Here is a 452,001-nt window from a genome sequence, read left to right as displayed (position 1 = left end):
GCATGCACCTTTGAATCTTGAATTTTGAATCTTGAATTTTGAATTCACCTCAAAATTCATTCACCACCCGTGCCACCCCCGGCGCCCTGGAGCGCACCAGGCGCTCCACCACGTTCCGCAGATCGAGGGTGGAACGGGGGCAGCCCACGCAGGCGCCCTTGAGGCGCACGCGCACGGTGCGGTCCTCGATGGCGACGAACTCGATGTCGCCGCCGTCCTGCATGAGGATCTTGCGCGCCTCTTCCACCGCCTCCCGCACCACGGCCTCGTCGATGGGGCCCTCGACCACCACGTTTCCGCCCTGGCGACGGGCCTGGGTCTGCACGCGGTCGATGCGCAGGGCCATCTCGGGATCGATGGCCTCGATAGCGTCCAGTTCCTCGTCGCTGTAGACATGGTCCGGATCGTCACTGAGCAGGGCTTCCAGCCGCTCCTGATCGGTGGGCATGGGCAATATCTCCACAGGGTGTTTGCCGCGCAGTATACCAAGGCGCACCAGGCCGGCCCGAATACCCCGGGCGTACTCAGGCGAATTCGGGCGCAGGGCCAGCAGGCCCATGCGCAGCCGCCGCAGCTGATCCGCTGGCAGGCTGTCCGGCGCCAGGCTGAGGCTCTGCCAGCGCCCCTCCACCCGCAGTTGCAGCACGCACAGCCACGGGGCGCAGAAACTGCCGGGCAGGATGACCGCCGGGCGCCAGTGCCCGTCGGCGGTTTGCACGCGAGACCGGCCATCCACCTCCAGGCGCAGGCCCTGGATCACGGGACGCCCGGCAAGGAATCCGAGGCGCATCAGATGAATGTTCAAAGAAAACAGCAGGACACCAACGCCGACGGCAGCGACCAGGGGCATCGCGGCGGCGATCAGCCCTGCCCCGGCCAGGCCGTGCACGAGCACCAGCCACGCAGCCAGGCAGCGGGATGGCTCAGGATGGATGACGAGCGGTCTGGCGGATGAATTCGACCACATGGGCGACGTCCCTGTCGCTGGACTGCATCTGCCCCATGAGCAGCTGCAGCAGGGTGGTATCGGGATAGTCCAGCAGACGCTCGAAGGTCTCCCGACCCCGGGCGTCCAGTTTCACAAAACCGTGCTTGAGGAAGGCATCCAGCAGCAGGTCCAGTTCCAGCATGCCGCGCCGGCAACTCCAGCGCAGGCGACGCAGGGCCTCCACGTCGGTGCTGGCGAGCTGTTCGTCCGTGGTCACAGGGAGCGCTTGAGCATCTGCTTCTTGATCTCGCCGATGGCCTTGGTGGGATTGAGGCCCTTCGGGCAGACCTGTACGCAGTTCATGATGGTGTGACAGCGGTAGAGCTTGTAGGCATCGTCCAGCTGTTCCAGTCGTTCGGGGGTGGCCTGGTCCCGGGAGTCCAGGATGAACCGGGCCGACTGCAGCAGCGCGGCCGGACCCAGGAACTTGTCCGGGTTCCACCAGTATGAGGGACAGGAGGCGGAACAGCAGCCGCACAGGATGCATTCATACAGGCCGTCCAGCTTCTCGCGATCCTGCGGCGACTGCTTGCGCTCCACCTCCGGCACCGGATCGTTGATCACCAGGTAGGGCTTGGCCTTGCGGTACTGGTTGTAGAAGTTGCCCATGTCCACGATCAGGTCGCGGATCACCGGCATGCCCGGGAAGGGTCGCAGGGTGATGGGTTGCTTGAGGCTTGCCAGGGGTGTGACGCAGGCCAGTCCGTTGGTGCCGTTGATGTTCATGCCATCGGAGCCGCACACGCCCTCCCCACAGGAGCGCCGGAAACTCAGGGTCTCGTCCTGGCGTTTGAGCCGAAGCAGCGCCTCCAGCAGCATCATGCCCGGTTCCACCTGGGCGTCCGGGAGTTCGAAATCCTGCATGTAGGGTTCGGCGTCGGTTTCCGGGTTGAAGCGGTAGATGGAGAAACGCATCGGATGACTCCTCGGCGCTGGTGGGGTTATTGTTCTTGACCCGCAGTCTCTCAGGTCATCTATATGACTGGCATTATGCACCTTAGAGCAACCAGAATACAGTCAGGTTCAATACACCCGCCTCCGCCCCGTGACACGCACGCGCCGTGGTCCCGAAGCACGCCACATCATGCCGGCCACGGCCCCCGCACCCAGCCAACATGATCAGCCTCGGCCGTCTGCATGGGAATTGATATCTGTCAGTTTAGTAGCACGCCGCGCAACATATGCGCTTGAGTCGGGTCGAAGGGGTGGTTCAAACTGATCAAACGATCTAAAAAAATCCTCCGGAGCCCCCATGACTGCCACCACCACCTGGATCCTCATCCTCCTGGGCCTGATCGCAGCCGCTGTCGCGGGCTTCCTCCTCGGCCGTCAGACCTCCCATGGACGCCAGGAAGCGCAGGCTCTCAAGGCCGAGCTGGAAAAACAACGCCAGGAGATGGCCGACTACCGTCAGTCGGTGAACCAGCACTTCGAGAAGACCGCCACCCTGTTCACCTCCATGGCCGGTTCCTACCGGGATCTCTACGACCACCTCTCCGAGAGCTACAGCCGCCTGGCCGATGCCCCGGCGCAACGCCTGCTGCCGGATCACCCCGGCGCCCTGCTGGAAGGACGCTCCCGCCCGGTGCCCCCGGAAGCCGCCAGCGGTGCCTCCGAGGAGGAGGACAAGCAGCAGGAAACCGCCGCAGGCACCAAGCGCGTGCTCGACGACGACGAGCACATGATGGGCGATGCACCCCACATCCCCGAGCATGTGGAGCTGGAGGAGACACCTGAGCGTCCGGTGACCGCCCGGCGCGACGAGCACGCCGCCACCGGAACCGAAGACGCCGACCGGCCCACCGAGGGGAGTTCTGAACCCGATACCGGCGTGTCCAGAGAGGACAGCATTCGGGCACGTGGCTGAAGCACCGGGACCATGATCACGGGGCCATGAAGGCGGCGTCGGACAAGGAGGTGGTATTCCGCGCCCGGGGCCTGACCAAGGTCTACCGCATGGGCGAGGTCGAGGTCCATGCCCTGCGAGGCGTGGACCTGGACCTCTACAAAGGCGAATTCGTCGTCCTCCTCGGCCCTTCGGGGAGTGGCAAGTCGACCCTGCTCAACATCCTCGGAGGCCTGGACAGCCCGAGCGGCGGCGAGGTCATCTGCCAGGGACGGAACCTGGTCAAGGCCGGCGACCGGGAACTGACCGAATTCCGGCGCCACTTCGTGGGTTTCGTGTTTCAGTTCTACAACCTCATCCCCAGTCTCACGGCCCGTGAAAATGTGGCCATCGTCACCGAGATCGCCCGAAACCCCATGTCACCGGAAGAGGCCCTGGAGATGGTGGGCCTCGGTGAACGCATGGACCACTTTCCCGCGCAACTCTCCGGCGGCGAACAGCAGCGGGTGGCCATCGCCCGGGCGGTCGCCAAGCGCCCGGCGGTGCTGCTCTGCGACGAGCCCACCGGCGCCCTGGACTCCAAGACCGGCATCGTGGTGCTCGAGGTCCTGGAGCGCATCAACCGGGAACTGGGCACCACCACCGCGGTGATCACCCACAATGCCGGCATCGCCGACATGGCCGACCGGGTGATCCATTTCATGGACGGCCACATCGAGCGCATCGACAGGCCCGCACAGCGCAAGGCACCCCGGGAACTGAGCTGGTGAACGCCCTGTACCGCAAGCTCGCCCGCGAGCTCTGGCACCTGCGCGGCCAGGTGCTCGCCATCGCCGTCGTGATCGCCGGCGGCATGGCCACCCTGGTCATGTCGCTCACCTCCCTGGATGCCCTGTCCCTCACCCGGGACGCCTACTACCGGGACTACCGATTCGCGGACATCTTCGTCACGATTAAACGAGCCCCCGAATCCCTGCGCGAGGCGGTGGAGAACATCCCCGGGGTTCAGCAGGTGGAGACGCGGGTGGTCTCCGGAGCGAACCTGGACATCCCCGGTTTCGTGGATCCCGCCACCGGCATCCTCATCTCCCTGCCCGACGGCCGCAACTCGGAACTCAATCGCCTGTTCCTGCGCACGGGCCGGCTGCCGGAGGCAGGACGCTCGGGCGAGGCGGTGGTCAACGAGGCCTTTGCCCAGGCCCATGGCTTCGTGCCCGGTGACCGCATCGGCGCGATCATCAACGGCCGCCTGCAGCACATCGAGATCGTGGGCATCGTGCTCTCGCCGGAATACATCTACCACGTGGCCCCCGGCGAACTGTTCCCGGATTTCGCCCGCTTAGGGATCCTATGGATGAACCGCAGCCAGCTGGCCGCTGCCTTCGACATGGACGGTGCCTTCAACGACCTGGTGCTCACCCTGACCCGGGACGCACGCAGCGGCGATGTGATCGACCGACTGGATGCCCTGCTCGCCCCCTACGGCGGCCAGGGTGCTGTGGGCCGTGAGGATCAGCTTTCCCACCGCTATCTGGACGTGGAGCTGGGGCAGCTGCGCACCATGGCAACGGTGTTCCCCGCCATCTTCCTGGCGGTGGCGGCCTTCCTGCTCAACGTGGTGCTGACTCGGCTGATCAACACCCAGCGTGACCAGCTGGGCATCCTCAAGGCCTTCGGCTACAGCAATCTCAACGTGGGCCTGCACTACGCCCAGATGGTGCTGGTGATCCTGGTCATCGGCCTGATGCTGGGCACGGCGGTGGGGCTGTGGCTCGGTTCGATGATGGCGGCCCTGTACCAGGACTTCTTCCGCTTCCCCTACCTGGAACTGCAGCTGCAGGCCCGCAGCGTGGCCCTGGGCACCCTGGTGACCCTGGCCGCGGGTCTGCTGGGCACCGCCATGGCCCTGGTGCGGGCGGTGCGCATCCCGCCGGCCGAGGCCATGCGCCCGGAACCCGCGCCGGTGTTTCGCGCGACGCTCGTGGAACGCCTGGGCCTGCAGCGCCTGTTCTCCCAGCCCAGCCGCATGATCCTGCGCAACATTGAGCGCCGCCCGTTCAAGGCCCTGCTGTCCGTCACCGGCATCGCCTTCGCCTGCGGCATCCTGGTACTGGGCGGCTACCAGGAAGGCGCCATCACCTATCTGATCAAGGTCCAGTACGGGCAGGCCCAGCGGGACGACCTGACCGTGGTGTTCACGGAACCCACCTCCCGGCGCGCCATGTACGAACTCGCCGCCCTGTCCGGCGTGGATCACGTGGAACCGTTTCGAAGCGCCGCCGTGCGCTTGAGCAAGGGACAGGCCGTCTACCGCACCGCCATCCGCGGGGTAGAGCCGGACAGCCGCCTGCACCGCATCCTGGATGACCGGCTTCAGGTGGTCACTCTTCCCCCGGAAGGCCTGGTGCTGAACGACTTCCTGGCCGATCACCTGGATGCCCGGCCAGGGGACACGGTGTGGGTCGAATTCCTGGAGGGGCGTCGTGAACAGCTGCCGGTACCGGTCACCGACGTGATCCGGGAATTCACCGGCGCCTCCGCCTACATGGACCTGGATGCCCTGAACCGGATCATGCGCGAAGGCACGGCCATCTCCGGAGTCTGGCTCGCGGTGGATCATGAGCACCGCGACGAGATCGTCGACGTCCTCAAGGATGTTCCCCGGGTGGCCGGTGTCACCGACCGGCTGAAGGCCATCCAGAACTTCATGGACTCCATGGCCGAGATCGTGCTGACCTTCGCGTTCTTCAGCACCCTGCTGGCCGGCAGCATCGCCTTCGGCGTGGTCTACAACAGCGCGCGCATCGCGCTCACGGAACGTGCCCGCGAGCTGGCCAGCCTGCGGGTGCTGGGACTCACCCGGGGCGAGATCAGCTATATCCTGCTGGGCGAACTGTTTCTCATCGCCCTGGCGGCCATCCTGCCGGGCTTCCTGATCGGCAAGGCCCTGGTCTACCTGCTGGTGGGCACCATGGATTCCGATCTCTACCGGGTACCCCTGGTCATCACCCCCGATGCCTACGCCTTCGCCGCCGCGGTGATCCTGGTCGCCACTGTGCTGTCGGCACTGGTGGTGCTTCGCCGCCTGAACCGGCTGGATCTGGTGGAAGTGCTCAAGAGCAGGGAGTAGAAGTGGCAAGTGGCAAGTGGCAAGTGGCAAGTGGCAAGTGGCAAGTGGCAAGTCAGTGTGAATTGCTGACAGGGATGCGCAAGGGGCTTTTCTTGTATCGTTGGGTTTTGAACTGGACCTGGATCGTTGGATGATCAAAAAGATTCTCATCGTTGTTGTGGCGCTGATCGTTGCCGGGCTCATCGCGCTGGGCTTCAGGCCCACGCCGGTGCTGGTGGACGTGGAGACCGTGACCCCGGGGCATCTGGCCATCACCGTCGAGGAGGAAGGCCGCACCCGGGTGATCGACCGCTACGAGGTCTCGGCGCCCCTGACTGCCCAGGCCCGGCGTATCCACCTGCAGGTGGGTGACGCGGTGCGACTGGACGATGTACTGGTCACCCTGGACGCCCCGGCCTCGCCTGCACTCGATGCACGCACCCTGCAGGAGGCCCGTGCGCGCCTGGCCGCGGCGGAGGCCGCCCTGGAAACCGCCCGGGCGGAAGTGCGCGCCCTGGCGGCCCAGGCCCTGTTCGCCCGGGAGGAATTTGAACGCCTCAAGGGCCTGGCCGAACAGCAGCTCATCTCCCGCAGCGCCCTGGACCGGGCCGCCACCGAACTTGATCAGGCCGAGGCCCTGACCCGCTCCGCACGCTTTCGCGTGCAGACCGCCATCGCCCAGCGGGACGCCGCCCAGGCTGTCCTCGCCCACAGCAACGGCCAGGACCCCGATGCCTTCGCCGTCCTGGAACTGAGATCCCCGGTGAACGGACTCGTGCTGCGCCGCCATTTCGAGAGCGCCCGGGTGGTGCAACCCGGCGAGCCGATCCTGGAGATCGGTGACCCCGGTCGTCTGGAGGTGGCCGTGGATGTGCTCTCCGCCGATGCGGTGCGCATCGAGCCGGGCATGCGGGTGATCTTCGAGCGCTGGGGCGAGACCCGGGCGCTTGAGGGCCGGGTGCGTCGCGTCGAACCCACCGGGTTTACCAAGATTTCCGCCCTGGGGGTGGAGGAACAACGGGTCTGGGTCATCGCCGACATCACCTCGGCGCACGAGGACTGGGCGAGGCTGGGCGACGGCTACCGGGTCAATGCCCGCTTCGTGCTCTGGGAGTCTGACGACGTCCTGCGCGTGCCCACCAGCGCGCTGTTCCGCCATCAGGGAGACTGGGCCGTGTTCGTCCTGGAGGATGGCCGGGCCAGGCTGCGCACGGTCGGTATCGGGCGCCGTGGCGCTATCCACAGCGAGGCCGGCGCCGGTCTTGAGGCGGGCGAACGGGTGGTGGTGCACCCGGACCGAGACATCAGCGACGGCGTACGCCTGCGCCTGAGGGCTGAATGATGCGCTGGCTGCTGACCCTGGCCTTGTGTCTCGGCCTGCCCGCGCAGGCCGGCATGACCGTCGAGGACCTGCTGGCGCAGGAGCAGGCACCACCCGGCGTGGTGCTGGAAGTGGTGGAAAATGATCACGAGGCCCTGCAGACCCTGTTGCCCGAGATCCTTGATCACATCTCGCGCCTCCGCGCTCGCTATCCGCAAATGGGTATCGCCGTGGTAACCCACGGCAATGAGCAGTTCAGCCTCACCCGCGGCCAACGGGACGCCCGCGGGGAACTGCACGCCCGGATGGAATCCCTGGTGCGGGAACAGCACGTGGAGGTTGCGGTGTGTGCCACCTATGCGGGCTGGCGCAATGTGGAACTGGAAGACTTTCCGGACTTCGTGCAGGTGGCGGAATCCGCCCCGGCACGCATCAACGATTTCCGCGCCCTGGGTTACGAGGTGATTCGCCTGCGTCCGCCGGGTGCCGGACGCGAACAGGAGCAGGATCCGCTGGAGTTCGATCAGCCGGCGCCAGAGACCCGCTGAGCGCGGGCATCCTCGATGATCTGCTGCAGCGCCGTCTGGGTCTCTTCCCAGGCCCTGCGGATGCGCGCCAGATGTCCCAGGCACAGACCTGCCTGCAGGGCCTGCTGGCACAGGGCTTCACCCTCGATGCACAGTTCGGTGAGCAGTGCGGCACCGGCACTGAGCGCCGCCCCCTTCAGCGCGTGCAGACCGCTGCGCCAGAGGGCGTAGTCCTGGCGTTTCAGGGCACGGTCCATGACCCAGAGGTGTTCTCGCACGTCATCGCGCAGATCCCTGAAGACCTCCTCCAGGAAACCGCCGCCCTCGCCCATGGACAGCAGGCGCTCCACGGTGGCGTCATCCAGCAAGGATGGGGCTGGCTCGCTGCTCTGCGGCAGGCGGAATCCCATGGGCAGGCGCGAATGGGCAATGAAATCCACGGCACGACTCAGCAGGCCATCGCGCAGGCCGTCCGTGAGGTAGAAGTCGGCGCCGGCGTCACGGCAGGCGGCACGCGCGTCGGAGCTCGGATTATTACCCAGCACGATCAGTGGCGGGCAGGCCTCACCCATCCGGATCTTGCAGGCGCGCAACTCATCGAGCTCGCCCGCCAGGGGATCACGCAAGTCGAGGATGGCCATGACGAAGCGTCCGGGATGACGCTGGATCATCTCGAAGGCCTGATGAGGCCCCATGCTCAGGCAGGGATCATAACCACGGCGGGAAAGCAGACTCACCAGCAGGCGCTGACTGATGCGGTTGTGCTGGGCAACCAGCACCACCGGCTGCGTGGAGGCAGGCACCGCACGCAGACGCGGTCTGAGCGCATCTGCCGGTCGGGAAGATCCCGGCGCAGGGACCTGCTCCGGTTTCATGAGGGGCTGGGATGGGACTTCCATGACGTCTTCCTTGTGTCCTGATGACACGCATCGCTTGACTGTCGCCGCCGGGCGCAGGCCCGCAACGGTTTTTTATCTTACTCCCTGGCGGTATCGCGCTCCAGTGGGTTCGAGATCTCGATCAGGTTGCTGTCCGGGTCACGGAAATACACCGACAGGATCGGACCCGTGGCGCCGGTGCGCTGCACCGGGCCCTCCAGGACGTTCACGCCACAGCGTTCCAGGTGGCGGATGGCCGTTTCCAGCGGGGTGTCGATGAGCAGGCACAGATCGGCGGAGCCCGGCGTGGGACGATGCGCCTTGGGCTCGAACTCCTGCCCCGCCTGGTGAAGGTTGATCTTCTGAGTGCCGAAACTCAATGCCCTGCGACCTGCGCCGAAGCTCACCACTTCCATGCCCAGCACCCGCCGGTAGAAATCACAGGTCGTCTCGATATCCGCCACCGTCAGCACCAGGTGATCCAGGGAACACACGCGGATCAAGCGTCACCCTCCCCTGCGTCGGGAATCAGCCCCGAGGCACGCGCCTCCGCCAGGGCCTCCCGGGCCACACGGAAGGCATCCACGCCCGCCGGCACCCCGCAGTAGACGGCGCCCTGGAGCAGCACCTCGCGGATCTCCTCCTGGGTGCAGCCGTTGCGCAGGGCGCCGATGACGTGGGCCTTGAGCTCGTGGGGCTTGTTCAGGGCCATGAGCATGGACAGGTTGATCAGACTGCGGGTCTTGCGTGGCAGGCCCGGGCGGTTCCAGATCGCATCCCAGCAGAACCCGGTGACAAGTTCCTGCAGGGGCCAGGAAAAGGCATCGGCATTCTCCAGTGCCCGGTCCACGTAGGCGTCACCCAGCACTTCACGGCGCGTGGCGAGGCCCTTCTCGTTCAACGGTTTCATCATGTGCGACTCGACAGGGATGCAGGTCTCAGGCCTGCATCACTTCTGGATTGGACAGATTGCGCGGTGAACCCTCGGCGAAGGCCAGCACGTTGTCGAAGGCCGCCCCGAAGTAGAGTTCATAGCCGTCCCGCTCCACGTAGCCCAGGTGGGGGGTGCACAGGGCGTTGTCCAGATGCAGCAGCGGGTGATCGCGCACCGGTTCGTCCTCGTAGACATCCACGGCGGCCATGCCGGGTCGTCCCGCCCTGAGCGCGTTCACCAGGGCATCGGCCTCGATCAGCTCGGCGCGCGCGGTATTCACCAGCAGGGCCGTGGGCTTCATGAGGGCCAGGTGCTCTGCCCTGACGATGCCCCGGGTGCCCGGATTCAGCCCCAGGTGCAGGCACAGCACATCGGCGCGGGCGAACAGGTCCTCCTGGCTCTCGGCGGTGTCGATGCCCGCGGCCGCAGCCCGCTCCAGGCTGCCTTCCCGGCCCCACGCCAGCACATTCATGCCGAAGGCGCGGCCATAACCGGCCACCAGTGCACCGATCTTGCCGTAGCCGAAGACGCCCAGGGTGCGACCGCGCAGGCCCGTGCCGAGCCGGGTCTGCCAGCGTCCCGCCCGCATGGCGGCCACCTGGTCGGGGATGTGGCGCATGGCGGCGAGCACCAGGCCCCAGGTCAGTTCGGCCGCCGCGTACGGGGCACCGATGCCGGTGGCCACGGCCACGCCGCGACGGGTACAGGCATCCAGGTCCACGTGCGCGATGCCCTTGCCGGTCTGGCTGATGAGCCGAAGCTTCGGCAGACGCTCCAGCAGGGCCTCGGTGATGGGCGTGCGCTCCCGGATCAGCACCAGGGCCTCGGCGTCACTGAAGCGTTCCACCAGGGTGTCCAGATCGCGCACCGTGTCGTTGTACACGGTGACCTGGTGACCCTTGAGCCTCTGGAAGCAGGCAAGCTCACGCACGCAGTCCTGGTAATCGTCAGGGATCACGATATGCATGGGCTATTTCCCCGTGGCGGCGCTGGCGGAAGGAACCTCCGGCGGCGCCGCCAGCGTGCGGTGCCGGATCACACCGAGGATGATCAGCGGCACCACGATGACAGCAGCCACGGTGGCCACGCCGTCATGCGGGTAGAACACCACCACCAGGGACAGGGCCAGCATGAAAATGCGCATGCCCCAGTTGTTGAGTCGAGTGACGAAGAAGCGCCCGAAAGTCGCGAAGGTCACGCCCGCCGTGCCCGCCGCCACCAGCAGGGTATCCGTGATCTGGGCCCAGCCCGGGTTCACCACCATGTCAGAGCGCACGAAAATTGCGAAGGACATGATGGTGATGGGCAGACAGATCTTGAGCGCCTCCCACATGGTCTTCATGAACGAGGCCTCGGCGATCTTGGCCGCCACCGCCGCGGTCAGTGACGTGGGTGGCGAGAGCTCGCCCCAGATGGCCAGCAGGAAGGCGAAGAAATGCGCCACCCAGGGATCGACGCCCATCTGGCGCAGGGGCGGCACGATGATGACCGCGACGATGATGTAGGTGGCCGTGGGCGGCAGACCGGTGCCCACCAACCAGCCGAAGATCCAGGCCATCAGGATCATGGCGACGATGTGGAAATCACCCAGCTGCAGCAGCAGGGAACCCATGCGGGTGATGAAGCCGGTGACCGTGAACAGCCCGATCATGATGCCGAGGGTGGCCATGAGCAGGGTCAGGTAGGCGGTCATCTCCGCGTGGGTCTCGATCACCGTGCGCAGGTTGCCCAGCAGCGTTTCTCCCTGGAGCTTGGGATCCTTGAGCACGTACTTGAAGTACAGCCAGGTGAGCAGCAGCATCGCCAGGATCGCGCCGGCCGTGTACAGCGCGGCGCGCAGGGCGCCATAGCCGAAGGTGCTCATCAGCAGGATCAGGAAGATGATCCCCGAGAAGAAGATGGTGGTGCGCATCCAGTCATAGAGCGGCACCGTCGGTACCTGGATCGGCGTGCTGGGCAGAAGCCTCACACTGAGCAGGTAGACGGCGAGGATCAGGGACACGAAGTAGACGAATGCCACGGCGAAACCGCGCACCACCACGTCCCAGTAGGGCACGCCCAGGAACTCGGCCATGAGGAAGCCGGCCACCGCCATCAGCGGCGGCATGATGAGACCGCCCATGGAGGCGGCCGTCTCCACCGCCCCGGCGAAGGTGCCGGGCACGCCATAACGCTTCATCAGCGGGATGGTGAAACTGCCGGTCACCGCCGTGTTGGCGGAGCCGGAGCCGCTCACCATGCCCACGGACACCGAGGCCAGCACCGCGGTCTGGGGAATGGTATGGCGCGAGCGACCGGCGAGCCTTCGCATCACGTCCACCAGGGCGCGCTGTGCGCCGAAACCACTGGCCACCGCCGCCAGCAGCAGGAACGCGGCGATCAGGGTCAGGGACAGCTGCGAATAGCGCCCGTAGACGCCGGTGGAGAATTCCACCGTGCTGGAGGTGATGATCCGGTCCAGGTTGACGCTGGGATGCCAGAAGAAATCGATGGGGCTGAGATGGCCCCAGAGGGCATAGAACACCAGCACCACGTTCACCCAAAACAGCACCGGGTGGATGAGGCGCGAGAGCTCCATCACCACCAGGAAGATCAGCACACCGACCACGAAGTCATGGGTGGTGTAGGCCGCCTGGCGCCAGATGGCGATGTCTTCGAAATTGGCCGTCAGGTAGTAGGTCGTATACAGGCAGATACCGATATAAACGATCACCGCCGTGTGATTGATCAGCGCGGGCAGACGGGAGTAGAGGTACTGATTCTGATACAGGTACAGAATCTGGATGATCATCGCCAGGGGCACCAGGCGCACGGCCAGGTAACGCTGTCCGCCGGCACCGGTGAGGAAATAATGCATCAGCGAGACGAACAGCACGGCGCCCAGGATGAAGGTGAGGTTGCGCAGTGTGAGCACGCCGCCCTGGCGCAGCATCTCCGCAGCCAGTAATAGCAGCGCCAGGCCGACATACAATGTCACATCGGTGTGGGCGATCTGGCGCCAGGTACCGATGTCATGGATGCCCGGCCACAGGTGATAGAGGGCGTAAAGACAGACGCCCAGGTAGACCAGCGTGAGTGTCTGTCGCGCGGCGGCAGAAAGTCCCGGATAGAAGCGTCCGTGCAGTTGCAGATGCACGATCTGCAGCGCAAGCGCCGGCGCTACCAGCCAGAGGTAGGCCGTCTCACCGCTGAACAGGTATTGATACAGGGCGACAAGAAAAGCCGCGCCCATGAGGACATACGCCACTTCCGAGGTGAGCGTCTTCTTGAGTAAGGACACAGTCGGCCCCCGCTTTCCAGTGTCACAACAAAACAGGGCGGGAACGTTGCTTGCGTTACCCGCCCTGTGGTTTGGTTTGCTGAGGACTTACTGGCCCGCGATGGTCCAGCTGTCATTCCAGGCGCCGTGTTCCTTCAGGAACGCGGCCAGGCCGGGATGCACCGGGATATCCGGGTTGGCAGCCACGCCGGCGGCCTGGGTGCCCACGAAGTCGGCAGCCAGAGGACCGAAGCCTGCATCACCTTCCACCAGCTTGTCCTTGTTCTTGTACAGGATGTCCAGGATGTTCTTGATCAGGTCAGCATCCATATCCGCGCGCACGTTGTAGGCGAAGTAGATGGGCACTGCGTAGATCGTGTCCACACCCAGTTCCTGGCTGAAGGCCTTGGAGGGATCCACAGGCACCGGGTTCAGGCCCGCGGCACGCAGCTTCTCCATCTCCTCCTCGGAGGGGTTCACCGCGGCCAGGTTGGCGCGCAGCTCGGCCTCACGCCAGTAGGTGGGCAGGGAGACACCGGCGGTGGTATACCCCGCGGAACCGGCGATGGTGTTGGCCTCGAAGGCATCCGCCACGGTGGTGTTGTCGATCTCCACGTGGTTGAACTCATAGCCCAGAGCGGCGAACACGCGACGCATGTTGAGCCAGTTCATGAAGCCGGCAGGGGTGTAGTAGCCCGGGGCACCGTCGAAGTCCTTGTAGGAGTTGAACTCACCCTTGCGGCGGTCGGCCACCAGCATGAAGGTCTCCATGGGATACACGTACAGGGTGTGCACCAGCATGCCGCGGCGGGGGGTGTAGTTGTCGTAGGGACGCTCGCCGTCATACAGGCCGCGCATGCCCACGTCAGCGGTGTAGCCGAACTCGCCGTCGCCATCCATCACCGAGCGCATGGCGCCGGAGGTGGAGGGATAGGGCTGCACCACCACGGCATAACCGCGGCCCAGGTTCTGCTGCAGGATCTCGGAGATCACGTTACCCACGGCATAGCCGTAGGAACCGACGTTGGATGTGGCGAAACGGATGGTCTGACGCTGGGCCTCGGCGGGCTGGATGGCCGCCAGCGACAGGGCAAAGGTGGCACCGATGGCCACCAGGGTACTGAGGAAACGGGTCTTGGAGAAAATCATGATACCCCTCCGCTATCTTATTTTATGGATCAGTTTGAATAATCACCGATCCGGACCCGGGCACCCTGCGAGGCATCTTGGTCCGGCTGGCGGCGTGAACGGCTTGCGTCCCTTGCTGTTGCAGCTCCCTGACCACAATGAATGACATGACTGCTGGCCGATGGTTCGGCGTCACAGATATGTCATCTAGATAAGTATACACAGGAAATCGGGATTGTTACCGCCTGAGTCCCCAAAGCAGGCTGCCCGCCAGTCCCACAACCAGGGCCAGTGAGCCCAGATACACATACCAGCCGAAACCGTGGTACAGGAAACCCGGCAGGAAGGAGCCGGTGGCACCACCGGCGTAGTAGAAGGCGATGTACAGGCCGTTCACCACCCCCCGATGCTCTCCGGATTGCTGGTTCAGCACGCCGGGGGCCAGGGAATGGATCATGAACATGCCTGAACACAGCACGAACATGCCCAGGAACATCACCCACACCGGGCTCGCAGCGAAGAACAGCAGGGCCGTGACCAGGATCAGGGTGCCCACCAGCATGGCATTGACCGTGCCCCCGATCCGCGAGGCCAGGCGCAGGGAGACGAGCGAGACCACCACCCCCATGAGGTAGCCGGAGTACATCAGGCCGATACCACTCTCGCTCATGCCCGTGCCCAGTTCCACCAGGCGGAAGGGCAGGAAATTGAGCAGGGACGCGAAGGCCCCGAAGGCGCAGAACACAACCCCATAGATCCTGAGGAAACTGGGCTGACGCAGGATCTCGATCACGGCGGACAGGCGCAATCGCTGAAAGCTCACCGGCGGATCGGACTTCAGGCGGCTGAGCAGCAGGGCCGCGAGCACTGTGGCCAGGCCCAGCAGCAGGAAGGACCAGCGCCAGCCGAAGTTGGCCGCGATCACGCCCGACAGGGCGCGCCCCAGAAAACCACCCATCACCGTGGATGCCACGTAGGCAGCCATCACCTGGGCGATGCGACCGGGTCCTGCACTGGCACCCAGGTAGGTCATGAGGCCGGTGAGCATGGCCGGGATCACCATACCCTGCAGCAGGCGCAGGCCCAGCAGCACATCGAAGCGATCCACGAAATAAACGACCACCTGGGAGGCGGCCAGCAGCCAGATGGAGACCAGCAGCAGCCGACGGGCCGCCATCTTCTGTAGCAGGAAACCGTAGGCGATGGGAGCCACGGCCAGGGGCAGCAGGGTCACGGTGATCAGCAGCGAGGCCCGTGCCTCGCCCACGCCGAAATGCTCCGCCAGTACAGGCAGCAGGGGCTGAGGGGTGTACAGGGCGGAAAAGACCAGGAGGGTACAGTACTGGATGATCAGCAGTTGTCCGAGGGGCAAGACGCGCTCCGGGGAAAGGGCCCGGCATTCCGGGCATTGAGGTCGCGCCGTTCCACCCGCAGGCGGCCAGTTGTGATCAGGCGCGGCGTAACAACGCAGTGGCTGGCATCTTACTGAGCCTCGTGCCGCGGATGCCAGCCCTGGGCACAGCGCGTGGGACCGTAATCCTGTTGCAGATGCCGCAGGGGGCCGATGAATACAGCAGCCGGAACTGAAGAAGGCCGCTGCCGGAGGATGATTTCTCCGGCAGCGGCCTTCAGGCCTGGCAAAGTGCCTGGCAGATCCCTCAGCGTGGCACGGTGACGGTCTCGGTGCCGCGGATGGTGATCTCCACGCGACGGTTCTGGGCACGACCTTCCGTGGTGGCGTTGCTGGCCACCGGCTGGGTGATGCCCCGGCCCTCGGTGGTGATCAGGTCGGCACGGATGCCCTTCTCCACCAGGTAGGCCTTCACACTCTCGGCACGACGCTTGGACAAGTCCATGTTGTAGTCGGCAGCGCCGGTGTTGTCGGTGTGGCCCACCACATGGATGTTCTGGACGTTATCCAGGCGGGCAAGATCGCTCACCAGCTGATCCAGCTCCGCCCTGCCCTGGGGACTGATGGCCGCACTGTTGATGGCGAACAGGGCGGCCGCACCCAGGGTACGGGTCTCTTCCACCTGGCGGGGCGGCGGGGGCGGCGGAGCCGGAGCCGGGGCCGGTGCGGCGGGCGGGGGCGGAGGCGGTGCTTCAGCGCGCTCGGGGAACAGGTGCGGGTCGCAGCCCTTGACGGCCAGTTCCTTGGTCCAGTGGATGGTGCGCCAGCAATCACCGGCGGCGTTGCGCACCACGTGGCCTCGGGCATCGACCACATAGCCGGCCGTGCCCTGGATGTCTTCACGACCCGAATGGGCATGGGCCTGGACCAGCAGACCGGCTGCAAGCATGCAGCCCAGACCTGCAGTCACTTGTATGAGTTTCTTCTTCATTGTTGTCTCCTTGCGGGATGGGTGTTCGTTGCGGGTGTGCGATGACATGGGCATCGAGTCTTTCCGTGCACATCACCTGCCCTGCCTGTGACACGACAGAGACACAGATGTTCAATCCTTGCATGACTACTCAAAGCATAGATCAATGACTCAACAATGCCATTGAGTCAGATCAAAAATGCACAGGCAATTCAACGGGATGAAACGACGGAATATTTTACAGAATCGCTTGAGACAGACCGGGTCCCTGTTCGAACAGGAACCCGGTCACCCATGATGAATCAGTACACCCGAACCTTGGGCGGGAAGCTCTCGACGGTCATGGGCTTGGTGCGCACCGGTTTGTAATCCAGGCTGTCGCTGTGCTTGAAGTACAGGGTGTGCTTGAGCCAGTGGGTGTCGTCGCGATCGGGATAGTCGATGCGCGAGTGGGCGCCGCGGCTTTCCTTGCGCCCGAGGGCCGATTGCACCGTGGCCAGCGCGCAGTCCACCAGGTTTTCCAGCTCCATGGCCTCCACACGGGCGGTGTTGAAGACCTTGCTGTGATCCCGCAGCACCGCGTCCTTGACCCGCTCGGCGATGGCCTTGACCTTGGCCACGCCCTCGGCCATGACCTCTTCGGTCCGGAACACACCGCAGTGGGCCTCCATGACCTTGCGCAGTTCCTGTCGCAGCTGGTCCACGTGCTCGCCGTCGCCCTTGCGGTCCCAGCGGTGGAAGCGCTCCAGGGCCGCATCCACGGCGGGTTGATGCAGGGGACGGTGATAACGGTTGTGCTCGAGCACGTCGATGATGTGATTGGCCGCGGCGCGGCCGAACACCAGGATGTCCAGCAGGGAATTCCCGCCCAGGCGGTTTGCGCCGTGGACCGAGACACAGGCCGCCTCACCCGCCGCATACAGCCCCGGCACCGGATCCTCCGGCGTGTCCTTGACCGGCACCACCACCTGCCCGAAACGGTTGGTGGGGATGCCACCCATGGTGTAGTGGGCGGTCGGGTAGATGGGGATGGGGTGATCGATGGGATCGAGTCCCAGGAAGGTGATGCAGGTTTCCCGGATGCCCGGCAGTCGCTGCATGATCTTGTCCCGGCCCAGGTGGGTCAGCTGCAGCAGCACATAGTCCTTCTCCGGTCCGCAACCCCTGCCCTCCTTCACCTCCGTGTAGATCGCGCGGCTCACCACGTCGCGGCTGGCCAGGTCCTTGGCGTTGGGCGCGTAGCGCTCCATGAAGCGCTCGCCATCGGCGTTGAGCAGATAGCCGCCCTCACCCCGGGCGCCCTCGGTGATCAGCATGCCGCGCCCGGCGATGCCCGTGGGGTGGAACTGGAAGAACTCCATGTCCTGCAGCGGGATGCCCGCGCGCAGGGCCATGCTCATGCCATCGCCGGTGTTGATCAGGGCGTTGGTGCAGGTGCGGAACAGCTGGCCCACGCCGCCGGTGGCCAGCAGCGTGGTCTTGGCCTCGATGACGATGGGCTCGCCGGTGAGGATCTCGAAGGCCAGCGCGCCGAGCACATAGCCCTCCTCGTCCTTGAGCAGGTCCACGGCAAAGTATTCGTCGAAAAAATGGGTCTTGGCGCGGATATTCTGCTGGTAGAGGCTGTGCAGGATGGCGTGGCCGGTGCGGTCCGCAGCCGCGCAGGTGCGTGCCGCCTGCTCCTTTCCGAAGTGCTGGCTCTGGCCGCCGAAGGCCCGCTGGTAGATGTTGCCGTTGTCCAGGCGCGAGAACGGCACGCCGAAGTGCTCCAGCTCGTAGACCACCTTGGGTGCCGCCCGGCACATGTACTCGATGGCGTCCTGGTCGCCCAGCCAGTCGCTGCCCTTGACCGTGTCGTACATGTGCCAGTGCCAGCTGTCCGGCAGCACGTTGGCCAGGGCGGCATTCACGCCCCCCTGGGCCGCCACGGTGTGGGAGCGGGTGGGAAAGACCTTGGAGACCACCGCCACGCTGGCCTCGGCGTTGGCCAGCTGCAGGGCCGCGCGCAGGCCGGCGCCGCCGGCGCCGATGATGAGTGCGTCGAACTTGCGAACCGTTACGCCCATGAGGATGCCGCCTGAATGAGTATGAAGGTGCCCCAGATCCCGCAGCTCAGGAGGAACAGTGCCACCGCCACCAGGACCGTGACCCGGGCGCCGAAGGGATGCACGTAATCGACCACCACGTCACGCAGGCCGATCCAGGCGTGCATGAGCCAGGCGCCCAGGAACAGGGCCGAGGCCAGCAGCGCCCCGGGATGGGTCATCCAGCCCTGCCATGCCCCGGCGGAAGGTCCGCCGCTGAGTACCAGTGCCAGCAGCAGCACCAGGATGTAGACGCCCAGGTACAGGGCCGTCAGGCGCTGCCACAACCATGCCCCCATGCCACTCATGCCACCCCTCATAGCCAGAGCACTCCCAGGATGATGACCGTGAGCACCGGTGCCAGTATCAGCACCGTCCAGGCACTCTTGCGTGCCGCGGTGCGTTCCACGCCCACGTCCACGTCGATCAGCAGGTAGCGGATCCCGGCCAGCCAGTGGTGCAGCAGGCTCCACAGCAGCACCAGGCTGATGAGCATCACCAGCGGGTGTCTGAGGAGGGCCAGGGCCTCGGCATAGCCCGCCTCGCCCTGCAGGGATCGCTGGAAGATGAACAGGAACAGGGGGATGGCCAGGAACAGCAGCACGCCGCTGATGCGGTGGGCGATGGAGGCCACGCCCGGGACAGGGAGCCGAATCTTGAGCAGATTCAGGAACACAGGCCGACCTTCACGGCGCATGCGGAGACTCCTCTGGACGATGAATTTTATTCTTGTCTGGTGGTCAACCAATCGGCGTGTCAGGGCACGATGGTGCAACGCACCAGTCATCTAGATTAGCTGTATTTTTGCATGCTGTCAGCCTGCTGACAGCATTTTTGGGTTTGGTCTAATATGGCCGAGCTTAGTTCAATCACCCTGGAGAAACCATGAAACCCGAGTGGAAAGACTTCCTCGTGGATGCGGGCGCCGAATTCGACAACGGCTCGGTGGCGGACTTCGGCAACGCCGAACGTGAACGCCGGGTGGTGGTGAGCGGGGATGTCATCTGCGACCTGTCCCACCAGGGCCTGATCGTCGCCTACGGCGAAGAGGCGGGCAGTTTCCTCCAGGGGCAATTCAGCAACGACGTGCTGGGTCTGGCCTCCGCCCATAGCCATCTGAACAGCTACTGCACCCCCAAGGGCCGCATGCTGGCGAACTTCCGGGTCTTCCGTCGGGGCGAGAGCTACTACCTGCGCATGCCGCGGGCCATGGTGGAGTCTGTCCTGAAGCGCCTGCGCATGTTCGTGCTCCGATCCAAGGTGACCCTGGAGGATGCCGACGACGCCCTGGTACGCATCGGCCTGTCCGGACCCCGGGCCGTGGAGGAACTCCAAACCGCCCTGGGCGACGTGCCCTCGGCCGTCAACGACGTGCTCCATCACAACGACATCACCGCCATCCGGGTGCCCGGCCCCCACCCACGTTTCGAACTCTACGGGGAGTTGGAGGCCATGAAGCAGCTCTGGAACAAGCTCAACGTGCGCTGCGCCCCGGTGGGTGCCGGACCCTGGGCCCTGCTGGATATCCTGGCGGGCATTCCCAACGTCACGCCGGCCACCAGCGAGGCCTTCGTGCCCCAGATGGCCAACATGCAGCTGATCGGCGGGGTGAGCTTCAAGAAGGGCTGCTACCCGGGTCAGGAGGTGGTGGCACGCATGCACTACCTGGGCAAGCTCAAGCGGCGCATGTATCGGGTCACCATCGACACCGACCAACCCCCGGCCCCGGGCACCGAGATCCTGGGCGCCGGTGGCGGCGAGACCGAAGAGGATCAGGCCGCGGGCCGGATCGTGGACGCCCAGCTGCACCCGGACGGCAAGGTCATGGCCCTCGCGGTCCTGCAGATCGCCGCCGCCGAGGCCGGCGGTCTGCACCTGGCTGGTGAGAAGCATCCGGCGGTGAGTCTGGAAACCCTGCCCTACTCCTTCGAAATGGCGGCGGCCTCCTGATGCGCTTCCTGTTCTTCCTGGTCGTCCTGATCCTGCTGGCCTTCTGGGCGGCATTCTTCAGCCGCCCCAACAACAAGCGCCTGTCCAACATCCTCTACATCGTCGGCGCGGTGATGACGGTGCTGGTGATCGCGGGGTACCTGCGGCTGGTCTGAAAGGCGGTCCGCGAATGAACGCGAATTAACGCAAATGCAAGTTCAAGAGCGGGACCGCAAAGGACGCGAAGGTATGCTCAAAGGGCGCAAGGTAAATGCTTTTTCAACAAAAGCCTTAGCGACCTCTGCGCAGACCTTCGCGTCCTTCGCGGTCCGCTTTTTCTCCAGATCATCTGATTAGCGTTGATTCGCGTTCATTCGCGGATCCCCAACGCCCTTCAGGATTCCGGTCGCATGTGCGGGAACAGCAGCACGTCGCGGATGGACGGGCTGTCGGTGAGCAGCATGACCAGGCGGTCGATGCCGATGCCCTCGCCGGCGGTGGGGGGCATGCCGTGTTCCAGGGCGCGCAGGTAGTCGGCGTCGAAGTGCATGGCCTCGTCGTCGCCCGCCTCCTTCTCCTGCACCTGCTTGCGGAAACGCTCCGCCTGGTCCTCGTAGTCGTTTAGCTCCGAGAAGCCGTTGGCGATCTCGCGCCCGCCCACGAAGAACTCGAAACGGTCGGTGACGAAGGGGTCTTCATCGTTGCGCCGGGCCAGCGGCGAGACCTCGGTGGGATAGGCGGTGATGAAGGTGGGATCCTTCAGATTGCCCTCCACGGTCTTCTCGAAGATCTCGATCCACACCTTGCCGAGGCCATAGCTGTCCTTGAGCGGGATTCCCAGCCTCTGGGCCACGGCCCGGGCCCGTTCCAGGTCCGCCAGCTCCGCCTCGCTCACGTCCGGGTTGTGCTGCAGGATCGATTCCTTCACGGTCATGCGCGTGAAGGGTCGCTCGAAGTCATAAGTCTCGCCCTGGTAGTGGACCTGGGTGCTGCCAAGGACTTCCAGGGTCAGATCCCGCAACAGGTCCTCGGTCAGATCCATCAGGTCGTGGTAGTTGGCGTAGGCCTCGTAGAACTCCACCATGGTGAACTCGGGGTTGTGCCGGGTGGAGAGGCCCTCGTTCCTGAAATTGCGGTTGATCTCGTAGACCCGCTCGAAGCCGCCCACCACCAGGCGCTTCAGATACAGTTCCGGCGCGATGCGCAGGAACAGCTGCATGTCCAGGGCGTGATGATGGGTGGCGAAAGGACGCGCGGTGGCGCCGCCGGGAATGGCCTGCATCATGGGGGTCTCCACCTCCAGGAAGCCACGCTGATCCAGGAACTGGCGGATGAACTGGATCACCCGGGTGCGGGTGCGGAAGGTCTCACGCACCGGCTCGTTCATGATCAGATCCACGTAACGCTGCCGGTAACGGGTCTCGGTATCGGAGAGACCGTGGAATTTCTCCGGCAGCGGGCGCAGGGACTTGGTGAGCAGGCGCAGGCTGTCCACGTTGACGGTGAGTTCGCCGGTCTTGGTCTTGAACAGGGTGCCCTCGGCGCCCAGGATGTCGCCCACGTCCCAAGTCTTGAAGTCGGAATAGGCGCCGTCCGGCAGGCTGTCCCTCTGGATGAACAGCTGGATGCGGCCGGACATGTCCAGGATCTGGGTGAAGCTCGCCTTGCCCATGATGCGCTTGGCCATCATGCGCCCGGCCACCGACACCCGGATGGCGTTCTGCTCGAAGAACTCGGCGGGCTTGGCGTCGTACTCCGCGTGCAGCTCGCCGGACATGACATTGCGGCGGAAGTCGTTGGGAAACGCCACGCCGCGCTCGCGCAGTTTCGTGAGCTTCTCCCGGCGCTGCGCGATCAGCTTGTGTTCTTCCTGGCCCTGTTCTTGATCAGTCATTGGTGTTCCGCCTTTCGCCTTTCGCCCTTCATTCCCACTTCCCGATTCACCCTTCCCACTTCATCAAAGTCCGCTCTTCAGCGAGGCCTCGATGAACTGATCCAGGTCGCCATCCAGCACCGCCTGTGTATTACCCACTTCCACGCCGGTACGCAGGTCCTTGATGCGCGACTGGTCCAGCACGTAGGAGCGGATCTGGCTCCCCCAGCCGATGTCGGACTTGGTGTCCTCCAGGGCCTGCTTGGCGGCGTTCTGCTTCTGCAGCTCCAGCTCGTAGAGCTTGGCCTTGAGCTGCTTCATGGCCGTGTCCCGGTTCTTGTGCTGGGAACGGTCCGCCTGGCAGGCCACCACCACGCCGCTGGGCATGTGGGTGATGCGGATGGCGGACTCGGTCCGGTTCACGTGCTGACCGCCCGCGCCGCTGGCCCGGTAGGTGTCCACCCGCAGGTCTGCCGGGTTGATCTCGATCTCGATGCTGTCGTCCACCTCGGGAGAGACGAACACGGCGGCGAACGAGGTGTGGCGCCGGTTGCCGGAATCGAAGGGGGACTTGCGCACCAGGCGGTGCACGCCGGTCTCGGTGCGCAGCCAGCCGTAGGCATAGGGGCCCTCGAACTTGATGGTCGCGCTCTTGATGCCGGCCACCTCGCCCTCGGAGACCTCCATCAGTTCGGTCTTGAAGCCGCGCCGCTCACCCCAGCGCAGGTACATGCGCAACAGCATGTTGGCCCAGTCCTGGGCCTCGGTACCGCCGGAGCCGGCCTGGATGTCCATGTAGGCGTTGTTCTCGTCCATCTCGCCGGAGAACATGCGCCGGAATTCCAGCTGCGCCACGTCGTTCTCGTAGTTCGCGAGATCCGCCTCCACCGCGCTCACGGTCTCGGCATCGTCTTCCTCCGCGGCCATGTCCAGCAGGTCCCGGGTATCGCCCAGGGCCTTGTCCATGCGGGAGATGAGCAGCACCACCTCCTCCAGGCGGGAGCGCTCGCGGCCCAGTTCCTGGGCCTTCTCGGGGTTGTTCCAGACGTTGGGGTCTTCCAGTTCCCGACTCACTTCCTCCAGGCGTTCACGCTTGGCATCGTAGTCAAAGATACCCCCTCAAGGCGTCCACGCGGCCTTGCAGATCGTCGATCTGGGTGTAAAGCGGATTGAGTTCCATGGATGGTCTGTCCGGGTCGGAAAAGCGCGCAATTGTACACGAAAGTGCCTCCCGCGATTAAGGGCGGGAGGCAATTCAAGATTCAAAGTTCAACATTCAAAAAGGATGCTTCGCATGGCCTCTACAGTTTGAATTTTGAATTTTGAATATTGAATTCAGCACCTCTCCACGTGCTCGATCATCAGCTGGGGGCTGACCAGGCCCTGGTATTCGTTGACCTCCAGCCGGTAGGCCAGGCGTACCCGGTCCAGTGCCTCCGGCCAGTCGTCCCAGTCCACGTTGAAGGCAATGCCGGTGATGGGCGGTGCACCCGGAGCAGGGCGCAGTTGCAGGCGCAGGTGGCGTTCCTTGAGCACCCGTCGATCCAGGATCTCGAATTCCCCGTCGAACACCGGGGGCGGGAAGCCCTGACCCCAGGGACCGGCATCCCGCAGGCGCGTGGCGGTGTCCAGGCTGATCTCGCCCGGTGTAAGTTCGCCGTCGCTGTGCACGACACCTTCCAGGTCCTCGGGTGAGACGCGCGCGGCGACGGTGTGATCGAAGGCCTCGCTGAAGGCCTGGAGATTTTCCAGCGGCAGGCTCAGGCCTGCCGCCATGGCATGACCGCCGAACTTGCTGATCAGGCCGGGATGGCGCGCGGCCACGTCATCCAGCGCATCGCGGATATGGAGCCCCGGGATGGAGCGTGCGGAACCCTTGATCTGGCCATCACCGGCATCGGCGAAGGCGATCACCGGGCGGTGGATGCGCTCGCGGATGCGCGCGGCCAGGATGCCGATGACCCCCTGGTGCCACTGGGGTTCGTAGAGGCACACCCCGTAGCGATCCCCCCAGGAGTCCACCGGCAGGGCCTCGAGGCCTGCCAGGGCCTCCGCCTGCATCTGCGCCTCGATGTCGCGACGATCCGCATTGAGATCGTCCAGGGCGGCCGCCAGGGCACGGGCCTCGACCGGGTCATCGGTGAGCAGACAGCGAATGCCCAGGGCCATGTCGTCCAGACGGCCGGCGGCATTGAGGCGCGGACCGACGGCAAAGCCCAGATCCGTGGCGACGCTGCGCTCCGGGCTTCGCCTCGCCACCTCCAGGAGTGCACCGATGCCGGGGATCGCCGCGCCGGCGCGGATGCGTCGCAGGCCCTGCTCCACCAGGATGCGGTTGTTCTGGTCCAGCGGCACCACATCGGCCACGGTCCCCAGGGCCACCAGATCCAGCAATTCCGCCAGGTTGGGTTCGTCGATGCCGCGGGTGTCGAACCAGCCGCTGTCCCGCAGGCGTGCGCGCAGGGCGAGCATCACGTAGAAGATCACGCCCACCCCGGCCAGGTGCTTACTGGGAAAGGGGTCGCCGGGAAGATTCGGGTTGACGAGGGCGTCGGCCTCGGGCAGCGATGTCCCGGGCAGGTGATGGTCGGTCACCAGCACCGACATGCCCGCATGGCGCGCGGCGGCCACACCGTCCAGGCTCGAGACGCCGTTGTCCACGGTGATGAGCAGACCGGCGTCCAGAGGACGCAGCACCGAGACGATCTCGGGCGTCAGCCCGTAGCCGTACTCAAAGCGGTTGGGCACCCGAAAATGCACATCCCGCGCACCCAGTGCGGAGAGCGCCCGCAGGGCCACGGCGGTGCTGGTGGCGCCGTCCGCATCGAAGTCCCCGACCACCACGATGCGCTCATCACTGCGCAGGGCACGCTCGAGCCGCTCCACGGCCGGCTCGATGCCAGAGAGCAGATGCGGGGCGGCAAGCCCCTTCAGACCATAATCACACTGGGCCGGATCGAGCACGCCCCGCAGGGCCAGCACGCGTGCCAGGACATCGCCCCGGGGCAGGGCCACGCCCGTGGGTGGCTGCCGGCGTCTGATGGTGCGCAGGGCCTTCATGAGACGTATTTCCCCAGCGGCTCGCTGCGGCGCCACAGTCGCCAGCGGGCGCTGGCCGGCACCTCGAAGACGTCGCCGCAGGTGCTGTGGATCACGAGCCGCTTCAGGGACGCCGTGCCGAGCGCCTTGCGCAGGGGCTCGAACCAGGCCCGTTCCAGACCCTCCATGCCCGCCTGCCAGGCCTCCAGGTCATCCAGGGCGGCATCGGCATGGAGCGAGTCGAGCAGCACGCATCGCGCACCACCTGCCGCGAGCACCGGCTCGGCGGTCTCTGGCAGCGGCTCAGTAGGCACCTGTGCACACCGGGCGAGCCCGGCCAGCAGCAGATCGTCACCCCACAGGCGGGAGACCGGAGATGCCAGGCCTGAAGGCAGGACGCCGCCGCCCCAGGGCCAGACGCTGTTGACCGACGGCAGGCCGCGGGCCTCCCGGGCACGATTCTCCGGGGCATCGAACAGGACCATCTGCAGCTCGTTGATGAGACGATGCCAGTAGGCCGCCTCCGGGCCGGTGGGGAGACGGCTATTGATGGGGCGCCCCAGCACCTCGCCCAGGCTGCGGGTCTCGGGCACGGCCCTGGTGGCGGGCAGGCGCAGGTGCCAGTGCCCTGGCGCGTTGACCTCGATGTGCAAACCGTCTTCGGCCAGATGCGCGTTGATGCGCGCAGCCAGGGCCCGGGCCTCGTCCAGGCCGAGACGCAGCTGATCCGGGCCTGTGAGCACCAGGTCAGTGATGCCGGCCTCCAGGTGCACCGGGTCCATGCACATCCAGACCTGGGCATCCCGCTCCCCGGTCAGTGCCAGGCGTGTCAGGGCTCCTGCGGGCATGGGACCGGCGATGGCGAACAGCCCGGCGAGAACCTCCCCGAGACCCGCATACGGGACTGAACGGCGCGTGGAACGGGCGAGCAGCCATTCCAGTGCCGGGAAACGGCCCACACCACCGTAGCTCGCCTGCCACTCCCCTGTCCGGTCCAGCAGACCGGGCACCAGGAGATGCAGGACCGACGCATCACGTGTCATGCAAGAGCAGCGGGAGTCAGGAGCCGGGAGGCTTCGTGGACTTGGACGGCGAAGCGGCCGGCTCGTCAGCACCGTAGCTCTCGTAGGGGAAACGCACATGGCCGTAGCGGATCACCAGCACCGCGGCGGCCAGCAGCAGCACGCCCAGTGTCACACCCATGATCTGCCAGAAATCCATCTCCTTCATGTCCAGGATCAGGTAGCGGGCCAGGGCCACGATCGCGATATAGATGGGCATGCGCACCGGCAACTGACCGGACTTGATGTAGATGCCCACCATCGCGAGCACCTCCAGGTAGATGAACAACAGGAGCAGATCCGCCAGACGCACTTCGCGCTGCTCGATCATCACCATCACCTCCTGGAAGATGGCGATGGTGGTGGCCACGGTGATGATCACCAGGGCCAGGTTCTCCAGCAGTTTGAGGGAACTGAGACCAGCACGTCTCGAACTCATGGGCATGGATCGTGTCTCCGTTGTCGGGCGCCGGCCGGCAGTGAGAGGCCCAGCGGTGAGAGGCATTGTACCGCCCGATTCCTGCCCGCACACAAACGACAAGGGGCTCCGCGTTGCGGAGCCCCTTGCTCGGTACTGATCAGATCAATTTGGTCGGGGCGAGAGGATTTGAACCTCCGACCACCTGCACCCCATGCAGGTGCGCTACCAGGCTGCGCTACGCCCCGAGGGTTGCGAAGAATAGCCGATCCCTTCGCAGAAGGAAAGCGTGTTTCCGGAATATGAACGCGGGAACGCGGACAAGCATCACTGAGCGGCAGATCCAGGCGCCGCTCGGGCGCTCTCAGCGCTTGAGGAGCTTGAGGATCTCTTCCAGTTCCAGGCGCATCTGGCGAATGATCTGCTGGCTCTGGGAGGTGTCTTCCTGGGCATCCTGGCCGGCCAGTTTCTGGCGGGCACCGCCGATGGTGTAGCCCTGCTCATAGAGCAGGCTGCGGATCTGACGGATCAGGATGACGTCATGGCGCTGGTAATAGCGGCGGTTGCCGCGGCGCTTGACGGGGCGCAGCGAAGGAAACTCCTGTTCCCAATAGCGAAGCACGTGGGGCTTGACCCCGCACAGCTCGCTGACCTCCCCGATGGTGAAATAGCGCTTACCAGGAATGACTGGTAATTCGCTGTTATTCCCCGCTTCCAACATAAGCTTCAACCCGCGCCTTGAGTTTTTGTCCCGGACGGAAGGTCACCACTCGGCGTGCCGAGATGGGGATTTCCTCACCGGTCTTCGGATTGCGGCCAGGCCGCTGATTCTTATCGCGCAGGGTGAAGTTGCCGAAACCCGACAGCTTCACCTGTTCCCCACGTTCCAGCGCCATCCTGACTTCTTCGAAAAACATCTCCACCAGTTCCTTGGCCTCGCGCTTGTTGAGGCCGAGTTCCTCGAAGAGACGTTCCGACATATCCGCTTTGGTCAGCGCCATGTGCTTAAGCCCTTAGTGTAGCTCCGACATCCTGTTCGAGTTTTTTCACGATGCCCTGCATCACGGCATCCACTTCCTGATCGGTAAGAGTGCGCGATAACTCCTGTAGAATCAATCCCAAAGCGAGACTTTTTCGACCATCGGGTACGCCTTTGCCTGTATATACGTCAAATACAACCACTTCCCTGAGTGCAGAAATGCCCAGATCCCGGATCGCCGCCTCGATGCGTGACACGGGACAATCCCGATCCACCACCACGGCGAGATCGCGTCTGATCGCCGGAAATCGCGACTGTTCGGTGAACTTAGGCACAGAGCCCTGCCTGATCCCATCCAGACTGAGCTCCATGACATAGACATCCTGATCCAGATCCAGGCGGGAAATCAGGGACGGATGCAGGGCGCCCAGCCAGCCACAGGGTACGCCACCCAACAGGACCCGGGCCGACTGACCGGGGTGCAGGGCAGGATGGACGGCAGACGCGAAACTCACGTCACCGCCCGCCAGGCTCAGCAGGCTCTCCACGTCACCCTTGAGATCGAAGAAATCCATGGCCCTGGAAGGCTCGGCCCACTGCAGCGGCCAGCGGGCCCCGGTCGCCACGGCGGCGATCATGGGATGCTGTTTGAGATCATCACCCTGGGAAACAAAGCTCAGGCCGGTCTCGAACAAACGCACCCGCTCCTGCTGGCGGTTGAGGTTGTACTTGAGGGCCTTCACCAGGCCAGGCCAGAGGCTGGAACGCATCACCGCCAGCTCCGAGGAGATCGGGTTGGCCAGGGCCAGGGGGCGGGAATCCGGGGAGAACAGGGCCTCCAGCTGCGGATCCACAAAGCTGTAGGTGATGGCCTCCTGATAGCCCAGGTCGGCCATCAGGTGGCGAATCCGGGACAGGGGCAGGCGCGCCTCATCGACCGCACCGAGCTCCGGGCTCAGCGGCGGCACCTCTGCGGGCAGCCGGTCATAGCCGTGTACCCGGGCCACCTCCTCGATCAGGTCCACCTCGATGGACAGGTCGAAACGGAAACTGGGGGGCGTGACCCGCCAGGCACCGGCCATGGGCTCCACCTGGCAGCCCAGGGCCTTGAGCAACCGGGTCACCTCGGACTCATCGATCCGGGCGCCCAGCACACGAACGATGCGCGAGGCCCGCAGCATAATCGGTGCGGGTTCCTCGACACGGGCACCCAGGGCCTCCACCACCGGACCCGGCTGACCGCCGGCGATCTGGCACAACAGGGCCGTGGCCCGCTGCAGGGCACGGCTCGGCAGGGCCGGATCCACGCCGCGTTCGAAGCGGTGGGAAGAATCGGTGTGCAGGCCATGGTGCCGTGCCCGGCCGGCGATGGCCATCGGGGCGAAATGGGCACTTTCCAGGAACACGTCCCGGGTCTCCTCCCCCACGCCACTGGCCTCGCCGCCCATGATGCCGGCCAGGGCCAGCACCTTGGCGTGATCGGCGATCACCAGGTCCGCCTCCGAGAGCCTGATCTCCTGGCCGTCGAGCAGGGTGAGCCGCTCGCCTTTGCGGGCCCTGCGCACCACGATGCCGCCCTCCAGCCACGCCAGGTCGAAGGCATGCATGGGCTGACCCAGTTCCAGCATCACGTAGTTGGTCACATCCACCAGCGGGCCGAGGCTGCGGATACCCGCCCTGCGCAGCTTCTCGCGCATCCACAGCGGCGTTTCCGCGCCCGGATTCACGCCACGCACCACGCGGCCGTGATACACGGGGCAATCAGCACCAGCCTCGATGCTCACCGGGAAGCGCTCATCCACGTCGGCGCCCACCGGCGAAATTTCGGGCATGCACAGAGGCTTGCCGGTCAACGCCGCCACTTCCCGGGCGATACCGGCCATGCACAGGCAGTCCGCGCGGTTGGGGGTCAGATCCACTTCCAGAATCGTGTCATCCAGTCCCAGGGCCTCGCGCACATCGGCCCCGGCGGCCAGATCCAAGGGCAGCGGCATGAGCCCCTCGCTGGTTTCCGCCAGACCCAGCTCCCTGGCGGAACAGAGCATGCCGAAGGACTCCACGCCGCGCAGCTTGGCCTTCTTGATCTTGAACTCGCCTGGCAGAACGGCGCCGACCCGGGCAAAGGGCACCTTCATGCCCTCGACCACGTTGGGGGCGCCACAGACCACCTGCACGGGAGAGCCGGAGCCGTCCTCCACCTGGCAGACCCGCAGCTTGTCGGCGTCCGGATGGGGTTCCACCTGGAGCACATGGCCCACCACCACACCGGAAAACTCGCCCGCCGCCGCTTCCAGGGCGTCCAGTTCAAGACCGGCCATGGTGAGCCGGTGACCCAGCTCCTCGGGGCTCAAGCCGTGATCCACCCACTCCAGAAGCCACTGATTGCTGATTCTCATGCTTTATCGCTCGTTCCGGGAAATCAAAATCGACAGGATTAACATGATTTACAAGATTAAGTATAAAAAACAATCAATTGAAAATTTTTTTTAATAATCTGGTTCATCATGTAAATCCTGTCAAAAAGGTCTTTATGCCCTCACGCAAACTGCCGCAGGAAGCGCACGTCGTTCTCGAAGAACAGCCGCAGGTCGTTCACGCCATAGCGCAGCATGGCCATGCGCTCCACGCCCAGGCCGAAGGCGAAGCCGGTGTAACGCTCGCTGTCGATGCCCACGTGGGCGAAGACATTGGGGTGCACCATGCCGCAGCCCATCACCTCCAGCCAGCCCGTGTGGCTGCACACGCGACACCCATCGCCGCCGCAGTGCACGCACTGGATGTCCACCTCGGCGGAGGGCTCGGTGAAGGGAAAATAGGAGGGCCGGAAACGGGTCTTCAGTTCCGACTGCTCGAAGAAGGCCTGCAGGAAGGCGTCCAGCACGCCGCGCAGATGGGCGAAGGTGACCCCCTCGTCCACCAGCAGCCCCTCCACCTGGTGAAACATGGGGCTGTGGGTCAGGTCGGAATCGCAGCGATAGACTCGCCCCGGCGCGATCACGCGGAACGGCGGCCTGCCCTGCTCCATGACCCGCACCTGCACCGGCGAGGTGTGGGTGCGCAGCAGGCGGTTGGCGTCAAAGTAGAAGGTATCGTGCATGGCCCGCGCCGGGTGATGGGCCGGGATGTTGAGGGCCTCGAAGTTGTGGTAGTCGTCCTCCACCTCGGGACCTTCCGCCACCTGAAATCCCAGCTGGCCCAGCAGGTCGGTGATGCGTTCGATGGTCCGGGTCACGGGATGCAGGCCGCCCACGGCCTGACGCCGTCCCGGCAGGGTCACGTCCACGGATTCTAAGGCCAGCCGGGCCTCCTGCTCGGCGGCACTCAGGGCCTCGAGACGGGCGGAAAGCGCCTCGTTGACCGTCTCCTTGGCCCGGTTGATGGCCTGGCCTGCCGCCGGGCGTTCCTCCGGCGGCAACTTGCCGAGCGCCTTGAGCTGCTCGGTGAGCACTCCCTTTTTGCCCAGGTACTGCACCCGCAGGGCGTCCAGGGCCTGGGTGTCGGTGGCGCCATCAATGGCCTTGAGGGCATCGCGGATCAGATTCTGGAGTTGCTCCACGGCGAGTCTCCGTCGGGTTGAAAACAAAAAGGGGGAAAGGCCAGGCCTTTCCCCCTTTCGAGCATTCACCGGCGCCCGTGATCGGGCGCCGGTCAATCGCGCGTGCGGTGCTTACGCCGCCAGGGCAGCCTTGGCCTTTTCGGCAATCTGCCCGAAAGCGGTGATGTCGTGCACGGCCAGGTCGGCCAGCACCTTGCGGTCGATCTCCACATTGGCCTTGTTCAGACCGTCCATCATGCGGCTGTAGGACAGACCGAACTGACGGGCCGCGGCGTTGATACGCACGATCCACAGGGCGCGGAACTGGCGCTTGCGCTGACGGCGGTCACGGTAGGCATACTGGCCGGCCTTGGTGACGGCCTGGACCGCAACGCGGTAGACATTCTTGCGCGCGCCGTAGTAACCCTTGGCCTTCTTCAGGACCTTCTTGTGGCGGGCGTGGGCGGTAACGCCTCTCTTGACTCGTGGCATGGTGGCGTCTCCTTAAACGTGAGGCAGCATCTGGCGTACGGATGCCTTATCGCACTCGGCAATCATGCCGGTGGAGCGAAGATGGCGCTTACGCTTGGTGCTCTTCTTGGTCAGGATGTGACGCCGGTGGGACTGGGCTCGCTTGAACCCGCCCGAACCGGTGGGCTTGAACCGCTTGGCGGCGCCCCGGTTGGTCTTGATCTTGGGCATGTTTGCTCTCCTAAAAATACAGGCCTGGGGTCGTGCCCCGCCTGGGTCGCTGAAATCCCCCGTCGGCCGCCCTGGCGCCGATCGCGGGCTGTGTAATACTGACTGATGCGCCCTACTTCTTGGGCGTAAACACCATCACCATCTGACGGCCTTCCATCTTGGGCCGCTGCTCGACGGTGGCGATTTCGCTCAGGTCCGCCTCGATGCGGTCCAGGAGCTTGCCGCCCAGTTCCTGGTGACGCATTTCGCGACCCCGGAAACGGATGGTGACCTTGGCCTTGTCGCCGTCGTTGATGAATCGGGTCAGGTTGCGGAGCTTGACCTGATAATCACCCTCGTCGGTTCCGGGCCGGAACTTAACTTCCTTGATTTGTATCTGCTTCTGGTTCTTCTTCGCCTGCTGGGCCTTCTTGCTCAGCTCGAACTTGAACTTGCCGTAGTCCATGACACGGCAGACCGGTGGCTCCGCATTGGGCGAGATTTCCACCAGGTCCAGTTCGGCTTCCTCGGCGATACGCAGTGCCTCGTCGATGGACACGATCCCCACGTTTTCCCCGTCCTTGTCGATCAGACGGACTTTGGGGACGGCGATCTGTTCGTTGAGGCGAGTCTCTTTTCCAGCGCTGATACTTTAATCCTCCAAATGAGAGCGGCCGCGGCTCGCGATCTCACCGGCGAGGCGTTCGGACAGCTGGTTCAGATCCATGCTGCCAAGGTCCTCGCCGCTGCGCGTGCGCACGGCCACGGTATTCGTCTCCATCTCCCGGTCACCCAGGACCAGCAGATAAGGGACGCGTTGAAGCGTATGCTCGCGGATTTTAAAGCCGATTTTCTCGTTTCTCAAGTCCGCGTCGGCCCGGATGCCCCGGTTTCGCAGCCTGTCGGCAACTTCCCGGGCATAATCGTCCTGCCGATCGGTGATGGTGAGCACCTGGACCTGGACCGGCGCCAGCCACAGGGGGAAGGACCCGGCGTAGTGCTCGATGAGCACCCCGAAGAAGCGCTCCACGGAGCCCAGCAGGGCCCGGTGGATCATGATCGGTCTCCGCCGGCTGTTGTCCTCCGCCACGTACTCCATCTCGAAGCGCTCGGGCAGGTTGAAGTCCAGCTGCACCGTGGAACACTGCCATTCCCGGCCGATGGCATCGCGGATCTTGATGTCGATCTTGGGGCCGTAGAAGGCACCGCCACCCTCGTCCACCGAGTAGTCCAGACCCTTCTTCTCCAGCGCCGCCTTCAGGGCCGCCGTGGCGTGCTCCCAGATCTGGTCGGAGCCCACCGCCTTGTCCGGGCGGGTGGAGAGGTTCACGTCGAAGTCGTCGAAGCCGAAGGCCTGCAGGACCTCCAGGGTGAGATCGAGAATACGCAGGATCTCCGCCTCGATCTGGTCTTCGCGGCAGAAGATGTGGGCGTCGTCCTGGGTGAAACCGCGCACCCGCATCAGGCCATGCAGGGCGCCGGACATCTCCCGGCGGTACACGGTGCCCATCTCCGCCCAGCGCAGCGGCAGGTCCCGGTAGGAATGCAGCCGGTCCTTGTACACCAGCACATGGAACGGGCAGTTCATGGGCTTGAGCTGGAAGGCCTGGTTGTCGTCCTCCATGGGCTCGTACATGGATTCCGAGTAGAAATCCGCGTGCCCCGAGGTCTTCCACAGGTCCAGGTTGGCGATGTGCGGGGTGTACAGGAACTGGTAGCCGGCCCGCTCGTGCATGTCGAACCAGAACTGCTCGATGGCGCGGCGGATGCGGGCGCCCTTGGGGTGCCAGAACACCAGGCCGCCGCCGGCGTCCTCCTGGATGGAGAACAGGTTCAGCTCGGTACCGATACGCCGGTGATCCCGCCGCTCGGCCTCGGCCAGGCGGTGCAGGTAGTCGTCCAGCTGCTGCTTGTTGGGCCAGGCCGTGCCGTAGATGCGCTGCAACATCTCGTTGCTGGAGTCGCCCCGCCAGTAGGCGCCGGCCACCTTGGTGAGCTTGAAGGCCTTGAGCTTGCCGGTGCTGGGCACATGGGGACCGCGGCACAGGTCGATGAATTCGCCCTGCTTGTAGAGGGAGATGGTCTCGCCGGCCGGGATGTCGGCGATGATCTGCGCCTTGTACTCCTCGCCCTGATCCCGGAAGAAATCCACCGCCTCGTCCCGGTCCATGACCGAGCGGGACACGGGCAGGTCCGCCTTGGCCAGCTCCTTCATGCGGGCCTCGATCTTCTCCAGGTCGTCCGGATGGAAGGGCCGCTCGAAGGCGAAGTCATAATAGAACCCGTTGTCGATCACCGGGCCGATGGTCACCTGGGCGGAGGGGAACAGGTCCTTGACCGCCTGGGCCAGCAGGTGGGCAGTGGAATGGCGGATGACCTCCAGGCCTTCCGGGTCACGGTCGGTGATGATGGCGAGGCTCGCGTCGTCCTCGATCAGGTGGCTGGTGTCCACCAGCCTGCCGTTGACCCGGCCCGCCAGGGCGGCCTTGGCGAGACCGGCGCCGATGTCGGCGGCCACGTCGCGCACGGTGACAGGGGCATCGAAACGGCGTTCGCTGCCATCAGGGAGGGTAATGAGGGGCATGGTCTTCTCCTGCGCCGGCCGGTACGAAGGGTCGTGCGCTGTTTGCGTGGTCAAGAAAGACTGCAAGTGGATCAGCCGTCACGGTGTCCCGATTGACTGTCACTTGCAGCCGGCACTGCATCTGGTAGGCGCGATTGGACTCGAACCAACGACCCCCACCATGTCAAGGTGGTGCTCTAACCAGCTGAGCTACGCGCCTGCGTTGGAAGGGCGCATCATACCACCGCCCGCCGTTCCCGACAACGCATCAAACGAAACGGCCGGGGTCCGCAAATGAACGCGAATCAACGCAAATCAAGACCTGATCAACAGGGATCATTTGCGTTCTTTGCGTTCATTTGCGGACAAGGCCTTTCCTCACCAGCCGATGAACTCGGCCGCCTTGTCGGCCACGTCGTCAGCGAAGAAATCCCGGAAGAAGTGGTCGGCGCCGTCCACCATGCCGAAGTGGATGTTCGCCTGGCCTTCCAGGGCCGCCATGCGCTCGGGCAGATCGGGCACGGCGGTGTCCTCGCTGCCGGCGATCACCAGCACCTGCTGGCTCAGCTTGGGCAGCAGGGTCGGGGTGTCGAACTTGGGATTGTCGGCATAGTAGGAGGCCACGGTGGCGGCACTGGCGCTGGCGTCGGCGCAGTACAGAAAGCCGATGCCCTCGATCAGGGTCTCAGGCTGGCCCATGCGTTGCAGTTCCACCGCCTGCTCGTAGACCTGGGCCAGGGGCACGCCGTAGCGGGACTCGTATTCACGTGCGGTCTTGGCATGATCGGAAGTGGCCGGTGCCACCAGCACCATCTTCTCCACCCCTTCCGGCTTGTGTTCCAGGGCATACCAGGCCATCTGGGCCGCTCCCCGGGAATGGGCCATCAGGGCCACCTGGCCGGCACCCTGCGCCTTCAGCCAGCCCATCCAGGCATCCAGCTCCGCGAGGGCATCCTCGTGGCGGTGCACATGGGGATCAGCACAGTCCATCATGCCCTCCCGGGCATCCATTCCCAGGCTCAGGGTGATGGACAGGCTGCTGTAGCCCCGCTCTGCCATCTGGTTTTGCAGGGCCTCCATGATCTCCATGCGGCCATGGGCCATGGTGCCGTGGAGCATCAGGATAACCCCGTCATCCAGGGACTTGCCCGGGGCCATCTCCAGGTGGGCGATGTGGGTCAGGCCGCCCTTCTCCAGCTCCACCCGTTCGGCGGCCTGGACGGAACCCGCGGCCAGCAGGGCCAGGCCGGCCAGGGACATGAGGGATTTGTGCATCATCTGGGTATTCACGGTGAATCTCCTTTGGAATCGGGTTTTTATTGTGCGTCGGCCCCTTGAAAAGGCGCCGACTGGAAAGCATCGTGGGCTTTGCCGGATAATGCCCGCCCATTACGAGTCCGTAAATTCACAAACGTTCCCGATTTCCTCAAGGTATCCATGGCTCAATACATTTTCACCATGAACGGCGTGGGCAAGGTCGTCCCGCCGAAAAAGGAGATCCTGAAAAACATCTCCCTGAACTTCTTCCCTGGCGCCAAGATCGGCGTGCTGGGCTATAACGGCGCCGGCAAGTCCACCCTGCTGCGCATCATGGCCGGCGTGGACAAGGAATACGTGGGCGAGGCCCGACCCCAGCCCGGCATTCGCATTGGCTTCCTGCCCCAGGAGCCGCAGCTGGACCCCGGCAAGGACGTGCGCGGCAACGTGGAGGACGGCGTGGGCGAGACCAAGGCCCTGGTGGACCGCTTCAACGCCATAGCCGAGGAATTTGCCAACCCGGACGCCGACTTCGACGCCCTGCTGGCCGAACAGGCCGAGCTGCAGGACAAGATCGACGCCGCCGGCGCCTGGGACCTGGACCGCAAGCTGGAAGTGGCCGCCGACGCCCTGCGCCTCCCTCCCTGGGAGGCGGACGTGAGCAAGCTCTCCGGCGGCGAGCGCCGCCGGGTGGCCCTGTGCAAGCTGCTGCTGTCCAACCCGGACATGCTGATCCTGGATGAGCCCACCAACCACCTGGACGCCGAGTCCGTGGCCTGGCTGGAGCGCTTCCTGCAGGAATTCCCCGGCACCGTGGTGGCCGTGACCCACGACCGTTACTTCCTGGACAACGTGGCCGGCTGGATCCTGGAGCTGGACCGCGGCCACGGCATCCCCTGGGAAGGCAACTATTCCTCCTGGCTGGAGCAGAAGGAGAAGCGCCTGGAGATGGAGGAGAAGCAGGAAAGCGCACGGCGCAAGACCATGGAGGCGGAGCTGGAATGGGTGCGCTCCAACCCCAAGGGCCGGGGCACCAAGAGCAAGGCGCGCCTCAAGCGCTTCGAGGAACTCTCCTCCGCCGACTACCAGAAGCGCAGCGAGACCAAGGAGATCTACATCCCGCCGGGTCCCCGCCTGGGCGACGTGGTGGTGGAGGTGGACGGGATCTCCAAGTCCTACGGCGACCGCCTGCTGTACGAAAACCTGTCCTTCGCCATTCCCCGGGGCGGGATCCTCGGGGTGATCGGCCCCAACGGCGTGGGCAAATCCACCCTGTTCCGCATGATCGTGGGCCAGGAGAAGCCGGACAACGGCAACATCCGCATCGGCGACACCGTGCAGGTGGCCTACGTGGACCAGAGCCGCGATCACCTGGCGGACAACAAGTCCGTGTGGGAGGAGATCTCCAATGGCCAGGACATCATCCAGGTGGGCAGCTACCAGATGCCGTCCCGGGCCTACGTGGGGCGCTTCAACTTCAAGGGTTCCGACCAGCAGAAGCTCATGAAGGAACTCTCCGGCGGTGAACGCAACCGGGTGCACCTGGCCAAGCTGCTGCAGAGCGGCGGCAATCTGCTGCTGCTCGACGAGCCCACCAACGACCTGGACGTGGAGACCCTGCGCGCCCTGGAAGAGGCCCTGCTGGACTTCCCCGGCTCGGCGGTGGTCATCTCCCATGACCGCTGGTTCCTGGACCGCATCGCCACCCACATCCTCGCCTTCGAGGACGACGGCAACGTGGTGTTCTTCGACGGCAACTACACCGAGTACGAGGCCGACCGCCACAAGCGCCTGGGCAGCGACGCGGACACCCCGCACCGGATCAAGTACCGGCGCCTGGAGCACTGACACCAGTGAGACACGAAGGGCGTGAAGTTCACGGCGGAATCATTGCCGAGACCTTCACGCCCTTCGTGCTAATGTTCGGGAGAATACCTTCGGCCACCCGGCCCTTGTCCCGCAGCGGACCGAGGCCATCGCCTGAGCAGGCAACCTCATGCAGCTGACCCGTCACACCGACTACGCCCTTCGCGTCCTGATCTACCTGGCGGTCAATCCCGATCGCCTGAGCCGCATCACGGATATCGCCGAGGCCTACGACATCTCACGCCATCACCTGGTGAAGGTGGTCCACGAACTGGCCGGACACGGCCACATCCTGACCTACCGGGGCAAGCACGGCGGCATGCGCCTGGCCCGTCCGCCTGCGGAGATCCGCATCGGTGACGTGGTCAGGGACATGGAGGAAAACCTCGAGATCATCAACTGCAGCGCGCCCATGTGCATCATCCTGCCGGACTGCAGACTCAAGGGCGTGTTGAACGATGCGCGGGATGCCTTCATGGCCACCCTGGACCGGGTGACACTCGCGGAACTGGTGGTGAAAAAGGAAAAGGCGCTGGCGATGAGGCTGATTCGTGAGGCGTGAGGCTAGTGGCTGCTAGTGGCTAGTGGCTAGTGGCTAGTGGCTAGTGGCAAGGATGCAGTTTTTCAGTGATGAGAGGCAACCGGAGTCACGCCTCACGCCTCACCCCTCACGCACATTCCCTACTCCTTCCCCTTCTGATGGGCCTCGGCGAAGTTGGCCGTGGCCTGGTCCATGGTGGCGCAGTGGCGGCGGTACCAGGGCAGGAAGCGGCCCATGAACAGTTCCCGGACGTCATCGAGGCCGACGGCGCCGGCGTCCAGGTCATCCAGGCAGCTGACCAGTTCTTCCAGGCGCAGGTCGTGTTCCTGCTTGTGCACGGGGAACGGCGGGAAGTCGATCTCTTTCATGAGCGACTCTTCCCGGTTGAAGTGGGCACGGGTGTGCTCGATGAAATTCCTCAGATCCTTGCGCAGGCCCGGGCTTTCGTTGCCGGTGCTGGCCGCCAGGCTCTCGACGATGCGATCCAGCAGGCGATGGGCCTCCTCGTGATCATCCTGCATGAAGTCGACCGCCATTTCCGGCGTCTTGTCGTGCTCGGCCTCATGGCTCATGGCGTGTCCCCGTTGATCCTGGTTCATGGGGCAGAACCATAGCACGACAGGGCCCGCCAGACGATCCCCGGTGGATTGTCCGGGCGGGTGTTTAGAGGTAGTGTTGTGCGTTGGCCGGACAAGGGCTACGGAAACAGGGCTTGCACAGGACGTTATCCAGGGTGGGGAAGGGTTCAAAATCGGCGGGGAACAGTGACTTGCGCGCGGCGGATCGCCGGCGCGGGGACCGCCGTGTCCAGCCCATCACGCCACCCCGTGGCAGCCCCAGCTGGGCCGAACAGAAGGTCCAGTTCATTACCCGCTACCTGTTCTGGTTCCTCGGCCTGGCCTTCTTCAACCTGGTGGAGGACATCGAGCCTGCCTGGATGAGCCTGGCGCAGCTCAACGCGGCCTTTGCCCTCTATTTCATCCTCCATGCCGGCGTCGTCATCCACGCCTGGCGCCAGCACGATTGTCCGGCGCGCTATCGCATCGCCATGTGGATGGACATCACCATCGTCTCCGTGGCCGTGCTCAACGATCCCTACACCCTCCCCCCCTCCATGCTGGTCTACATCATGGTGGTGCTGGGCAACGGCATGCGCTACGGCATGCACATGTTCGCCGAGGCCCTGGCGGTCAGCTTCGGGGCACTCATGCTGGTGTTCACCCTGCGCTACATGGGCAGCGTGCAGGAATTCACACCCGGCCTGCTGTTCCTGAACCTGTTCGGCGCCAGCATCCTGGTCTACAGCTACCTGCTCATGAACCGCATCGAGCAGGGCCGCAGCCAGCTGGAGGAACGCAGCCGTCTGGACACGCTCACCGGGCTGATGAACCGACGCGCGCTGCACGAGTGTTCCGATTACCTGTTCGAGCTGATCGAGCGCCAGGGTGGCTCGGTGGTGGTCATGCTTGCTGACCTGGACCGCTTCAAGTCCATCAACGACAGCCTCGGCCATGCCCGTGGCGATGAAGTCCTGCAGGATTTCGCCAATATCCTCCGCGAGTCCCTGCGATCCACGGACGTGGCGGCGCGTCTGGGCGGGGATGAATTCGTGATGCTGCTGCCGGACACCACCCTGGACGAGGCGCATGCCGTTGCGGAGCGCATCCAGGTACGGGTACGCGCCTACGCCAGCGACAACGGGCTGGATTTCGGCACCACCCTTGCCATGGGCGAGGCCCCGCTCCATGGCCACAATCTGGACGAGATCCTGCCCCGGGTGGACGCGGCCCTGTACCAGTCCAAGGGCCGGGATGACTGCCCGGGCATCCGCCGGGTCGACCTGGCGCCGGAGCAGGGCATGCTCCCGCTGGAGACCTGAAGGTCGCCCGGCCAACGTTCACCAGCCTGCCTCACGCACCGCTACGACCCGCCAGAAACGCTCCCAGCATGCGCCCGGTATGTGATTTGCGGCGCACCATGCTCTCGGGCGTGCCCTGCCCCGCCACGCGCCCGCCGCCGTCGCCCCCCTCGGGCCCCATGTCAATGATCCAGTCGGCTTCCGCGATCACGTCCAGGTTGTGCTCGATGACGATCACCGAGTGTCCCGCCTCCACCAGCCGATGCAGCACGCGGATGAGCTTCTCCACGTCGGCCATGTGCAGGCCCACGGTGGGCTCGTCCAGGATGTAGAGACTGCCGCGTGAGCGTGCCTGGCCCGAAGGCCGTGCCGTAGGTCGGGCTTCAGCCCGACTTGCAATGCCTGTCCAAGCCTCGGGCTGTCGGGCTGAAGCCCGACCTACGGTGTTGGCGAAGGTCTTGCCGCTTCTCGAAAGTTCCGTGACCAGCTTCATGCGCTGGGCCTCGCCGCCGGACAGGGTCGGGCTGGGCTGGCCCAGACGCAGGTAACCCAGGCCCACGTCCTGGAGCAATTGCAGCGCGTGGTGGATGGCCGGGTGGGCGGTGAAAAACGGCACGGCCTCGTCCACGCTCATGTTCAGCACATCGGCGATGGAGCGGTCCTTGAAGCGCGCCTCCAGGGTCTCCCGGCCGTAGCGCCCGCCGCCGCAGGCCTCGCAGGGCACCACCACGTCGGGCAGGAAGCTCATCTCGATGCGCCGCACCCCCTGCCCCTCGCACACGGCACAGCGTCCGCCGGGGGTGTTGAAGGAAAAGCGCGAGGCGTTCCAGCCCCTGAGGCGCGCCTCGGGGGTCTCGGCGTACAGCTTGCGGATACGGTCGAACACGCCCACGTAGGTGGCCGGGCAGGAGCGCGGCGTACGCCCGATGGGGGTCTGGTCCACCTCCAGCACCCGCTCCAGGTCCTGCCAGCCCTCCAGGTCGGCGCAGCCGGTGAGCGCCGGTTTGCGCCCCCGCTTGCCCACCCGCTCCGCCAGGTTCCGGTACAGCACCTCCCGCACCAGGGTGGACTTGCCGGAGCCGGAGACGCCGGTGACACACACCAGGCGGTTGAGCGGAATGGAGACCGCCACGTTCCGCAGGTTGTTGAGGCACGCGCCCTCGATGCTCAGGGCCGGTGCCTGGCCCGCCTTCGTGGGCCGCCGTGCCACCAGCGGGTGTCGCAGGGGGTGGGCCAGGAAGCGCCCGGTGAGGGACTCGGGCGCCTTCATCACCTGCTTCACGCTGCCCTGGGCCACCAGCCGTCCGCCCCGCTCCCCGGCGCCGGGGCCCAGGTCGATGACGTGTTCCGCGCTGCGGATGGTGTCCTCGTCGTGCTCCACCACCACCACGGTGTTGCCCTTGGCCTGCAGGCGATGCAGGGTGTCCAGCAGCATGCGGTTGTCCCGGGGGTGCAGGCCGATGGTGGGCTCGTCCAGGATGTAGCAGACCCCCTGCAGGTTGGTGCCGAGCTGCGCCGCCAGGCGGATACGCTGGGCCTCGCCGCCGGAGAGCGTCGGTGCACCCCGGTCCAGGCTGAGATAGCCAAGACCCACCTGCTCCAGGAAGGCCAGCCGGCCGCGGATCTCGGGCAGGATGTCCCGGGCGATGGCGGATTCCCGCGCCTTCGGTTTGAGTTTCTCGAACCAGGCGCGTGCCGCCTTCACCGGCAGGGCCGACAACTCGCCGATGGAGCGTTCCCGGAAACGCACCGCCAGGGCCTCGGGCCGCAGGCGCTGGCCGTGGCAGGCGGGACAGGTCTGGCGCGACTCGCCTGCTTCCAGCCACTCCCCTTCCTCGCCGCTGTGAGCCTCGTCGAAGCCCTTCAGCACCACGCCGGTGCCGAAGCAGGTGCGGCACCAGCCATGGCGGGCGTTGTAGGAGAACAGGCGCGGGTCCGGCACGTCGAAAGACCGGGCGCAGGACGGACAGGCCCGTTCCGTGGAGTAGAGTTTCTCGGCGCGGCCCGAGAGCGGTGCAACGCGGATCATGCCCTTGCCCAGATCCAGGCCCCGGGCAATGGCCTCGCGCAGCGCAGCCTCGGCCTTGGGCGTCACTTTGAGGCTCGCCACCGGCAGTTCGATGTCGTGTTCCCGGTAGCGGTCCAGGCGCGGCCAGGGGTCCGTGGGGATGAGTTCTCCGTCCACGCGCAGGTGGGCGAAGCCCCGGTTGTGGGCCCAGCGGGCGAGATCCGTGTAATAGCCCTTGCGCGCGGAAACCAGGGGCGCCAGCACGTGCACCTCCCGGCTCTTCCACTGCTTGAGCAACGCGGCCAGGATCGCCTCCGGGGTCTGGGGCTCGATGGGCACGTCACAGTCCGGGCAGTACTGGGTGCCCAGTTTCACGTACAGCAGGCGCAGGAAGTGGTGCACCTCGGTGAGGGTGCCTACGGTGCTCTTGTGTCCTCCGCGGCTGGTGCGCTGCTCGATGGCCACGGTTGGCGGGATGCCGGTGACCGCGTCCACCTCGGGGCGCGAGGCCGGCTGCACCAGGGAGCGGGCGTAGGCGTTCAGGGATTCCAGGTAGCGACGCTGGCCCTCGTTGAACAGGATGTCGAAGGCCACGGTGCTCTTGCCCGAGCCGGACACGCCGGTGATCACCGTGAAGCGGTCCCGGGGCACCTGGATGTCCACGCCCTTGAGGTTGTGTTCCCGGGCATTGCTGATGCGGATCTCGGCGCGGACCGTTTTCGCTGCCTTGCGATAAGACGCTGCCGAGGACTCCGCGATGCTGCCAGCCGCCTCGGCGCGCAGGGCCGCGCCGGTATGGGAACCCGGGTGCTTCATCACCTGCGCCGGCGTGCCCTCGCAGACGATCTCACCGCCGCCGTCGCCGCCCTCGGGGCCGAGGTCGATGAGCCAGTCGGCGGCGCGGATCACGTCCAGGTTGTGCTCGATCACGATCAGGGAATGGCCCTGTGCCTGCAGGCGCCGTAGGGCCTTGAGCAGCCGGGCGATGTCCTCGAAGTGCAGGCCGGTGGTGGGTTCATCCAGCAGGAACAGGGTTCCACCGCGCTCACCCGTGGGTCGGGCTTCAGCCCGACTTGCGGTGCCCGTTGAAGCTGCGGCATGTCGGGCTGAAGCCCGACCTACGTTTCTCCCCGCGTGTTGCACGAGATGCCCGGCCAGCTTCAGGCGCTGGGCCTCGCCACCGGACAGGGTCGGCACCGGCTGGCCCAGGCGCAGGTACTCCAGGCCCACCGCCGCCAGCGGTTCCAGGCTCTGCTGCACCTCGGGCACATGGGCGAAGAACGCCAGGGCCTCGGTCACGGTCATTCCCAGCACGCCGGAGAGGTCCGCGGCGTGACCCTCCGCGCCCAGGGCCTTCACCTGGAGCACCTCGGGCCGGTAGCGCCTGCCGTCGCACTCGCCGCAGCGAAGATACACATCGGAGAGAAACTGCATCTCCACGTGTTCGAAGCCGGAGCCGGTGCACACCGGGCAGCGGCCATTGCCGGAGTTGAAGCTGAAGGTGCCGGCGGTGTAGCCCCGCTCCTTCGCCAGCGGCTCCTCGGCGAACAGCTTGCGGATGGCGTCGAAGGCGCCCACGTAGCTGGCCGGGCAGGAACGGGCAGTGCGGCCGATGGGGGACTGGTCCACCATCACCACCGCGTCCAGGGACTCGTGACCGATCAGGGAGCCGAAGGCGCCGGCGGGATACTCCGGGCGCCCCTTGAGCTTGGCCAGCGCCGGATAGAGCAGGTCCTGGATCAGGGTGGACTTGCCGGAGCCGGACACCCCGGTGACGCACACCAGGCGCCCCAGGGGGAAGCGCGCGTCGATGCCCTTGAGGTTGTGCTGGGCCGCGCCGCGCAGTTCCAGCCAGACGGTGTCGCCATCCGGTGGGCGGCTTGCGGACGGCAGGGCCACCTGCTTGCGGCCGCTCAGGTACTGCCCGGTGAGGGACTGGCGCGAACGCAGGATCTGCGCCGGCGTGCCGAAGAACACCACCTCCCCGCCCCGCTCGCCGGGACCGGGTCCCATGTCGAGGATGCGATCGGCGGCGCGCATCACCTGGGGGTCGTGTTCCACCACCAGCAGGGAATTGCCCGCATCCCGCAGCCGGCGCAGCACGCCCACCACCCGGTCCATGTCCCGGGGATGCAGGCCGATGGAAGGCTCGTCCAGCACGAACAGGGTGTTCACCAGGGAGGTGCCCAGCGCCGTGGTCAGGTTGATGCGCTGCACCTCGCCGCCGGAGAGCGTCCGTGACTGGCGGTCCAGGGTGAGATAGCCGAGCCCCACTTCGCAGAGATAATTCAGGCGCGCGCGGATCTCGGCGAGCAGCAGGTCCGTGGCCTCGTCCAGGGGTGCAGGCAGGTGCAGCTGATCGAAGAAGGCCTTGCAGCGCGCCAGGGGCACCTGCATGAGGTCGTGCAGGCACAGGCCCGGCAGGGTCTCGAGCAGATCGCGGGACCATGAGATCCCCGCGGGCAGGAAGCGGGCGCCGGGTTCGAGCACGCCATCCGCATCGGCCTGCGTGCCCAGGCGCCAGAGCAGTGAGTCAGGCTTGAGGCGGGCGCCCTGGCAGGCCTTGCAGGGCTCGTAGCTGCGGTAGCGGGACAGCAGCACCCGGATGTGCATCTTGTAACTCTTGGTCTCCAGCCAGTCGAAGAAGCGCCGGATGCCGTACCAGAGCCCGTCGTCGAAGTCCCCTTCCCCTTCGATCACCCAGGCCTTCTGGTCATCGCTCAGCTCGTCCCAGGGCAGGTCCAGCGGGACGCCCCGCTTGCGGGCGAAGGTCTTCAGCTCCGCCTGGCACTCGTAGTAGGCGTCGGTCTGCCAGGGCTTCACCGCACCCTCGCCAAGGCTCACCCGCCCGTCCGGTATCACCAGGTCCAGGTCGATACCCATGGTGCGGCCGAATCCCCGGCAGGCCTCGCAGGCGCCGATGGGCGAGTTGAAGGAAAAGTGATTGGGGGTGGTCTCGCTGTAGTGCAGGTCGCAGGCGGCGCAGTGCAGATCGGCGGAATAGTCCACGGGAGCGAGGGCTTCGCGGTCCTCACCCAGGGGATAGACCCGCACCCGGCCCTGGCCGTGGTGCAGGGCCGTCTCCAGGGCCTCCACCAGGCGGCCCCGGTTGCCGGGCTCCACCCGCAGACGGTCTTGGATCACCTCCAGGCGCTGATCCGTCTCCCCGTGAAAGCGTTCGTAGCCCTGGGCCTTCAGGTGACCCTTCACCTCCTCCAGGCTGAAGTTCTCCGGCACCGGCACCGGGAACACCACCATCACCCGCGTGCCGTCCCTGTGGGCACGCTCCAGCCACTCGTTGGCAATGGCCTCCGGGGTGTCGCACCGCACCCGGGTGCCACAGCCCCGGCAGTGCAGGTGCGCGGCCCGGGCATAGAGCAGTTTCAGGTGATCGTTGAGCTCCGTCATGGTGCCCACGGTGGAGCGGGAGGTGCGCACCGGGTTGGTCTGGTCGATGGCAATCGCCGGCAACACGCCCTCGATGCGGTCCACCGCCGGCTTATCCATGCGGTCCAGGAACTGCCGGGCGTAGGGGGAGAAGGTCTCCACGTAACGGCGCTGGCCCTCGGCGTACACGGTATCGAAGGCCAGCGAGGACTTGCCCGAACCGGACACCCCGGTGACCACGATCAGTTCATTGAGGGGCAGTTCGAGATCCAGGCCCTTCAGGTTGTTCTGACGGGCGCCGAAGATGCGGATGCGGTCCTGGGACATGGGCAATTTTGAGACTCTCGGAGGCAGCACAGGTTACCCGATCCTTGGGGTTCTGTGGCGAATGGCGCACTGAAAACAGGGGTCCGCGAATGAACGCAAATCAACGCGAATGGAAGGCCAAAGCATGAACCGCAAAGGGCGCGAAGGTATGCGCGAAGGGCGCAAAGGATTTTTGATCACATGATTTCCCTTGCGTCCTTCGCGCATACCTTCGCGTACTTCGCGGTTTGCTTTTTCGATCTGAATTCGCGTTGATTTGCGTTCATTCGCGGACTCCATGATCCTTAGCAAAACACCCCCGGACACAACCCATGACCGACGACACCGAACTCAAAGACGTGCTGGCACAGTTTTCCCGGCTCATGGACCGGGCGGAGCAGCTCTTGCCTGCGCCGAGGCAGGAGCCGGACTGGACCGCACCCGCCCATCGCTGGCACCGGGACGGGCACCTCTCGCCGGTGCACGGGATCGCGCCCCTGGCCCTGGACGATCTGCTGCATATCGAGCGTCAGAAGGTCCAGCTGGTGCGCAACACCCGCCAGTTCCTTAAACGCCTGCCCGCCAACAACGTGCTCCTGTGGGGCGCCCGGGGCACGGGCAAGTCCTCGCTGATGCGCGCGCTGCTCAATGAATACCGGGACGAGGGGCTGCGCATCATCCAGGTGGACGGCCAGGACCTGGTGCACCTGCCGGAGATCGCCCTGCCCCTGGCGGGACGCCCGGAGCGCTTCATCCTGCTGGCGGATGACCTTTCCTTCGAGGCCAGCGACCCGGGCTACAAGGCGCTCAAGGCCATGCTGGACGGATCCCTGGAAGGCACGCCGGAGAACGTGTTGATCCACGCCACTTCCAACCGGCGCCACCTGATGCCAGAGAAGATGCTGGACAACCTGGAGGTGAAGCGGGTAGATGACGAGATCCATCCCGGTGAGGCGGTGGAGGAGAAGATCTCCCTGTCGGAACGCTTCGGCCTGTGGCTGGCCTTCCATCCCTTCAACCAGGACCAGTACCTGGCGGTGGTGGCCCACTGGCTCACCCGCCTTGGCTGCATTGAAACGGAAGATAGCCGTGCCGAGGCCTTGCGCTATGCCTTGGGCCGAGGCTCACGCAGCGGCCGCGTCGCTTGGCAGTTCGCGCGGGACTGGGCGGGGCAGAAGGGTTTGGAGATCGGCGGTTGAAGGCAATGGACAGGATGAACAGGATTTTTCAGGATTGACAGGATAAGAGCAAAAGAGTTTTGACAGGATTTACACGATTAACAGGATTAAGAGCTTTCAAAAAGAAATCATGTAAATCATGTTAATCCTGTCAAATGTTTTTCGTCTTGAATCCTGTTAATCCTGAAAAATCTTGTTCATCCTGTCCATTCAATACGCCTCAGGATGCCCCCTCCTCCGCAGGGTCCGCGCCGGATACGTTGTCATCAGCGGGGGATGGAGAACCCTCCAAACAGTACTCGATGATTTCCAGCAGTTCCTCGATCCCCTCCGGCATCTCCAGTTCCCGATCGGGCCGGAAGGTGAGCACGGCGTTCTTGCGCACTTCGAGATACACACCGGGGTGGCGTGCCAGGAAACCACGCAAACGCCCCGCTGCCGCGATCACGCCATCGTGGGTACTCGGTGCATACAGGCGATAGCCCTCGGGGAAACCCAGGGACTCGGGCAATTCCAGTTCCTGGTAATTCACCAGGTAGCTCTTCAGGTAGTGCCCCGGTGCCAGCACCATGTCGGGCAGACCCGAGACCGGCTCTGCGGGCTTGACGATCACCAGGGTGTGCTGGTGTTCCGCGTAGTAATCCGGCGCGGCGGTATGACTGTAATCGAAAGCGCGCAGCATCCAGTCACGATAGTGGCCGGTCATCACGTTGCGTTCCTGCTTGTGATCGCCGCGGCGCAGGTAGACGAAATCGTGAGCGTTGAGTTCCGCCAGGGTGGCGGGATCGAACTGCAGACCATGCAGACGCGCGAACTGGTGCATCTCCTCCGCGCGGGCGGACAGCCGCGCCTCCCGCTTGACCAGCGCGGCATCGTGCATGCGCGCCGACAGGGAGTGCTGGGTGAACTGGTAGTACTTCTCCATACCCAGCAGCTCGAAGGGGCGCTGTGCGCGCAGGGACTCCTCCTGCAACTGGTGCAGGTACTCCATGGCCGTGTGGTCGATGATGCGTCCGGACTCCGTGACGATGATGGAGAGACCGGCATCCTCGGGCAGCTGCTGCAGGAGTTTGTCAAAGGGCAGCAGGTTGAAACACACCAGGGAACCCACGGAGACATCGTAGTGGGGCCGTCCGTCACGGGTGTCACCGTGCACCTTGATGATGGGATTTCTGAACAGACCCATGAAGTTACGTGCCAGCAACTCCAGAGACTGGGAGAAGCTCAGTCTCCCGGTGAGCACCACCCGGAACGAGGGCGTCAGCAGATAGGCGAGCATCAGCACTTCCGCAGCCATGCCGATGAGGATGCCCCACAGCAGATCCGTGGCCAGAATCGCACCTACGGTGATCAGGAAGATCACCATCTGGTCCCTGCCGATGGCGTAGGTCTTGCGGAACACCTTGTACTCGCACAAGCGCCAGCCCACGTAGATCAGGATCGCGGCGATGGCGGCCAGGGGAATCATGGCGATGAGATCCGTGGCGACCAGCAGGAACAGGATGAGGAAGATGGCGTTGTAGAAGTTGGCCCACAGGGTGCGGCCGCCGGCATCAATGTTCACACGGCTCTTCACGCCGCCCGGGATGATGGTCAGACCGCCCGCAAGGCTCGACAGCATGTTGGAGACGCCCATGGCGCGCAGGGTGATGTTGGGGTTGGACTTGCGCTGGTAGGGATCGATCTTGTCCACGGCCGCGATGGTGGCCAGGGACTCGATGCCGTCAATGAGCGTCAGGGTGATGACCACGATGAGCAGGTTGATCCAGAGTTCCGGCCGGTTCATCACCTCGCCGAAGGCGGGCACGGTGATGCCGCCTTGCAGCAGGCTCTCCGGCATGGTGATCAGATACACCGTCTCCAGGCCGAACACGGTGGCCAGCACCAGTCCCAGCAGGGCCACGAACAGGGGCGGCGGGATGCGTTTCATCCACTGCCGGCGCGTCGCGTTCAGATAGAACATCAGGAACAGGCACACGGCGCCGATCAGGAACACCGTCGGCTCGATGTTGAGCAGCGTGTGAGGCAGCTTGAGGATGGAATCCACGGTGGTGGGTGCCACCGGGGACAGATCACCGAACAAGGGCGGGATCTGCTTGAGGATGATCATGATGCCGATGGCGGCGAGCATGGCCTCCACCACGGTCACCGGGAGGAAGATGGCAAAACGCCCCGCGTTCATGAAGGCCAGCAGGATCTGCAGCAGGCCGGTAAGGCAGATGGCCACCAGCAACAGCGGGTAGCCGGCGGCAAGATCGCCGCCGCCCAGCAGCAGCATGCCCGAGAGCAGTGCCGGCGCGAGCCCCGCGGCCGGGCCGCTGATGGTGACGTAGGCACCGCCCAGGAAGGGAAAGATCAGGCCTGCGATGATGGCCGAGATCACCCCGGTCACCGGCGGCGCACCGGAGGCGATGGCAATCCCGAGGGACAGCGGCAGGGACACCAGCGCCACCTGCAGGCCGGCACTCAGGTCATAACGCCAGTGCCTGAGGCCCTTGACGCCGTTACTGGGTTTTTCGTCCATCCCCACGGTCATTCCCCTGTTCTGCGGGTCCTTGCATTGATGACTGCGACACGCCGACGCAGTCAGGATGACATGCCCGGCGTCTCAATCCAGGCCAGCAGCGAAACAATTAAAGTCGGCGCCGTTGATGGCGTCGAGAATCATAACTTATTTTGTTCCACCCATAGAGCAAGCCCATTGACGACAGATGAGCTGCCTCTGTTGACCGGTCCAGGCTGGTTTGCCGCATACGCAAATCATCATATCCAGCATGGTTATTGGTCGTTATTACCGTGCCGGGTGCTAGTGTCCTGAGTCAGAGATTCGTTGCATTTCAGAGCCCCGCACAAGACCCAAGGCAAGGCGCGGGCCGCAGGCAATGGCAAGCCCTTGGCAAGGACCGCAACGCCGCATTGGGTCTTGTGCGGGGCTCCCTGCGGGCGGGCCTGTACGGGCGCTCGGCCGCGTTGCTCTCGCTCGAATGGGCCTGCCCGTCCTTCGCTCGTGCGCCTTGCCGTGCATCCCGTACAGGCCCGCTGAAATGCAACGAATCTCTGACTCAGGACACTAGGGTCATGCTTATGACAGACACACAGCCACCCCAGAGAAGCGGGTTTGTGACCACACTGGCCTGGGTGCTCATCATCCTGGCGGGTGTCGCAAGTGTGATGCTCGCTGCCCAGAATCTATTCCTGCAGTTCATGTTCTCCCCCGGGGAACTGGAACGGCTCCTGGGGGCGCAGCAGGGCATGGGCACGGACGCGCCCGCGCACCGCTTCATGGCGGAACACTTCCGCAGCCTGATGCTGGTCCCGTTGCTGTTCGCCGTACTGGTGCTGACGGGTGCCATCGGCCTGCTGGGTCGCAGACCCTGGGCCTATGGACTGACCCTGGTGATGATGGGTGTGGGGATGCTGTGGAACGGCGCGGCGGTCGTGCTGCACCTGATGACGATGGCGGGCCTGGGTGCCTTCCCGGGACCGGTGCTGCGGCCCGGGATGTTCGGCGGCGGATTCCAGATACTGGTCTCCGCCCTGATGATCCCGGTGTTCGGGTGGATCATCCTGCGGCTGAGGGCGCCGGAGATCCGGAGGGAATTCGGTCTGAAGTGAGAAGGGTGAAGTAGGAAGTAGGCAGTGAGGATGACTGGCCATTATCACCGGCCACGGCTCCACGCTCGAGTTCACACTTCCCAATTCACCCTTCTCACTTCAATTACATGTTATCCAGGATCGCCCGCTTCACCTGATCCAGCTTGGCCTCTACGTTCACCAGCGGACGGGTGCTCTGGGCGATGGCGGTGTCGGGGTCCTTGAGGCCGTGACCCGTGAGGGTGCAGACGATGCTGGAGCCCTCGGGGATCTTGCCGGTCTGGATGTCGCGCAGGGCACCGGCCAGGGAGGTGGCGGAGGCGGGTTCGCAGAACACGCCTTCCTTCTCGGCCAGCAATTTCTGGGCAGCCAGGATCTCGGCGTCGCTGCATTCGTCGAACCAGCCGCCGGATTCCTCCTTCACCTTCCAGGCGGAATCCCAGGACTGGGGATGACCGATGCGGATGGCGGTGGCCACGGTCTCGGGGTCGTCCACCATGGCGCCGCGCATGAAGGGCGCGCTGCCGGCGGCCTGGTAGCCGATCATCTTCGGGCGGTTGCCCACCACGGCGCCGCCGGCGTACTTGCAGTGGCCCTTGCAGAAGGTGCAGGCCGCCGTGACGTGATCGCCGGAGGCGGAACTGTACTCGCAGTAGCCGATCCAGTGGGCGGTGATGTTGCCGGCGTTGCCCACGGGCAGGCAGTGATAGTCCGGGGCGCGACCCAGTTCCTCGACGATCTCGAAGGCGGCGGTCTTCTGGCCCTGAAGACGATACGGATTGATGGAATTCACGATGGTCACCGGGGCCTGGTCGGCCACTTCCTTCACGAGGCGCATGCCGTCATCGAAGTTGCCCTTGATCTGGATCACCACGGAGCCGTGCATCATGGCCTGGGCCAGCTTGCCCATGGCGATCTTGCCGTCGGGGATGAGCACGAAGGCGGTGATGCCGGCCCGGGCGGCGTAGGCGGCGGCAGCCGCGGAGGTGTTGCCCGTGGAGGCACAGATGATGGCCTTGGAGCCCTCCTCCACCGCCTTGGTCACGGCCATGGTCATGCCGCGATCCTTGAAGGAGCCGGTGGGGTTGAGCCCCTCGTACTTCACGTAGATGTCCACTTCCTTGCCGACGATGCGCGGGATGTTGTTCAGGCGGATCAGCGGCGTGTTGCCTTCACCCAGGCTGATGATGCGGGTGTCGTCATGCACCGGCAGGCGGTCGCGGTAACGGTCGATCAGTCCGGTGTAGCGGGTACGAAATGGCATCTTGATATTCTCTATGTCTGATGAGGGGGTTAACCCTGCACTTTGTGTTTAACGCGGAGATCGCAGAGGCGCAGAGGACGCAAAGGTCATGAAAACATTTTTTAATGTCTTCTTTGCGTGCTCTGCGCCTCTGCGATCTCCGCGTTACATACCAGAAGTGTCCTACTTCAGGCTCTCCAGCCGGATGCGAATCACCGGGGCGATCACGGTTTCCAGCTGCTGGATGGCGGAGATGGCCTTGCTCATGTTGCCTTCGCGCACCTTGTGGGTGAGCAGGATGATGCTGGCCTCGGCGGCGTCCTCGTCGGTCTCCCGCTGCAGCACCGCCTCCAGGCTGATGTGCTGGTCGCCCAGGATGCGGGTGATGTCCGCCAGCACGCCGGGCTTGTCCTGCACCCGCAGGCGCAGGTAGAAGGCGGTCTGCACCTCGTCCATGGGCAGCACCGGGATGTCCGACAGGGCATCGGCCTGGAAGGCCAGGTGCGGCACGCGGTTCTCCGGGTCGGAGGTCAGCGCGCGCACGACATCCACCAGGTCCGCCACCACGGCGGAGGCGGTGGGGTCGGCACCGGCGCCGGCGCCGTAATAGAGGGTTGGACCCACGGCGTCGCCCTTGACCAGCACCGCGTTCATGACGCCATCCACGTTGGCGATCAGGCGCCGCTGGGGGATCAGGGTCGGGTGCACGCGCAGCTCGATGCCCTGTTCCGTGCGCCGCGCCACACCCAGGTGCTTGATACGGTAGCCCAGCTCGGCGGCATAGCCCACGTCCTCCCGGGTGATGCGGGTGATGCCTTCGGTGTAGACCTTGTCGAACTGCAGCGGGATGCCGAAGGCGATGGACGCCAGGATGGTGAGCTTGTGGGCGGCGTCGATGCCCTCCACGTCGAAGGTGGGATCGGCCTCGGCATAGCCCAGACGCTGGGCCTCGGCGAGCACATCGGCGAACTCGCGGCCCTTGTCGCGCATCTCCGTGAGGATGAAGTTGCCGGTGCCGTTGATGATGCCGGCCAGCCACAGGATGCGGTTGCCGGACAGACCCTCGCGGATGGCCTTGATGATGGGGATGCCACCGGCCACGGCGGCCTCGAAGGCCACGGTGACGCCCTTCTCCTGGGCGGCGGTGAAGATCTCGTTACCGTGCAGGGCGATGAGGGCCTTGTTGGCGGTGACCACGTGCTTGCCCTGCCCGATGGCGGCCAGCACCAGTTCCCTGGCGGGCTTCGTGCCGCCGATCAGCTCGACGACGATCTCCACGTCCGGATCGTTGACCACCTCGAAGGGGTCGGTGCAGAGCCGCACCGCGCTCAGGTCGCAATTGCGGGGACGCTTGAGGTCACGGGCCGAGGCGGCCACCACCTGGATGCCGCGACCGGCACGGCGGGCGATCTCATCGCCATTGCGGGTCAGCACGTTGATGGTGCCGCAACCCACGGTACCGAGGCCGAGCAGGCCGACTTTAACCGGTTTCACATGGACTCCTTAGGGATTGATCGTCATCTGTCGCGGGCTCACGCCGTGCCGGTCTGGCGGCTGTCGTCCCGGAACATGGCCTTGATGCCGCGCAGGGCCTGGCGGGTGCGGTGTTCATTCTCGATCAGACCGAAGCGCACGTGGGTGTCACCGTAGCTGCCGAAGCCGATGCCCGGGGACACGGCCACCCTGGCCTCCTTGAGCAGTTTCTTGGAGAACTCCAGCGAACCCAGGTGGGCGTACTGCTCGGGGATCGGCGCCCAGACGAACATGGTGGCCTTGGGCTTTTCCACCTTCCAGCCCAGGGCATTGAGGCCGTCGCAGAGCACGTCCCGGCGCCGCAGATAGAGCTGGCGAATCTCCTCCACGCAGTCCTGGGGGCCTTCCAGGGCGGCGATGGCCGCCACCTGGATGGGCGTGAAGGTGCCGTAATCAAGGTACGACTTGATGCGCCCGAGCGCGGCCACCAGCTTCGGGTTGCCGCACATGAAGCCCACCCGCCAGCCGGGCATGTTGTAGCTCTTGGACAGGGTGTAGAACTCCACCGCCACGTCCTTGGCACCGGGTATCTGAAGGATGGACGGGGACTTGTAGCCGTCGAACACGATCTCCGCATAGGCCAGATCGTGCACCACCCAGATGCCGTGTTCCTTGGCGATGGCGACCACCTTCTCGAAGAACTCCAGCTCCACGCACTGGGTGGTGGGGTTGGCCGGGAAGTTCAGGATCAGCATCTTGGGCTTCGGCCAGCTGTCCTGGATCGCCTTTTCCAGTTCGGCGAAGAAATCCACGCCCTCGGTGAGCGGCACGTGGCGGATGTCCGCCCCGGCGATCACGCAGCCGTAGGGATGGATGGGATAGGAGGGATTCGGCACCAGCACCGCATCACCGGGACCCAGGGTGGCCAGCGCCAGGTGGGCCAGGCCTTCCTTGGAGCCGATGGTGACGATGGCCTCGGTCTCCGGGTCCAGGTCTACGTCGAAATGGTCCTTGTACCAGCGGGAGATGGCCCGGCGCAGGCGCGGAATGCCCCGGGACATGGAATAGCGGTGGGTGTCCTCCCGCTGGGCCACTTCCACCAGCTTGTCCACGATGTGCTGGGGGGTGGGCTGGTCCGGGTTGCCCATGCCGAAATCGATGATGTCCTCGCCCCGGGCTCGGGCCTTGGCCTTCAGATCGTTGACGATGTTGAAGACATAGGGCGGCAGGCGCTTGATTCTGGGAAATTCGTCGATCACGGGCGTATTCGCAGGGCAGGAGGTTGGTCGCAGGTCGCGGGTCAATGATCCGGCACCGGAAGCCCCAGGGGCGGGTGCGGATAAACTGACAAAGGTACTGTGACCCCCCCTGACTGTCAATGCGCCCTGCCCGCCCGGCCTTGCGAAAAGCGGCCTTGGGACGGTAGTTTAGGGCCATGAAGATGACCCAGGATTTCGGCGCCGCCAGCCACCTGATCACCGGCTACGAGGCCGGCATGGTCCGGGTGAACGAGACCATCCATCGCACCAGCCTGATCGTGACCCCCGAGCACGTGGATCCCCAGTGGGCGCCGGAAGCCTTCGAGGATCTGGACCTGGCCTGCTTCCAGGCCCTGCTGGATGCCCCCCCGGAGATCGTGCTGCTGGGTACAGGCGCGCGCCTGCGGTTCCCGCCCCGGGAGATCATCCTGGGGTTTCGCAGTCGGGGGATCGGTTTCGAGGTGATGGATACCGGCGCCGCCTGCCGGACCTACAACATCCTCATGGCCGAGGGGCGGCCGGTGGCGGCGGCATTGCTGATGATAGAAAGGCGCTAGAGACAAGATACAAGAGGCAAGATACAAGAAAAGAGGGTTTTACTTGCCTCTTGTCTCTTGCCACTTGTCTCTCATCCCCTATCCCTGCAAAAGCGCCTCTTCCGAAAAGCCTCTGCTCTCCAGAATTTTTCTGAGGCGCTTCAATGCATCCATCTGGATCTGCCGCACCCGCTCGCGGGTGACGCCCAGTTCGGCGCCCACCTGTTCCAGGGTGCTGCGTTCGTAGCCGTGCAGGCCGAAGCGGCGCACGATCACCTCGCGCTGTTTTTCGTCCAGCTCCTGCAGCCACTCGTCCACGAACTGCACCACGTCCTCGTCCTGGATCAGGATGGAGGGCTCGGGGGTCTGCTCGTCGGGGATCACGTCCAGCAGGGCACGTTCACCGTCCTTGCCGATGGGCAGGTCCACGGAGGTGACCCGCTCCGACAGGGCCAGGATTCTCTTCACGTCCCCCACGGGGCGGTCCAAATGCCGGGCCACTTCCTCCGCGGTGGGCTCGTGGTCCAGTTCCTGGGCGAGCTTGCGCGCGGTGCGCAGGTAGACGTTGAGTTCCTTGATGACGTGGATGGGCAGGCGGATGGTGCGGGTCTGGTTCATCAGGGCCCGCTCGATGGTCTGGCGGATCCACCAGGTGGCATAGGTGGAGAAGCGGAAACCGCGCTCGGGATCGAACTTCTCCACGGCGCGGATCAGGCCCAGATTGCCCTCCTCGATCAGGTCCAGCAGGGCAAGGCCGCGATTCATGTAGCGCCGTGCGATCTTGACCACCAGGCGCAGGTTGCACTCGATCATCTTGCGCCGGCCGGCCTCGTCACCCTTCTGGGCAAGCCGCGCGTAGTGGACTTCCTCTTCAGGAGTCAGCAGGGGGGAGAATTCGATTTCGCTGAGATACAGCCGGGTGGCGTCCAGTTCACCCTTGGGGACATCGCCAGCGGCATAGACCTTGGTGGCGGGATCCTCGTCTTCCTCTTCCTCGTCCACATCCTCGGTTTCATCGGCAAGGACCAGCGCCTCATCCTCGTCACCGAGCTCATCAGGCGCCTCGAGCTTGTCTTCCCTGATCTCGTCTTCCAGCTCCCCCGCAGGGGGTTCCGTCCTGCGCCGCTTCGGCATAGTGCCTCCTTGAGGATGGGGCGAACCCCCCGCTCAACGTCTCGGCAGATACCGCAGGGGATCCACGGGCCTGCCCTCGAACCGGATCTCGAAATGCAGCATGGGGCGGTCCGTACCGGTGTCACCGAGACGCGCGATCTGCTGCCCGCCGGTGACGTCCATGCCTTCGTTTACCAGGAGTTTTTCGTTGTGTGCGTAAGCGCTTAGGAAATTTTCATCGTGCTTGACGATGATAAGCTGACCATATCCGACAAGTCCACTGCCGCTATAGACCACCCGCCCGGGCGCGGCAGCACGTACCGGTTGGCCCCGTGTACCGGCGATGCCGATGCCCCGTTTGACCGTGTCGTCGTTGGTCGGAAACGGCCGAACCACCTGCCCCTCGGTGGGCCATTGCCAGCGGATGCCGGTGGCCGCGGCCGAGGGCGGCGGTGTCTGGGGCTGGGCAGGGCGTGGCGCGGCTGCGGCGGGTGCCTGTCGGGGCGGCGTGCTCGCCGTGGCGCCGCCCGTCGTACCGCCCGTGCGTGGCGCGGCCGGCGGGGAACTCGCTGGTGGCGGTGCCGGCGCTGCGGCGGTGGCGGTGCCACCGGGCGGCGGGTTCATGCGCAGTCGCTGTCCTGGATGGATGGTGTACGGAGCACGGATACCGTTCCAGCTGGCGAGCTGCTGCCAGTCCACCCGGTAACGCCAGGCAATGGAATACAGGGTGTCATTGGGGCGCACCGTGTAGTAACCGGACTGGAAACGGGTGTCGCTGGAATGCGGGGTGGCGCACCCCTCGAGCAGGGTCAGGGAGATCAGCACCAGCAGGATCAGGCGAGCCGGTCTCATTACCCATGCGTGTTGTAGACGGCCACCGCCACCAACAGCAGCAGGACCGTGAACCACCCGAGCCATTCCATGTAGGGCCGGAGCTTGTCTTCCATGCGGGGACCCAGCCAGCCGATCAGCAGCGCCACGGCGAAGAACCGGGCGCCACGCCCGATGAATGAGGCGATGATGAACGGCAGCAGGGCCATGGACAGGGCCCCCGCGGTGATGGTGAACAACTTGTAGGGGATGGGTGAGAAGCCGGCGATCAGTACCACCCAGACACCCCAGACGTCGAACCACTCCCTGGCCAGTTCCAGGCGATCCCCGTAACCGGCCGACACAACCCAGGGCTCCACCATCCCGAAGGCCAGCCAGCCGATCAGGTAACCCAGGACACCGCCCAGCACGGAGAACACGGTGGTGATGAAGGCAAAGCGCGCGCTGCACTCCGGGCGCGCCGCCGCCATGGGCGCGAGCATCACGTCCGGCGGCACGGGAAAAAAGGACGACTCCGCAAAGGACAGCGCGGCCAGATAGCGGGGTGCATGACGGTGCCGGGACCAGACCATGACCCGGTCATACAGGGGGCCGAACAGCTTCACGTGATGGTCCCGGGCAGCATGGGTACGAAACTCACCGACTCCAGCACTTCCTGCTCGAAACCATTGGCCGTGCGGGTGATGCGGATCAGCTTCTGGCTGCCCCCCTCATCGCCCACCGGGGCCACCAGCACGCCGCCCTCGCCCAGCTGCTGCAGCAGGGCCTCGGGGATCTCCCGGGGGGCGGCGGTGAGCATGATGGCGTCGAAGGGGGCCTGCTCGGGCCAGCCCCAGCCGCCGTCGCTGTGCTTGAGGCTCACGTTGCGGATGCGCAGGGTGCTGAGCACCTCCCGGGCGCGGCGCTGCAGGCCCTGGATGCGTTCCACGCTGTAGACCCGCTCTACCAGCGGCGCAAGCACTGCCGCCTGGTAGCCGGAGCCGGTGCCCACCTCCAGCACCTTGCGGCGCGGACCGCCCTCCAGCAGGGCCTCGGTCATGCGCGCCACCACGTAGGGCTGGGAGATGGTCTGGCCGTAACCGATGGGCAGGGCGGTGTTCTCGTAGGCCCGGCTGGCCATGGCCTCGTCCACGAACAGGTGGCGGGGGGTATGGCGGATCACGTCCAGCACCCGGCGGTTGCGGATACCCGCCTCCTCCAGCTGGCGCACCAGCCGGTCCCGGGTACGCTGGGAGGTCATGCCGATGCCACTGATGGTGGTGTTCACGCCGGGTCCTCGTCCCGCAGCCAGTTGGCCACGGTGTCGATGGCGTCGTAGCGGGTCAGGTCCACCTGGATGGGCGTAACGGACACATAACCGGAACGCACGGCATGGAAATCGGTCCCGGGGCCGGCGTCCTGCTCGGGACCCGCCGCCCCCACCCAGTAGATGGGCCGGCCGCGGGGGTCGTGGCTGCGGATCATGGGCTCGGACTTGTGGCGATGGCCCAGGCGCGTGGCCTGCACACCCTGGATCTCGGACCAGGGCAGATGGGGCACGTTGACGTTCAGGATGGTATTGGCCGGCAGGGGCATGTGTCCCAGGCGCTTGAGCAGGTCCAGCACCGCCCGGGCGGCGGAATCGTAGTGCTTGCCCTCGTGGCTGTTGATGGACACGGCGATGGCCGGCAGGCCCAGGAAACGCCCTTCCATGGCGGCGGCCACGGTGCCCGAGTAGAGCACGTCGTCACCCATGTTGGCCCCGGAGTTGATGCCGGAGATGACCATGTCCGGCTCTTCCTCCATCAGACCCGTGATGGCCAGGTGCACGCAATCCGTGGGGGTGCCGTCCACGCGCACATCGCCGTTGTCCAGGCGCATGGCGCGCAGGGGCCTGGCCAGGGTCAGGGAGTTGCTGGCGCCGCTGCGGTCCCGGTCCGGGGCCACCACGTGCACCTCGGCCACCGTGCGCAGGGCGGCGGCCAGGCATTGCAGTCCGGGGGCATGGACACCATCGTCGTTGCTGAGCAGGATGCGCATGGGGCGGCGGGGTTCGGGCATGACGGGTAATATACTTGAAAGCCCGCGCCAATCGCAGACCTGTCCATCGGTCACAGGCTGCCGGCCGGCCATTCAGCCAGTGTCGTTCACGACGCCGGGGAGACCCCCATGGATCACGACAGCCCGCCCGATGATGACGCCGCCCTGTTCCGCGCCGCCGTGGGCGAGGTGCGTCCCGTGCGCCAGGACCGCCACGCGGGCCGCGGCAAGCCCCCCAGGCCCCACCCCCAGCATTCCGAGGCCGCCGACCGGGAGGTGGTCCGGGATCTCATGTTCGACCCCTTCGGCGGCACCGAGGTGCAACCCGGGGATGAGCTCCAGTTCGCGCGCACCGGCCTGCAGCGCAATACCTATCGCAAGCTGCGCCGGGGTCAGTACCGCCTGGACGGCGAACTGGACCTGCACGGCATGACCACGGCGGAGGCCCGGCAGGCCCTGGCCCTGTTCCTGCTGGAGGCCCGGGATCTGAGCTGGCGCTGCGTGCGGGTGATCCATGGCAAGGGTCTGCGTTCCAGCAACCGGGGGCCGGTGCTCAAGGGCCACGTGGCGCACTGGCTGACCCAGCGGGACGAGGTCCTGGCCTTCTGCTCCGCCCGCCCCGCCGATGGCGGCACCGGGGCGGTGTACGTACTCCTCAAGCGCTGATGCATCCCTTCTTGACGGCGGTCAAGTCGCCCCGCCGCCCATCACCTATGCTCCTGACCAGGGCCAGGCACCTGCCTGTGTGACCATGTCACTGAGCCCGGCGCTGCGCCCGTTGCCTAATCAGGCGTCCCGGCACCACCTAGAAGTACCGGACGCCCGCACTTCTCAGACAAGACCACAAGGAGCCACGACCATGAAACGATTCGCACTCATCAGCCTGCTCGCCCTGGCCGCCGCGCCCGTCGCCGCCCAGGACCACGTCACCCGCGTGGACGCGAGCCGCGCCGCCATCCAGCAGTTCGCCCAGACCCTGCAGGGTGAACTCCAGGCGGCCATGCAGGCCGGCGGTCCCGTACAGGCCATCGAGGTCTGCCATACCCGCGCCCCGGAGATCGCCCAGCAGGTCTCCGGCCAGCGGGGCGTCGACCTGAGCCGCACCAGCCTCAAGATCCGCAACCCCGGCAACGCCCCTGACGCCTGGGAACGTGAGGTCCTGGAACGCTTCGACGCTAGGCGCGCCGCGGGCGAGAACCCCATGCACATCGAGGAATTCACCTACTACGTACGCGGCGACGAGCAGGAATTCCGCTTCATGAAGGCGATCCCCGTGGGCGAGGTCTGTCTGGCCTGCCACGGCACCGCGGTCCAGGCCCCGGTGATCGACGCCCTCAACCGCCTCTACCCCGCCGATGCCGCCCGCGGCTACGAGCAGGGCCAGTTGCGCGGCGCCTTCGTGGTCCGCCAGCCCATGTAAGTTCCGGCAAGCAAGAACCTCCGATCTGGAGCCGCCGCAAGGCGGCTCTTTTTTATCGGCAGGGGCTGATCATCCCGGAACAGGGCGGCGCGCATACGATCCCGACGGCATTGGTCGGGAACGGGGATCATGCTAAATTCCGGTTGTCACCCATCGGCGGCAACCTCAAAGAACCGGGTACCCATGAACAAGAAACGGCTCATCGACGCCGAACTGCTGGAACTGGCCATCGATGCCTCCAACGACGGCATCACCATTGCCGAGCAGGAAGGCGACGACAACATCCTCATCTACGTGAATCCCGCCTTCGAGCGCCTCACCGGCTACAGTGCCGACGAGATCCTCTACCAGGACTGTCGTTTCCTGCAGAAAGGCGACCGTGATCAGGAAGGCCTCAAGCAGATCCGCGAGGCCATCAAGGCCGGCAAACCCTGCCGGGTGGTGGTGCGCAACTACAAGCGCGACGGCACCCTGTTCTGGAACGAGCTGAGCATCACCCCCGTCTACAACGACCAGGACCAGCTCACCTACTACATCGGCATCCAGAAGGACGTCACCGACCGCGTGGTGGCCGAGCAGCAGCGCGACGAGGCCCTGCGCGAACTTGAAAAGCTGCGCGCCGGGCAATAAGCCAGCCTCAGCTGCCTGACAGTCTCCCCTGGCAAATCGCCGCACTCGGGCTACGCTCATAGTGCATGGGCAAGCTCCAGGCCGACGACACCACCAGCATGCTGCGTCCCGTCACCGCCACGGGCCCGGCCGAACCCCTGTGGATGCGCGCTCCCGCCCGGGATGACGAAGGCCGCCCCCTGTCCGACTTCATGATGCTGATCCCCCGCCTCGGCAAGCGCCCGGTCGAGCAGATGCGCCAGATCCTGCGGGAGATCGAAGCCGTGCTCTGCGCCTACCAGCACGCCGTGGTGTTTGCCGACATGAACCTCAAGCTCAACGTTCTCTGGGTCACGGTCAGGCCCATCCCGGGCATCTGCCTCGAACTCCCCGCCGCCCTCAAGGTGCGCGTGCCGGAGGCCATGCTGGTGGCCAGTCGCCACGAATGAATCAGGCCCCTCAGCTCAGGGGCAGCGGTTCTGCGGTGCCTGCCAGCACGCGCAAGGCAAAGACCGCCATCCACAGACCCGCCAGGTTGTATCCGAAGAACAGCATCCAGTAGAAGACTGGGCGCTCGTGACGCCAGACTGCGATGTCCCGGCCGAATCGCCTGGGTCCATAGGGCAACCAGCCAGTCCTGCGGCTGTTCCAGGCAATCAGCACCAGCCCGACACCCAGCACCAGAAAGAACAAGCCCTGGAACAACACCATCAGCCTTTCCCCACGCGATTGCGCCACAGGGCCACCAGCACGGCCAGCGCCATGGCGGGGAGGGACAGGACGCCGAACAGCAACAGCCCCAGGGGCAGCAACCCGAACGAGCCACCCGAGGTCACCACCATCACCAGCGCCTGCACCAGCATGACCGCCAGTCCCCAGCGCCAGGCCCGGCGTGGCGCGCGATAAGCGACAATGCCGGCCAGCAGGATGGACATCGGGTAAGCCAGCGACCAGTAATAGGGGGAATCCCAGGCCTCGCTGCGTCCGGTCAGCAGCGCGGTGAGCAACCACAGCATTCCGCCCCCGATGAGAACGACGAGATAGGCGGCTTTATCCTGCATCGCGGCTTCCTTGGTTTGGTTCATATGTCCATCACCGGGTCCGGGAGATCTGCCGCTGCGACCACCGGATGCAGCAGCCCGCAACGGATCATCGTTCCTGGCGCAGTGTCGCGCAGCCTCGATCCCTTGTGCAATGACTGCAAGAACGGCCCTGTCGAGTGTCCTGAGTCAGAGTTCTCTGACTCAGGACGCTAGACCCTGAACTGCCCCACCAGTGTCTGGACCTTGTCCGCCAGGCGCGCGAGCTTTTCGCTCTCGCCTGCCGTACGCGAGGCGCCGTCGGCCGTGCCGGTGGCGAGATGACTGATGTTGGTGATGCTCACATCGATCTCGCGGGCCACGACACTCTGCTGGTTGGCCGCATCGGCAATCTGTGAATTCATGTGATTGATGGCGGTGACCGCCTCCGTAATGCGCTTGAGCGCTTCTCCGGCCTGGGTGGCCTGATCGACGGCCGACATGGCGCGCTCCCGCCCCTTGTCCATCACCTTGACCGCGTCATTGGCACCGCTCTGCAGGCGGCTGATCATGTCCTGAATTTCATCCGTGGATCGCTGCACCCTGGATGCCAGCGTGCGCACCTCATCGGCCACCACGGCAAACCCGCGTCCCTGTTCACCCGCCCGGGCCGCCTCGATGGCGGCGTTGAGCGCGAGCAGGTTGGTTTGTTCGGCAATGGCACGTATGACATCCAGGACCGCACCGATCTGCACACTGTCGCCCTTCAGCCGCTGGATGACCTCATTGGCCTGACTGACCTCCTGGGACAGTGCGCCGATCGACTCCACCGCGCTACCCACCACGGCCCGGCCGCGACGAGCCTCGTCTTCGGCCTGATGCGCCGCCTGGGCTGCCGCAGAGGCATTGCGCGCCACCTCTTCGGCGCTGGCCGTCATCTCGTTCATGGCGGCGGCGACCTGCTCTGTCTCGCCCTGCTGGCGCGTCACACTGGTGGTGGTTTCCCGCGCGATGCTCGAGACCTGCACGGTACTGGCCGCCAGGTCGGCAGAAGCCCCGACCACCTCGCTGATGGTCTGGTGGATCTTCTCGAGGAAGGTGTTGAAGTGTCGCCCGAGTCGATCGATGCCATCATCACCCCGCACCTGGATACGCTTGCGCAGATCCCGTTCTCCCTCGGAGACCTCGCGAAATCGAAGTGCCAGACCCTGCAGGCGCCGACGGATCATGATCACGAACTGCACGTAGACCGTGACCACGACACCCACGGCCACCACCAGCATCAGCAGGCTGATCTTGAAGGCGACTCCGTCCATGGTGTCGCTGATGAGGCCTGACACGCGCCCCCTGGACACTGCGGCATCCTGCGATGACTGCATGACCTGCGCGACCTCATTGAGCAACTGCGCCTTCACGAGCCCTGTCTGCCAGTTCACGAGCAGCACGGCAAGCACGCAGAAGAATGCCAGCACCGCCGCCAGCACCAGGGCAAACCTGGTGGCGAGCTTCATAGCACTGAAGAACCCCCTTGCCTCGATTGCAGCGGCCATCGGCCCCTCCATGACAACGGTAATTAAGGGTCAAAGAATCGAGCAGAAGCCAGGACGGCTCCTCTAAGAGCAGAGATCAGACGCTGGGTCTGTGCTTGAATGACACAGAGGCCCCGCGTCTTCATGCATTTACATTGTACTGACAGGTGCCACCATGCGGAGAACACCCATCCGGAAAATCCCGGAGACTGTCAGCTCACTGGTTCAGGAAGACCCGTTCACCCGCACTGCCCTCGCAGCGCACCTCATTGCGAGAGGCGGCCTGGCACCGCAGTGAGATCGCCGGATCAAGCCAGCCGCGCTCCGCACGCAGACCTTCCGGCACCGGATCGTCGGGTCCCTGACCACGTCTTCTCAGGTCCACCACGTTGTGGATGAAACTGACCCTGAATGAGCCTTCGGCGTTGAAGTCCGACAGGGTGGTCCGGGTGATGAAGGTCACTTCCTGGCCTTCCAGCCGGCGCATCTGCTCCCGGGAGAAACACACCACTTCCTCACCGGAAACCACGCAGCTGGTGGTCGTGGAAGGAAGGTACAGGGCAGGCGTGCCTGCGTTCGACCAGCTGGCGTTGACCACCACGTCGCGGATGTCGGGCATGGCAGGCGCTGCGGGCTCCGGAGCCGCCGGTGCGGGGGCCGGGGCCTGTGCCGCCGGCTGGGGCCGCACTTCGGGTTCGGGGGCAGGCGGCCGCGGTGCGGACGCAACAGCAGCCGGGGCCTCGGTCCGCGCAGGCTGTGGTGCCGGTGCGGGCCGGGGTGCAGGCCGTGGTGCGGTGGTGGCCAGGGCACGCTGGGCGGCACGGGCCTCCTCCGCAACACGCTCACGCTCCTGGGCCGCCAGGTGCTGGCGGGCACCCTCGTGGCCGTTGCTGGCCGCGAGCCTGATCCATTCCTGGGCGGTTTCCGAGGAGGCGGGCACACCGATTCCCAGCTCATGGAGCCGCCCCAGCCGGAACTGGGCGCCGGCATGCCCGGCATTGGCCGCCAGGGAATACCAGCGATGGGACTCGGCCGGATTCTTCTCCACCCCGTTGCCGTCCTCGTAACGGGCCCCCAGGGTGAACTGCGCCTCCGGGTCACCACCCTTCGCCTGCATCATCTCGATGCGCAACAGAGAACTGGAGAGGTTCTGAGCCGCCACGGGCGCCGTGGCCAGCAACACGATCAGTGCACACTGGGCTGCCACCATCCAGTGGCTTCGGCGGGGGGCGAGCCCAGAGGCGCGCCTCGTAGCCGACTTGAGCAAGGTCATCATGGAGGTCTTGAACATCCGTTAAGTGCCCTCCCCCGCCACCACGGACGGGGGATTTCGGTTATCTGCGGTCTCGACAGGTGGAGGTGAAACGGGCGGCAGGGCTGGCGCAGGGATCTGTGGAGAAGCCCCTCTCCTGGCGATCCCCGGCTGCTTCCGCCACCTGGCCCGGTTCCGGGTCATCGAGACTCCATGTGGACTGTTCCTGGTTCGGGACAGGCAGGCTGGATGCAGCGTCAGACTGGGCCTCTGTCGCGGCTGCTGCGGCGCGTGCCTGTTCCCGGGCTTCAGCATCTCGACGGGCCTGTTCACGGGCCTGTGCCTCACGCTCGGCACGTTCACGGGCCTGTGCCTCGCGCTGGGCACGTTCACGGGCCTCCGCCTCACGGCGGGCCTGTTCACGGACCTGTGCCTCACGCTGAACACGCTCCTGCGCCTCGGCCTCACGCTGGGCCTGTTCTCGAGCGGCGGCCTCCTGCCGGGCACGCTCGCGGGCCTCCTCTTCGCGGCGGACCTGTTCCTGCGTCTCCTGGGGGGCTTCCAGCAGACGGGCCTCGAGCTTCATCAGCCGGACGTTTGCCTCCGGATGGCCCTGTTCACTGGCCTTTTCAAACCAGTGGCGTGCCTGGGCTTCATCCTGCGCCACGCCCAGCCCCTGCTCGTACATGTCACCCAGTCTGAACTGGGCTTCGGGGTTACCCTGTTGGGCGAGCCGCTGCTGGAAGTTGAAAACACCCTCCCAGGACGCACTGGCCAGACCGGTGGAGCCGGTCAGGATGAACAGTACTATCAACAGTGAACGCATCGACATTTGACCACCTCACGAGATGTCACGACCCGATGAACAGATTGCACGCGGTCAGCCGCATGCACCCCCGCACCGTACCGGCCCTTCCCTGCCGGGGTCGAAGCCACACGAGTGCGGCCTCGACCCGGCGCGTGTCATCCCTGCTTACTGCGTTCGTCCCACCTCACCGGCACTGCAACACCGGCTCAGGGAACGATCGACAGCACCTTGACGCTGCCGTCCACGGCACTGCTATCGATGTAACCGATGCCGCCCGGTGTCCTGATGACCCAGTCCTTCACGGCGGCATCATCCGCCACCGTCGGCGGTGGCCTGCCCTTGCCGCTGAACATGCGCTGCGACCAGTAACGGGCAATCTGTGCCTCGCCCATGCCAGCCACCTTGCCGTAGAACTCGCTGCGGGTCTGGCTACCGACGGCCTGGTCGACGGGCCTGACGCTCACGCCCTCCAGGCTGCTCAGCGTGCCGAGATAGACCTTGCTCACTTCATCATGGGTGACGCCACGCAGGCTGATGCCGGGATGGCCGATGATGGCCAGTTCCGCCAGGGCCGCGTTGCAGAACAGTGCCGCTCCGATGAGGCCGCCTGCGACGGCTTTCTTGATGAATTTCATGGATGCGGATCCTCAGAACACGACGTCGAGGGCAAGGCCGTAGACATTGGCGTTGCTGCTGCCCAGCGGGCCGTCGAACAGGCCGATGTTGTCGTTCTTGGGCTCGACACGGGTGGCCTCGAACTTCAACGCCGCACCGGCGGCCAGTTCGTAGCGCACGCCCAGGGTCACCGAGGACTGCTCCTGGGTGTAGGCCTTCACCGATTCGTTGTCCGGCGAACCGGCCTCGAGCTGCGCATAGGTGATGCTCGGCAGCCAGGGCCCGATGCGGTAGCCGGCGGTCACGTACCAGGCCTTCTGGTCCGGGAAGCCAAACTCTGCACCACCGTCCTGGTCGCGAGCCGCCCACTCCGCATAGCCCACGAAGTTGTTCCAATCGATATTCATGCCCACGCTCATGAAGGTGGCCTTGTCGTCATCGATCAATCTGTTCCCATTCACTTCAAAGGCTGAGCTCACCTTGGTGGTCAGATAGCCCACGCGGAAGGTTCCGATGTCGGTGCTCAGCGCCAAGTTGATGCCGGCCAGCTGCTTGGCCTCAAAGTTCACCTCGGTACCGACCTCTGGGAACGGAGGACCGCTTTCAGCCTGCATACCCGTCACGAAGCCCGTACCGCTGGAGTTGCCGTAGTAGGGCTGAACCAGCAGCCGGTTGTTACCGACGGGCACGGTCCAGAGCACGTCCACGCCCGACAGGGAGGTGATCGGGCTCAGGCTGTACACCTCCTGGGGGGGGCGGATCCAGGGATAGGCGTAGCCGACCTCGATGTAGTCGGAGGTCAGGAAGGTGGGCAGCTTGACCTTGCCGGCGCGCACCTGCAGGTCGTCGCTGACGTTGTAGCCCACGAAGGCCCAGTCGGCCTCGGCATTGAAGTTGTCCGGCACGGCGCGTGCCAGCAGCTGCATGGTAAAGCTCATGCGCTCGTTGATGTCCGCGGCGATCTGCAGGCCCAGGCGGTTGTCACGACCATCGAACCGGAGTGCATCGGAGGCCAGGTCGATGTTGTAGGGGCTGTCGGCGTCCGTCTGCGTGGCGGCGGCCGTGAGGAAGCCGTTGATGCGGATATCTTCGATGGCCATGGCCTGCTGTCCGGCACTCGCCAGCGACAGCGCCACACCCAGTGCAAGCGCATTCCTTCTCATGACACAAATACCTTGGGGAAAAGAGGTTGTGAGGGTCGCCGGGGTGTCTGGGACTTAAGTGAGTCCGCCACCCCGACTTATGTGATGCTGGTCACACTTTATTCCTGCACGAATTCGCTGTCACCGGTGGAAATCGGCCATGGAGGCACCAGCCGCATGAGCGGTATCCGGAACGCGATGAACGGCAGGTTTTCGATGGAATAGAGGGGGATTTCGGCGCCTGGTACGGGCGATCGGAGCCTGTCCTGAGGCCCGTTACGGGCCCGAAAGGCCGCCAGAAACGCCCCGCATCCGGGGATGGTACCCGCGCGAGCGATGGCGTAAGGAGATGGGGGACAGGACCCCGCGCCCCCGCAGTCGTGCCACTACACGAGCGACTCGACCCGGTTGCGGCCTTCCTGCTTGGCCTTGTACAGCAGCCTGTCCACCTCATCCACGAACTCGCCCGGCTCGTCCCCATGGGAAGGGATGATGGTGCTGACTCCGAGGCTCGCGGTCAGGAACGGCAAGGACTCGGAACTCTCATGGGGAATCCCGGCATCCAGGATCAGGGTACGGCAACGCTGGGCCACCTTCTCCGCCGCCTGCGCATCGGTCTCGGGCAGGATCAGCACGAACTCCTCGCCACCGAAGCGGGCGATGAAGTCCCGGGCGCGGGTGGCGGCGGACTCCAGGATCCGGGCAACGCGCATCAGGCAATCGTCACCCTGCAGATGGCCGTAACAGTCGTTGTACTGCTTGAAATAATCGATATCCAGCAGGATCAGGGACAACGGCTGGTGGTTGCGCCGGGCATTGCTCCACTCGAGCGACAGCACCGAGTCGAACATGCGCCGGTTGGCCAGGCCGGTCAGGCCGTCCTTGAAGGAAAGCTCCTCCAGCTCCTTTTGCAGGCGGACCAGTTCCTGCTCGGTCTTCTTGCGCTCGCTGATGTCGAACATGAAGCCCACCAGGGCCTGCACCTCGCCGTCCTCGTTGCGCACCACGTGCACCACGTCGCGGATCCACACGTAACGGCCATCGGCGGTCAGGGCCCGGTAATCCGCCTCATGATCCGTTCCGGCCCGGGACTGGCTTACGCAGAAATTGACCACCTTGTCCCGATCCTCGGGGTGCATGCGCTGCGCCCAGTCCTCGACGCTCACCCAGCTGTCCTGGCTCCAGCCGAGCAGGGCCTCGATCTGGGGTCCGATGTAGGCGAACTGCATGGTCTGCCAGTCGATCTTCCAGGGGATTGCACGGGTGGATTCCAGCAGCGTCCTGTAGACGTCGCTGTCGGTGTCCATGCCTTCACTGGTTTTGTCTTTCATGTCTTTCTCGGTCCTGCGGCACTGAAAAGGTCGACTAGAGGAACTTCAATCGGCTGCGCAGACCATCGCAGTCCAGGCTGACATCCTTCAGGGTCGCGCCGTCATCCGCGACGCCAACCACCACGCCCTTGCCGGACACCGGGATCAGGCTGTCGATCTGGAACCGCCCAGGGGTCGCGCGCAGGAAGCATTCCTCGTCAAAAAACAGCCGGTCTCCCTGATCGCCCACCTCGTCGGACTCCAGGGTGTCATAACCCACCAGCCGGACGATGTCCTCCTTGCCGGAGATCTGAATCTCCTCGATGGACTGGTTCTCGGGCGTAATCAGCAGTGCCTTCATGGGATGTCCTCAGTTGGGGTGAGCATGCCGTCTGGACGGGCAGACAGGACGTGGCTGTGAGCAGCTTTCGGAATGCGCTGCAGGGTCCGAATCAGCTGGACACAGTGTATCAACTGACAGGTTGAACAGGTCGAGGTTTCACCACCCGGTCAGGAGACAGGCCTCCTGGCCACAAAGACCTCGTATCGGCCCGGCTCCACGCCATCGATGTCCATGGGCACCGCATGGGCCTGAAACCCCACCGCCTCGAGCCAGCTCAGCCATTCCTGGCGGGAAAACAGCCCGAGCACGAAGCGATCATGGAGCGTGGTCACGGCCCCGTTCTCATCCCGGAGCAGATAGGCGAAGTCCACCGTGTACTGGCTGTCGTCGGGATCAGGGTCCCAGGTCCACTCCAGGTACCTCAGGCCGCGGACCCCGTCATCATGACCATCGCACTCGGTGGATGGACAGAAGTGCTCGCGCACGGCATCGGGCATCAACAGGGCGACCCCGCCGGGGCGGCAATGCTGGAAGGCGGTCTCCATGGTCATGCGCAGATCCGCCTCGGTGTTCATGTGGGAGACCGCGTCCTGCACGAACACGCAGTCGAACTGCCTGCCAAGGCGCAGGGTGCGCATGTCTGCCTGCAGGTGCTCGCATTCCGGGTTCTGCCGCTGGCTCACCGCGAGCATCTCACTTGAGAGATCCGTGAGCGTCATCACGAACCGCTTCTTCAGATAGGTCGCATTGTTACCACCGCCACAGCCCAGCTCCAGAACGGTGCGGGCCGCGCCCTGGCAGTGTTCGATCAGCAACTGTTCATAGAACGCAGCCTCCTCCGAATAATCCTCCGCGGGCGTGATCAATGACCAGTAGGGGGCCAGAGACGTGTACATCTTGAGTTCTTGTGTCATCGCTGTGTTCAACCTCCTTGAGCGGCGGGTTTGGCCCGATGAAACAGGGCCACCAGCCACGGGCAATTCCATAGAATGGTGGCATCCAACAATACACACAGGAGTTCTATCGTGAAACCTGGATCAGCAATTGCTTTGGCCCTGGTTCTGAGCGGCGTCAGCGGCGTCGCCGCCGCCCAGGGCATCGCCCTCGGCGCCAAGGTCGGCACCACCGGCCTGGGTCTGGAGGCGACGCTGGGCATGACCGAGACCCTGAACCTGCGCGGCGGTATCTACGGCCTGAAATACGGCTACGATTTCGAGGAGGAAGGCATCGACTACAAGGGCGACCTGCACCTCCAGAGCGCCGCCGCGATGCTGGACTGGCATCCCGGTGGCGGCGGCTTCCGCATGACCGCCGGCCTGTTCTACAACGGCAACGAGCTCAAGGGTCGCGCCGCAGGCGACCTGGAGATCGGCAACGACACCTATGACGTGCGGCTGGACGCCACCGTGGACTGGACCGATGCCGCCCCCTATCTGGGCATCGGTTACGGCAACGCCGTCCGGGGAGGCCGTGTTGCCTTCGCCCTGGATGCGGGCGTCATGTTCACCGGCTCTCCGGATGTACGGCTTTCAGCCACCGGCCCGGGGACCTCTGACCCTGGCTTCGAGGATGACCTGCGACGTGAAGAGCAGTCCCTGAAGGACGAACTGAGCGACTTCAAGCTCTACCCGGTGGTGAGCCTTGGCGTGACCTACCGTTTCTGACACCCATCGCCACACCTCAGACGGGGCACGGGGCCTATAACCCCGTGTCCCGTTTCATTCGCCGCCCTCACCCGCTCTGGAATGACAGGTGAATATCGCTGCCATAGCGGCGGATGATCTCCCGCTTGGCGGCATGAAAGGCATCCACGTCATTGTTCTGCCCTGACCTGGCGATCCTGTAGCGCGCCAGCTCGTCGGAAATCACATCCATGAACAGCTCCGCCAGCAATAGCCTGGCGGAATCCCGGAAGTTGCCACGGCCATCCACGTACAGCTGCACCGTCGGCGCCGCCGTGTTGATGAGGATCTTGCGTTCCTCCGGGCTGTACACGGCCCTGTCCATGTCCTTGCCGAGATAACGGAATTCGTAGCCCGTAAACATGACCTCGCCATGGTCCCTGGGCAGACGGCGTCTGGTCACGTGCCCCTTGGCGTGATGGCTGTGTCCCGAGGCGTGTTCTGCGATGACGATCTCGCACCAGGCCAGGTAGTTGCCGGCACGCACGACGATCTCGCCATGATCACCGGGTGAGGCACCGCTCACGGTCCATTGCAACCGCGGATTGTCTCGCAACACGATGACCGGAAGCGCTCCGGGCACCGGGTCCATGGTCAGCCCGGCAGACAGGGTGGTCTCGATGCTCAGTGTCGCATCATCGGCAAGCTGGCCCGGATCCACCAGCAGGCTCACGTGGAACGGGTGGTCGGGTTTGCGGTAATAGAAGGGTGTGCTGAATCGAAGTGCCGCCGGGTGTTCCGGTTCCTCGACATCGTGTAACTGATGGTCGGGGGATGGCGGCACGGTGATACCAAGGTCGTGGATCGCCGCACGATTCATACGCGCCAGGAGATGCTCGATCATGTGGGTGGTCCGACCGGAGGTGCTGGCCCGCTCCAGGTGTCTCAGTTTCTCCTGCTCCGCCATGACGCAGGGCGCGATCATCCGGCTGACCGCCTTGTAGAAGGCCGCCACGAAGGGGTCCTTGGGGTTCAGCCCGGCCCGTTCGTCGCTGATCACGGCCACGCCCTGTCCCAGCTTCTCCACCAGCGCCGGACAGCGGACCGTGCCGAACAGGTACTCGGTGCCCACCTGGTTCTCGTAATCGAACAGCTGGCAGTCCAGCACCGCCATACCGGAAAGCACCACCAGCCCGTTGGTGCGTTCGTCGCCCCGAGGTGTGAGTTCCACATCGAGGGCGCGCTTGAGCGTGAGGGTGAAGGGATAGGTGTGCTTCTCGTGCTGGAACTGACCCTGCATCTCGGGCCCGATCAGCACCACGGACGGCGGCTCCTCGAACTGCACCCGGCCGCTGCGCTCGATCTCCTTGCCATTATTGAGATGCGCCACCTCCACGTAGCGCCGGATCAGCACATCGCGCAGGTAGATGTTGTTGGACAGCGAGTGCACCACGGAACCGAAATGGGAGATGCTCACCTGGGGATTTTCGATGACGATGGCGACCCGGGTGCCGTCCTCGGCAATGCCAAGGCGTTCACGGTCCCTGTCGGTGGCTGGGCGATCATGACCCCCGTCGTCGTAGAGGTAACCGCCATTCTCGGCACGGAACAGTTCGATACGCGACAGCTTCCCATGATGGATCGTCTCCAGCCATCCGTAGCCCAGGCCGAAAATGGCCTGCTTGAGGCCGCGACCAAAATAGCCGCGTCCGCCGGCCAGGCCGTTGGCCAGGGAACTGTGCGCCCCGCCGTAGCTCAGGATCAGGCAGGCCCGCTCGAAGGACATGCCCTCCGCCTGGTCCACCACCGTCAGCAGGGCACCCCGCTTGTGGCGCTCGTACTGGACCAGGATCCGTCCGCTCACATCCTTGTCCCGTCTCTCCAGGCGGGCATAGCTGTCATCGCTGTTGGTGACCAGCTCCACCAGGGCCTTCTCGATGGAGGCAAAGCGTCGCGAGTCGATGTCGATGACCCGCTGATCCACGGGAATTGCATTAATGGCCATGAGTCATTTCTCCTGGCGAAACGCAACGCTGCGATGGAGACAAGGCTCCAACCATCAGCATGGGAATGTCTGCGTTCAGTTTTCAGTCAAGGTCATCAGGATATCCGCATACCAGGCACAGTTGAGACCCAGGGCCTCATCCAGTATCAGGTCCCGGGTCCCCACGTCCAGCCGCGCCGAGTGCACGCCCAGCAGCATCCAGGGCAGCACCTCGTTGGCACGGGAAGGGTTCGTGATACGCATCACCACGGGTGCCCCGCTGGTACCTCTGTGGGTCCGGGCATCGGTCAGAAAATAGCCCTCCCCCTTGAAGCGCAGCCCGAAGGAGGACGCCACCGCCGCCTGGCGCACTACGGGCATGTGGTGCAGGGTATCGTGAAACCCGAGGGGGAAACCCACCACCAGCAGCGAGGTCCCCACTTCCACCTGGTCGAACTCACCCAGCAGGTGCTCCGGGGTGAAAGCATTGTAGATGACCGTATCGGGCAGCGCGGCCCGATCGATCTCGATGGCAGCCACGTCGATCTCGCCGGCTTCGTCCACGCCCTGGCGCCACTGGGCCACGCCATCCCGATAGAGCAGCATGGAGAAGCCAGTGGAACGGGCCATGTTGTCCGCGTCGATGTGCAGTTCGATCTCGATGCGATCCGGGTCATGACCACTGGGTTCATCGTGCATCACGTGACGGCTGGTGACCAGGAACAGCCGCTCGTCACGGGCAAAGAAAAAGCCGCTGGCATTGGTGAGGAGTTGCTGTCCGTTGAAGGTGGAGAGTCGGGCCGCGGTGAGGAGGATGGATTCGATCATGGAATGCCGCCAATGGGTTCGATGGGTGAGCCAGGAACTTCCACGCCGTGTGCGACGCCAGATGTTCTTCCCTCACTCTACGTCAGATCGGCCCCTGAAGCCCACTGACGCGAAAGTCCGGCACTGACGCCACTAGATGTTCCATTGTTCACCACACTTTCGGCACTGCACCCGTATCCACCCTCCCCCCGAGTCACGTGCACCGCTGCCGGCGCCCTCGGCGGCCGAATCGACGCCGTAGGTCTGCACATCAAATTTCCCGTAGGCATTGCACTGGGGACACCGGGCCCGTTCGGAACGTTGCCAGGCGCGAACGATGTTGATCACGTAACGGTTCAGGCCGAAGAACCCCAGGAAGGCACCGCCGATCATCAGGCCATAGCGCTGTATCCATTCCCAGGCAGTGGTCGGGTCGCTGAAGGCCTCCATGCCGATGGGAATGAGCAGCAGGCCCAGCAGGCAGGTGACCAGGTGCAGGTGGGCCACGATCAGGGTGCGTTCGTGCCAGCGCACGAAACCCAGGCGGCGGATGCCCTCCGCCACTTGGGCAGTGTTGTCGTGGGTGTCCGTCATGTGGAGAACCCGAATCGGTGAAGAACTTCACCTGTGTATAGTCGACCCTGTGAAAAATACAGCCACCGGCATGATCACGCCTTGCTTTCTCACCCAACCGCAGGGTACAGCGTTCCCCAGCCCCACGCTCTCATGGCCTTGTAATAGAAGAAGTACCTGCACGTCTCCTTGCACATATCCAGATCGAAGCACGATTGAGGATGCCATTGAGATCATGAACAAAATCCAGCATATTTCGATGCGCGCCATTGCGGCGCATCCAGCAGGACGCCATCCTCGCCATAAAGGGATTTTCATGACAACACACCCTATCCACACACTGCTCCTGATCCTGGCCCTTGTCACGCCCGCACTCACCCTCGCACAGCCGGCGGCCTGGTCAGACTGGCGTCACGGTGCGGCCGGCCACACCCTCGCGCTGTCCGACGCGCAACGCTCAGAACAACCCCTGGTGGTGTACTTCCACACCGACTGGTGCCCCTGGTGCCGCCAGCTCAATGATCGCTACCTGCGCAACGGCGCGGTGCGCAGCACGCTCTCAGGAATAAAGAAGGTGGAGATCAACCCGGAACGGGGCCCCCAGGAGATGGCCCTGTTCAGACAATACGGCGGTACCGGCTACCCCTCCTTCTACGTGCTGGTGCCGGCCAGTGGCGAAGCCCCGGTCAGACTCTCCCCCTTCCGGGGCGGCAGCGAGGATTCTCTCGCTGCATTCGCCGAGCGCATCGAGGCAGCGGCCACTCAGCACTACAACCGTTGGGCCTTCCGGCTGCACCAGGAGGGTCAGGACGCCCGCAGTCTGGCGGTGGTGGAAAAATCCCTGGCCCACAACCCGCGCAACGCATATGCCCACTACCTGAGAGGCCTGATCCATCACAAGGCGGGAGACCGGCAGCGGGACCTGCGCCTACTGCGCGAGGCGAAGGCCGCCTACGAACGGGCACTCTCCCTCGATCCGGGGCATCAGGGCAGCCAAAGGGGATTCGAGGCCTTGCGTAACCTGTAGGGCGTTGCCGTGGTCAGGGCAAGGCGGCTATGACCTTAAGAAGCTCATTGCCCATGGGGGACAAGAGCCAGCCCAACGCCACGCAGTTAAGCAGGACTGTCAGCCAGAACACCGTCTGGAACGGCTGCTTCCTGGACTTGTGACGCAAGCGCTGCTGGGCCATCAGGGCGCCTGGCCAGCCGCCCGCCAGGGAAAACAAATGAAGGGTGCTTTCCTGGGTGCGCCACCTGCCCTGCCGGGCGGCCGACTTGTCCAGGGCATAGGCGGAAAAGGTCACCAGACAGGCGGCCAGGTACCAGACCAGCAGGATGACCGGCAACAGGCCGACCAGGACGCTCACCGTGACCAAGGACAGGAACACCCCGGCAAACACCAGAGGCGCCGTCACCCGCCTGGCCGGGGTGCCCATGGCAACGCGCTCCCCGGCAAATGCGACCTTCTCCGCCCTCGGCCGACCCTGGTCATCGATGACCAGGTCGTAGGTCACGATCTCATTCCTGACGGGTCTTCGGGTTCGATTGTTGAAGGACCGGATATGGACAAAGACCTCCTTGCCCCCCACATTCGGCCTGATGAAGCCGAAACCGCGATCATCCTTCCAGTCATAAATTCTTCCCTTTGCGCGCATCGTCCTGTTTCCTGATCCGGCCTCATCGGCCTTGTAGTCGTCATAGGGCGGGCCGTGCCCGCCGTCCGCCGCAGGTTCAAGGTCAGCCGGCGGCCACGGGCCGCCCTATGAGCAAGCGAGACAGGCCGAGAGGCCGCAAGCCTTCGCTGACTCCGGGCTACTCCTCCATCGCCCCCGTGCCCGCATCCACCACCGCCGCGATCTCCGCCAGCACCATGGTCGCGTAGCCACCCGGAGGCAGCTCGAACGCCAGCACCAGGGTTTCCTCGTCGAGCCATTGATGGCTCAAGCCGTTCACCCTCATGCGCAGTGCGCGCCGCTCCTGTTTGAGCCCGGCCTGGGCGAGACCCTGGGCGAACACCGGCTCAGCCTCTGCCACGGCCTGTTCAAGTGCAGCCACTTCGCCGCGGGTCGCCAGCTCCCCCTTGCCCCACAGCGGTCCGCTGGGATGCACGTCACCGATGCGAACCCGCCCTTCCAGAGCCGCGTCCACGGCCTCGGCCAGGAAATGGCTGCGGCTGCCGTCCAGGGTCATCACGTCCCCGGGCAGGGCCCGGCACCAGTTGCCCTGTTCCACGCGACGGGCCAGCACCCGGTTGAACAGCTCGGAGCGGGCGGCGGAGAGATAGAGACCGGCCAGCTTCCTGTCGCGCACTCGCATCTTGCCCTCGAACATGGCGCGGGCCTTGTCCAGGTTGGCGCCCTCCCGGCCGAAGCGTTGCGGGCCGAAGTAGTTGGGCACGCCGTGGCCGCGGATCTGCTCGAGGCGCTGTTCCAGACCGGCGCGATCGCCGCGGCACTCGCGCAGGGTCAGGCGGAAGCGGTTGCCCAGGAGGTAGCCGGTCTTGAGCTTGCGGCTGTGACGTTCTGAGCGCAGGACCCTGAACTCGGGGCCGAGCTGGGCGGACCAGTCGGGGGCGTCCTTGCCGGGGAGCTGGACGCTGAACCACTGGGTGGTGACGGCGTGGCGGTCCTTGAGGCCGGCATAGCCCACGGCGCTGCGGGATACGTTGGCTGCACGGGCCAGGCAACGGGCGGCGTGTTCGGTGTTGCAGCCGGTCTTCTCCAGCAACACCCAGACATGCTCACCCTGGCCATCGGGATCAGCGGCGGAGAGCTCCTCGACGATGAAGTCCTCGGGGCGGGTGCGGATGCGCGCCTGGAAGAGTGGTGGTGCTGTGGCGGGTGTCGTCATGAAAGCGCTCGTGGGTTCGGTGTGATGACGCAAAGGACGCGGAGACGCAGAGGCCGCAAAGGGGATCGAAGTGAACCCGGCCCACCCATGGACGATCATGGCCAACACGGGCAACCGGGGCTTGCCTGACTGATGGGCGTGTTCCGCGCAAGACTTCTTGGCGTCCTCTGCGTCTCTGCGCTCTCCGCGCAACACACATGGGCACACTCAATCACTGCGGTTTCGGCTTCTCTGCTACCTTGTCCCGCAGGTAAACCGGGCAAGGCCTGTTCGGCGGGCACGGCCAGGCCGGCGGCGAAGTCGCGCACGGCGAGGCGGGCCACCTCGGCGGCGGCGGGATACGGCGCAGGGTCGATGTCACCGACACAGGCACCCAGACGCGCACGCAGCGCCTGTTCGTAAGCCCCCCAGCCGGAACCCACGCCGCGCCAGCCCTGGCCTTCGGGCACCGGCACCGCATCGGGGGCGAGCACCTGCTCGGGACCGACCGACACGGCGAGTCCTTCAGCGTCTGTCTCGAAGGCAGCCCAGTAGACCTCCCCCATGCGGGCGTCCAGGGCCGCGAGTACCCGGGTCGCGCCGGCGTCGAGGCCCTGCTGGGCGAGTGCGGCCAGGGTCGAGACCGGCACCACGGGGAGATCCGCGCCAAAGGCGGCACCCTGGATCACGGCGGCGGCGATGCGCACACCGGTGAAGGCGCCGGGTCCGCGACCGAAGGCGAGCGCATCCAGGTCCGCCAGGCGCACGCTGGCCTCCGCCAGCAGTGCGTCCATCATGGGCAGGATCAGTCGGGTGTGTTCCCGGGGCGCCATCTCGAAGCGGGTGGTCAGCGCGCCGTCCAGCCACAGGGCGGCGGAGCAGGCCTCGGTGGCGGTCTCAATGCTCAGGAGTTTCATAGGGTGCCAGCAACCTCGTCGAATTCGGGTTCCTCGGTCATCAGAAAACTGGCCACTTCGGCCAGGTTGTCCAGTCTGGGGATGGGCGGCAGGCTGCTGATGAACAGCCGCCCGTAGGCCTTGGTGCGGATGCGCGGATCGCAGAGCATGAGCACGCCCCGGTCGGTGACGTCGCGGATCAGGCGCCCGACGCCCTGCTTGAGACTGAGCACCGCCTGGGGCAGCTGGTAGTCCATGAAGGGATTGCCGCCGGCGTCGCGGATGGCCTGCAGGCGGGCCTCCAGCAGCGGGTCGTCGGGGGCGGCGAAGGGCAGCTTGTCGATGATCACGCAGGAGAGCGCACGGCCGCGCACGTCCACCCCTTCCCAGAAACTGTGGGCGCCCAGCAGCACCGCGTCACCGGCCGCGCGGAAGCGCGCCAGCAGTTCGTCCCGGGGGGCGGTGCCCTGCACCAGCAGTTCGCGCTCGAGGCGGCCTTCCAGCAGTTGTGCCGCCTCGCGCAGGGCGCGGTGGCTGGTGAACAGCATGAAGGTACCACCGGGGTTGGCCTCGATCACCGGCAATGCGGCCTCCACCACGGCGGCAGTGTGGTTCGGAGCGTTGGGCTGGGGCATGTTGGCGGGCAGGTACAGGCGCGCGTTGCGGCTGTAGTCGAAGGGGCTGTCGAGCATCAGGGTCTCGGCCTGCTCCAGGCCCAGGCGGCCGGTGAAGTGCTCGAAGCGTCCGCCCACGGAGAGCGTCGCCGAGGCGAAGATCCAGGCGCTGGGATAGGCGCGCATGCGTTCGCCGAAACGCTCGGCCACGTTGAGCGGCGTCGCGTGCAGGGCGAAGGCCCGGGTGAAGGTCTCCACCCAGCGCACGGTGTCGGGCTCAGGCTTCATGAAGGCCAGCAGGCGGGCGCGCAGGGTATTGGCCCGGCGGGCGCACTGCTCCAGGCCCTTGCCCCGGTCGGCGGCGGTGTCCAGCCACATGACCAGGGTCTCCAGGCGCGCCACCAGGCTGTCCATGGCCCCGGTGATCCGGGCGTCCTGCTCGTGGCGGGTCCAGGGGCTGCGGCCGCTGGTCGCGCCCAGTTCGCTGCGCAGGGCGGCCACCGCCATCGACAGGGCATCGGCGGCATCGCGCAGGTCGCCCATGTCCGAGGCCTCGCGCAGCTGTTCGGCCACCGCGTCCCGGGCCAGGTCCAGCAGCTGGCGACTGCCCACGGAACGACCGAAGAAGGCAGAGGCCACGTCCGGCAGCTGGTGGGCCTCGTCCAGCACGAAGGCATCGGCGGAGGGCAGGATCTCTCCGAAGCCCTCCTCCTTGAGGGTCAGGTCCGCCATAAGCAGATGGTGGTTGATGACCACCAGGTCCGCCTCCTGGGCCTCGCGCCGGGCGCGCACCACGAAGCAGTCCTCGTACTCGGGACAGTCCTGGCCCAGGCAGTTGTCCGGGGTGGAGGTGACCTGGGGCCAGAGGGGCGAATCCTCGGGGATGCCGGAGAGTTCGCCGATATCACCGCGCGTGGTGCGCGAGACCCAGCGCACCACGCGCAGCAGCTGATCGGTCTGCGCGGCACCGAGCCGGCCGTCCTCCCGGGCCAGGTCCAGGCGATGGCGACAGAGATAATTGGAGCGGCCCTTGAGCAGGGCAACCCGGGGAACCCGGCCGAGGCCCGCGCCGACCAGCGCGTCGCGCACGAAGGGCAGATCCTTCTGGAACAGCTGGTCCTGGAGGTTTTTGGTGCCGGTGGAGAGGATGGTGCGCCGGCCGTCCATGAGCACCGGCACCAGGTAGCCGAAGGTCTTGCCCACGCCGGTACCCGCCTCCACCACCAGGGCCTGGCGCGCCTCCAGGGCACGCTCCACCGCCGCGGCCATCTGCTGCTGGGCGGCGCGCGGGCGAAAGTTCGTCAGGGTTTCGGCCAGGGGGCCGTCGGGGCCCAGGACCTCTGAGGCGTTGGGGTTCATCCGGGCTCGCCGGAGAGCTGGTTGGCGCGGGCGTCGGCCTCGCGTGCGCCGGCGGCGTTGCCGGCCATGCGCCGGGCCTCGGCGATGATGCGCCAGTTGCGGGCCATCAGGGCACGGTCGCCCCGGGCCAGTCCGTTGGAGCGCACCGCCATGGCCTCGGCCTGGGCGGGCTGGCCCTGCTGCAGTCGCACCACGGCGAGGCGTTGCCACACGCGCGGGTCGCGGGCGTCGATGCGCAGGGCCCGTTCCAGGGAAGCGGCGGCGCCGTCGGCGTTGCCGGCCACCAGCTGCCGATCCGCCTCGCTCATCAGCGCCACCACCGCATCGGCACCGCCCGTGCGGGTGTCGGCCGGTGCGGGCTCGCGGGCGATGGCGGGACGGGCGTCAGGGGCCCCCAGGGGGACCGGGGCGATCTGGGGATCCGTGGACACTTCCCCGGCAGGACCCGGGGCACCATCGGGACGGGTCGCCTGGGGCGGGGCGCAGGCGGCAAGGACCAGCACCGCCGCGAGGGCGGGCACCAGACGCAGGAATCGTTGCATTACTCGAACAGCCCTCTGAACCAGCGGAAGGATCGCCGCACCGCGGCGGGGACCCCCTCGGCGCAGGGAGACATGCCCGCGGGTGCCGAACCTTCGATGAACGGCATCCACTGGGCGCCCTCGCAGCCTTCCACGGCACGCAGGCCGTTGGCGGGGTCGATCAGCAGCCATTCTACGCCATCGGGCCGGATGGGCTCCAAGCCGCGGCGGCTGATGTCCTTCATCAGATCCGCCCACACGGGCAGCGCACCCGATGAGCCGGTCAGGCCCATCGGGGCGTTGTCGTCGCGGCCCACCCAGACCACGGACAGGAAGTCCCCGGCGTAGCCGGCGAACCAGGCGTCGCGGTTGTCGTCGGTGGTGCCGGTCTTGCCCGCCACCGGCAGGTCCTCGGGCAGCAGGCCGCGCAGGCTCGCGCCGGTGCCGCGCCGGGTGACCTCGTGCAGGGCGGCGGTCACCAGGTACACGGCGGCCGGGTCGGCCGCCTGGCGCAGGTCCAGGGCATAGCGGTTGAGCAGCTGGCCGTTGGCGTCCATGACCTCGCGGATGGCCCGGGGCGGGGTCTCGAAACCGCCCGCGGCCAGGGACTGGTACATGTGGGTCATCTCCAGGGGCGTGAGCTCCACGGCCCCCAGCAGCAGGGAGGGATAGGGGCGCAGGTTGCGGCTCACGCCCAGGCGCTGCATCTGCTGGATCACGGCATTGAGCCCCACCTCCAGGCCCAGGCGCGCGGTGGCGATGTTGTAGGAGTGCACCAGGGCGTCCAGGGCCGTCACCATGCCGTGGTACTCCCGGTCGTAGTTACGCGGGCTCCACTCGGTGCCGTCGTCCAGGGTCAGGGTCAGCGGGCCGTCGTCCAGCAGGGTGGCCAGGGTGTACTGGCGGGGGCGCGACAGGGCGGCCAGGTAGACCGCCGGTTTGACCAGGGAGCCCACCGGGCGGCGGGCGTTCAGCGCCCGGTTGAAGCCGGCGTTGCGCGGGTTGCGGTCGCCCACCACCGCGAGCACCTCGCCGTTGTCCACGGCGCTGACCACGGCGCCCGCCTGCAGGCTGCCTGCCTCGATGCCCCGGGCGCGCTCGATCTGGGCGAGGCGCCGGGCCACGGCGGCCTCGGTGGCCAGCTGGATGCTCGGGTCCAGGGTGGTGAAGATGAGCAGGCCCTCGGTCTGCAGGTCCTGCTCCCGGTAGTCCCGACGCAGCTGTTCGCGCACCAGGTCCAGGAAGGCGGGAAACGGGGTGATGCCCGAGGGCGGCCGGGCGCCCACGCCCAGGGGGCGCGCCTTGGCGCGGGCGAGCACGTCCCGCTCCAGCCCGCCCTGGGCCTCGAGGATGTCCAGCACCAGGTCGCGCCGGGCCTGGGCGCGCTCGGCGCGGCGCCTGGGATCGTAGAAGGAAGGCCCGCGCACCAGGGCCACCAGCAGGGCGATCTGTTCGGGATGCAGCTCGTCCAGGCGCCGCTGGAAGTAGAACTGGCTGGCCAGACCGAAGCCGTGGATGGCCCGGTCGCCGTCCTGACCCAGGTAGACCTCGTTGAGATAGGCCTCCAGGATCTCGTCCTTCTCGTAGCGCCATTCCAGCAGCAGGGCCATGATGGCCTCGTTGAACTTGCGCCGCAGGGTCCGATCCTGGGTGAGGAAGTAGTTCTTCACCAGCTGCTGGGTAAGCGTGCTGCCACCCTGCACCGTGCGTCCGGCGCGCAGGTTGGCCCAGGCGGCGCGGGCGATGGCGGAGAAGTCCAGGCCGTGGTGCTCGTAGAACTTGCGGTCCTCCACGGCGATCAGCGCGCTGACCAGCAGGGGCGGCACCTCGTCCAGACGCACCAGGACCCGGTCCTCGCCGTGGCGCGGGTAGATGTTGGCGATCAGGGCCGGCTCCAGGCGCACCAGGGCGGCGGGGCGGCCGGTCTCCAGTTCCGTCACGGCGGCCACCCGGCCGTCACGCAGGTCCACGCTCAGGCGCCGGGGCGGCTCGACGCCGTCGGCAAAGGGGAAGCCCCGGGTGCTGAGGATCAGGCGCCCGCCCTGCTCCCGGAATTCGCCGCTGCGGATGGCATCGCCGCGGCGGTAGTGCAGCAGCTCCAGTTCCCGGGTGAGCTGCGCGCGATCCAGCTCCCGTCCCGGGTAGATCTCCAGGGGCCGGGCGAACACCCGCGCCGGCAGGGACCAGCGCTTGCCCTCGAACTGGCTGCGGATCTCGTAGTCGAGGTAGGCGGTGTAGCCGCCCAGGCCCAGCAGGCCCACGAGCATGACCAGAAACAGCCCCCGCCAGAGACGCAGAGGCCTGCGGGATGAGCTGCGGCGGCGGGACCTGGCCGGACGGCGGGTACGGGTCGGTTTGCTGGGTCTGCGGCGTGCCATGGGGCCGGGATTCTACAGGGTTTTCGGCGGTTTGATCCGTGCACCCGTAGCAGTGGGGTGATGCGTTACCATGGAGCGCATGTTCTGGAAGACCCCAAAAGCCTCAACGCAAAGTCGCAAAGACGCAGAGGACGCAAAAAAGCCATTCGATCAGTCTCTTCGCGGCCTTTGCGCCTTTGCGTTGAATTCCTGAACGACAATACCCGATACCCATGGACGTACAGACAGAGATCCAGCACCGACTCATCGAGGCCCTCCGGCGCCCCGAGCACTATCCCCATCCGGTGGACGCGGTGGAATGCATCGAGACCCACATCTCCTGGGTGCTTCTGGCGGGCAACTACGCCTACAAGTTCAAGAAGCCCCTGGACCTGGGCTTCCTGGATTTCTCCACCCTGGAGCGGCGACGCTTTTTCTGCGAGGAGGAACTGCGCATCAACCGGCGCCTGGCCCCGGACCTGTACCAGGCGGTGGTGGGTTTCTCGGGCGACCCGGACCACCCGGCATTCGACGGCCAGGAACAGGCGTTCGAATACGCCGTGCGCATGGCCCGCTTCGACCGGGACCGGCAACTGGACGCGCTGCTCGAGCGCAACGCCCTGCCCCTGGCATGGATGGACGAACTGGCCGACTGCGTGGCGGACTTCCATGGCCGCATCCCGAGTGCTGCGCCGGACGATGCCCACGGCACCCCCGAGGCCGTGCTGGCGCCCATGACGGAAAACTTCAGGCAACTGCGCCCACTCGTGAACACCCGGGATCGCCTGGCACAGCTGGACCGGCTGGAGGCCTGGACCCTCGAGCACCACCGGGCGCTCTCCGCGACGCTGGATGAACGCCACCGACAGGGCTTCGTGCGCGAGTGCCACGGCGACATGCACCTGGGCAACATGGCCCACATCGACGGGCACCTGCTCATCTTCGACGGCATCGAGTTCAGCGAGGCCCTGCGCTGGATCGACATCATCAGCGAGGTGGCCTTCGTTACCATGGACCTGATGGACCGGGGCGCGCCGAGCCATGCCAATCGTTTCCTCAACGCCTGGCTGGAACGCAGCGGCGATTACTCCGGCCTGACGCTGCTGCGCTTCTACCAGGTGTACCGCGCCATGGTGCGCGCCAAGGTGAGCGGCATCCGACTGGGCCAGGCGGGCATCGGTGATACCGAACGCGCGCAGGCGGAGGCCCGCTGCCACGGCTACCTGGACCTGGCCGAACGGCTCACCCACCCTGCCCGCCCGGTACTGTTCATCAACCACGGCCTCTCCGGCTCCGGCAAGACCACCGCCAGTCAGCCGCTGGTGGAGCAACTTGGCCTTATCCGTATCCGCTCGGACGTGGAACGCAAGCGGCTCGCCGGCATGGACAGCCGGGAACGGGACCTGAGCGGTGTCGGCAGCGGGATCTATTCCAGCGAGATGGGGGAACGCACCTATGCGCGGCTCGAAGGGCTCGCGACGGCTGTGCTCGGCGCGGGGTTTTCCGTGATCGTGGATGCGACGTTCCTTAAGCGAGCGCAGCGGGACCGGTTCGCTTCACTGGCCAGGCATCTGGGTGTGCCTTTCCACGTGCTGGATTACCAGGCGCCGGAGGACGTGTTGCGGGCGCGCATCCGGGCGCGGCAGGCAGCGGACCGGGATGCCTCCGATGCGGGCATCGAGGTGCTGGAGCATCAGCTGGCCAGTGCGCAGACCCTGGGCGCGGATGAACCGGTGGTGGTGATCGACACGCAGACTGATGTGCCGATCGAGGCTATCGGTCGGCTCATGGGTTGAGGCGCTTGTATGGCGTAGGAGCGGCGACCTCGCCGCGAACGGCGGCATCCGGTTGAACCCCTTTCGGCCCGGGGTCGGGCCTCCTACAGGGGGTGCGCGCCTGACCGCACGTAGACGCATCTGCATGTGCTGCGCACGCTCCGCCGAGCCCGCCTAGGCGATCACCACCCGATTCCTGCCCAGCGCCTTCGCCTGGTAGAGCCGCTCGTCCGCCGTGTGGGTCAGCGACTTCATGTCCGCGCCGTCCGGCCCCAGCTGCGCGCAGCCCACACTGACGGTGACGTGCAGCACCACCCCCTGCACCGGGATATCCAGGCCCTCCAGTTTCACCCGGATGCGTTCGGCCACGTCCCTGGCGCCCGCCAGGTCCGTGTCCGGCAGCAACACATGAAACTCCTCGCCGCCCACACGGGCCAGCAGGTCGGAGGGGCGAAGGCTCTGCTGGATCGCCTCGGCCACCTGCTTGAGGACCTCATCCCCGGCCAGATGGCCGTAGTCGTCGTTGATGCGCTTGAAGTGATCCAGATCCAGGCACAGCAGCGACAGCGGCGCACCATGGCGCTCTGACCTGGGCACCTCCATGTCGGCCCGTTCCACCAGCTGACGCCGGTTGGCCACGCCGGTGAGCGCATCGGTGGAGGCCAGTTGTTCAAGCTTGCGGTTGGCCTCCTGGACCTGCAGCAGGGCCTCCTGGGTCCAGGCCTGCTGCTCGCGCAGCTGCGCCATCATGTCCATCTGGCTGTAGACCGTGGAAAAGGACCGGGTGGTGTGGAAGGCCTGCACGATGCCGTAGCTGAGCATGAAGAAACCGGCCGCAAAGATGCCATGGCCCAGCCACCACAGGTGGTTCCAGGGGGTGGCGAGCAGGAATGCAAGGGAGGCCTGGGCGAAGACCGCCAGAGAGACCATGTAGACGGTCATCAGGGGAGAACGGGTACGCAGCACCGCCATGACCAGGATGCCGGCCAGGGACAGCAACATGGCCCCGGTCTCCAGGCCCACGAGCACGGGACGAGCCTGCGCCCAGGGCAGCTGGCCGAGGTAAGCGGCAATCCCCATGATGAGCATGAACACCCCCAGCCCTGCCAGCCAGAATTGATACCGGCAGCGCACCGGCAGGACATCGGGCAGCGCGCGGTAGCGCAGCAGGGCGATGAAGAAACAGGCGGCCATCACCAGCCTCGAGGCGGGTCCGAAGATCAGGAACAGCGCCAGCCCTTCGTCCACGATACGGGTGAGAAAGCCGTGGGGCAGGTAGATGACGGTGAAGCCCAGAAAGCCCAGGGCCAGCCAGCGCAGGAAGACCTCACCCGAGGCCCGGTAGCAGCGCCAGGTAACGTAGGTGGCGAAGGCACTCAGGGCGATGGCGATGCCGATGGCCACCTCGTGGAACAGGTGGTGCTCGAAGCGCAGCGCCGGATCCTGGAAGCTGTAGACGTAGGCGATGGCAATGAGCGGCGTCAGGGCGAAGCCGGCGATGAGCAGGCGATGGTAGGCCAGGGTGAGTCTCTGGATCAGCCAGCCGGCCTCGCCCTGTTGTTCGTCCATCGAGCCCACTCCGTGTTCGCGGGACACTGCGGCCGCCACCAGGGATGGTCCAGCACCGCGATGACTGTGAAAAAGCGCAGGGATATCATGCGCTTTTTTCTCGCCAAAGGTGAAACTACCCCTTTACGGCTATCACACTACGAGCTTCGCAGGTCCATACTGCATACTCTAGTCATAGACCGAAACCCACGGGACACGACCCATGACCGATCACGACGACGACCACGCCGAACTGACCAAGGAGCAGAAGATCCTGCGCATCATGCAGTCGGTGCTCACCGACGTGGCCCGGGACACCCATGCGCCACCCGGCATGAAGCATCCCCTGAGTGACAAGACCATCCAGAACATCCGCGATTGCCTGAGCCTGATCACGGCGCGTCAGCAGGAGCTGGCCGAGGCCCTGGGGCAGGACATGAACATGCGCCCCCGCTACGCGGATGAACCGAGAAAGAGCGACACGGTGGTGCCCATCAACATTGATGCCCTGCGCAAGAAACCGGAGTCGTGACAGCGGTCTCGAATCCGTCCGGTTCCGTCGGGGCCTGCTTGGTACATCCACCCGCCCTTGGGCTATGATCCGGATATTCTCTCATCGTCCGGAGTCCTTGATGCGCCCTCGTTCCCGTCTTGCCGCCCCTGCTCTCAGCCTGGCCCTTGGGCTGGCCGTTGCCAGCACCAGCACCGCGCTGCTGGCGGACATGACCCTGCACTTCACAGACTCCGATGGCGCCACCGGCAGCCGCCTCATGATCAAGGGCGAGCTGGTACGCATGGAGGAACAGGCGGAAGACCGCAGCGTCATCTACAGCCTCTACGACAGCCGCAAGCGCACCCTGACCATGATCATCGACGAGGAGCAAAGCTACAGCGAACTGACCGAGGAAGGGCTCAAGGCCCAGGCCGGTGAGATGCGCGCGGTGCAGCAGGAGTTCGTGCAGCAGATGCGCGAACAGATGGCCCAGATGCCCCCCGAGATGCGCCAGCAGATGGAGCAGCAACTGATCCAGATGGGCTTTGACCCGGCCGTCATGGCCGGCAGCGAGGCGCCGATCCGGGACTCCTCCTCACTCACCACCCGCAAGACCGGAGAGACGAGCACCATCAACGGTGTGCGCTGCGATCACATGGAGGTGCTGCTGGAGGGTCGGGTCACCAACCAGATCTGCGTCGCGTCCCCCGATCGCATCCGCATGAACCGCGCGGACTTCGCCACCCTGAAGAACCTGTTCGAGTTCATGCAGAACCTGTCCGACATCGCCCTGTCCATGGGCGGGCCGGCGGCCGCCGAGATCGGCGCCGAGATGCTGCCGGTGGTGGACGGCATCCCGGTGCAGGTCAGGAACATGGCCGACGGCTCCACGGTCACCCTGGTCTCCAGTTCCGGCGAGCGACTCTCAGCGGATCTGTTCAGGATCCCGGAAGGTTACCAGCCGGTGGCCCCTTTCTGAGATGGCAGGCGCGGTGCTCAACGGGCTGACAGGTATCGGGCGTCTCGCCGCAGCCCTGCTGCTGGCCAGCCTGCTCGGCGCCTGCGCCAGCACCGCACCGCAGCGCCCTGCCGCTAGCCTGCCGCCTGTGCTGCCGGATCAGGGCAGCCTGCACCCTGCCCGGGCGCAGGTGATCAACACCGCGCTGGCGCAACTGGGCACACCCTATCGATTTGGCGGCGACACCCCCCGGGGCTTCGACTGCAGTGGCCTGGTTCAGTATGCCCACCAGGCGGCGCGCATCCCCGTGCCGAGGCAGACCGGTGATCAGGCCGCCCACGCACGCCCGGTACCGGCCCAGGCCCGGCAACCGGGGGACCTGCTGTTCTTTCGCATCAACGACAACAAGCCCTCCCACGTGAGCATCTACCTGGGCAACGGCCAGTTCGTGCACGCCCCCTCCTCCGGCGGCCACGTGAGCATCGAGCGCCTGGACAATCCCTACTGGGCGCCCCGCCTGCTGCACGTGGGCCATTACTTTCCGGACTGATTGCACACCCGAGCGGTTAAACTGCCGGGATCAGCATGACTGGAACCCTCAAGGTCCGACACGTTCCAACATTTCATAACCCCAAAAAAATCCATGCATTCCGGAGTCATCATGAAATCCAGAATCCTCATCGCCCTCGTCACCTGCCTGTGCCTGTTCTCCCAGGCTTCCCTCGCCAAGGAACCGCTGCTGGAGACCGAGCACATGCGCGTCTACAGCGTCGAAGGGGAGTTCGCCACCTACCGCGAGGCCCTGGAGATGGCCATCACCAACCGCGGCATCGTGATCAACAACGTGGCCTACATCGGCAACATGCTCAAGCGCACCGCCGCCGACGTGGGCGGCAAGCCCCTGTACCAGGAAGGCGAGGCCCTGGAGTTCTGCAGCGCGGTGATCTCCCGGCGCATGATGGAGGCGGACATCCACAACATCGTGTTCTGCCCCTACATCGTGGCGGTCTACGTCACCAAGGCGGAGCCAAACACGGTCTACGTCTCCTACCGTCGTCCCATTCCCGTGGGTGACGATGCCTCCAGGGAAAGTCTGATGGCCGTGGAGGAACTGCTGGAGGAGATCGTGCAGGAGACCCTGGACGCCTTCTGACGGCAAGAATAGAGGGACGAACACTGTGTAGGTCTCTGCCCCCTTGCCGAGTACTTGAGCCACACAAACGAACCCCGCCATTCGGCGGGGTTCGTTTTTTCATCACATCAAGTCCACTCAGTTCGTGCCTGACGGGCCCGAATCAACGCCTTCCAGGCCATGCAGATACAGGATCTGGCTGGCATGTACAAAAGGCGTCTCCACCAGGTTGCGGGTCAGGCTGGATGGCGCCTGAGCCGCCCGCTCACGGAGTGCCTGATGACCCACCTGGCCAAGGATGCGGTCGGTCGTGCGCTTCAGGCTCGCGCTGGTGGACGGCAGGGGCGTGTCTTCGAGGTGCACCAGGCGCGGCGCACCGGGCAGTACCGGCTGACGGCTGGGACGCCAGCCGTCGTCGTTGTGGAACAGCTGCCAGGCCCGCTCAGCAACCAGGCTCGCCTGAGACCAGACCTTCTCATCACCCGTGAACGCCGCCCAGTCCGCGAGACCGCGGGCCACGAAGGCGTAGTCCTCAAGCTCGCCCTCGCCCACCGGCGCGCCCGCGGCGTCCAGGGCCCTGGGCAGGCCGCCGTCGCGCCACATGGCGGAGATCATGCGTGCATGCAGGGCGGCGCCGGCCTCGGCGGCGCGCCGGTCGTGGGGGGCCGCCGCCGCCAGGGCCGAGAGGGTCAGGCCGTTCCAGGCCACCACCACCTTGTCATCCACCGGCAGCACCCGTGAGGCCCGGGCCTCCATCAGCTGGCTGCGCGCCTGCTCCAGCAGTGCCTCGACCCGGTCCTGTTCCATGCCAAGCAGTTCTGCCACCTGGGCCGCGCTGCGCGCAATGATGGGCAGGTGGCCATGTTCTAGGATCGGCGTGGTGTCGAAGCCCCAGGCGGGCTGCACCACCCGCCAGGCCTCGTCGCCGATGATCCCGCGCACCTCCTCCGGCGACCACAGGTAGTAGCCGCCCTCCACGTCCTGGTCGTCCACGGCGGACAGGCTGGCCACGTAATCTCCACGGCCCGTGGCCATGCCCTGGATCATGAAATGCACCGTGTCGAGGGCCACCCGACGGTAGTCCTCGCGGCCGAAGACCTCGGCGGCGCGCAGGTAGACCTCGGCCAGCAGGGCGTTGTCGTAGAGCATCTTCTCGAAGTGCGGCACCTGCCAGCCCGGATCCTCGGTGTAGCGGTAGAAACCGCCGCCCAGATGATCCCTCAGCCCCTGGCTCGCAATGGTGTCCAGGGTCACTGTCAGAAACTCGTCCAGCCAGGGCTCGTCGCGCAACTGGCGCGCCTCCAGCAGGGCCAGCAGCTGCGCCGCCTGGGGGAACTTGCTCTGGTTGCCGAAGCCGCCGCTCATCTTGTCGGCCAGGCCGCGACTGGCGTTGATGAAACGGTCCAGCAGTTCGTCCACGTTGATGCCCTGCACCGGGGCCTGCCGGGCCCGTTCCAGCTGCGCCAGTTCCAGGGCCGCCTGGCGGGTGATCTCGCGCAGGTTGTCCTTGTCGGACATCCAGTGGGCGTGGACCCGCTCCATGAAACCGTCGAACTCATCGGGGGGCATGTAGACGATGCCCACCAGCGGATAACCATCGGGTGTGAGGATCACGTTCAGGGGCCAGCCGCCGTAACCGCGGGTCACCTGCACGAAGTTCATCAAGCGCGCGTCCAGGGCCGCGTCCAGCTCACGGTCCACCTTCACGGGCACGAAACCGGCGTTGATGCGCGCGGCAATGTCCTCGTTCTTGAAGCTCTCCCGCTGCATCACGTGGCACCAGTGGCAGGAGAAGTAGCCCACGGACACGAACATGAGCCGGTCGTTCTCCCGCGCCAGTTCCAGGGTGGCGTCCTCCCAGGCCTGCCAGAGCACCGGGTCGTCCTGGTGCAGGCGCAGGTAGGGCGACGGGCTCCCGGCCATGCGGTTCTCCATGCCCAGGGTCTCGGCCTGGGCCGGCAGCGTGATGAGCGCCAGGGACAGCAGGGCGGACAGGGCAAGAAACAGGGGTCGGACGGTATTCATGCACACTCCTCGGTGGTCCGGTGGTGGCACGAGGACGTGGCTCGCGCCTGTATGTGTTGTTCTATCTGTAAACCGACGCACCAGACGGCCGGATTCTTCCCGCACGGCGAGCCCTGCCAGTGCAGCAGGGCCTACTCCCGACCTGTCTCGCGCCGTCGGCTTCCAGGTGAAACATAGGGCGGGCCGTGCCCGCCTGCTGACCGCGACACTGCGGCTGACGGCGGCCACGGGCCGCCCTATGCGCGAAGGAAGCCAGCACTGCGCCGTCAGCCGCCCTGATGCGGCATCCGGCCTGGGCTCACTCGGCGGACAGCTTGCGCCGCAAGGCTCGCAGCAGCGCGCCGAACATCGGGATGCGTTCGTAGAGCGCTGCCGCCGGGTCCCAGTAATCCACGTGCTCCAACACCCGGCCCGCCTCGTCGAACACCACGCGGCTCATGCCGTCCACGTCCAGGGCCATGCGTCGCCCGACGGTGGGACCATCGGTGAAGCGCCAACGGATGAAGGCGGTCTGCCCGCTCAGGGCCCACTCCCGCACCTCGAAGCGGGGCGCCGGACAGACCCTGTACATGTGCTCGAATACCGCGCGGATGGCGGGCACGCCGCTCACGTCGTTGAACGGGTCCTTGAAGCGGGCCCTGTGAGTAAACAGTTCATCGAGCCTGTCCAGGGATTGCGGCGTCAGGGTGGCGAAGAACTCCGCGTAGGCCCTGACCCGCTCGGCGAGATCCACGGTGCCGTTCATGCCGACACCATGCGCCGCGCGATGCGCAGGTAGAGGCCGTTGGGCAGCAGCCTCAGCAGGCCCATCATGAGGGCGAAGCGCCAGGGAAAGCGGATCTCGAAGGCATCATTGTGCAGCCCCTTCATGATGGCCTCGGCGGCCTGTTCCGTGGTCATGAGGAAGGGCATCTCGAAACGGTTCTTGTCCGTGAGCGGGGTCTTCACGAAGCCCGGGTTGATCACCCGCAGGCGCACCCCCTCGGCGGCCAGTTCCGGCTGCAGGGATTCCGCCAGGCTGATCAGCGCCGCCTTGGTGGCCCCGTAGGGCGCGGCACGGGGCAGACCCCGGTAGCCGGCCAGGCTCGCGGTGATCAGGATCTGCCCCCGCCCCCGGGCGCGCATGGCGGGCATCACGGCGGCCAGGCCGTGGACCACGCCCAGGTAATTCACCTCCATGAGACGCCGGAAAAGGCTCACATCGAAGTCGTCTAGCCCCATGGGCTCGTAGTCGCCGGCATTGAGGATGCAGAGTTCAACCGGTCCCAGTTCCGCCTCGATGCGCGCAGCCAGGGCCGCGAGCCCCTCGGGGTCGGTGACATCCCCGGGAAAGCTGGACAACTGCGCGGGCGATGCCTGGCACAGGGCCTCCAGGCGCTCCGCCCGCCGGGCAGTCAGCGCCACCTGCCAGCCGGCGTCGGCCAGGCGCCGCGCCAGCTCGGCCCCAATGCCGCTGCTCGCACCGATCAGCCATGCCACGGGTGATTCCATGGAAACCCTCCGGATTACCTGTAAAATATTTGTACGCGAAACACTGGATCCTTTATACAATTGTTGTACAATTATTTCCATGGCGATCACCACGGACTCCATTGAAGACCTGCCGACCGAGGAAGGGCTGTTCCCCATCCGCACGGTGTGTGCACTGACGGGCATTCATCCCGTGACCCTGCGCGCCTGGGAGCGCCGCTATGGCCTGATCCGGCCCAAGCGCACACCTAAGGGCCACCGCCTCTACAGCGGCGAGGACATCGAACTCATCAACCGGGTGTTGCGCCTGCTGGACCAGGGCGTGTCCATCGGCCAGGTGGGACAGCTGCTGGAGAGCACCGAGACGCCGCCCGCCGAGAGCACGGCTGCGCCCCAGACCCCGCCGCCGGGACGCGACAGCCGCGGCTGGAACGACTACCGCATGCGCCTGCGCGAGGCCATCGGCAGCCTGGATGTCCCCGCCATGAGCGCCACCTGGGAAGACGCCCTGTCGCTGTTTTCCCTGGACACGGTCATCCAGCAGCTCGCCCTGCCCCTGCAGCGCATGCTCCAGGAACGCCCCGTGACCGACGTGGTGGCCGGTGCCGAACTGGCCTTCTTCAACCGCTGGCTGCGCCAGACCCTGGACACCCGCCTGCGCCAGCAGCAGTGCTGCGCCGACGCCATGCACGTGCTCGCCGTGCCGATGCACGAATCCCCGGGGGACCTGGGCCTGCTGCTGTTCGCCCTGGCCGCGGCACAACGGGGCATTCACGCGCACCTGCTCACCACCGGGGCCCCGGTGGCCGGGCTCGAAACCCTGGCCCGGCGCGCCGACGCCAGCGCCATCGTGCTCTACAGCGACAGCCCCCTGCAGCACAGCGCCCGGCTGGCCCACTGGCCCGGCGCCGAGGCGGGTGGCGAGCGCCTGCCGGTGTTCGCCATGGGTCCCGGCTTCGAGCCGCTGCCGCCCGCCCTGGAACTCATCGGCGCCCAGTCCCTGGGCACCGACCCGGACAAGGCCGCGAGACGGCTTCATGGAAGCCTCCTCCAGGTCTGAGCTTGGCCCGCCAGTCAGACACCTGATCGTCGTGCTGGGTGACCAGCTGGACCCTCGTGCGCGTCCGCTCGTCGCGCTGGATCCCGCCCGGGACTGCCTGTGGATGGCGGAGGTGACCGGCGAATCCACCCACGTCTGGTCCCACAAGGCCCGCTCCACCCTGTTCCTGGCCGCCATGCGCCACTTCCGGGACGCCTGCCTACAGGCCGGCCGTCCCCTGGTGTATCACCGCCTCGGCCACCATCCCCATGGCTCGCTCGCCGAGGCCCTGGCCACGGACCTGGCGCGACTGCGCCCCGAGAGGGTGATTCTCACCCGGCCCGGCGACCATCGGGTGCTCCAGTCCCTCACCCGCGTCTGCGATTCGGCCGGCGTGCCCCTGGAGATCCGGGAGGACGCACATTTTCTCGTCTCACTGGAGTCGTTCAGGCACTGGGCCGGGCGGCGCAAACAGACCCGGCTGGAGCACTTCTACCGCCACGTGCGCGAACAGATGGGTGTGCTCATGGAAGACGGCGAGCCCGCCGGCGGACGCTGGAACTTCGACACCGAAAACCGCAAGCCCCTGCCCAGGGCAGGCCCCGGGATGCTGCGGGCCCCCCTGGGCTTCGAACCCGATGCCCTGACCCGGGAAGCCATGGCGGACGTGGAACGCCATTTCCCAGACCACCCGGGCTCCCTGGCTTCCTTCGACTGGCCGGTCTCCCCGGAACAGGCCCGGGCGGCGCTCGAGGACTTCATCGACCACCGCCTGCCCGCCTTCGGCCCCTATCAGGATGCCCTGTGGACCGGCGAGCCCTGGCTCTACCACGCGCGCATCAGTGCGGCCCTGAACCTCAAGCTCATCTCCCCCCGTGAGGTGATCGAGGCCGCCGAGGCCGCCTGGCGGGAAGGCCGCGCGCCCCTGGCCTCGGTGGAGGGTTTCATCCGCCAGGTGCTGGGCTGGCGTGAGTACGTGCGCGGCCTGTACTGGCAGCACATGCCCGAGTGGCTTGAATGGAACGCACTGGAGGCCGGGGAGGCGCTGCCCGGCTTCTACTGGACTGGGGAGACGGACATGCGCTGCCTGGCCGAGACCCTGGGGCAGACGCTGGAACTCGGCTATGCCCACCACATCCAGCGGCTCATGGTCACCGGCCTGTTCGCCCAGCTGCTGGGCGTCAGACCCCCTGCGCTCCATGAATGGTACCTGGCGGTGTACGTGGACGCGGTGGAGTGGGTGGAGCTGCCCAACACCCTGGGCATGTCCCAGTACGCCGACGGCGGGCGCATGGCCTCCAAGCCCTACGTGGCCTCGGGCCAGTACATCAAACGCATGAGCAACTACTGCGAGCACTGCCGCTACCGGCCGGACCAGGCCGTGGGCGAGCAGGCCTGCCCATTCACCACCCTGTACTGGGACTTCCTGGACCGGCACCGGGCAAGATTCTCCAGGCACCCGCGCACGACCCTGCAATGGCGCAACCTGGAACGTATTTCCCCCGAGCGCCTGGCGGCCATCCGCAGGAAGGCTCAGGACATCCGCACAACCCTCACCGGAGACCGAACATGACCCGCACCGCACTGATCACCGGCGCCGCCGGCGGACTCGGCCAGGCCGCCACCACCATGCTGCAGTCCCGGGGCTGGCGGGTGGCCGGCGTGAGCCGGGATGCCGCGCGCCTGTCCGGCACATCCGAGCAGTTCCTGCCTATCCAGGCCGACGTCTCCACCGGCGCGGGCGCGGAGCAGGCGCTCGCCGCCTGCATGGAGGCCTTCGGCGCACCGCCCGATGCCCTGATCCACGCCGTGGGCAGCACCCTGCTCGCGCCCCTGCACCGCACCGACGAGGACACCTATCGCCAGACACTGGCCGCCAACCTGGACAGCGCCTTCTTCACCCTGCGCGCCTATGTGCAGGCGGCGCTGAAGGCGAAACGGCCCGGCAAGGTGGTCCTGGTCAGCTCCGTGGTGGCCCGGGTGGGTGTCTCCAACCACGAGGCCATCGCCATGGCCAAGGGTGGCATCGAGGCCCTGGTACGCTCGGCGGCCGCCACCTATTCCCCCCAGGGCATCCGCATCAACGCCATCGCCCCGGGCCTGACCCGCACGCCGGCCACGGAACGCCTGTTCTCGGCCCAGACGGCGGAGGAGCAGATTCGCGCCCAGTATCCCCTGGGCCGCTACGGCGCCGCCGAGGACCTGGCCCGGGCCGCCTGCTGGCTGGTCTCCGAGGAGGCCGACTGGATCACCGGACAGGTGCTGCCCGTGGACGGCGGCTTCACCGCCGTGCGCCCCATGGTGAGGGCCCGGTGATGAAGACCCTGCTCTGGTTCCGGCGCGACCTGCGCCTGACCGACAACCCGGCGCTGGCCCGGGCGCTGGAAGACGGCGAGGTGATCCCCGTCTACATCCATGCCCCGGAGGAGGAAGGCGACTGGGCACCCGGCGGCGCGAGCCTCTGGTGGCTGCACCACAGCCTCGCCGCCCTGGGCGAGGACCTGCGCGCCCGGGGGGTGGATCTCGTCATCCGCCAGGGTGCGAGTCTTGAGACCCTGCAGGCCCTGATCCGGGAGACCGGGGCCCAACAGGTGCTCTGGAACCGGCTCTACGAACCGGCGCTGATTGCCCGGGACACCGGCATCAAGCAGCAACTGCGGGATCAGGGCATCCGGACGCAGAGTTTCAATGCCGCCCTGCTGTTCGAGCCCTGGACCGTGGCCAAGCAGGACGGCACCCCCTACAAGGTGTTCACCCCCTTCTGGAAGGCCTGCCTGGGTCTGGGCGTGCCGGTGGACGTGACGCCTGCGCCCGAACGCATCCAGGGTCCTGCACAGCTGCCGCCGGGCGAGACGCTGAAATCCCTGGGCCTGCTGCCCGACATCGACTGGGCCGCGGGCTTTACCGAACTGTGGCAGCCCGGCGAGGCCGGCGCCCTGGCACGCCTTGCGGAGTTCATGGACGAGGCGGTGGCGGACTACGACGAGATGCGCAACCGCCCCGACCGGGACGGCAGTTCACGTCTCTCCCCCTACCTGCACTTCGGTGAGATCGGCCCCCGCCAGGCGGCCGCCGCCTGCCAGGTAGCCAAGGACCGGCATGGCGGCAAGGCGGCCCACCAGGGCATCGACAGCTTCCTGCGCGAGATCGGCTGGCGGGAGTTCGCCCATCACCTGCTCTACCATTTCCCCCGGACCAGCGACGAGCCCCTGGACCCGCGCTTTCGCAAGCTGCCCTGGCGCGAACTGGATGAAGAGACGCTGCGGGCCTGGCAGCGGGGCCGCACCGGCATCCCCCTGGTGGACGCCGCCATGCGCGCCCTGTGGGCCACCGGCTGGATGCACAACCGGGTGCGCATGATCGTCGCCTCCCTGCTCACCAAGAACCTGGGCGCCCACTGGCTCACCGGGGCCCGCTGGTTCTGGGACACCCTGGTGGACGCGGACCTGGCCGGCAACACCCTGGGCTGGCAGTGGACCGCCGGCTGCGGCGCCGACGCCGCCCCCTACTTCCGGGTGTTCAATCCCGTGCTCCAGGGCGAGCGCTTCGACCCCAACGGCGACTACCTGCGCCAGTGGGTGCCGGAACTGGCGAAGCTGCCGGCGAAATACATCCACAGGCCCTGGGAGGCGCCCGAGGCGATCCTCAAGGCGGCGGGTGTGCGCCTGGGCGGCAACTATCCACGGCCCATCGTGGATCTCGCGGAAAGCCGCCGGCAGGCGCTGGAGATGTGGGAGGTGATTAAAGGAACGAAGGATGAAGGATGATGTTTAGCCACAGAGGGCACAGAGGTCACAGAGAAAAAATCATTGCGGTAGGAGGCCCGACTTCGGGCCGAACAGCGGTGGTCGGCCTGGCATCGATGTTCGGGGCGAGGTCGCCCCTCCTACAAGGGTTTTCTCTCTGTGACCTCTGTGCCCTCTGTGGCTAAAACGCCTTTCGCCTTGTCTATCTGATCAAGCCCATGAATTCCGCACGGGTGCGGGCATCGTTACGGAAGGTGCCGGTCATCATGGAGGTGGTCATGGTGGAGTTCTGCTTCTCCACGCCGCGCATCATCATGCACATGTGCTTGGCCTCCATGACCACCGCCACGCCCCGGGCATCGGTCACCGACTCGATGGCCTCGGCGATCTGGCGCGTGAGGGTCTCCTGGATCTGCAGGCGGCGGGCGAACATGTCCACGATGCGGGCGATCTTGGACAGACCGATCACCCTGCCCTTGGGCAGGTAGGCCACGTGGCAGCGGCCCAGGAAGGGCAGCAGGTGATGCTCGCACAGGGAGTAGAACTCGATGTCGCGCACCAGCACCATCTCGTCGTTGTCGGTCTCGAACAGGGCGCCGTTGACCAGCTCGTCCAGGCTCTGGTGATAACCGCGGGTCAGGTAGGACATGGCCCGGGCCGCGCGCAGCGGGGTGCCGATCAGGCCGTTGCGATCGGGGTCCTCCCCGAGGCCGCGGATGATGCGGGTGTAGTCCTCGGCCATGCGCTGTTCGGCATCGGCACCGGGAAAATCGTCTTCCTGCTCGCAGCAGTCGTGATGGCTCATCAGGTATTCCTTCGCTTGTGCTTTCATCGTCGTCTCACTCCTGATGCGTTTAAGGAATTGCCAACAGAATCAGCCAGGCCGTGGCCAGCGTAATCATGACTGCCGCACTCAGGATAAGTCTCAAGCGGCGATAATACCCGGGCCAGCCCAGTTGCGCACCGAAACGGCCGTCCACCGCCAGGATCAGGGCGAACAGGGCCACCTGCAGGGGCAGGGCCCAGTCCACCGGCAGCAGCAGCGTCAGCCAGGCCAGGATGGAGGGCACCACGGCCCAGACCATGGCCCTGCCCGCCTGCCCCGCCGGGAAACGTCCGGCCAGGGCCTGGCCCCAGTGCACCGCCCCCAGGAAGGTGGCGATCACCGCGCCGTAGGCGGCCAGCCAGGCGCCGGCAGAGTCCCGGGGCAGCGGCATCCCGAACAGCAGCATCAGCAGACCCACCCCGAAGGGCACGAGTCCCGCGTAACCCAGGGCCTTGACCAGGGCGACCGGTGGCAGGGAGGCCCCGGGGGTCGCCGGGGTCACGTCCCGGCCGGTGACCAGGGGATGGCCGAAAAACTCCACCTGCCCGCCCACGAACTGTCCGTCGATAAACACCTGGGGCAGGGTCTCCCAGTCCGTACGGGTCTTGAGTCCCTGGAAGCGCTCCCGCTGCTCACCACTGCCCATCTCCATGAGCACCTCCCGCACCCGCACCTCCGGATGCCGGGAGAGCCAGCTCTTGAGCGGGCGCACATCCGTGAGCCGGGAGCGGAAGATCACCACCTCCGCGCCCGCCAGGGCCTCATCCAGCCAGCCGGCAGGGCTGTGGTCTGCCGGATGTACGGGGGCCTGTGCGCTCACAGAAGCGCCTCGATGGCCCGGATCAGGGCAGGATCCTCCGGGGTCACCCGGCTCGGGAAGCTGCCCACCACGCGGCCCTCACGGTCGATCAGGTACTTGTGGAAGTTCCAGGCCGGGAACTCCCCCCGCCTCCCGGGCCAGTCCCCGGTACAGGGGATCGGCCTGCTCCCGGGCGGCGTGGGTCTTCTCGAACATGGGGAACTGCACCCCGTAGGTCAGGCGGCAGAACTCCAGGATCTGTTCCTCGGTACCCGGCTCCTGGCCACCGAAGTCATTGGAGGGGAAGCCCATGACCACCAGTCCACGGTCCTGGTAGCGGGCGTACAGGGCCTCCAGGCCCTCGAACTGGCGGGTGAAGCCGCACTTGCTGGCGGTGTTGACCACCAGCATCACCTGGCCGCGATAGGTCTCGCACAGGTTGATGGCTTCACCCCCGGTCAGGGGGCGCTTGTTCACGTTCAGGTAGTCGGGACAGGCGGCCTGCGCGGCGGGCACCGCCAGCAGCACTGTCAGGATCGCAAGGAAGCTCATTCGGCGCATGGCATTGACTCCTTCAACAGAGACCCCCGGGTCTCGATCACAAAATAGTTGTACACCAATTTACAAAAATTGTACAGATGGTGTATAAGTATTGCATCGGCTTTATTCAAGGCCAGAACCCCACGCCCAGGAGCGTCCCATGATCCACGCAGATTCCCGCATCGCAGTCATCGGCGGCGGCATTTCCGGCCTGGCCAGCGCCTGGCTGCTGGACAAGCGCCACCAGGTCACCCTGTTCGAGCGCAATCATTACGTGGGCGGCCACAGCAACACCCTGATGGTAGACGGCCCCCGGGGTCCGGTGCCGGTGGACACCGGCTTCGTGGTGTTCAACGAGCACAACTACCCGGAACTCACCAGCCTGTTCCGCCACCTGGGCGTCGCCTCCCAGGACACCGACATGTCCTTCAGCGCCTCGATCGGCGACGGGCGTATGGAGTACGCGGGCACCAACCTCAACACCCTGTTCGCCCAGCGCGGCAACCTGGTGCGGCCGCGCTTCCTGCGCATGGTGCGCGACATCCTGCGTTTCAACCGCCACGGCAAGGAACTGCTGGAGACCCACTGGGTACCGGACGTGAGCCTGGGCGACTACCTGTTCACCGAAGGTTACGGCGCCGGCTTCCGGGACGACTACCTGCTGCCCATGGCCGCGGCCATCTGGTCCTGCCCCACCCGGCAGATGCTGGACTTCCCGCTCATCTCGTTCCTGAACTTCTTCCGCAATCACGGCCTGCTCAACGTCACCGACCGGCCCCAGTGGCGCACCGTCACCGGCGGCAGCCGCGTGTACGTGCGCCGCATGCTGGACACCTTCAACGGGGACGTGCACACCGGCTCCCCGGTGGTGCAGGTGCGTCGCCGCCCCGACGGGGTGCAGGTGCGCTGCGCCGATGGTCGGGTGGAACGCTTCGACCAGGTGGTCATGGCCAGCCACGCCGACGAGACCCTGTCCCTGATCGAGAACCCGAGCGAGGCGGAGCGCCAGGTGCTGGGGGCCTTCCGCTACCAGCCCAACCGTACCCTGCTGCACACCGATGCCCGCCTGATGCCCAAGCGCCGGGCGGTGTGGTCCTCCTGGAACTACCTGGCCAGGGATTTCGGTGACGGCGGCCCGCAGGTCTCGGTGACCTACTGGATGAACCGCCTGCACCGCCTGCCGGAGAACGAGGGGCCCTACCTGGTGAGCCTGAACCCGCTCACCGAACCCCGGGAGGAGACCATCATTCGCGAGATGACCTACCAGCATCCGGTGTTCGATGCCGCCGCCATGGCCGCACAGAAACGGGTGCCGGGCATCCAGGGCGCGGACCGCCTGTGGTTCTGCGGTGCCTGGTGCGGCTACGGTTTCCACGAGGACGGGCTCAAGTCCGCCGAGACCGTGGCCTGGCGCCTGGGCGTGAGCCCGCCGTGGCTCGGCGAGTCCCGCGAGCCTGCGCACATTCAGACCAGGCCCGACCGGGTGGCGGCGGCGTGAACACCGCCCAGCCCGCAGCACGCATCTATCACACGCAGGTGATGCACCAGCGTCGTTTCCCCGTGGGTTATCGCTTCGTGTACCCGGTGTTCAGCCTGCTGCTGGACATCGACCGTCTGGATGAGACCAGCCGGAAATCACGCCTGTTCTCCTTCGAGCGCTTCAACCTGCTGAGCGTGCGCACCAGGGATCACGGACCCCGGGACGGCAGCCCCTGGCGCCCCTGGGTGGAGGCGAAGCTCGCGGAACACGGCATCCGCCTGGACGGCGGGACGATCCGGCTGTTGTGCATGCCCCGGGTGCTGGGTTACGCGTTCAACCCCCTGAGCGTGTGGTTCTGCCATCACCGCGACGGCAGCCTGCGCGCGGTGATCTGCGAGGTGAGCAACACCTTCGGCGAACACCACCACTACCTGCTGCACGAGGCGGGCCGGCCCATGCAGAGCCCGGTGCGGCAGCAGCGGGACAAGATCTTCCACGTCTCGCCGTTCATCGACATGGACGCCGAGTACCGTTTCCGCATCTCCGTGCCCGACGAGAAGCTGCGGGTGCTGATCCACGAATACCAGCAGGGCGAACTGATGCTGGTCGCCACCCAGACCGGCGAGGCACGCCCGTTCACCGACGCACAGCTGCTGCGCACCTGGCTGCGCATGCCGCTGATGACCTTCAAGGTCATCACCATGATCCACTGGCAGGCCCTGAAGATCTGGCTCAAGGGCGCCCGATACCACAGCAAGCCCGCCCCGCCCCGAGAGGAGATGTCCTGATGTCCACGCCTTCCGACCGCGTTGCCTCCGCACTGAGCATTCCCAAGCTGCCCCTGCCCCTGCGCTGGCTGGTCAGCCGCCTGGGACAGCTGGAGTACGGCGAACTGACCCTGATCGCCGCCGATGGCAATCGCCACACCCTCACCGGCGAGCACACGGGTCCCTCCGCCAGCATCCAGATTCACCGTCCCTTGCGACTGCTGCGCCGCCTGCTCACCCGGGGCGACATCGGTTTCGCGGAAGGGTACATGCAGGGGGAGTGGAGCACGCCGTGCCTGAGCGCCCTGCTCACCCTGGGCGCCCTGAACGAGCACCGCCTGTCCGGCGTGGTCGAGGCCAACCGGCTGAGCACCTTCATGGGCAGGCTGCGTCACCTGATGAACCGCAACAGCAAGCGCGGCAGCCGGGCCAACATCTCCTTCCACTACGACCTGGGCAACGAGTTCTACAAGCTCTGGCTGGACGAGACCATGACCTATTCCAGCGCCGTGTTCGCGTCCCGGGACGAGGCCCTGGAGAGTGCGCAGACCCGCAAGTATCAGCGCCTGCTGGACAGCCTCGATGCCGAACCCGGCGCGCACATCCTGGAGATCGGTTGCGGCTGGGGCGGCTTCGCCGAACTGGCTGCCCGTCAGGGCTACCGGGTCACCGGCCTGACCCTGTCCCGGGAGCAGCTGGACTTCGCCCGCAAGCGCATGGAGAAAGCCGGACTTTCCGAGCGCGTGGACCTGCGTCTGCAGGACTACCGCGATCTGGACGAGCAGTTCGATCACGTGGTGTCCATCGAGATGTTCGAGGCCGTGGGCGAGGCATACTGGCCCACCTATTTCGAGACCGTGCAGCGGGCGCTGCGCCCGGGCGGGCGCGCCGCACTGCAGGTGATCACCATCGACGAGGCGGTGTTCGAGCGCTACCGCAAGGGCGCCGATTTCATCCAGCTCTACATCTTCCCCGGCGGCATGCTGCCGTCGGTGGAGCGCTTCAACGCCGCGGCCGAGGCCGCGGGACTGGATGTGGGCACCCAGAGCTTTCACCGCCTGGACTATGCCGAGACCCTGGCCCGCTGGCACCGCCAGGTGATGGCCCACGCCGACGTGCTGCCGGCGCTCGGCTACGACGAGCGTTTCCTGCGCACCTGGCGCTACTACCTGAGCTACTGCGAGGCGGGCTTCAGGACCGGCCGCACGGATCTGATGCAGGCGCTTCTGCACAAGCCGGCGTGATGAAAAGCTTGACCGCGAAGGGCGCGAAGTTTTTTCAATCAATCATTCCTTGGCGACCTTCGCGCATACCTTCGCGCCCTTTGCGGTAAGGCTTTCCAAGACACAGCATGAGCCATGAGCACACAGCCTGACAGTGTGAACACGACCACCCTGCTCGCCTACGGCCTGCCTGGATTGCCGCTGGCCGTGCTCGGGCTGCCGCTGTACGTGTTCCTGCCTGCTTTCTATGCCCAGGCGTTTGGCATCGGTCTGGCCACCGTGGGTGCGGTGCTGCTGGTGGCACGCCTGTTCGACGTGATCACCGATCCGCTGGTGGGCCATCTCAGTGACCACACCCGATCCCGGTTCGGGCGACGCAAGATCTGGATGCTGGCCGGCGCACCGCTGCTGCTCATCGGCGTGACATTCCTGTTCCTGCCGGCAGGTTCTCCGGGTACGGCCTACCTGCTGGTGTTCAGTCTCATCACCTACCTGGGCTGGACCCTGGTGGCGCTGCCCTACACCGCCTGGGGGGCGGAGTTGTCCCCCGACTACCACCAGCGCTCGCGCATCGCCGCGAGCCGCGAGGGCTTCGTGATCGCCGGCACCCTGCTGGCCGCCGCCGCCCCGGTGCTGCTGGGACACGGCGAGGACACTGGCGCGACGCTGGCCAGTCTCGCCCTGTGGCTCTGGATCCTGATCCCCGCGAGCCTGCTGCTGCTCCTGTGGCGGGTGCGCGAACCCGAGCGCGTGCGTGCGCCCGTGGCCTGGTCCGAGGGCTGGCGCATCCTGCTGGACAACGCCCCGTTCAAGCGCCTGCTGCTGGCCTACCTGCTGAACGGCACCGCCAACGCCCTGCCCGCCACCCTGTTCCTGCTGTTCGTGGGCCACGTGCTGGGCGCACCGGAGATGGCCGGCCTGCTGCTGCTCCTCTACTTTGCCGCCGGGGTGCTGTCCCTGCCCCTGTGGCTGCGCCTGGCACGGGTGACCTCCAAGCACCGCACCTGGTCCCTGTCCATGCTCTGGGCCTGCGCCGTGTTCCTGTGGGTGCCGTTCCTGTCCGAGGGGCAGGTGTGGGCCTTCGCCGTGATCTGCCTGCTGTCGGGCCTGAGCCTGGGCGTGGACCTGGCCCTACCCTCGGCCATCCAGGCGGACGTGGTGGATCTGGACACCGCCAACGGTGGCGGCGAGCGCGCCGGGGTGTTCTTCGGCCTCTGGGGCATGGCCACCAAGCTCGCCCTGGCCCTGGCCGTGGGGATCGCCTTCCCGCTGCTGCAGCTGGCCGGATTCGACGCCGGCGCCGAGAACAGCGCCTCGGCCCTGATGTGGCTGGCCCTGCTCTACGCGGGCCTGCCGGTGCTGCTCAAGCTCGCCGCCACCGCCCTGGTGTGGCGTTTCCCCATCGATGCGGGCGCCCACGCGCGTCTGCGCGATCACCTCGACACCGCCACGGAGTCTCACCATGAGCCGATCCCTTCGCCGTCTTCTCCTGCTGCTGTTCCTGTCGGCCCTGTTCAGCGGGTGCGCCAGCATGAAGCCTGAGGACTTCCGCGACAGCACCCCGACCCTGGACCTGGAGACCTACTTCACCGGCCAGGTGCGCGCCTGGGGCATCTTCCAGGATCGCAGTGGCAAGATCCGCCGCCAGTTCACCGTGGACATCCTCGGCTACATGGATGGCGACGAACTGGTGCTGGAGGAGGACTTCGTCTACAGCGACGGCGAGGAGAGCCGGCGCGTGTGGCGCCTCAAGCGCCTGGACGAACATCATTACGAAGGTCGTGCCGACGACGTGCACGGCGTCGCGACCGGCGTGCTCTATGGCCAGGCGTTCAACTTCCGCTATACCTTGATGCTGGAAGTGGGCGAGCGCACCTGGCGCGTGAACTTCAACGACTGGATGTTCATGCACGAGGACGGCGTGCTCATCAATCGTGCGGAGATGAGCAAGTTCGGTGTCCGTCTCGGTGAGGTCACCCTGTTCTTCAAGAAGGAGGGACACGGCACATGAAGCAAAAGGTTTTCGACGCGGATCTGGACGCCCTGCACCACGTGGCCATCCCGGTGGAGAACGTGGCGCGGGCGGTGGACTGGTACCGCAACCAGTTCCGGGTGCGTATCGCCTACCAGGACGAGACCTGGGCGCTGCTGAAATTCGCCAACACAAGTCTCGCCCTGGTGGTCCCCGGTCAGCACCCTCCACACATCGGCGTGGTGCATCCCGATGCCAGAAGCTTCGGTGAACTCAAGACGCACCGGGACGGCACCGCATCCATCTATCTGAAGGACAGCGAAGGCAACGCTGTCGAGATCCTGGAGGACAACGCCTATGTCTAGCCTGCACACCCACATGCGCGCGCGGACGCTCGCGCAGCCCAATCGCAGCACCTGCACGGACCGCATGATCCTGTTCGTCGCCGCATTGCTGCTGTTCCTGATCCCCACCCTGCCGGCGCAGGCCAGCGTGGTCACGGTGGGCGATGCCCGGTTCCAGACCCAGTTGAAGAACGAGGCGGGTAAGAACCTTGTACTCAAGGGCACCGGCGTTGCCCGCTACGCGGTGTTCATCCGCGTCTACGGCGCCGGCCTCTACGGCCCCGAGGGCGTGCCCGCCTCCAGCCTGCTCGAGCGTGGCGAGCCCAAGCGCCTGGAGATCGAGTACTTCGTGGACATCAAGGCCTCCGACCTGGTGCTTGCCGCCAACACCATCCTCGAGAGACAGCTCAGCGCCGAGGAACTGCAGGCCCTGGAACCCCGTATCCGCCAGCTGCACGACGCCTACCGCAGCGTGCGTCCCGGCGATCGCTACGTGATGGAGTACCTGCCCGACCAGGGCACGGTGCTGCGCCTCAACGGCGAGCCCCTGGTCACCGTGGAAGGCCGGGATTTCGCGCGGGCCTACTTCGGCATCTGGCTGGGCGATGAGCCCCTGTCCAGCAACCTGCGCAACGCGTTGCTGGGTCAGTAATGTGATGCAGCACACGGTGCCTTAGTGTGCGCTGCAGCATCCGCTTGTCGGTTCCGTTGACACCATCCAACGATCACTTGACCCCGGTCAGTATTGACACAGGGGTCCAATGTCTAGGATGTTCCCAGCCCAAACCGACACGGACCCTACGCGCCGATGCCGAACAAACAGGAAAGACCCTCCACGCCCCGTCACACCGTCCCCCGGGATTTCACGGTGAGCGAGGCACTCTGGCCTCGGGATACCGGGGCGCTTCGCAGCGTCCGCGAACCGGTCTTCGTGGAAGAACAGGGCGTGCCCCTGGAACTGGAGCGAGACGGCGTGGATATCGCCTGCCTGCACCTGCTGGCCAGGAACAGCAGCGGCCACCCCATCGGCGCTGCGCGACTTGCTCCGGACGGACGCATCGGACGCATGGCCGTACTCCCTGCCTGGCGGGGCCGCGGTGTCGGCAGGGCACTGCTGGATGCGGCCATCAGGCTTGCAAAGGAACTGGGCATGGTTAAAGTGGAGCTGAACGCCCAGTGCCATGCGAGCGCGTTCTATGCCAAGGCAGGCTTCCAGCAGATCGGCGAGGTCTTCATGGACGCCGGCATCCCTCACATCCGCATGGTCAAAAGGATCGAATGCCATGCCCCTGAAACGGAATCCGAACTCGAATCCCGATAGCACCGACCGGGAATCCGGCCTCGTGCGCCTGGAAGGCCTTGAGGCCATCCGCCAGTTCATTCATCACCGGGTCGCGGAGGCTCGCCGGCGACTCTGGATCCTGAGCCCCGATCTCAACGCCTTCATCTACAACGACCCCGACCTGGTGGACGCGGTCTCGGCCCTGGCCCGGCGAAGCCGCCACGCGGACGTGCGCATCCTGATCCAGGACAGCCGCAGCCTGCCGAGCGGCGGACACAGGTTGGTGGATCTGGCACTGCGCATCAGCAGCCGCATCCACCTGCGCCGTCAACCGCCTGACGAGGCCAGACTGGACGAGTCCATAGTACTCATCGACAGCGGCGGCTACCTGCACCAGCGCCGCGCCGCCGACCCCGTGGCCATGGCGGATGCCTACGCACCGCCCCGGGTGCAGACCCTGGAGGGCCGCTTCCGCACCTTCTGGACCCACGCCATGCCCGACCCGGAACTGCGCCGGCTGAAGATCTGACACACCGGGGTCTGGACGGACCTCAAAGAAAAAACAATGGACAGGATTAACATGATTAACATGAATAAAAGCTCCGGAAGGATTTAATCGTGTAAATCATGTCAATCCTGTCGAGTCCCTTCAGTTTTTTGAGACAGTTCAACCCCAAAATCTGGGCGGCCAGTCTCCAGCTCCGGGAATCCGTGACCATGAAGCATCTTCCCGCCTTCCTCCTGGTGTTGCCCCTGTTATTCTGGATCGGCGTCGTGCCGGCCGAGACAGACGACAAGGTGCCCATCGAGATCATCCAGCTGCAGCACCGCAGTGCCGATGAACTGATGCCCCATATCCAGCCCCTGCTCGGCCCCCGGGATGCCCTGACCGGGACCGGCTATCGCCTGATCGTGCGCACCAGCCCCGGCCGCCTGAACCAGATCCGCGAAGTGATCGCCGAGCTGGACCAGCCCGTGCGCCAGCTGCGGCTCACCGTGCGCGTGGAGGACAGTGCCCAACGCGACCAGCAACGCATCGATCCCGCCGGTGAAATCGATGCCCAGGGCCGCGTGGTACGTCGCTACACCACCACCCGCCGCAACGGCGAGCAGTGGGTGCGTGTCCAGGAGGGCCAGCAGGCCCACATCCGCGAAGGCGAGGTGATCCCCATGGCCAGCATCGCCTACCTGCGCCGCGACGGCACGCTGGTCGGCGGCGTGGACTACCAGGGCCTCGACCGTGGTTTCGTGGTCACGCCCCATCTCATGCCCGATGGTCGCGTGCGCCTGCACATCGTTCAGATCGCCGAGCGGGAGAGCCCGGCCGGTGGCGGGCGGATCGAGACCCGCGGGCTTGAGACCGTGGTCACGATCGAGACAGGGGAATGGGTAGATCTGGGCGGCACAGTCGGGCGATCGCGTATGGATGATCAACGGATCATCGGCACGCAACGGACCAGGGACCGGGATGCGGGGGCGGTTTTGGTGAAGGTGGATGTTGAGGGATAGCTTTTTGCTGCCGGGGACTGGTCGGGGTACGGCCCGTCGACCGTGCCTTACTGCAAGCTGTGTTGTTGACTGACATTCCCAGCCGAAATCAAGATCAAAGGCTTCCGATCCCCGTTACACGGGGCTCGGGTTACTTTTCTTGCTTGTCCAAGAAAAGTAACCAAAAGAAGGACACCCCGATGCCGCACCCGCTGATCGCGGGTGCCCTGCGTTGCTCGGCTTCGAGGGGGTCGCCTGACAGGCCGTCCATGGCCTGGCAGGCGACGCGCCGCGTCCCTGCGGCGCCCCTTCGGGCTTTTTCCCTCGAAGCCTGCGCTACTCGGTGCGGCATAAGGGGTAGTCAGGTCAAAACCGCTTCGATACGCCTTGGGTTTTCATCGTAGGAGCCCCGACCCCGGGGCGAATGGTGGAATATTCACCCCGGGGTCGGGGCTCCTACGAAAGAACAACAAGCTACCCAGGTTAAGGGGGTTGCTGCCTTTGACGTTCCCCCCCGTTTTTCTCGCCGAGCACGGGGGCGTTCCGGGGTTAAAGCCCGCAGGGGCGCCGCAAGGATGCGGCGCGTCGGCTGTCAGGCCATGGACGGCCTGTCAGCCGACCTCCCCGGAACGCCCCCGCGCGCAGGGAACCCCGCAGGGGCGAGAAACTCGGGTGTCCTTCTTTTGGTTACTTTTCTTGGACAAGCAAGAAAAGTAACTCGAGCCGGCTGCAAGCCGGATCGAAACGCCTTTGATCTTGATGTTATCTCAAGGTGTCGGACCAAAAGACCTTACGAGACACAAAGGCTCAGCCACTAAAGCTGAATCCCCCCACCCTCCTCGACCCGCAAATCCAAACCCTCCCCCGCCACCGTCACCCGATTCCGCCCCCCCTGCTTCGACAGATACAAGGCCTTGTCCGCCGCCTCGATCCACTGTGAATGGCGCTCCATGGCCGGATCGAACTGGGCTATCCCCAGACTGATGGTGAAACGGATGGCAACGTCTTCATGCCGCACAGTCACGGCCTCGTTGAGCCTCCGCAGACGATCGGCGAACACGCGTGCCTTCTCCGCGCTGGTATCGGTGAGTATGACGCCAAACTCCTCACCGCCATAACGCCCGGCGATATCGGTATCGCGCAGGGTCTTGGTCAGCAGCTGGGATACGGTACGGATCACCTCGTCACCGGCCTGGTGGCCGTAGGTGTCATTGACCTTCTTGAAATGATCGATATCGAACATGATCAGGCTGGATACGGTGCCGTAACGTTTGCATCGGGCAAACTCCCCGCCCAGGCACTCCTCCCAGAAACCCCGGTTGTTGAGCTGCGTCAGCCTGTCGGTCCGGCTCAGGCACGCCAGTTCCTCATTGGCCTTTTCCAGGGACAGTTTGTTGGTCGCGATGTCGGTGACGTCATAGACGATCACGCCGATGTGATCCACGGCACCATCCGGTGAGCTCAGGGGCAGGAAGGTAACGTTCTGGTACATGTACTCGGCAACGCCGGTGATGGGTCGGTAGTTCCTGAAACGCAACAGATAGGGACGCTGCTCCCAGGTGCTGAAGATGCGGCTCTTGAGCATGAACACCGCACGCGCCTTGCGCCTGAGCCAGGCCTCCGGGACATCGCTGAACAGATTGAAGAGGTTGCTGCCGATGGCCTTTTCCGCCGGGATGCCGCTGTGATTGGCCATGAAGCCGTTCCAGAGGGTGATGTTGAAATGCCGGTCCAGCACGGTCAGTCCCACGTCCAGGGACTCCAGCATGCCCATGAGCAGGTGCAGTTCGCGGATGTCCTCGGTGCGGTTCATCACGGCGCCATCAGGTAGCTGACGATGTCATTGAGTCGGGGCATGGACTCCTCCGTGAGCAGCAGCAGCAGGTCACAGCTGACCTTGCGGCCCTCGAACTGCAGGGCCATCTCGATGGTGAGGGTGGGTTTGCCGTGCGCCATGTTGCGCTCGATGAGATCGCTCACCGCCACGTGCCGGCCCAGGACCACGGGATGGGCCTGGCTGAACTTCACGTCCAGCTGCTCCTCGATGCCCTTGAGGCAGGCGCCGATGAGGATGCTGGCCATGTCCATGAGCAATTCAACCTGGGCATTGGAGTCAACGACACCTTCGAAGTGCATCAGCTGCGCGATATCCCGAAAACTGGAGTCGTTGAAGATCAGCAGAGCCTCGCCGGTGATGCCACCGCCCGCGAACCCCTGGCACACCGCGCTGACATCCTCTTCCTCGGTGTTGCGCACCGAGGACAGGGCCATCTGCAACTCGCTCTTCTCCAGGATGTTCACGTTGGGGATGGGCATGAGGACGAAGACGTCCAGCAGCTGTGCGATCAGGCTAACCGCCCGCCCCAGGGCCACGTTGGCGATCTCCCGGTAACCATCCCAGAGGGCGCTGTGTGCCGGATCACCCAGGCCCGCGAAGCGGCTGCCATCCAGGATGCCCAGCCGGCCCAGCAGGGAAGCCAGCACGGCGGGGTCGGCCGGCTTTTTCACGAACCCCAGGGCACCCAGCTGCTCGACCCGTCGCTGGGCCTCGGGCTGAACGTCCCCGGACACGACGATCACGGCACTGTCGATCCGCTCATGCCGAATGGTCTCCAGCACCTTATATCCGTCCAGGTCCGGCATGTTGAGATCCAGGAACAGGACCTGGCCCTTGCTCTGCCGGAGAGCGGCGAGGGCCTCGTGGCCGTTGCGGGCGAAACTCAAGCTCACCCGCCAGTCCGGCGGCAAAGCGCGGGCAATCTGCTTCTGAGCGAAGCTGGAGTCGTCACAGATCAATACCTGCATGCCACTCTCCGGAGGCTTCGGACGGATTCTGGAACCGGGGACCTGATGCCCCGGGCCTATGACAAGTTAGCGGTCGAACAGACCAGATCTTGATGGCTGCCCCAGTTCCGGGCCCCGCTATCGCAGCCTGTCCCATGCGACGCATGTTGCACCATGCAGTATAGACACATTACCCGGAATCACTCCGGCCCGTGCAGACATCGGTCTGCTAGCGCTCATGGGCCCGGCGTTCAACACGCTGCTCCAGGAGCCGCCGACGCTCAGCCTCCGGCAGCAGACTCAGGGCCTCCACATGGAAGGCCACCGCGCACGGAATGCGGCTGACGTCTTCAAGGTATTCGCTGAGCTTGTTGCTGTGCAGGCACAGCACCTTCGCCCCCTGGGCTGCGTTGAGACCCCAGTTCCGGAATACCTGCTTCAGCTCTTCCCCGGTCATTGATCACCCCTCCCCTGCCCTGATGCCTCAGCGCGACTCAAGCCCAGCGCTCCCGAAGCATCTCCCGGTTCAGCCGCAACCACAACAGGGCGATCAGGGTCATGGCATTGTCCACCAGCCCGCTGTCCATGCGCGCGAAGGCCTCCTCGGCGTCGAGCACATGCACGCGGATGTCCTCCCCCTCGTGTTCCAGGCCATGGATGCCGCCGACCCCTTCGCTGTCCGTCTGCCCCACGAACAGCGTAACGCGCTCCGATGCGCCACCGGGCGTGGAATGATATTCATAGAGTCTCACCAGTTCGCCCAGCTGGCAGCCGGCCTCCTCCAGGGCCTCGCGCCGCACCACGTCCTCGGCGCGCTCTCCGGGCTCGATCATGCCGGCGATGGTCTCCAGCAGCCAGGGGCCCCGCTCGGCTTCCAGGGCCCCGACGCGGAACTGTTCGATCAGCACGATGCGATCGCGCCTGGCGTCGTAGGGCAGTACGGCCGCCGCATGCCCCCGTTCCAGCAATTCCCGCTTCACGACCAGGGGATCTCCCCCCTGGAAGCGGCTGTGGCTCAGACGCAGGCTGCGGATGCGGAAAAAGCCTTCATAGGCGAGACGGTCATCGATGATTTCCCATTTCATGAGGGCACCAGAGACGAGTTGACAGAGACAAGATACAAGTCCGGGGCAGAGGCCGTATACAGCCCGAACGGGGCACCTCTATACTGAGGCATCATGAGCGAACTGATGCTGGTTTTGAGGGAGCTGATCGGCCGGGAGGCGGTGGTGGACGGCGTCCATTGCCAGGTGATCGAGATCCTGGAATCGGGCCCCCGGGTGGTGGTCTGCGAAACGGTGGGCTCGCACATACAGTCCAACCAGTTCGGCGATCCCCAGCGCCGGGTGCCCCGCACCCATACCCTTCCGCTCAAAAGTCAGATCGAGAAAGACCTGCACCCGGTCATCCGCACCCTCGCCGGCGAGGACCTGACACACCGGCTCAGGTCGCTGCTCTGAGTGGGGGATTCCAAACCCCGAAGCCCAAAACCTTTCAACGCAAAGGCGCAAAGACGCCAAGGTCGCGAAGGTTTTTATTCCAATGATGTTCTTTGCGTCCTTCGCGTCTTTGCGCCTTTGCGTTGCGAGCTTTTGACTTCCTGTCATGCCCGCAGCAGTTTCTCCACCCGCTCCACGTCGCTGCTCACGTCCACCCCCTGCCCCGGGACCTGGCTGGCCACCGGGCACTGGATGCGCGCGCCGGCGTGCAGGGCGCGCAGCTGTTCCAGGCGTTCCGTGAGTTCCAGGGCACAGGGGGACATGGCTGCGAAGGCCTTGAGAAAGCCGACGCGGTAGGCGTAGAGGCCGATGTGGCGATGGCAGCCTTCCAGGCTGCGGTGGGTGACGTCGCGACCCACGTTGCGATCCCAGGGAATCGGCGCGCGGCTGAAGTACAGGGCATAGTCGGCGGCGTCTCGCACCACCTTGACCACGTTGGGATCGAGCATCTGCTCCACCGTCTCGATGGGCGTGCACAGCGTGGCCATGGCGGCATCGGTGTGGCGTTCCAGGGCCTCGGCCACCTGGTGCAGGATGTCGGGTGGGGTGAGGGGCTCATCGCCCTGCAGGTTGACCACGATGTCGTCGTCGCGCCAGCCCAGCTCGGTGGCCACCTCGGCGATGCGGTCGCTGCCGGATTCGTGATGGGCATCGGTAAGCACCACCCGTGCGCCGAAGCCCTCGGCCACGTCGCTGATGCGGGTGTCGTCGGTGGCGATGACCACCTCCTCGGCACCGCAGGCCAGCGCCCGCTCATGCACGTGCTGAATCATGGGCTTGCCACCCAGCATCAGCAGCGGCTTGCCGGGCAGGCGGGTCGAGGCGTAGCGGGCCGGGATGGCGACCTTGAAGGACATGGGCGGCTCTCAGTGTGTCGTTCGGATTACTTGTCCTTCCACTTGTCCAGCTCCTCGTCGGTGAGCTGGCGTGCCTCGTCCTCCAGCATCACGGGGATACCGTCGCGGATGGGATAGGCCAGCCGGGCGCTGCGGGAGATCAGCTCCTCGTGCGACTTGTCGTAGATCAGCGGTCCCTTGGTGACGGGGCAGACGAGGATGTCGAGCAGACGCTTGTCCATGGTGTTACCTCAGGCTGTGAAGTCGTGACACCGCGTTGACGGTGGAAAGTATCGCCGGTGCCAGGGCGGCGTCGGGGACCGCGCTCACGGGCACGAACCAGTGACGCTCATCGGCGAGGTCTCGGCATTTTACGGCATCCTTCTCGGTCATCAGTACCGGCAGGCTGTCGGTGAAGCGGATCTCGGCGGCCGTGAAGGGATGGTGATCGGGAAACGGATGCCGGTCCACGCGCAGGCGCAGGGCCTCCAGCATGGCGAAGAAACGCGGCGGATGGCCGATGCCGGCGATGGCATGGACCGCCTTGCCGGCGAAGGCCTTGAGCGGCTTCACCCGGGAGGGGTCCCGCACCTGCATGGCCACGGTGGCGCTCAGTTCCATGCTGTGTTCGCCTGGCAGGCCCTTGCCGGTTGCCACCACGAAGTCCGCATCCCTGAGGCGCTCCACGGATTCCCGCAGCGGCCCGGCGGGCAGGCACAGCCCGTTGCCAAAGCGCCGTGCGCCGTCCACCATCATGATCTCCACGTCCCGGGCCAGGGCGTAGTGCTGCAGGCCGTCGTCGGCCACCACCACGTCGCAACCCAGTTCCCTGACCAGCATGCGCGCACCCCGCGCCCGCTTGCGGTCCACCACCACGGGACAGCCGGCGCGGGCGGCAATCAACACAGGCTCATCCCCCACCCGCGCCGGATCGCTGTCGGCGCTCACCCGTAGCGGGGCGTTGTGATCCCGCTTGCCGCCGTGCCCGCGACTGATGACTCCGGGCCGATAACCGTGGCTCGCCAGCAGCCGGCACAGCCAGATGACCATGGGGGTCTTGCCGGTGCCGCCCACGGTGAGATTGCCCACCACGATGATGGCCTTGGCGGGCACGCGTCGGATGGGCAGCAGGCCGTAGACCAGCCGGCGCAGACGCATCAGCACACAGTAGATTAGCGAGACCGGGAACAGGGCCAGGGCCACGGGGTTGCGGCTGTCCCAGTACGCGTCCAGGCGCCTCACCAGTCGAACACCCTCTGCAGCAGTTCCGTCATCACGCCCTCCACGTTGCGTCGCTCCTCCCAGAAGCGGCGCCGGTTGGCATCGCCGTCGCGCCGGGCACCCAGGGTGTCATCAGCATAGCCGGTCCAGCGCGCCAGGACCGTGGCGGTGTCCCCGCATCGGGGCAGGATTTCGGCCGGAACGGGGTCCAGGACACCGGCGCCCAGGCTCAGGGGGCGCCCACCCGCCAGGCCCTGCCAGAAAACGCCTCGCGAGACGCCCTCCAGGTGCCCGGCGATACAGGCACTGGCCAGCGCGGCAAGCCAGCGGTGATCGTCCACCCACATCACGGCACCGGGCGCCAGGGGGCGCCGGTCCCAGGCGCTGATGCTCGGGATGCCGGGCGCGGAAAGCCGCTCTCCCTCGGGCAGGGAGACGAACAGCCGGTCATCGGCAAAGCGGGCATCGGCGCGCCAGGCGGCCATCCACGCCTCGGCCTGCTGCACCGGGCCATGCCACCACCACAGGCGTCCGGTCTCCCCGGCCCCGCTGAGGGTACGCAGGGTCACGTCCGCCTGGGCCTCCGCCAGCAGGCTCAGGGGATCGGCGGCTGACGCCAGGTAAGCAGCCTGGCCCGAGGACGCCCAGGCGCGATGCTGGTCGGCATCGCACGGATAGACAGCCTCGGCCGGGGAGGGCCAGGGGTCGGTGTTGAAGGCCAGGCAGTGCACGCCCTTGTCGTGGGCGGCACGGAGCAGGTTCGGGTGCGGCAGTGTGTCCACCAGGATCAGGCCGAAGGGTTGCAGGCGTTCCAGGACGCGGGCCACGGCTCGAGGGCGGTCCGAGGGGCCGTAGCCCACACCGGTGGCCTTGAGCCCCTTGAGCCTGGGCTCCAGGATGGCCGGGTCGTCCAGTTCGAAGGTGAACACCAGGCGCAGGTCGTGGCGTTTCTGGCGGATGGCGCCCAGCAGTTCCAGACCCAGGCGCAGGGACTGCGGGGTACACCCGGACTTGATCCACAGCAGCTTGCCGCGCCCGTCGGGCTGGCGCAGGTATCCCTGCCGGGCGTTGGCCCGGGCGTGTTCGCCGGACAGACGGTCGCGCAGGTTAGCCTGCAGGACCGGCCAGAAGGCCGGGCCCCACATCCGGCTGTCCGGGGTCTCAGACGTCACGGTCGCCCTCGAACTGCAGCCGGTAGAGGCGCGCGTAGATGCCGTCACGCTCAAGCAGCTCGTCGTGGCGGCCGGACTCGGCAATGCGCCCCTCCTGCATCACCACGATGCGGTCCGCCCGCTCGATGGTGGACAGGCGATGGGCGATCACCAGGGTGGTGCGGTTGCGGATGAGATTTTCCAGGGCCGCCTGGATATGGCGCTCGGCCTCCGTATCCAGGGCCGAGGTGGCCTCGTCCAGGATCAGGATGGGGGCGTCCTTGAGGAGTGCCCGGGCGATGGCCAGACGCTGGCGCTGCCCACCGGAGAGCATCACGCCGTTGTCACCTACCGGGGTATCGAGCCCCTGGGGCAGGTGGCGGATGAACTCCATGGCATGGGCCGCCTCGGCGGCGCGCACGATGTCCGCCTCGCTGACATCACCCAGGCTGCCGTAGGCGATGTTGCGGCCGATGGTGTCGTTGAACAGGGTGACGTGCTGGCCCACGTAGGCCACCTGGTTGCGCAGATCGGCGAGCCGGTACTGGTTGACGTTCACCCCGTCCAGCAGCACCTCGCCCTCATAGGCCTCGTAGAACCGGGGCAGCAGGTTGACCAGGGTGGTCTTGCCGCTGCCGGAGCGGCCCACCAGGGCCACGGTCTCGCCGGGATGGATGTGCAGGTTGATGTCGTGCAGCACATCGCCCTTGTCCGGCCCGTAGGCGAAACGCAGGTTCCGGTACTGGATGTCGCCCCGGGCGCGTTCCAGGCGCAGTTCGCCCTGGTCGCGCTCGATGTCCGAATCCAGCAGGGCAAAGATGTTCTGCCCGGCGGCAATGCCCTTTTGCAGCATCTGGTTGACGTTGGTGAGCCGGCGGATGGGGTTGAGCAGCAACAGCAGCGCCGTGATCAGGGAGACGAAGGTGCCCACCGTGACGCTCTCGATCACCGCCTCGAAGGTGGCGAGCCAGACGATGAAGGCCACTGCCAGGGCACCGATGAACTGGATCAGCGGCAGATGGATCGCGTGGGTGAACACCATCTTCATGTGCAGGCTGCGGTTGCGCTCGTTGATCTTCTCGAAGCGGTTACGCTCGTAATCCTCGCCGCCGAAGATCTTCACCACCCGGTTGCCTTCAATCACCTCCTGGGTCACCTGGGTGACATCGCCCATGGTGCGCTGGATGCGATGGCTGATCTTGCGAAAGCGACTGGTGACCTGGCTCACCAGCACCGCCACCACAGGCGCGATGATGAGCACGGCCAGGGTGAGCATCCAGTTGAGGTAGAGCATCCAGGCCAGCAGTCCGAGCACCGTGAGGGTATCGCGCACCAGGATGGAGATACTCTCGGTAGCTGCCGAGGCCACCTGCTCCACGTTGTAGGAGAGCCGCGAGATCAGCTGGCCCGAGGCGGCACCGTCGTAGTGGCTCACCGGCAGGCGCAGCAGGTGGTCGAACAGCTGACTGCGAAGCTTCTTGACCACCATGCGGCCGACGTACTTGATGGTGTAGGAGGCGGCGAATTCGGCAATGCCGCGGATGGCGAAGATGGCGATGATGGCCAGCGGCACCCATCGGATCGCGCTCTGGTCCCGCTCCACAAAACCCGAATCCATCAGCGGGCGCATGAGCGCGGCAAAACCCGCCTCGGTCGCCGCCACGATCACCATGGTCAGCACGGAGGCGACCAGCCACGGCCAGTGGGAAAACGAATACCCGAGCAGGCGGCGGTAGACCTCGACGCCGGTATACTCTTCCGGATGACGCGCCATCGTCAGTCTTCGTTGCCGGACTGGGTGGTGGCGATGGACAGGCGGGACAGGCCCAGGCGTGCGGCCACGTCCATGGCGGTGACCACGGACTGGTGCGGAGTCTGGGCGTCGGCGCGGATCACCAGGGGCCGCGTGGTGTCACCGCCGCTGGCCTGGGAAAGAGCTGTGCGCAGGGTCTCGGGGCGCGTGTTGACCAGTTCCTGGCCGTTGATGAAATAGCGCCCCTGGGCGTCGATGGCCAGATCGATCACCTCCTGGCGCTCCGCCTGCTCGGCGGTCTCGGCGCTGGGCAGGTCGATGCTGAGTTCCGCGTAACGCTCGAAGGTGGTGGAAACCATGAAGAAGATCAGCATGAGGAACACCACGTCGATCAACGGCGTGAGGTTGATCTCCACCTGCTCGGTCTCGCGGGTGCGGAAATTCACGCGCCGGCGGCCTCGCGCTCACCGTGGATCACTTCCACCAGCTTGATGGACTCCATCTCCATCTCCAGCACCAGTTCATCCACGCGGCCACGGAAGTAGCGGTGGAAGATCAGCGAGGGCACCGCCACGGAGATGCCCGCCGCGGTGGTGATCAGCGCCTGGGAGATGCCACCGGCCAGCTCGCCGGGGCTGCCCACGCCCACATCGGTGATCACGGAGAAGACCTGGATCATGCCCACCACGGTGCCCAGCAGGCCCAGCAGCGGTGTGATGGCAGCAATGGTGCCCAGGGTGTTGAGGAAGCGCTCGAGATCATGGGCCACGTGGCGGCCGGTTTCCTCGATGGCCTCCTTCATGACGTCCCGGGTGTGTCCCATATTGATCAGTCCCGCGGCCAGCACGCGCCCCAGGGGTGAGCCGTCACGCACCTGGCGCAGGCGGTCCTCGGTGAGTTGCCCCGCCTGGATCATCTGCCAGATCTGCACCACCAGCTGGCGGGGGTTGACCCGACGCTGTTGCAGGCTCCAGAAGCGCTCCACGATGATGGCCAGCGCCACCACGGAACAGGCGATGATGGGGAGCATGAGCCAGCCCCCGGCCTTGACCAGTTCAAACACGGTGTCGGATTCCTCGCAGATTCATAGGTCTGTGCCGGCATCCACCGGCGCCGGCCATGATACTTGATTTGGCCGAGGGGTCGGAAGGAGACTCGTTGGGAAATCAAAATTCAAGATTCAAAGGGTGGGGTAGCTTCAATGCCTGAGCTACCTCCGCCATCGCCTTTGAATTTTGAATTTTGAATCTTGAATTTAGAACTCACTCGCTGTGCCAGTAGCGCCGCGCCGTGATGCGCCACCCCGGCGGGCTGTGCAGCGGCTCTCCGGGCAGCAGATCCACGCGGATGGCGCCCTCCTCCGCCGTGCCGCGCAAGGGAATGCCGCGAATGTCCAGCCGCTCGCGCACCGAGGCATCGGGATGCCCGAAACGGCTGTTGAAGCCCGCCCCCACCAGCGCCAGAGTGGGTGACACCCGGTCCAGGAAGGCGTCGCTGGCCGCGTCCCGGGCGCCGTGATGGGGCAGCACCAGCACATCACTGCGCAAGCCGTCTGCCGCGAAATACAGCAGCACCGCCTCGCCGAGGCCGTCCACGTCACCGGGCAGCAGCACCCTGCCACCCGGCCCCTCCACCTGCAGCACGCAGGAGGAGATGTTGTCATCCCCCCAGTGGGGCGGCGGATGCAGGATGCGGAAATCCACGCCGTCCCAGCGCCAGGCCATGCCCCGTTCGCAGGGGATTGCCGGGACGCGCGCCTGGCGCAGGCCCCAGGCGCCCTGCACCTTGTGTACGGGGATCAGGTCGATGACGCTCTGTGCACCGCCCGCGTGGTCGTTGTCGCCGTGGCTGATCAGCAGCCGGTCCACCCGCCCCACGCCCTGGTGACGCAGAAACGGCACCACCACCGACTGTCCCGTATCAAAGCCCGAGAGGAAGCCGGGCCCGGTGTCATAGACCAGGGTGTGATGGCGGGTCTGGACCACCGCGGCAAGCCCCTGCCCCACGTCCAGCAGGGTCAGGCGCAACCCGCCCTCGGGCAGTTCCGGCGACGGCGGCCAGAGAAGCGGCAGACACAGCACCGGCGCCAGCGCCCGGCCCGGCAGCCCCCGTGGCAGCAGCCACAGGGCGATCCCCAGCGCCGCCAGGGCCAGGGCCCAGGCAGGACGCGAGGCATGCCAGCGGGCAAAGGGCAGCCCGGCGAGAAACTCAAGCCAGATCCAGATGAGACCCATCAGCCCATCCGCCAGCCAGGCAACGGGCAGGCCCGCGAGCGGATGCAGCAGGGTGAGCGCCGCCGAGAGCAGGGTCAGGGGCACTACCAGCAGCCCCACCCAGGGCACCGCAAGCAGATTGGCCAGGGGCGCCACCACCGAGGTCTGGCTGAAGAACACGAGCAGCAGTGGTGTCAGTCCCAGGGCCACCAGCACCTGGATGCGGGCGGCGGCCCGCCAGCCCGTGGGCGGGCGCAGGCGCCCCGTCAGGGAGAGCAGGATCACCGCCACGGCACCGAAGGAGAGCCAGAACCCGGCCCCCAGCACCGCACCGGGGTCCCACAGCAGCACCGCGATGAGTGCCAGGGACAGCACGCGCCATGGCTGTCCGGTGCGCCCGAGCCACACGGCGAGCATCACCACGCAGAGCATCACCAGGGCCCGCTGGGTGGGCACGGCGAAACCCGCGAGCATGGCATAGAAGGCCCCGGTGAAGACCGCCGCCAGGGCACCCGCCCGCTGGGCCGGGAGACACAGGGCGAGGGCCGGCTGACGACGCCACAACAGATTGACCAGGCCGTAACCCAGGCCCGCCATCAGACCGATGTGCAGACCCGAGATGGCCATCAGGTGATTGGTGCCCGTAGCCAGGAACACCGACCAGTGCTCGTCGGGAATCCGGGCACGATGGCCCACCGCGAGGGCCATGAGCACACCCGCGAAGCGCGCCTCCCCCGGCGTTCGGTCCAGCCCTTCGACGATGCGCTGGCGCAGGCGGTCCACGCCGCCGGACAGACCACGGGCCGCTTGCAGTCGCTGGTTGTCCGGGGCCACGCGCACCGTGGCCACTGCCCAGACACCCTGCTGGCGCAGCCAGCCCTCGTAGTCGAATCCCCCGGGGTTCATGAAACCCCGGGGCGCACGCAGGCGCAGGTGCAGCCGCCAGGTCTCACCCGGCCTCAGATCCGGAACACTTCCATACCAGGAGACCCGCAGGCGCAGTGTTTTCGTCCCGTCGGGAGCAGGAATGTCGAACAGGAAGCGCGTGGAATGGTCATAGACCACGGGGAGGGAGACGATGCGGCCCTCGAAGATCCCGTCGTGACGCAGATCCGCGGACGGCGGATCCGGGTGACGGCCGGCGTCGAACAAGGCCCAGGCAAAGCCGGCAGGCACGGCAACCAGCAGCCACAGCAGTGACCGAACGATGGCACGGTGACTCCGGGCGCGCGGACGGTACAATAGCGCCCCGCCAAGCAGCACAGCGGGTACGGCTGATAACATCCAAACGGGCGATGGAAGATGGGCCTGGAGTTGCAGCAGCCAGACACCGAGCAGGAAGCCCAGGGCCAGTATCGGCATGATCCCCTCCTTGGGATGTCACGAATCCGGTCTACCATGACCTGTACGATGGATTGAAACTCAAACCTCCGACCGCCGTCCATGGCCAAGAAGATCATCAAGCGACTGTTTCCGTCCTACCATCGGGTGAGGGACCACCAGTCGCTGCGCTTTCTGGGCACCCTGCTGCACGACCCCAACCTCTGGCACATGAACCGCCGTTCCGTGGCGGGTGCCTTTGCCGTAGGCCTGTTCATCGCCCTGCTGCCCCTGCCCTTCCAGATGATCATCTCGGCCCTGATCGCCATCATGATCCGGGTGAACCTGCCCATCTCGGTGTTGCTGGTGTGGATCACCAATCCGCTCACCATGGGCCCCATCTACTACACCGCCTACACCATCGGCCGCAAGGTGCTGGACCTGCCCCGCGTCGGTTTTTCCTTTGAGCTGAGCCTGCAGTGGTTCACCCAGGAACTGCTGATCATCTGGAAGCCCCTGCTGCTGGGCAGCCTGATCATGGCCACCGTGGCGGCGATCGCCGGTTACGTGGCCGTCCGTGTGTTGTGGCGCCTGCACATCCTGAGCCGGATCAACTGGCGCAGGCGCGGCAAGAAGGTGGAGGGGTAAGGAGCGAGTGGTTTACGTCTCACCCCTGCCTCCTCACGCCTCACAGTTCATAATTCAATCCAGCCTGCCGTCCGTCAGGGTCAGCACCCGGTCCATCTTCTCCGCCAGGCGCATGTCGTGGGTGACGATCACCAGGGCGGTACCGGAGGAACGGTTGAGGCGCATCATCAGCTGGTAGATGTCCTCGGCGCGCTTGCTGTCCAGGTTGCCGGTGGGCTCGTCGGCCAGCACCGCCTGGGGCTCGGTGATCAGGGCGCGGGCAATGGCCGCCCTTTGGCGCTCGCCGCCGGAAAGCTCGCCGGGTTTGTGCTCCAGGCGATTGGTCATGCCCACCCGCTCCAGCAGGTGCCTTGCCCGGTCGGCGGCGGCGGTGGGATGCATGCCGCGGATGAGCATGGGCATGGCCACGTTCTCCAGCGCCGTGAACTCGGGCAACAGGTGATGGAACTGGTAGATGAAGCCCAGGTGCTGGTTGCGCAGCCGCCCCCGGGCGGCATCACCCAGGCGGCTCATGTCCACGCCGCACACCTTCACGGTACCCGCCGTAGGCCTGTCCAGCCCGCCCAGCAGGTGCAGCAGGGTGCTCTTGCCGCTGCCCGAGGCGCCCACGATGGCCACCCGCTCGCCGGGCTGAACGGTCAGATCCACGTTCTCCAGCACACGGGCCTTGAGGCCGCCCTCGTCGAAGATGCGGCTCAGTCCCTTGGCCTCGATCACCGGGCCGTTATGGAAATCGGTATCCACCATGTCACTCGTAGCGCAGGGCCTCGGCGGGCTGGGTACGGGAGGCCCGCCAGGCCGGGTAAAGGGTGGCCAGCACCGTGAGCAGGAAGGCCAGCACGCCGACCCGCATGACGTCGAAGCCCTTCAGGTCCGAGGGCAGGTCACTGATGTAATAGACGTCGGCGGGCAGGAACTGCATGCCCAGCATCTGCTCGATGGCGGGCACGATGGTCTCCACGTTGAGCGCCAGCGTCACGCCGCCCGCCACGCCGAAGGCGGTGCCCACCAGGCCGATCAGGGTGCCCTGCACCATGAACACCCCCATCACCGAGGCGGGCGACAGGCCCAGGGTGCGCAGGATGGCGATGTCCGACTGTTTGTCGGTGACCACCATCACCAGGGTGGAGACGATGTTGAAGGCAGCCACGGCGACGATCAGGGACAGGATGATGAACATCACCGTCTTCTCGGTGCGCACGGCGCGGAAGAAGTTGGCGTGCTGGCGGGTCCAGTCGCTGACCCAGTAGCGCCCGCCCAGACGATCGGCCACGTCCCGGGCGATGAAGGGGGCGCGCATCATGTCGTCCATCTTCAGGCGCAGCCCGGTGACGTTGTCCTCGTACTGGAACACCCGGCGCGCGTCATCCAGGTGCATGAAGGCGGTGCTGCGGTCGTATTCATACATGCCCACCTCGAACACGCCCACCACAAGCAGGCGCCGCAACCGGGGCATCACACCGGCGGGGGTGACCGTGGCCTGGGGGGTCACCAGGGTCACCCGGTCGCCCACCCCGGCGCCCAGGCTCGCCGCCAGTTCCTTGCCCAGCACCACGCCGTACTCGCCGCCGCGCAGCGCCTCCATGCTGCCGAACTTGATGTGCTCGGCCACCCGAGAGACGTGCTTCTCCCGCTCCGGCAGGATGCCGCGGATCAGGGCACCGCTCACCTGCCCCTGGCCCTGGAGCATGCCCTCGGCCTGGATGTAGGGCGCCGCGCCCAGTACCCGCGGTTCGCCCTCGATGCGTGCCGCCAGGGTCTGCCAGTCCGCCAGGCGACCGGAGAAATCGCTGATGGTGGCATGGGAGACCATGCCCAGGATGCGCTCGCGCAGTTCCTTCTCGAAGCCGTTCATCACCGACAGCACGGTAATCAGCGCCGTCACCCCCAGGGCAATCCCCGCCATGGAGATCAGGGAGATGAAGGAGATGAAGTGGTTGCGGCGCTTGGCGCGGGTGTAGCGCAGGCCGATGTAGAGTTCGAGGGGACGAAACATGCGCGGATTAAATCACAGCCGGGCGGGCCGATACAGCGGCGACACGGGGAATTGGGCTTGGATTCATGGCTTTTTATCCGGCGCGGCTCAGATCCACATCGAGAACCCGCTCGAGCACCACCCCACCGGGCCAGACACGGGCGCCACAGGCCAGCACCCGCACACCGGCCTGCGCCGCCTCGCGCAGGCGCTGTCCGTACAGGGGATCGATGGCATCGGCGGGCCGGACCGTATGCACGTCGCCCCGCTGCACGCAGAACACCAGCGCCGCCTGGTGGCCTTCACGGACCATGAGCATGAGTTCCTCCAGGTGCTTGCTGCCCCGGGCGGAGACCGCATCGGGGAAGATGGCCACGCCCTCACTGACCGCGGCGGTCACGTTCTTGACCTCCACATAGCAGCGGCGTTCCCCGTCCTCGAGCAGCAGGTCGATGCGGCTGCCCTGATCCCCGTAACGCACCTCACGACGCAGCCCGGGCCAGCCGGCCAGCTCAGCGATCAGGCCGCTGCCGATGGCCTCCTCCACCAGCCGGTTGGAGAGGCCCGTGTTGATGCCCACCAGGGCACCCTCCGCCTCGACCAGTTGCCAGGTATGGGCGTACTTGCGCTTGGGGTCCGGGGAATGGCTCAGCCACACCCGGGACCCCGGTTCCATGCAGCCCATCATGGAACCGGTGTTGGGACAGTGGGCGGTGAACTCACGGCCGTCCGGGGTGCGCACGTCGGCCAGAAAACGCTTGTAGCGGCGCAGCAGCGTCACCTCGATGAGCGCGGGCTCAAACTCCATGATCGGGATTCCGTGTCTGGTGGTGGCGCCGGCATCCGGGGTGTGACGGACTTCCAGGAAACGGCGGTGAAAAATCTCGCAGGCTCAACAACCTGGCATGGTTTCCTCAGGCTCAGGTCCAATGCTATAGTCAGGCCATCGACCTTACCCAGCATGCGGGAGTGCATCATGTCTATTGTACGCGGATTCCTGTTCGCCCTGTTGGCCCTCGTGCTCGCCAGCCTGCCCGCAACGGCCGACGTGCTGCTGATCGACGGCAGCCCGGTGGTGGTGAAAATGGGCGAGCAGCCCACCCGCGGCATGCATGAACGCACCGTGCTGGCCCGCTTCGGCGAACCCGAAGCCCGCCATCCGGCCGTGGGCGAGCCCCCCATCAGCCGCTGGGACTACAACGGCTATTCCGTGATCTTCGAAGGTCCCTTCGTTCTGCACACCGTGGTGCGCGGCGAACGCCCCGACGCCCGCTGAGTCTTCTCCATGTCCCGTGTCCTGCCCGCCGAGTGGGCGCCCCAGAGCGGCGTCCAGCTCACCTGGCCCCATGGCCGTAGCGACTGGTCCTACCTGCTCGATGACGCCGATGCGGTGTTCGCCTCCATCGGCGCCGCCGTCACCCGTTTCGAGCGCCTGCTGGTGGTCTGCCAGGACGAGGCCCACCGCAGCCATGTCCTGCAACGGCTGGAGGCCGCCGGCGCCGACCTTGCCCGGGTGATCACCGCCCTGGCCCCGGCCAACGACACCTGGGCCCGGGACCACGGCCCCATCACGGTGCTGGAGGACGGCCGTCTCAAGCTGCTGGACTTCACCTTCAACGGCTGGGGCGGCAAGTATGCCGCCGATGAGGACAACCGCATCACCGCGCGTCTCAAGGCACTGGGTATCTTCGACGACCTGCCCGTGGAGCCCGTGGACCTGGTGCTGGAGGGCGGCTCCATCGAATCCGACGGCCAGGGCACCCTGCTCACCACCGCCGGCTGCCTGCTCACCCCCACCCGCAACCCGCACCTGGATCGCGCCGGCATCGAGCAGGTGCTGAAGCAGTCCCTGGGCGTGCGGCGGGTGCTGTGGCTGGAACACGGCGACCTGGAGGGGGACGACACCGACGGCCACGTGGATACCCTGGCGCGCCTGTGCACCCCCGACACCATCGCCTACGTCACCTGCAATGACCGGGACGATCCCCACCATGGACCGCTCAAGGCCATGGAGGCGGAACTCAAGGCCCTGCGCACCGCCGACGGTGAACCCTACCGCCTGGTGGCCCTGCCCCTGCCCGCCCCCATCCAGGACGAGGACGGTCGGCGCCTGCCCGCCACCCACGCCAATTTCCTGATCATCAACGGCGCGGTGCTGGTGCCCACCTACGACGACCCCACGGACGCCATCGCCCTTGAACGCCTGGGCGAAGTGTTCCCGGACCGGGAGATCATTGGCATCGACTGCCGCACCCTGATCCACCAGTACGGCAGCCTGCACTGCGTCACCATGCAGCTGCCGGAGGGCGTGCTCGTCTAGGTTGCGGGGATCAAACGCTGAGATCGCAGAGGCGCAGAGGGCGCAAAGGCTTTAGAATTTTTTTCAGGATCTTTGCGTTCTCTGCGACTCTGCGACCTTTGCGTTACCATCGCGAATCTAACACCCTGCGCCCATCTCAACATCGGATTGCCCCCATGAAGATCGCACTCGTGCAGCAGGCCAACACCGCCGACCGTGAGGCCAACCTGGCCAGGAGCCTCAAGGCCATCGGCGAGGCGGCCACCGCCGGCGCCAGGCTGGTGGTGCTGCAGGAACTGCACACCGGCCTGTACTTCTGCCAGACCGAGGACACGGATGTGTTCGACCAGGCCGAGCCCATCCCCGGCCCCAGCACCCAGGCCCTCTCGGAGGCCGCGGCGAAGCACGGCGTGGTGATCGTGGGCTCCCTGTTCGAGCGTCGTGCCGCGGGGCTCTATCACAACACCGCCGTGGTGCTGGATGCGGACGGACGGCTCGCCGGCACCTACCGCAAGATGCACATCCCCGACGATCCCGGCTACTACGAGAAGTTCTACTTCACCCCCGGCGACCTGGGCTTCGAGCCCGTTGACACCGCCGTGGGACGTCTGGGCGTGCTGGTGTGCTGGGACCAGTGGTTCCCGGAAGCGGCGCGGCTCATGGCCCTGGCCGGTGCGGAACTGCTGATCTACCCCACCGCCATCGGCTGGAACCCGGAAGACCCCGAGGACGAACAGGCCCGCCAGCGGGAAGCCTGGATCACCATCCAGCGGGCCCATGCCGTGGCCAACGGCCTGCCGGTGGTGAGCGTCAACCGCACCGGTTTCGAAGCAGACCCCAGCGGCGTGACCGCCGGCAGCCGGTTCTGGGGATCGAGCTTCGTGTGCGGCCCCCAGGGGGAGTTCCTGGCCCAGGCGCCCACGGACCAGGAGACCGTGCTGGTGGCCGAAGTGGACATGGCCCGCGCCGAGCAGGTGCGCCGCATCTGGCCCTACCTGCGCGACCGGCGCATCGACGCCTACCAGGATCTGCTCAGGCGCTATCGTGATTAAAAGCCTTTGAACGCAAAGAGCGCAAAGGTTCGCGAAGGACGCAAAGCAAACCAGATTGATGTAAAAGCCTTCGTGCAACCCCTGGGCCTTCGCGGTTCGCTTTTCACTGCACAGGGATCACCGAACGATGACAGCCACGCCAAAGCCCCTCTGGACACGGTATTTCCCGAGCCTCGATCAGGTGGATGACCCGACGGGTCTCGGCGTGCTGGCCGATGCCCGGGAGATCCAGGCGCCGGAGGGCACCGTGGTGTTCCGGCCTGGCAGCGTCTGCGAACAGTACCTGCTGGTGACCGAGGGTTCGGTGCGGGTGCAGCAGACCTCCAGCAGCGGGCGGGAGATCGTGCTCTACCGGGTGCAGACCGGTGAGTCCTGCGTGCTCACCACCTCCTGCCTGCTGGGCGGCAACCGCTACGGCGCCGAGGGCATCTGCGAGACATCAATCCAGGGCATCGCCATCCCCGCGCCCCGGTTCATGGAAGGCATCGAGTCTTCCCCCGGCTTCCGGCGTTTCGTGTTCCAGGGCTACGGCCATCGCATCGCGGAGCTCATGACCCTGATCGACGAGGTGGCCTTCGGCCGCCTCAACGTGAGGCTGGCCCAGCGCCTGCTGGAACTGGCCCACGGCCAGGACGCCTTGCACTGCACCCACCAGGACCTGGCCGTGGAACTGGGCAGCGCCCGGGAGGTGGTCAGCCGCGCCCTCAAGGACTTCGAGCGCCAGGGCTGGGTGCATCTCTCCCGGGGCCAGATCGACCTGCTGGACCGCCCTGCCCTGGAGCGGCTCGCCAAAGGCTGACCAGTGTTTGCGTCACTGCACTCTCCCAATCTACGCATCTATACCCTTCCCACTTCCCAATTCTCCCTTCTCACTTCGAAGCAGTGACAAGATCACTGAACCCCGCCCCATCCTGGACTATGCTCCCTGTCATTCCCAACCGGAGGACAGACATCATGAGCCTGGAAACACTGAAGAACATGGGTTCCGCCGACCGCATCATCCGCGCCGTGGTGGGCCTCGTGCTGATCGCCCTGGTGTTCGTCGGACCCCAGACCCCCTGGGGCTGGATCGGCATCATCCCCCTTGTGACCGCCGTCATCGGCTGGTGCCCAGCCTACAACATCATCGGATTCAAGACCTGCAAGTCTTGAAGGCAGTGGCAAGTCTCAAGTGGCAAGGAAACCCGCATCACAATCATCACCGATGTGTGACCCAGCACGGTTTTCCTTGCCACTAGCCACTTGAGACTTGCCACTGTTACTGCACCGGCCCCGCCGGTGCAGTAAAATGGGCGGCCATTTTGTCCGCACATGACCGCCCCTGATGTCCGTCCTGTACAGTCCCCTCACGCCACCCGCCCTGCCCGACAAGCCCGGCCAGCATCGCTGGGGCCGCCTCTATGGCGCCGCCCGGGGCCTTGCCATGGCCCGTGCCCTGGCGGGGCACAAGGGGCTGGGTGTGGTGATCACACCGGATACCCGGGAGGCTGAGACCCTGGCCCGGGAACTGGAATTCTTCCTGGGCGACGACAGCCTGCCGGTGCTCACCCTGCCGGACTGGGAGACCCTGCCCTACGACCTGTTCTCCCCCCATGAGGACATCATCTCCCAGCGCCTGGAGACCCTCTACCGCCTGCCGGACCTGAGCCGGGGCATCCTGGTGGTGCCGGTCAACACCCTGATGCAGCGCATCGCGCCCCGGGCCTGGCTCCAGGGACGCGTGCTGATGCTCGCCAACGGCGACCGGCTGGATCGGGACGCCCTGCGCCGCAACCTGGAACAGGCGGGCTACCACTGCGTCAGCCAGGTGATGGAACACGGCGAGTTCGCCGTGCGCGGCTCGCTCATCGACCTGTTCCCCATGGGCAGCCTGGAGCCCTACCGGGTGGACCTGCTGGACGATGAAATCGAGTCCATCCGCAGCTTCGACCCCGAATCCCAGCGCAGCCTCGACAGCGTGAACGCCGTGCGCCTGCTGCCGGCCCACGAGTTCCCCATGGACGAGGCCGCCATCAAGGGCTTCCGCCAGCGCTACCGCACCCGCTTCGAGGGCGACCCCCAGGCCAGCATCATCTACCGGGACGTGAGCCAGGGGATGGCACCGGCGGGCATCGAGTACTACCTGCCCCTGTTCTTCGAACAGATGGACACCCTGTTCGACTACCTGCCCGGCAACGTGCGCCTGATCCAGGTGGGTGGCATCGAGGACACCGCCGCCGAGTTTCTCGCCCAGGCGGCGCAGCGCCATGAGCAGCGTCGCCACGACCGTGAGCGCCCCATCCTCTCGCCCGAGGAGATCTTTCTCACCGCCGAGGAACTCAAGGCCCAGCTCACCGGGCGCCCGGGTATCCGGGTGGAACGCCCCGAGCAGCTGGACGCCACCCCCGGCGCGGTGAACTTCGACGTGGGCGCCCTCCCGGACCTGCGCCTGCACATCCGCCAGTCCGATCCGGCGGCCTCACTCAAGACCTTCCTGGACGGCTTCGACGGCCGCGTGCTCATTGCCGCCGAGTCCGCCGGACGCCGGGAATTCCTCGTCGACAGCCTGCGCCCCTTCGGCCTGCCCCCCACCCCGGTGGAGGACTGGCAAGGTTTCGTGAGCGGCGACGCACGCCTGGCCATCACCGTCGCGCCCGTCGAGGACGGCATGCGCATGGCCTGCTGCGGACTGGCGGTCATCACCGAACCCGCCCTGTTCGGCGAGCGGGCCCACCAGGAGCGCCGGCGCAAGCGTCCCACCCGGGACGCGGACGCGGTCATCAGCAACCTCACCGACCTGCATCCGGGCGCCCCGGTGGTGCACGAGGAACACGGCGTGGGCCGCTACCTGGGTCTGCAGAAGCTGGCCGTGGGCGGCCAGGAGACGGAGTTCCTGGCCCTGGAATACGCCGGCGGCGACAAGCTTTACGTGCCGGTGTCCTCCCTGCACCTGGTGAGCCGCTACACCGGCGCCGACACCGAACACGCCCCCCTGCACAAGCTGGGCGGTGAGCAATGGGCGAAGATCCGCCGCAAGGCCGCGGAGAAGGCCCGGGACGTGGCCGCCGAACTGCTGGAGATCTACGCCAGACGCGCCGCCCGCCAGGGCCAGTCCTTCGACGTGCAGGCCACCGGCTACGCGGCCTTTGCCGACAGCTTCCCCTTCGAGGAGACCCCGGACCAGGCCCGGGCCATCGAGGCGGTGCTGGAGGACATGGCCTCCCCCCGCCCCATGGACCGGGTGGTGTGCGGCGACGTGGGTTTCGGCAAGACCGAGGTGGCCATGCGCGCCGCCTTCGTGGCCGCCAGCAGCGGCCAGCAGGTGGCGGTGCTGGTGCCCACCACCCTGCTGGCCCAGCAGCATTACCAGAACTTCAGCGACCGCTTCGCCGACTGGCCCATCCGCATCGAGTCCCTGTCGCGCTTTCGCAGCGCCAAGGACACCAAGGCCGTGCTGGAGGGCCTGGCCGACGGGCGCGTGGACATCGTCATCGGCACCCACAAGCTCATCCAGGGGGACGTGAAGTTCAAACGCCTGGGCCTGGTCATCATCGACGAGGAACACCGCTTCGGCGTGCGTCACAAGGAGCGCCTCAAGGCCCTGCGCGCCGAGGTGGACATGCTCACGCTGACCGCCACGCCCATTCCGCGCACGCTGAACATGGCGCTCTCGGGCCTGCGGGATCTGTCCATCATCGCCACGCCGCCCATGGAGCGTCACGCCATCAAGACCTTCATCAGCCAGTGGAACGACGCGCTGATCCAGGAGGCCATCACCCGCGAGATCCGCCGCGGCGGGCAGGTCTACTTCCTGCACAACGCGGTGGAGAGCATCGAGAGGAAGGCCCGCGAGATCGCCGAGCTGGTGCCCGGCGCCGACATCGGCATCGCCCACGGGCAGATGCGCGAGAGCGAGCTTGAGAAGGTGATGCTGGACTTCTACCACCGGCGCCACAACGTGCTGGTGTGCACCACCATCGTGGAAAGCGGCATCGACGTGCCCACCGCCAACACCATCATCATCGACCGCGCCGACAAGCTGGGCCTGTCCCAGCTGCACCAGCTGCGCGGCCGGGTGGGCCGTTCCCACCACCGGGCCTACGCCTACCTGATCACGCCCCACCCCTCGGCCATGACCCCGGATGCGGTCAAGCGCCTGGAGGCCATCGAGTCCCTGGAAGACCTGGGCGTGGGCTTCACCCTGGCCTCCCACGACCTGGAGATCCGCGGCGCCGGCGAACTGCTGGGCGAGGGCCAGAGCGGCCAGACCCAGGAGATCGGCTTCACCCTCTACAACGAGCTGCTGGAGCGGGCGGTGAAGGCCATGAAGAAGGGCGAGATGCCGGACCTGGACCGTCCCATGGCCGAGGTCACCGAAGTGGACCTGGGCGTGCCGGCGCTGCTGCCCGACGACTACGTGCCCGACGTGCACACGCGCCTGATCCTCTATAAGCGCATCGCCAGCTGCCAGTCCGAGGCCGCCCTGCGGGAACTGCAGGTGGAGATGATCGACCGCTTCGGCCTGCTGCCCGCCCAGGCCAAGAACCTGATGGCGGTGACCGAACTGCGCCTGAGCCTGGAACCCCTCGGTGTGCGCAAGCTGGAGGTGGGTCCCCAGGGCGGGCGTTTCAGTTTCCAGGCCACCCCCAACCTGGATCCCGCGCGGCTCATCCAGCTGATCCAGTCGGACCCGAAGACGTACAAGATGGACCCGGAGCAGCGCCTGCGCTTCTTCGAACCCATGGAGGACCTGGAGCAGCGCATCCAGGCGGTAAAGCGTATCCTGAACACCCTGGCCATCAAGCGGGAGGCCGCCTGAGGCGCCACCGCACCGACACGGACATGCCCATGCTGCACAGACTGACCCGAAACCTGAGCCGACACTGCCTGCTCGCCGCCCTGTGTCTCGCCGTCGTGCTGCCCGCCCCTGCGCCGGCCCAGGAGCCGCGCATGTTCCGGGTGGAAATGGTGCTGGTGCGCCACACCGACCGGCAGGCACTGCACAGCGAGGTCTGGCAGAGCGCCTCTGTGCCACGCATCGAAGAGGCACTGGTGCTCGGGGAGGCCCCTCCGGAAAGCCGCTTCAGGGACGCTTCGGGTACGCCCTTCGGACTGCGCGACGTGGTCACCCGGCTGGAGCAGGCCCCCCTCTATGACGTGATCGCCAGTTTCGCCTGGGAACAGCCCGGGCTTGCCCCCGAGGCCGCCATCCCGGTGCGCATCCAGGCCGGCCCCCTGCTCGGTCGCAAGGTGCCCGAGGAGACGCCGGGATTCACCCCCTGGCAGATCGCCCCGGTGATGTCGCCCATGATGGACCGCGCCGCCGTCGAGCCCGAGGCGCCGAAACCGCTCTACGAGGTGGACGGCACCGTGACCCTGAGCCTCGCCCGTTTCCTGCACCTGCAGACCGACCTGCTCTACCGTCGCGCCACACAGGAGACACTGCCCGGCGACCATGTCTGGACCCTGGAGGGCGGTCAGTTCGCGGAGAGCTACATCAGCGAGCGCCGACGCATGCGCTCAAGAGAAGTGCACTACCTGGATCACCCGATGATGGGCATCATCGTGGAGATCACGCCGATCGAGTAGGCGTGGCGACCTCGCCACGAATGCCACATCCGCCTAGCCTCGCCCATTCACGCAGAGGACGCAGAGACGCGGAGAACGCAAAGAGTTATTGATCGAACTTGCTTGGCGTTCTCCGCGTCCTCTGCGTCCTCTGCGTTCAGCTCACCCCCCGATAGATGTCATGACGAGCGATTCGGCCCGAAGTCGGGCCTCCTACCGGATCGTGGGTTCGCTCAGATTCACGATCGCCCGGCCCATGGCGGCACCGAAGCTGTCCGCGAGGCGGCGGAAGATGTCCTGGCGGGGCGTGAAGTCCACGATGTTCTCCTGGCCGATCACCTCGCGGGCCACATAACCGGGGCTGCCCAGACCGTCGATGATGCCCAGCGCCAAGGCCTCGTCGCCGGTCCAGATCAGGCCGTTGAACAACTCCTCGTCACTGCCCTTGAGCCGGTCGCCGCGACCGGTCTTGACCGCGTCCACGAACTGAGCGTGGATGTTGTCCAGCAGGCGCTGCACGTGGGCCTGCTCCCGGGGATCGACGGGCAGGAAGGGGTCCAGGAGCCCCTTGTTCTCGCCGGCGGTCATGAGCCGTCGTTCGATGCCCAGCTTGTCGATGGCCTCCACCAGGCCGAAGCCATCCATGCGCACGCCGATGGAACCCACCACGCTGGAGGCATCGGCATAGATGTAATCCGCCGACACCACGGCGTAGTAACCACCCGAGGCGCCCACGTCGCTGATCACCGCGTAGACCGGGGTGTCGGGATGCTCGGCCTTCAGGCGGCGCAGTTCGTTGTTGATGTAGGCGGACTGCACCGGACTGCCGCCAGGGCTGTTGACTCGCAGCATCACCGCCACAGTGTTCTTGTCTCGGAACGCCTGGCGCAGCCCCTGGGTCACCAGGTCCGCGCTGGCCTGGCTGCTCTCGCTGATCACCCCCTGGATGTCCACCAGGGCGGTGTGCGGGCCGGGCTTCTTCGCCCCTGGACCCATGGGACCGCTCATGAAGATGATCAGCAGCAGGAACAGGTAACCGAAGCCCAGCAGCTTGAAGAAGACCCCCCAACGCCGGGCACGGCGCTGTTCCTGGATGCCCGCCAGGGCGATCTTGGTGAGGGCTTCGCGTTCCCAGTTGTCTTGAGACATGGAGTCAAACCTTTTTTGAAGTGAGAAGTGGGATTTGGGAAGTGGGAAAAAGACTCTGGGCCATCGCAATACCGTAAGCAGCAGGCTTACTTCGCACTTCCCAATTCGCCCTTCCCACTTCCAGAGAGCCACTGGGGCAAGTGCCGCAGATCATCCATCAGGGCCACCGGCGCGTGCCGGGCCAGGCGATGCCCGCCGTGCACCCCATAGGTCACGCCGAGACGGTCGGTGCCGGCGTTGCTGGCCATGAGCATATCGTACTCGCTGTCGCCAATCATGAGCGTGTCAGCGGGCATGAGGCCCAGCTCATCCATGATCTCGTTGAGCATGGCGGGATGGGGTTTCGAAAAGGTTTCATCGGCGCAGCGGGTGGCGAGGAAATGCCGGCCGAGCCCGGTCTCCTCCAGCACCCGGTCCAGCCCCGGCCGCGACTTGCCCGTGGCCACTGCCAGCCAGTAGCCTGCCGACTCCAGGTCCGCCAGCAGTTCCGCCATGCCCGGGAACAGGGCCGAGGGCGTGGGATCCCGTTCCAGGAAATGCACCCGGTAGGCGGCGCGAAAGTCATGTACGAAGCCTTCATCAGAACCGGGGTACAGGGCCGCGATGGCCTCCTCCAGCCCCAGACCGATGATGTCCCGCAGGGCGTGCTCGTCCCGGTCCTCGGCACCGGTATCGGCAATCGCCCCGCGCAGGCAGGACACGATCCGGGCGGCGGAATCCATCAGGGTGCCGTCCCAGTCGAACACCAGGAGTTGGTAGGGTCTGGATGACATAGGATAATGAAAACCTTATAAACCAGCCACAGAGGACACAGAGGACACAGAGGACACAGAGGTCACAGAGGTCACAGAGTCGAAATAAAATCCTCGAATAAGCGACCTGCTGACCCGATGCTCCGTTGGAACCCAGCGTTCACAGACACCAGATGGGGGTTTTTGACTCTGTGACCTTTGTGTCCTCTGTGGCTAAATTACTTCGAGACAACCCTCAGACATCCAAAGGCTCCAGCCGTTCCAGCACCGCCTCCAGGTCCGCCGGCAGGGGGGCCTGGATCTGGTAAGGACGTTCATGGCCGGGCAGATGGAACCTCAGGGTCTCGGCGTGCAGGAACTGGCGCTTGAGCCCCAGGCGTTTCATGCGCCGGTTGAACTCGAAATCGCCGTACTGGCTGTCGCCGGCCACGGGGAAGCCCTCGTGGGCGGCGTGCACCCGGATCTGGTGGGTGCGGCCGGTGCCGATTTCAACCCCCATGAGGGTGGCGTCCACGAAATGCCGGCGCGGGAAGAAGAAGCTCTCGGCGTGCTTGCCGTCCTCGTCGACCTCCACCTTGCGCACCTGGGTACGGGGGCCCTTGCGGGCCAGGGTCTCGGAGATCCGGCGCGGGCCGCCCTGCCAGACACCGGCCAGCAGGGTCACGTAGTGCTTGTCCACCCCGCCGGACTTGAGCGCCTCGTGGAAGGCCAGCAGGGCCTCCCTGCGCTTGGCCAGTACCAGGCAACCGCTGGTCTCCCGGTCCAGCCGGTGGGCCAGTTCCAGGAAATCGGCCCGGGGCCGCAGGCGTCGCATGGCCTCGATGAGCCCCAGTTTCACGCCGCTGCCACCGTGCACCGCGAGCCCCGCCGGCTTGTTGAGCACCAGCAGGTCCTCGTCCTCCAGCAGCACCGCCCGGCGCAGGGTCTCGGCCAGCTCCCCGGGCAGGGGCATCTGGCTGTCATCCGGGGGGCTCGCGGCCTGGCGCACCGGCGGGATGCGCACCTGGTCCCCTTCCTGGAGGCGGTACTCGGGCTTCGCCCGTCCCTTGTTGACCCGCACCTCGCCCTTCCTCAGCAGGCGATAGACATGGCTCTTGGGCACCCCCTTGAGCTGCCCCAGCAGGAAATTGTCCAGGCGCTGGCCGGCCTGACCGGATCCGACCCGGACCAGGGTGACTTTGGAGGGCGGGGAATCGGCTGTTTTCATGGTGCGGGGCGGGCTGAGGCGGATCGGGATAATAACCGATCCATCAAGGGTTTGAACGCATTGTTGCAGATTGGTATCATGAAGTGTCACGTGGGATAGATCGGCAGTTTTCCTCCGCGCCGGCTTATTCCTTGCGGTGTCCTTCGAAACGCCCTCCCCCCGTGACCGACCGATTTTCCCCGGACGGCGATCTCCCGGCCCCGCGCCAGGCCTCACCGCCCGGGATCACAGCAAGAACGCATAGCAACCGAGCGCTCTCATTGATCAACCTTGCCCACCCCTCCATCACCGGTAGACCCATGGGACTGACGCTCTCATGGTGGTGCCTGTGCGCGCTGTTGTTGATGCGCGCCCGCACGCTCGACCCCGTGGAGACAGAAGCCGGAGATCCCGGCAACCCTGGCGGTGTGGCGACCCCGACCCTCCGAGAAACCCTACATGAAGCGAATCCTGATCAACGCCACGCAGCCCGAAGAGCTGCGTGTGGCCATGGTAGATGGCCAGAAACTCTACGACCTGGACATCGAAGTCCCCTCCCGGGAGCAGAAAAAGGCCAACGTCTACAAGGCCGTCGTCACCCGGGTTGAGCCCAGCCTCGAAGCCGCCTTCGTCAACTATGGCGCCGAGCGCCATGGCTTCCTCCCCCTAAAGGAAATCGCCCGCAGCTTCCTGCCCGGCGCCGGCGATGAAGACAGCCCCCAGGGGTCCATCAAGGACCTGGTCAAGGAGGGCATGGAACTCATCGTCCAGGTGGAGAAGGAAGAGCGCGGCAACAAAGGCGCGGCGCTGACCACCTTCGTGAGCCTGGCCGGCCGCTACCTGGTGCTGATGCCCAACAACCCCCGCGCCGGCGGCGTCTCCCGGCGCATCGAGGGCGAGGACCGCAGCGAGATCCGCGAGGCCCTGAGCCAGCTGGAAGTCCCCCAGGGCATGGGCCTGATCGCCCGCACCGCCGGCGTCGGCCGTGGCGTGGAAGAACTGCAGTGGGACCTGGAATACCTCAAGACCCTGTGGGCCGCCATCACCGAGGCCGCCGAGAAGCGCAAGGGTCCGTTCCTGATCTACCAGGAAAGCAACGTCATCATCCGCGCCCTGCGCGACCACCTGCGCAATGACATCGCCGAGATCATCGTCGATGTCCCGGCGGTCTATCAGCAGGCCCAGGAATTCATGCAGCAGGTGATGCCCAACAACCTGCGCAAGCTCAAGCTCTACGAAGAGCATGTGCCCCTGTTCAACCGCTACCAGATCGAGAGCCAGATCGAGGCGGCCTTCCAGCGGGAGGTCTCCCTGCCCTCCGGCGGCGCGATCGTCATCGACCACACCGAGGCCCTGATCTCCATCGACGTGAACTCCGCCCGCGCCACCAAGGGTAGCGACATCGAGGAGACCGCGCTCAACACCAACCTGGAGGCGGCCGACGAGATCGCCCGCCAGCTGCGCCTGCGGGATCTGGGCGGCCTGATCGTCATCGACTTCATCGACATGGGTCCCGCCAAGAACCAGCGGGAGGTGGAAAACCGCCTGCGCGACGCGCTCGAAATGGACCGCGCCCGGGTGCAGGTGGGACGTATCTCCCGCTTCGGCCTGCTGGAGATGTCCCGCCAGCGCCTGCGCCCCTCCCTGGGCGAATCCAGCCAGATCGTATGCCCCCGCTGCAGCGGCCACGGCCACATCCGCAGCGTCGAGTCCCTGGCCCTGTCGGTGCTGCGCCTGATCGAGGAAGAGGCCATGAAGGACAAGACCGGCCGCGTGCTCGCGCAGCTGCCGGTGGATGTCGCCACCTTCCTGCTCAACGAGAAGCGTGATGCGGTCAACGGCATCGAGCGCCGCCACGACGTGATGGTCACCCTGGTGCCCACCCCGGACATGGTCACGCCCCACTTCAACGTGCGCCGCATCCGCATGGACGAGATGCCCGAGGAACTGCGCGGCAAGAGCAGCTACCAGATGCTGCCCGAGGAAGAACTGCCCGAGCCCATCACGGTGCGCCCGGTCAGCGCTCCGGTGGAACGCGCCGCGGTGCAGACCATCCGCCCCGCCACCCCGGCACCGGTGAGCCCGGAACCCGTGGAGGCCCCCGCACGGGCACAGGTGCCCGTGGCCCAGCCCGGCTTTTTCGCGCGCATCTGGAGCAGCCTGTTTGCCGGCGCGCCACGCAGCGAGGCCGAGACCGAAATCGAAGAGAGCAAGTCCCGCGCCCGGCGCAGCAGCACCGGCCGTGGCGGACGTGATGCCCGGGACAGCGAGGCTGAACGGGGCGGCCGTGGTCGTCGCCGCAGCAGCACCCGGGATCGTCGCCGCGAGGATGCGGGTGAAGGCCGCCCCCGCCCCAGCCAGGATAAGCCCGCGCAGGAAAGACCGGCCCCTGAGAAGCCCGCTGCCGAGAAGGCACCGGCAGCCGAGAAGCCTGCCATCGAAAAACCCGCACGCGAGAAACCTGTCCGTGAGGCAAGCCAGACCGCTGACAGCAACGCAGAGCGACCGGAGACCGGCGGTGAAGGCGGTGGCCGCAGCCGTGGGCGTCGCGGTGGACGTCGCCGTCGCCGCGGTGGTGGTGGCGGCGAGCGCGGTGCTGACCAGCAGCGTCAGGGTGACGAGGGCGGCAACGGCGGGGAATCCCGTGGCGCCGCCCCCTCTGGCGAATCCGGCCAGGGCGGTGAGCGCAAGCCCGCCGAGCGTCCCCGCAGCGAGTCTGACAAACCCCAGGCCAGTGAACGCGGTGAATCCCGTGCTCCGGCCCGGGAAAGCAGGCCTGCCGCCGAGCAGCCTGCGGCCCCGTCGGGTTCGACCAGCCAGTCCCCGTCACAACCCGTGAGCCAGCCCCAGACCCAGAGCACGGGCCAAGGCACAGGCCAGGCAGCGACCCAGCCCTCCGGCGAGGCCGGTCCCAAGCCGGCACCCCGGAGCGAGGCACCGTCGCCTGCGCCGGCGGCCAGGCCTCCGGCTGCGGCTCCAAGCGGCCAGATCGCCCCCGGCCCGGCACCCGCTCCGGCGGCACCGAAACCGGTGGCGCCCGCGGCCAGCAGCCCATCCCGTGAGGCCCCGCCCTCGGACCAGGCGCGTCCCGCTATGGCCCAGGGCGGCGGTGAATCCGGCAGCCGGCCGCCCGCACCCCCGGCTCAGGCGCCCGCGCCTTCAGCCGTGCCCCCGGCACCGGCATCCGCACCGGTGTCTGCGCCCACAAGCACCGACAAGGCAGCGCCCCGGGAATCGGGCGCGTCGGAGAAGCCCAAGGAGCAGACTCCGGGCTGATCACGGGTTCCTGATCGTCAGGTAAACACAAACAGGGCGGCCATTTGGCCGCCCTGTTTGTTTTTACCTTGCGAAAGAGACAGTCAGCCTAGCCCGCATATTGCATCGAGGCGGCCGGCGGCTTCGTGTAAGCTTCTGATTACGCGACATGAATCGACACATCTGGCCTGAATTCTGAGGTGACACTTTGTACCACCGCCGCCGGCCGCCTCGATGCAATATGCGGGCTAGAGACCGTGCTGCCGGCGCAGATGGCCCATGAGCCCCTCCACCGCATCCTCGACCATGTCGAACACCCGTTCGAATCCGGCGTTGCCGCCGTAGTAAGGATCCGGGACCTCCCGCTCGTCACGTGCCTCGGCGAATTCCAGCAACAGGCGCACCCGGTCCCGATACCCCTCGGGGCAGATGCGCAGCGCGTTGTGCAGGTTCTCCTCGTCCATGACCAGCACGTAGTCATAGCGCTCGAAATCATCGGCGTCCAGCAGCCGCGCCCGCTGCCGGCTCAGATCTACACCCCGGCTCATGGCGGTGCGCTGGGCGCGTTCATCGGGCGGTGATCCCACGTGATAGGCATGGGTACCGGCGGAATCGACGCGCACCAGGTGGCCGAGACCCGCCTCGTTCACCTGCCGCTCGAACACGCCGTGGGCTATGGGGGAGCGGCAGATATTGCCCATGCAGACAAACAGCACATTCACCATCGTTGATCGAATCCTGTCGGGTTTGTGAGTCGCGCGTCACCATGACACCAGAGCCCCGGGTTTGCAAGGGCATGGATCCTGACTGCCCCGCACGGCCACTGCGCAGTACACTAGACAAATGCAGATCCCCCCGCCGGCACTGAAAGTCACCCTGGCCTCACCCCGTCCCGCCGGTCTCGACTGGCAGGTGGGTCAGCTGCTGCAGGCCACCGTGGTCAAGCCCGCCCCGCCCGGCGAGGGCACCCTGGTGCGGGTCGGCGGCCTGGAGCTTGCCCTGAAACTGCCCCAGACGCCCGCCGAGGGCAGCCGCCTGACCCTGCAGGTGGTGCGCGCCGGCGCGCAGCCGGTACTGGCCCTGGTGGAACGCGGCGGCGCAGCCTTGCCGACTGCCGCTGCCGATGCCTCCGCCCGCCCTGCCCCGGGCACCGCGCTCCCCGGGGCCGCCAGCTGGCTGTCCAGCCTGCTGCCCGCCCAGGGTGGTCAGACCGCCCTGCTTTCCGCCCTCTGGTCCCTGCAGCAACAGCCCGCGCGTCTCGCGGAGTTACCCACCGGTGTCCGGGATGCCGTCGATAAGCTGTTCCGCCAACTGCCCACCGCCGATCAGGCCACCCGTCCGGAGGGCCTGCGGCAGGCCGTGCAGGCCTCGGGCCTGTTCCACGAGGCCGGACTGGCCGCCGTGGCGGCAGGCAGCGCCGCCGGCCCGGCCGCCAATCTCAAGTCCGCCCTGCTGTCCCTGGCCACCCGGCTGCGCGCGCTTCCCGGCCCGCCGTCCGCCGCCCTGCCAGGCACCCGCCCCGTGGACACACCGCCGCCCAGACCCGGCGCCACACCCTCGCCCCAGCCCCGCATGGACACCCCAATGGCCTTGCTGGGTCGCGAGGCGCTGCTGGAGACCCTGCGCAACCGGGCCGAATCGGCGCTGGCCCGGCTCGCCCTTCACCAGTGGAGCAGCGCGGAGAGTTCAGAGTCGGGACTGCCCCGCTGGCTGATGGAACTACCCCTGCGCAGCGGCAATGGCATCGACCTGGTGCACCTGCTACTGGAACGGGAACCGGATCAGCCGGAAGCGGAAGAACAGGGCACCTGGCGGGCCGAGTTCGCCCTGGACCTGCCGGAACTGGGCCCCGTGCGGGTGCGCATCGCTGTCACCGGCGACCAGGTGCGCACCCAACTGTGGGCGGAGAACGAAGCGACCGTGGGACGCATCCGCGCCGAGCTGCCGCGCCTGATGGAATCCCTGGAAAACCGCAGCCTCGAGGTCAAGGACCTGGGCTGCCATGCCGGCATCCCGCCTGCCCCGGCCGAGGCCAGACCCCAGCGCCCCCTGCTGGACGATCACGCATGAGCGAACGCCGCAAACCACCCCGCAAGGCCGTGGCCCTGCACTACAGCGGCCGCAATGCCCCCCGCGTCACCGCCAGCGGCGTCGGCCAGGTGGCCGAACGCATCCTGGAGATTGCCCGAGAACACGATGTGCCCGTGCACGAGGATGCCCTGCTCACTGCGGCACTCTCCCAGGTCCCCCTGGGCGACGAGATCCCGGAAAACCTCTACGTGGCGGTCGCCGAGGTGCTGGCGTTCGTATATTTCCTGAGCGGGAGAACGCCCTACAGAAGTGAGAAGTGAGAAGTGAGGAGTGAGAAGTGAGGAATGAGGAGTGAGGAGTGCTTGGTAGGATGGGCGAAGCGCAGCGCGCCCATCGGACCAACTCAAAGCTTATGCATCACCCCTTACGGGCAACTCCGCTGCCGCCATGCAGGGCAAGCAGCAGGTCTGCCTCGCCGCGGGTCAGGCCGCAGGTCTTCATGAGTTCCTCGCGGCTGGCGCCCTGGGTGGCCAGGCGCATGGCATGCTGGTAGGGACCCTGGTCGGGATCCCGCAGCAGCAGCTGTTCCTGCTGTTCGGCCAGCTGGCGGAGCCGGCGCTCCACCTCTGCCTGTCTCTGGTCGGTGGCCATCTCGCTGGAGCACACCGCGCTCAGCGCACCGCGCAGGGACAGCAGGGCGGTCTCCTGGATCATCACCCGGCGGCCGAGACGGCGCACCCGGGCCATGGCCCACAGGGCTATACCCGCGGCCATGGCGGCGCAAATCAGGGCCGCAACGGCCACCAGCATCAGGGGTGTGCTCATACGTACTCGTCTATGTTACGGCCGGTTGAATCATCGGCAGGCGGACGCCGGGGTGTCTCCTCCTCCGGTGCCTGTTCCTCGTCCTCGTCCCTGGGCTCGGGTGTGGGTGAGCGCGGATACCTGCCCTTCTCGTCGCCCTCCTCGGGTACCGGCCGGCTGGGCCAGCTGGGGTGCACGGGGGGCACCGGATCGAAGTCCACCATGACATTCAACCTCCCGGATCCTGTAAGGATCCTGCGGGCGGTTTCGGGCCGGGCTTACAGACTGGCCATCTCCGCCCACTCTTCTTCCGAGAGCAGCTTGTTGAGATCCACCACGATGGTCAGCTCGCCGTCGCGGCTGGCCACGCCCTGGATGTACTTGGAACTCTCATCATTGCCGACATTGGGCGCGGGCTCGATCTCTGCAGTACCCAGTTCGATGACCTCGGCCACACTGTCCACCAGGATGCCCACCACCTGGTTGCTCACCTCGATGATCACCACCCGGGAAGCGTCATCGGGCTCCCGGGGCTCCAGGCCCAGGCGGCGACGGGCGTCGATGACGGTCACCACGTTGCCACGCAGGTTGACGATGCCCAGCACGTAATGGGGAGCACCTGGCACCGGCGCGATCTCGCTGACCCGCAGCACTTCCTGCACCTGCATCACGTTGATGGCGTAGGTCTCTTCCGCGAGGCGGAAGGTCACGTACTGGGCGGTCGGTCCCCGGGCGCTGGCCTTGGCTTCCTGTTTCATCGTGTTGTCCTCTGGCTTCTCATGTCCTGTGGATGATCGGGGACGAACCCCGGCTTGTCTCGTTGCAAAATCCAGCTGCGGTGGCGGATGTATCAGCGCCTGCGTGCCTGGGCGGGTGCGGCGGATACACTCCACTGACCGGTGGCGAGATCCCTGGCCAGAATGTCCACGTCCAGTATGGCACACATCTGTTCGATGACCGTTCCGGCCAGCCAGGGACGCTTGCCACGACTGCTTCGCCAGCGCACCGCGTCCGGTTCCAGGGTCATCACCTCGGTGATGCCCTCGCAGGCGATACCCCATCGGCTGTCGTCCATGAGCACCACGTGCCTCGCCTCGATGGGGGCGTACTCGCGTCCCTCCGGCAGCACGATGCGGGCGATATCCACCACCTTGACCTGCCGATCCAGGTGCTTCACCAGGCCCAGGAACCAGGGCTGATGGCCGGGCATGGGCGTGATCTCTTCCGGCATTTCGATGATGCCATTGAGCTTCACCAGCGGCACCGCCAGCGTCAGGCCGGCAAGCCGCAAACCCAGACACTGGAACCGTTCACGACCCCATTCCGGCGGGCCTGCCTCGGGCGACGGGACCTGTGCCGGCGCAGGTTCGACGACGGGTGCCTGCACGGGGGCAGGCACCTCGGTCCTGACCTCTGCCACAGGCGGCGCCTCCCTGACAGGCGCGACGGCAGCCGGCTGAGACACAGGCATTTCGGTGCGCGTCTGCGGCTCTGCTTCCTGGGGCGCTTCAGGGATCTCCTGAAGCAGGCTGTCCAGGTAGCGGATCAGCGCCTCGCGCTCGTCCAGGAGTACCGGGTCCCGTTGTGGGTTCATGAGGCCGCCCTGTGCTGTTTTTCATCTCGTTCCAGGCGACGCAGCAGCCAGTCGTAGGCCTCCACGCCCCGCGCATCGGGCTGCATCAGCGGCAAAGGGATGCCCGCCGTGCTGGCCTCGCGGAACAGGGTGTCCACGGGCACCATGCCCTCCCAGAGGGTATCGGCATGTTCGGCGCGAAGTTTACGCAGGCTTTGCACCGAGGCCCGGGTACGACGATCGAACATGGTGGGTACCACCAGGTAATCCATCTTCATGCGCCGGGAACGCTGGATCATGTCCAGGGTGTGCAACATGCGTTCCAGGCCCTTGAGTGCCAGGGTCTCGGTCTGCACGGGGATCAGCAGGCGGTTGCAGGCAGCCAGGGCATTGACCATGAGCACGCCCAACATGGGCGGGCAATCCAGGATCACGGTGTCAAACCGGTCCGACATCGCGGTCAGGGCGCGATGCAGCACCAGGCCCATGCCTTCGCGACCACCCAGCTGCCGGTCCAGGGTGGCCATGGCGGTGGATGCGGGCATCACGTGCAGATGGGGGAAACGGGTCTCATGCACCAGGGTCTCGGGATGCACGCTGCCGGCCGTGGTCTGGCGGAACAGGTCATAGACACCAGCGGTACCGCTCTCCGGGTCCATGCCGAAATAGGCGGTCAGCGATCCGTGGGGATCCAGGTCCACCAGCAGGGTGTTCTCGCCACGGGCGGCCAGCAGCCCACCCAGGCTCACCGCGGTGGTGGTCTTGCCCACGCCGCCTTTCTGATTGGCCACGGCCCAGACACGCATCAGCGTGTGCCTCCGTTGCGGTCCTGGGGATCGACCATCTCGTTGAGATCATCGCGCAGGTCGTCGGCCTCGACCGCCCGCTCCGAGCGTGGCCGGCGTTCGGCCAGCACCACGATACTCACGCGCCGGTTCTGGCGACGTCCCTCGGCGGTGTCGTTGTCCGCGATGGGGCGATACTCCCCGTAACCGATGGCGGCCATGCGCGTCGGGTCCAGCTGATTGCGGCTGAACAGGTTCACCACGCTGGCGGCCCGGGCGGCGGAGAGTTCCCAGTTGGACGGGAAGATGGGGGTGTTGATGGGCACCGTGTCCGTGAAGCCCTCCACCTGGATGCGCGCCGGGAAATCCCGCAGGATGGTGGCCAGACGCTGCAGCACCGGCACGGCCTCGCTGGACAGCTGGGCACTGCCGCTGGCAAACAGCAGGCTGGTGTTGATCTCCACCTCGATCCAGAAACGGTCCCGGCGCATGCGGATCAGGTCCGCGTCCATGAGCGGCAGCATCGCCCGCTCGATCTCGTCCGCCAGCCGGCTCATGCCCTCGGCAGCGGCCTGCAGTTCGTCGGCGTCCAGTTCCGCATCGCGCAGCAGGTCATCCATGCCCCGGTCAATGACGCCCGGCTGCGCGGGTGCCGCACCCAGATCAAGTGGCGCGAGGCTGCGGGTCTGCTGCTGCTCCATTTCTGGCGCGGGCCGGCCGACCTCGCCGATCTGGATCGGCTCGGTGGACTTGGGTGGCGCCCGGAATGCGGCGACCAGGGAATCGGACAGCACCCGGTACTTGCCCTCGTTCACCGAGGAGATGGCGTACATCACCACGAAGAAGGCCAGCAACAGGGTGATCAGATCCCCATAGGGGATCGCCCACGCCTCGTGGTTGACGTGCTCCTCGTGATGCTTTCTGCTGCGTCTCGACATGTCGTGTCAGTCTCGGGGTCGCACTCGGGGCCGGATCGGATCCGGCCTCAGAGCATGTAGCCCCTGAGCTTGGTTTCGATGTTGCGCGGATTCTCGCCCTCGGCGATGGAGATGATCCCGTCGATGATCATCTCCCGGTACGCGCTCTGGCTCTGCACCGTGTTCTTGAGCTTGTTGCCCACGGGCAGGAAAAACAGGTTGGCGGAGGCGATGCCGTAGATGGTGGCCACGAAGGCAGCGGCGATACCCGCGCCCAGGCGGCTCGGATCAGCCAGGTTCTGCATGACCGCCATCAGGCCCATGACCGCGCCGATGATGCCCAGGGTGGGCGCATAGACTCCCATGCTTTCGTAGACCTTGGCACCCTGCAGGTCGAACTGCTCGCGGGTGTTGAGATCCACCTCCAGGATGTTGCGGATGGCCTCCGGTTCGGTGCCGTCCACCAGCAACTGCAAGCCCTTGGCGGAGAAGGCATCCGGCTCCTGCTCGGCCAGGGTCTCAAGCCCCAGCAGGCCCTCCTTGCGAGCGATCTGGCTCCAGTTGACCAGCTTCTCGATCGCCGCCTCGGTATCAATGCGCGGCGCCATGAACACCCAGGGAAAGATCTTGAGCGCGTGCATGAACACCTTGAGCCGGGTCTGCATCAGGGCCGCGGCGATGGTGCCCACCACCACGATGACGAAGGCGGCAGCATTCCACAGGGCCTCGAGACCGCTGCCCTTGGCGATGGAGCCGCCGATGATGGCCACCAGGGCCAGCAACACGCCGATGAGACTCAGGATGTCCATGGGCTCATCCCGTTGTGATATGACTCAGGCATCAAACACCGTTGGCCATCAGGGGCCCGATCTGGGACAGGGGCAGGATACGGTCCGCCAGGCCGGCCTCGGCCACCGCGGCGGGCATGCCGTAGACTACGCAGCTCTCCTCGTCCTGGGCCCAGACCCTGGCGCCCAGTTGCTTGAGCGCACGCACGCCCTCGCGGCCGTCGGCGCCCATGCCGGTCATGATGATCGCCAGCACCTGGCCGCCGAACACCGGCGCGGCGGACTTGAAGGTCACGTCCACGCAGGGACGGTAGTGCTGGCCGGCTTCGCTCTCGACGATGCGTACACGCTGCTGCCCGCCCCGGGACTCCACCACCATCTGCAGACCGCCGGGTGCGAGCAGGGCAAGCCCCGGCTGCAACACATCACCGTCGGCGGCCTCCTTGACGCGGATGGCGCACAGGGAATCCAGGCGCTGGGCAAAGGCCGGCGTGAAGCTGGCCGGCATGTGCTGCACCAGCAGCAGGGGCAAGGGGAAATTGGCCGGCAGTGCGGTGAGTACCTTCTGCAGCGCCACCGGTCCGCCGGTGGAGGTGCCGATCAGCACCGCGCGGAAATCCCGCATGCGTACCGGGCTGCGATCGACGCGCGCAGGCGGGGCACCCGCGGCTGGGGCCGTGGTGGCGGCTCTTGCCGCGGCCGGGGCCGCCGTGCCGGGCACTGCCGGGGCGGGACGGACCCGGCGCATGCCGAGGGTGCGGACCCGCCGACAAAGCACCTGGCGTGCCTCCTGCTGATCCCGGGAGATGTCCTCGAAACGCTTGGGCAGGAAGTCCGCGGCACCGGCGTCCAGGGCATCCAGGGTGGCCTTGGCCCCCTCGAAGGTGAGCGAGGAGAACATCAGGATCGGGGTCGGCTGGCGCGCCATGATGCGACGCACGGCGGTGATACCGTCCATCACCGGCATCTCGATGTCCATGACGATCACGTCGGGACGCAGCCTGGCGGCCTCGTCGATGGCCTCCTGGCCATTGGCGGCGGTACCCACCACCTCGATGCCCGGATCGGCATCGAGGATCTCGACGATACGACGTCGGAAGAAACCCGAATCGTCCACCACCAGTGCGCGTACCGCCATCTAAACCATCTCCTCAGTGTTGCCGCTCGCGTGTCGCGTGCACGTCACGCGGCATGGATGCAGTCATCAGAAACGCCGCGCGTAGGCCTTGAGCAGGCTGGGCACGTCCAGGATCAGGGCGATGCCGCCATCGCCGGTGATGGTGGCACCGGCGAAGCCCGGCAGTCCGTGCAGCGAGGCGCCGAGGGGTTTGATCACCACCTCTTCCTGGCCGATCAGGCTGTCCACCACGAAACCCACGCGCCGGTTGCCCACGAACACCACCACCACGTGCTGCGTCTCGCGGTTCACCTTGGGCGCATCGCTGCGGGCCAGCCAGCGGCGCAGGTAATACAGCGGCAGGGCCTGGTTGCGCACCATGATCACCTCCTGGTCATCCACGTGGTTGGTGCGGGACAGATCCAGGTCGAAGATCTCGCTCACATTGGCCAGCGGCAGGGCGAAACGCTGGTTGCCCAGCACCACCATGAGGGTGGGCAGGATGGCCAGGGTGAGCGGCACCTTGATGCGCAGGGTGCTGCCCTGACCCTTTTTGGAATCGATCTCGATGGTGCCGTTCAATTGCGCGATACGGGTCTTCACCACATCCATGCCGACGCCGCGACCGGAGATGTCGGAGATGGCCTCCTTGGTGGAGAAGCCCGCCATGAAGATGACGTTGAAGGCATCCTGGTCGGTCATGCGCTGGGCCGCATCCTCGTCCATGAGCCCCTTCTCCACGGCCTTGGCGCGCAGCACGTCCGGATCCATGCCCTTGCCGTCATCGGCGATGGTCAGCAGGATGTGGTCGCCCTCCTGCTCGGCGGACAGCACCACGTGTCCGGTGCGGGACTTGCCGGCGGCGACCCGCTCCTCGGGGGACTCGATGCCGTGGTCCACGGCGTTGCGCACCAGGTGCACCAGCGGATCGGCCAGGGCCTCCACCAGGTTCTTGTCCAGATCGGTCTCCTCGCCGCGCAACTCCAGATCGATCTCCTTGTTGAGGCTGCGGGCCAGGTCGCGCACCACCCGGGGGAAGCGCCCGAACACCTTCTTGATGGGCTGCATGCGCGTCTTCATCACCGCCGCCTGCAGGTCGGCGGTGACGATGTCCAGGTTGCTGACCGCCTTGGCCACCTGCTCGTCGGACATCTTGGAACGCAGGGTGGCCAGACGGTTGCGCACCAGCACCAGTTCGCCCACCAGGTTCATGATGTCGTCCAGGCGCTTGGTGTCCACGCGCACCGAGGTCTCTGCGGCGGGCTGTGCCTGGGTCGCAGGGGTCGCAGCGGCGGGGGCGGCGGCGGGGGCGGCGGCAGGGGCAGGCGCAGCAGCCGGCTTCGCGGCGGGTGGTGCAGCAGCGGCGGGCGCGGCCTTGGCAGACGCCACGACCGGTGCCTTGCCCTTGCCGTGCAGTTCGTCCAGCAGGTGCTCGAATTCATCCTCGCTGATCAGATCCGGGTCCGCGGAGCTGCCTGCGGCCGGGGGTGAGGCCTTGCTCTCGACAGGCGCATTGCCCTTGCCGTGCAGTTCGTCCAGCAGGCTCTCGAATTCGTCCTCAGTGATCTCGTCGCTCTTGTGCGAAGCGGCCGGTGCTGCGGCCAGCGCGGGCGCGCTGCCACCGGACTGCATGGCATCCAGGAGGGCCTCGAATTCCTCGTCGGTGATGTCGCCATCGCCGGCCGGCACGGCAGGGCTGGCAGACACAGGCGGGGCAGGCTCGGGGGCGGGCGGAGGCGCCTCGGCGACGGGAGACGGCGCAGGCGCGGCGTCCGCGGGCCCGGTCATGGATTCCAGCCGCGTCAGCAGCTCGGGATCCGCGGGCCCCGGCTCGACGCCGCCGCGGATCTCGCCGAACATGCGGTTGACCACGTCCAGCACCTGCAGCACGGCGTCCATGAGCGCGCCATCCACCTGGCGCTGGCCCTGGCGCAGCACGTTGAACACGTCTTCGGCCCGGTGGCACACCGCCACCAGGTGGGTGAGATTGAGGAATCCCGCGCCGCCCTTGATGGTGTGGAAGCTGCGAAACACCGCATTGAGCAGGTCACGGTCGGTGGGGTTGCGCTCCAGTTCCACCAGCTGCTCACTGAGCCCTTCCAGCAGTTCCCCGGCCTCCACCAGAAAGTCCTGCAGAATCTCGTCATCGCTATCCAGACTCATCCCCTACCCCTTCTCGTTATGCGCTTGGCAACGTGCTCAGAATCCCAGGCTGGACAGCAGATCGTCCACGTCGTCCTGGCCGCTGACCACATCGCTGGCACCGGCGGTGCCCGGCACCGCCGGACCCATACCCTTGTTCTGATCCTCGGCGCGCTTGTCCTGCATTTTTTTCTGATCCGGCGTGGAGAGCCGCTCGCCGGAGATGCGCACCAGGCCCACCAGGTTTTGCTCCACGTCCTGCACCAGGTTGATGACACGGCGGATCACCTGTCCGGTCAGATCCTGGAAGTCCTGGGCCATGAGCACGTCGGACAGATTGCGGCGGATGGCCTCGGCATCGTCGTGCACCCGGGCCAGGAACTCGCCCAGTTCCCCGCTCAGCTGCCTGAATTCCTCGGCGGAGAGCTCGCGTGCACGGAAACGCTGCCAGTGCCGGGCCAGATCGCCTGCCCGGCTGGAGAGTTGCTCCGACATGGGCAGGCTCGCTTCCACGGCATTGAGGGTGCGGTGTGCCGCATCCTCGGTCAGGCTGACCACGTAGTTGAGTCGTTCCTTGGCGTCCGGGATGTCGGTCTGGGTCAGCTCGGAGAGACGCGAGTCCAGACGGAATGCATTGAGGGCCTCATGCAGATCCCGGGTCAGCCTACCCAGCTCCTGGAACAGCAGGCTCTCGTGCATGCGGCCCAGTTCCTCGATCAGCCGGGCGGCAGATTCCTCGTCACCGGCCTCGATGTGGCTGACCAGCTGACGGGCCTTCTGCAGCTGCTGGGCCTTGATCTCGGCGGCCTTCTCCTCCAAGCCCGGCGTGTCCATGTCGCTCAGCCCCCCGCGTTGATGCGTTCGAAGATCTTCTCGATCTTCTCGCGCAGGGTTTCGGCGGTGAACGGCTTGATGATGTAGCCGTTGACCCCGGCCTGGGCGGCCTCGACGATCTGCTCGCGCTTGGCCTCGGCGGTCACCAGCAGCACCGGCATGGTCTTGAGTTTTTCGTCGGCGCGCACGGCCTTGAGCAGGTCGATGCCCGGCATGTTGGGCATGTTCCAGTCGGTGATCAGGAAGTCGAAGTTGCCGTTCTGCAGCATGGGCAGGGCCGTGCTACCGTCATCGGCCTCGCTGGTGTTGTTGAAGCCGAGATCCCGCAGCAGATTCTTGATGATGCGTCGCATCGTGGAGAAATCGTCCACGATCAGGATCTTCATATTCTTGTCCACACTGACCTCCGCCTGATTCAGATTGCATCCGGCTGACCCTGGGGGAACCGGGGGTTGAAGTGATTCAATCTCACGCCCCGCGTGGCATCACTGCCGCGCAGGTCAATAATTCATTTCTGCTCGCTCGAATGACCGGTCCAGTCGCTCATGCGCGCCCGCAGGCGCACCAGGGCCTGGCCGTGGAGCTGGCAGACCCGGGACTCGCTGACACCGAGCACCTCGCCGATCTCACGCAGGTTGAGTTCGTCGTCGTAATAGAGCGACATCACCAGCCGCTCACGCTCCGGCAGCGCGCCCACCTCCCGGGCCAGCGCCGCCCTGAAACCATCGGACTGCAGGGCCTCGAAGGGGCTCGGCTCGTCCCCGGGCAGCAGGTCCTCGCCCTCGGAGTCCGGCTCGAAGATGTCCTCGAAGCTCAGCACCTTGCAGGAGGCGGCATCGCTGACCATGTGCTGGTACTCGTCCAGGCTCACGCCCAGTTCCGCGGCCACCTCCGCCGGCTGCGCCTCGCGGCCCAGGCGGTTCTCCACCAGGCGCATGGCCTCGCTCACCCGGCGCGCGTTGCGATGTACCGAGCGCGGCGTCCAGTCGGAGCGTCGCACCTCGTCGAGCATGGCGCCGCGGATGCGGATCCCCGCATAGGTCTCGAAACTGGCCCCCTGGGTCGCGTCGTACTGCTGCGCTGCCTCGAGCAGACCCACCACACCGGCCTGGATCAGGTCGTCCACCTGCACGCTGGAAGGCAGCCGACCCAGCAGGTGGTAGGCAATGCGCTTGACCAGCGGCACATGCGCATCCACCAGGCGGTTGCGGTCCAGGAGTTCGCTCGAGTACATGGCGGCTAATCCGTTAATGACAGGGCCTCCCTGTCATTAGAGCCCGAACCCACCAGCCGCTCAACAAAGAACTCGATGCGCCCGCTTCCACCGGCGGGTATGGGCCATGTATCGGCCTTGCGGGCCAATTCCTTGAATGCGCGCGCCGCCGGGCTGGACGGATAGGCCTCGGTGACCGCCTTCTGGCGCTGCACGGCCTTGCGCAGGTATTCGTCGTGGGGGATGGCCCCGGCGTAGTCCAGGGTCACGTCCAGGAACCGGTCGCACACGGCCACCAGCTTGGCGAACAACTGCCTGCCCTCGTCGGGACCACGCACCATGTTGGCCACCACGCGCATGCGGCTGATGCCGTGATCCCGGCTCAGCACCTTGATCAGGGCGTAGGCATCGGTGATTGAGGCCGGCTCGTCGCAGACCACCACCAGCACCTCCTGCACGGCGCGGCAGAAGCTCAGCACGCTATCATGCAGGCCAGCGGCGGTATCCACGATGAGCACGTCCACCGGACGGCTCAGCTCACTGAAGGCGCGGATGATGCCGACGTGCTCGGCCGGATCCAGCCCGGCCATGCGCGCCACGCCCGAGGCGGCGGGCACGATGGTGATGCCGGCGGGCCCATCCACCAGGATCTCGTCCAGGCCCAGGTCTCCCTTGAGCACGTGGGAGAGGTTGGCCCGGGGCTGCAGGCCCAGCAGCACGTCCACGTTGGCGAGCCCCAGGTCCGCGTCCATGAGCATCACCGAGCGCCCACCCTGGGCAAGCGCCACGGACAGGTTTACGGAGACATTGGTCTTGCCCACGCCGCCCTTGCCGCTGGCCACCGCGATCACCTGCACGGGACGCGGCGCGTTCATGCGGCGCAGACCATCGGCCTGATCGTTGACCTGATCACTGTATCTGGGCATGGGCGTGTCGATTCACTTTCCGGGGCGCCATGGACGGGCGGAGCCCGCGGGCGCGTTGCTGTCGGTCCGAGGCCAGGGACACCGCGCGACTCACCAGGCGCTGCACCCGTGCCGGTTGCAGGTCCTCCGGTACCCGCTGCCCTTCGCTCACATAGAGCAGGGGTAGATCGCCGTGACTCAGGGCGGAGAGTACCGGTCCGAGACTGGCGGCCTCGTCCACCTTGGTGAGCACGGCGCCGGTGAGCGGCAAATGACCGAAGGCGCGGAAGGTTTCTTCCAGTACCGCCTGCTGGGCATTGGCGGCCACCACCAGTAGCGTGCGCAGACGCGGAATGGCCGCCAGCCCGGCCATCTCCTCCGCCAGGCGCAGGTCCCGCTGGCTCATGCCGGCGGTATCCACGAAGATCCGTTGCTTGTCGCCAAGCCCCAATAGGATATCGCCCAACTGGCGCCCTGTCTGCGCCAGATGGACCGGCACGCCGAGGATCTGACCGAAGGTCTGCAATTGACGATAAGCGCCGATGCGATAGGCATCGGTGGTCACCAGCGCGATGGAACCGCGCCCGTGACGCTGCACATGACGGGCCGCGAGCTTGGCCACGGTGGTGGTCTTGCCCACGCCGCTCGGTCCCACCAGGGCGATGACACCCTCCCCGTCAAGCAAAGCCTCACCGGCCACCGGGATGCGCGTGGCCAGGCCGTAGAGCCCCTCGCGCCAGGCCTGTTCCGGACTCTGAATCTGGCGCACGCCCTCGGCGATCTCCTGGGACAGGGCCTCGTCGAGACCCAGGGCGCCGAGACGCTTGATCAGCTGGGCGCGGTGTGGGTCACGACGCTTCAGGTCATTCCAGGCAAAGCTGGCCAGCTGGTCCTGGAGCATGCCCCGCAGGGTCTCGATCTCCTGCTGCATGGCCACCAGGGCCGGATCCTGGGACCAGACGATCTCCCGGGCAGGCTCACGGCGCGGGCGTGCCTCGGATGCGGGCGCGGGGGTGGGGATCATGATGGGCTCCACCACCTCCGGGGCCGCCTCGCGCAGCGCGGCCAGGGGCGGCTCGGGCGCGGCCTTCGCAACAGCAGGTGCCGGCTCCCGGCCCATATCGCTCAGCAGTTGCTCGTCGAAGTCCACCGCCGAGACGATCTCGATGCCTCCCTCCACCTTACGGCTGGAGAGGATCACCGCATCGTCGCCCTGCTCCTCGCGCACCATCCGCATGGCCTGGCGCATGTCCCGTGCAAAAAATCGTCTGATCTTCATCGCATGTCACTCGACCGAGTTTCTGAAGTGAGAAGTGTGAATCGGGAAGTGGGAAAAATCCCCGGCCTGCCAATTCACACCTCGCTCGCTGTATTTGCCGTTACTTCTCACTTCCCAATTCAACCTTCCTACTTCCCTTCCCGTCCCACCGTGGCCACCACCCGGATGCGCTTGTTGTCCGGGATCTCGGTGTAGGCCAGCACGTGCAGGCCGCGCACCGCGGAGCGGAGCCACCGGGACATCCAGGCGCGGATGTCCGGGGAGACCACCACCACCGAGGGTTCGCCGGCCATCTCCTGGCGCTGTGCCGCCTCGGCGATGGACTTCTGCAGCCGTTCGGCGAGACCCGGCTCGATGCCGAGACCGCCGCCACCGGCGCCCTGGGAAGACTTCTGCAAGATCTGTTCCAGGGAGGGGTCCAGAGCGATCAGAGGCAGCTCCGGCGCGGTGCCGATGATGTTTTGCACGATGGAGCGGGACAGGGCCACGCGCACGGCGGCGGTCAGGACGCCGGGATCCTGACTCTTGGCGCCGTGTTCCGCCAAGGTTTCGGCGATGCTGCGCATGTCACGCACGGAGATCTGCTCGGCCAGCAGGTTCTGCATCACCTTGAGCACCACCCCCAGGTTGAGGGTCTTGGGCACCAGGTTCTCCACCAGCTTGGGCGAGTGCTTGCCCAGCACGTCGAGCAGGTGCTGCACCTCCTCGTGGCCAAGCATCTCGTGGGCATGTTCCTTGAGCAGCTGGGACAGGTGGGTGGCCACCACGGTGCCGGCGTCCACCACCGTGTAGCCCAGGCCCTGGGCCTGCTCGCGGCTGGCGGGATCGATCCACACGGCGTCCAGGCCGAAGGTGGGGTCCTTGGTGGGGGTGCCGGCGATCTGGCCGAACACCCGGCCCGGGTTGATGGCCAGCTCCCGGTCCGGGAACACCTCCCCCTCGCCCACGGTGACGCCCATGAGCGCGATACGGTAGCTGTTGGGGCCCAGATCCAGGTTGTCGCGGATGTGCACCGGCTGGATCAGGAAACCCAGCTCCTGGGAGAGCTTGCGGCGCACGCCCTTGATCCGGCCCATGAGCTGGCCGCCCTGGCTGCGATCCACCAGCGGGATGAGCCGGTAGCCCACTTCCAGGCCCACCAGGTCCACGGGCGGCACGTCGTCCCAGGACAGCTCCTTGGTCTCCGGGCTGGGCGCAGCGGCGGCCGCCTCGATGGACGGCTCCAGCAGGGCCGCCTCCTCCGCGGCGCGGCGCTGGGCGGTGAGATAGGCACTGGCGGCCATCAGGGCGCCCAGGGACAGGAACACCAGGTTGGGCATGCCCGGCACCAGGCCCAGGGAACCCACCACGCCGGCCGCCACGTACAGGGCGCGGGGGCTGGCGAACATCTGCTGGAAGACCTGCTTGCCCATGTCCTGGGCGGCGGACACGCGGGTGACGATGATGGCGGTGGCCGAGGACAGCAGCAGGGAGGGGATCTGGGCCACCAGGCCGTCGCCGATGGTCAGCAGCACGTAGTTGGTGGCGGCATCCGCCAGGGCCATGCCGTGCTGCAGGGTGCCGATGGTCAGGCCGCCGATGATGTTGATCACCAGGATCAGGATGCCGGCGATGGCGTCGCCGCGCACGAACTTGCTGGCACCGTCCATGGAACCGTAGAAGTCCGCCTCCTGGGCGATCTCCTCGCGGCGCTTGCGGGCCTCGTCCTGGGTGATGATGCCGGCATTGAGGTCGGCATCGATGGCCATCTGCTTGCCGGGCATGGCATCCAGGGTGAAACGGGCGCTCACCTCGGAGACGCGCCCGGCGCCCTTGGTGACCACCACGAAGTTGATGATCACCAGGATCAGGAACACCACCAGACCCACGGCATAGTTGCCGCCCACCACGAAGTCGCCGAAGGCCTGGATCACGTTGCCGGCGGCGTCGGTGCCGGTGTGGCCGTTGAGCAGGATCACCCGGGTGGAGGCCACGTTCAGGGCCAGGCGCAACAGGGTCGCCACCAGCAGCACCGTGGGGAACACCGCGAATTCCAGGGGCCGTGGCGTGTAGATGGCCACCAGGATCACCACCAGGGACAGGGCGATGTTGAAGGTGAACAGCACGTCCAGCGCGAGCGGCGGCAGCGGGATCACCATCATGGCGAGCATGGCCATGAGCAGGAACGGCGTGACCATGCCGGCACGCCCCACGTTCTTCAGACTGTCGAGAAAGGCAGCCATGGATCAGTACTCCCCGGGCGGCGCGCGCCGCAACAGTTCATCGGGTACGGGCAGGTCGGCGGGCGGCACCGGGGCGCGGGCCCCGGCCCGTCCCGCGGCCTTGAGCTGGTAGACGTAGGCAAGCACCTGGGCCACGGCCACGTAGAGGCCCGCCGGGATCTCCTGATCCAGGCGGGTGCTGTAGAAGATGGCGCGGGCCAGGGGCGGCGCCGGGAACAGGGGCACGCCGGCCTCGCGGGCGCGTTCGCGGATCTCGGCGGCCACCAGGTCGGCGCCCTTGGCCACCACCTTCGGCGCCCCGGAGCCATTCTGGTCGTAGCGCAGGGCCACGGCGTAGTGGGTCGGGTTGGTGACCACCACGTCCGCCTTGGGCACCGCCGCCATCATGCGCCGGCGGGCGATCTCCATCTGGGTCTGGCGAATCCTGCTCTTGACCTCGGGCTTGCCCTCGGTCTCCTTGTACTCGTCCTTGACCTGCTGCTTGGTCATGCGCAGCTGTTTCTGGTGATTCCACAGCTGGAAGGGCACGTCCACCAGCGCCACCAGGATCAGGGAGGCGGCCAGCAGCAGGAAGGTCCAGCCCACGATCCAGGCGGCACGGCCCAGTCCCTGCTCCAGGGACTGGTAACCGAGGCCCAGCAGCGAATCGGACAGACCCCACAGCAGGGAGCCGGCGATCGCGGTGATGAGTGCAAACTTGGCCAGCGTCTTGCCGAACTCCATCAGCCCCTGCCAGGAGAAGATGCGCTTGAGCCCGGCGATGGGATTGAGCTTGTTCCACTTGGGTGCCATCGCCTTGCCGGAGAACCCGCCGCCGCCCATGGCGATGGGGCCTGCCACGGCCGCCACCAGCAGGATGCCGAACAGGGGCAGCAGCATGAGCAGGCTCTCGCTGATCCTCAGGATCAGCATGGCCTGCATGGTGCTGGCATCGAAGATCGCCTCCCGTTCCAGCACGAAGCTGCCCCGCACCATCTCCTGGATGCGCGACAGCATGCCGCCGCCCAGCACCAGCATGGCGCCGGCCCCGGCGAGCAGCACCAGGGTGGTGTTGAGCTCACGGGAACGGGCGACCTGCCCCTTCTCCCGCGCCTCGCGCAGGCGTTTGGGCGTGGGTTGTTCGCTTTTCTCCTGCGAGCTGTCGTCGTTCTCGGCCATGCGCTATTGCCTCGTCAGGATGCCCATCAGGTCGAAACCGCTGGCCAGCAGTTCCGTGAACTTGGGCAGCAGCACCGGGGTGGTGAGCAGCAGCAGGATGAAACCCAGCATGATCATCATGGGAAAGCCCACGGCGAAGATGTTGAGCTGCGGCGCGGCGCGGGTGATCACGCCCATGGACAGGTTGACCAGCAGCATGGAGGCCACTGCCGGCAGGGCCACCAGCAGGGCATACAGGAACATGGTGCTGCCCCAGCTCACCAGGGCCCAGAGCCCTTCGCGGGTGACCCCTTCCACGCCCACCGGCAGGGCCTGGAAACTCAGCAGGGTCAGCTCGATCAGGGCCACGTGGCCGTTGAGGGCCAGGAACAGCAGCGTGGACATGATCACGAAATAGCTGGAGACCACCGGCACCTGCACGCCGGACTGGGGATCCACCATGGAGGCGAAACCCAGGCCCATGGACAGGGCGATGGCCTCGCCCGCCTGGGTGAGCGCGGCGAACACCATCTGCAGCACGAAGCCGATGGTCAGGCCGATGAGGATCTGCTGCACGCTGACCACCAGCCCGGCCAGGCTCAGGGGCTCCACCGCCGGCGGCAGCGGAATGAGCGGCGCCACCACCAGGGCGAGGATGAAGGCGATGGCCAGCCGCACGCGCACGGTCACGGTCCCGGCGCCGTACAGGGGCGCGGCCAGCAGCATGGCGCTGATACGCAGGAAGGGCCACAGCAGTGACCCGATCCAGGCGGTGATTTCAGCGGTGGTGAAATTCATGCTTGGAACGCGCGTCTCTAGTTAGCCGATCAGCGCCGGGATGCTGTCATACAGGCGCAGTGTGTAGTCGACCACCAGGTCCAGCATCCAGTGGCCGGTGATCAGCAAGGCGGCGAACATGCCCAGCAGCTTGGGGATGAACGACAGGGTCATCTCCTGGATCTGGGTGGCGGCCTGGATCATGCCGATGGCCAGACCGATCGCCAGGGCGGCGAGCAGCATGGGCGCGCTCAGCAGCACGATCACCATCAGCGCCTGCTGTCCAAGGTCAACGACCGTTTCGGGTGTCATGTCTGCAAACTCCTAGGTGAAGAAACTGGCGGCCAGCGTGCCCATGATCAGCGCCCAGCCGTCCACCAGCACGAACAGCATGATCTTGAAGGGCAGCGAGATGATCAGCGGCGAGAGCATCACCATACCCATGGACATGAGCACGCTGGCCACCACCAGGTCGATGATCAGGAACGGGATCAGCAGCATGAAGCCGATCTGGAAGGCGGTCTTGAGCTCACTGGTCAGGAACGAGGCCATCAGCAGGGTGAAGGGCACGTCCTCCGGGGACTCGAAACCCTCGCGGCCGCTGATGCGCGCGAACATGGCCAGATCCGATTCCCGGGTCTGGGCCAGCATGAACTGACGGATCGGCTGGCTGGCGGTCTGCACCGCCTCCTCCATGGACAGGGATTCCTCCATGTAGGGCTGGATCGCCTCCACGTGGATGCGGTCGAACACCGGGGTCATCACGAACAGGGTCAGGAACAGGGCCAGGCCGATGAGGATCTGGTTGGAGGGCGTCTGGGTGGTGCCCAGGCCCTGGCGCAGGATGGCCAGCACAATGATGATGCGGGTGAAGGAGGTCATCATGATGAGCGCCGAGGGCAGCAGGCTCAGCAGCGTCATCAGGATCAGGATCTGCAGCGTGACCGAGTAGGTCTGCGCCCCGTCGGGGGCGGTGGTCACGTTGAGCACGTCCAGGCCCTGGGCGGCCGCCGGCCCGGCGAGCAGCCACAGGGCCGCGACGCCCAGCAGAGACAGGAGCAGGTTCACGAGGACGGTCCCCGGTTCAGGGCGGCGCGCAGCCGGCTGGCGAAGGCGGATTCCGAGGTGCCCGGGGTCTTGGGCAGATCTGTGGCGATGGGTTCATCCAGCACGTGCAGGGTCTGCACCCGTCCCGGGGCCACGCCCACCAGCAACTGCTTGTCACCCACCTGCACCAGCAGCATGCGTTCCCGGGCCCCCAGGGAAATGCCGCTCACCACCCGGAACTCACTGCCCAGGCGGGACTGCACGCCGGTGATGCGGCGCATGAAGAAGGCCAGCACCACGATGGCCACCAGCACCACGATCAGGCCCACCACCAGCTGCGCCAGGTAGGCGGCGCCGCCACCGGCCAGGGGCGAGCCTGCGCCCTCGGCGAGCGCCGTGGCGGGCAGACCAAGCACGGAGACCGCCAGCAGGCGGATGAAGAAACGAGACAGGAGGGAACGTGGCAGCATCGCGGCTTACTTGAGCTTCTTGACCCGTTCGGTGGGGCTGATCACGTCGGTGAGGCGGATGCCGAACTTCTCGTTCACCACCACCACCTCGCCGTGGGCGATGAGCGTGCCGTTGACGTACACGTCCAGGGGTTCGCCGGCCAGGCGGTCCAGCTCCACCACGGAACCCTGGTTGAGCTGCAGCAGGTTGCGGATGGGCATCCGGGTCCGACCGATCTCCATGGAGATGGTCACCGGGATGTCCAGCACCACGTCCAGGTTCACGTCCTCCTGGGTGGCCGGAGCGCGGCTCTCCGAGGCCAAGGAATCAAAACTGGCCTTCTGCACCGCATCGCTCTCGGCCTTGGCGCCCTTGCCCTTGGCGGGCTTGTCCTCGGGCTTGGCCTCGGTCTCGGCCTGTTCCGCCAGTGCGGCGGCCCAGTCGTCGGCCATGGCGTCCTGATCGGTTTCCGGTTTCTTGTCGTCACTCATGACTGCTGACTCCCGCCTGTAAAATGTCAGTCCGCGCGCCGGATGCGCTCGGTCACCTTGATTGCGTTATACCCGTCCGAGACGCCGAACTTGCCGCGCAGCACCGGGATGCCCTCGGCGCGCAGCAGGACCTGCTCGGGCAGGTCGATGGGAATGATGTCACCGGGCTTCAGGCGCATGACGTCTTCAAGACTCAGGGTGGTCTCGGTGAGCATCGAGGACAGCTCCACCTCCGCCGCCTTGACCTCGTCGCGCAGGGCGCGGATCCAGCGTTCGTCCACGTCGGAACGGTCGCTCTGGATGCCCGCGTCCAGCAGTTCGCGCATGGGCTCGATCATGGAATAGGGCATGGTCACGTGCAGATCGCCGCCACCGCCGTCCAGCTCGATGTGGAAGGACGACACGCACACCACCTCGGTGGGGCTGACGATGTTGGCGAACTGGGGATTGACCTCGGAGTTGATGTACTCGAAGTCGAGGTCCATCACCGGCGCCCAGGCCTTCTTCAGGTCCGTGAAGGCCTGGTCCAGGGTCATGCGGATCACGCGCAGTTCCGTGGGGGTGAACTCGCGGCCCTCGATCTTGGCGTGGTAGCGACCGTCGCCGCCGAAGAAGTTGTCCACCAGTATGAAGACCAGCTTCGGGTCCACCACGAACAGGGCGGTGCCGCGCAGCGGCTTGATCTTGACCATGTTCAGACTGGTGGGCACAAACAGGGTGTGCACGTACTCGGAGAACTTGGTCATCTTGATGCCGCCCACGGAGATCTCCGCCGAGCGGCGCAGCAGGTTGAACAGGCTGATGCGCATCTGGCGCGCGAAGCGCTCGTTGATCATCTCCAGGGTGGGCATGCGACCGCGCACGATGCGGTCCTGGCTGGTGAAGTCGTAGCCCCGGGCCACGCCGTCGTGGGCCTGGAGTTCGGACTCGGTCTCCACGTCCCCGCTGTCTACGCCGTGCAGCAGGGCATCGATCTCTTCCTGGGATAACAGATCACTCTGGGCCATGGGCTTCCTACTGCATCACGAATGAAGTGAAGTAGACGGCCTCGATCCCCGCCTCGCCGGTACGCTCTTCGAGCACGCGGCGGATGGTGTCGAGCACCTCCTCGCGGGCCTGTTCCTTGCCCTCGCGGGTGTTGAGTTCCTCGTAGGTCTTGCCGCTCAGCAACATGATCAGGTTGTTGCGGATCACCGGCATGTGCGCGTCCACCGCGTCCATGACCTTGGGATCCCGGGCGGACATGACCACGCCCACCTGCACGTAGCGGATCCGGCCCGGTCCCTGGAAATTGACCACCAGGGCCGGTTCCAGGGATTTGTAGATGGGCGGCGGCAGCACGGCCGGACCGGCCTCGACCACTTCCCTGGGCTCACCCCCCATGAGGAAGAACAGCACGCCACCCGCGATGCCGCCGCCCAGCAGCACCGCCAGGACCACGATCAGGATCAGTTTCATCTTGCCGCCCTTGGCAGGCGGGGTCCCCACATCCAGATTGAGTTCGTCTTTCTTGGCCATGTCTTCGAGGCGCTCCTTTGAGTCAATGGTGATTAGCAATCTGCGTGCCAATGGATTAATGAAAAATATTCCCAATATATTCAGTGGATTGGAGAATATCCGCCATTGCCCTGACAGGCTTTTGACGTCCCCGGGACGCCCTGCCCGCCGGAAACCCGACGCCTGTCCGGTCCGCCCCGCATCACGGGCTCCGCCCCCGGACCACTCAGGGTCGCTGGCCGAGTCCGGCGGCAAATACGTTAGAATGCCTGCCTTTCCCAAGCCCCGCGACACCCGCCGCCATGAGCCAGACATCGTCCGTAAAGCGTCACCGCACCGTTCCCGTCCGGGTGGGCAACGTCACCGTGGGTGGCGACGCCCCCGTGATGGTGCAGTCCATGACCAACACCGATACCGCCGACGCGGTACGCACCGCCGTGCAGGTGGCGGAGCTGGCCCGGGCCGGTTCGGAGGTCGTACGCATCACGGTGAACACGGAAGAAGCGGCCGCGGCGGTGCCGGAGATCCGCGAGCGCCTGGACGCCATGGGCATCCCGGTGCCCCTGGTGGGGGATTTTCACTTCAACGGCCACAAGCTGCTGACCAGGCACCCTGCCTGCGCCGAGGCCCTGGCGAAACTGCGCATCAACCCGGGCAACGTGGGGCGTGGCGCCAAGCGCGACACCCAGTTCGCGCAGATGATCGAGATCGCCTGCCGCTACGACAAGCCGGTGCGTATCGGCGTGAACTGGGGCAGCCTGGACCAGGCCCTGCTGGCGCGTCTCCTGGACGAGAACGCCGCCCGGCCCGAGCCCCTGGCACTGGAGGAGGTCACCCGGGAGGCCCTGATCACCTCCGCCCTGGAGAGCGCCGCCCAGGCGGAGGCCATCGGCCTGCCCCACGACCGCATCGTGCTGTCCGCCAAGGTCAGCGGCGTGCAGCCCCTGATCCGGGTCTACACCGAGCTGGCCAGCCGCTGCGACTATCCTCTGCACCTGGGCCTCACCGAGGCGGGCATGGGCGTGAAGGGCATCGTCGCCTCCACCGCGGCCCTGTCCATCCTGCTGCAGCAGGGCATCGGCGACACCATCCGCATCTCGCTCACCCCCGAGCCCGGCGGCGACCGCACCCAGGAGGTGATCGTGGCCCAGGAGATCCTGCAGAGCCTGGGCCTGCGCAGCTTCCTGCCCTCGGTGGTGGCCTGCCCCGGCTGCGGACGCACCACCAGCGAGTACTTCCAGCAACTGGCCCAGGACATCCAGACCTACATCCGCCACCAGATGCCCAACTGGCGCAAGACCTATCCCGGCGTGGAGGAGATGACCGTGGCGGTGATGGGCTGCGTGGTGAACGGCCCAGGCGAGAGCAAGCACGCCAACATCGGCATCAGCCTGCCCGGCACCGGCGAGGTGCCGGTGGCACCGGTCTACGAGGACGGGGAAAAGACCGTGACCCTGAAAGGCGATCACATCGCCGAGGAATTCCAGGCCCTGGTGGATGCCTATGTGAAGCGCACGTATGGACGGGCGTAAGGCGTGAAGGGTGAGGCGTAGCCTGCAGGATGGGCGAAGCGCAGCGCGTCCATCGCGTCATTGAGAAAACAGAAATTTTGACAGGATTAACATGATTTACGGGATTGAAAAACCCGAACACTGATCGTCGGGGGGCAAAGCCTTAAATCGTGTTAATCATGTAAATCCTGTCAATTTTTCCCAGATTAACTCCGCATCTCCGCGCCTCTGCGGCAAACGCGAGATTCTCATTCACGACGGCATGACGCGGGCGTGCACGGACGGCGGCCAGCGCTCGATGGGCTCGCCCCGTGACAGCGGCCCCTGGTAGACATAGACCCAGGCCAGCAGCGACCGCCCACCGGACACCCGCTCTACCCTGACGCGACAGCGCCGGTACTCGCCGTGCGCCGGCGCCTCGGGCCGATAGCCCTCGTAGGCATCCAGCACCGGCCAGCAACGTGCCGGCGCCTTGAGCTTGAGCAAGCGCCCCGGCACCCGCCTGGCCCTGGAACCGGCCTCCAGCACCAGCCCCGGATACCAGCCCAGGCGATACAGCCGCCCCGGCACCCAGCCCTCCCCCGCATCCTCGCAGTACTGGCGCAGCACCCGGTTCACACCGGCATCCGGCGTCTCCCCCATCAAGGTGCCATAGACGAACAGATACTCCCTCACGCCTCACGCCTCACGCCTCACGGCATTATCGGCTGGCTCCGAAGCGCAGCACCAGGGCATGCAGATCCCGGGACAGACTCACCAGCCGCTCGCTGGACGCCTCGGTGCGCCCGGCGATCTCGTTGTTGTTCTCCGCCACGTCGCGGATGTTGACCACGTTGCGGTTGATCTCCTCGGCGACGGCGCTCTGCTCTTCCACGGCGGTGGCGATCTGGGCGTTCATGTCGTTGATGCGGGTCACCGCCTCGGCGATCCGATCCAGGGACTGCCCCGCCTCTTCCGCCTGCTCCACGCCCTTGCGGGCCTGGTTGCGGCTGGACTCCATCACCTGCACCGCCTGATGGGCGCCGGCCTGCAGGCGCTCGATCATCTCCTGGATGGTGTGGGTGGATTCCTGGGTCTTGCTGGCCAGCGTGCGCACCTCGTCGGCCACCACCGCGAAGCCCCGGCCCTGCTCGCCGGCCCGGGCCGCCTCGATGGCGGCGTTCAGGGCCAGCAGGTTGGTCTGCTCGGCGATACCCCGGATCACGTCCAGGATCTTGCCGATCTCGTCGCTGTCCTTCTCCAGTTTCTCGATGGCATGGGCGGTCTGCTCCACCTCAGAGGCCAGGGCCTCGATGGCCCGGGCGGTGTCGTGCACCACCGCCTTGCCCGCATGGGCCTCGTTGTCCGCCTGGCGCGCGGATTCGGCGGCGAGCGCGGTGTTGGAGGCCACCTCGTGCACCGTGGCGCTCATCTCGTTCATGGCCGTGGCCACCTGGTCGGTCTCGCCCCGCTGGCGATCGATACCCTGAACGGTCTCGTGCACGGTCCGGGAGGTCTCCTTGCCCGCCGCTTCCAGGTCCTCGGCACTCACGCTGATACGGTCAAGCACCGTGCGCAGGCGCGCCTCCAGGAAATGCAGCGCCGTTTCAAGCTGCGCGGCCTCGCCGCGCCGGCCCGTGTAGACCGCCTCCATCACCGGGTTGTCGACGATCTGCCGTGCGTGCGCGGCGACCCGGGTCACCGGGCTGAGCAGCCAGACGGCCAGGGCGGCGGACAGCACACCCGCACCGGCGAACACCCCCAGGGTGCCCGCGAGGCCCAAGCCCGTGGAGATGAGCAGGAAAGCCACCAGCAGGATCAGCAGCTGACCGGCCACCATGCGCGGGATCACGCCATGATAAAACCGCCGGGCCAGGTTCACCTTGCTCTTCCAGAGCTTCTGGTACAGGCGCTCGGCGCGGCCGATGTCCTCGCGGCGCGGGATGGCACGCACCGACTCGTAGCCGGCGATCTGGCCGTTTTCGTACACCGGGGTGACGTAGGCATCCACCCAGTAGTGATCGCCGTTCTTCGCGCGGTTCTTGACGATGCCCATCCAGGCCTTGCCGGATTTTACCGTCTTCCAGAGATCCTCGAAGGCCGCCGGCGGCATGTCCGGGTGACGCACCACGTTGTGGTTCTTGTGCAGCAGTTCCTCGCAGCTGAATCCACTCACCCGCACGAAGGTATCGTTGGCGTAGGTGATGCTCCCCTTGAGATCCGTGGAGGAGATCAGGGTCCGTCCCTGGGGAAGGGTGATTTCCTTACCGGTCACGGGCAGGTTCTTCTTCATGTGTTCTCCGCAAATAAGGCTGTTTGACCAGCCCACGGGGCTGGACATGATCAGGATTTAAGGGGTGTTGCGCGATGGCGCCCTAACAGAGTGAATCGGCCACCGATCAGGATTCTTGAATCAGGAACGCAGTATCACAGAAGGCCGGGGGAAGGGTATTGATGCGGGTCAGTCAGGTATATCCGCTCATCTGGAATTCGCAGCCATTGAACCTACAGCAGCTGCTCGATGCGCTGTCCGGCCATGCGCACCAGCAGTCTGAAGGCCTCGTAGCTGCGCGCGTCCAGTTCGCACTCGCTGCTGCGGCGGTCGGCATAGACAAGCCCCAGGGGCTTGTCCCCCACGAACAGGGACATGGCGAAAAAGCTGCGCACCCCCACCAGCTCGCGCACCCTTTCCGGAACCTGGGGCCAGGCCTTGGCCTGGTTGTCGGCCTTGAGCCAGAAGGCGGCGGGCTTGTCCATCAGACGGGCAAACAGGCCGGCCTCCGCCAGGGGCAGGTGGAAACGGTTGAACTCGGGCTCGAAGTCCGTGCCCTGGAGATGCTCACCCACCAGGTATTCCCGCTGCGCCGACAGGGCGGCGAAGGCCACGCGGTTGAGCCCCAGCCCATGGTGCAGTCCGCGCACCAGGGCCTTGAGGACCTGGGTCTTGTCCGCAGCCCCGCCACGCAGGGCCTTGAGGCAGGCGGCGAAATCGTCGGCCCGGGGGGCGAGACAGAAATGGGCACGCCAGGCCTCGTCCTGGGCGATGCACCGGCCCTGTTCGTCCAGCGCCAGCGCCTGCAGGGGCTCCAGTCCGTAATAGGCCGCATCGCCGTTGAAGCTTCCCACCACGTCGTTGATGCGCTCGACCACCCGCTTGGCGGGCTCATCCAGGAAGGCCCCGACCAGGCGCAGGTCCGCCGTCAGCATGGGATGACGCCACCCGGACAGGGCGTCCCGAGCGATCTGCGCGGACAGCATCACGCCCAGGGTGCGCAGGTGCTGTGCGTTCCGGGCACGCATGGATTCGCGCACCATCTCCGGCAGCTTCCAGTGGCGCGCCAGCACCAGCCCCAGCTCCTCCAGGCTCTCGCCCAGGGAGACATATTCCGCCTCGTGGGGCAGCACGTGGCTGTCGCCCACCAGTTCCAGGTAACGGTCGATGCGCCGATCGCCATGGGCCAGCAGAAATAGCTCTCCCAGGTTGTACATCAGGGCGGCCAGGGCCACCTCCGGGGGCGACATGTCATGGCGACTCTCGGCCCAGTCGGTGGCCAGACGCGCGGCCAGCAGAGCCTGCCCGGCACTGCGACGGTAGCGCGGCAGGCTCGCCGCATCCAGGCGCTCGTCGGCCACCGGCGCATCCGTGGCCATGCGGATCAGCGCCTGGGTGCCGAGCATGCGCACGGCGTCCTCGAGAGTGGAGACCTCATTGCGGAAATGCCGATGCGGCACGGCATTGGCCTTGTGCAACAGGCGCAGGGACAGGGCAGGATCGCCCATCACGGCGGCGGCCAGCGTCTTCACCGAGCTTCGGCTGTCGCCCGAAAGGTCTGCCACCCGGGCCGCGGTGCCCTTGAGCAGGGGGAGTTCGTCGGGACTGGCAGCCGCCGCTTCACCGGCAAGATGCGAGACAGCAGGGGTTGTCGGCTTATCCAAGGAGTCTGTTCCGTAAGCGACGGGTAACCTAAAAACCGTACCAGAGCGGTACCCGCCGTAAGTGTTTGTTGGGTATTATTGTGCCCGGCGCCGGGACACTCAAGCCGTTCCATCCGGCCTGTGTGCCCCAAACGCATTAACGACACGGGAGAGTCTGTTCGTGAATCTGATCCTTGGCGCCATCATCGTCACAGTCTCCGTTTTGGGCGGATTCATGGCCCATGGCGGAAAACTGCTGGCCATCTGGCAGCCTTTCGAAGTGGTCATCATCTGCGGTGCCGCCCTGGGCGCCTTCATCATCTCCAATTCCATGAAGACCATCATGAAGGTCTTCAAGGGCATCCCCGGCCTGCTGGGCGGACCCAAGTACAAGAAGACCCACTACCTGGACCTGCTCGCGCTGCTCTACGACCTGTTCACCAAGGCCCGCAAGGAAGGCCTGATGGGCATCGAACCGGACATCGAGGAGCCCCAGGAGAGCGCGATCTTCCAGAAGTATCCCAGCATCCTCAAGGACCATCACGTGGTGGAGTTCATCTCCGACTACATGCGCCTGGTGGTCAGCGGCAGCATGAACCCCTTCGAGCTGGACAACCTCATGGACATCGAGCTCGAGACCCATCACCACGAGGTGGGCGAACCCGCCCATGCGGTGCAGCGGGTGGCGGACGCCCTGCCCGCCTTCGGTATCGTGGCGGCGGTGCTCGGCATCGTGAACACCATGGACTCCCTGGGTGGCCCCATCGAGGAGATCGGCGGCAAGGTGGCCGCTGCCCTGGTGGGTACCTTTCTGGGTATCCTGCTGGCCTATGGCTTCGTCGGTCCCATGAGCACGGCCCTGGAACGCCGCGCCGAGGACGAGGCCAAGTTCTACGCCTGCCTGAAGGCCTGCATCCTGGCCAACGTGCAGGGCTACAGCCCCCAGGTGGCGGTGGAGTTCGGCCGCAAGACCATGGCCTCCACCCTGCGCCCCAGCTTCCAGGAACTGGAACAGCATCTGCGCGGCACCAAGGAGTGATGCGCCTTGGCGCTGGATGACAAAAAACAGCCGATCGTCGTCAAGAAGATCATCAAGAAAGGCGGCCACCACGGCGGCGCCTGGAAGATCGCCTTTGCCGACTTCGCCACCGCCATGATGGCCTTCTTTCTGCTGCTGTGGATCCTCGGCTTCACCGACGATGAGCAGAAGGCCGCCATCTCCGAGTTCTTCCAGAATCCCTCCGCGTTCATGGGCGCCAGCCCCACCCCGGCCTTCGAGGCCGGCACCGGCACCTCCCCCTCCCTGATCGACTTCGAGGGCGCCATCGACATGGCCCCCGAGCAGATGGCCGAGCTGGACGCCGAGACCATCGAGGAACTGGCGGAGCAGCAGGAAAAGGAACGCCTGGAGGCCCTGATGCAGGCCCTCGAAGAGGCCATCGAGCGCAGCCAGGCGCTTGAGCCCTTCAAGGACCAGCTGCTGCTGGACATCACCCCCGAGGGCCTGCGCATCCAGATCGTGGACAAGGAGAACCGCCCCATGTTCGACCTGGGCAGCGCCCAGCTGCGCGGTTACTCCACGGCGATCCTCCAGGAGCTGGGCGGGCTGATCAACCAGGTACCCAACAAGATCAGCATCACCGGGCACACCGACGCCCGCCCGTTCCTGCGACCCAATTACAGCAACTGGGAACTGTCCTCGGACCGGGCCAACGCCGCCCGGCGCGCCCTGGTGTCGGGCGGCATGGACGAGGCCAAGATCGGCCGGGTCGTTGGGCTGGCCTCCACGGTGCTGTTCGACAAGGCAAACCCCGAGAACCCCATCAACCGGCGCATCAGCATCATCGTCATGACCCGGGAGACCGAGGCGGCCATCCAGAAGGAAAGCGAGGCCGCGGTCTACGAACTGCGCGACTGACCCGCACCCCCGCAGGATGGGCAAAGCGCAGCGTGCCCATCGATCAATGTCAACATGATGGGCACGCTGCGCTTTGCCCATCCTACGAACCTGACCCGGTCCGGCGGGCGACCGGTCCCACCGATACAGCCTTAGATCAGATTTTGTTAATATGTGCGGCCACGATGTGCCCGGGGCATGCGCCGGGCGCTGCGCACAAGGACTCCTGCACCTCTTACAAGGACCGTTGCGCGGCGCAAGCGCGATGCCGGCACCGAGCCGCGCCCCCTGGCCAGAGAAGCCAGGCACCACGGCAGACAAGGCCCCGCAGAGGGTCGAGCGTCCACAGAACGCTGAAAGATTCACCGGCCCAGGAGCCGGTCAGACTTAGGTGCCCGTAGCGAGCCTCGCTCTCCCACCGGCGCAGTAGGTGCAACCTAAGCCCGACAGGCTCCTGGACCCGGAAACGTCCCTGGCGCGTCGCGCTTGACCCGCGATGGCCTGGGGCTGTGCAAAAGAATTCAAAATAACCAGGCGAATCCCTTCCATGATCAAGCGTATCTTTCCCTTTCTGAACTGGTTTCCACTGACCGGACCCAACGTCCGCGCCGACCTGATGGCCGGCATTGCCGTGGCCCTGGTGCTCATCCCCCAGTCCATGGCCTACGCCCAGCTGGCCGGCCTGCCCCCGGTCTACGGCCTCTACGCCGCCTTCCTGCCGGTGATCATCGCCTCCCTGTGGGGATCCTCCAACCAGCTGGCCACCGGCCCGGTAGCGGTGGTCTCCCTGCTCACCGCCGCCGCCCTGATCCCCCTGGCGGCGGAGGGTTCGTCGGAATACATCGCGCTCGCCATCGTGCTGGCCCTGCTGGTGGGCCTGATCCAGCTGACACTCGGCGTGTTCCGCATGGGTGCCCTGGTGAGCTTCATCTCCCACCCGGTGATCGTCGGCTTCACCAATGCCGCGGCGATCATCATCGGCCTGTCCCAGCTCAACAAGATCTTCGGCCTGCCCCTGGACACTGACCATGCCTTCATGGTCAACATCTGGTACATGCTGCTGCGCGTCGGCGACACCCACCTGCCCACCCTGGCCATGGGCGTGGGCGCCATCGTCGCCATGTGGGCACTGAAAAAGTACTTCCCCCGCTTCCCCGGCGTGCTGCTGGTGGTGGCGGTGGCCATCCTGATCAGCTGGGCCACCGGCTTCGAACGCAAGCTGCAGGTGCCCCTGGACGCCCTGGCGGATGCTGAGGTGCGCGAACTGGTGCGCGAGGCCAAGGACTACGACCAGCGGGCCGACCTGCTGGAGGACGAAGTACGCCAGGCAGAACAGGAACTGCGCGGCCTGGAAGGCATGGAGGCCCTGAACCTGCGTTACGACATGGACCGCACCCGCCTGGAGGCCCAGGAGGTGCGCGAGCGGGCCACCCTGCTGGAGCGCCGCCTGCGCGACCTGGAACTGCGCGCCGTACCCGGTGAGCCCACCCTCTACTACCAGCGCGAGACCGTCCCCGAGGGCGCTGAAACCCGCGGCCCCACCTGGCGCATCGCACGCAGCAGCGAGGACAGCGTGCTGCTCAACGGCGGCGGCGCCGTGGTCGGTAACGTGCCCCAGGGCCTGCCCAGCCTGAGCGTACCCAGCCTCGGCTGGAGCACCTTCACGGCCCTGATCACCTCCGCCTTCGTCATCGCCCTGGTGGGCTTCACCGAGGCCATCGCGATTGCCAAGGCCATGGCCGCCAAGACCGGCCAGCGCCTGGATCCCAACAAGGAACTGGTGGGCCAGGGCCTGGCCAACATCGTCGGCAGCGCCAGCCAGGCGTACCCCGTGAGCGGCTCCTTCTCCCGCTCGGCGGTCAACCTCACCTCGGGCGCCAAGACCGGCCTGTCCTCGGTGATCACCGGCCTGGTGGTACTGGTCACCCTGCTGTTCCTCACCCCCCTGCTCTATCACCTGCCCCAGGCGGTGCTGGCGGCCATCATCATGATGGCGGTGATCGGGCTGGTGAACTTCCACGCCGTGCACCATGCCTGGCAGGCACACAAGCACGACGGCATCGCCGCCGTCATCACCTTCATCGTCACCCTGGCCGCTGCCCCGAACCTGGATTTCGGCATCATCGCCGGCGCGGGACTGGCCATCATCCTGTTCCTGTACCGGCGCATGCATCCCCGGGTCTCCGAACTGGCGCGCTTCGAGGACGGCACCCTGCGCGACGCCCAGCTCTACGGCCTGCAGACCACCGAGAAGGTCTGCATCATGCGCTTCGATGGATCCCTGTACTTCGCCAACGTGGCCTTCTTCGAGGACGCCATTCTCAACCTGGCCGCGCGCCATCCCAACGCCCGCTACCTGGTCATCGTGGCCAAGGGCATCAACGAGATCGACGCCTCCGGCGAGGAGTCCATCCGTGGCCTCGCCCGCCGCCTGCGCGAACGCGACGTGACCCTGGTGATCGCCGGCATCAAGGCCCAGGTCCTTGACCTCATGAAGCGCACCGGCCTGTACGAAGTCATCGGCGAGAAGTACGTGTTCCGCTCCACCGACGCCTCCATCAAGGCGGTGCAGGAGTGGATCGAGGCGGAGGAAAAGGCCAGCACACCCGGTGAGGAAAAAGCGGGCGCCTGATCGGGCGCCCGCACCCTAGCGGAGGCATTGACGCAAGCCGGAACTATGGCTATGATGCAGCGCTTTCTGGGCGGTTAGCTCAGCGGTAGAGCACTGCCTTCACACGGCAGGGGTCAGTGGTTCGATCCCACTACCGCCCACCAAAAATGATGCAAAAACGGCGACTTACGGAACAATCCGAGTCGCCGTTTTTGTTTCAGCAGGACGACGCCGATGAACGTGACGCCAGCGTGACGATCATCCCCGTAGGATGGGTGAAGCGCAGCGCACCCATCTGGTTTCCATGGCCGCATGGGCACGCTTTGCTTTGCCCATCCTACAATCCATCAATCATCCCGAACCCGTAGGCTGGGCGAAGCGCAGCGCACCCATCTGGTTTCCATGGCCACATGGGCACGCTTTGCTTTGCCCATCCTACAATCCATCAAACATCCCGAACCCGTAGGATGGGTGAAGCGCAGCGCACCCATCTGGTTTCCATGGCCACATGGGCACGCTCAACTTTGCCCATCCTACAATCCATCAAACATCCCGAACCCGTAGGCTGGGTGAAGCGCAGCGCACCCATCGGGTTACTATTCACCAACCAAACCGGCAAGCCAATTTTCCACCCGTAAACCCGGTACCCGGGAAAACTCATCCGTATTAGCCGTAACCAGAACACACTCCGCAGCCAGGGCATGTGCGGCGATCAACATATCGTTGGGACCAATCGGCCGACCGGATTTCTCAAGCGCCGCTCGCAATTGTGCATATGCGCTATCGGCTGGCGCATCAAGCGGCAACACATCCATCGCCCCCAGGATTGCATCCACCTGATTTGTCAGGTGTAACGAATCCCGCTTCGCCGCCCCAAACCGCAATTCGGCGGCTACCACGATCGATGTACACACCGCCGTTTCGCCAACTGCGGCAATCTGCTTGGCCACAACGCCCTGCGGATGGCGAACCAGCTCCGAAATAACATTTGTGTCCAGCAAATAACGCGGCGAACTCATAGATCAATGTCATCCAACGCCGGCAACCCCGCATCGACATCCGGAAATTTTTCCTCGATTGGCGACAAGGTTGCCAACACGGCCAACAAACTCACTCTCCGTACGGGCTCGATAATCAAGCGATCATCCTCGCGTCGGATAATCGCCTCCTGCACATCGAATTCAAATTCCCGGGGGATCCGAATGGCCTGATTACGTCCATTACGAAACAACCTGACATGACGCTCTGTAGACATGAGAATCCTCCACCCAAAATGGCATATGCTTAGCATATGCCTCAATCCATGGAATGGCAAACCGAGCAGAGAAGGATGGGCGCAGCGCACCCATCTGGTTTCCTCGACCGCATGGGCACGCGTTGCTTTGCCCATCCTACTGCCCAACAAAGACCGAGACCCGTAGGATGGGCGAAGCGCAGCGCGCCCATCATCATTCCCCCACACACCTCATGCCCTTCACCACCACGGGTACCGACGTCCCCCACCCTTCGGGATACCACCCCATACGCATGGCCCTGCCAAATGAACTGTGTGGCCAATCTCCAGGACTGGGGACATAGCCGTGTTTCACAGGGTTGTAGTGCACATAATCAATATGCCGTCGCCAATCCAGCTCATCCCGAATGGCATGCTCCCAATACCGGCGCTGCCAGACACCCTTCTCCCTGCGTCTTGCCAGAGAATCCCGCGTCTGGCCTGGAGCCTGACCAATGCTGAAATAATGTTTGATCTTGCGCCATCGCGACGTGAAATCCTGATCACCATCCGGAAGGCGCCACACAGCATGAAGATGATCAGGAAGGATCACCAGGGCATCGATCTGAAACGGATGCGCAGCCATGGTCCTGCGGACCGCCTCGCGGAGCCGCTGAATCGCGGCAGGTTCAGTCAGAATGGGACGGCGATCCTGCGTGACGACCGTGAAGAAGTAACAACCGCCGGGGATATAAAGCCTTCGATAGCCAGTCATGACAGACCTCCTTGTCTGCTGAGTGGGTAGTGAGATTATACGGTGGAGATTGAGCCTCAAGACTCATGGGCACGCTTTGCTTTGCCCATCCTACAAACCCAACCGAATCCGCAGGATAGGCGAAGCGCGGCGCACCCATCAGACCTTACCGGCATGGGCACGCTATCGCTTTGCCCATCCTACAAACCCAACCGAATCCGTAGGATAGGCGAAGCACAGCGCGCCCATTATATTTCTAACCATCCGCACGCCTGGCATCCAAACCAAAGAAGGAAGCAGCTTTCAATAGCGCATCATCTTCTGTGATCAAACAGGCCTGATAATACTCGGCACAGGCAAGGTGAAGTGCATCCAGGGTTCTCAGGCTTGTCTTGCGCATGCCAATCCAATGGATGGCGCGTTGATAATGTGCGGTATCAATAGGACAACGCACAAAACGTCCTTGGCGAACATCATCACAAAACGCACTTTCAATCCGGTTGGCATCAGGCTCATTCAGTTCCCCCACACGCACCCATCGCGCCAAGGCACTGGCAACTTCCACCTCAGTTAAATGGCTGATGAGCACTGGCTCCGACTGAGCGAGCAACAGTGCCTGAACCTGTTCACTGGCCTGCTCCTGGCGGTAATAGGGCAACAAAGCACTGGTATCAAAGTAAAGCATTAGTAACGCTCTTCGTCCCGCAGCTGACGTACTACAGCGGCAGCATTTTCCTTGGACGGAGGCAACGCGCTCCTGAGCGAGGAGCGGTCGAGGAAACGAACCGGCTCAGGTTGTGGCGCTGTCAAGCGAGCGGCAGGCTTTCCATGTCGAAGAATGACAATCTCCTCACCGGTAGCCACAGCATCCAAGAGGTGAGAAAGTCTTTCCCTGGTTTCCCGAACATTGATTGTTTTCATTGCGATAACCCTGGACCCGGCAATGTGTACACGTTTATTGTACACATCTTATGGCTCCCGGCAAACCTACAGCTTGCGATACAGGGCCTGGGAAACGTCACGGGGCCGCATGGGCACGCGGTGCTTTGCCCATCTACACCCGACCAATATCCCAAATCCAGTCCCGTAGGATGGGCGAAACGCAGCGCGCCCATCAGATTCCCATGACCCATGGGCACACGTTGTTTTGCCCATCCTACAAACCCAACCGAATCCGCAGGATAGGCGAAGCGCAGCGCGCCCATCAGACCTTACCCGCATGGGCACGCTATCGCTTTGCCCATCCTACAAACCCAACCAACACCCCGAATCCGTAGGATGGGCGAAGCGCAGCGCGCCCATCAGATTCCCATGACCCATGGGCACACGTTGTTTTGCCCATCCTACAAACCCAACCGAACCCGTAGGATGGGTGAAGCGCAGCGCACCCATCAAGCGCCCGACCTGAGACCAGCCACCAGCGCTCGAATTTTACGCCCTTGGCGGCGCAACCAACCTGCCCTGAGTCTTTCAAGCCCACCCGTTGCAGTCAGCGCATCACGTTCCTCAATCAAACGCCGCAACACTGCCTCGCAGCTCGTAAACCCCTTGAGTTCCCAATCCCAATACAGGGGATAGCGCAATAGAGCGACTGCGACCAACTCATCCAGCGTAAGCTTGCGCGTTCGCCGAGGGATCGAAAGCCTGTCCTCCGTCAATCCCCAGCCCGCATAGAAGGGTCTGCCGTACACCACCACCCGCTTGCCGCGCAGCAGCGCCTCGAACCCGGCCATCGAAGTCATGGTATGCACCGCATCTGCACCATCCAGACAAGAGACCATGCTGGCCTTTCGCTCGACCCAGTCAACGTGGCGCAAGGCCTCGTCATCCTGGACCGCGCCATGTCGATTGCCTGACGCCACGTCCGGATGCGGCTTGAATACGATGAATGCATCGGGACAGGTCTCACGGGCCACCTGCATCAGGTCCAGATTGGTGCGCACCGACTCACAGCCATGACGGATCGAGGCATCGTCCTCCACCTGCCCCGGCACCAGTACCACGGTACGACCTGCCGCAGGCCAGTCCACTGGCACCAAGGGCTCCAGGTTGTACTTGGTCAGACCATGCTCGACGATCAGCGACCGCACCCAGCGGGCCTGCTCAAGTTCATCAGGAGAGAACGCCGCAGTGTTGAGCAACTGCTCGAGGTCCGACGGACCCCGCGGATCGAAATACAGCCCCTGTTCATCGATGACCACCGATCTGGGGCGGATCAGGTCTGAGCCGAGACCTACCGACCGGTAGAAACCGTCCTCCAGGTGGAACAGGCGCGTGGAGGTCGCCCGCGCCAGCTCCTCGACACGCTGCGGCGCATCCCGTCCCCAGTGAATCAGCCCGTCATCCTTGCGAAGCCCCAGGGCACGGGCCGCCTCCGCATCCCGCACGAAACGCACGCCCTCCCGGGCCATGCCAAGGATCGGAGTCAGATGGGCCGCCTTCCACGCACGGAAACCCACCGCCACGAAGCGACGGGGCCAGCGTGCCTGCACACGCCGCTGACGCACGATAAAGTCTGCGACCTGGAAGAAATTGCCCGGTTTACCTGTTTCAGGATCAAGATATCTGGCATACAGCAGATAGGCAGCAGCGATCAGTTCCACCAGACTGCGCCGGGCGGCGCGACGTTCACACGGCACGCGATCGTCGGTGAGACCCCAGCCGCTGTAGAAAGGCACCCCGAAACAGGTGACTGGCCGCCCAACGATGAGCGCATCCAGCCCCATCTGCGACGTGACCACATAGACCCGCTCGAAATGGGCCAGCAGGGAATGCGGGTGCCAGTCCTGGGTGATCCAGCGTACATCCGATCGCCCCCGGGCTGCGGACAGACAACTTGCACGCTTGCCGGCCAGAACATCAGGATGGGTCTTGACCCACACCTCGGCACCCGGATTTTCCGCAACTGCCGCGTCCAGCATGCGCAGGAAGGATGCTTCGTCGGCGAGCCCGCCGGTGATCGAGGCATCGCCCAACGTCTGATCAACTACCAACACCCGACGTACATCCGGGGCGAAGTGATCATCCGGCACCTCAGTACCGACATTGTATTTAGTCAGGCGCTCGCGCTGCAGCAACGCAAGTGCGGCCTCGGCCTGTTGAAGAATCTCAGGCGAGAAAACACCATCCTGCAGAAGCTGTTCGATACGGGAGGGCTTACGGGCGTCGAAATAAATGCCAAGATCATCGACAACGATCGACAGCGCGGGCACACCATGCACACCCAGACCGTAGGAACGCAAAAAGCCATCTTCCAACAGAAGAGGCCTTCCACCGCTGAGCCTGGCATAGATCTGAGCCCAGCGCGCACTGGGTTTGGCACCCCACCCCAGCCATCGCGTATCCGCCCCCCGACCGGCAAGCATGAAAACCTAAGCCGGTTTCCGATAAAGACGGCCAGGAAAGGAGACCGAAACAGGTTCAGGTTACGAAACGGCACATGGAATCGAGATATCCCAGAATCGCTCATGAAGCAGAACGCCTCGTCACACGCCCACAACCTCGCGGATCCGTTCGATTCTCTGCGACCAGGAGTGCTCTCTCAGCAGATATTCAGCACCTGCACGTGCACACTCAAGATCCTCTGTACTGGGCCCATAGCGCAAGCGTTCGAACAGATCACGCGCATGCTCCGCATTGGCAACCACATTGCTATCATCGGCGAACATGGCCTCCACAGATTTGGCTGGCGTCGTAACCGCGATTCCGCCGCAGGCAAGGATCTCCACCAGCCTACGGGGGTACATAGTCAGAAATCCTCTACAGCATAGACATCCAACGAGACCGTAATTCTTATAAATCCGTGCTGATGCTGAATATGGATCAGAAGATTCCACCTCGAGATACTCAGACTATGAGTATTTAGGTACATATGAGATTCACAGGGAACCTCACCAGTGGGCGAGCGGTCACAACTGATGAGTTGTATAGATGCTCAACCGATCCACCGATTTAATTCGGCGACGGCTAGGCGTGAGTGGCCTATAGCACGCGCCATGCGACAATAGTCGGCGTACGATCGCGCGGTTCGCCAAGACGCCACCGCAAGCTGAGGCAACATTTCCGAGATCCTCTCCATTGGCAAGAGAACAAACGTCGCTGTCTTGAAGAAGCAGGCAGCAACCATGTAGTTGCGCTCCACAAGGAAGTTTCGCATTAGCACAAGGTTCTTGTCGGTAGAAGTTTCACAGATGATCACTGGTCGACAGGTATCGATTAGGCAGCGCATACCTTTCAACACATCGATTTCCATACCTTCTACGTCGATCTTAACTACCATGCGGTTTGGTGGTGCATTTATAAGATGGGCGAGTTGGTCGTCACCACGCACAAGTTGCACCGCCTCAGGCGTACAAGCGTTCGCAGCCTTTACACCAGCCCCTCCAGTATTGGTCGAACCTTCTTTGAAAGAAGAAACTACGTAACCAGGCTCTATGCCAAACGCAAGCTGGCGTGGGTGCGCACGATCAATTAGATTAGAAAGAGTGAAATTACGCTCTAATCGTGAATAGTTTGGACCATTCGGCTCGAACGCATAGATTTCCGCACCACACGCCAACCCGAAAAAGACTGAGTGATTACCTATATTCGCGCCTACATCGACAAATACATCTAGTCTCGGCAATAGGGAACGGACGAAATCAAGCAATGGTCGCTCATAGAAGTCACATGTACTGGCGATATATTTTTGTATCAAGTCCTTCTCGTCGTCTATCTCGAATCGCGCTTGACTTGCCGGAGTACCCTCAGGCGTCAGAAGCTCGATAGTAAGTACTTTAGTGTTTTCATTACTCATGGATGGTTTCCATCGCGGACGGGTAATGAGTTAGCAGAAATTACCGAGAGCAAGCTCGAATATGCCACCTCATCTCCGTAGCGTTGATTCGCAACTGCACGCAGCTCCTCTCGTCGCGCAGGCATATCGACCTCCTGGGTCAGCGCAACGAGGAATCTTTTCAGGCCCTCACCGTTCTTGCCGACCACTGTTACGCCATCCATACTATCGCCCAAGCAACGGATGCCGATGTCATTAGTAAGCAGGAAGCAGCCAGCCATTAGCGCTTCCACACTCTTGAAATTGAGACCACCCTGAACCGCAATGGGCGACAGCATCGTACCAACAGTTGAGTAGTAGGACTCAAGCGAATCGACAAAACCGAGTAAGCGCACACTTTCAGGGAACGTCTCTGCCAATCGAAGTGCCACATCTGAGCGACAGATCGCACCAGCCAATTCTAACCGCGCATCGGGCCTTTCCGCGATGATGGTCGGCCACCAGGTACGCTGGATGATTTCTAGGCACTTCAGGTTATTGCAGTTGTTCGATCCGATAAAACCAAAACACATAAGACGATCAGCCTCACAGACTGACGTTTTATTTTCGACGTGGGTGAACGAACCTGGTTCGACCAGAATTGGACGATTTAATCCCGCGCCGGACATGGCTGCGTGATCTGATGGTGATATAGCTAATATTATGTCGGCATAACTCAGCTCTTTTAGCTCCAGACGCCGCTGAGAACTCGCTGAATAAAAGTAATGACGGTTTTCAGCGCTGTCATTACTTGAGTCGAGAACGAAAAACACATCATGAGTGTCGCAAATCCAACGCAGGTCGGGACGCTTACGCGCGACTCTGCGTATAGCGCGGCCGAACCACGCACCCGTATAGACGACGTTACGAAGATCCGGAAGTGTATCGATGACACTAGACAGCAACTCCGAATTTTCAGGCGTAGCGAAAAGCATTCCACGTTCGGTGTAGCGAAGTGGCGCGGATCCGGTGAGACCGGCGAGCCGGCGAAATAAACTTTCTGCTCTAAGCAATAGCCAATGTGAAAGTGACCGGCGGCCGCGCACCAGTGGCCTAGCCGTTACACTCGAAGAGAAGATAGAAAGCAGGCTACGGATACGCTCTAGGTCGTTGTTAGCTGGGCCGAGCACCATAACGGCAGTCGGCTGGCTACCATAGGCTAAACCCAGCAGGACATCAAAGGCACGTAAATAATACGCACGCTCAACTGGTAGCATGCGTTCTGGAAATACGAATAGAGTTGTAGGTTTACTGTCGGCGAACAGACGCAGTGGACGAAGTCCAGCACACTTACTGAGTTCTAGCACTTCCGGTAGCGCGCGGGCAAACAGACGTTTCCAGAACGCACGTGGGATACGTGTATGCAACTCAACTCCAGTGCGAAGCAAAAAGACTATCCTGCTGGCACGGTCCAGCTTCACGGTTTCTGTCTCACGTATCAGGATCTCAGCAGGCTCGCGGCACAGCGTGAGTACCTTAACGACTTCCGGCCAATATAGCGGCGTATTGGCTGTCAAAACCGCGAGACCGTCGACCGCGTACCTAGTGAGGAAGGTCAGACGGTTCTGCAGATCTACCTCTGGCGTGCCTACCAAATCTATAAGCCAGAAAGCAGGCTGCATAATTATTTCTGGCGAATTCCCCGGCCTTAGTCTAAGAATTAGCCTATGACTCACTTTCCTGACCATAGTACGCCATACACGCCGCAAGCACTGGTAGGCCTCTGGGCTTTCGAATCTGACCTCCAATGGATCTGCAGATGTCAGAGTTGCGCTAATTAATATCGCATGCAATTCAGCATCGTCTTTAACGACCGCCCAATCTGGCGCTTCTACCTTCCAGCAAGCGCGGACGACCTTCATCTCTTGCGAGGAACGAAATGGACTAGATATGTATATTCCCGCGAGTAGTGCCGTCTGCATCGGCATTGGGTTAATAGCATTCATCTCTGACGCGCCGCAATCTGTTCCGCAAAGTAGTTAATGATCGTTTCAATCTCTGCAGGCTCACCAGTGTCAGGATGCACGTAGCGTGTAAGCATTACATAAAAGACGTGGAATACTTCCTCCAGACTTCGATTTCTGCTTCGCCGCTCGCAGTCTACACAGTCTTCTGTCAAGCCCCATCCGGCATAGAAAGGCACACCAAAGCAACGGACCGGCTTACCCGCCATCAATGCTTCAAATCCCATACCCGAACTTACGACCCACACCTCATCTACTGCATTGATCAGCGAGTATGGGTTCACATCGAAACCTATAAGGTGAACATTTTCTCGCTGCGCGATAGTGCCAAGAAATGCCTCGGTATAGTGTGCCTGCTTATCATCTCCATTGATGGCGCATGGATGCTGTTTGATAACGATCTCTACCTCATTAAGTTCTAATGCCGTGTCCAGCATCAAACGAAAACTTTCATCGCTAGCAGCCCCATATTTTATTGACATATCACCAGCCTTCTGATCTACGATCAGAATCGTGCGCTTACCAGGGCTCCGAAAATCCAGATCAAGCACCTGTGAATAGTTATATTTGGAGATGCAGTGATGAACGATAGAGTCAATTAGCCGTCTGGACCGATTAACCGCTTCATCATCGATCACGTAATCCGATGCGAGTATAGTTTCTAGAAGCGAAGGACGCGAGGCGTCATAGTAAATGGAACGCGTGTCGATCACTACCGAACACGTTGGCTCATTAGGGTTCGTCCATAGCCCAAGCGACCGGATGAAACCATCCTCCAGATAAAGACGCGGAGCAGCGATAAGACTTCGAAGAATCTCCGGTCGCTCCTTTGACTCATTGGGTTCCGCACCCCATTGAATGAATGCTTCTGCACACATTGACGCAGCCTCTATGCCATAGCAGCGCTCTCTCGCATTGAGTAGATTCTTCAAGTGTCTCTGTCTGCCTTCAGTGATCGCTTGGTTTGTCAGGGGATCTGGCACAGCGATCATATCAAGGCCAATACCATTAATGATACGCGCTAGCACCACGTCGCGTTCATCGCACGGCGCATTTTGCCACGGCGATATATTTGGCGCATTGACTATATCGCTAAGATGCATTGCCTGACGAGATGGTGGCAACATGGACCCGATATCATCGGGCGTCTTCGCCAATTCGTAATATTTAACCCTACCGCCATCCCCCCACCCCGGAGGAAAACTGCCAACCGGTGCACGTGTCTCAACCGCCGCTTTAACCAGATTCATCACATCTAGACCTTCGTCATAGAAGACGATCGACTTGCGATACTTTGTATTTAAGAGTTTCAGACACGTACTATTGAGGAATCCTCGCTTTCTACGTTTCGCAAGAACAACAATATGATCAGTTTCAGCACACGCAGCGAGCATGTCGACTAATTGCGCCTCGACCGCAGCTTGCAACATATCATCACGCATACCGAACTGACGCGGGGGAAGAAGTAGTAAACGGATAGCGTCATTGCCACCCACACCAATGAGAATTCGTACGCGATGAAGCTCCTTTTCAGTTAGCTGTGTTGAAGATATTTGGCTGCCGACTCGCAGTTCCCAATCGACCGCCGGGATCAACGTGGAGCTAGGCGCGAAACCCGGAAAGTCACCAATTACTTTCAGACCCATAGCGCGCGCACGTATTGCCAGAGATCGCGCCAGGTTAGAGCTGTCATCAGGCAGTGCGAGAATCGTCGCATCTGCCGCCTGCATCTTTTTCAGCATAGCGCGCACAATGATCCCGAGTTGCGCGGGCTCACGGTCAGTCACGTGCTCTAGGTCATCAATATCGTTGTCACTCGAAGAGTGTTCCCACAGTGGCAGCAATAAGGGGGTGCAGCCTTCATTTTCGATCCGATTCATGCGCACGGCATCTATGTAAGGAACACCTAGAGGTAGTACGGCAACAACAGGAGTATTTGCATTGGATATCAGCCGACTAGGTATACGGTAAGTACTCCAAAGATCAAGCTTAAGCTTAAACACATCACTTACATCGACTTTTGGGTAATTCCGATTACCTGATGTTGCCGCTGACACCGGCCGACTCATATTCGACTGTTCACGCACCGCGCTTACGATTGAATGTTCTTTACGCGATGACACCAAGAACTTACTTATCCAACGCAATAGCGGATACTTCGAGTCATACAAGAAAGCTCTAGGGTTTAGAATTAGTTTTCTAAATTTATTTTTTACGGGCATTACGATCTCAATACTCGATAAAGGAACATGTAAGGAGCGTCGTTAAGTAATTTCTAGAGACTAGACGGTGCACATGGACGACAAGTGTAGAACCTCTTCCGGTTCTCGACGCTCAGGGTCACGCCATACCACTGGCCGAAGGTGGGCGACCCCAGGTGGATGTCTACGACCAAGTCGAAGACTTCGCCATATAGGACATAGACGAGATTGCCCTGGGGATTGGGATTCTGGACATGCACACCGCGCAGCACACCCTTGCGCGAGCAGGAGAGGTTGTCCTGCACGAATTGCTCGTGCCGGACAACCTCGGCGTAGCGGGGCTGACTCCAGTACTCGGTGAAGAAACCACGATGGTCACCGAAGACCCTGGGCTCAATCACCAGCACGCCATCTATTGGGGTTGTTGATACTTCCATATGAATCTTCATACCTGAAGATCTGAACCAGGCCTCCCTGAATCAAATCCATCGATTCCAAAATCTCCAAGAGCGTAGTGTGCCCTGCCGCACTCTCTTGGGAAAGATAACCATGGCTGGAGGGGAAAACCACTACATAAATATCTGGCCACAGAATATGAATACTTTATGATTCACTAATTCCATGTACCAAGCATAACGCATCGTCATGGAGCAAGGGAACCTCTGATTATGTCCCGTCGCATGGGATAATCACTGAACCATCCTCTCGGAGCAACAGGGCGCACGATGAAACAGTTGGGCTTGAGCGATTCGGGCTTTGTGAAGCATCCCAAGAAGACCCGCAAGGCAGAGTTTCTGGCCGAGATGAACCAGGTGGTGCCCTGGTCCCGGCTGGAGGCCTTGATCGAGCCCTACTATCCCAAGCCCGGCAATGGGCGCCGCCCGTTCGGGCTTGAGACGATGCTGCGCATCCACTTCATGCAGCAGTGGTTCGCCTATTCCGACCCGGCCGTGGAAGAGGCGCTGCACGATATCCCGCTGCTGCGCGAGTTCGCGGGCCTGGATGCCACGGTGGAGGCCATTCCTGACGAGACCACCATTTGTAAGTTCCGTCACCTGCTCGAACGCCATGGCCTGGCAGGCGCGCTGCTCGAAGAGATCAATGGTCTTTTGGGCGAGCGCGGCCTGATCCTGCGCAAGGGCACGATGGTCGATGCCACCCTGATTGCTGCGCCGACCTCCACGAAGAACGCAGACGGCAAGCGCGATCCGGAGATGAGTTCGACGAAGAAGGGCAACCAGTGGTACTTCGGCATGAAGGCCCATGTGGGTGTGGATACTGCCCATGGCCTGGTGCACACCGTGGTGGGCACGGCGGCGAAGGTGCCGGATGTGAAGCTCACCGATACCCTGCTGCACGGTGATGAGCAAGAAGTACATGGGGACAAGGGCTACACGACTCGGGAGCGCAACCTGGCGGCGAGTGATCCGGCCAGCGGTCCGCTGTGGTGTTTCCCGTTCAAGCGTGTGCGGGGCCGGGAACTGCCCGAGTGGAAGCGCGAGATCAACCATCGCATGTCCCAGCTTCGAGCACGGGTGGAGCACCCGTTTCGGGTGATCAAGCGCCAGTTTGGATATACCAAGGTGCGCTACCGGGGGCTGGCCAAGAACACGGCCCAGCTCACGACCCTGTTTGCCTTGTCGAATCTGTACCTGGCGAGGCGCCAGTTGTTGCGTATGGCAGGATAGCTGCGCCTGGTGATCAAGGATTGGGCCGTGAATCGGCCGGGATCGGTCAAAAGAACGGCAAATCCGTACCCAAACTGACTGGGGAAACGACATGTCGTCCTTGATGTGCACTGGCCAGCTGCCTGAAATCACTTAATCAGACGTTCCCAAGGCAGACTCAGGCGTCGGAAAATCTTTCACAGAAGCCAGGTATAGAATCCAGATGATGATCCCACTGCTCCAATCCCCCTCGAACCGCCCGCGAGCCTTGCTGGCGCGAGATCGGCGCGACACTGGGTGGTCGCGGTCTGCGTTTCGTAGACCTGAATCCGGTGCCTTGCTAACATCCGTGCGGTCTGGCGGGCTTTGATGATGTACCCACTTAAAGCCATAAATTGAACTAATTAATACATCAGCACAGACCAGCCGAACTCACGTTAACCCCCTCTGGGTTCGCTCATTCCAAAGGACTGCCATCTCACGTGAATGCTCCCGCTTCTGCTCTGTTGTTCTTGACTGTCATCGCACTCGTTTCTGGCTGTGGCGCCATGCCCGTTGCCCCGATGAACAGTAGCAATCATGTCTTGGCAGTACATTTTCCTGATGCCTTTCAATCCATGTTGAGCGATGCGCCCTCCGGCAGTGTTGCCCGGCTGGACCATAGCCCCTGGGGTCGGGATGTGACGCTCGTGTTGCACGAACCCTATCATGCTGCCAGCGGCCGCATCTGCCGCGGCATCACGGCTGAGAGTGAGGGCTTGCACCGCCCGGCACTGGCTTGTCAGCGCAGAGACGGCTCCTGGGAACCGGTCAGATTGCTGCATCAGGGTGGCCGCCCGGCCTTGGGTAGCCTCCCATTTGACGGAGGACATCAGTGATGGCTTGCTCACGCTGCTTCGCAGGATTTTTCTGCTTCCTCCTAATGGTTGCGCTGCCCGCTGCCGCCCTGGCGCAGTCCATTACGGGCATGGGCGAACTCCCCAGAGAGCAGCAGGCCGAACCGATTCGCGATGTGCTGGAGTCTCCGCCCTCGCTGGAACGGCGTACGGGAACCTACGGTCCAGTAGACCGCCAGGGACTGCACGCCGATGACATACCTCCCTTTGGCGCTAATCTGTTCAGGGGTGGCTTCAGGGGCATTCGCAGTTCGGGGATTAACCCGGCCTATCGCATCATGCCCGGGGATCAGATCACCCTGCGCACCTGGGGGGCGGTTGCCATGGAGCGGGTGCTCCCCGTGGACGCCCAGGGCAACATCTTCATTCCCCAGGTGGGTCCCGTGCAGGTTCAGGGTACCTCGGCGGCTGAACTGAACGGGCGCGTCGAATCGGCCATCCGGCGGGTCTTCCGTGACAACGTTTCCGTGTACACGAACCTGCAGGGGGTGCAGCCCGTCGCGGTGTTCGTCACCGGCTTCGTCAACAGCCCGGGGCTGTATGCGGGCGTCCCCAGTGACTCGCTGTTGTATTTTCTCGACCAGGCTTCAGGCATTGATGTCGCCTCCGGCAGCTTTCGGGATATCCGCATCCTGCGGGGCGGACGAACCATTGCCACGGTTGATCTCTACCCTTTCCTGCTGAGTGGCGAGATACCCAGGCCTCAGTTCGAGGAGGGGGATACCCTTGTCGTGGGTCCGCGCGGGCCTATGATCACTGTCACAGGGGATGTGTCACAGCCCTATCGCTATGAACTGGATGCAGCACCGCGCAGCGGCCAGGATCTGCTGCAATGGGTGCAGACCATCCCCGGTGTTTCCCATGCCCTGGTGCGGGGCGTCCGGGAAACAGGTCCCTTCTCCGTCTACCTGCCCATAACCGCCTTTCGCGACGAGTCGCTGAACGCGGGGGATGAGATCGTCTTTTCCGCAGACCAGCGGGCAGACACCATCGTCGTGGAGCTCGAAGGTATTTACGAGGGTCCCTCACGCTTCGCCCTGCCCCGGGACGCCCGACTCCTGGATCTGCTGGACAGCATCCCGGTCAATCCGGAACTCGCTGAAGTCCGCAGCGTGTCCATCAAGCGACTTAGTGTCGCCGAACGCCAGCGTCAGTCCCTGGAGGACAGCCTGAGGCGACTTGAGACCGCCTATCTGGGTGCCTCGTCCGCGACCGCGGAAGAAGCGGCCATTCGTGCGGCCGAGGCGGAGCTCATCCAGAATTTCGTGCAGCGGGCCCGACAGGTCGTACCCACGGGACGCATGGTGGTCGCACATCAGGGCCAGATCAGCAACATCCGGCTGCAGGATGGCGACATCATCACCATCCCCAGCCAGTCCGATTCGCTGCTGATCAGCGGCGAGGTGCTGGTGCCTCAGGCCATGATCTACGTGGCCGGTCAGCGGGCTGAGGACTACATCCGGCGCGCCGGCGGTTTCACGGAACGGGCCGATGAACGCAACATCCTGGTGGTAAGGCAGAATGGCGAAGTGGTCTCGGCCAGCGAGGTCGAGCTTCGTCCGGGTGATGAGATCCTGGTACTGCCAGTTGTGCCGACCAAGAACCTGCAATTGGCTTCCACCCTGGCGCAGATCATCTATCACATTGCGGTGGCGGCCCGGGTCGCGCTCAATATCTAGCCCCGCGAAGGCCTGATGCGCACCCACTGGGAAGTCACCCGCTCCGTCTGGCACGCCACGTTCATGCGCGAGGCCCTGGCGCGGACCACAGGTGACCGCTTCGCCTGGTTCTGGATGCTGGCCGAGCCGATCGCCTTTGTGGTGATCATGGTGCTGGTCAGGGAACTGCTGGGCCGCTTGCGCCTGATTATGGGTGCGGAATGGATCCCCTGGCTGGTCGTGGGGCTGGTGGCCTTCTTTCTGTTCCGCGAGGGGGTATTGCGCTCCATGGGGGCCGTCGAGGCAAATCGCGGCTTGTTTGCTTACCGGCAGGTCAAACCCGTGGATCCAGTGCTGGTGCGAAACGTGCTGGAGGGGCTGCTCAAGACTCTGGTGCTGTTCATCTTGATTGCCGGTGTGGCCCTTCTCGGTTACGACATTCTGCCCTCCGATCCCCTCGGCGCGATGTTTGTCTGGATATCCATCTGGTTGCTGGGACTCGGCGCGGGGCTGGTGGTGTCCGTGGTGGGCGCACTGGTACCCGAGGTGGGAAGACTGGTGCGCATGATGATGCTGCCCATGTTCCTGCTTTCCGGCGTGATCATCCCGTTGCAGACCCTGCCCCATCAGGTACAGGTCTATGTCATCTACAACCCGGTGGTACACGGCCTGGAGAGCCTGAGGCTCAGTTTCTTCGAGGGTTACAAGTCCCTGCCGGGCATTGACCTGACCTATCTTTGGTTGTGGAGCCTGAGCATGATTGCCCTGGGGCTCGCCCTGCATCTGCGCTTTGACATGAGGCTGAAGGCCCAATGATCGAGGTTCACAACGTCTACAAGCGCTACCACAACCATCACGGCAGCGACTGGGTGTTGAAAGGCATCAACTTCACCCTGCCCAAGGGGGTAAGTGTCGGCCTGTTGGGACGCAACGGCGCCGGAAAGTCCACGCTGCTGAGACTGATCGGAGGCATGGATTATCCGGACCGGGGAGAGATTGTTCGCAAGTGTCGGGTTTCCTGGCCCATCGGTCTTTCCGGCGCGTTCCAGGGCTCCATGACGGGACGGCAGAATGTGAAATTCGTGGCGCGGGTTCATGGCAATGAATCCAGCATCGATGAAGTGATGCGCTTCGTGGAGGACTTCGCTGAGATCGGCGCGGCCTTCGATGAGCCGGTGAAGACCTATTCCAGCGGCATGCGCAGCCGGCTGGCGTTCGGTCTGTCACTGGCTTTTGATTTCGACGTCTACCTCTCGGACGAGGCTACGGCCGTGGGTGACAGGGCCTTCAAGGAAAAGGCCAAAAAGGCGTTTAAGGATCGCGTGAGCAGGGCCAGTCTGATCATGGTGTCTCACAGCGAGGGAATCCTGAAGGACCTCTGCCAGGCTGGCCTCTGGCTCGACAAGGGCGAAGCAGTCTGGTTTGACGATATCAACGATGCGTTGAACGCCTACCACGAGAGTATTGAAAAGTGATGAAAACCCTTTTGAAGAAACATCCCTACTGGCTCGTGGCGCTGGTGGCGATCCTGTTGAGCAGTGTGTACTGGGCGTTCCTTGCCACGCACCGCTATGTGTCCCAGGCCAACGTAGTCCTGCAGAGTGCACAGATCGCTACACCGAATGTGGGTATCGCGGCCATCTTGAGCGGTGCCGGTTCCAATGAACTGCTGATCCTGAGGGATCACCTGCAGTCCGTGGACATGTTGCGCAGGCTTGATGAAGCGCTGGATCTGCGCAACCACTATTCACAACGCAACATCGACAGGCTGTCGCGCCTGGGTGGTTCCGACGTGCCCATGGAGGATTTTCATCGCTATTACCTGCGTCGGGTCTCCGTGGACCTGGACGAATATGCGCAGGTCCTAAGGGTCAAGGCGGGGGCCTATGATCCGGAGATCGCCCGGGCGATCGTGGTGCTGCTTTTACAGGAAGGCGAACTGCACATGAACCGGATGGCCCAGCGGTTGGCCGCCGAGCAGGTCAAGTTCATTGAGGCCCAGGTGGACGAACTCAGTGTGCGCCTGGCTCGAGCTCGCGATGCCCTGCTGGCCTATCAGAATGAAATGGGGCTGGTCTCACCGACGGCCACCGTGGAGAGCATCAGCGCCGTGATCGCGAACCTTGAGGGAGAACTTGCCAGACTCAACGCGCGACGGACCGCACTGGGCGCCTCCCAGAGTGAACGTTCTCCCGAGATGGTCAGCCTGCGCAATGAGATCGAGGCCGTGCGCAACCAGATCAGTATCGAACGGGCACGATTGGCCGCGCAATCCGGAGATACACTCAACCGGCTGTCGGCCGAATACGAGACCCTCAATCTGCAGGTGGAGTTCGCCCGTGACATGTATGCGAATGCACTCGCGGCGTTGGAGAACACCCGAGTCGAGGCGGCCCGCTCCCTCAAGCAGATCTCCGTGCTACAGGAGCCCACCCATCCGGAGTACCCCACCGAGCCAAGACGCCTCTATAACATCACCGTGTTCACCATCCTCGCCCTTCTGGCGGGGCTGATCGCGCACCTGCTGGCGGCTATTGTCAGGGATCACAGGGATTAGGGGCGGGTGACGGTAGGATGGGTGAAGCGTAGCGCACCCATCGGGTCTCGAACAGCATGGGCACGCTGCGCTTTGCCCATCCTACGCACCGCTGAATGTCATGAACATCGTAGGATGGGTGAAGCGCAGCGCACCCATCATGAACCAAAAATCACACATGCATAAAGATTTCGCAGGACGCCATTTTCTTTTGCTGCAGGGACCCATGGGTCCGTTCTTCAGACGCCTCGCCCAGGAGATCCGTCTCAACGGCGGACGCGTCAGCAAGATCAACCTCAACGCAGGTGACACCCTGTTCTTCCATGGCAAGGGTTGCCACACCTATCGTGGCCGCCTGGCGGACTGGAGTCAGTATGTATCTGACTTCGTGAAAAGATACGCGGTCGATGTGATCGTTCTGTTTGGCGATCAACGCGTCTATCACAAGGACATGCGGGAGCTGTGCCACCGCCTTGGCATTGAGCTCTACGTCTTCGAGGAGGGCTATCTCAGACCCAATTACCTGACACTGGAACGCAACGGGGTGAACGGCCATTCTTCGACGCCCCGCAATCCGATCGTTTTCAATAGCCTGCCGTCGAAACCTCTTCAAGAGACAGCACGACGACCCACAGGCTTCTACCACGCGATTTTCTACGCCATTGTGTATCACGTTGCCATGACCCTGTTCGCGTGGCGCTACCCCCACTATGAGCACCACCGCAAGGTCAACGCCCTATACCAGGGGTGGGCCTGGAGCTGGGGAGCGCTGCGATGGCGCTGGCTGACACACAGTCAGACCCCCATTGCCCGCCTGCTCAGCGGCCCTCTTTCCCGACGCTATTTCCTGGTGCCTTTGCAGGTGTACGACGACGCTCAGATCGTGCACTGGTCGCAGTACAACAGCGTCGAGGAATTCATTGAGGAGATCGCACAATCTTTTGCAAAACACGCCTCTCCTGAAGATTCTCTGGTGTTCAAACACCACCCCATGGACTGGGCCTATACCGATTACCATCGTCTGTTCAGGCGACTGCGCAGCAAAACAGGCCTTGGTGCTCGGCTGATCTACGTCCATGGCCTCTCCATGCCCATGCTGCTGCATCATGCCCGCGGCATGGTCTGCGTGAACAGCACGACGGGCCTCTCTGCGCTTCACCATGGTGTACCCGTGAAGATTCTGGGAACAGCCTTTTACGACATCCCGGGACTCGTGAGCGAACAGCCTTTGGAGCAATTCTGGCGCGATCCAGGCGAGGTGGATCTGGGGTTCTACCATCAGTTCAGGAATTGGTTGCTCCTCAACAACCAGCTGGATGGCAGTTTCTACCGGCGGCTTCCCGGCGTTGATACCCCGACGGCGATCATCTGGGAACCGGTGCAGTGGAACCAGCGAGACAATGACTCGGAATCTCCGGACATCGAGGCTGAAACAATTAGAAAGGCGGGATCGTGATGGGGTGTTACGGGTACTTCTTGATGGGCACGCTGCGCTTTGCCCATCCTACAAACGCTCCGTAGATGAGTGAAGCAAAGCGCACCCATCAAGCTCCTTTCACAACGCAAACCGCAACCCCACGGTCACAAAATTCGATCCCACCCGACGCGGGGCAATCACCCCATAGATTCCGGATCGGTGGTGTACACGTGTAAACAGCGCGATACGCGCGCTTTGCCGCGCACTCCACTCGATCTCGTAGGCCTGAAAACTCTGGAATTTATAGCGGCGCTCCGGATCATCGATCGGGCCATCTTCGTAGCTGGGGGTACCAAAAGCGTAAGACAGACCTATTCCGACGCCTGGCCTTGCGGTGATGGGGCCCAGATCCCAGCCTCTGAACTGCAAGAAATACGCAAGATTAGCCTCCCAATTTTCCTGTAGACCGTAGTGCTTTACGACGATGGCCTCCAGCGCCGTTCTGGTACCTGGTATGTAGAGCGTGTCAAATAGGCTTTGTACTGCCTGCGGTGTTGGAAGCGGCTGGAGATAGCTCAGGGCGGTGAGGTAGCTCGCCTCATAGATCAGATCGTTGCTCAGGAAATCACCCGGCATCTCCAGCAAATCAGAATCTACACCCTGTCCCCAGTAGAGGGAGATGGCCCGGGGACTGCCTTCAAGGGCCTGAGCATGGGTGGTAAGGACGGTGGCCAGTAACGAGATGGCGAGGGTACGTTCCAGAATCCGCATTTTTATTATAACTTATTGTAATATAAGGAATATTTGAGCGAGAAGCGACGGAATAATCACCTAAGAGATTGTCTGGCCCGCCGAGAGGCCTGTATCAGGCGCAATATGGACTGATACAACTACCCATTATTGTCGGATGGGTTAAGCGCAGCGCACCCATCGGCTTTCCATGACCGCATGGGCACGCTGCCGCTTTGCCTATCCTACAAACCAACAAACATTCCGAATCCGTAGGATGGGTGAAGCGCAGCGCACCCATCGGACCCCACCCAGCATGGGCACGCTATCGCTTTGCCCATCCTACAAAATCAACAAAACTCATTATTTTCATTTGGTTTTCTGGCGAAATCGACGACATAGATACTCCCATGCGGCCATTTCTCTGGCCAGCAATCATGTTCGGGCCGGAAGGCATGGGGAACGCGATTTAATATATCATGTCGTTTTCGCATACGGCCCACCGAACCACGAGGAGCCCGCATGAAACCGCGCACCGTCACCCTCACTGATAACGCCACGGGCAAACAGATCGAGCTCCCGGTCCACGAGGGACAGCACGGCCCGGCGGCCATCGACATCCGCAGCCTCTACAAGGAACTGGGCTACTTCACCTACGACCCGGGCTTCATGTCCACCGCCAGCTGCTCCAGCGCCATCACCTACATCGACGGTGATGAGGGCGTGCTGATGTACCGGGGCTATCCCATCGAGCAGCTGGCCGAGCACAGCACCTATCTGGAGACCTGCCACCTGCTGCTGTACGGCAACCTGCCCAGCTCGGATGAACTGAGCAAGTTCTCGCGCATCATCAAGGAGCACTCCATGCTCCACGAGGCAATCCGCCGTTTCTACGGCGGTTTCCGCCACGATGCGCACCCCATGGCCATCATGGTGGGCGTGGTGGGCGCGCTGTCGGCCTTCTATCACGACAACACCGACGTGCATAACCCCAAGCACCGGGAAATCTCCGCCCACCGGCTGATCTCCAAGATGCCCACCATTGCCGCCTGGTCTTACAAGTACGCCACCGGACAGCCCTTCCAGTACCCGGACAACAACATGGGCTACACGGAAAACTTCCTCAAGATGATGTTCAGCGTGCCCACGGAGGAGTACAAACCCAACCCGATCTTCGTGCGCGCCCTGGACCTGATCCTGATCCTGCACGCCGACCACGAGCAGAACGCCTCCACCTCCACGGTGCGCCTCTCCGGCAGCTCCGAGGCCAATCCCTTCGCCGCAGTCTCCGCCGGCATCGCCTCCCTGTGGGGGCCGCTGCACGGCGGGGCCAACGAGAAGGTGATCAACATGCTGGAGGAGATCGCCAGGACCGGCGACGTGAACCAGTACGTCAAGCGCGCCAAGGACAAGGACGACCCCTTCCGACTCATGGGCTTCGGCCACCGGGTGTACAAGAACTACGACCCCCGGGCCAAGATCATCCGCAAGATGTGCCACGAACTGCTGGCGGAGCTGGGTGCCGAGAACCAGCCCCTGTTCGACGTGGCCCTGGAGCTGGAGCGCATCGCCACCGAGGACGAGTACTTCGTGGAACGCAAGCTCTACCCCAACGTGGACTTCTATTCCGGCATCATCTTGCGCGCCATGGGCATTCCCCTGAACATGTTCACGGTGATCTTCGCCCTGGCCCGTACCGTGGGCTGGATCTCCCACTGGAACGAGATGATGGACGACCCCGAGTCGCGCATCGGCCGCCCGCGCCAGCTCTACGTGGGCAGCGCACCCCGGGAATACGTGCCCATTGAGCAACGGTGAGTTTGGATGTAAATTAGAAAAATCTAATATTGAAAGGAGGCTTTCGCATCATGACTATCGACCGTTTCGTTATGGCCTTTGCCGGCACCGTGATCCTCGTCACCCTGGCCCTGTCCCAGGTGCACAGCATCTACTGGCTGTGGTTCACCGCCTTCGTGGGCTTCAACCTGCTGCAGTCCGCCTTCACCGGCTTCTGCCCCCTGGCCATCATCCTGAAGAAGCTGGGCGTGACCCCCGGCCAAGCCTTCGGCTGAACCACCGGCCAGCTGCTTAAAACCCGGATCGGCGCCCTGCCGGTCCGGGTCCCTTGAGCCCTACTCAAGGAGTTCCCCATGCGCAAAGACACCCCCTACAGCATCCACGCCCTGGAACTGGGGCCCATAGAGAACTTCATCTACCTGATCCATGACCACGCCACGGACACCGCCGCGGTGGTGGATCCCGCCTGGGATGTACCCGAGGTGGAGGCGCTGGCGCAACGGCTCGGGGTGCGCATCACCGACATCCTGCTCACCCACAGCCACCACGACCACATCAACGGCATCGGCGAGGTGCTGGAGCACCACGACGCGCGCATCCACCTGCTCAAGCCCGAGGCCCAGTTCTGGGGCCAGCAGCTCGCCCGCCCCGAACTGCACCACGGCGGCGACCGCATCCGCATCGGCGAGACCGAGATCGATATCCTGCACACCCCGGGACACACCCCCGGCTCCGCCTGCTATCGCATCGACCGGGACCTGATCACCGGCGACACCCTGTTCGTATTCGGCTGCGGGCGCTGCGACCTGAACGGCGGCGACCCGGAACAGATGTTCCAGACCCTCAAACACATCCGTGACGACCTGCCCGCCGACACCCTGATCCACCCCGGCCACAACTACGCGGAGAAGCCCACCTCCACCCTGGCGGAACAGGCCGAGGGCAATCCCTTCATGTGCTTCACCGAAGTGGACGAGTTCATCCGCTACCGCATGGTGGATCATGACCGGATCCGCCACACCCCCTACCGGGCCGAACCCTGCAGTCACGCCCATCACAAAGCCTGAGCAAATCACTTGACCAATTGCCCGTTCGGGCATACACAAGGACATAAGGCATACATCGACGGGCGAGGGGAAATCGCCGCCCGCCGTGCCCGAAAGCCGGGACGCGGCAAGGCATAATATCCCCAGACTCCCGGAGGACACCGATGTTTACGCACGCACATGGACCGTACATCCTGGCAGCTGAGCGCCCGCGCCGATCCCCCGGCAGATGGCTATTGTTCACGGCCTTGTGGCTCACCCTGCTCCTGCCGCTGGCTGCCGCTCAGGCAAGGCCTGATGCCCAGCAGCCCACCCTCAAGTTCGGACTGCTGCCCTTCGCCAGCCCCGTGGCCCTGTTCGAGCGCTTTGCCCCCCTTCGGGACTACCTCAACGTGCAGCTGGGCACCCAGTTCGTACTGGAGACGGCACGGGATTTTTCCGTGCATGTGCAGCGCATCGAGACCGGCGACTACCACCTGCTGCTGACCGCCCCCCACTTCGTGCCCATCGCCCTGGACAGCGGCCACTACGAGCTGCTGGCGGCCTACAAGGAGGATCTGTCCACCGTCTACCTGGTGGGCCGGGACGACCCCGCCGCCGACCTCAGCGCCCTGGCGGGCCGGCGCATCGGCACGCCGCCCCCGGAGGCACTGATCACCCTCGTGGGGGAGGACCACCTGCTCAAGGTACTGGGAGACCAGGCACCTGCCCCGACCTTCGTCCCCTTTCCCAGCCACAACGCCGCCATCCACGCCATTGCCAGCGGCCTGGTGGATGCCGCTGCGGTGTCCATCAACGTCGCGCGTCTCGACATCAACCGGGGGGTTCCGGTGCGGATCCTGGACGAGACCCCGCAGTTTCCCGGCGTCGGCATCCTGGCCCGCAAGGACCTGGCCGAGCCGCTGCGCGAGGCACTTAGGGAAACCCTCATCAGCATGACCGATCGCGAAGACGGGAGCGACGTGCTGCGGGTGATGATCTACGCCGGATACAAAGCCGCCAGCGCCGAGGACTATGAACCCTTCCGGGCCATCCTGCCCCGCGCCCGCCAGTATCTGAGCCCCGTGAGCACCGAGCCCTGACCATGCGCCTGCGCTTCTCGCTCCAGATCATCATCGGTGCCGTGGCCATCCAGGTGGCTATGGTGAGCCTGCTGGTCTGGAACACCACCCACCAGATCCGCGAGAGCCACACGGAGCTGCTGGTGCGCTCCGCGGAGCAACAGAGTCTGCTCATGACAAGCGCCCTGGTGCCGGGACTCGCCTACAGCGACGCCGCCATGCTTCAGGACGTGCTGCAGCTGGTCTCCGGCCAGCCCGACCTGGTATACGCCGTGGTGATCGATGCCGGCGAGCGGCGCCTGGCCGTCGTGGGCACGCCGCCGGAGTCCCTGTTGCCGGTGACCGGCACCCAGGTCGACGAGCGTGGCCAGGTGCACATCACCCGCCGCATCGACCTGGCCGGTCAATCCCTGGGGCTGCTCGGCGTGGGCTACTCTCCCGAGGGCGTCAACGCCCTGAGCGACGCCTTGCTGGAGCGCAACGTCACCCTCGGTATCGCCATGCTCGCCCTGTCCATCCTGGCCGCGGTGCTCTTCGGGCTCGTCATCACGCGGCGGCTCAGACGACTGGATGCCGGCGCGCGTGCCTTTCGAGCCGGGCGGCTGGATCATCGCATCCCCCCGCTGGCCAATGATGAAATGGGCGACCTGGCCCGCACCCTCAATGCCCTGGCCTCGGACCTGGGCCAGTCCCAGAGCACGCTGCGCCAGCAGAACCTCAAGCTCAACCGCTCCGTGGAACGCATGGAGGCCCTGTTGCGCGGCGCCGAGGCGGTGCTCTGGGAGGCGGAACCGGCCACCGGGCAGTGGCGTTTCGTCAACGGCGACACCCAGGCCATCCTGGGCATCTCCGCCCAGCAGATCGGTCAGCCCGGCATCCGCGAGGCCCGCGTGCATGCCGATGACCTGCCCCGGCTGCGCGAGACCTACCGACAGGCGGGGCCGACCCCCAGCTCCGTGGACTACCGCTACCGCAGCAACGAGGCAAGCTGGGTCTGGCTCAGGGACATCGTCTCCTCGGCCAGCGACAGCGATGGACACGCGGTGCTGCGCGGTCTGACCCTGGATGTGAGCCCACAGCGACAGGCCGCGTTGGCCCTCAAGGACAGCGAGAGCCGTTACCGCGAGGTCATCGAACACGTCTCGGAGGTCATCTTCCGGACCGACCACCAGGGACGCTGGACCCTGCTCAATCCCGCCTGGGAAGAACTCACCGGATACAGCATTGCCGAATCCCTGGGCCGCCCGGTGAGCGAATTCGTCAGCGCCGAGGACAGCCCCCTGCTGGAGGCCCTGACGAACCAGCTGCTGCATGGCAACAAGTCCCAACTCAGGGATGAATTGCGCCTGCTCACCCGAGCGGGCGAGCCCCGCTGGGTCTCCGTGTTCGTGCGCAGCAGCCAGGACGCCGAGGGTCGCGTCATCGCCACCTTCGGGACCCTCACCGACATCACCGAACGCAAACGCGCCGAGGAAGAGATCCGCCGACTGGCCTTCTACGACAGCCTCACGGAACTGCCCAACCGCAGCCTGCTCTACGATCGCCTGCGTCTGGCCATGGCCAGCGCGGCCCGAAGCCGACACCACGGCGCGATCCTGTTCCTGGACCTGGACAACTTCAAGGACATCAACGACACCCTGGGCCATGACGTGGGCGACGAACTGCTGCGGCAGGTGGCCAGCCGCATGCAGGGCACCATCCGGGAAACCGATACCCTCGCCCGCCTCGGCGGCGATGAATTCGTCATCATCCTCAACGACCTGCATCCGGAACAGGCCCAGGCGGCGGTCGAGGCCGAGACACTCGGCAGCAAGCTGCTGCATCTGCTCGCCGAGCCTTTCCGGCTGGGTGAACACGAGCGCCACTGCACACCCAGTATCGGCGCCACGCTGTTCGGTGATGGCGAGGTCAACGTGGACGAACTGCTCAAGCAGGCGGACCTGGCCATGTACCGGGCCAAGGATTCTGGGCGCAACACCCTGTGCTTTTTCGAACCCGAGATGCACCAGGTGGTCAAGGCGCGCGCGGCCCTGGAGGCAGACTTCAGAAAAGCGCTCCGGGAGGATCAGCTGCATTTGCACTACCAGCCCCACGTGGACGACCAGGGACACATCCTCGGCGCCGAGGCCCTGCTGCGCTGGTCCCACCCGGAACGCGGCATGGTGCCGCCCATGGAGTTCATCGCCGTGGCCGAGCAGACCGGGCTCATCATCAAGCTCGGCCGCTGGGTGCTTCAAACCGCCTGCCAGCAGCTCGCCCTCTGGCACCGGGAAAGCCAGTGGATGCGGATCAACATGGCAGTCAACGTCAGCGCCAAGCAGTTCCGTCATCCGGATTTCGTGCGCGAGGTGGCCGAGATCCTGCAATCCACCGGGGCACCGGCGCAACACCTGGTCCTGGAGCTGACCGAGAGCCTGTTGCTGGAAGACACCGAGACCGTCATCACGCGCATGAACGCCCTGAGGGAACTGGGCGTAGGCTTCGCCCTGGACGACTTCGGCACGGGCTACTCCTCCCTCTCCTACCTCAAGCGCCTGCCGCTCTCCCTGCTCAAGATCGACCAGTCCTTCGTGCGCGACATCCTCGTGGACGCCAATGACGCGGCCATCGCCGAGATGATCATCACCCTGGCGAAGACCCTGGGATTGGAGGTGATCGCCGAGGGCGTGGAAACACCGGAGCAGCGGGATTTCCTGCTGGAAATGGGCTGCCACCAGTTCCAGGGCTACCTGTTCGGCCGCCCGGGGCCTGTGGATCAACTGGAGAAGCGACTCGTGGGCCGGCGTACGGGGACCCACAACTGAGCCCGCAGGAGGCCTTACCCGGGACCTTAACCACGAGTCCTGCCCGGACATCGCAGTTCGCGGCGGGGTCGCCGCGCCTACGGGGACGATCGTAGGAGGCCCGACCCCGGGCCGAACGAGGGAGCCAGGCAACTGAGTTAGGGCACCGCAGAGCCGCAGGGAACCTGATGAGATGCGCCCGGAAGGATTGATTCGGGCCATCCTTGGCCCTCACCCCTGCGGGGCGGTGCCTTGCAGGCACCGTCAATCCGGCTGTCCTGCCGGATTAATCGAACCTGAGGTTCGAACCAGGGCCTCCCAGCCCACCAGACAAACAAAAAGGCCCCATCCAAATGGACGGGGCCTTTTTGTTTGTCTGGCGCGCCCGGAAGGATTCGAACCTCCGACCACCTGGTTCGTAGCCAGGTACTCTATCCAACTGAGCTACGGGCGCTTTCAAAGCGGCGCATTATGGGGCGGCGTGGCCCGGGCGTCAAGTGCCGGGGCGTGGCGCAGGCCCAAACAGGATTGTCTGCTTCGGGGAATCCGGGAAAACCGGTTGAACCCTGGGGGCTTGCTTGAGTCTAGATTCCCGGGGACTAGAATAAACCCCAGCAGGATTGCCGTATTCACGCTCATGGGACGGCCCGTCCGCCCCTTGAATTCGTTCGTTTGGTCGCATCATCAAGGAGGTGTTTCATGCATAAACCCATCAAGCTCGCCCTCTCTTTCGGTATTGCCATGACCCTGGGTCTCGGCGCCATGAGCCAGGTCCACGCCATCGATTCCGTGGAGGCGACGGTGGATTACCGCAAGGGCGTCATGCGGGCCATCGGCGGCAACACCGCCGCACTGGCCGCCGTGATCGTGGACGGTGCCAATGAATACCGGGACAACCTGGCCATCCATGCCCGCTACATCGTGGACATGACCAAGGACATCCCCGCCCTGTTCCCGGAGGGCAGCGACTTCGGCGAGACCAATGCCCTGCCCGCCGTGTGGGAGAACCAGGAACGCTATGCCGAACTCTCCGAGAACACCCACAAGGCCGCCGTCACCCTGCTGGAGGCCATCGAGGCCGGCGAGCAGGATCTCGGTCCCCGCTTCCGTGAGCTGGGTCAGTCCTGCCGTGCCTGTCACGACGACTTCCGCCAGAGCAACTGAAGACCGACGTGCCACGCCATAGCAGCCTCAAACAGTGCGGACCCCTTGGGTCCGCACTGCTGTGCTTGTGGCTCGCCCTGGTGCTTACCCCCGCAGCCCTGGCCGAGACACCGGATGAGGAACTGATCAAACGGGGCGAATACAACCTGCGCGCCGCCGGCTGCATCTCCTGCCATACGAAAAAAGAAGACGGTGCCCCGTTCCTGGCCGGTGGCCGTGCCATCGAAAGCCCCTTCGGCACCTTCTACGGCCCCAACATCACCCCGGACAAGGAGACCGGTATCGGCAATTGGTCAGTCGATGACCTGGTGCGTGCCCTGACCGAGGGACGCGGCCCCGACGGGCGACATTACTACCCCGCCCTGCCCTACACCTCCTACACCCGCATGAAGCGGGAGGACATCGAAGCCATCTGGGCCTATCTGCAATCCATTGAACCGGTGCGACTTGAAAACAGGCCCCACGAGCTGGTCTGGTTCGCCCGATTCCGCCCCGCCCTGCGCTTTTGGAATGTCCTGCACCTGCGCCCGGGTGAATTCGTACCCCGTGAGTCAGAGTCGGACGAATGGAACCGAGGTGCCTACCTGGTCAACGCCATGGCCCACTGCGCCGAGTGCCACAGCCCGCGCACCCGCACCGGCGGCCTGGACCCCAGGCTTCTGTTTGCCGGCCAGCGCCTGCCCGACGGCGGGACCATCCCCAACATCACCCCGGACCGGGAGACCGGCATCGGACGCTGGACCCAGCGCCACATCGTGCGTTATCTGGACACGGGCATGGATCCGGATGGCGACTTCGCCGGCGGTTCCATGAGCGATGTGATCGAGCACGGCACCACGCACCTGAGCAACGACGACCTGCGTGCCATGGCCGTCTATCTCATGTCCCTGGAGCCCATCCGCCACGACATGCGCTGACGGGCTGAACCGACGCTCAGGAGCGGATGAAGGCGCGAATCAGCGGAATGCTCTCCTCCAGATGCGCGAAGGCGTGATCGCCGCCCGCGAACACCTTCACCTCGGCAAACCCCTCATAGGCCTGCACCGCCATGCGGTAATCCAGCACCTCGTCACCCTCATCGAGCAGCACGAGTGCGGGCACCGAGAGCGGCGCGTCATAGACCATCAAGGCCTGCACGTCCGCCTCGGTCCAGTCATAGGGCTCGCCGGTGTAGTAGTTGTGCACCGGACCGATCAGTGTGCGCAGAAGCTCCGCCTTCACCACGGGATTGATCAGCACGGTCCTGGCCTGGAAATGACGCGCCAGATAACGGCTGTATAGACCGCCCAGGGATGATCCGATGAACACGCAGGGCTCCCGCCCCGCACCCGCCGCCTCGGCCTGCGCGATCAGGTCACGCACTGCTTCATCCGGTTCATAACCATAGTCGAGACCGATCACGCGATGCTCAGGCAACAGCTGCTTGAGCGCCTGCCCCTTGCGGCTCTGGGACGTGCTGCCGAAACCGTGGACGTAGAACAGGATCATGAATGGAATGGATTACGACACGGCCCTGAGCATATTGACGAATTCGGACTCCTGGCTCGCGGGCAGCAGACGCTTGTCTGTGTTGCCATGATGTTTGAAGAATCCCCGTCAGCCTTTCTGCTTCTGCAAAAGCTTCAATGCCTGTACAAGAGCAGGCACATCGTCACGAATAATGCTCCACAGGGTATCGTTATCGATTCCAAGATATGCATGGATCAACCGATTTCGCGTTGCGATGATCATCCTCCAAGGAATCCCGGGATTCTCTGCACGTACCGCTTCCGGAACATGCGTCGCGGCCTCCCCGATGAGTTCCAGGTTACGGAGCGTGGCATCGTAGTTGATCGGCGTGGCAACAAACGCATCCTGGTCCATGCCCGACGTATATGAGAGCACGTTGCCGGCAAATCGGATCATGTCATCGATATAGAAGCGCCATTCGCGCTCAGACATTGATCGCTTCCTGCTCGATATAGGGGCGCAACTCAGGTCTCAAGGCCTTGTTGGACACCAGGTCCACCGGGCGACCCAACTCGTCCTCGAGGAGGAATTGAACACCGAAGTAACGCTCGGAGGTTGCAGGCCCATCGAAATCGACCACCACATCCACATCACTGTCGGCCCTGGCCTCATTTCGCGCCGTCGAACCGAACAAGGCCAAACGTGTGACGCCAAATTTCTCAGCCAATTCAGGCTTGAGCCGGGAAAGCACCTTGAGTGCCTCGTCCCGGTTCGCGACCGGCCGTTGGGCCTGTCTATTGTGGCCATGTTCTGGCGTCAGGTACCGACAGCCACGCCCACGTCCCACACTCACCAGACGTCGCTTTTCAACCAACAATGCCAAGCGACGCTGCAAGGTGCGTCTTGGGATATCGGCATCCAGCACGCTGGCAATCTCCTCCACCGATGCGCCAGCAGGAAACGCGCCGATGGCCCGACAGATGGTGTCGAGTTCAGTCTGTGAGGGGGTTCTGGGCATCGGGCACCTGCTACGCAACGCGATGCCATCGAGCATAGCGAGCAAAGTGGCGCATTTCAATAATCGCGCCACATTGCCCCGCCAATCCCAAGGCATGTCAGGACCAGCCCGCCATCAACCACACCAGTGCGCGGCACGTGATCTTCCTGCTTGGGATAAACGACCAGGGGACAATATCAGGGAATCTGCAGTCGCCATATCCAAACAAAAAGGGGCTCCGGGAAAACACCCGGAGCCCCTTTGTTTTGAATATGGCGGAGAGAGAGGGATTCGAACCCTCGATGGGCTTTTGACCCATACTCCCTTAGCAGGGGAGCGCCTTCGACCACTCGGCCATCTCTCCGGAGTTGATACACGTGGAGGCCTGACTGCAAGTCAGGCGCGTAGGATACCCGCCACTCCCTGGCAGGTAAAGGTTTGGGCTTCAGGCGGCTCAGTTGCCGCCGGTGGCCTGGCCTTCGTCACCCTCGTTCTTGATGCGCTCGTAGATCTCTTCACGATGCACGGCCACATCCTTGGGGGCATTGATGCCGATGCGCACCTGGTTGCCCTTTACGCCCAGCACAGTCACGGAGACCTGGTCTCCAATCATCAGGGTTTCGCCGACACGGCGGGTCAAAATCAACATAGTCCTTACTCCATTGCTCCAATCACCAAAGTCCAATGGCCGCACATCGTTGTGCGACACTCCTTGTGCCCCGAACCGGCCGCAGTCGTTTCAAGCTCCCTGCTGCGGTTTTTCCAGTTCGAAGGCGTCGTGCAAGGCCCTGACACCCAGTTCCAGGTATTTCTCATCCACCACCACGGAGACCTTGATCTCCGAGGTGGAAATCATGCGGATGTTGATACCCTCTTTGGCCAGGGCCTTGAACATCTTGCTGGCGATGCCGGCGTGGGAACGCATGCCCACGCCCACCAGCGAAATCTTGACAATCTTGGGATCGCCTGACACCTGTCGCGCGCCCAGTTCGGCGGACAGGCCCTTGAGAATGCCCAGGGCCTTGTCGAAGTCGTTGCGGTGCACCGTGAAGGTGAAGTCCGTGGTCGCATCGGCGCCCACGTTCTGCACGATCATGTCCACCTCGATGTTGGCATCCGAGATAGGGCCCAGGATGCGGTAGGCCACGCCGGGCTGGTCCGGTACACCCAGTATAGTCAGCTGGGCCTCGTTCTGATTGAACGCGATGCCTGAAATCAGCGCCTGTTCCATGCCTTCTTCCTCGAACGTGATCAGTGTGCCGGGGCCATCCTTGAAGGAGGACAGCACGCGCAAGGGCACGTTGTACTTGCCGGCGAATTCCACCGAGCGGATCTGCAGCACCTTGGAGCCGAGGCTGGCCATCTCCAGCATCTCCTCGAAAGTGATGCGCTCCAGGCGCCGGGCGTTGGGCACGACGCGGGGGTCGGTGGTGTAGACCCCGTCCACGTCGGTGTAGATCTGGCACTCATCGGCCTTCAGCGCCGCGGCCAGGGCCACGGCGGTGGTGTCGGAGCCGCCCCGGCCCAGGGTGGTGATGTTGCCGTGTTCGTCCACACCCTGGAAGCCGGCCACCACAACCACGCGCCCGTCGGCCAGATCCCGACGCACCCGGGCGCCGTCGATGTCGCGGATGCGCGCCTTGTTGTGGGCACTGTCGGTGAGGATGTGCACCTGGGCGCCGGTGTAGGAGCGCGCCGGGCAGCCCCGGGCCTCCAGCGCCATGGCCAGCAGGGCGATGGTGACCTGCTCACCGGTTGACAGCAGCACGTCCAGCTCGCGGCCCTCGATGCGGGGATTGATGGCGCGGGCCAGGCCCAGCAGGCGATCGGTCTCGCCGCTCATGGCGGAGACCACCACCACCACCTCGTGGCCATCCTTGCGATAGGCCAGCACCTTGTCGGCCACGTGCTGGATGCGCTCCACAGAGCCCACCGAGGTGCCGCCGTATTTCTGTACGATCAATGCCATGTGTGTGCCTGCATCAGGCGGTTATTGTGCGCTGCCGCAAATCCGGCCGCCATTAAACACGAAACCGCCGTAATTATGAAGAAAATCTTTCAGCCCAGCCGTTCGCGGACCCAGTCGGGCACCGAGGCCAGCGCACCGGGCAGTCCCGAGGGGTCGGTGCCGCCGGCCATGGCCATGTCCGGCCGTCCGCCGCCCTTGCCACCCACCTGCTGGGCCACGGCATTGACCAGTTCACCGGCCTTCAGGCGCGCGGTCTGGCCCTGGGTCACGCCGGCCACCAGGCTCACCTTGCCGTCCTTGACCGTGGCCAGCACCACGGCGGCCTCGCCCAGCTTGTTCTTGAGCTGGTCCACGGTGTCGCGCAGGGACTTGGGATCGGCGCCTTCCAGGTTGGCGGCCAGCACCTTGATGCCGTTCACCTCCACGGCCTGATCGGCGAGGCTGGAACCGGCGGCGCTGGCCAGCTTGCCCTTGAGGGCCTCCAGTTCCTTTTCCAGCTGGCGGCTGCGCTCCACGAGCAGGGCGACCTTCTCGTCCAGGTCGCCGCGGCCGGCCTTGACCATCTCCGCGATGCGGGAGAGGTTCTTTTCCGTCTCGCCGATGTAGTTCAGGGCGTTCTCGCCGGTGACCGCCTCGATGCGGCGGATGCCCGAGGCCACGCCGGACTCGGAGAGGATCTTGAACACGCCGATGTCGCCGGTGCGACGCACGTGGGTGCCGCCGCAAAGCTCCGTGGAGAAGCCGCCCATGGACAGCACCCGCACCTCATCGCCGTATTTCTCGCCGAACAGGGCCATCGCCCCGGACTCCAGGGCCTGGTCGATGGGCATGATGCGCGCCTCGGCCTCGGCATTGGCGCGGATGGCCTCATTGACGCGGCGCTCGATGCGCTCCAGTTCCTCGGCGCTCACGGGCTGGAAATGGGAGAAGTCGAAACGCAGACGGTCGGGGGCCACCAGGGAGCCCTTCTGCTGCACGTGATCGCCCAGGATCTCCCGCAATGCGGCGTGCATCAGGTGGGTGGCGGAATGGTTCAGGACCACCGCCTGGCGGCGGGCCTGGTTGACCTTCGCACCCAGCACGTCGCCCTGGGCAATGCGCCCTTCCACCACGCGACCCATGTGGGCGTGGGCGGCGCCGTGCTTGCGGGTGTCGGTGACCTCGAAGATCACGCCCTCGGCGAGCAACTCGCCGGTATCACCCACCTGGCCGCCGGATTCTGCGTAGAAAGGCGTCTCATCGAGCACCACCAGACCGTGCTCGCCGGATGCCAGTGCGTCCACGGGTTCGCCGTCCTTAAACAGGGCGGTGACCCGGCCCTGTCCATCCAGGTGTTCGTAGCCGGTGAAGGCACTCTCGCCCTCGATCTTGAGTTTGCGGTGGTAGTCCGCATCGAAGTGGCTGGCGGCCCGGGCGCGCTCGCGCTGAATCTCCATCTCCGCCTCGAAACCGGCCATGTCCAGGGTCAGGCCCCGCTCCCGGGCGATGTCGCCGGTCAGGTCCACGGGGAAGCCGTAGGTGTCGTAGAGCACGAAGATGGTCTTGCCGGGGATCTCGGTGCCCTTGAGCCCGTCGATGTCCTCTTCCAGGATGCGCAGGCCCTTCTCCAGGGTCTCGGCGAAGCGCTCCTCTTCCTGGCGCAGCACCCGCTCCACCATGGGCTGGGCCTTGACCAGCTCCGGGTAGGCCTCGCCCATCTCGGCCACCAGGGGGCCCACCAGACGGTGGAAGAAGGGCTCATCCAGGCCCAGCTTGTGGCCGTGACGGGCGGCGCGGCGGATGATCCGGCGCAGCACGTAGCCGCGGCCCTCGTTGGCGGGCATGACGCCGTCGGCCACCAGGAAGCTGCAGGAGCGGATGTGATCGGCGATCACCCGCAGGGAAGGGCTCGTGGGATCCGCGCCCTTCGCCATGTCACGGATGGCGCGGATCAGGTTCTGGAACAGGTCGATCTCGTAGTTGGAGTGCACGCCCTGCATGACGGCGGCCAGACGCTCCAGGCCCATGCCGGTGTCCACCGAGGGACGCGGCAGCGGGGTCAGGGTGCCGTCCTTGGCCCGGTCGTACTGCATGAACACCAGGTTCCAGATCTCGATGTAGCGGTCGCCGTCCGCCTCGGGGGTGCCGGGCGGGCCGCCGGGAACCTCGGGGCCGTGGTCGTAGAAGATCTCGGTACAGGGGCCGCAGGGGCCGGTATCGCCCATGGACCAGAAGTTGTCCGAGGCGCCGATGCGGGAGAAACGCTCGGGATTGACGCCCACGTCCTTGAGCCAGATGTCGGCAGCCTCGTCGTCCTCCTCGAACACCGTGACCCAGAGCTTTTCCTCGGGCAGCTTGAGTACCTGGGTGAGGTACTCCCAGGCGTACTGGATGGCCTCGCGCTTGAAGTAGTCGCCGAAGCTGAAGTTGCCCAGCATCTCGAAGAAGGTGTGGTGACGTGCGGTGTAGCCCACGTTTTCGAGATCATTGTGCTTGCCGCCGGCGCGCACGCAGCGCTGGGAGCTGGTGGCGCGCACGTAAGGGCGCTGCTCACGACCCAGGAAGACATCCTTGAACTGCACCATGCCGGCATTGGTGAACAACAGGGTGGGATCGTTGCCCGGGATCAGCGGGCTCGAAGGCACCACCTCGTGGCCCTTGGACCTGAAGTATTCGAGGAAGCTCGTTCTTAAGTCGGCGCTTTTCATAAAGGTCTCGGTGTGAATCCAATTCAAGATTCAAGATTCAAAGGGACAGACCTCGCAAGCTCATCGGCCTTTGAATCTTGAATCTTGAATCATCTTTTCAGGGCCCGCCGCACCAGGTCGGCGGAGAAACCACGATATTGCAGGAAGCGGGCCCGTTTCGCCCATTCCCGGGCATCTTCGGGGGGCAAGTCGCCGAAGCGCCGATGCAAGGCCTCCTCGGCAAGCTGCTGCCAGTCGGCCCCGGCGGCGGCAATACCCGCCTCAGACTCGGACTCCCCAATGCCCCGTTCGCGCAACTCGGCGGCGATACGCACCGGACCGTAACCCTGTTGGACCCGGTGGCGCACGAAGGTTTCCACGAAACGCGCGTCGCTCTGGTATCGCTGCGCCGCGAGCCGGTCCAGGGCCTCGTCCAGTGCCTCGGGCTCATGGCCCTTGTGGGCAAGCTTGCGACGCAGCTCCGAGCGGCTGTGCTCGCGGCGCGCCAGGAGTCGCACGCCGTCGGCGTAGGGATCGCCCGGCTCAGCGGGGTCCTCAGGCCTCCGCCGATTCCGCCTCATCCGCCTTGGCCGACCGCTTGGGCAGGTGCTTCTCGCGGATCTGGCGCTCGATCTCCCCGGCCATCTCCGGGTGCTCCTTGAGGAAGGTGCGGGCGTTGTCCTTGCCCTGGCCGATGCGCTCGCCATTGTAGCTGTACCAGGCGCCGGACTTGTCCACGATGCCGTCCTGCACGCCGATGTCGATGACCTCGCCGAGGCGCGAGATGCCCTCGCCGTAGAGGATCTCGAACTCCGCCTGCTTGAAGGGCGGGGCCACCTTGTTCTTGACCACCTTCACCCGGGTCTCGTTGCCGATCACCTCGTCGCCCTTCTTGATGGCGCCGGTGCGGCGGATGTCCAGACGCACGGAGGCGTAGAACTTGAGCGCGTTGCCGCCGGTGGTGGTCTCGGGGTTGCCGAACATGACGCCGATCTTCATGCGGATCTGGTTGATGAAGATCACCAGCGTATTGGAGCGCTTGATGTTGGCGGTCAGCTTGCGCAGGGCCTGGGACATGAGGCGGGCCTGCAGGCCCACGTGGGCATCGCCCATCTCGCCCTCGATCTCCGCCTTGGGCGTGAGCGCGGCCACCGAGTCCACCACCACCACGTCCACGGCGCCGGAGCGCACCAGCATGTCGGCGATCTCCAGGGCCTGTTCGCCGGTGTCCGGCTGGGAGACCAGCAGGTCGTCCACGTTCACGCCCAGCTTCTCGGCGTAGCCCGGATCCAGGGCGTGCTCGGCGTCCACGAACGCGGCCGTACCGCCCTGCTTCTGGCACTCGGCGATCACCTGCAGGGTCAGCGTGGTCTTGCCCGAGGATTCAGGGCCGTAGATCTCCACCACGCGGCCCTTGGGCAGGCCGCCGATGCCCAGCGCGATGTCGAGTGCCAGGGAACCGGTGGAAATGGCCTCCACGTCGCGCACGGCGGTGCTGTCGCCCATGCGCATCACGGCGCCCTTGCCGAACTGACGCTCGATCTGCCCGAGTGCGGCGGACAGGGCCTTCTTGCGGTTTTCGTCCACGGTGTTTCCTCGCAATCTGTTGGGTGCCCTGGAGGGTCAGGACACTAGATGGTGTGTCGGCGGCATCCGGGGGACACCAAACCCCGGATTATCCCATAGAACCGGAGCGCTCCGAAAGCGAGCCCGGTGGCGCGCCCTGCAGGGGATAGGTTTTGAGCACCTCGTAACCCTGTCCGGGCCGGGAGCGCACCAGGCAGAAGGCCTTTGCCTGCCAGGTGAGGCCGGGCGGATCCACCCCGGGCAGACGGCCGTTCATGCGGCGGATCAGGGTGATGTGGGCATGAAAGGGACACGGGTCGGGGCGAACGCCGCAGTCCCGCAGGACCCCGGCCAGATCGCCGGCCAGGGTCGAGAGCGCCGCCGGGCAGTCCGCGGGGCCGGTCCAGAGCAGCCCCCGTTTGAACACGCCGAGCCGGTCGAGCGGCAGGCTGAAGGGTTCGCCCCGCACCCGGGCCGCCGCCTGCTCCAGGCAGGTTCGGGTCTCGGCGTCCACGTCGCCGGCGAAGGCCAGGGTCAGGTGCAGGTTTCTCGCAGCCGTGGGTCGCCCACCCGGCCGGGGCAGGGCATCCCGCCAGCCGGCCAGGGCCGCGCGCGCTTCATCCGAGGGCCAGAGGGCGAAGAACAGTCGCTGGGGTGTGTCCAGGGTCTCTTCCATGAGTCCTCCCGTAAGTCATCGACGAGCATTCAAAACACAGGCTAGCATGCAAAGGACGCAATGAGGGCGAGCAGGGAACGCGATGTCGTTGTGTTTCGATCAGAGACCTTCTAAACCTTGGCGCATCCCTTCGAGTCCTGGGCGGGTTGCTTGCATACCTTCTCTGAAATCAGACGTTCAGGACGACAGCCGCGCCAGCAAGCCCTCCAGGGCCGCCGCCACGGCCTGCCGTCGCACGGCCTCCCGGTCGCCCGGGAACAGGAAGCGTCGCGCCTCGGTCTCGCGACCCTTGCCGGCCCAGGCCAGCCACACGGTGCCCACCGGTTTCTCGGGGCTTCCGCCGCCAGGACCTGCAATGCCGCTGACCGCCAAGGCCGCCTCGGCATCGCTGACGTTCAGGGCACCCTCGGCCATGGCCCGCACGGTCGCTTCACTGACCGCGCCATGGACCTCGATGATCCCGGCCGGCACGCCCAGCAGTTGCGTCTTGGCGGCATTGCTGTAGGTCACCAGCCCCCGCTCGAACCAGGCGGAGCTGCCGGCGATATCCGTGAGCAGCTTGGCGATCCAGCCGCCGGTGCAGGACTCGGCGGTGGCGAGCCTCAGGCCGGCCATGCCCAGGGCCTGCCCCGTGTCCCGGGCCAGCCCGGCGAGCGCCTCATCCCCGGGAACCACGAGCTCAGTCCAGCATGCGGAGAATCCGGGCACCCACCAGGAAACCCTGCCCCTCGGATTCCTCGCGGACCACCTCCACCTCGGCACGCAGGGGTCGGACCAGGGTGTTCTCGGGGCTCACGGTGGCCTCCAGGATGGCGCCGGCCCCGAAGGAACGGCCCGCGTGGAAGGAAAAGCCCTGGGCACTCAGGTCACGCCCCTCGGCACTCAGTACCTCACCCGTGGCCTTGTGCCGCAATTGCACGGTACAGTCGATCTGCATGCGATGGAAATCCCGCTTCTCCTCGTAGTCCCGGCTCATGCCACCTCCCCTGTTGTTCGCCCGCATGGCGGGCTGTTTTGGCTTCCGGGAACTGTAGCCCCATCCCGCCCGGCAGGGAAAGGCCGGACGGGCGGGGAACGGACAGGCGTCAGAGGAAGTCGGGCAGATGGCTGCGAATGGTGTCCACGTCGTGGGTGGTGAGGTTCTTGTCCAGCTCTCCGACGATGGACTTCTGGGTCACGCTGTTCATGCACTGGCGCAAAGTACCCAGGAAGGCGGGGGCGGCCACGATGTAGAGCTTTTCGAACACGCCCGTGGCCCGGGCGTTGTTGAGTCGGTCGCACAGCACCTTGGCAAAACGCACTGCCTCCTGCTTCTTGGGCGGCACCTCCTTGCCCATGGCATGGCGGCCGTCGCCGCTGCTGTCGTAGGCGCGCCCCGGTCGATCGGAGTTGAGATCCTGCTCGTGGAGACGCCCCTCGGGATGGCTGAAGTCTTCCACCTCCTGCAGGGCACTGAAGGACTTCTCGGCGCTGAAGATCCGGGCGCGGCTGGCGTCTGCGACAATCACCCAAGTGGTCATGCGGTCACCTCCTTCAAGGTTTGCGAAACAGCACACGAAAAAGCGGCGCGCCATGGGGCAGCGCCGCGAGAATCAAACAACCATGAAATCAGCAGGATGGCGGAAAAACATCATGCCGGCTCGAGACCTGGGGCAGGCTGACAACACAGCATGGACGCCGTGCGCCGAAGATCCCGAGTAACCACGAAAGTGCCCTTCATATGTGCTGAATATAGTCCTTTACCCGAAACCCACCAGCCCCCTCGTGCAGGAATCCGGGCTGTCCTTGATCCCGGTCAGGTCATGTAGAATTCCCGCCCATGTCCAGCACCCCCGCCGCCGCCAGCCCCCAGCACACCCCCATGATGCAGCAGTACCTGGGCATCAAGGCGCAGCACCCGGACATCCTGGTGTTCTACCGCATGGGGGACTTCTACGAGCTGTTCTACGACGACGCGATCCGCGCCGCGCGCCTGCTGGACATCACCCTGACCAAGCGCGGCCAGTCCGCCGGCGAACCCATCCCCATGGCGGGTGTGCCGGTGCACGCGGTGGAGAGTTACCTGGGACGCCTGATCCGGCTCGGAGAGTCGGTGGCCATCTGCGAGCAGATCGGAGACCCGGCCACCAGCAAGGGTCCGGTGGAGCGCAAGGTGGTGCGTATCGTCACCCCCGGCACGGTCACGGAAGAGGCCCTGCTGGAGGAGCGCCGGGAGAACCTGCTGGTGGCGGTGTGCGGCCGGGAGAACCGCTTCGGCATCGCCGCCCTGGACGTGAGCACCGGGCGCTTCCGGGTGCTGGAAGTGGAGGGTGTCGAGGCCCTGGCCGGTGAGCTGGAGCGCCTGAACCCGGCGGAGCTGCTGCTGCCCGAGGGCCAGCCCCTGCCCGGGACCAAGCGCCCGGGCACGCGCCAGCGGGCGGTGTGGCATTTCGAGGCCGAGGCTGCCCGCACCCTGCTCACCCGGCACTTCGGCACCCGGGACCTGGCCGGCTTCGGCTGCGAGGGCCTGGCGCTCGCCACCGGCGCCGCCGGGGCCCTGCTGCAGTACGTGCAGGACACCCAGATGAGCGCCCTGCCCCACATCAACGGCCTGGGGGTGGAACGCCGCGAGGACGGCATCATCCTGGACGCCGCCACCCGCCGGAACCTGGAGCTGACCCAGAACCTGGCTGGCGGCCGGGAACATACCCTGGCCGCGGTGCTGGATGAGACCGCCACCGCCATGGGCAGCCGCCTGCTGTCCCGCTGGATCCACCAGCCCCTGCGCCACCGGCAGGACCTGGAGGCGCGTCTGGGCGCCGTGGCGGAACTGCTGGAGGGCCGCGGCCACCGGGCGCTGCACGAGCGGCTGCGGCGCATCGGGGATCTGGAGCGCATCCTCTCCCGGGTGGCCCTGGGCTCCGCCCGGCCCCGGGACCTGGTGACCCTGCGGGACTCCCTGGCCGTGCTGCCGGAGATCCGCGGCCTGCTGGCCGGGACCGGCGCGCCCCGGCTTGAGCAACTCGCCGGGAGCGCCGGCGAACACCCGGCCGTGGTGGACCTGCTCACCCGGGCGGTCATCGAACAGCCCCCGGTGCTGATCCGCGACGGCGGCGTCATCGCCCCCGGCTACGACCCGGAACTGGACGAACTGCGCGCCCTGTCCGGGAACGCCGACCAGTTCCTGGTGGACCTGGAGGCCAGGGAGCGGGAACGCACCGGCATCCACACGCTGAAAGTGGCCTACAACCGGGTGCACGGCTACTACATTGAGATCAGCCGCGCCCAGGCGGACAAGGCCCCGGACGACTACACCCGGCGCCAGACGCTCAAGGGCGCCGAGCGCTTCATCACCCCGGAACTGAAGGCCTTCGAAGACAAGGTGCTGTCCGCCCGTGAACGGGCCCTGGCCCGGGAGAAGGCCCTCTACGAGGCCCTGCTGGAGGCCCTGCTGGAACCGCTCCCGGCCCTCCAGCGAAGCGCCGAGGCCCTGGCGGAACTGGACGTGCTGGCCTGCTTCGCCGAGCGCGCCGAGACCCTGGGCTACAGCCGCCCGGAACTCACCGACACCCCCGGCATGCTCATCGAGGACGGCCGTCACCCGGTGGTGGAGCAGGTGCTGGACGAGCCCTTCGTGGCCAACGGCGTGCAACTCGCGGACGCCCGCCGCATGCTGGTGATCACCGGCCCCAACATGGGCGGCAAGTCCACCTACATGCGCCAGACGGCGCTGATCGTGCTCATGGCCCACCTGGGCTCTTTCGTGCCCGCGCGCCGGACGGTGCTCGGCCCCGTGGACCGCATCTTCACCCGCATCGGTGCCTCGGATGACCTGGCCTCCGGGCGTTCCACCTTCATGGTGGAGATGACCGAGGCGGCCAACATCCTCAACAACGCCACCGAGCACAGCCTGGTGCTCATGGACGAGATCGGCCGGGGCACCTCCACCTTTGACGGCCTGTCGCTCGCCTGGGCCTGCGCCGAGCACCTGGCCCGGCACAACCGGGCCTTCACCCTGTTCGCGACCCACTACTTCGAACTCACCGCCCTGGCCGAGCAGCACGAGGCCATCGCCAACGTGCACATCGACGCCGTGGAACACGGCAACCGCATCGTGTTCCTGCACGCGGTCAAGGAAGGCCCCGCCAACCAGAGCTACGGCCTGCACGTGGCGGCCCTGGCCGGCGTGCCCGCGGCGGTGATCAAAAAGGCCCGCCAGCGTCTGGCGGAGCTGGAACGCCAGAACCTGGCCGGCGGGGCTGCCGACCCCCAGTTGGGCCTGTTCGCCCCCACCCCGCCACCCTCGCCCGCCCCGGATCCGTCCCTCGAGGCCCTGCGCGAGGCGGTCGAGGACCTGGACCCGGACAGCCTTTCGCCCCGGGAGGCGCTGGAGGTCGTGTACCGGCTCAGGGCGCTATTGGCAAAGTGAGAAGGGTGAATTGGGAAGTGGGAAATGAAGCCCTTACTTCCCACTTCCCAATTCACACTTCGCACTTCCTGAGTGGGTTCTCGAATTCAACCTCCCTTGCCGATACACTTGGCGGCAAAATATCCAGAAGAGGCCCGCCCATGACATTCGTCGTCATCGAAAACTGCATCAAGTGCAAGTACACCGACTGCGTGGAGGTCTGCCCCGTGGACTGCTTCCACGAGGGGCCCAACTTCCTGGTCATCGACCCGGAGGAGTGCATCGACTGCACCCTGTGCGAACCCGAGTGCCCGGCCGAGGCCATCGTGCCCGAGGATGACATCCCCGAGGGCCAGGAGGACTTCCTGGAACTCAACGCTGAGCTGTCCCGCCAGTGGCCGGTGATCACCACCCGCAAGGAACCGCCCGCCGACGCCGAGGAGTGGGACGGCAAGCCCGACAAGCTCAAATACCTGGAGCGCTAGTGTCGTCGGGACAGGCCACCCGGATTGAGGGTGCTGCCCCCGGCACCGACCCCCTCGAGCAACTGGCCCGACGCATCGTCGAGGACCACCGGGACCGGCTCCCGGATCTCACCTCAGTCACCCTCCTGCGTCCCCGTGCCCACGGGGACGCGCGTTTGCGCCGTTTGCTGCTCGCCGCCGCCCGGGAACAGGGGGTCGAGGCCCTGCTGGGCCCGCGCATCACCAGCCTGCGCCAGTGGGTGATGGAACAGGACCCCGCGCACGGCGCCCCGCTGCTCGGCGATCACGGCCGTGAACTGATGCTCTTCGAAGCGCTGCGGGAACACCCGCAGCTGTTCGAGCGCCACGATACCTGGCGCCTGGTGGACACCCTGCTGGAACTGTTCCGGGAACTGACCCTGAGCGGCGCCACCCCGCCCGCCGCCTACGAGGCCTTCGTACAGAGGCTGCGCGAGGCCTACGGGCTGGGCGGTGATGATTCGGCCTGCCTGGAACCCTTGGGTCGTGAGGCCCGCATCGTGCACACCCTCTGGCACGCCTGGCTGGAGCAGCAGCGGCAGGAAGGCCGGGAAGACCCGGATGCCCGCTACCTGCGTGCCCTGGCATGCCTCGAACCCGGCAACATCCCCCCAGGCAGCCTGTATGCGGCCGGCTACGATGAACTCCTGCCCGCCGAAACCGCACTGCTCAACGGCCTGACCCGCGAGGGTCGTCTGCACTGGCTGGTGGGATTGCCCGCCGCGCCGGGCATGCCGCAACCGACGTCCGACGGCGCAGACCCTCAGACACCTTTCAGCGCCTTCCTGGACCAGGCGTTCGACACCGACGGGGCACCTCTGCGTGAACGCGCCCTCGCCTTCGCGCAACGCCATCCCAGCAGCCCCGCCACGCCACGTCTCGCCCTGCTCGGCGCCGAGGACGCCGAGGCCCAGGCCGCCGCCCTGGACATCCGCATCCGCGCCTGGCTGCTGGAAGGCCATCGCCACATCGGCGTGGTCACCGACGACCGGCGCCTGGCCCGGCGTCTGCGGGCCCTGCTGGAGCGCGCCGGCATCGACCTGGACGACCCGGGCGGCTGGGCCCTGTCCACCACCCGCGCCGCCGCCGCCCTGGAACGCTGGCTGGAGGCCCTGGAAGAGGACTTCGAATACCAGCCCCTCATGGACGTGCTCAAGTCCCCCTTCGTGTTCCCGGAGCGCACTGAAGAACACCTGTTCGCCGTGTACCGCCTGGAACAGGACGTGATGCTGCGGGAGAACATCCCCAGGAATCTGGCCCGCATGCGTGAGCACCTGTTCAAGCGAGCCCGGCGACTGGGGCCGGCCTCCGAGCGCAGCACCCGGGCGGTGGCCAGCCTGCTGGATGCCCTGGAAGAGGCCGCCGTGCCTTTCAGGGGTCTGGTGCGGGGCGCGGCCCGGCCCGCCGGCGATTGGCTGGCCGCCCTGCAGGAGAGCCTGCGCCGGCTGGGCATGCAGGCAAGCCTGGAGGCGGACCCCGCCGGACGCCGGCTGCTGGAGGAAGTGCGCGCCATGGCCGCAGACCTCGGCTCGCGGCCGCTGTCCATGGACTGGCGGGAATTCCGCACCTGGCTGGGGCGGGTGCTGGAGACCCGTCATTTCCGCCCCCACCCACGGCCCGCGCCGGTGCGGCTCATGAGCCTCGGCGAGACCGCGCTGGCCCGTTTCGACGCCCTGATCATCGCCGCCGCCGACGGTGAACACCTGCCCGGCCACGAACCGGTGCGCGCCCTGTTCAACGACGGCGTGCGCCATGCCCTCGGCCTGGAGGCCTGGCATGACCGGGTGGCCCGCCAGCAGGGCCGCTTCCGGCGCCTGCTGGAGGCCGCGCCCAGGGTGTTGATCACCTGGCAGCGGGAACGGGGCGGCGGCCCGCAGCGCCCCGCCCCCTGGGTGGAACTGATCGACGCCTTCCACCGCCTGGCCTGGGGCGCACCGCTCAGGGACGAGGCCCTGGAGGCCTGGCTCAAGACGCCCGACGCCCTGGTGCAGAGCCCGGACACGGCCCCCCTGCCGGCCACCCCGCAACGTCCGGCACCGCTGCTGCCCGCCGCCCATGTGCCTGCCAAACTCTCGGCCAGCGCCCACCAGGATCTGATCGACTGTCCCTACCGCTTCTACGCCGCGCGCGGTCTGGGGCTTGCCCCCCCCGAGGAACTGGCCGAGGCCCTGAGCAAGGCCGATTACGGCGAACGGGTGCATCTGTGTCTGCAGGCCTTCCATGGCGGCACGCCGGAACTGCCCGGTCCCTGGCAGGGGCCTCTCGACGAAGCTCACCGCGCCGAGGCCCAGACCTTGCTTGAGACCATCAGCAAAGCGGTGTTCGAAAAGGACCTGGAAGACAACTTCATGCACCGGGGCTGGCTCGCCCGCTGGCGCGCCCTGATCCCCGCCTACCTGGACTGGGCCATTGAGCGGGCCGAGGCCTGGCAGGTGCAGGACACCGAGGTATCACGGGAGGTGGCGCTTGCCACCGGCACGGTCCTCAAGGGCCGTCTGGATCGGGTGGATGCGGGCGAAGCGGGCCAGGGCGTGATCGACTACAAGACCGGTACGCCGCCCGCTCAGAAGGAAGTGGACGCCGGCGAGGCCGTGCAGCTGCCCACCTATGCCCTGCTGCTGGAAGACAGCCAGCGGGTGGAATACCTGCACCTGGACCGGGACAAGGTCAAGTCGGGTGCAAGCCTGGAAGGCGAGGCCCTGACAGCGTTGCGCGAGGCCGTGGCCACGCGACTGCTGCAGCTGCTGGAGCGCCTGCGCGCGGGCAGCCCCATGCCCGCCTGGGGTGACGAGAAGGCCTGCCAGCATTGCACCATGGACGTGGTGTGCCGTCGCGGCAGCTGGGAACAGGGCCTTTGAAGTGAGAAGTGAGAAGTGAGAAGTGAGAAGTGAGAAGTGAGAACGGGGCGGTGAGAAGTAGGTGGGTGAAGGGCTAGAATCAGGCAACACCCTAGGTCAACGCTCCCCCGAGCGGACAACAGGAGAGACACCATGAAGATCACACGCTTGTTCACACTGAGTCTGTTGCTGCTGCTCCTGCCCCTGGGTCAGGCCTGGGCCGATGCCTACGAGGACACCCTCCAGGTCTTCCGCGAGGCCATCGAGTCCAAGCACTTCTTCGACAACGCCTACGGCTACGCGGTGTTCCCCACCATCGGACGGGGCGGCATCGGCATCGGCGGCGCCCACGGTCGGGGCCGGGTCTACGAACGGGGCAATCACATTGGCGACACCCGCATGACCCAGGTGACTGTCGGCTTCCAGCTGGGCGGACAGGCCTACAGTCAGATCATCTTCTTCGAGGACCAGCGGGCGCTGCGGGAATTCACCGGCGGCAACTTCGAGTTCGGTGCCCAGGCCTCCGCCGTGGCCATCACCGCGGGTGCCTCCGCGGGCGTCGGCACCACCGGCGCCACCGCCGGCGCCAGCGGCACCCAGCACGATGCCCGCGCCGTGGCCAACTACTACCGCGGCATGGCCGTATTCACCGTGGCCAAGGGCGGCCTCATGTACGAAGCGAGCATCGGCGGACAGAAGTTCAGCTATACACCGAAGTGAAACTGACTGCGGTTTTTGCCACAGAGGGCACAGAGGTCACAGAGAAAACCTTTCTCTCGCGGAGGCGCGGGGACGCAGGGAACATCCTTAGAAGCAAAAACCGGAGACTCTATAAAGGTGCGAAGAAAGTCCTATCATTCGCTTTCTCACACCGAGACACAGCGTCGCAGGGTTTGAATCGAGAGATTTCCCCTCTTCCCGTTCAACACCGATTCCGGAGGACGTTATGCAACACGCGAAACAGGATGCCCTGGAGGCCATCGCCAAGCTGCCCGATGACACCGACATGGACGAGATCATGTACCGACTCTATGTCCTGGATAAGATCCGCAAGGGCCAGGAGGCTGTAGAGCATGGCCGCACTACCCCCAGCGAGGCGCTGAAGCACGAGATTGAATCGTGGTGATCTGGTCGGATCCGGCCAAGGCCGATCTGCGTACGATTCACGATTTCATCGCTCATGATTCAAGGCACTACGCCATGAAACCCGTTTGAAAATGCTTTTCCTTGGCGTCTTCGCGTCTTGGCGAGAGTTACGGCCTTTTGATCCCCAAGATTTTCCCTGCGCCTCCGCGCCTCCGCGAGAGAACGGTTTTCTCTGTGACCTCTGTGCCCTCTGTGGCAAAACGCCTTTCAACAGATCCGCGGCAACGGATCGTCCTCAAGCTCTTCCAGGAATCGCTGGCCACCCAATTCAGTCTCCAGGATCACCCGCGGAGCACCCGTCTCCAGCTGACCGATGAGTGACGGTTCACTGCCGTCGATGCCGCGCCAACGGGCAAGGGCCTCGTCCACTGCGTCTTCGGCGACCACCGCCACCACCCGGCCCTCGCAGGCCAGGTAATAGGGGTCATAACCCAACATCTCGCACACGGCGCGCACCGGATCCTTCACCGGGATGGCGGGCTCCGAAAGGCGCACGCTCAGGCCGCAGGCACTGGCGATCTCGTGGGCCACGGTGGCCAGTCCGCCCCGGGTGGGGTCGCGCATGAAGCGAATGCCCGGCAGGTCGAACAGGGCCTGGGCATAGGGCAGGACGCTGGCGGCATCCGATTGCAGATCACCGCGCAGACCGAACTGCTCACGGGCGAGCATCACGGCGGTGCCGTGATCGCCCACCGAACCGTTCACCAGCAGCACGTCCCCGGGCCGGATGTTGCGAAGACTCAACACGCCGGGCGTGGCACGCACACCGATGCCGCTGGTGGCCAGATACAACCCGCTGCACTCGCCGTGGGGAAGCACCTTGGTGTCACCGGCCACCACCTGCACGCCGCAGTCCCGGGCGGCCCGGGCGAGATCCGCGACGATGCGCTCCAGTTGCGCGAACTCGAGCCCTTCCTCGATGAACACATTGAGCGACAGGACGCGCGGGATGGCACCGGCCACGGCTAGATCATTGACCGTGCCGTGCACGGCCAGGGAACCAATGCTGCCGCCTGGAAACTCCAGCGGCTTCACGGTGAAGCCATCGGTGGTGAACAGCAGGTCACCGGAGAGATTCAGGTGAGCGGCGTCCGTGTGGGTGTCCAGCTGACCGTCGTTGAGATGGCGCGCGAAGACCTCGTCGATGAGTTCCCGCATGAAGCGCCCGCCGTTGCCGTGGGCCAGGGTGATGCGTTGCTGTGTCATGTCTGCCCCTATGCACCAAGGATCACCAACGATTGCAGCCTCTCCACCTGCCTCACGCCTTCGTCTTCCAGAAGACGCATAGGGCGGGCCGTGCCCGCCGTCCCCTGTATCCGCCTCAGCCACGGGTCCACCGGTCAGCAGGCGGCCACGGGCCGCCCTATCCGCAAGGGAGGCAGGACGAGAGGCCAAACGCATCGCGATAGGCCAACGGCGATTAGGTTATGTCACCGCAACTCTACCGCCAAACAGCTCAACTTCAATCATGAGTTGAGAAAAGTACATGAAGCCACCGGTCACCTTGGGGACAACATGCGGCTCAAGCGGGTGTGGAGAAAAGAGTCTCGATGATCTGGCCGACACTCAGGCCCGCGTCATTGTAGGGGATCTGTTCGGGCAGGTGCACGGCAAAGCCCCGTGACGCGAGCCGCTGCATGACGCGCTCCACCAGTGGCCGGTTGAGAAACACGCCACCACTCAGGCCCACCGTGAACTCGCCATGGATCTCTCGCAGTCGCATCGCCTGCGTCGCCAGGCCCTCGGCCAGCGCCTCATGCATCAGACAACTGCGTTCGACGATCGAACGCTGCCCGTCGAGCATGAGCGCCACCAGCGGCGACCAGTCCATGCGCAGCACGCCCATGGCGTCCTGCTCAAGCGGCAGGCTCGGCACCTCGATTGATGCGTCCGCCTCACGACACAGGGACTCCCAGACCATGGGCGCCTGGGCCTCGTAGCTGGTCTGCTGCATCACGCCTGCAAGCGCCGCGCAGGCATCGAATACCCTGCCCATGGCCGTGCAGACCGGGGTGTTCAGTTGCCGTTCCCAGGCCTGACGTGCCAGGGAGACGTCGAGCCCCTCCGGTTGCCAGTCCCGGCCCGTCTCCCAGGCCAGTGCGGCCGCCGATCGCCAGGGTTCACGGCCAGCCTTCTCGCCCCCGGACAACCGGAAGGGTCGCAGGCTCGCCACCCTTCGCCAGTGCCCGGGCACACCCAGCAGCGCCTCACCGCCCCAGATCGTGCCGTCCTCGCCGAAGCCTGTGCCGTCCCAGGTGAACACCAGCCAACGGTCCACCTGCGGGTGTTCGCCGGCGAGCATCGCCGCGTGGGCGTGGTGGTGAAACACCGGCCGCCGTTGGAGCCCGTGACGTTGCGCGTGAGCCTTCGCCCAGCGGGTGGAGCCATAGCCGGGGTGGGCATCGTGCAACACCCGCTCGGGCGTCACCCGGTAGAGCGCACCGAGATCCCCGATCACCTGTTCGAACACCGCGAGGCTGCGCGGGCTGTCCAGTTCGCCGATATGGGGCGAGATCACCACCCGCTCCTCCCAGGCGAGCGCGATGGTGTTTTTCATGTGCCCGCCCACGGCGAGCGTCGGCCGCTCGACTCGACGTGGCAAGTCCAACTCCAGCGGCGCCAGCCCGCGCCCGATGCGCAGGCGCCGCCCGCGTCCTCCAATCACCCTCATGACGCTGTCATCGGCAGGCCGAAGGATGTCACGATCGTGGTGCAGGAAGGCATCGGCCACCGAACCGAGCGCCGCCTCCACCTCGGCGGCCGCGATGAACACCGGCTCACCGGAACGGTTCGCGGAGGTGGCCACCAGTGGCGCGCCAAAGTCCCGGCTGAGCAGGTGATGCAGGGGACTGTAGGGGAGCATGGCGCCGACTTCGGACAGCCCGGGCGCGATGCCCTTGGCCAGACCAAGGTCCGCCTTCAGCGTCACCAGGACGATGGGCCGTTCGGGCCCTGTCAGCAGGGCCGCCTCGGCATCGCCTGGATGGGCATGCCGGCGCAGCGACGCGAGACCGTCATCGCCCTCCCAGGGAAACAGCACGGCCAGCGGTTTGTGGGGCCGGTGCTTGCGTTCACGCAGGCGCGCGACCACGGCAGGATCGGTGGCATCACACAGCAGGTGGTAACCGCCCACGCCCTTGACCGCCACGATGCGTCCCGCCTTCAGGGCGGCGACGCAGGCGGCCAGGGCCGCCTCGTTGCCCGAGGCCGCCCCTTCGGGACCCTTGTACGTCAGCGTCGGCCCACAGACCGGACAGGCCAGGGGCTCGGCGTGGAAGCGCCGGTCCGCGGGCGACCGGTACTCGGCGCCACAGGCCTCGCACAGGTGGAAACCGGCCATGGCGGTGTTGGCCCGGTCGTAGGGCAGTGCCCGGATCAGGGTGTAGCGGGGTCCGCACTGGGTGCAGTTGATGAACGGATAGCGATGCCGGCGCGCAGCGGGATCGGCGAGTTCGCCCAGACAGGCATCGCAGGTGAAGAAATCGGGCGGCACATGGACGCGGGGCGGTGCCCCGGCATCGCTGGGAAGGATGCGGAAATCGCTCGCGGATGCCTGGGAGAGTTGCTGCTGTTCCATGAGCCGTGGACGTGCCAGCGGCGGCGCCTCGTACAACAGGCGGTGAAGAAAGGTCTTTAGAAGATCCGGCTCGCCGCTCGCCTCAATGAGCACCTCGCCGGTGCGGTTCTGCACCCAGCCGCGAATGCCGAGGCTCAGGGCCTGGCGGTAGACGAAGGGACGAAAACCCACCCCCTGCACCTGCCCGCCGATGCGCAGGCGGCGGGTCTCAGGCGACACGCGGCCTCTGCTGCCGAACACCCCCGGCCCACCAGATGCGGCACGCCCCCTCGTCGGAGACCATGCACGGCCCGACCGGGTTGCGCGGCGTGCAGGCCTTGCCGTAGAGGCGGCATTCGTCAGGATAGATACGTCCCAGAACCACCCTGGCACAATCACAACCCGGGGGCATCTGGCCGGCCCGCCTGCGGGCGGCATCCTGGTAGGACGGGAACAGCCGCCGGGCATTGTGGGCGGCCAGTTCGGCTGTGAGCTCGAAGCCGGAGTCCGGGATTACACCCACACCGCGCCAGTTGGCATCCACCACGTCCAGTACCCGTTCCATTTGCCGCCGTGCCGTGGGATTGCCGCCCGGACGCACCACGCCCGGATAGCAGTTGTCCAGGAAATACTCGCCGGAGATGTGCTGACGCAGCACCGAGTAGGTGGCCGCCAGCAGACTCTCGGGGGTGAACCCCGCCACGGCGGCGGGCATGTGGTGGCGTTCCACCACGAAGTCCCATTCCTCGGGACCCATGACCGTGGACACGTGGCCCGGGGCGATAAGCGCGTCGAAGCCAGGGCTCTCGGATTCCAGCAGCATGGCCACCGCCGGCCAGGTCCGGCGCCCGGAGAGCAGCACCGAGAGATTCTCCGGCACGCCCTCGGCCAGCATGGCCGCCACCGGCGCGGTGGTGGTCTCGAAGCCGGCGGCGAAGAACACCACGGCCCGATCCGGATGGTCACGGGCGATGCTCACCGCCTCGGTGGGCGAGGCGATGGGACGCACGTCGGCACCCGCCGCCTGGGCCTCCACCAGGGAGCGCGCCTCGCTCTTCTTCACGTTGACCGGCACCCGCAACATGTCACCGAAGGCCACCAGCGTGACGTCTTCGTGCAGCGCCAGCTGGATGGCCTGGTAGATGTCCTCCTCGGGACAGACGCACACCGGGCAACCTGGACCGGGGATCAGTTCGATGGATGGCGGCAGCGCGGAGCGCAGCCCCGCCAAAGTGATGGAGCGCTCATGCCCGCCGCAGACGTTCATGATGCGCACCCGGGGAGGCAGATCCAGGGATCGGATGCGCTCAAGCCACTGGCGGGCGTCCTGGCTCATTCGGTGTGCTGATGATGGGCGTGGGCATGCAGGCGGGCGCCGTCGGGCTGCACCGCCGGACGGGCGCTTCGGCCCTCTTCAAGGCGATCGCGCTGAGTCCGGATCTCGTCGCGCAGCCAGTCCAGCCAGGCGTCCATGCCGGCGCCATTTTTGCTCGACACCCGGATCACCGGCGCCGGGTTGGCCAGGTTGCGCAACGCGGTCTCGGCGGCGTCACAGTCGAAATCGTCCAGCACCGGCAGCAGGTCGGTCTTGGTGAGCAGCATGAGATCGGCGGCGCGGAACATCACCGGGTACTTGGCCGGCTTGTCGTCGCCCTCGGTGACCGACAGCAGGGTGACGTTGCGGTGATGGCCGAGATCAAAGCTCGCCGGGCACACCAGGTTGCCCACGTTCTCGATGAACACCAGGTCAAGGCCCGAGAGATCCAGCTGATGCAGGGCATCGTGGACCATGTGCGCATCCAGGTGGCAGGCAGTGCCGGTGGTGATCTGGACGGCGGGGACGCCGTGGCGGCGGATGCGCTCGGCATCGTTCTCCGTCTCCAGGTCCCCCTCGATCACCGCGATGCGCAGTTCATCCCCCAGGGCCTGGAGGGTGGCCTCCAGCAGGGCCGTCTTGCCGGCGCCGGGCGAGGACATGAGGTTGATGCACAGCACGCCACGGCTGTCGAAGTGGGCGCGGTTGTGGGCGGCCTGGCGGTCGTTCTCATGCAGCAGGCCCTGCAGCACCTTGACGGCTGATTGGCCGTTGTCGGTCGTCGAGAGCCTGCCGCTGATCACCAGGTGCCGGTTGCCCGGGGTGATGTTGCAGCCGCAGGTGTCACACATGTTCGCCCTCCTCTGCCGTCACAAGCTCCAGGCTCTCCAGCAGCATCTCCTCGCCGCTGATGACCCGGGTCTGCCAGTCGCCGCACACACCGCACAGCAGCCGGTTGGCGGGCACCTCCGACTCCGCCTCGCAGCGGTTGCACACCACCCGTACGGGCAGCGATTCCATCTCCAGGCTTGCGCCTTCGGCCAGCGTGCCCGCCTGGGCCAGGGGGAAGGCCCGCGCCAGCAGTTCCGGCTCCACCCCGGACAGCACACCGATCCGCAACCGGATCCGGGTGATGCCGCGCGCGCCATGCTCCCGGGCAACGGCCTCCGCCTGGCGGATCACGGACTGACAAACGGCAAGTTCATGCATGCTTCATCCGCCTTACGCCTTACGCCTTACGCCTTACGCCTTACGCCTCATCCTTCATCCTTCATCCTTCTGCCTTCCACGAGGAGCATCTCGTCGTAGAGATCCCAGGCGGTGCGGGCGTCCGCCTCGCTCATCTTCTGGATGGCATAGCCCACGTGGACCATCACGTGATCGCCGGGTTCGAGGGGTTCGTCCTGGAGCAGGAACAGGCTCACGGTGCGCTCCACGCCCTTGGCCTCGCAGCGGGCGTTGAATCGATCGATCTCGACGATACGCATGGGGATCCCGAGACACATGGCGGGGCTACCCTGACGGAATGGTCAGCGTCCATTAGAGACCATGGAGTTTTGTCGATCAAGAGCACAAGGCCTGATCTCTCGCCAAGACGCGAAGACGCCAAGAAAAGCAATTCAATTTAAGAATGCCTTTCTTGGCGTCTTCGCGTCCTGGCGAGAAACCCTGTTTTTTGAAGGCCAATTCACGACCCTGGCGATTCGCGAAACTCTCCACCAAGGAATTGCTCCAGATCACTAGCGAAGTTAAAAACCGCTGCTAGTATCTAATCCATCGATCATCCGCGCAGGAAGCCGTCCCTTGCAGGCCCAGGCCTACCCCGTGATAGAAGACACCGCCAGGACCCTGGTCCTGGGTCTTGGCAACACCCTGCTGCAGGACGAGGGGGTGGGTGTTCATGTCATTGAAACGCTGGTGCGACTGGCCCCCGATACGCCCCGGGTGGACTACATGGACGGCGGCACCCTGAGCTTCACCCTGGCAGGCCCCATTGGCGAGGCGGCTGCCCTCATCGTGGTCGACACCGCCCAGCTGGACGCTGCGCCCGGCACCGTGCGGGTGTTCGAGGGAGCGGACATGGACGACTTCGTCGGCAACGGCCGCAAGACCAGCGTGCATGAAGTCAGCCTGCGTGACCTGCTGGCCATTTCAAGCCTGGAAGGCCGACTGCCCGCCCGCCGCGCCCTGGTGGGCATCCAGCCCGGGGTGATGGACTGGGGCAACACACCCTCCCCCGCCGTCGCAGCCGCCATCCCCCGGGCCTGCCAAGCGGTGCAAGGCCTGCTGGAGCGCTGGAAGCCATGAGCGGCCTCGACGGCATCCCGGTCAGGATCGAAGCGCCCGAGTTCGACGGCGAGGACGTGATCACGGGCATGGCCGATGCGCTGTTGCGGGAGATCCACGCCCACCTGGTCAATCTCCACGAGCGGAGCGAGAGTCACACCATCGACCTCAAGGGCCTGCCCCTGACCGAGGCCGACCGGCGCCAGCTCAGGGAGGCCCTGGGCAGGGGCGAGGTCAGCATGACCGTGGAGGCCGCCGGGCCCACCGAGGCCTACGAGACCGCCTACGGGGGCGTCTGGTGGATCGACTACCAGAACCTGCTCGGCAGTACGGCGCTCACGCACATCGAGATCGCCCGGGTGCCGGCCATCGCGCCCACCCACCCCGAGGACATCGCCGACGCGCTTGAGCGTCTCGGCGAGGCACTGAACGACAGGAAACCACAGACAGACAACCCACCACCCGACTGAGGCCGGCTCACAGGAGGCGGTTATGCATCAGGGCAAGACACCGGAAACACTGAGCGAGGAACTGCGCCGACGCGGCATGAGCCGACGCACCTTCCTCAAGTTCTGCGCCGCCGTGGCATCCAGCATGGCCCTGCCCGCGACCATGGCGCCGGTGATGGCGGAGGCCCTGGCCAAGGCCCGGCGCCAGTCGGTGATCTGGCTGTCCTTCCAGGAGTGCACCGGTTGCGTGGAGTCCCTGACCCGCTCCTACGCACCCTCGCTCGAATCCCTGATCTTCGATTTCATCTCCCTGGACTACCAGCACGCCCTGCAGGCGGCCGCCGGCCACCAGGCCGAGGCGGCCCGCGAAGCGGCCATGAAGGAACACTGGGGCAAGTACCTGGTGATCGTGGACGGCTCCATCCCGCTCAAGGACGGCGGCGTCTATTCCACCGTCGCGGGCGAGACCAACCTGGACACCCTGAGGCACGTGGCCGAGGGTGCCGCGGCCCTCATCAGCGTGGGCACCTGCGCGGCCTACGGCGGGCTCCCCAAGGCCCACCCCAATCCCACCGGCGCTGCTGCGGTCACGGACATCATCAAGGACAAGCCGGTGATCAACGTGCCGGGCTGCCCGCCCATCCCGGAAGTGATGACCGGCGTGATCGCCAACTTCCTCACCTTCGGCCGTCTGCCGGACATGGATCACCTGAACCGGCCGATCGCCTTCTTCGGCGACACCATCCACGACCGCTGCTACCGGCGCCCCTTCTACCGGCGCGGCCAGTTCGCCAAGCGCTTCGACGACGAGGGCGCCCGCAACGGCTGGTGCCTGTACGAACTGGGCTGCAAGGGTCCGGTGGTGCACAACGCCTGTGCCACCACCAAGTGGAACCAGAACCTCACCTTCCCCATCCAGTCCGGCCACGGCTGCATCGGCTGCTCGGAACCCGACTTCTGGGACAAGGGCAGCTTCTACGCGCCGCTCTCCACCGGCCGCTGGGGCAGCGCCGAAGGCATCGCCGCGGCGGCGGTGGTCGGCACCACGGTGGGCATCGGCAGCGCCATGCTCTCCCGGGCGCGCCAGTCCGACATCATCAAGAAGGGGTGATGCCATGGACCTGCTGGAATTCGCGCGCGGCCCCGCCATGCAATGGGCGCTGATTCTCCTGGTGCTGGGCACCTGCTGGCGCATCGCAGGCATCGTGTTCCTCAAGCGCAAACCGGACCTCTCCGAGCCCCGAAGCCACGGCCAGATGGCAGGCGCCTTGCGTACCATCTTCAGCCGCTCGGTGCCGGCCAAAGCGTTCCGCTCCCGGGTGCTGTACTCCAACCTGCTGGGTTACACCTTCCACATCGGGCTCGCCATCGTGGTGTTCGCCTATCAGCCCCACATCCTGTGGTTCGAGAGCATCCTGGGCTTCCAGTGGCCGGCACTGCCCAATGCGGTGATCTCGGTGGCGGCGGTGGTCACCCTGTTCTCCCTGGTGGCCCTGCTGGTCAGGCGCCTGACCAGCCCCGTGCTGCGCCTGATCTCCAACTTCGACGACTACTTTAGCTGGATGATCACCGTGGCGCCGCTGGTGACGGGGCTCATGGCCGTGGCCGACGTGGGCTTCGGCCTGCGCTACGAGACCCTGCTGGCGGTTCACCTGCTGAGCGTGTGGCTGCTGTTCGCCTGGCTGCCCTTCGGCAAACTGGGCCACGCCTTCCTGGTGTTTCTCAGCCGGGGTACCACGGGCGCGCTGTTCGCGCGCCGGGGAGCACGCACATGAGCACCGCAGACCTGGATCAGAAGCATCCCCTGGATCTCGAGTCCGCCCGCATCGGCGTGCGCAAGCCCGAACAGCGCTACGACGTGCAGGGCGACACGCCGGACGAGGCCCGGGTGCATGCGGCCATGGTGAACTTCGTCAAGGACTTCGGCGCCACCGCCGCCACCTACATGGAGTCCTGCATCCACTGCGGCCAGTGCGCTGAGGCCTGCCATTTCTACGTGCAGACCGAAGACCCCCGCTACACCCCCATCTGGAAGCTGGAACCCTTCAAGCAGGCCTACAAGCGTGAGGCCGGCCCCTTCTCCCTGGTCTACCGCCTGCTGAGCCTGAAGAAGAAGGTCACGACGGCGGAACTCAAGGAATGGCAGGAACTCATCTACGACTCCTGCACCATGTGCGGCAGGTGCACCATGATCTGCCCCATGGGCATCGACATCGCCACCCTGGTGGGCCAGGCCCGGCATGGCATGTTCCAGGCGGGCATCGTGCCCCACGAGTTGTGGTCGGTGGCGGAACGCGCCCAGAGGGAAGGCAGCCCGCTCGGCGCCACCCCGAGCGTGTTCGAGGAGCGGGTGGAATGGATGGGCGATGAACACGAGGTGGAGATGTTCATCGACAAGGACAGGGCCGACGTGGTGCTCACCATGTCCTCCATCGAGATCCAGAAATATCCCGAGTCCATGGCGGCCATCGCCAAGGTGATGAATCACCTGGGGCTTGACTGGACCTTCCGCACCGACGGCTACGAGGCCACCAACTTCGGTCTGCTGTCCGGCAACACCGCCTGGCAACGGGACATGAGCCGCAAGATCGTGGATGCCGCGAAGCAATGCGGCGCACACACGGTGATCCTGCCCGAGTGCGGCCATGCCTACGGCGCGCTGCGCTGGCAGGCAGCCAACCTGCTGGGCGAGAAGCTGCCCTTCAAGGTGCTGCACGTTTCAGAGTTCCTCGCCGAACAGGTCAACAGCGGCCGCCTCAAGCTCAGGAAGGTGGACAAGTCGGCGACCTTCCACGACCCCTGCCAGGTCTCACGGCGCGGCGGCGCGACCCAGGCGCCCCGGGATGTGCTCAAGGCGCTGGGCGTGGAACTGCGCGAGATGGACAACGCCGGTGACTACAACTGGTGCTGTGGCGGCGGGGGCGGCGTCATCACCATCCACCGGGCCGACCCGCTGCGTTACAAGACCTTCGAGATCAAGATGGCGCAGATCGACAGGACCGGCGCCGAGGTGCTGCTCACCAGCTGTTCCAACTGTCGCCAGAACTTCGACGACAGCCAGGCACACTTTCACTGGGACAAGACCATGCACAGCCTGCTGGAGCTGGTGGCGGACAACCTGGTCGAGCACTGATCAGAAGCCAACAAGACATGCGCACTTCTAATTCATCAACCAGGGTTACAGCTTAAATGAGCACAGAACGTATCGTCGTCGATCCTGTCACCCGCATCGAGGGCCACCTGCGCATTGAGGCCGAGGCGGACGAGCACGGCAACATCACCCATGCCTCCAGCTCCGGCACCATGGTGCGCGGCATTGAGACCATCCTCACCGGCCGCGACCCCCGGGATGCCTGGGCCTTCGCCCAACGCATCTGCGGTGTGTGCACCCTGGTGCATGGCATCGCCTCGGTGCGCTCGGTGGAGGATGCCCTGGACTATCCGATCCCGCCCAATGCCCAGCTGATCCGCAATCTCATGATCGGCGCCCAGTACGTGCACGACCACGTGATGCACTTCTATCACCTGCACGCCCTGGACTGGGTGGACGTGGTCTCCGCGCTCAAGGCCGACCCCAGGGCCACCTCGGAACTGGCCCAGTCGCTGAGCAGCTACCCCCGTTCATCCCCGGGCCACTTCGCCGACGTGCAGAAGCGGGTCAAGGAGTTCGTGGAATCCGGACAGCTGGGGATCTTCGCCAACGGCTACTGGGGACATCCCGCCTACAAGCTGCCGCCGGAGGCCAACCTCATGGCGCTGGCCCACTACCTGGACGCACTGGCCTGGCAGCGGGACGTGGCCAAGCTGCACGCCATCTTCGGCGGCAAGAACCCGCACCCCAACTTCCTGGTGGGCGGCGCACCGTCCGCCATCAGCACCGGCGGCGACGGCAGTCGCGGCGGCACCGCCATCAACGACGTGGGCCTGGCTCAGGTGCGCGACATCATCGGACAGATGCGCAGCTTCGTGGACCAGGTCTACCTGCCGGACACGCTCGCCATTGCGGGTTTCTACAAGGACTGGTTCAGGCGCGGCGAAGGCACCGGCAATTTCCTCACCTACGGGGATTTCCCGGAGCAGGGCCTGGACGATCCCGCCACCTACCTGGTGCCCGCGGGCGTGATCCTGGACCGGGACCTGTCCCGCATCCATCCCATGGACCTGAACGATCCGGAGCAGATCCAGGAGTTCGTCTCCCACTCCTGGTACGACTACAGCACCGGCAAGGACTCGGGCCTGCACCCCTACCAGGGCGAGACAAAGCTCAACTACACGGGGCCCAAGCCCCCTTACCAGCACCTGGACGTGGAGGCCAGCTATTCCTGGCTCAAGTCCCCCCGCTGGCGCGGCAAGCCCATGGAGGTGGGGCCGCTCGCGCGGGTCCTGATGATGTACGCCAACGGCCACGAGCCCACCCGCGAACTGGCGGGCTATGCCCTGAAGACCCTGGACCTGCCGCTGGAGGCCCTGTTCTCCACCATGGGCCGCACCGCCGCCCGGACGCTTGAGAGCAAGATCGTCGCCGACCAGATGATGACCTGGTACGACAACCTCATGGCCAACATCCGCGCCGGGGATCTCCGGACCCACAACCATGATCTCTGGGACCCCTCCACCTGGCACCGGGAACACAAGGTGCGCAAGGGCGTGGGCTACATGGAGGCGCCCCGCGGCGCCCTGGCCCACTGGTCGGTGATCGAGAATGGCAAGCTCAGTAACTACCAGGCGGTGGTGCCCAGCACCTGGAACGCCGGCCCCCGGGACGCCCAGGGCCAGTTCGGCCCCTACGAGGCCGCGCTCATGGACAACCACCAGCTGCACGACACCCATCAGCCGCTCGAGATCCTGCGCACCATTCACAGCTTCGATCCCTGTCTCGCCTGCGCGGTCCACATGGTGGACAAGGACGGCAAGGAACTGGTACGTGTGAAGGTACGCTAGTGTCCTGACAGCATTCTGACCGAGTGATGACAGTCCTCAACAAGGGAGACCCGAAATGCGATTTGCGATGTCCATGCTCCTCGCCGGCCTGAGCCTTGTGTTCACCGCCCCGGCCTTTGCCCACGTGGGGCACGGCGAGACGGGCGGCCTGCTCGCCGGACTGGCCCACCCGATCCTCGGCATCGACCACCTGCTCCCCCTGCTGGCCATGGGCCTGTGGAGTGCAGCCCTGGCCGCGCGCACACGACTGCTGGCCGTGTCGGGCATCGGCCTGTTGCTGGCTGCCGCCGCCCTGGCGGGCCTGGCTGGCTTTGCCTTGCCCCACATGGAGACCGGCATCGCCCTGTCCGTGCTGATCCTCGGCCTGATGCTCAGCTTTGCCTTGCGCCAGCAGATGACGGGCCTGCTGCTGATCGCCCTGTTCACCCTGTTCCACGGCAACGCCCATGGCATCGAGGCGCCGACCGGGGTTTCGCTGGCCACCTATTTCCTGGGCTTCACCCTGGCCAGCCTCGCCCTGGTCGGTGCTGGCCAATGGCTCGGTCGCACCCTCAGCCAGGGGATTGCCCTGCGCCTCTCCGGGGGCGTGCTGGCCCTGGCCGGGGCCTGGATGGTGCTGGGCTGAAGTATCCCCCCGACGGTTGACAGCCCCTGCAAAGCGCAACAACATCACGCCAGGGTTTTCATCACGGGCACATCTTCGGGGGTAGCTGAAATGGGGATCAGGACTGGCGTACTGGCCGCGGCCACGATTGCCTTGGTGTTGACCGGGTGCGGCAAGACCGACAGGGAGACCGTTCACGTCTACAACTGGTCGGACTACATCTCCGACGAGGTGGTCAAGCGCTTCGAACAGCAGACCGGCATCCGGGTGGTCTACGACGTCTACGACGCCAACGAGATCCTGGAAGCCAAGCTGCTGGCCGGACGCAGCGGCTATGACGTGATCTTTCCCAGCGCCCACCCCTTCGCGGAGCGCCACATCCAGGCGGGTCTGTACCTGCCCCTCGACCCCGAGCTGCTGCCCAACCGCGTCAACCTGGAGCCCAGCCTGATGCGCAAGCTGGAGGCCGTGGACCCGGGCAACCGCTTCACCGTGCCCTACATGTGGGGCACCACGGGCATCGGCTACAACGTGGCCCAGGTCGCCGCCATCCTGGGCGAGGAGGCGGAAGTGGATTCCTGGTCCCTGATCTTCGATCCGGAGATCGCCGGGAAACTCTCCGCCTGCGGCATCGCGGTGCTGGACGACGAGGGCGAGGCCCTGGCCGCCGCCCTGCTCTACCTGGGCAAGGATCCCAACACCACGGACCCGGCGGACATCGAGGAGGCCGCCAACCTGTTCATGCAGGTGCGCCCTTTCATCCGCTACTTTCACGCCTCCAGGTACATCAATGATCTCGCCAACGGCGACATCTGCGTGGCCCACGGCTATTCCGGCGACGTGATCCAGGCCCGTGACCGGGCCGAGGAAGTGGGACGCGGCGTGGAGATCGACTACATCATCCCCAGGGAGGGCGCGGTGCTCTGGTTCGATCTCATGGCCATCCCCGCCGATGCGCCCAACCCGGGCAACGCCCACGCCTTCATCAACTTCCTGATGCAGCCGGAGAACATCGCCGAGATCACCAACGAGGTGGCCTATGCCAACGCCAACCGCGCGGCCACGGACCTGGTGGACGAGGAGATCCGCAACGACCCCGGCGTGTACCCCACGGACGAGATCCGCGAGCGACTGGTGACCCAGCAGTCCCTGCCCGACGAGGTCCAACGGCACCGGGTCCGAATCTGGACCCAGATCAAGACCGGGCGGTAAGCCGGTCATGACTCAGCCCGGAACCGGGCTCCGGGGGCGCGGGCGCGCCCGACGCGGCTGAGGCGTCCAACATGCCTCAGCCCAAACGCGACCCCTCCGCCCTCGACGCCTGGCAGGACCCGTCCGCCCGGCCGTTCCTGGAGATCCGCAACGTTACCAAGGTGTTCGACGGCGGTACCTATGCCGTCGACGACGTCTCGCTGAGCATCTTCAAGGGCGAATTCTTCTCCCTGCTGGGTGCCTCGGGCTGCGGCAAGAGTACCCTGCTGCGGGTGCTCGCGGGCCTGGAACGCCCCAGCCACGGGCGCGTGCTGATCGAGGGAGAGGACATCACCGAGCTGCCGCCCTACGAGCGGCCGGTGAACATGATGTTCCAGTCCTACGCCCTGTTCCCGCACATGAGCGTGGAACAGAACGTGGCCTTCGGCCTGAAGCAGGAAGATCTCGGGCGCGGCGAGATCCGCGAGCGGGTGGCCGAGATGCTGGAGCTGGTGCGCATGACGGAGTACGCCAAGCGCAAGCCCGACCAGCTCTCCGGCGGCCAGCGGCAGCGGGTGGCACTGGCGCGTTCGCTCGCCAAGCACCCCAAGCTGCTGCTGCTTGACGAACCGCTGGGCGCCCTGGACCGCAAGCTGCGCGAGCGCACCCAGTTCGAGCTGGTCAACATCCAGGAACGGGTGGGCACCACCTTCATCATGGTCACCCACGATCAGGAAGAGGCCATGACCATGTCCACGCGTCTGGCCATCATGGACGCCGGGCGCATCCTCCAGGTGGGCACGCCGGGGGAGATCTACGAATATCCGGGCAGCCGCTTCGTGGCCGAATTCATCGGCGCCGCCAATGTCTTCGAGGGCCGCGTGGTGGAGGCCCAGGACGAGCTGCTGGTGATCCAGAGCGACGCGACGGGGGGCGAGATCGCCATGTATCACGCCCAGCCGCTCACCGTCGGCACGCCGGTATCGGTGGCGCTGCGCCCGGAGAAGCTCCGTGTGGTGGAAGCGCCGCCCGCCGACGGACGCAACTGGGTCCGCGGCAAGGTACGCGAGATCGGCTACCTGGGTGATGTCTCCATCTACCACGTGGCCACGGAGCAGGGACAGACCGTGCAGGTCCAGGTCACCAACCGGGCGCGGCGCACCGCCGGGCCCCTGACCTGGGATGACACCGTGTGCCTGGCCTGGGACACCGAGGCCGGCGTGGTGCTCACCGCGTGAGCGTGCCCGAGGTCACGGCCACCGGCTCCACCCGGCTGCGCCGGGGCATCGACCGGGGCGTGAAGAGCCTGACCCAGGGCCGGCTTGGCCGCGCCCTGGTGATCGCCCTGCCCTACGCCTGGCTGCTGCTGTTCCTGCTGGTGCCGGTGTTCATCGTCATCAAGATCAGCCTGGCGGAGATGGCACTGGCCAGCCCGCCCTACACCCCGATGCTGCAGTGGCTGGAGGGGCGCACCCTGGCGCTGCGCGTGCACCTGGGCAACTACGCCTTCCTGTGGCAGGACCCGCTGTACCTGGCCGCCTACCTCAATTCCCTCAAGGTGGCCGCGGTCTCCACCCTCATCTGCCTGCTGATCGGCTATCCCATGGCCTACGGCATCGCCCGCGCCTCGCCCAGCTGGCGCATCGTGCTGCTGATGATGATCATCCTGCCCTTCTGGACCAGCTTCCTGATCCGGGTCTATGCCTGGATCGGACTGCTGCAGAACAACGGACTGTTCAACAACCTGCTCATGGGGCTCGGCCTCATCGACCAGCCCCTGCCGCTGCTGCATTCGAACTTCGCCGTGTACCTGGGCATCGTCTACTCCTACCTGCCCTTCATGGTGCTGCCCCTGTACGCGACCCTGGTGCGCCAGGACCTCACCCTGCTGGAAGCGGCGGCGGACCTGGGCTGCCCGCCCTGGAAGTCCTTCCTCACCATCACCCTGCCCCTGTCCATGCCGGGCGTGATCGCGGGCTCCCTGCTGGTGTTCATCCCGGCGGTGGGCGAGTTCGTGATCCCCGACCTGCTGGGTGGCCCCGACTCCCTCATGATCGGCAAGATCCTGTGGAACGAGTTCTTCTCCAACCGGGACTGGCCGGTGGCCTCGGCGGTGGCGGTGGCCATGCTGGTGGTGATCGTCGTGCCGCTGCTGCTCCTGCAGCGCATCGGTGAACGTCAGACCGCCGGAGAGGGTCGATGAGCGGACGCCGGCCGTTCCTGCTGTTCACCGCCGTGGCCTTCGGCTACGCCTTCCTGTACCTGCCGATCATCACCCTGATGATCTACTCCTTCAACGACTCGCGCCTGGTGACGGTGTGGGGCGGCTTCTCCACCCGCTGGTACGTGGAGCTGTTTCGCAACGAGCAGATCCTCTCGGCCCTGTGGCTGTCGGTGCGCATCGCGGCCATGAACGCCACCTTCGCCGTGGTGCTCGGGACGCTCGCCGCGCTCACCCTGGTGCGTTTCACGCAGTTTCGCACCCGCATGCTGTTCGCCGGCATGGTGACCGCGCCCCTGGTGATGCCCGAGGTGATCCTGGGTCTCTCGGCCCTGCTGATGTTCGTGTCCCTGGAGCAGCTCATCGGCTGGCCCGAGGGGCGGGGCATGACCACCATCACCATCGCCCACATCACCTTCACCACCGCCTACGTGGCGGTGGTGGTGCAGTCACGTCTGTCGCAACTGGACGGCAGCCTGGAAGAGGCGGCCATGGACCTGGGCGCACGGCCCTGGAAGGTATTCCTGGTGATCATCCTGCCCATCATCTCGCCGGCGCTGATCGCCGGCTGGCTACTGGGCTTCACCCTGTCCATGGATGACCTGGTGATCGCGAGCTTCGTCTCCGGCCCCGGTTCCACCACCCTGCCCATGGTGGTCTACTCCAGCGTGCGCCTGGGGGTAAGTCCCCAGGTGAACGCGCTCGCGACCCTGATCGTGGTGGTGGTCAGCACCGGCGTGATCATCGCCGGCTGGCTGCTGCACCGGCAGCAGCGCCGGCACACGGGGAAACCCCGCTGAGAGAGTACTACTCGACGATGACCACAAGGGTGCCGAGCGGCACCTGATCGAACAGCTCGATCACCGCGGCGTTGGTCATGCGCACGCAGCCATCGGATGCCGGTTGGCCTATCAGGCCTTCCTCGTCGGTGCCGTGGATATAGATGAAGCGCTGGAAGGAATCCACCTCGCCGCCCCGGTTCACGCCCTCCTCCAGGCCGTCCAGCCACAGGATACGGGAGGTGATGTTGTCCTCGGGGCTGGTCTCGGGGGTGGTGAGGATGTTGGCGATGCGCCCGGTGTTGGCGCGCCCGCGGAAGATGGTGCCGAGCGGCGCATCCTCGCCGATCCTGCGCCGCACCTGGTGCACGCCGAGCGGCGTCTTGAGGCTGCCGTCCCGGTTGCCGATGCCATACCTGGAGGTGGACACGGGGTAGTCCAGAAACGGCACGCCGTGACGGATCAGGTAGAGACGCTGCTCACCGATGCGCACGACGATCAGGGGATCGAGAGCGCGATCCGGGTAATCCCGCGCCAGGCGATCGCGGATCTCGCCATACCAGGTGGTCACGGGCGGCACCGGCGGGCACTCATCCATGGATTCGTCCCACCAGGCGGCGGCCGGCGCCGCCAGCCACAACAGGCAACACAGACACCAGGCAGTGACCCTCGCGCGCCAGACATGGGACATGACTCGGGGCGCGTGTCTCAGGTGTTGTTGTGCAGATCCAGGTGGGCATACTCCCGGGACTTCTTCTGCTTGGCTGAATCGCTGCGCTTCTGGCGCAGGTGGTCGAGGTATTCATTGCCGATGCCGGTGATGTACTCGCCGTTGAATACGGAGCAGTCGAAGCGTTCCAGTTTCGGATTGCCCTTACGCACCGCGGCCACCAGGTCGTCCAGGTCCTGGTAGATGAGCCGGTCGGCGGCGATGGCCTGGCAGACCTCCTCGTCGCTGCGCCCGTGGGCGATCAGCTCCTCGGCGGAAGGCATGTCGATGCCGTAGACATTGGGATAGCGGATCGGCGGCGCGGCGGAAGCGAAGTAGACCTTCTTGGCACCCGCCTCCTTGGCCATCATGACGATCTCACGGGAGGTGGTGCCGCGCACGATGGAATCATCCACCAGCATCACGTTCTTGCCCTTGAACTCGAGCGCGATGGCATTGAGCTTCTGGCGCACCGACTTACGCCGCTGGGTCTGACCCGGCATGATGAAGGTGCGGCCAATGTAGCGGTTCTTGATGAAGCCCTCGCGATACTTCACGTTCATCTCGTGGGCCATCTCGATGGCCACGGTGCGGCCGGTATCGGGGATGGGGATGATCACATCGATGTCGTGGTCCGGCCACTCGCGCAGGATCTTCTGGCCCAGCTTGGTGCCCATGCGCATGCGTGCACGGTGCACGAAGATGTTGTCGATCACCGAGTCCGGACGGGCGAAGTAGACGTACTCGAAGATGCACGGCGAGAACACCGCCGTCTCCTCGGCACACTGGCGGGTATGCAGCCTGGCGTCGTTGTCGATGAACACCGCCTCGCCGGGCTCCAGATCACGCACCAGTTCGAAACCCAGGGTATCCAGGGCGACGCTCTCGGAGGCCACCATGTACTCCTCCCCTTCCGGGGTGCTGCGATGGCCGAAGACCACGGGGCGGATGCCGTGGGGATCGCGGAAGGCCAGGATGCCACGCCCGGCGATCATGGCCACCACCGCGTAGGCACCGCTGCAGCGCCGGTGCACGCCGCTCACCGCCCGGAACAGGTCCTCGGGCTGCAGGCTCAGGCTCTCGCTCTTGAGCAGTTCCTGGGCCAGCACGTTGAGCAGGATCTCGGAATCGGACTCGGTGTTGATGTGGCGCCGGTCCTGGAGGAACAGCTCGCGCTTGAGCGCCTCGGCGTTGGTGAGATTGCCGTTGTGCCCGAGCGCAATGCCGTAGGGGGAGTTCACGTAGAAGGGCTGGGCCTCGGCGGAGGAGGAACTGCCCGCGGTGGGATAGCGCACATGGCCGATGCCCATGTTGCCCAGCAGGTTCTGCATGTGCTGGACGTTGAACACGTCGCGCACCAGGCCGTTGTCCTTGCGCAGGTGCAGGTGCCCGTCCGCGTCGCAGGTGACGATGCCGGCGGCGTCCTGCCCACGGTGCTGCAGGACCAGCAGGCTGTCGTAGAGGGCCTGGTTGACCGGGCTACGACCGACGATACCAACAATGCCGCACATGAGGACTCCCTCGAAAAACGCAAATCGAATGAATGATGTTAGAACAGTTCAGAACACTAGAAGACGAAATGGGCGGCAAGATCCTCGGAGAGGAATCCCCGCAGCCAGATGGCCAGGCGCTCGAAATGGGGCAGCAGCAGGCTGTCACTCCACCAGGGTTCCTGGGGCAGAACAGTCAGTGCCGCCAGCAGCACCAGCACCGCCACCACCAGCAGGCCCCGGGCCATGCCGAAGACCGCGCCCAGGCTGCGGTCGGTGCCCGAAAGACCGGTGCGCTTGACCATCTGCCCGGCCAGCACGTTGATCACGCCGCCCAGGATCAGGGTCAGGATGAACAGCACCGCGAAGGCGATGCCGACCCGCAGGGTGGGATCCTCGAGGCTCGCGGGCAGAAGACCTGACAGGGGACTGGCGTAGCTCAGGGAGACCCAGAAGGCCACCACCCAGGTAGCCAGGGAGATCGCCTCCTTGACGAAGCCCCGGAACAGGCTGATCAGGGCCGACAGGGCGATGATCCCGATGATGACGAAATCGATCCAGATCATGGGGTCTCGGGGACGGCTCGATGAGACAAGAAAGGCTCCGGACGCAGGTCGGTCATGTGAGGCGGCATTCTACCAGTCCGCCATGGCACAGATAAGGGCAGACAGGGGAACCGGGGCGACCGTTCATCGTTCAGGGGTGGGTCACCACGATGCCCTGCAGGGACTGCTCCGTGCCCAGCCGGCTGCGCAGCCTTTCCGCCTCCTCGCGGGTGGAGACCGGCCCCACCTTGACCCGGAAGATCTGCCGGTCACCGGCACGGGCCGGCTCCACCAGCACCTGGAAACCGGCGCGACGCAACCGGTCACGCTCGGCCTCGGCATTGGCCCGCTCACTGAAGCTGCCCACCTGCACCGCCCAGCCACCGGGGCCCGGGTCGCTGGCGGCCGCCGGTGCCCGGGTCGACGCGGGTGGCGGCGTGACCGGGGCAGGGGCCATCGGGGTAATGGACTGAGGTGCCGGCTCGGCGGCGCGTTCGGGCGCCGGTTGCGGTGCGACCTGGGGAACAGTACGGGCCTCGCTGCGCGGGGCGGGGCGGGTCTCCAGGGGCGGGGCGGGCGAGGCCTGTCGTTCCAGGGGCGCGGGCGGCTCGGGGCGGGCGAATTCCGGCTCGGGGGGAATGCCGTCGCGCAGGTTCAACCCGGCCTGTTGACCGGTGCCGTCCAGCAGCATGGGCAGGAAGATCACCGCCAGTGCCAGCAGCACGGCAGCGCCCACCAGGCGTTGTTTGAGTCTTGGATCCAAGGTCGGGCCCAGGGTGGAGACTGTGGCGGATATTATACCCTTCACGGCAGGTTACTGTCGGCCCTGCAGGTGAGTTGTTAGTAGCTAGTAGCTAGTAGCTAGTAGCTGGTGGCTAGTAGCTGGTGGCTAGTGGCTAGTGGCTAGTGGCTAGTGGCTAGTGGCTAGTGGCTAGTGGCTAGTGGCAAGAGTAGGCCATGAGCCAATGCGGCCTTTGCATCGCCTTGCCGCTTGAGACTTGCCACTTCGATGGGCTGTCTGCCGCAGTGAGAGGATCAGTCTCAAATGGGATGGACAACAGGGATCGGAGATGTCCCCATATGCCCACCCAGCAGGCATTCAGGGGTGCACTCGACGGTCGACAACCCCACAAAGGCGTGTCAGGCCACGCGCGCGCCTTCCAGGTCGAGCACCGCCGAGACGGTGTAAAAGGAGCCGAGCACCAGCACCCGATCCCCGGGGCCGGCCGCCGCGCAGGCCTGTCGGTAAGCCTCGGCCACCGTGTCATGACAGCTCACCGCCTCCCCGGCGACTGCCCGCAGATGGGCGCACAGGGACGCCGCATCCATGGCCCGGGGAAGCTCCGGCAGGCCTGCCGAAAACCAGAGGTCCACCTGGGGAGCCAGGTGGCGGATCACCGTCCGCACGTCCTTGTCCGCCATCATGGCGATCACCGCCAGCGTGCGCCCCGGCACGGGATGGCCCGCCAGGGTTCTGGGCCAGCACCTCGGCGCCCTGGGGATTGTGGGCCACGTCCAGGATCACGGCGGGATCGGACCTGAGCCGCTGAAACCGTCCCGGCAGGCTCACCGACGCGAGTCCCCGGCAGATGGCCTCCCTCGGCACGGGACAGCGCGGCGCCAGCAGGGTGACGGCGGTGAGCGCGGTGGCGGCGTTGTTGAACTGGATGGCCCCGGGCAGGGCCGGCGGCGGCAGGTCGTCAAGCACCACGTCGCCGGGGCCTCGCCACTGCCAGTGATCCCCGGACGCGTCCACCGACCAGGAGAATGCCTGACCTGCGGCGTAGAGCTTCGCACCCAGCCTGGCGGCGGTGCCGGCGATGCTTGCAGGTGGCGTCGGGTCACCGCACACCGCCGGGCGTTGCGCGCGGAAGATGCCCGCCTTCTCGGCGCCGATGCTCTCCCGGTCCGGGCCCAGCCACTGTTCGTGATCGATGCCCACCGAGGTCACGACCGAGACGTCCGGATCGACGATGTTCACCGCGTCCAGGCGCCCGCCCAGGCCCACCTCCAGGACCAGGATATCCGCGCCCGCCTCCCGGAACAGCCACAGGGCGGCCAGGGTGCCAAACTCGAAATAGCTCAGGGTGTCCTCGCCCCGGGCGGCATCCACGGCTGCGAACGCCCGGCACAGGCTAGCGTCATCGGCGAGGCTGCCATGGATGCGGATGCGTTCGTTGTAGCGCAGCAGATGGGGCGAGGTGTAGGCGCACACCCGGTAACCGGCGGCCCGGTAGATGGCCTCCAGCATGGCCACGGTGGAGCCCTTGCCGTTGGTGCCGGCTACGGTGATCACGGGGCAGGCGGGGGTCAGCAGGTCAAGCCGGGCAGCCACCCGGGCGACCCGCTCAAGGCCCAGATCGATGGCCCTGGGATGCAGGGTCTCCTGCCAGGCCAGCCACTGGTCGAGGGTGTCGAAACGCATGGGTCAGTGTACGGGATGCGGGCCCCAGGCCCGCCCCGGGATCAGAGGCTGGGGGCGGGGCGGCGGGTCATCATGGCCATCAGCGAGGCGAGCCGCTGGCGCATCTGTCGCCGATCGATGATCAGGTCGACGGCACCCTTCTCCACCAGGAACTCGGCGCGCTGGAAACCCTCGGGCAGGGTCTCGCGTACGGTCTGCTGAATCACCCGGGGACCGGCGAAGCCGATCAGCGCGCCGGGCTCGGCCACGTTGATGTCCCCGAGCATGGCGAGGCTGGCGGACACGCCGCCCATGGTGGGATCGGTCATCACCGAGATGAACGGCACGCCCTTGGCGCGCAGGCGTCCCAGGGCCGCGCTGGTCTTGGCCATCTGCATGAGGGAGAACAGGGCCTCCTGCATGCGCGCGCCACCACTGGCGGAGAAGCACACCAGCGGGATGCCTTCCCGGGCGGCGGTGTCCACGGCGCGCACGAAGCGCTCGCCCACCACGGAGCCCATGGAGCCGCCCATGAAGGAGAAATCGAAGGCGGCAGCGACCACCGGCACGCCATACACGCGCCCCTGCATCACCACCAGGGCATCCTTCTCGCCGGTGGCCTTCTGGGCGGCTGTGAGCCGGTCACGGTATTTCTTGCTGTCGCGGAACTTGAGCACGTCCACCGGCTCCACGCCGGCGGCGATCTCCTCGCGGCCATCCTCGTCCAGGAAACTGTCCAGGCGGCGCCGGGCGCCCATGCGCATGTGATGACTGCACTTGGGGCAGACATCCTCGTGGCGCTCCACCTCGGGACGGTAGAGGGTGGCACCGCAGCCGTCGCAACGCATCCAGAGACCCTCGGGCACGGCGCGCTTGGTGGTGGCGTCAGTGCGGATCCGTGATGGGACGAGTTTTTCAAACCAGCTCATAGGGTCGATTCGAAATTCAAGATTTAAGATTCAAAATTCAAAGGACAGACTTTTTCAGATTCAAGGTCCGGGATCGCGAAGGGGGTTTCCCCTTTGAATCTTGAACTTTGAATCTTGAATTCGCCTTTTCAATCCATGGCCTTGCGCATCTCGGCGAGCAGCTCACTCACCACGCGGCGCCCGGCCTCGGGGTCCTGCTCGTGCTCGGCAATGCGATTGACCAGGGCGCTGCCCACCACCACGGCGTCGGCGACCCGGGAGACCCGGGCGGCGGAGTCCGCATCGCGGATACCGAAACCCACGCCCAGCGGCAGGTCCGTATGCGCCCGGATGGCGGCAAGCTTCTCGGCCACCGCGTCCACGTCCAGGGTGGCGGCCCCGGTCACGCCTTTCAGGGACACATAGTACACAAAGCCCGAGGCGGCGTCGCAGATGCGCTTGATGCGCGCCTCGTGGCTGGTGGGGGCCAGCAGGAAGATGGGGTCAACGCCATGGCTGCGCAGCACCTGCACCAGGTCGTGGCTCTCCTCGGGGGGCAGGTCCACGGTGAGTAGTCCGTCCACGCCGGCGCTGGCGGCGGCGATGGCGAAGGCCTCATAGCCCATGATCTCCACCGGATTGAGGTAACCCATGAGCACCACCGGTGTCTCGGCGTCCTGCTCCCGGAAGGTCTTCACCATGCCGATCACCTGGCGCAGGCTCACGTGATGGCGCAGGGCCCGCTCGCAGGCCTGCTGGATCACCGGGCCGTCGGCCATGGGATCGGAGAACGGCACGCCCAGCTCGATGATGTCAGCACCGGCCGCCACCATGGCGTGCATCAGCGGTACGGTGTTGTCCGGGTTGGGATCACCGGCGGTGACGTAGGGGATCAGGGCCTTGCGGCCGGCGGCCCGCAGGGCCTCGAAACGTCGGGCGATGCGGCTCACAGTTCGATTCCCTCCAGGCGCGCCACGGTGTTGATGTCCTTGTCACCGCGACCGGAGAGATTGACGATGATGATCTTGTCCTTGTCGAGGGTCGGTGCGAGCTTCATCACGTAGGCAATGGCGTGGCTGGACTCCAGCGCCGGGATGATACCCTCGGTGCGTGTCAGGTGATGGAACGCGGCCATGGCCTCGTCGTCGGTGACCGAGACGTAGCGGGCACGCCCGGTGTCCTTGAGCCAGGCATGCTCGGGGCCGACGCCGGGATAGTCGAGACCCGCGGAGATGGAATGGGTCTCGATGATCTGGCCGTCGGCGTCTTCCATCAGGTAGGTGCGGTTGCCGTGCAGCACGCCGGGCTTGCCGGCGCACAGGGGCGCGGAGTGCCGGCCCGTCTCGATGCCGTCACCCGCCGCCTCCACGCCGTAGAGCGCCACGCTCTCGTCACCCAGGAAGGGGTGGAACAGACCGATGGCATTGGAACCGCCGCCCACGCAGGCCACCAGGGCATCGGGCAGGCGCCCGGTGCGCTTGAGGCACTGTTCCCGGGCCTCGCGGCCGATCACCGACTGGAAGTCCCGCACCATGGCCGGATAGGGATGGGGGCCGGCCACGGTACCGATGATGTAGAAGGTGTTGTCCACGTTGGTGACCCAGTCGCGCATCGCCTCGTTCAAGGCGTCCTTGAGCGTGCGCGAGCCGGAGGTCACCGGCACCACCGTGGCGCCCAGCAGGCGCATGCGGTAGACGTTGGGGGCCTGGCGCTGGATGTCCTCGGCGCCCATGTACACCACGCACTCCAGGCCCAGGCGCGCCGCCACCGTGGCGCTGGCCACGCCGTGCTGGCCGGCACCGGTCTCGGCGATGATGCGGGTCTTGCCCATGCGCTTGGCCAGCAGGGCCTGGCCGATGGTGTTGTTCACCTTGTGGGCGCCGGTGTGGTTCAGATCCTCGCGCTTGAGGTAGATCTGCGCGCCACCCAGCTCCCGGCTCATGCGCTCGGCGTGGTACAGAGGGCTCGGGCGCCCCACGTAGTCGGCCAGGTCCGCGTCCAGTTCCGCCAGGAACTCGGGATCCTTCACGTAACGGTCATAGGCCTCGCGCAGTTCCTCCAGGGGCTCCATCAGGGTCTCGGAGACGAACTGCCCGCCGTAGGGGCCGAAGTGGCCGTGGGCGTCCGGGTAGGCACTCCAGTCGAGCGCGGTGTTCTTTTCAGCCGTTGCAGTCAACGCGTTTCACCTCATTCACAAAGGCCTGCATGCGCGCGGGATCCTTGATCCCCGGCCGCGCCTCCACGCCGCTACTCACATCCACGGCCCAGGGGCGCACACGGCGCACCGCCTCGGCCACGTTATCCGGGTTGAGCCCGCCGGCCAGCACCAGGCAATGGCGCAGGTCACGGGGGATCCGATCCCAGTCGAAGGTCTGTCCCGTGCCGCCCGTCTTGCCATTGCCGTGGCTGTCCAGCAGGAAGCCCGCCGCATGCGGGTAGGTGTCCATGTAGGCCACGGGGTTGAGCCCCGCCGCCATGGGCACGGCCTTGAGATACGGCCTGCCGAAACTGGCGCAGTCGGCGGGGCATTCGTCGCCGTGGAACTGCAGCAGGTCCAGGGGCACCACGTCCAGGACGGCCGCCACCGTCTCCGGCGCCGCGTCCACGAACAGCCCCACCCGGCTCACGAACGGCGGCAGCGCCAGGGCCATCTGCCGGGCCGCCTCGGGCGTCACCGCCCGTGGGCTCCTGGCATAGAACACGAAACCCAGGGCATCGGCGCCCGCCTCGCAGGCCGCCAGAGCATCCTCCATGCGGGTGATGCCGCAGATTTTGACCCGGGTACGGGGTGTTGCCATGGGTGCTTGTCAGGGGGCTTCCAGGGAACGGGTACACTATCAGAAATCAGGGGGTTGTACTAAGCACCGGGGTAGCAGTGTGGTGATTTTGGAGCATTGTCCATTGGCTTTGCGTGGTTTCAAGACAAGCTGGAACGTGAGTGGGTTCTGGGGTTATGTGACTAACGAAAGTCAAAGGCTTCCGATCCCCGTTGCACGGGGATCGGGTTACTTTTGTTCGGCGCGTCCATGCGCCTCACCCCTTCGGGGCTTGCGCGCAAGATCGCTCCCGGCGATCTTGTCTTGCTTGTCCAAGAAAAGTAACCAAAAGAAGGACACCCCGATGCCGCACCCGCTATTCGCGGGTGCCCTGCGTTGCTCGGCTTCGAGGGGGTCGCCTGACAGGCCTTTCTGTCTACGCAATCCTGCTTCGACAGAAAGTCCAGGGCGCACATCCATGTGCGCCCGCTCGGCGGGGCGGCAGTTCTTCCGCCTGATCCGCCTCGCCCCTGGCCTGGCAGGCGACGCGCCGCGTCCCTGCGGCGCCCCTTCGGGCTTTTTCCCTCGAAGCCTGCGCTACTCGGTGCGGCATAAGGGGGGCAGGCAGGTCAAAACCGCTTCGATCTGCTTTGGGTTTTCCTGGTAGGAGCCCCGACCCCGGGGCGAATGGTGGGAAATTCGCCCCGGGGTCGGGGCTCCTACAAAAAGACACAACCCCACCGAAGGTAAAAGGGTTGCTGCCTTTGACGTTCCCCCCCGTTTTTCTCGCCGAGCACGGGGGTGTTCCGGGGTAAAAGCCCGCCAGGGCCGCCGCAAGGATGCGGCGCGTCGGCTGCCAGGCCACGGACGGCCTGTCAGCCGACCTCCCCGGAACACCCCCGCGCGCAGGGAACCCCGCAGGGGCGAGAAAGTCGGGTGTCCTTTCTTTGGTTACTTTCTTTGGACAAGCAAAGAAAGTAACCCGAGCCGGCTGCAAGCCGGATCGGAAGCCTTTGACTTTAAACAAACCCAACCAAACCCAACATTCAAACAGCCAGCCCCCACGTACCCACCCTCAGAACTCCGGCAACAACGGTTCCAACACAATCCCACTCTGCGGTTCATACTCCACATGCACCAGGTACAGCCCATGGGGTGGCGCCGTCACACCGCCCAGGGTGCGGTCCCGGGCGTGCAGCACCTCCGAGACCCATTCCACCGGCCGCTCCCCCTCCCCCACGGCCATCAGCACACCGGCGATGTTGCGCACCATGTGATGCAGAAAGGCGTTGGCGTGCACGTCCAGGTAGATGAAATCGCCACGGCGGGTGACCGACAGGGACAAGAGGGTGCGCACCGGGCTCTTGGCCTGGCAGCCTACCGCGCGGAAGCTGGTGAAATCCCATTCCCCCAGCAGGCGCTGCCCGGCCGCGTGCATGCGCTCGGCATCCAGGGGGGGATGATGCCAGCTCACCTTGCGATGCAGCACACCGGGGCGCACCCAGCGATTGAGGATCACGTAACGGTATCGGCGGCTGCGCGCCGAGAAGCGCGCGCTGAAGTCCGCATCGACCTCTTTTGCCCAGAGCAGGCTGATCTCCGGCGGCAGATGGGTGTTGCCGCCCAGCACCCAGGAGCGGGCCGTGCGCACGGACTCGGTGTCGAAGTGGATCACCTGTGCCGTGGCATGGACGCCCGCATCGGTACGCCCGGCGCACACCACACTCACCGGATGATTTGCCACCCGGGACAGGGCCTGTTCGACGCAGGCCTGCACGGCACGCCCCTGCAACTGGGTCTGCCAGCCGCAGAACCCGGAACCGTCGTATTCCACACCGAGGGCAATGCGCATCATCTCAGACCCTAAGGATTTCCCACAGCAGCAACACCAGCAGCGGCGTGAACATGAGCACCAGCACGCCCCAATCACGGATGCCCGGAGGCCTTCCCGGCTCGATCTCAATGGGTTCGCAGGGCGCCGATTCGGCCCGCTCGATCACCCGCTCGAATAGGCTGCGGGCACGGGAGGGCCAATCCTTCGACCCCTGCGATTCTCCCGCCTGGCGCGCCTCGGCCACCATGGGCTGAACCTGGGGCACGGTCTCCAGCACCAGGGTCAGGCGCACCGCGAAGCGTTCCCGGGGAAAACCCAGCCACGCCAGCGGGCGGGTCAGCCACAGCAGCCCGGCGATCAGTTCCTGCCTGGAACTGCGCTCCAGGAGCCAGACCACGGCGCCAACCACCAAGGCAAGGACCAGTACCCGCCCGGCCCCGGTCATCATGCCCTCGGCCGTGGGGGAAAGCGCGCCCAGCAAGGGCAGCAGTTCCCGCCCCGGTGTGAACCAGCCGAACATCAGCACGATGGACAGGTAGAACCAGCGCAGGCGGCGGTTCATACCCAGGAAACGAGCCAAGCCCGCCCGGCCGGTACCCGCCAGCAGCAATGCAATGCCGAAAGCGCCGACCAGGGCGACCAGCCATCCGCCATGGGCGACCAGAGGGATGAACAGCATGACGGCCAGTATGCGAAGACTTGGGTGCATGGGTCTGGAATCAGTCCTGCGAGATCAGCCCCGCAATGGCATCGACGTCAAAAAGCAAAACGGGTGCGGCCCGTTCCCGGACCGCACCCGTTATAAGGTTTACCCGACTCAGGACAGCTGGTCGAGCAGCCCCTGGGCCTCCTGTTTCTGGCTGGCGTTGCCTTCGGTCAGGACTTCCTCGAGAGTGCTGCGCGCCCCTTCGGAATCACCCATGTCGATGTAGGCACGGGCCAGATCCAGCTTGGTGCTGACCTCGTCTCCGGAGGGCAGCGCCTGCTCCTCCTCGTCGGTGACCAGGAGATCATCGCCTTCCGCACCCTCGCCGAGGAAATCGATCTCGGAGAAATCCTCCTCCATGATCTGGGTGTCGTCTTCGGCGGTATCGATGCCCACGGGGCGTTCCGCCGCCGCGGTCTCGCCTTCCAGGTCGAAGGAGGCCGCGAGTTCCTCATCGAGGCCGGCACTGAGATCCTCGTCCAGGGAACCGATCTCCAGGCTCTCCTCAAGCTCCGCGGACACGTCCAGCGGCTTGGACGCCACGGGCTCTTCCACCTGGGTTTCCGCCGTGGTGTCGAGCAGTTCCGTATCCAGGCCCTCTCCTCCCAGGTCCAGGTCGCCCAGATCGAATTCCAGGGCCTCATCGGCTGAGGCCTTGGGCTTCTCGTCCACGTCCAGATCCAGCTCCACCTCGCCGGCGGCTTCCATCTCCGGCGTCTCAGCCGGCTCGGCAGCCGGTTCCTCGCCCAGGTCCAGGTCTTCCAGGGAACCCTCCAGGTCCTGCACGCCCAGGTCCAGATCCACCTCGGGGGCGCCGGCATCACCGCCGAAATCCATGGCGGCTGCACCGGAGAACAGTGCATTGGCCGGGTTCAGATCCTGCCCCATGGACTGCACGCGTTCCCACAGCTGGCTCGGACGGCCTGCCAGGGTATCGTGCATGGCCTGGGCGTTGGCCTCGAAGGCCTCCACGTTACGGTTGGCGTAATGAGTCTCCGCCAGCTTGAAGCGGTAATCCACGCGATCGGGGTGTTCCTGCACGGCCTTATTGAGCAGATCCTCGGCCTGGGAATACAGGCCGTAGGCCAGGTAGACATCCACCTCGGCGATGGTGTCGTCGTTGATGATCTCCTCGCTCTCGACACCAGCGGCAGGGGCCTCGGTCTCTTCGGTCCCGGCGGCTGCCATTTCTTCGGCTTCGCTCAGTTCGGCTTCCTGACCTTCCGCCTCACCGCGATCGGCCGCGATGGCGGCAGCACCGGCCAGGGCACCGCCGGCGGCAGCCGCCGCGAGGGCGCCCTCGCCACCGGACAGGGCGGGTTCGGTCCGGCCGCCGGCCGGTGAGGCCATGCCGGAGGCGGCGGCCGCACGTTTGCCCTTGCCGAGACGCTTGATCATCAGCCAGATGAGCAGCAGCACCAGCAGCAGCACCAGACCCGCGATCATCATCAGGTTGGGGCTGGCCATGATCTCGTCGACCAGGCTCGCAGGACGGGGCTGGACGGGCGCTGCGGGGGCCGGGGCCGGCGCGGGGGCCGCGGCCACCTCCGGTTCCGGGGCAGCCTCGACGGCCGGCGCCTCGGCGGTCTCGGCCATGCGCTCGACCTCGCTGAGGGTCACGGCTTCGCCAGGCACAACGGGTTCGGCTTCTACCGCAGGCTCCACAGGCGCGGGGGCCGGTTCAGTCTCGGCCACGACCGGCGGCTCCTCGGGCGCAACCACTGCGGGCGCCTCGGCCACTTCAGCGGGCTCTGCGGGTTCGCGACCTTCGAGCTCATCCAGGCGGGCCTGCAGCTCGGCCATCTGGGCGTTATTCAGTTCCAGCAGCCGCTCGCTACGCGACAGCAGGGATTCCAGTTCAGCCACCCTGGAACGCAGTTCCTCGGCCTCGCGGCCACGGGTCTCGGCGGTTTCCCGGGCCAGCGCCAGTTCACGCGCGACCTCGGCACGGGCCTCGTCGGTGTCGCGGGCGGCCAGTATCTCAAGCCGTGCATCCTGCTCGGCCGGTGCCGGCGCGGCCTCGGCACGGGGCGCAACGGCGGTCTCGGTGCCCGGCTGGGCGGGAAGCTGGGGCTGGGGTGCCGCGGCGACCCGGGTGCGGTATTCCTGCCACAGGGCGTTCTGTCGGGCCACTTCAGTGCGGGCTTCGGCCTGATTCAGGCGGTTGATCTCCGCCATGTCCGGCACGCGCAGCACACGGCCGCTCTGCAGGTTGTTGATGTTGTTGTCGGTGAAGGCCTCGGGATTGGCGCGCAGCAGGGCCAGCATCATCTGCTCGACGCTGACGCTGGCATCGGGACGCAGATCCCGGGCCACGTTCCAGAGCATGTCGCCGCGCTGCACGCGGTAGGTATCGAGGGTGGCACGGGGCGCCGGGGCAGCAGGACGGGGAGCGGCAGGCGCAGGGGTCGGCCGGGCTTCGCGCGGGGCCTCGGTGACCGGTGCCCGGGGGGCGGGCTCGGCGCGCTGCTCGAACAGCACCGGCGGGTCCAGCAGCAGGGTGTATTCCCGCACCAGGCGGCCGGCGGGCCAGGTGGCCTCCACCAGGAAGTTCACGAAGGGTTCGCGCACCGGGTTGCTGGTGGTGACGCGAATCACGTGACGGCCGTCCGGCAGGGTCGTCGGGGCGAAACGCAGTTCGGTGATGATGGCGGAACGTTCGATGCCCAGGCGGCGGTAGAGCGCCTCCGGGGCAACGCGGACCTGCAGATCCTGCATCTCGCCGGGGCGCACCGAGACCAGTTCGATCTCCGCGTTGAGCGGCTGATTGAGGGCCGAATTGACTTCGATCTCCCCAAGACCCAGCGCCTGTGACAGTCCCGGTACCAGTAACAGCGCCCAGAGGGCCATGCCCATCGCCAGTCTACGCACAGATTGTTCCCCTTCGCATTTTGGTGTTCTGCCAGGCTGCCCGCTCCGCGGAAAGCCTCCCCCTGATTACCTGGCGCTGCCGCCTTGGCGATCGGCGCTCGTGAAGTCAAGTCTAACTATACGGCGTAACTATAGGCTACAGATAGTCTTTTATCAAAATTTCCGCGATCTGGATACTGTTGAGCGCCGCCCCCTTGCGGACGTTGTCCGAGACCACCCACAGATCCAGTCCGCGGGGGTGCGAGATATCCTCGCGGATTCGCCCCACGTAGACCGGGTCGTGGTTGGCCGCCTCGGTCACCGCCGTGGGATAGCCACCGTCCCTGCGCTCGTCAATCACCACCACCCCCGGAGCCTTGCTGAGCAGTTCCCGGGCCGCCTCGGCGGTGATCTTTTCACGGGTCTCGATGTGCACGGCCTCGGAATGACCGAAGAACACCGGCACACGCACCGCGGTGGGATTCACCTGGATGCTGTCGTCGCCCATGATCTTGCGGGTCTCCCAGACCATCTTCATCTCTTCCTTGGTGTAGCCGTTGTCCATGAAGACGTCGATGTGGGGCAGGACGTTGAAGGCGATCTGCTTCGGGTACACCTTGCTCTCCACCGGCTTGGCATTGAGCAGGTTGGCGGTCTGGCCCGCCAGTTCCTCGATGGCCTCCTTGCCGGTGCCGGAGACCGCCTGGTAGGTGGCCACGTTGATGCGCTCGATGCCCACGGCGTCATGGATCGGCTTGAGCGCCACCAGCATCTGGATGGTGGAGCAGTTGGGATTGGCGATGATGCCCCGGTTGGTGTAGCCGGCCACCGCGTGGGGATTGACCTCGGGCACGACCAGCGGGATGTCCGCGTCGTAGCGGAACTGGGACGTGTTGTCGATCACCACGCAGCCGGCGGCGGCCGCCTTGGGGGCGTACTCCTTGGAGACGGACGCGCCCGGGGAGAACAGGCCGATCTGCACCTTGGAGAAGTCGAACTTGGCGAGATCCTGCACCACAAGGTACCGGTCACCGAACTTCACCCGGCTGCCGGCGGAACGCTCGCTGGCCACCGCATAGACCTCGCCCAGGGGCAGATCGCGCTCGGCCAGGATGGACAACATGGTCTCGCCCACGGCCCCCGTGGCACCCACCACCGCTACATCGAACTTCTTGCTCATATGCGTTCTCTCTGAATACGTCTGACCGTCAAATTCCGTCAATCCTGAACAATCCCGGGCATCCTGTCCATGGTCGCAGTCCCAGGTGCCCCTGCCTACCCAGGTTCATGACTGCCGCGGACATGGGCGTGGCGGCCACAGGCCGCCTTAAATTTTCCGCCCATGGTCACATGACACAGGGCGGGCCGTGCCCGCCATTCCCCAATCGCTCAGCGGCGCGGCGGCCATGGGCAGCCCTATGCCTTCAAGGCCTTGACCACCGCATCACCCATCTGGGCGGTGCCCACCTTCTGGCAGCCCTCGGTCCAGATGTCCGGGGTACGCAGACCCTGGTCAAGGACCTTGCTCACGGCGGCGTCCACGAGGTCGGCGAGCGTCGGCTCGTTGAGGGTGTAGCGCAGCATCATGCTCACGGACAGGATCGTGGCCAGGGGATTGGCCACGCCCTGCCCGGCGATGTCCGGGGCGGAGCCGTGGATGGGCTCGTACATGCCCTTACCGGCGGCATCCAGGGAGGCCGAGGGCAGCATGCCGATGGAGCCGGTGAGCATCGCGGCGGCATCGGAGAGGATGTCGCCGAACATGTTCTCGGTGACGATCACGTCGAACTGCTTGGGCGCGCGCACCAGCTGCATGGCGGCGTTGTCCACGTACATATGGGACAGCTCCACCCTGGGGAAGTCCCTGGCCACCTGCTCCACCACCTCGCGCCACAGCTGGGAGACCTCCAGCACGTTGGCCTTGTCCACGGAGCACAGGCGCTTGCCGCGCTTCATGGCGATCTCGAAACCGCTGCGGGCGATGCGCTCGATCTCGTACTCGTCGTAGCGAATGGTGTTGAAGCCCTCGCGGGTGCCGTCGTCCCGGGTGTGGATGCCGCGGGGCTTGCCGAAATAGGCGCCGCCAGTCAGCTCGCGCAGGATCATGATATCCAGCCCGCCCACGATCTCGGGCTTGAGCGCCGAGGCGGAGGCCAGCTGGGGATACAGAATCGCCGGGCGCAGGTTGGCGAACAGGGCCAGCTCGGACCGCAGACCCAGCAGACCCCGTTCCGGACGCAGTTCCCAGTCCAGGGTGTCATACCGGGGCCCGCCCACGGCGCCCAGCAGGATGGCGTCGGCCTCCTTGGCGAGATGCAGGGTTTCATCGGGAAGCGGCTTGCCGGCGGCATCGTAACCGGCACCGCCCACCGGGGCCTCTTCCAGTTCCACGTTCAAACCGTGGTCCTGGCGCAGGGCATTCAGAAGCTTGCTGGCCTCGGCCACGATCTCGGGGCCAATGCCGTCACCGGGCAGCACCAGGATCTTCTTGGTCATGTTCAGGTTCCTTGGTTATCTACTTGAAAAGGCGAATGGACAGGATGAACAGGATTATTTCAGGATTCAAAGGATCCGAAAGGATTGGACAGGATTAACATGATTTACAGGATTTAAAGCACTAGAAATCGTGTCAATCATGTTAATCCTGTCGGATCTTCTTCTCTTTGAGTTGTTATCCTGTCAAATCCTTTTGTTCAGATAGTCATCCTGTCAATCCTGTCCATTCTGTTGAATCAACGAAACAGCCAGGGCGCCTCGGCGCGGCGGCGTTGTTCGTAGGCGCGGATCTCGTCGGCATGCTGAAGCGTCAGGCCGATGTCGTCCAGGCCGTTCAGCAGGCAGTACTTGTGGAACTCGCCCACCTCGAAGGGGAACGCCTCGCCCGAGGGGGTGGTCACGGTCTGCTCGGCCAGATCCACCTTGAGGCGATAGCCCTCGGTGGCTTCCACCTCCTGGAACAGGCGGTCCACGACGGCCTCGTCCAGGACGATGGGCAGCAGGCCGTTCTTGAAGCTGTTGCCGAAGAAGATGTCGGCGAAGCTCGGCGCGATCACCACCCGGATGCCGTAGTCGGTGAGCGCCCAGACGGCGTGCTCGCGGGAAGAGCCGCAACCGAAGTTCTTGCGCGCCAGCAGGATCTCGGCGCCCTGGTAGCGGGGGGCGTTGAGCACGAAGTCCGGGTTGGGCTTGCGTGCGCTGTGATCCATGCCCGGCTCGCCCGGCTCCAGGTAGCGCCAGTCATCGAACAGGTTCGGGCCGAAACCGGTGCGCTTGACCGACTTCAGGTACTGCTTGGGGATGATGGCGTCGGTGTCCACGTTGGAGCGGTCCAGGGGCAGGACCAGCCCGTCGACGGTGGTCAAAGGCTTCATGTCAGATCCTCCTCAGGACTGCGCCAGCTGGCGCACGTCCGTGAAATGGCCGGTCACCGCGGCAGCGGCAGCCATGGCCGGGCTCACCAAGTGGGTGCGTCCGCCCTGCCCCTGCCGGCCCTCGAAGTTGCGGTTGGAGGTGGAGGCGCAGCGCTCCCCCGGCTCCAGGCGGTCGGCGTTCATGGCCAGGCACATGGAACAGCCCGGCTCGCGCCACTCAAAGCCCGCCTCCAGGAACACCTGGTCCAGACCCTCTTGCTCGGCCTGCTGCTTCACCAGCCCGGAACCCGGCACCACCATGGCAAGCTTCACGTTGCCCGCCACCTTGCGGCCGCGCACCACGGCGGCGGCGGCGCGCAGGTCCTCGATGCGGGAGTTGGTGCAGGAACCGATGAACACCTTGTCGATGGCGATCTGCTCGATGGGCGTGTTGGCTGCAAGCCCCATGTACTCGAGCGCCCGCTTCATGCCCGAAGCCTTCACCGGGTCCGTGGCCTCTGCGGGATCCGGCACGCGGCCGGTCACCGGCACCACCATCTCCGGCGAGGTGCCCCAGCTCACCTGGGGGGCAATGGCCGTGGCGTCGAGGCGCACCACCCGATCGAACCGGGCATCGGCGTCACTGTTCAGTTCGCGCCAGGCGGCCACGGCGCTTTCCCACTGTTCACCCGTGGGCGCATAGGTCCGGCCCTTCACGTACTCGATGGTGGTCTCGTCCACCGCCACCATGCCCGCGCGGGCACCGGCCTCGATGGCCATGTTGCACACGGTCATGCGGCCTTCCATGGACAGATCACGGATGGCCTCGCCGCCGAACTCGATGGCGTAGCCGGTGCCGCCGGCGGTGCCGATCTCGCCGATGATGGCCAGCACGATGTCCTTGGCGGTGACGCCTGGGCCCACCCGGCCGTCCACGGACACCAGCATGTTCTTCATCTTCTTCTGCAGCAGGCACTGGGTGGCCAGCACGTGCTCCACCTCGGAGGTGCCGATGCCGAAGGCCAGCGCCCCGAAGGCGCCGTGGGTGGAGGTGTGGGAATCACCGCACACCACGGTCATGCCCGGCAGGGTCGCGCCCTGCTCGGGACCGATCACGTGCACGATGCCCTGGCGCACGTCGTTCATGGGGAAGAAGGTGATGCCGAACTCGTGCACGTTGGCGTCCAGGGTCTCCACCTGGATGCGCGAGACCGGGTCGCTGATGCCCTGGTCCCGGTGGGTGGTGGGCACGTTGTGATCGGGCACCGCCAGCACCGTGTCCGTGCGCCAGGGCTTGCGCCCGGCCAGGCGCAGGCCCTCGAAGGCCTGGGGCGAGGTCACCTCGTGGACCAGGTGCCGGTCGATATACAGCAGCGCCGTGCCGTCGGGCTCGGTGCGCACCACGTGGGCGTCCCACAACTTGTCGTACAGGGTCTTGCCGGTCATGGACGGATGCCTCCGCTATTTCGCGATGGGGAAAAGCATAGGCGGGGGCATGAAATAACACAAATTCATGTTTTTCATGTGCTAAATTCCATTTAGGAATAAATGGAGGATTGCCGTGGACCTGGACAACCTGAACACCTTCCTGGCCGTGGCCGAGACGCGCTCCTTCTCCCTGGCCGCCGAACGACTGCACCTGACCCAGCCCGCGGTGAGCAAGCGGGTCGCGGCCCTGGAAGGCGACCTGGGGCAGCGCCTGTTCGACCGCATCGGACGGCAGGTGAGTCTCACCGAGGCAGGCCGGGTACTGCTGCCCCAGGCCCGGCGCATCCTGGCAGACCTGGACGACGCCCGGCGCACCCTGGAGAACCTGAGCCACCAGGTGGCGGGTCCCCTGTGGCTGGCCACCTCCCACCACGTGGGCCTGCACCGGCTGCCCCCGATCCTCAAGACCTTCACCCGCCACTGGCCGGACGTGGATCTGCACATCCGCTTCATGGAATCCGAGGAGGCCTGCCGGGCCGTGGCCCATGGCGACGTGGACCTGGCGGTGGTCACCCTGCCTGTCGAACCCGAGGCGCACCTGGAGATCCGCACCGTCTGGGCGGACCCCCTGGTGCCGGTGGTGGCCTCGGACCATCCCCTGGTCGTGCAGGCACGGCCGGACCTCAATGCCCACGACGCCATCCTGCCCCCCGCCGGCACCTTCACCCGCGGGCTCATCGACACGGCCCTGGCGGAGCATGGCATCCGCCCCCGCCACATCCTGGAGACACCATATCTCGAGACCATCCGCATGCTGGTCTCCATCGGCCTGGGCTGGAGCCTGCTGCCGGAGACCCTGCTGGACGCATCCATCCAGGCCCTGCCCCTGCCCGGCCTCAGACCCGTGCGACGGCTGGGCAGCGTCGTGCACCACGAACGAACCCTGTCCAACGCCGCCGGCGCGATGCTGGCCATGCTGCCCGGGCCGGGCTGACCGGACCGCTCAAGCCGAGGCGGACAGTCGACTCTGCCTGGCACCCAGCCAGGCCACCATGAAGCCGAGTGCCGCCAGGCCGGAGGCCATGATGTAGACCCAGTGGGGCCCGATCCCGTCCCAGACGTAGCCGCTCGCAAGACTGCCCAAGGCCCCGCCGAGGCCGAAGCTCAGCGATGAGTACAGGGCCTGGCCCCTGCCCTGCAGTCGGCCGGGGAAGAACTCGTGGATGAGCGAGATGGCGGCGGCGTGGTAGAGACCATAGCTCGCGGCGTGCATCACCTGGGTAAGCAGCATCACCGGCAGCAGTTGCGGCAGGCTCGCCAGCAGCCACCAGCGCACGGCGGTCACCCCGATGGCCACCATGAGCAGGGGCCAGGCGCCGAAGCGCGGCAGCCAGCGGTGCATCATCAGGAACACCCCCACCTCCGCCAGCACCCCCAGGGCCCAGAGCTGGCCGGCCATGGTGCGGGAGTAGCCGTTGTCTTCGAGGTAGATGGTGAAGAACGCGTAGTAGGGGCCATGGCTCGCCTGCATCAGGAAACAGGCGAGGATCAGCGCCAGCACCTCGGGGCGCCGGAGGGTGGCAAGCAGGGAGCTGGTGCTGCGCGCCTGAACCCCGGGCGGACCGTCAGAGACGACCAGCGTGGTCAGCCACATGGCGGCCAACAACACCAGCACGATCCAGGGCAGCACCGAGACCTCCACCCGTTCGAACAGGGGCCCCAGCAGGGCCACGGAGGCGATGAAGCCGATGGAGCCCCACAGGCGGATGCGGGCGTAGCGGTTGGTGCGGCTGCCCAGGCGGTTCATGGTAAGCGCCTCGAACTGGGGCAGCGCGGCGTTCCAGAAGAAACTGAACAGGGCCATCATGACCGCCATCCACCAGTAGCCGCTGTAGAGCGTCACCCCGGAGAAACACACCAGCGCCAGCAGCGCCGCCACGCGGATCACCCAGGTGCGCCGCCCGGTGGTGTCCGCCAGCCAGCCCCAGACATTGGGGGCGATGATCTTGGTGGCCATGATGATGGCCATGAGTTCGCCGATCTGCGCCGGGTTGAAGCCCTGGTCGCGCAGGTACAGACCCCAGTACGGCACGAAGGCGCCGATGCTGGCGAAGTAGAAGAAATAGAAACCGGAGAGTTTCCAGTAGGGGGTCGTGGGCATTCCTGATGTCTTTCAAAAGCGAACCGCGAAGGGCGCCAAGGGAAGCGCGAAGGGCGCGAGGGGATATTTTCAGATCACCGTCGCGCGCGAGTTCACCACGCGTCGAATGCCCTGCTTCATGTGCTGCACATTGAAATTGAGAAGGTAGCCGAGTGCAAACTGTCCGAGGCGCAGATAACTCAACAATTGGGCGAGGTGGAGATCGTTCAAGCGATCCACAGACTTGACCTCCACAACGACCATTTCCTCGATGAGCAGGTCCATACGGTAGGCATTCTCGATTTGATGACCATCATAGACGAAGGGAATTACCCGCTGTCGTTCAACACTGAGGCCTCTTTTCTGCAACTCCAGAGCGAGGCATGTCTCGTATGCCCCTTCGAGCAACCCAGGGCCGAGCCGGGTGTGAACGCGCATCGAGGCGTCGATGACCTGATGCCCGACCAGTTCCAGTTTTCCTTCACGTCCTTCGCGCATCCCTTCGCGCCCTTCGCGGTCAGCTGTTCAAGGTGTTGATCCCGGAATATCCGGCATGTCGGTCTGCACGTCGCCGCACTGGGCCCGGTGGCGCAGGGCGTGGTCCATGAGCACCATGGCCAGCGCCGCCTCGGCGATGGGGGTGGCGCGGATGCCCACGCAGGGGTCGTGGCGGCCGGTGGTGATCACCTCCACGGGCTCGCCGTGCACGTTCACGGAGCGGCCCGGGATGCGGATGCTGGAGGTGGGCTTGAGCGCGATGGACACGCGGATGTCCTGGCCGCTGGAGATGCCGCCCAGGGTCCCGCCGGCATGGTTGGAGAGAAAGCCCTCGGGGGACATCTCGTCCCGGTGCTCGGTGCCCTTCTGGGCGACACACGCAAATCCGTCGCCGATCTCCACGCCCTTGACCGCGTTGATGGCCATCATGGCGTGGGCGATGTCGGCGTCCAGGCGGTCGAAGATGGGCTCGCCCCAGCCGGGCGGCACGCCGGTGGCCACCACGTTGACCCGGGCGCCCACGGAATCCCCTTCCTTGCGCAGGGCGTCCATGTAGGCCTCCAGCTCCGCCACCTTGTCCGGGTCCGGGCAGAAGAAGGGATTGGTCTCGACCACGTCCCAGTCCTTGTGCTCGAGGGCGATGGGGCCCAGCTGGGCGAGATAGCCGCGGATCTCCACGCCATAGCGCTCGCGCAGGTATTTCTTGGCGATGGCGCCGGCGGCCACCCGCATGGCAGTCTCGCGCGCAGAGCTGCGCCCGCCGCCACGATAGTCCCGCAGGCCGTATTTCTTGAAATAGGTGTAGTCGGCGTGCCCGGGGCGGAAGCGGTCGGCGATGTTGCCGTAGTCCTTGGAGCGCTGGTCCACGTTCTCGATGATGAGCGCGATGGGCGTGCCGGTGGTGACCCCCTCGAACACGCCAGAGAGGATGCGCACCTCGTCGGTCTCCCGGCGCTGGGTGGTGTGCCGGGACTTGCCGGGACGACGGCGTTCCAGATCGTTCTGCAGATCCGCCTCCGTGAGCGCCATGCCCGGGGGACAGCCGTCCACGATGCAGCCGATGGCAGGGCCATGGCTCTCGCCGAAGCTGGTGACGGTGAAGAGTTTTCCGAAGCTGTTTCCTGACATGGCGCGCATTGTAGCAGAGGGCGCGGGGTGTGGGCGGGTGATTCGGCGTGCCACGGGACGGTAAACTGGACTCATGAGATACACCACGCGCACCGCTCTCATCAGCATGCTCCTCTGGGTCGTCCTGGGAGGCACCGCCGGTGCCCTGGCCGCCGATGCGGACCTGCCCATCTTCGATACCCACCTGCACTACAGCGGCCCGGACGTGGGCGGCGCGGCGGGGCTCTGGACGCCCGAGGAGATCCTGGCCAAGCTCGACCGCAACCACGTGTCCCGGGCGCTGTTCTCCAGCCGGCCCAACGAGGCCACCCAGCGCCTGTACGAGGCGGCGCCGGAGCGCATCGTGCCCTTCCTCATGCCCTACCGCAGCCGGGAGGACCGCCACGTCTACCACTCGGACCCGGACCTGATCCCCTGGCTGGAGCAGTGGCTGGAGTGGGGCCACTGGCGGGGCATCGGCGAATTCCACCTGTTCTCGGAGCACGCCGGCACGGAGGTGATCCGCGACATGGCCCGGCTGGCCGAGGCGCGCGGCCTGATTTTGCAACTGCACGGCGACCATGGCGTCGTGGAGCGCCTGTTCGAGCACGCCCCCGGGGTGACCCTCCTCTGGGCCCACGCGGGCACCGTGCCGGTGCCGTTTTTCATCAGCCTGTACCTGGAACGCTTCGAGAACCTGTACGTGGACCTGTCCATGCGCAACGAGCGCATCGCCCCGGACGGGGTCCTTGATCCGGAATGGGCCGCGCTGTTCGAGCGCTTCCCGGACCGCTTCATGGTGGGCATGGACACCTTCAGCCCCAACCGCTGGCGCCAGTTCGATGCACTGGTGGCCGAGACCCGCCACTGGCTGACCCAGCTGCCCCCGGAACTGGCCGAGGCCCTGGCCTGGCGCAACGCCGAACGCCTGCTGGAGACGCCTGTGCGGTAGACTCGCGCAATCATTCAGGGGAATTCTGTGGCCTTTCCGGCGTCATAAACCCAGCCTATTTCTGAACACACCGATGAAGACATGAAAAAGACGGGATCTCTCCTGCTGCTCTGCCTGTGCCTGATCGCCCCCCTGGCTGCGGGCGCCATGACCCTCGACCTGAAGGATGGCACCGAACTGCCCGTGGCCCGCTACGAGGCCGAGGGCGAGCGCCTGCTCATCTGGCTGCCCTCGGAGCACGGCGTGCTCGCCGGCCATCACCAGCAGGCGGAATTCCTGCAGGCCCGAGGTGTCGAGGTCTGGCTGCCGGATCCCTTCAGCGCCTACTTCCTGCCCAACACCCCCAGCAGCCTGGACCAGATCCCCGACGCCCTGATCGCCTGGCTGATCGACGCGGCCCGGGAGGAAACCGGCAAGCAGGTGTTCGTGTTCGGCAACGACCGGGCCGCTCCCTGGGTGCTGAGCGGCCTGCGGGAATGGCAGCTTCAGGAACCCGATCGTGACGGCCTGGGCGGCGTGGTACTCATGAGCCCCTACCTGCACACGGGCATTCCCGAGGATGACCGCCCGGCGCAATTCCAGCCCATCACCCGGGGCACCAACCTGCCCGTGTACCTGATTCAGCCGGTGCTCTCGCCCCAGTATCCCCTGCTCAAGGCCATGGCCGAGCGGCTGGCGGAAGGCGGCAGTCAGGTCTACGTGCGCACCCTGCCGCGCGTGCGGGACCGGTTCTTCTTCCGTCCCAACACCCTGGAGGCGGAGGACGCATTCAAGCCCCAGTTCGCGGCGGAGCTGGACACCGCCCTGCGCCTGCTGAACGGCCTGGAATCTCGGCGCGCCGCCGTGGATCTGCCCGGCGAGGCACGCACCGCCACCCCAACCCGCCAGGACCGGCGCCTGGAACCCTGGCGCGGCAACCCGGAGCCACCACCCCTGGTCCTGCCCGACCTGGACGGCAAGACCCATGACCTGGCCGATTACGAGGGCACGGTCGTGCTCATCAATTTCTGGGCCAGCTGGTGTCCGCCCTGCGTGCACGAGATGCCCTCCATGCAGCGCCTTGAAGAGAGCTTCGAGGGGCGGCCCTTCACCATCCTGGCGGTGAACCTGGGCGAGGACGAGGCCACCGTGCTGCCCTTCCTGGAACGCATCAACGTGGACTTCACCATCCTCATGGATCCGGCCGGTCAGGCCCTGCGCAACTGGAACGTACTCGCCTATCCCACCAGCTACGTGATCGACCGGCAGGGCCGCATCAGCCATGCCCTGTTCGGCGCCATCGAATGGATGGACCCGGAGGTGATCGCGGTGTTCGAGGATCTGATGGCGCGGGCAAGCAGGGGGCAGTGAGTTCCCATGAAGGTCAAAAGCCTTCAACGCAAAGGCGCGAAGACGCAGAGGACGCAAAGCAAGTCTTTGTGAAGTAAAACCCTTGCGTCCTTCGCGGTTCAACTTCCCCTTTTCTATTCTCCCGGCCCTTTGTACAGCAGCGCCAGGTTGCGTACGGCCAGGAAGACCTCCCGGAGGAAGGTGATGAGTGCGCCGATCAGGGACAGCATCGCGGCGACAAACAGCCCGCCGACGATCTCCGGCAGGTCCAGGGTGAAGAAGTGGTCCAGGAAGGCGAACACGATCAGCAGACAAACGAACAGCCCCGAAAGGGTTGCCAGGGCGATGCCCAGGTAGGCCAGGCGGGCGCGTTTTCTCAGGGTGTTCAGTTCACGATAGGCGGCGGCCCTGGCCGCGTGGTCCCCCAGGGCGCTCATGCCCGATTCCAGGTTGCGGCTGCGATCCACCACCCGGGCCAGCCGGTTGGCGAAGGCGTTGATGAAGGCGCCGATGCCCGCCAGCAGGAACACCGGCGCAACCGCCAGCTGGATCACCTGGGAGATCTCGGCGGGCTGAGATTCCATGAAGATTGGCATGGTGCTGTCCCGGGTGGCCATGTAATCCCAGGATGTTAGCGGGAAAGTGATCGCGAATGCATGCCAGTCCGCGGATCAGTAAAGCCTTAATGATTGTTTTCCCCAAAAGACTTTCTTTGCGCCCTCTGCGTCTTCGCGTCTTTGCGTTGAGGGTCTTTGACTAGATCACCTTCGAATACCGCTGCGCCCGAGACTCGCGCAGGTAGCGGTCGAACACCATGCAGATGTTGCGGATCAAGAGGCGTCCCTTGGGACTGACCTGGATGCCAGAGTCGTTCAGCTCGATCAGACCATCCGCCTGCATCGGCGCGAGCGCCTCCAGTTCGCACTCGAAGTAATCCCAGAACACGATGCCGTGGCGTGACTCTAGGTCGCGAAAATCCAGACGGAAGTGGCAGATCAGCGCCGTGATCACGTCCCGGCGCAGGCGGTCATCCGCGTCCAGCTCCACGCCCCGGAACACCGCCAGTTCGCCGGCATCGATGCGCGCGTAGTAGCGCTCCAGGTCGTGTTGATTCTGGGCGTAGCAGTCCTGCACCATGCCGATGCTGGTCACGCCCAGGCCGATCACGTCGCAATGGGCGTGGGTCGAGTAGCCCTGGAAATTGCGATACAGGGTCCCTTCCCTCTGGGCTACTGCCAGTTCGTCGTCGGGGCGTGCGAAGTGGTCCATGCCGATGTAGACATAGCCCGCCTCGGTGAGCTGGGCGATGGTCTGCTGAAGGATCAGCAGCCGGTCCGCCGGGGACGGCAGGTCCTGTTCGTTGATGCGCCGCTGGGGCTTGAAGCGCTCCGGCAGGTGGGCGTAGTTGAACACCGAGATGCGATCCGGCCCCGCCTCGATCATGCGCTCCACGGTGACCGCGAAGCTCGCCGGGGTCTGCAGCGGCAGGCCGTAGATCAGGTCCACGCTGATGGAGCGGAAACCCACCTGCCGGGCCTCTTCCAGGACATGCAGGGTCTGGGAGGCCGGCTGGATGCGGTTGACCGCCCGCTGTACCCGGGGATCGAAATCCTGCACCCCGAGACTCAGGCGATTGAAGCCCAGGCGACGCAACAGGGCCAGGGTGTCCCCGCCCACCTCCCGGGGATCGATCTCGATGCCGTATTCGCCGGTGTCGTCATCCAGCAGCTGGAAATGGCTGGACAGGATGGTCATCAGTTCCGTCATCTCCTCGTGGGAGATGAAGGTGGGCGTGCCGCCACCCAGGTGCAGCTGCTCCACCGGCCGGCTGTTGTCGAACAGGGCCGCCTGCAGGCCGATCTCCCGGTACAGCCGGTCCAGATAGGGCCGTGCGCGGCCACGGTCCTTGGTCACCACCTTGTTGCAGGCGCAGTAGTAGCAGACCGTGTCGCAGAAGGGTATGTGCACGTACAGGGACAGAGGCCGGCCGGAGGCGTTGCTGGCCTCGGCCTGGGCCCGGTAATGCTCGGCCGTGAAGCCTTCGTGGAACTGCACCGCGGTCGGGTAGGAGGTGTAGCGGGGCCCGGCGGTATCGTAGCGGCGGATCAGGTCCGCATCGAAATCCACGTTCTGGGGGATGGGGGCTTGGGTCATGGCATGGGGTATGTCTGATTGGCCTGGTAGGAATCTAGCGCCCCCGGGCGGATCGGGAGATGACCGAGGTCAACAATTCGGTCAGGGAGTGAGGAATGAGGAGTAAGGAGTGAGGGGCCTCGGGTGAACCGTAGGTCGGCCTTCAGGCCGACGCCGCTGCTTATCGAAGCCTCTGCTGTCGGCCTGAAGGCCGACCTACGCACGCGTTACATCTCCCCCGATCGCTTGCCTCCTGCCCTGCCTGCCCTGCCTGCCCCCTGACTCCTCACCCCTCACCCCTGACCGCCCAGCCGCCCCAGATCTTCGGCACTCACCACGAACACCCCCTGTCCCCCGTGCTCGAACTCAAGCCAGGTCAAGGGCGCGTCCGGCAGCCGCGCCATGAGCGCTTCCTGGCTGTTGCCCACCTCCACCACCAGGATGCCGCCGGGGTTCAGGTGCTCGGGCGCATCACGCAGGATGCGCAGGGTGGCGTCCAGACCGTCCTCGCCGGAGGCCAGGCCCAGCACCGGCTCGTGACGGAACTCGGGGGTGAGCGCGGCCATGTCGGCGGCGTCCACATAGGGCGGGTTGCTGACGATCAGGTCGTAGCGCTCGCCGGCAAGCCCCTCGAACAGGTCCGAGCGGATCGCGCGCACCCGGTCAGCCACCCCATGGCGGCGGATGTTCTCCCGGGCCACGGCCAGGGCATCGGGGGAGATGTCGCTCAGGTCCACCCGGGCGTCGGGGAAGGCATGGGCGCAGGCGATGCCGATGCAGCCGCTGCCGGTGCACAGATCCAGCACCCGCTCGACCCGCTCCGGATCGATCCAGGGGGCGAAGCCCTGCTCGATGAGTTCCGCGATGGGCGAACGGGGCACCAGCACCCGCTCATCCACGTAGAAGGACAGGCCCGCGAACCAGGCCTCGCGGATCAGGTAGGCGGCGGGCTTGCGGGTGCTAACCCGCTGCAGCAGCAGGTCCGCCACCCGGGCGCGTTCCTCCCGGGACAGGCGCGCGTCCAGATACGCGGGCGGCAGGTCGTGGCCGAGATGCAGGGCGTGCAGGACCAGCCAGGCGGCCTCGTCCAGGGCATTGTCGGTGCCATGACCGTAGGTCAGGCCCGCCTCGTTGAAACGGCTGGCACCCCAGCGAATGAAGTCGCGGATGGATTCCAGGCCCTGGGTGCAATTGGGGTCGGTCATGGTCTCTGCCGGTGCGGGAAAAGATGTGGAATAATACCCGCATGACATCCACACAGAACAATCGCAGTCTGCAGATCGTCCTGCTGGTGGTGGCGGGCGTGGTGGCGCTGGCCATCGGGCTGGGTATCGGCATGATGCAGCGGGACGCCGCCCCCGGCGGTACGCTCACCCTGCAAAGCGGTACCTGGCTGACAGAGCCCCGGCCGCTGCCCGAGTTCGAGCTGGTGGACATGAACGGTGAGCCCTTCACCCGCGCGTCCCTCGAGAACCAGTGGACCTTCCTGTTCTTCGGTTACACCTACTGCCCCGACATCTGCCCCATGACCATGGCCCTGCTGGCCAGCACCTTCGAGGAGATCCGGCGCGCCGACCCCAGCGTCGACCCCCGGGCGGTGTTCGTGTCCGTGGATCCGGAGCGGGACACCCCCGAGGCCCTGAAGACCTACGTGCCCTATTTCCACCAGGAGTTCCTCGGCGTGACCGGGCCCATGGAACAACTGACCCCGCTGACCCGCTCCATGGGCATCCTGCACCGCAAGGCGGAGGACCCCCGGGATCCGGACAATTACCTGGTGGATCACTCCGCCTCCATCATCCTGATCAACCCCCGGGGCGAGTTCCAGGCGGTCCTGAGCGCCCCCCACCAGGTCGAGACCCTGGCCTCGGACTTCCTGCAGATCCACAAGCGCTACCGGCCCGGCTGACATGAGCCAGGTGCCGCCCCGCTGGCTTGACTGGCTCAAGTCCCTGCCCCTGTACCTGCTGCCCCACCACGCCATCTCCCGACTGGTGCATCGCCTCGCCCGCTGGGAGACCCGGGCCAAGAACCCGGTGCTGCGCTGGTTCATCCGCCATTACGGGGTGGCCATGGGCGAGGCCCAGGAATCCCGCCCCGAGGCCTACGCGAGCTTCAACGCCTTCTTCACCCGGGCCCTGCGACCCGAGGTCCGCCCCCTGGACCCGGACCCGCTGGCCCTGCTGAGCCCTGCCGACAGCACCGTCAGCGCCCTGGGACGCATCCGCGACGGGCGCATCATCCAGGCCAAGGGCCATGGATACAGCCTGGACATCCTGGTGGGCGGTGACCCCCGGCGGGCGGATCCCTTCCGCAACGGACATTTCATCACCCTCTACCTCTCCCCCCGGGACTACCACCGGGTGCACATGCCCGCCGCCGGGCGCCTGCTGGAGACGGTGTACGTGCCCGGCCGGCTGTTCTCCGTGGCGCCCCACACGGTGCGCACCATCCCCAACCTGTTCGCCCGCAACGAGCGGGTCGCCTGCCTGTTCGACACCGACCGAGGCCCGCTCGCCTCCATCATGGTGGGCGCCATCAACGTGGGCAGCATCGAGCTGGTGTGGGCCGGCGAGATCACCCCGCCGCAGCATGACCTGACCGTCACCCGCTACGACCACCGCCCGGTGCAGCTGGCCCGGGGCGCCGAGATGGGGCGCTTCAACCTGGGTTCCACGGTGATCCTGCTGCTGCCGGAGGGCCCCTTCACCTGGAACGCCGAGCTGGCGCCGGGGGTGCGGGTGAAGATGGGGCAGGCACTGGGGAAGTGGGAAGGGTGAATTGGGAAGGGTGAATTGGGAAGGGTGAATTGGGAAGGGTGAATTGGGAAGGGTGTAGGTCGGGCTTCAGCCCGACAGCCGCGGCATCGGCAGGCCACTCTGTCGGGCTGAAGCCCGACCTACCTTGGATCACGCACGATCCCAGGCAAAGGCCAGCACCTGGTCGATGTGCGAGGCGCCGGTCAGGCACATGAGCAGCCGGTCCAGGCCCAGGGCCACGCCGGCGCAGTCGGGCAGGCCCGCTTGCAGGGCCGCCAGCAGGTGCCGGTCCACGGGCACCTCGGGCAGACCCCGCGCCTGACGGATCGCCAGATCCCGTGCAAAACGGGCCGCCTGTTCGTCGGCATCGCTCAGTTCGTGGAACCCGTTGGCCAGTTCCAGGGAGCCCCAGTGCAGCTCAAAGCGGGCAGCGGTGGGCGGATCACCAGGGCGCAGGCGGGCGAGCGCCGCCTGGCTGGCGGGGTAGCCGTGGATGAAGATCAGGCGCCCGGCGGGAAAGGCCGGCGCCACCACCTGGCTCATGAGCAGGTCCAGCCAGCCGTCCCGGTCCAGTTCGCCGGAGAAGGCGATGCCATGGTCTGCCGCATTGGCGGACAGTTCAGCGACCGTGGCCGCGAAGGGATCGAGCCCGGCATGGCGGCGGAAGGCCTCGGCGTAGTCCAGACGCTCGGCAGGGCCGGGATCGTTTGCAGCGGCCAGCGTTCGTACCAGGGCCTCCACCTCGTCCATGAGCCGGTGCTCATCGAAATCCAGCCGGTACCACTCCAGCAGGCTGAACTCGGGGTTGTGATAACGCCCCGCCTCGCCGGCGCGAAATACCCGGGCGATCTGGTAGATGTCGCCGCTGCCCGCCGCCAGCAGGCGCTTCATGGGAAATTCGGGCGAGGTGTGCAGGTAACGGTACCCGGCATCGGTACCGGCCACCAGGCTTTCCAGGGCGGGATCGGTGGCGGCGGCCCGGGAGAGCATGGGGGTCTCCACCTCCAGCACGCCGCGCCCGGCGAAGAAGGCACGTATCCCGGCGTGCATCGCAGCCCGTGCGCGCAGCACGTCCGGCGATGCCCCGGGGTACCAGTCCTCATTCACCGGGGGATGGGGCTCAGACGCGGGAGACGTATTCGCCGGTGCGGGTGTCCACGCGCACCTTCTCGCCCTCTTCCACGAACAGCGGCACCTTGACCACGGCACCGGTCTCCAGGGTCGCCGGCTTGGTGCCGCCCTGGGCGGTGTCGCCGCGCACGCCGGGGTCACACTGGGTGATGGTCAGTTCCACGAAGTTGGGCGGGCTCACGGCCAGGGGCACACCGTTCCACAGGGTCACAACGCACATGTCCTGCTCCTTGAGCCACTTGATGGCATCGGCCACGGCGGCCTCGCCAGCGGCGTGCTGCTCGAAGGTATCTGGTACCATGAAGTGCCAGAATTCGCCGTCGGTGTAGAGGTACTGCATGTTGGTATCCATCACGTCGGCGGCCTCCACGGAATCCCCCGACTTGAAGGTCTTTTCCAGCACCCGGCCGGTCTTGAGGTTGCGCACCTTGACGCGGTTGAAGGCCTGGCCCTTGCCGGGCTTGACGAACTCGTTCTCGATGATGGCGTAGGGATCGCCATCCATCAGGATCTTCAGGCCGCTCTTGAATTCGCTGGTGCTGTAGTTCGCCATAAGTGGTGTGTCTCTTCGGGAGGCGGAGCGAGGCTCCGGATAAAGTCAGGAAAATCAAGCCGCACATGATAACCCGAACACTGCCAGCAAGACAGGTGCCCCCGCAGCCGGAGCCGTCAAACCCGGGCCGGGCGCGCCCCTGGCAGCGCCTTCAGGCCGCTGCCATCACGGACCCCGAGGTGCTGATCCGGCGTCTGGGCCTGGACCCCGCCCTGCTGCCCGCGGCACGCCGCGCCGCAGAACTGTTCCGCCTGCGGGTTCCCGATGGCTACCTGGCACGCATGCGCCCCGGCGACCCGAACGACCCGCTGCTGCGCCAGGTCCTGCCCCTGGACGCGGAATACCGCGACGTCCCCGGATTCGTGGAGGATCCGGTGGGCGACGGCGCCGCCATGGTGGCGCCGGGCCTGCTGCACAAATACCGGGGCCGGGTGCTGCTGGTGACCACCGGCGCCTGCGCGGTGCACTGCCGCTACTGTTTCCGCCGCCACTTCCCCTACGGCGAAGCCAATCCCGCCCGGGGTGAGTGGCAGGCGGCACTGGACTACATCGCGGGCGACGATTCCATCCACGAGGTGATCCTGAGCGGCGGTGACCCCCTGTCCCTGTCCGACGAGCGCCTCTCGGGCCTTGCCGGCGCCCTGGGGGAGATCCCCCATGTACGGCGCCTGCGGGTGCACAGCCGCCAGCCGGTGATCCTGCCCGAGCGGGTGGACGAAGACCTGCTGGCCTGGCTGCGTCCCGGGCGTTTCCAGACCGTCCTGGTGATCCATGCCAATCACGCCAGGGAGATCCACTGGCCCGTGCGCGAGGCCCTGGCCCGGCTCGCTCGGGCCGGGGTGAGCCTGCTGAATCAGTCCGTGCTGCTGCGCGGTGTGAACGACGACGTGGACACCCTGGCAGACTTGAGCGAAACCCTGTCTGCCACCGGCGTGATGCCCTACTACCTGCACCAGCTGGACCCGGTGCGCGGCGCATCCCATTTCCAGGTGGATGACGATCGGGCGCTGCGCCTGCACCACGGGCTCAGGGCGCGTCTGCCCGGCTACCTGGTGCCCCGGCTGGTGCGGGAGATACCGGGACAGGACGCGAAGTCGCCCCTGTCGGGATGATTCCTCGTTCATCTGAAAATTCATGAAAAAATTCGGGCAGCTGCTATAGAATATTGAACCAGTTCACAGAATTCCTGATCTACGGTGTAGGTCAAGCAACGGAATCACCGAATGCTGTTCAGACTGCCCGGCCTCAAGGCCACCACCACACCGGATGGAATCCCGACCCAGCCGAGCAAACTGCGACGCTGGCTTGAGGCCCTGCCCATGGTGAACATGGGCGAGGCCACGCGGCAGTTCTATGAAGGCCTGCGCAGCCTGAACAAGGCCGAAATGTCTCCCGTGGACCGCCTGGAACTGATGGAGACCCTGCGTCCCACGGCCAAGGTGATCCTGGCCCACCTCAGTCGCCACTTTCACAACCGCACCCTGCCCCTGCCGGAGAAAAGCCGGCGCATCGCCGACCTCAACCGGGTCCTGCTGGTGGAACTGGGGCGGGGCTACCGGCTGGCGATCGTCGACCTGGTCCAGGGCGGACACAAGCGCCAGATCCAGAAATGGCTCGGCCTGGCCTGCTACCGGGCGCTGCGCTACACCGGCGACGGCGTGATCCATGCCTGGCGTCTGTACACCCCCCTCGGCCAGGGAATCTGGCATGACATCCACGAGCTCTACGCCATCGCCGAAAAGCACGGTGCGCATGATACGCCAGTGCCCGATGACGAGTTGCACCAGCGAGACCGCGGCACAGTGAGCGACGCCTACATCCGCCTGTGCGTGCTGGGTCTGAGCCGCCCGCCCGCCCTGCGCCAGGGCGAGGTGGACAAGCTCAACGACTACCTGCAGGCCGCCGTGCATTCGGCGATCATCGTCTCGACCCCGATGCCCGATAGCGCCAACGGCGTCACCCTCACGGATCTCAACGGAGACCGGGGGCCGGTGCACGTGAACATCGCCGAGCTGCCGGAAGGCCCCCAGGTGCGCCTGTTCAACCTGACCCCGCTGATCCACGAGATCCGCGAGCACCTGCAGCACGGCGGCAAGCCCCGGGCCACGGACATGAGCACCGATCTCATGCGCCGCCTCCTGGATATCTGGACCCGCAGCAGCAAGCGTCGCTTCAGCCGTGCCCAGCGGGACGACGACATGAACGTCACCATGGGCCTGACCAACATCCACATCGCCATCAGCGAGGAACAGGAGCAGGTCTACGGGCCCAAGGACAAGCCCGCGCAGTTCGGCGATCTGAGCCTGCAGCCCATCTCCGACGTGCACCGGGCGGACCGCGAAGGCCAGTTCCTGGCCAAACACGACGCCCTGGGCGGCGCCGATGCCTGGGACATGGTGGGCCGCGGCAATGTGGTCACCGAGTCTTACCTCACCGAGAAACACACACCCGCACCCATCCGGGCCATCGGCCTGGGCCATGCCGAGGCCGAGACCTGGCAGGTGCTCAACGCCAGTGCCGGCGGCTTCTGTCTGCGCTGGCCGGGGCAGCAACCCACCCGCGCCCAGGTGGGCGAACTCATCGGCCTGCGGGAAAAGGAAGGCAGCCACAACCAGTGGCGCGTCGGCGTGATCCGCTGGATGCTCAACAAGGGGGAACAGGGCCTGGAGATCGGCGTACAGGTGCTCGCGCCCAAGACACTGCTTGTCACCCTGGAGCACGCCCACATGGGTCAGCCCAGCGGCGACCCGGTGGAGGCCCTGCTGCTGCCGGCCATCAAGACCATCCAGCAGCCGCCCAGCCTGCTGGCCCCCACGCGCCGCTTCCGCCTCGGCGACCAGGTCATCGTCAACCTGGCGGGTCGTGCCCTGCGCGTGAAGCTCTCAAGCCAGGGCGAGCACACCAGCCTGTTCACCCAGTTCCGCTACACGAGCCTCGGCAACGTCGAGCAAGCCTCCCCCGAAGCCTCCCCGGGCGGCGACACCTTCGACAAGGTCTGGACCCTGATCTAGTCCGCACTGCTGGTCCCCTGCGGGCGCAGGTCCTGCATGTTGCCACCTGCCCTGGATGCTGGCACAGCATGGCCGGTCTACGGCACAATGGCTCTCTGCGCGCCAAATGGATACACGGGAGCCCACGTCGCACATGGAAAACCTTCTCCGCCTGCTGATCATCGAGCGTGACCTGAACGACGCCGAGATGATGATCAGCACCATCAAGTCGGCCGGTTTCGCCGTCAGGCCCGAACGGGCTGAAGACCAGGACGATCTCCTGGAAAAACTCCAGAAACACGCCCCCGACGTGGTGCTCTGCACCCTGGACTCCGAACCGGAACTGGGTCTCGAACAGGTCATGTCCGGCATCCGCGACATGGGCAGGCATGTGCCGGTGATTGCGATTGCCAACGATGCCAATCAGGACGTGGTGGACTGCCTCGCCCTGGGCGCCCACGACATGGTACGCAAGGATCGCCCGGACCATCTCAAGCTGGTGGTGACCCGCGCCGCCGAGGCTCAGCGCCACTGGCGTCAGCTCAAGACCCAGGAATCCTCCCTGCGCGAGGCCGAGCGACGCTGCAAGAACCTGCTGGACAGCTCCCGCGACGCCATCGCCTACGTGCATGACGGCATGCACATCTACGCCAACCAGTCCTACTTGGAGCTGTTCGCCTATACCGATCCCGACGACCTGGAAGGCATGCCCATCATGGACATGGTGGCCAAGGAGGACCAGGGCACCCTCAAGGAATTCCTGCGCAACTACGACCATGCCCCGGAGGGCAACGAGTCCGGCCAGTCGGTACAGATCAAGCTCAAGAACTCCGCCGGCGAGTCCTTCACCGCCCAGATGGAATTCACCCCTGCCAGCATCGACGGTGAACCCTGCACCCAGATCCTGATCCGCAGTCAGGCCAACACCAAGGAGCTGGAGCAGCAGATCAACTACCTGGCCCAGCGCGACCTGGTCACCGGGCTGTACAACCGCCAGTACTTCATGGAACGCCTGGAATCCGCCCTGGGCCAGGCCACCCAGGGCAAGGGCAATGCCGCCCTGGTAGAACTGCAGATCGACAAGTTCCAGGAGATCCGCGACCAGGTGGGGGTCGCCGGCAGTGACCTGGTGCTCGGGGACGTGGGCAAGATCCTGGAGAAACACTGCGGCCAGAACGACGTGGTGGCGCGCTTCGACGGCGAGGCCTTCGCCATCCTCACCAGCCACTGGGAAACGGCCGATGCCGAGGCCTTCCTCAAGGCCATGCTCAAGGACATCGCCGCCCTGATCTGCGAGGTGGACAGCCGCTCCATCACCTGTACCGCCTCGGCGGGCGTGACCCAGATCGATGAGAACGCCCCAAGCGCCAATGAATTGCTGTCCCGCGCCGCCAAGGCCTGCGAGGAGGCCCGCAAGGCCGGCGGCAACCAGGCGGTGAGCTACAAGCCCAAGGAAGGCGAGATGACCCAGCGACAGCTGGACGAGTCCTGGATCGCCCGCATCACCGAGGCCATCGGCAAGCATCGGGTGCGCCTGCTCTACCAGCCGGTGGTCAGCCTGCACGGGGAATCCGGCGAACGCTACGAGGTGCTGATGCGCCTGCTGGGCGAAGACGGCCAGGAGATCCCGGCATCCGAGTTCATGCCCAGTGCCGAACGCACCGACATGGCCAAGGTGCTGGATCGCTGGGTCATCAGCCACGCCCTGGACCAGCTGGTGGAACAACGCAAGAAGGGCAAGGAGACCACCTTCTTCATCAAGCTCACCGCCGGTTCCCTGCAGGAACCCGGCATGCTGCCGTGGATCGTGGAGCAGCTGAAGGAACGGCGCATCCCCGCCGAGTGCGTGGTGTTCGAGATGAAGGAGACCACGGTGGTCAATCATCTCAAGCCCGCCAAGGAATTCGTCAGGGGCCTCAAGGGCCTGCACTGCCGCTTCGCGCTGGACGATTTCGGCACCGGACTGAACCCCTTCCAGCTGCTGCAGCACGTGCCTGCCGACTACCTCAAGATCGACAGCAGCTTCATGGACAGGCTGAGCAGCAGCGAGGAGAACCAGGAAAGCATCCGCCAGCTCACCGACGGGGCGCACGGCCAGAACAAGCTGGTGATCGCCCAGCACGTAGAGGATGCCACGGGGCTGTCCATCCTGTGGGGCATCGGCGTGAACTACATCCAGGGCAACTTCCTGCAGGCACCCTCGGAGAAGCTCGAGTACGACTTCACCTCCATGAGCTGACGCCCCGGTGTCCGAATCCCTGGCAGCCAGCGACGAGACCCGGGCCCGGGACGCACTCACCCGGGCCGGACTCGCCCTGTACCGGGCGGGACTCAACCAGGAAGCGGAAGGCAATCTCAGCCTGCGCCTGGGCGAGGGTCTGCTCATCACCCCGTCCGGCCTTCCCTGGGAACGGCTCACGCCGCAGCGCCTGGTCCTACTGGATCGCGACAACCACGCCCGGGGCGGGCGCCCTTCCAGCGAATGGCCCCTGCACCGGGCGATCCTCGATGCGCGCCCCGAGGTCCATGCCGTGGTGCACACCCATTCCATGTTTGCCACCACCCTCGCCTGCCTGCGCCGGGACCTGCCGCCCTTCCACTACATGATCGCCCAGGCCGGCGGCCCGGACATCCGCTGCAGCCGCTACGCCACCTTCGGCAGCCAAGACCTGGCCGAGGCCGCCGTAGATGCACTGCAGGACCGCAAGGCGTGCCTGCTGGCCAGCCACGGCATGGTCACGGTGGGGAAAACCCTGGAGGAGGCGGTGAGCCTCGCACTCACCGTAGAGAAGCTCTGCGAACAGTACTGGCGCGCCTGCCAGCTGGGGGAACCGGTGCTGCTGAGCGATGCGGAGATGGACGAGGTGATGGCGCAATTCTCCGACTACGGCCCACAGTACGATGAAAAAGACCTAACGTAGATCGGGCTTCAGCCAGAAGCAGGTGCCAGTTCATGCACCTGATGTCGGGCTGAAGCCCGACCTGCGCACGTCAGCTCTTGCCTCTTGTATCTTGTCTCTGCGCCCTATATGAAATTGAACAGCGACAGGCGCTGCACCTGCACATAGCTCTGCTGGGCCGCCTGCAAGGCGGTCTGCTGCAGGTTGAAGCGGCTGATGGCCTCGGCGTAGTCCAGGTCCTCGATCTCCGACAGGGTGGTGCGCAGCTGCAGCAACACGTCCTCGTTGATATTGCGCTGATTCTCCACGGTCTTGAGCCGCGAACCGACACTGGCCCGGGTATCGAGGATATTTCCCAGCGCCTGGTCCAGGTTCACCAATGCACGGTTAACGGCGTTGTTCAGCCGGGCCCGGCTGGGGGTGTCGGTGACCGGAGCCTCCAGGGCCTCGGCCAACTGGCGGTAGGTGGCAAACAGATCCTGGTTTTCCGAGGGCGAGAGCGTGAACGAATCGCCATCGGCCGGAGTCCCCTGGATACGGGTCTCGATGCCGGCAAAGCGAATGGCCTCGCCCTCCACAAAGGGCGTGCTCACCGGGGGCAGCCCGCCGCCAGAAACCTCGTAGAACAGCTCTCCCCCGACTTCCGAAAAACTGATGGTGTATGTGTCCGCTTGCCATGCATTGAAATCAATGACACTGCCCGCATCGATCACACCACCACCGGTATTGCCCGGATCGTCCCTCACCACGAAGGTGCCGTTGCCCGTCGGGATATCCATGAACACGGCCTGGCCAGAATCACCAATGGCCAGTTGGCGCACGGGGCTGATCTGCAATCGGCGCTGCCCGTCGTCACCGTTGTAGAACACCTCGCCGCCCGCGCCCGGAGAAAATGGCTGAGTCAGAGAGGTCAATCCCGCGTAGATGTACTCGCCGTTGGCATCCCGGGTGTTGGACAGCTGCACAAGCTCGTCCAGGATCTGGCGAATCTCCCCGGCGATGTAGCGGCGGGTCTCGTTGGTCTGGGAACCGTTGTTGCCCTGCACGGCCAGTTCCCGCACCCGCTGCAGGCCCTCGCCCACGGAGGTCAGGATGGTCTCACTGAGCCTCAAGCGCTGCTCGACGATATTGCCATTGCGCTGGTACTGCTCGGTCTTCTCCACGGAACTGCGGAACTGCAAGGCCTGCACCGCGCCACTGGGATCATCAGAGGGCGAGAGGATTCGCTTCCCGGTACCCAGCTGCAGCTGGGTCCGGGCCAGGCCCTGCTGGTTGTCCTGGATGGCTCCGATGCCATTACGGAAGATCTGGGTCGTCGATACGCGCATGGCTAACGCCTCACGGCATTGATCAGGGTGTCGAACAGGGAGTTGGTCACCGAGATGACCTGTGCGGCCGCCTGGTAGGCCTGCTGATAGCGCAGCAGGTTGGCCGCCTCCTCGTCCAGGTTCACCCCGGAGATGGACTCCCGCTGGGCCCTGGCCTCGTCCAGCAGCTTGACCTGGGCGCGGGCGGCAATCTCGGCCTGTCGGGTGCGGGTGCCCACCTCCGCCACCAGGGTGTTGTAGGTGCCTTCGAGGGTGGCGGTACCGCCGACCATCATGCGTTGGTCCTGAAGCCCGGCCAGTGCCAGGGCGTTGCGGTTGTCGCCTACCCCGCCGATGTTCGGACCCACCTGGAATGCGTCACCGTCATCGGGCACCCCTTCGATGGTGAGCTCCCAGCCGTTGTGGTTGATGACGGTCACACCGGACGGGTCCAGGGGATAGGTGTCCCCGCCGATCTCGAACTGGGAGGCACCGGCATTGTAGGTCACCGTGACCGGCGTGAGATCCAGGGCGTCACGATCCACGGCAATCACCGAGCGCACGATCGCAGGCCCCGTGTTGTCCCCGTCCGGGCTGGCACGCACGGGCGAGGCCGCGGCGACCATGCGCGGGTCGCTGATCACGGTATCGATCTGGTTGGCACCACCTCGGGTGGGCCGAATGAGGAAGGTGTCACCGGTGGCAGCACCCGCGATGCCCGAGGTGTCGATACTGAGCCCCTCGATCAGCAGCGTGCCACCGGGTGCGACCGCACCCAGCAGCTGACCACCCGGCTCCCGGCGCAGCTGCCAGTCCGCGCCGTCGAAACGCAGGCGATAGTCGCTCAGTGTGAGCGCCGAGTAGTCCTGGATCTCCACCTGGAGATCACCGGTGGCGGCATTGCTCGCGCCGGCGATGGCCTCTGGCGCGGGGACACGGAAGAAGGCCTCGCCGAGCTGACCGTTGAGATCCTGCCCCAGGACATGTTGATCATTGAAAGCCTGGGCCAGGCCGATGGCGGTGCGTCCCAGGGAGTTCTGCGCCACGTCCAGGACCGAGGTGCGCAGGTCCAGCAGTGCACCGAGCCGGCCACCGGTCATGTAGGAGGTGATGTCCACCGTGGCGCCGGGGCTCACATAGCCGACCTGCATCTGGGCCGGGTCCGGACCCAGGCCATCGGCGACCAGCACCGTGGGCCGGTTGCCCAGCACCAGGTTCTGGCCATTGCCGATGAAGACATTGAGGGCGCCGTCGTCCTGCTCGATGGTGTTCACGGACACCAGCTCGGAGAGTTGCAGCACCAGCCGGTCACGCTGGTCCAGGAGGTCGTTGGGCGGCGCCCCGCCACCCCGGCCCAGGGCGGAGACGATGTCCTCGTTCAGATCGGCAATGGCTTCAGCCAGGCTGTTGATCTCCGCCACCGTGGTCTGGATCTGGCCATTGACCAGATTGCGCTGCTCCTCCAGGCGCTGATTGAGGAAGCTGAAGCGATCCACCAGGGATTCCGCCTCGGAGATCAGCACCTGCCGGGCAGCATTGGAGGTCGGGTCGTTGGCCACGTCCTGCACGGCGGCAAAGAACTGCTGAAGACCCGGTGCCAGACCCGAGTCGGGATCTGCCAACAGATTGTCCACCCGGCGGGCAAAATCGTAATAGAGGGCATACTGCTCGCTCGCGGAGGTGCTGTTGCGCAGCTGGGTCTCCACGAACTGGTCGAAGATTCGATTCACTCCCGACACCTGTACGCCGCTGCCAAAGTAGCCATTGCCGGCGAACTGCGGGATCTGGGTGCTGAGATCGATGCGCTGGCGGCTGTAACCCTCGGTGGCGGAGTTGGCGATGTTGTTGCCGGTGACACCGAGCGCCCGCTGGAAGGCCAGCAGGCCGGACACGCCGATACCCAGGACGCCGCTACTCATGACGGCACCCCGGAACATAGGCAAAATTGCTGGTGATGTGACGCATGCGCTTGGTCCTCATGTCAGCTTATCGGCGCCTGATCCGAATTCTTTAGGGCGACTACGGCCTGCAGGCTGCCGCGTCCCAGGATGTCCAGGATCTTGTCCGCGTAGGCGGGATCGGTGGCGTAGCCGGCCGCCTGCAGGCCCCGCAGGTAGCCTTCCGCCTCGGGCACCCGCGCCAGGGCCTCCCGGTAGCGGGGATTGCCGGTGATGAACGCCACGTAGTCATCGAAGCTCTGTCCGGGATGCTCATAGGCGCGGAAGGCGGCGCGCTGACGCTCAGGCACCCCGCCCACGTACTCCAGGGTCTGTACGTGGGCCCGGGGGCCGTCCCAGCGATTGTCCGCCTTGATGCCGAACAGGTTGAAGCTGTTGCTGCCATCGGCATTGGGGATCATGTGGCGGCCCCACCCCGTCTCCAGGGCCGACTGGGCCAGCAGCACCTCGGGGGCCACGCCCAGGGCCTGTCCGGCCCGCTCGGCATGGGGCCAGAGATCCCGGATGAAGGCCTCGGGGGACTCGGGACGCCAGTCGCGGGGCAGGCCCGAGGCATCATCGGCGGCAGCGGGCGCCGCAGCCGATGCCGGCGCCTCGACCCTGGACTGCGGCCAGGGATTCTCCGGACGCTGGTAGACCGGCAGGCGGTGGACCGGCATGGGCAGTTCCCCATCACCGCTGCTCGCCAACGGTGCTTCCGGGTTCAACTGGCGCAGCAGGGATTCGCGCAGGCCGATGCCCTCGCCCCGGGACATCTCCAGGGCGATCTGCTGGTCGAACATCCCCTGGTAGAACTTCACCTGGTCACCGTCCATGCCGCTGTCCACGGGCATGGCATCACGCATGCTTTTCAGCATCATCTGGATGAACAGCGCCTCGAACTGCCGCGCGGCCGCCTCCGCCGCCTCCGGGCTCTCCTCCCGCGCCAGGCGGCGCAGGTCGGAGAACCCCTGGAAGTCGGTGTAGGTGTAGGCCTTGGAGAGGTCGGTGTTCATCCGTTACGGCGATTCAAGATTCAAGATTCAAGATTCAAGATTCAAAGTAAAACCTAGATGACGATCAGCTGGGCACGCAGGGCGCCGGCCTGGCGCAGGGCCTCGAGGATCGCCACCAGGTCACCGGGGGCGGCGCCCACCTGGTTCACGGCGCGCACGATCTCGTCCAGGGTCACGCCGGGGCCGAACAGGAACATGGGATTGACCTGCTCGGTGACCTCGATGTCAGTGCGCGGCGTGACCACCGTCTCGCCGGCCGCGAGCGGGGCCGGCTGGGAAACATCGAAGGACTCGGTGATGGTCACGGTGAGGCTGCCGTGGGTCACGGCGGCGGGCATCACCTGCACGTTGCTGCCGATCACCACGGTGCCGGTGCGGGAGTTGACGATCACCTTGGCGGCCGGCGCGCCGGGACGCACGGTGAGGTTCTCGAGCATGGAGACGAAGGCCACCCGCTGGCCCGGGTCGATGGGCGCGCTCACCCGCACCGAGGAACCGTCGACGGCCCGTGCGGTGCCCGGGCCCATGGTGTCGTTGATCACGTCGGAGAGGCGGTTGGCGGTGGTGAAATCGGGCTGGTGCAGGTTCAGCATCACGCTGTCGCCCTGGGCGAAGGCGGTGGGCACCTCGCGCTCCACGGACGCGCCGTTGGGGATGCGGCCCACGCTGGGCACGTTCACGCTGATGCGCGAACCGTCGCGCCCCTCGGCGCCGAAGCCGCCCACCACCAGGTTGCCCTGGGCGATGGCATAGGTCTGTCCGTCGGCCCCCTTGAGCGGGGTCATGAGCAGGCTGCCGCCGCGCAGGCTGGAGGCATTGCCGATGGAGGACACGGTCACGTCGATCATCTGGCCCGGCTTGGCGAAGGGCGGCAGGTCGGCATGGATCATCACCGCCGCGACGTTGCGCAGCTGCGGGTTCACGTTGGGCGGCACGGTGACGCCCAGCTGACCCAGCATGTTCTTCAGGGACTGCACGGTGAACGGCGCCTGGGTGGTCTGGTCACCGCTGCCGTCCAGGCCCACCACCAGGCCATAGCCCACCAGCTGGTTGCTGCGCACACCGGCCACCGAGGCCAGGTCCTTGACCCGCTCGTAGGCCTTGGCCGGCGCGGTGAACTGGGGCGCGATCACCAGGGCCAGGCACAGGGCCATCAGCCAGCCGGAACACAGTGCCTTTTCAAGTGACTTGATCATGCTTGCAGGCTCCTCAGAAGGGCCACACGGGACTGTTGAAGAAGCGGGTCAGCCAGCCGGGGGAATTGCTGTCGGCCAGGGTGCCGCTGCCGCCATAGGCCACCTGGGCATTGGCGATCTGGGTGGAGAGGATGGTGTTGTCGGCACGCACGTCCACGGGACGCACGATGCCGCGCAGGCGGATGAACTCCTGGCCCTGGTTGATGCGGATCCACTTCTCCCCCTGCACCACGAGGTTTCCGTTGGGCAGGACCTCGGCCACCATCACGGTGATGGAGCCATCCAGCTGATTGCTCTGGGCGCTGTCCCCCGCGCCGTCGAAGGAACGGGAGCCCTCGATGCTGGTGCTCAGTTCGGGGATCGTGCGATTGAGCACGGTGGGGGTCGGCATGTTGACGCTGGATTCCTTGCTGGTGCTGGTGTTCGCGGACTTGCGCGCCTGGGTGCGTTCGGCCAGCCGGACCGTGAGGATGTCGCCCACGCGGCGGGCCTTGTAGTCCTCGAACAGGCCGGTGCCGTAGCTGGCCTGGAAGATGGCGCCGTTGTTGTATTCCGCCGGCACGGGCATGGGCGGATTCACCGCGGAAAATTCCGGACTGTCGCCGGGCTTCACGCCGTTGACGCTGGCGCAGCCGCCCAGCACCAGGCCGGCCAGCAGCACCAGGGAGACGGAACGCATCGACTTGAGGCTCTGGCTGTTCATGGCGTGTTATCGACCCAGGTTGTTGTTGACGTACTGGAGCATCTGGTCAGCGGTGGAGATGGCCTTGGAATTCATCTCGTAGGCCCGCTGGGTCTCGATCATGTTCACCAGCTCCTCCACGGTGTTCACGTTGGAACTTTCCAGGAATCCCTGCAGCAGGCGGCCACGACCATCCAGGCCCGGGTTGCCCGCCTGGGGCGCGCCACTCGCCGCGGTCTCGATGAACAGGTTCTGACCGATGGGCTGCAGGCCCGCCGGGTTGATGAAGTCCGCCAGCTGCAGGTTGCCCACCACGATGGGCGCCACGTTGCCGGCCACCGTGGCGCTGACGGTGCCGTCCTCGGCCACGGTCACGCTCAGGGCACCCTCGGGGATGACGATGCCCGGATCCACCTCGTAGCCGCCGGAGGTGACCAGCTGGCCATCGCTGTTCAGCTGGAAGCTGCCATCACGGGTGTAGGCGATGTTGCCGTCGGGCATCAGGATCTGGAAAAAGCCGCGCCCCTCGATGGCCATGTCCAGGGCGTTCTCGGTCTGCGTGACGTTGCCCTGGGTGAACATCTTCTCCGTGGCCACGGTGCGCACACCGGTGCCGAGCATCAGGCCGGAAGGCAGTTCCGTGTCCTGGGCGGCCTGGGCACCCGCCTGGCGTACCGTCTGGTAGATCAGGTCCTGAAACACCGCGCGACCCTTCTTGAAGCCGGTGGTGTTGACGTTGGCCAGGTTGTTGGAGATCACGGACATGCGCGTCTGCTGCGCGTCCAGTCCGGTCTTGGCGATCCACAGGGCCTTGTTCATGGCGTTACCTCAATGATGTTCTTCAAGTCAGACGCAACAGGGATGCGGAGGCCGCGTCGTTGTCCTCGGCGGTCTTCATCATCTTCACCTGCATCTCGAAGTGGCGTGCCAGGTCGATCATGTTGACCATGGCCTCCACGGTGTTCACGTTGCTGGATTCCAGCATGCCCCGCACCAGGGTCACGCCCGCATCGGGCGGCTGCTCCACGCCCAGCTGGTGGCGGATCAGGCCGTCCTCGCCACGCACCAGTTCATCGGGATTGGGGTTGACCAGCTTGATGCGGTCCACCTCCGCCAGCACGTTGGCACCCTGCCCCAGGGGCCGGATGCTGATGGTGCCGTCGCTGCCGATCTCGAAGGTCTCGAAGGGCGGCACAGCGATGGGACCGCCTTCACCCAGCACCGGCAGACCGGTGCCCGTGGTGAGCAGGCCCACCGAGTCCACGCGCAGGTCACCGGCGCGGGTATAGGCCTCGGTGCCATCCGGGGCCTGCACCGCGATCCAGCCGTTGCCCTGCACCGCCACGTCCAGGTCACGCCCCGTGGCCTGCAACGGACCGGGGCTCAGATCCACCTTCATGTCCTGGGTCAGGGCATAGGTGCGCGTGCCGTGACCGGGTCCCACCACCTGCTTGCTGGTGAACACGTCCAGGGACGCCTTGAACCCGGTGGTGTTGGCATTGGCCAGGTTCTGGGTGTTGCGTGCCTGGGTGAGCGCCGTTTCCTTGGCGCCTGACATGGCGACGTAGAGCATGCGGTCCATCAGCGGTTACCTCTGTCGGCCCTGGCGTTAGCGGATGTTGATGATGGTCTGGGTCACCGCGTCAGCGGTGGTGATCACCTGGGCATTGGCCTGGAAGTTGCGCTGTGCGGTGATCAGCTTCACCAGCTGCTCGGCGATGTCCACATTGGAGCTTTCCAGGCCACCGGCCTGGATCAGGCCGAAGTTGCCGGTATCCGCCTCACCCAGGATCACATCGCCGGCGGCAAAGGACTCACCCCAGGCGTTGTCGCCCAGCTGCTGCAGACCCTGTGGGTTGGCGAAGTTGGCCAGGGCCACGCGGCCCAGGGCCTGTGACTGCCCGTTGGTGAAGCGTGCGAACACCACACCGGTGGGATCGATGTCGATGCTGTTCAGACGGCCGGTGGTGAATCCGTTCTGACTCAGGCTGGTGACATTGAAGGCACCGCCATACTGGGTGGCATTGGCCAGATCAAAGTCGATATTGAGATCGTCCGCGCCATTGGTCAGGGCATAGGTGCCGAAATTCAGAGGCGTCGTGGTTGTGGCCGTATTGAGCGTGCCATCGCTGTTGAATTCCAGCGGCAGCGGTCCACCAGCCAGATTCCCATCAATGGCCAGATAACTGTCCCATTGCAGCGTGTCGGTATTGCGGAAATACAGCGATGCGGTGTGCGCCTGGCCCAGGGTGTCGTAGACGGTCAGCGAGGTCGAATAGTGGAAACTGCTGGGATCCGCCACATCAAAAGCGATCGCCGGATCGATGGGCTCTACGACGGAACTCAGATTCAGGCGCACGTTCACATCGGTGGTCGCACTGGGTGGCGCCTCGGACAGGGACAGTTGCAAATCAGCCAGGGAACCCGTGTTGAACTGGGTGCCTTCGGCATTCTGCGGCGTGTAGACCTGCAGGCGCTGGCCCTGGGTATTGACCACGTAGCCCTCGCGATTGACCTGGAATGCCCCGGCGCGGCTGTAGACCTGGGTGCCGCTGTCATTGAGCACGAAAAAGCCCTGGCCGTTCATGGCCAGGTCCAGGTTGTTGCCCGTGAACTCGATGTTGCCCTGGCTGAATTGCTGGGTCACGGCAGAGAGGCGCACGCCTGTGCCAATGGCCGTCTGGCTGATACCGCCATAGGACAGGGCAAACACATCGGCGAACTCGGCGCGGGACTGCTTGAAGCCCGTGGTGCCGGAGTTGGCGATGTTGTTACCCGTGACACGCAGATCCGCGGAGGCCGCGTTCAAACCACTCAATGCAGTACGAAATGGCATGGTCTGTCTCCTGTGAACTCGACGCCCGGCCTCAGCCGATCTGTCTCACCTTGTTGAAATTCACTTCACCCATCCCCTCCACCTGGAGAAGCAGGGCACCGTTGTTGTTGCCCAGGCTCACGCTCTCGACCCGAGCAGAGAGATGCATGTCCAGGGCCTCAGTGCCGCGCCCATCACTGGCCAGACCTGCAAATTCGTAGATACCCGGGGCCAGCAGCGTGCCGGTCTCGTCCCGGCCATCCCAGTGGAACTCGCGCAGCCCGGCCTCCTGGATACCCATGGGGATTCGCCGCACCAGCTGGCCGGCCTGGTTGTAGACACCGATGACCACCTCGGCCGAGGCCGGCACCTGCACCGCCCCCCGCATGCCCTCGGCCGGATCCATGATGATCATGTCGCCCGGGACGGTGACATGACGGTCCACCAGGGCCGCGGCCTGCAGGGCCTGGCCCGAGGCGATGCTCTGGCTGAAGCGGTTGAAGGATTTCTGCAGGTCCTCGATGCCGGAGACCGTACCGAACTGCGCCAGCTGGCCCAGGAACTCGCCGCTCTCCATGGGCTTGAAGGGATCCTGGTTCTCCAGCTGGGTGATCATGAGCCTGAGAAAATCACTCTGGCCCAGGCGATCATCACCCTTCGTGTTGGCGGTCTCGTGGGAGGTGAGTCCCAGCTTGTTCATGATGTCTGCACTGATGGCGCTGGCGCTGTTCATCTCAGGCCTCCTGTTACGACTGACCCAGCTGCAGGGTGCGCAGCAGGAGCTGTTTGGTGGTATTCATCACTTCCACGTTGTTCTGGTAGGAACGTGACGCGGAGATCATGTTGGCCATCTCCTCCACCACGCTGACGTTGGGCTTGAAGATGTAGCCCTGCTCGTTGGCAAGCGGGTGGTTGGGCGCATATTCGGCCACCGGCTCCGCCTGGCTCTCCAGCACATTGACCACCCGCACCGGCGTTGCGGAGCCGCTCTGGCCCGCCGCCTGCAGCACCGAGGCAAACACCGGATGCTTGGCCCGGTAGGCCCCCTCCGGGGTCTGGCTGGCCACCTGGGCGTTGGCCATGTTGCTGGCGATGGCGTTGAGGCGCACGGACTGGGCGCTGAGCGCCGAGCCGGAGACATCAAAGATCTTGAACAGGTTGCTCATGGGCTATCACTCCCCCTTGAGCGCGGTGCGCAGACCGCGGAATCGGCTGTTGAGGAAATCCAGGCTCGCCTGGTACTGCACGGCATTCTCCGAGAACGCCGCCTGCTCCAGCTGCGCGTCCACGGTGTTGCCATCCAGGGAGGGCTGGTTGGGTATGCGGTAGAGCGGCTCGCCGCCCACGCCACCGCCCTGCACGGACAGATGGCTCGCGTGGGTGCGCATCAGACCCACGCCCCCGCCCTGGGCCTGACTCAGGGCGGCACGGAAGTCGATGTCCCGCGCCTTGTAGTTGGGGGTATCGGCGTTGGCCAGGTTGGAGGCCAGGAGTTCCAGGCGCCGGGAGCGCAACTGCAGCGCATCGGCGTGGATACCCAGGGCCTTGTCGAAGGACAGTGACATGCCTGCTTCACCTCGTGAGTCTTGTCTGCACGAAAGCAATGCAACAGGCATGCCATGATTTAATCTGTATTTATTTCAATGAGTTATTGGATAGACAGCGGGATGTGACGACTTGATGGCGGCAACAATCCGCCACGGCAGCGGGGCTCAGGCCTGGAAGGACGGGATTTTGACGCCCGGATCCGGGCATCCCGGATCAGCGTTTGCGGTACACCACGCCGGGGTTGCAGCGCACCATCTCGAAGGCGTCGGAATAGTTGGCCATGGACTCGGAAGCCCCCAGGAACAGATAGCCGCCGGGGTTGAGGATCTGGGCGATGCGCTTGAGGATGTCGCGCTTGGATTCCGCCGAGAAATAGATCAGCACGTTGCGGCAGAACACCACGTCGAACTTGCCCAGCAGGGTATAGCTGTCGAGCAGATTGAACTCGCGAAAGCTCGCCCGGGCACGGATCTCCGGGCGCAGCTGCCAGCGGTTGTCCTGCTGCACGAAGAAGCGGTCGCGCCGCTCCTGGGACAGGCCGCGGCCCACGGACAGGCTGTCGTAGGTGGCCTCGCGGGCATCACGCACGATGGCCGTGGAGATGTCGGTACCCACGATCTGCACGTTCTTCAGCACCCCCGGACGGGCCTGCTGGAATTCGCTCACGATCATGCTGATGGAGTAGGCCTCCTGACCGCTGGAGCAGGCCGCCGACCAGATCTTCACCGGGTTGACGCCTTTCTTGCCCAGCTCCGGAAAGATGGTGTCCTTGAGGATGTCGAAGGGGAAGACGTCGCGAAACCAGTAGGTCTCGTTGGTGGTCATGGCCTCGATGACCCGCTCGCGCAACCCGGGCCGGGATCCGGTCTTGAGCAGGCGCAGCAGTTCGCTCACCGAACCCACGGAAAACTCACCCATCAGCCGGGACAGTCGGCTGGTCACCAGGTAATGCTTGTTGTCGCCGAGCACCAGGCCGCAGCTCTTTTCCAGGAACAGACGGAAGTCCTCGTAGTCCTGGGGCTGGATGGCAGTGGATGACAAGGGGTCGCTCTCCTGGTTTGTGCCGGTTGCGGGCACTGGCAGTATAACGGTCACGGGCCGGTCATGGGCACACTTGCCGGGGCGGCAAGATCTTGCCGCCCCGGCAATCGACGGGGGTACATCTCGGCCGCCACGGTGCCTCAGGAATCGGCGCTGCCCTTGATGTGTTCAAGCACGGCAGCGGCCAGTTCATCGGGATTGAACTTGGGCAAAAACCGGTTGGCGCCAGCGCGCTGCACCATGGCGGCATTGAAGGACCCGCTCAGTGAGGAATGCAGGATCACGTGCAACCCGGCCAGCTCCGGTACCTTGCGCAGTTCCGAGGTCAGGGTGTAGCCGTCCATCTCCGGCATCTCAATGTCGGAGAGCAGCAGGGCGATCTGGTCGTCGATGGAACCGGTCACCGCGGTCAGTTCCTTGAGGGTGTCCAGGGCCTCCCGGCCGTCCTTGACGATGATGCTCTCTACCCCGATCTCGTCGAGAGAACGCTTGATCTGTTTGCGGGCCACCGAGGAGTCATCGGCCACCAGTACCCGGCGCACACGCCCGGAGGCCTCCTGGCCGGCCTGGGCGATCTCGGCGGAGACGCCCTTGGCGGGTCCGGTGACCAGTTCGAGCACCTTCTCCACGTCGACGATCTCCACCAGCTTGTTGTCCACGTTGGTGACCGCGGTCAGGTAGCTGCCCTTTTCCGTGCCCTTGGGGGGCGGCCGGATGGCATCCCAGTTGAGATTGACGATGCGGTCCACCGCGGACACCAGGAAGCCCTGCACCGTGCGGTTGAACTCGGTCATGATGACGAAGGTGCCCTCGGTCTTGGGCAGCGGGGCCTTACCGATGGCCTTGGCCATGTCGATCAGCGGTACCGTGCTGCCCCGGATGTGGGCGATGCCCGCCACCACCGGGTGGGAGTCCGGCATGCGCTTGAGGGGCGGACAGGGAATGACCTCGCGGACCTTGAAGACATTGATGCCGAACAGCTGCTTGTCACCCAGGTGAAACATGAGCAGTTCGAGGCGGTTCTGCCCCACCAGCTGGGTACGACGGTTGACTTCATCAAGCACACCGGTCATGGAACTCTCCCGAGGTTGGCGCAAGGGTGCGGCGCTTTTCTTGTCCATTATGGACAACTCTATCGGCCTTGCGCAGATTTCCTTGAGCGGGACCATGGCATGCCTCTTGCAAGCTCACTGCCATGATGTGCTATACCGTCAACAACTCGACACTCAGTGACCGGCCCGGGCCAGGACCCACGGGCGGACCTCGCTCAAAGACACGCAGGGTCTCGGCCGCGGGCGTGTTGCTGTGCCTCACGGCGTGGCTGATCAGTACACCCGCGCTGGCCCACGAACCCCACGAACGCATCCTAGACACGGCCACCCGCTACATGGCTGAGCAGGCCCGCGCGGCCCACGGTGAGGCCTTCGAGGTCACGGTCTCGCCGGGCCGCCTCGATCCCCGCCTGCGCCTGCGCGCCTGCGAGCAGGGCCTGGAACCCTTCACCTCCCCGGGTGCCCGCCTGGCGGGCAACAGCACCGTGGGCATCCGCTGCCTGGGCCCGGTGACCTGGTCCCTGTACGTCCCCGTGCATGTGGCGGTCCATGGCGAGGTGGTGGTCCTGGGCCATCCCCTGCCCCGGGGCATGCAGCTGGAGGCCCAGCATCTGCGCCTGGAACGCCATGACGTCGGCGCCCTGCCCGGCGGCTACCTCAACGACCTGGAACTGGCCCGGGACATGGTCTTGCGCCGTGCCCTGCCCGCCGGTACCGTGCTCACGCCCCAGATGGTAGAGCCCCCCCGGCTGGTGCGCCGGGGTCAGCGGGTCACCCTGCTGGCCGAAGGCAGCGCCGTGAACGTGCGGGTGGAAGGCGAGGCCCTGGCCGACGGCAGCCGGGGCGAACGGGTCCAGGTGCGCAACCTCTCCTCCCGTCGGGTGGTCGAAGGGGTCGTGCTCTCCCACGGTGTCGTGGGTGTTAGAATGTGACCCAATACCGTAATCCAGGCCTCAAGAATCCCCTGTTGCTGCCGATAATGTGTTCAACAGGGAACAGCCCCAGGGCCAGAGGATTCAACAATGTCCATTGATATCAAAAACTTGAGTCAGACACAGGCCCGCGCCACCGGCGATGGCCGCGCCGTGTCCGACAGCCGCGGCTCCCGCGGTGGTGAGGCCGGGGGCAGCACCTCCTCGCGCAGCAGCGACGACCAGGTGACCCTGACCGACACCGCTCGTCGGCTCAGCGACCTGACCCAGACCGCCAGCGCCCAGCCCGCCGTGGACAGCCAGCGGGTGGCCGAGATCCGCCAGGCCATCGCCGACGGCAGCTACCAGGTGAACGCCGAGCGGGTGGCCGACAAGCTCATGCAGACCGAGGACCTTCTCTGACGCCATGCACGCCAGCGCCCAGAGACTCGACACACTGCTCAACCAGGCCGTCCGCGAGGCCTGCCTGCTGGAATCCGCCCTGGAACGTGAGAGCAATGCCCTGGCAGAGCGCGATCTTCAGGCCCTGAACCAGGCGGTGGCCGAGAAGCAGCAACTGGTCGTGTCCCTGGAACGCCTCACCCGCGAGCAGACCCAGCTGATGCGTACCGCCGGCTTCGACGCCGACGCCGCCGGCATGGCCGCCTGCCTGCGCGCCTGGGACGAACAAGGTCTCATGTCGCCCCTCTGGGACCGTCTGCAGACGGTCATGGGCCGCTGCAAGCGGCTCAACCAGATCAACGGCGGCGTGGTGGAAACCCAGCGCCAGCAGGTGGACCAGGCGATCCACATCCTGCGCGGCGAAGATCCCCGCACGGAACTCTACGGCCCCTCCGGCCATACCGTCACCGGCGACGCCTCCCGGCACATCTCCAAGGCCTGACAAGCGGTCCATCAACGGACCGGCCTTCCGTGTTACATTGGCCCCGGGCTGGCAGCGCGACACCTCGCAGCTGCCGTAATAACCAAGACAAACAACAGAGGCGGCCCCAGCGCAGGGCTCCCGATCCAGCATGAACGAAACCCCGGCAGTGCCGCCCTCCCCCGAGGTTGAGGGCAGCCTCAACGAGCAGATCAGCCACCGGCGGCGCATCCTCGCGGTGCTCGATGCCATGAAGGACGGCCGTGCCCTGCTGAGCGCGCGCATCGAGAACCAGCGCGGTTACTTCAACACCACCCTGCTCAAGATCGACGCCGAGAAGGGCTACGTCTTCCTGGACGAACTGGCGCCGGCCGACGGCCATGAAAAGATCGCCGTGGGTCAGACCCTGCACCTGTACGGCTTCTACAACAACCTCCCCGCCCACTTCGCCATCGAGGTGATCCACGTGGGCGAGCACGAAGGCATCGCCTTCTATGCGGGTCCACTGCCCAAGCTCATCCACTATCAGCAGAAACGCGCCCATTTCCGCGCCTACGTGGGGCTGGGCAAGGAACTGAAGGTGCGTCTGCGCAAGGGCGACGGAGCCCAGATCAGCGGACGTCTGCAGGACATCTCCCTGGGCGGCTTCGGGGCCCTGATGCCCGCCGACAGCGTCTTCGAGGATCTCGAGATCGTCGAGGTGGAAGCCCTGGAGCTGCCGGATCACCACGCCATCGCCTGCAGTGCCGAGATCCGTCACAGCCACCCCACCCAGGGCCGGGTGCACATCGGCGCGCGCTTCACCCAGCTCGCACCCCAGGCCGAACGGCAACTGCTGCAGGCGATCGTGGAACTGGAACGGGAACAGCTGCGCAAGCAGTCCCGGGACTGAAAACCATCATGGGCCTGATCCAGCGCATCCGGGACAGACGCTGGCTCAGGTATGCCGCCACCGCCCTGGATGAGGGCCGCGCCTCCATCGGCACCGACCTGGGCCTGTCCACCGCGTGGCCCGCCCGGTGCTCGGGCGCTGTACGACCGACTCCCTGGCAACAGGGCATAGCCGCCAGCCGAAGCACCTACGGCATAACTTTCATTCCCGGCAGATGCAAGGTGAAGGTGGTGTAGCCGCCCTCGCAGATCGCGTCGATATGTCCGCCGTGGGCCTCGACGATGGAGCGGGTGATGGCCAGACCCAGACCCGCCCCCTCGCCCTGCCCGGCGCGCTCGTCGTCGATCCTGTGGAAACGCTCGAACAGCCTGGGGATGCGCTCCGCAGGGATGGCGGGGCCCGGGTTGCACACCGCCAGGCGCGCCTCCTGGTCCGTCTCCTCGATGTGAATCTCCACCACGCCGCCGGGCGCCGTGTGGCGCAGGGCATTGGAGAGCAGATTGGACACCGCGCGACGCAGCATGAGCCGGTCGCCCCTGACCCGCGCCTGCCCCACCACACACAGGCCCACGCCCCGCTCCTCCGCCAGGGCCTCGTAGAACTCCAGCAGTGCCTGCGCCTCCTCGGCCAGTTCCACCGGCTCCGCGACCCGGGGCAGGCGACCCTCATCCGCCTTGGCCAGGAACAGCATGTCGCCGATCATGCGTGACATGCGCTCGAACTCCTCCAGGTTCGAGTGCAGCACCTCGCGATAGGCCTCCGCGCTGCGCGTACGGGACAGGGCCACCTCGGTCTCGGTCATGAGATTGGACACCGGGGTGCGCAGCTCATGGGCGATGTCCGCGGAGTAATCGGACAGGCGCTGGAAGGCCGCCTCCAGGCGATCCAGCATGCCGTTGAAGGCCTCGGCCAGTTCGCGCACCTCCGCCGGGGCATCGCCGGCGGGGATGCGCTCGCCGAGCTGCTCGGCGGACAGGCGCCGGGCGGTGGTCGTGACCCGGGCCAGGGGCGCGAGGCCCTGGCGCGCCGCCAGCCAGCCCAGCAAGGCGGCCAGGGCCGCCGCCAGGGTCACCCCGAGCCAGAGGCTCAGCCGCACCTGATTCAGAAAATGCTCGTGGTGGCTGATGTCCAGGGCCACTGCCGCATGCACCGGCAGGGGAACCGCCAGGGGCAGCTGGAAGGCCCCCTCGCGCCCGATGTAGCGCCGTCCCTCGCGGGTCCAGCCCTGTCCCGCCACGGGGGCCGCACCGGTCAACTGGGCCGGTTCGAAGGCGGAGAGATTCGCACCGAAGATCACCACCCCCTCGTGGTCGCGCAGCAGCACGCCGACGTTGTCGTGTCCGGCCAGGGCATCGCGCAGCCGCTGCGGCAGGCTGTCCAGGGCGGTCTCGCTGTCAGTGCGGGCCACCAGCTGGCCGATCACCGTGAGCTTGGCGGTGAGGTCGTGCTCGTCCAGTTCGTCGAAGTGGCGATCCACCGCGTGGCTCAGCAGCATCCCCAGCGCCAGCAGCAGCACGGCGGCCACCAGGGCGAACAACAGCGCCAGACGGGTGGTGAGGGACAGGCGGCGACGGGCGCTCCCGAGGCCAAGATCGCTCACTGTCTTATGGCTCACGGTGCCTCCGGCGCCTCGAGCACGTAGCCCATGCCGCGCACCGTTCGGATCAGCTTGGGCTCGAAGGGCTCATCCACCTTGGCGCGCAGGCGACGCACCGCCACCTCGATCACGTTGGTGTCGCTGTCGAAGTTCATGTCCCATACCTGGGAGGCGATCAGCGAGCGGGGCAGCACCTCCCCCTGGCGACGCACCAGCAGTTCCAGCAGAGCGAACTCCTTGGCGGTCAGATCGATGCGTGTGCCGCCCCGGGTGACCCGGCGGCGCAGCAGGTCGATCTCCAGATCGGCGGCCTTGAGGGTCTCCGGTTCCTTGCTCTTGCCCCGGCGCAGCAGGCTGCGCACCCGGGCCAGCAGTTCCGAGAAGGCGAAGGGTTTGACCAGGTAGTCGTCGGCCCCCAACTCCAGGCCACGCACCCGGTCCTCCACCGCGTCCCGGGCGGTGAGGAACAGCACCGGCATCTCCCGGCCCGACAGGCGCACCGCCTGCAGCAGGGCCCAGCCATCCATGCGCGGCAGCATCACGTCCAGGATCAGCAGGTCGTAGTCCCCGGTGGTGGCCAGGTGCAGGCCGTCCAGGCCATCCCGGGCAAGATCCACCACAAACCCCGCCTCGCTCAGACCCTGGCGCAGGTATTCGCCGGTCTTGGGTTCGTCCTCCACGATGAGAATCTTCACGCTGTCATTCCAATTACATGTGACCTGAACGCCATTCTGCCACCGGGTGCAGCCCCTCCGGGCAAAGATTACGCAGATGTAATTTCAGGGTCAGGTTGTTGACCAATTCCGTCAGGCATGATGCCGAGCATCGCGCCCCTGCCAGGACAGGGTCTGCGCACACCACCCCTCAAGCACAAGGAGCCAGGCATGTCCCTCGGGCACTCGATCAGACTCATCGGCGCATTCGGCATCACCCTCCTCCTGTTCACCACCTCCCCTCTCTGGGCACACGCGCAGCAGGAAGGCACGTATCCGGAGCACGCCTCCACCATCGAGGGCTCCCCCGGGAAGATTGCCGTGTGGTTTGACCACGCCATGCGCCTCACCCTCTTCGAGGTCAGCGGCCCCCATGGGCGTGTGGAGCTGAATTCCCGTCCGGGACGCGAGGCGCTCACCCGTTTCGAGACCGCCCCGGCCGGCCCCCTCGTCCCGGGCGAGTACACGGTGAAGTGGCGCGGCCTGGCCGAGGATGGTCATGTCATGTTCGATGAGTTTTATTTCACGGTGCGCTAGCCCGCATATCTCACCGGGATCGCGGGAGCAGGCGAAGGATTCGCGTTCGTAGGCGCCGCTCTGGAGCGAAACCCATAGCCGTAGCTATGGGTTGAGTGAAGAGCAAGCCTACGAACGCGAAGACGAGCCTGAACCGCGATAGGACACTGGCGGGAACAGACTGTCATGCTGAGGTTGCCGACCATTTCAATGTATTCCATTTGCGTTTCAGGCTGTTACGTGCCCGCCGGTGTCCGACCGGTGGGATATGCGGGCTAGTGGTCGGCATGGATGCCTGGACCCTGGTCATGGTGCTGGTGGCCGCCGGTTTCTATACCAGCAGCCTGCTGGCGGTCGGGACCGCCTTGTTCAAGCTCGGCTTCCTCGACCTGCCGGCCCGCCAGATCGCGGCCCTGAACCGCATCGCCCTGGTGTCCCTGTGGACCGCCATCACCCTGGCGCTGCTGCAGTGGCCGCTGCAGGCCGGCTTCCTGGGCGGCGGCACCCTCGATGCCGCCCTGGACCCCATGCTGCTCGGGATCGTGTTCGACAGCGCCCAGGGCAACCGCACCCTGCTGGCGGTGGCCGGACTGCTGCTGCTTCACGCCCTGCTGCTGCGGCGTCGCGCCTGGCAGTACCTGGCCCTGCCGGGCGGCGTGCTGGTGCTGCTCGCCTTCGTGCAGGTGGGACACACCCAGCAGGAACCCCGCTGGCTGCTGGGCGGCCTGCTGCTGGTCCATCTGGCCACCGCCAGCTTCTGGATCGGCGCGCTGATCCCCCTCTACCGGGTGGCCGGAAACCCGGCCTACGAGGCACAACCCACGGGCCTGCTCACCCGCTTCGGCCGACTGGCGACCACAGCAGTGGCCCTGCTGCTGCTGGCCGGCGTGGCCATGGCCTGGCTGCTGGCGGGCGGGCTCTTCCCCCTGTTCACCACCGCCTACGGGCAGATCCTGTTGGCCAAGATCGCCCTGGTGACCCTGCTGCTCGGCCTGGCGGCCCTGAACAAGCTGCGCCTGGTACCGGCCTATGAGCGGGGTGACATGCGTGCCCCCGGGCGTCTGCGCCGCAGCATCCTGCTGGAGGGGCTGCTGGTGTCGGGGGTGTTTCTGTTGACCGCGCTGCTGACCACCACCAGTTCGCCCGGCGGCTGATGCTGACAGATTTGTCATCCCTCTATCAGCCGCAGGTCAGGAATGGCGAGGCATGATCACCACGGGTCGAGCGGTCAGGAACCGCAGGCCCCCGGACGATCCACGCAGGATCGATCGGTTTACACGAGCATGAGGAGGCACAGACCGATGCGAACACGCACGCTCCACCTGCTGCTGGCGGCGGGACTGTTCCCTGCCCTGGCGGCAGCCACACCGGCGGCCTACGATCCCGCCACGCCGGTGCCGCCGCCCGCCTACAGCGCCCTGCCCGCGACCCTGCCCGGGGCGACCATGGGCGAGGAGGACTGGCGTCAGAGCAATGACACCGTGGGCGCCTTTACCCGTGGGCACATGGACGTGTTGCGCTGGGAAGCGGACACGCTGCCCGCCGCCGAACCGGTCTCCCCGCCGTCGGGCGAGCCCCTCACCCCCGCCGAGGCGTTGCGCATGGCCCTGGGCAAGCGCCCGGACCTGTTCGCCACCGAGACCATGGGCGCCCTGGAGCGGGCCGAGGCGGACATCGCCGTGATCGAGTTCTCCCGCGAGGTGCACCGGGCCTGGATCCAGGCCGTGGCCGCCGAGCAGGGCCTGCGCCGCACCGAGCAGGCCTTCGAGGCCACCGACCTGAGCAACGAACTGGCGGTCCGCATGACCCGGGTGGGCAACTGGGGCCAGGACCGGCTGCTGAAGCAGCAACTGGCCCTGTCCGACGCGGCCATCCAGCTGGCGCAGGCCCGCCAGGCCGCCGCCAGCGCCCGGGAGGCGCTGATCCGCACGCTCGGTCTGTGGGGCGATGCCACCGCCCTGCACCTGCCGGACACCCTGCCGGCGCTGCCGGAAAGCCCCCTGGAGGCCGACGCCCTGGAGACCCTGGCCCTTGAAAGACACCCGCGACTGGCCCTGGCGGCCAGGGACGCCGAGTGGGCCCGGCGCGGTCTGTCCGCCGCCAGCCTGGAGACCTGGCAGGCGGCGGCCCGGGAGGCCCTGTCCGTGACACTGCCCGAGGACGCCGGCAGCGACGACCCCATGGGACAGCTCATCACCCGTGCCCCGTTGCTGGAGCAGCGGCGCCTGCCCGCCCGCCACGAGACCGGTGAGGCACTGCGCGCCCGGGCCGAGGCCCATGCCCTGGCCGTGCGCATCCGCTCCCAGGTGCGCGAGGCCTACCACCAGTACCGGGTGGCCTACGACATCGCCCGGCTGGCCGGGGAGAACGCGCGCCTGAGCGAGGCGATCCAGGAGGAGACCCTGCTGCAGTACAACGGCATGCTCAAGAGCACCTGGGACCTGCTGGCCAGCGCCCGGGACCGGGTGGAGCGCAGCGACGCCGCCCTGCAGGCCCTGCGCGACTTCTGGCTGGCCCACGCCAACCTGCAGGCCGTGCTCGCCGGTGCGGACTACGCCGGAGCGGACGGCTCCAGTCTCGGCGCGGCATCCAATTCCAAGGCAGCAGGAGGTCACTGAGCCATGAATCGACGCGAATTTCTCGCCAGCGCCGCATTCGGCGCAGTGTCCGCCACCGCCGTGAGCAAGGTGGCCCTGGCCGCACTGCCCGAGCCCATGATCGTCACCTCCCCGGAGACGGCACCGCCCCGCATGCCGGATACCGGTCGCCCCTACAACCCGGTGGTCACCCTCAACGGCTGGACCGCCCCCTGGCGCATTAATCAGGGCGTCAAGGAATTCCACCTGGTGGCCGAGCCGGTAGAGCGGGAGATCGCCCCGGGCATGATCGCGCGCCTGTGGGGCTACAACGGCCAGAGCCCAGGCCCCACCATCGAGGTGGTGGAAGGCGACCGGGTGCGCCTGTTCGTCACCAACCGCCTGCCCGAGCCCACCACTATCCACTGGCACGGCCAGCGCCTGCCCAATGGCATGGACGGCGTGGCGGGGCTCAACCAGAAACACATCCCGGTGGGCAAGACCTTCGTGTACGAATTCGTCGCGCGCCGCCCCGGCACCTTCATGTACCACCCCCACTTCGACGAGATGGTACAGATGGCCATGGGCATGATGGGCTTCTGGGTCACCCACCCGCGCAATCGCCACCCGGCCATCAGCGAGGTGGACCGGGACTTCTGCTTCCTGCTCAACGCCTACGACATCGATCCCGGCAGCGTCACGCCGAAGATCAACGAGATGCTCGACTTCAACCTGTGGACCTTCAACAGCCGCGCCTTCCCCGGCATCGACTCCATGAACGTGCGCCTCGGTGACCGGGTACGCATCCGCATGGGCAACCTGACCATGACCAACCACCCCATCCACATCCATGGCCACGAGTTCGAGGTCACCGGCACCGACGGCGGCCCGGTGCCGCCCGGCGCCCGCTGGCCCGAAGTCACCACGGACATCGCCGTGGGCCAGATGCGCCAGGTGGAATTCATCGCCGACTCCGAGGGTGACTGGGCCTTCCACTGCCACAAGAGCCACCACGCCATGAATCCCATGGGCCACGACGTGCCAACCATGATCGGTGTCGACCACCGCGGCCTGGTGGGGCGCATCCAGAACCTGGTGCCCGACTACATGCTCATGGGCGAGCGGGGCATGGGCGACATGAAGGACATGACCATGATGCTCCCCGAGGAGACCCTGCCCATGATGGCCGGGCACGGCCCGCATGGTGCCATCGGCATGGGCGGCATGTTCACCAGCTTCAAGGTGCGCCGCGACCAGAAGCCGGGCGACTACTCCGACCCGGGCTGGTACGAACAGCCCCCCGGCACCCAGGCCTACGAGTGGACCGGCGAACTGCCCGAGCCCGCGCGCTTCGCCTCGGAACGGCTCAACCGCGGCGAGGTGCCGGACCTCAACCGCACCGCCCTGGAACTGCAGGTGCGCAGGCCCACGGGCGGCGGGCACAACCATTGATCCAGACACACCCCGCCGGACCACCGGCACACGATACGGAGAAAAACAGGATGAAAACCCTGCTGAAGATGACGACCACCGCCTTGATGTTCGGCCTGATGGCCCTGGGCCCTGCCCAGGCAGGCAACCACGGTCATGCCCACACACACGATCACGGCCCTGCCGAGCCCGCAGCCGCCTCCGGTGAACTGCCCCAGGTTGAGGCCGAGGTACGCCGGGTGAACACCCGCGCCAACACCGTCTCCCTGCGCCACGGCCCGATCCCCAACCTGGACATGCCCGCCATGACCATGACCTTCAAGGTGAGCGACCCGGCTCAACTGGAAGGCCTGAAGCCCGGTGACAAGGTGAACGTGACCATCGACCGGGTGGACGGCGAGTACACGCTGATGAGCATGGAGCCTGCGCAATAAGGCCGGTGATCGTGGGTTCGAATCCAGCTTCCCAAGGATACAAAAGCAAAGGGCCCCCGATACTGCCGGGGGCCCCTTGCTTTTGTATGGCGGAGAGGGTGGGATTGACTCGGGCCTTCCATGGCCCTCGCCCCTGCGGGGTATCTCGCATGCGCGCGATATCAGATCGGCTTCCTGCCGATCTAATCGAACCCTCAACTCTACGTTCGTGGGTTCGAATCCAGCTTGCTCACAATACAAAAGCAAAGGGCCCCCGATACTGCCGGGGGCCCTTTGCTTTTGTATGGCGGAGAGGGTGGGATTCGAACCCACGAACGGGTTACCCCGTCTCCGGTTTTCAAGACCGGTGCAATCAACCGCTCTGCCACCTCTCCAAACTTTCTCTATGACCCAGGTCCTGCGACTTCGAGTTGAAAACCGTACTCCGGTTTTATTCGGGCCTTCCTGGCCCTCACCCCTGCGGGGCCCGCCCTGTCGGGCGGTTATCGGTCGCTCCCGGCGACCTCAATCATGACCGGTGCAATCAACCGCTCTGCCACCTCTCCCAAGGCGCGTATGTTACCTGCCCACCACCAAAACCCACAACAATCAGCCGGTTGAGGAACCAGGTTTTGAACCCGCCGCTCTAATCGGGTACTTTACCCACACCACTGGAAACCACCAGCAACGGAGAACGACCCATGCAGACCGAAAGACTGTCCACGGCACGTGCCCAGAGCACTACCCTGGCCACCAACAAGGTCATTCGCAATACCTACATGCTGCTGTCCATGACGCTCGCCTTCAGCGCGGTCATGGCGTTCGTGGCCATGGCCACCGGGGCACGTCCCATCAACTGGATCCTGATGATCGCCGTGTTCATCGGCGGTCCGTTCCTGATCCACGCGGTGCGCAACAGCATCTGGAGCCTGCCCCTGACCTTCGTGTTCACCGGCTTCATGGGCTACGTGCTCGGACCCATCGTCACCCTGTATCTCAGCCAGCCCAACGGCTCGGAGATCGTCATGGGTGCCCTGGCCACGACCGCCGTCACCTTCGTCGGCCTGTCCGCCTACGCCCTGACCACCCGCAAGGACTTCAGCTTCCTGGGCGGCTTCGTGTTCGTAGGCTTCCTGGTGGTGCTGGCCGCCATCGTGGCCAACATCTTCCTGGGCCTGCCTGCCCTGTCCCTGGCCATCTCCGCCGCGGCGGTGCTGGTGGTCTCGGCCGCCATCCTGTTCGACACCAGCCGCATGGTGCACGACGGCGAGGCCAACTACGTGATGATGACGGTGTCCCTGTACGCCAACATCTATGTGCTGTTCCTGCACCTGCTGAACCTGTTCCACGCGTTCAGCGGTGACAACTGAGCCCCGGCTCGGTAGGTAGTAGAATCAGAAGGGCCCCGGATGGGGCCCTTCTGCATTGGAGAGACTGAACACCATGATCCAACACGGCGTCCTGCTGGACCTGGAAACCATGGACCGCGACGATCTCGACCTCGCGGCCCTGCGCGCAGCCCTGCCCCACTGGGACATCCACGCCTACACCGAGACCGACGAGGTCCCGGCGCGTATCGCCCGGGCGCAGGTGGTGGTCACCAACAAGGTGGTGGTCAACCGGGCCGCCATGGACGCGGCCCCGGAGCTGAAGCTGATCTGCGTGGCCGCCACGGGCACCAACAACGTGGACCTGGAGGCGGCACGGGAGCGCGGCATCACCGTGTGCAATGTGCGCGACTACGGTACCGCCTCGGTGGTGCAGCACGTGTTCACCCTGATCCTGGCCCTGACCACGCGCCTTGGGGACTACCAGCGTGACGTGGCCCGGGGCCTGTGGCAGGACAGCCGCCAGTTCTGTCTCCTGGACCACCCCATCCGTGAACTCTCCGGCCTCACCCTGGGCATCGTCGGCTACGGCGTGCTCGGCCAGGCCGTGGCGCGCACCGCCGAGTGTTTCGGCCTCAGGGTGATCGTGGCGGACAGCCTGGTGTCCCCGGGCAGCGATGCGGACCGCCTGCCCCTGGGGCGCGTGCTGGCCGAATCCGACATCCTGAGCCTGCACTGCCCGCTCACGGACCAGACCCGGCACCTGATCGACGCCCGGGCCCTGGCCGCCATGAAAGCCGACGCCCTGCTCATCAACGCCGCCCGGGGCGCGGTGGTGGACAACGCCGCCCTGGCCGACGCCCTGCGCCGGGGTGTCATCGGCGGCGCCGGCATCGACGTGCTGGACCAGGAACCGCCCCCCGCCGATCATCCCCTGCTGGCGCCGGACATCCCCAACCTGATCGTGACGCCCCACATCGCCTGGGCCGCCCGGGAGGCCCGCCAGCGGGTCATCGACCAGGTGACCGACAACATCCAGGCCTACCTGGCGGGCGCGCCCCGTCGCACGGTCTGAGGGGAGTCACCCATGAGCGATGCACTGGAAGCACGGGTGATGGAACTGGAGATCCGTCTGGCCCACCAGGAGGATCTCCTGCAGAGCCTCAACCAGACCATGATTGAACAACAGCAGCGCATCGACAGCCTGCAGCTGCAGATGGAGGGGCTTCGGCAACGGCTGGCGGCCGTGATCGAGAACCCGCTCATGGATCCGAACCAGGAACCGCCGCCGCCCCATTATTGAGGCCGCCTGCAGCCATACGCAGGTCGGCCTTCAGGCCGACAGCCACCTTCGCCTGAGCCACGCTGTCGGCCTGAAGGCCGACCTACGATCAAACACGCAGACCATGTCAGATACCCGTATCAGCATCCGTTACGCATCCGAGGACCTGCGGGAACGGGCCGAGGCCCTGGCTGCTGAGCTGAACCTGCCTCTGGCCGGTGAATCGGCCGGCACACCCTTGGTGCTAATCCTCGACGGCCATGGCCTGAGCCTCGCGCTCACCGCTCCCGACGCCCCCGGCCCCATCCAGGTGGATTTCGTGACCGGGCGCCTGGGCTATCGCCAGGCCCGCATCAGCCTGCGCAGCGAGCCCCTGGCCCGGGCGGTGGGCATCAAGGACAGCGAGCGGCCCAGCGTGGTGGACGCCACCGCCGGGCTGGGCCGTGACGGCTTCGTGCTCGCCAGTCTCGGCTGTGAGGTGACCCTGCTGGAACGGGAACCGGTGATCGCGGCCCTGCTGGCCGACGGCCTGGAACGGGCCGCCCGGGACGCGGACCTGGCGCAGACCATCGCGCGCATGCACCTGGTCACGGGAAACGCCCGGGACTGGCTCACGGCGCTGGACGAGGCCCCGCGCCCCGACGTGATCTACCTGGACCCCATGTATCCCCACCGGGACAAGAGCGCCCTGGTGAAGAAGGAGATGCGCGTGTTCCGTACCCTGGTGGGCGATGACCAGGACGCCCCCGAGACCCTGGAGGCGGCCCTCGCCGTGGCGAAACGCCGGGTGGTGGTCAAGCGCCCTGCCCGCGCCGAACCCCTGAGCGGCCGCAAACCCAGCCACCAGATCCCCGGCAAGACCACCCGCTTCGATGTTTACGTGACGGGTTGAAATCCAGGCATTCCACGCAAAGCACACAGAGACGCAGAGGGCGGAATAAGGCTGTTTGACGAAAAAACCTTTGCGCTCTTTGCGTCTCCGCGTCCTTTGCGTTGGTCGCGCAAGTCCAGCTAGTCGCCCAGGATGACCCTGCTGCCCTCCACCCGATAGGCGGGGACTTCCAGGTTGCGGCGGGCGGGCTGGCCGTCGTAGACGCGCCCGGCGTAGTCGTAGCGGGAGCCCCGGCAGCGGTCGGTGAAGCCACCGCCCCAGCCCGCCTCGGCGGCGGCCTCGGGGCTGACCAGGTCAAGGGGGCAGGAGAGGTCCGTGCCCTGCCCGTAGGCGATGAAATAACCCGGCACCAGGCTACGCCCGGGGTTGCGGGCCGCCCGGGGCTGGTTGCTCAGGCGGGAATCGGGATCGTAGAGCCGATCCGCATGGGCGGCGTCCGCCGCGTCCATGGCGGGGCTGCGGCGCAGCACCACCACCTCCCTGCCGGCCCAGTCCACACGCTGCATTTCACCGGGGGCCAGCGCGCTCAGGTCCACCCCAAGGGCCAGTCGGATGTCGGTCTCCGGGTTGCTGAAGAAGGCCCTGACCATGGCCTGCAGGATGAACAGCACCAGGGCCAGGGCCATGAGCTTGAGGGCTACCCGGTAGTAGAGTCGTGTCGAACCGCTCTGGGTCATCGGTCGCTCCGCAGCAATCAACGGGAACATGTCCCTGGCCAGCCCCGCCGCGTAGAATACCCATCGTTGCAGACACTCGCGAGAACGGAACCGGCATGAGAAATCGCAGTACAGACACCTACGTGGGCATCCACAACGACCTGCACGGCGGCATGACCGCCATCGGCACCATCATCAAGGACGCCTGGGTCTTCGGCCTGATCCCCGAGGATGAGACCTGCGAGGGCTGGAAGCTGGCCGACGTGCAGATGCTCTATGACAAGGTCAGCGCCGCCTGGGCACCCTACGGCCACCTGGTGAGCCGCCTGCCGCCGGAACTGCGGGAGAAGCACACCCGCATCTACGATGCCGCCATCGCCCGCGCCCAGGCCGCCGGCTGGGTACCCGGACAGGACATGGACAGCGATATGGAATGAAGGCGCTAGAGACAAGAGGCAAGATACAAGAGGCAAGTTGAAACCGTTTTTTCTTGCCTCTTGCCTCTTGTATCTTGCCTCTGCGATCTCCTTCAGTCCCGGAAGTTGTTGTATTGCAGCGGGAGGCCGACATCGGCCTGACGTAACAGGGCGATGACCTCCTGCAGGTCGTCGCGCTTCTTGCCGGTGACGCGCACCTTATCGCCCTGGATGGCGGCCTGCACCTTGAGCTTGGCCTCCTTGATGAGCTTGACGATCTTGCGGGCGGTGTCGGTCTCGATACCGGCCAGCACCTTGACCACCCGCCGGGCCTTGCCGCCGCCCTCCTCCAGCTTGCCGGGCTCGAGGCAACCCACGTCGATGCCGCGCTTGGCAATCTTCTGCACCAGGATGTCCATCACCTGTTCCACCTGGAATTCCGCGTCGCCGAACAGGGTCAACTCCATCTCGTTCAGCTCGATGGCCGCGGCGGTACCCTTGAAGTCGTAGCGCGTATCGATCTCCCGCTGGGTCTGATCCACGGCGTTGCGCAGTTCCTGCATGTCCACCTCGGACACCACGTCGAATGAGGGCATGGTCTTTCTCCACTGTTTAATGCGATGGGGCCCATTATAATCGGGCGCTCCACAGACGGAACTTGTCATGCAACGACTGTTCATCATCACCGGCGCGGCGCTCATGGCCCTGGCCGTGATCCTGGGTGCCTTCGGCGCCCATGGACTGCGCGACACCCTGGAGCCCGCGCGCCTGGCCGCCTGGCATACGGCGGTGCAGTACCAGGCCTGGCACGCCCTGGGTCTGCTGCTGCTCGGCGCCCTCTACGCACGCTTGCCGGAGCGCGGCGCGCGCGCGGCGGGGCTGTTCATGCTGGCCGGAATCCTGCTGTTCTCCGGCAGCCTCTACCTGCTGATGCTCACCGGCATGCGCTGGCTGGGCCCCATCACCCCTATTGGCGGCACCGCCTTCGTCATTGCCTGGCTGATCCTCGCCTGGAGCGCCTGGAAGGGCTTCAAGCACCCCTGAACCCACGACTCAAGAGACTATCCCATGGCCGACATCTCCTTCTCCCTGCACGCGGAACAGACCCTGGAATCCCTGCTCGAGCGCATGAGCGAGTTCGATGCCCTGGCGGACCTGGACATGGACATCATCGACGGCGTGCTGACCCTGGAATTCGACGACGGCGGCAAGCTGATCCTCAACCGCCAGGAAGCCGCCAGCCAGATCTGGCTCGCCTCGCCGGAGGGCCCCGCCCACTTCGGCTACGACGCCGACCGGGACGCATGGCTCAACGACCGCACGGGAGAGAGCCTCACCGACACCCTGAACCGGGTGCTGAGTGCGGGCTGTGGTGAGACGATCCGGCTCTGATCAGGGTACGGCAATTCAACGCAAAGGGCGCAAAGACGCAGAGGACGCAAAAAAGCCTTTTGAATTAAAAACCTTTGCGCTCTTGGCGTCTTTGCGCCCTTTGCGTTGAATGCTCTTGATTGAAATCTTTACTCAGGCTCACGCGGGGCGCGCAGGCGTGTCTCCAGGGAAAGCATGACCGCCTGGGGGCGTTCGGATTTCAGGGCCTCGTCCAGCAACTGCCAGGTCTGCGCAAAACCCTCCCGCTCGCGCAGCTTCATGCGCGCCAGGCCCAGGGAAAGGCTCCTGAACTGCCGGAAGAAGAGATAACTGAAGGTGGCCACGATCAGCCCGGCCCAGGTCTGATCCTGGAACCAGAGATACACCGCCAGGCCGTAGCCGATGAAGGTCAGGATGAAGATGGCTGCCGAGAAGTGGTGCACGGTCGCCACCACCTGCTCCAGCCGCTCGCGGTGTTCATCGATTTGTTGCTGGGTGAACATGACAGGCCCGGAGATTAGCGTGAGGCAGGCATTATAACCGCGTAGATGAAATTCAAAATTCAAAATTCAAAATTCAAAGGAAGCGTCTGGCCCCTTTAAATTTTGAATTTTGAATTTTAAATCGCGCCTACGACGAGCAGCTCACCGCGATCTCCTCCGCCCAGTCCGGCGGCAGGGCCGCGTAGGCCTCCATCTCCGGCTGCTCGTCGAAGGGACGCTCCAGCAGGCGCTGCAGGCGTTCCACCTCGCTGAAGTCCTTCTGCTCCGCCTTCGCGATGGCCATCTGGGCCAGGTAATTGCGCAGCACGTACTTGGGATTGACCGCCAGCATGTCCGCCAGGCGTGCCGCATCCTCTCGCCCTTCATGGCCGAGCCGCGCCCGGTAATCCGCAAGCCAGGCGTCGAAGGCCTCCGGGTCCCGGAAGGCCGCGCGCAGGTCCGGCAACCAGGCGGGATCATGGAAGCGGCCCAGGGCCCGGAAGAAGCGGGTGTAGTCCACGGCGCTGCCGGCCATCAGGCCCAGCAGGCGCTCGATCAGATCCAGGTCCTCACGGCGGGTTTCCAGCAGCCCCAGCTTGGCCCCCATGAGCGCCGTCCAGCAGCTGGCGAACTGGCCGTTGAACCGGTCCAGGGCGGCCCTGGCCAGTTCCACACCCGCCGCCTCGTCCTCATGCAGCAGCGGCAGCAGGGCCTGGGCCAGGCAGGCCAGGTTCCACCAAGCGATGCGCGGCTGCTGATCGAAGGCGTAGCGACCGCGATGATCGGAATGGTTGCAGATGAATCCCGGCTGGTAAGCGTCCAGGAAACCGTAGGGGCCGTAGTCGATGGTTAGGCCGAGGATGGACATGTTGTCGGTGTTCATCACCCCGTGGGCGAAGCCCACCGCCTGCCAGCGGGCGATCAGATCGGCGGTGCGCCGAATCACCGTCTCCAGGAGGGCGAGGTAGGGCTGATACCGCTCCGCCAGTTCCGGGTAATGATGGGCGATCACGTAATCGGCCAGTTCCTTGAGCCGCGCCGGGTAGCCGCCGTGGGCGAAGTACTCGAAGCTGCCGAAGCGCACGTGGCTCGGCGCCATGCGCACCAGGATGGCGGCGGTCTCGACCCGCTCCCGGTACACGGGCATGTCGCTGCCCAGGATGGTCAGCGCCCGGGTGGTTGGCACGCCCAAGGCATGCATGGCCTCGCTGGCCAGGTACTCCCGGATGGTGGATCGCAGCACCGCGCGCCCGTCGGCGCCCCGGGAGAATCGGGTCGGGCCACTGCCCTTCAGCTGCAATTCCCAGCGCGCCCCTTCCGGGGTCTGCACCTCGCCCAGCACCAGCGCGCGCCCGTCCCCCAGCTGGGGCACGTAGACGCCGAACTGGTGCCCCGCGTAGATCATGGACACCGGCTCCATACCGGTCAGGGGGATCTGTCCGGTGAAGGCGTTGACGAACTCCGCCCGGCTCGCCTCTTCCGGGTGCAGCCCGATCAGGGCCGCGGCCTTCTCGTTGAAGGCCACCCGGTAGGGCTGGGGAAACGGGGCCGGCATGGGCCGGTCGTGGAAGGCCTCCGGCAGGCGGGCGTAGCTGTTGATGAACTTCAGGTCTTCGAGTTTATGCATGGGCAGATGGTGAGACTTGAGGGATGCCGGATCAACACAGAGACAGCATGGGTTATCAGTACGAAGTCGGGTAGAAAGCAAGAAGTGGGAATTGGGGGGGGAAGTAAGAAGTGGGAATTGGGAGGTGGGAAAAGCTTGAATCGACCATCGGTGAGGGTGGTCTTTTCCCACTTCCCACTTCACACTTCCCACTTCCATTGCCCCCTTCGCCAGCCCTATGCCCGACCCGACTCCCTTCCTGAACCGCCTCACCAAGAACCTCCGCCACTGGTCCAAGTGGGCGCGCCGCCAGGGGATCGAGTGTTTCCGCATCTACGACCGGGACCTGCCGGAGTTTCCCGTGGCCATCGACGTGTACGCGGGACGCCCCCACGTGCAGGCCTTTGAAACCCGCTGGGAGGCGGACGAGGCCACCTATGAGGCCTGGGTGGATGCGGTGCGGGGGACGGTGGCGGGGCTGTTCGAAATTCCGCCGGCAGAATTGGCGTTCAAGGTGCGGCGCCGGCAGAAGGGCACGGATCAGTACGAGGCCACCGGCAACCCGCCGGCTCCCTTCGTGGTGCACGAGGACGGACTGAAGTTCGAGGTGGACCTGCACCGCTACCTGGACACGGGCTTGTTTCTGGATCACCGCGTCACCCGCGCCCTGGTGCGTGAACAGGCCCGGGACAAGCGTTTCCTGAACCTGTTCGCCTACACCGGCAGCTTCACCGTGCATGCCGCCGCAGGCGGCGCGAGCAGTTCACTGACCCTGGATCTCTCCAACACCTACCAGGACTGGACCCGCCGCAATCTGCGCCTCAACGACCTGGACCGGCCCGAACACCGGCTGGAGCGCTGCGACGTGATGGACTGGCTGGAGCATTCATCAAAGATCGAGGAGCGTTTCGACCTGATCGTCATGGACCCGCCGTCGTTCTCCAACTCCAAGGCCATGGACACCACCCTGGACGTGCAGCGCGACCACCCCTGGATGATCAACCGGGCCCTGAGCCTGCTGACCGCGGACGGTGTGCTGTATTTCTCCAACAACAAGCGGGGCTTCAAGCTCTACGAAGACGAACTGATCCCCTGCGAGCTGGAGGACATCACCAGGAAGACCACGCCGGAGGACTTTCGAAGACACCCGCCGCACCGGTGCTGGGTGATCCGGCGCAGCAATTGGAAACCCGGGATGAAGTAAGAAGTGTGAATTGGGAAGTGGGAATGGAAGTCAGAAGTGCGAATTGGGAAGTGCGAAGTATAGACCTCAAAAGACAGCAGAAGCCCGCGCCTGCTGGCAAATGCTCCAGTAATGCATGCTCGCCCACAGGGGGTCGGGTCCTACGAAGTCAGTAGAAGTCGGTTTACTCCTGTTCCCACTTCCCAATTCACACTTCTTACTTCATCGGGTCATTCCACCAACTGAATGATATGCCCTCCCGAGCGCTCGTCCTTCTCCAGCCTGATCAAACCCTCCTTCTCCGCTGCCTCTAGCAGCGCACTGAAGGAACGGAAGCCGTAGTAGCTCTCGTTGAAACCGGGCTTGCGGCGCTTGATGGCCTGCTTGACCATGGAGCCCCACACGGTCTCGTCCTCGCCCCGTTCTGCCTGCAAGGCCTCGGCGGTTTCGACGATCAGGTCCAGGGCCTCCTGCATCTTCTTCTCGTCGCCCTCCTGTCCCTCGGCCTTCTTGGCCGGGGCCTCTTCCTTGCTGCCGGACTTGGCGGAGGACTTGCGGGGCTTGCGCTTCTTGTGGGCGGCCTCGCGCACCAGGTCGTCGTAGTAGATGAACTCATCGCAGGCGGCGGTGAGCAGGTCAGAGGTGGACTTCTTCACGCCCACGCCGATCACCAGCTTGTTGTTCTCCCGGAGCTTGGCCACCAGGGGGGAGAAATCCGAATCGCCGCTGATCACCACGAAGGCATCCACGTGGCCCTTGGTGTAGCAGAGGTCCAGGGCGTCCACCACCATGCGGATGTCGGCGGAGTTCTTGCCGGACTGGCGCACGTGGGGGATCTCGATCAATTCGAAGGCGGCCTCGTGCATGGGCGCCTTGAATTCCTTGTAGCGGTCCCAGTCGCAATAGGCCTTGCGCACCACGATGTTGCCCTTGAGCAGCAACCGCTCCAGCACCTTGCCGATGTCGAACTTGGGATACTTGGCCTCGCGCACACCGAGGGCGATGTTCTCGAAGTCGCAGAACAGCGCCATGTTGCGGATTTCAGCAGGACTCGGCATGGGGAACCTCACTGGGCAGTATCAGCCTTCAGCGTACACCAAAGCGGGAGCATGTGGCTGTATTGCGTTATGGCACGCAGAGGGCGCAGAGACGCAGAGAGCGCGGAGTTTTATTGATCTAAAACCTTTGCGTTCTCTGCGTCTCCGCGCCCTCTGCGTTGAATCACAGATTCCGGTCAGACAGACGGATCCATGACCTCGAGCCCGCCCATGTAGGGGCGCAGGGCCTCGGGGATGTGGATGCGACCTTGGGCGTCCTGGTGGTTTTCCAGCACTGCCACCAGGGTACGGCCCACGGCGAGGCCCGAGCCGTTGAGGGTATGCAGCAGTTCCGGCTTGCCGGTCTCCGGGTTGCGGTAGCGGGCCAGCATGCGCCGGGCCTGGAAGTCCTCGAAGTTGGAGCAGGAGGAGATCTCCCGGTAGGTCTCCTGGCCCGGCAGCCAGACCTCGATGTCGTAGGTCTTGGCGGAGGAGAAACCCATGTCGCCGGCGCAAAGTGCCATCACCCGATACGGCAGCTCCAGCTTCTGCAGGACCTTCTCGGCATGGCCGGTGAGCGCCTCCAGGGCATCCCAGGACTGCTCCGCCGGTACCAGCTGCACCAGTTCCACCTTCTCGAACTGGTGCTGGCGGATCAGGCCGCGCACGTCCTTGCCGTAGGAGCCGGCCTCGGAACGAAAACAGGGGGTGTGGCTGACGAAGCGGGCCGGCACCTGGGCGGCCTCCAGGATGGTGTCCCGGGCCAGGTTGGTGACCGGCACCTCGGCGGTGGGGATCAAGTAGTAGCCGTGCTCGCTGATGTGGAACAGGTCCGCCTCGAACTTGGGCAGCTGGCCGGTACCGCGCAGGGAATCGGCGTTGACCAGGTAGGGGACGTAGACCTCCTCGTAGCCGTGCTCCCGGGTGTGCAGGTCCAGCATGAACTGCACCAGGGCCCGGTGCAGGCGCGCCATGTCGCCCCGCTTGACGGTGAAGCGCGCACCGGCGAGCTTGGCGCCGGTTTCGAAGTCGAGCCAGCCCTTGGGTTCGCCCAGGGCCACGTGATCCCGCACCGGAAAATCGAAACGCCTGGGCTCACCCCAGCGGCGGATCTCCACGTTGGACTTCTCGTCCAGGCCATCGGGCACCGAGGCGTGGGGCACGTTGGGGATGCCCATGAGGAACTCGTCCAGTTCCGCCTGCAGGGCCGAGAGCCGGGTCTCCGCCTCGGCCAGGGCCTCGCCCATGCGCGAGACCTCTGCCTTCAGGGGCTCGATGTCCTCGCCCCGGGCCTTGGCCTGGCCGATGGCCTTGGAACGGCTGTTGCGCTCGCTCTGCAGCTCCTGGGTATGCACCTGGATCTGCTTGCGCTCCGCCTCGAGGCGGGCAAAGGTCTCGGTGTCCAGCTGGAAGCCCCGGCGGGCCAGCCGCGCGGCGGTCTCTTCCAGTTCATTACGCAGGCGTTTGGGATCCAGCATGAGCGGCGGTCCTGGGCAGAATTCACGGAAAAATCAGGGCGGAATCTTACCACAGGGGCCGAGGCCGCCGGGATGCGCCGGCGCTGGAATCAGCGAACACATGATATCCGCCGCAGAGGCGCGGCGGCGCAGAGAACATCAATGGACAGGATTGACAGGATTTCTCTGAATTCAACACTGGAAAGATCTGCCAGCGAGCACCCACCGGATCCCTGGACGCTGTCAATCCTGAAAAATCCTGTTAATCCTGTCGTCGTTTTGTCTTTGATCCGCGCCTCCGCGTCTCCGCGGCAAGGCAGTTCCAGGTCCTACCGCGCCGGGCGCGTGTGCTGGGTGCGGAATTTCTGGGGGCGGTGTTTGCGGCCCACCCGCTTGCCTTCGCCGCCGGTTCCGCCCGTGCCGGCGGGCTGGAAACGCGGCACCAGGTGGCGCTTGCCGTTGCCGATGAGATCGGCGCGGCCCATGTTCTCCAGGGCCTCGCGCAAAAGCGGCCAGTTCTCCGGGTCGTGGTAGCGCAGGAAGGCCCTTGTGCAGACGGCGCTGGCGCAGGCCCTTGGGTGACTGCACGATCTCGGCACCCTTGCGGCGCACGTTCTTCAGCGGGTTCCGGCCGGTGTGGTACATGGCGGTGGCGAGCGCCATGGGGCCGGGCAGGAAGGCCTGGACCTGGTCGGCGCGAAAGCCGTTGCGCTTGAGCCACAGGGCCAGGTTCATCATGTCCTCGTCCGTGGTGCCCGGGTGGGCGGCGATGAAGTACGGGATCAGGTACTGCTCCTTGCCCGCCTCCTTGGAGAACTTGTCGAACAGGGCCTTGAAGCGGTCGTAGCTGCCCATGCCCGGCTTCATCATGTGGGACAGGGGCCCCTGCTCCGTATGCTCCGGGGCGATCTTCAGATACCCACCCACGTGGTGGGTCACCAGTTCCTTCACGTACTCGGGTGACTCCACCGCCAGGTCGTAGCGCAGGCCCGAGGCGATCAGCACCTTCTTCACCCCGGGCACCTGGCGGGCGCGGCGGTAGAGATGGATCAGGGCGCTGTGGTCGGTGTTGAGGTTCTTGCAGATCTCCGGGTACACGCAGGACAGGCGCCGGCAGCTCTGCTCGATCTTCTCGTCCTTGCAGGCGATGCGGTACATGTTGGCGGTGGGGCCGCCCAGGTCCGAGATCACCCCGGTGAAGCCCTCCACCTTGTCACGGATCTCCTCGATCTCGCGGATGATGGACTCCTCGGAACGGTTCTGGATGATGCGACCCTCGTGTTCGGTGATGGAGCAGAAGGTACAGCCGCCGAAACAGCCGCGCATGATGTTCACCGAGAAGCGGATCATCTCCCAGGCGGGGATGCGCGCATCGCCGTAGGCCGGGTGTGGGGCCCGGGCATAGGGCAGGTCGAACAGGGCATCCATCTCCGGCGTGGTCAGCGGGATGGGCGGCGGGTTGAGCCAGACCTCCTTGTCACCGTGGCGCTGTACCAGGGCGCGGGCGTTGCCCGGGTTGGTCTCCAGGTGCAGCAGGCGCGAGGCGTGGGCATAGAGCACCGGGTCCGACTTCACCTGCTCAAAGGACGGCAGGCGCACCACGGTCATCTCCCGGGGATGGTCCCGGGGGATCTCCCGGTGCAGGTGCACCACCTTCACCGGTGGCGGCGCATCGGGGGCCTGCTCCGCCGTCTCGCAGGTCGACGGCGTGACCATGGCGTAGGGATCGGGGTGTGGGTCCACCTTGCCGGGGGTGTCCAGTTCCGTGGAATCCAGTTCCACGAAGCCGCCGGGCACCGCATCACGCATGAAGGCCGTGCCACGCAGGTCCTGGATGTCCTTCGGGTGCTCGCCCTTCGCCACCCGGTGGGCCACCTCGACCAGGGCGCGCTCGGCGTTGCCGTAGAGCAGCAGGTCCGCCTTGGCATCCAGCAGGATGGAGCGGCGCACCTTCTCGGACCAGTAATCGTAGTGGGCGATGCGGCGCAGGGACGCCTCGATACCCCCGATGATCACCGGGGTGTCCCGGTAGGCCTCCCGGCAGCGCTGGGTGTAAACGATCACCGCCCGGTCCGGGCGTTTACCGCCCTCGTCGTTGGGGGTGTAGGCGTCGTTGCGGCGGATTTTCCTGTCCGAGGTGTAGCGGTTGACCATGGAATCCATGTTCCCCGCGGTCACGCCGAAGAACAGGTTGGGCTTGCCGAGGCGCTGGAAGTCCTCCACCGAGGTCCAGTCCGGCTGGGCGATGATGCCCACCCGGAAACCCTGCGCCTCCAGCAGCCGGCCGATGATGGCCATGCCGAAGCTCGGGTGGTCCACGTAGGCATCGCCGGTGACCAGGATGATGTCACAGGAATCCCAGCCGAGCGCCTCCATCTCCGCCCGGGACATGGGCAGAAACGGCGCGACGCCGAAGCGTTCCGCCCAGTACTTGCGGTAGGAAAAGATGTTCTTCGCGGGGAGCATGGCAGTGACCTACTGAAACTATCGGATATTAGACGCGGGACAGGGGAAAAATTCAATGGAGGGATTCCCATGTTCCGTGTGTCACGCAGAGGACGCAAAGGCGCAGCGAACGCGGAGATTTTTGGATACATGCTTCTTGCGCTCTCTGCGCCTTTGCGTCCTCTGCGTGATTCAGCGACACCAATCCGCGCCACGTAACAGTCAGGCACCTCGGTGGGGGAATCAGAATGACTCAATCAAGGCCACCGCATGTGCGGCGATGCCTTCCTCGCGGCCGGCGAAGCCGAGGCGCTCGGTGGTGGTGGCCTTGACGTTGACGCACTCCAGGGCGACGCCCAGGTCGTCGGCCAGGTTGGCGCGCATGGCCTCGATGTGCGGGGCCATCTTCGGCGCCTGGGCGATGATCGTGGCGTCCACGTTGCCCACCCGGTAACCCTGCTCATGCAGCAGTTCCACCACCCGGCGCAGCAGCACCCGGCTGTCGGCGCCCTTGTAGGCCGGGTCCGTGTCCGGGAAATGCCGGCCGATGTCCCCCAGCGCCGCCGCGCCCAAGAGGGCATCGCACAGGGCATGGATCAGTACGTCGCCATCGGAATGAGCGGCGAAGGCCTTGGCGTGAGGAATGCGTACGCCCCCCAGCACCACGTGGCCCCCCGCCTTGAAGGCGTGCACGTCGTAACCGTGTCCGATGCGTATATTGGCCATTATGTTGTTACTAGCGAATGTGTGACAGAAACGCAGAGGACGCAGAGACGCAAAGATCGCAGAGGGATATTAGATGGATCCTGCGCATGTGTGTCCGAGGACCTCGTCGTGCTCCTTGCTCAGGAACAATAGTATTCTCTCTGCGCTCTCCGCGCCTCTGCGTCCTCTGCGTAAAGAACGCAATCTGATCAGGAAACCTGGCCACGCCCGAGGAAGAACTCCGCCAGCGCCAGGTCCGCCGGGCTGGTGATCTTGAGGTTGGCGGGGCTGCCTTCCACCAGGCGCGGGGCGTGGCCGGCCAGCTCCATGGCGGAGGCCTCGTCGGTGACGAGCAGGCCTTGCTGTCGAGCGGATTCCATGGCCTCCACCAGCATGGCATAGCGAAACATCTGCGGGGTGAACGCTCGCCACAGGCCGGCGCGGTCCACCGTCTGTGCCACACGCCCTTCGGCATCGGCGCGCTTGAGGGTGTCGGCCACCGGCGCGGCCAGGAGCCCGCCCACGGGATCGTCCCGAAGGGTGTCCAGCAACCGCGTGAGATCTTCGTCAGAGAGACACGGGCGGGCGGCGTCGTGGACCAGCACCCAGTCGTCGTCCGCGGCCTGATGCTTGAGGGCGCGCAGGGCATTGAGCACCGAGTGACAACGCTCCTCGCCCCCGTGCACCACCAGCAGGGGCTTGTCGGAGCGTATGGTGAGTTCCCGGTAGTATTCGTCCTCACCGCCGATGGCCACGGCCAGCCCGGTGATGCGGGGGCTGCGGATGAAGATCTCCAGGGTGTGTTCCAGCACCGTGCGCCCGGCCAGCGCCAGGTACTGTTTGGGGCGATCGGCACCCATGCGCCGACCCACACCGGCGGCGGGGATCACGGCCCAGAAGTCAGGGGAAGTACTCATGGGGTCTCGCCGGGGCGGCCGACCACCTGGAAGAAGGTCTCGTCGCGACGGATCATGCCCAGTTCACGCCGGGCCCGTTCCTCGATGGCGTCCAGGCCGGTCTTGAGGTCGGTGACCTCCGCATCCAGGGCGGCATTGCGGTAGCGCAGTTCTTCGTTCTCGGCCCGCTGGGCCTCCAGGGTCTGGCGCAGCTGCCACACCTCGGCAACGCTGCCCTCGCCGATCCACAGCTTGTACTGCAGCCCCAGCAGCAACACCACCAGCAATCCGGTCACCCATTTCATCGGACAGTAGTGTAACTCAGAGGTCCTGGAGATGCCTCAGGCTGATCAATTCACGCAGAGGGCGCAGAGACGCAGAGCACGCAAAGGGTTTTCAAAGTGAAGTCTTTGCGCTCTTTGCGTCTCTGCGTCCTCTGCGTAAACAGCGATGCAACTGAAACAGCTCAGCCCAGCTGCTTGAAAGCACCCCGGCCGGCGTACCTGGCGGCGCTGCCCAGGGCCTCTTCGATGCGGATCAGCTGGTTGTACTTGGCCACGCGGTCGGAGCGGGACAGGGAACCGGTCTTGATCTGGCCGGCCTGGGTGGCCACGGACAGGTCGGCGATGGTGACGTCCTCGGTCTCGCCGGAGCGGTGGGAGATCACTGCGGTGTAGCCGGCCTTGTGGGCCATGTGGATGGCGGCGAGGGTCTCGGAGACAGTGCCGATCTGGTTGAGCTTGATGAGGATCGAGTTGGCGATGTGCTTGTCGATGCCCTCCTTCAGGATCTCGGTGTTGGTGACGAACAGGTCGTCGCCCACCAGCTGCACCTTGCCGCCCAGCTTCTCGGTGAGCAGCTTCCAGCCGGCCCAGTCGTCCTCGGCCATGCCGTCCTCGATGGTGAGGATGGGGTACTGGTTCACCCAGCCGGCCAGGTAGTCGACAAAGCCCGCCGCATCGAAAGACTTGCCTTCGGATGCCAGCACGTACTTGCCGTCCTTGTGGAACTCGGAACTGGCGCAGTCCAGGCCCAGCCAGATGTCCTGGCCCGCCTTGAAGCCGGCCTTGTCGATGGCCTCCAGGATCACCTCGATGGCCGCCTCGTTGGAGGGCAGATCGGGGGCGAAACCGCCCTCGTCGCCCACGGCGGTGGAGGAACCGCGCTTGTGCAGCACCTTCTTCAGGGCATGGAAGACCTCGGCGCCGTAGCGCACGGCCTCGGCGATGGAGGACGCACCCACGGGCAGGATCATGAACTCCTGCATGTCCACGCTGTTGTCCGCGTGGGCACCACCATTGACGATGTTCATCATGGGCACGGGCAGGGTCACCGCCTCCTCGCCGCCCAGGTGGCGGTACAGGGGCATGCCCGCATCAGCGGCGTTGGCGTGTGCGGTGGCCATGGAGACCGCCAGCAGGGCGTTGGCGCCCAGGCGGCTCTTGTTGGGTGTGCCGTCCAGCTCGATCATGCGGCCATCCACGGCGGCCAGGTCGGTGGCCTTCATGCCCAGCAGGGCCTCGCGGATCTCACCGTTCACATGACCCACCGCCTTGCGCACGCCCTTGCCGCCGTAGCGCACGTCATCGTCGCGCAGCTCGATGGCCTCGCGGGCACCGGTGGAGGCGCCGGAGGGCACCGCGGCACGGCCCATGACTCCGGAGGCCAGGGTGACTTCCGCCTCGACGGTGGGGTTGCCCCGGGAATCAATGATCTCGCGGGCGTGGATATCGACAATCTCGGACATGACGGGTGAATCCTCTGGATCTCAAGTTTGAAATTCGATGATAAATGGACAGGATGAACAGGATTTTTCAGGATTCACGGGATTGAGAATCAAAAAACATCGGACAGGATTTACATGATTAACAGGATTAACAGCATGGGCCTTTCAACATCATGTCAATCCTGTAAATCCTGTCCATTCCCTCGTCGTTATCCTTAAAAACCCAAAAACCTGTAAATCCTGTCCATTCAAGTTGTTCAGGTATTCAGAAAGCGCGACTCGATGAAGCCCTGGGCCTTGACCACGTCATCCAGGGTCTTGAGCGTCACCAGCAGTTCTTCCATCAGCGGCAGGGGCCAGGCATTGGGGCCGTCGGACAGGGCCTTGTCCGGGTCCGGGTGGGTCTCCATGAACAGGCCCGCCACGCCGGAGGCCACTGCTGCCCGCGCCAGCACGGGCACGAATTCCCGCTGGCCGCCGGAGCTGGTGCCCTTGCCACCCGGCTGCTGCACGGAATGGGTGGCGTCGAACACCACCGGGCAGCCGGTCTCGCGCATCACCGCCAGGCCGCGCATGTCGGAGACCAGGGTGTTGTAGCCGAAGGACACGCCGCGCTCGCAGACCATGATCTGGTCGTTGCCCGCTTCGCGGGCCTTGTCCACCACGTTGCCCATGTCCCAGGGGGCCAGGAACTGGCCCTTCTTGATGTTCACGGGCCGGCCCTGACGGGCCACGTTCTGGATGAAGTTGGTCTGGCGGCACAGGAAGGCCGGGGTCTGCAGCACGTCCACCACCGCGGCCACCTCTTCCAGCGGGGTGTCCTCGTGCACGTCGGTCAGCACCGGCACGCCGATCTGCTGCTTCACGGTCTCCAGGATACGCAGGCCCTCCTCCAGGCCCAGGCCGCGGAAACTCCGGGTGGAGGAACGGTTGGCCTTGTCGAAAGAGGACTTGTAGATGAAGGGCACACCGACCCGCTCGCAGAGCTCCTTGAGCTGTCCGGCGGTGTCCAGGGCCAGCTGCTCGCTCTCGATCACGCAGGGGCCGGAAATGAGAAAGATCGGGTGTTCGAGACCCGCTTCGAAATGACACAGTTTCATGATGTTCAGTCGCTCTTGGTCTGGGTCTTCTCGTGCTGGGCGCGCGCCGCACGGATGAACCCGGAAAACAGGGGATGGCCATCCCGGGGGGTGGAGGTGAACTCCGGGTGGAACTGGCAGCCCAGGAACCAGGGGTGGTCCTTCAGTTCCACCACCTCCACCAGGGAGCCGTCCTCGGAACGCCCGGAGATCACCAGACCCGCGGCGGTCAGGGTCTCCAGGTAGCCGTTGTTGAATTCGTAGCGGTGACGGTGCCGCTCGGTGATGTGGTCGCTGCCGTAGCACTGGTGGGCCAGGGTACCCGGCGTCAGCTGGCAGACCTGGCCACCCAGGCGCATGGTGCCGCCCAGGTCGGAGTCCGCACTGCGCTGTTCGATGCGGCCCTCACGGTCCTTCCACTCGGTGATCAGGGCGATCACCGGGTGCGGGGTATTGGGCCGGAACTCGGTGCTGTGGGCCCCTTCCAGGCCGGCCACGTGGCGGGCGAACTCGATCACCGCCACCTGCATGCCCAGGCAGATGCCCAGGTAGGGAATCCCGTTCTCCCGCGCATAGCGCACGGCGGCGATCTTGCCCTCCACGCCCCGCTCACCGAAGCCGCCGGGCACCAGGATGGCGTCCAGGTCCTCGAGACAGCCGGCGCCCTCGGTCTCCAGTTTCTCGGAATCGAGATAGCGGATGGTGACCTTGGTGCCGGTGTGGATGCCCGCGTGGGTCAGGGCCTCGTTCAGGGACTTGTAGGACTCGGTGAGGTCCACGTACTTGCCCACCATGCCCACGGTGACCTCCGCCTCGGGGAACTCCATGGCGTTGACCACGTGCTTCCAGTCGGAGAGGTCGGCGGGCGGCGCATCGATGTGCAGCTTGCGCAGCACGATCTCGTCCAGTTTCTGGGAATGCAGCCACAGGGGGATCTTGTAGATGTTGTCCACATCCACCGCGGAGATCACTGCCCGCTCCTCCACGTTGGTGAACAGGGCGATCTTGCGCCGTTCGCCTTCCGGCAGGGGCTGGTTGGCCCGGCACAGCAGCACGTCCGGCTGGATACCGATGGAGCGCAGTTCCTTGACCGAGTGCTGGGTGGGCTTGGTCTTGATCTCGCCGGCGGCGGCGATGTAGGGCACCAGGGTGAGATGGATGAACAGGGCATTCTCGTGGCCCATCTCAACGCCCATCTGGCGGATGGCCTCCAGGAACGGCAGGGACTCGATGTCACCCACGGTGCCGCCGATCTCCACCAGGGCGATGTCGGCACCCTCGGCACCGGCGCGGATGCTGCGCTTGATCTCGTCGGTGATGTGGGGGATCACCTGTACGGTGCCGCCCAGGTAGTCGCCACGGCGCTCCTTGCGGATCACGTTCTCGTAGATCTGTCCCGTGGTGAAGTTGTTGCGCCGGCCGGTCTTGATGCGCACGAAGCGTTCATAGTGACCCAGGTCCAGGTCGGTCTCCGCGCCGTCCTCGGTGACGAACACCTCGCCGTGCTGGAAGGGACTCATGGTGCCCGGATCCACGTTGATGTAGGGATCAAGCTTCAGCAGGGTGACCTTGAGACCCCGGGCCTCGAGGATGGCGGCCAGGGAAGCGGAAGCAATACCCTTGCCCAGGGAGGAGACAACGCCCCCTGTAATGAACACATATCGCGTCATGGAAAGACTCTTGGAGAGTGGGCCGGCCCGGTGGCTCGGGACGGGCAGAAAGTCTAGCAAATTCGGGGGATTCCCTCAATTGCGCCCGGGCCCGCCCCAGGGCTGCTCCCGGGCCCACATGACGCCGCACCGGCGCGTGAATCCTGCATGACAGGATTCCCCCGCGCCTTGCAATCCAGGGCCAACTCCCACAAGGTAAATAGGCCTTAAGCCACAAGGCACCAATACCGGGCCCGGTCACCGGGTCCAGACCTTGCCACCGCCATGAAACGGCGCGCGGCACATCCAGTTGTTCATTGCCGGGGGCATGGCCGAACCATCCCCCATCAGAAACGGGCCGGATCGGGATCCGGCCAGGGGCCCCAGGGGCCACGCTTCAGACGCTCAATCAAGACGACACAAGGGCGGGAGACCGTCCACACCACCATCGCGGGTGCAGCCAGGGCAGGCTCTGCGCCGCCAAGCGATGACCGACCCTGGCCCCACCGTCTGCGGGCAGGCGGTCGAATCCACCATGCCTGCCGAGGGAGGAAGACGATGACATCCACGGCCACACAGCAGGAATTCGGCGACGCACCCACCGAGGTGCGCGACACGGAACACTACCAGCAGGAGTACGTGAAGTCCTTCGTGGACAAGTGGGACGAACTCATCGACTGGGACAGCCGCAGGGCCAGTGAGGGGGACTTCTTCATCCGCGCCCTCAAGGAGCGCGGTGCCAGGCGCATCCTGGACGTGGCCACCGGCACCGGCTTCCACTCCGTGCAACTGGTGGAAGCGGGTTTCGACGTGGTCAGCGCGGACGGCAGCGCCGAGATGCTCGCCAAGGCCTTCGAGAACGGCAGGCGCCGGGGGCACATCCTGCGCACCATCCAGTCCGACTGGCGCTGGCTGAACCGGGACGTGCACGGGCGCTTCGATGCCATCGTTTGCCTGGGCAACTCCTTCACCCACCTGTTCAGCGAGAACGACCGGCGCAAGGCCCTGGCGGAATTCTACTCGGCGCTCAACCACGATGGTGTGCTGATCCTGGACCAGCGCAACTACGACGCCATCATGGATCACGGCTATTCCAGCAAGCACACCTTCTACTACTGCGGCGACAACGTGGAGGTGCGGCCCGAGCACGTGGACGAGGGCCTGGCCCGGTTCCAGTACACCTTCCCCGACCACTCCGTCTACCACCTGAACATGTACCCGCTGCGCAAGGCCTACGTGCGCCGCCTGATGCGCGAGGTGGGCTTTCAGCGCATCGAGACCTACGGGGATTTCAAGGAGACCTACAAGGAAACGGAGCCGGACTTTTTCATCCACGTGGCCGAGAAACAGTACCGGGAGGCATGAGCATGAGCCAGAAGTACAGCACTGCGGTGGCCACCGCGCGGGACTACTACAACAGTGACGACGCCGACACCTTCTACCATCGGGTCTGGGGCGGCGAGGACATCCACATCGGGCTGTACGAGTCCGATGATGAGCCGATCTTTGATGCCAGCCGACGCACCGTGGCCCACATGGGCGACCTGCTGGGTGAGCCCAGGCCCGACATGACCGTGCTGGACATGGGTGCCGGCTACGGCGGCTCCGCCCGTTACCTGGCGTCCACCTTCGGCTGCCGGGTGGTGGCCCTGAACCTGAGCGAGGTGGAAAACGAGCGCAACCGGGAGAAGACCCGCGCCCATCACCTGGACAAGCTCGTCGAGGTGGTGGACGGCAGCTTCGAGTCCGTGCCCTACCCCGACCAGAGCTTCGACATCGTCTGGTCCCAGGACGCCATCCTGCACAGCGGCAACCGCCGCCAGGTGGTCCGGGAGGCGGCCCGCCTGCTCAAGCCCGGGGGCGTGTTCATCTTCACCGACCCGATGCAGACCGACGACTGCCCCGAGGGCGTGCTGGAGCCGATCCTGGCCCGCATCCACCTGCAGACCCTGGGCTCGCCGGGCTTCTACCGGGAGGCCTGCGCCGCCGAGGGCCTGGAGGAGATCGGCTTCGAGGCGCATGCGGACCAGCTGCCGCGCCACTACGCCCGGGTGCTGGCCGAGACCGAGGCCCGGGAACAGGGCCTCAAGGGCGAGATCTCCCCGGATTACCTGGAACGCATGAAAAAGGGCCTCGCTCATTGGATCGAGGGCGGCCGCAACGGCCACCTGACCTGGGGCATCTTCCGCTTCCGCAAACCCGCCTGATTCCCGCCTGCGGCACCCGTTCCAGGTGCCGCTCAGCTGCATATCCATTCATGACTCAAGGAGCCATGCCATGAACAAGACCTACCTGTTCACCTCCGAATCCGTATCCGAAGGCCATCCCGACAAGCTCAGCGACCAGGTCTCCGACGCCATCCTGGACGCCTACCTGGCCCAGGACCCCAAGGCCCGGGTGGCCGCCGAGACCTTCTGCACCACCGGCGTGGTGGCCGTGGGCGGCGAGGTCAAGTCCAGCGCCACCGTGGACATCGAGCGCATCGTGCGCGAGGTGGTGCGCGACATCGGCTACACCAGTTCCGAGATGGGCTTCGATGCCGACACCTGCGCGGTGATGAACCTGATCGGCGCCCAGTCCGCCGACATCAACCAGGGCGTGGACCGCGCACGTCCCGAGGACCAGGGTGCCGGCGACCAGGGCCTGATGTTCGGCTACGCCTGCGACGAGACCGAGGTGCTGATGCCCGCCCCCATCCACTTCGCCCACCGCCTGGTGCGCCGCCAGGCCGAGGTGCGCAAGAACGGCCGGCTGCCCTGGCTGCGCCCCGACGCCAAGAGCCAGGTGAGCTTTCGCTACGAGAACGGCAAGGCCACCACCATCGATGCCGTGGTGCTCTCCACCCAGCACGCGGCGGACATCGAGCAGAAGGCACTGCGCGAGGCGGTCATGGAGGAGATCATCAAGCCGGTGCTGGGCGACAGGCTGCACAAGGACACCAAGTACCACATCAACCCCACCGGCCGTTTCGTCACCGGCGGCCCCCTGGGCGATGCCGGGCTCACCGGCCGCAAGATCATCGTCGACACCTACGGCGGCATGGCCCGCCACGGGGGCGGCGCCTTCTCCGGCAAGGACCCCTCCAAGGTGGACCGCTCCGCCGCCTATGCCTGCCGTTACGTGGCCAAGAACATCGTGGCCGCCGGCCTGGCATCGCGCTGCGAGGTGCAGGTCTCCTACGCCATCGGCGTGGCCGAGCCCACATCCATCGCCGTGGAGACCTTCGGTACCGGCAAGGTGGACGAGGGCACCCTCACCGCCCTGGTGCGCGAACACTTCGACCTGCGCCCCTACGGCATCCTCACCATGCTGGACCTGGAGCGGCCCATCTACCGCCCCACGGCGAGCTACGGGCACTTCGGCCGCGAGGATCTGGACGTGAGCTGGGAGCGCACCGACCGGGCCGAGGCGCTGGCCGATGCCGCCAAGGGCCTCAAGGCCTCGTAGAAAGTTGGAAGGGTGAATTGGGAAGTGGGAAACGGGAAACGGCAAGGACCACGGCCTCTCCCGGACACCGGCTTCGCTCTCATGCCCAGCCGATATACAAAATGGAAAAGGGCGGCCACGGCCGCCCTTTTCAATGCCACACCACTTCGCACTTCCAGGTTCAGACTTCCGACTTCCAGTACACCGCCACCAGCACCTCCCCCCGAAACACCAGGGGCAGCCGGTCCCGCAGCCAGGGCGGGACGCCCCGTTCCTGCATCAACTTCTTCAGGTCCCGGGTCCGGTCCCGTACCCGCAGGGTCTCGCCGCCCAGGCGAAAGGCCACGGTGAAGGTCTCCCCCGGCGCCAGACTCACCCCCTGAGAGGCCAGCCAATCGCCGGACAGCGTCACACCAAGGGACGGGATCTCAAGGGCGCTGCGGCCATCCCATTTGAAACACTGGCCGGGATCGTGATCTCCGAGCGGCACCATGGCATGCAGGGCGTCCCGGTAGCGGCGGATCTCGCCACCCGGCCAGGCCACCAGCGGCGTGGTATCCGGGCCGGCAGCGAGCACGTCGTCCAGCACGCTCTGCAGGCGCGCCTGGGATGGCATTGGCAAACCCTTTTCCATGAGCCAGAAGCGCAGGACATTGCGCTGGCGCGCCGGGCGCAGGGTCTTGAGCGCGGCCACGGACAGGGTGCCACTGAAGTCACCGCGCAGGGCCTCCAGGTCCTGGCGCGCCAGGTCCCCCAGCAGGCCGAGACTCTCCGCCTGGTGTCCGGCGGCCCGGGCCAGGGTCTGGTCCAGGGAGGGCCAGCGCTCGCGCAGCAAGGGCATGATCCGTTCGCGCAGCAGGTTGCGGTCAAAACGGGTGTCCCGGTTGCTGTCGTCCTCGATCCAGGCAAGGCCATGATCCCGGGCGTGACCCTCCAGAACCTCTCGGGAGACCTCCAGCAGGGGCCGGCCATGCCAGCCCGCACCCAGGGGCTGCCAGCGGGGCATCGCCGCCAGACCCGCCGGGCCGGAACCCCGCAGCAGTTGCAGCAACAGGGTCTCCGCCTGGTCCCGCTGATGATGGGCGGTGAGCAAGCCGTCGCCCGGCAGCAGCGCGGCCTCGAGCGCGGCATAGCGGACACGGCGCGCCGCCGCCTCCGGGCTCTCCCCGTCGGCCGGCGAGGCATCCACATGGATCACCCTGAGTTCCACGCCCAGGTCTTCGCAGACCTGGCCGCAATGCTCGACCCAGGCATCGGCACGGGGATTGAGGCCGTGATGCACGTGGATGGCGCGAAGCTCGGGAAACCCTACACCGCGCAGGGCCGCGGCGGCATGCAGCAGCACGTGGGAATCGAGGCCGCCGCTGAAGGCGACGATCAGGCGGGAGGCGGGAGGGAGATGCCGCAGGGCATCGCGGAGGACGTCAGACAACATGGCCATGAAGTGCGAAGTGTGAGTTGGGAAGTGGGAAGTAAAGGCTTTCAATTCGCACTTCCCAATTCACACTTCGCACTTCAGTTCACCCTTCTTTGTATTCGCCATACCCCATCAGCCGCCCATAGCGGCGCTCCAGCAGCGCATCGGTGTCCATGGCGCTGAAGGTCTGCAGGGCCTCGGCGAGCGCGGTGTGCAGGTTGCCGGCCATCTGCTCCGGGTTGCGGTGGGCGCCGCCCAGGGGCTCGGGGATGATGGTGTCGATCAGGCCCAGCTCCTTGAGCCGGGCGGAGGTGATGCCCAGGGCCTCGGCGGCATCGGAAGCGCGCTCGGCACTCTTCCACAGGATGGAGGCGCAGCCCTCGGGGGAGATCACCGAGTAGGTGCTGTACTGGAGCATCATCACCCGGTCGCCCACGCCGATGGCCAGCGCGCCACCGGAGCCGCCCTCCCCGATCACGGTGCAGATGACGGGTGTGCGCAGACCCGCCATCACCTGCAGGTTCATGGCGATGGCCTCGCTCTGGCCACGCTCCTCGGCACCCACGCCGGGATAGGCGCCGGGGGTGTCGATGAAGGTGAAGACCGGCAGGCGGAAGCGCTCCGCCAGACGCATCAGGCGCAGGGCCTTGCGGTAGCCTTCGGGACGGGGCATGCCGAAGTTGCGGCGGATCTTTTCCTTGGTGTCGCGGCCCTTCTGGTGGCCGATGACCACCACCGGCTGTCCATCGAAGCGGGCCATGCCGCCCACGATGGCGGCGTCGTCGGCATAGGCGCGATCGCCGTGCAGTTCCTCGAAGTCGGTGAACAGGCGGCCGATGTAGTCCAGGGTGTAGGGACGGCGCGGATGGCGGGCCAGCTGGGCCACCTGCCAGGCGGAGAGCTTGGAGAAGATGGACTCGGTCAGGGACTTGCACTTGGCCTGCAGCCGCGAGATCTCTTCCTGGATGTTGACCTCGGCATCATCGCCCACATAGCGAAGTTCCTCGATCTTGGCCTCAAGTTCGGCGATCGGCTGTTCAAAGTCGAGAAAATCAGGGTTCATAAGAATGGCTGCCGGGTTTGGATTCGTTGTCGTCGGCAAGGCTGGGATTCTAACGCTTTTGCTGAGGGAAGTGCGAATTGAAGGGGGAAGTGTGAATTGGGAAATGTGAATGGAACCACCCTCACCCCCACTTCCGACTTCCCAATTCACACTTCGCACTTCCACTTGTCCTTCTAACGCAGCGCCACTGCATCCTCCCCCAGCAGCCCCCGCAGGCGGGCGATCAGGTCACCGCTGGGCCTGACCCGCCAGTCCTCGCCCAGTTCGAAGCAGGCCTGGAAGCGGTCGTCCCGGTAATGGATGTAGACCGGGCAAGGCCCTTCCCGACTGGGGGCCAGGGCATCCTTGAGTTCATCCACCAGGCCGTTCACGGGCCGTCCCAGGACGCGCAGGTCCAGGCCCTTCACGCACTGGGACAGGGCCTCGTCCAGGTCCATGACCTGGCGGGCGCGCAGGCGCACACCGCCGTTGAACTCGTCCACCCCGGCCTGGCCCTGGACCACCAGCAGCCGGTCTTTCACCAGCAGGTGCTGGTAGCGGTTGAAGTCCTCCCCGAACAGGCCCACCTCGATCCGCCCGCTGCGGTCGTCCAGGGTCACGAAGCCGATGCGCCCGGTCTGGGTGGGCTTGGTGCGGATGTTGATCACCAGGCCACCCACGGTGGCCTGCTGTTCCTTGCGCCGCCGCCCTTCTCCGGGTGTCTGGTCACCCACCTCGGCCACCAGGTCGGCGATGCGCTTGCTGTGAATGGCCTTGAGCTCCGCCTGGAAGCGGTCGATGGGGTGCCCGGTGAGGTACAGCCCCAGGGTCTCCTTCTCGGCGGACAGGCGCAGGTCCTCGTCCCATTCCGGCAGCTGTTCGTCGTCCACGTCCGAGGCACCCGGGGTGACCGGGCCACCGAACAGGTCCTCCTGACCCAGGCTCTCATTGCGCAGGTGCTGCTCGGCCCGGGACAGGGCCTTGGGCAGATTGGCCATCAGGGTCGCCCGATTGGGGCCGATGGAATCCAGGGCCCCGGCCCGGATCAGGGCCTCCAGGGTGCGGCGGTTGATCTTCTGGGAGTCGGCACGCACGCACAGGTCATCGAGGCTCTGGAACGGGCCGCCCGCCTCCCGGGCCTGGATCAGGGCCTGGATGGCGGACTCGCCCACCCCCTTGATGGCCCCCAGGCCATAGATCACCGTGCGGGCATCGGCCACCCCGAAGCGGTGCTGGGAGCGGTTGATGTCCGGAGGCACCACATGCAGTTCCATGGCCCGGCATTCCTCGATGAGGTTCACCACCTTGTCCGTGTGGTCCATGTCCGCGGACAGCACCGCGGACATGAAGGCCGCCGGGTAGTGCTGCTTGAGCCAGGCGGTCTGGTAGGAAAGCAGCGCGTAGGCGGCGGAATGGGACTTGTTGAAGCCGTAGCCGGCGAACTTCTCCATCAGGTCGAAGATGTAGCTGGCGGTGGCCTCCTGCACGCCCCGGCCGGTGGCGCCGGCCAGGAAGATCTCCCGCTGCTTGGCCATCTCCTCGGGTTTTTTCTTGCCCATGGCCCGGCGCAGCATGTCGGCGCCGCCCAGGGTGTAGCCCGCCAGCACCTGGGCGATCTGCATCACCTGCTCCTGGTACAGGATCACGCCGTAGGTGGGCTTGAGGATGGGCTCCAGGTCCGGGTGGGGATAGTCCACCTTGGCCCGGCCGTGCTTGCGGTTGATGAAGTCGTCCACCATGCCCGACTGCAGCGGACCCGGCCGGTACAGGGCCACCAGGGCCACGATGTCCTCGAACACGTCCGGCTGCAGGCGCTTGATGAGCTCCTTCATGCCCCGGGATTCCAGCTGGAAGACCGCGGTGGTCTCCTGGCGCTTGAGCAGGCCGAAGGTCTCCGGGTCGTCCAGGGGGATGCGGTTCACGTCCAGGGGCGCCTGGCCCTCGGCCTTGCGCTGCTGGTCGATGGTGCGCACTGCCCAGTCGATGATGGTCAGCGTGCGCAGGCCCAGGAAGTCGAACTTCACCAGGCCCACCGCCTCCACGTCGTCCTTGTCGAAGTGGGTCACCACGCTCTGCCCGCCCGGTTCGCAATACAGCGGCGAGAAGTCGGTGAGCTCGGTGGGGGCGATCACCACGCCGCCGGCATGCTTGCCCGCGTTGCGCGCCACGCCCTCGAGCTTCCTGGCCAGGTCGATCAGCCCGCTGACCTCCTCGTCCTCCTCGTAGAGGCGGCGCAGCTCCTCCTCCTGCTCCAGGGCCTTGTCCAGGGTCATGCCGATCTCGAAGGGGATCAGCTTGGCGATACGGTCCACGAAGCCGTAGGGGTGGCCCAGCACCCGGCCCACGTCGCGCACTACCGCCTTGGCGGCCATGGTGCCGTGGGTGATGATCTGGGAGACCTTCTCGCGGCCGTAGCGCTGCGCCACGTAGTCGATCACCCGGTCGCGCTGCTCCATGCAGAAGTCGATATCGAAATCGGGCATGGAGACGCGTTCGGGATTGAGGAAACGCTCGAACAGCAGGTCGTAGAGCAGCGGGTCCAGATCGGTGATCTTGAGCGCGTAGGCCACCAGGGATCCGGCGCCGGAACCACGCCCGGGACCCACCGGGATGGCGTTGTCCTTGGCCCACTGGATGAAGTCCGCCACGATCAGAAAGTAGCCCGGGAAGCCCATCTGGCAGATCACGTCCAGCTCGATCTCCAGGCGCTCCCGGTAGGCGCGCTCCTTTGCCTCGCGGTTGTCCGTGACGCCCTCGAGGATCACCGCCAGGCGTGCGTCCAGGCCCTCCCGGGAGGCCTTGCGGAAGTAGTCGTCGGTGGTCATGCCCGCGGGGACCGGGTACTCCGGCAGCACCGACTTGCCAAGCGTCAGGGAGACATTGCAGCGCCGGGCGATCTCCACGGAGTTTTCCAGGGCCTCGGGGATGTCGGCAAACAGCGCCGCCATCTCCTCGGCGGTGCGCAGATACTGCTGCGGGGTGTAGTCCCGGGGCCGGCGGGGATCATCCAGCACCCGGCCGTCGTGGATGCACACCCGGGCCTCGTGGGCGTCGAAGTCGGAGGCCGCCAGGAAGCGCACGTCGTTGGTGGCCACCACCGGCAGGGAGCGGGACTGGGCCAGGTCCACCGCGGCATGGAGGTGGTCCTCCTCGCCTTCACGCCCGGTGCGCCCGATCTCCAGGTAGAAGCGCCCCGGGAACAGGCCTTCCCAGAATTCACACAGCTCCTCGGCGGCAGAGGGCTGGCTGCCCATGAGCGCGCGGCCGATCTCGCCCTCGCGCCCCCCGGAGAGTGCGATCAGGCCGCGGCTCGCGCCGTCGAACCAGCCGCGATCGAGCACCGGCGCGTCGCCGCTCTGCTGACCCTCCTGGTAGCTTCGCGAGATCAGCCGGGTGAGATTGCGGTATCCGTCCTCGTCCTGGGCCAGCAGCACCAGCCGCGAGGGGGCCTCACCTGCCTGGGGCGCCGAGACCCAGGTATCCACGCCCACGATGGGCTTGATGCCCGCCTTGAGCGCCGCCTTGTAGAACTTCACCATGCCGAACAGGTTGCCCTGGTCGGTGACCGCCACCGCCGGCATGCCCGCCTCGCGCACCGCCTGCACCAGCGGCTCCACGCGCACCAGACCATCCACCAGGGAGAATTCGGTATGCAGATGCAGATGTACGAAGCTAGTGGTCATGTATGGATAGTTCTATTCAGTAATGGCGATTTAACGCGGAGCACGCAGAGACGCAAAGAACGCGGAGCCGGAAAATTATCACAGACGCCGCGCGGCTATTCTGATGCCTGCTTCCTTCGCGGCCCCTGCGTCTTTGCGCTCTCTGCGTGATCCGCCTCATCAGAACAGTGCAACCTGCATGCGCTCCGCCGCCCGGCGCACCGGGGCGAAGCTCAGGCGGTGGCAGGGGCTGGGACCGAGGCGCTCCAGGGCCTCCAGGTGCACGGGGGTCGGGTAACCCATGTGCGAGCCCAGCCCATAGCCCGGGTGTTGTTCGTCCAGTGCCAGCATCAGCCGGTCCCGGTGCACCTTGGCGATGATCGAGGCAGCGCTGATGGCCGGCACCCGGCTGTCGCCCTTGATCACCGCGTGGGCGGTCATGGTGAGTTTCGGGCAGCGATTGCCATCCACCAGGGCCATCTCGGGGCGGTGCGACAGGGCCTCCACGGCCCGCTGCATGGCCAGCAGGCTCGCCTGCAGGATGTTGATGCGGTCGATCTCCGCCGGGGTGCAGAGCCCCAGGGCAAAGGCCAGGGAGCGCTCGCGGATCTGCACGTCCAGGGCCTCCCGGCGTGCAGGGCTCAGTTTCTTGGAATCCTTGAGTCCATCGATGGGTCTCGCCGGGTCCAGGATCACCGCTGCGGCCACCACCGGACCCGCCAGCGGACCCCGGCCCACCTCGTCCACGCCCGCCACCCCGGGCAACCCCAGCCAGGCCTCCAGATCCACGCATCCCCCACAGAAATCCAGTAAACTACGCCCACGCCGCGCAGGCCCCACAGGGGCGAGGCCCAGGGACGGGCCGAACTATGAATCGCCCGGAGCGATTCATCGCGCGAGCCCCACAGTGGTGAGGCCCAGGACGGGCCGAACAATGCTACCACAGCACCGGCAGCCCTCACGGGTCCCGGTGCCAAATTTCCAAGCCATTGATAAACCTGAAAAACCGGATCCCCTCATGTCCAGCACCCGTTGCGCCGTGATCGGCGTGGGCTACCTCGGCAAATTCCACGCCCAGAAGTACGCAGCCCTCCCCAATGCCGACCTGATCGCCGTCGTGGACGCCAGTCCCCAGCAGGCTGCCGCCGTGGCCGCCGACTGCCACTGCCGCGCCCTGACCGACTACAAGGAACTGCTGGGCAAGGTGGATGCGGTGAGCATCGCGGTGCCCACCACCCTGCACTTCCAGGTGGCGAAGGACTTCCTGGAACACGGCACCCACGTGCTGGTGGAAAAGCCCATCACCGTGACCGTGGAAGAGGCCGCCGAACTCAACCGAATCGCCAGGGACAAGGGCGTGATCCTGCAGGTGGGTCACCTGGAGCGCTTCAACGCCGCCCTCATGGACCTGGCCGACCGCAACATCCGCCCCCTGTTCATCGAGTCCCACCGCCTGGCCCCCTTCAAGCCCCGGGCCACGGACGTGAACGTGGTGCTGGATCTGATGATCCACGACATCGACATCATCCTGGACATGGTGCGCTCGCCGCTCAAATCCATCGCCGCCAGCGGCGCCCAGGTGCTGTCCCAGGCGGTGGACATCGCCAATGCACGCCTGGAATTCGAGAACGGCTGCGTGGCCAACGTGACCTCCAGCCGGGTGAGCATGAAGAGCGAGCGCAAGATGCGCATCTTCGAGCCCAGCGCCTACATCTCCGTGGACTTCCAGAACCGCGGCCTGTCCATCCACCGGGTGGGTGAGCGGGAGATGTTCCCGGGCATTCCCGAGATCACCAGCGAGGAGAGCTTCTTCGACGAAAGCGATGCGCTCAAGGCGGAGATCATTGCCTTCCTCAAGGCCATCCAGGAGGGCGCGCCGGTGATCGTCTCCGGCGAGGACGGCCAGCGTGCCCTGGAGACCGCCATCCGGATCACCGACCTGGTGCTGCGCAACGCCCGGGTGCTGCGCTGAGCGCGCGCCCCACACGAATCCCTTTTCAAGACACGAGGCAGACCATCCCATGATCCCCATGGTTGACCTGAAGACCCAGTACCACCAGCTCAAGGCCGAGATCGACACGGCGGTCATGGACGTGCTGGAAAACACCCAGTTCATCCTCGGCCCCAACGTCAAGGCCCTGGAGCAGGAGACCGCCGAGTACCTGGGCGTGCCCCACGCCATCGGCTGCGCCTCCGGCACCGACGCCCTGCACCTGGCACTGGCGGCCGCCGGCATCGGCCCCGGCGACGAGGTGATCACCACCGCCTTCACCTTCATCGCCACCGCCGAGGCCATCGCCTATGTGGGCGCCACACCAGTGTTCGTGGACATCGACCCCCAGACCTACAACATCGATCCGGACAAGGTGGAGGCAGCGATTACCCCGAAGACCCGCGCCGTGCTGCCGGTGCACCTGTTCGGCCAGCCGGCGCGCATGGACCGGCTCAAGGCCTTGTGCGACCAGCACAAGCTGCTCCTCATCGAGGACTGCGCCCAATCCTTCGGCGCCGACGTGAGCGGCACCCAGACCGGCGCCATCGGCGAGCTGGGCTGTTTCAGCTTCTTCCCCAGCAAGAATCTCGGCTGCTACGGCGATGGCGGCCTGATCACCACCCGTTCCGAGGAGTACGCCAAGCGCATCCTGAGCCTGCGCAACCACGGCAGCGAGGTGCGTTACCACCACGACGTGATCGGCTACAACAGTCGCCTGGACGAGATGCAGGCGGCCATCCTGCGGGTGAAGCTGCGCCACATCGATGAATTCAACACCCAGCGCCGCCGGGTGGCGCACCGCTACAACGAACTGCTGGCGGGCACCGGCATCGTCACGCCCCATGAGGACGGTCACGGACGCCACGTCTTCCACCAGTACACCCTGCTGTCCGAGCGTCGCGACGAGATCATGAAGGCCCTGCAGGCCCAGCAGATTGCCTGCGCCGTGTACTACCCCATCCCGCTGCACCGGCAGAAGGCCTTCGGCGAAACCCTGAGCCACCTACAGCTGCCCGTCACCGACGAGGTCGCGGCGCGCTGCTTCTCCCTGCCCATCTACCCGGAGATGCCCGACGAGCACATCGTCACCGTCACCAACGTGATCCGGAATGCCATCGCCTGAGCCCAGTCACGACCATGTGATGGTGGTGGCGGGTGAGGCCTCCGGCGACCTGCACGCCGCCAACATGGTGCGCGCCCTGCGCCGCCTGCGCCCGGAACTGCGCTTCTCCGGCATGGGCGGCGGTGCACTCAGGGATGCGGGCGTGGAGATCCTGGTGGACAGCACCCGCCTGGCGGTGGTGGGCCTGGTGGAGGTGCTGGCCCATTACGGTGATATCCGCCGGGCCCTGAACACCCTCAAGCACAGCATCGAGCGGGAGCCTCCGCGCCTGCTGGTGCTGGTGGATTACGTGGAGTTCAACCTGCGCCTGGCCCGCTTCGCCAAGGGCAAGGGCGTGAAGGTGCTGTTCTACGTCAGCCCCCAGGTCTGGGCCTGGCGCGCGCGCCGGGTGCGGCGCATCGGCCAGGTGATCGACGCCATGGCCGTGCTGTTTCCCTTCGAGGAGGCGGTCTATCGCAAGCATGGCATTCCGGTGCGCTACGTGGGCAACCCGCTGGTAGACGAGGTGCGGGCCTCGGCGGACTGCTACACCCTGCGCCGCGGCTTCGGCCTCAACGAGACCGCCCCGGTGGTGGGCATCCTGCCCGGCAGCCGTCGCGGTGAGCTGCGCCGTCACCTGCCCCTGATCATGGAATCCGCCCGGCTGCTGCGCAGCCGCATCCCCAGCGTGCAGTTCATCATGCCCATCGCCCCCGGCGTGGACGTGGAGCGGGATGTCACGTCCCACGTGGACGGCAGCCTGGGCATCGTGCAGGTGAGTGGTCGCACCTACGACGCCATGCACGCCAGCGATGCCCTGATGATCGCATCGGGCACCGCCACCCTGGAAGCGGGCCTGCTGCGGGTGCCCATGGCCATCCTCTACCGGGTCTCACCGATCACCTACGCCATCCTCAAGCGACTGATCCTGATCCGTGACATCGGGCTGGCCAACATCGTTGCCGGCGAACGGGTGGTACCGGAATTCATCCAGCACGAAGCCACCCCCGAGGCCATCACCGGTGAGATCGAGCGCCTGCTGACGGACAACGACTACGCGCGCCAGGTGCGCGAACGCCTCGGGATCATCCGGGAAAGACTGGGGGAAGGCGGGGGATCGGAGAATGTGGCGCGGATGGCGCTGGAACTGATCGACACCGGGAAACTGGATTGAAGTGAGAAGTGAGAAGTGAGAAGTGAGAAGTGAGAAGTGAGAAGTGAGAAGTGACAATAGGTGAATGGCAAAGCTCCGCCAATGCACTTCCTACTTCCTACATCTCACTTCTAAATTCGCACTTCACCCTTCAGATGGGTGCCTGCGACCCGAACGCACGATACCGCGCTGGCTCGACTTCACAAACTCCACGAAACGGGCCACTTCCGGAGACTGCTTCGCCAGTTCCTCCGCAGCCGCCATCGCGGCGCCACGGTCACGGCCGCGCACCAGCAGCTTGAACACCTGGTGCAGGGCGCGCACGGTCTCAGGGGAAAACCCGCGACGCTTCAATCCCAGCTTGTTGATGCCGATGGCCCGGGCGTAATTGCCCGAGGCCAGGGTATAGGGCGTAAGGTCACGGTTGAGCGCCGCGCCCATGCTGGTGAAGGCATGGGTGCCGATGCGGCAGAACTGGTGCACCAGGGTGAAACCGCCCAGGATGGCGCGATCCTCCACCTTCACATGTCCGGCCAGGGAGGCGGCATTGGAGAAGATGGTATGGTTGCCCACCTCGCAGTCATGGGCGATGTGCACGTAGGCCATGATCAGGTTGTCGTTGCCGATGCGCGTCTCGCCGGTGCCCTTGGGGGTGCCGCGATGGATGGTGACGAACTCGCGGATCACGTTGCGGTCCCCGATCACCACCCGGGTGGGTTCGCCCTTGTAGCCGGTGTCCTGGGGCGCCTCGCCGATGGAGGCGAACTGGAACACCTGGCAGTCCTCGCCAATGCTCGTGTGTCCGGAGACCACCACGTGGGGCCCGATGCGGGTACCCCGGCCGATGCGCACGTCGGCGCCGATGGTGGTGAACGGGCCGATGTGTACGTCCTCGGCGATCTGCGCGCCGGGCTCGATGACCGCCCGGGGATCGATCATGACTCGATCTCCTTGCCGGCGCACATCAGCGTGGCGGAAGCCACCAGGTCACCGTTGACCCGGGCCTCTGCCTTGAAGCGCCAGATGCCGCGCACGACTCTCAGCAGTTCCACGCGCAGATGCAGCTGGTCGCCCGGTTCCACCTGGCGGCGGAAGCGGGCCTCGTCGATCCCCACGAACAGATAGAGCTGCTGCTTGTCCTGGTTCTCGTTGCGGGCCTCCTCGGTCTTGAAGGCCAGCAGACCCGTGGCCTGGGCCAGTGCCTCCATGATCAGCACGCCGGGCATCACCGGACGAATGGGGAAATGCCCCTGGAAATAGGGCTCGTTGATGCTCACGTTCTTGATGGCCTCCAGGTATTCACCGGGCTTGAAGTCGGTGACCCGGTCCACCAGGAGAAAGGGGTAACGGTGAGGCAGATAGCGCATCACCTGGTGAATGCTCATGGCGTCCAATGATGTGTCCCTGTGTTGTTGTCTGGCCGAACGCCTGGGCGATGCGGCTGGTAGCTTGTCGTCGATCGAGACGGAGCGCTCAGTCCTGCCCGGGCGCACCCTTGTCGCGCTTCCCCATGCGGCGCAGGCGGGCGAGACTCCGGTTCCACTCGCGGGCCGTGTCATGGGGCACCCCGGAGGAGTACACACCGGGCTCGCGGATGGAGCGGGTCACGAAGCTCATGGCAGTGACGGTCACACCGTCGGCGATGTCCAGGTGGCCCAGTATACCGGCTCCGCCGCCAATGGCGCAGTGGCTGCCGATGCGAGTGCTGCCGGCGATGCCCACGCAGCCCGCCAGGGCCGTGTGATCGCCGATGTGCACGTTGTGGGCCACCTGGATGAGGTTGTCCATCTTCACGCCGGTGCCGATGACGGTGTCTTCCAGCGCCCCCCGGTCGATGGTGGTGTTGGCGCCGATCTCCACGTCATCCCCCACCACCACCCGGCCAAGCTGGGGGATCTTCACCCAGTGGCGAGCCTGATCCGGGGCGAAACCGAAACCGTCGGCCCCGAGCACCGCACCGGCATGGATGCGCACCCGCCGACCCAGCCGCGTGCCGCGGTAGAGCGTGACCCGCGGACCCAGGCGCGTATCCGCACCCACCTGGCAATCGGCCTCCAGTATGCAGCCAGGCCCCAGCACCACGCCCTGATCCAGTACACACTCCGGGCCCACCACGCACTGCGCGCCCACCTCGACACCCGGATGAAGACGCGCGGAGGCATCCACCACTGCCGTGGGGTGGATGCCGGCGCGGGGCAAGGGCTCCGGGAAGATCAGGGCACAGGCCCGGGCATAGCCCAGGTAGGGATCGGAGATCACCAGCGCCGGCACCGGGCACAGGGCCGCATCATCTGCCCTGCACAGCACGGCACCTGCCCGGGTACCGGGCAGGTGCTTGCGAAAGCGGGGGTTGTTCAGGAAGGCGAGTTCGCCGGGGCCGGCCCGGTCCAGGGGGGCGACCCCGGTGATCTCGAGCCGGCCGTCGCCGTGCAGTTCAGCACCCAGATGGACGGCAAGGTCGGAAAGCGTCACCACGTCGCTCGGATGCCTGCTCGAAACCTGTCAGGCACGCGGCCGCCGGATCAGCGACCGCCCTGGCCCTGCTGGCGCAAGCGCTCCAGCACCTTGTCGGTGATGTTGATGCGTTCGCTGGCAAACAGCACGTTGCGCTCGGTCAGCACCAGGTCATAGCGTTCCTGCTGGGCGATCTCCAGGATCACGTTCTGGACCAGGCGCTGCAGCCGACCCAGTTCCTCGTTGCGACGCACGTTCAGGTCCTCGCTGAACATGTCCTGGGCACGCTTGAACTCGCGGGAACGGTTGCGGAAATTGCGCTCCAGTTCGGCGCGCTGTTCGGCACCCATGACATCGGCATCACGCTCCAGGCGCTCCTGCATCTGGCGCAGGGCGTCGCGCTCGGCCACCAGTTCCGCGTCACGGGGCGAGAATTCCTTCTCCAGTGCACTGAGGGCGGCCTCAGCCTGAGGCGAACGCTCCATGATGAAGTTGATGTTGACGAAGGCCACCCTGGCCTCGGCTGCCAGGGCCATGCCGGCAGAGCCGAGCAGGGTCAGCGCCAGGATAAGGGAAACCAGGATCGTGGGCATTCTCTTCAAGACTGCTCTCCATTGAGTACGTTTTCCCTTTCGGGGATCGGTGGTTCGTAACGTGTCTCAGCTTGGACCTGCATGAGGCACTTTAAATTCCGTGCGTAGATGACCAGCCTGAGTGAAATCGGTCACGCATCGGCATCAGAACGCCGCGCCGATGCTGAACTGGAACACCTGCCGGTCATCTTCCGGCTTGTCATTTAACGCTTGGGCCAGACTGAAAGTCAACGCGCCGACGGGGGACAACCAGGTCATGCCGATACCCGCCGAGGTGCGGATCTCGCCCGCATCGAAGGCCTCGTAACTCTGGTAGACCTGACCCGCATCCAGGAACAGGCTCATGCGCATGTTGCCGCTGTCGTCCAGGAATGGCGGCGGGAACAGCAGCTCGGCGGTGGTCACCACGCGGAAGGTGCCGCCGAACGGGTCGTTGTTGGAATCCTGCGGGCCCAGACTGAAGTCCCGGTAGCCGCGCACCGAGCGCGAGCCGCCGGCGAAGTAATGCTCGAAGAACGGCACACGGTCATTGTCACCATAGGGTTCGGCGTAGTTGATCTCGCCGTTGAGCCCGATGGACAGGTTGTCGCGCAGGGGCAGGAACCACTGGCTGCGCAGATCGAGCTTGAAGTACTCGGCGGTGCTGCCCGGCAGGGCCACCTTCACCCCCGCCCGCTGCAGGTTGCCCTCGCTGGCGAACACCGTGCGGTCCCGCGTGTCGTGGGTAAACGAGGATTCCAGGGTGTAGAAATTGAAGGTGTTGCCGTCTGCGATGTAATCGAAGACCTCGTCGGAGGTGCCGGACGTGGTCACCACCTCGACGCGTTCGTAACCGGGGCTGAAGCGGAAGGTGTCGAATTCCGTGAGCGGTATGCCGTAGGTCAGGGTGCCGCCGTAGCGGTTGGTGGCATAGCGGGAGATATCCAGCTGGGAGGCATCGGTCTCGCGGAAGAACAGCGTGAATCCACGGCTGATGCCGTCCAGGGTGTAGTAGGGATTCAGGTAGGAGATGCTGTAGGTGCGGTTCACCGAACTGTTGTTGAAGGCCAGCGACACGCGCCGACCGGTGCCCATGAAGTTCTCCTGGGACAGCCCCAGGTTGAACAGCACGCCTTCGCTCTGGGCGTAGCCCACGCCCACGGTAAAGCTTCCGGAGAAGCGCTCCTTCACACTGATGTCCAGATCCACCTGGTCGTCACTGCCGGGCACGCGCCGGGTCTCCACGTTCACCGATTCCACGAAGGACAGGCGCTGCAGGCGCACCCGGGAACGGTCCACGTTGGAGGTGGAGTACCAGCCGCCTTCCATCTGGCGCATCTCGCGGCGGAACACCTCGTCCTGGGTGCGGTCGTTGCCGGTGAAGTTGATGCGCCGCACGTAGACCCGCTGACCCGGATCCACGAACAGGGTCAGGCTGACGGTGCGGTTCTCCTCATCCACTTCGGGGATCGGATTGACGTTGGCGAAGGCATAGCCCTCGTCGCCGAGGCGACGGGTGATGGCGTCGGCGGATGCATTGATCCGCGCCCGGGAGAACACATCCCCCGGCGCGACCCGGACCAGCTCCATCAGCTCCTGCTCGTCGACAATGAGATTGCCACCGAGGCGCACGTCGCTGATGGTGTACTGGTCACCCTCGTCCACGTTGACCGTGACATAGATGTCCTTGCGGTCCGGGGTCAGGGTCACCTGGGTGGAATCGATGTTGAAATTGACGAAACCGCTGTCCAGGTACTTGGAACGCAGGGTCTCCAGGTCACCGGAGAGCTTCTGGCGTGAGTAGTGATCCCGGCGGCTGAAGAAGGCGTACCAGCGCGGGATGCCGGAATCGAAACGACGCAGGATCTCCCTGTCCTCGAAGGCATCGTTGCCCACCAGGTTGATGCGCCGGATCTTGGCCACCTGACCCTCTGCGATGTCGATGTTCACGTCGACGCGGTTGCGTTCCAGTTCCTCCACCTCGACGTCGATACGCACGTTGTACTTGCCGCGGGCGTAGTACTGCTGGCGCAGCTCGTTCTCCATGCGCTCGAGCACGGTGCGGTTGAATACCCGTCCGCGGGCCATGCCCACCTGGCGCAGGGCATCCATGAGTTCGTCGTCCTTGATGTCACGGTTGCCACTGATGTTGATCTCGTTGATGGCGGGACGCTCCTCGACCACCACCACCAGCACGTTGTCGCGGCGACGCAGGGAGACGTCGGAGAAGAAGCCGGTACGGAACAGCGCGCGCACCACCTCGGCGCTGCGCGCATCGTCGAAGGCATCGCCCACCTGCACCGGCAGATTGGTGAACACCGTGCCCGGAGCGATGCGCTCCAGACCCTCCACCTCGATGTCCTCGATGGTGAAGGTGGCCCCGTGGGCCATGCCGGCAGCCAGCAGCGCACCGGCCACGGCAACTCTCAGACGATTCAGCATAGGGAGATTCAGCCCAGTATTCTCATGATGTCGTTGTAGAAGGCGAGGGTCATCAGCAGCGCGATCATCACCAGCCCCACCCGCTGGCCGATGGCCTCCACCTGGGGCGAGACGGGGCTGCCCTTGACGATCTCCACCAGGTAGTAGAGCAGGTGTCCGCCATCCAGCATGGGGATGGGCAGCAGGTTGATGATGCCGAGACTGATACTGACGATGGCCATGAAACCCAGGAATGCGGCCACACCGATCACGGCGGTGACGCCCGCGTATTCGGCGATGCTGATGGGCCCGCTGATGTTCTTCACCGAGGCCTCGCCCATCACCAGGCGCCAGAGCACCCGCAGGGTGAGCACGGTCATGTCCCAGGTGCGAGTCACACCGTTGACGAAGGACTCGACGGGGCCGTGACGCACCGTGGTGCGCATGGCCTCGAACTGGCTGGTGTCCACGTGGGGATAGGCGCCGATGATGCCCACGATGCGCCCGTTGTCCTCGCGGCTGCCGGTACGCACGGCCACCTGCAGGCGGCTGCCGTCGCGCTCCACCTCCAGCTGCATCATGCCGTCGGGCCGGGCCTGGATGTGCTCCACCAGGCCCTGCCAGGTGTGCACGGGCTCGCCGTCCGCCGCAAGCACCCGGTCACCGCTCTGCAGCCCGGCCTGGACTGCCGGCCCGCCGGAGACCAGCTCGCCCAGCACCGGGTCCAGGCGCGGACGCCAGGGGGTGATGCCGATCTTGTCCAGGAGCGGACCCTCATCCAGCAGCCGGCGGGTGTCGCTCAGGTCCAGCCAACGCACGAACTCGCGCCCGTCGGCGGTCTCCACCCGCACGGCCACCCGTTGGGAGTCGAGGCTGCGCTCCAGCAGTGCCAGGGAAGCCAGTTCCCAGGTGGGCGTCTCGGTATCGGCCACGGAGATCAGCCGGTCGCCACTGACGAAGCCCGCCTCGGCGGCCAGGGACGCGGGTGCCACCTCGCCCACCACCGGCTTCACGCCGCCGATGCCCACCATGAACATCAGCCAGTAGGCCAGGATGGCGAACAGGAAATTGAAGGCCGGACCCGCCGCCACGATGGCGATGCGCTTGCCCACCGGCTGGCGGTTGAAGGCCCGGGACAGATCCTCGCCCGGCGGCGTGTCCGGATCGCGCTCGTCCAGCATCTTGACGTAACCGCCCAGAGGGATGGCGGCAATCACGTACTCGGTGCGATCGGCGCCGGCCACCCTGCGCCACAGGGGACGCCCGAAGCCCACCGAGAATCGCAAAACCTTCACGCCCGCGCGCCGGGCCACCCAGTAGTGGCCGTATTCGTGCACGGTCACCAGGACGCCGATGGCGACGACGAAGGCGGCAATGCTGATCAGGATACTCATGAGGCCTGTCCCATACGCAGTCCGCCGATGCCCGCAATGCGTTCCCGGGCGACCTGGCGGGCGGCCTCATCGGCCTTGAGCACCCGTTCCAGGTCCGAGGCAGGGCCGGTGCTCACCTGCTCCAGGCTGTGTTCGATCACCTTGGCGATGTCCGTGAAGGCCAGCCGGCTGTCCAGGAAGGCCGCGACCGCCACCTCGTTGGCGGCGTTGAGCACGGCGGTGGCGGTACCGCCCACCTGGAAGGCCTGGTAGGCCAGTCGCAGGCAGGGGAAACGCCCCAGATCCGGACGCTCGAAGTCCAGTCGGGCGATGGCCACCATGTCCAGGGGCGCCACCCCGGAGGCGATGCGCTCCGGCCAGGCCAGGGCGTGGGCGATCGGGGTGCGCATGTCCGGATTGCCCAGCTGCGCCAGCACGGAGCCGTCGCTGTAGGAAACCATGGAGTGGATCACGCTCTGGGGATGCAGCACCACCTCCACCCGCTCGGTGCCGGTGCCGAACAGCCAGCAGGCCTCGATCACCTCCAGGCCCTTGTTCATCATGGTGGCGGAATCCACCGAGATCTTGCGGCCCATCACCCAGTTGGGGTGGGCACAGGCCTGCTCCGGGGTCACACCGGCCAGGGCCTCGGGGCTTAAGGTGCGAAACGGCCCGCCGGAGGCGGTCAGCAGGATGCGCTCCACGCCGACCCGATCGAGTCCCCGGGCGAAATCCGCCGGCATACACTGGAAGATGGCGTTGTGCTCACTGTCGATGGGCAGCAGCTCCGCGCCGCTGGCATGGATCTCGTCCATGAACAGCTGCCCGGACATGACCAGGGCCTCCTTGTTGGCCAGCATGACCCGCTTGCCGGCCCGGGCTGCCGCCAGGGTCGGCATCAGGCCCGCGGCGCCCACGATGCCCGCCATCACGTAGTCGGTCTCCGGAAGGGCGGCCACCTGCACCAGGGCCTCGGCACCGCACAGCACCCGGGTGGGAAGTCCTTCGGCCGCGAGCTCGCGCTCCAGGCGTTCGGCGCCGTCCGCGCTCACCACCACGGCGTAGTCGGGCCGGAAGTCGCGACACTGCTGCGCCAGGCGTTCCACGTTGTCATTGGCCGTGAGCGCCACCACGCGATAGGCCTGCGGGTGTCTGGCCAGCACATCCAGGGTGTTCACCCCGATGGTGCCGGTGGAACCCAGGATGGTCACGCCACGGCGCACGGGCTCGTCTTGCATCGTCATGATGCCTCCGACCCGGGGATCGCGCGCGGGTTCGGGCGTCGAGCTGTTTTCGGGAAGTGGCGCATTGAGAACGTGATCGTCACAGTGATGCTTACAGGGACAGGATGTTGCCCCAGACCAGGCCCAGCAGAAACACCGGTGCGGCGGCCGTGAGGCTGTCGATGCGGTCCAGCACACCGCCGTGACCCGGCAGCAGGGTGCCGCTGTCCTTCACCCCCGCCTCGCGCTTCACCAGGCTCTCGAACAGGTCGCCCGCCACGGACAGCAGGGCGGTCACCAGGCACAGGGCCACGAAGTAGAACCACAGGCCCGGGTGCACCTGGAACCACCAGGCCCCGGCCAGCCCCAGCAGGGCGGTGGCCACCAGCGCCCCCAACAGGCCCTCCCGGGTCTTGCCGGGGCTGATGTGGGGGGCCAGCTTGTTGCGCCCGAAACGCTTGCCGGTGAAATAGGCCGCACTGTCGGCGGTGGAGGTCAGGAACACCAGGAACACCAGCCAGAGCGGACTCACCTCGTGGAGCATGACCAGGGCCAGCCCGGCGGGAATCAGGGTCAGCAGGCCTGCCAGGCCGGTCAGCACCGGGTGCCGGTGACCGCCGGGCTGATAGATGGCCAGCAGCACCAGCACCACGGCCCACCATACCACACCGGCCAGCACCGGCCACAGACCCGAGCCGTCCTGCCACAGGAGCGCCGCCCCCAGCGCGAGCAGCAGGATCAGCCCCAGATAGGCCAGCCGGCCGGCCTGCCCGCCCTTGCCGGTCAGACGAGACCATTGTTCGCCCCGTCCCTGGGGCTCACCCTCCGGGCTCCCTCTGGTCGCGATGGCTCGTTCCAGACGAGACCATTGTTCGCCCCGTCCCTGGGGCTCACCCTCCGGGCTCCCTCTGGTCGCGATGGCTCGTTCCAGACGAGACCATTCCCAGGCACCGCCCAGCAGCACCGCCAGCACGCCCAGGGCAAAGGCCCAGGTGGGCAGCAGGAGGATGCTGCCGAACACCACCACGACCAGCACCAGGCCGGTCAGGATGCGCTGCCTAAGCACGCTCATGGCTCACCTGCTCCCCGGTCCGGCCGAAGCGGCGCTCCCGGCCGGCAAAGAATTCGAAGGCCGCCTGCAGCGCGTCCTCGTCAAAGTCGGGCCAGAGCACGTCGCAGAAGTAGAGCTCCGTGTAGGCCAGCTGCCAGAGCAGGAAATTGCTCAGGCGACGCTCGCCGCCGGTGCGGATGAACAGATCCGGGTCGGGCAGGCCCGCGGTGGACAGCTGCCTGTCCAGGGTCTCGACACTGATGGACGCCGGGTCGAGCCGCCCCTCGGCCACCTCGACCGCCAGGCACCGCACGGCGGCGGTGATGTCCCAGCGCCCGCCATAACTCACCGCGATCACCAGCTCCATGCCGGTATTGTCCCGAGTGGCGGCCTCCGCCTCGTGGATACGATGTTTGAGCTTGTCGGAGAAGGCCTCGCGCTCGCCGATGAAGCGCAGGCGGATGTTGTTCTGCACCAGCTCCGGCAGCTCCTTCTCCAGGGCGCTGACGAACAGGCTCATCAGGGTGTTGACCTCGGCGGAGGGGCGCTTCCAGTTCTCGCTGCTGAAGGCGAACAGGGTCAGGGCCTGGACCCCGCGGGCGGCGCAGAAGCGCACCGCCGTGCGGGTGGCATGCACGCCCTGGCGATGACCCTCGGTGCGGGGCAGATGGCGCGCGCGCGCCCAGCGGCCGTTGCCATCCATGATGATGGCCACGTGCCGGGGGATGACGGCGCTGTCGGCGGGGGCTGGACTCACGGAATCGAAACGACGGGGCCTAGTGTCGTGTCCCATAAATATCTTGCCATTCAGCGTGGCTGTGCGAGCGTGTGGCTAGGCACGCTTGCGCTGGAATGGCCACCCCCATTTCAAGCAAGCGTAACACCGCCACACGCCCGCACAGCCACGCCCGCAGGGAGCCCCGCAAAACCGCCAATGCCGCGTTGCACACCTTGGCAAGGGCCTGGCCATTCCCTGCGGTGTGCGCCTTGCCTTGGCGCTTTTGCGGGGCTCTGAATGGCAAGATATTTACGGGACACGACACTGTCTCAGACCTCCATCAGTTCCTTTTCCTTCTCGGCGAGCACCTTGTCCACTTCCTCGATGTGGCTGTCAGTGAGTTTCTGGATCTCGTCCTGGGCGCGGCGCTCATCGTCCTCGGAGATCTCCTTGCCCTTGACCAGGGCCTTGAGCGCGTTGTTGGCGTCGCGACGGATGTTGCGAATGGCCACGCGGGCATTCTCCGCCTCACCGCGCACCACCTTCACCAGGTCCCGGCGACGCTCCTCGGTGAGCGCCGGCATGGGCACGCGGATCACGGTGCCCATGGAGGAGGGATTCAGGCCCAGGTCGGAGGTCATGATGGCCTTCTCCACCTTGGAGACCATGGTCTTCTCCCAGGGGGTGACGGTCAGGGTGCGGGCATCCTCAACGTTCACGTTGGCCACCTGGCTGATGGGCACATCGGAGCCGTAGTACTCCACCATCACGTGATCCAGCAGGCTCGTGTGGGCACGGCCGGTGCGGATCTTCGCCAGTTCGTTGCGCAGGGACTCGATGCTCTTGCCCATGCGGGCCTTGGCGTCCTTCTTGATGGAATCAGTCATGGGGTTTCAGCCTCTTTCGACCAGGGTGCCGATGGGTTCGCCGGTGACGAGCCGCATCAGGTCCCCTTCGTTGAAGATGTTCATCACGCGCAGCGGGATGTTGTTGTCGCGGCACATCACCAGGGCGGTGGCATCCATCACGCCCAGGTGCTTGCTGAGCGCCTCCTCGTAGGTCAGGCGCTCATAGCGCACCGCGTTCGGATTCTTGAACGGATCGGAATCATACACGCCATCCACCTTGGTGGCCTTGATCATGATATCGGCGTTGATCTCGATGGCGCGCAGGCTGGCGGCGGTGTCGGTGGTGAAGAACGGGCTGCCGGTGCCGGCGGCGAACACCACGATACGGCCTTTTTCCAGGTGGCGCACGGCGCGGCGGCGGATGTAGTCCTCGCACACCTGGTTGATCTTGATGGCGGACATCACGCGGCAGAACTTGCCGAGCCGCTCCAGGGCGTCCTGGATGGCCAGGCCGTTCATGACCGTGGCCAGCATGCCCATGTGGTCGGCGGTCACCCGGTCCATGCCTGCCTCGGCCAGGCCCGCACCGCGAAAGATATTGCCACCGCCGATGACGATGGCCACTTCCACACCGATGCGGCTCAACTCCGTCACTTCCCGGGCCAGTCGGCCGATGACCCGAGGGTCGATGCCGTATTCCTGGTCGCCCATGAGGGTCTCACCACTGAGCTTGAGAAGGATGCGCTTGTATGCGGGACGGAGTTCTTCGCTCATGTTCTACCCTGGTTTCGGTGGCCTGATTTTATGGATGTCTGTGCTGCAGCTTTCCTGGCATCCGTGCACTGCAGGTCGGGCCATGATCGCCGATCACCCGCCTGCGCGCCGAGGATTGCCTCAAAAAAACGGGGGCCCCGTCTGGCGCCCCCGTGGTCTTCCTGATCAAGCGCCCTTGGCCTGGGCCATGACCTCTTCGGCGAAGTTCTCCGTCTTCTTCTCGATGCCCTCGCCCACCTCGTAGCGCACGAAGCGGCGCACCTTGGCACCGGCGCCTTCCAGCAGCTTGCCGACGGTCTTGTCGGGATCCTTCACGAAGGGCTGGCCCACCAGGGTGATCTCGGCCAGGTACTTCTTGATGCGGCCGCTCACCATCTTCTCGATGATCTCGGCAGGCTTGCCGCTCTCGGCGGCCTGGGCGGCGAAGATCTCGCGCTCCTTGTCCAGCAGCTCCTGGGGCACCTGGGTCTCGTCCACGCACACCGGACGGCTGGCGGCGATGTGCATGCAGATGTCCTTGGCCAGTTCGGCGTCGCCGCCTTCCAGCTCCACGGCCACACCGATGCGGTTGCCGTGACGGTAGAAGCCCAGGGTGCCACCGGCAGCGGCCTCGAGGCGCTCGAAGCGGCGCACCTGAACGTTCTCGCCCACCTTGGCGATCAGGGCGGCACGGGTCTCCTCGACGCTGGCACCGTCCATGTTCTGGGCCATCAGGGCGGACACGTCGGCGGGCGCGCCGCTCAGCACCACCTCGGCGACCCGGTTGGCGAACTTCTCGAAGTTCTCGTCCTTGGCCACGAAGTCGGTCTCGCAGTTGACCTCCACCATGGCGGCACGGGTGGCATCATCGGACAGGGCCACCACCACCTGCCCCTCGGCAGCGATGCGGCCGGCCTTCTTGTCCGCCTTGGCGGCGCCGGACTTGCGCATCAGTTCGATGGCGGCCTCCATGTCACCGTTGGTTTCGGCGAGCGCCTTCTTGCATTCCATCATGCCTGCGCCGGTACGCTCGCGCAGTTCCTTGACCATGGATGCGGTAATCGTCATGGGATACTCCTGAATTCGGTACTGTATGAATCGGACGTGACCCCGGGCGGTTCACCCGGCATCAGTCGGCTCTGGAACGAAACGGCCCGCCCGGAGGCGGGCCGGCCATCACTCCGCGGCGGCCTCGGCGGACTCGCCGGAGGCGGCGCGCGGGGCGGCCTTCTTCTTCACGGTCGCCTTCTTCTTGGACGCCTCGGCGCCTTCCCTGACCTCCACGAACTCGTCGTCGCCGGCAGGGGCGGCGGTGGCGCGGCTGGTCACTTGGGCGTTGGCAATGGCGTCAGCGGCAGCGGACACGTACAGCTGGATGGCGCGCATGGCGTCATCGTTGCCGGGGATCACGTAGTCCACACCCTCGATGGAGTTGTTGGTATCCACCACGGCGATCACCGGGATGCCCAGCTTGTTGGCCTCCTTGACGGCGATCTTCTCGTAACCCACGTCGATCACGAACATGGCGTCGGGCAGGCCGTTCATGTCCTTGATGCCGCCCAGGCTGCGCTCGAGCTTCTCCAGCTCGCGGGTGCGCATCAGGGCCTCTTTCTTGCTCAGACGGTTGAAGGTACCGTCCTCGCGCATCAGCTCCAGGTCCTTGAGCCGACGGATGGATTCACGCACGGTCTTGAAGTTGGTGAGCATGCCACCCAGCCAGCGGTGGTTCACGTAGGGCATCTTGCAGCGCAGGGCCTCTTCCGCGATGGTGTCACGGGCGGAACGCTTGGTGCCCACGAACAGGATCTTGCCACCGTTGCCAGCCAGCTTGCCCAGGTAGTTCATGGCATCGTTGAACAGGGGCAGGGTCTGTTCGAGGTTGATGATGTGGATCTTGTTGCGCTCCCCGAAGATGAAGGGAGCCATCTTGGGATTCCAGTAGCGGGTCTGGTGGCCGAAGTGCACGCCGGCCTCGAGCATCTGACGCATGGTCACGCTGGACATATCTATATCTCCGTGGTCTGGGTTGAGCCTCCATGCGCCCCATCCAGAAACCCGTCTGTCTCAACGGGCACCCGACTGGATGTGCCGGCGCATGTGCGGTTTCAGGGTAATGTGTGGGTGCGTCCGGCCGGGTTTGCACCGAACGCGGGCGCTTTATACCATAATCGGCTGATCACAACAAACGCGCAGGGGAACTCCGGGCTTTTGACCACCCCCCGCCAAACCTGTCATTCTACCGGGCTTTGAAGACCGGAAACCCCTCGTCCATGGCCGTCACCATCAAGACCCCCGAAGAGATCGACAAGATGCGCGTGGCCGGCCGCCTGGCCGCCCAGGTCCTGGAGATGATCATTCCCCACGTCCAGGCCGGCGTCAGCACCGACGAACTGGACCGGATCTGCCACGACTACATCGTCAACGACCTGGACGCGGTGCCCGCCCCCCTGAACTACAAGGGTTTTCCCCGTTCCATCTGCACCTCCATCAACCACCAGGTCTGCCACGGCATCCCCGGGGACAAGCGCCTGAAAAACGGTGACATCCTCAATATCGACATCACCGTCATCAAGGACGGCTACCACGGCGACACCAGCCGCATGTTCTTCATCGGCAAGCCCTCGGTGAGCGCCAAGCGGGTGGTGGACGTGGCTCACAAGGCCCTGTGGCTGGGCATCGAGCAGGTGCGCCCCGGCGCCCGGCTGGGGGACATCGGCCATGCCATCCAGAGCTACGTGGAGGCCCAGCACTGCAGCGTGGTGCGGGAATACTGCGGCCACGGCATCGGCAAGGTGTTCCACGAAGATCCCCAGGTGCTGCACTACGGCGAGCCCGGCAAGGGCCTGGAACTCAAGCCCGGCATGACCTTCACCATCGAGCCCATGGTCAACGTGGGCAAGCGCCACACCCGCCTGCTGGCCGATGGCTGGACCGTGGTCACCAAGGACCACAGCCTCTCCGCCCAGTGGGAACACACCATCCTGGTCACCGAAAACGGATACGAGGTGCTGACCCTGCGACAGGAAGAGAAGGACCACGCCATCTAGCCCGAATGTTTCATGAATTGCGCACGCCCTCGCTTGTCTCTTGTCCGCACAGGGCATTTTCCTCAGTCGGCCGTATGATCCAATACGACGCTTCCTCGGAAAATCCCCTGTGCGACCAATATCCTGCGCGATCATCGCGCGAATTCACGAAACATTCGGGCTAGCGCCATGGCCATTGCCTCCCCCGTCGAACCCCGCAGCCATACCGACTGGGTCACCCTGCCGGACGCGGTGGCCCTGCCCCTGGACTGGGGCCATCACGAGCGCACCCTGCGCGCCCGCCTGACCGACATCAAGGCCTACGGCGACTGCCTGGAGGCCGCCCGGCGCACCCTGGAGGCGGGCTTCCGCTCCGGGGTCAGCGTGGTGGAGCTGGTGCACGGCCGGGCCGCCATCATCGACCGCATCCTGGCCCTGGCCTGGGAGGGCTTCGGCCTGGAGGCCCGGCCGGACATGGCCCTGATCGCCGTGGGCGGCTACGGCCGCGGCGAGCTGCACCCTGGCTCGGACGTGGACCTGCTGCTGCTGCACGACGGCCCGCTGGCCGAAGAGACCGGCGAGGCCATCAGCCGCTTCCTCACCTTCCTCTGGGACATCGGCCTGCAGGTGGGTCACAGCGTGCGCAGCCTGGAGGAGTGCACCGAGGAGGCGGCGCGCGACATCACCGTGGCCACCAACCTCATGGAGGCGCGCCTGCTGGCCGGGGACGACGTGCTCATGGGGCGTCTTGCAGCGGCCATGTCCCCCGAACGCACCTGGGCCAGCGGCGAATACTTCGCCGCCAAGCTCCGCGAGCAGGAGATGCGTCATCACCGCTTCGGCGACACCGCCTACCGCCTGGAACCCAACCTCAAGGAAAGCCCCGGCGGCCTGCGCGACATCCAGATGATCGGCTGGGTGAGTGAGCGCCACTTCGGCGCCAGCAGCCTCCACGAACTGGTGGCCCAGGACTTCCTCAACGAGGCCGAGTACCGGGACCTGGTGGACGGCCAGACCTTCCTGTGGCGGGTGCGCTTCGCCCTGCACACCCTCACCGGGCGCAAGGAGGACCGCCTGCTGTTCGACCACCAGCGGGCCCTGGCCAACCAGCTGGGCTTCACCGACCAGAATCACAACCTGGCGGTGGAGCAGTTCATGCAGCAGTACTTCCGCACGGTCATGGAACTGGAGCGGCTCAACGAGATGCTGCTGCAGCATTTCCGGGAGGCCCTGCTGCCAGGCAAGGGTGACGACACCCCCGTACCCATCAACCGCCGCTTCCAGGACCGTCACGGATACATCGAGACCGTCCACGAACGGGTCTTCGAGCAGCACCCCCAGGCCCTGCTGGAGATCTTCCTGCTGCTGGAACAGCATCCGGAACTGCAGGGTGTACGCGCTGCCACCATCCGCCAGATCCGCGCCCACCGGCACCTGATCGACGAGGACTTTCGCGCCAGCCTGGCCAGCCGCAGCCTGTTCATGGAGATCCTGCGCCAGCCCCAGGGCCTGACCCACCAGCTGCGGCGCATGAACCGCTACGGCGTGCTGGCCGCCTACCTGCCCGCCTTCGGCCTGATCGTCGGGCGCATGCAGTACGACCTGTTCCACGCCTTCACCGTGGACGAGCACACCCTGTTCGTGATCCGCAACCTGCGCCGCTTCGCCGTGCCCGAACTGGCCGACGAGCTGCCCCACTGCAGCCATGTGTTCAAGGGGATCCCCAAGCCCGAGCTGCTGTATCTCGCCGGCCTGTTCCATGACATCGCCAAGGGCCGGGGCGGGGACCATTCCGAACTGGGCGCCGAGGAGGCCCGTGAGTTCTGTCTCAACCACGGCCTGTCCCAGTACGACGCCAACCTGGTGGCCTGGCTGGTGCGTGCCCACCTGCTCATGTCCCTGACCGCCCAGCGCAAGGACATTTCAGACCCGGACGTGGTGCAGGACTTCGCCGCCCAGGTGGGTAACAACACCCGCCTGGACTACCTCTACCTGCTCACCGTGGCCGACATCCGCGGCACCAACCCGGAGCTGTGGAATTCCTGGAAGGACTCCCTGTTGTCCACACTCTATGGCGCCACCCAGCGGGTGTTGCGCCGGGGCCTGGACAACCCGCCGGACCAGGAGGAACTGGTCCACGAGGCCCAGACCCAGGCGCTTGGCCTGCTGCGGGACCAGGGCATGGACGAGACCGCGTGTCTCAGGCTCTGGGAGGAGTTCGAGCCGGAATACTTCCTGCGCCATTCCGCCGACGAGATCGCCTGGCATACCCGGGCGGTGCTGGAGTCGGGCCCGGACACCCGTCCCCTGGTGCGGGTGCGCCGCGAGACCGCCCGGGGTAGCACCGAGATCTTCCTCTACACCGAGGACCATCCCAACCTGTTCGCCCTGACCACCACCGCGCTCACCCAGCTGGGCCTGGACATCGTGGACGCGCGCATCATCACCACCCCCAGCGGCAAGACCCTGGACACCTTCCTGGTGCTGGAGGACGAGGGTCACCCGGTGATGGACCCCCTGCGCATGGACGAGATCGCCCAGGTGCTCACCGAGCGTCTCGGCAACCCGGACCAGCCGCCCACCGCCGTGGTGCGCAGCACCCCGCGCCGGCTCAAGCACTTCAACGTGCCGACCCGTATCGAGTTCGGCGATCGCCTGCACTTCAACCGCACCCTGCTGGCCATCACCACCGGCGACCGCCCCGGTCTGCTGTCGCGCATCGGCACCACGCTGACCCGCTGCGGCATCAAGGTGCACAACGCCAAGATCGCCACCGCCGGCGAACAGGCCGACGACGTGTTCTACATCACCGACCTGGAAGACCGGCCCATCCAGGACCGGGAACGGCAGGGGGAGATTGAGAAGGCGTTGCGGGAAGCGCTTGAGTAAAGCGCTAGGGCATCTCTGAATAACCCAGCCCATTTGGCATAATCCCGGCATCGCATCCAACCCGAGCCATTCGCCATGAGCCAGCTGACTTTCGCAGAAGCCGAATACGAGAACAAGAAGCACAAGACCCGGCGTGAGTTGTTCCTGGAGCGGATGGAAGGGCTGATTCCGTGGAAGCGGCTGGAGAAGAAGATCATTCGCTACTACGCCAAGGCCGGTCCGCAGGGCGGTCGGCCTGCCTACCCGTTGCCGACCATGCTACGCGTGCACTGCCTGCAGTTGTTCTACAACCTGAGTGATCCGGGGCTGGAGGACGCGCTGTACGAAGTGGAGTCGATGCGCCGCTTCGCCGGCTTGAAGTTGGACCGGATCCCCGATGAGACGACGATCCTGAACTTTCGACGCCTGCTGGAACGCCACAACCTGGCAGCGAAGCTGTTCAAGGAGATCAACCAGACTCTGGCTGAGCAGGGCTTGATGCTGAAGGAGGGCACGATCGTGGATGCCAGCATTCTGTCGGCGCCGAGTTCGACCAAGAATGCGTCTGGCGAGCGCGATCCGGAGATGCACCAGACCAAGAAGGGCAACGCCTGGCATTTCGGCATGAAGGTGCATGTGGGCGTGGATGACACGCTGGGCCTGATCCACAGCCTGGAGACGACGCCCGCCAATGAAGCCGATATCAACGTGGCCGACAAACTGCTGCATGGTGAGGAAAAAGTGGTGTGGGCCGATGCCGGCTATCAGGGCATCGAGAGGCGCGAAGAGCATCAAGATCGCCGGGTGGACTGGCGCATCGCGATGCGGCCAGGCAAGCGCGCGGCGCTGCCGAAGAGATCGCCCTTGCACAAGATCGAGAAGAACAAGGCGAGCATGCGCGCAAAGGTGGAGCATGTGTTCCAGCGCATCAAGCAGATGTTTGGCTATGCCAAGGTTCGCTATCGTGGCCTGGCCAAGAACACGAGCCGACTGTACCTGCTGGCAGGGTTTACAAACCTGCTGCGGGCGGAACCCTACATGCTCGCGTAGGGGTAGTACGCCTGTTTTCCACCCCAAACCGGCGGGAAATGGGCGGAATGAGCCCCTTTGGGGGGTAGCATTGATCGAAATTTGAACGACTAGACTGCGGAAGCAGATTTTTTTGGCATCAGGCTGGGTTATTCAGAGATGCCCTAGAGGCAAGAGACAAGATTCAAGAGACAAGAGGAAACCACCGCTCTGCGATCCCCCGCGAGGTTAAAGGAATTCGTGCTTGCCTCTTGTCTCTTGAATCTTGTCTCTATGGAGCTTCCATAAGCTCCATTGCATTCCCATCCGGGTCCCTGACAAACAGCGCCGGCCTCCCGGAACGGCTCATCGTATAAGCCACACCCGCTGCCTCCAGCCGCTGCCTGATCGCCTCCAGGCCCGAAACCGAGAACGCCACGTGCCGGTCCCGGCCGCCGTGCTCGGGGCGGCCATCCACCGGGTCGGGATTGGGCAGCTCCAGCAGGTGAATCTGCTGATCGCCCGCCCCGAGCCAGGCCCCGGGAAACGGCAAATCAGGGCGCGCAAGCTCCGGCAGGCCCAGCACGTCCCGGTAGAAGGCGAGCGCGCGCGCCGTGTCGGCCACGATCAGGCTGGCGTGGTGGATACCCAGAAAGCGGCCGCTCATGGCTGTTCCACCGTGTCGATGCCGGGCGCGGGCAGACCGTCGATGCTGAACGCATTCTTGCGCCGCTGATAGTCCAGCACCCCCTCGGGACCCTTGCGCCTTGCCCAGTCCGGGAGCGCGTCCCGCTGCCCCACCAGGTCCATCTGTGGAACGCCGAAACCGCAGGAGGTCTGGGTGTGCTGCACCTGCACGTGGATGATCTGACGGATGCCGGGAAAGGCACTGAACAGCGGACGCAGTTGCCCCCACTCGGGCTCTCCGGGACGCACCACCCGCCCCTTGCCGTAGAGGCGCACGATCCCCGGCTGCTCGCCGAAACCGCAGAACATCAAGGTGATGCGCCCGTTCTCCGTCACGTGGGCGGCGGTCTCGTTGCCGCTGCCGGTCAGGTCCAGGTAGGCGACGCTGTTGGCATTGAGTAGGCGAAAACTGTCCAGACCCTTGGGCGAGAGATTGATGTGGCCATCATCGGCCCGGGGCGCGCTGGCCACGAAGTACAGGGGCTGGGCGCGGATGAACTCGGCTTGCTGTGGGGTGATGGCTGACAGGATCTGGCCCATGGGGACACCGTTTGCAGGGTTATCTCGGAAAGCGATGCCACAAGCATACCGTTGCGGCGCCTGCGCCTGCACGGCCGGCGCCCTTCGCGTATAATCGCCCCCTTCCCTGAACCCCGACCCGCGCGCCCATGAATCCCGATCTGGACCGTCTGCAGCCCTATCCCTTCCAGAAACTCACGGAACTGAAGGCGGGGATCAAGCCACCGGCGCACCTGGAACACATCGCCCTGTCCATCGGCGAACCCAAGCACCCCACCCCGGGCTTCATCGCCGAGACCCTGGCCAGCCACCTGCACGGCCTGGCCCACTACCCCATCACCCGCGGCGGTGATGCCCTGCGCGAGACCATCGCCGCCTGGGCCACCCGGCGCTTCGACCTGCCCGCCGGCAGCCTGGACGCGGCACGCCACGTGCTGCCGGTCACCGGCACCCGGGAGGCCCTGTTCGCCTTCGCCCAGTGCGTGGTGGACCGCAGCCGCGACCCGCTGGTGCTGATGCCCAACCCCTTCTACCAGATCTACGAGGGCGCGGCCCTGCTGGCGGGCGCCGAGCCCCATTTCCTGAACCTGAGCGCGGACAACCGCTTCCTGCTGGAGCTGGACGCGGTGCCGGATGCCGTCTGGAATCGCTGCCAGCTGCTGTATCTGTGCAACCCCGGCAATCCCAGCGGCGCGGTGATGGACGAGGCCCACCTGCGCCAGGCCATCGAACTGGCGGAGCGCTTCGACTTCGTGATCGCCGCCGACGAGTGCTATTCCGAGATCCACTTCCCGGGCGCCACCCCGCCCCCGGGCCTGCTGGGCGCCGCCGCGCGCATGGGCAACACCGACTACCGGCGCTGCGTGGTGTTCCACAGCCTGTCCAAGCGCTCCAACGTGCCCGGCCTGCGCTCCGGCTTCGTGGCCGGCGACGCGCAGATCCTTGAGCGCTTTCACCTGTATCGCACCTACCACGGCTGCAGCATGGCCCCGCCCAGCCAGGCGGCCAGCACCGCCGCCTGGGCCGACGAGGCCCACGTGGAGGAGAACCGCCAACTGTACGCGCAGAAGTTCGACGCCATGCTGGAGATCCTCGGCGACGTGCTCAAGGTCTCGCGCCCGGACGCGGGCTTCTACCTCTGGCCCGAGACCCCGGTGGACGACCAGACCTTCGCCCGGGAGCTGTTCGGGCAGCAGAACGTCACCGTGCTGCCGGGCAGCTATCTCTCCCGGGACACCGAGGCCGGCAATCCGGGACGCAACCGGGTGCGCATGGCCCTGGTGGCCCCCCTGGACGAATGCATCGAGGCCGCCGGACGCATCCGCCGCTTCGTGGAATCCCTTTGACACACATCCCCATACCCATTTCCAGACCCAACGGAGTCACACCATGAGCAAGCTTCAGGAGATCATCATCGAGGCCTTCGAGCGCCGCGCCGACATCACCCCGCGCAACGTGGAGACCCACGTGAAGGACGCCGTCATGGAAGCCATCGACATGCTGGACCGGGGCACCGCCCGGGTGGCGGAGAAGAAGGACGGTGAATGGATCGTCAACGACTGGCTGAAGAAGGCCGTGCTGCTGTCCTTCCGCATCCACGACAACCAGTTCATCAAGGGCGGCTTCACCAACTACTACGACAAGGTGCCCTCCAAGTGGGCCGACGCCAACTCCCGGGACTTCCGCGAGGGCGGCGCCCGGGTCGTGCCCCCGGCCACCGCGCGCAAGGGCTCCTACATCGCCCCCGGCGTGGTCCTCATGCCCTCCTACGTGAACATCGGCGCCTACGTGGACTCCGGCACCATGGTGGACACCTGGGCCACCGTGGGTTCCTGCGCACAGATCGGCAAAAACGTGCACCTGTCCGGCGGTGTGGGCATCGGTGGCGTGCTGGAGCCCCTGCAGGCCGCCCCCACCATCATCGAGGACAACTGCTTCATCGGCGCCCGCTCCGAGGTGGTGGAAGGCGTGATCGTGGAAGAGGGTTCGGTGATCTCCATGGGCGTGTACATCGGCCAGAGTACCCGCATCTACGACCGCGAGAAGGACGAGATCCTCTACGGCCGCGTGCCCGCCGGCTCCGTGGTGGTCTCCGGCAACCTGCCCTCCAAGGACGGCAAGTACAGCCTGTACTGCGCGGTGATCGTCAAGAAGGTGGACGAGAAGACCCGCTCCAAGGTAGGTATCAACGAACTGCTGCGGGACATTTGAGCGCAGTGAGTTAACGCAGAGGGCGCAGAGACGCGGAGGGCGCGGAGAAAGGCATCTTTGAAGATTTAAAACCTTTGCGTCCTCTGCGTCTTCGTGTCCTCTGCGTTAACAACGAAATCAACAACAGCGACCCATCATGACCACGCTCTACGGCATCAAGAACTGCGACACCGTGAAGAAGGCCCGCAAGTGGCTGGAAGCACGCGGTGTCGAGTACCGTTTCCACGACTTCCGCGCCGACGGCCTGGAGGCGAAACAGATCCACGCCTGGATCAAGGCGGTGGGCTGGGAGACCCTGCTCAACCGCCGCGGCACCACCTGGCGCAAGCTGCCGGAAGCGGTGCGCGAAGGCATCGACGAAAAACGCGCCGCCGCCCTGATGCTGGAACAACCCACCCTCATCAAGCGCCCGGTGGTGGAACACGGCAAGCAGGTGCTGGTGGGATTCGATCCGGATGTCTACGCCAAACTCTGATCAACTTCGCCCCATAGACAATGAAAACCACGGACAGGATTTACATGATTGACAGGATTTTTAGTTCTTTAATCATGTCCATCATGTAAATCCTGTCAGATCCATATCGTTCCTGATCATCCTGTCCATTCATCTTCTTCCGACGAAACCACTGCTTCGAGAAACGACCCGAATGTCCGACACCCTCGACCTCGCCCAGGAACTCATCCGCCGCCGCTCCGTGACACCTGAGGATGCCGGCTGCCAGCAGCTCATCGCCGAGCGCCTGGCGCCGCTCGGCTTCGAGGCACACCACCTGCGCTTCGAGGACGTGGACAACCTCTGGCTGCGCCGGGGCAGCGAGGGGCCGGTGCTGGCCTTCGCGGGCCACACCGACGTGGTGCCCACCGGCCCCGTTGAGAAGTGGTCCTCGGATCCCTTCCAGCCGCAGATCCGCAACGGCCAGCTCTACGGCCGCGGCGCTGCGGACATGAAGAGTTCCATCGCGGCGTTTGTCATCGCCTGCGAGGCCTTTCTCAAGGATCACCCGGATCACAAGGGCTCCATCGCCCTGCTCATCACCTCCGACGAGGAGGGCCCGTCGGTGAACGGCACGGTGAAGGTGGTGGAGTGGCTGGAGGCGCGAGGCGAGAAGATCACCTGGGCCCTGGTGGGCGAACCCTCCAGTACCGAGCGCCTGGGTGACGTGATCAAGAACGGCCGCCGCGGCTCCCTGTCGGGGGTGCTGCGTGTGCGCGGCCAGCAGGGCCACGTGGCCTATCCGCACCTGGCCGACAACCCGGTGCACCGGGCCCTGCCGGCACTCGCCGAACTGGCGGCCATCCAGTGGGATGAGGGCAATGAACACTTCCCGCCCACCTCCTTCCAGATCTCCAACATCCACGCCGGCACCGGTGCGGAGAACGTCATCCCCGGCGAGCTGGAGGTGATGTTCAACCTGCGCTTCTCCACGGAGCAGACCGATGAAGGCATCCGCACTCGCGTGCACGCGGTGCTCGATGCCCATGGCCTGGACTATGAACTCAGCTGGCGACTCTCCGGCCACCCCTTCCTCACCGCCGAGGGGGAACTGGTGGAGGCGGCCAGCGCCGCCATCCGCGAGGTCATGGGGCTCGACACAGAGCTCTCCACCGCCGGCGGCACCTCCGACGGGCGCTTCATCGCCCCCACCGGCGCCCAGGTGGTGGAACTGGGGCCCTTGAACGCCAGCATCCACAAGATCGACGAACACGTGCGCATCGAGGATCTCGACGCCCTGTCACGCATCTACACCGGCATCCTCAAGCGCCTGCTGGTGGAGTGAACCCGGCTTTTGCGCACCCGGCCCGGCCCAGGCCGGGCGAGTGTGTTACAACTTCGGTGCATCGCATTCAGCAGCCCGACACCAGACCCTAGGAGCCCCGATGACCCTGCATCTCAGCCTCGCCCCCCTGCTGGCCCTGATCGCCGGCATCCTGATCCTCATCCGGCCCAAGCTGCTCAGCCTGATCGTGGCCATCTACCTGATCGCCATCGGCATCATCGGCCTGCTCAACATCCGCATCTAGTGTCATCGCTCGGTCTTGAGGACATCCGCGCCGCCGCCGCGCGCATCGCGCCCCATGCCCGGCGCACGCCGGTGCAGACCTGCGCGAGCCTGGACGACTGGCTGGGGGCGCGCATATTCCTCAAGTGCGAGCACCTGCAGCGGGCCGGGGCCTTCAAGTTCCGGGGCGCCTGCAACGCGGTGCTCTCGCTCTCCGATGAGGAAGCCGCCCGGGGCGTGGCCACCCACACCTCCGGCAACCACGGCCAGGCCCTGGCCCTGGCGGCGCGCCTGCGCGGCATTCCCGCCCACATCGTCATGCCCCATGACGTGCCCAGAGTAAAACAGGCGGCGGTGCGGGGCTATGGCGGCGTGATCCGCCACTGCGAACCGGGCACCCGCAACCGGGAGCAGGCCCTGGCGGCCTGGGTGGCCGAGACCGGAGCCACGCTGGTCCACCCTTACAACGATGCGCGCATCATCGCCGGCCAGGGCACCGCCGCCCTGGAACTGCTGGAAGAGATCCCGGACCTGGACGTGGTCATGGCCCCGGTGAGCGGCGGCGGCCTGCTGGGCGGCACCGCGCTGGCCGCCCGGGGCCTGAAGCCGGGCATCCGTGTCATCGGCGCCGAACCCGCCGGCGCCGATGATGCCATCCGCTCCCTGGCGGCGGGCCGGATCATCCCCGGCGAACATCCCCAGACCATCGCCGATGGTCTGCGCGGCAACCTGGGCGATCTCACCTTCCCCCTCCTGCGCGAGCACGTGGAGCGCATCCTGCCCGCCTCCGAGGCGGGCATCATCGAGGCCATGCGCCTTGTCTGGGAACGGGCCAAGCAGGTGATCGAGCCCTCCGCCGCCGTGCCCCTGGCCGCCCTGCGGGAACAGGGCGAGGCCCTGCGGGGACTGCGCATCGGCGTCATCCTCTCCGGCGGCAACGTGGACCTGGACCATCTGCCCTGGCGGCAGCCCCCCACCCGCTGACGGTTCAGGGTGTGTTCAGCCACGGGGCGTAGGCTGACACCCTGTCCCGGTGCGCCTGACGCCGGGCAGTGCTGTCACAGGTCCCGGATGGTGATGCACATCCGGGTGAACGGACCCGGCATGAGGGGGTCCGAACAAACATGGGGCCTCGCCGCCCCGGTCCCGCCCACGAGGAGGACCCGATCATGAACACCCATCGCCGATCCCCGGCTGCCTGGCTTTCGGCATGCCTGCTGGCCCTGCTCCTGGGCCTCTCCCCCGCCCACGCCCAGGGCCAGGAGACCTACAGCAAGGCCGAGCTGGCCTCCCTGCTCGCGCCCATCGCCCTGTACCCCGATGCCCTGCTGTCCCAGATCCTGATGGCCTCCACCTATCCCCTGGAGGTGGTGGAGGCGGCGCGCTGGTCGCGGCGCAACCCGGGGCTCGAGGGCAGCGCCGCCGTGGACGCCGTGGCGGACATGGACTGGGATCCCAGCGTCAAGGCCCTGGTGGCCTTCCCCCGGGTGATCCAGCAGATGAGCGATGACCTCACCTGGACCCGGCAGGTGGGCGACGCCTTCCTGCTCCAGGAGGAGGACGTGGCCGACATGGTCCAGGAACTGCGCCAGAGAGCCTACGACGCCGGCCACCTGGAGGATCGGGAACACGTCCGGGTGGTGCGCGAGCGGGAGGTCATCTACATCGAACCGGCCAGCCCGCGGGTCGTGTACGTGCCCTACTACCAGCCCACCATCGTCTACGGCGGCTGGTGGTGGCCCGCCTACGCCCCGGTCTACTGGGGACCGCCCTACGGCTATTCCGTGAGCATCGGCATCACCTGGGTGAGCGGCGTGCCCGTGTCCCGCAGCTTCTTCTACAGCGGCTTCAACTGGACCCATCGCCACGTGGTGATCATCCACCACTACGACTACCGCACCCGCCACTACGTGCCCGCCGGCCACCGCTGGCGCCACGACCCCTGGCACCGCCGCGGCGTGGCCTACCGGCATCACGCGGTGCACCAGCGTTATGGCGAGAGCCATTACAGCCAACGCAGCCGTGCCGAGCGCCCGGGCGGCCTCAGCGTGCCCCACGACAGCCGCCGCTCCGACTGGCAGGGGCGCAGGGACGTGGAACGCAGCCGCGACGGCTCGGGCCCCGCGCGACTCGCACCCCGCAGCGAGGAGCAGCAGGCCCGCTCCCGGGACTGGCGCACGGACAGCGACCGCCCCCGCACCGAGCGCAGCCGCGAGGCATCCGGTCCCGCGCGTCCGGCACCCCGCAGCGAAGACCATCAGGCCCGCTCCCGTGACTGGCGTACGGACGCAGAGCGTCCTCGCACCGAACACCGCCGGGAAGCCCAGACCGGGCAACGCCCGAGCCTGGGCTCAGCCCCCGGCCGGGACACCGAGCAATGGCGCCAGCAGCGCCGCAGTGGCGATGCCACCGCCCAGGCACCCCGGGAGCGGACCCGCACGGGTCCGGTCACCGACGACACCCGGCGCAGCATCAACAGCCGGGAACTCCATCAAGGCCACAGCGACCGGATCCGCGAGGGCTGGAGCCGGGAGGGCCAGAACCGTCCCCGGCAGGAGGCGCAGCAGCCATCCCGGCCGGCCTGGAACGCCAACGGTGAAACCGGTCGCGCACAGGTCCCGCGCAGCCCGCAGGGCGAACGCGACGGCGGCTGGCGTGGCCAGGGCGGCAACCGGGACCCCGGCTGGCAGGGCGGGCGTCGGGACGGTAACCTCGGCAGAGGCGATGCCGCCCCGCAGCCCGGATTCCGAGCCGGACAGCCCCGGGGAGAGGGCCGCCACAGCTTCGCCCGCTAGCCTGGCCGGGATTTCTCACCGGGCTGCGGACCCATGAACCCCAAATGACGGGAATGTGATTCGTGCCCCGACGACCGAGCCTGTGCCTCGCGCTGCTCCTGCTCTTCAGCCTGCCCCATGCCGTTCTCGCCGACTTCAGCCTGGACCTGCCGGACGGCGAGCGCCTGGACGTGCGCGTCTGGGGCGAGGACAACACCGGCCCCCTGTTCGTCTGGCTCATCAACCAGTACGGCGAGACCGAAGGGCCCCACAACCTGGCCCGGCGTCTGGCCGAGCGCAATGCCACGGTCTGGCAGGTGGACCTGCTGGACTCCCTGCTGCTTCAGCGCAGCAACGAGGTGGTGCGCAACCTGGACGGCGCACCGGTGGCGGCCTTGTTGCACGAGGCCGTGGACAGCGGCCGCGGACCCATCGTGGTCACCACCTGCGACCGCATGACCGTGCCCCTGCTGCGGGGCCTGCGGGCCTGGCAGGAAGAGGCCACCGACATGAACGCCGTGGCCGGCGGCATCCTGTTCTTCCCCAACCTCTACCGGGGCACCCCGGTGGCCGGCGAGGAGCCGGAGCTGCTGGGCATCGTCTCCGCCACCAACATGCCGCTCGCCATCCTGCAGCCGGAACTGGGCACCAACCGCCCGCGCCTGGAGGCGCTGCTGGCCACCCTGCACCGGGCCGGCAGCCCCGCCTACGGCTGGCTGGTGGACAGCGTGCGGGACTACTACCTGCTGCGCTCCGTCGAGCCCGAAGCGGTGGAACTGGAGGCCATGGGCGGCCCGATCCCCTTCGACGTGACCCGCGCCATCCTGGACACCCCCACCCAGCTGCTGGCGGCCACCCGGCTGCTGGCCCAGACCCCGCGCCCGGACCGTCCCGCGCCCCTGGACGAGGAGGCCGAGGCGCCGGTGCTGCCGGCCTTTGGCCTGGTGGAACGGCCGGCCTACGACCCGCCCGGCTATGACCTGGTGGATGCCCGGGGCGTGCGCCATCAGCACACCGAGAGCCTGGGGCGGGTCACCCTGGTGAACTTCTGGGCCACCTGGTGCCCGCCCTGCGTGCACGAGATCCCGTCCATGAACCGCCTGGCCGCCGCCTACCCGGAAGACGAGTTCGCCATCGTCTCCATCAACTTCCGGGAATCCCCGGCGCACGTTCTGAACTTCATGGAAGACGTGAACGTGGACTTCCCCGTGCTCATGGACGAGGACGGCGCGGTCTCGGGCGAGTGGCGGGTATTCGCCTTCCCCAGCTCCTTCCTGCTGGACCGCCAGGGTCGGGTGCGCTACTCGGTGAACACGGCCATCGAGTGGGATACAGACGAGGTGCGGGAGGTCATCGACCGGCTGAGGGCCGAGGATACTTATTGACGACCAAGCTGATTCATCAGCTATATTCAGATCAATGTAATGTGACAGAATACCGAATAACCATTCATCAATAACGGCTATAGAGGCCAGTGCCGGCGCAACCGAACCCGGAGCGCAGGGCCGTGGTGAACAACTGTGCGCTGCGCTAGCCGCATCCGCCCAGCATGAGGTCTAGCATGGTCGATAGCCCATCCTCCCCCGACGTGAGCTTCCGCCAGCAACGCCTGCTGGAGTCCACGCGCCTTATTCCGTGGGAATTCGATCTGCGAGAGCAGCGTTTCACCTACATCGGTCCCCAGATCGAACCCCTGCTCGGCTATCCCGTCGAGGCCTGGTATGAACCCGGATTCTGGCCCCGGCACATACACCCCGATGACCAGTCCTGGGTGCCGGACTTCTGCCTGCAGGCCGCCCACGATGGTCAGGACCACGAATTCGAATACCGCATGCTCGACAGCCAGGGGCGCTGCATCTGGCTCAGGGACCTGGTCAACGTGGTCAGCGATGCCTCCGGCCCTGTCATCCTGCAGGGCTATCTGCTGGACATCACCGAGGAGAAACGCGCCCAGGACGTGATGGAGGCCCTGGCCCGCGCGAGCAGCGTACTGGATACGGAGGACTTCCTGCACAACTGCGTGCGTGATCTGGCCCGGGCCTACGACGCCCGCTATGCCTTCATCGGCCTGCTCAAACCCGGCCAGGCCGAAGTCATGACCCTGGCCGTGTGGGCCGGCGACCGGCTGGCGAATAATTTCGAGTATGACTTGGAAGGCACCCCCTGCAAGGACGTCCTGGACCTGAAGAAGGAACTCATCCCGCGGGATGCGAGCCGCCTCTATCCCAGCGACACCCTGCTCGCTGACATGGGCGTGGAAAGCTATTTCGGCGCACCCCTGATCGCCTCCTCGGGCAAGATGCTGGGCCTGGTGTCGGTAATGGACACCCGTCCCATGGAACTGACCCGCTGGACTGCCCCCATGCTGGGGGTGTTCGCCACCCGCATCAGCGTGGAACTGGAACGCAAGTTCGCCACCGAACGCCTGCAGGAACTGAACCAGCGCCTGGAGGAGCGGGTACGGCAGCGCACCGACGACCTGGAGGCCTTCACCTATTCCGTCTCCCATGATCTGCGCGCACCTCTGCGATCCATCAAGGGCTTTGCCCTGGCCCTGCACGAGGACCTGGCGGGTCAATTGAACGACCAGGCCCAGGACTATCTCGGTCGCATCCACCAGGGCGCGGTGCGCATGAACGAACTGATCGACGACCTGCTGGAGCTGTCCCGGCTCACGCGCACCACCATGCACACGGAGAGCCTGTTGCTGGACACCCTGGCCCAGGAAGTGGCAGAGGAGCTTTTGAACCGGCACCAGGGTCCTGCCCCTGAACTGCACATCGCCACCCGTGCCACCGTCCTGGCGGACCCGGGCCTGCTGCGCATCGCGCTCACCAACCTGCTGGAAAACGCCCTCAAGTACAGCCGGGACAGGGAATTGCCACGCATCGAACTCAACACCGACGAACACGCGGACGAACGGGTCTTCTGCGTGAGCGACAACGGCATCGGCTTCGACATGGCCCGTGCCGATAAGCTGTTCCAACCCTTTCAGCGCCTGGACAACGCCCGTGGCTACCCGGGCAGCGGCGTGGGCCTGGCCACCGTGGCCCGGGTCATACACCGCCACGGCGGGCGTATCTGGGCCGACGCGACCCCGGGCGAGGGAGCCCGCTTCTATTTCACCCTGGGCGAACCGGACGACGCATGGATTCCGTAGCCGCCCACCCCCTGCGCCTGTTGCTGGTGGAGGATTCCGAGAACGACGCTGTGCTGGTGTTGCGCGCGTTGCAGCGGGGAGGTTTTTCCCCGGACTGCACCCGGGTGGACAGCATCGAGCAACTGCAGACAGCCCTGGAGAGCGGGCACGCCTGGGACCTGATCATCACCGATCACAATCTGCCCGGCTTCGATTCCGGCCACTGCCTGCGCCTGGTCCGGGAACGGGATCAGGACATCCCTGTGATCATCGTCTCCGGCAGCATCGGCGAGGAGATCGCCGTCAGCGCCATGCGCAACGGTGCCCAGGACTACATCCTCAAGGACAACCTGTCCCGACTCGCCCCGGCCATAGACCGGGAACTGCGCGACCACGAGGTGCGCCGCCAAAACCGGCAGGCCCAGGAAGCCATCAACCACCTGGCCCTGCACGACTCGCTCACCGGCCTGATCAATCGCCATGGCTTCGAGACCCGGCTCAAGGAGGCGCTGGCCAAGGCCCGGCGGCAGCGTCCCAGCGCACTGCTCTACATCGACCTGGACCAGTTCAAGCTGGTCAACGACACCTGCGGGCACCAGGCCGGCGATGACCTGCTGCGACAATTGGCCAGCCTGTTGCAGATCCCGGTGCGGGAACACGACACCCTGGCCCGTCTGGGGGGTGATGAGTTCGGTGTGCTGCTGGACGAATGTACCCTCGAGCAGGCCGAACAGGTGGCCCGGCGCATGCTCTCCATCGTCAACGATTTTCGCTACACCTGGGGTGAGCACAATTTCCGCATCGGTGCCAGCATCGGGCTGACCCTGCTCGACGACCCTGATCTGTCGCTCTCCGATGTCATGCGCCATGCGGACATGGCCTGCTACGCGGCCAAGGACAAGGGACGAAACCGCGTCCACCTGTTCCGGGAAGACGATCGCACGCTCATGGCCCGGCACAGCGAGATGCAATGGACCGCGCGCATCAACGAGGCCCTGGAGCAGGATCGTTTCCTGCTCTACTACCAGGAAATCCATCCGCTCAAACCGGACACCGCCGGCCATTGCGAGATCCTGTTGCGCATGCTCGACCCGAGCGGTGAAGTGATCTCACCCTGGGCCTTCATCCCGGCGGCGGAACGCTACAACCTCATGCCCACCGTGGACCGCAAGGTACTGGAACTGACGCTGCCGCGCATACGCCAGCTGCTGAGGGAAGGACAAGTGCCGAAGGGTTACCGCTGGTTCATCAACCTGTCCGGCCTGACCCTGGGCGATGATGCGTTCCTGGCTCACGTCACCGAGCGCCTGAGAGAACATGCCATCCCACCCGAGGCGCTGGGTTTCGAGATCACGGAGACGGCCGTGATCGCCAACCTGGGCAATGCCGTTCGTTTCATCCAGCGGATGCGCGATCTCGGCTGCCACGTGGCCCTGGACGACTTCGGCACCGGCCTGAGTTCCTTCTCCTACCTGTCCAACATCCCTGCGGACTACATCAAGATCGACGGTGGATTCGTGCGCGACATGCACGAGAACGAGATGCACCAGGCCATCGTGGAGGCGATCAACCGCATCGGCCACGTGGCCGGACTGAGGACCATTGCGGAGTTCGTGGAGACGGAAGGGGTACGCCAGCGTCTGGCGCAACTGGGGGTGGATTATGCCCAGGGATACGGCATCGCCCGGCCCAGACCATTGCCGCACATCGCCCGGCAACCCTGAGCACTTGAGCTTCACGACCCGGAGAAGATCTGCGGGCGACAGCCGCCCGGGATCAGAAACCCCCGCGCCTCTGCTCGCCATTTGATGGCGGGCGGTTCGGGTACGGCCAGCGGGGACTGACCACGCCCAGGGACATGACGAACTTCAGACCGTCCTCCACGGACATGTCCAGCTCCACCACCTCGTCCCGGGGCACCAGGATGATGAAACCGGAGGTGGGGTTGGGCGTGGTGGGCACGAACACCGTCACCACCTCCTTGCTGGTGCGCGACTGCACCTCCCCCACCCCCACGCCGGTCTGGAAACCCAACGTCCAGATCCCCTTGCGCGGGTACTCGATCATCAGCACCTTGCGGAAGGAATCCCCGCCCGCCCCCAGCAGGGTCTCCATCACCTGCTTGACCGCCGAGTAGATGCTGCGCACCAGGGGAATGCGCTGCAGCACGCTCTCCCACAGGTCCACCAGCTTGCGGCCCAGCAGGTTGGCGGTGACCAGGCCTGTGACCAGCAGGATCACCGCCGCCAGCACCACCCCCAGGCCCGGGATCTTGAAGCCGAACAGGGCCTCGGGACGCCAGGCCGGGGGCAACAGCAGCAGGCTGTTGTCCATCAGGTCCACCAGGAACTTCACCACGAAGAAGGTGATGACCAGGGGCACCCAGACCACCAGACCGGTGATCAGGTACTTGCGCAGGGTGTGAAGCATCGGCCGGAGGACCCGGGCGGATCAGCTGGAAGTGGTGCCGCAAGCAGTAGTACCACAGCCGCCGCTGCCACAGGCCGGTGCCGAGGCCTTGCTTTCGCCGCCGCCATCCTTGAGGTTGCGCTGGTTCTTGCTCTTGAAGTCGGTCTCGTACCAGCCGCCGCCGCCGAGGCGGAAACCCGCCGCGGAGATCAGCTTGGACAGCTCCGGCTTGCCGCACTCGGGGCAGTCCCTGAGCGGTTCATCGCTGAACTTCTGGATGGCTTCGAGCCGATGACCACAGGCAGCGCATTCGTATTCGTAGATGGGCATTTTCAATCCCTCATCAAATCGGTCAATATTAAGAACCGATTATATGGGTGCGGTCCCGGGAAATTCCAATACTCCCTCCGCACCAAATTCACCCGAACACCAGGGAGTCCCCCATGGCGGACAAGATCGTCATCATGCTGCTCAACCTCAACCCGGACGTGCCCGGCACCCTGGGCGCCCCCTTCTTCCAGGCCACGGTGGCCGCCGCCATGGACCTGGAGGTGGAGATCTACTTCGCCGCCCGCACCACCCGGCTGCTGATCAAGGGCTATGCCGAGCAGATCCACCCCGGCGAGGCCAAGGAGAAGTCCGTGTACAGCTTCATGCAGGACGCCCACGAGGCCGGTGTGAAGTTCTACGCCTGCGCCGGCGCCATGGCGGAGCACGACCTCACACAGGAAAACGCCATCCCGGAACTGGACGGCATCCGCGGCGGCGGCGCCTTCGTGGGCGAGATCGTCGAGGACAACGTGGTCACCCTCACGTATTGAGCGTGAGGGCCTGCCCCTTACCCTCAACAGTTCACTTCCCACTTCCCAATTCACACTTCCCACTTCACCGTGAAACCCATCCTCATCACCGGCTGCTCCAGCGGCATCGGCCATTGCGTCGCCCGGGGTCTCAAGGACCGGGGTTACCGGGTGTTCGCCACCGCCCGCAAGGCGGAGGACGTGGACCGCCTGGCGGCCGAGGGCTTCGAGGCACTGCGACTGGACCTGGATGACAGCGCGAGCATCGCCGCCACCGTGGACACCGTGCTGGAACGCACCGGCGGCCGGCTCTATGGCCTGTTCAACAACGGCGCCTACGGCCAGCCGGGGGCGGTGGAGGACCTGACCCGGGCGGTGCTGCGGGCGCAGCTGGAGACCAACCTGCTGGGCTGGCTGGAGCTGACCAACCGGGTGCTGCCGGTGATGCGCGCAGCGGGCGAGGGGCGCATCATCCAGAACAGCTCCGTGCTGGGCCTGGTGGCCCTGCCGTTTCGCGGCGCCTACAACTGCTCCAAGTTCGCGCTGGAGGGGCTCACCGACACCCTGCGCCTGGAGCTGCAGGGTTCCGGCGTGCACGTGAGCCTGGTGGAGCCCGGCCCCATCGAGAGCCGCTTCCGGGCCAATGCGCATGCGGCATTCCAGAAGAACATCGACCGGGAACACAGCGTGTTCCGGGAACGCTACGCCGCCGCCGAACGGCGGCTCACCAGGCAGGGCCCCGCCGCCCCCTTCACCCTGCCCCCGGAGGCGGTGCTGAAGAAGGTCATCCACGCCCTGGAAAGCCCCCGCCCCCGGGCCCGCTACTACGTCACCTTCCCCACCTACCTGTTCGGCACCCTGCGCCGCCTGCTGCCCGCCGCCTGGCTGGACCGGGTGCTGTTGGCGGTTTCACGGCGGGAGAATCGGTGAACGGCCGGGGAAGAGTTGCCGCAGAGGCGCGGAGGCGCAGAGAAATGCAATGGACAGGATGAACAGGATTTTTCAGGATTGACAGAATCATAGCTTGGGCTTGAGTACCCTTATTTGAGGCGCTGCAAACCCTCTTTCAATCCTGTAAATCATGTAAATCCTGTCCAATTATTTTTCCCTCTGCGCCTCCGCGCCTCTGCGGCAGATGTCCAGCTCCTCGCAGATCGCCCGGGCCACCGTCGTCACCGCATCCGCGACGGCAGGCGAGAGGCTGGTGCCGTCATCGGTGGATTGGGGTTCGATGCCGTAGATGACGAGGCCAGGCGGCAACTCGCCCAAGGCGCGGGCCAGCTCCACGGCCTCGGCCAGGCCCAGGCCGTGGGAGGAATGGCGGGGGGTGCTCGGCAGAGGCTGATCGACCGTCAACCGCAGGATCGCGCCGGGTGTTCCCCCCGTGACCACGGCATCCACCAGGATCACCCGGTCGAAGCCCGCCCAGCACTGCATCAGTTCCGCCGGTTCTCCGCCGCACTTGGCCACCTGGATACCCGGCGTGCCCGCCAGGACCTGCACCACCGCCGCGCCCACCCCGTCATCACCCCGCCAGGGATTGCCGATGCCGATCACCAGGGCGCGACTCATCCCCGTTCCACGGTGAGATCGAGAAAGTGGGTGGCGCAGGAGATGCAGGGGTCGTAGTTGCGAATGACCTGTTCGCAGCGGTGGCGCAGCTGGTCATCGGGCAGGTCCAGATTATCCTGCACGAAGCCGTGCAGGTCCGCCTCGATGCTGGGCTGGTTCACCGAGGTGGGGGCGACGATCTTGGCGTCCCGGATGATGCCTGCCTCGTCCAGGGTGTAGCGGTGGTAGCAGATGCCCCGGGGCGCCTCGGTGGCACCGTAGCCGGTGCCCGCGCGGGGCGTCATGTCCACCGCCGGCCGGGCCGGGGCCTGGTAGGCATCCACCAGGCGCAGGGCCTCCTCGAAGGCGAAGGCGATCTCCACCATGCGCACCAGGATGCTCTTGAAGGGGTTGCGGCACACGGCCCCGAGTCCGGCCTTCTCCGCCAGGGCCGCGGCGCGGGGGGTGAGCCGCTCCCGGTTGAGGGCAAAGCGGGCCAGAGGACCCAGGCAGGCGGGGCGCCCCGTTTCGCTCAGGTGACTGTGCAGGGCGTTGGAGTGGATCACGTGGGTCTCGGTGAAGATCCGGTCGTAGTCCTCCACCGGCGCGTCGATGCCGCTGGTGGACCCAAGCCGTCCGTGCAGGATGGGGTACTCGTCCGGATGCACCAGGGACACGAATTCGTAGTCCATCTCGAAATCGGGAAAGTCCAGTCCTGCCAGGAAGTCCAGGGCCTCGGCGCTGGCCTCGAGTCCCCAGGCCAGGTCCTCGCGCAGGGCCGCCGCCTCCGCCGGCGTGGGTGCGCGGTAGAAGCCGCCCACCTTGAGGTTCACCGGATGCACCTCCCGGCCGCCCACCAGGCGCATGAGCGCATTGCCGATCTTCTTGATGCGCAGGGCGTTGCGCACCAGTTCCGGGTGATCCCGCGCCATGGTGATGCCGTCCGGGTAGCCGAGGAAATCCGGCAGGTGCAGCATGAACACGTGCAGGCCGTGGCTTTCGATCCACTCGCCGCAGTAGATCAGCCGGCGCAGGTCCTCCAGGGCCGGGTCCAGGCTCACCCCGCAGACCTGCTCAATGGCCTGGGAGGCGCCCATCTGGTAGGCCACCGGGCAGATGCCGCAGATGCGCGCGGTGATGTCCGGGGCCTCGCGAAAATCCCGGCCGATGAGAAAACCTTCGAAGAAGCGCGGCGGCTCGTAGATCCTGAGCTTCACCTCCGCCACCCGCTCGCCCTCGGTGCGCACGTACAGGGCGCCCTCGCCCTCCACCCGGGCCAGGGCGTTGACCTCAATGGTCCGGGTCTGACTCATGGCGCAGGCTCTCCTCGCGGAAGGGATTGGCGTTGGCGTTGAAGGTGCGATAGATGCGCAGCAGCTGCCCACGGTCCATGCCCAGCTGCGAAAGCTGCGCCGACAGGGCCGGCGCATTGGGGGTCTCCTTGGGACCGAAGCAGCCGTAGCAGCCCCGGTGACAACCGGGACACAGGGCGCCGCAGCCGGCCTGGGTCACCGGGCCCAGGCAGGGGGTGCCGTGGGCCACCATGACGCACACGTGCCCGGCCCGCTTGCACTCCTCGCACACGCTCGAAGCGGGAATCTGCGGGCGCCGGCCGTAGAGGAAGGCGTTGATCACCTCCAGCAGCTGGCCCTTGTCGACGGGACAGCCGCGCAGCTCGAAATCCACCGGCACGTGGGCGGCGATGGGGTCGGAGGTGGCCAGTGTCTGGATCCAGTCGGGGCGGGCATAGACCTGGCGGGTGAAGGCCTCCACATCGGCGAAGTTGCGCAGGGCCTGGATGCCCCCGGAGGTGGCGCAGGCGCCGATGGTGACCAGGTGCCTGGAGGCCCGGCGGATCTCGCGGATGCGTTCGGCGTCCTCCGGGGTGGTGATGGAACCCTCCACCAGGGACAGGTCCCAGGGGCCCTCCACCCGGGCGCTGCTGGCCTCGGGGAAATGGGCAATGCGGATGGTGTCGGCCAGGGCCAGCAGTGCGTCCTCGCAGTCCAGCAGGGTGAGCTGGCAGCCGTCGCAGGAGGCGAACTTCCAGACCGCGAGCGTGGGGCGTTGGACTCTCATAGCTCGTGCACCCGGAAGGCCGGCTCCATGACCGGGTAGGGAAACACCGGGCCGTCCCGGCAGACGAAATGGGGGCCGATCTGGCAGTGGCCGCAGAAACCCAGGGCGCAGCGCATGCTGCGTTCCATGGAGACGAAGGTGCGCTCCGGGGCCACGCCGCGCCGATGCAGGGACAGGGCCGAGAAGCGCATCATCACCTCCGGGCCGCAGACCATGGCCAGCGCATTGCGGCCGTCGAAGCCACCCCGGTCGATGAGCTGGGTGACCACGCCCACGTCCCCCTTCCAGTCGGCGGTGCCCCGGTCCACGGTGACCCGCACATCCAGGTCGGCACGGGCCTGCCACTGGGCCAGTTCGTCGCGAAAGATCAGGTCCCGGGGCGAGCGCGCGCCGTAGCAGATCAGCACGCGGCCGAAGGCCTCGCGCCGGGCCAGCACCGCGTGGATCACCGGGCGCAGGGGCGCCAGACCGATACCGCCCGCGGCCAGCACCAGGTCACGCCCCTCGGCCGCTTCCACCGGCCAGGCGCTGCCGAAGGGGCCGCGCACGCCCACCACGTCGCCGGCGCGAAGCCCCTGCATGGTGCGGGTGACGCTGCCCACGGCGCGGATGGTGTGCACCAGGCTGCCGTCATCGCCCGTGGCGCTCACGGAGATGGCCACCTCACCCACGCCGAACAGGTAGAGCATGTTGAACTGTCCCGGACGGACCTCGGGGGCCACGCCGGACTCGGGCCGCAGGCGCCAGGTGAATACCTCGCCATCGGCCACCTCCCGGCGCACGTCCAGGATGCGCCAGGGCGCCGGGGCCATGGGTTCAGGGATCTGCCGCTCAGCCGCCGAGACCGACATCGCCGCCTCCGTAGATGTCCATGGCCTGCAGCCGCGCCGCCTGCAGGCGCTGCACGATCAGCGCCGCGAAACGCTGGTACAGGGCATAGCCCAGCACCGGGTCCCGGTCCATGCAGGCATGCAGGGCCGGGGCGTCGAAATGCACCGCGTGGGTCTCCTCCAGGGCGCGGGCGCTGTAGTGCCAGCGGTAGGGCGGCATCAGCCAGGACCAGCCCAGCACCTCGCCCTGTCCCAGGGTCATGAAGACCTCGGCGCGGCGACCGGGCAGCCGGCTCTCCAGGGCCACCCGCCCGCTGCGGATGAGATAAAAGGCTGCCGCCTCCTCGTGTTCCCGGAACAGGGTTTCATCCGCCCGAAAGGTCCTCAGGGAGGCGCCGGCGGCGAGAAGCCGCATGTCCGCCTCGCGCAGTCCCTCGAAGAAGGGCTGGTCCTTGAGGATCTCCAGGAGCTCGTTCATGTGCCCTGCCCTCCTGCCTTGCCCTGGGCGGTGGCGCGGATGGCGGCCACCTCCTCGGTGATGTCGATGCCCACGGGACACCAGGTGATGCAGCGCCCGCAGCCCACGCAGCCGGAACTGCCGAACTGCGTGTGCCAGGTGGAGAGCTTGTGGGTGAGCCATTGGCGATAGCGGGCCGCCACGGTGCTGCGGTGGGGACCGCCGATCATGTAGGAGTGTTCACCGTTGAAACAAGAATCCCAGAGTCGCACCCGCTCCGAGGCATTGCCCTCCAGGTCCGGCAGTTCCTCCATCTGGGCACAGAAACAGGTGGGGCAGACCAGGGTGCAATTGGCGCAGGAGAGGCAGCGCTCGGCGGTCTGCGCCCAGCGGGGGTGTTCCAGGGCCCCGGCAAGCACCTCCCGGGCATCGCCGGGCATGGTGCGTCCCATGTGCTTCGGGGCCTCCTGCCAGATCCGTTCAGCGGCCGCGCGCTCCGCCTCGCTGGCATCCCGGTGATCGAGCCTGACGAGCATGGCCTCGCCGGCCTCGCTGCCCGCCTCGATCACCAGGAAGTGCATGCCCACGCCGATCACCTCGGTGAGACCCAGGTCGAAACCGGCATGGGCCCGCGGACCGGTACCCATGGAGGTACAGAAACAGGTGCCGCCCGGCTCGGCGCAGTTGACCGCCACCAGGAACACGCCCTCGCGACGGGCCCCGTAGGCCCGGTCCCTGACAGACTGCTCCAGGAACACCCGGTCCTGGATGCCGATGGCCGCCAGTTCGCAGGGCCGTACGCCGATGAAGGCGCGCCGGGGCGGGGCGGGCTCGCCGGGCTGCGTTTCAAAGCCCCCGTCCTCGCGACGCAGCACCCGCACCAGGGTCTCCCGGGGCGGAAACAGGTATTTCTTCCAGGAATGGGGGCCGACCACGTAGCCGAACAGGGCCTGGTCGTCGCGCTGGTGGAGTCGGTAATGGCCGGGGCCATGCTCGTCGCCCCAACCGGCGGGCAGGTCGTTAAGACCCTGAAGACGGTCGTAGACAATGGCGCCCTCGCGCCGGGTGGGGCCGACCACCTCGTAGCCGTCATCGGACAGCAGCCGGATGAGGGATTCCATCTCCTCGGGGGCCATTACGCGCAAGTCACACCTCCCGGGCTGGCGTGGAGTCGATGACTGATTTCAAGGAAACCATAGAGGATGGCTTCAAGGGGCGTCAACGCGGGGGCTGAGCATGCAGAACACAATCGGCTTCGCCCCGATTGAATTCGGGGCAGTCCTGAGCAGATAAAACGAGGGAATCGGGCGTCCTGAAGATTCAGCGTTTCCAGTGCGCCACCAGACCACCCAGGCAGCGGCGGCTCAGTTGGCAGTCGTCGCGCCTGCACTGGTAGCGCACCTCGGTACCAAAACAGGGGGTGTCACCATTGGCCACCTGCAGGCGGCGGATCTCCGCGCCACTCATCAGGTAGGGATTGAGAAAGCGAATATTGTGCGTCTCGACGGCGGGTGTCTCGGCGCTGGGGTTCTGGTTCAGGCGCATCGTGGGCGTCTCCTCATCCTTGTCGTTTGCTCAAGTATGGACGCTGCCCATGAAGCTTCCTTGACCACGATCAAAAAAGCTGGCGTGTCATGGAATATTCACTGCTACTTGTGCAGCGCAGCATCCCTTCCGAATCCATGGACAACCCCGGATTTGCCACCTCGCCTGCCGCACCCAGCAGCGGCCACTCAGCCGGTCTGTGGCTGAATCGACGTCCACTCTCGATATCCGGTAGCGATCGGCAGACGGCCTGCCCGTCTGCCGTGAGGCCCGTCACGGCGAGTCCGGGGACCCTCCCGGCATAATGCGACCGACTAGCCCGCATATCTCACCACCCTTCTACTGCGGCCGCCGATCTGCTCGCTGTGACGGGGCGTGCTCACTCCAGCCGGCTTGACGTAGTCTCGGCTACGCCGGCGCCGTCTTCCGCTCCGCGCGCCCCGTCACAGCGGCATCTCGACGCCCTCGCTACGAACGGTGGTGAGATTTGCGGGCTAGGCCAACGGATACAGGAGTGCCATCGGCAGAAAGTCCCGATCGTTAAACGACAAGGGCATACCCGACCGAAAGGCGGGGACGCAAAACCACCGGTCTACGGCAAACGCCACGACAGCGGAGTTACCGAAATGACGACATACCATGCCAAGCGTGGCCCTGTGGGCGCGCGCTTCTCAGAACACGCCCCGCGCTCGGTCCTGGCTTGCCACGACGTCTCCGGGCAATACCCCACGCATCCGCGAGATGCTGTGCATCCCGCCAGTCCGGCCGACGCACCGGCCGCATCCAGGGGCAAGCCTCTTGCCGTGGCGCTGCACGCCAGTCTCGCACTGCTGCTCACCGTGACCCTTGCAATGCCAGGGCACGGCCAGGCCCAGACTGCCACTGATGAGCAGAGCCTGGAGACCAGCACCAGCCCCGGCCGTGGCAACGGCAATGGCAGGGTCAAGGACAGCGACGACGGCGGTAAAACCAACAACGGACGCGGCAACAACAAGGTCAGCAACGACCCGGAGCCCGAGCCCGAACCGGAGCCTCAACCCGAGCCCGAACCGGAACCCCAGCCCGAGCCAGAGCCGGAACCCCAGCCCGAGCCCGAACCGGAACCTCAGCCCGAGCCCGAACCGGAACCCCAGCCCGAGCCCGAACCGGAACCTCAGCCCGAGCCCGAACCGGAACCTCAGCCCGAGCCCGAACCCGTGGTCGAACTCAACACCTGGTACGTGGTTGTGCAGGCCATCGATGGGCAGGGACAGGAAAGCCCTGATTCCAATGAGGCCTCGGGCGATCTCGCCTCGGGTGAACATGTCACCCTGAGCTGGGAGGCACCGAACATGACCCTGGATGGCGCGTGCACCACCGTCGACAGCTACCTGGTGAAACTCGGCACGGCGCCAGGCGACTACAGCTATTCCCTGAACGTGCAGAGCAATGCGCTGGGTCTGTACTGCCGTGCCACGGGCAGCAATGCCTGCGGCAGCACCTACACCTGCGAACTACAGATGCAGGTGCCCGCCATCTGAGGCCATCGGCATCGAACCAAAGCGCCGGGTTCCATCCCTGGGACCCGGCGCTTTTTTATGAACATCGACCCGAAGGATCCGCGCCAGATGCACCTCCGGCGCCGAGCACACCCGCGTCTTCGCACAAACATCGAACGCACGTCACAGTCCGTGCGTATGGCTTGAGACACGCACATCCCGGGTTCACGTGTGAGCCCCGTCACCGTTCACGAAATTGGTCGATGAATGGCGTGCAAAGCCGGATTCACGGCACGCGCCCCGTGAAGGGCATCACGGCTCTCGACCAGCGCACTCCACATACTTCACGCCACGGGTCATCAGGGAATCGGATGACATCCATTCACGCCCTTCCCTCGCGGGATGGCGGAACGACACAAGGACAGGCCCAACACGCGTTAAGAAAAAAAGCTCATCGAAAGGGCATACCCGACCGAAAGGCGGGGACGCAAAACCACCGGTCTACGGCTTCGGCCATGACAGCGGAGTTACCGAAATGACGAAGACGATGTTTTCGGGTGGCCGTGATGCCGCCGCATGTTTCAACGCGCGATCGAATGACACGCCCATTGCCGCGTGCTACTGCCATGGCATTGCGTCCCATCCGTCCGGAACGATCTCCACGACGCTTCTGCGCGCACTGGCCACCGGCTTTCTGGGCATTGCCCTGCTGTCGGGCTGTGTCGAGGAAGACGTCGCTAATCAGGTCAGCAACAGCGACCCGCAGACGGAAGAGGCACCGTCGCAATCCAGCCCCGGCATGACTCCGACGCCACCCCCGTCCCAGCCGGAGCCGGAGCCACAACCTGATCCCGTGCCGGAGCCGATCACCGAACCGGATCCGATCCCCGATCCGGAACCCGCGCCTTCACCTGAGCCCGAGCCTGAGCCCGAACCTGCGCCCGCGCCGGCCCCTGAACCGGAACCGGAACCCGTCGTGCAGTTGAACACCTGGTATGTGGCCGTGCAGGCCATCGATGACCTGGGACAGGAGAGCCCGGATTCCAACGAGGCATCAGGGGATCTGGCCTCCGGGTCGGTGGTGACGCTGGCCTGGACCGCACCGAACATGACCCTGGATGGCGCCTGCACCTTCGTGGACAGCTACCGGATCAAACTGGGTACCGCCTCGGGCAGCTACAGCCACTCGGTGTCAGTGAACGTGCCTTCACAGGGCCTGACCTGCACCGGCACGGGCAGCAACAACTGCGGCAGCGTGGAAACCTGCGAGACGCAGCTGGTCATTCCGTGAGTTGGCTGGGGGAGTGGTTGTGAGGTGTGGGGTCGATCCCCACACCTCATCGCCTTACTGACGCTTGTAGGCCGAGAAGTCGAACTTGCCGCTGGTCATGTCATCCCAGAGATCCGACTGCACCACCGCCAGCAGCTTGAACAGGCGACGTAGTTCCTCATCCTCCATGAAGCCCTGCTTCGGCGATGCCTTGAGCGCCTCCACCAGCAGCCCCGCCTGGTCCCGGGACATGTCCAGGATATTCAGTCCCTCTTCACCCATTTCCACTTTCATGACGATTCTCGCTGTTGATTGATGACTGCTGGCCCTGGAAGCTCGCGGGGTCGCGCGGCTCGCAGGTTCCGACATCGCATTCGCTGACAGTGGGCGGGCCGGCCATGCCCGCCTCACACCTCACGCATCACGTCTGACGATTACGCCTCACGCACCAGATGCTGACGGTTGCGGATGTAGCTGTAGTAGAGCACCGGGATCACCACCAGGGTCAGCACCGTGGACACCAGGATGCCGAAGATCAGCGAGATGGCCAGACCGCTGAAGATCGGATCGTCGATGATGAAACCCGCACCCACCATGGCGGCCAGTCCCGTCAGCACGATGGGCTTGGCGCGTACGGCGGCGGCACGGATCACCGCATCCTCGCAGGCCGCACCGCGACGAAGCTCGTCGTTGATGAAATCCACCAGCAGGATGGAGTTGCGCACGATGATGCCCGCCAGCGCGATCATGCCGATCATGGAGGTGGCCGTGAACTTGGCGTCCATGAACAGGGCATCCATGAGCGCATGTCCCGGCATCACGCCGATCACCGTCAGCGGGATGGGCGCCATGATGATGAGCGGCACCATGTAGGAACGGAACTGGGCCACCACCAGCAGGTAGATGAGCACCAGGCCCACGGAGTAGGCGATGCCCATGTCCCGGAAGGTCTCGTAGGTCACCTGCCACTCGCCGTCCCACTTGAGGCTGTAGAAGTAGGGATCGTCCGGCTGGGAGATGAAGAACTGCTCGATGGTCTGACCGAAGGCCAGGGGCATCTCCCGGATCTGGAAGAACATGTCGAACATGCCGTACAGCGGACTGTCCAGCTCGCCGGCCATGTCGCCCATGACGTAGACCACCGGCAGCAGGTCCTTGTGGTGAATGGAATGCTCACGGGTGGTCTCGACCACGTTCACCAGTTCCGAGATGGGCACCAGGGCGCCGGACTGGGAACGCACCTTGAGCGAGAGCACCGACTCGATGTGCGCCTTGTCCGCCACGTCGAATTCCAGACGCACGGGCACGGCGTATTTCACGTTCACGCCGTAGAGATAACTCACGTCCTCACCGCCCAGCACCGTGTCCACGGCGCTGACCACGGACTGCTGGGAGACACCCAGCAGCGCCGCCTTCTGGCGGTCCACCTCCAGGATCAGTCGCGGACCGGGATACTCGACACTGTCATCCACATCGACGATACCCTCGGTGGACTCGAACACCTCACGGATGCGCCTGGCGACCTCGATCTGGCCGTCGTAGTCCAGGCCGTAGATCTCGGCCACGATGGGCGAGAGCACGGGCGGACCCGGGGGCACCTCCACCACCTTCACCGAGGCGTTGTAGCGGGCTGCGATCTCGCGCAGCGGGTCGCGCACGGACAGGGCCACGTCATGGCTCTTGCGGTCCCGCTGCTTGGCATCCACCAGGTTCACCTGGATGTCACCCATGTGGGCACCCTCGCGCAGGTAGTACTGGCGCACCAGGCCGTTGAAGTTGATGGGCGAGGCGGTGCCGGCGTAGATCTGGTAGTCGGTCACCTCGGGCACGGTGGCGAGAAACGCGCCCATCTCGTGCAGCGCACGGTTGGTCTGCTCAAGACTCGTCCCCTCGGGCATGTCCAGCACCACCTGGAACTCGGACTTGTCGTCGAAGGGCAGCATCTTGAGCACCACCGCCTGGAAGTAGGCCAGCGACACGGAGGCCAGGATCAGCACGACCATGGCCCCGTACAGGCCCCAGCGGCGCGTGCGTGCCTTCTCGCCGCGCACGAACGGACCCATGCTGCGCTCCGAGAGGCGCATCAGCCAGCCGCTGCCCTCTTCCCCGTGGCCCTGCCCGCCGCTGGCCGGTCCATGGGCCTCGGCCTGGCGGCGCAGGAACTTGTAGGTCATCCACGGGGTGACCACGTACGCCACGGCCAGGGAGATGAGCATACCCATGCTGGCGTTGATGGGGATGGGGCTCATGTAGGGCCCCATGAGGCCGGTCACGAAAGCCATGGGCAGCAGGGCCGCGATCACCGTGAAGGTGGCCAGGATGGTGGGACCGCCCACCTCGTCCACCGCCAGGGGGATGGCCTCCAGCAGCTTCTTCTTGCCCATCTGCATGTGCCGGTGAATGTTCTCCACCACCACGATGGCATCGTCCACCAGGATGCCGATGGAGAAGATCAGCGCGAACAGGGACACCCGGTTGAGGGTGAAGCCGTAGGCCCAGGAGGCGAACAGGGTGATGGCCAGCGTGATCACCACCGCGGCGCCGACGATGATCGCCTCGCGCCAGCCCAGTGCCAGCCACACCAGGATCACCACCGAGGCGGTGGCGAAGATGAGCTTCTGGATCAGGGTCTTGGCCTTGTCGTCGGCGGTCTGGCCGTAGTTGCGGGTGATGGTGGTGTGCACGCCCTCGGGGATGTAGGTGCCGCGCAGCTGTTCCAGCCGCTCCATCAGCTTGTCGGCGATGTCCACGGCGTTGGTGCCGGGCTTCTTGGCGATGGCCAGGGTGACCGCCGGGTGGGTCAGACCCGGCACACCGTCGCCGGCCGCGCCGGCGCCGAAGCGCACGTAGTTATCCGGCGGCGCCGGACCATGGCGGATGTCGGCCACGTCGGAGAGGTACACGGGCCGGCCGTCACGCACGCCCACCACCAGGCCGGCGATCTCGTCCGCGCTGGTGAGGAAGGTGCCCGCCTGCACCGGGATCTCCAGGTTGTCGCGCACCAGGGCACCGGCATCCCGGGAGAAGTTGCTGGCCTGCAGCGCCATGCGCAGCTCGTCGAGACCGATGCCGTAGCCGGAGATACGCTGGGGGTCCAGCACCACGTGCACCACGTGGTCGGGGCCGCCGATGGCGTAGATGTCCCGGGTGCCGGGCACGCGCTTGAGCTCCGCCTCGATGGCATGGGCCACCCGCAGCAGTTCATGACCGCCGCGGTCCTGGTCCTCGGTCCACAGGGTCACCGCCACGATGGGCACGTCGTCGATGCCCATGGGCTTGATGATGGGCTGGCCCACGCCCAGGCCCTGGGGCAGCCAGTCCTGGTTGGAGAAGATCTGGTTGTAGAGGCGCACGATGGCCGCGGTGCGGTCCTCGCCCACCTTGAACTGCACCGTGAGCACGGACATGCCCGGTCGGGACACCGAGTAGATATGCTCCAGGCCCTCGATCTCCGAGAGCACCTGCTCGGCGGGCGAGCTGACCAGCTGCGCCACTTCCCGGGCGGTGGCGCCGGGGAAGGGAATGAACACGTTGGCGAAGGTGACGTTGATCTGGGGCTCTTCCTCACGGGGCGTCACCATGATGGCGAACATCCCCAGAAGCAGGCCCACCAGGGCCAGCAGCGGCGTGATCTCGGAGGTGAGGAATTTTTTCGCGATGCGGCCCGAGACGCCCATGTTCTCGTCGCTCATCGGGCCGCCTCCTGCTGGCGCTTCAGATGCAGGGTCGCATGCACCGGATCCAGGGCCAGCTGTTCACCGGGCTCCAGTCCCGCCAGCACCTCGATCTGGTCATTGTCCACCCGTCCCACGCGCACCTGGCGCAGGCTCACGCGCCCGGCCTCGTCCACCACGTAGACACCCACCATCTCGCCCCGGTAGACCACCGCGCTGGCCGGGATCATCAGACGCTCGCGCTCGCCCACGGCGAAGGCCACCTTGACGAACATGCCCGGGAAAAGGCCCTCGATGCCGGGCGGCAACTGCACCCGCACCCGGAAGGTGTTGGTGGCCGGATCGGCATAGGGGAAGAAGGTCAGCTGCTCGGCCTCCACGGCGGCGGTTCCGTCATGGAGCACCCGGGCGCGGCCCAGCTCGCGCACGGTCTGTATGTGACGCTGGGGCACCTCGGCGGTGACCCGCAGGAATTCCAGCGAGATCCCGGCGATCAGCGGCTGGCCTGGACTCACGCTCTCGCCCACCTCCACGAAACGTTCAGTGACGATGCCCGCATAGGGGGCGCGGATGCGGGTGTACTCCACCTGCTCCTCGGCCTCCGCCACGGCGGCCCGGGCCGCCTCCAGCCTGGCCCGGGCGGCCTCCAGGGACGCGGTGGCCCGGTCCATCTCGGCGCGGGCCACCAGCTGGCGTTCGAAGATCCCCCGGATGCGCTCGAACTCGGTCTCCGCCTCGTTGAAACGGGCCTGGGCCTCGCGCAGGGAGGCCGTGGCCTGGTTCAGGCGCGCCCGCTGCTCGGTGTCACGCAGACGGGCGATGACGGCACCCGCCTCCACGAAGTCGTCCACGTCGTAGAGCAGCTCCACGATGCGCCCGGAGGTCTGGGCCGTGATGGTGGCCTGCTGCACCGCCTCGATGCGCCCGTCCACCACCTTCTCCTGCACGGTGAGCTGCTGTTCCACCCGGAGGGTCTCGAACGGCACTGACGCACTCGCCTGGACGAGGACGCCCAGCCCCCAGCCTGCCACCACCATCAGGCCCGTGCTGAACACGGTCCGGTTTCCCTGCTTGCTCATTGGCCTCTCACTCCTGTAGCTGCGGATCGACCGGCCCGAAGACCGGCACCCTGAATATTAGATTTTTCTAATATATAGTCTTCATACCCTGCAAACAACCGCCTGGCAGGAAACCGGACCGGGTTCATGGACGCCGGGACCCATCCGAGTATACAAAATGCAGGGTGGTCCGCCCGCAGCGGTCGGCCGCGAAAATCTGATAAGCTTGAGCCAGTTAGCCGAGAAGGAGTCCGTCCCCCATGATCTTCCGCCCCGCCATGCGCCTTGCACTCCTGTCTCTGACGCTGATGCTGCTGATGCCGGCGCTCATCCATGCCCAGGGCATGTACCGCTGGGTGGATGAACAGGGGGGCGTGCACTACGGCCAGACCCCGCCCGCCAACGTCCAGGCCGAGCCGGTGCGCCGGGCCAGCCCGCCCCCCGACCGTGCCGCCCAGGAACGCCTGGATCGCGCCCTGCAGGGCAGCGACGAGGCGCGCGCCCAGCAGCGCAGCGCCGCCGAGGAGCGGGAACGTCAGGCGGAATCCGAGCGCATCCGCCGGGAGAACTGCGAAAAGGCCCGTCGCAACCTGGCCACGCTCACGGAGCGCGGCGGACGCGTGACCGTGCGCGAGAACGACCAGTACCGGGTCCTGGAGGAAGAGGAGCGCCAGCGTATGCTGGAGGAGACCCGGGAACAGATCCGCGAATTCTGCGGCGACAACGCCAACTGATTCCTGCCCGGGAACCCCCATGCCCCTGCTCAGCATCGAGACCAACCAGCGCGCCGACGACGCCAGCATCGCGCACCTGCTCAAGCTCACCTCCCGCGCCCTGGCCGAGCAGCTCGGCAAGCCGGAGCGCTACGTGATGGTGCGATTCCAGCACAACCCCGACATGCTGTTCGCCGGCGAGGACACCCCGCTCGCCTACCTGGAGATGAAGAGCATCGGCCTGTCGGAATCCGAGACCGGCGATCTCTCCGCCCTGCTCTGCCGCCTGGTGGAGGAGGAACTCAAGGTCCCCCGCGACCGCATCTACATTGAATTCGCCAGCGCACCCCGTAAGCTATGGGGCTGGAACGGCGGCACCTTCTGATTAATCTGTGAGACGTGAGGAGTGAGGCGTCAGGCGTGGGAGATCCCTCTCGCCTGACGCCTCACTCCTCACTTGGCTTGTTCTCTGTGCCCTCTGTGACCTCTGTGGCAAACAAATCTTTCGCTCCCTAATCCCATTCACCAGAAACCAAGAACGACAACCATGCGCGCAACCCGATTCCCCCTGGCCACCCTCAAGGAAACCCCCGCCGACGCCGAAGTGATCAGCCACCAGCTGATGCTGCGTGCCGGCATGATCCGGCGCCTGGCCTCGGGTCTGTACAGCTGGACGCCGCTCGGCCTGCGGGTGCTGCGCAAGGTGGAAGGCCTGGTGCGCGATGAGATGGACCGGGCCGGGGCCCTGGAACTGCTCATGCCCGCGGTGCAGCCCGCGGAGCTGTGGCAGGAGTCCGGGCGCTGGGAACAGTACGGACCCGAGCTGCTGCGCCTGAAGGACCGGCACATGCGCGAGTTCTGCTTCGGCCCCACCCACGAGGAGGTGATCACCGACTACGTGCGCCGGGAGGTGAAGAGCTACCGCCAGCTGCCGGTGAACTACTACCAGATCCAGACCAAGTTCCGCGACGAGATCCGCCCCCGCTTCGGCGTGATGCGCGCCCGCGAGTTCCTCATGAAGGACGCCTACTCCTTCCACGTGGACGAGGACAGCCTGAAGGAGACCTACGCGCGCATGCACGAGGCCTACACGCGCATCTTCACCCGTTGCGGACTGGACTTCCGCGCCGTGCTGGCCGACACCGGCTCCATCGGCGGCAATGCCTCCCATGAATTCCACGTACTGGCCGATTCCGGCGAGGACGCCATCGCCTTCTCCGATGTGAGCGACTACGCCGCCAACGTTGAACTGGCCGAGGCGGTGGCGCCCGCCACCGAGCGCGCGGCGCCCGGCGAGGCCATGCGCCTGGTGGACACCCCGAACGCGCGCACCATCGCCGATCTCGTGGAACAGCACGGTCTGGCCATCGAGAAGACCGTGAAGACCCTGGTGGTGGCCGCCGCCGAGGGCGCCGAGGCGCCGCTGATCGCGCTGCTGGTACGCGGCGATCACGAACTCAACGCCATCAAGGCGGAGAAGCTACCCCAGGTGGCGAGCCCCCTGCGCATGGCCACGGAGGAAGAGATCCGCGCCGCCATCGGTGCCGGCCCCGGCTCTCTGGGCCCCGTGAACCTGCCCATCCCCTGCGTGGTGGACCGGGCGGTGGCGCTGATGAGCGACTTCGGCGCCGGCGCCAACATCGACGGCAAGCACTACTTCGGCATCAACTGGGAGCGGGACCTGGCCCTGCCCCCGGTGGCCGACCTGCGCAACGTGGTGGCCGGCGATCCGAGCCCCGACGGCCAGGGCAGCCTGCAGATCCGCCGCGGCATCGAGGTGGGCCACATCTTCCAGCTGGGGCGCAAGTACAGCGAGGCCATGGGCGCTACGGTGCTGGACGAACAGGGCCGTTCCCTGGTGGTCACCATGGGCTGCTACGGCATCGGCGTCTCCCGGGTGGTGGCCGCCGCCATCGAACAGAACCATGACGCCCAGGGCATCATCTGGCCCGAGGCCCTGGCCCCCTTCACCGTGGCCCTGTGCCCCATCAACGCCCAGAAGTCCCAGCGCCTGCGCGAGGCCGCCGATGCGCTGTACGAACGGCTGCTGAATGCAGGCTTTGAGGTGTTCTACGACGACCGCGGTCTGCGACCCGGCGCCATGTTCGCGGACATGGAGCTGATCGGCATTCCCCATCGCCTGGTGCTGGGCGAACGGGGCCTGGACGCCGGCGAGATCGAGTACAAGGGCCGGCGTGATACGGACACCACCCAGGTGGCCCTGGACGGCGTGCTGGATTTCCTGCGCCAGCGCATGAACGCCGCCCACTGATCGGCACGGCAGGGAACGCCCCATGGAGAATCTCAAACAGGCCATCGAGGCCCAGCGCCGGCGCCTGGAAAGCCTGCTGCACGACCCGCTGCAGGCCATCGCCAGGCAGATGCCTGCGGTGTGGCCCGACCGCGAGGCCCTCGACGCCCTGCTGCAGCAGAACATGACGCAGATCCCCGAGGCCACGTTCATGTATGCGCTGAACACCGAGGGCATCCAGCTCACCGACAACGTGGCGCGCAGCGGCCTGCTGCCCGAGCACTTCGGCCGCGACCGCTCCCACCGCCCCTATATGAAGCAGGTGGTGCCTGCCGACGGCTTCCTGCTCTCCGAGGCCTACATCAGCCTGCTGGGCCGCCGCCCCTCATTGACCGCTCTGCAACTGGTGCGCGATTCAGACGGCAAGGCCCTGGGCTTCCTGGGCGCCGACTTCGACCTGCGCAACCTGCCGGACAGCGCCCCCCTCTACGAGGAGACCACCGAGTGGCGCCAGATCAAGGGTGACCCCTCCATCCGCGGCACCTTGTTCCTGCAAAGCCGTGTGGAAAGCCTCATGGACCGGGACATGGACGCGGTACTCTCCATCCTGGAGGAACTGTTCACCGAACGGGGCGTGTTCCAGCTGGTGCTGCATTTCTCCAGCAGCCGGGCCACGGTCTGGACCCTGGACGACCCCTACCGCTACCGCATCCTCACCCACGAGGCCCTGAGCAATCCGGACACCTGCCTGGCCTTCCCGCACCGGGACTACCCGCCCGACGCCCAGATCCCCGGCGATGCCATGGGCGAGATCCTCGCGAACCTCAAGGCCCTGCGCTTCGCGGACGAGACCATCTACCTGCGCTCCTCGTCCATCAACCTGTTCAACGGCATGGTGAGCCTGACCTTCTCCTGCGACGGTTCCCACTACATGACCTGGAAGGAGTTCCTGGATCGTTCCATGGACTTCTGGATCGGCAGCGCCGGCTAGTGCCCTGAATGAGCCGATCGTAGGTCGGGCTTCAGCCCGACAGCGGTGCCTGACGAAGCATCGCTTGTCGGGCTGAAGCCCGACCTACACCTCTCAGCCGCAATCCGGTTCATTCCTCCGCCAGGCCGGCGAGACGCACAATGCCCTTGCGCAATTCGGGCAATGCAAAGGTCTCGATCGCCGCCACGCCCCGGGCCACCAGGTCCAGGGCCTGGCGCGCGTCATCCACCTCGTAGACCGCCAGCCGGGCCGTCTCGAAGGCGAGCGGGCCCTCGCCAGGCAGGCCGTTGACGTCGCAGAACAACCAGCCCAAACCCAGCCCCGCAAATTCGTTTCTGTCCTCCCAGCGATCCACCACGCCACCCAGGTCATGCCAGCCCGCGCTGCCCTGATAGGCAACGGCCCCTTGCAGCAAGGGCAGGGAAAACGAGATCAGCACACACTGCGCCGCCACGGGGGCCAGTGTCCTGGAGATCGCCTCAAGCACCGACTGCTCGCCGAAAAGACCCACCGCCTCGGTCTTTGCCTCGACGAACGCCGTCACGCCAGGATGGCGTGCCAGCAGCTCCGCCAGCTGTGCCAGGGAGGTCAGCGGGTTGTCCGCGAAGCGATCAACGAAGCGTCCCGCCTCGGCGGCACGCAGGCGCATCAGGGCCGCGAAATCCCATTCATGCACCGCGCCCGGCACGCCGCAGATGCGCAGCAGATCTGCGTCATGAAACAGCACCGGCACGCCGTCCGCCGACAGCTGCACGTCCACCTCCACGAAGCGCGCCCCGGCCGACACGGCCGCCTGGATACCCACCAGGGTGTTCTCCGGAAAGCGTGCCGCATAGCCTCGGTGGGCAATCAGCTCAGGCAGCGACATGACTGACACCTCTGTTGCAGTCTCGTTTGTGCAGGATCACTGATCTGGATCACACCAGCATCCGTGGCCTTGCACTATACATTCTGCAATCGGCCGCGTGGCCTGATCATCAAAGGAGCAACCGCCATGTTACGCAAGACACTGTTCACCATGTTCCTGGCAGGCAGCGTCGGCCTGGCCGGGTGCGCCACCTACCAGGGCCCCCAGGAGCAGGCAGGCATGGTCATCGGCGGCGTGCTGGGCGGCGTGCTCGGTTCCCAGGTGGGCGCCGGCAGCGGGCGCACCGCCGCCATCATTGCAGGCACCCTGGCGGGTGCCGCCATCGGCGGCGCCATCGGTCAGTCCATGGACCAGGTGGACCGGCTCAAGACCGCCCAGACCCTGGAAACCGTGCGCACCGGAGTGCCCTCCGTGTGGGTCAATCCAGACACCGGCAACCAGTACAGCGTGACGCCCACCCGCACCTACGAATCCACCGCTGGTCCCTGCCGTGAATACACCATCGACGCCATCATCGGTGGACGCATGGAGAAGGTCTATGGCACGGCCTGCCGGCAGCCGGATGGCAGTTGGCGGGTGGTCAGTTGAGGGCGGTGGTTTTGGGGGGAGGTTCTATACTTTGGGATAGGTGTAGTGCTTTTGCGATTGCGTGTTATTAGGAGTACACAGCGCAAAGTCAAAGGCTTCCGATCCGGCTTGCAGCCGGCTCGGGTTACTTTCTTTGCTTGTCCAAAGAAAGTAACCAAAGAAAAGACACCCGGGTTTCTCGCCCCTGCGGGGTGCCCTGCGCGCGGGGGTGTTCCGGGGAGGTCGGCTGACAGGCCTTCCCTGGCCTGACAGCCGACGCGCCGCATCCCTGCGGCGCCCCTGGCGGGCTTTGACCCCGGAACACCCCCGTGCTCGGCGAGAAAAACGGGGGGGACGTCAAAGGCAGCAACCCTTTGACCTTCGGTGGGGTTGTGCTCTTTTGTAGGAGCCCCGACCCCGGGGCGAATTTCTCACCATTCGCCCCGGGGTCGGGGCTCCTACAAGGAAAACCCAAGGCAGACCGAAGCGGTGTTGACCTACCTCCCCCTTATGCCGCACCGAGTAGCGCAGGCTTCGAGGGAAAAAGCCCGAAGGGGCGTCGCAGGGATGCGGCGCGTCGCCTGCCAGGCCAGGGGCGAGGCGGATCAGGCGGAAGAACTTCCGCCCCGCCGAGCGGGCGCACATGGACGTGCGCCCTGGACTTTCTGTCGAAGCAGGATTGCGTAGACAGAAAGGCCTGTCAGGCGACCCCCTCGAAGCCGAGCAACGCAGGGCACCCGCTACAAGCGGGTGCGGCATCGGGGTGTCCTTCTTTTGGTTACTTTTCTTGGACAAGCAAGAAAAGTAACCCGAGCCCCGTGCAACGGGGATCGGAAGCCTTTTGCCGTTGATAGTGGTTTCAGCGGCGTCTAAACCCACCTGACACCGGATCGAAGCCCCAATGCATCAACACACACCGGGGACACACCCCCCAAGGAGGCCCACCATGAGTCTCTCCCAAACCCTCAAAACCTACCTGGACAGCCAAGGCATCCCCTACCAGGTTATCCACCACGACCCCACCCCCTCCGCCAACCGCAGCGCCGAAGCCGCCCACATCCCGGGCGACAAGCTGGTCAAAGCGGTAGTACTGGAAGACAACGGCCAGTACATCCTGGCCGCCCTGCCCGCCACCCGACGCCTGAAACTGGGCCGTCTGCATCACACCCTGGGTGAACACGTGGGACTGGCGACAGAAGCGGAAGTGGAACGCCTGTTCGGGGACTGCGCGCAGGGGGCCGTGCCGGCACTGGGTTCCGCCTATGGCCTGGAAACCCTGGTGGACGACAGCCTGAACGACCAGGACGAGGTCTACATCGAAGGCGGCGACCATGAATCCCTGGTCTGCCTGAGTGGCAGCGCCTTCATGGGACTGCTCGGTCCCGCGCGCCACGGGAATTTCAGCGCGCACATCTGAGCCGGCGGCTAGTGTTGCGAAGACATGGCCTCGATGCGCCGCACGCGCTCCTGCGTGGATGGATGGGTGGAGAGATAGGCGTCCCAGCGGCCACCGTCCGCGGGTGCGCAATCATCGTCGTTCTCCGGGCAGCCCCCGCCCTGCTCCATGCGTGACAGGATGGCGGCGAAATGGCGGCTGTCGATGCCGTGGCGCGCCATGACCCGCAGGGCGTAGTCGTCCGCCTCCCGCTCGAAGGCCCGGGAATAACCCAGCTCCGTGAGCAGTACGGGCAGGCCCACCATCACCGAGGACAGGGACGAGACATCCCCCAGCACCACCACCGCGGCCAGGGTCAGCATGGAACCCTGCAGGGTCTGGCGCAGGCCGTGGCGGTGCACCACGTGCCCCAGTTCGTGGGCGAACACCGCCAGCAGTTCGGCATCCTCCTCGGCGAGTTGCACCAGCTGATCGGTGAACACCACCGTGCCCGAGGGCAGCGCCAGGGCATTGGGGCCGATGCTGTGCCCCGCATCCCGGAACAGCACCCGCACGGCAAACTCCCCAGGCACCTCGTCCACCAGGGGCGCAAACACCTGCTGCAGACGGGCCTGTTCGGATTCGCTCAGGGTGCTGGGGCGCAACAGGCGCGCATCCAGCAATTCCAGGGTGCCGCGATCCAGGGAACGGCTCACCTCCACGGGCATGGCGTAAGCGGCCATCTGGGCCAGCGCCGGCACGCCGTAGCGCACCCCGGCCCAGACGGCGATCACGGTGACCACCAGGGCCAGGGCCACGTACTTGAGACTGGACTCCAGGCGATGCAGCAGACCGGAAGCTGCGCGATCCGATCCTTTCAACAGGCGATCGACGGCTAGGTGGTCCAGGGTCTCGAACAGGGCACCGTCCGCGAATCGCAGGCTGCGGGGGGTATTGCCCAGACGGGAACTGATCTGGATGTCGTTCAGGGAGACCGAGTCACGGACAATCTCCCCCCCCACGCTGACCCGCACCCGCCCGCCCGCCGTCTCCAGGCTGGCCTCGTGACGTCGCGCCGTGCGCCCGTCGTAGTAATGGCCCTGAATCGTGCTCAAATGCCCAGATCCACGTTGAAGAAGTCACCCATCTCCTGGCCGGTGGAGGCCACCTTGCCCTGCTCGGCGGCGATGAAGGCCTGCATGTCCGTGTCGCTGACCACGACGATATGCTCGGCGGCATAGCGTGCCGTGCGTACCCGGGCCCAGGGATAGAACAGCCCCAGGGTCAGCGCCATGCCCAGCAGGTTGGTGAACACCAGCCAGGCGTAGGAGCGGGTTTCGTAGCGGGACTCGAAATGCACCCCCGGCAGGCTGCTGTGGTTGAAACGCAGGTTCACGGTGCGCACCTGCCAGAAGGCAAACACCAGCAGATACACCACGATCATGCCCAGCACCATCAGGGGCGCGAACACCACGCCCAGGATCGACGCTACGGTCACGCCGCCCATGAGCAGGGCAACGGCCAGGAACGCAACCCAGAAGTAATCACCGGCGCCGGCGGAAAAACGAAACGTCGCGGTGCCGAAGCCGCTGTGCTCGATCAGGTAGCGCTGCTGCCTGTAGATGGCATAGGGCATCATGATGCCCAGGGTCAGGACACCCAGTAGCGGCCAGAGGATGAAGGCCTTCAACGCCCCGCCGTAGCCGCCCCGGAAGGTGAAGCGCAGGTTGCGGTAGGCGCTGTTGTGATTGCGAAACGCCATGGATTGCATGATCACCCAGGGCAGCAAGGAGATGAAGATGAGCACCAGCGCGATGCTCAACCAGGGTGAGATGATGTCGGAGAACACCCACAGCAAGAGGGCCGCCATGGCGATCAGGCGACCCTTGAGGATGCTGATGGGGCTGGCCAGGTACTCGAAGCGGCTGCCGTCCACTTCCGTGTTGCCGTAGAAGTAGCGATGGGTGCGCACCTTCGCCCAGGCGGAGTAGATGCCCAGGGTCAGGATGGTCAGCAGGATGTTGACGATCCAGATGCGGAAGAACTCGGCGCCCTGGCCGCTGAACTGAAACGGCAGGGTGCGGGCCATCTGGTTCCAGACCCGGGTGCGGGTGGCGGTGTCGTCGGGTCCTTGTGATACGACGGCTGGCGCGGCGGGTGGGGCCGTCACACCGGCTGCCGCGGGCACCACGTGCAGGGTGATGCCGAGGGCCTGCAGGGCCGCCCGATAGCGTTCCGCCTCCTCCACGGACAGCTGCTCGCGCAGCACCGTGACGGGACGGTTCAGGGCCTCGCTCAAGCCCGGCTGCCCCAGCCCGAACACATTACCCAGGCGCTTGAGGACCGTCTGCGGGTCCAGGCCGTCCTGGTATTCTCCCCGGAATTCCAGCGTGACATCGGCGCTCGACATGAATGCCTCCCATTTCCTTCTGGTTTTTTTATCTCCATGAGTCCAGTCGCCGGTTGCACCGGTCAGCCGACTCCCCCGTTCCGACTATACCGGAGCCCGGATGGACAGTGCCACGGCGCGGGATAAACGGTCGGGATCAGGCGCCGGATTGAGTCGGTCCGATTCAAGGACGCCAGTGGAGGGCAAACCCGCAATCGGCAGGCGAACGGTAGCCCACGGGGCAGGTATAGGTGGCCATCACCTCCCGGTCAGGACTCAGCAGGGCCCCCGCGATGCCGTACTCGTAATCCCCCCGGTAGAGTCCGTAATCGGGAACGAATTCATCGAAATCCATCAACACCGAGACGCCGTCTGCCCGGGTCTGGCTACACAGACCGGAACCGCACCAGGCCCAGGCGGACTGCACCAGGGTCACCGAGGGCAGGAGCCGGGCATGTCGGCCGTTCCAGCTGCCGTCCAGGTCGGAGTAGCGCTGCCGGGGAAGGAAACGCGCGCCCCTCTCCAACACCGAGAAATCGAAGAACTCGTTGACCATCAGACCGTGGTCTCGGCCGGGCGCCGTGAGCAATCGGGCCTCGCTGCCGTCATCCAGGTAGGCCACATAGACCCCCGGCGCATCACGGACCAGGTGGCCGCCGATCCCGTAATCGATACCCGAGAGCGACTGGCCGCTGATGCGGTCGCCGCAGATACGCCATTCCAGCGTGAACAGCGTGCCCTGGTCGTCCTCCATGGCGCCGAACCAGCTGCCGTCCAGTCCCAGCGGCGTCGAGCCGCAGGCGAGATCCACTTCTTCACCGCAGGCGGACAGCAGCGGCACCAACAACAGCAACACCAGACCCAGCCTCCAGCCCCTGTTCATGTGCCTTCCTCCGAACTGCGCCGAACCAGCTCGACGCTTCATGGTCAGGTTAAAAGGGACAAGCTGAACGGGGCATGACCGGACCGAAATCCCATGCAGTATTTCAGGACATTACGGGGCGCGGAAGGTGATGTAATCACAGACACCCGGACTACACTTCGGGTAATGGGAAGACATAATAATGGGGGGGCAGGACGGAGTGCGCACACCAAACCCAATGCCGTGGTCACCAATGAAGCCCGCTATAGGGCTGATCGCACTCTTTTTTCTGCTGTTGGTGACCGCAGGGATGCCACGGGCCGGTGCCAGTGAGGAGGGCTACCGGATGGGGGTGTTCCCGTATTTCTCGCCCACCCGGCTCGAAGAGATCTATGCCCCCGTCGCCGCAGAACTCTCCTCCGCCACCGGGCAGCCGGTCCGATTCCGAACTGCGTCGACCTTCGCACGTTTCTTCGAGAACCTGCGCGATGGCGACTATGACATCGCCCTGATACAGCCCCTTTACTACGTGCCCGCCGCAGACGAGTTCGGTTACCTGCCCCTGGCGCGCGTTCGTGAACCCTTCCGCTCCGTGGTCGTGACCCTGGACTCCAGCCCCCTGCGCCAGTTGGAGGAACTCAGGGGCGGGCTCATCGCCTCTCCACCCACCCATGTACCCGCCGTGCACCTGGCTCGGCAGGCCCTGCGTGAGCGGGGCCTCGTGCCCGACAGGGACCTGAGTTTCCGCGAATTCAACACCGCCGACTCCTGTCTGCAGCAGGTACTTATCGGCGCGGCCGATGCCTGCGTCACCGGTCCTCTGGGTGCTCGCAGCTTTGAGCTGCGACATAGCGTCAAGTTGCGCACCCTGCTCGAGACCATCTCCCTGCCCAGCCTGGTGTTCGTCGTACACCCACGGGTGCCCGAAACTGACCGCGCAGCGCTTCTGGAGGCGCTGGTGGGACTCAATACCACCGAACACGGAAGACAGATCCTGGAGCGCATCAACACCGCGGCCTTCGTCCCGGCCCTCGATCACGACTATGACGAGGTCCGGCGTTTCGTAACCACGCTGGAGGAACCGTGGTTGCCCTCCACTCCCTGAGATACCGGATCGCTGCGACCATCTTCCTCCTGGAAGTGATCATGATGACCACCGTGCTGTGGATCGTGCTGGGCATGCTGTCCAATTCCGCCCGGGAGCAGGTCGAGGAACTGGAGGAGGTGGCATCGGGCATGCTTGCCCAGCTGAGCCGCCCGGCACTGCTGACCGAGGAATACTCCCAACTGCAGCCCTACATGGAACGCATGCGCAGTGACCCGCACCTGCTGCGCATCCTCCTGCTGGATAGCAGTCGCCGCGTGGTCGCGGGCACCGACCTGCAATACGTGGGACAGTCAGCCCCGGACTACCTGCCGGGCATCGACAGTTACTGGCGTGTCTACGAAATCCACAACGCCGCCGAGCACCTGGGCACCCTGGCGATCCAGTTTTCCAGCCTTCGGATCATCAAGGCCGAGCGCCAGGCCCGCACCATCGGCATCCTCATTGCCGCGACAGGCATGGTGGTGATCGCGTTCTTCGGCCTGTTCTTCGGATATCTCCTGACCCTGCGTCTGAACCGCCTGACACAGGCTGCCATGTCCATGGCCCAGGGCGACCTGGGCGTCCGTACCGGGCTCAAGGGTAAAGACGAGGTCTCTGGCCTGGGCCAGGCATTCGACGTGATGGCGGATCGCGTGCAGACCGAGCGCAACGCACTGCAACGCGCCAACGCACACCTGGAAGAGCGGGTCGCACAACGTACCGCCGCCCTGGAGGCCGCCAACCGGGAACTGGAGTCCTTTGCCTACTCGGTGTCCCACGACCTGAGGGCCCCGCTGCGGGGTATCGACGGTTTCAGCCAGGCCGTGCTGGAAGACTACAGCGACCGACTGGACGCCACCGGCAAGGATTATCTCAACCGGGTGCGCAAGGCGAGCCAGCGCATGGGACAACTGATCGACGACCTGCTGAGGCTGTCCAAGGTCAACCAGGCCCCTCTGGAACTGCAAGAGGTGGATCTGGGCCAGCTCGCCGAGGAGATCATCCAACAGCTTCGGGAGACAGACCCGCAACGATCGGTGCGCATTGCCATAGAACCGGACATGCGGGTTCAGGGTGATCCCGGCCTGATGCGCGCCGTCATGCAGAACCTGCTCGGCAACGCCTGGAAGTTCACGGCCAGGACTGCCGATGCCCGCATCGATTTCTGCCGAGAGCCCGGCGACTCTGCCCATGAGCCCGTGTTCTGCGTCAGCGATAACGGAACGGGCTTCAACATGGCACACGCCGGTAAGCTTTTCAGTCCCTTCCAGAGACTTCACCATCGCGATGAATTCGAGGGCAGCGGCATCGGCCTGGCCACGGTCCAGCGCATCATCCACCGCCATGGCGGTCGGATCTGGGCACAGGGAAGTCCCGGTGCGGGTGCACGCTTCTGTTTCTCCCTGCCCGCCACGCATCGCACTGATCTCCCCGGCGGTACCACCCATGAACCCCATAACCGAACAGATGAGAGCCCCTCATGCTAGAACGCAGCCGTAGCATCCTCCTCGTGGAAGACAACCCGGACGACGAGTTGCTGACATTGCGGGCCCTGCAGAAGAACCGCATCCTGAATGAAGTCGTGGTGGCGCGTGACGGAGCCGAGGCACTGGACTACCTGTTCGGCACAGGCGAGTACGCAGGTCGCAACCTGTTGGATGCCCCGCAACTGGTGCTGCTGGACCTCAACCTGCCCAAGCTCGACGGCATCGAGGTCCTGCGCAGAATCCGTTCTGACCCGCGCACCCGACTGCAACCCGTGGTGATCCTGACGACGTCCAGCGAGGAACGTGACATCGTGTCCAGCTATGAACTCGGCGCCAACAGCTACATCCGCAAGCCGGTGGATTTCGAGCAGTTCATGGAGGCCATTCGACAGCTCAATCTCTACTGGCTGGTCCTCAACGTCCCACCTCCCGCCCGGGCATGAGCCATGAGCAGTGATCTGCGCATTCTCCTGATCGAGGACTCCGAGGACGACGCCGAGCTGCTCCTGCGTGAGCTGCGAAAGGACGGCATCCGACCGGGACATGTACGTGTCGACAGCGCCCCCGCCCTGAGGGAGGCACTGCGGGAGAAAAGCTGGGACATTGTCATCACCGACCACAACATGCCTGGTTTCGGTTCCGCAGAGGCGATCGCGATCATCAAGGACACGGGCCTGGATCTGCCGGTGATCATCGTCTCGGGCAGCATCGGCGAAGACATCGCCGTGGCCGCCATGAAGGATGGCGCCAACGATTACATCATGAAGCACAACCTGGCCCGGCTGAGTCCGGCCATCAAGCGGGAATTGCGTGAGACCAGGAACCGGGAAGCCCATCGCCGGGCACAACAGACCATCGAACACCTGGCCTATCATGACCCGCTCACCGGTCTCGTCAACCGCAGGGAATTCGAGGCACGCCTTCACCAGGCGCTGCGCACGGCCAGCGAACGTGAACAACACGCGCTGCTGTACGTGGACCTGGATCAGTTCAAGATCATCAACGACACCTGTGGCCACGAGGCCGGCGACGGCATGCTGCGCCAGCTGTCCGTACTGCTCAGGACACCGATACGTGACAGCGACACCCTGGCACGCCTGGGCGGAGACGAGTTCGGCGTGCTGCTCAGCGGCTGCAGACTCGATGAGGCGCAGCAGGTTGCCGGTCGGATCGTGGACCTGGTGCGTGATTTCCGCTACGTGTGGCGGGACAAGAGCTTCCTCATCGGCGCCAGCATCGGCCTGGTCATGCTCGATGATGCGAACCTGCGCGCGTCCGACGTACTGCGCATGGCCGACATGGCCTGTTATGCCGCCAAGGACAGGGGCCGCGGCCGGGTCCATATCTATCGCGCTGACGATCAGGAACTGCTGCAACGCCACAACGAGATGCAGTGGGTGGGGCGTCTGAACCAGGCACTGGAGGAGAACCGTTTCAGGCTGTATCGCCAGTGCATCACGCCACTCGGACCACACGGCTCATCCCACTGCGAGATCCTGCTGCGCATGCTCGACGAGCGGGGAGAACTCATACCGCCGGGTGCCTTCATACCCGCGGCAGAGCGCTACAACCTCATGCCGGCCCTGGACCGCTGGGTCCTGTGCAACGCATTTCACTGGCTCGCCCGCTGCCGACGCCAGGGTGCACCGCTGAACAGCGAGATGTTTTTCTTCAACCTCTCCGCCGCAACGATCAGCGATGAATCCTTCTACGCCCATGTCAGCCATGCGCTGCAGGAACATGACCTGCCCCCTTCCATGGTCGGGTTCGAGATCACAGAAACCGCCGCCATCACCAACCTGGGTAGCGCCCTGAAATTCATCGAGCAAGTCAGGCAACTCGGTTGCCGGATTGCCCTGGATGACTTCGGCACCGGCATGAGTTCATTCTCCTACCTGAGGACTATCCCCGCCGACTTCATCAAGATCGATGGCAGCTTCATCCGGGACATGGACGAGGACGCGATGAACCTGGCCATCGTCGACGCCATCAACCGAATCGGACATGTCGCAGGGCTGAAGACCATCGCGGAATTCGTGGAGACGCAGGCGATCAGAGAGCGCCTGGTAGAGGTGGGCGTCGATTTCGCCCAGGGTTACGGCATCCAGCGGCCGATCCCGCTGGACGCCGCACAAAGCATGCCGCCTGGCTGATACCGGGGAAAGGTCCGGCGCCGTACGTTGGCACGTACGGCGCCGACAGCTGATATCAGCACTGTGCCCCGAACTGGGTGCTCGGGCAGTTCTTCTTCACCGGCTGGCCATCGGCGATCCAGCGGGTGATGCCGTCGGTGACGTTGTAGACCTGCTCATAGCCGGCCTGTTCCACCATGGCCCGGGCCAGGTAGCCGGTGCGGCTGCCGGTGCGGCAGATGATCACGACGGGCTCATCCTTCTTCACCAGGCGGTCCAGCTCGGAGGGGAAATCGCGCACCAGGTTGCCGCGCTCGTCGAAGGCGGTGAGCAGGTAGCTGCCCTCCACCACGCCGGTCTCGCGCCACTCGTCGGGACGGCGGATGTCGATCACCTTCACGCCGGACTCGATCAACTTGATCAGTTCACCATTGCCGACGTTGGCGAACGGCGGTGGCTGCACCGCCAGCATCTCCACCTCGAAACGCAGGGTGGCGTTGGGCGGGATCACGCCGCCGGCGCCGCGGGGGCCATAGGCCAGCTGCGGCGGGATGACCAGTTCACGCTTGCCGCCCACGCGCATGCCTTCCAGGCCCATCTCCCAGCCGGGGATCACCTGGCCCATGCCGAGCACCAGGGTGAAGGGCGTGCCGCGCTCCACGCTGGAGTCGAACTGGGTGCCGTCCATGAGCCAGCCGGTGTAGTGCACCTGTACGGTGTCGTGGCGGGAGGCCTCGGCGCCCTCGCCCACCTTCAGATCCTTGATACCCAGTTCAGCCGCCCAGGCGGCGGACTGGATGAGCATGAACAGGAACGCAACAACCCATACCGACTTCTTCACGAAACGAACCTCCGGAAATTGATCTTGGCACCCGGCATATTACGGGGCTTCTACTCGGTCAAACGAAGAAAGCCTATCACAGCCGATCCCGGAGGACTGTGCGCCACGACCGGCGTGCAATCCTGATGGATAGGCGACCCCCGAGCCCGTGGATGACCGGCACCCGGGCTTGGCTATACTGGCGCACATGACACGCCCCGGATACCGTTGGTACCTCCTGCTCGCCATCCTGCTGCTGGTCTACCTGGCCACGGGCCTCTACCACAGCCTCAAGCCCCTGCCCGAGGGTGTGAGTGTCGCCACGCCTCTGCGTACCAGCGGGGAAGTCCGCTTCCTGGCCGACTACACCTTTCTCGATGCCCGGGGCGAACGGCACAGCGAACAGGCCATCTTCGACGAGATCCTGGGCCTGATCGCCCAGGCGCGGCGGCTGGTGGTGTTGGACATGTTCCTGATCAACGAGTTCGCCGGGGACGCGGCCGGCGCGCCACGGCGCCTGTCCGGCGAGGTGACCGAGGCGCTGCTGGCCCGGCGCCGCGAGGTCCCTGGACTCCAGGCGGTGCTGATCACCGATCCCTTCAACACCCTCTACAACGGCGTCGAGGCCGAACACCTGGATCGCCTGAGGGAGGCCGGCGTGGAGGTGATCATCACGGACCTGTCCCGGCTGCGGGACTCCAACCCCAGCTGGTCGGCCCTGTGGCGCCTGTGCTGCCGCTGGTTCGGCAACTCCCCGGATGGCGGCTGGCTGCCGAGCCCCGTGGGCCCCGAGAAGGTGGGACTGCGCACCTATCTCACCCTGCTCAACTTCAATGCCAACCATCGCAAGACACTGGTGGTGGACCAGGGCGATTCCTGGGTGGGTCTGGTGACCTCCGGAAACCCCCACGACGCCAGCAGCGCCCACGACAACGTGGCCCTGCGCTTTTCCGGTATGGCGGCCCTGGACCTGCTGGAGACGGAACGGGCAGTGGCGCGCTTCTCTGGACACGACTTTCCAGATACACCTCGTCCCCCCGACTCAGGCGGATCGAGTGACGGCGAACGTGTACAGGTGCTCACCGAAGGCGCGGTGCGGGACGCCCTGATCTCGAGCATCGAATCGGCGGCTCCGGGGGATGAACTGCGCATCGCCGTGTTCTACCTCTCTCACCGGGGCGTGGTGAACGCCATCCGTGACGCGCAGCGCCGGGGCGTCGAACTGCGCCTGTTGCTGGACCCCAACGAGGATGCCTTCGGGCGCAAGAAAAGCGGCATCCCCAACCGCCAGGTGGCCCTGGAACTCCATGCCGCCGGCGTGCCCATCCGCTGGTGCGACACCCACGGCGAACAGTGCCACGGCAAGTACCTGCTGCTCACCCGGGCCAGCGGCGAGGCGGAGCTGATCCTGGGCTCCGCCAACTTCACCCGCCGCAACCTGGACGACTACAACCTGGAGACCAGCGTGCGCCTGCTGGCCGACCATGATTCGCAGGTGATCCGCGACGCCGCCGCCTGGTTCGAGCGCTACTGGCACAACGAACCCGAGCGCCATTTCTCCGTGTCCTACGAACGCTATGCCGACCCCTCGCGGCTACGCTACTGGCGCTACCGCTTCATGGAGGCGAGCGGCTGGTCGACGTTCTGAGTCAGATCGCTTGACTGCATCCAGACATCGGATGACACTGGCCCCATGTACGACACCTTCCTCATGGCTCGACGCGTACCTGCCTGGCTGCATCGCCAGGCCTGCCTGCGCGCGCCCTGTGGAGTGAACTGACCCGGACATACAAGCCGTTCATCTCACCCCATCCGAAGGGGCCGCAGGCAACCACCTGCGGCCCCTTTTTTTGTTTGTCCCACCACCACGAGGAGGCGAAAAACCACCATGTCCGTCCCGGCCGCCTATCTGGGCGTGATCCTCATCTGGGCCACCACCCCGCTTGCCATCCAGTGGAGCGGCGACGGCCCCGGCTTCCTGTTCGGCGTGGCCGCGCGCATGGCCATCGGCACGGTCCTGGCGCTGGGCTTTGCGCGACTGATGGGGCTTGGGGTCTGGCGACGGGAGGCCCTGGCCACCTATGGGGTGGTGGGGCTCGGGATCTACGGGGCCATGCTGTTCACCTACTGGGCGGCCCAGCAGATCCCCTCGGGCTGGATCTCCGTGGTGTTCGGGCTCACGCCCATCGCCACCGGGGCACTCGCCCTGCTGTGGTTGCCGGGCCAGGGCTTGACCCGCCTGCGTCTGAGCGGCGCACTGATCGGCGTGGCCGGGCTCGGGGTGATCTTCGGCGGCGGGGCCGCCCTGGACGAGCGGGCGGTGCTGGGCATCGGCGCAGTGGCGCTCGCCACCCTGATCCACTCGGTCAGCGCCATCTGGACCAAGCGCCTGGGCTCGGGGCTCCATCCCCTGTCGGTGGTGGCCGGCGGCCTGGCCGTCTCCACGCCCCTGTTCCTGATCACCTGGGGACTGTTCGACGGCGCTTGGCCGGTGGATCTGCCGCAGCGCGCCCTGGGCTCGATCCTCTACCTGGGCGTGATCGGCTCGGTGATCGGCTTCTCGCTGTTCTACTACGTGCTGGGACGGGTGGACGCCACCCGGGTGGCCCTGATCACGCTGGTCACGCCGGTGGCGGCGCTGGTCCTGGGCCACGTGTTGAACGGCGAGCCCCTCGACCCGCGCATCCTGGCGGGTGCGGCACTGATCCTCGCGGGACTGGCGCTGTTCGAGTTCGGCGACCGGCTCCTGGGCAGGAGGCGCCGGGACGTGGCGGACAAGGGCGTGCTGTGACGCGGTCGGGCACGGGGCTCCCGTGCCCGACCGCCAGGCGTCAGCCCCGGGCCACGTAGCCGTAGCGCAGGTTGCTGCGCTCGGCGCCGTTGCGCTCGTAGTCCGCCTTGATAGCGGCCATGCGGTCGCCGGCGAAGGCACGGCGCGCCTGCTCGCTCAGGCCGTAGAGCCGGGCGTTGTTGCCACCGAAAATCGCGTTCTTCACCGCGCCGTCGGCGGCACCCAGTTCCGCGAAGCCATGGCGGCGGCGCATATCCTCGGGGATCTCCAGGCGGCGCAGGCCCTCGATCTGCCACTGGGGCGAGCCGGTCCAGATGGCGTCGGTGCCCCAGCATACGTGATCGGCGCCCAGGCCCCGGACCAGGATACCCATGATGGCGGCGCAGACCCGCGGCTGGGCCACCAGGGTGGTGGCGAACACCTGGCCGAGATCACCGTAGACATTGCTCACCCCGTACTTCTCGGGAATGTCCGCCAGGTCGCTGACCCAGTCGATGCGCCCGGTGGTCTCGAATTCCTGCAGGGCCACCGCCGGATCGCCGCCCACGTGGCGGTAGCCGGAGTGGTAGATGATGAAGTTCAGGTCCGGCCAGTCCTTGGCCGCCTGGGCCACGTCGCGCACGTCGGCGTAGTCGCGCAGATGCGGATAGCGCTCGTCCATGGAGGGGGGGAACAGCCCCTTGTGCACGCACACGTTCTTCACGCCGGCCTTGAGCATCTTCTCGTAACCCTTGTAGGCCACCTGCTCGTCGTCCATGCGCCAGGGATAGCGGCTGGTGGCCTTGTGGGTGTTGTCACCCACGGTGTAGCCCTTGACCGAATCGGGTTTGAGTTCCAGGGCAGCGTCCAGCTGTTCCAGCCAGCCGGGCTGCCCGGGGGTGAAGATGGCATGGGTGTAGAGGCGCTTGCTGCCGGCGTGGGCGTTGACCTTCTCCCGGGCCTCGGCCATCTGCTCGTTGGTGAGAAACCAGTCCTGGGCCTCGTCGGAGGGGGAGCTTGAGATCAGCGCGATCTTGGTGTCGCTGTCCAGGTAGATCTCCTTGAGATAGTTCTCGTACTTGAGATCCTCCAGGGTCTGTTCCCGCTCGCCCAGGGGCTTGTTCCAGCCGGCCCGGCCCACCGCCTCGCGCATGCGCACGAAGCGCTCCAGGCGCGTGTCATCGCGCAGGAAGTGGGTGTGCATGTCCATGATGAACTGGTCCCGGTAGGTGCCCGCGCGCTCGTTGGCCAGCTCCGGGGAGGCCGCCTCGGCGCGGCTGGCGCCGAACACCAGGCCGTAGACCTCGTTCATGGCCACGAAGGCCGCCGCCATGCCCGCGGCGGAGCGGAAGAACTGGCGCCGGTTCATGCCCTGGTGGCTGCCCAGCTCGTCCGCCATGGCCAGCAGGCGGGCCTCCACCTGCTTCTGGGGCCCGGTCTGGGGGGTGGGATAGAACTCGTCGCTGGAGACGATCTGGGTGGGGATGGGGGTCTCGTTGGGCAGCAGCTCGGAGGGCTGCAGTTCGGCGATCTCTTCGGGGCTCAGGAAACGGCTCATGGCGGGACTCCTTGGGGTTCGGCTTTCGCGGTTCCGGGAAGCATTCAGTCTCTATGCCGACCATGACCCGGGGCCGGGGTTCCCCCGGCGCTCAGAACCAGGTGCCGCCGATGCGCCAGCGCGGGCGCGGCAGATCCTGGCGCAGCAGCGCCGCCGGGTCGTAGGGCCCGGGCGAGAGGGGCGCCCGGTGCATGGTCTGCTCAAGCTGCATCAGTCGGGCAATGCGTTCCTCGGTGGACGGATGGGTGCGCAGCCAGGAGGGTTCCGGGATGCGCCAGCCGGGCATGAGCACCCGTTCGATCCAGCCCCCCTGGACCCGCTCCAGCCGCGCCAGGGCCAGGGCCAGCCCCTCCGGGTCGCCGGTCAGCCGCGCCGCGCCCAGGTCCGCCTGGTACTCCCGGCTGCGGGACAGGGCCAGCTGGAACAGGGCGCTCAGGGTGGGCGCGAAGATGAGCAGCGCGATGGCGAACCAGCTGATGGTCTGCTCCCCCAGGATCAGCAGGGGCAGGTTCACCAGCAGCAGAAACTGCCCCACCAGGGACAGCAGGCCGGTGAGCCGGCTGGCCAGGTCCGCGAAGGTCATGGTGCGCAGGTCGTTGTGGGCGATGTGGCTCACCTCGTGGGCCAGCACCGCCACCAGCCCGCGGGTATCCAGACCCCGGAGCAGGCCGTCGGAGACCGCCACCGCCGCCTCGCGCCGGTCGCCCACGGAGAAGGCATTCATCAACCGGCTGGGCACGTAGTAGAGGGCCGGGCTCCCGGGCAGCCCCGCCCGTTCCGAGAGCTCCTGCAGGATCTGCACCGGCACCCGGGCCGTGCGCGCATCCAGGCGCTGTGCCCGGTACAGGCGCATCACCAGGGCGGGCGACATGGCGGGGTTGAACAGATACAGCACCACCACCACGGCGATGGCCATCAGGGCGTAACCGGGTCCGCCGACGAGCCAGCCCACCGCGCCCAGCAGCACCATCAGGCCCAGCACCAGCAGGGCCGTCTGCAGGGCGTTGACCCAGCGATGGCGGGCAATACTCAGCGGGTCCATGGGGCGCCCGGTGCAAGGCTCACTTGAGGGCGTCGCGCACCCGCTCCAGTCGCGCCTTCACCTCGCCGGCCAGGTCGTGGATGCCCGGCTGCTGTACCAGGTCCAGCACCGCCTGGGGGTCCATGAAGGCGACGGTGATGGCGCCGTTCTCCTCCTCGCGCACCACCACGTTGCAGGGCAGCAGCAGGCCGATGTCCGGCTCGGCGGTGAGCGCCTTGTTGGCCAGCACCGGGTTGCAGGCGCCGAGGATTTTGTAGGGACGCTTGTCCAGGTCCAGCTTGGCCTTCATCACCGCCTTCACGTCGATCTCGGTGAGCACGCCGAAGCCTTCATCTTTAAGCGCGGCGGTCACCTGGGCCACCGCGTCATCGAAACCGCATGAAACCTGTTTGCTGAATCCGTACATGGAAATACCTCATTGCTTGCTGTAGGTTGAAGCACATGACGATGGACACCGCGAAGTGGTTCACCCAACCGCCCACGGGACTGACGCATCCAGAACTCGCAGCGTCACACGCCGGTGAAGAATCCCGACTATTCTAACCCTGTGAACACCGGCATCGCGTGAAAGGAATCCCGCGGATGCACGGGAAGACCCTCTCTCCACGCTCACACCCTCCACAACGTCCGGGGCCCTCGATTCCGTACCGAGGCCGCATCGGCGGACACGACCCGATTAGCCGAAATCATAATAGCCAGTGACTATAGAGACAATAAACATAATTCACTAAATTAATCGAGCATCTTGAACTAGAGTAGTCATCGAGCACTCGTACTACCTACACAGACATCAATCAGGAGGAACACATGTCCGCACAAAACATCCAATCCGCCGGCAAATGCCCGGTGATGCACGGCGCCAACACCGAGGTTGGCACGTCCAACATGGACTGGTGGCCCAAGGCCCTGAACCTGGACATCCTGCACCAGCACGACACCAAGACCAACCCGATGGACGAGGAGTTCTCCTACCGCGAGGCGGTCAAGACCCTGGACTTCGCCGCGGTCAAACGGGACGTGGAGGCGCTGATGACCGACAGCCAGGCCTGGTGGCCGGCTGACTGGGGCCACTACGGTGGTCTGATGATCCGCATGGCCTGGCACGCCGCCGGCTCCTACCGCGCGGCCGATGGCCGTGGCGGTGCCAACACCGGCAACCAGCGCTTCGCGCCCCTCAACTCCTGGCCCGACAACGCCAACCTGGACAAGGCCCGTCGCCTGCTGTGGCCGATCAAGAAGAAGTACGGCAACCGCCTCTCCTGGGCCGACCTGATCGTGCTCGCGGGCAACGTGGCCTATGAGTCCATGGGTCTCAAGACCTTCGGCTTCGGCTTCGGCCGTGAGGACATCTGGCATCCCGAGAAGGACACCTACTGGGGTGCCGAGAAGGAGTGGCTGGCGCCCAGCGACGAACGCTACGGCAGCGTCGACGACCCCTCGACCATGGAAAACCCCTTGGCCGCGGTGCAGATGGGGTTGATCTACGTGAACCCCGAAGGCGTCAACGGCAAGCCCGACCCGCTCAAGACCGCCGCCCAGGTGCGCGAGACCTTCGCCCGCATGGGCATGAACGACGAAGAGACCGTGGCCCTGACCGCGGGCGGTCACACCGTCGGCAAGACCCACGGTAACGGCCGCGCCGAGAACCTGGGCCCGAGCCCCGAGGGCGCGGACATCAGCGAGCAGGGGCTGGGCTGGATGAACCACAAGACCCGCGGCATCGGTCGCGACAGCGTGACCTCCGGCATCGAGGGCGCCTGGACGACCCATCCGACGAAGTGGGACAACGGCTACTTCGACATGCTGTTCGGCCATGAGTGGGAGCTGAAGAAATCCCCCGCCGGCGCCTGGCAGTGGGAACCCGTCGACATCCGCGAGGAAGACATGCCGGTGGATGTGGAAGATCCGTCGATCCGCTGCAAGCCGATCATGACCGATGCCGACATGGCCATGCGCGAGGATCCGATCTACCGCAAGATCTCCGAGCGCTTCCACAAGGACCCGGCCTTGTTGACGGAGACCTTCGCCCGCGCCTGGTTCAAGCTGATCCACCGCGACATGGGTCCCAAGGCCCGCTACATCGGCCCGGAGGTCCCCGCCGAAGACCTGATCTGGCAGGATCCGGTCCCGGCCGGCAAGACCGGCTATGACGTGGATGCGGTGAAGGCGAAGATCGCCGCCTCCGGTCTGTCGATCGCCGAGATGGTCGCCACCGCCTGGGACAGCGCCCGCACCTTCCGCCAGTCAGACTTCCGCGGCGGCGCCAACGGTGCACGCATCCGCCTCGCACCCCAGAAGGACTGGGAAGGTAACGAGCCCGCCCGCCTGCAGAAGGTGCTCGCGGTGCTGGAGCCCATCGCCGCGGACAGTGGTGCCAGCGTGGCCGACGTGATCGTGCTGGCCGGCAATGTAGGCATCGAGCAGGCCGCCAAGGCCGCGGGTGTCAACGTCACCGTGCCCTTCGCCCCGGGCCGTGGCGACGCGACCCAGGAGATGACCGACGCGGATGGCTTCGCGGTACTGGAACCCATCCACGACGGGTATCGCAACTGGGTGAAGAAGGACTACGTGGTGAGCGCCGAGGAACTGATGCTCGACCGCACCCAGCTCATGGGCCTGACGGCAGCCGAGATGACGGTCCTGGTGGGCGGCATGCGGGTCCTGGGCACCAACCACGGCGGCGCGAAGCACGGCGTGTTCACTGACAAGGTGGGCACCCTGAGCCAGGACTTCTTCGTCAACCTGACCGACATGAACAACGTCTGGAAACCGGCCGGCGCGCACTACGAGATCCGCGACCGCAAGACGGACGCGGTCAAGTGGACCGCCACCCGGGTCGACCTGGTGTTCGGCTCCAACTCGATCCTGCGCGCCTACGCCGAGGTCTACGCCCAGGACGACAACCAGGAGAAGTTCGTGCGCGACTTCGTCAACGCCTGGACCAAGGTGATGAACGCGGACCGCTTCGATCTGAAGTGATCGGCAGGTGAAGTGACCCGGTTGCCGCCAGGGAGGGTGGTGGTCCGGGAGATGTACAAAGGGAACGGTGGATGATCAGTCCACCGTTCCCTTTTCTTTTGTGTGGGTGGAACCCATTGTCAGGCGGGTCGGCATGAATCTCCCCGTTTAACTGCTCGACCCAGCATCCAGCAATCCGTAATGCATCGCCTCGTGATCGGGCATGATGCGCTGCTGCAGCACGCGCCACTGGCCGTCCGGTTCCTTGTCCAGCACCACCTCCAGACCACGACGTATGACGGTGCCGTCGTTGGCCTCCACCCGCTCCACGGTCTGGAACATGATTTGCCTGTCCGTGGCGGCCCTCATGCGCAGGCCCGTGTAGCTGACGTCCTTGAGCACGCCGTCCTTGAACTCATGCTCGCACTGGCGGAACCAGTCGTCGTAGCCGATGGCCTCGAAACCGGGGATGCCAAGCACCCGGACGCGCTTCGACACCAGGTCCATGTGGGCGGGATGGTCCAGGGCACGGGCGGTGCGCTCCACCGCGTCGATCCATTGGAGGGCGATTTCTCTGGCGTGGTTATCTTGGTTCATGGTTGCCTTGATCAGTGGAAATCATGCCGACCGACTCAACTTCCCGCACAGGTTGGGGAAGGGAATCGCTATCAGGCCATTTTCTGTAAATGATGAAAATCCTCGATGGATGCCAACTCATCAGCCTCGGCAACCTGAGCACGATAAAGATCCCACCGTACCTGGAGATTCAGCCAGAAATCCGGGGAAACCCCGAAAAACTTCGCCAGCCGGAGCGCAGTGCTGGGGGTAATACTTCGCTTCTGATTCACGAGTTCATTGACCCGCTGATACGGGACATGGATGGCGTCCGCCAGATCACGCTGGCTGATGTTCATAGGCACGAGGAACTCCTCCCGAAGCATTTCGCCGGGATGGGTAGGCGGTCTATGGGTTGGAATTCGCACCATGATGGGTAGCTCTAGTGATCATCGGTGACTTCGACTCTGGCAGGTCCATGTTGACCCCAGACAAAGCACAAAGCAGATTCTGTATTGCCCGCTGCATGGCGCAGCCTGAGGGTTTTTCAACAGCCTTCCAGCGGCGGCAGGTTGACATGGTTCGCCATCTAACGACGCCCTTTCCAGTAGCCTGGCTCTCGATGAAGATTCATCACCGCAAGGACGAGCAGTGCGTCCTGTTCCTCGGAGTACAGCACACCATAAGGGAATCTTCGAACCAAAACCCGCCGAATATCGCTATCCAGTACAGGCCATGCCTGTGGATGTGCCACAGCTCGTTGAATCGCGTAATAAACCTCAACTGAAAGATCGTATCCGAGACCAGGCTCTATATCCTCATAGTATGAAATGGCCTCTCGAAGTTCGTGCTCGGCTTCGGGATGAAAACGAAAGGTCATTACGATCGGTCGCCCCAGATCTTTGCGAACACATCTTCGCCTGGGACGGCTTCAACTGCGCCGAAGCGAACTTCCTGCAAACGCTTCCGCGCGATCGACGCCCACTTCTCATCCATCTTCGACTCAGGCGGATTAAGGCTACGCAGGAGCGAGTCAACCACGAGTACCCGATCCTCCACAGGAAGCGCCTCCGCCTCATCGATCAGGTCTTTTACCTTCATATAGCACCTCTCTTGATACGCTTTGGACAATCCTGGATGGGGGCGATCAGAAATTCCGAATATCCATAATTCTATGATCTTTCTTGGGAGACCGTTAATCCACTGGGGCCATCCATACAACCGGCAGGTGACGACAGAATCCATAGCGATTCAGTCACCTTGCGACCTTCGCGCATCCCTTCGCGCCCTTCGCGGTTCGCTTTTCCCCTATCCCCTCTCGCCTAACCCCTCACGCACCACCACCCTCACCCCTTCACAAACACCGCCATCGACTCCACATGGGCGGTATGGGGAAACATATCCATCACTCCCGCTGCCTCCAGGCGATAGCCCAGGCTGTGCACGAGGGTGTCTGCGTCCCGGGCCAGGGTGGCCGGGTTGCAGGAGACGTAGACGATGCGCGGCACGTTGAGACGTCCCAGGAGTTTCATCACGCCGGCGGCGCCGGCACGGGGCGGGTCCAGCAGGATGCGGTCGAAACCTGCCCGGGCCCAGGGGGCATCGATCACGTCACGGGCGGCCAGGTCGGCAGCGTGGAACTCGACGTTGCGGATACCGTTGTGTTCTGCGTTGTCCCGGGCGCGGGCGACCATGACGGCCTCCCCTTCCACGCCCACCACGTGGCCGGCGCGCCGGGCCAGGGGCAGGCTGAAGTTGCCCAGGCCGCAGAACAGATCCAGCACCCGGTGTTCCGGCCCCACCTCCAGCAGTTCGATGGCCCGGGGCACCATGGCGCGGTTGATGTCCCGGTTCACCTGCACGAAGTCCAGGGGGCCGAAGGGGATGCGCACGTCGAAATCCGGGTGGGCGTAGTACAGGGGCTCCGGCTGCTCCGGTGACAGGGGGTGGACCGTGTCCGGCCCCTTGGGCTGCAGCCAGACCTGCACGTCCTGGGCCGCGGCGAAGGTCTTGAGGCGCTCCATGTCGGCATCGCTCAGCGCATCGAGGTTGCGGAACACCAGGGCGGTGCGGTCCTCGTCGTCCACCGCCACCTCCACCTGGGGGATGCGGTCCCGGGCGTCCAGGGTGGAGAGGAAATCCCGCAGGATCATGATGCGCCTGCCCACGGAGGGGTGCAGCACCTCGCAGGCCTCCAGGGTCGCCAGGTAGTGGCTGTAGCGCTCCCGGAAACCCACCAGGGCGCCACCCTTCTTGGGCACGTATTTCACCCCCAGGCGCGCCTTGCGCCGGTAGCCCCAGGCGTGGGCCTGCAGGGGGTCCAGAATGTGCGCCGGGACCACCTTGCCCACGTGCTCAAGGACCTCCAGCACCGCCTGCTGCTTGGCATGGACCTGGGCGGCGTCGCTCATGTGCTGCAGGCTGCAGCCGCCGCACAGGCCGAAATGGGCGCAACGGGGTTCGACCCTGTCGGGGGAGGCCTCCAGCACCTGGTCCACCGTGGCCTCGTCGTAGCGCCGGTGCCGGGCCACCAGGCGGGCGCTGACCCGTTCCCCGGGCAGGGCGCCGTCCACGAACAGGGCCTTGCCCTCCACCCGGGCCACACCGCGGCCCTCGTGGGTGAGGGATTCGACCGTGACCTCCACCGGGGCCTGGGGCACCGGCGCGGAACGGGCCCTGCGGCCCATCAGGCGTTCTTCCCCGCCTGCCAGGCGTCCAGGAAGGCGCCCAGGTGCGCCTCGGGGGATTCCGCCAGCATGTGCCGCACCCGCTCCAGTTCCGCTTCCAGGGCCTGCTCCGTGAGCCGGCCGCGCATGCGCTCGAAGCGCAGGTAGACCAGGTAGGTGTTGAGCACGTCGGTCTCGCAGTAGTTGCGGATGCCGCGGATGTCGCCGGCCAGGTAAGCGTCCCAGACCTTGGCGCCGCTCATGCCCATCTTGCCTGGGAAGCCCAGCAGGCTGGCCACCTCGTCCAGGGGGGCGTTGGCCCGGGCCTGGAAGCCGGCCAGCACGTCCATCAGGTCCACGTGGCGCCAGTGGAAGCGGGACAGGTAGTTGTTGTAGCGAAACTCCCGGTCGTCGTCGCCCATCTCCCAGTAGCGGGCGGCGCTGATGCCGTGCAGCAGGGTGCGGTAGTGGATCACCGGCAGGTCGAAGCCGCCGCCGTTCCAGGTGACCAGTGTCGGGGTGTAGCGCTCCACGCCCTCGAAGAAGCGGGTCAGCAGCTCCTTTTCGCTGGCGTCCTCGTCGCCCAGGGACCAGACCGCCAGGCGGTCCCGGGTAGCCAGGACCACGGAGATGGCCACGATGCGGTGCAGGTGGTGGGCCAGGAACTCGCTGCCGGTCTTCTGCACCCGCAGCTGGGCCATGGCCTTGGCCGTGTCCTCGTCGGAGAGACCCTCGAAGCCGTGGATGCGCCGGGCGCCCTCCACGTCGGGGACGGTCTCGATGTCGAACACCATGATCGGGGTCATGCGGGGAATACTCCGGTGGAAATGTAGCGGTCGCCCCGGTCGCAGATGATGGACACGATAGTGGCGTTCTCCACCTGGGCGGACAGCCGCAGGGCGGCGGCCACGGCACCCCCGGAGGAGACCCCGCAGAAGATGCCCTCCTCGGCGGCCAGGCGGCGCATGGTGTCCTCGGCCTCGGCCTGGGAGACCTCCAGGGTCTGGTCCACGCGGAAGTCCTCGAAGATGCTGGGCAGGTATTCCTTCGGCCAGCGGCGGATGCCCGGGATGCTGGAGCCCTCGGCGGGGGTCACGCCGACGATCTGTACCGCCGGGTTCTGCTCCTTGAGGTAGCGGGAGGTGCCCATGATGGTGCCGGTGGTGCCCATGGCGCTGACGAAATGGGTCACCTCACCGCCGGTATCCCGCCAGATCTCCGGGCCGGTGCCCTCGTAGTGGGCCAGGGGGTTGTCCGGGTTGGAGAACTGGTCCAGCACCCGGCCCCTGCCCTCGGCCTCCATCTGCTTGGCCAGGTCCCGGGCCCCCTCCATGCTCTGCTCCCGGGACACCAGGATGATCTCGGCGCCGAAGGCCTTCATGGAGGCCCGGCGTTCCGCGCTCATGTTTTCCGGCATAATGAGGACCATGCGGTAGCCCTTGATGGCCGCCGCCATGGCCAGGGCGATGCCGGTGTTGCCGCTGGTGGCCTCAATCAGGGTGTCCCCGGGGCGGATCTCGCCGCGCGCCTCCGCCTTGCGGATCATGTTGAGCGCAGGGCGGTCCTTCACTGAGCCGGCGGGGTTATTGCCTTCAAGCTTGGCCAGGATCGTATTGGTCGTCTGCCCCGGCAGACGCTGCAGGCGCACCAGGGGGGTGTTGCCGACGAAGGCTTCCAGGGTGGGATAGGACTTCATGTTCGCTCAGGGACCGTCAGGGACGAGAGCCGACATTATAAACACGACGCGCAGGGGGCGTCCCGGACCCATGAAACCCGCTAACCAGCTGACTCGCATACTCATATCGATACTGGGCGCAGCCCTGACATCCCTGCCCGTGGCCCAGGCCCAGCAGGACCCCTTGCCCACGGAACACGATTTCTTCATGGACCTGCCGGTGGTGCTGACCGCCACCCGCCTGCAGCAACCGGTGGCCGAGGCCCCCGCCGCCGTCACCGTCATCGACCGGGAACTGATCGAGGCCTCCGGCGCCCGGGAACTGGTGGACATCCTGCGCCTGGTGCCGGGCATGATCGTGGCCCGGCACAGCAACCACGAGCCCGTGGTGACCTACGGCGGACTCCCGGAGCGTCATGCAAGGCGCATGCAGGTCCTGGTGGACGGCCGTTCCGTGTACCAGCCCTTCGACGGCGGCGTGTTCTGGACCGACCTGGGACTGGCCATCGAGGACATCGAGCGCATCGAGGTGATCCGCGGTCCGAACTCCGCCGCCTATGGCCCGAACTCCTTCCTGGGCGTCATCAATATCATCACCCGCCACCCTGCCGAGGTCCGGGGCCACCATGTGACCAGCCGCCTCGGCACCAACGGCGTTCGCGACCTGGTGGCGCGGCAGAGTGGCGGCCGGGACAACCTCGACTACCGACTGACCCTGTCCACCCAGGAAGACAACGGATTCCCCGACACGAACAGCGATAAGCGCGCCCAGTTCGCCAACCTGCGCATGGATTACCGCATGACCCAGGAACACAGCCTGACCACCCAGGCAGGGTTCGGACAGTCACGCAAGGCGCGGGGCTTCATGGATAACCCTGTTGATCCCGAGCGTCGCTTCACGACTGACAGCGCGTTCGTCCAGATGCGACTGGACAGGGACACCGGGATCGGAGAAAGCTGGAGCCTGCAGTACTACTACCAGCAGTTCGCCACGGTCGACGAGTTCAATACCGGGGACTTTCTCTTCCAGGGAGTCATCCCGCTCGTCGACATGGCGCTGGACTTCAATCACCGGACGGATCGACACGACCTGGAGTTTGAACATCGCACGCTGCTCTCACCCGGGAGCCGCCTGATCTGGGGCACAGGGCTTCGCCACGACAAGGTCACCTCGTCCACCTATTTCAGCGAACGCAGCCCGGTCAGTGATGACATGCAACGGGTATTCGGGAATCTCGAATTCGACCTCAGCGCCATCACGACACTGAATCTGGGAGCCAGCTATGAACGCAGCCGCCTGTTCGGCGACCAGTTCTCGCCCCGGCTTGCGCTGAATGCACATCCAAACCCGACGCACAGTTTCCGCTTCATTGCCTCCAGGGCGACACGCACACCGTCACCCACGGAGGAACTGGCGCGTCAGATTTATTACCCAATGGACATCTTTGGAAACACCTACGAGGTCATCATTCTCGATGCCGACGGCGGCCTGAAGCCCGAACGACTGGAGTATTACGAAATAGGCCACCACTATTCACTCAACGGTAGTCGCGCGGCCATCGACACCAAGGTCTTCAGCAACAGGATCACGCGATTCATCGATGCCATCAACGCTTCACGCTCCTTTGCCGACAGGGGTGGCGTCGCCTACCAGGGCATCGAGATGCAGCTCGGGTACTGGCTCTCGGACCGAACCCGCCTGCACGGTGGCCTGACTTATCACTTCAACCGGGATGACATGAGCGAACAGGGCGACGGCCGTTACGGCGAAGCAGTCCCGCGTCGCATTCTCAACGCCGCCATCACCTCCCGGGTCACCGATCAGCTGCGCCTCTCGAGTACCTACTATCATTATTCCGAGGTGAACTGGATCGACGGCGCGCCTACGGATGCCTACGATGGCTTCCTGGATGTCTCCGCCGAGTGGACCCTGAATAGGCATGCACGTCTTGGTGTCACGGTACAGGACCTGCTGGCACGGGGCTATGACGGGAGAACACCGGCCAATGCCGATATCTACTAGGTCAACCGTCGAGAAACCCGAAGCTTCGCCAGCCTGTCATTCGACTTCTAGCCAGCAGGACATCGAACCACCCAAGGATGATGCGAACACCCATCGCCACATGGACATCACTCATCGCCGGCCTGATGCTACCGGCGCTGGTCCTGTTCATGCCGCTGTGCGGGTTCGCCTCCGAACCGCAACCGGCCCCGAAGCGCGTGCTGCTCCTGGCCAGCGACGACGGCACCCTGCATCAACGCGTGCTGCTGTCACTGGAACGGCAGATCGTAAACCTGCCTGTGTCACGATCCACGGCCGTGGCCAGCGCCGAATCCGCCATGGCGCAGATCAGCGGTTACGACTGCCAGGACTGCCTCATCGTCACCTCCGGCGTCAATGCCCTGCGCCTGGGACTTGAACACAGCCGCGAGGCGCACATCCTCGCCATCGCCATACCGGAAGAGAGCTTCCTGCAGCTCACCCGCCAGAGAACGGACAGGGTGAGGATATCGGCCATCTACATGGAGGTCTCGCTGCAACGCATGGCAGAGATCATCAGCCAGCGGCTGACCGGCATCGCGTCGGTGGGCATCGTCAGCGGTGATGGCCAGTACCTGGCCACCGAAAAGCGTCAGGGTCATCCGTCCGAGATCCCTCGCATGCAATTCCGGGAATACGGCGTTCCCCGCGAGGCGGATCTGATCGAGGTGTTCACCCAGGCGAGCCGCGAGAACCAGGCCATCCTCGCCGTGCCGGATCCGCGTATCTTCAATCGCGACACCATCGTGCGCATCATGCTCACCACCTATCGCAGCAACACCCCGGTGATCGGATATTCCGAGGCCATGACCCGGGCCGGGGCACTGATGTCGGTGTTCTCCAGCCCGGAGATGCTCGGCGAAGAGGCCGGTGAACTGATCGCAAACGCCCTGAGGGCGCAGCGCTGGCAGCACACTGACCGCCACACCGAACGCTACACCGTGACCATCAACCCGCAGGTGGCCCGCTCCCTCCGCATACGAGTCAAAGAATCCCCGTGATGACGAACTGGCGCATCAAACACCGACTTTTGGCCCTGGCACTGCTGCCCTCGATGGTGGTGGCCATGGTGCTCACCGGCTACTGGACGGCCATCAAGATCATGGAGCTGAACCGGCAACTGGAAGAACGCGGCGAGACCATCGTGGCCTTCCTGGCACCGGCCGCGGAGTACGGGGTGCTGTCGGGAAACCGGGCCTACCTGCGCTCGGCGAGCACCCGGGTCCGTGAGGAACAGGACCTGATCAGCATCCGCGTCAGCGACGACCGTGACAACCTGCTCTACACCCATGTGCGCGATATCCAGGATTCCCGTCGGCTGCACACCCTGTCTGCGCTGCTGTTCGGTCACGAGGTCCGGCAGTTCGAGGCACCGATCGTGCTCACCAGCCTTGATGGCTTCGATTTCCTCGGTGGGTCCGCGGAGGTGGACCGGCGCAACACGGAGCGGGTGATCGGGCATGTCAGGATCAGCCTGTCCACGGTGCCCACCGCCGTCACCCAGACGGAATGGCTGCTGCGAAGCCTCGTCATCATCGTCGTCCTGCTGGCCCTTACCGGGCTCGTCATCTATCGCCTGGAGCAGCCCATTTCCGCCCCCCTGGAGCAGATGGCCGAGACCGTGCGGCGTATCGGACGCGGCAACCTGGAGGCCCGCACCGGGGTCAGGACAGGCGGTGAACTGGCACAGCTGGCCCACGGCATCGACAACATGGCCGAGAACATCCAGCGCGCCCACGCCAGGCTTGCGGAACGCATTCAGTCCGCCACCCGGGATCTGCAGGATCAGCTGGACCTCATCGACCAGAAAAACCGTGAACTGACCCTTGCCCGCGGCAAGGCGGAAGAAGCCAACCAGCGCAAGTCCCAGCTGCTCGCCAGCATCAGTCACGAACTGCGCACGCCCTTGAGCGCCATCCAGGGCTACGCAGAACTGCTGGAACAGTACGGCGACCTGGACGACCGTGATCTGGGTTGGCTGGAGATCATCAACACCTCCAGCAAGGACACCCTCAAGCTGGTCAACGACCTGCTGGACGTGGCACGCCTGGAGTCCGGGCGCATCACCATCCACCGCAGCCAGTTCCAGCTCGGCAAATGTCTTTCGGAAGTGATCGGCATCTGTCGCCGTTCCCTGCGCGACCGCCAGGTCGACGTCACCCTGATCATGAGTCCCGAGACACCCGCCTCGATCACATCCGATCACCTGCGCTTCAAGCAGGTCATCACCAACCTGCTCAGCAATGCGCTGAAGTTCACCGCCAACGGCCAGGTGAACGTACATGCCAGCGTGCGTCAGGAAGGACGTACCCGGCAGCTTGAGATCTGCGTGCGGGATTTCGGGCCCGGTATCGAACCGGATGACCTGCCGCACATCTTCGAGCCCTTTTTCCAGTCCAGGCATCCGGAGGTACGCCGTCACAGTGGCGCAGGCCTGGGCCTGAACATCACCCGCGGCATCACGGAATTGCTGGGTGGACAGATCCTGGTGGACAGCGCCCCGGGCACGGGCAGCCTGTTCACGCTCCTGCTGCCGCTGTACGACAGCGATGTGCCGCTGCCCTCGCCGCCGCTGCCGGGCGACCTTGGCCAGGTCACGGTCTGGTGCGACGATACAGAAGTGCGCACGGCACTGCTGCAAACCCTCAGGGTCATGAACCTCGGCACCCGGGCAGGGAGATCACTGGATGACTACATCCAGCAGCTGGACCTCAACCCCCAGGGCATCGGCATCATCTGGGTGCGCTCCCTGTCCGGCGATGACCTGGAGAAACTGCGTCTGCACCCGTCACTGCTGGCGCGCACCCTGATCGCCAGAAACAGCCTCATGCCGGAGGAGACCCAGGCGGGCCTGCTCGCCCAGGGGGCGCGCTTCATGCCGCTCACGCTCTCGGTCCAGTCCCTCAATCAGGCCATCCAGCGCAGACTGCGTCCCGGCACCGCCAGCCGGGACGTGGAGGAAGACCTCGCAGAGGACACGATACCCTTGAACGGTCTGCGTTTCCTGGTGGCCGATGACAACGCCGTCAACCGGCGCCTGCTGGCGGAGATCATCCAGCAGCAGGGCGCGCAGGTTCGGCAGGTGGAGGATGGTGCGTCCGCAGTGAGCGCCTATCACGAGGACACGCCTGACGTGGTGCTCATGGACGTGCACATGCCGGTGAAGGACGGCATCGAGGCGATGCTGGAGATACGCACGGAGGATCCCACTGCGCGCATCGTCGCGGTGACCGCCGATGCCCGCCCCGAGATGCACATCTCCCTGCTCCAGCAGGGCTTTGACCAGGTACTTTCCAAGCCTATCTCGGAGCAGGACCTGGTCGAGTGTGTGCAGGAAAGTCACAAGGGCGTGCGCCGTTCCAGCCGTCGCAACGTCGACCCGGCGCGGGACATGCCGCACCCGGTCCACGATCCCGTGCTTTCCCTGCAAAGGGCCGGCGGCAATCCTCAGCTGGCCCGGGACATGCTGGACATGCTGATCCGAGATGCGCAGAAGGCCCTGGAGCAGATCACTGAGACATCCATGGGGAACGAGGCCCTGCTGGAACTGGTGCACCGCATACACGGCGGCTCACGCTACTGCGGCACACCACGTCTGAATACCCGCAGCCAGGCCCTGGAAGCGGCCCTCAAGGACGGGCGCACGGACGACGTCCCCACCCTGCTGGAGGCCTGGAAACAGGAACTGAAGGCATTGACCGAGGGCGGGGACAGCCTGCTGGAATCACTGGGCAGCCCGAAGACCTAGCCCGGCTATTTCACCAAGGCCATCCGGATGCGGCGGGCCGTGCCCGCCCTATACGAGGAAAACGATCTCGCATGCCCATAGGGCGGCCCGTGGCCGCCTGCTGACGGCGAACCCGGTGCTCACGGCGGGCACGGCCCGCCCTATGGCTTCGGGTGTCGGCGGGCACGGCCCGCCCTATGGCTTCGGGTGACGGCGGGCACGGCCCGCCCTATGGCTTCTGTGGGTGTCGACGGGCATGGCCCGCCCTATGCAAGCAAGGCAGGCCGAGACAGCCCGTTATTGGGGGATCCGGGAAGAAAAACGATCAGCCCTGCAGGATCACGAAGGCCAGCGCGTAATCCCGGTCGTCGGTGATGCTGATGTGGGATTCCTTCACCCCGAGACGCCCGGCGGTCTCGGCGGCGCGCCCGGAGAAGACCAGCAGCGGGCGCCCCCGCGCATCATGATCCACGCCCACGTCCATGAAGCGCATGTGTGCGCCCACCCCCACGCCCAGCGCCTTGCTTGCCGCCTCCTTGGCGGCGAAGCGGCGGGCCAGGAAGGCCGCCGGGGCGGCGCTACTGTGATACCCGGGCCATTCCACGGGATGCAGGATGCGCCGGGCGAGGCGTTCGCCGTGGCGCTCGAGCAGCCCCGCCATGCGCGGGATGCTGGCCAGGTCGGTGCCGATACCCAGGATCCTCATGGCCGGGTTCACCGCCGTGCCCGGTCCATGGCGGCACGCATGGCGCGCACCGCCTCGCCGATCCCCGTGAACAGCGCACGGGCGACGATGGCGTGGCCGATGTTGAGTTCATGCATCACCGGGATCGCCGCGATGGGCAGGACGTTCTCGTAGTCGAGGCCGTGCCCGGCATTGACCACCAGGCCCCGTGCGTGGCCGTGGGCGGCGGCGGCCACGATGCGCTCCAGATGCGCCTCGCGATCCGGCCCCGGCGCTGCACTGGCATAGGCACCGGTATGCAGTTCCACCACCGGCGCACCGATGCGCAACGCGGCATCCAGGTGCGCCAGGTCGGGCTCCACGAACAGGGACACCTCGATGCCCGCGGCCAGCAGCGGCGCGCAGAAGGCCTTGAGCCGTGCCTCCTGACCCAGCACATCCAGCCCCCCTTCGGTGGTCAGTTCCTCGCGCCGCTCGGGCACGATGCAACAGGCCTGGGGGCGGATGCGCAGGGCGATGGCCTGCATCTCCTCGGTGGCGGCCATCTCCAGGTTCATGCCGGTGGTGATGCGCTCGCGCAGCATTTCCACATCGCGGTCCTGGATGTGACGACGATCCTCGCGCAGGTGCAGGGTGATGATGTCCGCGCCGGCCTCCTCGACGATGCGCACCGCCTCGACGAGATCCGGATAGGGCGTGCCCCGGGCCTGGCGGATGGTGGCGATGTGGTCGATGTTGACGCCCAGTCGCAGGGCGGTTTGCGTGTTCATGGTTCTTGGTTCTCTTGTCTCTGTCCCGCTGCGCCGGGAAACAGCGCGCGGCTCATGATCCTTCGGCCCTGGAGATGATGGTCCAGCAAGCCGCGCAGCAGGCGCTTGGCCTCCTGGCGCCCCCTTGGCGTCTGCACACCCCCGCCCAGCAGCTCACGCAGGGTCTCGCCATGGACACAGGGGCCCCGGGATCGCTCCCCGGGTCCGGCAAGCCGCAAGCCGCGCTGGGCCTCGTACACATAGCAGTCCTCGGGCTCCAGCGCCGCAAGGTCGATGCTTTCCAGCCCCTCACCCAGGTAATGCAGCAGGCTGCGCTCATAGCCCCGCAGCAGCGGTTCCAGGTCCTCGTCCGGTCGGGCCAGTGCCGCGACGGTGTGGGCGTAGTCCTCGAAAAAACCCTCCAGGGGAATCTGGCGCGGCAACAGCTTCAGGGCCAGTTCGTTGACATAGAAGCCGCAGGCCAGGCGTTGCGCGGCCAGCACCACGGCAGACTGCTCCTCCAGCAGGCTGAGGGTCTTGAGCTCGCCCCGTCCCTGCCAGGCCAGCTCGTAGCGTGCAAAACTGCGCGCCTTCTGGCTGCGGCCGCGGAACAGACAGGCGGTGCGTCCCTCGGCCTCGGTGAGCAGATCCAGGATGTGACTGTTGTCCCGGTAGGGACGCACATGCAGGATGAAGCCTGTGGTGTGGACTCTGTTCACGGGGTAATAAAATCGAGATTCAAAATTCAAAATTCAAAGGGGCTGAGCAGGGCCGTACGGCCTGAATCTCCAGCATAGCTGCCCCCTTTGAATGTTGAATTCTAAGTATCAATCCCCATGCGCCGGATGGAGTCCACGTCCGCCTGCCAGCCTTCCCGGACCTTCACCCAGAGGCGCAGCATCACCTTGCGCTCCAGCATCTGCTCCAGGGTGTGGCGCGCGGCGGTGCCAACACTCTTGATCATGCGACCGCCCTTGCCCACCACGATGGCCTTCTGGCTGTCGCGCTCCACCCAGATCACCGCGTCGATGTGGGTGACCGTGGGCGTGTCCTTCCAGGACTCCACCTCCACCGCCGTGGCATAGGGCACCTCCTGCCCGAGGCGTTCCAGCAGCTCCTCGCGGATCACCTCGGTGACCCTGAAGCGCTGGCTGCGATCGGTGAGTTCATCCTCCGGGAACAGGTGCACACCTTCGGGCAGGAAGCCCTGGAGCACGTCCACCAGGGGCTCCAGGTTCACGCCGCGCAACCCCGAGATGGGCACGATGTCCGAGAACGCGTGCAGGCCCTGCAGCCGCTCGATGAAGGGCAACAGGGCCTCCTTGCGCTCGAGACGATCCACCTTGTTGATGGCCAGCACCAGCTTCTTCACGCCGGCCTGCTTGAGCATCTCCAAGATCTGGGCATCGCCGCTCTCCCAGCGGTCCGCCTCCACCACGAACAGCACCGCGTCCGTGTCCGCGAACACGGCCTGGGCGGCCTGGTTCAGGACCCGGCCGAGCAGTTTCTCGGAGCGGGTATCGATCCCCGGCGTATCCACCAGGATGAGCTGATCAGCGCCCCGGGTGACGATGCCCAGGATGCGATGACGGGTGGTCTGGGGCTTGCGGGTTGTGGCGGCGATCTTCTCGCCCACCAGGGCATTGAGCAGCGTGGACTTGCCCACGTTGGGGCGTCCGACGATGGCGATGTAGCCGCAGCGGGATGGGGACTGGGTTTCGATGATGGGGGCTCCAGGAAGGCGCTAGAGACAAGTGACTAGATACAAGATACAAGAAAACATGACGCTTGGGGCTAGCTCATAGGGCGGGCCGTGCCCGCCATCAGCCCCAGATTCCAGGACGGCCGGCTGACGGCGGGCACGGCCCGCCCTATGGCTACCAGAGAAAAATGACGAGATACAAGAATACTTGACGCTATGGCGTGGCGGACAAATGTAGGCTGCTTTCAACTTGCCTCTTGCCTCTTGCCACTGGTCTCCAGCGCCTTCAATGCGCATTCCGCCGCGGCCTGCTCGGCGCGCCGACGGCTGGTGCCTTCACCCGGGTACTCTTGGTCCCCCACACGGCACAGGGCGCGGAAACGCTGCTCGTGGGCCTTGCCGGTCACGGAGGTGACCTCGTAGACGGGCAGTTCCCGGCTGCGGCCCTGCAGCCATTCCTGGAGCCGGGTCTTGGGATCCTTGAGGGCGTCCAGCGCGGGCAGACTCTCCAGCCGATCAGCGTAGAGCGCCAGCACGAAACGCCGCGCGGCATCGAAACCGCTGTCCAGGTAGACCGCGCCGATCACCGCCTCCACCGCATCGGCCAGGATGGAGTTGCGCCGGGCGCCGCCGCTTTTCAGCTCCCCCTGGCCCAGGTTGATGTGCCCGCCAAGGCCCTGGGCCTTGCCGATCACGGCCAGGCTGTCCTTGTTCACCAGGGTGGCGCGAAGCCGGCTGAGGTCACCCTCGCTGGCCTCCGGGTGGGCCTTGAACAGATGCTCCGCCATCACCATGCCCAGCACCGCGTCACCCAGGTATTCCAGGCGCTCGTTGTTGGGGCTCCCGGCGCTGCGGTGTGTGAGCGCCTCGGTGAGCAGTTCGGAATCGTGCAGCCCCTCGGGCAGGAGATCGTGAAGCGGAATCCGGCTCATGGACCCAGGGGATATTCCCGCTTGAAGCTGACCACCGCATCGATGTTGGAGATCATCTTGGTGCGCACTTCATAGTCGAGCACGATGACGCGCTTGTCACCCCGCTGTTCCAGTTTGAGGTGCTCCTGGCGCACATTGTCCACGCTGTTGACCTGGAAGCGCCGGCTGGTCGCCCCCCAGATCTCGCGCATGCTGCGGTTGGCGGCACCTTCGGCGGCCACGTCCTTGAGCACGGAGTTGACCGTCATGAATTCCTGGTAGATGGGAAACAGGCGCAGGCCCACGGTACCGAAGATCACCAGCACCGCCGCGACGAACAGCAGCGGAATGAGCGCGATGCCCCGCTCTTTGCGGAAGGCCAGGGCATGCAGGCGCTTGGCAGACAGGTGGTTCATGTTCATCTCCCCCTTGACGTGATTAACGTATCCGCGTCCCGATCCGACCCAGGTCCGAGGAACTGTCAGCAAAATCCCAGTGCATCCAGATCATCACCGCCTTGCCCACCAGGTTCTCCTCGGGCACGAATCCCCAGTAGCGGCTGTCGTTGCTGTTGTCCCGGTTGTCACCCACCACGAAATAGTGTCCTTCCGGCACCACGATCTCGCCCTGCACCGACGGTCGGTTGGGCCAGATCAGGATCTGGTGGGTGACGTCACCGAGGGTCTCCTCGGCCAGGGTCGCGCCGGTCATCACGTCCCCGGAGCCTACGCCCTCGTAGGTCCCGATCTCCCGCTGGGTCACGGCGCGATCGTTGATAAACAGGGTCTTATTGTAGAACGCCACCCGGTCCCCGGGCAGTCCCACCACCCGTTTGATGTAGTCCTCTCTGGGATTCTCAGGATAGCGGAATACCGCCACATCACCATGTTTGGGCAGACCAGTGGGGATGATCAGCTGACGGGTTACCGGCAGGCGGATACCGTAGCTGTACTTGGTGACCACGATGAAGTCGCCCACCAGCAGGGTCGGCATCATGGACCCGGAGGGGATGCGAAACGGCTCCACCACGAAGGAGCGCAGCACCAGCACGATGATCAGCACCGGGAAGAAGGACTTGGAGTACTCCACGTACCAGGGCTCGGGGGGACGCGCGTTGCGGCTCTCCCCCTCCACGGGCACCGGCGCCTGCCTGGCCTTGCTCCACCACAGCGCATCCAGCAGCCAGACCACACCCGTGACGAGCGTGCCCAGCACCAGCACCAGTTCAAGATCGAAGGTCATGCACTGCTCCCCTTAAGTCTTTCAGCCCGGCAGTTCTCGGCTGCCTGTGCCTAGCTGCTCTTGGTGTCGGCGCGCAGCACCGCCAGGAAGGCATCCTGGGGCACTTCCACACGGCCGATCTGCTTCATGCGCTTCTTGCCCGCCTTCTGCTTTTCCAGCAGCTTGCGCTTGCGGGTGGCGTCGCCGCCGTAGCACTTGGCGGTGACGTTCTTGCGCAGCGCACGCACGTTGGTGCGCGCGATGATGTGACTGCCGATGGCCGCCTGGATGGCCACCTCGAACATCTGCCGCGGGATCAGTTCGCTCATGGTCTCGGCCAGCTGGCGGCCGCGGCTCTGGGCCTGGTCCTTGTGCACGATCACGGACAGCGCATCCACACGGTCGCCGTTGATGAGCAGGTCCACCTTCACCAGGGGCGCCGGTTCCATGCGCGCCATCTCGTAGTCGAAGGAGGCGTAGCCCCGGCTCACGGACTTGAGCCGGTCGAAGAAGTCCAGCACCACCTCGGACAGGGGCAGCTCGTAGGTGAGACCCACCTGCCGACCGGTGTACTGCATGCGGGTCTGCACACCGCGCTTTTCCACGCACAAGCTGATCACCGCGCCCAGGTAGTCCTGGGGCACCAGGACATTGGCGCGGATGATGGGCTCGCGGATCTCCTTGATCTCGTTGATCGGCGGCAGCTGGGAGGGGTTGTGGATCTCCAGCACCTCACCCTTGGTGGTCTCCACGTGGTAGACCACGGTGGGCGCCGTGGTGATCAGGTCCAGATCGTATTCACGCTCCAGGCGCTCCTGGATGATCTCCATGTGCAGCATGCCCAGGAAGCCGCAGCGGAAACCGAAGCCCAGGGCCTGGGAGGTCTCCGGCTCATAGTGCAGGGAGGCGTCGTTGAGCTTGAGCTTGTCCAGGGCGTCGCGCAGGTCGTTGTAGTCTTCCGCGCTGATGGGGAAGATGCCCGCGAACACCCGGGGCTGCACGTCCTTGAAGCCGGGCAGTGGCGACTCGGCGGGCCGGTCGGCGCCGGTGAGGGTGTCGCCCACCTTGGCCCCGGTGATGTCCTTGATGGTGGCGATCACGAAACCCACGTCGCCGGCGGCGAGTTCCTCCCGGTCCTTGGGCTTGGGTGTGAACACGCCCACCCGGTCCACCAGGTGGGTGCGGCCCGTGGACATGGCGATGATCTTCTGCTTGGCACGCACGGTGCCGTTCATGACCCGTACCAGGGCCACCACGCCCAGGTAGTTGTCGAACCAGGAGTCGATGATCAGGGCCTGCAGGGGCGCGTCCGGATCGCCGGCCGGCGCCGGGATGCGCCCCACCAGGGCCTCCAGCAGGTCGTCCACGCCCTGGCCGGTCTTGGCGCTGACCCGCACCGCGTCCTTGGCCTCGATGCCGATGATCTCCTCGATCTCCGCGGCCACCCGTTCCGGGTCGGCGGCGGGCAGGTCGATCTTGTTGAGCACCGGCAGCACTTCGAGGTCCAGGTCGATGGCGGTGTAGCAGTTGGCCACGCTCTGGGCCTCGACGCCCTGGGAGGCATCCACCACCAGCAGCGCGCCCTCGCAGGCGGCCAGGGAGCGGGAAACCTCGTAGGAGAAGTCCACGTGCCCCGGGGTGTCGATGAAATTCAGCTGGTAGACCTGGCCGCTGCGGGAGTGGTAGTCCAGGGACACACTCTGGGCCTTGATGGTGATGCCGCGCTCGCGCTCCAGGTCCATGGAATCCAGCACCTGCTCGGACATCTCCCGCGCGTCGAGACCTCCGCAGGTCTGGATGAAGCGGTCCGCCAGGGTCGACTTGCCGTGATCGATGTGGGCAATGATGGAGAAGTTGCGGATGTATTTTTGTCTGGGTTCAGCCATCACTCAAGGCCTGTCGCAATTCGGTTTCATCGAGGAAATGGCAGCACAGGATCTCGTCATCCAGGGCCAGCACCGGCACCTTGACGTTGAAACGCGCGCGCAGCGCGGGGTCCGCGTCCACATCCACGGTCTTCAGGGAAACATCATCCGGGAAATCAATGGCGGCAAGCTGCGCGTGCATCTGCTCGCACAGGTGACATCCGACCCGGCTGTAGAGGATCAGCGTCCGTGCCACGGGGTCAATCCGGCACCTTCAGTGCCAGAAAGACCGGACCCTGGGGACGCTGCACCAGCACGGGGACCCTGCTGCCGGGGGTGAGTTTACCCGCCAGCTCGGCGAAATGCGCGGGAGATTCGATGCGCTGGTTGTTGATCATCACCAGCACGTCGCCGCGCTGGATGCGCGCATCCCGTGCCGCGCCCTCGCCGACCCCGGCCACCAGGACACCGCCCTGCTCCAGGTCCAGGGCCTCGCGCAACTCGGCGGGCACCGGCTCCAGGGTCATGCCGAAGCGATTTTCAGCTGCCGAAGGGGCCACTGATTCGGCCGGCGCGCGGCTGGCCAGTTCGTCGTCCGGCGGCAGTTCCGCGATGCGTATCCGCAGGGTCTGCTTGCGACCGTCGCGCAGGATCTCGACCCGGGCGTCCTTGCCCACCGGGGCACGCCCCACCAGGGGCGGCAGGGCGCTGGAGCGGGTGACCTCCTCGCCGTTGAAGGTCAGGATCACGTCGCCCACCCGCACACCGGCCTTCTCCGCAGGGCTGTCGGGCAGCACCCGGGCCACCAGGGCTCCGGTGGGACGGCTCATGCCGAAGGAGTCGGCCAGTTCCCGGGTGACCTCCTGGATCAGCACACCCAGCCAGCCCCGGCTCACGTAGCCCTGGGTCTTGAGCTGCTCGACCACTTCCATGGCCATCTCGATGGGGATGGCGAAGGACAGGCCCATGAAACCGCCGGTGCGGCTGTAGATCTGGGAATTGATGCCGACCACCTCGCCCTTCATGTTGAACAGCGGCCCGCCGGAGTTGCCCGGGTTGATGGCCACGTCGGTCTGGATGAAGGGCACGTAGTTCTCCGTGGGCAGGCTGCGCCCCTTGGCGCTTACGATACCCGCGGTCACGGAATGGTCGAAGCCGAAGGGAGAGCCGATGGCCAGCACCCACTCGCCCACCTTGAGCTGCTCGGAGTTACCCAGCTTGAGGGTCGGCAGGTCGCTGGCCTCGATCTTGAGCAGGGCCACGTCGCTCTTGGGATCGGAACCGACCACGGTGGCGGGGAAGCTGCGCCGGTCGCTCAGGCGCACGATGATCTCGTCGGCATCCTCGATGACGTGATGATTGGTCACCACGTAGCCGTCGCGCGAGATGATGAAGCCCGAGCCCAGGGAACTGGTGTCGAACTGCTCGGGCATCTGGCCGCCCTCGCCAAAGAAACGCCGTAGCAGGTCACCCAACACGCCGTCATCGGGCATATCGGGGATGCGCAACTGGGGGGGTTCACGGCCGCCGCGGGCGATATTGCGGGTGGTGCTGATGTTGACCACCGCCGGGCTGTTGTCCTCCACCAGGGGGACGAAATCCGGCAGCGCGGCGCGCCCTTGGGCAGCCGCGGAAAACACCAGGGTGAGGAACAGCAGGGCGAAAGGCAGGGTACTACGCGAGAAAACCATCATCTGGAAACCGGTCCGGGGAATAAACCCAGTGGGGATTATGACAATCAGGGGGCCAAAACACCATTGGCGCGGGGATGCAGGCTGTGCAGGCGGCGCAGGATCACGGGCTGGTAGCGGGGATCGGAACTGACCCGGCCGGCAAACAGCCGCAGCCACACCAGTCCCGCGGCCAGTCCCGCCAGGCCGCTCAACACCACCACCGGCTCACCGGCCGCCGGCCACAGCCAGCGGGCCAGCAGGGCACCCACCAGCAGGGTGATCAGGGGCACGGTGTAGACCGCCAGGGAGCCACGCACCAGGGCGGCCTCCTCGATGCCCACCACCACCTCGTCACCCAGGCGCACCCCGACGGGGTCGATGGCGCGCACCCGGCTGCGCCGGTTGCCCACCATCTTGGCGATCACGGAGGTGCCGCAACCCTTGTTGGCGGCGCAGCTGCCGCAGGTGGAACGGCGCTGGGTCTCCACCCAGGCATGGCCCTGTTCGACGCTGATGACCCGGGCCTGCTCCTCGATCACGGTCTGGCCTCGTGGTAGACGGAGTCGGCGATCATGCGGATGGTGGCCTCGGGCACCTCGCCCACCACCGTGACCTGGTATTCGCCGGCGGGCACCGCCATGGCGTGCAGGGCACCGGACTGGGTCACGCCCATGTAGAGGTCGTCCAGACTGCTGGCCCGGGAGATGAACACCGACACCGTGGCCAGCCCGTCGCTCAGCACCAGATGCTGGACCGGGTTGAGATTGGCGGCCATGGGACGTTTGCTCACCGAGGCCACCCGGAAACCGTCGGGGATGTCGCGCACCCTCCAGCCCGGATCCGGGTTCATCTCGCTCTGGGCATCCACCCGGTGGGTGGTGAAGCCCTCGCCCTTCATGACCGGGATGAAGCGGTCGTCGGGAACGTAATCCGGGAACTGGATGCTGGTGAACATGAACTGCTCGATGGTGTTGCCCTGGTGATCGAGCATCTCGGACTTGAGCAGCATGCCCGAGTCCTCGTTGATGCACAGGCGGTGACCGTAGCGCAGATCGTCGTTGGGGATGATCTGCAGGGTGCGGCAGCTCAGGCCGGCGATGCGCTGCTCCCCTTCCACCTGGAAGCGGTAGGGAGAGTCAGGACCGAACTTACGGTCCGGGATGGCGGCGGGCAGTCCGCCGAGTCGACTGCGCCGGGGCTCGATCACCACCGAACGACTGGCGGGCCAGACGCAGGTAAGCACGTCCTCGTCGCGGATCACCTCACGGGGCTCGCCGGTCAGGGACAACAGGCGTTCGCGCTCGCCACGCTCGTCCCGGGTGTGGACGATCTGCATGGTTTCGGTCTTCTGCCCGTGGATGTAGACGAAGGTGCCCTCGTAACTGAGGCTCCTGACCGCCTCGATCATGCGATCCAGCAACGCATCGGCCCGGTGATCGTCGGCCCAGGCGTGGCTGGAGGCCAGCAGCCCCACGGCCAGGACGTACCGGGAGAGTCCCCGCAGGCCCATGCCTTATTCCCCGGGGGTTTCGAAGCCGACCACCCGCACGTAGGGCATCAGGCCCTGACCACCGGCGTGTTCGGCGTGATTGACGATGAAACTGTTGAGTCGGGCATCGGGGGTCTCGAGACGGCTGAAACCGGATGCCTCGCGGACCCGTTGGGCGTTGCCGGAGGCCAGCTGTCGTTCACCCTCAGCCACCTGCATGGCCAGCGGGGCTGACACCGGGCGCTCGGCCAGAGCGGGAGCGGGCATGGTCTCCGGGGTACCCCCCACGTTCATGACACCCACCAGCACGGCCACGGCCACGGACGCGGCCATGGCCACGCCGGCGACCGGCTTGAGCAGGCCTCGGCCGACCTGCTGGGGCACACCCGTCAGGGCGGGCTCCTGCTCGATCAGGGCACTCACCCGACTGGCGAAGTCTGGCGGGGCCGAGCGATTCAGACCGCCGCGGATGGCGTCGCCGATCAGGTGGTAACGGCCCCACTGGGCCAGGTCCTCGGGATGCTTGCCAAGCTCATCCACCAGGCGTCGTACCTCAAAGCTGTCAGCCTCGTCGTCCACCAGGGTGGACAGGCGTTCATTCTTCGTGGCGGTCATGGGCGTACACTCTCTACTCGATTGAAAATAACCATGGGCGTCCCCTGCATCACTCCAGCAGGGGTCGCAGGGTCCGGTCGATGGCCTCCCGGGCCCGGAAGATGCGTGAGCGCACGGTGCCGATCGGGCATCCCATGGTCTGCGCTATCTCTTCGTAACTCATGCCTTCCAGCTCACGCAGGGTGATGGCGGTCTTCAGGTCCTCGGGCAGGGTCTCGATGGTGCGCTGCACCGCGGCCTGTATCTCCTGTGACAGCAATTCACCCTCGGGGGTTGCATATTCCTTGAGGGCGGATTCACCGCCCATCTGCTCGGCGTCCTGGGCATCCACCTCGTAGTCGGGGGTACGCCGGTTCTGGGAGACGAGGTAATTCTTTGCCGTGTTGATGGCGATCCGGTAGAGCCAGGTGTAGAAGGCGCTGTCGCCACGGAAATTGGCCAGGCCCCGGTAGGCCTTGATGAAGGCCTCCTGGGAGACATCCAGGGCGGCAGAGGGGTCGTGCACATAGCGGGAGACAAGATTGACGATCTTGTGCTGGTACTTGAGCACAAGGGCGTCAAAAGCTTTCTTGTCTCCGGCCTGAACACGCTTGACCAGCTCCTCGTCGGTGACCTTCTTGCCCATGCGGGCACTCCCCCTCTCAGGGCACGTCCTGTACCCTACCTGCGATTGACCTGTAAACCAGCGGTAAGTTCTGGCGGATAGTTGCCTGATGAATGCCCGCCCGAGCGGGCGAACCCATGTGGCGCGACCCGTGGATGCCACGCTAAGGCCGCAAAAACTGTGACAAAATAACTCAAACCATGACCCCGCCTCAAGCCAAGTCCGCTGTCCACCACCATGACGTGCTGATCATCGGCAGCGGCGCGGCGGGCCTGTCCCTGGCCCTGCACCTGGCCCCCCACCGTCGGGTGGCCGTGCTCAGCAAGGGTCCCATCACCGAAGGCAGCACCTTCTATGCCCAGGGCGGCATCTCCGCGGTGCTGGACGACAAGGACTCTCTCGAGGCCCACGTGCGGGACACCCTGACGGCCGGTGCCGGTCTGTGTGACGAGCGCTCGGTGCGCTACACGGTGGAGCACGGCCCAGCCAGCATCCGCTGGCTGCAGGACCTGGGGGTGCCGTTCACCGAGGAGACCCTGGCCGACGGCAGCATCCAGCTGCACCTCACCCGGGAGGGCGGCCACAGTCACCGGCGAGTGGTGCACGCCGCCGACGCCACCGGCCGGGCCGTGGAGGACACCCTGGTGGGCCAGGCCCGGCGCGCCCCGAACATCGAGCTGTTCGAACAGCACATCGCCGTGGACCTGATCACCCGCGAGAAGCTGGGCCTGGACGGCCCCAACCGCTGTGTGGGGGCCTACGTGCTGGATCGTTCCAACGGCGTGGAGATCTTCCAGGCCCCCTGCGTGGTGCTGGCCACCGGCGGCGCCAGTAAGGTCTACCTCTACTCCAGCAACCCGGACGGCTCCACCGGCGACGGCATCGCCATGGCCTGGCGCGCCGGCTGCCGGGTGGCCAACATGGAATTCATGCAGTTCCACCCCACCTGCCTCTACCACCCCCGGGCCAAGTCCTTCCTGATCTCCGAGGCGGTGCGTGGCGAGGGAGGCCGGCTGCTGCTGCCCGACGGCCAGCCCTTCATGCACCGCTTCGACCCCCGGGGCGAACTGGCCCCCCGAGACATCGTCGCCCGGGCCATCGACCACGAGATGAAGCGCCTGGGCGCCGACTGCGTCTACCTGGACATCAGCCACAAGCCGGCGGAGTTCGTGAAAGGCCACTTTCCCACCATTCACGAACGCTGCCTGGAATTCGGCTTCGACATGACCCGGGAGCCCCTGCCGGTGGTCCCCGCCGCCCATTACACCTGCGGCGGCGTGGTCACGGACCTGGATGCCCGCACCGACCTGGAGGGTCTCTACGCCATCGGCGAAACCGCCTACACGGGCCTGCATGGCGCCAACCGCATGGCCAGCAATTCCCTGCTGGAATGCCTGGTGTTCGCCCGGGCCGCCGCCGAGCACATCCTGTCCCGGGACACCGCCACGCCACCGGCGCTCACCATCCCCGCCTGGGACGAGAGCCGGGTCACCGACTCCGACGAGGAGGTGGTGGTCTCCCACAACTGGGACGAACTGCGCCGCTTCATGTGGGACTACGTGGGCATCGTGCGCACCACCAAGCGCCTGGAGCGGGCCCAGCATCGCGTGGACCTGCTGATGGCGGAGATCGACGAGTACTACAGCCACTTCCGGGTCACCAACGACCTGCTGGAGCTGCGCAACCTGGTGATGGTGGCCGACATCATCATCCGCTGCGCCATGCAGCGCCGTGAGAGTCGCGGCCTGCACTACACCCTGGACTACCCGGAGCGGGACCCGGCCCAGGACGGCAGGCCCACGGTGCTTAAGCCAACTCTGGCTAGGTGAGGCACTCAAAAAAGCGATTTGCCACAGAGGTCACAGAGGACACAGAGACACCACTGCATTAATGACTCTGTGACCTCCGTGGCAAAAATTTTTTTGCTTGTCCACCGGCGCAATTCTGATCACAAGACATACCCGGGATGGCTGGCAGTACAGCAGTGAAGACGTGGCCGAGCGGGCCTGGATTCTCGAGCACATCAACGACCCCGGGCTGTGCCTGGTGGATACCCGCAGCGTGGGTGAATACCAGGGCATCGACGTGCGCGCCGCCCGCGGCGGACACATCCCCGGTGCCGTGCACTACGAATGGACCCGGGCCATGGACATCCACCGCAATCTCCGCCTGCGCCCCGCCGATGAACTGCGCGAGGAATTGGTCGCCCTGGGCATCACCCCCACAGGGAGGTGGTGGGTCTGGCAGTAGACCACCACCGCTCCGCCCACACCTGGCTGATGCTCAGGCACCTGGGCTTCGAACGGGTGCGCGGCTACCCCGGCGCCTGGTCCGACTGGGGCAACGCCCCGGATGTGCCCGTAGAGACCGGCACCCCGCGTTGACACCTGTCCCGTAGGTCGGGCTTTAGCCCGACAGCGGTGTCCGTCGAAGCCGTGCTGTCGGGCTGAACGAATCGCCGGGAGCGATTCGTCGCGCGAGCCCCCCTTGGGGTGAGGCGCAGGGATGCGCCGAACAATCCCGACCTACGACCGGGGCTGCGCTGACAAAAAAGGCGAGCCAAGCTCGCCTTCTTGCCTTTCATTCCCACTTCCCAATTCCCACTTCACACTTTAATAAAGTGTTCCCGGTAATGCCGCAGTTCCTGCACCGAGGCGCGGATGTCGTCCAGGGCCTGGTGATTGGATTCCTTGGTGAAGGCGTTGGCCACACCCGGCGCCCAGCGCCGTGCCAGTTCCTTGAGGGTGCTCACGTCCAGGTTGCGGTAGTGAAAGAAGGCCTCCAGGTCCGGCATGCAGCGGGCCAGGAAACGCCGGTCCTGGCAGATGCTGTTGCCGCACATGGGTGATCCGCGACGGGGGATGTATTTTTCCAGGAAACGCAGGGTCTCCTGCTCCGCCTCGATCTCCGTATGGAGACTCATCCTGACCCGGTCGATGAGCCCCGAGCGGCCGTGGGTATCCCGATTCCAGTCGTCCATGCGCGCCAGGATCGCATCGCTCTGATGCACGGCGATCACCGGGCCCTCGGCCAGGATATTCAGGTCCTTGTCGGTGACCAGGGTGGCGATCTCGATGATGTAGTCGTTGTCCGTGTCCAGACCGGTCATCTCCAGATCGATCCAGGCCAGGTTGTCGGGATTGGGATTCATGAACGTCCTTTGTGCGGCATTTGGCTTCGGGAGGCAGTGTACACGCATCCCCCGGGGGTGTTCGAGGCGGGTCGGCACGGGCCCGAGAGCATCGGGCTGTGTACTCGGCACCAGCAATGTCCTAGTCTTACACTAAGACTTATGCCTGTGTCAGCAGGCTGCACGCGCTTCCGGGAGGACCCGCCCATGAAACCGAGCCGCACCCTCACCGCCGTGATCGCCATCCTGGCCCTGCTGTTCGGCGCCTCGGCCCAGGCCGACGTCAACCGCGGCCAGCAACTGCATGCCACCAACTGCGTCAGCTGCCACACCAGCATGGTGGGCGGCAACGGCACGGCCCTGTACACCCGCGCCAACCGCCTGGTGGGCTCCCGTGATCAGCTCATCGCCCAGGTTCGGCGCTGTGAGAGCACGCTGGGCCTGCGCTGGTTTGATGAGGACGTGATGGCCGTGGTGGAATACCTCAACAGCAACTTCTACAGATTCTGAGCCTGCCGTGCCCGTGACCCGTCTCGACACCCTCCAAACCCTTCAGACCCAGGGACCGGATCACGCGTGACACACACGGGACGGGTGGTCACCCGCTTCGGCGCGGAGCTGGTGATCGAGGACGAGACGGGCCAGCGCCGACGCTGCACCAGCCGTCGCCGTCTGCAGGACGCGGTGTGCGGCGACCGGGTGGAATGGAGCCCCAGCGACTCGGGCAACGACGTGGTCAGCGCCATCCTGCCCCGGCACAACCTCCTGCAACGCCTGGATCCTCGGGGCCAGACCCGGCCCGTGGCCGCCAACCTGGACCAGGTGGTCGTGGTCATCGCCCGCCGCCCGCCGCCCCAGTGGCCCCTGGTGGACCGCTACCTGGTCGCCATCGAACACCTGGATGCCCGCGCATTGCTGGTGGTCAACAAGGCCGATCTGGAGCCGGATCCTGCGGACCCGCAACCCGGGATGGAAGAACGCTATCGGCAACTGGGTTACCCGATGCTGCACACCAGCGCCAGTGCCGGCCTGGGGCTCGATGATCTGCGTGGCGAGCTCAAGGACAGGACGAGCATCCTGGTGGGACAATCGGGCGTGGGCAAGTCATCCCTGATCCAGGCCCTGCTGCCCGGGGAAAGTCTGCGTATCGGGGAGGTCTCGGAAGCCACCGGAGAAGGCCGCCACACCACCACGGCCGCGAGCCTGTATCACCTGCCGGGCGGCGGCGACCTCATAGACTCGCCGGGGGTGCGGGATTTCACCCCCCCGCCCCTGCCCGCCGAGGCACTGGCCCGGGGCTTCGTGGAGTTCCGCCCCTACCTGGGTCAGTGCCGCTTCCACAACTGCAACCACGACCGGGAACCCGGCTGTGCCATCAAGGCGGCGGTGGACGCGGGAGAAATCAGCGGCGAGCGCTACCGCAGTTATCTGGCGATGAAGAAATAAATTCAAGATTCAAAGGGGTGAAGCGAAGTACCTTTGAATCTTGAATTCCCCCCTCAGAACCTCACACCCATTTCGACCCCGAACACGTCGCGATCCCGGGCGTTGGAGGCGTCATCTCCATAAAGCTCGCTGCCCCGGCCGTTGGGCAGGCCGTAGCGCTGGCTGTCGTAATAGAGATTGAGGCGCAGGGCGCTGCTGTCGCCCAACTGGAACTGGTTCTGGAAACTGATGAAGCCGGAACTGCGCAGTCCATTGGCCTCGGCGGGGTCCGCCCCGCCGTACACGCCGGCGTCGGTGAGGGACAGGGGCATGCGCACGCCCAGTTCCAGGAAACCCTGCCAGCCGCCGCTGGAGAACCGGGGGCCGCCGGAGAACTGGGTATACAGCAGGCCCAGGTCCTCATCGGCCAAGCCACTGCCGGCCAGCGCTTCCCGGCTCAGCCCCTGGTAACCGAGACCCATGCGCAGGTCGTAGCGAACCGCATCGCCATGGGCCCCGAAACGATAGCCACCCAGGGCCTGGAACTGCAGGGTACGTAAATCCGCCTCCAGACGCATGGGCAACTCACTCAGGGGGTCCGATCTGGCCCACTGCATGCGACCATCGACGCCAAACAGGTAACCGGAGTCGCCGCGCAGGAAGTTGTCCAGATGGGCGTTGAGGATGGTACGGCTGTTGGGCGTCGTCAGCAGGGGATCGTGATGGCGACCGCTCAGCTGCCAGCTGTCAGGATAGGTTTCGAGGAACACGCCCACCTGGTAGCCGGTGGTTTCGGATTCGGCCATGGCCGCCGTGCCCCAGAGGACACAGGCCAGCATGGCCCATGCGCAGATCCGCGTCTTGTTCATCGTTCAGCCCTCCCCTCGGGGTGCCACTCGGGCTATCCCCCCTGCCGGTGTCGCCCTGGGTGCGCCGCATCCCTTCGCCGCTGCCCCGTCGCTTCAGCCCGGCGGCCACTGCATGGAACGTCCGCCTAACACGTGTAAGTGAATATGATAGACACTCTGACCCGCCTCGGAGTTGCAGTTCATCACGGTACGATAGCCGCGCGTCGCTAAACCTGCCTCCCCGGCCACCTGACGCGCCGCCAGGTACATGCGGCCCACCAGGGCCTCGTCCTCGGCAGTCAGGTCATTGAGGGTCGCGATGTGCTTGCGGGGGATCACCAGCGCATGCAGGGGCGCCTGGGGATTGAGATCCCGGAAGGCCAGCACCTGGTCGTCCTCGTAGACGATCTCGGCAGGGATGTCGCCGGCGGCGATCTTACAGAAGATGCAGGTCGTCATTGCATGACTCCTAGAGACAAGTGACAAGAGACAAGAGACAAGAAAGAAACCCCCTCTTGCCTCTTGCATCTTGCATCTTGTCTCTGCGCCTTTCTAGTATTCGCGCCTGCCCTCGAAGGCGTGGGACAGGGTGCCGCGATCCACGTATTCCAGCTCCCCGCCCAGGGGCACGCCGTGGGCGATGCGGGTACTGCGGATGCCCCGAGCCCGGGCCAGTTCGCCGATGTAGTGGGCGGTGACCTCGCCCTCGGCCGTGGTGCTGGTGGCCAGGATCACCTCGCGGATCTCGCCTTGGTCCAGACGGGTCTCGAGCCGGTCCAGGCCCAGTTCCTCGGGGCCGATCCCGTCCAGGGGAGAGAGGTGCCCCAGCAGCACGTGGTACTGGCCGCGGAATCCCGTGGCCTGCTCCACCGCCAGCACGTCGGCGGGGGTCTCCACCACGCACAACACGTCCCGCTGGCGCCCGGGATCGGCACAGACCCGGCACAGCTCATGCTCCGTGAGGGTGCGGCACACCTTGCAGTGGCCGATGCGCGCCATGGCGTCCTGCAGCACGGCGGCCAGGCGCTCGCCGCCCGGGCGGTCCCGCTCCAGCAGGTGCAGGGCCATGCGCTGGGCGGACTTGGGCCCCACGCCCGGCAGGCAGCGCAGGGCGTCGATCAGTTCGTCCAGCAGTGAAGATTTCACGCAGCGACTAGAACGGCAGTTTGAAACCCGGGGGCAGGCTCATGCCCGCGGTCAGGCCCGCCATGCGCTCCTTGGTGGTCTCCTCGACGCGGTGCACGGCATCGTTGATGGCCGCGGCCACCAGGTCTTCCAGCATGTCCTTGTCGTCCGCCAGCAGGCTCGGATCGATGGCCACCCGGCGCACCTCGTGCTTGCCGGTCATCACCACGCTCACCAGCCCGCCGCCGGACTGCCCGGTCACCTCCATGTTGGCCAGCTCCTGCTGGGCGCGGGCCATCTGCTCCTGCATCTTCTGGGCCTGCTTCATCAGGTTGCCAAGTCCACCTTTCATCATTTCATCACCTGTCTTGCTGGGGTTGTTCGTTAGTTGGCGGCAAGGCCCTCTCGCTTGCCGCCCCGAATTCGGGGCTCACACGGGTTTCACGGAGCCCGGCACCACCTGGGCACCGAAGACCTCGCCCAGACGGGCGGTCAGTTCATCGCCAGCCACCGCCGCCTCCGCCGCCCGCTGACGTTCCTCCGAGGCGCGCACCTGGGATTGTGCCGGGGTCTCCGCCGTGGGCTCGCCGATCTCGATACGTACCTTGAGGTCTTCACCCAGATACTGTCTGACCGCCTCGATCAGGCGCCGTTCGCTGTTTGCGGATTTCAGGGTCTCGTGCCGGGAGGCCAGGCTCAGCACCAGTTCTCCATCTTGGTGGCGGCCCACGGCGCAGTGGTTGGCCAGGTTCAAGACCGGGCCAGCCAGTCCCATGGCCGCCACCGTGGCCACCCAGTCGAGCCCACCGGGGGCCGCCGTCGAGGTCGGGGCCGGTGCCGGACGAGAGACTGCGGGTTCGGGCATGCGGGGTTCGCGCACCGCAGGTGCCGGCTCCGGTGTCGTCGCGCTGCGCGCGTGCCCGACCGGTGCCCGTGTCTGGGTCTCGCTGCGGGGTTCCGGCGCTGGCCGGCTGCGCACTGACGAGGCTGTCGCGGCCTCCCCGGCACCCGCCGGCCGGAAGGCCAGCATGCGCAGCAGGGCCATCTCGAAGCCCGCCCGGGGATCGGGGGCCAGGGGCAGGTCGCGCCGGGCCAGCAGGGCGATCTGGTAATAGAGCTGCACGTCCTCGGGGGCCAGGCTCCGGGCCATAGCCTGCACCGCCGCCACGTCCACCGCGCCCTCGTCCAGGGCCTCGGGCACCTGCTGGGCCAGGGCCACCTGGTGCAGCAGGGACACCAGTTCCCCAAGTATCGCGTTGTAGTCCGGGGCCCGCTGGGCCAGGTCATCCACGGCCCCCATCAGGGCGGGTCCGTCACCGGCCGCCAGGGCCTGCAGCATGCGCTCCAGGTGGTCCTGGGAGATGGCACCGAGCATCTCGCGCACGTCGTCGTCGCGAAGGGCGCCGCTGCCATAAGCAATGGCCTGGTCCAGCAGGCTGAGGGCATCGCGCATGCTGCCCGAGGCGGCCCGGGCCAGGCGCATGATGGCAGGCGGATCGAAATCCACCCCCTCCTGCTCCAGCACCTTCTTCAGGTGCGCGCCGACCATGTCCGCGGGCATGGCCTTGAGGCTGAACTGCAGGCAGCGGGACAGGATGGTGACCGGCAGTTTCTGCGGGTCCGTGGTGGCCAGCAGGAACTTCACGTGGGGCGGCGGCTCTTCCAGGGTCTTGAGCAGCGCGTTGAAACTGTGGGTGGAGAGCATGTGCACCTCGTCGATGAGGTACACCTTGTAGCGGCCCCGGGTGGGGGCGTACTGCACGTTGTCGAGCAGTTCGCGGGTGTCCTCCACCTTGGTGCGGGAGGCGGCATCCACCTCGATCAGGTCGATGAAGCGCCCCTCGTCGATCTCACGACAGGCGCTGCACTGGCCGCAGGGGGTGGCGGTCACCCCCGTCTCGCAGTTCAGGCACTTGGCCAGCACCCGGGCCACGGTGGTCTTGCCCACGCCGCGGGTCCCCGTGAACAGGTAGGCGTGGTGCAGGCGCTGGTCGCGCAGGGCATTGGAGAGGGCGCGCACCACGTGGGGCTGGCCCACCATCTCCTCGAAACTGCGCGGACGCCATTTGCGGGCAAGAACCTGATAGGACATTGGGAAGCTACGTGATCTGGGTGAGCATGGTGGGACCATGATACCGCAGGCACATTCCCTTGGCTCAATGGAACAGTGGCAAGTGGCAAGGGAAACCGTCCGTTGACCTTCCTTGCCACTAGCCACTTGAGACTTGCCACTGCCTTAAAAGGTGGCAACCCGCACCAGCCACACCCCGGCGCCCAAGTCCACTGTTACCGTTGCTCCCTTCCGGGCCTGGCGGGGTTCACAGCTTGTTGTCGCGAGGGGACCGATGCGGGTCACCATTGAACGTGCGGGAAAATCAAGCCGATCCGGGCGTGCAAAAGGCATGGGGAATATGGCGGAGAGGGAGGGATTCGAACCCTCGATACGGGGTTACCGTATACACACTTTCCAGGCGTGCGCCTTCAACCACTCGGCCACCTCTCCGCTGGATGTTTCCGCCCCGAGGACTCATGCTGGGCGGGCTGCCGGGCTCCATCCGGGGCCGGGCAAGGGGCGGAAGGTTACCCCAGATGCGGGACTTCTGCAAATACCCCGCGGGGCCTTTTCAGCCGTCCCGGCGCCCGCCCGGGGGCGGCAGGGTGGGCGGGAAGGCGGTGACGTTGGCGCCCAGTTCGTGGATCTTGGCCACACCCTCCTTTTCCACCTCGTCGATGCGGATGATGGCGTGCATGGGTACGAAGCTGCGGCGCACGGACTCGAACTCGCTCTTGAGCCGCTCCTCGCCCGGGTCCACCACCACGGTGCTGCGCTCGCCGAAGATCAGCTGCTCGATGACCACGAAACCGTAAAGGTCGGCCTGGTAGACCTTCTGGGCGAAGACCTCGTAGACCTTGCCCTGGTTGATGAAACTGACCTTGTAGATGCTCTTTCTGCGACTCATGGCCCATGGGGCTCCGCATAGGTGTCGGTGAAGGATATTTTACCCGCTCGTGACAAGCGGCTATCATTCACCGCTTATTAAGCAAATGCTAATTTCCGGCAGACCCCGGCAGCAGTGACGAATCTGGGGTTTTGCAGCCACGGATCAAGACCCGATCAAGGCCATGACCCAGCCCTCTTCCGAACTCCTGGAGCACCTGAGCCGCAACAGCACCCCCTACCTGGACCCGCTGGCCCGGGTGGACTGGGAAGCGCTCAGTCTGGAAAGCTTCTGGCTGCCCGAGGAGGCCGTGTCCCTGCACGGCATCCCGGAGTTCGACGCCCTGCCCCTGGAACGCCGCCAGGCCCTGTCCCAGTACGAGTTCATCAATTTCATCGAGGGGGCGCTGTGGCTGGAGAGCCTGTTCATGGAGCGCATCAGCCGCTCCATGGGGCACCTGGGCGGCGACCTGTCCCGGGCCACCTACCGCCTGCACGAGCTGCGCGAGGAGGCCGGCCACAGCCTGATGTTCCTGGAGCTGATGCGCCGCTCCCGCCTGCCCATGCCGCGCACCCGCTTCCGGCGCTTCAACCTGGCCAACCTGCTGGGCCGCCACGCACCCTACGAGTCCCCGGCCTTCTGGATCGCGGTGCTGATCGGCGAGGAGGTGCCGGATCGCATGAACCGGCTGATCCGCAAGCACCGGGACGACATCTGCCCCACCATCTACGACATGATCACCGTGCACGTGATCGACGAGGCGCGCCACATCGCCCACGCCCGGGAGACCCTGGGGGGCATGGTGGATCAGCTCTCGCCCCTGCAGCGCGCCCTGTTCCGGCCGGTGATGAACGCGGTGTTCAGCCAGTTCGTGCACGCCTTCTACTATCCCCGCCCTCGCATCTATGAGCTGGCCGGGCTGTCCGACGGCCGCCGCTGGGCGCGCCTGGCACGCCAGAACACCCAGCGCACCGCCTTCGTGGACCGCTGCGTGGAATCGGCCCTGCGGGTCCTGGAGGACCACGGGCTCAAGCTCAACTGGCGCTGACAGAGGCCGATCACTACGCAGAGAGGGGGCGATGAAGCCCCCTTTTTGTTGCCGTGCCTTGCATCCGATGCGCGCCTGGCCCCGTAATGATACCCATGAGTCCCCGACAGCAAGACAACCCGGAACTGGTGATCATCGGCGGCGGCGTGGGCGGGCTGGTCACGGCCAGCGTGGCGGGCCAGCTGGGGGTGCGCACCACCCTGATCGAGCGAGGCCCGAAACTGGGCGGCGATTGCCTGCACACCGGCTGCGTGCCCAGCAAGACCCTGATCCACAGCGCCAAAGTGGCCTCCCTGATGCGTCGGGCCGGCGAGTTCGGGCTGCCGGCGGCCGATCCCCGCGTGGACCTGGGCGCCGTCATGGACCGGGTACGCAGCGTCATCGACTCCATCCAGGCCCATGACGACCCGGAACGCTTCCGGGGCTACGGGGTGGAGGTGATCTTCGGCCAGGCCCGTTTCACCGCCCCCCGGGATCTCATGGTGGAGGGCCGGCGCATCACCGGGCGGCGGTTTGTCATTGCCACCGGCTCACGGCCTGCCATCCCTGCCATCCCCGGCCTCGATGAGGCCGGCTGTCTCACCAGCGACAGCCTCTGGACCCAGCGCAGCCTGCCCCGCCGCCTGGCGGTGCTCGGCGGCGGGCCCATCGGGCTGGAGCTGGGCCAGGCCCTGGCCCGGCTGGGCAGCCGGGTCACGATCCTGGAAGCTGCAGCTCGCCTGCTGCCCGGCGAGGATCCGGACACCGGCGAGGCGCTGAAGGCCATCCTGGATCGGGAAGGTCTGGAGATCCGGCTCGGCGCGCAGGTGACCGGCGTAAGCTGCCTGGATGCCGTGAAACGCCTCGACTACGTACAGGACGCTTGTTCCCGGACACTGGAAGTCGACGCGATCCTGGTGGCCACGGGGCGCCGGCCCAACGTGGAGGACCTGGGCCTGGAGGCGGCGGGGGTGGACTTCGGCGCACGCGGCATCCGCGTGGACCGGCGCCTGCGCAGCAGCGCCAAACACATCTATGCCTGCGGCGACTGCTGCGACACGCCCTACCCTTTCACCCACGCGGCCGAATATGAGGCGGGCATCGTGATTACCAATGCGGTATTCCGCCTGCCCCGAAAGGCCGACTACCGGGTGCTGCCCCGGGTGATCTACTGCGACCCGGAACTGGCGCGCGTCGGGCTCAATGAACGGGAGGCCCGTGAGCAGGGGCTTGAGGTGGAGGTGCTGCGCTTCCCCTTCAGCCAGGTGGACCGGGCCCTGGCCGAGGGCGAGACCGCGGGCGAGGCGAAACTGCTGGTGCGCAAGGGGCGGCTGGTGGGCGCCGCCCTGCTGGGCCCCCGGGCCGGCGAGCTGATCCACGAACTGGCGCTCGCCATGCAGGCGAAGATCCCCGTGAGCCGCATCGCCGCCACCATCCACGCCTACCCCACCCTGGCACAAATCCATCGCCGCGCGGTCAATACCGCCTACAGCCCGAGGCTTTTCGGCCCCGCCACCCGACGTCTGGTACGCTGGATTCAACGTCTCATACCGTAGGAACACCCATGTCCGCAACCCAGCCCCTGATCCCCTTGCACGACACCCGCTTCCCGGCCATCCGCCGTGGCCGGCTCGAGACCCTGCAGGTGAACCTGGGCTACGTGTGCAACCAGACCTGCTTTCATTGTCACGTGAATGCCGGCCCCAACCGCCGGGAGGTGATGGACCGGGACACGGTGGACCTCGTGCTCGATTACCTGCGCGCCTCGGGGGCGAAGACCCTGGACCTCACCGGTGGCGCGCCGGAGATGAATCCCCATTTCCGTGACCTCGTGCGCGAGGCCCGGCGCCTGGGGGTGAAGGTCATGGACCGCTGCAATCTCACCATCCTGGAGCAGCCCGGCCAGGATGACCTGGCGGCGTTTCTCGCCGAGCACCGGGTGGAGGTGGTGGCCTCCCTGCCCTGTTACCTGGAGCAGAACGTGGACGCCCAGCGGGGCGACGGGGTCTTCCAGGCCAGCATCCGGGGCCTGCAACAGCTCAACGCCCGGGGCTACGGACAACCGGGCAGCGGCCTGGTACTGGACCTGGTCTTCAACCCCCAGGGCCCCAGCCTGCCGCCGCCCCAGGGGCCGCTGGAGGCGGATTACAAGCGCCACCTGGGCGAACAGTACGGCGTGGTGTTCAACCAGCTGTTCACCATCGCCAACATGCCCATCCACCGCTTCGGCAAGCAGCTGCGCAAGGAGGGGCGGCTGGAGGCATACCTGGACCTGCTGAAAGGCGCCCACCGGGACGAGAACCTGGCGGCGGTGATGTGCCGCTCGCTGATCAGCGTGGACTGGCAGGGCTATGTCCACGACTGCGACTTCAACCAGATGCTGCGCATGCCCCTGGGGGGCGGCACGGCCCGTAACCATCTGCGGGCGCTGATGGAGGTGGATCTGGAAGGCCGGGAGATCGCCGTGGCGGATCACTGTTTCGGGTGCACCGCCGGGCAGGGGTCGAGTTGCGGCGGGGCGTTGAGTTAAAAGCGGTACTTGGTACTTGGTACTTGGATAAACAAAGATCTGTAGGCCCGATAGAGCGCAAGCGGTATCGGGCAACTTATGCCGGACACCGCTACGCTTTGTCCGGCCTACAACTTGGATCAACAAAGCACAAAGCACCAACCTCAACCCAACCCCAAACAATCCCTCAACCGGGTCACCATCTCCTCGCGCGCCCGCCCTTCATAGGCCACCCGCTGCCCGAAACCCCACACCGGGCCGGGCCAGGCCGGGTCGCCCTCCTGGCGCACCACGTGATGCAGGTGCAGCTGGGACACCACGTTGCCGAGCTTGGCCACGTTCATGGAGCGGGCATCGAACGCCTCGGCGAGGGCGCGGGCCACGGCGCGGGACTCCGCCCACAGGGTGTCGTGGTCGGTATCGTTCAGGTCGTGGATCTCGGTCACGCCGGCACGCCTGGGCACCAGGATCACCCAGGGCCAGCGGGCATCGTCCATGAGGCGATAGAGGCACAACTCGGATTCACCGAGGGCGAGGGTGTCTGCCGCGAGGCGGGCATCGAGTTCGAATGGGTTCATGGCGCCGCCATCCAGTTTTGCAGTTTCAGTCCACCCACGCGGGAAAACTCCCGGACATTGTCACTCACCAGGATCAGTTCCTGGGCCAGGGCCTGAGCCGTGATCCAGTAGTCATTGGCGCCAATGGGCGTACCCGCCTGCTCCAGTGCGGCCCGTATGCGGGCGTAGTGGCGCGCCACCTCGGCATCGATGGGTTGCAGCGCAATGCCTCGGACCAATTCGGCAAGACGGGCCGCGTTCTTGTCCCGATACCGGCTCTTGGCCACACCCAGTTCGAGTTCGCCAAGCACCACCGGAGACAACACGATCTCCTGCAACGGCGTAACCTCCAGGTGCTCGCGCACCTGCGGGTGCCCCTTCATCGCCGCAATGAGGATGTTGGTATCCAGCAGATAGGGCATGTCAGTCCAGGGATTCGGACACAGGCTCCGGGATCAGGTCGGCCGGCGCCTCCAGGTCCATCTCATCGGCGTGATCCCACATGGGGCGAAACAGTTCCGAGGCCATGCGCGGGCGATCCGGCACCAGGCGCGCCACCACCTTGCCATGGCGGGTGATGGCGATCTCTTCGCCGGCCTCGACTGCCGCCAGCAAGGCGGAGAAACGGGCCTTGGCCTCAACGATCTGCACGGTGCGCATGGAACAAGCCCTCAAAATGACCACATGGTCATATTTTCAACCAATCCCGCAGAAATGCAAGCAGACCCCTGGCACCTGCATCAGGCGCAAGCGTTAACCCGCATATCTCACCGGTCGGACACCGGCGGGCGCGTAACGGGCTGAAACGTAAGTGGAATACACTGAAATGGTCGCCGAGCTCAGCATCACACTCTGTTCCCGCCGGTGTCCTATCGCGGTTCAGGCTCGTCTTCGCGTCCGTAGGCTTGCTCTTCACTCAACCCATAGCTACGGCTATGGGTTTCGCTCCAGAGCGGCGCCTACGAACGCGAATCCTTCGCCTGCTCCCGCGATCCCGGTGAGATATGCGGGTTAAGCCACATTGAAGTCCACCAGCATGCGCCGGCGCAGGGCCTCGTCGGGCAGCGCCCCGTAGGCCGCGCCCATGTTCTGCATCATGTGCTCCACCCGGGTGGTGGCGGGGATGGCGCAGGTGACCGCCGGGTGGGAGACGATGAACTTGAGGAAGGCCTGGGCCCAGGTCTCGCAGCCGATCTCCGCACCCCAGCCCGGCAGCGGGCGACCCTCCACGCGCCGGAACAGACCGCCGCGCTGGAAGGGCCGGTTGATGATCACCGCGATGCCCCGCTCCCGGGCGAGCGGCAGCAGACGGTCCTCCGCCTCCCGGTCGAGCATGTTGTAGGTGAACTGCACGAAGTCGAGATCGTGCCCCAGCATGATTCTCTCCAGAGTGTCGTGGCGCCGGCCGTGGGAGGTGGTCATGCCCAGGTAACGGATACGACCCTCCTGCTTGTAGCGCAGCAGGGTCTCCAAGTGGGCCTCCCAGTCCAGCAGGTTATGCACCTGCATGAGATCAAAGCGCCCCACGCCCCACAGCTGCCGGGAACGCTCCATCTCGCTCTCTCCGGCCCGCTGGCCCCAGGTCCAGACCTTGGTGGCGGAGAACAGCGGCGGCGACGGAATCTGCTCCAGGGCATGACCCAGCACCGCCTCGGCGGAACCGTACATGGGCGAGGAGTCCACCAGCTGGCCGCCGTGTTCGAAGAAGGTGCGCAGCACCTGGGTCCGATCGTCCCGGCGGGCGCGGTTCTCGCCCACGTCGAAGGTCAGCCAGGTGCCCATGCCGATCACCGGGAGCGCTTCACCCGAGGACGGGATGGGGCGGGTGAGGATCTCGGCGGGATTCGCCCCGGCCGGTACACCCGGGAGCAACGGCAGCAGGCTGGCACCCCCGAGCCAGGTCAGGAAACGGCGGCGGGACAGGTGCTTGGGACGGGGAATCATGGCGAGCTCCGGCGGTCTCTCAGGTTCACGGGGGATTCAGGACAGCGCCTGCCCCCATGTTGATGGACAACGCGCGGACGGGAAAAGTCACCCGCTCGGCAATGCGCTATTCGTTCCGAAATACAGAACCCATGATTGCGATTCAAGGCATTTATTCCGAATAAATAAACAACGACAATGACTACACACTGACCTGGTCTATTCTCAAGGACCGACTGGAGGACTTCATCATGAAGGCACGCACCGTCAAGACCCGCATCCCCGGCATGCCCGCCTCCGACGGCGCCGGCGTGATGCTCCGCCGCAGCATCGGCTCGCCGGCACTCAAGAACCTGGATCCGTTCCTGATGCTGGACCACTTCTCCAGCAATGACCCGGACGACTATGTGGCCGGTTTCCCGGACCACCCGCACCGGGGCTTCATCACTTTCACCTACATGCTGGACGGCCACATGGAGCACAAGGACAGCATGGGCAACCAGGGCGATCTCAAGAGCGGAGGCGCCCAATGGATGAAGGCCGCCAGCGGCGTGATCCATTCGGAGATGCCCCGCCAGACCGAGGGCCTGATGCGCGGCTTCCAGCTGTGGATCAACCTGCCCGCCCGGGAGAAGATGACCGACCCCGCCTATCAGGAATACGGCCCCGGCGCCTTCCCCGAGGTACACAGCGCGGGCACCCGGGTGAAGGTGCTCATGGGTGAACACGGTGATGCCCGCGCGCCCATCGAGGACCCGATCACCCAGGTGCATTACCTGGACGTGAACCTGGAACCCGGTGCCGGTTTCGAGCATGCCCTGCCCGTCGGGCACAACGCCTTCGTGTATGTCTACGAGGGCTCGGTGGACATCCAGGGCACGGCGCTGGAACAGCACCAGCTGGCGGTGCTCGAGCACGGCGATGGCGTTGCCCTCAAGGCCGGCGATCATGGCGCGCGGCTGGTGCTGGTGGCCGGGCAGCCCATCGGCGAACCGATCGTGCAGTACGGACCCTTCGTGATGAACCATCGCGAGGAGATCGAGCAGGCCTTCCAGGACTACCAGTCCGGACGACTGGTGCGCAGCAAGGCCCGTATGAGCGGCCACGCCTGATCCGGCGTATCTCAAACGGACCGGCGTAGAGGCATGTCCGACGGACGTCGGTCATGCCCCTGCGTGCTTCAGCTAACATGCACACTCGTCAACACAGCCAGGATGCCGCCATGAGTACGAACAGCTGGGGCTCGAGCCTCGAATCCAACAAGGCCGCCGGCACGCGCCTGGAGCTGCTGCTGTTCCAGCTGGAAGGTCACCAGCTCTACGGCATCAACGTGTTCAAGGTCCAGGAAGTCATCCCCTTCAAGAAGCTGACCCGGCTGGCGGGCTCGCACCCCATGGTCAGCGGTGTGGCCACCCTGCGCGGTGTCACCATGCCCATCATGGACCTGTCCCGGGCCATCGGCGGCCCCGCCATGAAGGACCCGGAAAACGGCTACATCATCATCACCGAGTACAACCGCTCGGTGCATGGCTTCCTGATCCGGCGCATGGACCGCATCATCAACACCCAGTGGGACAAGGTGCAGTCCCCGCCCAAGGCCACGGGACGCAATGCCTACGTCACCGCCGTGACCATGGTGGACGACAAGATCGTGGAGATCCTGGACGTGGAGAAGGTACTGGACCAGGTGGTGCGTGCCAGCACCCATGTGTCCGCCGACCTGAGCGCCCAGATCGATGCCGGCAACCGCCACGTGCTGGTGGTGGATGATTCCAGCGTGGCCCGCAACCAGATCAGCCGTGCACTGGAGCAGCTGGGCATCCAGTGCACCCAGGTGCCCGACGGTCAGCACGCCATCCGGCTGCTGGAGAAGATGCTGGCCGACGGCGTGGACGTGAGTGAGCATTTCACCATGGTGGTCTCGGACATCGAGATGCCCGTGGTGGACGGCTACCAGCTCACCACCTGGATCCGCCAGCAGCCGCAACTGAAGGACCTCTACATACTGCTGCACTCCTCCATCAGCGGCGTATTCAACGTGGACATGGTCAAGCGCACCGGCGCCAACAAATTCATCCAGAAATACCACCCGGATGACCTGGCCCGCGCGGTGCAGGAGCGCATCGGCGCCGATACATCGGCCTGATACACGGCGCCGCCAGCCAGGGCAGGTCGGGCTTCAGCCCGACGTCGGAGCTCGCACATGGCCTCGCTGTCGGGCTGAAGCCCGACCTACGGGGCGACTGGATGAGAATCGCTGCAGGATCCACTCACCCGCAGGGCGGCCCATGGCCGCCGTTCTGCACCCGAACGGATCTCCGGGCGGCGGGCACGGCCCGCCCTATCGGTCAGGATACATCCCCATCCACATACACCCAGCGCCCCGCCTCGCGCACGAAGCGGCTGGTCTCCTCCAGCCGGTAGGCGCGCCCACCGATCTTGTGGCGGGCAACGAAGGACACGGTCCCTGATTCATCGCCGGGACCACCTGCCGTCGCCGCGTGCACCTTGAGCCCGAGCCATTTCACCCGCGCATCCAGATCCAGACTCGCCGGCCGGGTGCTGCTGTGCCAGGTGGCCAGCAGGTAGTCCGCGTCACCGCGCACGAAGGCGCTGTAGCGCGAGCGCATCAGTTGCTCCGCCGTCTCGGGCAAGGCCTCGCCGGCGTGATAAGCACCGCAGCAGGCCTCGTACGCCTTGCCGCTGCCGCAGGGACAGGGTTCGTGATTCATAGATCGTCTCATTGTCGGCTTGCCCGTAGGAGCGGCGACCCCGCCGCGAACGCCGCAGACCGCACAAGCGACCGGGTTCGGTCCGAGGTCGGGCCTCCTACTCGTCCTTCTTCAACAGATCCTTCAGTCCGGCGAAGGGCGAATGGGTGGCGCCCGATGCCTTGCCGCCCTTCACACTCGTGGGATTGGCCGCCGCCTCCAGCAGACGCTGGTGCTCGTTGTCGTGGCAGTAGAGACACAAGAGTTCCCAGTTGCTGCCATCGGGCGGATTGAAGTCGTGATCGTGGTTGCGGTGATGCACGGTCAGTTCATGCACATTGGCCCGGGTGAACTCGCGCCCGCAGCGCCCGCACACCCACGGGTACATCTTGAGTGCCTGTTCCCGATACCCCTGCCCCCGCTCCAGCGCCTCACGCCGCGCCTGGGCCACCACACGATCCAGCTTTGAGTCTGCCATCACCGATCTCCTTGTCTCATGCCCAAGTATAATCCCACGCCATGAACATCATCTTCTTCGCCCTGGTGGCCATCGCCTTTGCCAGCGCCGCCTGGCACCAGCTGCGCTGGGACGGTGCGGGCGAGGCGCCCATGGCGCAACTCACCAGTGGCGTGATCAACGCCGCGGGCGGCGCCGTTGAACTGGCCATCGCCCTGATCGGCGTCATGACCCTGTTCCTGGGGCTGATCAAGGTGGCGGAGGCCGGCGGCCTGCTGGCGATCCTGGCACGGCTTATCCGGCCGCTGATGGTGCGCCTGTTCCCGGACGTGCCGCCCAATCACCCGGCCATGGGAGCCATGATCCTGAATCTCTCCGCCAACATGATGGGCCTGGGCAACGCGGCCACGCCCTTCGGCATCCGCGCCATGCAGGCGCTCAATCAGCTCAACACACGCCCGGGCGTGGCCAGCGATTCCATGGTGCTGTTCCTGGCCATCAATACCTCCAGCGTCACCCTGCTGCCCACCGGGGTGATCGCCATCCGCGCCGCCGCCGGCTCCTCGGATCCGGCGGCCATCCTGCCCACCACCCTGTTCGCCACCCTGTGCGCGACCGTCGCGGGCATCAGCGCTGCGTTCCTGTACCGGCGTTTCGCGCCCCTGCCGCCTCTGCCCGCTGCGCCTGCGGCGGAACAGGAAACACCCTCGACACCGGATCAGGCCCTGCCGGAGAGTACCGACGACACACCGCTTGCCGAGGACGACGGACGCGCCTATCCGGCCTGGGTCTCGGGACTCGCGCTGCTGGGCTTCGTGGCCCTGATCCCGCTCTCGGTGCTCTACGGCCAGGCGATAGCACCCTGGATCATCCCGAGCCTGGTCATGGGCTTTCTCGCCTTCGGCCTGCTGCGCGGCGTGCGCATCTACGAGGTGTTCGTGGAAGGCGCCAAGGACGGCTTCCAGGTGGCGGTGCGCATCATCCCCTACCTGGTGGCCATCCTGGTGGCGGTGGGGATGCTGCGGGCGAGCGGCGCACTGGGCGCCTTCGTGGCCCTGCTCGGGCCCATCACCGGCCCCCTGGGACTGCCGGCGGAGGCCCTGCCCATGGCCCTGCTGCGGCCGCTGTCCGGTTCCGGCGCCTACGGGGTGATGGCCTCCATCATCAATGACCCGGCCATCGGCCCGGACAGCTACGTGGGCCTGCTGGTGACCACCCTGCAGGGCTCCACCGAGACCACCTTCTACGTGCTCGCCGTGTACTTCGGCGCCGTGGGCATCCGTCGCCTGCGCCATGCCCTGCCCGCGGCGCTGACCGCCGACCTGGTGGCCGTGATCGCGGCGGTGTTCGCGGTGAGCTTCCTGTTCGGGCAGGCGGTGATGTAACTCGAAACAAGATTCAACGCAAAGACGCAAAGGCGCGAAGGACGCAAAGCAAATCATTAACTTGCTTGGCAGGCATAGGGCGCCCCGTGGGCGCCGCTGGCCCTCGCTCAATGCCGATGCGGCGGGCACACGGCCCGCCCGATGTGACTCCGTGGTCAGGCTTTTCAGGTCACGACAACACAAACAATCAACACGGAAAGAAACCCATGGCACTCAAGGCCACGATCTTCAAGGCGGAACTGCAGGTCTCGGACATGGACCGGCACTACTACGGGCAACACGCGCTGACCCTGGCGCGCCACCCTTCCGAGACCGACGAGCGCATGATGGTGCGGGTGCTGGCCTTCGCGCTGTTTGCCAGTGAAGGGCTGCAATTCGGCAAGGGCCTGTCCACGGACGACGAGGCGGACCTCTACGAGCAGGATCTGACCGGACTGATTCAGCGCTGGATCGACGTGGGCACGCCGGATGAACGGGATCTGCGCAAGGCCTGCGGACGGGCCTCGCAGGTGGTGGTGCTGAGTTACGGGCGCACGGCGCAGACCTGGTGGAACCTGAACCTGGACAAGCTCGAAAAGCTCAGCAACCTCACCGTGCTGTGGCTGCCCCAGGAGACCACCCAGGCACTGGCGGCCCTGGCCGAACGCAGCATGCAGATCCAGTGCAGCCTTCAGGATGGCGTGGTCTGGTTCACCAGCGGCGAGACCACCCTGCAGGTGGAGCCGGTCACTCTCATGATCTCTCCAGGCGCAGGGCGAGATCACGCCTGAATGTCTCCAGGGCGGGGCGCGCCTGCTCGAAGATCTCGGCGAAGCGATAGAACTCCAGCACCCGCACGTCCTTGATATCGGGACGCACCAGGAAATCCGGCTGCAGACGCTTGAGCTTTTCTTCCAGGATCGCCATCTGCATCACCTGGAAGGTGTTGAAGCTGGTATCGAAATAGGAAGGATCCCGGGAACTGTCCACGGTGCGGGTGCCGAGCACGTCCACGGCGATGGTGAGGTCGCAATCCGCAAGCAGCAGGTCATAGGGCAGCGGATTGGTCAGGCCACCATCCACCAGGTATCGCTCGCCCAGACTCACCGGCGGGAACAGCCCGGGCACGGCCATGCTGGCCTGCACCGCCGGCCAGAGTTCACCCGCCTCCAGCACCACCGACTCGCGGGTCCACATGTCGGTAGCCACCACCTGCAGGGGGATGCGCAGTTCCTCGAAGGCGGTGCGCCCCGTGGTCTCACTCAGGTACGCCAGGAAGGCATCGGCGCCGATCAAGCCGCCGCTGCCCAGGGTCGGCCTGAAGAATCCCAGCCAGCGGGACAGATCCTCTTCCAGCAGGGAATGGAACCAGGTCTCTTCAGGTGACACCGTGAGCCGGTCGATGCGTGCATGGATATCCGCCGCCGACATGCCGGAGGCATAGAGCGCACCCATGATCGCGCCGATGCTGCTCCCGGCGATGCGATGGGGACGCAGGCCCAGTTCGTCGAGCACCTCGAACACCAGCACATGGGCCAGTCCGCGGGCCCCGCCGCTGCCCAGGGCCAGGCCGATCCGCGGATGGCCTTCCGCCCGCACGACCCGTGGCGCCAGCGCGACCGCCAGCATGAGTTTGAGGGCCGCGCGACGGCCCCGGTCAACAGGCTCCGGATGTAAGGCCCCGGTCTGCATGGAAGGACACCTCGGTGAAACGGGTTCACGGATAACCTCGTTGAATAGTAGCGCGAACCCCGCATCAGCGTTGCCGTCCGGATCAGGGTTTTCAGTACCGGCCACGGCCGGCACAAGTGCATCCGCCTGCCATGCATCCGGGCCGGGCCTGAAAGGGCACCCCGAATCATGTATAATGCTCCGCTGATAGTTACACCCGCATTCATCAGCACACCGCTTCATCGACAGCTCCACAGGACTGTCAGTCCAGGGCGTCATCCGCGAGGTGACGCGCTCACACAGGCCAGGCATTGCGACGCCGGGCCCGTCCATTCATCCAAGCCAGCACGTAGGGGCACACGGTGTGCAGGAAGCCCGCTACGCGAGAGGAGATTTCATGGCCAAAGAAGACCTGATCGAAATGGAAGGTACCGTCACCGACGTGATGCCCGACCAGCGTTTCCGCGTGGAACTGGACAACGGCATGCACGTGCAGGCCTATGCCTCCGGCAAGATGCGCCGCTACCGCATACGCGTGGTGACCGGCGACAAGGTGAAGCTGGAGATGTCGCCCTACGACCTGACCAAGGGTCGCATCAGCTACCGTCACAAGCATTGATCCGCAGGGACTGATGCCCGCGAGCCCGTCCGACCCACCCCGTCCGGGTGGTTGTCGGGCGCGCAGCTCCACAGGATAATGCCCGGGCCTCATTCAATTCCCAGGGACCCGGCCCCATGAACATCGACTGGACTGTCACACCCGCATCGCTCTGGTTCCTGCTGGGCGTACTGCTGATCTTCTCCGAATTCGTCTTCCCCGGCATCATCGCCATCTTCTTCGGCGCCGCGGCCATCGTGGTGGCGATCATCCTGTTCCTGGGCTTCGATCTGTCCTTCAACGTGCAGATCCTGGTGTTCGCCGCCCTGGGCGCGGTCCTGCTGCTGCTCACCCGCAACCGGCTCAAGGCCTGGTTCCAGGGCGCGTCCAGCAAAGGTCAGCACGGGGTGGAGGTGCTGCCCATCGGCACCCAGGTGGTGGCCAGCGAGGATTTCGTCGATGGCGGCGGACTGGTGCACTACAGCGGCGCCCGCTGGAACGCGGAGTCCGCCGAGCCGGTCAGCGCCGGACAGCATGTCTGGATCACGGGACGTCGCGGACTGGTGCTTCAGGTCAGCCCGCGCCCGCCCGGCCAGTAATCACACAACAACATCTCACTTCAACACGCCAAAAGGATCCGCTACATGGACGGCATCAGCATCACGACCATCATTTCCCTGATCATCCTCGCCATCGTGGTGGTGGCGCTGGTCAAGACGGCGCAGATCGTGCCCCAGCGTTCCGCCTACATCGTCGAGCGCCTGGGCCGCTACTCGCGCACCCTGGACGCCGGCTTTCATATCCTGATCCCGTTCATCGACCGGGTGGCCTACAGGCAGACCCTGAAGGAAGAGGCCCTGGACGTGCCCAAGCAGCAGTGCATCACCAAGGACAACATCACCGTGTCCGTGGACGGCGTGCTGTACCTGCAGGTGCTCGACGCCCAGGCCGCCAGCTACGGCATCTCCGACTACCGCTTCGCCGCCATGAGCCTGGCCCAGACCACCCTGCGGTCCATCATCGGCCAGATCGAGCTGGACAAGACCTTCGAGGAGCGCGCGCGCATCAACGAGGAGGTGGTCAAGGCGGTGGACGACGCCGCCCAGCCCTGGGGCGTGAAGGTGATGCGTTACGAGATCGCCGACATCCTGCTGCCCACCACCATCAACGACGCCCTGGAACAGCAGATGCGCGCCGAGCGCGAGCGCCGCGCCGTGGTGGCCCGCTCCGAGGGTGAGCGTCAGGAGAAGATCAACATCTCCGAGGGCGAGAAGGCGCAGATCATCAACCTCTCCGAGGCGGAGAAGCAGAAGCAGATCAACGAGGCGGAGGGCAAGGCCCGGGAGATCCAGATGCTGGCCGCCGCCACCGCCCAGGGTATCGAGCGCATCGCCACCGCCATCAACCAGCCCGGTGGCAAGGAAGCGGTGAGCCTGCGCATCGCCGAGCAGTACGTGCGCGAATTCGGACGACTGGCCAAGGAAGGCAACACCCTGATCCTGCCCGCGGAGCTGAGCAACATCGGCGGCGCCGTGGCGGGCCTGTCCCAGATCCTGCAGAACGTGGGCACGAGCAAGTCCTGATGCCCCTCGCCGGCACGGCCGCAAGGCCGTGCCGGTTTCCCCATGCACGCCCCAGCGCCTTTCACGATCCTCCACCAGGACGACGACCTGGTGGCCATCAACAAGCCGGAGCAGATGCTGGTGCACCGTAGCCCCATCTCCCGGGACGAGGTGTTCGTGCTGCAGCGTCTGCGCGATCAACTCGGCCAGCGGGTGTACACGGTGCACCGCCTGGACCGCCCCACTTCCGGCGTGCTGCTGTTCGGTCTGCACCCCGCAGCGGCTACCGCCATGGCGCGACAGTTCGAGGCCGGCGAGGTACACAAACGCTATCTGGCCGTGGTGCGCGGCTACACCGAGGAATCGGGTGAGATCGATCACCCGCTGGAATCGGAAGACGGCCGCGGCCTGCAGCAGGCCGTGACCCGCTACCGGCGCCTGGCCACCGTGGAGCTGGACATCCCGGTGGGGCGCTATCCCGTGGCCCGCTATTCACTGCTGGAGGTCTGGCCGCGCAGCGGCCGGCGTCACCAGATCCGGCGCCACTTCAAGCACATCTTCCATCCCCTGGCGGGTGATACCACCTACGGCGAGGGCCGGCACAACCGGCTGTTCCGGGAGCACTTCGGCGTGGAGCGCCTGCTGCTGCACGCCAGCCACCTTTCCCTGCGACACCCGTCAACGGGTGAGGCACTGAACCTGCACGCCCCGCTGCCGGAGGCCTTCAGCGTGCTGTTGCAGCGGCTGGGGTGGACGGCGTTTGCGCATTGAATCCAATTCAACATTCAAGATTCAAAGGAAACCGGTGTCCCCTTTGAATTTTGAATTTTGAATCTTGAATTGTGAATTATGCATCCCTCTGCCGCGCCGTCTCCCAGAGCTTCAGGATGCGTTCCAGCATGGGGCTGCTGTCGCGATAATCCACCGCGATGGGATGCGGCCCCGTGCGGGTCTCGATCACCAGGCTCGGAAAGCTTTCCACGTCCAGGGAACGCGCGAGGGCGATCTCGGCCTCCAGTGCCTCCTGCACCTCCGGTGCCTTGAGATCACGGGCGAAACGTGCCACATCCAGACCCAGTTCAGCGGCGAGCCCGAGCAGGGTCTCGTCCTCGGAGGGGTTGAGCGCGCGGGTGTAGTAGGCGAGCTGGATGGCGCGGGTCATGGCCCGGTCGTACTGCGCACCCTGGCGCCGGGCGGCAATCACGGCCCGGCAGGCGGGATAGGTGGCGCGCCGGGGCCGGCAGCGCTGCCAGAACTCGAAGTTGAACTCGGTGCCGGGTATGCGCCGCTGGATCTGCCGCCAGGCATCCTGAATGTAGCCGCGCATGGCCTCGGGCATGGGCTCGTCGGTGTCCGGCGCCAGGCCACCCAGCAGGCGCCGCACGGGCAGCTCAGCGGGCAGGCGCGACTCCAGCTCCGCCAGCACCGGGGCAAAACCCCAGCACCAGCTGCACATGGGATCGTGGACATAGTAGAGCGTGACGCCGGTGCTCATGGTGACAGCTCATGTCCGCAGCCCCGGTAGACGCTTCCGTCCAGCCGCAGCTCGGCCCGGGTGGGAAAGACCTCGCCACTCATCACGTCCGTGCAGGCCTCGCGCAGGATGTGCAGGCTCACCGCCACATCGCCAGCTTCCCCCGCATAGCCCGCGTCACCCTCCAGGCGACGGGCGCGGGGGATCTCCAGGCGCCGCTGTCCGTAATCCATCACCAGGATGATGGCCGGGGCCTCGCCGGGCCACACTTCCACCACCCAGCCGGGCTCCTGGCCCACTGCGCGGTAGACCACGCCCCGGTCCCGGGCCGCCACCCAGGGGGAGCGGGCCTCGGTAACTTCGCAGTTCACCCAGGCACCACCCTGAAGGCGCAGCAGGGCCTCGCTCGGCCCCTTGCTCCAGAAACCGTTGCCATCGGCATCCTCGTAGCGGGCGCCGGAGGCGGACACCACCGCGTCGAGCACCAGGTCCCGCTCGGGCAGGCGCAACTGCATGCGATGCTCGCCCAGGCGGGTCTCCACCCGTTGCTCGGCACACTGGTAGCGAGTGTCCTGAGTCAGAGAACTCTGACTCAGGACACTAGGACCGTCTCGCCACGGATCCTGGTGTGGCGACCGCTGACAGGCGGTGAGCCCGGCAAGCAGCACCAGGATCAGCACAACAGACGGAACCCGATTCATCGACGCACCCTCACGCAGTTGTTGACCCTGTCAGGTAGACTCAGACTTTGCCATAAAGCTCGCCACCAGGAGGAATCCGCGATGCCACGATATGCCCTTACCCTGATGCTCGCGAGCACCCTGCTGCTGGCCTTCCACACCGGGCATGCCCAACCGCCGCCGGTACAGCTGGGCAACGGCGCCGACGGCCCCCGGGGCAAGCCGGTGGAGCAGGCGCCGGGGCGCCAGCGTGAGTCCACCCCGCAGCGCGATGACCGCATCGACGCCCGTGATCCCCGGCACCGGACCGAGCAGGAACGGGTGCGGGACTCCGATCGCTACCGCTTCAGGCCCGAGGAAAGCGAGGCCGTGCGGACGTGGTATCAGAACCATCCCCGCCCCCGGCCCGGCGTGGCCGAGGGACAGCGGGAATTGCCCCCGGGCCTTCAGCGCAGGATGGAACGTCGCGGTGACCTGCCACCGGGCTGGCAGCGCAAGGTGGAGGCCGGACAGGTGCTCAGCCAGGAACAGGTGCGCCATGGCCGCCGTCCCGCGGACGATCTCCTGAGCCGTCTGCCCGAGCAGCCCGAAGGCACCATCCTGATGGAGACCGAGGACCAGGTGATCCGGGTACTGGAGTCCACCGGCGAGGTCCTGGACGTGCTCGGCGTCGGCGGCATCCTGCGCCGCAGGGAAGCCCAATAGAAGCCGTTGGGGCGCAAGACACGGGGTTCAGCCCTGCGGTTCGTCGTCCGAACGCGCCCGGCCGGCGCACAGGACCTCAAAAACCTCGGAACGGCTCGCTTCCCGGCCCGAGGGCAGGCTGCCGGATACATCCGTGAGCCAGGCGGCCAGGTCCGCGTGAGTCTGGGCCGCGCCCGTGTAGCGGGTCAGCATGTGATAGCCCTCGGGATAGAAGGCCATGCGCCAGGGGACTGAATCCTGCTCGGGCAGGCGTTCCAGCATGGCGCACACCGGCCGCGCCGGGATCACCTGGTCATTGCCCCCGTAGAGGATCAGGGCCGGCCCCGGCAAATGGGCGCTGGCCTCCAGGGCCTGGCCCATGAGTTCGGTGAGACCGTGAACGGTGTCCACCCGCGCCTTCTTGAGCACCAGCGGGTCCCGGCTCAGGGCACGGGCCACCTCGATGTCGTCGGTGGGGCGGATGCCCAGGTCATGGACCGTGTCCCCGGAGAGGTTCATGCCGGGGGCGATGCGCAGCATCACCCACAGGCCGAGACGCTGGTACCAGGGCATAGTCTCCCGCGCCCAGACCGCCGGGGCGATCAGCACCGCCCCGTCCACCTGGAGCGGTTCATCCGCCCCCAGGGTGGCCAGCACCACGGCGCCACCCATGCTCTTGCCCACCAGGAAGACGGGCAGCCCGGGATGGCGCTCGCGCAGCCAGCCCGTCAGGGTGCGCACGTCTGCGGTCATGGCCGCCTGCCCGGCCCAGATCCCGGGCCTGGACGTGGCCCCGAAGCCCCGCTGGTCCGGCGCGTAGATCTTGAAGCCCGCCTCCGTGAGCGGCGCGCTCAGGGCCTCGAACGAGGCACCGTGATCGCCGAAGCCATGCAGTGCCAGCACCACGCCCCGGGGCTCCCCCTCCGGGGCCCAGTGATGCAGGGGCAGACGATAGCCGTCCGGGGTGATGACGTACGAGGGATACAGGCCGGGAGGCTCGGCGGACGGTGGGGCCGGCGCGACCCGGCCGCCACAACCGGTGGCAAGCAGCAGGACCCACAGGCACAGGATGGCGGCGCGCTTCATGGCGACTGGTCCAGCCTCAGAGGCCCGGGGGCAGGATGTTCAGCGGTTCGATCTTGGGCAGGGGCGGGGGACGGCCGCCGGACTCATCAGTCATCCACACCAGCAGGTCGTAATAGCTGCGGATGTTCTGCACGTAGATCACCGGCTCCCAGCCCCGGGCGTAACCGAAGCGGGTGCGCCGGTACCAGTTTTCCTGGGCCAGCAGGGGCAGGTGCGCCATCACGTCCATCCAGCGGTCCGGGTTGCGTCCCTGCCCCTCGGTGAGGCGCCGGGCGTCCTCCAGGTGTCCCAGCCCCACGTTGTAGGCCGCCAGGGCCAGCCAGGTGCGATCCGGCTCGGGAATACGGTCAGGGATACGTGAATGCATGTGCCTGAAGTACTCCGCGCCTCCCATCACGCTCTCCCGGGGATCCATGCGGTTGCTCACGCCGAGCTGAGCGGCGGTGTTCTGGGTCAGCATCATCATGCCGCGCACGCCGGTGGGTGAGACCGCCCGGGGGTTCCAGTGGGACTCCTGGTAACTGATGGCCGCCAGAAGGCGCCAGTCCATGCCATGGAGCTCGGCAGCCTCCTTGAACAGGTCCAGGTACTCGGAGAGCCGCTCGTCCACCTGCTGAACGAAGGTGACCGTACCCACATAGTCCAGCACCTCCACATGACCGAAATGCCGTTCCAGCAGCTGCTCCAGCCAGCCGTTCTCCCGGATCTCCTCGAAGAAGGCCAGCACCTGGTCGTAGAGGCTGTCATCCCGCACCCTGGGCAGGGCCCAGGCCAGGGACCGGGGTTCGGAGATGTCGAAGGCCGCTCGCAATTCGGGATAGAAGCGCTGCAGGGAGGCCAGTTCCACCGAGTCCGCCACCGCCAGCTCGAGGCCACCGCGCCAGACCTCCCGCAGCAGGCTCTTGATGTCACCGTGGGCGGTTTCCTGCCAGTTCAGCTCCGGGAACTCCGACTGCAGCTCGCTCAGCCGGCTCGCATGGGTGCTGCCCGGGAGCACCCCCAGGGTCTGGCCGTTGAGGTCCGCCAGGGTCCGGGGGCGTGACTCCCTGCCCATGCGATACACCAGCTGCTCGGTGACCTCCTTGTAGGCCGGGCCGAAGCGGACCTGCTGGCGACGCTGTTCGGTCACCGTGATCCCCGCCGCCGCCAGGTCCACCCGCCCACGCTCCACCATGGGCAGGATCTCCTCGAAGCGATCCGGCACCACCACCCTCAGGCGCACGCCCAGGCGCTCGGCAAAGGCCTGGGCCAGCTCATACTCAAAGCCCGTCACCCCGTCCGGACCGGAAAAATAGGTGGTCGGCCCCACCCGCATGGCCACCACCAGCTCACCCCGGTCCAGCACCCGGTCCAGGGCGCTGCGGGGGTTGTTGAAGGCAAACAGCAACGTGATGGCCACCAGGATCAGGAATCCCAGCAGTTCCAGGTGCTGCATGTCCGTCAATTGTCGGCGGTAGAGTTTCAACTGGGGTCTGCGGGGCTATAAGTGGGCCGGCATTTGAACTTATAATACGCAATTGCCTGCCGTGGCCGGTTGTTTTTGGACCGGCATCCCGCTTGAGAGTTTCCTGGCCGGGCTGATGCCCCTGGAAGGCTCCGGCGCGGCCGAGCTGGGCGGTCTCGACGGCGCGTCGCGGGCCGCGGCTAGAAGAAGCAGTCGACCTGGAGAGGTGCCGGAGTGGTCGAACGGGGCGGTCTCGAAAACCGTTGTACTCGCAAGAGTACCGTGGGTTCGAATCCCACCCTCTCCGCCAATTTGAGAAACAGAACCCGTGGATTGGCCAATCGCCAGTCTCCGGGAGAACGCGGATCGGGATTCGAGCCCACGGTGATAGACACGAGGGTTCGACGGACGCAGCGAAGCGGAGTCCGAACGGGGCCGCAACGCGGCACCGGCCCGGAGGGTGAGGCGCACAGGCGCCGAATCATCCCACCCTCTCCGCCAATTTGAGAAACAGAACCCGTGGATTGGCCAATAGCCAGTCTCCGGGTGAACGCGGATCGGGATTCAAACCCCGCCCCGTACATAACTAGAACCAGAGGGACTCCACCGGATCGGCGGTCATGATCCGGGGCCCCGTCTGACACAACCACCGCGTGAGCTTGAGCCCGATCCGCCGGATGCCCTGTTCCCGGCGCGGTGCTCCGCGTGTTCAATAGTGGGCGTGACAGAGAGACTGTCGCGCAGGTGATACCGGCAGGCTGATGATCAAACTTCGAACCTACGTCTACATGGATTCCCTCCAGCCCCAGCTGGCGGAATACATGGCCACCGTGTCCCAGGGATTCCTGCCGGTCCCCGGGGATGCCTGCCTGTGGGTGGAGGTCTCCCCGGGCATGGCGGTTCATCGGCTCACCGACATCGCCCTCAAGGCCACCCGGGTGCACCTGGCCCAGCAGGTCATCGAGCGCGAATACGGCTCCATGGTGATCCATTACCGGGACCAGAGCGACGTTCAGGAGGCCGGCCGGGTGCTGCTCTCGCGCATGGGCGCCGACTGGCACGAGCGCCAGGCGCCGCGCATCACCTGGCAGGAGATCATCCGCGGCATGACGCCGGATCACACGGTGCTCATCAACCGCCAGAACCGTCGCGGCTCCATGATCCTGCCGGACCAGAGCATGTTCATCCTGGAGGTGGAGCCCGCCGGCTACATCATCTACGCCGCCAACCAGGCAGAGAAGGCCGCCAACATCACCATCATCGACGTGAAGGCGGTGGGTGCCTTCGGCCGCCTGACCCTGGCGGGCCGGGAGGCCGACGTGGACGAGGCGGCCGCCGCGGCCCTGGCTGCCCTGGAAAGACCTGCGGGCACCTGAGCCATGCATCGCCAGCAACTGCTCAGCCTGTTGGTGTTGCACCGTACCCCCTTCATCGAGGAGGCGGCCTTCGTCCGGCGCGCCTACGACTTCGTCTCCCGTCACCCGGACTGCTTCCAGCGCGACATCCCGACCCACGTCACCGGTTCCACCTGGGTGGTCAACCCGGGCCGCGACCGGGTGCTGCTCATGCACCACCGCAAGCTCAACCAGTGGTTCCAGCCCGGCGGACATGCGGACGGCGATCACGATATCCTGCAGGTGGCCCTCAAGGAGGCCCACGAGGAGACCGGCCTGGGCTACGAGCATCTGCGCCTGATGACCGATGACGTGTTCGACGTGGACATCCACATCACCGAACCCACCGCCGAAGACGCCAGCCACGAGCACATCGACATCCGTTTCCTGGTGGAGATCGATGACCGTCTGCCCGTGCCCGGCAACGAGGAGTCCCACCAGGTCATCTGGGTCCCCCTGACCGCCGTCTCCCGCTACAACAACAGCCGCTCCACCTGGCGCATGGTGGAGAAGACCCGGCGCATGCGCTCCGCCCTGCCCCGGTGAATCCGGCCGGCGATCCAGCGCAACATTCCCCTGACGGGGCTCGGTACTTAGGCCCTGACGACTCGGTTAAGATGACCGCAGTGCACCCATCGCACGGACGGTCAGACGCCTTGCCACACACACGCGCCACACCCTATCTCGCCGCCGCGTTCACCCTGGTCATCATCCTGATGCTGGTGGTGGCCGTCCTGGGCTGGATCCGGGTGGAGGCGCTACATACCCAGATGGACCACCTCACCCAGCGGCATGCGGAAAAGCTGGATCGCATGCACCGGATGCGCAGCATCGTGCGGGAACGCTTCATCCGCATGAGCCTGATCGTGAGCACCGATGACCCGTTCCTGCGCGATGAATACGCCCAGGAGTTCGGCGCCCTGGCACGGGAATTCATGGCGGCCCGGGCGGACGTGGAACGCCTGACCACGGAGCCCACGGAAGTCGCCCTGCTGGAGGAGCTGCGCCGCCTCAACGCCCTGGGCACACCCATCATGGTCAGCGTCGTGGAGGCAGGTCTGGAGAATCAGCAGGAACTCGCCCTGTCCGTGCTGCTCGATCAATCCCTGCCCAAGCAGGAACGGGTCATGGCGCACATGGACCTGATCCTCGACACCTTCCAGCAGGCCTACCAACAGGCGCTGGATGAGCTGGCACAGACCCGGGAGCAGACCCGGCGCACCTTCCTGCTCACGGCCATGGTGGCCACGCTGCTCATCTTCATCATCGCCCTGAACGTGACGGGCCGC

The 452,001-nt window shown here is 65.6% G+C and carries 437 protein-coding genes, 8 tRNA genes, 1 other RNA gene, 3 pseudogenes and 2 riboswitches (1 of these 451 running past the window's edge); of the genes and pseudogenes, 172 read left to right on the top strand and 277 right to left on the bottom strand.

Going from position 1 to position 452,001, the window contains the following annotated elements; genetic code table 11:
• Positions 1–49 precede the first annotated feature (49 nt).
• From TGR7_RS07440 to TGR7_RS07430, 3 genes are read right to left on the bottom strand one after another with little or no spacing between them, the layout of a single operon-like run.
• Positions 50–967, bottom strand: a complete 918-nt coding sequence (locus TGR7_RS07440) for a protein YgfX (RefSeq protein ID WP_342606936.1) — start codon at positions 965–967, stop codon at positions 50–52.
• Positions 924–1,205: an FAD assembly factor SdhE gene (locus tag TGR7_RS07435; protein ID WP_012638049.1), complete on the bottom strand. Its 282-nt coding sequence runs from the start codon at positions 1,203–1,205 to the stop codon at positions 924–926. Before TGR7_RS07435 ends, TGR7_RS07440 begins: the two co-directional genes overlap by 44 nt.
• On the bottom strand, positions 1,202–1,903 hold the full coding sequence (locus tag TGR7_RS07430) for a succinate dehydrogenase iron-sulfur subunit (RefSeq protein WP_012638048.1): 702 nt from the start codon (positions 1,901–1,903) through the stop codon (positions 1,202–1,204). Before TGR7_RS07430 ends, TGR7_RS07435 begins: the two co-directional genes overlap by 4 nt.
• Before the next feature lie 337 nt (positions 1,904–2,240).
• Between TGR7_RS07430 and TGR7_RS07425 the strand changes: the two genes are divergently transcribed.
• The 5 genes from TGR7_RS07425 (at position 2,241) to TGR7_RS07405 (ending at position 7,812) form a co-directional block, all read left to right on the top strand.
• Complete coding sequence (locus TGR7_RS07425) at positions 2,241–2,855, top strand: Z-ring associated ZapG family protein (protein ID WP_012638047.1); 615 nt, start codon at positions 2,241–2,243, stop codon at positions 2,853–2,855.
• Positions 2,856–2,881: 26 nt separating this feature from the next.
• Positions 2,882–3,604 (top strand): ABC transporter ATP-binding protein, encoded by a 723-nt coding sequence (locus tag TGR7_RS07420; RefSeq protein ID WP_012638046.1) that lies wholly within the window; start codon positions 2,882–2,884, stop codon positions 3,602–3,604.
• On the top strand, positions 3,601–5,964 hold the full coding sequence (locus TGR7_RS07415; protein ID WP_012638045.1) for an ABC transporter permease: 2,364 nt from the start codon (positions 3,601–3,603) through the stop codon (positions 5,962–5,964). The genes TGR7_RS07420 and TGR7_RS07415 overlap by 4 nt, the downstream gene beginning before the upstream one ends.
• A 130-nt stretch (positions 5,965–6,094) precedes the next feature.
• The gene (locus TGR7_RS07410) at positions 6,095–7,285 is read left to right on the top strand and encodes an efflux RND transporter periplasmic adaptor subunit (protein WP_012638044.1); all 1,191 of its coding nucleotides are present in this window, start codon (positions 6,095–6,097) and stop codon (positions 7,283–7,285) included.
• Positions 7,282–7,812: a DsrE family protein gene (locus TGR7_RS07405; RefSeq protein WP_012638043.1), complete on the top strand. Its 531-nt coding sequence runs from the start codon at positions 7,282–7,284 to the stop codon at positions 7,810–7,812. The genes TGR7_RS07410 and TGR7_RS07405 overlap by 4 nt, the downstream gene beginning before the upstream one ends.
• Here TGR7_RS07405 and TGR7_RS07400 read toward each other — a convergent pair.
• The 11 genes from TGR7_RS07400 to sdhC form a co-directional block, all read right to left on the bottom strand.
• Positions 7,788–8,690 (bottom strand): Hpt domain-containing protein, encoded by a 903-nt coding sequence (locus TGR7_RS07400; protein WP_012638042.1) that lies wholly within the window; start codon positions 8,688–8,690, stop codon positions 7,788–7,790. The two genes, TGR7_RS07405 and TGR7_RS07400, sit on opposite strands and share 25 nt — an antisense overlap.
• Before the next feature lie 77 nt (positions 8,691–8,767).
• Positions 8,768–9,163, bottom strand: coding sequence for a VOC family protein (locus TGR7_RS07395; protein ID WP_245523048.1), 396 nt, complete (start codon positions 9,161–9,163; stop codon positions 8,768–8,770).
• 5 nt (positions 9,164–9,168) lie between these two features.
• A complete protein-coding gene (locus TGR7_RS07390; RefSeq protein WP_012638040.1) occupies positions 9,169–9,582 on the bottom strand; it encodes a carboxymuconolactone decarboxylase family protein in 414 nt (137 codons plus the stop codon).
• A gap of 25 nt (positions 9,583–9,607) precedes the next feature.
• Positions 9,608–10,570, bottom strand: coding sequence for a D-2-hydroxyacid dehydrogenase family protein (locus TGR7_RS07385; RefSeq protein WP_012638039.1), 963 nt, complete (start codon positions 10,568–10,570; stop codon positions 9,608–9,610).
• A gap of 3 nt (positions 10,571–10,573) precedes the next feature.
• A complete protein-coding gene (locus TGR7_RS07380) occupies positions 10,574–12,883 on the bottom strand; it encodes a TRAP transporter permease (RefSeq protein ID WP_012638038.1) in 2,310 nt (769 codons plus the stop codon).
• An 87-nt stretch (positions 12,884–12,970) separates the two neighbouring features.
• Entirely contained in the window at positions 12,971–14,011 is a 1,041-nt protein-coding gene (locus TGR7_RS07375) for a TAXI family TRAP transporter solute-binding subunit (protein ID WP_012638037.1), read from the bottom strand.
• 217 nt (positions 14,012–14,228) lie between these two features.
• Positions 14,229–15,362, bottom strand: coding sequence for an MFS transporter (locus TGR7_RS07370; protein WP_012638036.1), 1,134 nt, complete (start codon positions 15,360–15,362; stop codon positions 14,229–14,231).
• Positions 15,363–15,648: 286 nt separating this feature from the next.
• Positions 15,649–16,332, bottom strand: a complete 684-nt coding sequence (locus tag TGR7_RS07365; RefSeq protein WP_012638035.1) for an OmpA family protein — start codon at positions 16,330–16,332, stop codon at positions 15,649–15,651.
• Between the two features lie 281 nt (positions 16,333–16,613).
• Positions 16,614–18,377: a succinate dehydrogenase flavoprotein subunit gene (gene sdhA / locus TGR7_RS07360; RefSeq protein WP_012638034.1), complete on the bottom strand. Its 1,764-nt coding sequence runs from the start codon at positions 18,375–18,377 to the stop codon at positions 16,614–16,616.
• Entirely contained in the window at positions 18,368–18,703 is a 336-nt protein-coding gene (sdhD, locus tag TGR7_RS07355; RefSeq protein ID WP_148211476.1) for a succinate dehydrogenase, hydrophobic membrane anchor protein, read from the bottom strand. Before sdhD ends, sdhA begins: the two co-directional genes overlap by 10 nt.
• 8 nt (positions 18,704–18,711) lie before the next feature.
• Entirely contained in the window at positions 18,712–19,092 is a 381-nt protein-coding gene (sdhC, locus tag TGR7_RS07350; RefSeq protein ID WP_012638032.1) for a succinate dehydrogenase, cytochrome b556 subunit, read from the bottom strand.
• Between the two features lie 188 nt (positions 19,093–19,280).
• Between sdhC and ygfZ the strand changes: the two genes are divergently transcribed.
• Complete coding sequence (gene ygfZ, locus TGR7_RS07345; protein WP_012638031.1) at positions 19,281–20,345, top strand: CAF17-like 4Fe-4S cluster assembly/insertion protein YgfZ; 1,065 nt, start codon at positions 19,281–19,283, stop codon at positions 20,343–20,345.
• Complete coding sequence (locus tag TGR7_RS17605) at positions 20,345–20,500, top strand: hypothetical protein (RefSeq protein WP_012638030.1); 156 nt, start codon at positions 20,345–20,347, stop codon at positions 20,498–20,500. The genes ygfZ and TGR7_RS17605 overlap by 1 nt, the downstream gene beginning before the upstream one ends.
• 218 nt (positions 20,501–20,718) lie before the next feature.
• On the opposite strand, the gene lysS is transcribed toward TGR7_RS17605, so the two are convergent.
• The 16 genes from lysS to TGR7_RS07265 all read right to left on the bottom strand — a co-directional run bounded on the left by lysS (position 20,719) and on the right by TGR7_RS07265 (position 35,763).
• Positions 20,719–22,218 (bottom strand): lysine--tRNA ligase, encoded by a 1,500-nt coding sequence (gene lysS / locus TGR7_RS07340; protein ID WP_012638029.1) that lies wholly within the window; start codon positions 22,216–22,218, stop codon positions 20,719–20,721.
• Between the two features lie 63 nt (positions 22,219–22,281).
• Positions 22,282–23,377, bottom strand: a protein-coding gene (prfB, locus tag TGR7_RS07335; RefSeq protein ID WP_012638028.1) for a peptide chain release factor 2 whose coding sequence is annotated in 2 segments (ribosomal slippage) — positions 22,282–23,304 and positions 23,306–23,377 — 1,095 coding nt in all. Because the reading frame shifts where the segments join, the coding sequence is not laid out codon by codon here.
• A 155-nt stretch (positions 23,378–23,532) separates the two neighbouring features.
• Entirely contained in the window at positions 23,533–25,257 is a 1,725-nt protein-coding gene (gene recJ, locus TGR7_RS07330; RefSeq protein WP_012638027.1) for a single-stranded-DNA-specific exonuclease RecJ, read from the bottom strand.
• The gene (locus TGR7_RS07325; protein WP_012638026.1) at positions 25,254–26,279 is read right to left on the bottom strand and encodes a hypothetical protein; all 1,026 of its coding nucleotides are present in this window, start codon (positions 26,277–26,279) and stop codon (positions 25,254–25,256) included. Before TGR7_RS07325 ends, recJ begins: the two co-directional genes overlap by 4 nt.
• 16 nt (positions 26,280–26,295) lie before the next feature.
• A complete protein-coding gene (locus tag TGR7_RS07320) occupies positions 26,296–26,736 on the bottom strand; it encodes a phosphate-starvation-inducible protein PsiE (RefSeq protein ID WP_245523040.1) in 441 nt (146 codons plus the stop codon).
• Between the two features lie 150 nt (positions 26,737–26,886).
• Positions 26,887–26,963: transfer RNA gene (locus TGR7_RS07315), tRNA-Pro, on the bottom strand.
• 116 nt (positions 26,964–27,079) lie between these two features.
• On the bottom strand, positions 27,080–27,436 hold the full coding sequence (locus tag TGR7_RS07310; protein ID WP_012638024.1) for a MerR family transcriptional regulator: 357 nt from the start codon (positions 27,434–27,436) through the stop codon (positions 27,080–27,082).
• Complete coding sequence (gene ihfA / locus TGR7_RS07305) at positions 27,417–27,716, bottom strand: integration host factor subunit alpha (RefSeq protein ID WP_012638023.1); 300 nt, start codon at positions 27,714–27,716, stop codon at positions 27,417–27,419. The genes TGR7_RS07310 and ihfA overlap by 20 nt, the downstream gene beginning before the upstream one ends.
• A 4-nt stretch (positions 27,717–27,720) precedes the next feature.
• Entirely contained in the window at positions 27,721–30,090 is a 2,370-nt protein-coding gene (gene pheT / locus TGR7_RS07300) for a phenylalanine--tRNA ligase subunit beta (protein ID WP_012638022.1), read from the bottom strand.
• A gap of 140 nt (positions 30,091–30,230) precedes the next feature.
• Positions 30,231–31,250, bottom strand: coding sequence for a phenylalanine--tRNA ligase subunit alpha (pheS, locus tag TGR7_RS07295; protein WP_012638021.1), 1,020 nt, complete (start codon positions 31,248–31,250; stop codon positions 30,231–30,233).
• Positions 31,251–31,361: 111 nt separating this feature from the next.
• Complete coding sequence (gene rplT, locus TGR7_RS07290; RefSeq protein WP_012638020.1) at positions 31,362–31,721, bottom strand: 50S ribosomal protein L20; 360 nt, start codon at positions 31,719–31,721, stop codon at positions 31,362–31,364.
• A gap of 12 nt (positions 31,722–31,733) precedes the next feature.
• Positions 31,734–31,931 carry a 50S ribosomal protein L35 gene (gene rpmI, locus TGR7_RS07285; RefSeq protein ID WP_012638019.1) on the bottom strand — a complete coding sequence of 66 codons (198 nt, stop codon included), beginning with the start codon at positions 31,929–31,931 and terminating at the stop codon, positions 31,734–31,736.
• A gap of 112 nt (positions 31,932–32,043) precedes the next feature.
• On the bottom strand, positions 32,044–32,559 hold the full coding sequence (infC, locus tag TGR7_RS07280; RefSeq protein WP_081434259.1) for a translation initiation factor IF-3: 516 nt from the start codon (positions 32,557–32,559) through the stop codon (positions 32,044–32,046).
• A 3-nt stretch (positions 32,560–32,562) separates the two neighbouring features.
• Complete coding sequence (gene thrS, locus TGR7_RS07275) at positions 32,563–34,494, bottom strand: threonine--tRNA ligase (protein ID WP_012638018.1); 1,932 nt, start codon at positions 34,492–34,494, stop codon at positions 32,563–32,565.
• A gap of 122 nt (positions 34,495–34,616) precedes the next feature.
• Positions 34,617–34,693, bottom strand: a tRNA-Val gene (locus TGR7_RS07270).
• Between the two features lie 158 nt (positions 34,694–34,851).
• Complete coding sequence (locus TGR7_RS07265; RefSeq protein ID WP_012638017.1) at positions 34,852–35,763, bottom strand: alpha/beta hydrolase; 912 nt, start codon at positions 35,761–35,763, stop codon at positions 34,852–34,854.
• A 147-nt stretch (positions 35,764–35,910) separates the two neighbouring features.
• Between TGR7_RS07265 and ettA the strand changes: the two genes are divergently transcribed.
• Positions 35,911–37,578: an energy-dependent translational throttle protein EttA gene (gene ettA, locus TGR7_RS07260; RefSeq protein WP_012638016.1), complete on the top strand. Its 1,668-nt coding sequence runs from the start codon at positions 35,911–35,913 to the stop codon at positions 37,576–37,578.
• 148 nt (positions 37,579–37,726) lie between these two features.
• Positions 37,727–38,158, top strand: a complete 432-nt coding sequence (locus TGR7_RS07255) for an Rrf2 family transcriptional regulator (RefSeq protein ID WP_012638015.1) — start codon at positions 37,727–37,729, stop codon at positions 38,156–38,158.
• Positions 38,159–38,277: 119 nt separating this feature from the next.
• Here the strand turns inward: TGR7_RS07255 and TGR7_RS07250 are convergent, their stop codons facing one another.
• Positions 38,278–38,736, bottom strand: coding sequence for a bacteriohemerythrin (locus TGR7_RS07250; protein ID WP_245523039.1), 459 nt, complete (start codon positions 38,734–38,736; stop codon positions 38,278–38,280).
• 170 nt (positions 38,737–38,906) lie between these two features.
• On the opposite strand from TGR7_RS07250, the gene TGR7_RS07245 reads away from it, so the two are divergent.
• Complete coding sequence (locus tag TGR7_RS07245) at positions 38,907–40,016, top strand: GGDEF domain-containing protein (protein ID WP_148211475.1); 1,110 nt, start codon at positions 38,907–38,909, stop codon at positions 40,014–40,016.
• A gap of 31 nt (positions 40,017–40,047) precedes the next feature.
• Here TGR7_RS07245 and uvrA read toward each other — a convergent pair whose 3' ends face one another.
• Entirely contained in the window at positions 40,048–45,717 is a 5,670-nt protein-coding gene (uvrA, locus tag TGR7_RS07240) for an excinuclease ABC subunit UvrA (protein ID WP_012638012.1), read from the bottom strand.
• 311 nt (positions 45,718–46,028) lie between these two features.
• Here uvrA and TGR7_RS07235 point away from each other — a divergent pair, with 311 nt between their 5' ends.
• Entirely contained in the window at positions 46,029–46,895 is an 867-nt protein-coding gene (locus tag TGR7_RS07235) for an ATP-binding protein (RefSeq protein ID WP_012638011.1), read from the top strand.
• A 199-nt stretch (positions 46,896–47,094) separates the two neighbouring features.
• Here TGR7_RS07235 and TGR7_RS07230 read toward each other — a convergent pair whose 3' ends face one another.
• Positions 47,095–49,398, bottom strand: coding sequence for a SulP family inorganic anion transporter (locus TGR7_RS07230; protein WP_012638010.1), 2,304 nt, complete (start codon positions 49,396–49,398; stop codon positions 47,095–47,097).
• Between the two features lie 596 nt (positions 49,399–49,994).
• Between TGR7_RS07230 and TGR7_RS07225 the strand changes: the two genes are divergently transcribed.
• Positions 49,995–50,489 (top strand): hypothetical protein, encoded by a 495-nt coding sequence (locus TGR7_RS07225; RefSeq protein WP_041441219.1) that lies wholly within the window; start codon positions 49,995–49,997, stop codon positions 50,487–50,489.
• 103 nt (positions 50,490–50,592) lie between these two features.
• On the opposite strand, the gene thrC is transcribed toward TGR7_RS07225, so the two are convergent.
• The 3 genes from thrC to alaC all read right to left on the bottom strand — a co-directional run bounded on the left by thrC (position 50,593) and on the right by alaC (position 54,443).
• Complete coding sequence (gene thrC, locus TGR7_RS07220) at positions 50,593–51,732, bottom strand: threonine synthase (RefSeq protein ID WP_012638008.1); 1,140 nt, start codon at positions 51,730–51,732, stop codon at positions 50,593–50,595.
• Between the two features lie 162 nt (positions 51,733–51,894).
• Complete coding sequence (locus TGR7_RS07215) at positions 51,895–53,205, bottom strand: homoserine dehydrogenase (RefSeq protein WP_012638007.1); 1,311 nt, start codon at positions 53,203–53,205, stop codon at positions 51,895–51,897.
• Between the two features lie 38 nt (positions 53,206–53,243).
• On the bottom strand, positions 53,244–54,443 hold the full coding sequence (gene alaC, locus TGR7_RS07210; protein ID WP_012638006.1) for an alanine transaminase: 1,200 nt from the start codon (positions 54,441–54,443) through the stop codon (positions 53,244–53,246).
• A 176-nt stretch (positions 54,444–54,619) separates the two neighbouring features.
• Here alaC and TGR7_RS07205 point away from each other — a divergent pair, with 176 nt between their 5' ends.
• Positions 54,620–55,000 carry an Mth938-like domain-containing protein gene (locus tag TGR7_RS07205; protein WP_041441214.1) on the top strand — a complete coding sequence of 127 codons (381 nt, stop codon included), beginning with the start codon at positions 54,620–54,622 and terminating at the stop codon, positions 54,998–55,000.
• Between the two features lie 78 nt (positions 55,001–55,078).
• Here the strand turns inward: TGR7_RS07205 and rpoS are convergent, their stop codons facing one another.
• Genes rpoS through surE form a run of 5 tightly spaced genes read right to left on the bottom strand, consistent with a single transcriptional unit; the run spans position 55,079 to position 58,942 of the window.
• Entirely contained in the window at positions 55,079–56,113 is a 1,035-nt protein-coding gene (gene rpoS, locus TGR7_RS07200; protein WP_012638004.1) for an RNA polymerase sigma factor RpoS, read from the bottom strand.
• Positions 56,114–56,146: 33 nt separating this feature from the next.
• Positions 56,147–56,944, bottom strand: coding sequence for a peptidoglycan DD-metalloendopeptidase family protein (locus TGR7_RS07195; RefSeq protein ID WP_012638003.1), 798 nt, complete (start codon positions 56,942–56,944; stop codon positions 56,147–56,149).
• Positions 56,944–57,528: a YqaA family protein gene (locus tag TGR7_RS07190; RefSeq protein ID WP_012638002.1), complete on the bottom strand. Its 585-nt coding sequence runs from the start codon at positions 57,526–57,528 to the stop codon at positions 56,944–56,946. Before TGR7_RS07190 ends, TGR7_RS07195 begins: the two co-directional genes overlap by 1 nt.
• On the bottom strand, positions 57,525–58,163 hold the full coding sequence (locus TGR7_RS07185) for a protein-L-isoaspartate(D-aspartate) O-methyltransferase (RefSeq protein ID WP_038043761.1): 639 nt from the start codon (positions 58,161–58,163) through the stop codon (positions 57,525–57,527). Before TGR7_RS07185 ends, TGR7_RS07190 begins: the two co-directional genes overlap by 4 nt.
• 23 nt (positions 58,164–58,186) lie before the next feature.
• Positions 58,187–58,942: a 5'/3'-nucleotidase SurE gene (surE, locus tag TGR7_RS07180; protein WP_012638000.1), complete on the bottom strand. Its 756-nt coding sequence runs from the start codon at positions 58,940–58,942 to the stop codon at positions 58,187–58,189.
• Positions 58,943–59,071: 129 nt separating this feature from the next.
• On the opposite strand from surE, the gene TGR7_RS07175 reads away from it, so the two are divergent.
• The 4 genes from TGR7_RS07175 (at position 59,072) to TGR7_RS07160 (ending at position 61,420) form a co-directional block, all read left to right on the top strand.
• A complete protein-coding gene (locus TGR7_RS07175; RefSeq protein ID WP_012637999.1) occupies positions 59,072–59,608 on the top strand; it encodes a Smr/MutS family protein in 537 nt (178 codons plus the stop codon).
• 193 nt (positions 59,609–59,801) lie between these two features.
• Positions 59,802–60,362 (top strand): Tll0287-like domain-containing protein, encoded by a 561-nt coding sequence (locus tag TGR7_RS07170; protein ID WP_012637998.1) that lies wholly within the window; start codon positions 59,802–59,804, stop codon positions 60,360–60,362.
• A 183-nt stretch (positions 60,363–60,545) separates the two neighbouring features.
• Positions 60,546–60,992 carry a PAS sensor domain-containing protein gene (locus TGR7_RS07165; protein WP_012637997.1) on the top strand — a complete coding sequence of 149 codons (447 nt, stop codon included), beginning with the start codon at positions 60,546–60,548 and terminating at the stop codon, positions 60,990–60,992.
• A gap of 65 nt (positions 60,993–61,057) precedes the next feature.
• Positions 61,058–61,420 (top strand): hypothetical protein, encoded by a 363-nt coding sequence (locus TGR7_RS07160; protein WP_012637996.1) that lies wholly within the window; start codon positions 61,058–61,060, stop codon positions 61,418–61,420.
• Between the two features lie 10 nt (positions 61,421–61,430).
• Here the strand turns inward: TGR7_RS07160 and TGR7_RS07155 are convergent, their stop codons facing one another.
• From TGR7_RS07155 to TGR7_RS07110, 10 genes are all read right to left on the bottom strand, one after another.
• Positions 61,431–61,682, bottom strand: coding sequence for a hypothetical protein (locus tag TGR7_RS07155; RefSeq protein WP_012637995.1), 252 nt, complete (start codon positions 61,680–61,682; stop codon positions 61,431–61,433).
• Positions 61,682–62,056, bottom strand: a complete 375-nt coding sequence (locus TGR7_RS07150) for a hypothetical protein (RefSeq protein ID WP_222702415.1) — start codon at positions 62,054–62,056, stop codon at positions 61,682–61,684. Before TGR7_RS07150 ends, TGR7_RS07155 begins: the two co-directional genes overlap by 1 nt.
• A gap of 167 nt (positions 62,057–62,223) precedes the next feature.
• Entirely contained in the window at positions 62,224–63,501 is a 1,278-nt protein-coding gene (locus TGR7_RS07145) for a methyl-accepting chemotaxis protein (protein ID WP_041441209.1), read from the bottom strand.
• A gap of 235 nt (positions 63,502–63,736) precedes the next feature.
• A complete protein-coding gene (locus TGR7_RS16760) occupies positions 63,737–64,810 on the bottom strand; it encodes a tetratricopeptide repeat protein (RefSeq protein WP_012637992.1) in 1,074 nt (357 codons plus the stop codon).
• Between the two features lie 43 nt (positions 64,811–64,853).
• Positions 64,854–65,603 (bottom strand): tetratricopeptide repeat protein, encoded by a 750-nt coding sequence (locus tag TGR7_RS17675; protein WP_012637991.1) that lies wholly within the window; start codon positions 65,601–65,603, stop codon positions 64,854–64,856.
• A 182-nt stretch (positions 65,604–65,785) separates the two neighbouring features.
• Positions 65,786–66,214 carry a type 2 periplasmic-binding domain-containing protein gene (locus TGR7_RS07130; RefSeq protein ID WP_012637990.1) on the bottom strand — a complete coding sequence of 143 codons (429 nt, stop codon included), beginning with the start codon at positions 66,212–66,214 and terminating at the stop codon, positions 65,786–65,788.
• Between the two features lie 12 nt (positions 66,215–66,226).
• Positions 66,227–67,357, bottom strand: coding sequence for a porin (locus tag TGR7_RS07125; RefSeq protein WP_012637989.1), 1,131 nt, complete (start codon positions 67,355–67,357; stop codon positions 66,227–66,229).
• Between the two features lie 365 nt (positions 67,358–67,722).
• Positions 67,723–68,667 (bottom strand): GGDEF domain-containing protein, encoded by a 945-nt coding sequence (locus tag TGR7_RS07120; protein ID WP_012637988.1) that lies wholly within the window; start codon positions 68,665–68,667, stop codon positions 67,723–67,725.
• A 34-nt stretch (positions 68,668–68,701) separates the two neighbouring features.
• Complete coding sequence (locus tag TGR7_RS07115) at positions 68,702–69,007, bottom strand: hypothetical protein (protein WP_012637987.1); 306 nt, start codon at positions 69,005–69,007, stop codon at positions 68,702–68,704.
• Between the two features lie 149 nt (positions 69,008–69,156).
• The gene (locus TGR7_RS07110) at positions 69,157–69,903 is read right to left on the bottom strand and encodes a class I SAM-dependent methyltransferase (RefSeq protein WP_012637986.1); all 747 of its coding nucleotides are present in this window, start codon (positions 69,901–69,903) and stop codon (positions 69,157–69,159) included.
• Between the two features lie 111 nt (positions 69,904–70,014).
• Between TGR7_RS07110 and TGR7_RS07105 the strand changes: the two genes are divergently transcribed.
• Positions 70,015–70,653, top strand: a complete 639-nt coding sequence (locus TGR7_RS07105) for a hypothetical protein (protein ID WP_012637985.1) — start codon at positions 70,015–70,017, stop codon at positions 70,651–70,653.
• Positions 70,654–70,720: 67 nt separating this feature from the next.
• Here the strand turns inward: TGR7_RS07105 and TGR7_RS07100 are convergent, their stop codons facing one another.
• From TGR7_RS07100 to TGR7_RS07090, 3 genes are all read right to left on the bottom strand, one after another.
• Positions 70,721–72,616: an ATP-binding protein gene (locus TGR7_RS07100; RefSeq protein WP_012637984.1), complete on the bottom strand. Its 1,896-nt coding sequence runs from the start codon at positions 72,614–72,616 to the stop codon at positions 70,721–70,723.
• Between the two features lie 75 nt (positions 72,617–72,691).
• Complete coding sequence (locus TGR7_RS07095; RefSeq protein WP_012637983.1) at positions 72,692–73,423, bottom strand: S1 family peptidase; 732 nt, start codon at positions 73,421–73,423, stop codon at positions 72,692–72,694.
• A 132-nt stretch (positions 73,424–73,555) separates the two neighbouring features.
• Positions 73,556–73,996, bottom strand: coding sequence for a hypothetical protein (locus TGR7_RS07090; RefSeq protein ID WP_012637982.1), 441 nt, complete (start codon positions 73,994–73,996; stop codon positions 73,556–73,558).
• A 295-nt stretch (positions 73,997–74,291) separates the two neighbouring features.
• On the opposite strand from TGR7_RS07090, the gene TGR7_RS07085 reads away from it, so the two are divergent.
• A complete protein-coding gene (locus TGR7_RS07085; RefSeq protein WP_012637981.1) occupies positions 74,292–75,002 on the top strand; it encodes a thioredoxin family protein in 711 nt (236 codons plus the stop codon).
• Between the two features lie 13 nt (positions 75,003–75,015).
• Here TGR7_RS07085 and TGR7_RS07080 read toward each other — a convergent pair whose 3' ends face one another.
• The 6 genes from TGR7_RS07080 to mrcB all read right to left on the bottom strand — a co-directional run bounded on the left by TGR7_RS07080 (position 75,016) and on the right by mrcB (position 82,572).
• Positions 75,016–75,630 carry a DUF1294 domain-containing protein gene (locus TGR7_RS07080; RefSeq protein WP_012637980.1) on the bottom strand — a complete coding sequence of 205 codons (615 nt, stop codon included), beginning with the start codon at positions 75,628–75,630 and terminating at the stop codon, positions 75,016–75,018.
• 157 nt (positions 75,631–75,787) lie between these two features.
• Positions 75,788–76,825 carry a tRNA pseudouridine(13) synthase TruD gene (truD, locus tag TGR7_RS07075; protein ID WP_012637979.1) on the bottom strand — a complete coding sequence of 346 codons (1,038 nt, stop codon included), beginning with the start codon at positions 76,823–76,825 and terminating at the stop codon, positions 75,788–75,790.
• A gap of 95 nt (positions 76,826–76,920) precedes the next feature.
• A complete protein-coding gene (tsaB, locus tag TGR7_RS07070) occupies positions 76,921–77,721 on the bottom strand; it encodes a tRNA (adenosine(37)-N6)-threonylcarbamoyltransferase complex dimerization subunit type 1 TsaB (RefSeq protein WP_012637978.1) in 801 nt (266 codons plus the stop codon).
• The gene (yoaA, locus tag TGR7_RS07065; protein WP_012637977.1) at positions 77,718–79,673 is read right to left on the bottom strand and encodes a DNA repair helicase YoaA; all 1,956 of its coding nucleotides are present in this window, start codon (positions 79,671–79,673) and stop codon (positions 77,718–77,720) included. The genes tsaB and yoaA overlap by 4 nt, the downstream gene beginning before the upstream one ends.
• The gene (locus TGR7_RS07060; RefSeq protein WP_012637976.1) at positions 79,670–80,215 is read right to left on the bottom strand and encodes a tetratricopeptide repeat protein; all 546 of its coding nucleotides are present in this window, start codon (positions 80,213–80,215) and stop codon (positions 79,670–79,672) included. Before TGR7_RS07060 ends, yoaA begins: the two co-directional genes overlap by 4 nt.
• A complete protein-coding gene (gene mrcB, locus TGR7_RS07055; RefSeq protein WP_041441199.1) occupies positions 80,215–82,572 on the bottom strand; it encodes a penicillin-binding protein 1B in 2,358 nt (785 codons plus the stop codon). Before mrcB ends, TGR7_RS07060 begins: the two co-directional genes overlap by 1 nt.
• 212 nt (positions 82,573–82,784) lie before the next feature.
• Between mrcB and TGR7_RS07050 the strand changes: the two genes are divergently transcribed.
• Positions 82,785–84,347: a bifunctional aminoglycoside phosphotransferase/ATP-binding protein gene (locus TGR7_RS07050; protein WP_012637974.1), complete on the top strand. Its 1,563-nt coding sequence runs from the start codon at positions 82,785–82,787 to the stop codon at positions 84,345–84,347.
• Between the two features lie 153 nt (positions 84,348–84,500).
• Here the strand turns inward: TGR7_RS07050 and TGR7_RS07045 are convergent, their stop codons facing one another.
• A complete protein-coding gene (locus tag TGR7_RS07045) occupies positions 84,501–85,895 on the bottom strand; it encodes a GGDEF domain-containing protein (protein ID WP_012637973.1) in 1,395 nt (464 codons plus the stop codon).
• A gap of 202 nt (positions 85,896–86,097) precedes the next feature.
• Here TGR7_RS07045 and TGR7_RS07040 point away from each other — a divergent pair, with 202 nt between their 5' ends.
• From TGR7_RS07040 to TGR7_RS07025, 4 genes are all read left to right on the top strand, one after another.
• Positions 86,098–86,406 (top strand): hypothetical protein, encoded by a 309-nt coding sequence (locus TGR7_RS07040; protein WP_012637972.1) that lies wholly within the window; start codon positions 86,098–86,100, stop codon positions 86,404–86,406.
• A 100-nt stretch (positions 86,407–86,506) separates the two neighbouring features.
• A complete protein-coding gene (locus TGR7_RS07035; RefSeq protein WP_012637971.1) occupies positions 86,507–87,346 on the top strand; it encodes a DUF4412 domain-containing protein in 840 nt (279 codons plus the stop codon).
• Position 87,347: 1 nt separating this feature from the next.
• A complete protein-coding gene (locus TGR7_RS07030) occupies positions 87,348–87,875 on the top strand; it encodes a C40 family peptidase (protein ID WP_012637970.1) in 528 nt (175 codons plus the stop codon).
• A gap of 111 nt (positions 87,876–87,986) precedes the next feature.
• On the top strand, positions 87,987–88,478 hold the full coding sequence (locus TGR7_RS07025) for a DUF302 domain-containing protein (protein WP_012637969.1): 492 nt from the start codon (positions 87,987–87,989) through the stop codon (positions 88,476–88,478).
• A 117-nt stretch (positions 88,479–88,595) separates the two neighbouring features.
• Here the strand turns inward: TGR7_RS07025 and TGR7_RS17890 are convergent, their stop codons facing one another.
• The 3 genes from TGR7_RS17890 to TGR7_RS07010 all read right to left on the bottom strand — a co-directional run bounded on the left by TGR7_RS17890 (position 88,596) and on the right by TGR7_RS07010 (position 91,973).
• A complete protein-coding gene (locus tag TGR7_RS17890) occupies positions 88,596–90,482 on the bottom strand; it encodes a thioredoxin domain-containing protein (RefSeq protein WP_012637968.1) in 1,887 nt (628 codons plus the stop codon).
• A 298-nt stretch (positions 90,483–90,780) separates the two neighbouring features.
• Positions 90,781–91,227, bottom strand: coding sequence for a nuclear transport factor 2 family protein (locus TGR7_RS07015; protein WP_012637967.1), 447 nt, complete (start codon positions 91,225–91,227; stop codon positions 90,781–90,783).
• Positions 91,224–91,973, bottom strand: coding sequence for an SDR family NAD(P)-dependent oxidoreductase (locus TGR7_RS07010; RefSeq protein WP_012637966.1), 750 nt, complete (start codon positions 91,971–91,973; stop codon positions 91,224–91,226). The genes TGR7_RS07015 and TGR7_RS07010 overlap by 4 nt, the downstream gene beginning before the upstream one ends.
• A gap of 79 nt (positions 91,974–92,052) precedes the next feature.
• Here TGR7_RS07010 and TGR7_RS07005 point away from each other — a divergent pair, with 79 nt between their 5' ends.
• Genes TGR7_RS07005 through TGR7_RS06990 form a run of 4 tightly spaced genes read left to right on the top strand, consistent with a single transcriptional unit; the run spans position 92,053 to position 96,758 of the window.
• Positions 92,053–93,012, top strand: a complete 960-nt coding sequence (locus tag TGR7_RS07005; RefSeq protein ID WP_012637965.1) for a MerR family transcriptional regulator — start codon at positions 92,053–92,055, stop codon at positions 93,010–93,012.
• Positions 92,990–94,564 carry a cryptochrome/photolyase family protein gene (locus TGR7_RS07000; protein ID WP_012637964.1) on the top strand — a complete coding sequence of 525 codons (1,575 nt, stop codon included), beginning with the start codon at positions 92,990–92,992 and terminating at the stop codon, positions 94,562–94,564. Before TGR7_RS07005 ends, TGR7_RS07000 begins: the two co-directional genes overlap by 23 nt.
• Entirely contained in the window at positions 94,561–95,307 is a 747-nt protein-coding gene (locus tag TGR7_RS06995; protein ID WP_012637963.1) for an SDR family NAD(P)-dependent oxidoreductase, read from the top strand. Before TGR7_RS07000 ends, TGR7_RS06995 begins: the two co-directional genes overlap by 4 nt.
• The gene (locus TGR7_RS06990; protein WP_012637962.1) at positions 95,307–96,758 is read left to right on the top strand and encodes a cryptochrome/photolyase family protein; all 1,452 of its coding nucleotides are present in this window, start codon (positions 95,307–95,309) and stop codon (positions 96,756–96,758) included. The genes TGR7_RS06995 and TGR7_RS06990 overlap by 1 nt, the downstream gene beginning before the upstream one ends.
• Before the next feature lie 181 nt (positions 96,759–96,939).
• On the opposite strand, the gene folE is transcribed toward TGR7_RS06990, so the two are convergent.
• The 3 genes and pseudogenes from folE to TGR7_RS06975 form a co-directional block, all read right to left on the bottom strand.
• Positions 96,940–97,479, bottom strand: coding sequence for a GTP cyclohydrolase I FolE (gene folE / locus TGR7_RS06985; RefSeq protein ID WP_231363546.1), 540 nt, complete (start codon positions 97,477–97,479; stop codon positions 96,940–96,942).
• Between the two features lie 112 nt (positions 97,480–97,591).
• On the bottom strand, positions 97,592–98,383 hold the full coding sequence (locus TGR7_RS06980; RefSeq protein ID WP_012637960.1) for a DUF3429 family protein: 792 nt from the start codon (positions 98,381–98,383) through the stop codon (positions 97,592–97,594).
• Positions 98,380–98,914 (bottom strand): annotated as a pseudogene (locus TGR7_RS06975) (glutathione peroxidase). Before TGR7_RS06975 ends, TGR7_RS06980 begins: the two are co-directional and overlap by 4 nt.
• Positions 98,915–99,062: 148 nt before the next feature.
• Here TGR7_RS06975 and TGR7_RS06970 point away from each other — a divergent pair.
• The 10 genes from TGR7_RS06970 to TGR7_RS06925 all read left to right on the top strand — a co-directional run bounded on the left by TGR7_RS06970 (position 99,063) and on the right by TGR7_RS06925 (position 107,479).
• Positions 99,063–100,400, top strand: coding sequence for an NAD(P)/FAD-dependent oxidoreductase (locus TGR7_RS06970; protein WP_012637958.1), 1,338 nt, complete (start codon positions 99,063–99,065; stop codon positions 100,398–100,400).
• Positions 100,397–101,170: a DUF1365 domain-containing protein gene (locus TGR7_RS06965; protein WP_012637957.1), complete on the top strand. Its 774-nt coding sequence runs from the start codon at positions 100,397–100,399 to the stop codon at positions 101,168–101,170. The genes TGR7_RS06970 and TGR7_RS06965 overlap by 4 nt, the downstream gene beginning before the upstream one ends.
• Complete coding sequence (locus TGR7_RS06960) at positions 101,170–102,393, top strand: SAM-dependent methyltransferase (protein ID WP_012637956.1); 1,224 nt, start codon at positions 101,170–101,172, stop codon at positions 102,391–102,393. The genes TGR7_RS06965 and TGR7_RS06960 overlap by 1 nt, the downstream gene beginning before the upstream one ends.
• A 114-nt stretch (positions 102,394–102,507) precedes the next feature.
• Positions 102,508–103,914 carry an MFS transporter gene (locus tag TGR7_RS06955; protein ID WP_012637955.1) on the top strand — a complete coding sequence of 469 codons (1,407 nt, stop codon included), beginning with the start codon at positions 102,508–102,510 and terminating at the stop codon, positions 103,912–103,914.
• Positions 103,835–104,383, top strand: coding sequence for a DUF3833 domain-containing protein (locus TGR7_RS06950; protein WP_041441193.1), 549 nt, complete (start codon positions 103,835–103,837; stop codon positions 104,381–104,383). Before TGR7_RS06955 ends, TGR7_RS06950 begins: the two co-directional genes overlap by 80 nt.
• Positions 104,380–104,709 carry a VOC family protein gene (locus TGR7_RS06945; protein ID WP_012637953.1) on the top strand — a complete coding sequence of 110 codons (330 nt, stop codon included), beginning with the start codon at positions 104,380–104,382 and terminating at the stop codon, positions 104,707–104,709. The genes TGR7_RS06950 and TGR7_RS06945 overlap by 4 nt, the downstream gene beginning before the upstream one ends.
• Positions 104,702–105,340: a chalcone isomerase family protein gene (locus TGR7_RS06940; protein WP_012637952.1), complete on the top strand. Its 639-nt coding sequence runs from the start codon at positions 104,702–104,704 to the stop codon at positions 105,338–105,340. Before TGR7_RS06945 ends, TGR7_RS06940 begins: the two co-directional genes overlap by 8 nt.
• A gap of 156 nt (positions 105,341–105,496) precedes the next feature.
• Entirely contained in the window at positions 105,497–106,009 is a 513-nt protein-coding gene (locus TGR7_RS06935) for a GNAT family N-acetyltransferase (protein ID WP_012637951.1), read from the top strand.
• Positions 105,972–106,499, top strand: a complete 528-nt coding sequence (locus tag TGR7_RS06930; protein WP_012637950.1) for a DUF7931 domain-containing protein — start codon at positions 105,972–105,974, stop codon at positions 106,497–106,499. Before TGR7_RS06935 ends, TGR7_RS06930 begins: the two co-directional genes overlap by 38 nt.
• Positions 106,500–106,687: 188 nt before the next feature.
• Positions 106,688–107,479, top strand: coding sequence for a secretin N-terminal domain-containing protein (locus TGR7_RS06925; RefSeq protein WP_148211474.1), 792 nt, complete (start codon positions 106,688–106,690; stop codon positions 107,477–107,479).
• A 793-nt stretch (positions 107,480–108,272) separates the two neighbouring features.
• Here the strand turns inward: TGR7_RS06925 and TGR7_RS06915 are convergent.
• The 4 genes from TGR7_RS06915 to TGR7_RS06900 form a co-directional block, all read right to left on the bottom strand.
• Positions 108,273–109,271, bottom strand: a complete 999-nt coding sequence (locus TGR7_RS06915) for a GGDEF domain-containing protein (protein ID WP_012637948.1) — start codon at positions 109,269–109,271, stop codon at positions 108,273–108,275.
• Positions 109,271–110,263 (bottom strand): response regulator, encoded by a 993-nt coding sequence (locus TGR7_RS06910; protein ID WP_012637947.1) that lies wholly within the window; start codon positions 110,261–110,263, stop codon positions 109,271–109,273. Before TGR7_RS06910 ends, TGR7_RS06915 begins: the two co-directional genes overlap by 1 nt.
• A gap of 208 nt (positions 110,264–110,471) precedes the next feature.
• Positions 110,472–110,699: a hypothetical protein gene (locus TGR7_RS06905; RefSeq protein WP_012637946.1), complete on the bottom strand. Its 228-nt coding sequence runs from the start codon at positions 110,697–110,699 to the stop codon at positions 110,472–110,474.
• A gap of 37 nt (positions 110,700–110,736) precedes the next feature.
• Entirely contained in the window at positions 110,737–111,327 is a 591-nt protein-coding gene (locus TGR7_RS06900) for an NUDIX domain-containing protein (RefSeq protein ID WP_012637945.1), read from the bottom strand.
• 93 nt (positions 111,328–111,420) lie between these two features.
• Here TGR7_RS06900 and TGR7_RS06895 point away from each other — a divergent pair, with 93 nt between their 5' ends.
• Positions 111,421–111,702, top strand: a complete 282-nt coding sequence (locus TGR7_RS06895; RefSeq protein ID WP_012637944.1) for a hypothetical protein — start codon at positions 111,421–111,423, stop codon at positions 111,700–111,702.
• A gap of 143 nt (positions 111,703–111,845) precedes the next feature.
• Here the strand turns inward: TGR7_RS06895 and kdsB are convergent, their stop codons facing one another.
• The 8 genes from kdsB to TGR7_RS06855 all read right to left on the bottom strand — a co-directional run bounded on the left by kdsB (position 111,846) and on the right by TGR7_RS06855 (position 120,277).
• Positions 111,846–112,598, bottom strand: a complete 753-nt coding sequence (gene kdsB / locus TGR7_RS06890; RefSeq protein WP_012637943.1) for a 3-deoxy-manno-octulosonate cytidylyltransferase — start codon at positions 112,596–112,598, stop codon at positions 111,846–111,848.
• Positions 112,599–112,624: 26 nt separating this feature from the next.
• Positions 112,625–112,819, bottom strand: coding sequence for a Trm112 family protein (locus TGR7_RS06885; protein WP_012637942.1), 195 nt, complete (start codon positions 112,817–112,819; stop codon positions 112,625–112,627).
• 4 nt (positions 112,820–112,823) lie between these two features.
• Positions 112,824–113,819 (bottom strand): tetraacyldisaccharide 4'-kinase, encoded by a 996-nt coding sequence (lpxK, locus tag TGR7_RS06880; protein WP_012637941.1) that lies wholly within the window; start codon positions 113,817–113,819, stop codon positions 112,824–112,826.
• Positions 113,816–114,970 carry a glycosyltransferase N-terminal domain-containing protein gene (locus tag TGR7_RS06875; RefSeq protein WP_245523038.1) on the bottom strand — a complete coding sequence of 385 codons (1,155 nt, stop codon included), beginning with the start codon at positions 114,968–114,970 and terminating at the stop codon, positions 113,816–113,818. Before TGR7_RS06875 ends, lpxK begins: the two co-directional genes overlap by 4 nt.
• Positions 114,960–116,723: a lipid A export permease/ATP-binding protein MsbA gene (gene msbA, locus TGR7_RS06870; RefSeq protein ID WP_012637939.1), complete on the bottom strand. Its 1,764-nt coding sequence runs from the start codon at positions 116,721–116,723 to the stop codon at positions 114,960–114,962. Before msbA ends, TGR7_RS06875 begins: the two co-directional genes overlap by 11 nt.
• 2 nt (positions 116,724–116,725) lie before the next feature.
• Positions 116,726–117,148, bottom strand: coding sequence for an ExbD/TolR family protein (locus TGR7_RS06865; RefSeq protein WP_012637938.1), 423 nt, complete (start codon positions 117,146–117,148; stop codon positions 116,726–116,728).
• Entirely contained in the window at positions 117,145–117,765 is a 621-nt protein-coding gene (locus TGR7_RS06860; protein ID WP_012637937.1) for a MotA/TolQ/ExbB proton channel family protein, read from the bottom strand. The genes TGR7_RS06865 and TGR7_RS06860 overlap by 4 nt, the downstream gene beginning before the upstream one ends.
• Before the next feature lie 199 nt (positions 117,766–117,964).
• Positions 117,965–120,277, bottom strand: a complete 2,313-nt coding sequence (locus tag TGR7_RS06855) for a DNA internalization-related competence protein ComEC/Rec2 (protein ID WP_012637936.1) — start codon at positions 120,275–120,277, stop codon at positions 117,965–117,967.
• 81 nt (positions 120,278–120,358) lie between these two features.
• Between TGR7_RS06855 and TGR7_RS06850 the strand changes: the two genes are divergently transcribed.
• A complete protein-coding gene (locus tag TGR7_RS06850; RefSeq protein ID WP_012637935.1) occupies positions 120,359–120,883 on the top strand; it encodes a DUF2062 domain-containing protein in 525 nt (174 codons plus the stop codon).
• A 54-nt stretch (positions 120,884–120,937) separates the two neighbouring features.
• On the opposite strand, the gene lolD is transcribed toward TGR7_RS06850, so the two are convergent.
• The 3 genes from lolD to sfsA all read right to left on the bottom strand — a co-directional run bounded on the left by lolD (position 120,938) and on the right by sfsA (position 123,666).
• Entirely contained in the window at positions 120,938–121,630 is a 693-nt protein-coding gene (gene lolD / locus TGR7_RS06845; protein ID WP_012637934.1) for a lipoprotein-releasing ABC transporter ATP-binding protein LolD, read from the bottom strand.
• 1 nt (position 121,631) lies between these two features.
• Positions 121,632–122,879 carry a lipoprotein-releasing ABC transporter permease subunit gene (locus tag TGR7_RS06840; RefSeq protein WP_012637933.1) on the bottom strand — a complete coding sequence of 416 codons (1,248 nt, stop codon included), beginning with the start codon at positions 122,877–122,879 and terminating at the stop codon, positions 121,632–121,634.
• Between the two features lie 73 nt (positions 122,880–122,952).
• Positions 122,953–123,666 carry a DNA/RNA nuclease SfsA gene (sfsA, locus tag TGR7_RS06835; protein WP_012637932.1) on the bottom strand — a complete coding sequence of 238 codons (714 nt, stop codon included), beginning with the start codon at positions 123,664–123,666 and terminating at the stop codon, positions 122,953–122,955.
• Positions 123,667–123,834: 168 nt separating this feature from the next.
• Between sfsA and TGR7_RS06830 the strand changes: the two genes are divergently transcribed.
• The 7 genes from TGR7_RS06830 (at position 123,835) to TGR7_RS06800 (ending at position 131,777) form a co-directional block, all read left to right on the top strand.
• Entirely contained in the window at positions 123,835–124,134 is a 300-nt protein-coding gene (locus TGR7_RS06830; RefSeq protein ID WP_012637931.1) for a hypothetical protein, read from the top strand.
• A gap of 9 nt (positions 124,135–124,143) precedes the next feature.
• Entirely contained in the window at positions 124,144–125,178 is a 1,035-nt protein-coding gene (locus tag TGR7_RS06825; RefSeq protein ID WP_012637930.1) for an agmatine deiminase family protein, read from the top strand.
• Between the two features lie 155 nt (positions 125,179–125,333).
• Entirely contained in the window at positions 125,334–126,209 is an 876-nt protein-coding gene (locus TGR7_RS06820) for a carbon-nitrogen hydrolase (protein WP_012637929.1), read from the top strand.
• A 127-nt stretch (positions 126,210–126,336) separates the two neighbouring features.
• Positions 126,337–127,008 (top strand): Crp/Fnr family transcriptional regulator, encoded by a 672-nt coding sequence (locus TGR7_RS06815; RefSeq protein WP_012637928.1) that lies wholly within the window; start codon positions 126,337–126,339, stop codon positions 127,006–127,008.
• 155 nt (positions 127,009–127,163) lie between these two features.
• Positions 127,164–127,361 carry a YgaP family membrane protein gene (locus TGR7_RS06810; protein ID WP_012637927.1) on the top strand — a complete coding sequence of 66 codons (198 nt, stop codon included), beginning with the start codon at positions 127,164–127,166 and terminating at the stop codon, positions 127,359–127,361.
• Between the two features lie 172 nt (positions 127,362–127,533).
• Positions 127,534–131,007, top strand: coding sequence for a transcription-repair coupling factor (gene mfd, locus TGR7_RS06805; RefSeq protein WP_012637926.1), 3,474 nt, complete (start codon positions 127,534–127,536; stop codon positions 131,005–131,007).
• A gap of 29 nt (positions 131,008–131,036) precedes the next feature.
• A complete protein-coding gene (locus TGR7_RS06800) occupies positions 131,037–131,777 on the top strand; it encodes a CsiV family protein (RefSeq protein ID WP_012637925.1) in 741 nt (246 codons plus the stop codon).
• Positions 131,778–131,969: 192 nt separating this feature from the next.
• Here TGR7_RS06800 and TGR7_RS06795 read toward each other — a convergent pair whose 3' ends face one another.
• The 3 genes from TGR7_RS06795 to TGR7_RS06785 form a co-directional block, all read right to left on the bottom strand.
• A complete protein-coding gene (locus TGR7_RS06795) occupies positions 131,970–132,905 on the bottom strand; it encodes a S49 family peptidase (protein WP_012637924.1) in 936 nt (311 codons plus the stop codon).
• A gap of 86 nt (positions 132,906–132,991) precedes the next feature.
• Entirely contained in the window at positions 132,992–133,678 is a 687-nt protein-coding gene (locus TGR7_RS06790) for an HAD family hydrolase (RefSeq protein WP_012637923.1), read from the bottom strand.
• A 214-nt stretch (positions 133,679–133,892) separates the two neighbouring features.
• On the bottom strand, positions 133,893–134,864 hold the full coding sequence (locus TGR7_RS06785) for an RluA family pseudouridine synthase (RefSeq protein WP_012637922.1): 972 nt from the start codon (positions 134,862–134,864) through the stop codon (positions 133,893–133,895).
• A 438-nt stretch (positions 134,865–135,302) separates the two neighbouring features.
• Here TGR7_RS06785 and TGR7_RS06780 point away from each other — a divergent pair, with 438 nt between their 5' ends.
• Positions 135,303–138,119, top strand: a complete 2,817-nt coding sequence (locus TGR7_RS06780) for an Rne/Rng family ribonuclease (protein ID WP_012637921.1) — start codon at positions 135,303–135,305, stop codon at positions 138,117–138,119.
• Positions 138,120–138,346: 227 nt separating this feature from the next.
• Here TGR7_RS06780 and TGR7_RS06775 read toward each other — a convergent pair whose 3' ends face one another.
• A complete protein-coding gene (locus TGR7_RS06775; RefSeq protein ID WP_012637920.1) occupies positions 138,347–138,823 on the bottom strand; it encodes a low molecular weight protein-tyrosine-phosphatase in 477 nt (158 codons plus the stop codon).
• A gap of 118 nt (positions 138,824–138,941) precedes the next feature.
• On the opposite strand from TGR7_RS06775, the gene fliK reads away from it, so the two are divergent.
• Together fliK and TGR7_RS06765 are read left to right on the top strand one after the other, a co-directional pair.
• Positions 138,942–140,168 (top strand): flagellar hook-length control protein FliK, encoded by a 1,227-nt coding sequence (gene fliK, locus TGR7_RS06770; RefSeq protein WP_012637919.1) that lies wholly within the window; start codon positions 138,942–138,944, stop codon positions 140,166–140,168.
• Entirely contained in the window at positions 140,165–140,449 is a 285-nt protein-coding gene (locus tag TGR7_RS06765) for an EscU/YscU/HrcU family type III secretion system export apparatus switch protein (protein WP_012637918.1), read from the top strand. The genes fliK and TGR7_RS06765 overlap by 4 nt, the downstream gene beginning before the upstream one ends.
• Before the next feature lie 97 nt (positions 140,450–140,546).
• Here the strand turns inward: TGR7_RS06765 and TGR7_RS06760 are convergent, their stop codons facing one another.
• The 23 genes from TGR7_RS06760 to TGR7_RS06650 all read right to left on the bottom strand — a co-directional run bounded on the left by TGR7_RS06760 (position 140,547) and on the right by TGR7_RS06650 (position 160,128).
• Positions 140,547–140,954 carry a DUF2802 domain-containing protein gene (locus TGR7_RS06760; protein WP_012637917.1) on the bottom strand — a complete coding sequence of 136 codons (408 nt, stop codon included), beginning with the start codon at positions 140,952–140,954 and terminating at the stop codon, positions 140,547–140,549.
• Complete coding sequence (locus TGR7_RS06755) at positions 140,951–141,157, bottom strand: hypothetical protein (protein WP_012637916.1); 207 nt, start codon at positions 141,155–141,157, stop codon at positions 140,951–140,953. Before TGR7_RS06755 ends, TGR7_RS06760 begins: the two co-directional genes overlap by 4 nt.
• Positions 141,158–141,211: 54 nt before the next feature.
• Positions 141,212–141,691: a chemotaxis protein CheW gene (locus tag TGR7_RS06750; RefSeq protein ID WP_012637915.1), complete on the bottom strand. Its 480-nt coding sequence runs from the start codon at positions 141,689–141,691 to the stop codon at positions 141,212–141,214.
• Between the two features lie 92 nt (positions 141,692–141,783).
• Positions 141,784–142,527 (bottom strand): chemotaxis protein CheW, encoded by a 744-nt coding sequence (locus tag TGR7_RS06745; protein ID WP_012637914.1) that lies wholly within the window; start codon positions 142,525–142,527, stop codon positions 141,784–141,786.
• Complete coding sequence (locus TGR7_RS06740) at positions 142,524–143,312, bottom strand: ParA family protein (protein WP_012637913.1); 789 nt, start codon at positions 143,310–143,312, stop codon at positions 142,524–142,526. Before TGR7_RS06740 ends, TGR7_RS06745 begins: the two co-directional genes overlap by 4 nt.
• Positions 143,312–144,229 carry a flagellar motor protein MotD gene (gene motD / locus TGR7_RS06735; protein ID WP_012637912.1) on the bottom strand — a complete coding sequence of 306 codons (918 nt, stop codon included), beginning with the start codon at positions 144,227–144,229 and terminating at the stop codon, positions 143,312–143,314. The genes TGR7_RS06740 and motD overlap by 1 nt, the downstream gene beginning before the upstream one ends.
• Before the next feature lie 47 nt (positions 144,230–144,276).
• Positions 144,277–145,017 (bottom strand): flagellar motor protein, encoded by a 741-nt coding sequence (locus TGR7_RS06730; protein ID WP_012637911.1) that lies wholly within the window; start codon positions 145,015–145,017, stop codon positions 144,277–144,279.
• 31 nt (positions 145,018–145,048) lie between these two features.
• Positions 145,049–146,134 carry a protein-glutamate methylesterase/protein-glutamine glutaminase gene (locus tag TGR7_RS06725; protein WP_012637910.1) on the bottom strand — a complete coding sequence of 362 codons (1,086 nt, stop codon included), beginning with the start codon at positions 146,132–146,134 and terminating at the stop codon, positions 145,049–145,051.
• A 66-nt stretch (positions 146,135–146,200) separates the two neighbouring features.
• Positions 146,201–148,276 carry a chemotaxis protein CheA gene (locus tag TGR7_RS06720; RefSeq protein WP_012637909.1) on the bottom strand — a complete coding sequence of 692 codons (2,076 nt, stop codon included), beginning with the start codon at positions 148,274–148,276 and terminating at the stop codon, positions 146,201–146,203.
• Between the two features lie 36 nt (positions 148,277–148,312).
• Entirely contained in the window at positions 148,313–149,074 is a 762-nt protein-coding gene (locus TGR7_RS06715) for a protein phosphatase CheZ (RefSeq protein WP_041442682.1), read from the bottom strand.
• A gap of 20 nt (positions 149,075–149,094) precedes the next feature.
• The gene (gene cheY, locus TGR7_RS06710; RefSeq protein ID WP_012637907.1) at positions 149,095–149,475 is read right to left on the bottom strand and encodes a chemotaxis response regulator CheY; all 381 of its coding nucleotides are present in this window, start codon (positions 149,473–149,475) and stop codon (positions 149,095–149,097) included.
• A 122-nt stretch (positions 149,476–149,597) separates the two neighbouring features.
• Positions 149,598–150,323 carry an RNA polymerase sigma factor FliA gene (locus TGR7_RS06705; protein WP_012637906.1) on the bottom strand — a complete coding sequence of 242 codons (726 nt, stop codon included), beginning with the start codon at positions 150,321–150,323 and terminating at the stop codon, positions 149,598–149,600.
• Positions 150,324–150,328: 5 nt separating this feature from the next.
• The gene (locus tag TGR7_RS06700) at positions 150,329–151,228 is read right to left on the bottom strand and encodes a MinD/ParA family protein (RefSeq protein ID WP_012637905.1); all 900 of its coding nucleotides are present in this window, start codon (positions 151,226–151,228) and stop codon (positions 150,329–150,331) included.
• On the bottom strand, positions 151,212–152,486 hold the full coding sequence (gene flhF / locus TGR7_RS06695; RefSeq protein WP_012637904.1) for a flagellar biosynthesis GTPase FlhF: 1,275 nt from the start codon (positions 152,484–152,486) through the stop codon (positions 151,212–151,214). The genes TGR7_RS06700 and flhF overlap by 17 nt, the downstream gene beginning before the upstream one ends.
• 128 nt (positions 152,487–152,614) lie before the next feature.
• Positions 152,615–154,708: a flagellar biosynthesis protein FlhA gene (flhA, locus tag TGR7_RS06690; protein WP_012637903.1), complete on the bottom strand. Its 2,094-nt coding sequence runs from the start codon at positions 154,706–154,708 to the stop codon at positions 152,615–152,617.
• 3 nt (positions 154,709–154,711) lie between these two features.
• On the bottom strand, positions 154,712–155,866 hold the full coding sequence (flhB, locus tag TGR7_RS06685; RefSeq protein ID WP_012637902.1) for a flagellar biosynthesis protein FlhB: 1,155 nt from the start codon (positions 155,864–155,866) through the stop codon (positions 154,712–154,714).
• Between the two features lie 3 nt (positions 155,867–155,869).
• A complete protein-coding gene (gene fliR, locus TGR7_RS06680) occupies positions 155,870–156,643 on the bottom strand; it encodes a flagellar biosynthetic protein FliR (RefSeq protein WP_012637901.1) in 774 nt (257 codons plus the stop codon).
• Positions 156,644–156,664: 21 nt separating this feature from the next.
• Positions 156,665–156,934, bottom strand: a complete 270-nt coding sequence (gene fliQ / locus TGR7_RS06675; RefSeq protein ID WP_012637900.1) for a flagellar biosynthesis protein FliQ — start codon at positions 156,932–156,934, stop codon at positions 156,665–156,667.
• 12 nt (positions 156,935–156,946) lie between these two features.
• Positions 156,947–157,690: a flagellar type III secretion system pore protein FliP gene (gene fliP, locus TGR7_RS06670; protein ID WP_012637899.1), complete on the bottom strand. Its 744-nt coding sequence runs from the start codon at positions 157,688–157,690 to the stop codon at positions 156,947–156,949.
• Positions 157,687–158,139, bottom strand: a complete 453-nt coding sequence (gene fliO, locus TGR7_RS06665; protein WP_012637898.1) for a flagellar biosynthetic protein FliO — start codon at positions 158,137–158,139, stop codon at positions 157,687–157,689. The genes fliP and fliO overlap by 4 nt, the downstream gene beginning before the upstream one ends.
• A gap of 6 nt (positions 158,140–158,145) precedes the next feature.
• A complete protein-coding gene (gene fliN / locus TGR7_RS06660) occupies positions 158,146–158,610 on the bottom strand; it encodes a flagellar motor switch protein FliN (RefSeq protein WP_012637897.1) in 465 nt (154 codons plus the stop codon).
• Between the two features lie 26 nt (positions 158,611–158,636).
• The gene (fliM, locus tag TGR7_RS06655; RefSeq protein WP_012637896.1) at positions 158,637–159,617 is read right to left on the bottom strand and encodes a flagellar motor switch protein FliM; all 981 of its coding nucleotides are present in this window, start codon (positions 159,615–159,617) and stop codon (positions 158,637–158,639) included.
• 7 nt (positions 159,618–159,624) lie between these two features.
• Complete coding sequence (locus tag TGR7_RS06650; RefSeq protein WP_012637895.1) at positions 159,625–160,128, bottom strand: flagellar basal body-associated FliL family protein; 504 nt, start codon at positions 160,126–160,128, stop codon at positions 159,625–159,627.
• A gap of 281 nt (positions 160,129–160,409) precedes the next feature.
• On the opposite strand from TGR7_RS06650, the gene ispG reads away from it, so the two are divergent.
• Complete coding sequence (gene ispG, locus TGR7_RS06645) at positions 160,410–161,639, top strand: flavodoxin-dependent (E)-4-hydroxy-3-methylbut-2-enyl-diphosphate synthase (RefSeq protein ID WP_012637894.1); 1,230 nt, start codon at positions 160,410–160,412, stop codon at positions 161,637–161,639.
• 231 nt (positions 161,640–161,870) lie between these two features.
• Here ispG and TGR7_RS06640 read toward each other — a convergent pair whose 3' ends face one another.
• From TGR7_RS06640 to TGR7_RS06630, 3 genes are all read right to left on the bottom strand, one after another.
• Positions 161,871–162,293 (bottom strand): gamma-glutamylcyclotransferase family protein, encoded by a 423-nt coding sequence (locus TGR7_RS06640; RefSeq protein WP_012637893.1) that lies wholly within the window; start codon positions 162,291–162,293, stop codon positions 161,871–161,873.
• 25 nt (positions 162,294–162,318) lie between these two features.
• Positions 162,319–163,890, bottom strand: a complete 1,572-nt coding sequence (locus TGR7_RS06635) for a methyl-accepting chemotaxis protein (protein ID WP_012637892.1) — start codon at positions 163,888–163,890, stop codon at positions 162,319–162,321.
• Between the two features lie 212 nt (positions 163,891–164,102).
• Positions 164,103–165,533 carry an HDOD domain-containing protein gene (locus TGR7_RS06630; RefSeq protein WP_012637891.1) on the bottom strand — a complete coding sequence of 477 codons (1,431 nt, stop codon included), beginning with the start codon at positions 165,531–165,533 and terminating at the stop codon, positions 164,103–164,105.
• A 160-nt stretch (positions 165,534–165,693) separates the two neighbouring features.
• Here TGR7_RS06630 and motA point away from each other — a divergent pair, with 160 nt between their 5' ends.
• The 4 genes from motA (at position 165,694) to TGR7_RS06610 (ending at position 170,184) form a co-directional block, all read left to right on the top strand.
• Positions 165,694–166,551: a flagellar motor stator protein MotA gene (gene motA, locus TGR7_RS06625; RefSeq protein WP_012637890.1), complete on the top strand. Its 858-nt coding sequence runs from the start codon at positions 165,694–165,696 to the stop codon at positions 166,549–166,551.
• A 6-nt stretch (positions 166,552–166,557) separates the two neighbouring features.
• Complete coding sequence (motB, locus tag TGR7_RS06620) at positions 166,558–167,430, top strand: flagellar motor protein MotB (protein ID WP_012637889.1); 873 nt, start codon at positions 166,558–166,560, stop codon at positions 167,428–167,430.
• 517 nt (positions 167,431–167,947) lie between these two features.
• Positions 167,948–170,041 carry a SulP family inorganic anion transporter gene (locus TGR7_RS06615; RefSeq protein ID WP_049764720.1) on the top strand — a complete coding sequence of 698 codons (2,094 nt, stop codon included), beginning with the start codon at positions 167,948–167,950 and terminating at the stop codon, positions 170,039–170,041.
• A gap of 68 nt (positions 170,042–170,109) precedes the next feature.
• Positions 170,110–170,184 (top strand) — tRNA-Val (locus TGR7_RS06610).
• Between the two features lie 432 nt (positions 170,185–170,616).
• Here TGR7_RS06610 and TGR7_RS06605 read toward each other — a convergent pair.
• The 11 genes from TGR7_RS06605 to TGR7_RS06565 all read right to left on the bottom strand — a co-directional run bounded on the left by TGR7_RS06605 (position 170,617) and on the right by TGR7_RS06565 (position 181,414).
• The gene (locus TGR7_RS06605) at positions 170,617–171,039 is read right to left on the bottom strand and encodes a type II toxin-antitoxin system VapC family toxin (RefSeq protein ID WP_012637887.1); all 423 of its coding nucleotides are present in this window, start codon (positions 171,037–171,039) and stop codon (positions 170,617–170,619) included.
• On the bottom strand, positions 171,036–171,275 hold the full coding sequence (locus tag TGR7_RS06600; protein WP_012637886.1) for an antitoxin: 240 nt from the start codon (positions 171,273–171,275) through the stop codon (positions 171,036–171,038). The genes TGR7_RS06605 and TGR7_RS06600 overlap by 4 nt, the downstream gene beginning before the upstream one ends.
• Before the next feature lie 193 nt (positions 171,276–171,468).
• Entirely contained in the window at positions 171,469–172,008 is a 540-nt protein-coding gene (locus TGR7_RS17070) for an REP-associated tyrosine transposase (RefSeq protein ID WP_012637885.1), read from the bottom strand.
• Between the two features lie 235 nt (positions 172,009–172,243).
• Positions 172,244–172,672, bottom strand: coding sequence for a type II toxin-antitoxin system VapC family toxin (locus tag TGR7_RS17065; protein ID WP_012637884.1), 429 nt, complete (start codon positions 172,670–172,672; stop codon positions 172,244–172,246).
• Positions 172,672–172,908 (bottom strand): type II toxin-antitoxin system Phd/YefM family antitoxin, encoded by a 237-nt coding sequence (locus TGR7_RS17060; RefSeq protein ID WP_012637883.1) that lies wholly within the window; start codon positions 172,906–172,908, stop codon positions 172,672–172,674. Before TGR7_RS17060 ends, TGR7_RS17065 begins: the two co-directional genes overlap by 1 nt.
• Positions 172,909–173,378: 470 nt before the next feature.
• Entirely contained in the window at positions 173,379–175,352 is a 1,974-nt protein-coding gene (locus tag TGR7_RS06590) for a capsular polysaccharide biosynthesis protein (RefSeq protein WP_012637882.1), read from the bottom strand.
• Between the two features lie 120 nt (positions 175,353–175,472).
• Entirely contained in the window at positions 175,473–175,733 is a 261-nt protein-coding gene (locus TGR7_RS06585) for a glycosyltransferase family protein (protein WP_049764627.1), read from the bottom strand.
• 188 nt (positions 175,734–175,921) lie between these two features.
• Entirely contained in the window at positions 175,922–176,782 is an 861-nt protein-coding gene (locus tag TGR7_RS17055) for an FkbM family methyltransferase (protein ID WP_012637881.1), read from the bottom strand.
• Positions 176,779–178,422, bottom strand: coding sequence for a glycosyltransferase (locus tag TGR7_RS17050; RefSeq protein WP_187148422.1), 1,644 nt, complete (start codon positions 178,420–178,422; stop codon positions 176,779–176,781). The genes TGR7_RS17055 and TGR7_RS17050 overlap by 4 nt, the downstream gene beginning before the upstream one ends.
• 320 nt (positions 178,423–178,742) lie before the next feature.
• A complete protein-coding gene (locus TGR7_RS17045) occupies positions 178,743–180,821 on the bottom strand; it encodes a capsular polysaccharide export protein, LipB/KpsS family (protein WP_187148421.1) in 2,079 nt (692 codons plus the stop codon).
• Positions 180,822–181,039: 218 nt separating this feature from the next.
• Entirely contained in the window at positions 181,040–181,414 is a 375-nt protein-coding gene (locus tag TGR7_RS06565) for a dTDP-4-dehydrorhamnose 3,5-epimerase family protein (protein WP_012637878.1), read from the bottom strand.
• A 276-nt stretch (positions 181,415–181,690) separates the two neighbouring features.
• On the opposite strand from TGR7_RS06565, the gene TGR7_RS06560 reads away from it, so the two are divergent.
• The 7 genes from TGR7_RS06560 (at position 181,691) to TGR7_RS06530 (ending at position 189,178) form a co-directional block, all read left to right on the top strand.
• Positions 181,691–182,653: an IS5 family transposase gene (locus TGR7_RS06560; RefSeq protein WP_012637877.1), complete on the top strand. Its 963-nt coding sequence runs from the start codon at positions 181,691–181,693 to the stop codon at positions 182,651–182,653.
• Positions 182,654–183,180: 527 nt separating this feature from the next.
• Entirely contained in the window at positions 183,181–183,510 is a 330-nt protein-coding gene (locus tag TGR7_RS18020) for a DVU3141 family protein (protein ID WP_081434257.1), read from the top strand.
• A gap of 44 nt (positions 183,511–183,554) precedes the next feature.
• Positions 183,555–185,207: a polysaccharide biosynthesis/export family protein gene (locus tag TGR7_RS06550; protein ID WP_245523037.1), complete on the top strand. Its 1,653-nt coding sequence runs from the start codon at positions 183,555–183,557 to the stop codon at positions 185,205–185,207.
• Positions 185,208–185,222: 15 nt separating this feature from the next.
• Positions 185,223–186,002, top strand: coding sequence for an ABC transporter permease (locus TGR7_RS06545; protein ID WP_012637875.1), 780 nt, complete (start codon positions 185,223–185,225; stop codon positions 186,000–186,002).
• Positions 185,999–186,661 (top strand): ABC transporter ATP-binding protein, encoded by a 663-nt coding sequence (locus TGR7_RS06540; RefSeq protein ID WP_012637874.1) that lies wholly within the window; start codon positions 185,999–186,001, stop codon positions 186,659–186,661. Before TGR7_RS06545 ends, TGR7_RS06540 begins: the two co-directional genes overlap by 4 nt.
• A complete protein-coding gene (locus tag TGR7_RS06535; protein WP_012637873.1) occupies positions 186,661–187,743 on the top strand; it encodes a KpsE/RkpR family capsule polysaccharide export protein in 1,083 nt (360 codons plus the stop codon). Before TGR7_RS06540 ends, TGR7_RS06535 begins: the two co-directional genes overlap by 1 nt.
• 100 nt (positions 187,744–187,843) lie before the next feature.
• Complete coding sequence (locus tag TGR7_RS06530) at positions 187,844–189,178, top strand: capsule biosynthesis protein (RefSeq protein WP_012637872.1); 1,335 nt, start codon at positions 187,844–187,846, stop codon at positions 189,176–189,178.
• A gap of 99 nt (positions 189,179–189,277) precedes the next feature.
• Here the strand turns inward: TGR7_RS06530 and TGR7_RS06525 are convergent, their stop codons facing one another.
• Complete coding sequence (locus TGR7_RS06525; protein ID WP_012637871.1) at positions 189,278–189,910, bottom strand: hypothetical protein; 633 nt, start codon at positions 189,908–189,910, stop codon at positions 189,278–189,280.
• A 480-nt stretch (positions 189,911–190,390) separates the two neighbouring features.
• Here TGR7_RS06525 and TGR7_RS06520 point away from each other — a divergent pair, with 480 nt between their 5' ends.
• The 5 genes from TGR7_RS06520 (at position 190,391) to TGR7_RS06500 (ending at position 196,576) form a co-directional block, all read left to right on the top strand.
• Positions 190,391–191,686, top strand: a complete 1,296-nt coding sequence (locus TGR7_RS06520; RefSeq protein ID WP_012637870.1) for a citrate synthase — start codon at positions 190,391–190,393, stop codon at positions 191,684–191,686.
• 50 nt (positions 191,687–191,736) lie between these two features.
• Complete coding sequence (locus TGR7_RS06515; protein ID WP_012637869.1) at positions 191,737–191,940, top strand: YgaP family membrane protein; 204 nt, start codon at positions 191,737–191,739, stop codon at positions 191,938–191,940.
• 78 nt (positions 191,941–192,018) lie between these two features.
• On the top strand, positions 192,019–192,732 hold the full coding sequence (locus tag TGR7_RS06510; protein WP_012637868.1) for an MBL fold metallo-hydrolase: 714 nt from the start codon (positions 192,019–192,021) through the stop codon (positions 192,730–192,732).
• Positions 192,733–192,947: 215 nt separating this feature from the next.
• Complete coding sequence (locus TGR7_RS06505) at positions 192,948–193,793, top strand: phosphate/phosphite/phosphonate ABC transporter substrate-binding protein (protein ID WP_041441143.1); 846 nt, start codon at positions 192,948–192,950, stop codon at positions 193,791–193,793.
• A gap of 2 nt (positions 193,794–193,795) precedes the next feature.
• The gene (locus tag TGR7_RS06500; protein WP_012637866.1) at positions 193,796–196,576 is read left to right on the top strand and encodes an EAL domain-containing protein; all 2,781 of its coding nucleotides are present in this window, start codon (positions 193,796–193,798) and stop codon (positions 196,574–196,576) included.
• Between the two features lie 356 nt (positions 196,577–196,932).
• Here TGR7_RS06500 and TGR7_RS06495 read toward each other — a convergent pair.
• A tRNA-Arg gene (locus TGR7_RS06495) sits at positions 196,933–197,009 on the bottom strand.
• Positions 197,010–197,254: 245 nt separating this feature from the next.
• On the opposite strand from TGR7_RS06495, the gene TGR7_RS06490 reads away from it, so the two are divergent.
• Together TGR7_RS06490 and TGR7_RS06485 are read left to right on the top strand one after the other, a co-directional pair.
• A complete protein-coding gene (locus TGR7_RS06490) occupies positions 197,255–197,719 on the top strand; it encodes a c-type cytochrome (protein ID WP_012637865.1) in 465 nt (154 codons plus the stop codon).
• Positions 197,720–197,799: 80 nt separating this feature from the next.
• Positions 197,800–198,636, top strand: a complete 837-nt coding sequence (locus TGR7_RS06485; RefSeq protein WP_012637864.1) for a c-type cytochrome — start codon at positions 197,800–197,802, stop codon at positions 198,634–198,636.
• Between the two features lie 16 nt (positions 198,637–198,652).
• On the opposite strand, the gene TGR7_RS06480 is transcribed toward TGR7_RS06485, so the two are convergent.
• The 13 genes from TGR7_RS06480 to TGR7_RS06420 form a co-directional block, all read right to left on the bottom strand.
• Positions 198,653–199,207, bottom strand: a complete 555-nt coding sequence (locus TGR7_RS06480) for a YqiA/YcfP family alpha/beta fold hydrolase (RefSeq protein WP_012637863.1) — start codon at positions 199,205–199,207, stop codon at positions 198,653–198,655.
• Between the two features lie 108 nt (positions 199,208–199,315).
• Positions 199,316–199,660, bottom strand: coding sequence for a HepT-like ribonuclease domain-containing protein (locus TGR7_RS06475; protein ID WP_012637862.1), 345 nt, complete (start codon positions 199,658–199,660; stop codon positions 199,316–199,318).
• Entirely contained in the window at positions 199,653–200,186 is a 534-nt protein-coding gene (locus TGR7_RS17985) for a nucleotidyltransferase family protein (protein WP_012637861.1), read from the bottom strand. The genes TGR7_RS06475 and TGR7_RS17985 overlap by 8 nt, the downstream gene beginning before the upstream one ends.
• Positions 200,187–200,438: 252 nt before the next feature.
• Positions 200,439–200,529, bottom strand: a tRNA-Ser gene (locus TGR7_RS06465).
• 90 nt (positions 200,530–200,619) lie between these two features.
• A complete protein-coding gene (csrA, locus tag TGR7_RS06460; protein ID WP_012637860.1) occupies positions 200,620–200,814 on the bottom strand; it encodes a carbon storage regulator CsrA in 195 nt (64 codons plus the stop codon).
• Between the two features lie 90 nt (positions 200,815–200,904).
• Positions 200,905–202,134, bottom strand: coding sequence for an aspartate kinase (locus TGR7_RS06455; RefSeq protein ID WP_012637859.1), 1,230 nt, complete (start codon positions 202,132–202,134; stop codon positions 200,905–200,907).
• 89 nt (positions 202,135–202,223) lie between these two features.
• Positions 202,224–204,821, bottom strand: a complete 2,598-nt coding sequence (alaS, locus tag TGR7_RS06450) for an alanine--tRNA ligase (RefSeq protein ID WP_012637858.1) — start codon at positions 204,819–204,821, stop codon at positions 202,224–202,226.
• An 89-nt stretch (positions 204,822–204,910) separates the two neighbouring features.
• A complete protein-coding gene (locus tag TGR7_RS06445) occupies positions 204,911–205,381 on the bottom strand; it encodes a regulatory protein RecX (protein WP_012637857.1) in 471 nt (156 codons plus the stop codon).
• Positions 205,356–206,387: a recombinase RecA gene (gene recA / locus TGR7_RS06440; RefSeq protein WP_012637856.1), complete on the bottom strand. Its 1,032-nt coding sequence runs from the start codon at positions 206,385–206,387 to the stop codon at positions 205,356–205,358. Before recA ends, TGR7_RS06445 begins: the two co-directional genes overlap by 26 nt.
• Before the next feature lie 88 nt (positions 206,388–206,475).
• Entirely contained in the window at positions 206,476–207,042 is a 567-nt protein-coding gene (gene thpR, locus TGR7_RS06435; RefSeq protein ID WP_012637855.1) for an RNA 2',3'-cyclic phosphodiesterase, read from the bottom strand.
• A gap of 177 nt (positions 207,043–207,219) precedes the next feature.
• Positions 207,220–207,717, bottom strand: coding sequence for a CinA family protein (locus tag TGR7_RS06430; protein WP_012637854.1), 498 nt, complete (start codon positions 207,715–207,717; stop codon positions 207,220–207,222).
• 4 nt (positions 207,718–207,721) lie between these two features.
• Entirely contained in the window at positions 207,722–208,018 is a 297-nt protein-coding gene (locus TGR7_RS06425) for a PilZ domain-containing protein (protein ID WP_012637853.1), read from the bottom strand.
• 109 nt (positions 208,019–208,127) lie between these two features.
• On the bottom strand, positions 208,128–208,562 hold the full coding sequence (locus tag TGR7_RS06420) for a host attachment protein (RefSeq protein ID WP_012637852.1): 435 nt from the start codon (positions 208,560–208,562) through the stop codon (positions 208,128–208,130).
• 299 nt (positions 208,563–208,861) lie between these two features.
• On the opposite strand from TGR7_RS06420, the gene mutS reads away from it, so the two are divergent.
• The 5 genes from mutS (at position 208,862) to TGR7_RS06395 (ending at position 215,895) form a co-directional block, all read left to right on the top strand.
• Positions 208,862–211,450: a DNA mismatch repair protein MutS gene (gene mutS, locus TGR7_RS06415; RefSeq protein WP_012637851.1), complete on the top strand. Its 2,589-nt coding sequence runs from the start codon at positions 208,862–208,864 to the stop codon at positions 211,448–211,450.
• A 140-nt stretch (positions 211,451–211,590) separates the two neighbouring features.
• Positions 211,591–211,914, top strand: coding sequence for a ferredoxin FdxA (gene fdxA, locus TGR7_RS06410; RefSeq protein WP_012637850.1), 324 nt, complete (start codon positions 211,591–211,593; stop codon positions 211,912–211,914).
• Complete coding sequence (locus TGR7_RS06405; protein ID WP_012637849.1) at positions 211,914–214,790, top strand: PD-(D/E)XK nuclease family protein; 2,877 nt, start codon at positions 211,914–211,916, stop codon at positions 214,788–214,790. The genes fdxA and TGR7_RS06405 overlap by 1 nt, the downstream gene beginning before the upstream one ends.
• Before the next feature lie 132 nt (positions 214,791–214,922).
• Positions 214,923–215,489, top strand: a complete 567-nt coding sequence (locus TGR7_RS06400; RefSeq protein WP_012637848.1) for a YSC84-related protein — start codon at positions 214,923–214,925, stop codon at positions 215,487–215,489.
• Between the two features lie 226 nt (positions 215,490–215,715).
• Entirely contained in the window at positions 215,716–215,895 is a 180-nt protein-coding gene (locus TGR7_RS06395; RefSeq protein ID WP_012637847.1) for a hypothetical protein, read from the top strand.
• 227 nt (positions 215,896–216,122) lie between these two features.
• On the opposite strand, the gene hypE is transcribed toward TGR7_RS06395, so the two are convergent.
• From hypE to TGR7_RS06365, 6 genes are all read right to left on the bottom strand, one after another.
• Positions 216,123–217,121: a hydrogenase expression/formation protein HypE gene (gene hypE, locus TGR7_RS06390; RefSeq protein WP_012637846.1), complete on the bottom strand. Its 999-nt coding sequence runs from the start codon at positions 217,119–217,121 to the stop codon at positions 216,123–216,125.
• Positions 217,122–217,437: 316 nt separating this feature from the next.
• Positions 217,438–219,711: a carbamoyltransferase HypF gene (gene hypF / locus TGR7_RS06385; RefSeq protein ID WP_012637845.1), complete on the bottom strand. Its 2,274-nt coding sequence runs from the start codon at positions 219,709–219,711 to the stop codon at positions 217,438–217,440.
• Positions 219,701–220,807 carry a hydrogenase formation protein HypD gene (hypD, locus tag TGR7_RS06380; protein ID WP_012637844.1) on the bottom strand — a complete coding sequence of 369 codons (1,107 nt, stop codon included), beginning with the start codon at positions 220,805–220,807 and terminating at the stop codon, positions 219,701–219,703. Before hypD ends, hypF begins: the two co-directional genes overlap by 11 nt.
• Complete coding sequence (gene hypB / locus TGR7_RS06375) at positions 220,804–221,637, bottom strand: hydrogenase nickel incorporation protein HypB (protein WP_012637843.1); 834 nt, start codon at positions 221,635–221,637, stop codon at positions 220,804–220,806. The genes hypD and hypB overlap by 4 nt, the downstream gene beginning before the upstream one ends.
• The gene (locus TGR7_RS06370) at positions 221,630–221,995 is read right to left on the bottom strand and encodes a hydrogenase maturation nickel metallochaperone HypA/HybF (RefSeq protein WP_012637842.1); all 366 of its coding nucleotides are present in this window, start codon (positions 221,993–221,995) and stop codon (positions 221,630–221,632) included. Before TGR7_RS06370 ends, hypB begins: the two co-directional genes overlap by 8 nt.
• A 47-nt stretch (positions 221,996–222,042) precedes the next feature.
• Positions 222,043–222,291 carry a HypC/HybG/HupF family hydrogenase formation chaperone gene (locus TGR7_RS06365; RefSeq protein WP_012637841.1) on the bottom strand — a complete coding sequence of 83 codons (249 nt, stop codon included), beginning with the start codon at positions 222,289–222,291 and terminating at the stop codon, positions 222,043–222,045.
• Between the two features lie 298 nt (positions 222,292–222,589).
• On the opposite strand from TGR7_RS06365, the gene TGR7_RS06360 reads away from it, so the two are divergent.
• The 11 genes from TGR7_RS06360 to TGR7_RS06310 all read left to right on the top strand — a co-directional run bounded on the left by TGR7_RS06360 (position 222,590) and on the right by TGR7_RS06310 (position 233,278).
• Positions 222,590–223,093 (top strand): HyaD/HybD family hydrogenase maturation endopeptidase, encoded by a 504-nt coding sequence (locus TGR7_RS06360; protein ID WP_012637840.1) that lies wholly within the window; start codon positions 222,590–222,592, stop codon positions 223,091–223,093.
• Positions 223,090–223,542: a hydrogenase expression/formation protein gene (locus tag TGR7_RS06355; protein WP_012637839.1), complete on the top strand. Its 453-nt coding sequence runs from the start codon at positions 223,090–223,092 to the stop codon at positions 223,540–223,542. The genes TGR7_RS06360 and TGR7_RS06355 overlap by 4 nt, the downstream gene beginning before the upstream one ends.
• 22 nt (positions 223,543–223,564) lie before the next feature.
• On the top strand, positions 223,565–224,632 hold the full coding sequence (locus TGR7_RS06350; RefSeq protein WP_012637838.1) for a hydrogenase small subunit: 1,068 nt from the start codon (positions 223,565–223,567) through the stop codon (positions 224,630–224,632).
• A gap of 4 nt (positions 224,633–224,636) precedes the next feature.
• Complete coding sequence (locus TGR7_RS06345) at positions 224,637–225,296, top strand: hypothetical protein (protein ID WP_012637837.1); 660 nt, start codon at positions 224,637–224,639, stop codon at positions 225,294–225,296.
• Positions 225,293–226,654, top strand: a complete 1,362-nt coding sequence (locus TGR7_RS06340) for a (Fe-S)-binding protein (protein WP_012637836.1) — start codon at positions 225,293–225,295, stop codon at positions 226,652–226,654. The genes TGR7_RS06345 and TGR7_RS06340 overlap by 4 nt, the downstream gene beginning before the upstream one ends.
• 56 nt (positions 226,655–226,710) lie before the next feature.
• Complete coding sequence (locus TGR7_RS06335; protein WP_012637835.1) at positions 226,711–228,462, top strand: nickel-dependent hydrogenase large subunit; 1,752 nt, start codon at positions 226,711–226,713, stop codon at positions 228,460–228,462.
• 67 nt (positions 228,463–228,529) lie between these two features.
• Positions 228,530–229,087 carry a HupE/UreJ family protein gene (locus TGR7_RS06330; protein ID WP_245523036.1) on the top strand — a complete coding sequence of 186 codons (558 nt, stop codon included), beginning with the start codon at positions 228,530–228,532 and terminating at the stop codon, positions 229,085–229,087.
• A 90-nt stretch (positions 229,088–229,177) separates the two neighbouring features.
• Complete coding sequence (locus TGR7_RS06325; RefSeq protein WP_012637833.1) at positions 229,178–230,278, top strand: polyamine ABC transporter substrate-binding protein; 1,101 nt, start codon at positions 229,178–229,180, stop codon at positions 230,276–230,278.
• 71 nt (positions 230,279–230,349) lie between these two features.
• The gene (locus TGR7_RS06320) at positions 230,350–231,495 is read left to right on the top strand and encodes an ABC transporter ATP-binding protein (RefSeq protein ID WP_012637832.1); all 1,146 of its coding nucleotides are present in this window, start codon (positions 230,350–230,352) and stop codon (positions 231,493–231,495) included.
• Complete coding sequence (locus TGR7_RS06315) at positions 231,492–232,460, top strand: ABC transporter permease subunit (RefSeq protein WP_012637831.1); 969 nt, start codon at positions 231,492–231,494, stop codon at positions 232,458–232,460. Before TGR7_RS06320 ends, TGR7_RS06315 begins: the two co-directional genes overlap by 4 nt.
• Positions 232,457–233,278 (top strand): ABC transporter permease subunit, encoded by an 822-nt coding sequence (locus tag TGR7_RS06310; RefSeq protein ID WP_012637830.1) that lies wholly within the window; start codon positions 232,457–232,459, stop codon positions 233,276–233,278. Before TGR7_RS06315 ends, TGR7_RS06310 begins: the two co-directional genes overlap by 4 nt.
• Positions 233,279–233,285: 7 nt before the next feature.
• On the opposite strand, the gene TGR7_RS06305 is transcribed toward TGR7_RS06310, so the two are convergent.
• The 17 genes and pseudogenes from TGR7_RS06305 to leuC all read right to left on the bottom strand — a co-directional run bounded on the left by TGR7_RS06305 (position 233,286) and on the right by leuC (position 252,255).
• A complete protein-coding gene (locus TGR7_RS06305) occupies positions 233,286–233,855 on the bottom strand; it encodes a L,D-transpeptidase (RefSeq protein ID WP_049764717.1) in 570 nt (189 codons plus the stop codon).
• Between the two features lie 110 nt (positions 233,856–233,965).
• Positions 233,966–235,477, bottom strand: a complete 1,512-nt coding sequence (gene purF, locus TGR7_RS06300) for an amidophosphoribosyltransferase (RefSeq protein WP_012637828.1) — start codon at positions 235,475–235,477, stop codon at positions 233,966–233,968.
• Between the two features lie 56 nt (positions 235,478–235,533).
• Entirely contained in the window at positions 235,534–236,022 is a 489-nt protein-coding gene (locus TGR7_RS06295) for a CvpA family protein (RefSeq protein ID WP_012637827.1), read from the bottom strand.
• A gap of 130 nt (positions 236,023–236,152) precedes the next feature.
• Complete coding sequence (locus TGR7_RS17885; RefSeq protein WP_281054574.1) at positions 236,153–236,764, bottom strand: SPOR domain-containing protein; 612 nt, start codon at positions 236,762–236,764, stop codon at positions 236,153–236,155.
• 377 nt (positions 236,765–237,141) lie between these two features.
• Positions 237,142–237,423 (bottom strand): glutamate ligase domain-containing protein, encoded by a 282-nt coding sequence (locus TGR7_RS18015; RefSeq protein ID WP_425358074.1) that lies wholly within the window; start codon positions 237,421–237,423, stop codon positions 237,142–237,144.
• Between the two features lie 112 nt (positions 237,424–237,535).
• Positions 237,536–238,426: pseudogene (gene folC / locus TGR7_RS06285) on the bottom strand (bifunctional tetrahydrofolate synthase/dihydrofolate synthase); the annotation flags it as partial.
• Positions 238,427–238,467: 41 nt separating this feature from the next.
• On the bottom strand, positions 238,468–239,334 hold the full coding sequence (accD, locus tag TGR7_RS06280) for an acetyl-CoA carboxylase, carboxyltransferase subunit beta (RefSeq protein ID WP_012637824.1): 867 nt from the start codon (positions 239,332–239,334) through the stop codon (positions 238,468–238,470).
• Between the two features lie 128 nt (positions 239,335–239,462).
• Complete coding sequence (gene trpA, locus TGR7_RS06275) at positions 239,463–240,263, bottom strand: tryptophan synthase subunit alpha (RefSeq protein ID WP_012637823.1); 801 nt, start codon at positions 240,261–240,263, stop codon at positions 239,463–239,465.
• On the bottom strand, positions 240,260–241,489 hold the full coding sequence (gene trpB, locus TGR7_RS06270) for a tryptophan synthase subunit beta (RefSeq protein WP_012637822.1): 1,230 nt from the start codon (positions 241,487–241,489) through the stop codon (positions 240,260–240,262). The genes trpA and trpB overlap by 4 nt, the downstream gene beginning before the upstream one ends.
• A complete protein-coding gene (locus tag TGR7_RS06265; RefSeq protein WP_012637821.1) occupies positions 241,473–242,111 on the bottom strand; it encodes a phosphoribosylanthranilate isomerase in 639 nt (212 codons plus the stop codon). Before TGR7_RS06265 ends, trpB begins: the two co-directional genes overlap by 17 nt.
• A gap of 1,033 nt (positions 242,112–243,144) precedes the next feature.
• Positions 243,145–243,921 carry a tRNA pseudouridine(38-40) synthase TruA gene (truA, locus tag TGR7_RS06260; protein ID WP_222702418.1) on the bottom strand — a complete coding sequence of 259 codons (777 nt, stop codon included), beginning with the start codon at positions 243,919–243,921 and terminating at the stop codon, positions 243,145–243,147.
• A 4-nt stretch (positions 243,922–243,925) separates the two neighbouring features.
• The gene (locus tag TGR7_RS06255) at positions 243,926–244,582 is read right to left on the bottom strand and encodes a hypothetical protein (protein ID WP_148211472.1); all 657 of its coding nucleotides are present in this window, start codon (positions 244,580–244,582) and stop codon (positions 243,926–243,928) included.
• Positions 244,583–244,720: 138 nt separating this feature from the next.
• Entirely contained in the window at positions 244,721–247,480 is a 2,760-nt protein-coding gene (locus tag TGR7_RS06250; protein WP_245523035.1) for a motility hub landmark protein FimV, read from the bottom strand.
• 136 nt (positions 247,481–247,616) lie between these two features.
• On the bottom strand, positions 247,617–248,639 hold the full coding sequence (locus TGR7_RS06245; protein ID WP_012637817.1) for an aspartate-semialdehyde dehydrogenase: 1,023 nt from the start codon (positions 248,637–248,639) through the stop codon (positions 247,617–247,619).
• A gap of 236 nt (positions 248,640–248,875) precedes the next feature.
• Complete coding sequence (gene leuB, locus TGR7_RS06240; RefSeq protein WP_012637816.1) at positions 248,876–249,955, bottom strand: 3-isopropylmalate dehydrogenase; 1,080 nt, start codon at positions 249,953–249,955, stop codon at positions 248,876–248,878.
• 236 nt (positions 249,956–250,191) lie between these two features.
• Positions 250,192–250,830, bottom strand: a complete 639-nt coding sequence (gene leuD / locus TGR7_RS06235; protein ID WP_012637815.1) for a 3-isopropylmalate dehydratase small subunit — start codon at positions 250,828–250,830, stop codon at positions 250,192–250,194.
• A 12-nt stretch (positions 250,831–250,842) separates the two neighbouring features.
• Positions 250,843–252,255: a 3-isopropylmalate dehydratase large subunit gene (leuC, locus tag TGR7_RS06230; protein ID WP_012637814.1), complete on the bottom strand. Its 1,413-nt coding sequence runs from the start codon at positions 252,253–252,255 to the stop codon at positions 250,843–250,845.
• A 115-nt stretch (positions 252,256–252,370) separates the two neighbouring features.
• Between leuC and TGR7_RS06225 the strand changes: the two genes are divergently transcribed.
• On the top strand, positions 252,371–253,231 hold the full coding sequence (locus TGR7_RS06225; protein WP_012637813.1) for a LysR family transcriptional regulator: 861 nt from the start codon (positions 252,371–252,373) through the stop codon (positions 253,229–253,231).
• Between the two features lie 9 nt (positions 253,232–253,240).
• On the opposite strand, the gene TGR7_RS06220 is transcribed toward TGR7_RS06225, so the two are convergent.
• The 3 genes from TGR7_RS06220 to aroC form a co-directional block, all read right to left on the bottom strand.
• Positions 253,241–254,398, bottom strand: coding sequence for an MFS transporter (locus TGR7_RS06220; protein ID WP_012637812.1), 1,158 nt, complete (start codon positions 254,396–254,398; stop codon positions 253,241–253,243).
• A 69-nt stretch (positions 254,399–254,467) separates the two neighbouring features.
• Complete coding sequence (locus tag TGR7_RS06215) at positions 254,468–254,875, bottom strand: GxxExxY protein (protein ID WP_012637811.1); 408 nt, start codon at positions 254,873–254,875, stop codon at positions 254,468–254,470.
• Between the two features lie 27 nt (positions 254,876–254,902).
• Complete coding sequence (aroC, locus tag TGR7_RS06210; protein WP_012637810.1) at positions 254,903–256,003, bottom strand: chorismate synthase; 1,101 nt, start codon at positions 256,001–256,003, stop codon at positions 254,903–254,905.
• 73 nt (positions 256,004–256,076) lie between these two features.
• On the opposite strand from aroC, the gene TGR7_RS06205 reads away from it, so the two are divergent.
• Positions 256,077–256,934: an amidohydrolase family protein gene (locus TGR7_RS06205; RefSeq protein ID WP_041441123.1), complete on the top strand. Its 858-nt coding sequence runs from the start codon at positions 256,077–256,079 to the stop codon at positions 256,932–256,934.
• 81 nt (positions 256,935–257,015) lie between these two features.
• Positions 257,016–258,284 carry a TlpA disulfide reductase family protein gene (locus TGR7_RS06200; RefSeq protein WP_012637808.1) on the top strand — a complete coding sequence of 423 codons (1,269 nt, stop codon included), beginning with the start codon at positions 257,016–257,018 and terminating at the stop codon, positions 258,282–258,284.
• A 113-nt stretch (positions 258,285–258,397) separates the two neighbouring features.
• Here the strand turns inward: TGR7_RS06200 and TGR7_RS06195 are convergent, their stop codons facing one another.
• The 3 genes from TGR7_RS06195 to prmB all read right to left on the bottom strand — a co-directional run bounded on the left by TGR7_RS06195 (position 258,398) and on the right by prmB (position 261,601).
• The gene (locus TGR7_RS06195) at positions 258,398–258,859 is read right to left on the bottom strand and encodes a DUF2721 domain-containing protein (RefSeq protein WP_148211471.1); all 462 of its coding nucleotides are present in this window, start codon (positions 258,857–258,859) and stop codon (positions 258,398–258,400) included.
• A gap of 160 nt (positions 258,860–259,019) precedes the next feature.
• On the bottom strand, positions 259,020–260,417 hold the full coding sequence (gene hemN, locus TGR7_RS06190) for an oxygen-independent coproporphyrinogen III oxidase (RefSeq protein WP_012637806.1): 1,398 nt from the start codon (positions 260,415–260,417) through the stop codon (positions 259,020–259,022).
• A gap of 272 nt (positions 260,418–260,689) precedes the next feature.
• Entirely contained in the window at positions 260,690–261,601 is a 912-nt protein-coding gene (gene prmB, locus TGR7_RS06185; RefSeq protein WP_012637805.1) for a 50S ribosomal protein L3 N(5)-glutamine methyltransferase, read from the bottom strand.
• A gap of 41 nt (positions 261,602–261,642) precedes the next feature.
• On the opposite strand from prmB, the gene TGR7_RS06180 reads away from it, so the two are divergent.
• Both TGR7_RS06180 and asd read left to right on the top strand, forming a co-directional pair.
• Positions 261,643–262,305 carry an SCO family protein gene (locus tag TGR7_RS06180; RefSeq protein WP_041441120.1) on the top strand — a complete coding sequence of 221 codons (663 nt, stop codon included), beginning with the start codon at positions 261,643–261,645 and terminating at the stop codon, positions 262,303–262,305.
• A 1-nt stretch (position 262,306) separates the two neighbouring features.
• Positions 262,307–263,176 (top strand): archaetidylserine decarboxylase, encoded by an 870-nt coding sequence (gene asd / locus TGR7_RS06175; RefSeq protein ID WP_012637803.1) that lies wholly within the window; start codon positions 262,307–262,309, stop codon positions 263,174–263,176.
• A 129-nt stretch (positions 263,177–263,305) separates the two neighbouring features.
• Here asd and epmA read toward each other — a convergent pair whose 3' ends face one another.
• Positions 263,306–264,262, bottom strand: coding sequence for an EF-P lysine aminoacylase EpmA (gene epmA / locus TGR7_RS06170; protein WP_041441117.1), 957 nt, complete (start codon positions 264,260–264,262; stop codon positions 263,306–263,308).
• A 13-nt stretch (positions 264,263–264,275) separates the two neighbouring features.
• On the bottom strand, positions 264,276–264,839 hold the full coding sequence (efp, locus tag TGR7_RS06165; RefSeq protein WP_012637801.1) for an elongation factor P: 564 nt from the start codon (positions 264,837–264,839) through the stop codon (positions 264,276–264,278).
• A 65-nt stretch (positions 264,840–264,904) separates the two neighbouring features.
• Between efp and epmB the strand changes: the two genes are divergently transcribed.
• The 4 genes from epmB to TGR7_RS06145 all read left to right on the top strand — a co-directional run bounded on the left by epmB (position 264,905) and on the right by TGR7_RS06145 (position 270,750).
• Positions 264,905–265,951 (top strand): EF-P beta-lysylation protein EpmB, encoded by a 1,047-nt coding sequence (epmB, locus tag TGR7_RS06160; RefSeq protein WP_012637800.1) that lies wholly within the window; start codon positions 264,905–264,907, stop codon positions 265,949–265,951.
• A 111-nt stretch (positions 265,952–266,062) separates the two neighbouring features.
• Positions 266,063–267,850 carry a hypothetical protein gene (locus TGR7_RS06155; protein ID WP_012637799.1) on the top strand — a complete coding sequence of 596 codons (1,788 nt, stop codon included), beginning with the start codon at positions 266,063–266,065 and terminating at the stop codon, positions 267,848–267,850.
• Between the two features lie 133 nt (positions 267,851–267,983).
• Positions 267,984–270,068 carry an EAL domain-containing response regulator gene (locus TGR7_RS06150; RefSeq protein WP_012637798.1) on the top strand — a complete coding sequence of 695 codons (2,085 nt, stop codon included), beginning with the start codon at positions 267,984–267,986 and terminating at the stop codon, positions 270,066–270,068.
• Between the two features lie 7 nt (positions 270,069–270,075).
• On the top strand, positions 270,076–270,750 hold the full coding sequence (locus TGR7_RS06145) for a class II aldolase/adducin family protein (RefSeq protein ID WP_012637797.1): 675 nt from the start codon (positions 270,076–270,078) through the stop codon (positions 270,748–270,750).
• A gap of 104 nt (positions 270,751–270,854) precedes the next feature.
• On the opposite strand, the gene flgL is transcribed toward TGR7_RS06145, so the two are convergent.
• The 13 genes from flgL to TGR7_RS06080 form a co-directional block, all read right to left on the bottom strand.
• Complete coding sequence (gene flgL, locus TGR7_RS06140; protein WP_012637796.1) at positions 270,855–272,057, bottom strand: flagellar hook-associated protein FlgL; 1,203 nt, start codon at positions 272,055–272,057, stop codon at positions 270,855–270,857.
• Positions 272,058–272,059: 2 nt separating this feature from the next.
• Positions 272,060–273,955 carry a flagellar hook-associated protein FlgK gene (flgK, locus tag TGR7_RS06135; RefSeq protein ID WP_041442639.1) on the bottom strand — a complete coding sequence of 632 codons (1,896 nt, stop codon included), beginning with the start codon at positions 273,953–273,955 and terminating at the stop codon, positions 272,060–272,062.
• 62 nt (positions 273,956–274,017) lie between these two features.
• Positions 274,018–274,989 (bottom strand): flagellar assembly peptidoglycan hydrolase FlgJ, encoded by a 972-nt coding sequence (gene flgJ, locus TGR7_RS06130; RefSeq protein WP_012637794.1) that lies wholly within the window; start codon positions 274,987–274,989, stop codon positions 274,018–274,020.
• 53 nt (positions 274,990–275,042) lie between these two features.
• Positions 275,043–276,143, bottom strand: coding sequence for a flagellar basal body P-ring protein FlgI (locus TGR7_RS06125; protein ID WP_187148430.1), 1,101 nt, complete (start codon positions 276,141–276,143; stop codon positions 275,043–275,045).
• A 55-nt stretch (positions 276,144–276,198) separates the two neighbouring features.
• Positions 276,199–276,888, bottom strand: coding sequence for a flagellar basal body L-ring protein FlgH (gene flgH / locus TGR7_RS06120; protein ID WP_012637792.1), 690 nt, complete (start codon positions 276,886–276,888; stop codon positions 276,199–276,201).
• Positions 276,889–276,894: 6 nt separating this feature from the next.
• Entirely contained in the window at positions 276,895–277,686 is a 792-nt protein-coding gene (gene flgG, locus TGR7_RS06115; RefSeq protein WP_012637791.1) for a flagellar basal-body rod protein FlgG, read from the bottom strand.
• A 22-nt stretch (positions 277,687–277,708) separates the two neighbouring features.
• Positions 277,709–278,449, bottom strand: coding sequence for a flagellar basal-body rod protein FlgF (gene flgF, locus TGR7_RS06110; protein ID WP_012637790.1), 741 nt, complete (start codon positions 278,447–278,449; stop codon positions 277,709–277,711).
• Between the two features lie 27 nt (positions 278,450–278,476).
• Positions 278,477–279,703, bottom strand: a complete 1,227-nt coding sequence (gene flgE, locus TGR7_RS06105) for a flagellar hook protein FlgE (RefSeq protein ID WP_012637789.1) — start codon at positions 279,701–279,703, stop codon at positions 278,477–278,479.
• A gap of 31 nt (positions 279,704–279,734) precedes the next feature.
• Complete coding sequence (locus tag TGR7_RS06100) at positions 279,735–280,415, bottom strand: flagellar hook assembly protein FlgD (RefSeq protein ID WP_012637788.1); 681 nt, start codon at positions 280,413–280,415, stop codon at positions 279,735–279,737.
• A gap of 13 nt (positions 280,416–280,428) precedes the next feature.
• Positions 280,429–280,848, bottom strand: coding sequence for a flagellar basal body rod protein FlgC (flgC, locus tag TGR7_RS06095; protein ID WP_012637787.1), 420 nt, complete (start codon positions 280,846–280,848; stop codon positions 280,429–280,431).
• Between the two features lie 6 nt (positions 280,849–280,854).
• The gene (gene flgB / locus TGR7_RS06090; RefSeq protein ID WP_012637786.1) at positions 280,855–281,247 is read right to left on the bottom strand and encodes a flagellar basal body rod protein FlgB; all 393 of its coding nucleotides are present in this window, start codon (positions 281,245–281,247) and stop codon (positions 280,855–280,857) included.
• A 196-nt stretch (positions 281,248–281,443) separates the two neighbouring features.
• Positions 281,444–282,271 (bottom strand): CheR family methyltransferase, encoded by an 828-nt coding sequence (locus TGR7_RS06085; protein ID WP_012637785.1) that lies wholly within the window; start codon positions 282,269–282,271, stop codon positions 281,444–281,446.
• Positions 282,272–282,411: 140 nt separating this feature from the next.
• The gene (locus tag TGR7_RS06080) at positions 282,412–283,344 is read right to left on the bottom strand and encodes a chemotaxis protein (protein ID WP_012637784.1); all 933 of its coding nucleotides are present in this window, start codon (positions 283,342–283,344) and stop codon (positions 282,412–282,414) included.
• A 224-nt stretch (positions 283,345–283,568) separates the two neighbouring features.
• Between TGR7_RS06080 and flgA the strand changes: the two genes are divergently transcribed.
• The 5 genes from flgA (at position 283,569) to TGR7_RS17430 (ending at position 286,245) form a co-directional block, all read left to right on the top strand.
• Positions 283,569–284,255, top strand: coding sequence for a flagellar basal body P-ring formation chaperone FlgA (gene flgA, locus TGR7_RS06075; RefSeq protein WP_041441108.1), 687 nt, complete (start codon positions 283,569–283,571; stop codon positions 284,253–284,255).
• A gap of 111 nt (positions 284,256–284,366) precedes the next feature.
• Positions 284,367–284,657 (top strand): flagellar biosynthesis anti-sigma factor FlgM, encoded by a 291-nt coding sequence (flgM, locus tag TGR7_RS06070; RefSeq protein ID WP_245523034.1) that lies wholly within the window; start codon positions 284,367–284,369, stop codon positions 284,655–284,657.
• Positions 284,658–284,661: 4 nt separating this feature from the next.
• Positions 284,662–285,138, top strand: a complete 477-nt coding sequence (locus TGR7_RS06065) for a flagella synthesis protein FlgN (protein ID WP_012637781.1) — start codon at positions 284,662–284,664, stop codon at positions 285,136–285,138.
• A 130-nt stretch (positions 285,139–285,268) separates the two neighbouring features.
• A complete protein-coding gene (locus TGR7_RS06060) occupies positions 285,269–286,009 on the top strand; it encodes a flagellar brake protein (protein ID WP_012637780.1) in 741 nt (246 codons plus the stop codon).
• A gap of 8 nt (positions 286,010–286,017) precedes the next feature.
• Entirely contained in the window at positions 286,018–286,245 is a 228-nt protein-coding gene (locus TGR7_RS17430; protein WP_012637779.1) for a hypothetical protein, read from the top strand.
• Here the strand turns inward: TGR7_RS17430 and TGR7_RS06055 are convergent.
• Positions 286,197–287,624 (bottom strand): heavy metal sensor histidine kinase, encoded by a 1,428-nt coding sequence (locus TGR7_RS06055; RefSeq protein ID WP_012637778.1) that lies wholly within the window; start codon positions 287,622–287,624, stop codon positions 286,197–286,199. The genes TGR7_RS17430 and TGR7_RS06055 overlap by 49 nt on opposite strands.
• Positions 287,621–288,301: a heavy metal response regulator transcription factor gene (locus TGR7_RS06050; RefSeq protein WP_012637777.1), complete on the bottom strand. Its 681-nt coding sequence runs from the start codon at positions 288,299–288,301 to the stop codon at positions 287,621–287,623. Before TGR7_RS06050 ends, TGR7_RS06055 begins: the two co-directional genes overlap by 4 nt.
• A gap of 189 nt (positions 288,302–288,490) precedes the next feature.
• Between TGR7_RS06050 and TGR7_RS06045 the strand changes: the two genes are divergently transcribed.
• From TGR7_RS06045 to TGR7_RS06025, 5 genes are all read left to right on the top strand, one after another.
• On the top strand, positions 288,491–288,856 hold the full coding sequence (locus TGR7_RS06045; RefSeq protein ID WP_012637776.1) for a copper resistance CopC family protein: 366 nt from the start codon (positions 288,491–288,493) through the stop codon (positions 288,854–288,856).
• A 266-nt stretch (positions 288,857–289,122) separates the two neighbouring features.
• The gene (locus TGR7_RS06040) at positions 289,123–289,989 is read left to right on the top strand and encodes a CopD family protein (RefSeq protein ID WP_012637775.1); all 867 of its coding nucleotides are present in this window, start codon (positions 289,123–289,125) and stop codon (positions 289,987–289,989) included.
• A 147-nt stretch (positions 289,990–290,136) separates the two neighbouring features.
• Positions 290,137–291,453, top strand: coding sequence for a TolC family protein (locus TGR7_RS06035; RefSeq protein WP_012637774.1), 1,317 nt, complete (start codon positions 290,137–290,139; stop codon positions 291,451–291,453).
• 3 nt (positions 291,454–291,456) lie between these two features.
• Positions 291,457–292,863 (top strand): multicopper oxidase family protein, encoded by a 1,407-nt coding sequence (locus TGR7_RS06030; RefSeq protein ID WP_012637773.1) that lies wholly within the window; start codon positions 291,457–291,459, stop codon positions 292,861–292,863.
• Between the two features lie 50 nt (positions 292,864–292,913).
• Positions 292,914–293,276 (top strand): copper-binding protein, encoded by a 363-nt coding sequence (locus TGR7_RS06025; RefSeq protein WP_012637772.1) that lies wholly within the window; start codon positions 292,914–292,916, stop codon positions 293,274–293,276.
• Between the two features lie 284 nt (positions 293,277–293,560).
• Here the strand turns inward: TGR7_RS06025 and TGR7_RS06020 are convergent.
• Positions 293,561–293,650: transfer RNA gene (locus TGR7_RS06020), tRNA-Ser, on the bottom strand.
• 306 nt (positions 293,651–293,956) lie between these two features.
• On the opposite strand from TGR7_RS06020, the gene TGR7_RS06015 reads away from it, so the two are divergent.
• The 4 genes from TGR7_RS06015 to TGR7_RS06000 all read left to right on the top strand — a co-directional run bounded on the left by TGR7_RS06015 (position 293,957) and on the right by TGR7_RS06000 (position 296,757).
• Entirely contained in the window at positions 293,957–294,625 is a 669-nt protein-coding gene (locus TGR7_RS06015) for a Bax inhibitor-1/YccA family protein (protein WP_012637771.1), read from the top strand.
• 73 nt (positions 294,626–294,698) lie between these two features.
• On the top strand, positions 294,699–295,658 hold the full coding sequence (locus TGR7_RS06010) for a 2-hydroxyacid dehydrogenase (protein ID WP_012637770.1): 960 nt from the start codon (positions 294,699–294,701) through the stop codon (positions 295,656–295,658).
• A 12-nt stretch (positions 295,659–295,670) separates the two neighbouring features.
• Positions 295,671–295,886 (top strand): SlyX family protein, encoded by a 216-nt coding sequence (locus tag TGR7_RS06005; RefSeq protein ID WP_012637769.1) that lies wholly within the window; start codon positions 295,671–295,673, stop codon positions 295,884–295,886.
• 103 nt (positions 295,887–295,989) lie between these two features.
• On the top strand, positions 295,990–296,757 hold the full coding sequence (locus tag TGR7_RS06000) for a class I SAM-dependent methyltransferase (RefSeq protein WP_012637768.1): 768 nt from the start codon (positions 295,990–295,992) through the stop codon (positions 296,755–296,757).
• A gap of 119 nt (positions 296,758–296,876) precedes the next feature.
• Here the strand turns inward: TGR7_RS06000 and TGR7_RS05995 are convergent, their stop codons facing one another.
• Positions 296,877–297,434, bottom strand: a complete 558-nt coding sequence (locus TGR7_RS05995; RefSeq protein WP_012637767.1) for a Rieske (2Fe-2S) protein — start codon at positions 297,432–297,434, stop codon at positions 296,877–296,879.
• 95 nt (positions 297,435–297,529) lie between these two features.
• On the opposite strand from TGR7_RS05995, the gene TGR7_RS05990 reads away from it, so the two are divergent.
• Positions 297,530–297,850: a hypothetical protein gene (locus tag TGR7_RS05990; protein ID WP_012637766.1), complete on the top strand. Its 321-nt coding sequence runs from the start codon at positions 297,530–297,532 to the stop codon at positions 297,848–297,850.
• A gap of 92 nt (positions 297,851–297,942) precedes the next feature.
• On the opposite strand, the gene TGR7_RS05985 is transcribed toward TGR7_RS05990, so the two are convergent.
• Entirely contained in the window at positions 297,943–298,425 is a 483-nt protein-coding gene (locus TGR7_RS05985) for a YajQ family cyclic di-GMP-binding protein (protein ID WP_012637765.1), read from the bottom strand.
• Positions 298,426–298,492: 67 nt separating this feature from the next.
• On the opposite strand from TGR7_RS05985, the gene TGR7_RS05980 reads away from it, so the two are divergent.
• Positions 298,493–298,873 (top strand): DUF423 domain-containing protein, encoded by a 381-nt coding sequence (locus TGR7_RS05980; protein WP_012637764.1) that lies wholly within the window; start codon positions 298,493–298,495, stop codon positions 298,871–298,873.
• Positions 298,874–298,897: 24 nt separating this feature from the next.
• Complete coding sequence (gene cyaY / locus TGR7_RS05975) at positions 298,898–299,221, top strand: iron donor protein CyaY (RefSeq protein ID WP_012637763.1); 324 nt, start codon at positions 298,898–298,900, stop codon at positions 299,219–299,221.
• A 128-nt stretch (positions 299,222–299,349) separates the two neighbouring features.
• On the opposite strand, the gene TGR7_RS05970 is transcribed toward cyaY, so the two are convergent.
• The gene (locus TGR7_RS05970; RefSeq protein WP_012637762.1) at positions 299,350–299,703 is read right to left on the bottom strand and encodes a hypothetical protein; all 354 of its coding nucleotides are present in this window, start codon (positions 299,701–299,703) and stop codon (positions 299,350–299,352) included.
• Positions 299,704–299,830: 127 nt separating this feature from the next.
• Positions 299,831–301,309, bottom strand: coding sequence for a protein adenylyltransferase SelO (locus TGR7_RS05965; RefSeq protein WP_012637761.1), 1,479 nt, complete (start codon positions 301,307–301,309; stop codon positions 299,831–299,833).
• A 217-nt stretch (positions 301,310–301,526) separates the two neighbouring features.
• Here TGR7_RS05965 and TGR7_RS05960 point away from each other — a divergent pair, with 217 nt between their 5' ends.
• Positions 301,527–302,492 (top strand): class I SAM-dependent methyltransferase, encoded by a 966-nt coding sequence (locus tag TGR7_RS05960; RefSeq protein ID WP_012637760.1) that lies wholly within the window; start codon positions 301,527–301,529, stop codon positions 302,490–302,492.
• Between the two features lie 209 nt (positions 302,493–302,701).
• Here TGR7_RS05960 and TGR7_RS05955 read toward each other — a convergent pair whose 3' ends face one another.
• The 9 genes and pseudogenes from TGR7_RS05955 to TGR7_RS05915 form a co-directional block, all read right to left on the bottom strand.
• Positions 302,702–303,529, bottom strand: coding sequence for an NYN domain-containing protein (locus TGR7_RS05955; protein WP_012637759.1), 828 nt, complete (start codon positions 303,527–303,529; stop codon positions 302,702–302,704).
• Between the two features lie 176 nt (positions 303,530–303,705).
• On the bottom strand, positions 303,706–304,986 hold the full coding sequence (gene serS / locus TGR7_RS05950) for a serine--tRNA ligase (protein WP_012637758.1): 1,281 nt from the start codon (positions 304,984–304,986) through the stop codon (positions 303,706–303,708).
• A gap of 308 nt (positions 304,987–305,294) precedes the next feature.
• Positions 305,295–307,431: pseudogene (locus tag TGR7_RS05945) on the bottom strand (YgiQ family radical SAM protein).
• A gap of 222 nt (positions 307,432–307,653) precedes the next feature.
• Positions 307,654–308,136, bottom strand: coding sequence for a 2-C-methyl-D-erythritol 2,4-cyclodiphosphate synthase (ispF, locus tag TGR7_RS05940; protein ID WP_012637756.1), 483 nt, complete (start codon positions 308,134–308,136; stop codon positions 307,654–307,656).
• Between the two features lie 188 nt (positions 308,137–308,324).
• A complete protein-coding gene (gene ispD, locus TGR7_RS05935; protein ID WP_012637755.1) occupies positions 308,325–309,032 on the bottom strand; it encodes a 2-C-methyl-D-erythritol 4-phosphate cytidylyltransferase in 708 nt (235 codons plus the stop codon).
• Entirely contained in the window at positions 309,029–309,316 is a 288-nt protein-coding gene (gene ftsB / locus TGR7_RS05930; protein ID WP_012637754.1) for a cell division protein FtsB, read from the bottom strand. Before ftsB ends, ispD begins: the two co-directional genes overlap by 4 nt.
• Before the next feature lie 161 nt (positions 309,317–309,477).
• On the bottom strand, positions 309,478–310,758 hold the full coding sequence (eno, locus tag TGR7_RS05925) for a phosphopyruvate hydratase (protein ID WP_012637753.1): 1,281 nt from the start codon (positions 310,756–310,758) through the stop codon (positions 309,478–309,480).
• Positions 310,759–310,994: 236 nt separating this feature from the next.
• Positions 310,995–311,837 carry a 3-deoxy-8-phosphooctulonate synthase gene (gene kdsA / locus TGR7_RS05920; protein ID WP_012637752.1) on the bottom strand — a complete coding sequence of 281 codons (843 nt, stop codon included), beginning with the start codon at positions 311,835–311,837 and terminating at the stop codon, positions 310,995–310,997.
• 5 nt (positions 311,838–311,842) lie between these two features.
• Entirely contained in the window at positions 311,843–313,486 is a 1,644-nt protein-coding gene (locus TGR7_RS05915; RefSeq protein WP_012637751.1) for a CTP synthase, read from the bottom strand.
• Between the two features lie 537 nt (positions 313,487–314,023).
• On the opposite strand from TGR7_RS05915, the gene TGR7_RS05910 reads away from it, so the two are divergent.
• From TGR7_RS05910 to metK, 3 genes are all read left to right on the top strand, one after another.
• Positions 314,024–314,830, top strand: coding sequence for a glycine/sarcosine N-methyltransferase (locus tag TGR7_RS05910; RefSeq protein WP_012637750.1), 807 nt, complete (start codon positions 314,024–314,026; stop codon positions 314,828–314,830).
• A gap of 2 nt (positions 314,831–314,832) precedes the next feature.
• Positions 314,833–315,672: an SAM-dependent methyltransferase gene (locus TGR7_RS05905; protein ID WP_012637749.1), complete on the top strand. Its 840-nt coding sequence runs from the start codon at positions 314,833–314,835 to the stop codon at positions 315,670–315,672.
• A 70-nt stretch (positions 315,673–315,742) separates the two neighbouring features.
• Positions 315,743–316,912 carry a methionine adenosyltransferase gene (metK, locus tag TGR7_RS05900; RefSeq protein WP_012637748.1) on the top strand — a complete coding sequence of 390 codons (1,170 nt, stop codon included), beginning with the start codon at positions 315,743–315,745 and terminating at the stop codon, positions 316,910–316,912.
• A gap of 160 nt (positions 316,913–317,072) precedes the next feature.
• On the opposite strand, the gene tilS is transcribed toward metK, so the two are convergent.
• From tilS to rnhB, 4 genes are all read right to left on the bottom strand, one after another.
• A complete protein-coding gene (tilS, locus tag TGR7_RS05895; RefSeq protein ID WP_245523033.1) occupies positions 317,073–318,326 on the bottom strand; it encodes a tRNA lysidine(34) synthetase TilS in 1,254 nt (417 codons plus the stop codon).
• Between the two features lie 85 nt (positions 318,327–318,411).
• Positions 318,412–319,371 (bottom strand): acetyl-CoA carboxylase carboxyltransferase subunit alpha, encoded by a 960-nt coding sequence (locus TGR7_RS05890; protein WP_012637746.1) that lies wholly within the window; start codon positions 319,369–319,371, stop codon positions 318,412–318,414.
• 173 nt (positions 319,372–319,544) lie between these two features.
• Positions 319,545–323,033: a DNA polymerase III subunit alpha gene (gene dnaE / locus TGR7_RS05885; protein WP_012637745.1), complete on the bottom strand. Its 3,489-nt coding sequence runs from the start codon at positions 323,031–323,033 to the stop codon at positions 319,545–319,547.
• 159 nt (positions 323,034–323,192) lie between these two features.
• Positions 323,193–323,801 (bottom strand): ribonuclease HII, encoded by a 609-nt coding sequence (gene rnhB / locus TGR7_RS05880; RefSeq protein ID WP_012637744.1) that lies wholly within the window; start codon positions 323,799–323,801, stop codon positions 323,193–323,195.
• A gap of 229 nt (positions 323,802–324,030) precedes the next feature.
• On the opposite strand from rnhB, the gene TGR7_RS05875 reads away from it, so the two are divergent.
• Genes TGR7_RS05875 through lpxB form a run of 3 tightly spaced genes read left to right on the top strand, consistent with a single transcriptional unit; the run spans position 324,031 to position 327,281 of the window.
• Positions 324,031–324,984 (top strand): Gfo/Idh/MocA family protein, encoded by a 954-nt coding sequence (locus TGR7_RS05875; RefSeq protein ID WP_012637743.1) that lies wholly within the window; start codon positions 324,031–324,033, stop codon positions 324,982–324,984.
• Positions 324,985–325,033: 49 nt separating this feature from the next.
• Positions 325,034–326,128: a DegT/DnrJ/EryC1/StrS family aminotransferase gene (locus TGR7_RS05870; protein WP_012637742.1), complete on the top strand. Its 1,095-nt coding sequence runs from the start codon at positions 325,034–325,036 to the stop codon at positions 326,126–326,128.
• Positions 326,115–327,281 carry a lipid-A-disaccharide synthase gene (gene lpxB, locus TGR7_RS05865; protein WP_012637741.1) on the top strand — a complete coding sequence of 389 codons (1,167 nt, stop codon included), beginning with the start codon at positions 326,115–326,117 and terminating at the stop codon, positions 327,279–327,281. The genes TGR7_RS05870 and lpxB overlap by 14 nt, the downstream gene beginning before the upstream one ends.
• Positions 327,282–327,404: 123 nt before the next feature.
• On the opposite strand, the gene lpxA is transcribed toward lpxB, so the two are convergent.
• The 13 genes from lpxA to rpsB form a co-directional block, all read right to left on the bottom strand.
• Positions 327,405–328,199 (bottom strand): acyl-ACP--UDP-N-acetylglucosamine O-acyltransferase, encoded by a 795-nt coding sequence (gene lpxA / locus TGR7_RS05860; protein WP_012637740.1) that lies wholly within the window; start codon positions 328,197–328,199, stop codon positions 327,405–327,407.
• On the bottom strand, positions 328,196–328,645 hold the full coding sequence (fabZ, locus tag TGR7_RS05855; protein ID WP_012637739.1) for a 3-hydroxyacyl-ACP dehydratase FabZ: 450 nt from the start codon (positions 328,643–328,645) through the stop codon (positions 328,196–328,198). Before fabZ ends, lpxA begins: the two co-directional genes overlap by 4 nt.
• A gap of 88 nt (positions 328,646–328,733) precedes the next feature.
• A complete protein-coding gene (lpxD, locus tag TGR7_RS05850) occupies positions 328,734–329,735 on the bottom strand; it encodes a UDP-3-O-(3-hydroxymyristoyl)glucosamine N-acyltransferase (RefSeq protein WP_041441091.1) in 1,002 nt (333 codons plus the stop codon).
• Between the two features lie 47 nt (positions 329,736–329,782).
• The gene (locus TGR7_RS05845; protein WP_012637737.1) at positions 329,783–330,307 is read right to left on the bottom strand and encodes an OmpH/Skp family outer membrane protein; all 525 of its coding nucleotides are present in this window, start codon (positions 330,305–330,307) and stop codon (positions 329,783–329,785) included.
• A 144-nt stretch (positions 330,308–330,451) separates the two neighbouring features.
• The gene (gene bamA, locus TGR7_RS05840) at positions 330,452–332,728 is read right to left on the bottom strand and encodes an outer membrane protein assembly factor BamA (protein ID WP_012637736.1); all 2,277 of its coding nucleotides are present in this window, start codon (positions 332,726–332,728) and stop codon (positions 330,452–330,454) included.
• A gap of 8 nt (positions 332,729–332,736) precedes the next feature.
• Complete coding sequence (rseP, locus tag TGR7_RS05835) at positions 332,737–334,101, bottom strand: RIP metalloprotease RseP (protein WP_012637735.1); 1,365 nt, start codon at positions 334,099–334,101, stop codon at positions 332,737–332,739.
• Positions 334,098–335,324 carry a 1-deoxy-D-xylulose-5-phosphate reductoisomerase gene (gene ispC, locus TGR7_RS05830; RefSeq protein WP_012637734.1) on the bottom strand — a complete coding sequence of 409 codons (1,227 nt, stop codon included), beginning with the start codon at positions 335,322–335,324 and terminating at the stop codon, positions 334,098–334,100. The genes rseP and ispC overlap by 4 nt, the downstream gene beginning before the upstream one ends.
• 91 nt (positions 335,325–335,415) lie before the next feature.
• Positions 335,416–336,375: a phosphatidate cytidylyltransferase gene (locus TGR7_RS05825; protein WP_012637733.1), complete on the bottom strand. Its 960-nt coding sequence runs from the start codon at positions 336,373–336,375 to the stop codon at positions 335,416–335,418.
• Positions 336,362–337,111 (bottom strand): undecaprenyl pyrophosphate synthase, encoded by a 750-nt coding sequence (locus TGR7_RS05820; protein ID WP_041442615.1) that lies wholly within the window; start codon positions 337,109–337,111, stop codon positions 336,362–336,364. Before TGR7_RS05820 ends, TGR7_RS05825 begins: the two co-directional genes overlap by 14 nt.
• A 290-nt stretch (positions 337,112–337,401) precedes the next feature.
• Positions 337,402–337,959: a ribosome recycling factor gene (frr, locus tag TGR7_RS05815; protein WP_012637731.1), complete on the bottom strand. Its 558-nt coding sequence runs from the start codon at positions 337,957–337,959 to the stop codon at positions 337,402–337,404.
• A 6-nt stretch (positions 337,960–337,965) separates the two neighbouring features.
• A complete protein-coding gene (gene pyrH, locus TGR7_RS05810) occupies positions 337,966–338,694 on the bottom strand; it encodes a UMP kinase (protein WP_012637730.1) in 729 nt (242 codons plus the stop codon).
• A gap of 165 nt (positions 338,695–338,859) precedes the next feature.
• Positions 338,860–339,741: a translation elongation factor Ts gene (gene tsf, locus TGR7_RS05805; RefSeq protein ID WP_012637729.1), complete on the bottom strand. Its 882-nt coding sequence runs from the start codon at positions 339,739–339,741 to the stop codon at positions 338,860–338,862.
• A gap of 108 nt (positions 339,742–339,849) precedes the next feature.
• The gene (rpsB, locus tag TGR7_RS05800) at positions 339,850–340,677 is read right to left on the bottom strand and encodes a 30S ribosomal protein S2 (protein WP_012637728.1); all 828 of its coding nucleotides are present in this window, start codon (positions 340,675–340,677) and stop codon (positions 339,850–339,852) included.
• 266 nt (positions 340,678–340,943) lie between these two features.
• On the opposite strand from rpsB, the gene map reads away from it, so the two are divergent.
• From map to TGR7_RS05785, 3 genes are all read left to right on the top strand, one after another.
• Positions 340,944–341,720, top strand: coding sequence for a type I methionyl aminopeptidase (gene map / locus TGR7_RS05795; RefSeq protein ID WP_012637727.1), 777 nt, complete (start codon positions 340,944–340,946; stop codon positions 341,718–341,720).
• Between the two features lie 168 nt (positions 341,721–341,888).
• Positions 341,889–344,588: a [protein-PII] uridylyltransferase gene (gene glnD / locus TGR7_RS05790; protein ID WP_012637726.1), complete on the top strand. Its 2,700-nt coding sequence runs from the start codon at positions 341,889–341,891 to the stop codon at positions 344,586–344,588.
• A 75-nt stretch (positions 344,589–344,663) separates the two neighbouring features.
• Positions 344,664–345,617, top strand: a complete 954-nt coding sequence (locus TGR7_RS05785; protein WP_012637613.1) for an IS5 family transposase — start codon at positions 344,664–344,666, stop codon at positions 345,615–345,617.
• A gap of 250 nt (positions 345,618–345,867) precedes the next feature.
• On the opposite strand, the gene TGR7_RS05780 is transcribed toward TGR7_RS05785, so the two are convergent.
• Together TGR7_RS05780 and TGR7_RS05775 are read right to left on the bottom strand one after the other, a co-directional pair.
• On the bottom strand, positions 345,868–346,242 hold the full coding sequence (locus TGR7_RS05780) for a VOC family protein (RefSeq protein ID WP_012637725.1): 375 nt from the start codon (positions 346,240–346,242) through the stop codon (positions 345,868–345,870).
• Complete coding sequence (locus tag TGR7_RS05775) at positions 346,239–346,802, bottom strand: pyridoxamine 5'-phosphate oxidase family protein (RefSeq protein ID WP_012637724.1); 564 nt, start codon at positions 346,800–346,802, stop codon at positions 346,239–346,241. Before TGR7_RS05775 ends, TGR7_RS05780 begins: the two co-directional genes overlap by 4 nt.
• Positions 346,803–346,930: 128 nt before the next feature.
• Here TGR7_RS05775 and dapC point away from each other — a divergent pair, with 128 nt between their 5' ends.
• The 10 genes from dapC (at position 346,931) to TGR7_RS05730 (ending at position 358,629) form a co-directional block, all read left to right on the top strand.
• The gene (gene dapC, locus TGR7_RS05770; protein WP_012637723.1) at positions 346,931–348,127 is read left to right on the top strand and encodes a succinyldiaminopimelate transaminase; all 1,197 of its coding nucleotides are present in this window, start codon (positions 346,931–346,933) and stop codon (positions 348,125–348,127) included.
• Positions 348,128–348,170: 43 nt separating this feature from the next.
• Positions 348,171–348,992 carry a 2,3,4,5-tetrahydropyridine-2,6-dicarboxylate N-succinyltransferase gene (dapD, locus tag TGR7_RS05765; RefSeq protein WP_012637722.1) on the top strand — a complete coding sequence of 274 codons (822 nt, stop codon included), beginning with the start codon at positions 348,171–348,173 and terminating at the stop codon, positions 348,990–348,992.
• 136 nt (positions 348,993–349,128) lie between these two features.
• The gene (locus tag TGR7_RS05760) at positions 349,129–349,467 is read left to right on the top strand and encodes an ArsC family reductase (protein ID WP_012637721.1); all 339 of its coding nucleotides are present in this window, start codon (positions 349,129–349,131) and stop codon (positions 349,465–349,467) included.
• 172 nt (positions 349,468–349,639) lie between these two features.
• Positions 349,640–350,770, top strand: a complete 1,131-nt coding sequence (gene dapE, locus TGR7_RS05755; protein ID WP_012637720.1) for a succinyl-diaminopimelate desuccinylase — start codon at positions 349,640–349,642, stop codon at positions 350,768–350,770.
• A 100-nt stretch (positions 350,771–350,870) separates the two neighbouring features.
• The gene (locus TGR7_RS17030; protein ID WP_012637719.1) at positions 350,871–351,014 is read left to right on the top strand and encodes a DUF3096 domain-containing protein; all 144 of its coding nucleotides are present in this window, start codon (positions 350,871–350,873) and stop codon (positions 351,012–351,014) included.
• Positions 351,014–351,976 carry a pyridoxal-phosphate dependent enzyme gene (locus tag TGR7_RS05750; protein ID WP_012637718.1) on the top strand — a complete coding sequence of 321 codons (963 nt, stop codon included), beginning with the start codon at positions 351,014–351,016 and terminating at the stop codon, positions 351,974–351,976. The genes TGR7_RS17030 and TGR7_RS05750 overlap by 1 nt, the downstream gene beginning before the upstream one ends.
• A 185-nt stretch (positions 351,977–352,161) precedes the next feature.
• Positions 352,162–353,787: a DUF3300 domain-containing protein gene (locus TGR7_RS05745; protein ID WP_012637717.1), complete on the top strand. Its 1,626-nt coding sequence runs from the start codon at positions 352,162–352,164 to the stop codon at positions 353,785–353,787.
• A gap of 62 nt (positions 353,788–353,849) precedes the next feature.
• The gene (locus TGR7_RS05740; RefSeq protein WP_012637716.1) at positions 353,850–355,151 is read left to right on the top strand and encodes a TlpA family protein disulfide reductase; all 1,302 of its coding nucleotides are present in this window, start codon (positions 353,850–353,852) and stop codon (positions 355,149–355,151) included.
• A gap of 176 nt (positions 355,152–355,327) precedes the next feature.
• The gene (locus TGR7_RS16750) at positions 355,328–356,926 is read left to right on the top strand and encodes a sensor histidine kinase (RefSeq protein WP_012637715.1); all 1,599 of its coding nucleotides are present in this window, start codon (positions 355,328–355,330) and stop codon (positions 356,924–356,926) included.
• Entirely contained in the window at positions 356,914–358,629 is a 1,716-nt protein-coding gene (locus TGR7_RS05730; protein ID WP_012637714.1) for a GGDEF domain-containing response regulator, read from the top strand. The genes TGR7_RS16750 and TGR7_RS05730 overlap by 13 nt, the downstream gene beginning before the upstream one ends.
• A 52-nt stretch (positions 358,630–358,681) precedes the next feature.
• Here the strand turns inward: TGR7_RS05730 and TGR7_RS05725 are convergent, their stop codons facing one another.
• Together TGR7_RS05725 and TGR7_RS05720 are read right to left on the bottom strand one after the other, a co-directional pair.
• Positions 358,682–359,335 (bottom strand): DUF502 domain-containing protein, encoded by a 654-nt coding sequence (locus tag TGR7_RS05725; protein WP_012637713.1) that lies wholly within the window; start codon positions 359,333–359,335, stop codon positions 358,682–358,684.
• A gap of 21 nt (positions 359,336–359,356) precedes the next feature.
• On the bottom strand, positions 359,357–359,644 hold the full coding sequence (locus TGR7_RS05720) for an FmdB family zinc ribbon protein (protein WP_012637712.1): 288 nt from the start codon (positions 359,642–359,644) through the stop codon (positions 359,357–359,359).
• A gap of 113 nt (positions 359,645–359,757) precedes the next feature.
• On the opposite strand from TGR7_RS05720, the gene TGR7_RS05715 reads away from it, so the two are divergent.
• Both TGR7_RS05715 and TGR7_RS05710 read left to right on the top strand, forming a co-directional pair.
• The gene (locus tag TGR7_RS05715) at positions 359,758–360,135 is read left to right on the top strand and encodes a DsrE family protein (protein WP_012637711.1); all 378 of its coding nucleotides are present in this window, start codon (positions 359,758–359,760) and stop codon (positions 360,133–360,135) included.
• Between the two features lie 69 nt (positions 360,136–360,204).
• Positions 360,205–361,044 carry an SDR family oxidoreductase gene (locus tag TGR7_RS05710; RefSeq protein WP_012637710.1) on the top strand — a complete coding sequence of 280 codons (840 nt, stop codon included), beginning with the start codon at positions 360,205–360,207 and terminating at the stop codon, positions 361,042–361,044.
• 168 nt (positions 361,045–361,212) lie between these two features.
• Here the strand turns inward: TGR7_RS05710 and TGR7_RS05705 are convergent, their stop codons facing one another.
• From TGR7_RS05705 to TGR7_RS05675, 7 genes are all read right to left on the bottom strand, one after another.
• Positions 361,213–361,686 carry a hydrogenase maturation protease gene (locus TGR7_RS05705; protein WP_012637709.1) on the bottom strand — a complete coding sequence of 158 codons (474 nt, stop codon included), beginning with the start codon at positions 361,684–361,686 and terminating at the stop codon, positions 361,213–361,215.
• On the bottom strand, positions 361,683–362,978 hold the full coding sequence (locus TGR7_RS05700) for a Ni/Fe hydrogenase subunit alpha (RefSeq protein WP_012637708.1): 1,296 nt from the start codon (positions 362,976–362,978) through the stop codon (positions 361,683–361,685). Before TGR7_RS05700 ends, TGR7_RS05705 begins: the two co-directional genes overlap by 4 nt.
• The gene (locus TGR7_RS05695; RefSeq protein ID WP_012637707.1) at positions 362,956–363,744 is read right to left on the bottom strand and encodes an NADH-quinone oxidoreductase subunit B family protein; all 789 of its coding nucleotides are present in this window, start codon (positions 363,742–363,744) and stop codon (positions 362,956–362,958) included. The genes TGR7_RS05700 and TGR7_RS05695 overlap by 23 nt, the downstream gene beginning before the upstream one ends.
• Positions 363,741–364,595: an FAD/NAD(P)-binding protein gene (locus TGR7_RS05690; RefSeq protein WP_012637706.1), complete on the bottom strand. Its 855-nt coding sequence runs from the start codon at positions 364,593–364,595 to the stop codon at positions 363,741–363,743. Before TGR7_RS05690 ends, TGR7_RS05695 begins: the two co-directional genes overlap by 4 nt.
• Positions 364,576–365,052, bottom strand: coding sequence for a cyclic nucleotide-binding domain-containing protein (locus TGR7_RS05685; RefSeq protein ID WP_012637705.1), 477 nt, complete (start codon positions 365,050–365,052; stop codon positions 364,576–364,578). Before TGR7_RS05685 ends, TGR7_RS05690 begins: the two co-directional genes overlap by 20 nt.
• A complete protein-coding gene (locus TGR7_RS05680; RefSeq protein WP_425358073.1) occupies positions 365,049–366,167 on the bottom strand; it encodes a 4Fe-4S dicluster domain-containing protein in 1,119 nt (372 codons plus the stop codon). Before TGR7_RS05680 ends, TGR7_RS05685 begins: the two co-directional genes overlap by 4 nt.
• Before the next feature lie 184 nt (positions 366,168–366,351).
• Positions 366,352–366,576 (bottom strand): hypothetical protein, encoded by a 225-nt coding sequence (locus tag TGR7_RS05675; RefSeq protein WP_012637703.1) that lies wholly within the window; start codon positions 366,574–366,576, stop codon positions 366,352–366,354.
• A gap of 542 nt (positions 366,577–367,118) precedes the next feature.
• Positions 367,119–367,202: riboswitch (cyclic di-GMP riboswitch) on the top strand.
• A gap of 120 nt (positions 367,203–367,322) precedes the next feature.
• Between TGR7_RS05675 and TGR7_RS05670 the strand changes: the two genes are divergently transcribed.
• Together TGR7_RS05670 and TGR7_RS17595 are read left to right on the top strand one after the other, a co-directional pair.
• A complete protein-coding gene (locus TGR7_RS05670) occupies positions 367,323–368,096 on the top strand; it encodes a hypothetical protein (RefSeq protein WP_187148420.1) in 774 nt (257 codons plus the stop codon).
• 409 nt (positions 368,097–368,505) lie between these two features.
• A riboswitch (cyclic di-GMP riboswitch) is annotated at positions 368,506–368,589 on the top strand.
• Positions 368,590–369,345, top strand: a complete 756-nt coding sequence (locus tag TGR7_RS17595) for a hypothetical protein (RefSeq protein WP_012637701.1) — start codon at positions 368,590–368,592, stop codon at positions 369,343–369,345. It begins immediately after the preceding riboswitch.
• Positions 369,346–369,399: 54 nt separating this feature from the next.
• On the opposite strand, the gene TGR7_RS05660 is transcribed toward TGR7_RS17595, so the two are convergent.
• The 3 genes from TGR7_RS05660 to TGR7_RS05650 all read right to left on the bottom strand — a co-directional run bounded on the left by TGR7_RS05660 (position 369,400) and on the right by TGR7_RS05650 (position 374,077).
• A complete protein-coding gene (locus TGR7_RS05660) occupies positions 369,400–369,618 on the bottom strand; it encodes a hypothetical protein (RefSeq protein ID WP_012637700.1) in 219 nt (72 codons plus the stop codon).
• A 140-nt stretch (positions 369,619–369,758) separates the two neighbouring features.
• Positions 369,759–372,905 carry an efflux RND transporter permease subunit gene (locus tag TGR7_RS05655; protein ID WP_425358072.1) on the bottom strand — a complete coding sequence of 1,049 codons (3,147 nt, stop codon included), beginning with the start codon at positions 372,903–372,905 and terminating at the stop codon, positions 369,759–369,761.
• Positions 372,906–373,012: 107 nt separating this feature from the next.
• The gene (locus TGR7_RS05650; protein WP_012637698.1) at positions 373,013–374,077 is read right to left on the bottom strand and encodes an efflux RND transporter periplasmic adaptor subunit; all 1,065 of its coding nucleotides are present in this window, start codon (positions 374,075–374,077) and stop codon (positions 373,013–373,015) included.
• 239 nt (positions 374,078–374,316) lie between these two features.
• Between TGR7_RS05650 and TGR7_RS05645 the strand changes: the two genes are divergently transcribed.
• From TGR7_RS05645 to TGR7_RS05630, 4 genes are all read left to right on the top strand, one after another.
• Positions 374,317–374,790 (top strand): DUF4124 domain-containing protein, encoded by a 474-nt coding sequence (locus tag TGR7_RS05645; protein ID WP_012637697.1) that lies wholly within the window; start codon positions 374,317–374,319, stop codon positions 374,788–374,790.
• Positions 374,791–374,809: 19 nt separating this feature from the next.
• The gene (locus tag TGR7_RS05640; protein WP_012637696.1) at positions 374,810–375,154 is read left to right on the top strand and encodes a phenylpyruvate tautomerase MIF-related protein; all 345 of its coding nucleotides are present in this window, start codon (positions 374,810–374,812) and stop codon (positions 375,152–375,154) included.
• A gap of 162 nt (positions 375,155–375,316) precedes the next feature.
• Complete coding sequence (locus TGR7_RS05635) at positions 375,317–377,041, top strand: proline--tRNA ligase (RefSeq protein ID WP_012637695.1); 1,725 nt, start codon at positions 375,317–375,319, stop codon at positions 377,039–377,041.
• Between the two features lie 22 nt (positions 377,042–377,063).
• Positions 377,064–378,011: a PDC sensor domain-containing protein gene (locus TGR7_RS05630; RefSeq protein WP_012637694.1), complete on the top strand. Its 948-nt coding sequence runs from the start codon at positions 377,064–377,066 to the stop codon at positions 378,009–378,011.
• Between the two features lie 109 nt (positions 378,012–378,120).
• On the opposite strand, the gene TGR7_RS05625 is transcribed toward TGR7_RS05630, so the two are convergent.
• Positions 378,121–378,879 carry a glycerophosphodiester phosphodiesterase family protein gene (locus TGR7_RS05625; protein ID WP_012637693.1) on the bottom strand — a complete coding sequence of 253 codons (759 nt, stop codon included), beginning with the start codon at positions 378,877–378,879 and terminating at the stop codon, positions 378,121–378,123.
• Positions 378,880–379,005: 126 nt separating this feature from the next.
• On the opposite strand from TGR7_RS05625, the gene TGR7_RS05620 reads away from it, so the two are divergent.
• Together TGR7_RS05620 and TGR7_RS05615 are read left to right on the top strand one after the other, a co-directional pair.
• Positions 379,006–379,467: an RT0821/Lpp0805 family surface protein gene (locus tag TGR7_RS05620; protein ID WP_012637692.1), complete on the top strand. Its 462-nt coding sequence runs from the start codon at positions 379,006–379,008 to the stop codon at positions 379,465–379,467.
• A gap of 925 nt (positions 379,468–380,392) precedes the next feature.
• A complete protein-coding gene (locus tag TGR7_RS05615) occupies positions 380,393–380,863 on the top strand; it encodes an aminoacyl-tRNA deacylase (protein ID WP_012637691.1) in 471 nt (156 codons plus the stop codon).
• A gap of 8 nt (positions 380,864–380,871) precedes the next feature.
• On the opposite strand, the gene TGR7_RS05610 is transcribed toward TGR7_RS05615, so the two are convergent.
• The 3 genes from TGR7_RS05610 to TGR7_RS05600 form a co-directional block, all read right to left on the bottom strand.
• Positions 380,872–381,936, bottom strand: a complete 1,065-nt coding sequence (locus TGR7_RS05610) for a M48 family metallopeptidase (RefSeq protein WP_012637690.1) — start codon at positions 381,934–381,936, stop codon at positions 380,872–380,874.
• Positions 381,933–383,231, bottom strand: a complete 1,299-nt coding sequence (locus TGR7_RS05605; protein ID WP_012637689.1) for a YjgN family protein — start codon at positions 383,229–383,231, stop codon at positions 381,933–381,935. The genes TGR7_RS05610 and TGR7_RS05605 overlap by 4 nt, the downstream gene beginning before the upstream one ends.
• A 163-nt stretch (positions 383,232–383,394) precedes the next feature.
• Positions 383,395–384,093, bottom strand: a complete 699-nt coding sequence (locus TGR7_RS05600; RefSeq protein ID WP_012637688.1) for a hypothetical protein — start codon at positions 384,091–384,093, stop codon at positions 383,395–383,397.
• Between the two features lie 289 nt (positions 384,094–384,382).
• Here TGR7_RS05600 and TGR7_RS05595 point away from each other — a divergent pair, with 289 nt between their 5' ends.
• From TGR7_RS05595 to TGR7_RS05580, 4 genes are read left to right on the top strand one after another with little or no spacing between them, the layout of a single operon-like run.
• Positions 384,383–385,177 (top strand): phosphate/phosphite/phosphonate ABC transporter substrate-binding protein, encoded by a 795-nt coding sequence (locus TGR7_RS05595; RefSeq protein ID WP_187148419.1) that lies wholly within the window; start codon positions 384,383–384,385, stop codon positions 385,175–385,177.
• Positions 385,156–386,646 carry a sensor histidine kinase gene (locus tag TGR7_RS17745; protein WP_012637686.1) on the top strand — a complete coding sequence of 497 codons (1,491 nt, stop codon included), beginning with the start codon at positions 385,156–385,158 and terminating at the stop codon, positions 386,644–386,646. The genes TGR7_RS05595 and TGR7_RS17745 overlap by 22 nt, the downstream gene beginning before the upstream one ends.
• The gene (locus TGR7_RS05585; protein ID WP_012637685.1) at positions 386,640–387,089 is read left to right on the top strand and encodes a response regulator; all 450 of its coding nucleotides are present in this window, start codon (positions 386,640–386,642) and stop codon (positions 387,087–387,089) included. The genes TGR7_RS17745 and TGR7_RS05585 overlap by 7 nt, the downstream gene beginning before the upstream one ends.
• Positions 387,090–387,092: 3 nt before the next feature.
• Entirely contained in the window at positions 387,093–388,799 is a 1,707-nt protein-coding gene (locus TGR7_RS05580) for a GGDEF domain-containing response regulator (RefSeq protein ID WP_012637684.1), read from the top strand.
• Positions 388,800–388,854: 55 nt separating this feature from the next.
• Here TGR7_RS05580 and TGR7_RS05575 read toward each other — a convergent pair whose 3' ends face one another.
• A complete protein-coding gene (locus TGR7_RS05575; RefSeq protein ID WP_041442594.1) occupies positions 388,855–389,583 on the bottom strand; it encodes an FKBP-type peptidyl-prolyl cis-trans isomerase in 729 nt (242 codons plus the stop codon).
• 223 nt (positions 389,584–389,806) lie between these two features.
• Here TGR7_RS05575 and TGR7_RS05570 point away from each other — a divergent pair, with 223 nt between their 5' ends.
• Entirely contained in the window at positions 389,807–391,246 is a 1,440-nt protein-coding gene (locus TGR7_RS05570) for a phospholipase D family protein (RefSeq protein WP_012637682.1), read from the top strand.
• Between the two features lie 240 nt (positions 391,247–391,486).
• The gene (locus TGR7_RS05565; RefSeq protein WP_012637681.1) at positions 391,487–392,389 is read left to right on the top strand and encodes a DMT family transporter; all 903 of its coding nucleotides are present in this window, start codon (positions 391,487–391,489) and stop codon (positions 392,387–392,389) included.
• Between the two features lie 40 nt (positions 392,390–392,429).
• Here TGR7_RS05565 and TGR7_RS05560 read toward each other — a convergent pair whose 3' ends face one another.
• From TGR7_RS05560 to TGR7_RS05550, 3 genes are all read right to left on the bottom strand, one after another.
• A complete protein-coding gene (locus tag TGR7_RS05560) occupies positions 392,430–393,926 on the bottom strand; it encodes an amidohydrolase family protein (protein ID WP_012637680.1) in 1,497 nt (498 codons plus the stop codon).
• 91 nt (positions 393,927–394,017) lie between these two features.
• Complete coding sequence (locus TGR7_RS05555) at positions 394,018–394,968, bottom strand: zinc metalloprotease HtpX (protein WP_012637679.1); 951 nt, start codon at positions 394,966–394,968, stop codon at positions 394,018–394,020.
• 19 nt (positions 394,969–394,987) lie between these two features.
• Positions 394,988–395,374, bottom strand: coding sequence for a DUF302 domain-containing protein (locus TGR7_RS05550; RefSeq protein ID WP_012637678.1), 387 nt, complete (start codon positions 395,372–395,374; stop codon positions 394,988–394,990).
• 401 nt (positions 395,375–395,775) lie between these two features.
• On the opposite strand from TGR7_RS05550, the gene katG reads away from it, so the two are divergent.
• Positions 395,776–397,947, top strand: coding sequence for a catalase/peroxidase HPI (katG, locus tag TGR7_RS05545; RefSeq protein WP_012637677.1), 2,172 nt, complete (start codon positions 395,776–395,778; stop codon positions 397,945–397,947).
• 147 nt (positions 397,948–398,094) lie between these two features.
• Here the strand turns inward: katG and TGR7_RS05540 are convergent, their stop codons facing one another.
• The 6 genes from TGR7_RS05540 to cysM all read right to left on the bottom strand — a co-directional run bounded on the left by TGR7_RS05540 (position 398,095) and on the right by cysM (position 402,843).
• Positions 398,095–398,523, bottom strand: coding sequence for a hypothetical protein (locus TGR7_RS05540; RefSeq protein WP_012637676.1), 429 nt, complete (start codon positions 398,521–398,523; stop codon positions 398,095–398,097).
• A 71-nt stretch (positions 398,524–398,594) separates the two neighbouring features.
• The gene (locus tag TGR7_RS05535; RefSeq protein WP_012637675.1) at positions 398,595–398,912 is read right to left on the bottom strand and encodes a HigA family addiction module antitoxin; all 318 of its coding nucleotides are present in this window, start codon (positions 398,910–398,912) and stop codon (positions 398,595–398,597) included.
• Positions 398,913–399,360: 448 nt separating this feature from the next.
• Positions 399,361–399,582, bottom strand: coding sequence for an addiction module protein (locus TGR7_RS05525; protein WP_012637673.1), 222 nt, complete (start codon positions 399,580–399,582; stop codon positions 399,361–399,363).
• A gap of 245 nt (positions 399,583–399,827) precedes the next feature.
• Positions 399,828–401,168, bottom strand: coding sequence for a 23S rRNA (uracil(1939)-C(5))-methyltransferase RlmD (rlmD, locus tag TGR7_RS05520; protein ID WP_012637672.1), 1,341 nt, complete (start codon positions 401,166–401,168; stop codon positions 399,828–399,830).
• A complete protein-coding gene (locus TGR7_RS05515) occupies positions 401,168–401,953 on the bottom strand; it encodes a 3'-5' exonuclease (protein ID WP_012637671.1) in 786 nt (261 codons plus the stop codon). The genes rlmD and TGR7_RS05515 overlap by 1 nt, the downstream gene beginning before the upstream one ends.
• The gene (gene cysM, locus TGR7_RS05510; RefSeq protein WP_012637670.1) at positions 401,950–402,843 is read right to left on the bottom strand and encodes a cysteine synthase CysM; all 894 of its coding nucleotides are present in this window, start codon (positions 402,841–402,843) and stop codon (positions 401,950–401,952) included. Before cysM ends, TGR7_RS05515 begins: the two co-directional genes overlap by 4 nt.
• A gap of 70 nt (positions 402,844–402,913) precedes the next feature.
• Between cysM and TGR7_RS05505 the strand changes: the two genes are divergently transcribed.
• From TGR7_RS05505 to TGR7_RS05495, 3 genes are all read left to right on the top strand, one after another.
• On the top strand, positions 402,914–404,845 hold the full coding sequence (locus TGR7_RS05505) for a TonB-dependent receptor plug domain-containing protein (protein ID WP_012637669.1): 1,932 nt from the start codon (positions 402,914–402,916) through the stop codon (positions 404,843–404,845).
• A 77-nt stretch (positions 404,846–404,922) separates the two neighbouring features.
• The gene (locus TGR7_RS05500) at positions 404,923–405,864 is read left to right on the top strand and encodes an ABC transporter substrate binding protein (protein ID WP_245523032.1); all 942 of its coding nucleotides are present in this window, start codon (positions 404,923–404,925) and stop codon (positions 405,862–405,864) included.
• Entirely contained in the window at positions 405,864–408,611 is a 2,748-nt protein-coding gene (locus TGR7_RS05495; RefSeq protein ID WP_012637667.1) for a response regulator, read from the top strand. The genes TGR7_RS05500 and TGR7_RS05495 overlap by 1 nt, the downstream gene beginning before the upstream one ends.
• A gap of 304 nt (positions 408,612–408,915) precedes the next feature.
• Here TGR7_RS05495 and acpS read toward each other — a convergent pair whose 3' ends face one another.
• The 14 genes from acpS to rpoE form a co-directional block, all read right to left on the bottom strand.
• Entirely contained in the window at positions 408,916–409,296 is a 381-nt protein-coding gene (acpS, locus tag TGR7_RS05490) for a holo-ACP synthase (protein WP_012637666.1), read from the bottom strand.
• Positions 409,297–409,304: 8 nt separating this feature from the next.
• Positions 409,305–410,045 carry a pyridoxine 5'-phosphate synthase gene (gene pdxJ / locus TGR7_RS05485; RefSeq protein ID WP_012637665.1) on the bottom strand — a complete coding sequence of 247 codons (741 nt, stop codon included), beginning with the start codon at positions 410,043–410,045 and terminating at the stop codon, positions 409,305–409,307.
• Complete coding sequence (gene recO, locus TGR7_RS05480) at positions 410,042–410,743, bottom strand: DNA repair protein RecO (RefSeq protein ID WP_012637664.1); 702 nt, start codon at positions 410,741–410,743, stop codon at positions 410,042–410,044. The genes pdxJ and recO overlap by 4 nt, the downstream gene beginning before the upstream one ends.
• A 101-nt stretch (positions 410,744–410,844) precedes the next feature.
• Entirely contained in the window at positions 410,845–411,750 is a 906-nt protein-coding gene (gene era / locus TGR7_RS05475) for a GTPase Era (protein ID WP_041441051.1), read from the bottom strand.
• Positions 411,751–411,971: 221 nt separating this feature from the next.
• Positions 411,972–412,658: a ribonuclease III gene (gene rnc, locus TGR7_RS05470; RefSeq protein ID WP_012637662.1), complete on the bottom strand. Its 687-nt coding sequence runs from the start codon at positions 412,656–412,658 to the stop codon at positions 411,972–411,974.
• Complete coding sequence (locus TGR7_RS05465) at positions 412,655–413,053, bottom strand: DUF4845 domain-containing protein (RefSeq protein WP_012637661.1); 399 nt, start codon at positions 413,051–413,053, stop codon at positions 412,655–412,657. The genes rnc and TGR7_RS05465 overlap by 4 nt, the downstream gene beginning before the upstream one ends.
• A 22-nt stretch (positions 413,054–413,075) precedes the next feature.
• Entirely contained in the window at positions 413,076–413,879 is an 804-nt protein-coding gene (gene lepB, locus TGR7_RS05460) for a signal peptidase I (protein WP_012637660.1), read from the bottom strand.
• A gap of 50 nt (positions 413,880–413,929) precedes the next feature.
• On the bottom strand, positions 413,930–415,744 hold the full coding sequence (gene lepA, locus TGR7_RS05455; RefSeq protein WP_012637659.1) for a translation elongation factor 4: 1,815 nt from the start codon (positions 415,742–415,744) through the stop codon (positions 413,930–413,932).
• Positions 415,737–415,979, bottom strand: a complete 243-nt coding sequence (locus tag TGR7_RS05450) for a glutaredoxin family protein (protein ID WP_012637658.1) — start codon at positions 415,977–415,979, stop codon at positions 415,737–415,739. The genes lepA and TGR7_RS05450 overlap by 8 nt, the downstream gene beginning before the upstream one ends.
• A gap of 4 nt (positions 415,980–415,983) precedes the next feature.
• Entirely contained in the window at positions 415,984–417,417 is a 1,434-nt protein-coding gene (locus TGR7_RS05445) for a DegQ family serine endoprotease (protein ID WP_012637657.1), read from the bottom strand.
• A 44-nt stretch (positions 417,418–417,461) separates the two neighbouring features.
• Entirely contained in the window at positions 417,462–417,935 is a 474-nt protein-coding gene (locus TGR7_RS05440) for a SoxR reducing system RseC family protein (protein ID WP_012637656.1), read from the bottom strand.
• A complete protein-coding gene (locus tag TGR7_RS05435) occupies positions 417,932–418,906 on the bottom strand; it encodes a MucB/RseB C-terminal domain-containing protein (RefSeq protein ID WP_012637655.1) in 975 nt (324 codons plus the stop codon). Before TGR7_RS05435 ends, TGR7_RS05440 begins: the two co-directional genes overlap by 4 nt.
• Positions 418,907–418,909: 3 nt before the next feature.
• Complete coding sequence (locus TGR7_RS05430) at positions 418,910–419,500, bottom strand: sigma-E factor negative regulatory protein (RefSeq protein WP_012637654.1); 591 nt, start codon at positions 419,498–419,500, stop codon at positions 418,910–418,912.
• Between the two features lie 49 nt (positions 419,501–419,549).
• Positions 419,550–420,125 (bottom strand): RNA polymerase sigma factor RpoE, encoded by a 576-nt coding sequence (rpoE, locus tag TGR7_RS05425; protein ID WP_012637653.1) that lies wholly within the window; start codon positions 420,123–420,125, stop codon positions 419,550–419,552.
• Between the two features lie 179 nt (positions 420,126–420,304).
• On the opposite strand from rpoE, the gene nadB reads away from it, so the two are divergent.
• The 3 genes from nadB to TGR7_RS17590 all read left to right on the top strand — a co-directional run bounded on the left by nadB (position 420,305) and on the right by TGR7_RS17590 (position 422,488).
• The gene (nadB, locus tag TGR7_RS05420) at positions 420,305–421,933 is read left to right on the top strand and encodes an L-aspartate oxidase (protein WP_012637652.1); all 1,629 of its coding nucleotides are present in this window, start codon (positions 420,305–420,307) and stop codon (positions 421,931–421,933) included.
• Between the two features lie 97 nt (positions 421,934–422,030).
• On the top strand, positions 422,031–422,354 hold the full coding sequence (locus TGR7_RS05415) for a sulfurtransferase (protein ID WP_049764619.1): 324 nt from the start codon (positions 422,031–422,033) through the stop codon (positions 422,352–422,354).
• Complete coding sequence (locus TGR7_RS17590) at positions 422,339–422,488, top strand: hypothetical protein (protein WP_187148418.1); 150 nt, start codon at positions 422,339–422,341, stop codon at positions 422,486–422,488. Before TGR7_RS05415 ends, TGR7_RS17590 begins: the two co-directional genes overlap by 16 nt.
• Before the next feature lie 221 nt (positions 422,489–422,709).
• Here the strand turns inward: TGR7_RS17590 and orn are convergent, their stop codons facing one another.
• Complete coding sequence (gene orn / locus TGR7_RS05410) at positions 422,710–423,255, bottom strand: oligoribonuclease (protein WP_012637651.1); 546 nt, start codon at positions 423,253–423,255, stop codon at positions 422,710–422,712.
• A gap of 186 nt (positions 423,256–423,441) precedes the next feature.
• Between orn and TGR7_RS05405 the strand changes: the two genes are divergently transcribed.
• Together TGR7_RS05405 and rsgA are read left to right on the top strand one after the other, a co-directional pair.
• Positions 423,442–423,744 (top strand): c-type cytochrome, encoded by a 303-nt coding sequence (locus TGR7_RS05405; protein ID WP_012637650.1) that lies wholly within the window; start codon positions 423,442–423,444, stop codon positions 423,742–423,744.
• A gap of 66 nt (positions 423,745–423,810) precedes the next feature.
• A complete protein-coding gene (rsgA, locus tag TGR7_RS05400; RefSeq protein ID WP_012637649.1) occupies positions 423,811–424,680 on the top strand; it encodes a ribosome small subunit-dependent GTPase A in 870 nt (289 codons plus the stop codon).
• Between the two features lie 53 nt (positions 424,681–424,733).
• Here rsgA and TGR7_RS05395 read toward each other — a convergent pair whose 3' ends face one another.
• The 8 genes from TGR7_RS05395 to TGR7_RS05365 form a co-directional block, all read right to left on the bottom strand.
• On the bottom strand, positions 424,734–425,528 hold the full coding sequence (locus TGR7_RS05395) for a hypothetical protein (protein WP_012637648.1): 795 nt from the start codon (positions 425,526–425,528) through the stop codon (positions 424,734–424,736).
• 93 nt (positions 425,529–425,621) lie between these two features.
• Positions 425,622–425,966 (bottom strand): histidine triad nucleotide-binding protein, encoded by a 345-nt coding sequence (locus TGR7_RS05390; protein ID WP_012637647.1) that lies wholly within the window; start codon positions 425,964–425,966, stop codon positions 425,622–425,624.
• Between the two features lie 93 nt (positions 425,967–426,059).
• Positions 426,060–426,653 (bottom strand): recombination mediator RecR, encoded by a 594-nt coding sequence (gene recR, locus TGR7_RS05385; protein ID WP_012637646.1) that lies wholly within the window; start codon positions 426,651–426,653, stop codon positions 426,060–426,062.
• A gap of 7 nt (positions 426,654–426,660) precedes the next feature.
• Positions 426,661–426,987: a YbaB/EbfC family nucleoid-associated protein gene (locus tag TGR7_RS05380; RefSeq protein WP_012637645.1), complete on the bottom strand. Its 327-nt coding sequence runs from the start codon at positions 426,985–426,987 to the stop codon at positions 426,661–426,663.
• 75 nt (positions 426,988–427,062) lie between these two features.
• A complete protein-coding gene (gene dnaX, locus TGR7_RS05375; protein ID WP_012637644.1) occupies positions 427,063–428,724 on the bottom strand; it encodes a DNA polymerase III subunit gamma/tau in 1,662 nt (553 codons plus the stop codon).
• A gap of 159 nt (positions 428,725–428,883) precedes the next feature.
• Positions 428,884–428,980, bottom strand: an RNA gene (gene ffs, locus TGR7_RS17015) — signal recognition particle sRNA small type.
• 64 nt (positions 428,981–429,044) lie between these two features.
• Positions 429,045–429,135: transfer RNA gene (locus TGR7_RS05370), tRNA-Ser, on the bottom strand.
• 121 nt (positions 429,136–429,256) lie between these two features.
• Positions 429,257–429,592: a DUF1820 family protein gene (locus TGR7_RS05365; protein ID WP_012637643.1), complete on the bottom strand. Its 336-nt coding sequence runs from the start codon at positions 429,590–429,592 to the stop codon at positions 429,257–429,259.
• 163 nt (positions 429,593–429,755) lie between these two features.
• Here TGR7_RS05365 and TGR7_RS05360 point away from each other — a divergent pair, with 163 nt between their 5' ends.
• The 3 genes from TGR7_RS05360 to arsS all read left to right on the top strand — a co-directional run bounded on the left by TGR7_RS05360 (position 429,756) and on the right by arsS (position 433,128).
• The gene (locus TGR7_RS05360; protein ID WP_012637642.1) at positions 429,756–430,619 is read left to right on the top strand and encodes a diiron oxygenase; all 864 of its coding nucleotides are present in this window, start codon (positions 429,756–429,758) and stop codon (positions 430,617–430,619) included.
• An 86-nt stretch (positions 430,620–430,705) separates the two neighbouring features.
• The gene (locus TGR7_RS05355) at positions 430,706–432,154 is read left to right on the top strand and encodes a dihydrolipoyl dehydrogenase family protein (protein WP_012637641.1); all 1,449 of its coding nucleotides are present in this window, start codon (positions 430,706–430,708) and stop codon (positions 432,152–432,154) included.
• An 8-nt stretch (positions 432,155–432,162) separates the two neighbouring features.
• Complete coding sequence (arsS, locus tag TGR7_RS05350) at positions 432,163–433,128, top strand: arsenosugar biosynthesis radical SAM (seleno)protein ArsS (RefSeq protein WP_012637640.1); 966 nt, start codon at positions 432,163–432,165, stop codon at positions 433,126–433,128.
• A 143-nt stretch (positions 433,129–433,271) separates the two neighbouring features.
• Here arsS and TGR7_RS05345 read toward each other — a convergent pair whose 3' ends face one another.
• The 4 genes from TGR7_RS05345 to TGR7_RS05330 form a co-directional block, all read right to left on the bottom strand.
• Positions 433,272–433,685: an HIT domain-containing protein gene (locus TGR7_RS05345; RefSeq protein WP_012637639.1), complete on the bottom strand. Its 414-nt coding sequence runs from the start codon at positions 433,683–433,685 to the stop codon at positions 433,272–433,274.
• Positions 433,682–434,086, bottom strand: coding sequence for a PIN domain-containing protein (locus TGR7_RS05340; protein ID WP_012637638.1), 405 nt, complete (start codon positions 434,084–434,086; stop codon positions 433,682–433,684). Before TGR7_RS05340 ends, TGR7_RS05345 begins: the two co-directional genes overlap by 4 nt.
• 1 nt (position 434,087) lies before the next feature.
• Positions 434,088–434,324 carry a type II toxin-antitoxin system Phd/YefM family antitoxin gene (locus tag TGR7_RS05335; protein ID WP_012637637.1) on the bottom strand — a complete coding sequence of 79 codons (237 nt, stop codon included), beginning with the start codon at positions 434,322–434,324 and terminating at the stop codon, positions 434,088–434,090.
• Positions 434,325–434,675: 351 nt separating this feature from the next.
• Positions 434,676–435,608, bottom strand: coding sequence for an aldo/keto reductase (locus tag TGR7_RS05330; protein WP_012637636.1), 933 nt, complete (start codon positions 435,606–435,608; stop codon positions 434,676–434,678).
• Between the two features lie 230 nt (positions 435,609–435,838).
• Here TGR7_RS05330 and TGR7_RS05325 point away from each other — a divergent pair, with 230 nt between their 5' ends.
• Positions 435,839–436,699 (top strand): pirin family protein, encoded by an 861-nt coding sequence (locus TGR7_RS05325; RefSeq protein ID WP_012637635.1) that lies wholly within the window; start codon positions 435,839–435,841, stop codon positions 436,697–436,699.
• A gap of 110 nt (positions 436,700–436,809) precedes the next feature.
• Entirely contained in the window at positions 436,810–437,733 is a 924-nt protein-coding gene (locus tag TGR7_RS05320) for a chemotaxis protein (RefSeq protein WP_012637634.1), read from the top strand.
• A gap of 202 nt (positions 437,734–437,935) precedes the next feature.
• Here the strand turns inward: TGR7_RS05320 and TGR7_RS05315 are convergent, their stop codons facing one another.
• Positions 437,936–438,319, bottom strand: a complete 384-nt coding sequence (locus TGR7_RS05315) for a YchJ family protein (RefSeq protein ID WP_012637633.1) — start codon at positions 438,317–438,319, stop codon at positions 437,936–437,938.
• A gap of 97 nt (positions 438,320–438,416) precedes the next feature.
• A complete protein-coding gene (locus tag TGR7_RS05310) occupies positions 438,417–438,776 on the bottom strand; it encodes a YajD family HNH nuclease (protein WP_012637632.1) in 360 nt (119 codons plus the stop codon).
• Between the two features lie 41 nt (positions 438,777–438,817).
• Here TGR7_RS05310 and TGR7_RS05305 point away from each other — a divergent pair, with 41 nt between their 5' ends.
• Positions 438,818–440,140 (top strand): nucleoside recognition domain-containing protein, encoded by a 1,323-nt coding sequence (locus TGR7_RS05305; RefSeq protein WP_012637631.1) that lies wholly within the window; start codon positions 438,818–438,820, stop codon positions 440,138–440,140.
• A gap of 206 nt (positions 440,141–440,346) precedes the next feature.
• Complete coding sequence (locus TGR7_RS05300) at positions 440,347–440,910, top strand: YaeQ family protein (protein WP_012637630.1); 564 nt, start codon at positions 440,347–440,349, stop codon at positions 440,908–440,910.
• Here the strand turns inward: TGR7_RS05300 and TGR7_RS05295 are convergent.
• Entirely contained in the window at positions 440,873–441,811 is a 939-nt protein-coding gene (locus TGR7_RS05295; RefSeq protein ID WP_012637629.1) for a patatin-like phospholipase family protein, read from the bottom strand. The genes TGR7_RS05300 and TGR7_RS05295 overlap by 38 nt on opposite strands.
• Positions 441,812–442,187: 376 nt before the next feature.
• Between TGR7_RS05295 and infA the strand changes: the two genes are divergently transcribed.
• The 4 genes from infA to TGR7_RS05275 all read left to right on the top strand — a co-directional run bounded on the left by infA (position 442,188) and on the right by TGR7_RS05275 (position 444,721).
• Positions 442,188–442,409 (top strand): translation initiation factor IF-1, encoded by a 222-nt coding sequence (gene infA, locus TGR7_RS05290; RefSeq protein ID WP_012637628.1) that lies wholly within the window; start codon positions 442,188–442,190, stop codon positions 442,407–442,409.
• Between the two features lie 116 nt (positions 442,410–442,525).
• On the top strand, positions 442,526–442,987 hold the full coding sequence (locus TGR7_RS05285; protein WP_012637627.1) for an NfeD family protein: 462 nt from the start codon (positions 442,526–442,528) through the stop codon (positions 442,985–442,987).
• A gap of 45 nt (positions 442,988–443,032) precedes the next feature.
• Positions 443,033–443,971: an SPFH domain-containing protein gene (locus TGR7_RS05280; protein ID WP_012637626.1), complete on the top strand. Its 939-nt coding sequence runs from the start codon at positions 443,033–443,035 to the stop codon at positions 443,969–443,971.
• A gap of 42 nt (positions 443,972–444,013) precedes the next feature.
• Positions 444,014–444,721 (top strand): pseudouridine synthase, encoded by a 708-nt coding sequence (locus TGR7_RS05275; RefSeq protein WP_012637625.1) that lies wholly within the window; start codon positions 444,014–444,016, stop codon positions 444,719–444,721.
• A 76-nt stretch (positions 444,722–444,797) separates the two neighbouring features.
• On the opposite strand, the gene TGR7_RS05270 is transcribed toward TGR7_RS05275, so the two are convergent.
• Both TGR7_RS05270 and TGR7_RS05265 read right to left on the bottom strand, forming a co-directional pair.
• The gene (locus TGR7_RS05270) at positions 444,798–445,445 is read right to left on the bottom strand and encodes a DsbA family protein (RefSeq protein WP_012637624.1); all 648 of its coding nucleotides are present in this window, start codon (positions 445,443–445,445) and stop codon (positions 444,798–444,800) included.
• On the bottom strand, positions 445,442–446,125 hold the full coding sequence (locus TGR7_RS05265) for an MliC family protein (RefSeq protein ID WP_012637623.1): 684 nt from the start codon (positions 446,123–446,125) through the stop codon (positions 445,442–445,444). The genes TGR7_RS05270 and TGR7_RS05265 overlap by 4 nt, the downstream gene beginning before the upstream one ends.
• Positions 446,126–446,206: 81 nt before the next feature.
• Between TGR7_RS05265 and TGR7_RS05260 the strand changes: the two genes are divergently transcribed.
• Complete coding sequence (locus TGR7_RS05260; protein ID WP_012637622.1) at positions 446,207–446,809, top strand: hypothetical protein; 603 nt, start codon at positions 446,207–446,209, stop codon at positions 446,807–446,809.
• A 27-nt stretch (positions 446,810–446,836) separates the two neighbouring features.
• Here the strand turns inward: TGR7_RS05260 and TGR7_RS05255 are convergent, their stop codons facing one another.
• Both TGR7_RS05255 and mltF read right to left on the bottom strand, forming a co-directional pair.
• Positions 446,837–447,874, bottom strand: coding sequence for an alpha/beta hydrolase (locus TGR7_RS05255; protein ID WP_012637621.1), 1,038 nt, complete (start codon positions 447,872–447,874; stop codon positions 446,837–446,839).
• A 16-nt stretch (positions 447,875–447,890) separates the two neighbouring features.
• Positions 447,891–449,339: a membrane-bound lytic murein transglycosylase MltF gene (gene mltF / locus TGR7_RS05250; protein WP_245523031.1), complete on the bottom strand. Its 1,449-nt coding sequence runs from the start codon at positions 449,337–449,339 to the stop codon at positions 447,891–447,893.
• Positions 449,340–449,538: 199 nt separating this feature from the next.
• Between mltF and TGR7_RS05245 the strand changes: the two genes are divergently transcribed.
• The 4 genes from TGR7_RS05245 to TGR7_RS05230 all read left to right on the top strand — a co-directional run.
• Positions 449,539–449,628: transfer RNA gene (locus TGR7_RS05245), tRNA-Ser, on the top strand.
• Positions 449,629–450,079: 451 nt separating this feature from the next.
• Complete coding sequence (locus TGR7_RS05240) at positions 450,080–450,694, top strand: BMC domain-containing protein (RefSeq protein WP_012637619.1); 615 nt, start codon at positions 450,080–450,082, stop codon at positions 450,692–450,694.
• 3 nt (positions 450,695–450,697) lie between these two features.
• On the top strand, positions 450,698–451,258 hold the full coding sequence (locus TGR7_RS05235; protein WP_012637618.1) for an NUDIX hydrolase: 561 nt from the start codon (positions 450,698–450,700) through the stop codon (positions 451,256–451,258).
• 110 nt (positions 451,259–451,368) lie between these two features.
• Positions 451,369–452,001: the beginning of a diguanylate cyclase domain-containing protein gene (locus tag TGR7_RS05230; RefSeq protein WP_041441020.1), read on the top strand. Its footprint extends 1,008 nt past the window's final position; only the first 633 of its 1,641 coding nucleotides appear in the window; the start codon lies at positions 451,369–451,371; its stop codon lies beyond the right edge, outside the window.

This window comes from Thioalkalivibrio sulfidiphilus HL-EbGr7 (assembly GCF_000021985.1).
Classification (GTDB): domain Bacteria; phylum Pseudomonadota; class Gammaproteobacteria; order Ectothiorhodospirales; family Ectothiorhodospiraceae; genus Thioalkalivibrio_A; species Thioalkalivibrio_A sulfidiphilus.
This window is presented reverse-complemented; position numbering and strand designations above follow the sequence as displayed.

Coding starts and splice junctions, on each gene's coding strand:
- flhB (WP_012637902.1), bottom strand. CDS start 155,866: ATGGCCGAGAACGACGACAGCTCGCAGGAGAAAAGCGAACAACCCACG.
- mfd (WP_012637926.1), top strand. CDS start 127,534: ATGTCCGTCCTGTACAGTCCCCTCACGCCACCCGCCCTGCCCGACAAG.
- dapC (WP_012637723.1), top strand. CDS start 346,931: ATGAATCCCGATCTGGACCGTCTGCAGCCCTATCCCTTCCAGAAACTC.
- flgC (WP_012637787.1), bottom strand. CDS start 280,848: ATGAGCAACCTGTTCAAGATCTTTGATGTCTCCGGCTCGGCGCTCAGC.
- TGR7_RS06840 (WP_012637933.1), bottom strand. CDS start 122,879: ATGTTTCGTCCCCTCGAACTCTACATCGGCCTGCGCTACACCCGCGCC.
- TGR7_RS06605 (WP_012637887.1), bottom strand. CDS start 171,039: ATGAGTTCGCCGCGTTATTTGCTGGACACAAATGTTATTTCGGAGCTG.
- tsaB (WP_012637978.1), bottom strand. CDS start 77,721: ATGAAACTCCTGAGCATTGAGACCGCCACCGAGGCCTGCTCCGCCGCC.
- TGR7_RS07000 (WP_012637964.1), top strand. CDS start 92,990: ATGGAAGCCTCCTCCAGGTCTGAGCTTGGCCCGCCAGTCAGACACCTG.
- cysM (WP_012637670.1), bottom strand. CDS start 402,843: ATGAAGTCCTATCCCACCCTGGAAGCCTTCGTCGGCAACACCCCCCTG.
- kdsB (WP_012637943.1), bottom strand. CDS start 112,598: ATGTCCTTCAAGGTCGCCATCCCGGCCCGCTACGCCTCGACCCGCCTG.
- flgE (WP_012637789.1), bottom strand. CDS start 279,703: ATGCCATTTCGTACTGCATTGAGTGGTTTGAACGCGGCCTCCGCGGAT.
- TGR7_RS07160 (WP_012637996.1), top strand. CDS start 61,058: ATGGGCAAGCTCCAGGCCGACGACACCACCAGCATGCTGCGTCCCGTC.
- flgL (WP_012637796.1), bottom strand. CDS start 272,057: ATGCGCGTATCGACGACCCAGATCTTCCGTAATGGCATCGGAGCCATC.
- lysS (WP_012638029.1), bottom strand. CDS start 22,218: ATGACTGATCAAGAACAGGGCCAGGAAGAACACAAGCTGATCGCGCAG.
- pdxJ (WP_012637665.1), bottom strand. CDS start 410,045: ATGAACACGCAAACCGCCCTGCGACTGGGCGTCAACATCGACCACATC.
- frr (WP_012637731.1), bottom strand. CDS start 337,959: ATGACTGATTCCATCAAGAAGGACGCCAAGGCCCGCATGGGCAAGAGC.
- TGR7_RS05335 (WP_012637637.1), bottom strand. CDS start 434,324: ATGCGCACCGTGCAGATCGTTGAGGCCAAGGCCCGTTTCTCCGCCTTG.
- flgJ (WP_012637794.1), bottom strand. CDS start 274,989: ATGAACACCGACCTCTCCAAGGCCTACACCTACACCGACTTCCAGGGG.
- sdhD (WP_148211476.1), bottom strand. CDS start 18,703: ATGAGTGGCATGGGGGCATGGTTGTGGCAGCGCCTGACGGCCCTGTAC.
- hypE (WP_012637846.1), bottom strand. CDS start 217,121: ATGACACAGCAACGCATCACCCTGGCCCACGGCAACGGCGGGCGCTTC.
- TGR7_RS06255 (WP_148211472.1), bottom strand. CDS start 244,582: ATGCTGTTCATCCCTCTGGTCGCCCATGGCGGATGGCTGGTCGCCCTG.
- flgB (WP_012637786.1), bottom strand. CDS start 281,247: ATGTCACTGTCCTTCGACAAGGCCCTGGGTATCCACGCCGATGCGCTG.
- TGR7_RS05780 (WP_012637725.1), bottom strand. CDS start 346,242: ATGAGCGGCCGCTTTCTGGGTATCCACCACGCCAGCCTGATCGTGGCC.
- TGR7_RS05645 (WP_012637697.1), top strand. CDS start 374,317: ATGATCTTCCGCCCCGCCATGCGCCTTGCACTCCTGTCTCTGACGCTG.
- TGR7_RS06540 (WP_012637874.1), top strand. CDS start 185,999: ATGATCGAGGTTCACAACGTCTACAAGCGCTACCACAACCATCACGGC.
- TGR7_RS18020 (WP_081434257.1), top strand. CDS start 183,181: ATGCCCGTTGCCCCGATGAACAGTAGCAATCATGTCTTGGCAGTACAT.
- TGR7_RS07425 (WP_012638047.1), top strand. CDS start 2,241: ATGACTGCCACCACCACCTGGATCCTCATCCTCCTGGGCCTGATCGCA.
- TGR7_RS06650 (WP_012637895.1), bottom strand. CDS start 160,128: ATGGCCAAGAAAGACGAACTCAATCTGGATGTGGGGACCCCGCCTGCC.
- TGR7_RS17675 (WP_012637991.1), bottom strand. CDS start 65,603: ATGTCGATGCGTTCACTGTTGATAGTACTGTTCATCCTGACCGGCTCC.
- TGR7_RS05355 (WP_012637641.1), top strand. CDS start 430,706: ATGATACCCATGAGTCCCCGACAGCAAGACAACCCGGAACTGGTGATC.
- lepA (WP_012637659.1), bottom strand. CDS start 415,744: ATGGCTGAACCCAGACAAAAATACATCCGCAACTTCTCCATCATTGCC.
- TGR7_RS05955 (WP_012637759.1), bottom strand. CDS start 303,529: ATGCCGAGTCCTGCTGAAATCCGCAACATGGCGCTGTTCTGCGACTTC.
- TGR7_RS05585 (WP_012637685.1), top strand. CDS start 386,640: ATGCTAGAACGCAGCCGTAGCATCCTCCTCGTGGAAGACAACCCGGAC.
- TGR7_RS06745 (WP_012637914.1), bottom strand. CDS start 142,527: ATGAACCCACAACGGGACCCGGTACTCCTGGACGAGCGCGAGGCGCTG.
- TGR7_RS05345 (WP_012637639.1), bottom strand. CDS start 433,685: ATGAACCCATTCGAACTCGATGCCCGCCTCGCGGCAGACACCCTCGCC.
- yoaA (WP_012637977.1), bottom strand. CDS start 79,673: ATGAACCCCAACGCCTCAGAGGTCCTGGGCCCCGACGGCCCCCTGGCC.
- mrcB (WP_041441199.1), bottom strand. CDS start 82,572: ATGGCACGCCGCAGACCCAGCAAACCGACCCGTACCCGCCGTCCGGCC.
- TGR7_RS05325 (WP_012637635.1), top strand. CDS start 435,839: ATGAAGGCACGCACCGTCAAGACCCGCATCCCCGGCATGCCCGCCTCC.
- TGR7_RS07095 (WP_012637983.1), bottom strand. CDS start 73,423: ATGATCGAATCCATCCTCCTCACCGCGGCCCGACTCTCCACCTTCAAC.
- infA (WP_012637628.1), top strand. CDS start 442,188: ATGGCCAAAGAAGACCTGATCGAAATGGAAGGTACCGTCACCGACGTG.
- TGR7_RS06490 (WP_012637865.1), top strand. CDS start 197,255: ATGCATAAACCCATCAAGCTCGCCCTCTCTTTCGGTATTGCCATGACC.
- sfsA (WP_012637932.1), bottom strand. CDS start 123,666: ATGGAGTTTGAGCCCGCGCTCATCGAGGTGACGCTGCTGCGCCGCTAC.
- ispC (WP_012637734.1), bottom strand. CDS start 335,324: ATGACGATGCAAGACGAGCCCGTGCGCCGTGGCGTGACCATCCTGGGT.
- TGR7_RS06825 (WP_012637930.1), top strand. CDS start 124,144: ATGTCCCGTGTCCTGCCCGCCGAGTGGGCGCCCCAGAGCGGCGTCCAG.
- TGR7_RS06330 (WP_245523036.1), top strand. CDS start 228,530: ATGTCCATGCTCCTCGCCGGCCTGAGCCTTGTGTTCACCGCCCCGGCC.
- surE (WP_012638000.1), bottom strand. CDS start 58,942: ATGCGCATCCTGCTCAGCAACGACGATGGTGTCCATGCCCCCGGACTG.
- TGR7_RS07085 (WP_012637981.1), top strand. CDS start 74,292: ATGACAACACACCCTATCCACACACTGCTCCTGATCCTGGCCCTTGTC.
- TGR7_RS05660 (WP_012637700.1), bottom strand. CDS start 369,618: ATGAAAGTGGAAATGGGTGAAGAGGGACTGAATATCCTGGACATGTCC.
- TGR7_RS06535 (WP_012637873.1), top strand. CDS start 186,661: ATGAAAACCCTTTTGAAGAAACATCCCTACTGGCTCGTGGCGCTGGTG.
- TGR7_RS07320 (WP_245523040.1), bottom strand. CDS start 26,736: ATGAGTTCGAGACGTGCTGGTCTCAGTTCCCTCAAACTGCTGGAGAAC.
- TGR7_RS06455 (WP_012637859.1), bottom strand. CDS start 202,134: ATGGCATTGATCGTACAGAAATACGGCGGCACCTCGGTGGGCTCTGTG.
- TGR7_RS06345 (WP_012637837.1), top strand. CDS start 224,637: ATGGACCTGCTGGAATTCGCGCGCGGCCCCGCCATGCAATGGGCGCTG.
- TGR7_RS06785 (WP_012637922.1), bottom strand. CDS start 134,864: ATGAAAACAGCCGATTCCCCGCCCTCCAAAGTCACCCTGGTCCGGGTC.
- map (WP_012637727.1), top strand. CDS start 340,944: ATGGCCGTCACCATCAAGACCCCCGAAGAGATCGACAAGATGCGCGTG.
- fabZ (WP_012637739.1), bottom strand. CDS start 328,645: ATGAGCATTCACCAGGTGATGCGCTATCTGCCTCACCGTTACCCCTTT.
- TGR7_RS05875 (WP_012637743.1), top strand. CDS start 324,031: ATGTCCAGCACCCGTTGCGCCGTGATCGGCGTGGGCTACCTCGGCAAA.
- TGR7_RS06905 (WP_012637946.1), bottom strand. CDS start 110,699: ATGACCGGGGAAGAGCTGAAGCAGGTATTCCGGAACTGGGGTCTCAAC.
- TGR7_RS06365 (WP_012637841.1), bottom strand. CDS start 222,291: ATGTGTCTCGGGATCCCCATGCGTATCGTCGAGATCGATCGATTCAAC.
- TGR7_RS06765 (WP_012637918.1), top strand. CDS start 140,165: ATGAGCGAACGCCGCAAACCACCCCGCAAGGCCGTGGCCCTGCACTAC.
- TGR7_RS06445 (WP_012637857.1), bottom strand. CDS start 205,381: ATGAGGCGGAATCGGCGGAGGCCTGAGGACCCCGCTGAGCCGGGCGAT.
- TGR7_RS05970 (WP_012637762.1), bottom strand. CDS start 299,703: ATGTTCACCCAGCAACAAATCGATGAACACCGCGAGCGGCTGGAGCAG.
- TGR7_RS07005 (WP_012637965.1), top strand. CDS start 92,053: ATGGCGATCACCACGGACTCCATTGAAGACCTGCCGACCGAGGAAGGG.
- leuB (WP_012637816.1), bottom strand. CDS start 249,955: ATGACCAAGAAGATCCTGGTGCTGCCCGGTGACGGCATTGGCCCCGAG.
- TGR7_RS17060 (WP_012637883.1), bottom strand. CDS start 172,908: ATGAAAACAATCAATGTTCGGGAAACCAGGGAAAGACTTTCTCACCTC.
- rseP (WP_012637735.1), bottom strand. CDS start 334,101: ATGAGTATCCTGATCAGCATTGCCGCCTTCGTCGTCGCCATCGGCGTC.
- TGR7_RS06060 (WP_012637780.1), top strand. CDS start 285,269: ATGAACGAAACCCCGGCAGTGCCGCCCTCCCCCGAGGTTGAGGGCAGC.
- TGR7_RS06970 (WP_012637958.1), top strand. CDS start 99,063: ATGATCCACGCAGATTCCCGCATCGCAGTCATCGGCGGCGGCATTTCC.
- TGR7_RS07420 (WP_012638046.1), top strand. CDS start 2,882: ATGAAGGCGGCGTCGGACAAGGAGGTGGTATTCCGCGCCCGGGGCCTG.
- hypB (WP_012637843.1), bottom strand. CDS start 221,637: ATGTGTGACACCTGCGGCTGCAACATCACCCCGGGCAACCGGCACCTG.
- TGR7_RS05305 (WP_012637631.1), top strand. CDS start 438,818: ATGAACATCATCTTCTTCGCCCTGGTGGCCATCGCCTTTGCCAGCGCC.
- TGR7_RS06320 (WP_012637832.1), top strand. CDS start 230,350: ATGCCTCAGCCCAAACGCGACCCCTCCGCCCTCGACGCCTGGCAGGAC.
- tilS (WP_245523033.1), bottom strand. CDS start 318,326: ATGTTGTCTGACGTCCTCCGCGATGCCCTGCGGCATCTCCCTCCCGCC.
- rpsB (WP_012637728.1), bottom strand. CDS start 340,677: ATGTCCAGCGTGACCATGCGTCAGATGCTCGAGGCCGGCGTGCACTTC.
- TGR7_RS06940 (WP_012637952.1), top strand. CDS start 104,702: ATGTCTAGCCTGCACACCCACATGCGCGCGCGGACGCTCGCGCAGCCC.
- TGR7_RS06800 (WP_012637925.1), top strand. CDS start 131,037: ATGCTGCACAGACTGACCCGAAACCTGAGCCGACACTGCCTGCTCGCC.
- TGR7_RS05265 (WP_012637623.1), bottom strand. CDS start 446,125: ATGAATCGGGTTCCGTCTGTTGTGCTGATCCTGGTGCTGCTTGCCGGG.
- TGR7_RS05640 (WP_012637696.1), top strand. CDS start 374,810: ATGCCCCTGCTCAGCATCGAGACCAACCAGCGCGCCGACGACGCCAGC.
- TGR7_RS06935 (WP_012637951.1), top strand. CDS start 105,497: ATGCCGAACAAACAGGAAAGACCCTCCACGCCCCGTCACACCGTCCCC.
- TGR7_RS06775 (WP_012637920.1), bottom strand. CDS start 138,823: ATGGTGAATGTGCTGTTTGTCTGCATGGGCAATATCTGCCGCTCCCCC.
- TGR7_RS06590 (WP_012637882.1), bottom strand. CDS start 175,352: ATGCTTGCCGGTCGGGGGGCGGATACGCGATGGCTGGGGTGGGGTGCC.
- TGR7_RS07440 (WP_342606936.1), bottom strand. CDS start 967: ATGTGGTCGAATTCATCCGCCAGACCGCTCGTCATCCATCCTGAGCCA.
- TGR7_RS05465 (WP_012637661.1), bottom strand. CDS start 413,053: ATGAACCACCTGTCTGCCAAGCGCCTGCATGCCCTGGCCTTCCGCAAA.
- glnD (WP_012637726.1), top strand. CDS start 341,889: ATGGCCATTGCCTCCCCCGTCGAACCCCGCAGCCATACCGACTGGGTC.
- TGR7_RS06960 (WP_012637956.1), top strand. CDS start 101,170: ATGTCCACGCCTTCCGACCGCGTTGCCTCCGCACTGAGCATTCCCAAG.
- TGR7_RS06925 (WP_148211474.1), top strand. CDS start 106,688: ATGAAGCATCTTCCCGCCTTCCTCCTGGTGTTGCCCCTGTTATTCTGG.
- TGR7_RS07165 (WP_012637997.1), top strand. CDS start 60,546: ATGAACAAGAAACGGCTCATCGACGCCGAACTGCTGGAACTGGCCATC.
- dnaE (WP_012637745.1), bottom strand. CDS start 323,033: ATGACCACTAGCTTCGTACATCTGCATCTGCATACCGAATTCTCCCTG.
- TGR7_RS05995 (WP_012637767.1), bottom strand. CDS start 297,434: ATGACCCAGAGCGGTTCGACACGACTCTACTACCGGGTAGCCCTCAAG.
- TGR7_RS05255 (WP_012637621.1), bottom strand. CDS start 447,874: ATGAAGCGCGCCGCCATCCTGTGCCTGTGGGTCCTGCTGCTTGCCACC.
- fliO (WP_012637898.1), bottom strand. CDS start 158,139: ATGCTGCCACGTTCCCTCCTGTCTCGTTTCTTCATCCGCCTGCTGGCG.
- TGR7_RS06325 (WP_012637833.1), top strand. CDS start 229,178: ATGGGGATCAGGACTGGCGTACTGGCCGCGGCCACGATTGCCTTGGTG.
- TGR7_RS07170 (WP_012637998.1), top strand. CDS start 59,802: ATGAAACGATTCGCACTCATCAGCCTGCTCGCCCTGGCCGCCGCGCCC.
- TGR7_RS06635 (WP_012637892.1), bottom strand. CDS start 163,890: ATGAAGAAGAACCTGCCCGTGACCGGTAAGGAAATCACCCTTCCCCAG.
- pheT (WP_012638022.1), bottom strand. CDS start 30,090: ATGAGAATCAGCAATCAGTGGCTTCTGGAGTGGGTGGATCACGGCTTG.
- TGR7_RS05320 (WP_012637634.1), top strand. CDS start 436,810: ATGAGTACGAACAGCTGGGGCTCGAGCCTCGAATCCAACAAGGCCGCC.
- thpR (WP_012637855.1), bottom strand. CDS start 207,042: ATGGAAGAGACCCTGGACACACCCCAGCGACTGTTCTTCGCCCTCTGG.
- TGR7_RS05690 (WP_012637706.1), bottom strand. CDS start 364,595: ATGTCGGTCTCGGCGGCTGAGCGGCAGATCCCTGAACCCATGGCCCCG.
- thrC (WP_012638008.1), bottom strand. CDS start 51,732: ATGCCATTTCGTACCCGCTACACCGGACTGATCGACCGTTACCGCGAC.
- TGR7_RS05395 (WP_012637648.1), bottom strand. CDS start 425,528: ATGAACAAGACGCGGATCTGCGCATGGGCCATGCTGGCCTGTGTCCTC.
- TGR7_RS06010 (WP_012637770.1), top strand. CDS start 294,699: ATGATCCAACACGGCGTCCTGCTGGACCTGGAAACCATGGACCGCGAC.
- TGR7_RS05655 (WP_425358072.1), bottom strand. CDS start 372,905: ATGGTGACGCCCCGTGAGGAAGAGCCCCAGATCAACGTCACCTTCGCC.
- TGR7_RS06790 (WP_012637923.1), bottom strand. CDS start 133,678: ATGTCATCCAGACCCTACCAACTCCTGGTGTTCGACTGGGACGGCACC.
- fliR (WP_012637901.1), bottom strand. CDS start 156,643: ATGAATTTCACCACCGCTGAAATCACCGCCTGGATCGGGTCACTGCTG.
- TGR7_RS06815 (WP_012637928.1), top strand. CDS start 126,337: ATGACAGCCACGCCAAAGCCCCTCTGGACACGGTATTTCCCGAGCCTC.
- TGR7_RS05745 (WP_012637717.1), top strand. CDS start 352,162: ATGAACACCCATCGCCGATCCCCGGCTGCCTGGCTTTCGGCATGCCTG.
- TGR7_RS05495 (WP_012637667.1), top strand. CDS start 405,864: ATGACGAACTGGCGCATCAAACACCGACTTTTGGCCCTGGCACTGCTG.
- TGR7_RS06725 (WP_012637910.1), bottom strand. CDS start 146,134: ATGGCGGTACGCGCACTGGTGGTGGACGATTCGGGTTTCTTCCGACGT.
- TGR7_RS05240 (WP_012637619.1), top strand. CDS start 450,080: ATGATCAAACTTCGAACCTACGTCTACATGGATTCCCTCCAGCCCCAG.
- TGR7_RS05595 (WP_187148419.1), top strand. CDS start 384,383: ATGCCACGGGCCGGTGCCAGTGAGGAGGGCTACCGGATGGGGGTGTTC.
- TGR7_RS05390 (WP_012637647.1), bottom strand. CDS start 425,966: ATGACGACCTGCATCTTCTGTAAGATCGCCGCCGGCGACATCCCTGCC.
- TGR7_RS05870 (WP_012637742.1), top strand. CDS start 325,034: ATGATCCCCATGGTTGACCTGAAGACCCAGTACCACCAGCTCAAGGCC.
- TGR7_RS06340 (WP_012637836.1), top strand. CDS start 225,293: ATGAGCACCGCAGACCTGGATCAGAAGCATCCCCTGGATCTCGAGTCC.
- leuD (WP_012637815.1), bottom strand. CDS start 250,830: ATGAAGCCTTTGACCACCGTCGACGGGCTGGTCCTGCCCCTGGACCGC.
- TGR7_RS05720 (WP_012637712.1), bottom strand. CDS start 359,644: ATGCCCATCTACGAATACGAATGCGCTGCCTGTGGTCATCGGCTCGAA.
- TGR7_RS05275 (WP_012637625.1), top strand. CDS start 444,014: ATGCACGCCCCAGCGCCTTTCACGATCCTCCACCAGGACGACGACCTG.
- TGR7_RS05725 (WP_012637713.1), bottom strand. CDS start 359,335: ATGCTTCACACCCTGCGCAAGTACCTGATCACCGGTCTGGTGGTCTGG.
- TGR7_RS06730 (WP_012637911.1), bottom strand. CDS start 145,017: ATGGACATCCTGAGTCTCATCGGCGTGTTGCTGGCCCTGGTGGCCATC.
- TGR7_RS06545 (WP_012637875.1), top strand. CDS start 185,223: ATGCGCACCCACTGGGAAGTCACCCGCTCCGTCTGGCACGCCACGTTC.
- lpxA (WP_012637740.1), bottom strand. CDS start 328,199: ATGATCGATCCCCGGGCGGTCATCGAGCCCGGCGCGCAGATCGCCGAG.
- TGR7_RS06310 (WP_012637830.1), top strand. CDS start 232,457: ATGAGCGGACGCCGGCCGTTCCTGCTGTTCACCGCCGTGGCCTTCGGC.
- truD (WP_012637979.1), bottom strand. CDS start 76,825: ATGACGACACCCGCCACAGCACCACCACTCTTCCAGGCGCGCATCCGC.
- TGR7_RS06015 (WP_012637771.1), top strand. CDS start 293,957: ATGCAGACCGAAAGACTGTCCACGGCACGTGCCCAGAGCACTACCCTG.
- TGR7_RS05605 (WP_012637689.1), bottom strand. CDS start 383,231: ATGTCGAGCGCCGATGTCACGCTGGAATTCCGGGGAGAATACCAGGAC.
- TGR7_RS05565 (WP_012637681.1), top strand. CDS start 391,487: ATGTCCGTCCCGGCCGCCTATCTGGGCGTGATCCTCATCTGGGCCACC.
- TGR7_RS06515 (WP_012637869.1), top strand. CDS start 191,737: ATGACTATCGACCGTTTCGTTATGGCCTTTGCCGGCACCGTGATCCTC.
- TGR7_RS06510 (WP_012637868.1), top strand. CDS start 192,019: ATGCGCAAAGACACCCCCTACAGCATCCACGCCCTGGAACTGGGGCCC.
- ftsB (WP_012637754.1), bottom strand. CDS start 309,316: ATGAAATGGGTGACCGGATTGCTGGTGGTGTTGCTGCTGGGGCTGCAG.
- TGR7_RS17070 (WP_012637885.1), bottom strand. CDS start 172,008: ATGACTGGCTATCGAAGGCTTTATATCCCCGGCGGTTGTTACTTCTTC.
- cheY (WP_012637907.1), bottom strand. CDS start 149,475: ATGAAGATCCTGATCGTGGACGATTTCTCCACGATGCGACGCATCATC.
- TGR7_RS07205 (WP_041441214.1), top strand. CDS start 54,620: ATGAAGATGACCCAGGATTTCGGCGCCGCCAGCCACCTGATCACCGGC.
- fdxA (WP_012637850.1), top strand. CDS start 211,591: ATGACATTCGTCGTCATCGAAAACTGCATCAAGTGCAAGTACACCGAC.
- leuC (WP_012637814.1), bottom strand. CDS start 252,255: ATGACCGGCAAGACCCTGTACGACAAGTTGTGGGACGCCCACGTGGTG.
- mutS (WP_012637851.1), top strand. CDS start 208,862: ATGTCCAGCACCCCCGCCGCCGCCAGCCCCCAGCACACCCCCATGATG.
- TGR7_RS05615 (WP_012637691.1), top strand. CDS start 380,393: ATGAGTCTCTCCCAAACCCTCAAAACCTACCTGGACAGCCAAGGCATC.
- uvrA (WP_012638012.1), bottom strand. CDS start 45,717: ATGTCCCAGGACCGCATCCGCATCTTCGGCGCCCGTCAGAACAACCTG.
- TGR7_RS06995 (WP_012637963.1), top strand. CDS start 94,561: ATGACCCGCACCGCACTGATCACCGGCGCCGCCGGCGGACTCGGCCAG.
- ispD (WP_012637755.1), bottom strand. CDS start 309,032: ATGAGTACTTCCCCTGACTTCTGGGCCGTGATCCCCGCCGCCGGTGTG.
- TGR7_RS06395 (WP_012637847.1), top strand. CDS start 215,716: ATGCAACACGCGAAACAGGATGCCCTGGAGGCCATCGCCAAGCTGCCC.
- asd (WP_012637803.1), top strand. CDS start 262,307: ATGAGCCAGGTGCCGCCCCGCTGGCTTGACTGGCTCAAGTCCCTGCCC.
- TGR7_RS06305 (WP_049764717.1), bottom strand. CDS start 233,855: ATGGATGAGTGCCCGCCGGTGCCGCCCGTGACCACCTGGTATGGCGAG.
- TGR7_RS07015 (WP_012637967.1), bottom strand. CDS start 91,227: ATGAACGGCACCGTGGATCTCGCCGAGCGGGTCAGGGCCTACGCGGAG.
- TGR7_RS05580 (WP_012637684.1), top strand. CDS start 387,093: ATGAGCAGTGATCTGCGCATTCTCCTGATCGAGGACTCCGAGGACGAC.
- rlmD (WP_012637672.1), bottom strand. CDS start 401,168: ATGGGCCGCAGGGCCCGTTCCGCGCCGGTGCCCCAGGCCCCGGTGGAG.
- TGR7_RS05235 (WP_012637618.1), top strand. CDS start 450,698: ATGCATCGCCAGCAACTGCTCAGCCTGTTGGTGTTGCACCGTACCCCC.
- flgK (WP_041442639.1), bottom strand. CDS start 273,955: ATGAGTAGCGGCGTCCTGGGTATCGGCGTGTCCGGCCTGCTGGCCTTC.
- TGR7_RS05550 (WP_012637678.1), bottom strand. CDS start 395,374: ATGTACGGATTCAGCAAACAGGTTTCATGCGGTTTCGATGACGCGGTG.
- csrA (WP_012637860.1), bottom strand. CDS start 200,814: ATGTTGATTTTGACCCGCCGTGTCGGCGAAACCCTGATGATTGGAGAC.
- acpS (WP_012637666.1), bottom strand. CDS start 409,296: ATGAGGATCCTGGGTATCGGCACCGACCTGGCCAGCATCCCGCGCATG.
- TGR7_RS07195 (WP_012638003.1), bottom strand. CDS start 56,944: ATGAGACCGGCTCGCCTGATCCTGCTGGTGCTGATCTCCCTGACCCTG.
- TGR7_RS07155 (WP_012637995.1), bottom strand. CDS start 61,682: ATGGTGTTGTTCCAGGGCTTGTTCTTTCTGGTGCTGGGTGTCGGGCTG.
- TGR7_RS07050 (WP_012637974.1), top strand. CDS start 82,785: ATGGACGTACAGACAGAGATCCAGCACCGACTCATCGAGGCCCTCCGG.
- cyaY (WP_012637763.1), top strand. CDS start 298,898: ATGGCCGACATCTCCTTCTCCCTGCACGCGGAACAGACCCTGGAATCC.
- fliQ (WP_012637900.1), bottom strand. CDS start 156,934: ATGACACCCGAAACGGTCGTTGACCTTGGACAGCAGGCGCTGATGGTG.
- prmB (WP_012637805.1), bottom strand. CDS start 261,601: ATGACCGACCCCAATTGCACCCAGGGCCTGGAATCCATCCGCGACTTC.
- TGR7_RS05785 (WP_012637613.1), top strand. CDS start 344,664: ATGAGCCAGCTGACTTTCGCAGAAGCCGAATACGAGAACAAGAAGCAC.
- TGR7_RS06705 (WP_012637906.1), bottom strand. CDS start 150,323: ATGTACTCGAGCGAACTCCTGGACCGCAACCGCCTGGTGGATGCGCAT.
- TGR7_RS06550 (WP_245523037.1), top strand. CDS start 183,555: ATGGTTGCGCTGCCCGCTGCCGCCCTGGCGCAGTCCATTACGGGCATG.
- dnaX (WP_012637644.1), bottom strand. CDS start 428,724: ATGTCCTATCAGGTTCTTGCCCGCAAATGGCGTCCGCGCAGTTTCGAG.
- TGR7_RS06245 (WP_012637817.1), bottom strand. CDS start 248,639: ATGAGCAAGAAGTTCGATGTAGCGGTGGTGGGTGCCACGGGGGCCGTG.
- TGR7_RS06895 (WP_012637944.1), top strand. CDS start 111,421: ATGAGCGAACTGATGCTGGTTTTGAGGGAGCTGATCGGCCGGGAGGCG.
- eno (WP_012637753.1), bottom strand. CDS start 310,758: ATGTCCGAGATTGTCGATATCCACGCCCGCGAGATCATTGATTCCCGG.
- lpxB (WP_012637741.1), top strand. CDS start 326,115: ATGCCATCGCCTGAGCCCAGTCACGACCATGTGATGGTGGTGGCGGGT.
- TGR7_RS06500 (WP_012637866.1), top strand. CDS start 193,796: ATGCGCCTGCGCTTCTCGCTCCAGATCATCATCGGTGCCGTGGCCATC.
- nadB (WP_012637652.1), top strand. CDS start 420,305: ATGACCCCGCCTCAAGCCAAGTCCGCTGTCCACCACCATGACGTGCTG.
- TGR7_RS05360 (WP_012637642.1), top strand. CDS start 429,756: ATGACCCAGCCCTCTTCCGAACTCCTGGAGCACCTGAGCCGCAACAGC.
- TGR7_RS05965 (WP_012637761.1), bottom strand. CDS start 301,309: ATGCATAAACTCGAAGACCTGAAGTTCATCAACAGCTACGCCCGCCTG.
- aroC (WP_012637810.1), bottom strand. CDS start 256,003: ATGTCAGGAAACAGCTTCGGAAAACTCTTCACCGTCACCAGCTTCGGC.
- TGR7_RS07120 (WP_012637988.1), bottom strand. CDS start 68,667: ATGAAAGACAAAACCAGTGAAGGCATGGACACCGACAGCGACGTCTAC.
- hypD (WP_012637844.1), bottom strand. CDS start 220,807: ATGAGCCAGGACGCCCGCCAGTGGCTTGAGCGCATCCGATCCCTGGAT.
- TGR7_RS16750 (WP_012637715.1), top strand. CDS start 355,328: ATGGTCGATAGCCCATCCTCCCCCGACGTGAGCTTCCGCCAGCAACGC.
- TGR7_RS06795 (WP_012637924.1), bottom strand. CDS start 132,905: ATGTCTCAAGACAACTGGGAACGCGAAGCCCTCACCAAGATCGCCCTG.
- TGR7_RS06560 (WP_012637877.1), top strand. CDS start 181,691: ATGAAACAGTTGGGCTTGAGCGATTCGGGCTTTGTGAAGCATCCCAAG.
- TGR7_RS05295 (WP_012637629.1), bottom strand. CDS start 441,811: ATGCAGACCGGGGCCTTACATCCGGAGCCTGTTGACCGGGGCCGTCGC.
- TGR7_RS06600 (WP_012637886.1), bottom strand. CDS start 171,275: ATGTCTACAGAGCGTCATGTCAGGTTGTTTCGTAATGGACGTAATCAG.
- TGR7_RS07405 (WP_012638043.1), top strand. CDS start 7,282: ATGATGCGCTGGCTGCTGACCCTGGCCTTGTGTCTCGGCCTGCCCGCG.
- TGR7_RS06565 (WP_012637878.1), bottom strand. CDS start 181,414: ATGAAGATTCATATGGAAGTATCAACAACCCCAATAGATGGCGTGCTG.
- TGR7_RS07175 (WP_012637999.1), top strand. CDS start 59,072: ATGGATCACGACAGCCCGCCCGATGATGACGCCGCCCTGTTCCGCGCC.
- TGR7_RS06855 (WP_012637936.1), bottom strand. CDS start 120,277: ATGCCGATACTGGCCCTGGGCTTCCTGCTCGGTGTCTGGCTGCTGCAA.
- TGR7_RS05270 (WP_012637624.1), bottom strand. CDS start 445,445: ATGAGCACCGGCGTCACGCTCTACTATGTCCACGATCCCATGTGCAGC.
- TGR7_RS07130 (WP_012637990.1), bottom strand. CDS start 66,214: ATGAAATTCATCAAGAAAGCCGTCGCAGGCGGCCTCATCGGAGCGGCA.
- TGR7_RS06885 (WP_012637942.1), bottom strand. CDS start 112,819: ATGGACAAGCGTCTGCTCGACATCCTCGTCTGCCCCGTCACCAAGGGA.
- TGR7_RS17890 (WP_012637968.1), bottom strand. CDS start 90,482: ATGAATACCGTCCGACCCCTGTTTCTTGCCCTGTCCGCCCTGCTGTCC.
- fliM (WP_012637896.1), bottom strand. CDS start 159,617: ATGGCCCAGAGTGATCTGTTATCCCAGGAAGAGATCGATGCCCTGCTG.
- kdsA (WP_012637752.1), bottom strand. CDS start 311,837: ATGAAACTGTGTCATTTCGAAGCGGGTCTCGAACACCCGATCTTTCTC.
- TGR7_RS05985 (WP_012637765.1), bottom strand. CDS start 298,425: ATGCCCTCATTCGACGTGGTGTCCGAGGTGGACATGCAGGAACTGCGC.
- TGR7_RS05620 (WP_012637692.1), top strand. CDS start 379,006: ATGTTACGCAAGACACTGTTCACCATGTTCCTGGCAGGCAGCGTCGGC.
- TGR7_RS05505 (WP_012637669.1), top strand. CDS start 402,914: ATGAAACCCGCTAACCAGCTGACTCGCATACTCATATCGATACTGGGC.
- TGR7_RS07250 (WP_245523039.1), bottom strand. CDS start 38,736: ATGAACCAGGATCAACGGGGACACGCCATGAGCCATGAGGCCGAGCAC.
- TGR7_RS07410 (WP_012638044.1), top strand. CDS start 6,095: ATGATCAAAAAGATTCTCATCGTTGTTGTGGCGCTGATCGTTGCCGGG.
- TGR7_RS06475 (WP_012637862.1), bottom strand. CDS start 199,660: ATGTCTGAGCGCGAATGGCGCTTCTATATCGATGACATGATCCGATTT.
- TGR7_RS06525 (WP_012637871.1), bottom strand. CDS start 189,910: ATGCGGATTCTGGAACGTACCCTCGCCATCTCGTTACTGGCCACCGTC.
- tsf (WP_012637729.1), bottom strand. CDS start 339,741: ATGACGATTACCGCATCCATGGTCAAGGAACTGCGCGAGCGTACCGGC.
- TGR7_RS05915 (WP_012637751.1), bottom strand. CDS start 313,486: ATGACGCGATATGTGTTCATTACAGGGGGCGTTGTCTCCTCCCTGGGC.
- TGR7_RS05980 (WP_012637764.1), top strand. CDS start 298,493: ATGCAACGACTGTTCATCATCACCGGCGCGGCGCTCATGGCCCTGGCC.
- TGR7_RS06755 (WP_012637916.1), bottom strand. CDS start 141,157: ATGGTGGACTTCGATCCGGTGCCCCCCGTGCACCCCAGCTGGCCCAGC.
- TGR7_RS07080 (WP_012637980.1), bottom strand. CDS start 75,630: ATGCGCGCAAAGGGAAGAATTTATGACTGGAAGGATGATCGCGGTTTC.
- TGR7_RS07115 (WP_012637987.1), bottom strand. CDS start 69,007: ATGAAGGCACTGCTGATTACGCCCGAGAACCAGTCCATCGAGGAGATT.
- motD (WP_012637912.1), bottom strand. CDS start 144,229: ATGTCGAGACGCAGCAGAAAGCATCACGAGGAGCACGTCAACCACGAG.
- TGR7_RS06000 (WP_012637768.1), top strand. CDS start 295,990: ATGTCAGATACCCGTATCAGCATCCGTTACGCATCCGAGGACCTGCGG.
- TGR7_RS05330 (WP_012637636.1), bottom strand. CDS start 435,608: ATGATTCCCCGTCCCAAGCACCTGTCCCGCCGCCGTTTCCTGACCTGG.
- TGR7_RS06125 (WP_187148430.1), bottom strand. CDS start 276,143: ATGGCCCTGTGCCTGGCCCTGGTGATCGCGCCCCAGTTCACCGCGCCG.
- TGR7_RS05300 (WP_012637630.1), top strand. CDS start 440,347: ATGGCACTCAAGGCCACGATCTTCAAGGCGGAACTGCAGGTCTCGGAC.
- TGR7_RS06350 (WP_012637838.1), top strand. CDS start 223,565: ATGCATCAGGGCAAGACACCGGAAACACTGAGCGAGGAACTGCGCCGA.
- TGR7_RS06205 (WP_041441123.1), top strand. CDS start 256,077: ATGAGATACACCACGCGCACCGCTCTCATCAGCATGCTCCTCTGGGTC.
- TGR7_RS07030 (WP_012637970.1), top strand. CDS start 87,348: ATGGCAGGCGCGGTGCTCAACGGGCTGACAGGTATCGGGCGTCTCGCC.
- TGR7_RS07385 (WP_012638039.1), bottom strand. CDS start 10,570: ATGCATATCGTGATCCCTGACGATTACCAGGACTGCGTGCGTGAGCTT.
- TGR7_RS05730 (WP_012637714.1), top strand. CDS start 356,914: ATGGATTCCGTAGCCGCCCACCCCCTGCGCCTGTTGCTGGTGGAGGAT.
- TGR7_RS06720 (WP_012637909.1), bottom strand. CDS start 148,276: ATGAGTCTGGATAGCGATGACGAGATTCTGCAGGACTTTCTGGTGGAG.
- TGR7_RS07145 (WP_041441209.1), bottom strand. CDS start 63,501: ATGAAGCTCGCCACCAGGTTTGCCCTGGTGCTGGCGGCGGTGCTGGCA.
- sdhC (WP_012638032.1), bottom strand. CDS start 19,092: ATGCGCCGTGAAGGTCGGCCTGTGTTCCTGAATCTGCTCAAGATTCGG.
- TGR7_RS05685 (WP_012637705.1), bottom strand. CDS start 365,052: ATGAACGAGCTCCTGGAGATCCTCAAGGACCAGCCCTTCTTCGAGGGA.
- TGR7_RS06760 (WP_012637917.1), bottom strand. CDS start 140,954: ATGAGCACACCCCTGATGCTGGTGGCCGTTGCGGCCCTGATTTGCGCC.
- TGR7_RS06945 (WP_012637953.1), top strand. CDS start 104,380: ATGAAGCAAAAGGTTTTCGACGCGGATCTGGACGCCCTGCACCACGTG.
- TGR7_RS05695 (WP_012637707.1), bottom strand. CDS start 363,744: ATGAGAGTCCAACGCCCCACGCTCGCGGTCTGGAAGTTCGCCTCCTGC.
- TGR7_RS05630 (WP_012637694.1), top strand. CDS start 377,064: ATGGAGAATCTCAAACAGGCCATCGAGGCCCAGCGCCGGCGCCTGGAA.
- TGR7_RS06030 (WP_012637773.1), top strand. CDS start 291,457: ATGAATCGACGCGAATTTCTCGCCAGCGCCGCATTCGGCGCAGTGTCC.
- TGR7_RS05365 (WP_012637643.1), bottom strand. CDS start 429,592: ATGAGTCGCAGAAAGAGCATCTACAAGGTCAGTTTCATCAACCAGGGC.
- dapD (WP_012637722.1), top strand. CDS start 348,171: ATGAGCAAGCTTCAGGAGATCATCATCGAGGCCTTCGAGCGCCGCGCC.
- TGR7_RS06025 (WP_012637772.1), top strand. CDS start 292,914: ATGAAAACCCTGCTGAAGATGACGACCACCGCCTTGATGTTCGGCCTG.
- TGR7_RS05760 (WP_012637721.1), top strand. CDS start 349,129: ATGACCACGCTCTACGGCATCAAGAACTGCGACACCGTGAAGAAGGCC.
- TGR7_RS07185 (WP_038043761.1), bottom strand. CDS start 58,163: ATGACCTCCCAGCGTACCCGGGACCGGCTGGTGCGCCAGCTGGAGGAG.
- TGR7_RS06065 (WP_012637781.1), top strand. CDS start 284,662: ATGCACGCCAGCGCCCAGAGACTCGACACACTGCTCAACCAGGCCGTC.
- truA (WP_222702418.1), bottom strand. CDS start 243,921: ATGCGCATTGCCCTCGGTGTGGAATACGACGGTTCCGGGTTCTGCGGC.
- TGR7_RS05445 (WP_012637657.1), bottom strand. CDS start 417,417: ATGATGGTTTTCTCGCGTAGTACCCTGCCTTTCGCCCTGCTGTTCCTC.
- TGR7_RS07060 (WP_012637976.1), bottom strand. CDS start 80,215: ATGCAACGATTCCTGCGTCTGGTGCCCGCCCTCGCGGCGGTGCTGGTC.
- TGR7_RS06810 (WP_012637927.1), top strand. CDS start 127,164: ATGAGCCTGGAAACACTGAAGAACATGGGTTCCGCCGACCGCATCATC.
- fliN (WP_012637897.1), bottom strand. CDS start 158,610: ATGAGTGACGACAAGAAACCGGAAACCGATCAGGACGCCATGGCCGAC.
- TGR7_RS05540 (WP_012637676.1), bottom strand. CDS start 398,523: ATGAACCAAGATAACCACGCCAGAGAAATCGCCCTCCAATGGATCGAC.
- rnc (WP_012637662.1), bottom strand. CDS start 412,658: ATGAGCCGGATTCCGCTTCACGATCTCCTGCCCGAGGGGCTGCACGAT.
- TGR7_RS17605 (WP_012638030.1), top strand. CDS start 20,345: ATGCGCTTCCTGTTCTTCCTGGTCGTCCTGATCCTGCTGGCCTTCTGG.
- TGR7_RS05405 (WP_012637650.1), top strand. CDS start 423,442: ATGAAACCGAGCCGCACCCTCACCGCCGTGATCGCCATCCTGGCCCTG.
- pyrH (WP_012637730.1), bottom strand. CDS start 338,694: ATGAGCGAAGAACTCCGTCCCGCATACAAGCGCATCCTTCTCAAGCTC.
- TGR7_RS17065 (WP_012637884.1), bottom strand. CDS start 172,672: ATGCTTTACTTTGATACCAGTGCTTTGTTGCCCTATTACCGCCAGGAG.
- TGR7_RS06335 (WP_012637835.1), top strand. CDS start 226,711: ATGAGCACAGAACGTATCGTCGTCGATCCTGTCACCCGCATCGAGGGC.
- TGR7_RS06480 (WP_012637863.1), bottom strand. CDS start 199,207: ATGATCCTGTTCTACGTCCACGGTTTCGGCAGCACGTCCCAGAGCCGC.
- TGR7_RS07010 (WP_012637966.1), bottom strand. CDS start 91,973: ATGGAATCACCCGTGGCATGGCTGATCGGTGCGAGCAGCGGCATTGGG.
- folE (WP_231363546.1), bottom strand. CDS start 97,479: ATGGCCGAGGACTACACCCGCATCATCCGCGGCCTCGGGGAGGACCCC.
- efp (WP_012637801.1), bottom strand. CDS start 264,839: ATGGCGAACTACAGCACCAGCGAATTCAAGAGCGGCCTGAAGATCCTG.
- TGR7_RS07365 (WP_012638035.1), bottom strand. CDS start 16,332: ATGAAGAAGAAACTCATACAAGTGACTGCAGGTCTGGGCTGCATGCTT.
- TGR7_RS05340 (WP_012637638.1), bottom strand. CDS start 434,086: ATGCCCTATCTGCTGGATACCAACATCCTCATTGCGGCGATGAAGGGG.
- TGR7_RS05680 (WP_425358073.1), bottom strand. CDS start 366,167: ATGGCCCCCGAGGAGATGGAATCCCTCATCCGGCTGCTGTCCGATGAC.
- TGR7_RS07035 (WP_012637971.1), top strand. CDS start 86,507: ATGCGCCCTCGTTCCCGTCTTGCCGCCCCTGCTCTCAGCCTGGCCCTT.
- TGR7_RS06900 (WP_012637945.1), bottom strand. CDS start 111,327: ATGAAATGGGAAATCATCGATGACCGTCTCGCCTATGAAGGCTTTTTC.
- TGR7_RS05535 (WP_012637675.1), bottom strand. CDS start 398,912: ATGGTGCGAATTCCAACCCATAGACCGCCTACCCATCCCGGCGAAATG.
- TGR7_RS06005 (WP_012637769.1), top strand. CDS start 295,671: ATGAGCGATGCACTGGAAGCACGGGTGATGGAACTGGAGATCCGTCTG.
- recJ (WP_012638027.1), bottom strand. CDS start 25,257: ATGAAGGCCCTGCGCACCATCAGACGCCGGCAGCCACCCACGGGCGTG.
- TGR7_RS07310 (WP_012638024.1), bottom strand. CDS start 27,436: ATGTTGGAAGCGGGGAATAACAGCGAATTACCAGTCATTCCTGGTAAG.
- TGR7_RS18015 (WP_425358074.1), bottom strand. CDS start 237,423: ATGGCGGACAAGGACGTGCGGACGGTGATCCGCCACCTGGCTCCCCAG.
- TGR7_RS06780 (WP_012637921.1), top strand. CDS start 135,303: ATGAAGCGAATCCTGATCAACGCCACGCAGCCCGAAGAGCTGCGTGTG.
- TGR7_RS07040 (WP_012637972.1), top strand. CDS start 86,098: ATGACCGATCACGACGACGACCACGCCGAACTGACCAAGGAGCAGAAG.
- TGR7_RS05910 (WP_012637750.1), top strand. CDS start 314,024: ATGACATCCACGGCCACACAGCAGGAATTCGGCGACGCACCCACCGAG.
- TGR7_RS06180 (WP_041441120.1), top strand. CDS start 261,643: ATGACATCCACACAGAACAATCGCAGTCTGCAGATCGTCCTGCTGGTG.
- TGR7_RS07230 (WP_012638010.1), bottom strand. CDS start 49,398: ATGGACGAAAAACCCAGTAACGGCGTCAAGGGCCTCAGGCACTGGCGT.
- TGR7_RS06830 (WP_012637931.1), top strand. CDS start 123,835: ATGTCTATTGTACGCGGATTCCTGTTCGCCCTGTTGGCCCTCGTGCTC.
- TGR7_RS05380 (WP_012637645.1), bottom strand. CDS start 426,987: ATGATGAAAGGTGGACTTGGCAACCTGATGAAGCAGGCCCAGAAGATG.
- TGR7_RS05650 (WP_012637698.1), bottom strand. CDS start 374,077: ATGAGCAAGCAGGGAAACCGGACCGTGTTCAGCACGGGCCTGATGGTG.
- TGR7_RS06080 (WP_012637784.1), bottom strand. CDS start 283,344: ATGACCGGTGTGCTTGATGAAGTCAACCGTCGTACCCAGCTGGTGGGG.
- dapE (WP_012637720.1), top strand. CDS start 349,640: ATGTCCGACACCCTCGACCTCGCCCAGGAACTCATCCGCCGCCGCTCC.
- TGR7_RS06355 (WP_012637839.1), top strand. CDS start 223,090: ATGAGCGGCCTCGACGGCATCCCGGTCAGGATCGAAGCGCCCGAGTTC.
- TGR7_RS07390 (WP_012638040.1), bottom strand. CDS start 9,582: ATGATGAAACCGTTGAACGAGAAGGGCCTCGCCACGCGCCGTGAAGTG.
- TGR7_RS05635 (WP_012637695.1), top strand. CDS start 375,317: ATGCGCGCAACCCGATTCCCCCTGGCCACCCTCAAGGAAACCCCCGCC.
- TGR7_RS06955 (WP_012637955.1), top strand. CDS start 102,508: ATGAGCACACAGCCTGACAGTGTGAACACGACCACCCTGCTCGCCTAC.
- hemN (WP_012637806.1), bottom strand. CDS start 260,417: ATGACCCAAGCCCCCATCCCCCAGAACGTGGATTTCGATGCGGACCTG.
- TGR7_RS06910 (WP_012637947.1), bottom strand. CDS start 110,263: ATGCAGGTATTGATCTGTGACGACTCCAGCTTCGCTCAGAAGCAGATT.
- rpoE (WP_012637653.1), bottom strand. CDS start 420,125: ATGGGCAAGAAGGTCACCGACGAGGAGCTGGTCAAGCGTGTTCAGGCC.
- TGR7_RS06195 (WP_148211471.1), bottom strand. CDS start 258,859: ATGCCAATCTTCATGGAATCTCAGCCCGCCGAGATCTCCCAGGTGATC.
- katG (WP_012637677.1), top strand. CDS start 395,776: ATGTCCGCACAAAACATCCAATCCGCCGGCAAATGCCCGGTGATGCAC.
- ihfA (WP_012638023.1), bottom strand. CDS start 27,716: ATGGCGCTGACCAAAGCGGATATGTCGGAACGTCTCTTCGAGGAACTC.
- bamA (WP_012637736.1), bottom strand. CDS start 332,728: ATGCTGAATCGTCTGAGAGTTGCCGTGGCCGGTGCGCTGCTGGCTGCC.
- TGR7_RS06740 (WP_012637913.1), bottom strand. CDS start 143,312: ATGCGTGTCTGGGCCGTGGCCAATCAGAAAGGCGGCGTGGGCAAGACC.
- TGR7_RS06150 (WP_012637798.1), top strand. CDS start 267,984: ATGGAAAACCTTCTCCGCCTGCTGATCATCGAGCGTGACCTGAACGAC.
- TGR7_RS07430 (WP_012638048.1), bottom strand. CDS start 1,903: ATGCGTTTCTCCATCTACCGCTTCAACCCGGAAACCGACGCCGAACCC.
- TGR7_RS17430 (WP_012637779.1), top strand. CDS start 286,018: ATGGGCCTGATCCAGCGCATCCGGGACAGACGCTGGCTCAGGTATGCC.
- TGR7_RS07100 (WP_012637984.1), bottom strand. CDS start 72,616: ATGGCCATTAATGCAATTCCCGTGGATCAGCGGGTCATCGACATCGAC.
- TGR7_RS06035 (WP_012637774.1), top strand. CDS start 290,137: ATGCGAACACGCACGCTCCACCTGCTGCTGGCGGCGGGACTGTTCCCT.
- TGR7_RS05310 (WP_012637632.1), bottom strand. CDS start 438,776: ATGGCAGACTCAAAGCTGGATCGTGTGGTGGCCCAGGCGCGGCGTGAG.
- ispG (WP_012637894.1), top strand. CDS start 160,410: ATGAGCCAGACATCGTCCGTAAAGCGTCACCGCACCGTTCCCGTCCGG.
- TGR7_RS06200 (WP_012637808.1), top strand. CDS start 257,016: ATGAAAAAGACGGGATCTCTCCTGCTGCTCTGCCTGTGCCTGATCGCC.
- rpoS (WP_012638004.1), bottom strand. CDS start 56,113: ATGCCGAAGCGGCGCAGGACGGAACCCCCTGCGGGGGAGCTGGAAGAC.
- TGR7_RS06930 (WP_012637950.1), top strand. CDS start 105,972: ATGCCCCTGAAACGGAATCCGAACTCGAATCCCGATAGCACCGACCGG.
- epmB (WP_012637800.1), top strand. CDS start 264,905: ATGATAACCCGAACACTGCCAGCAAGACAGGTGCCCCCGCAGCCGGAG.
- TGR7_RS05700 (WP_012637708.1), bottom strand. CDS start 362,978: ATGAGTCAGACCCGGACCATTGAGGTCAACGCCCTGGCCCGGGTGGAG.
- TGR7_RS06520 (WP_012637870.1), top strand. CDS start 190,391: ATGAAACCGCGCACCGTCACCCTCACTGATAACGCCACGGGCAAACAG.
- TGR7_RS07045 (WP_012637973.1), bottom strand. CDS start 85,895: ATGGACGAACAACAGGGCGAGGCCGGCTGGCTGATCCAGAGACTCACC.
- rplT (WP_012638020.1), bottom strand. CDS start 31,721: ATGCCACGAGTCAAGAGAGGCGTTACCGCCCACGCCCGCCACAAGAAG.
- flgG (WP_012637791.1), bottom strand. CDS start 277,686: ATGAACAAGGCCCTGTGGATCGCCAAGACCGGACTGGACGCGCAGCAG.
- TGR7_RS07325 (WP_012638026.1), bottom strand. CDS start 26,279: ATGACACGTGATGCGTCGGTCCTGCATCTCCTGGTGCCCGGTCTGCTG.
- TGR7_RS06820 (WP_012637929.1), top strand. CDS start 125,334: ATGAAGATCGCACTCGTGCAGCAGGCCAACACCGCCGACCGTGAGGCC.
- TGR7_RS05315 (WP_012637633.1), bottom strand. CDS start 438,319: ATGAATCACGAACCCTGTCCCTGCGGCAGCGGCAAGGCGTACGAGGCC.
- TGR7_RS06045 (WP_012637776.1), top strand. CDS start 288,491: ATGTCCCTCGGGCACTCGATCAGACTCATCGGCGCATTCGGCATCACC.
- TGR7_RS05515 (WP_012637671.1), bottom strand. CDS start 401,953: ATGACCCCGATCATGGTGTTCGACATCGAGACCGTCCCCGACGTGGAG.
- TGR7_RS05430 (WP_012637654.1), bottom strand. CDS start 419,500: ATGACCGCCACGAAGAATGAACGCCTGTCCACCCTGGTGGACGACGAG.
- TGR7_RS06100 (WP_012637788.1), bottom strand. CDS start 280,415: ATGAACAGCGCCAGCGCCATCAGTGCAGACATCATGAACAAGCTGGGA.
- TGR7_RS07110 (WP_012637986.1), bottom strand. CDS start 69,903: ATGACACAAGAACTCAAGATGTACACGTCTCTGGCCCCCTACTGGTCA.
- serS (WP_012637758.1), bottom strand. CDS start 304,986: ATGCTGGATCCCAAACGCCTGCGTAATGAACTGGAAGAGACCGCCGCG.
- TGR7_RS17595 (WP_012637701.1), top strand. CDS start 368,590: ATGACGAAGACGATGTTTTCGGGTGGCCGTGATGCCGCCGCATGTTTC.
- TGR7_RS05500 (WP_245523032.1), top strand. CDS start 404,923: ATGATGCGAACACCCATCGCCACATGGACATCACTCATCGCCGGCCTG.
- TGR7_RS05845 (WP_012637737.1), bottom strand. CDS start 330,307: ATGCCCACGATCCTGGTTTCCCTTATCCTGGCGCTGACCCTGCTCGGC.
- TGR7_RS05555 (WP_012637679.1), bottom strand. CDS start 394,968: ATGGACCCGCTGAGTATTGCCCGCCATCGCTGGGTCAACGCCCTGCAG.
- alaS (WP_012637858.1), bottom strand. CDS start 204,821: ATGAAAAGCGCCGACTTAAGAACGAGCTTCCTCGAATACTTCAGGTCC.
- TGR7_RS06265 (WP_012637821.1), bottom strand. CDS start 242,111: ATGGCAACACCCCGTACCCGGGTCAAAATCTGCGGCATCACCCGCATG.
- TGR7_RS06915 (WP_012637948.1), bottom strand. CDS start 109,271: ATGAACCGCACCGAGGACATCCGCGAACTGCACCTGCTCATGGGCATG.
- TGR7_RS06750 (WP_012637915.1), bottom strand. CDS start 141,691: ATGAAACAGGAAGCCAAGGCCAGCGCCCGGGGACCGACCGCCCAGTAC.
- TGR7_RS05715 (WP_012637711.1), top strand. CDS start 359,758: ATGGCGGACAAGATCGTCATCATGCTGCTCAACCTCAACCCGGACGTG.
- arsS (WP_012637640.1), top strand. CDS start 432,163: ATGTCCGCAACCCAGCCCCTGATCCCCTTGCACGACACCCGCTTCCCG.
- lolD (WP_012637934.1), bottom strand. CDS start 121,630: ATGGTGGATACCGATTTCCATAACGGCCCGGTGATCGAGGCCAAGGGA.
- lepB (WP_012637660.1), bottom strand. CDS start 413,879: ATGACCTTCGATCTTGAACTGGTGCTGGTGCTGGGCACGCTCGTCACG.
- TGR7_RS05560 (WP_012637680.1), bottom strand. CDS start 393,926: ATGAGCCGTTTCCTGAGCCCCGAAGAGATCGCCGAACTGCAGCCCTCC.
- ettA (WP_012638016.1), top strand. CDS start 35,911: ATGGCTCAATACATTTTCACCATGAACGGCGTGGGCAAGGTCGTCCCG.
- TGR7_RS05625 (WP_012637693.1), bottom strand. CDS start 378,879: ATGTCGCTGCCTGAGCTGATTGCCCACCGAGGCTATGCGGCACGCTTT.
- TGR7_RS05960 (WP_012637760.1), top strand. CDS start 301,527: ATGCCCGACCCGACTCCCTTCCTGAACCGCCTCACCAAGAACCTCCGC.
- orn (WP_012637651.1), bottom strand. CDS start 423,255: ATGAATCCCAATCCCGACAACCTGGCCTGGATCGATCTGGAGATGACC.
- thrS (WP_012638018.1), bottom strand. CDS start 34,494: ATGCCCCTCATTACCCTCCCTGATGGCAGCGAACGCCGTTTCGATGCC.
- TGR7_RS07375 (WP_012638037.1), bottom strand. CDS start 14,011: ATGATTTTCTCCAAGACCCGTTTCCTCAGTACCCTGGTGGCCATCGGT.
- flhA (WP_012637903.1), bottom strand. CDS start 154,708: ATGGCTGCCTTTCTCGACAGTCTGAAGAACGTGGGGCGTGCCGGCATG.
- sdhA (WP_012638034.1), bottom strand. CDS start 18,377: ATGGGCGTAACGGTTCGCAAGTTCGACGCACTCATCATCGGCGCCGGC.
- TGR7_RS06155 (WP_012637799.1), top strand. CDS start 266,063: ATGCTGTTCAGACTGCCCGGCCTCAAGGCCACCACCACACCGGATGGA.
- msbA (WP_012637939.1), bottom strand. CDS start 116,723: ATGGCGCGTCATCCGGAAGAGTATACCGGCGTCGAGGTCTACCGCCGC.
- TGR7_RS05280 (WP_012637626.1), top strand. CDS start 443,033: ATGGACGGCATCAGCATCACGACCATCATTTCCCTGATCATCCTCGCC.
- TGR7_RS06530 (WP_012637872.1), top strand. CDS start 187,844: ATGAACATCGTAGGATGGGTGAAGCGCAGCGCACCCATCATGAACCAA.
- TGR7_RS07255 (WP_012638015.1), top strand. CDS start 37,727: ATGCAGCTGACCCGTCACACCGACTACGCCCTTCGCGTCCTGATCTAC.
- purF (WP_012637828.1), bottom strand. CDS start 235,477: ATGTGCGGCATTGTTGGTATCGTCGGTCGTAGCCCGGTCAACCAGGCC.
- TGR7_RS07125 (WP_012637989.1), bottom strand. CDS start 67,357: ATGAGAAGGAATGCGCTTGCACTGGGTGTGGCGCTGTCGCTGGCGAGT.
- TGR7_RS06585 (WP_049764627.1), bottom strand. CDS start 175,733: ATGTACCCCCGTAGGCTGGTGGAGATCCTTGCCTGCGGCGGAATCGCG.
- TGR7_RS17985 (WP_012637861.1), bottom strand. CDS start 200,186: ATGCCCAGAACCCCCTCACAGACTGAACTCGACACCATCTGTCGGGCC.
- ygfZ (WP_012638031.1), top strand. CDS start 19,281: ATGAAACCCGAGTGGAAAGACTTCCTCGTGGATGCGGGCGCCGAATTC.
- TGR7_RS06700 (WP_012637905.1), bottom strand. CDS start 151,228: ATGCCCAGATACAGTGATCAGGTCAACGATCAGGCCGATGGTCTGCGC.
- TGR7_RS06215 (WP_012637811.1), bottom strand. CDS start 254,875: ATGCGCGAAGGACGTGAAGGAAAACTGGAACTGGTCGGGCATCAGGTC.
- TGR7_RS17055 (WP_012637881.1), bottom strand. CDS start 176,782: ATGAGTAATGAAAACACTAAAGTACTTACTATCGAGCTTCTGACGCCT.
- TGR7_RS05600 (WP_012637688.1), bottom strand. CDS start 384,093: ATGAACAGGGGCTGGAGGCTGGGTCTGGTGTTGCTGTTGTTGGTGCCG.
- TGR7_RS05525 (WP_012637673.1), bottom strand. CDS start 399,582: ATGAAGGTAAAAGACCTGATCGATGAGGCGGAGGCGCTTCCTGTGGAG.
- TGR7_RS07400 (WP_012638042.1), bottom strand. CDS start 8,690: ATGGAAGTCCCATCCCAGCCCCTCATGAAACCGGAGCAGGTCCCTGCG.
- TGR7_RS05675 (WP_012637703.1), bottom strand. CDS start 366,576: ATGCGCCTGAACCAGAACCCCAGCGCCGAGACACCCGCCGTCGAGACG.
- TGR7_RS17050 (WP_187148422.1), bottom strand. CDS start 178,422: ATGCAGCCTGCTTTCTGGCTTATAGATTTGGTAGGCACGCCAGAGGTA.
- TGR7_RS06950 (WP_041441193.1), top strand. CDS start 103,835: ATGAGCCGATCCCTTCGCCGTCTTCTCCTGCTGCTGTTCCTGTCGGCC.
- TGR7_RS05775 (WP_012637724.1), bottom strand. CDS start 346,802: ATGGGCCAGATCCTGTCAGCCATCACCCCACAGCAAGCCGAGTTCATC.
- TGR7_RS06420 (WP_012637852.1), bottom strand. CDS start 208,562: ATGACCACTTGGGTGATTGTCGCAGACGCCAGCCGCGCCCGGATCTTC.
- TGR7_RS05890 (WP_012637746.1), bottom strand. CDS start 319,371: ATGAACCCTGATTTTCTCGACTTTGAACAGCCGATCGCCGAACTTGAG.
- TGR7_RS06370 (WP_012637842.1), bottom strand. CDS start 221,995: ATGCATGAACTTGCCGTTTGTCAGTCCGTGATCCGCCAGGCGGAGGCC.
- TGR7_RS05435 (WP_012637655.1), bottom strand. CDS start 418,906: ATGGGCCTGCGGGGACTCTCCCGGTACGTCCTGGCCGTGGGGCTGCTG.
- rpmI (WP_012638019.1), bottom strand. CDS start 31,931: ATGCCCAAGATCAAGACCAACCGGGGCGCCGCCAAGCGGTTCAAGCCC.
- TGR7_RS05285 (WP_012637627.1), top strand. CDS start 442,526: ATGAACATCGACTGGACTGTCACACCCGCATCGCTCTGGTTCCTGCTG.
- TGR7_RS05260 (WP_012637622.1), top strand. CDS start 446,207: ATGCCACGATATGCCCTTACCCTGATGCTCGCGAGCACCCTGCTGCTG.
- TGR7_RS05705 (WP_012637709.1), bottom strand. CDS start 361,686: ATGAGTCGCGCCCTGGTGATCGGCATCGGCAATCCCTGGCGGGGTGAT.
- TGR7_RS07235 (WP_012638011.1), top strand. CDS start 46,029: ATGACCGACGACACCGAACTCAAAGACGTGCTGGCACAGTTTTCCCGG.
- TGR7_RS06295 (WP_012637827.1), bottom strand. CDS start 236,022: ATGATCTGGATCGATTTCGTCATCATCGGGATCATCGCCCTGTCGGCC.
- TGR7_RS05825 (WP_012637733.1), bottom strand. CDS start 336,375: ATGAGCGTGCTTAGGCAGCGCATCCTGACCGGCCTGGTGCTGGTCGTG.
- flhF (WP_012637904.1), bottom strand. CDS start 152,486: ATGAAGATCAGACGATTTTTTGCACGGGACATGCGCCAGGCCATGCGG.
- TGR7_RS05905 (WP_012637749.1), top strand. CDS start 314,833: ATGAGCCAGAAGTACAGCACTGCGGTGGCCACCGCGCGGGACTACTAC.
- ispF (WP_012637756.1), bottom strand. CDS start 308,136: ATGGCCAATATACGCATCGGACACGGTTACGACGTGCACGCCTTCAAG.
- fliK (WP_012637919.1), top strand. CDS start 138,942: ATGCAGATCCCCCCGCCGGCACTGAAAGTCACCCTGGCCTCACCCCGT.
- TGR7_RS17030 (WP_012637719.1), top strand. CDS start 350,871: ATGACCCTGCATCTCAGCCTCGCCCCCCTGCTGGCCCTGATCGCCGGC.
- TGR7_RS07090 (WP_012637982.1), bottom strand. CDS start 73,996: ATGACGGACACCCACGACAACACTGCCCAAGTGGCGGAGGGCATCCGC.
- TGR7_RS07025 (WP_012637969.1), top strand. CDS start 87,987: ATGAAATCCAGAATCCTCATCGCCCTCGTCACCTGCCTGTGCCTGTTC.
- TGR7_RS06040 (WP_012637775.1), top strand. CDS start 289,123: ATGGATGCCTGGACCCTGGTCATGGTGCTGGTGGCCGCCGGTTTCTAT.
- TGR7_RS05575 (WP_041442594.1), bottom strand. CDS start 389,583: ATGCTCATCCAGTCCGCCGCCTGGGCGGCTGAACTGGGTATCAAGGAT.
- TGR7_RS16760 (WP_012637992.1), bottom strand. CDS start 64,810: ATGTTCAAGACCTCCATGATGACCTTGCTCAAGTCGGCTACGAGGCGC.
- TGR7_RS05570 (WP_012637682.1), top strand. CDS start 389,807: ATGACACGCCCCGGATACCGTTGGTACCTCCTGCTCGCCATCCTGCTG.
- TGR7_RS06220 (WP_012637812.1), bottom strand. CDS start 254,398: ATGCCCACGACCCCCTACTGGAAACTCTCCGGTTTCTATTTCTTCTAC.
- TGR7_RS06990 (WP_012637962.1), top strand. CDS start 95,307: ATGAAGACCCTGCTCTGGTTCCGGCGCGACCTGCGCCTGACCGACAAC.
- TGR7_RS06400 (WP_012637848.1), top strand. CDS start 214,923: ATGAAGATCACACGCTTGTTCACACTGAGTCTGTTGCTGCTGCTCCTG.
- metK (WP_012637748.1), top strand. CDS start 315,743: ATGAACAAGACCTACCTGTTCACCTCCGAATCCGTATCCGAAGGCCAT.
- flgF (WP_012637790.1), bottom strand. CDS start 278,449: ATGGACCGCATGCTCTACGTCGCCATGTCAGGCGCCAAGGAAACGGCG.
- TGR7_RS07150 (WP_222702415.1), bottom strand. CDS start 62,056: ATGAACCAAACCAAGGAAGCCGCGATGCAGGATAAAGCCGCCTATCTC.
- accD (WP_012637824.1), bottom strand. CDS start 239,334: ATGAGCTGGTTTGAAAAACTCGTCCCATCACGGATCCGCACTGACGCC.
- flgH (WP_012637792.1), bottom strand. CDS start 276,888: ATGAACAGCCAGAGCCTCAAGTCGATGCGTTCCGTCTCCCTGGTGCTG.
- TGR7_RS06850 (WP_012637935.1), top strand. CDS start 120,359: ATGGCCAAGAAGATCATCAAGCGACTGTTTCCGTCCTACCATCGGGTG.
- TGR7_RS05990 (WP_012637766.1), top strand. CDS start 297,530: ATGAGAAATCGCAGTACAGACACCTACGTGGGCATCCACAACGACCTG.
- TGR7_RS06425 (WP_012637853.1), bottom strand. CDS start 208,018: ATGAGCCGGGACTACGAGGAGAAGCGGGATTTCCATCGCATGCAGATC.